The sequence below is a fragment of the Desulfosporosinus paludis genome (genome assembly GCF_045689965.1).
GTDB lineage: Bacteria > Bacillota > Desulfitobacteriia > Desulfitobacteriales > Desulfitobacteriaceae > Desulfosporosinus > Desulfosporosinus paludis.
The window spans coordinates 4065001-4427500 of the sequence record NZ_CP144211.1 but is presented as its reverse complement, the minus strand read 5'-3'; the positions used below and the strand labels follow the sequence as shown (position 1 = coordinate 4427500).

The 362500-nt window shown below is 41.9% G+C and carries 344 protein-coding genes, 2 rRNA genes, 18 pseudogenes, 1 riboswitch and 1 other annotated feature (2 of these 366 running past the window's edge); of the genes and pseudogenes, 62 read left to right on the top strand and 302 right to left on the bottom strand.

Annotated elements, in window-relative coordinates; translation table 11 throughout:
- The 6 genes and pseudogenes from VZF35_RS21980 to VZF35_RS21955 all read right to left on the bottom strand — a co-directional run.
- A protein-coding gene (locus tag VZF35_RS21980) for an L-threonine 3-dehydrogenase (RefSeq protein WP_407308517.1) crosses the window boundary here: on the bottom strand, positions 1-880 show its 5' portion. Its footprint begins 83 nt before the window's first position; the window shows 880 of its 963 coding nt (coding positions 1-880); its start codon is at positions 878-880; the stop codon falls past the left edge of the window.
- A gap of 39 nt (positions 881-919) precedes the next feature.
- Complete coding sequence (locus VZF35_RS21975) at positions 920-2110, bottom strand: glycine C-acetyltransferase (protein ID WP_407308516.1); 1191 nt, start codon at positions 2108-2110, stop codon at positions 920-922.
- A 312-nt stretch (positions 2111-2422) separates the two neighbouring features.
- Positions 2423-3280 carry a nitroreductase family protein gene (locus VZF35_RS21970; protein ID WP_407308515.1) on the bottom strand — a complete coding sequence of 286 codons (858 nt, stop codon included), beginning with the start codon at positions 3278-3280 and terminating at the stop codon, positions 2423-2425.
- A gap of 152 nt (positions 3281-3432) precedes the next feature.
- A complete protein-coding gene (locus VZF35_RS21965; protein ID WP_407314779.1) occupies positions 3433-4602 on the bottom strand; it encodes an amidohydrolase family protein in 1170 nt (389 codons plus the stop codon).
- Positions 4603-4994: 392 nt separating this feature from the next.
- Positions 4995-6474 (bottom strand): annotated as a pseudogene (locus tag VZF35_RS21960) (DHA2 family efflux MFS transporter permease subunit).
- 284 nt (positions 6475-6758) lie between these two features.
- Entirely contained in the window at positions 6759-7433 is a 675-nt protein-coding gene (locus VZF35_RS21955) for an HlyD family secretion protein (RefSeq protein WP_407308514.1), read from the bottom strand.
- Positions 7434-7681: 248 nt separating this feature from the next.
- Between VZF35_RS21955 and VZF35_RS21950 the strand changes: the two genes are divergently transcribed.
- Together VZF35_RS21950 and VZF35_RS21945 are read left to right on the top strand one after the other, a co-directional pair.
- On the top strand, positions 7682-8221 hold the full coding sequence (locus VZF35_RS21950) for an NAD(P)H-dependent oxidoreductase (RefSeq protein WP_407308513.1): 540 nt from the start codon (positions 7682-7684) through the stop codon (positions 8219-8221).
- Between the two features lie 143 nt (positions 8222-8364).
- Positions 8365-8721, top strand: coding sequence for a hypothetical protein (locus VZF35_RS21945; protein ID WP_407308512.1), 357 nt, complete (start codon positions 8365-8367; stop codon positions 8719-8721).
- Here the strand turns inward: VZF35_RS21945 and VZF35_RS21940 are convergent, their stop codons facing one another.
- The 10 genes from VZF35_RS21940 to ilvE form a co-directional block, all read right to left on the bottom strand.
- Complete coding sequence (locus VZF35_RS21940; RefSeq protein ID WP_407308511.1) at positions 8722-9972, bottom strand: glutamate-5-semialdehyde dehydrogenase; 1251 nt, start codon at positions 9970-9972, stop codon at positions 8722-8724.
- Between the two features lie 133 nt (positions 9973-10105).
- Complete coding sequence (gene proB / locus VZF35_RS21935; protein ID WP_407308510.1) at positions 10106-11227, bottom strand: glutamate 5-kinase; 1122 nt, start codon at positions 11225-11227, stop codon at positions 10106-10108.
- Positions 11224-12033 carry a pyrroline-5-carboxylate reductase gene (gene proC, locus VZF35_RS21930; RefSeq protein ID WP_407308509.1) on the bottom strand — a complete coding sequence of 270 codons (810 nt, stop codon included), beginning with the start codon at positions 12031-12033 and terminating at the stop codon, positions 11224-11226. The genes proB and proC overlap by 4 nt, the downstream gene beginning before the upstream one ends.
- 335 nt (positions 12034-12368) lie before the next feature.
- Positions 12369-12589 (bottom strand) — a binding site (T-box leader).
- Positions 12590-12718: 129 nt separating this feature from the next.
- Positions 12719-13786 carry a 3-isopropylmalate dehydrogenase gene (leuB, locus tag VZF35_RS21925; protein ID WP_407308508.1) on the bottom strand — a complete coding sequence of 356 codons (1068 nt, stop codon included), beginning with the start codon at positions 13784-13786 and terminating at the stop codon, positions 12719-12721.
- The gene (leuD, locus tag VZF35_RS21920; RefSeq protein WP_407308507.1) at positions 13779-14267 is read right to left on the bottom strand and encodes a 3-isopropylmalate dehydratase small subunit; all 489 of its coding nucleotides are present in this window, start codon (positions 14265-14267) and stop codon (positions 13779-13781) included. Before leuD ends, leuB begins: the two co-directional genes overlap by 8 nt.
- Before the next feature lies 1 nt (position 14268).
- Complete coding sequence (gene leuC / locus VZF35_RS21915) at positions 14269-15534, bottom strand: 3-isopropylmalate dehydratase large subunit (protein ID WP_407308506.1); 1266 nt, start codon at positions 15532-15534, stop codon at positions 14269-14271.
- 42 nt (positions 15535-15576) lie between these two features.
- The gene (ilvC, locus tag VZF35_RS21910) at positions 15577-16575 is read right to left on the bottom strand and encodes a ketol-acid reductoisomerase (protein ID WP_407308505.1); all 999 of its coding nucleotides are present in this window, start codon (positions 16573-16575) and stop codon (positions 15577-15579) included.
- Between the two features lie 69 nt (positions 16576-16644).
- On the bottom strand, positions 16645-17124 hold the full coding sequence (gene ilvN / locus VZF35_RS21905) for an acetolactate synthase small subunit (protein ID WP_407308504.1): 480 nt from the start codon (positions 17122-17124) through the stop codon (positions 16645-16647).
- 4 nt (positions 17125-17128) lie between these two features.
- A complete protein-coding gene (ilvB, locus tag VZF35_RS21900; protein ID WP_407308503.1) occupies positions 17129-18817 on the bottom strand; it encodes a biosynthetic-type acetolactate synthase large subunit in 1689 nt (562 codons plus the stop codon).
- 20 nt (positions 18818-18837) lie between these two features.
- Positions 18838-19737 (bottom strand): branched-chain-amino-acid transaminase, encoded by a 900-nt coding sequence (gene ilvE / locus VZF35_RS21895; RefSeq protein WP_407308502.1) that lies wholly within the window; start codon positions 19735-19737, stop codon positions 18838-18840.
- Positions 19738-20091: 354 nt separating this feature from the next.
- Here ilvE and VZF35_RS21890 point away from each other — a divergent pair, with 354 nt between their 5' ends.
- The 3 genes from VZF35_RS21890 to VZF35_RS21880 all read left to right on the top strand — a co-directional run bounded on the left by VZF35_RS21890 (position 20092) and on the right by VZF35_RS21880 (position 22735).
- Positions 20092-21387: a homoserine dehydrogenase gene (locus VZF35_RS21890; RefSeq protein WP_407308501.1), complete on the top strand. Its 1296-nt coding sequence runs from the start codon at positions 20092-20094 to the stop codon at positions 21385-21387.
- Positions 21384-22283 carry a homoserine kinase gene (gene thrB, locus VZF35_RS21885; protein ID WP_407308499.1) on the top strand — a complete coding sequence of 300 codons (900 nt, stop codon included), beginning with the start codon at positions 21384-21386 and terminating at the stop codon, positions 22281-22283. Before VZF35_RS21890 ends, thrB begins: the two co-directional genes overlap by 4 nt.
- A 182-nt stretch (positions 22284-22465) precedes the next feature.
- Entirely contained in the window at positions 22466-22735 is a 270-nt protein-coding gene (locus VZF35_RS21880) for a hypothetical protein (RefSeq protein WP_407308498.1), read from the top strand.
- Between the two features lie 147 nt (positions 22736-22882).
- Here the strand turns inward: VZF35_RS21880 and VZF35_RS21875 are convergent, their stop codons facing one another.
- Positions 22883-23821 (bottom strand): NAD(P)/FAD-dependent oxidoreductase, encoded by a 939-nt coding sequence (locus VZF35_RS21875; protein WP_407308496.1) that lies wholly within the window; start codon positions 23819-23821, stop codon positions 22883-22885.
- A 202-nt stretch (positions 23822-24023) separates the two neighbouring features.
- On the opposite strand from VZF35_RS21875, the gene VZF35_RS21870 reads away from it, so the two are divergent.
- The 3 genes from VZF35_RS21870 (at position 24024) to VZF35_RS21860 (ending at position 29365) form a co-directional block, all read left to right on the top strand.
- Positions 24024-25634: an amidohydrolase family protein gene (locus VZF35_RS21870; protein WP_407308495.1), complete on the top strand. Its 1611-nt coding sequence runs from the start codon at positions 24024-24026 to the stop codon at positions 25632-25634.
- A gap of 89 nt (positions 25635-25723) precedes the next feature.
- Positions 25724-27373 (top strand): M20/M25/M40 family metallo-hydrolase, encoded by a 1650-nt coding sequence (locus tag VZF35_RS21865; protein WP_407308494.1) that lies wholly within the window; start codon positions 25724-25726, stop codon positions 27371-27373.
- A gap of 384 nt (positions 27374-27757) precedes the next feature.
- Positions 27758-29365, top strand: coding sequence for an IS1182 family transposase (locus VZF35_RS21860; protein ID WP_407308493.1), 1608 nt, complete (start codon positions 27758-27760; stop codon positions 29363-29365).
- Between the two features lie 192 nt (positions 29366-29557).
- On the opposite strand, the gene VZF35_RS21855 is transcribed toward VZF35_RS21860, so the two are convergent.
- Both VZF35_RS21855 and VZF35_RS21850 read right to left on the bottom strand, forming a co-directional pair.
- Positions 29558-30136 carry a hypothetical protein gene (locus VZF35_RS21855; protein WP_407308492.1) on the bottom strand — a complete coding sequence of 193 codons (579 nt, stop codon included), beginning with the start codon at positions 30134-30136 and terminating at the stop codon, positions 29558-29560.
- A 703-nt stretch (positions 30137-30839) separates the two neighbouring features.
- Positions 30840-31733 carry a LysR substrate-binding domain-containing protein gene (locus tag VZF35_RS21850; RefSeq protein WP_407308491.1) on the bottom strand — a complete coding sequence of 298 codons (894 nt, stop codon included), beginning with the start codon at positions 31731-31733 and terminating at the stop codon, positions 30840-30842.
- Positions 31734-31899: 166 nt separating this feature from the next.
- Here VZF35_RS21850 and VZF35_RS21845 point away from each other — a divergent pair, with 166 nt between their 5' ends.
- Both VZF35_RS21845 and VZF35_RS21840 read left to right on the top strand, forming a co-directional pair.
- On the top strand, positions 31900-33000 hold the full coding sequence (locus VZF35_RS21845) for a C4-dicarboxylate ABC transporter (RefSeq protein ID WP_407308490.1): 1101 nt from the start codon (positions 31900-31902) through the stop codon (positions 32998-33000).
- Positions 33001-33499: 499 nt separating this feature from the next.
- A complete protein-coding gene (locus VZF35_RS21840; protein WP_407308489.1) occupies positions 33500-33844 on the top strand; it encodes a DsrE family protein in 345 nt (114 codons plus the stop codon).
- A 223-nt stretch (positions 33845-34067) separates the two neighbouring features.
- On the opposite strand, the gene VZF35_RS21835 is transcribed toward VZF35_RS21840, so the two are convergent.
- The 3 genes from VZF35_RS21835 to VZF35_RS21825 all read right to left on the bottom strand — a co-directional run bounded on the left by VZF35_RS21835 (position 34068) and on the right by VZF35_RS21825 (position 35050).
- Positions 34068-34253 (bottom strand): hypothetical protein, encoded by a 186-nt coding sequence (locus VZF35_RS21835; protein WP_407314889.1) that lies wholly within the window; start codon positions 34251-34253, stop codon positions 34068-34070.
- 406 nt (positions 34254-34659) lie between these two features.
- Positions 34660-34857: a hypothetical protein gene (locus VZF35_RS21830; RefSeq protein WP_407308488.1), complete on the bottom strand. Its 198-nt coding sequence runs from the start codon at positions 34855-34857 to the stop codon at positions 34660-34662.
- Complete coding sequence (locus VZF35_RS21825) at positions 34850-35050, bottom strand: DUF362 domain-containing protein (protein ID WP_407308487.1); 201 nt, start codon at positions 35048-35050, stop codon at positions 34850-34852. Before VZF35_RS21825 ends, VZF35_RS21830 begins: the two co-directional genes overlap by 8 nt.
- A gap of 218 nt (positions 35051-35268) precedes the next feature.
- Here VZF35_RS21825 and VZF35_RS21820 point away from each other — a divergent pair, with 218 nt between their 5' ends.
- Positions 35269-35490 carry a LysM peptidoglycan-binding domain-containing protein gene (locus VZF35_RS21820; protein WP_407308486.1) on the top strand — a complete coding sequence of 74 codons (222 nt, stop codon included), beginning with the start codon at positions 35269-35271 and terminating at the stop codon, positions 35488-35490.
- Between the two features lie 56 nt (positions 35491-35546).
- Here the strand turns inward: VZF35_RS21820 and VZF35_RS21815 are convergent.
- The 14 genes and pseudogenes from VZF35_RS21815 to VZF35_RS21750 form a co-directional block, all read right to left on the bottom strand.
- A pseudogene (locus VZF35_RS21815) lies at positions 35547-37322 on the bottom strand (CoA-disulfide reductase); the annotation flags it as partial.
- A gap of 70 nt (positions 37323-37392) precedes the next feature.
- Positions 37393-37596 carry an FmdB family zinc ribbon protein gene (locus VZF35_RS21810; RefSeq protein ID WP_407308485.1) on the bottom strand — a complete coding sequence of 68 codons (204 nt, stop codon included), beginning with the start codon at positions 37594-37596 and terminating at the stop codon, positions 37393-37395.
- A 409-nt stretch (positions 37597-38005) separates the two neighbouring features.
- Complete coding sequence (locus VZF35_RS21805; protein ID WP_407308483.1) at positions 38006-39523, bottom strand: hypothetical protein; 1518 nt, start codon at positions 39521-39523, stop codon at positions 38006-38008.
- A 2-nt stretch (positions 39524-39525) separates the two neighbouring features.
- Positions 39526-39891 carry a hypothetical protein gene (locus VZF35_RS21800; protein ID WP_407308481.1) on the bottom strand — a complete coding sequence of 122 codons (366 nt, stop codon included), beginning with the start codon at positions 39889-39891 and terminating at the stop codon, positions 39526-39528.
- 34 nt (positions 39892-39925) lie between these two features.
- Positions 39926-40531, bottom strand: a complete 606-nt coding sequence (locus tag VZF35_RS21795; protein ID WP_407308479.1) for a cytochrome b N-terminal domain-containing protein — start codon at positions 40529-40531, stop codon at positions 39926-39928.
- An 8-nt stretch (positions 40532-40539) separates the two neighbouring features.
- On the bottom strand, positions 40540-40992 hold the full coding sequence (locus tag VZF35_RS21790) for a ubiquinol-cytochrome c reductase iron-sulfur subunit (protein ID WP_407308478.1): 453 nt from the start codon (positions 40990-40992) through the stop codon (positions 40540-40542).
- A gap of 41 nt (positions 40993-41033) precedes the next feature.
- Complete coding sequence (nrfD, locus tag VZF35_RS21785) at positions 41034-41930, bottom strand: NrfD/PsrC family molybdoenzyme membrane anchor subunit (RefSeq protein WP_407308476.1); 897 nt, start codon at positions 41928-41930, stop codon at positions 41034-41036.
- A 25-nt stretch (positions 41931-41955) separates the two neighbouring features.
- Entirely contained in the window at positions 41956-42531 is a 576-nt protein-coding gene (locus tag VZF35_RS21780; protein ID WP_407308475.1) for a 4Fe-4S dicluster domain-containing protein, read from the bottom strand.
- Positions 42532-42544: 13 nt separating this feature from the next.
- The gene (locus VZF35_RS21775; protein ID WP_407308474.1) at positions 42545-44761 is read right to left on the bottom strand and encodes a molybdopterin-dependent oxidoreductase; all 2217 of its coding nucleotides are present in this window, start codon (positions 44759-44761) and stop codon (positions 42545-42547) included.
- An 84-nt stretch (positions 44762-44845) separates the two neighbouring features.
- On the bottom strand, positions 44846-45424 hold the full coding sequence (locus VZF35_RS21770; protein ID WP_407308472.1) for a YeeE/YedE thiosulfate transporter family protein: 579 nt from the start codon (positions 45422-45424) through the stop codon (positions 44846-44848).
- 1 nt (position 45425) lies between these two features.
- Positions 45426-45956, bottom strand: a complete 531-nt coding sequence (locus VZF35_RS21765; protein WP_407308471.1) for a YeeE/YedE thiosulfate transporter family protein — start codon at positions 45954-45956, stop codon at positions 45426-45428.
- A 2-nt stretch (positions 45957-45958) separates the two neighbouring features.
- Positions 45959-46855, bottom strand: coding sequence for a hypothetical protein (locus VZF35_RS21760; protein ID WP_407308470.1), 897 nt, complete (start codon positions 46853-46855; stop codon positions 45959-45961).
- Positions 46856-47214: 359 nt separating this feature from the next.
- Complete coding sequence (locus VZF35_RS21755) at positions 47215-50352, bottom strand: FAD-binding and (Fe-S)-binding domain-containing protein (protein ID WP_407308469.1); 3138 nt, start codon at positions 50350-50352, stop codon at positions 47215-47217.
- 201 nt (positions 50353-50553) lie between these two features.
- Positions 50554-50832, bottom strand: a complete 279-nt coding sequence (locus VZF35_RS21750) for a metal-sensitive transcriptional regulator (protein WP_407308467.1) — start codon at positions 50830-50832, stop codon at positions 50554-50556.
- Between the two features lie 489 nt (positions 50833-51321).
- Between VZF35_RS21750 and VZF35_RS21745 the strand changes: the two genes are divergently transcribed.
- Complete coding sequence (locus VZF35_RS21745; protein ID WP_407308465.1) at positions 51322-51537, top strand: hypothetical protein; 216 nt, start codon at positions 51322-51324, stop codon at positions 51535-51537.
- A 251-nt stretch (positions 51538-51788) separates the two neighbouring features.
- Here VZF35_RS21745 and VZF35_RS21740 read toward each other — a convergent pair whose 3' ends face one another.
- Together VZF35_RS21740 and VZF35_RS21735 are read right to left on the bottom strand one after the other, a co-directional pair.
- Entirely contained in the window at positions 51789-52199 is a 411-nt protein-coding gene (locus VZF35_RS21740) for a MerR family transcriptional regulator (protein ID WP_407308464.1), read from the bottom strand.
- Positions 52200-52273: 74 nt separating this feature from the next.
- Entirely contained in the window at positions 52274-52675 is a 402-nt protein-coding gene (locus VZF35_RS21735) for an iron-sulfur cluster assembly scaffold protein (protein ID WP_407308462.1), read from the bottom strand.
- Between the two features lie 143 nt (positions 52676-52818).
- On the opposite strand from VZF35_RS21735, the gene VZF35_RS21730 reads away from it, so the two are divergent.
- Positions 52819-53289: an HAD family hydrolase gene (locus VZF35_RS21730; protein ID WP_407308459.1), complete on the top strand. Its 471-nt coding sequence runs from the start codon at positions 52819-52821 to the stop codon at positions 53287-53289.
- 72 nt (positions 53290-53361) lie between these two features.
- Here the strand turns inward: VZF35_RS21730 and VZF35_RS21725 are convergent, their stop codons facing one another.
- The 18 genes from VZF35_RS21725 to VZF35_RS21640 all read right to left on the bottom strand — a co-directional run bounded on the left by VZF35_RS21725 (position 53362) and on the right by VZF35_RS21640 (position 68475).
- Positions 53362-54216, bottom strand: a complete 855-nt coding sequence (locus tag VZF35_RS21725; RefSeq protein ID WP_407308456.1) for an Mrp/NBP35 family ATP-binding protein — start codon at positions 54214-54216, stop codon at positions 53362-53364.
- Positions 54217-54328: 112 nt separating this feature from the next.
- Entirely contained in the window at positions 54329-54709 is a 381-nt protein-coding gene (locus VZF35_RS21720; protein ID WP_407308453.1) for a NifB/NifX family molybdenum-iron cluster-binding protein, read from the bottom strand.
- A 29-nt stretch (positions 54710-54738) separates the two neighbouring features.
- Entirely contained in the window at positions 54739-55224 is a 486-nt protein-coding gene (locus tag VZF35_RS21715; RefSeq protein ID WP_407308451.1) for a DUF134 domain-containing protein, read from the bottom strand.
- A gap of 400 nt (positions 55225-55624) precedes the next feature.
- Positions 55625-55903, bottom strand: coding sequence for a metal-sensitive transcriptional regulator (locus tag VZF35_RS21710; protein ID WP_407308449.1), 279 nt, complete (start codon positions 55901-55903; stop codon positions 55625-55627).
- 55 nt (positions 55904-55958) lie between these two features.
- Positions 55959-56540 carry a lytic transglycosylase domain-containing protein gene (locus tag VZF35_RS21705; protein ID WP_407308447.1) on the bottom strand — a complete coding sequence of 194 codons (582 nt, stop codon included), beginning with the start codon at positions 56538-56540 and terminating at the stop codon, positions 55959-55961.
- Between the two features lie 54 nt (positions 56541-56594).
- Positions 56595-57194: a dephospho-CoA kinase gene (gene coaE / locus VZF35_RS21700; RefSeq protein WP_407308445.1), complete on the bottom strand. Its 600-nt coding sequence runs from the start codon at positions 57192-57194 to the stop codon at positions 56595-56597.
- Positions 57195-57204: 10 nt separating this feature from the next.
- Positions 57205-57864 (bottom strand): sporulation membrane protein YtaF, encoded by a 660-nt coding sequence (gene ytaF / locus VZF35_RS21695; protein ID WP_407308443.1) that lies wholly within the window; start codon positions 57862-57864, stop codon positions 57205-57207.
- A gap of 62 nt (positions 57865-57926) precedes the next feature.
- Positions 57927-59768 (bottom strand): ABC-F family ATP-binding cassette domain-containing protein, encoded by a 1842-nt coding sequence (locus tag VZF35_RS21690; protein ID WP_407308440.1) that lies wholly within the window; start codon positions 59766-59768, stop codon positions 57927-57929.
- Between the two features lie 21 nt (positions 59769-59789).
- Complete coding sequence (gene thpR / locus VZF35_RS21685) at positions 59790-60332, bottom strand: RNA 2',3'-cyclic phosphodiesterase (RefSeq protein ID WP_407308437.1); 543 nt, start codon at positions 60330-60332, stop codon at positions 59790-59792.
- 2 nt (positions 60333-60334) lie between these two features.
- A complete protein-coding gene (scpB, locus tag VZF35_RS21680; protein ID WP_407308435.1) occupies positions 60335-60898 on the bottom strand; it encodes an SMC-Scp complex subunit ScpB in 564 nt (187 codons plus the stop codon).
- On the bottom strand, positions 60898-61671 hold the full coding sequence (locus VZF35_RS21675) for a segregation and condensation protein A (protein ID WP_407308433.1): 774 nt from the start codon (positions 61669-61671) through the stop codon (positions 60898-60900). Before VZF35_RS21675 ends, scpB begins: the two co-directional genes overlap by 1 nt.
- Entirely contained in the window at positions 61672-62646 is a 975-nt protein-coding gene (gene trpS, locus VZF35_RS21670; protein ID WP_407308431.1) for a tryptophan--tRNA ligase, read from the bottom strand.
- A gap of 44 nt (positions 62647-62690) precedes the next feature.
- Positions 62691-63356, bottom strand: a complete 666-nt coding sequence (locus VZF35_RS21665) for a site-2 protease family protein (protein ID WP_407308429.1) — start codon at positions 63354-63356, stop codon at positions 62691-62693.
- 14 nt (positions 63357-63370) lie between these two features.
- On the bottom strand, positions 63371-65920 hold the full coding sequence (locus VZF35_RS21660) for a CBS domain-containing protein (RefSeq protein ID WP_407308427.1): 2550 nt from the start codon (positions 65918-65920) through the stop codon (positions 63371-63373).
- Between the two features lie 114 nt (positions 65921-66034).
- Positions 66035-66385 carry a LiaI-LiaF-like domain-containing protein gene (locus VZF35_RS21655; RefSeq protein ID WP_407308425.1) on the bottom strand — a complete coding sequence of 117 codons (351 nt, stop codon included), beginning with the start codon at positions 66383-66385 and terminating at the stop codon, positions 66035-66037.
- Positions 66382-66837 (bottom strand): PspC domain-containing protein, encoded by a 456-nt coding sequence (locus VZF35_RS21650; RefSeq protein WP_407308423.1) that lies wholly within the window; start codon positions 66835-66837, stop codon positions 66382-66384. Before VZF35_RS21650 ends, VZF35_RS21655 begins: the two co-directional genes overlap by 4 nt.
- Before the next feature lie 204 nt (positions 66838-67041).
- Complete coding sequence (locus VZF35_RS21645; RefSeq protein ID WP_407308421.1) at positions 67042-67383, bottom strand: hypothetical protein; 342 nt, start codon at positions 67381-67383, stop codon at positions 67042-67044.
- A gap of 183 nt (positions 67384-67566) precedes the next feature.
- On the bottom strand, positions 67567-68475 hold the full coding sequence (locus tag VZF35_RS21640; RefSeq protein WP_407308419.1) for an LCP family protein: 909 nt from the start codon (positions 68473-68475) through the stop codon (positions 67567-67569).
- 354 nt (positions 68476-68829) lie between these two features.
- Between VZF35_RS21640 and VZF35_RS21635 the strand changes: the two genes are divergently transcribed.
- Positions 68830-69141: a hypothetical protein gene (locus VZF35_RS21635; protein ID WP_407308417.1), complete on the top strand. Its 312-nt coding sequence runs from the start codon at positions 68830-68832 to the stop codon at positions 69139-69141.
- Between the two features lie 602 nt (positions 69142-69743).
- Here VZF35_RS21635 and lysA read toward each other — a convergent pair.
- The 8 genes from lysA to spoVAC all read right to left on the bottom strand — a co-directional run bounded on the left by lysA (position 69744) and on the right by spoVAC (position 78184).
- Entirely contained in the window at positions 69744-71078 is a 1335-nt protein-coding gene (gene lysA / locus VZF35_RS21630; protein WP_407308415.1) for a diaminopimelate decarboxylase, read from the bottom strand.
- A gap of 117 nt (positions 71079-71195) precedes the next feature.
- Positions 71196-71383: riboswitch (Lysine riboswitch) on the bottom strand.
- A gap of 105 nt (positions 71384-71488) precedes the next feature.
- Positions 71489-72517, bottom strand: coding sequence for an acyl-CoA dehydratase activase (locus VZF35_RS21625; protein ID WP_407308412.1), 1029 nt, complete (start codon positions 72515-72517; stop codon positions 71489-71491).
- Positions 72501-73652, bottom strand: a complete 1152-nt coding sequence (locus tag VZF35_RS21620; RefSeq protein WP_407308410.1) for an acyl-CoA dehydratase activase-related protein — start codon at positions 73650-73652, stop codon at positions 72501-72503. Before VZF35_RS21620 ends, VZF35_RS21625 begins: the two co-directional genes overlap by 17 nt.
- Complete coding sequence (locus VZF35_RS21615; RefSeq protein ID WP_407308408.1) at positions 73594-74682, bottom strand: acyl-CoA dehydratase activase-related protein; 1089 nt, start codon at positions 74680-74682, stop codon at positions 73594-73596. The genes VZF35_RS21620 and VZF35_RS21615 overlap by 59 nt, the downstream gene beginning before the upstream one ends.
- A gap of 22 nt (positions 74683-74704) precedes the next feature.
- A complete protein-coding gene (locus VZF35_RS21610; RefSeq protein WP_407308406.1) occupies positions 74705-76198 on the bottom strand; it encodes a spore germination protein in 1494 nt (497 codons plus the stop codon).
- A gap of 68 nt (positions 76199-76266) precedes the next feature.
- The gene (gene spoVAE, locus VZF35_RS21605; RefSeq protein WP_407308404.1) at positions 76267-76629 is read right to left on the bottom strand and encodes a stage V sporulation protein AE; all 363 of its coding nucleotides are present in this window, start codon (positions 76627-76629) and stop codon (positions 76267-76269) included.
- A 13-nt stretch (positions 76630-76642) separates the two neighbouring features.
- Positions 76643-77650 (bottom strand): stage V sporulation protein AD, encoded by a 1008-nt coding sequence (spoVAD, locus tag VZF35_RS21600; protein ID WP_407308402.1) that lies wholly within the window; start codon positions 77648-77650, stop codon positions 76643-76645.
- A gap of 66 nt (positions 77651-77716) precedes the next feature.
- On the bottom strand, positions 77717-78184 hold the full coding sequence (gene spoVAC, locus VZF35_RS21595) for a stage V sporulation protein AC (protein WP_407308400.1): 468 nt from the start codon (positions 78182-78184) through the stop codon (positions 77717-77719).
- A gap of 316 nt (positions 78185-78500) precedes the next feature.
- Here spoVAC and spoIIAA point away from each other — a divergent pair, with 316 nt between their 5' ends.
- Genes spoIIAA through VZF35_RS21580 form a run of 3 tightly spaced genes read left to right on the top strand, consistent with a single transcriptional unit; the run spans position 78501 to position 80152 of the window.
- Positions 78501-78845: an anti-sigma F factor antagonist gene (spoIIAA, locus tag VZF35_RS21590; protein ID WP_407308398.1), complete on the top strand. Its 345-nt coding sequence runs from the start codon at positions 78501-78503 to the stop codon at positions 78843-78845.
- The gene (gene spoIIAB, locus VZF35_RS21585) at positions 78846-79283 is read left to right on the top strand and encodes an anti-sigma F factor (RefSeq protein WP_407308396.1); all 438 of its coding nucleotides are present in this window, start codon (positions 78846-78848) and stop codon (positions 79281-79283) included.
- Between the two features lie 11 nt (positions 79284-79294).
- Positions 79295-80152 (top strand): SigF/SigG family RNA polymerase sporulation sigma factor, encoded by an 858-nt coding sequence (locus VZF35_RS21580; protein ID WP_407308394.1) that lies wholly within the window; start codon positions 79295-79297, stop codon positions 80150-80152.
- Here VZF35_RS21580 and VZF35_RS21575 read toward each other — a convergent pair.
- The 33 genes and pseudogenes from VZF35_RS21575 to xseA form a co-directional block, all read right to left on the bottom strand.
- Positions 80149-81297, bottom strand: a complete 1149-nt coding sequence (locus tag VZF35_RS21575) for a D-alanyl-D-alanine carboxypeptidase family protein (protein WP_407308392.1) — start codon at positions 81295-81297, stop codon at positions 80149-80151. The two genes, VZF35_RS21580 and VZF35_RS21575, sit on opposite strands and share 4 nt — an antisense overlap.
- Before the next feature lie 237 nt (positions 81298-81534).
- Positions 81535-83328, bottom strand: coding sequence for a carbon starvation protein A (locus VZF35_RS21570; RefSeq protein WP_407308390.1), 1794 nt, complete (start codon positions 83326-83328; stop codon positions 81535-81537).
- Positions 83329-83531: 203 nt separating this feature from the next.
- A complete protein-coding gene (locus VZF35_RS21565) occupies positions 83532-84305 on the bottom strand; it encodes a LytR/AlgR family response regulator transcription factor (RefSeq protein ID WP_407314777.1) in 774 nt (257 codons plus the stop codon).
- A 14-nt stretch (positions 84306-84319) separates the two neighbouring features.
- On the bottom strand, positions 84320-86038 hold the full coding sequence (locus tag VZF35_RS21560) for a LytS/YhcK type 5TM receptor domain-containing protein (protein WP_407308388.1): 1719 nt from the start codon (positions 86036-86038) through the stop codon (positions 84320-84322).
- Between the two features lie 121 nt (positions 86039-86159).
- The gene (locus tag VZF35_RS21555; protein WP_407308386.1) at positions 86160-86654 is read right to left on the bottom strand and encodes a CoA-binding protein; all 495 of its coding nucleotides are present in this window, start codon (positions 86652-86654) and stop codon (positions 86160-86162) included.
- A gap of 70 nt (positions 86655-86724) precedes the next feature.
- Complete coding sequence (locus VZF35_RS21550) at positions 86725-88026, bottom strand: pyrimidine-nucleoside phosphorylase (RefSeq protein ID WP_407308384.1); 1302 nt, start codon at positions 88024-88026, stop codon at positions 86725-86727.
- Between the two features lie 40 nt (positions 88027-88066).
- Complete coding sequence (locus VZF35_RS21545) at positions 88067-89239, bottom strand: phosphopentomutase (protein WP_407308381.1); 1173 nt, start codon at positions 89237-89239, stop codon at positions 88067-88069.
- 43 nt (positions 89240-89282) lie between these two features.
- Positions 89283-90182, bottom strand: a complete 900-nt coding sequence (xerD, locus tag VZF35_RS21540) for a site-specific tyrosine recombinase XerD (RefSeq protein ID WP_407308379.1) — start codon at positions 90180-90182, stop codon at positions 89283-89285.
- Between the two features lie 84 nt (positions 90183-90266).
- On the bottom strand, positions 90267-90491 hold the full coding sequence (locus VZF35_RS21535) for a hypothetical protein (protein ID WP_407308376.1): 225 nt from the start codon (positions 90489-90491) through the stop codon (positions 90267-90269).
- Positions 90492-90640: 149 nt separating this feature from the next.
- Positions 90641-90946 (bottom strand): hypothetical protein, encoded by a 306-nt coding sequence (locus VZF35_RS21530; protein ID WP_407308374.1) that lies wholly within the window; start codon positions 90944-90946, stop codon positions 90641-90643.
- Between the two features lie 188 nt (positions 90947-91134).
- Complete coding sequence (gene ald, locus VZF35_RS21525) at positions 91135-92250, bottom strand: alanine dehydrogenase (RefSeq protein WP_407308372.1); 1116 nt, start codon at positions 92248-92250, stop codon at positions 91135-91137.
- Between the two features lie 312 nt (positions 92251-92562).
- Positions 92563-93161 (bottom strand): annotated as a pseudogene (locus VZF35_RS21520) (stage II sporulation protein M).
- Positions 93162-93195: 34 nt separating this feature from the next.
- A complete protein-coding gene (locus tag VZF35_RS21515) occupies positions 93196-94365 on the bottom strand; it encodes a hypothetical protein (RefSeq protein WP_407308369.1) in 1170 nt (389 codons plus the stop codon).
- Positions 94365-94901 carry an NUDIX domain-containing protein gene (locus VZF35_RS21510; protein ID WP_407308367.1) on the bottom strand — a complete coding sequence of 179 codons (537 nt, stop codon included), beginning with the start codon at positions 94899-94901 and terminating at the stop codon, positions 94365-94367. Before VZF35_RS21510 ends, VZF35_RS21515 begins: the two co-directional genes overlap by 1 nt.
- A 120-nt stretch (positions 94902-95021) precedes the next feature.
- Complete coding sequence (locus VZF35_RS21505; protein WP_407308365.1) at positions 95022-95570, bottom strand: 2-oxoacid:acceptor oxidoreductase family protein; 549 nt, start codon at positions 95568-95570, stop codon at positions 95022-95024.
- A complete protein-coding gene (locus VZF35_RS21500) occupies positions 95570-96319 on the bottom strand; it encodes a thiamine pyrophosphate-dependent enzyme (RefSeq protein WP_407308363.1) in 750 nt (249 codons plus the stop codon). The genes VZF35_RS21505 and VZF35_RS21500 overlap by 1 nt, the downstream gene beginning before the upstream one ends.
- Positions 96316-97389 carry a 3-methyl-2-oxobutanoate dehydrogenase subunit VorB gene (locus VZF35_RS21495; protein WP_407308361.1) on the bottom strand — a complete coding sequence of 358 codons (1074 nt, stop codon included), beginning with the start codon at positions 97387-97389 and terminating at the stop codon, positions 96316-96318. Before VZF35_RS21495 ends, VZF35_RS21500 begins: the two co-directional genes overlap by 4 nt.
- Positions 97382-97603 (bottom strand): 4Fe-4S dicluster domain-containing protein, encoded by a 222-nt coding sequence (locus tag VZF35_RS21490; protein WP_407308359.1) that lies wholly within the window; start codon positions 97601-97603, stop codon positions 97382-97384. Before VZF35_RS21490 ends, VZF35_RS21495 begins: the two co-directional genes overlap by 8 nt.
- 15 nt (positions 97604-97618) lie before the next feature.
- Positions 97619-98329, bottom strand: coding sequence for a hypothetical protein (locus tag VZF35_RS21485; protein WP_407308356.1), 711 nt, complete (start codon positions 98327-98329; stop codon positions 97619-97621).
- A 124-nt stretch (positions 98330-98453) separates the two neighbouring features.
- Positions 98454-99521: a Leu/Phe/Val dehydrogenase gene (locus VZF35_RS21480; RefSeq protein ID WP_407308354.1), complete on the bottom strand. Its 1068-nt coding sequence runs from the start codon at positions 99519-99521 to the stop codon at positions 98454-98456.
- A gap of 325 nt (positions 99522-99846) precedes the next feature.
- A complete protein-coding gene (locus VZF35_RS21475) occupies positions 99847-101577 on the bottom strand; it encodes a sigma 54-interacting transcriptional regulator (RefSeq protein ID WP_407308352.1) in 1731 nt (576 codons plus the stop codon).
- Between the two features lie 174 nt (positions 101578-101751).
- A complete protein-coding gene (gene spo0A, locus VZF35_RS21470) occupies positions 101752-102576 on the bottom strand; it encodes a sporulation transcription factor Spo0A (RefSeq protein ID WP_407308350.1) in 825 nt (274 codons plus the stop codon).
- Between the two features lie 200 nt (positions 102577-102776).
- On the bottom strand, positions 102777-104036 hold the full coding sequence (gene spoIVB, locus VZF35_RS21465) for a SpoIVB peptidase (RefSeq protein WP_407308348.1): 1260 nt from the start codon (positions 104034-104036) through the stop codon (positions 102777-102779).
- 329 nt (positions 104037-104365) lie between these two features.
- On the bottom strand, positions 104366-106039 hold the full coding sequence (gene recN / locus VZF35_RS21460; RefSeq protein WP_407308346.1) for a DNA repair protein RecN: 1674 nt from the start codon (positions 106037-106039) through the stop codon (positions 104366-104368).
- A 10-nt stretch (positions 106040-106049) separates the two neighbouring features.
- A complete protein-coding gene (gene argR / locus VZF35_RS21455; protein ID WP_407308344.1) occupies positions 106050-106502 on the bottom strand; it encodes an arginine repressor in 453 nt (150 codons plus the stop codon).
- 46 nt (positions 106503-106548) lie between these two features.
- Entirely contained in the window at positions 106549-107367 is an 819-nt protein-coding gene (locus VZF35_RS21450; protein ID WP_407308341.1) for an NAD(+)/NADH kinase, read from the bottom strand.
- A 3-nt stretch (positions 107368-107370) separates the two neighbouring features.
- A complete protein-coding gene (locus VZF35_RS21445; protein ID WP_407308338.1) occupies positions 107371-108180 on the bottom strand; it encodes a TlyA family RNA methyltransferase in 810 nt (269 codons plus the stop codon).
- A 44-nt stretch (positions 108181-108224) separates the two neighbouring features.
- Positions 108225-110111 (bottom strand): 1-deoxy-D-xylulose-5-phosphate synthase, encoded by a 1887-nt coding sequence (gene dxs / locus VZF35_RS21440; protein WP_407308336.1) that lies wholly within the window; start codon positions 110109-110111, stop codon positions 108225-108227.
- The gene (locus VZF35_RS21435) at positions 110086-110697 is read right to left on the bottom strand and encodes a hypothetical protein (RefSeq protein ID WP_407308334.1); all 612 of its coding nucleotides are present in this window, start codon (positions 110695-110697) and stop codon (positions 110086-110088) included. Before VZF35_RS21435 ends, dxs begins: the two co-directional genes overlap by 26 nt.
- A 25-nt stretch (positions 110698-110722) precedes the next feature.
- Positions 110723-111163, bottom strand: coding sequence for a divergent PAP2 family protein (locus VZF35_RS21430; protein WP_407314775.1), 441 nt, complete (start codon positions 111161-111163; stop codon positions 110723-110725).
- A gap of 14 nt (positions 111164-111177) precedes the next feature.
- Positions 111178-112044 carry a polyprenyl synthetase family protein gene (locus VZF35_RS21425; RefSeq protein WP_407308332.1) on the bottom strand — a complete coding sequence of 289 codons (867 nt, stop codon included), beginning with the start codon at positions 112042-112044 and terminating at the stop codon, positions 111178-111180.
- Between the two features lie 6 nt (positions 112045-112050).
- Complete coding sequence (gene xseB / locus VZF35_RS21420; RefSeq protein WP_407308329.1) at positions 112051-112353, bottom strand: exodeoxyribonuclease VII small subunit; 303 nt, start codon at positions 112351-112353, stop codon at positions 112051-112053.
- 4 nt (positions 112354-112357) lie between these two features.
- A pseudogene (gene xseA / locus VZF35_RS21415) lies at positions 112358-113559 on the bottom strand (exodeoxyribonuclease VII large subunit).
- 51 nt (positions 113560-113610) lie between these two features.
- Here xseA and VZF35_RS21410 point away from each other — a divergent pair.
- Positions 113611-113796: a hypothetical protein gene (locus VZF35_RS21410; protein WP_407308327.1), complete on the top strand. Its 186-nt coding sequence runs from the start codon at positions 113611-113613 to the stop codon at positions 113794-113796.
- A 67-nt stretch (positions 113797-113863) separates the two neighbouring features.
- On the opposite strand, the gene VZF35_RS21405 is transcribed toward VZF35_RS21410, so the two are convergent.
- From VZF35_RS21405 to VZF35_RS21160, 50 genes and pseudogenes are all read right to left on the bottom strand, one after another.
- A complete protein-coding gene (locus VZF35_RS21405; RefSeq protein WP_407308325.1) occupies positions 113864-114499 on the bottom strand; it encodes a cyclodeaminase/cyclohydrolase family protein in 636 nt (211 codons plus the stop codon).
- Positions 114499-115350: a bifunctional 5,10-methylenetetrahydrofolate dehydrogenase/5,10-methenyltetrahydrofolate cyclohydrolase gene (locus tag VZF35_RS21400; RefSeq protein WP_407308323.1), complete on the bottom strand. Its 852-nt coding sequence runs from the start codon at positions 115348-115350 to the stop codon at positions 114499-114501. Before VZF35_RS21400 ends, VZF35_RS21405 begins: the two co-directional genes overlap by 1 nt.
- Positions 115351-115512: 162 nt before the next feature.
- Positions 115513-116907 carry an NADPH-dependent glutamate synthase gene (gene gltA, locus VZF35_RS21395; protein ID WP_407308321.1) on the bottom strand — a complete coding sequence of 465 codons (1395 nt, stop codon included), beginning with the start codon at positions 116905-116907 and terminating at the stop codon, positions 115513-115515.
- Positions 116907-117749, bottom strand: a complete 843-nt coding sequence (locus tag VZF35_RS21390; RefSeq protein ID WP_407308319.1) for a sulfide/dihydroorotate dehydrogenase-like FAD/NAD-binding protein — start codon at positions 117747-117749, stop codon at positions 116907-116909. Before VZF35_RS21390 ends, gltA begins: the two co-directional genes overlap by 1 nt.
- Positions 117750-117953: 204 nt before the next feature.
- A complete protein-coding gene (gene nusB / locus VZF35_RS21385) occupies positions 117954-118424 on the bottom strand; it encodes a transcription antitermination factor NusB (protein ID WP_407308317.1) in 471 nt (156 codons plus the stop codon).
- Positions 118425-118435: 11 nt separating this feature from the next.
- A complete protein-coding gene (locus tag VZF35_RS21380; protein ID WP_407308315.1) occupies positions 118436-118684 on the bottom strand; it encodes a DUF2273 domain-containing protein in 249 nt (82 codons plus the stop codon).
- Positions 118681-119196 carry an alkaline shock response membrane anchor protein AmaP gene (gene amaP / locus VZF35_RS21375; protein WP_407308312.1) on the bottom strand — a complete coding sequence of 172 codons (516 nt, stop codon included), beginning with the start codon at positions 119194-119196 and terminating at the stop codon, positions 118681-118683. Before amaP ends, VZF35_RS21380 begins: the two co-directional genes overlap by 4 nt.
- 51 nt (positions 119197-119247) lie before the next feature.
- Entirely contained in the window at positions 119248-119643 is a 396-nt protein-coding gene (locus tag VZF35_RS21370; protein ID WP_407308310.1) for an Asp23/Gls24 family envelope stress response protein, read from the bottom strand.
- Between the two features lie 259 nt (positions 119644-119902).
- Positions 119903-121248, bottom strand: a pseudogene (accC, locus tag VZF35_RS21365) (acetyl-CoA carboxylase biotin carboxylase subunit).
- A gap of 11 nt (positions 121249-121259) precedes the next feature.
- Positions 121260-123167, bottom strand: a complete 1908-nt coding sequence (accB, locus tag VZF35_RS21360) for an acetyl-CoA carboxylase biotin carboxyl carrier protein (protein WP_407308307.1) — start codon at positions 123165-123167, stop codon at positions 121260-121262.
- A 224-nt stretch (positions 123168-123391) separates the two neighbouring features.
- Positions 123392-123751, bottom strand: coding sequence for a response regulator (locus tag VZF35_RS21355; protein ID WP_407308304.1), 360 nt, complete (start codon positions 123749-123751; stop codon positions 123392-123394).
- A 125-nt stretch (positions 123752-123876) separates the two neighbouring features.
- Positions 123877-124455, bottom strand: a complete 579-nt coding sequence (locus tag VZF35_RS21350) for a SpoIIIAH-like family protein (protein WP_407308302.1) — start codon at positions 124453-124455, stop codon at positions 123877-123879.
- A gap of 3 nt (positions 124456-124458) precedes the next feature.
- Positions 124459-125015, bottom strand: a pseudogene (locus tag VZF35_RS21345) (stage III sporulation protein AH).
- A 34-nt stretch (positions 125016-125049) separates the two neighbouring features.
- Positions 125050-125577, bottom strand: a complete 528-nt coding sequence (locus VZF35_RS21340) for a stage III sporulation protein AF (RefSeq protein WP_407308300.1) — start codon at positions 125575-125577, stop codon at positions 125050-125052.
- A 61-nt stretch (positions 125578-125638) separates the two neighbouring features.
- On the bottom strand, positions 125639-126802 hold the full coding sequence (gene spoIIIAE, locus VZF35_RS21335; protein ID WP_407308298.1) for a stage III sporulation protein AE: 1164 nt from the start codon (positions 126800-126802) through the stop codon (positions 125639-125641).
- 22 nt (positions 126803-126824) lie between these two features.
- Complete coding sequence (gene spoIIIAD, locus VZF35_RS21330) at positions 126825-127211, bottom strand: stage III sporulation protein AD (RefSeq protein WP_308897289.1); 387 nt, start codon at positions 127209-127211, stop codon at positions 126825-126827.
- An 11-nt stretch (positions 127212-127222) separates the two neighbouring features.
- Positions 127223-127420: a stage III sporulation protein AC gene (gene spoIIIAC, locus VZF35_RS21325; RefSeq protein ID WP_407308296.1), complete on the bottom strand. Its 198-nt coding sequence runs from the start codon at positions 127418-127420 to the stop codon at positions 127223-127225.
- A gap of 20 nt (positions 127421-127440) precedes the next feature.
- Positions 127441-127950, bottom strand: a complete 510-nt coding sequence (locus tag VZF35_RS21320; protein WP_407308295.1) for a stage III sporulation protein AB — start codon at positions 127948-127950, stop codon at positions 127441-127443.
- Positions 127950-128987 (bottom strand): stage III sporulation protein AA, encoded by a 1038-nt coding sequence (spoIIIAA, locus tag VZF35_RS21315; protein WP_407308293.1) that lies wholly within the window; start codon positions 128985-128987, stop codon positions 127950-127952. Before spoIIIAA ends, VZF35_RS21320 begins: the two co-directional genes overlap by 1 nt.
- 207 nt (positions 128988-129194) lie before the next feature.
- A complete protein-coding gene (locus VZF35_RS21310; RefSeq protein WP_407308291.1) occupies positions 129195-130712 on the bottom strand; it encodes a putative bifunctional diguanylate cyclase/phosphodiesterase in 1518 nt (505 codons plus the stop codon).
- A gap of 194 nt (positions 130713-130906) precedes the next feature.
- On the bottom strand, positions 130907-132583 hold the full coding sequence (locus tag VZF35_RS21305) for a ribonuclease J (protein ID WP_407308288.1): 1677 nt from the start codon (positions 132581-132583) through the stop codon (positions 130907-130909).
- A 65-nt stretch (positions 132584-132648) separates the two neighbouring features.
- Entirely contained in the window at positions 132649-133206 is a 558-nt protein-coding gene (gene efp, locus VZF35_RS21300) for an elongation factor P (RefSeq protein WP_407308286.1), read from the bottom strand.
- A gap of 114 nt (positions 133207-133320) precedes the next feature.
- Complete coding sequence (locus tag VZF35_RS21295) at positions 133321-134382, bottom strand: M24 family metallopeptidase (RefSeq protein WP_407308284.1); 1062 nt, start codon at positions 134380-134382, stop codon at positions 133321-133323.
- A gap of 14 nt (positions 134383-134396) precedes the next feature.
- Positions 134397-134843, bottom strand: coding sequence for a type II 3-dehydroquinate dehydratase (gene aroQ, locus VZF35_RS21290; RefSeq protein ID WP_407308281.1), 447 nt, complete (start codon positions 134841-134843; stop codon positions 134397-134399).
- Between the two features lie 121 nt (positions 134844-134964).
- Complete coding sequence (locus tag VZF35_RS21285) at positions 134965-135534, bottom strand: LysM peptidoglycan-binding domain-containing protein (protein WP_407308278.1); 570 nt, start codon at positions 135532-135534, stop codon at positions 134965-134967.
- A gap of 86 nt (positions 135535-135620) precedes the next feature.
- A complete protein-coding gene (locus VZF35_RS21280) occupies positions 135621-136172 on the bottom strand; it encodes a hypothetical protein (protein ID WP_407308276.1) in 552 nt (183 codons plus the stop codon).
- Between the two features lie 23 nt (positions 136173-136195).
- Positions 136196-137650, bottom strand: a complete 1455-nt coding sequence (locus VZF35_RS21275) for a competence protein ComA (RefSeq protein ID WP_407308274.1) — start codon at positions 137648-137650, stop codon at positions 136196-136198.
- Positions 137651-137665: 15 nt separating this feature from the next.
- Positions 137666-138415: a prepilin peptidase gene (locus tag VZF35_RS21270; RefSeq protein WP_407308271.1), complete on the bottom strand. Its 750-nt coding sequence runs from the start codon at positions 138413-138415 to the stop codon at positions 137666-137668.
- Positions 138416-138501: 86 nt separating this feature from the next.
- Entirely contained in the window at positions 138502-139014 is a 513-nt protein-coding gene (locus VZF35_RS21265) for a type II secretion system protein (protein ID WP_407308269.1), read from the bottom strand.
- 29 nt (positions 139015-139043) lie between these two features.
- Positions 139044-140246, bottom strand: a complete 1203-nt coding sequence (locus VZF35_RS21260; RefSeq protein ID WP_407308267.1) for a type II secretion system F family protein — start codon at positions 140244-140246, stop codon at positions 139044-139046.
- Positions 140243-141289: a type IV pilus twitching motility protein PilT gene (locus VZF35_RS21255; protein WP_407314773.1), complete on the bottom strand. Its 1047-nt coding sequence runs from the start codon at positions 141287-141289 to the stop codon at positions 140243-140245. Before VZF35_RS21255 ends, VZF35_RS21260 begins: the two co-directional genes overlap by 4 nt.
- A gap of 19 nt (positions 141290-141308) precedes the next feature.
- Positions 141309-142994, bottom strand: a complete 1686-nt coding sequence (locus tag VZF35_RS21250) for a GspE/PulE family protein (RefSeq protein ID WP_407308265.1) — start codon at positions 142992-142994, stop codon at positions 141309-141311.
- A 1-nt stretch (position 142995) separates the two neighbouring features.
- Positions 142996-143271 carry a hypothetical protein gene (locus tag VZF35_RS21245; protein WP_407308263.1) on the bottom strand — a complete coding sequence of 92 codons (276 nt, stop codon included), beginning with the start codon at positions 143269-143271 and terminating at the stop codon, positions 142996-142998.
- Between the two features lie 56 nt (positions 143272-143327).
- A complete protein-coding gene (locus VZF35_RS21240; RefSeq protein WP_407308260.1) occupies positions 143328-143888 on the bottom strand; it encodes a prepilin-type cleavage/methylation domain-containing protein in 561 nt (186 codons plus the stop codon).
- Positions 143875-144267 (bottom strand): hypothetical protein, encoded by a 393-nt coding sequence (locus tag VZF35_RS21235; RefSeq protein ID WP_407308258.1) that lies wholly within the window; start codon positions 144265-144267, stop codon positions 143875-143877. Before VZF35_RS21235 ends, VZF35_RS21240 begins: the two co-directional genes overlap by 14 nt.
- Before the next feature lie 74 nt (positions 144268-144341).
- Positions 144342-144701, bottom strand: coding sequence for a type II secretion system protein GspG (locus VZF35_RS21230; protein ID WP_407308256.1), 360 nt, complete (start codon positions 144699-144701; stop codon positions 144342-144344).
- Between the two features lie 254 nt (positions 144702-144955).
- Positions 144956-146050 (bottom strand): 3-dehydroquinate synthase, encoded by a 1095-nt coding sequence (gene aroB, locus VZF35_RS21225; RefSeq protein ID WP_407308254.1) that lies wholly within the window; start codon positions 146048-146050, stop codon positions 144956-144958.
- Positions 146022-146555 carry a shikimate kinase gene (locus VZF35_RS21220; protein WP_407308252.1) on the bottom strand — a complete coding sequence of 178 codons (534 nt, stop codon included), beginning with the start codon at positions 146553-146555 and terminating at the stop codon, positions 146022-146024. Before VZF35_RS21220 ends, aroB begins: the two co-directional genes overlap by 29 nt.
- Before the next feature lie 21 nt (positions 146556-146576).
- Positions 146577-147722, bottom strand: coding sequence for a chorismate synthase (gene aroC, locus VZF35_RS21215; RefSeq protein ID WP_407308250.1), 1146 nt, complete (start codon positions 147720-147722; stop codon positions 146577-146579).
- 76 nt (positions 147723-147798) lie between these two features.
- Complete coding sequence (locus VZF35_RS21210; RefSeq protein WP_407308248.1) at positions 147799-148236, bottom strand: prepilin-type N-terminal cleavage/methylation domain-containing protein; 438 nt, start codon at positions 148234-148236, stop codon at positions 147799-147801.
- Between the two features lie 11 nt (positions 148237-148247).
- Entirely contained in the window at positions 148248-149087 is an 840-nt protein-coding gene (gene aroE / locus VZF35_RS21205) for a shikimate dehydrogenase (protein ID WP_407308246.1), read from the bottom strand.
- A 117-nt stretch (positions 149088-149204) separates the two neighbouring features.
- Positions 149205-149735: a YqeG family HAD IIIA-type phosphatase gene (locus tag VZF35_RS21200; protein WP_407308245.1), complete on the bottom strand. Its 531-nt coding sequence runs from the start codon at positions 149733-149735 to the stop codon at positions 149205-149207.
- 67 nt (positions 149736-149802) lie between these two features.
- A pseudogene (locus VZF35_RS21195) lies at positions 149803-149923 on the bottom strand (sigma factor-like helix-turn-helix DNA-binding protein); the annotation flags it as partial.
- 44 nt (positions 149924-149967) lie between these two features.
- A complete protein-coding gene (locus VZF35_RS21190) occupies positions 149968-150873 on the bottom strand; it encodes a GNAT family N-acetyltransferase (protein ID WP_407308243.1) in 906 nt (301 codons plus the stop codon).
- 8 nt (positions 150874-150881) lie between these two features.
- Entirely contained in the window at positions 150882-151784 is a 903-nt protein-coding gene (locus VZF35_RS21185; RefSeq protein ID WP_407308241.1) for a DUF2156 domain-containing protein, read from the bottom strand.
- 811 nt (positions 151785-152595) lie between these two features.
- Positions 152596-153687: a diguanylate cyclase gene (locus tag VZF35_RS21180; protein WP_407308239.1), complete on the bottom strand. Its 1092-nt coding sequence runs from the start codon at positions 153685-153687 to the stop codon at positions 152596-152598.
- Between the two features lie 343 nt (positions 153688-154030).
- A complete protein-coding gene (locus tag VZF35_RS21175; protein ID WP_407308237.1) occupies positions 154031-154381 on the bottom strand; it encodes a sensor histidine kinase in 351 nt (116 codons plus the stop codon).
- 120 nt (positions 154382-154501) lie between these two features.
- Complete coding sequence (locus VZF35_RS21170; RefSeq protein ID WP_407308235.1) at positions 154502-155662, bottom strand: acyltransferase; 1161 nt, start codon at positions 155660-155662, stop codon at positions 154502-154504.
- A 730-nt stretch (positions 155663-156392) separates the two neighbouring features.
- Entirely contained in the window at positions 156393-158132 is a 1740-nt protein-coding gene (locus VZF35_RS21165; RefSeq protein WP_407308232.1) for a methyl-accepting chemotaxis protein, read from the bottom strand.
- Positions 158133-158459: 327 nt separating this feature from the next.
- Positions 158460-158630 (bottom strand): annotated as a pseudogene (locus VZF35_RS21160) (methyl-accepting chemotaxis protein); the annotation flags it as partial.
- 423 nt (positions 158631-159053) lie between these two features.
- Here VZF35_RS21160 and VZF35_RS21155 point away from each other — a divergent pair.
- From VZF35_RS21155 to VZF35_RS21135, 5 genes are all read left to right on the top strand, one after another.
- The gene (locus VZF35_RS21155) at positions 159054-160844 is read left to right on the top strand and encodes a SulP family inorganic anion transporter (protein WP_407308230.1); all 1791 of its coding nucleotides are present in this window, start codon (positions 159054-159056) and stop codon (positions 160842-160844) included.
- 286 nt (positions 160845-161130) lie between these two features.
- Positions 161131-161739: a hypothetical protein gene (locus tag VZF35_RS21150; RefSeq protein WP_407308228.1), complete on the top strand. Its 609-nt coding sequence runs from the start codon at positions 161131-161133 to the stop codon at positions 161737-161739.
- Positions 161740-162078: 339 nt separating this feature from the next.
- On the top strand, positions 162079-163038 hold the full coding sequence (locus VZF35_RS21145) for a polysaccharide deacetylase family protein (RefSeq protein ID WP_407308226.1): 960 nt from the start codon (positions 162079-162081) through the stop codon (positions 163036-163038).
- Between the two features lie 339 nt (positions 163039-163377).
- Positions 163378-163839 carry a C40 family peptidase gene (locus VZF35_RS21140; RefSeq protein WP_407308224.1) on the top strand — a complete coding sequence of 154 codons (462 nt, stop codon included), beginning with the start codon at positions 163378-163380 and terminating at the stop codon, positions 163837-163839.
- Positions 163840-164505: 666 nt separating this feature from the next.
- Complete coding sequence (locus VZF35_RS21135; protein ID WP_407308222.1) at positions 164506-165342, top strand: methyl-accepting chemotaxis protein; 837 nt, start codon at positions 164506-164508, stop codon at positions 165340-165342.
- Here VZF35_RS21135 and VZF35_RS21130 read toward each other — a convergent pair.
- Both VZF35_RS21130 and VZF35_RS21125 read right to left on the bottom strand, forming a co-directional pair.
- Positions 165339-165476: a hypothetical protein gene (locus VZF35_RS21130; protein ID WP_407314887.1), complete on the bottom strand. Its 138-nt coding sequence runs from the start codon at positions 165474-165476 to the stop codon at positions 165339-165341. The genes VZF35_RS21135 and VZF35_RS21130 overlap by 4 nt on opposite strands.
- A gap of 80 nt (positions 165477-165556) precedes the next feature.
- A complete protein-coding gene (locus VZF35_RS21125) occupies positions 165557-165622 on the bottom strand; it encodes a putative holin-like toxin (protein ID WP_407314771.1) in 66 nt (21 codons plus the stop codon).
- Positions 165623-165825: 203 nt separating this feature from the next.
- On the opposite strand from VZF35_RS21125, the gene VZF35_RS21120 reads away from it, so the two are divergent.
- Complete coding sequence (locus tag VZF35_RS21120) at positions 165826-167436, top strand: cell wall-binding repeat-containing protein (protein WP_407308219.1); 1611 nt, start codon at positions 165826-165828, stop codon at positions 167434-167436.
- A 20-nt stretch (positions 167437-167456) separates the two neighbouring features.
- Here the strand turns inward: VZF35_RS21120 and VZF35_RS21115 are convergent, their stop codons facing one another.
- From VZF35_RS21115 to VZF35_RS21105, 3 genes are all read right to left on the bottom strand, one after another.
- Positions 167457-167645, bottom strand: coding sequence for a hypothetical protein (locus VZF35_RS21115; RefSeq protein ID WP_407308217.1), 189 nt, complete (start codon positions 167643-167645; stop codon positions 167457-167459).
- 337 nt (positions 167646-167982) lie between these two features.
- Complete coding sequence (locus VZF35_RS21110) at positions 167983-168192, bottom strand: hypothetical protein (RefSeq protein WP_407308215.1); 210 nt, start codon at positions 168190-168192, stop codon at positions 167983-167985.
- 59 nt (positions 168193-168251) lie between these two features.
- Complete coding sequence (locus VZF35_RS21105; RefSeq protein WP_407308213.1) at positions 168252-170390, bottom strand: cell wall-binding repeat-containing protein; 2139 nt, start codon at positions 170388-170390, stop codon at positions 168252-168254.
- Positions 170391-172145: 1755 nt separating this feature from the next.
- On the opposite strand from VZF35_RS21105, the gene VZF35_RS21100 reads away from it, so the two are divergent.
- Together VZF35_RS21100 and VZF35_RS21095 are read left to right on the top strand one after the other, a co-directional pair.
- Positions 172146-173096: a DMT family transporter gene (locus VZF35_RS21100; protein WP_407308211.1), complete on the top strand. Its 951-nt coding sequence runs from the start codon at positions 172146-172148 to the stop codon at positions 173094-173096.
- Between the two features lie 156 nt (positions 173097-173252).
- Positions 173253-173678, top strand: coding sequence for a transposase (locus tag VZF35_RS21095; protein WP_407308209.1), 426 nt, complete (start codon positions 173253-173255; stop codon positions 173676-173678).
- 248 nt (positions 173679-173926) lie between these two features.
- On the opposite strand, the gene VZF35_RS21090 is transcribed toward VZF35_RS21095, so the two are convergent.
- The 4 genes from VZF35_RS21090 to VZF35_RS21075 form a co-directional block, all read right to left on the bottom strand.
- Positions 173927-174853, bottom strand: a complete 927-nt coding sequence (locus VZF35_RS21090; RefSeq protein WP_407308206.1) for a (2S)-3-sulfopropanediol dehydratase activating enzyme — start codon at positions 174851-174853, stop codon at positions 173927-173929.
- A 64-nt stretch (positions 174854-174917) separates the two neighbouring features.
- Entirely contained in the window at positions 174918-177398 is a 2481-nt protein-coding gene (locus VZF35_RS21085) for a (2S)-3-sulfopropanediol dehydratase (RefSeq protein ID WP_407308204.1), read from the bottom strand.
- A gap of 115 nt (positions 177399-177513) precedes the next feature.
- The gene (locus tag VZF35_RS21080; protein WP_407308202.1) at positions 177514-178833 is read right to left on the bottom strand and encodes an MFS transporter; all 1320 of its coding nucleotides are present in this window, start codon (positions 178831-178833) and stop codon (positions 177514-177516) included.
- A 346-nt stretch (positions 178834-179179) separates the two neighbouring features.
- Positions 179180-180571 (bottom strand): sigma-54 interaction domain-containing protein, encoded by a 1392-nt coding sequence (locus VZF35_RS21075; RefSeq protein WP_407308200.1) that lies wholly within the window; start codon positions 180569-180571, stop codon positions 179180-179182.
- A gap of 258 nt (positions 180572-180829) precedes the next feature.
- On the opposite strand from VZF35_RS21075, the gene VZF35_RS21070 reads away from it, so the two are divergent.
- Complete coding sequence (locus tag VZF35_RS21070) at positions 180830-181684, top strand: amidohydrolase family protein (RefSeq protein WP_407308198.1); 855 nt, start codon at positions 180830-180832, stop codon at positions 181682-181684.
- 357 nt (positions 181685-182041) lie between these two features.
- Here VZF35_RS21070 and VZF35_RS21065 read toward each other — a convergent pair whose 3' ends face one another.
- The 10 genes from VZF35_RS21065 to xsc all read right to left on the bottom strand — a co-directional run bounded on the left by VZF35_RS21065 (position 182042) and on the right by xsc (position 193735).
- The gene (locus VZF35_RS21065; RefSeq protein WP_407314770.1) at positions 182042-182128 is read right to left on the bottom strand and encodes a chromate transporter; all 87 of its coding nucleotides are present in this window, start codon (positions 182126-182128) and stop codon (positions 182042-182044) included.
- A complete protein-coding gene (locus VZF35_RS21060) occupies positions 182115-182675 on the bottom strand; it encodes a chromate transporter (RefSeq protein ID WP_407308196.1) in 561 nt (186 codons plus the stop codon). Before VZF35_RS21060 ends, VZF35_RS21065 begins: the two co-directional genes overlap by 14 nt.
- A 196-nt stretch (positions 182676-182871) precedes the next feature.
- A complete protein-coding gene (locus VZF35_RS21055; protein WP_407308193.1) occupies positions 182872-183549 on the bottom strand; it encodes a GntR family transcriptional regulator in 678 nt (225 codons plus the stop codon).
- Between the two features lie 358 nt (positions 183550-183907).
- Entirely contained in the window at positions 183908-184075 is a 168-nt protein-coding gene (locus VZF35_RS21050; RefSeq protein ID WP_407308191.1) for an aspartyl-phosphate phosphatase Spo0E family protein, read from the bottom strand.
- Positions 184076-184468: 393 nt separating this feature from the next.
- Positions 184469-186430 carry a methyl-accepting chemotaxis protein gene (locus VZF35_RS21045; RefSeq protein ID WP_407308189.1) on the bottom strand — a complete coding sequence of 654 codons (1962 nt, stop codon included), beginning with the start codon at positions 186428-186430 and terminating at the stop codon, positions 184469-184471.
- Positions 186431-186767: 337 nt separating this feature from the next.
- On the bottom strand, positions 186768-188009 hold the full coding sequence (locus tag VZF35_RS21040) for an MFS transporter (protein ID WP_407308187.1): 1242 nt from the start codon (positions 188007-188009) through the stop codon (positions 186768-186770).
- A 342-nt stretch (positions 188010-188351) separates the two neighbouring features.
- A complete protein-coding gene (sucD, locus tag VZF35_RS21035) occupies positions 188352-189230 on the bottom strand; it encodes a succinate--CoA ligase subunit alpha (protein WP_407308184.1) in 879 nt (292 codons plus the stop codon).
- A complete protein-coding gene (locus VZF35_RS21030; RefSeq protein WP_407308182.1) occupies positions 189227-190345 on the bottom strand; it encodes a succinate--CoA ligase subunit beta in 1119 nt (372 codons plus the stop codon). Before VZF35_RS21030 ends, sucD begins: the two co-directional genes overlap by 4 nt.
- 18 nt (positions 190346-190363) lie before the next feature.
- On the bottom strand, positions 190364-191788 hold the full coding sequence (gene sauS / locus VZF35_RS21025) for an acylating sulfoacetaldehyde dehydrogenase (RefSeq protein ID WP_407308180.1): 1425 nt from the start codon (positions 191786-191788) through the stop codon (positions 190364-190366).
- A gap of 210 nt (positions 191789-191998) precedes the next feature.
- The gene (gene xsc / locus VZF35_RS21020; protein WP_407308178.1) at positions 191999-193735 is read right to left on the bottom strand and encodes a sulfoacetaldehyde acetyltransferase; all 1737 of its coding nucleotides are present in this window, start codon (positions 193733-193735) and stop codon (positions 191999-192001) included.
- A 458-nt stretch (positions 193736-194193) separates the two neighbouring features.
- On the opposite strand from xsc, the gene VZF35_RS21015 reads away from it, so the two are divergent.
- The 4 genes from VZF35_RS21015 to VZF35_RS21000 all read left to right on the top strand — a co-directional run bounded on the left by VZF35_RS21015 (position 194194) and on the right by VZF35_RS21000 (position 195479).
- Positions 194194-194406 carry a hypothetical protein gene (locus VZF35_RS21015; protein ID WP_407308175.1) on the top strand — a complete coding sequence of 71 codons (213 nt, stop codon included), beginning with the start codon at positions 194194-194196 and terminating at the stop codon, positions 194404-194406.
- A 3-nt stretch (positions 194407-194409) separates the two neighbouring features.
- Positions 194410-194475 (top strand): hypothetical protein, encoded by a 66-nt coding sequence (locus VZF35_RS21010; protein WP_407314768.1) that lies wholly within the window; start codon positions 194410-194412, stop codon positions 194473-194475.
- The gene (locus VZF35_RS21005; RefSeq protein ID WP_407308173.1) at positions 194476-195075 is read left to right on the top strand and encodes a hypothetical protein; all 600 of its coding nucleotides are present in this window, start codon (positions 194476-194478) and stop codon (positions 195073-195075) included.
- A gap of 323 nt (positions 195076-195398) precedes the next feature.
- The gene (locus VZF35_RS21000) at positions 195399-195479 is read left to right on the top strand and encodes a hypothetical protein (RefSeq protein WP_407314766.1); all 81 of its coding nucleotides are present in this window, start codon (positions 195399-195401) and stop codon (positions 195477-195479) included.
- 215 nt (positions 195480-195694) lie between these two features.
- On the opposite strand, the gene VZF35_RS20995 is transcribed toward VZF35_RS21000, so the two are convergent.
- The 7 genes from VZF35_RS20995 to VZF35_RS20965 form a co-directional block, all read right to left on the bottom strand.
- Complete coding sequence (locus VZF35_RS20995) at positions 195695-196411, bottom strand: GntR family transcriptional regulator (RefSeq protein ID WP_407308171.1); 717 nt, start codon at positions 196409-196411, stop codon at positions 195695-195697.
- 952 nt (positions 196412-197363) lie between these two features.
- A complete protein-coding gene (locus tag VZF35_RS20990; protein WP_407308169.1) occupies positions 197364-197873 on the bottom strand; it encodes a type 1 glutamine amidotransferase domain-containing protein in 510 nt (169 codons plus the stop codon).
- A gap of 1190 nt (positions 197874-199063) precedes the next feature.
- The gene (locus tag VZF35_RS20985; protein ID WP_407308167.1) at positions 199064-199285 is read right to left on the bottom strand and encodes an HAD hydrolase-like protein; all 222 of its coding nucleotides are present in this window, start codon (positions 199283-199285) and stop codon (positions 199064-199066) included.
- Between the two features lie 1246 nt (positions 199286-200531).
- Positions 200532-200765 (bottom strand): transposase, encoded by a 234-nt coding sequence (locus VZF35_RS20980; RefSeq protein WP_407308165.1) that lies wholly within the window; start codon positions 200763-200765, stop codon positions 200532-200534.
- Positions 200766-200794: 29 nt separating this feature from the next.
- Positions 200795-201433 carry a helix-turn-helix domain-containing protein gene (locus VZF35_RS20975; RefSeq protein WP_407308163.1) on the bottom strand — a complete coding sequence of 213 codons (639 nt, stop codon included), beginning with the start codon at positions 201431-201433 and terminating at the stop codon, positions 200795-200797.
- Positions 201434-201549: 116 nt separating this feature from the next.
- Positions 201550-201708 carry a transposase gene (locus tag VZF35_RS20970; protein WP_407308161.1) on the bottom strand — a complete coding sequence of 53 codons (159 nt, stop codon included), beginning with the start codon at positions 201706-201708 and terminating at the stop codon, positions 201550-201552.
- A 16-nt stretch (positions 201709-201724) separates the two neighbouring features.
- Entirely contained in the window at positions 201725-202165 is a 441-nt protein-coding gene (locus VZF35_RS20965) for a transposase family protein (protein WP_407308159.1), read from the bottom strand.
- Between the two features lie 87 nt (positions 202166-202252).
- Here VZF35_RS20965 and VZF35_RS20960 point away from each other — a divergent pair, with 87 nt between their 5' ends.
- Both VZF35_RS20960 and VZF35_RS20955 read left to right on the top strand, forming a co-directional pair.
- Positions 202253-203140, top strand: coding sequence for a group II intron maturase-specific domain-containing protein (locus VZF35_RS20960; RefSeq protein WP_407308157.1), 888 nt, complete (start codon positions 202253-202255; stop codon positions 203138-203140).
- Entirely contained in the window at positions 203109-203441 is a 333-nt protein-coding gene (locus tag VZF35_RS20955) for a transposase (protein WP_407308155.1), read from the top strand. The genes VZF35_RS20960 and VZF35_RS20955 overlap by 32 nt, the downstream gene beginning before the upstream one ends.
- Positions 203442-203789: 348 nt before the next feature.
- On the opposite strand, the gene VZF35_RS20950 is transcribed toward VZF35_RS20955, so the two are convergent.
- Positions 203790-204725 (bottom strand): DUF2971 domain-containing protein, encoded by a 936-nt coding sequence (locus tag VZF35_RS20950; RefSeq protein ID WP_407308153.1) that lies wholly within the window; start codon positions 204723-204725, stop codon positions 203790-203792.
- A 196-nt stretch (positions 204726-204921) separates the two neighbouring features.
- On the opposite strand from VZF35_RS20950, the gene VZF35_RS20945 reads away from it, so the two are divergent.
- The 4 genes from VZF35_RS20945 to dsrP all read left to right on the top strand — a co-directional run bounded on the left by VZF35_RS20945 (position 204922) and on the right by dsrP (position 207692).
- Positions 204922-205209 carry a tyrosine-type recombinase/integrase gene (locus VZF35_RS20945; protein WP_407314764.1) on the top strand — a complete coding sequence of 96 codons (288 nt, stop codon included), beginning with the start codon at positions 204922-204924 and terminating at the stop codon, positions 205207-205209.
- 116 nt (positions 205210-205325) lie between these two features.
- A complete protein-coding gene (gene dsrJ / locus VZF35_RS20940; RefSeq protein ID WP_407308150.1) occupies positions 205326-205733 on the top strand; it encodes a sulfate reduction electron transfer complex DsrMKJOP subunit DsrJ in 408 nt (135 codons plus the stop codon).
- Positions 205733-206533, top strand: a complete 801-nt coding sequence (gene dsrO, locus VZF35_RS20935) for a sulfate reduction electron transfer complex DsrMKJOP subunit DsrO (RefSeq protein WP_407308148.1) — start codon at positions 205733-205735, stop codon at positions 206531-206533. The genes dsrJ and dsrO overlap by 1 nt, the downstream gene beginning before the upstream one ends.
- On the top strand, positions 206526-207692 hold the full coding sequence (gene dsrP, locus VZF35_RS20930; protein ID WP_407308146.1) for a sulfate reduction electron transfer complex DsrMKJOP subunit DsrP: 1167 nt from the start codon (positions 206526-206528) through the stop codon (positions 207690-207692). Before dsrO ends, dsrP begins: the two co-directional genes overlap by 8 nt.
- Before the next feature lie 284 nt (positions 207693-207976).
- Here the strand turns inward: dsrP and VZF35_RS20925 are convergent, their stop codons facing one another.
- On the bottom strand, positions 207977-208201 hold the full coding sequence (locus VZF35_RS20925; RefSeq protein WP_407308144.1) for a hypothetical protein: 225 nt from the start codon (positions 208199-208201) through the stop codon (positions 207977-207979).
- A gap of 141 nt (positions 208202-208342) precedes the next feature.
- Here VZF35_RS20925 and VZF35_RS20920 point away from each other — a divergent pair, with 141 nt between their 5' ends.
- Complete coding sequence (locus tag VZF35_RS20920; RefSeq protein ID WP_407308142.1) at positions 208343-208552, top strand: hypothetical protein; 210 nt, start codon at positions 208343-208345, stop codon at positions 208550-208552.
- A 480-nt stretch (positions 208553-209032) separates the two neighbouring features.
- On the opposite strand, the gene VZF35_RS20915 is transcribed toward VZF35_RS20920, so the two are convergent.
- Complete coding sequence (locus VZF35_RS20915) at positions 209033-209854, bottom strand: undecaprenyl-diphosphate phosphatase (RefSeq protein WP_407308140.1); 822 nt, start codon at positions 209852-209854, stop codon at positions 209033-209035.
- Positions 209855-210019: 165 nt separating this feature from the next.
- Positions 210020-211324, bottom strand: coding sequence for an FtsW/RodA/SpoVE family cell cycle protein (locus VZF35_RS20910; protein WP_407308138.1), 1305 nt, complete (start codon positions 211322-211324; stop codon positions 210020-210022).
- 533 nt (positions 211325-211857) lie between these two features.
- Between VZF35_RS20910 and VZF35_RS20905 the strand changes: the two genes are divergently transcribed.
- Positions 211858-212838: a polysaccharide deacetylase family protein gene (locus VZF35_RS20905; RefSeq protein WP_407308136.1), complete on the top strand. Its 981-nt coding sequence runs from the start codon at positions 211858-211860 to the stop codon at positions 212836-212838.
- Positions 212839-212956: 118 nt separating this feature from the next.
- On the opposite strand, the pseudogene VZF35_RS20900 reads toward VZF35_RS20905, so the two are convergent.
- A pseudogene (locus VZF35_RS20900) lies at positions 212957-213172 on the bottom strand (transposase domain-containing protein); the annotation flags it as partial.
- 73 nt (positions 213173-213245) lie between these two features.
- Here VZF35_RS20900 and VZF35_RS20895 point away from each other — a divergent pair.
- A complete protein-coding gene (locus VZF35_RS20895) occupies positions 213246-213443 on the top strand; it encodes a transposase domain-containing protein (RefSeq protein WP_407308134.1) in 198 nt (65 codons plus the stop codon).
- Between the two features lie 120 nt (positions 213444-213563).
- Here VZF35_RS20895 and VZF35_RS20890 read toward each other — a convergent pair whose 3' ends face one another.
- The 12 genes and pseudogenes from VZF35_RS20890 to VZF35_RS20835 form a co-directional block, all read right to left on the bottom strand.
- On the bottom strand, positions 213564-214229 hold the full coding sequence (locus VZF35_RS20890) for a DUF6483 family protein (protein ID WP_407308133.1): 666 nt from the start codon (positions 214227-214229) through the stop codon (positions 213564-213566).
- Between the two features lie 278 nt (positions 214230-214507).
- Positions 214508-214779: pseudogene (locus VZF35_RS20885) on the bottom strand (DUF5658 family protein).
- 98 nt (positions 214780-214877) lie between these two features.
- A complete protein-coding gene (locus VZF35_RS20880; protein WP_407308131.1) occupies positions 214878-215111 on the bottom strand; it encodes a hypothetical protein in 234 nt (77 codons plus the stop codon).
- Positions 215112-215817: 706 nt separating this feature from the next.
- Positions 215818-216156, bottom strand: a complete 339-nt coding sequence (locus tag VZF35_RS20875; protein WP_407308129.1) for a hypothetical protein — start codon at positions 216154-216156, stop codon at positions 215818-215820.
- 240 nt (positions 216157-216396) lie between these two features.
- Positions 216397-216627: a GNAT family N-acetyltransferase gene (locus VZF35_RS20870; RefSeq protein ID WP_407308127.1), complete on the bottom strand. Its 231-nt coding sequence runs from the start codon at positions 216625-216627 to the stop codon at positions 216397-216399.
- Positions 216628-216948: 321 nt separating this feature from the next.
- The gene (locus VZF35_RS20865) at positions 216949-217728 is read right to left on the bottom strand and encodes an N-acetylmuramoyl-L-alanine amidase (RefSeq protein WP_407308125.1); all 780 of its coding nucleotides are present in this window, start codon (positions 217726-217728) and stop codon (positions 216949-216951) included.
- A gap of 62 nt (positions 217729-217790) precedes the next feature.
- Positions 217791-218939 (bottom strand): hypothetical protein, encoded by a 1149-nt coding sequence (locus VZF35_RS20860; protein ID WP_407308123.1) that lies wholly within the window; start codon positions 218937-218939, stop codon positions 217791-217793.
- A 76-nt stretch (positions 218940-219015) separates the two neighbouring features.
- A complete protein-coding gene (locus tag VZF35_RS20855; protein WP_407308121.1) occupies positions 219016-219213 on the bottom strand; it encodes a hypothetical protein in 198 nt (65 codons plus the stop codon).
- A gap of 23 nt (positions 219214-219236) precedes the next feature.
- On the bottom strand, positions 219237-219518 hold the full coding sequence (locus tag VZF35_RS20850; protein WP_407308119.1) for a hypothetical protein: 282 nt from the start codon (positions 219516-219518) through the stop codon (positions 219237-219239).
- Between the two features lie 79 nt (positions 219519-219597).
- Positions 219598-219840: a hypothetical protein gene (locus VZF35_RS20845; RefSeq protein ID WP_407308116.1), complete on the bottom strand. Its 243-nt coding sequence runs from the start codon at positions 219838-219840 to the stop codon at positions 219598-219600.
- 516 nt (positions 219841-220356) lie between these two features.
- On the bottom strand, positions 220357-220719 hold the full coding sequence (locus tag VZF35_RS20840; RefSeq protein ID WP_407308114.1) for a hypothetical protein: 363 nt from the start codon (positions 220717-220719) through the stop codon (positions 220357-220359).
- 206 nt (positions 220720-220925) lie between these two features.
- Positions 220926-221477, bottom strand: a complete 552-nt coding sequence (locus VZF35_RS20835; RefSeq protein ID WP_407308112.1) for a DUF1003 domain-containing protein — start codon at positions 221475-221477, stop codon at positions 220926-220928.
- 935 nt (positions 221478-222412) lie between these two features.
- Between VZF35_RS20835 and VZF35_RS20830 the strand changes: the two genes are divergently transcribed.
- The 9 genes from VZF35_RS20830 to VZF35_RS20790 all read left to right on the top strand — a co-directional run bounded on the left by VZF35_RS20830 (position 222413) and on the right by VZF35_RS20790 (position 232146).
- Positions 222413-223504, top strand: coding sequence for a cell wall-binding repeat-containing protein (locus VZF35_RS20830; RefSeq protein ID WP_407308110.1), 1092 nt, complete (start codon positions 222413-222415; stop codon positions 223502-223504).
- A gap of 641 nt (positions 223505-224145) precedes the next feature.
- Positions 224146-224394, top strand: a complete 249-nt coding sequence (gene dltC, locus VZF35_RS20825; protein ID WP_407308108.1) for a D-alanine--poly(phosphoribitol) ligase subunit DltC — start codon at positions 224146-224148, stop codon at positions 224392-224394.
- Positions 224395-225600, top strand: coding sequence for a D-alanyl-lipoteichoic acid biosynthesis protein DltD (gene dltD / locus VZF35_RS20820; protein WP_407308106.1), 1206 nt, complete (start codon positions 224395-224397; stop codon positions 225598-225600).
- Positions 225503-225715 (top strand): teichoic acid D-Ala incorporation-associated protein DltX, encoded by a 213-nt coding sequence (gene dltX / locus VZF35_RS20815; RefSeq protein ID WP_407308104.1) that lies wholly within the window; start codon positions 225503-225505, stop codon positions 225713-225715. Before dltD ends, dltX begins: the two co-directional genes overlap by 98 nt.
- 65 nt (positions 225716-225780) lie before the next feature.
- On the top strand, positions 225781-227379 hold the full coding sequence (gene dltA / locus VZF35_RS20810; RefSeq protein ID WP_407308102.1) for a D-alanine--poly(phosphoribitol) ligase subunit DltA: 1599 nt from the start codon (positions 225781-225783) through the stop codon (positions 227377-227379).
- A gap of 1 nt (position 227380) precedes the next feature.
- Positions 227381-228742 (top strand): D-alanyl-lipoteichoic acid biosynthesis protein DltB, encoded by a 1362-nt coding sequence (gene dltB / locus VZF35_RS20805; RefSeq protein ID WP_407308100.1) that lies wholly within the window; start codon positions 227381-227383, stop codon positions 228740-228742.
- Positions 228743-228850: 108 nt separating this feature from the next.
- Positions 228851-229540, top strand: coding sequence for a response regulator transcription factor (locus tag VZF35_RS20800; RefSeq protein ID WP_407308098.1), 690 nt, complete (start codon positions 228851-228853; stop codon positions 229538-229540).
- Between the two features lie 44 nt (positions 229541-229584).
- Entirely contained in the window at positions 229585-231090 is a 1506-nt protein-coding gene (locus tag VZF35_RS20795; RefSeq protein ID WP_407308096.1) for a sensor histidine kinase, read from the top strand.
- Between the two features lie 45 nt (positions 231091-231135).
- The gene (locus VZF35_RS20790) at positions 231136-232146 is read left to right on the top strand and encodes a hypothetical protein (protein ID WP_407308094.1); all 1011 of its coding nucleotides are present in this window, start codon (positions 231136-231138) and stop codon (positions 232144-232146) included.
- Positions 232147-232517: 371 nt separating this feature from the next.
- Here VZF35_RS20790 and VZF35_RS20785 read toward each other — a convergent pair whose 3' ends face one another.
- The 10 genes from VZF35_RS20785 to VZF35_RS20740 all read right to left on the bottom strand — a co-directional run bounded on the left by VZF35_RS20785 (position 232518) and on the right by VZF35_RS20740 (position 243647).
- Entirely contained in the window at positions 232518-233489 is a 972-nt protein-coding gene (locus VZF35_RS20785) for a VOC family protein (RefSeq protein WP_407308092.1), read from the bottom strand.
- 207 nt (positions 233490-233696) lie between these two features.
- Entirely contained in the window at positions 233697-233951 is a 255-nt protein-coding gene (locus tag VZF35_RS20780) for a hypothetical protein (protein WP_407308090.1), read from the bottom strand.
- Between the two features lie 196 nt (positions 233952-234147).
- Complete coding sequence (gene sigK, locus VZF35_RS20775; protein ID WP_407308088.1) at positions 234148-234891, bottom strand: RNA polymerase sporulation sigma factor SigK; 744 nt, start codon at positions 234889-234891, stop codon at positions 234148-234150.
- 158 nt (positions 234892-235049) lie between these two features.
- A complete protein-coding gene (locus VZF35_RS20770) occupies positions 235050-236090 on the bottom strand; it encodes a 4Fe-4S dicluster domain-containing protein (RefSeq protein ID WP_407308086.1) in 1041 nt (346 codons plus the stop codon).
- A gap of 457 nt (positions 236091-236547) precedes the next feature.
- Positions 236548-237771 carry an NrfD/PsrC family molybdoenzyme membrane anchor subunit gene (gene nrfD / locus VZF35_RS20765; protein ID WP_407308084.1) on the bottom strand — a complete coding sequence of 408 codons (1224 nt, stop codon included), beginning with the start codon at positions 237769-237771 and terminating at the stop codon, positions 236548-236550.
- A 31-nt stretch (positions 237772-237802) separates the two neighbouring features.
- A complete protein-coding gene (locus tag VZF35_RS20760) occupies positions 237803-238579 on the bottom strand; it encodes a 4Fe-4S dicluster domain-containing protein (RefSeq protein ID WP_407308082.1) in 777 nt (258 codons plus the stop codon).
- A 19-nt stretch (positions 238580-238598) separates the two neighbouring features.
- Positions 238599-240176, bottom strand: a complete 1578-nt coding sequence (locus VZF35_RS20755; RefSeq protein WP_407308080.1) for a [FeFe] hydrogenase, group A — start codon at positions 240174-240176, stop codon at positions 238599-238601.
- 930 nt (positions 240177-241106) lie between these two features.
- The gene (locus VZF35_RS20750; RefSeq protein WP_407308078.1) at positions 241107-241841 is read right to left on the bottom strand and encodes an ABC transporter ATP-binding protein; all 735 of its coding nucleotides are present in this window, start codon (positions 241839-241841) and stop codon (positions 241107-241109) included.
- Positions 241842-241843: 2 nt separating this feature from the next.
- Positions 241844-242617, bottom strand: a complete 774-nt coding sequence (locus VZF35_RS20745; RefSeq protein ID WP_407308076.1) for an ABC transporter permease — start codon at positions 242615-242617, stop codon at positions 241844-241846.
- Between the two features lie 40 nt (positions 242618-242657).
- Positions 242658-243647: an ABC transporter substrate-binding protein gene (locus VZF35_RS20740; RefSeq protein WP_407308074.1), complete on the bottom strand. Its 990-nt coding sequence runs from the start codon at positions 243645-243647 to the stop codon at positions 242658-242660.
- A 1033-nt stretch (positions 243648-244680) separates the two neighbouring features.
- Here VZF35_RS20740 and VZF35_RS20735 point away from each other — a divergent pair.
- Positions 244681-246744, top strand: a complete 2064-nt coding sequence (locus tag VZF35_RS20735) for a methyl-accepting chemotaxis protein (RefSeq protein WP_407308072.1) — start codon at positions 244681-244683, stop codon at positions 246742-246744.
- Positions 246745-247014: 270 nt separating this feature from the next.
- On the opposite strand, the gene VZF35_RS20730 is transcribed toward VZF35_RS20735, so the two are convergent.
- The 21 genes and pseudogenes from VZF35_RS20730 to VZF35_RS20630 all read right to left on the bottom strand — a co-directional run bounded on the left by VZF35_RS20730 (position 247015) and on the right by VZF35_RS20630 (position 268998).
- A complete protein-coding gene (locus VZF35_RS20730; RefSeq protein ID WP_407308070.1) occupies positions 247015-247323 on the bottom strand; it encodes a hypothetical protein in 309 nt (102 codons plus the stop codon).
- A 39-nt stretch (positions 247324-247362) separates the two neighbouring features.
- A complete protein-coding gene (locus tag VZF35_RS20725; RefSeq protein WP_407308068.1) occupies positions 247363-248049 on the bottom strand; it encodes a CDGSH iron-sulfur domain-containing protein in 687 nt (228 codons plus the stop codon).
- Positions 248050-248136: 87 nt separating this feature from the next.
- Positions 248137-248388: an adenylate cyclase gene (locus VZF35_RS20720; RefSeq protein WP_407308066.1), complete on the bottom strand. Its 252-nt coding sequence runs from the start codon at positions 248386-248388 to the stop codon at positions 248137-248139.
- Between the two features lie 64 nt (positions 248389-248452).
- Positions 248453-248788 carry a TfoX/Sxy family protein gene (locus VZF35_RS20715; RefSeq protein WP_407308064.1) on the bottom strand — a complete coding sequence of 112 codons (336 nt, stop codon included), beginning with the start codon at positions 248786-248788 and terminating at the stop codon, positions 248453-248455.
- A gap of 459 nt (positions 248789-249247) precedes the next feature.
- Positions 249248-249462, bottom strand: a pseudogene (locus VZF35_RS20710) (nitroreductase family protein); the annotation flags it as partial.
- 526 nt (positions 249463-249988) lie between these two features.
- Positions 249989-250750: a transglycosylase domain-containing protein gene (locus tag VZF35_RS20705; protein WP_407308062.1), complete on the bottom strand. Its 762-nt coding sequence runs from the start codon at positions 250748-250750 to the stop codon at positions 249989-249991.
- 168 nt (positions 250751-250918) lie between these two features.
- Positions 250919-252196 (bottom strand): phosphopyruvate hydratase, encoded by a 1278-nt coding sequence (eno, locus tag VZF35_RS20700; RefSeq protein WP_407314762.1) that lies wholly within the window; start codon positions 252194-252196, stop codon positions 250919-250921.
- Positions 252197-252586: 390 nt separating this feature from the next.
- On the bottom strand, positions 252587-253759 hold the full coding sequence (locus VZF35_RS20695) for a diphosphate--fructose-6-phosphate 1-phosphotransferase (RefSeq protein WP_407308060.1): 1173 nt from the start codon (positions 253757-253759) through the stop codon (positions 252587-252589).
- Positions 253752-254921 (bottom strand): class II fructose-bisphosphate aldolase, encoded by a 1170-nt coding sequence (locus tag VZF35_RS20690; RefSeq protein WP_407308058.1) that lies wholly within the window; start codon positions 254919-254921, stop codon positions 253752-253754. Before VZF35_RS20690 ends, VZF35_RS20695 begins: the two co-directional genes overlap by 8 nt.
- A gap of 1 nt (position 254922) precedes the next feature.
- On the bottom strand, positions 254923-256362 hold the full coding sequence (locus tag VZF35_RS20685; protein ID WP_407308056.1) for a lactate racemase domain-containing protein: 1440 nt from the start codon (positions 256360-256362) through the stop codon (positions 254923-254925).
- A 28-nt stretch (positions 256363-256390) separates the two neighbouring features.
- Positions 256391-257764 carry a dihydrolipoyl dehydrogenase gene (lpdA, locus tag VZF35_RS20680; protein WP_407308054.1) on the bottom strand — a complete coding sequence of 458 codons (1374 nt, stop codon included), beginning with the start codon at positions 257762-257764 and terminating at the stop codon, positions 256391-256393.
- A gap of 24 nt (positions 257765-257788) precedes the next feature.
- Positions 257789-258724 carry a triose-phosphate isomerase gene (locus tag VZF35_RS20675; protein WP_407308052.1) on the bottom strand — a complete coding sequence of 312 codons (936 nt, stop codon included), beginning with the start codon at positions 258722-258724 and terminating at the stop codon, positions 257789-257791.
- A gap of 15 nt (positions 258725-258739) precedes the next feature.
- Positions 258740-260035 carry a glucose-6-phosphate isomerase gene (locus tag VZF35_RS20670; RefSeq protein ID WP_407308050.1) on the bottom strand — a complete coding sequence of 432 codons (1296 nt, stop codon included), beginning with the start codon at positions 260033-260035 and terminating at the stop codon, positions 258740-258742.
- Between the two features lie 352 nt (positions 260036-260387).
- Positions 260388-260807 carry a glycine cleavage system protein GcvH gene (gcvH, locus tag VZF35_RS20665; protein WP_407308048.1) on the bottom strand — a complete coding sequence of 140 codons (420 nt, stop codon included), beginning with the start codon at positions 260805-260807 and terminating at the stop codon, positions 260388-260390.
- 85 nt (positions 260808-260892) lie between these two features.
- Positions 260893-261891: a thioredoxin domain-containing protein gene (locus VZF35_RS20660; RefSeq protein WP_407308047.1), complete on the bottom strand. Its 999-nt coding sequence runs from the start codon at positions 261889-261891 to the stop codon at positions 260893-260895.
- On the bottom strand, positions 261881-263419 hold the full coding sequence (locus tag VZF35_RS20655; protein WP_407308045.1) for a sulfatase: 1539 nt from the start codon (positions 263417-263419) through the stop codon (positions 261881-261883). Before VZF35_RS20655 ends, VZF35_RS20660 begins: the two co-directional genes overlap by 11 nt.
- 171 nt (positions 263420-263590) lie before the next feature.
- Positions 263591-265087 (bottom strand): tripartite tricarboxylate transporter permease, encoded by a 1497-nt coding sequence (locus VZF35_RS20650; protein WP_407308043.1) that lies wholly within the window; start codon positions 265085-265087, stop codon positions 263591-263593.
- A 24-nt stretch (positions 265088-265111) separates the two neighbouring features.
- Positions 265112-265585 carry a tripartite tricarboxylate transporter TctB family protein gene (locus VZF35_RS20645; protein ID WP_407308041.1) on the bottom strand — a complete coding sequence of 158 codons (474 nt, stop codon included), beginning with the start codon at positions 265583-265585 and terminating at the stop codon, positions 265112-265114.
- A 106-nt stretch (positions 265586-265691) separates the two neighbouring features.
- A complete protein-coding gene (locus tag VZF35_RS20640; RefSeq protein WP_407308039.1) occupies positions 265692-266687 on the bottom strand; it encodes a tripartite tricarboxylate transporter substrate binding protein in 996 nt (331 codons plus the stop codon).
- A 341-nt stretch (positions 266688-267028) separates the two neighbouring features.
- A complete protein-coding gene (locus VZF35_RS20635) occupies positions 267029-268273 on the bottom strand; it encodes an ROK family protein (protein ID WP_407308037.1) in 1245 nt (414 codons plus the stop codon).
- 545 nt (positions 268274-268818) lie between these two features.
- Positions 268819-268998: a hypothetical protein gene (locus VZF35_RS20630; protein ID WP_407308035.1), complete on the bottom strand. Its 180-nt coding sequence runs from the start codon at positions 268996-268998 to the stop codon at positions 268819-268821.
- Between the two features lie 9 nt (positions 268999-269007).
- On the opposite strand from VZF35_RS20630, the gene VZF35_RS20625 reads away from it, so the two are divergent.
- Positions 269008-269544 (top strand): hypothetical protein, encoded by a 537-nt coding sequence (locus VZF35_RS20625; RefSeq protein WP_407308033.1) that lies wholly within the window; start codon positions 269008-269010, stop codon positions 269542-269544.
- 165 nt (positions 269545-269709) lie between these two features.
- Here the strand turns inward: VZF35_RS20625 and VZF35_RS20620 are convergent, their stop codons facing one another.
- The 4 genes from VZF35_RS20620 to VZF35_RS20605 form a co-directional block, all read right to left on the bottom strand.
- Complete coding sequence (locus VZF35_RS20620; protein ID WP_407308031.1) at positions 269710-270291, bottom strand: hypothetical protein; 582 nt, start codon at positions 270289-270291, stop codon at positions 269710-269712.
- A gap of 499 nt (positions 270292-270790) precedes the next feature.
- On the bottom strand, positions 270791-271624 hold the full coding sequence (locus VZF35_RS20615) for an ATP-binding protein (protein ID WP_407308028.1): 834 nt from the start codon (positions 271622-271624) through the stop codon (positions 270791-270793).
- Between the two features lie 406 nt (positions 271625-272030).
- Positions 272031-272210 carry an aspartyl-phosphate phosphatase Spo0E family protein gene (locus VZF35_RS20610; RefSeq protein WP_407308026.1) on the bottom strand — a complete coding sequence of 60 codons (180 nt, stop codon included), beginning with the start codon at positions 272208-272210 and terminating at the stop codon, positions 272031-272033.
- Positions 272211-272593: 383 nt separating this feature from the next.
- Positions 272594-274300 (bottom strand): methyl-accepting chemotaxis protein, encoded by a 1707-nt coding sequence (locus VZF35_RS20605; protein ID WP_407308024.1) that lies wholly within the window; start codon positions 274298-274300, stop codon positions 272594-272596.
- 193 nt (positions 274301-274493) lie between these two features.
- On the opposite strand from VZF35_RS20605, the gene VZF35_RS20600 reads away from it, so the two are divergent.
- Positions 274494-275378 carry an MFS transporter gene (locus tag VZF35_RS20600; RefSeq protein WP_407308022.1) on the top strand — a complete coding sequence of 295 codons (885 nt, stop codon included), beginning with the start codon at positions 274494-274496 and terminating at the stop codon, positions 275376-275378.
- Here VZF35_RS20600 and VZF35_RS20595 read toward each other — a convergent pair.
- Positions 275375-275521, bottom strand: a pseudogene (locus VZF35_RS20595) (winged helix-turn-helix transcriptional regulator); the annotation flags it as partial. The gene VZF35_RS20600 and the pseudogene VZF35_RS20595 sit on opposite strands and share 4 nt — an antisense overlap.
- 529 nt (positions 275522-276050) lie before the next feature.
- Here VZF35_RS20595 and VZF35_RS20590 point away from each other — a divergent pair.
- Positions 276051-276236 carry a hypothetical protein gene (locus VZF35_RS20590; protein WP_407308019.1) on the top strand — a complete coding sequence of 62 codons (186 nt, stop codon included), beginning with the start codon at positions 276051-276053 and terminating at the stop codon, positions 276234-276236.
- Between the two features lie 209 nt (positions 276237-276445).
- Here the strand turns inward: VZF35_RS20590 and VZF35_RS20585 are convergent, their stop codons facing one another.
- The 4 genes and pseudogenes from VZF35_RS20585 to allE form a co-directional block, all read right to left on the bottom strand.
- The gene (locus tag VZF35_RS20585) at positions 276446-277654 is read right to left on the bottom strand and encodes an HD-GYP domain-containing protein (RefSeq protein WP_407308017.1); all 1209 of its coding nucleotides are present in this window, start codon (positions 277652-277654) and stop codon (positions 276446-276448) included.
- A 185-nt stretch (positions 277655-277839) separates the two neighbouring features.
- The gene (locus VZF35_RS20580) at positions 277840-278658 is read right to left on the bottom strand and encodes a TIM barrel protein (RefSeq protein ID WP_407308015.1); all 819 of its coding nucleotides are present in this window, start codon (positions 278656-278658) and stop codon (positions 277840-277842) included.
- Positions 278659-278816: 158 nt separating this feature from the next.
- Positions 278817-280478: a PucR family transcriptional regulator gene (locus tag VZF35_RS20575; protein WP_407314760.1), complete on the bottom strand. Its 1662-nt coding sequence runs from the start codon at positions 280476-280478 to the stop codon at positions 278817-278819.
- Between the two features lie 73 nt (positions 280479-280551).
- A pseudogene (gene allE, locus VZF35_RS20570) lies at positions 280552-281312 on the bottom strand ((S)-ureidoglycine aminohydrolase).
- Between the two features lie 231 nt (positions 281313-281543).
- Here allE and VZF35_RS20565 point away from each other — a divergent pair.
- Complete coding sequence (locus VZF35_RS20565; RefSeq protein WP_407308013.1) at positions 281544-282134, top strand: ureidoglycolate lyase; 591 nt, start codon at positions 281544-281546, stop codon at positions 282132-282134.
- 117 nt (positions 282135-282251) lie between these two features.
- On the opposite strand, the gene VZF35_RS20560 is transcribed toward VZF35_RS20565, so the two are convergent.
- The 4 genes from VZF35_RS20560 to VZF35_RS20545 all read right to left on the bottom strand — a co-directional run bounded on the left by VZF35_RS20560 (position 282252) and on the right by VZF35_RS20545 (position 287813).
- On the bottom strand, positions 282252-283649 hold the full coding sequence (locus tag VZF35_RS20560) for an NCS1 family transporter (RefSeq protein ID WP_407308011.1): 1398 nt from the start codon (positions 283647-283649) through the stop codon (positions 282252-282254).
- 50 nt (positions 283650-283699) lie between these two features.
- A complete protein-coding gene (gene allB, locus VZF35_RS20555) occupies positions 283700-285052 on the bottom strand; it encodes an allantoinase AllB (protein WP_407308008.1) in 1353 nt (450 codons plus the stop codon).
- A gap of 65 nt (positions 285053-285117) precedes the next feature.
- Positions 285118-286494: an allantoinase AllB gene (gene allB, locus VZF35_RS20550; RefSeq protein WP_407308006.1), complete on the bottom strand. Its 1377-nt coding sequence runs from the start codon at positions 286492-286494 to the stop codon at positions 285118-285120.
- Positions 286495-286586: 92 nt separating this feature from the next.
- Positions 286587-287813, bottom strand: coding sequence for a Zn-dependent hydrolase (locus tag VZF35_RS20545; protein ID WP_407308004.1), 1227 nt, complete (start codon positions 287811-287813; stop codon positions 286587-286589).
- 549 nt (positions 287814-288362) lie between these two features.
- On the opposite strand from VZF35_RS20545, the gene VZF35_RS20540 reads away from it, so the two are divergent.
- Entirely contained in the window at positions 288363-290414 is a 2052-nt protein-coding gene (locus tag VZF35_RS20540; protein ID WP_407308001.1) for a heterodisulfide reductase-related iron-sulfur binding cluster, read from the top strand.
- Positions 290415-290447: 33 nt separating this feature from the next.
- Here VZF35_RS20540 and VZF35_RS20535 read toward each other — a convergent pair.
- The 12 genes and pseudogenes from VZF35_RS20535 to VZF35_RS20480 form a co-directional block, all read right to left on the bottom strand.
- A pseudogene (locus VZF35_RS20535) lies at positions 290448-291653 on the bottom strand (UbiD family decarboxylase domain-containing protein).
- Positions 291654-291926: 273 nt separating this feature from the next.
- Positions 291927-292226 carry a hypothetical protein gene (locus VZF35_RS20530; protein ID WP_407307999.1) on the bottom strand — a complete coding sequence of 100 codons (300 nt, stop codon included), beginning with the start codon at positions 292224-292226 and terminating at the stop codon, positions 291927-291929.
- Positions 292227-292483: 257 nt separating this feature from the next.
- Positions 292484-293479, bottom strand: coding sequence for a sugar phosphate nucleotidyltransferase (locus tag VZF35_RS20525; RefSeq protein WP_407307997.1), 996 nt, complete (start codon positions 293477-293479; stop codon positions 292484-292486).
- Positions 293479-293862: a sugar phosphate nucleotidyltransferase gene (locus tag VZF35_RS20520; RefSeq protein WP_407307995.1), complete on the bottom strand. Its 384-nt coding sequence runs from the start codon at positions 293860-293862 to the stop codon at positions 293479-293481. The genes VZF35_RS20525 and VZF35_RS20520 overlap by 1 nt, the downstream gene beginning before the upstream one ends.
- 53 nt (positions 293863-293915) lie before the next feature.
- Positions 293916-294323, bottom strand: a complete 408-nt coding sequence (locus VZF35_RS20515) for a GtrA family protein (RefSeq protein WP_407307992.1) — start codon at positions 294321-294323, stop codon at positions 293916-293918.
- Positions 294324-294350: 27 nt separating this feature from the next.
- Positions 294351-296435: a glycosyltransferase family 2 protein gene (locus tag VZF35_RS20510; protein ID WP_407307990.1), complete on the bottom strand. Its 2085-nt coding sequence runs from the start codon at positions 296433-296435 to the stop codon at positions 294351-294353.
- Positions 296374-297423, bottom strand: coding sequence for a glycosyltransferase family 2 protein (locus VZF35_RS20505; RefSeq protein ID WP_407307988.1), 1050 nt, complete (start codon positions 297421-297423; stop codon positions 296374-296376). The genes VZF35_RS20510 and VZF35_RS20505 overlap by 62 nt, the downstream gene beginning before the upstream one ends.
- The gene (locus tag VZF35_RS20500; RefSeq protein WP_407307986.1) at positions 297420-299042 is read right to left on the bottom strand and encodes an ArnT family glycosyltransferase; all 1623 of its coding nucleotides are present in this window, start codon (positions 299040-299042) and stop codon (positions 297420-297422) included. The genes VZF35_RS20505 and VZF35_RS20500 overlap by 4 nt, the downstream gene beginning before the upstream one ends.
- 377 nt (positions 299043-299419) lie before the next feature.
- Positions 299420-299813, bottom strand: a pseudogene (locus tag VZF35_RS20495) (GspE/PulE family protein); the annotation flags it as partial.
- Positions 299814-300171: 358 nt separating this feature from the next.
- Positions 300172-300426 carry a DUF4911 domain-containing protein gene (locus VZF35_RS20490; RefSeq protein ID WP_407307984.1) on the bottom strand — a complete coding sequence of 85 codons (255 nt, stop codon included), beginning with the start codon at positions 300424-300426 and terminating at the stop codon, positions 300172-300174.
- A 139-nt stretch (positions 300427-300565) separates the two neighbouring features.
- The gene (locus VZF35_RS20485; RefSeq protein ID WP_407307982.1) at positions 300566-300844 is read right to left on the bottom strand and encodes a DUF4911 domain-containing protein; all 279 of its coding nucleotides are present in this window, start codon (positions 300842-300844) and stop codon (positions 300566-300568) included.
- Positions 300845-300882: 38 nt separating this feature from the next.
- Positions 300883-302169: a peptidase U32 family protein gene (locus VZF35_RS20480; protein WP_407307979.1), complete on the bottom strand. Its 1287-nt coding sequence runs from the start codon at positions 302167-302169 to the stop codon at positions 300883-300885.
- 145 nt (positions 302170-302314) lie between these two features.
- Between VZF35_RS20480 and VZF35_RS20475 the strand changes: the two genes are divergently transcribed.
- Complete coding sequence (locus VZF35_RS20475; protein WP_407307977.1) at positions 302315-302467, top strand: hypothetical protein; 153 nt, start codon at positions 302315-302317, stop codon at positions 302465-302467.
- 17 nt (positions 302468-302484) lie between these two features.
- On the opposite strand, the gene mltG is transcribed toward VZF35_RS20475, so the two are convergent.
- The 15 genes and pseudogenes from mltG to VZF35_RS20400 all read right to left on the bottom strand — a co-directional run bounded on the left by mltG (position 302485) and on the right by VZF35_RS20400 (position 316043).
- On the bottom strand, positions 302485-303504 hold the full coding sequence (gene mltG, locus VZF35_RS20470; RefSeq protein WP_407314758.1) for an endolytic transglycosylase MltG: 1020 nt from the start codon (positions 303502-303504) through the stop codon (positions 302485-302487).
- A gap of 34 nt (positions 303505-303538) precedes the next feature.
- Positions 303539-304909, bottom strand: coding sequence for a VanW family protein (locus VZF35_RS20465; RefSeq protein WP_407314756.1), 1371 nt, complete (start codon positions 304907-304909; stop codon positions 303539-303541).
- A 238-nt stretch (positions 304910-305147) separates the two neighbouring features.
- Complete coding sequence (locus VZF35_RS20460; protein WP_407307975.1) at positions 305148-305462, bottom strand: DUF1292 domain-containing protein; 315 nt, start codon at positions 305460-305462, stop codon at positions 305148-305150.
- Between the two features lie 71 nt (positions 305463-305533).
- Entirely contained in the window at positions 305534-305959 is a 426-nt protein-coding gene (ruvX, locus tag VZF35_RS20455; RefSeq protein WP_407314754.1) for a Holliday junction resolvase RuvX, read from the bottom strand.
- Between the two features lie 252 nt (positions 305960-306211).
- A complete protein-coding gene (locus VZF35_RS20450) occupies positions 306212-307153 on the bottom strand; it encodes an aldo/keto reductase (protein WP_407307973.1) in 942 nt (313 codons plus the stop codon).
- Positions 307154-307251: 98 nt separating this feature from the next.
- Positions 307252-307503 carry an IreB family regulatory phosphoprotein gene (locus tag VZF35_RS20445; RefSeq protein ID WP_407307971.1) on the bottom strand — a complete coding sequence of 84 codons (252 nt, stop codon included), beginning with the start codon at positions 307501-307503 and terminating at the stop codon, positions 307252-307254.
- A 71-nt stretch (positions 307504-307574) separates the two neighbouring features.
- Complete coding sequence (alaS, locus tag VZF35_RS20440) at positions 307575-310205, bottom strand: alanine--tRNA ligase (RefSeq protein ID WP_407307969.1); 2631 nt, start codon at positions 310203-310205, stop codon at positions 307575-307577.
- 191 nt (positions 310206-310396) lie between these two features.
- Positions 310397-311455: an AI-2E family transporter gene (locus tag VZF35_RS20435; protein ID WP_407307967.1), complete on the bottom strand. Its 1059-nt coding sequence runs from the start codon at positions 311453-311455 to the stop codon at positions 310397-310399.
- A gap of 369 nt (positions 311456-311824) precedes the next feature.
- Positions 311825-311971, bottom strand: a complete 147-nt coding sequence (locus tag VZF35_RS20430; RefSeq protein ID WP_407307965.1) for a hypothetical protein — start codon at positions 311969-311971, stop codon at positions 311825-311827.
- Between the two features lie 25 nt (positions 311972-311996).
- Positions 311997-312191: a hypothetical protein gene (locus VZF35_RS20425; RefSeq protein WP_407307962.1), complete on the bottom strand. Its 195-nt coding sequence runs from the start codon at positions 312189-312191 to the stop codon at positions 311997-311999.
- 2 nt (positions 312192-312193) lie between these two features.
- Positions 312194-312682 (bottom strand): PRC-barrel domain-containing protein, encoded by a 489-nt coding sequence (locus VZF35_RS20420; protein WP_407307960.1) that lies wholly within the window; start codon positions 312680-312682, stop codon positions 312194-312196.
- 73 nt (positions 312683-312755) lie between these two features.
- Positions 312756-313859, bottom strand: a complete 1104-nt coding sequence (gene mnmA, locus VZF35_RS20415) for a tRNA 2-thiouridine(34) synthase MnmA (RefSeq protein ID WP_407307958.1) — start codon at positions 313857-313859, stop codon at positions 312756-312758.
- 6 nt (positions 313860-313865) lie between these two features.
- Entirely contained in the window at positions 313866-314243 is a 378-nt protein-coding gene (nifU, locus tag VZF35_RS20410; RefSeq protein ID WP_407307956.1) for a Fe-S cluster assembly scaffold protein NifU, read from the bottom strand.
- Between the two features lie 122 nt (positions 314244-314365).
- A pseudogene (nifS, locus tag VZF35_RS20405) lies at positions 314366-315552 on the bottom strand (cysteine desulfurase NifS).
- 38 nt (positions 315553-315590) lie between these two features.
- On the bottom strand, positions 315591-316043 hold the full coding sequence (locus VZF35_RS20400) for an RrF2 family transcriptional regulator (RefSeq protein ID WP_407307954.1): 453 nt from the start codon (positions 316041-316043) through the stop codon (positions 315591-315593).
- Between the two features lie 255 nt (positions 316044-316298).
- Here VZF35_RS20400 and VZF35_RS20395 point away from each other — a divergent pair, with 255 nt between their 5' ends.
- Positions 316299-317594 (top strand): replication-associated recombination protein A, encoded by a 1296-nt coding sequence (locus tag VZF35_RS20395; protein WP_407307952.1) that lies wholly within the window; start codon positions 316299-316301, stop codon positions 317592-317594.
- Positions 317595-317829: 235 nt separating this feature from the next.
- Here VZF35_RS20395 and trxA read toward each other — a convergent pair whose 3' ends face one another.
- The 31 genes and pseudogenes from trxA to hypF all read right to left on the bottom strand — a co-directional run bounded on the left by trxA (position 317830) and on the right by hypF (position 349870).
- Entirely contained in the window at positions 317830-318159 is a 330-nt protein-coding gene (gene trxA / locus VZF35_RS20390) for a thioredoxin (RefSeq protein WP_407307950.1), read from the bottom strand.
- A 24-nt stretch (positions 318160-318183) separates the two neighbouring features.
- A complete protein-coding gene (locus tag VZF35_RS20385; protein WP_407307948.1) occupies positions 318184-318465 on the bottom strand; it encodes a metal-sensitive transcriptional regulator in 282 nt (93 codons plus the stop codon).
- Positions 318466-318617: 152 nt separating this feature from the next.
- A complete protein-coding gene (gene aspS / locus VZF35_RS20380) occupies positions 318618-320387 on the bottom strand; it encodes an aspartate--tRNA ligase (RefSeq protein WP_407307946.1) in 1770 nt (589 codons plus the stop codon).
- Between the two features lie 3 nt (positions 320388-320390).
- The gene (gene hisS / locus VZF35_RS20375) at positions 320391-321662 is read right to left on the bottom strand and encodes a histidine--tRNA ligase (protein WP_407307944.1); all 1272 of its coding nucleotides are present in this window, start codon (positions 321660-321662) and stop codon (positions 320391-320393) included.
- Positions 321663-322105: 443 nt separating this feature from the next.
- Positions 322106-322726 (bottom strand): MBL fold metallo-hydrolase, encoded by a 621-nt coding sequence (locus VZF35_RS20370; RefSeq protein WP_407307942.1) that lies wholly within the window; start codon positions 322724-322726, stop codon positions 322106-322108.
- A 15-nt stretch (positions 322727-322741) separates the two neighbouring features.
- A complete protein-coding gene (dtd, locus tag VZF35_RS20365; RefSeq protein WP_407307940.1) occupies positions 322742-323191 on the bottom strand; it encodes a D-aminoacyl-tRNA deacylase in 450 nt (149 codons plus the stop codon).
- Between the two features lies 1 nt (position 323192).
- Positions 323193-325409 (bottom strand): RelA/SpoT family protein, encoded by a 2217-nt coding sequence (locus tag VZF35_RS20360; RefSeq protein WP_407307938.1) that lies wholly within the window; start codon positions 325407-325409, stop codon positions 323193-323195.
- A 36-nt stretch (positions 325410-325445) separates the two neighbouring features.
- Positions 325446-325964 (bottom strand): adenine phosphoribosyltransferase, encoded by a 519-nt coding sequence (locus VZF35_RS20355; RefSeq protein ID WP_407307936.1) that lies wholly within the window; start codon positions 325962-325964, stop codon positions 325446-325448.
- A pseudogene (recJ, locus tag VZF35_RS20350) lies at positions 325961-328421 on the bottom strand (single-stranded-DNA-specific exonuclease RecJ). Before recJ ends, VZF35_RS20355 begins: the two are co-directional and overlap by 4 nt.
- Before the next feature lie 148 nt (positions 328422-328569).
- Positions 328570-329538: a cation diffusion facilitator family transporter gene (locus VZF35_RS20345; RefSeq protein ID WP_407307934.1), complete on the bottom strand. Its 969-nt coding sequence runs from the start codon at positions 329536-329538 to the stop codon at positions 328570-328572.
- A gap of 382 nt (positions 329539-329920) precedes the next feature.
- Complete coding sequence (locus VZF35_RS20340; protein WP_407307931.1) at positions 329921-330367, bottom strand: hypothetical protein; 447 nt, start codon at positions 330365-330367, stop codon at positions 329921-329923.
- A gap of 828 nt (positions 330368-331195) precedes the next feature.
- The gene (locus tag VZF35_RS20335; protein ID WP_407307929.1) at positions 331196-331348 is read right to left on the bottom strand and encodes a hypothetical protein; all 153 of its coding nucleotides are present in this window, start codon (positions 331346-331348) and stop codon (positions 331196-331198) included.
- Between the two features lie 465 nt (positions 331349-331813).
- Complete coding sequence (locus VZF35_RS20330) at positions 331814-332680, bottom strand: polysaccharide deacetylase family protein (protein ID WP_407307926.1); 867 nt, start codon at positions 332678-332680, stop codon at positions 331814-331816.
- A 346-nt stretch (positions 332681-333026) separates the two neighbouring features.
- Complete coding sequence (gene secF, locus VZF35_RS20325) at positions 333027-333986, bottom strand: protein translocase subunit SecF (protein WP_407307924.1); 960 nt, start codon at positions 333984-333986, stop codon at positions 333027-333029.
- A complete protein-coding gene (gene secD / locus VZF35_RS20320; RefSeq protein WP_407307922.1) occupies positions 333983-335221 on the bottom strand; it encodes a protein translocase subunit SecD in 1239 nt (412 codons plus the stop codon). Before secD ends, secF begins: the two co-directional genes overlap by 4 nt.
- Before the next feature lie 116 nt (positions 335222-335337).
- Positions 335338-336000 (bottom strand): HD domain-containing protein, encoded by a 663-nt coding sequence (locus VZF35_RS20315; protein ID WP_407314752.1) that lies wholly within the window; start codon positions 335998-336000, stop codon positions 335338-335340.
- Positions 336001-336135: 135 nt separating this feature from the next.
- Positions 336136-336537, bottom strand: a complete 402-nt coding sequence (gene yajC, locus VZF35_RS20310; RefSeq protein WP_407307920.1) for a preprotein translocase subunit YajC — start codon at positions 336535-336537, stop codon at positions 336136-336138.
- Positions 336538-336656: 119 nt separating this feature from the next.
- Positions 336657-337775, bottom strand: a complete 1119-nt coding sequence (gene tgt, locus VZF35_RS20305) for a tRNA guanosine(34) transglycosylase Tgt (RefSeq protein WP_407307918.1) — start codon at positions 337773-337775, stop codon at positions 336657-336659.
- Positions 337776-337811: 36 nt separating this feature from the next.
- Positions 337812-338834 carry a tRNA preQ1(34) S-adenosylmethionine ribosyltransferase-isomerase QueA gene (queA, locus tag VZF35_RS20300; protein ID WP_407307916.1) on the bottom strand — a complete coding sequence of 341 codons (1023 nt, stop codon included), beginning with the start codon at positions 338832-338834 and terminating at the stop codon, positions 337812-337814.
- Between the two features lie 33 nt (positions 338835-338867).
- On the bottom strand, positions 338868-340223 hold the full coding sequence (locus VZF35_RS20295) for a SpoIID/LytB domain-containing protein (protein ID WP_407307914.1): 1356 nt from the start codon (positions 340221-340223) through the stop codon (positions 338868-338870).
- 52 nt (positions 340224-340275) lie between these two features.
- Positions 340276-341295, bottom strand: a complete 1020-nt coding sequence (gene ruvB, locus VZF35_RS20290; protein WP_407314750.1) for a Holliday junction branch migration DNA helicase RuvB — start codon at positions 341293-341295, stop codon at positions 340276-340278.
- A gap of 30 nt (positions 341296-341325) precedes the next feature.
- Entirely contained in the window at positions 341326-341928 is a 603-nt protein-coding gene (gene ruvA / locus VZF35_RS20285; RefSeq protein WP_407307912.1) for a Holliday junction branch migration protein RuvA, read from the bottom strand.
- The gene (gene ruvC / locus VZF35_RS20280) at positions 341925-342422 is read right to left on the bottom strand and encodes a crossover junction endodeoxyribonuclease RuvC (protein WP_407307910.1); all 498 of its coding nucleotides are present in this window, start codon (positions 342420-342422) and stop codon (positions 341925-341927) included. Before ruvC ends, ruvA begins: the two co-directional genes overlap by 4 nt.
- A 71-nt stretch (positions 342423-342493) precedes the next feature.
- Positions 342494-342865: a hypothetical protein gene (locus VZF35_RS20275; RefSeq protein ID WP_407307907.1), complete on the bottom strand. Its 372-nt coding sequence runs from the start codon at positions 342863-342865 to the stop codon at positions 342494-342496.
- 91 nt (positions 342866-342956) lie between these two features.
- Positions 342957-343706 (bottom strand): YebC/PmpR family DNA-binding transcriptional regulator, encoded by a 750-nt coding sequence (locus tag VZF35_RS20270; RefSeq protein ID WP_407307905.1) that lies wholly within the window; start codon positions 343704-343706, stop codon positions 342957-342959.
- 113 nt (positions 343707-343819) lie between these two features.
- Complete coding sequence (cysK, locus tag VZF35_RS20265; protein WP_407307902.1) at positions 343820-344743, bottom strand: cysteine synthase A; 924 nt, start codon at positions 344741-344743, stop codon at positions 343820-343822.
- Positions 344744-344846: 103 nt separating this feature from the next.
- On the bottom strand, positions 344847-345260 hold the full coding sequence (locus tag VZF35_RS20260; RefSeq protein ID WP_407307899.1) for a DUF3842 family protein: 414 nt from the start codon (positions 345258-345260) through the stop codon (positions 344847-344849).
- A 19-nt stretch (positions 345261-345279) separates the two neighbouring features.
- Positions 345280-346271: pseudogene (hypE, locus tag VZF35_RS20255) on the bottom strand (hydrogenase expression/formation protein HypE).
- Positions 346271-347368 (bottom strand): hydrogenase formation protein HypD, encoded by a 1098-nt coding sequence (hypD, locus tag VZF35_RS20250; RefSeq protein ID WP_407307896.1) that lies wholly within the window; start codon positions 347366-347368, stop codon positions 346271-346273. The pseudogene hypE and the gene hypD overlap by 1 nt, the downstream one beginning before the upstream one ends.
- On the bottom strand, positions 347346-347576 hold the full coding sequence (locus VZF35_RS20245) for a HypC/HybG/HupF family hydrogenase formation chaperone (protein WP_407307893.1): 231 nt from the start codon (positions 347574-347576) through the stop codon (positions 347346-347348). Before VZF35_RS20245 ends, hypD begins: the two co-directional genes overlap by 23 nt.
- 2 nt (positions 347577-347578) lie before the next feature.
- A complete protein-coding gene (gene hypF, locus VZF35_RS20240; RefSeq protein WP_407307891.1) occupies positions 347579-349870 on the bottom strand; it encodes a carbamoyltransferase HypF in 2292 nt (763 codons plus the stop codon).
- 343 nt (positions 349871-350213) lie between these two features.
- On the opposite strand from hypF, the gene VZF35_RS20235 reads away from it, so the two are divergent.
- From VZF35_RS20235 to VZF35_RS20220, 4 genes are read left to right on the top strand one after another with little or no spacing between them, the layout of a single operon-like run.
- Positions 350214-351290 (top strand): hydrogenase small subunit, encoded by a 1077-nt coding sequence (locus tag VZF35_RS20235; protein WP_407307888.1) that lies wholly within the window; start codon positions 350214-350216, stop codon positions 351288-351290.
- Between the two features lies 1 nt (position 351291).
- Positions 351292-352851: a nickel-dependent hydrogenase large subunit gene (locus tag VZF35_RS20230; protein WP_407307886.1), complete on the top strand. Its 1560-nt coding sequence runs from the start codon at positions 351292-351294 to the stop codon at positions 352849-352851.
- A 16-nt stretch (positions 352852-352867) separates the two neighbouring features.
- Positions 352868-353452: a Ni/Fe-hydrogenase, b-type cytochrome subunit gene (cybH, locus tag VZF35_RS20225; RefSeq protein WP_407307883.1), complete on the top strand. Its 585-nt coding sequence runs from the start codon at positions 352868-352870 to the stop codon at positions 353450-353452.
- A gap of 2 nt (positions 353453-353454) precedes the next feature.
- The gene (locus tag VZF35_RS20220; RefSeq protein WP_407307881.1) at positions 353455-353955 is read left to right on the top strand and encodes a HyaD/HybD family hydrogenase maturation endopeptidase; all 501 of its coding nucleotides are present in this window, start codon (positions 353455-353457) and stop codon (positions 353953-353955) included.
- 129 nt (positions 353956-354084) lie between these two features.
- On the opposite strand, the gene hypB is transcribed toward VZF35_RS20220, so the two are convergent.
- On the bottom strand, positions 354085-354771 hold the full coding sequence (hypB, locus tag VZF35_RS20215) for a hydrogenase nickel incorporation protein HypB (protein ID WP_407307879.1): 687 nt from the start codon (positions 354769-354771) through the stop codon (positions 354085-354087).
- Positions 354772-355113 carry a hydrogenase maturation nickel metallochaperone HypA gene (hypA, locus tag VZF35_RS20210; protein ID WP_407307877.1) on the bottom strand — a complete coding sequence of 114 codons (342 nt, stop codon included), beginning with the start codon at positions 355111-355113 and terminating at the stop codon, positions 354772-354774.
- Positions 355114-355363: 250 nt separating this feature from the next.
- On the opposite strand from hypA, the gene VZF35_RS20205 reads away from it, so the two are divergent.
- Positions 355364-355588, top strand: coding sequence for a small, acid-soluble spore protein, alpha/beta type (locus VZF35_RS20205; protein WP_407307875.1), 225 nt, complete (start codon positions 355364-355366; stop codon positions 355586-355588).
- A gap of 162 nt (positions 355589-355750) precedes the next feature.
- Here the strand turns inward: VZF35_RS20205 and VZF35_RS20200 are convergent, their stop codons facing one another.
- The 8 genes from VZF35_RS20200 to VZF35_RS20165 all read right to left on the bottom strand — a co-directional run.
- The gene (locus VZF35_RS20200; protein ID WP_407307872.1) at positions 355751-356560 is read right to left on the bottom strand and encodes a nitroreductase family protein; all 810 of its coding nucleotides are present in this window, start codon (positions 356558-356560) and stop codon (positions 355751-355753) included.
- 21 nt (positions 356561-356581) lie between these two features.
- On the bottom strand, positions 356582-357229 hold the full coding sequence (locus VZF35_RS20195) for a hypothetical protein (protein WP_407307870.1): 648 nt from the start codon (positions 357227-357229) through the stop codon (positions 356582-356584).
- Entirely contained in the window at positions 357217-357843 is a 627-nt protein-coding gene (gene larA, locus VZF35_RS20190) for a nickel-dependent lactate racemase (protein ID WP_407307868.1), read from the bottom strand. Before larA ends, VZF35_RS20195 begins: the two co-directional genes overlap by 13 nt.
- 85 nt (positions 357844-357928) lie before the next feature.
- Positions 357929-358795: a methyl-accepting chemotaxis protein gene (locus tag VZF35_RS20185; protein WP_407307865.1), complete on the bottom strand. Its 867-nt coding sequence runs from the start codon at positions 358793-358795 to the stop codon at positions 357929-357931.
- Positions 358796-359508: 713 nt separating this feature from the next.
- Positions 359509-360045: a MerR family transcriptional regulator gene (locus tag VZF35_RS20180; RefSeq protein ID WP_407307863.1), complete on the bottom strand. Its 537-nt coding sequence runs from the start codon at positions 360043-360045 to the stop codon at positions 359509-359511.
- 64 nt (positions 360046-360109) lie between these two features.
- Positions 360110-361336 (bottom strand): MFS transporter, encoded by a 1227-nt coding sequence (locus tag VZF35_RS20175; RefSeq protein ID WP_407307861.1) that lies wholly within the window; start codon positions 361334-361336, stop codon positions 360110-360112.
- 738 nt (positions 361337-362074) lie between these two features.
- Positions 362075-362191, bottom strand: a 5S ribosomal RNA gene (gene rrf, locus VZF35_RS20170).
- A 141-nt stretch (positions 362192-362332) separates the two neighbouring features.
- Positions 362333-362500 (bottom strand): 23S ribosomal RNA (locus tag VZF35_RS20165); it runs 2744 nt beyond the window's last position.

The following is a 362500-nucleotide window of genomic DNA, read 5'->3' as shown; positions in this document are numbered from 1 at the left end:
AACCCCACTCCTGTTTGGCTACCGTTGGATCGATAGAGTTAGGCCAACTCTCCGCAATTGCTTGGCGAATCGGATCGATTTTATAGTCCAATCTAAAATCGGGAAGAAACTTTTTAATGGCTTTCTCAAAATCTCCCGGTTGAACACTTATTGCGGTAACATTATAAGCGTTTCGATGGAACAGTTTATCAGGATCACCTTCCATAAGCTGGATAATTGCATTTAAAGCGTCCGGCATATACATCATGTCCATATACGTGTCCTTAGCAATATAGCAAGTATATTTCATTCCGAGAAGTGCTTCATAAAATATCTCAACAGCATAATCTGTGGTGCCCCCTCCTGGAGGAGCTACATAAGAAATTAGCCCCGGAAAACGTACTCCTCTGGTATCGACTCCAAATTTCAAATGATAATAGTCACATAATAGTTCTCCTGATACCTTGCTAACCCCATACATAGTTGTCGGCCTTTGTATTGTTACTTGGGGAGTTTTTTCTTTAGGCGTGCTCGGCCCAAAGGCACCGATCGAACTTGGTGTGAAAAACTGACACTTCAGCTCTTTTGCAGTTTCCAAAGCATTAACTAAGCCACCCATATTTAGGTTCCAAGCCAATAATGGCTTTTTTTCCGCTGTCGCAGACAACAGGGCTGCTAAGTGAATGATCGTATCAACTTGATATTTTTTGCTTAAATTGAATAGAGCTTGACCATTTGACACATCCAGACTCTCATAAGGGCCCGACTGAGTTTGCCAGTACTGTTTTTCATTCTTAATATCAGTAGCTATTACGTTATTATCACCATAAATATCCCGCAATTTTGGGACAAGTTCCGACCCAATTTGACCAAGCGCACCCGTAACTAAGATTCTTTTCACGGTAATCCCCCCGTTCTTTCTCTTAATAAATCTAGCCCTCTATATAATCCCCAAGTCTTTTCCCACTTGCCTATAAATGTTCAATGCTTTATCGAGCATCTCTCTCGTATGAGCTGCAGTAGGCATGTTTCTGACTCGCCCCGTTCCTTTAGGAACTGTAGGAAAAGTAATAGCTTTGGCATATACCCCGTTCTCATAGAGCTTTCTGCTGAATCTTTGAGTCAAGTTTTCATCTCCGATAATACAAGGCGTAATCGGAGTTTGGCTTGCCCCGATATTAAAGCCCAAGGTTTGGAGTCCGTTTTTCAAATAGTTTCCGTTCTCCCAAAGTTTTTTTTGTAACTCAGTACTATTTGAGAGAATTTCAACAGCTTTAATTGAGGCAGCAACATCTCCCGGAGTTAGAGCCGTAGAAAACAGGAAAGGTCTGCTTCTGACTCTCAACCATTCGATGAGTTCTTTCTTTCCGGCTACGTATCCCCCGATAACCCCAAGCGCTTTAGAGAGTGTACCCATTTGAAAATCAATCTTCTGAGATAACCCAAAATGTTTAACAGTACCTGCTCCTTCTCCTAAGACACCTGATCCATGGGCATCATCTACATAAGTAATAAGATCAAATTCTTCGGCTATATTGGCAATTTCCGGCAGTTTGGCAACATCCCCATCCATCGAAAAAACTCCGTCAGTAATCACCATGATCTTCTTATATAGGCCGGATTCTTTAGCTTGTTTAGCTTTGCTTCTTAAATCGGCCATGTCTGAATGCTTATAAGCAATGATGGTTGCTCTGGATAAGCGACACCCATCGATAATGGAGGCATGATTTAATTCATCCGACAGGATCGCATCATACTTATCCATAACTGCTGAAATAGCACCCATGTTACAGTTGAAACCTGACTGAAAAACAATAGCGGCCTCAGTATGTTTAAACGCTGAAATTCGTTCTTCTAGTTGCACGTGCAACTTCAAAGTGCCATTGATTGTCCTCACAGCACCAGCGCCAACTCCATACTTATTGATTGCCTCAATCGCTGCAGCTTTCAATCTCGAATCAGTGGCCAAACCCAAATAGTTATTCGAGGATAAATTTATAAGGTCCAGACCTGAAATTCTAATCATTGGTCCATTGGCACTTTCTAAAGGATCAATGACATTGAATAACCCTTTGCTTTTTAAATCCTCAATATTCTCTTGTAAGAAATTTTCAAGAATACTCTTTCCCATACTGAAACTCCTTTCAAATAATAGAGTTCAAAAAAATGTTCTTTGTTCAATAAGTCCAGGAAAATCAATTGTCCTCTCTGTGTGTACATTAAGTCGCTATAAGCGGGCTATATCCCATCTTTTTACCTATAAATTATCATATTTACCACGCAATGTACACCCCTCGCGTACATTATATTCAGTATATTTATCCTTTTCCTATGGAAACCGATTAAATAAAAAAATACTCCACCCATACTAAGGCAGAGTATTTATGAAAGATTACTGCTTTTCATTTGCCGACCTATTGATGAAGCGTTTCTCCTTTATGAACTACTCATCTTTCCAACTAACTACATACTCGGTATTCTGTGGTAAAAAGATGTCTTTTGGAGTGATGAGCAACCACTTCCCATGAATACCCAGCTCTCTGGCGGTATGTTCAAAATGAGACATTGCAATTCCAAGGTCCACTCTCTGTATATCATAGCCAAGATGTTTGGCATATCCTTTGGTATGTTGCAGATAAAAATGATAGGTATTTTGGTCTTTGACAATTCTCCATGGTTGCTTATTAGAAGCTGAGGGCGCTAAGCGAACCATTTCTAAAGGTACAGCATACTTTTCAGCCTCAGCTTTCGTTAAACCTTTTCGGAAATCTCTTTGAAAAAACAACTCTTCCCAACTTTTCCTCTTATCAGAGCCAGCTGCTAATCTCATAGCTGATTCCAGCAAACTTCTTCGTGCATTGGGAAAGCCAATTGGGGTAATGCAGGGCAAGATTTCATCTTCCTTTTGCTGAATAGCTTTAGAAAATTCGCTTTTTTTAAAAGTACCTCCAAGCCAACATGTACCCAGGCCTAACGAAGTTGCGTATAAAGTTAAAGATTCCAAGACATAACCAAATTCCTCCAAATCATTTTCCCCTTTTTTTACTACCGCAACAGCATACGTTGTAGCGCCCTTAATAACTCCGTAGGTTCCCAGTCGAACATTGTCATTTTTTCGTGCAATATCACTTTCAATCATTTCAAATCTTAGCGATTCTCCAAAAGGACCCTTAAGCAAAGGAAAAAATTTGCTTAGCTTTTCTTTTGTTTCACAGGACAGTGGTGATTTTTCATCATATGTTCTTACAGAAACTCTCTTTTTAATAGTTTCAACAACAGGAATTCCCAACTGTAATACCATAAGCCTAGTTACCTCCGAAATTTCAAACTAACATCATAATACTTAACGCCACTTTTGACGGTTAATACTACTAGAATCTCTTATACTCACGATAGAGATTATCTCTATATACTATAATCTCTTACTTGCAATAGAGTAGGCTAACCCTAATTTTAGTAAAAGTCCTGCTTAACCAGCTGCAAAGAATTTATTACCGTTCCAATGTCTAACATTCCCAAATCTTGTCTCCCCAAAATCCGGGCATTTTCCTGAGTAGCCCTAGCATAAACCTCTAACCTTGGAATTCCGGCTTGAACCAGCCAATCCATTTCATCAAATAGGCTTTTACCATGTGGTACAAGGTATGCACCCGCATCTGTTCCGACTCCAATCCGAATATTCAGTTGATATGCTTCATAAATCTTAGTCATTTGACTCTCCAGAATCCGTTTTAACGTATCCACTTCTTGTCTCGAATAACGGTCCGTTGGGTATTTTAAAATATTGCCTATAGGAGCAACGGTCGGTACCCAAGCTATACTTTGCCTTTTCATTTGCTCCAAATGTTTAGAAGTCATATAATATCCGTGCTCAATAGAATCCACACCCGCAGCGATGGCCACCGAAATGCCTTCTTCTCCGCTCGCGTGGGCCATCACAAGAATCCCGCGCTGATGTGCAGTTTCCACAATTTCTCTCAGTTCATTGGCTGTCCATTGAGTTGGGCCTACAACTTGATACTTATCAAATCGAATCAATCCAGTAACAATCACCTTAAGCTGATCTAGACCCTGATTATAAAAGTCCCTCGTCCCTTCTTGCCAATCTGCTATACCGTCAAAACCACGACCTAGGAAACGGCCATACATACCTTTACGATTTATCGCTTCGCGAACAGAAATGACCTTCGGCCCGAGCCAACTATCTTTTTGAACTCTATTTCTTGCCAGCCATGAAAATCCAGGTAAATCTCCGCCATCTCTGACAGCAACAATCCCTAACTTAAGGTAGTCTTTTAAAAATCCTTGAACTTTCTCCTCAATCAACTCAGGATTCTCCCAATTTTTTAAACATTGATAGAAGTCAATACTATCTAGGGCCAAATGCACATGCGCATCGAGCCACCCTGGTTGAAGATAGTATGAACCCCAATGCAGAATGTTATCATCAAGGGGTTCCGATTCATTAACAGGGTTTAGGCTGCTTACTTTACCTTCCTTCCACTTTACTAACCCAGGCTGAGAGTTCAAACCGAGTTTAGGGCTCCAATATCCAGCAATAATTGCTGTGCCTTCACAAGGTATCTCCAAAACTTTTTGTTCGGCACTGCATGAAATAATCATACTATCACCATTTCTTTGCAAAATTCATTTTAAGGCAGTTAAATGAATGCCGTGTTCCCAGCAGACGGAATTACTCCGTTAAAAAAGCAGATTTTGCTTAATTCCCTGGCATTTAGAAGTTCAGGTGCTCATGAATAGTGGTAGTTTTCTTATATATTCTACATTTGAGATAAATAACCTCTCAGCAAATCATTTTACCTTGGATTGTTCAACGCCTGTTTATGAGACCAAGGATACTGAATTAACGTTCTTATTAGTTTAGGGGATCAGATAAAGGGCACTAATAGAAAAGGAGCCCTGGCCTTTCCATGCTCCTTCTAAAATAAATTTGGGGTACGTTCAAGATTTGATTATCTACCGACATTACAGACAAAGCAGAAACCGCTTCTGTATCAAGAAGCGGGATCAGACTTAGATACTATAGCCTTCCTGATGAAAAGGGCTGGTATTAAACCGACAATTGCCAGAACTGTTGCCACAAGAAACGAATCATTAATCCCTTGAATGGTGGCTTGTTGAGATACCAGTCCGTAAATCTCCTGGATAGCAAGAGCACGTCCTCTCTGGGGAGAAAGAGCCAAACGCTGGACAAGATTGCCTAGCTGGCTAAGAATAGACGGATTGGTGGAAGTAATTGTGCTGGCATACGTAGCTAAATGAATCGTTGATCTTGTCGTCATGATCGTAACTAAAACTGCAGTACCCAGAGAACCTGAGACTTGGCGCATTGTATTGAACATTGCCGTGCCGTGACTATTCAATCGTCTCGGCAATTGATTGAGGCCAGCAGTCATAAGTGGCATCATGATTAAGGAGACTCCTAAAGAACGAACAGTATAGAGCAGCAATATATTGCCGTACATTGTGTCGGATGTCAATCTGGTAAATTCCCAGGTCGCCATTGCAGTGATCATTAATCCTACAACAGCCAGAACTCTCAAACCAATACGATCGAATACTGCTCCCGCAATCGGCCCCATAATTCCCATTAATAAAGCGCCCGGTAATAAAAGAAAGCCAGATTGTAAAGGGGTAAAACCTCGGATGTTTTGCAAGTAGATTGGGAGCAGCATCATAGCAGCGTACATAACCGTCGTAACTACAGCATTAATAATAATCGTTAAAGAGAAAATTCGATATTTATAAACTCTTAATTCCAGCATCGGTTTATCTACAGTCAATTCTCGGCGTATAAACAGCAGAATTGCCAAGATTCCTATGGCTAAAAAGATAACAACTTCTATGTCGCTCCACCCTTTGTTGCCTGCTTCGCTTACTCCATAAAGCAAGCTTCCTAACCCGATGGTAGAAAATACTGCACCCCAGAAATCAAACTCTGGAAAGCTCAATGGTAAGACATCTTTCATCCATATTACTGCCAGAAATAAATCCAGTACACCGATAGGAACAAGAGCAGAAAAGAGAAGCCGCCAAGAGTAGGTTTGAACTACCCATCCTCCGAGTGTCGGACCAATAGCGGGAGCAAAAACCATGACAATTCCCATTGTGCCTAAAGCTTTACCTCTTTGATGGGGGGAAAATACTCAGAAACACATTGGTTAATAAGGGCATCAGAATTCCCGCGCCAATCCCTTGAATAATCCTACCAATCATAAATACCGGAAATGTTGGCGCCAAGGCACAAATAAACGAACCTAAACTGAAAGAACTCATAGCCGCAAAAACAAGCTTCCGACTTCCTACGGACTCCATAAGGTAGGCAGTGATAGGAATCAGAACTCCGTTAACAAGCATATAGCCTGTAACAATCCATTGAATGGTACTCGCCGAAACATTAAAATCTAACATCATATGCGGTATGGCTACGTTATCTAATGTTTGGTTAAGAATGGATACAAAGGCTCCTAACATCAGCACCGTAAGAATTTGAAGGGTATTAAATTCCGGGACACCAGAATTCTGCACAGGCTTGGTGCGTGGCGGTATAATCGGTGCTTGAACAGGGCCGGAAATATTTGAAGTGGAAGTTAACGACGGCTCTACGAAAGCAGGTTTGACTAATATCTGTTGATTTTCGTTTTTTTGATTTATGCCGGCGCTTTTTTGACGGATTAAGGCCATATTAACAAATACCAACAGCACAATGCCCAGCAAACTATAACCGAACGCTAGAATAATCATAATATTGACTCCCTTTATCTAATATGTATTCGTGCTGTTACACTCATGCCAGGACTGAGATTCAGCCCCTTATACCCATCTAGCGTGATTGTTATTGGGATCACTTGCGTTACTTTTGTGAAATTTGCAGTTGTATTTTGTTGAGGAATAAGAGAGAACAGTGCAGCCGTAGTGAGTCCAATTTGGCTGATCTTTCCTGACAGAGTTGTGCCGGGATAAGCGTCCACATAAACATCAACCGCTTGATTTTGTTGGATGTTATTGATAGCTGTTTCATTCAAGTTTGCACTTATCCATAAATTATCCATGTTATAGGCATAAGCTAATGGCGTTCCCGCTGCCACAAAGCCATTGGGAATGACATTTTGTTGAACGATTGTCCCATTGACCGGCATAGTTATATCTGCTGAAGCAGAAGGTGATGTTCCTCCCACTAATTGAATTCCTCCCAGACGTTGTCCTGCGTTGATTCGATTGTTTACTGCGGCATTCCAATCAAGGATTTTGCCATTTCCTAAGGCACTGATGGTTATCAGTTGCCCATCAATTCGTGCATTATCTGTAGATACATAATAGTAGGATTGATTATAGTAATAATAAACTGCAAACCCTCCACCTATCAGGAGGACCAAAACGATAATATTAATCAAAATTACTCTGCTGGCATTCACTGCGCGTCCATTACTCATACTGTCAGACCTCCATAAAGTATTTTGTGTTAAGGTAATTTATTCGACTAATCATGCTATGCTGGAACAATGACCTTTCGAAAAGTTATAGAAAAGGCATCAAAATTTAACTGTCGCTAGTTTTCGATAGATGGTGAGTTACTATGTCAGGGAATATTAGGTAACTAATCAACTTGGATGCTTGCATAGCAATTAAGTGAAATTGGAAATCTAACTAGAGATGTTTGTCAAAAGGAGGCTTAATAGGAATGAAAGTCTACATCGTATATGACAGTGAGAGCGGGCATACTGAAATGCTTGCTAAAGCAATCGCCGAGGGTGCCGAGAGTGTAAAAGATACTCAAATCTATTTTAAACATATATCTGAAAGCCAGCCGGAGGATTTAGCCGAGATGGATGCTATTATCTGGGGATGTCCTGGGCATTTTGGAACGATAAGCGCAAATTTAAAGAAATGGATTGATAATTTAGGCAATCTCTGGGCGGAAGGTAAGCTAATCAACAAGGTCGGTGCAGTTTTTTGTACGACCGCAACGGTTCACGGTGGGATAGAATCAACACTGCTTAATCTTCTGACTCCCATGCTTCATCAAGGGATGCTCATCGTTGGTTTACCCGGAACTATTCCGGAAAACGCTCTTTACGGGTCCTATTATGGAGCAGGAATTACTTGTCCCGTTGAAAGTGACCCTGATAGTCCTCCCAATATGCCAACTGAATCGGATCTGGCTTTAGGAAAAGCTCTCGGCAAACGTGTCGCAGAAACTCTTCAGAAGTTTCGCTCCTGATTCGCATCATGAAGATTATTTAAACGACATGTAAGGGACATTTTTTTTGTTTAATCAAAGTAAAAAGACTTGGAAACTCCAAGTCTTTTTAGAACAATCTGCTTTCAAGGTTCCTTATTAAATTTGAAAAAGGGGTGGATTAAATGCTTTCTCTTATTGCTTTTGGGATTATCGCTTTAATTGTCGTAGCCCTTCTCTTGACATTTAATATACGTTCCTTTAATCGAACGGAAACGGTACAAACCATCCATCCTGAGGACAAGGCTGCGGCAAATGAACCTAGGTTAGATATTGAGCATAAGGCTTTTGACAAAAATCAGGAAGAACCGATACTTGATAAAAAAGATCCTGTCCTAAATCTATCTGATCAGGAATATAGAAACACTTTGCGTCAATACCATGTCCAGAAAAAGTCAGGATCTCCTGTTTCATCGACAGCAAAGCATACTGACAAAGAGTATCGCGCTGCCTTACGCTCGATGCGTTCACCCAAAGGCTAATTACAGAACGATCTGTCCGTCTCCATAGACCATATACTTAATCGTCGTCAATTCTTTAAGCCCCATTGGTCCACGGGCATGCAGCTTTTGGGTACTGATTCCAATTTCTGCTCCAAACCCAAATCGACCGCCGTCAGTAAAACGAGTGGAGGCGTTAACATAAGCTACTGCCGCGTCAACCTCTCTTAGGAAACGTTGAGCCTTCGAGTAATTCTCAGTGATAATCGTCTCTGAATGCTTAGTACTGTATTGATAAATATGATCGAGAGCAGCATCTAAATGAGTTACCACTTTTACGCTGAGGATAAGGTCTAAGTGTTCAGAAATCCAATCGTCTTCTTCAGCGGGCCGAGCGTAAGGCAAAATTTGACATGTCCTAGGGCATCCCTTTAATTCAACATGATGCTTTATCAACTCCTCACCTATCAGAGGGAGAAAATCTTCAGCAATCGTCTCATCGACCAAAAGTGTTTCTAAAGCATTACATACTCCAGGATTTTGTGTTTTCGCATTGATAACAATAGGAATCGCCTTTGAGTAATCTGCGTCTCGGTCAACAAAAGCATGACACATCCCTGTGCCTGTTTCTATGACGGGCACTGTGGCATTTTGCACAACAGTTTGAATCAGCCCAGCTCCTCCTCTTGGAATAATGACATCAACATAATCGTTCATGCGCATTAATTGTTGAACCCATTCTCGATTGGTCTCAGTAATCAATTGAATAGACCCTAGCGGCATCCCGCTCGCTTCAGCGGCTTCTGCGATTACTTTTGCCAAAACTTTATTACTTTCTAAGGCTTCAGAACCTCCTCTAAGGATCACCGAGTTACCGGATTTCAGACATAATGCTGCAGCGTCAACCGTTACATTAGGCCGCGCTTCATAAATCATCGCAACAACCCCTAAAGGAACCCGGGTCTGTTGGATGCGTAAACCATTGGGTCTAGTCCAAACTTCTCCTTCTCCTACGGGATCTCGCAAAACGACCACATCATTTAAAGCTTTACTAATGTGCGAAATTCCCACCGATGTTAGTCTTAAACGGTTAATAAGGCTTTTATTCATGCCCTTTTCCTCGGCTGCTTGAATATCTAGAGTATTGGCTTGAAGGATTTCATATTCATTTTCCAGCAAAGCCTCAGCCATTGCGAGAAGGGCCTTGTTTTTAGACTCTGTACTGGCATACGCCAATTGACGGGCGGCCTGTTTAGCTCGTCGTCCAATTTCCAACAATTCCTGCTGAATCATAAGAATCCCTCCTAATCTTTAATTTAAGATTACTAATTCACTAACCACAATATAGATCACTTGGATATAACCAACGAATACAATTCGAACAACTCGTTCTAAATTGAACATATTCTCCATTTTTCTTAATCAATCATAGATCCAACATCAATGTCATATTGTCGCGATGAACTACTTCTTCTCCGGTTACATCGGGAATGATTTGGTGCATTCTTTCAGAATGCAAACCTTTGACGCGTTCCACTTCCTCACTGCTTAATTCCACAACTCCTCTGGCAACTTCCTCTCCTTGCTGGTTAATAATACGAACAATCTCTTTGCGTTCCCAAGTTCCTTCTGTAGATTTGATTCCTTTGGCCAGAAGACTTTTTCCTTCTTCCACCAAAGCTTTCTCCGCGCCTTCGTCTATGCGGATACTTCCTTCAGATAGCCCTGCATAAGCAATCCAACGTTTCCGTCCCGCCAGACGGTGCTTAACTGGTTGAAAATAAGTCCCTTTTACCTCCAGGCTTTCGTTAAGATTAAGAAGTTCTCTTATCCTTGTGAAGTTCAGGAGGAGCATCCCTATACCAAAACGGGTAGCGATTTTAGCAGCCCTAAGTTTTGTCACCATTCCCCCGGTCCCCAATATACTCCCTGCCCCTCCGGCCAACATTTCTACCGCAGACACTTCCGGAACCTCTCTGATAAGTTGAGCTGAAGGGTCCTTTTTGGGATTCGCTGTGTATAGGCCATCCACATCCGTGAGGATGACTAATAGCTCAGCATGAACAAGCCCCGAAACCAGCGCTGACAGACTATCATTATCCCCAAAACAAAGTTCTTCAACAGCAACCGTGTCATTTTCATTGATAATTGGAACCACTTGCAGCCTCAATAATTTTTCCAGGGTATTTTGGGCGTTATGATAACGTGACACTTCTGCTAAATCGATCCGCGACAAAAGAATTTGCGCCCCTACAAGGCCATGTCGATCCAGATTTTGAGCATATTTTTCAATGAGTACACCCTGTCCGACGGCCGCTACTGCTTGTTTAGCCGCAATATCACGCGGTCGGGCTTGCAACCCCAGTTTCCCCATACCAGCCGCCACTGCGCCCGAAGTTACTAAAACACACTCTATGCCCCTCTGTTTCAAATCAGCAATCACGTCGACGACTTCAGCAATAGCTTGCTCATCTAAACCTCCCTGCGGATGATTTAGACTGCTGCTTCCAATTTTTAAAACAATTCGCCGAACCGAAAATGTTGTCACACCGAATACTCTCCTTCCATATCTTCTGAGCGCCGGGCGCAGGCTTTTGCGGCCTTGAGCGCGATTTCAGCTAACTTTTCTTCTGTGAATACACTTATTGCCGCATAGGTAGTGCCATTGGGAGATGTCACTTCCTTACGCAATCTCCCTGGCGACTTGCCACTCTCTGCAATCATTTTCCCTGCTCCAATAGATGTCTCCAACACTAAAGTTTCTGCCTCTTCTTCGCTTAACCCCAGCTGAACCCCAGCGAGAATTAGGCTTTCAATAAATAAATAGAAATACGCAGGACCGCTGCCACTAATCGCGGTAAGGGCATTCATTTTTTCCTCTGGAATCCATAAAATCTTCCCAACCGCTGAAAAGATCTGTTCACCTATCTCCGTCTGTTCCGGTGTGACATTTTCACCCCGCACCAACCCGGTCATGGAATGCAGTACGGCTGTTGACGTATTGGGCATCGCCCGAATAACTGCAACCCCAGGCAAATATTGATTGAGTAGCCTCAGAGGTATACCTGCCGCTACACTGATGATAAGTTTATCCCCTAAAGGATAGTTTTTTAAATGCTTAAGCACATCGACAACGTTTTTAGGTTTTACCGCGATAATTAGAACTCCGGAGTTTTCTACGAGCTCCTTTAGTTGGGTAGCTATAATCCCATATTTTGCAACTAAGTGTTGCAATCTCTCATGATTTGATTGATTCGTCACTCGAATTTGAATATCTTTTTCCACTTTTGTTAAACCACTAATCATAGCCTCTGCTATATTTCCTGCCCCGATGAAGCCAACACTTAGTTTCATATCCTACACCCTTTCATTAACTCATTACCTGCCCCACTTTTCTGAACTACGAATAATTCGCTTTAGCCTCATCAAATATAGAAATTGGGATCTGAACTCGTTCTCTTTATTCTGTCTGTCTCTAAAACCTTTTATTAGCACTAACCGTTGCTATTTCGCCTCAACATCAAGCAATATTTACTTCCTTCTACCATAAAAACAACTTGGCCTGTGTCTGCGGACTGTTTCGCACCTATTAGCCTTTGGTGCAAGCGGCCGCCTAGTTGCCCTTATGCTGGAGAAAGTATTCAACGAAGTTATACTTTTGCCACTAAAAAAAGGCTCCTTTCATCCTTATTAAGGACGAAAGAAGCCTTCCGCGGTACCACCTTTATTGCCATGCCAACTCAACGTTACCAGACTAATCCGATAAACCATCCTCATAACGGTGGAAACCGTCTGATTCATCATCAGAGTCTCACGACTGGGTTTCTGATAACTTGGCGAAAAAACTCTCAGCTCATGTTCTTCTCTCTGAACGCCACTGTCATCATACTGGGTCGATCTTCGACGTTTCATTATCCAGTTGACTATACTCTAACCTAGGAGAAGCAAAATATCAACCAATTATTTGAGATTCCGAAAATCCGGGACTCATGAATATCCATCTATCTCTGGATCATTCCAATAATTTTGCATTAATAAGTTAGTTCTTGCCAAGTGCTGCCACGACTGCGTCACCCATCTCCCGAGTTCCCAAAACCTTATCCCCCGGTTTAGCGAGATCCGATGTGCGATAACCCTCTTGTAATACTTTTTCGACGGCTCGCTCGATGGTTTTCGCTTCATCCTCTAAGCCGAAAGAATACCTCAACATTAAGGCACCCGATAAGATTGTGGCTAAAGGATTGGCAATATTCTTACCTGCAATGTCTGGAGCTGACCCGTGGGCCGGTTCATATAGTCCTTTTTTTCCGTTTAAGCTTGCAGAAGAAATCATACCGATGGATCCCATCAGCATAGATGCTAAATCTGTGAGAATGTCTCCAAACATGTTCTCGGTGACAATCACATCAAATTGAGTCGGGTAACGAACTAACTGCATTGCCGCATTATCAACATACATATGGGTTAATTCAACATCCGGATACTCTCGGGCTACTTCCAGGGTAATTTCTCGCCAAAAACGAGAGGATTCCAGAACATTTGCCTTATCCACAGAACAGAGCTTACCGCGGCGCTGACGAGCCATCTGGAAGCCTAAATCGACAATACGACGAATTTCCTCATCAGAATATATCAACGTATCATATGCACTTGGCGGATTCGTTGTTCGTCCTTTCTCCCCGAAATAGAGCCCGCCCGTTAATTCCCGCAAAACCACAAGGTCGACGTTCTGCACAACATCAGCGCGAAGGGTTGAAGCCTCAACTAACATGGGAAGCATTTTGACAGGACGAATATTCGCAAAGAGACTCAAGGCCTTGCGAATAGCCAGAAGACCTCCTAATTCCGGGCGTTGCGGGGCTGGTAAGGTATCCCACTTAGGTCCGCCCACTGAGCCCAAGAGAACAGCATCCGCAGCTAACGCTGCTTGAAGTGTGTCATCAGGGAGAGCTTTTCCGACTTCGTCAATCGCTGCCCCACCAATTAAATGGTTTTCAAACTCTAAGTTCATGGAACTATCTTTCAAAACTGCTTGTAACACCTTAATCACTTCAGGCGTTATTTCTTGACCAATACCATCTCCCGGCAGGACAACCACTTTAGGCATTCTGTTCCCTCCCCCGCACGTAGGGAATCAGTCCGCCGGCGCGAATCAATTCCTGCATAAACGGTGGAAAGGTGCGGGCCTGAAATTGCAGACCCGTTGTTTTGTTTTCAATCTTGCCGGATTCCAGGTCAACTTCAACGTCATCCCCCTGAGAGATTCCTGACACTGCTTCAGGGCATTCCAAGATTGGCAAGCCGATATTCAAAGCATTGCGGTAAAAAATCCTAGCGAAGGACTCAGCGATAACGACTTTAACCCCACAAGCTTTAATGGCAATCGGAGCATGCTCACGGGAAGAACCGCAACCGAAGTTTTTACCCCCGATCATAATGTCCCCTGACTGTACTTCTTCAGCAAACTTGGTACCCGCATCTTCCATGCAGTGTGCGGCAAGATGTTCCGGAGTGGACTGATTTAAATAACGTGCTGGAATAATAACATCCGTATCGATGTCATGTCCATACTTCCAAGCTTTTCCCATCTTAAGATACCTCCTCTGGATGGGCGATTTGTCCTTTAATTGCCGATGCTGCAGCCACTGCCGGATTAGCCAGGTAAACTTCGCTTTCGACATGACCCATGCGCCCTACGAAATTTCGGTTCGTAGTGGAGATAGCCCTCTCCCCTTTCGCCAAAATACCCATATGACCACCCAAACACGGTCCGCAGGTTGGTGTACTTACAGCCGCCCCGGCGTCGATTAAGGTTTCGATAATACCTTCTTTCATGGCATCGCGATAAATGGTTTGCGTCCCAGGAAAAATCAAAAGACGAATCTCAGGATGGACTTTCTTTCCTCGCAGAATGTCTGCGGCAATTCGCAAATCTTCCAAGCGTCCATTCGTACAGGACCCGATCACAACTTGATCCACTTTAATACCGCTGGCTTCTTGTACGGATTTTGTGTTTTCCGGCAAGTGCGGGAAAGCAACTTGCAGGGGAATATCAGCTACATTGAAGTTCTGGACCTCAACGTACTGGGCATCATCATCACTATAATAACGGGGATAGGAACGTCGAGCCCGCCCTTCTAAATAGGCAAAGGTCTTTTCATCAGGGGCTATAATTCCATTCTTCGCTCCTGCTTCAATGGCCATATTACACATGGTAAAACGATTATCCATGGAGAGGGCCGAAATTCCATCTCCGGTAAATTCCATGGCTCGATAGCGTGCGCCATCTACCCCGATCTTGCCAATGAGATAAAGAATAAGATCTTTCCCGCCCACATACTTTTGGAAATTGGTTCCATGGAACACAAACTTCATGGATTCAGGAACACGGAACCAAGCCTCTCCTGTGGCCATACCTGCAGCTAAATCTGTACTGCCAACTCCGGTAGCAAACGCTCCGACAGCCCCATAGGTACAGGTATGAGAATCAGCGCCAATAATCAAATCACCGGGCAAGGTAAGTCCCTGTTCCGGCAAAAGGCAATGCTCAATCCCCATCTTTCCAACCTCAAAATAATGTTCAATTTGTTGGGTTCGAGCAAAATCTCGCATCATCTTACATTGTTCAGCAGAAGAAATATCTTTATTGGGGGCGAAATGGTCTGGAACAAGAGCCACCTTATGGGGGTCAAACACATTTTCAGTCCCGAACTTGGCAAACTCGCGGATCGCGACCGGGCCTGTGACATCATTGGCTAAAACAAGGTCCAACTTGGCTGTAATTAATTGACCAGGAACCACTTCATCCAATCCGGCATGTTTTGCCAAAATTTTTTCTGTTATCGTCATGGACATAGCTCTTACTCCCTCCTTTTATAATATCTCTATGCAATTCGCCTACTCGTGCTTCTTCAGCCAGCTCATCATACCTCTTAGTTCTTGACCGACCTTTTCAATAAGATGGTTTTCCTCACGACGAGCCGTAGCATTAAAGGCGGGACGATTGGCTTGATTTTCCAATAACCAGTTCTTGGCAAAAGTCCCATTTTGGATTTCCGCCAGGACCTTTTTCATTTCTTTGCGAGTCTCCTCATTGACAATCCGTTTTCCAACCGTCATATCTCCATATTGGGCAGTATCGGAAACTGAATAACGCATCCAGCTCAGCCCGCCTTCATACATTAAGTCCACGATCAATTTGAGTTCGTGTAAACATTCAAAGTAAGCAATTTCTGGTTGATATCCTGCTTCCACAAGAGTATCAAAACCTGCTTTAACCAGTTCAGAAGTCCCTCCGCAAAGAACTGCTTGCTCTCCGAATAAGTCTGTTTCTGTTTCCTCACCAAACGTTGTTTCCAAAACTCCGGCTTTGGTGGAACCGATACCCTTAGCATAAGCTAAGGCTAACTCCTTTGCTTTCCCGGAAGCGTCTTGGTGAACAGCAATTAAAGACGGTACACCTGCCCCTTCGGTATACGTGCGACGGACCAAATGCCCCGGGCTCTTCGGAGCAACCATAAAGACGTCAACATCTTTAGGAGGCACGATTTGTCCAAAATGAATGTTGAACCCGTGTGAAAAAACGAGAGCTTTTCCTGACGTCAGATGTTGTTTTATTTCTGTTTCGTAGACTTTACTTTGGGTTTCATCTGGAAGGAGAATTTGAATGACATCTGCACGAGCGGCTGCCTCAGTGACTGTCATCACTTCGAATCCTGCCGCCTCAGCGCGCTCCCAACGAGCACTGCCGGGACGCAGACCAATTAATACCTTAAGACCGGAATCCTTAAGGTTTTGAGCTTGAGCGTGTCCTTGACTTCCGTAACCCATGACCGCAATGACTTTTCCTTTGAGTAATTCCAGATTTGCATCAACTTCATAATACATTTTTGCCATTATAAATCTTCCTCTCCATCTCTAAACTATTGTAGTAAACCAAACTGCAAACAGTATCTATTATACACCTCAGGCTTCGGATCGCATAATAGCTATTTTGCCCGTACGCACGAGTTCTAATAACCCATACGGACGTATGGCATGCACAAAGGCATCAATTTTCTCAATGTCCCCTGTCAACTCCACGGTCATATTGCTTCTTCCCATATCAACAACCCGCCCCCGGAAAACATCAACCGTCTGAAATACATCAGAGCGAGTTTCCGAGTTGAACTCAATCCTAATCAAGGCCAACTCCCGATCGACGACACTCTTTTCAGTTAAATCCACAACCAAGTGAACAACTACAAGTTTACTAAGTTGATTCCTCACTTGTTCAATGACTTGATCATCTCCGGCCACAACAATCGTCATCCTTGATACCTCTGGGTCCTCGGTCTGACAAACTGTCAGGCTATCAATATTGTATGCCCTGCGGGCAAAAAGCCCTGCCACTCTGATCAAAACACCCGGATGATTTTCCACCAGAACTGCCAGTGTATGCAACATATTCTTACCTCACAATCATTTCAGTAATGACCTTACCCGGAGGAACTAACGGCAAAACATTTTCATCCGGAGAAATCACAAAATCCAGTAATACCGGACCAGGATGATCGATAGCCTCTGTAATCGCAGCACGCACCTGATCAATAGAGTTTACATGAATACCATGGATGCCATAAGCCTCCGCGACTTTGACGAAGTCCGGATTCCCTTCCAGTTGAATTTGGTTATACCGTCCTTCATAAAACATTTTTTGCATTTGACGAACCATACCAAGAACGCCGTTATTCAGTAAGATGATCTTTATCGGGAGTTTGTTCTGAGCAATCGTCCCCAGTTCCTGAATAGACATTTGCAAGGAACCGTCCCCAGTTACTAAAAAGACCTTATCCATGGGACGAGCTAATTGGGCCCCGACAGAAGCCGGAAGGCCATACCCCATAACTCCCAAGCCACAACTCGTTGCATAATTGCGCATGTGGGCTGTCGGATAGAATTGAGCGACCCACATTTGATGTTGACCAACATCCGTTACAACAACCGACTCTCCACCGGCCAGCTCGCCAAGACATTTTATGACCATCTGAGGAGTAAGGTTGTCTAAATCGCAGCTTAAAGGATGATCATACTGCCACTTGCGCACTTGCCCCCACCAATCGGAGAGTTCAGGAAGTGGATACTCCGGCAGAACCTCCAGTACCTCTTCAAGAATTTTACGTGCGTCTCCAACAATCCGCATGTGAGTTTTAACGACTTTGCTAATTTCCACCGGATCAATGTCAATATGAATGACTGTTGCTTTCGTCGCAAATTTATGGCCCAAACCACTTGTTACTCGATCATCAAAACGAACTCCAACAGCAATCAATAGATCACAATCATCGACCGTATAGTTTGCCGTTACCGTTCCATGCATTCCGACCATTCCTAACAGATTGGGATGGCCAAAAGGCAGGCTTCCAATACCCATCAAGGTGGTGACAACCGGTAAATTTGCTTTTTCGGCAAATTGGCGGAGAGCTCCCTCAGCATTAGCGGTCACAACCCCCCCACCTGCATACAAGACAGGTTTTTGGGATTTCGAAAGGGCCTGCACAATTTCTTCAATTTTACTGTTATTACCCCTTCCGAAGATTTTATACCCCTTCAACTTCATATCATTGGGAAAAGGCTCGACATTTTCCTGGGCCAAGACGTCTTTAGGCAGGTCGATGAGTACGGGGCCGGGACGTCCGGTTCGAGCAAGATAGAAAGCTTCTTTAACAATCCTAGGAAGTTCCCGAGGATCTTTCACTAAATAAGAATGCTTCGTTATCGGCATGGTGATCCCGATAATGTCTACTTCCTGAAACGAGTCTGATCCGAGCGAACTGGTGGGCACCTGACCCGTCAAAACCACAAGGGGGATAGAATCGGAAAAAGCATTCGTAATACCAGTTACCAAATTTGTAGCCCCTGGGCCAGACGTTGCCAGACAAACCCCAACTTTACCACTCACACGAGCGTAACCGTCCGCTGCAAAAACTACCCCTTGCTCATGACGACCTAAGACGTGCCGTATCGGGCTGTCCAGCATAGCGTCATATAATGGCAGCAACACCCCGCCAGGATAGCCGAAGATAATTTCAACACCTTCCTCTTGCAAGGCGTTTAATAAAATTGTTGCTCCTGTTAATCCCTTCTTTTCTTCAGTCATAGTCCTCTGTCCCTCCTAAATTATCGAGCCGTTGCACTCGTTACGTTATAAATTTTAGGACCATTTACCATGGTTAAAGCCCTAAAAGCTGTAAGAAGTTTTTTAAACACTTCTCCAGGGACTCCATCTTCAATTTCCCGTCCATCAACATTGACGACAGGAATTAATTCGGCGGCTGTACCGGTGAGAAAACACTCACTGGCTGTATAAAGATCATGTCGAGTGAATAATTCTTCGGCAGTCTTTATTCCCAGTTCACGAGCAAGGTCTAGTACCGAATTTCTAGTAATACCTTCCAGAACTCCAGCCGATAATGGAGGAGTTAATAATACTCCATTCCGATAGATGAAAATATTGTCCGAAGTCCCTTCGGCAACATAGCCTTCTTGTGTCAACATGATCCCTTCAACGACTCCTGCTTGGTTCGCTTCGATTTTGGCAAGAATATTATTTAGATAGTTCAGAGATTTTATTCTCGGGTTTAAGGAGTCCGGATTGTTCCTGCGGGTAGCTGCAGTTTTAACTTGCAAACCTTTTTCATACATAAGCGGCTCAAAAATTTTTATTTGATCTGCGATACAGTAAATCGCTGCTTGTGGACATTTATTAGGATCCAGGCCTAAATCTCCTTTACCACGAGAAACAATTAAACGAATATAAGCATTGCTTAAGCTATTTTTGCGTAATGTTTCTAAGACGATCTCCTGCATTTGGTCCTTAGTTATCCCAATTGACAATCCAATTGATTTTGCAGAATCGTAGAGGCGCTTTAAATGTTCAGCTAATTTAAACACGCGGCCATGATAAGCACGTATTCCTTCGAAGATACCATCCCCATATAAAAAGCCATGGTCAAAAATCGATACTTTCGCCTCTTCCTCCGAAACGAAAGCGCCATTACAATAAATAACGAGTCCCATTCGATCTACCCCTTTCCCTAAATAATTCAGACAATTAAAAACCCAAGCCGAGTCCCTAGCAACGTGGAACTTTCCGCTTGGGTTTTTTCTACCCACGGTGTAAATCCTTGATTGGATTCTGTATCGCTTGGACCAGACAGGCTGCCCCGGAACCCTAGATACACTTCCTCTTCTGTTATAAGACATCCTTATTGCTAACTTTGTGTATATGATACAGAATACAATCCTCAGTGTCAACCCTTTTTCTCTTAAATTAACAATTACTTCAGGAATCCCTTGTCAAAAGTTGATATAAAGCGGTATAATGTCCACTATGGCAACACATTTGTTTTTATTGAGGGGAGCTGTCACAAAATGTCCATTGACATCGGCATATTAGGCCTTGGAACTGTCGGAAGCGGCGTAGTTAGCATATTGCAGCAAAATGCTGAAGATATTCAAACTCGTACCCAAAGCGAGATTCATATTAAACGAATTCTTGTCCGAAACCTTCTTACTCCTCGCGAGGTGCAGGGAGATTTTCTGCTCACAGATCAAGCGGATGATATCCTCCACGACCCAGACATTGATATTGTCGTCGAAGTAATCGGTGGAATTGAACCGGCTCGTTCTTATATATTAGAAGCGTTACGCCAAGGAAAACATGTTGTTACGGCGAATAAGGATTTATTGGCTTTACATGGTCAGGAACTTCTTGATGCGGCCAATGCTGCCGGCAAAGATCTCCATTTTGAAGCGAGCGTTGCAGGAGGTATTCCGATCATTGCCGCGCTCAAGCATGCTCTTGCCGCCAATCGAATTACGGCGTTGCTGGGAATTATTAATGGGACAACAAACTATATTCTGACTGCCATGGCAGAACAGGACCGTGAGTATTCTGAAGTACTGGCCGAAGCCCAAAGCTTAGGATATGCCGAAGCCAACCCCGCTGCCGATGTCGATGGCTTAGATGCGGCGCGTAAGTTAGCCATCCTATCTTCCATCGCCTTTAATTCACGGGTTACGATTCAGGATGTTTTTGTAGAGGGCATATCGAAAATTACGCGGGAAGATTTAGCGTATGCAGCGGAACTTGGCTGCACCATTAAATTATTGGCCATTGCCAAACATCAAGAGGAAGGAATCGAAGTCCGAGTCCATCCTGCAATTTTGCCTAACAACCACCCTCTTGCCTCTGTCAAGGGCGTCTTTAATGCCATTTACGTCGTTGGGGATGCCGTCGGCGAAACCATGTTTTATGGTCGGGGAGCAGGCTCTCTCCCGACAGGCAGTGCCATCGTCTCCGACATCATCCGGGTCATTCGCAACATCCAGTCCAACTCAACGTCTGTTATCAACTGCACCTGTTACCGTAATCTTGGGCTCAAAGCTGCCTCAGAGTTCCATACGGCATTCTATATCCGCCTCCTGGTCAAAGATGAACCGCGCGTCCTTGCCACCTTAGCACTGCTTTTTGCCGAAGCCAATATCAGCTTCGCCTCAATTATCCAAAAACCTCGCGGCGAACAACAGGCCGAAATTGTGCTTGTGACACACCCTTGCCGTGAAGGTGCACTTCAAGAAGCTCTGGACTCTGTCCGGGCGTATAGCAAAGTACTCAATATTCATAATGTCATTCGCTTTGAAAAAGGGGAGGATTCAAAGTCATGATTGTTAAAATCCCTGCCACCTCCGCAAATCTAGGACCTGGTTTTGACTGTCTGGGACTAGCACTTCAATTGTACAATTCTATCAAGGTTGAAGTGGGACAGCCCTTCCAAATCTCCTTGACAGGGACTTACAGCGAGGGAATCTCCACAGATGAAAGCAACTTGGTGTGGCGAACGATGTGCCATCTTTGGGCGAGTATTGATTACCCAACTCCTTCTGTCGCCCTGACCCTGGAAAATCACATTCCTCCTGCTCGCGGCCTTGGCAGCAGTTCGGCAGCAATCGTCGGCGGCCTTGTTGCAGCCAATGCCCTAGCTGGATCACCTTTAACAAAATTAGAGCTGCTGCAAATTGCCAATACCCTTGAAGGACATCCTGATAACGTCACCCCTGCTTTGTATGGCGGAATCACCTTATCAATCCCCACAGAAGAGGGCATTCTCCCAAGAGTCTTAGGTCAGGCACGAAGTTTAAAAGCAGTAGTTCTCATTCCCGACCTGCGACTGAAAACAGAAAAAGCGCGGGGAATTTTACCTCCCCAAGTATCTAGGCAGGAAGCAGTTTTTAATATCTCTCACGTTGGACTTTTAATTGATGCTTTTATTCGCGAAGAGTATTCCCTCTTAAAAGAAGGGATGCGTGACATGCTTCACCAAAACCAACGGGCAGTTCTCATTCCGGGCCTGTTAGCAACGTTAGAAGCGGCCCTGAATGCCGGTGCATATGGAGCTGCACTAAGTGGTTCCGGCCCTACCCTGATTGCCCTTATCCCCGAGACTTTAAAAATTTCCGTAGGTCATGCCATGTTAAACATTATGGAGCAACACGGCACGAAAGCTCAGACCATTGTTCTCGATATTGATACCTGTGGAGCTGAATATTCTATAAGTCAGTAAACCTCAAAATACCCGACATTGAAGTCTTAAGCTCATAAGAAATTACGATAGCCTCGTAGTTTTGTAGCACTAAAGGACTTGTTCGAATATGTTGTACTAGTAATATTCCAAATGGCAAATCCCCGTAAGTTTTCTACTTCTTATAGCCCTTGTGGCTAATAAACAGAAAGGGGATCACCGATATGCTATTTGGGTCACCGTTTTCATCGTTAGGAGGACCTTGCGGACCTTGCGGACCTTCCAGAATCGGCCTATTCGACTCTTACCCCATCGGAGCACGGTTAGCGATTGGCATGGACTCTGGCTTCTGGGTTGGAAACTTTGGCGGTTTACAAGATGGCGTAGCCTTATTAACCAATGCCCAGTTGTTTTCCAATATTGGCACTCCTATTGATGGACTTCGTCCGGTAGTTCGTATCCCGTTTAGGAATATTACGTTCGTATCTCAATAACTTGGCTTAGGGTAGGGAAATCCTACCCTATATTAATTTATCTTCTGGATAAAAAGCCTTTAAACGGTACCCACTAAAGCCTAAGGATTTGACTTTTGGATAGATAAAACCCTGTTTCCACCAGAAGCAAAATTTTTACCCTTGCTGCTATCTGCTGGCTAAAGTATTCTCAGAAAATACAGTTCCCCCTTGAGCCTTGCGTTCCGGAGAATTTAAGCTATCAAGATATTTTACGGCCTGCAGCGCCGCAGTACCGCCTTCTCCAGCAGCTTTAATTAATTGATAGGGTTGACCGGTACAATCTCCTGCTGCAAATAAACCAGGTAAATTTGTTTCCAAGTTATGATTCACCTTAATGCTTCCATTTTCCATTTCCAAACCGGAGACAAGCTGCTCAGCAGGCAGATTTTCTCTGATGATAAATACTCCATCCACTGCCAATTGTTCTTCACCGAAATCAAGTTTTTCCACGCTTTGACTGCCGATGATTCCTTGAACCTTGCTCTTTTTAACCTCAACTCGTGAGTCGAGCTGTAAAGGATTGCTGTAATAAGGTATATAATAAACTTTCGAACAAATATTGGCCATAAAATTGGCTTCATCTTCGCCTTCTTGATTATAGGAAATAATCGCTGTCCTTTTATTTTTATAGAGCGGTCCGTCGCATGTTGCACAATACCCTAAACCCAGGCCAAGTAATTCAGCCTCTCCGGGAAAAAGTTTACTAATTGATACACCCGTTGCTAAAATAAGAGCATCCGCTTCCAGAGATTTCTCCTTTCCAACTAAGGTGAAAGGTGGACCGGGATAAATATTGGTTATTTTGAAGGGAACGATAGGAATGTCCTTCTCCCTAAGATGATTTAAAAATCGCTGTCTTAAATCCTCTCCGCTAATTTCGGGAAAACCGAGCCAATTATCAATTTGAGGCGCTTTGGAGAGTTTTGGACTACAGAATTCCGAGCCCAGCAAAATGAAATCCCGATTTCTGATCTTGGCATTGAGTGCTGCAGCCATCCCTGCTGGTCCACATCCCACAATGGCAAGTTCATAGTGATCTTTAAGAGTCTGAATATCCTCTGACAATTCCTTACACCTCCAGTATTGCTGTTCCATAGATGAAAGTGTTCCCCAAATGTCATCAATATACTAACATTGTTCAACACACGAGTATTAATCGCGGTAGATGGCTTATAACTCCCAGAAATAAAATCTGGACTTGTCAGTTACGTGGAATGTGTTAATGTAATTAGAGGGAAACATTTTACAGTTTTAGGGTGGACAAAGAATGGATTGTGATCTTTTGATCATCAATGGTTTCATCATTGATGGCACAGGAAAACCAGGTTTTTATGCAGACCTAGCCATAAGTAAGGGAAAAATCATGGGAGTTGCCTCTAAACTTGAGTGCACCGCTGGGCGAATCATTGACGCTTTTGGGCTTGTGGTAAGTCCGGGGTTTATCGACCCACACGTTCATGCCGAGCTTGCCGTTTTGACAAGCGGGGCGTTTGAGGACTATCTGCGCCAAGGTGTGACCACTACAATCAATGGGAACTGCGGACATTCTATAACTCCTTATTCGTCAGATAATATCTATCGGTATATGACTACAAGTGGGCTGATTTCCCCTGAGGAAGAAGAACGATATAAACGTTCCGTGCCTGCCTGGAACAGTTTTTCTAGTTATATCGATACTATTAAAAGCAGAAGCACTAATTTGAATATGGGGTTTCTTTTAGGCCATGGCTCTTTACGCTGGAGCGTTATGGGTAAAACAAATGCCAGGACTCCGAATGTCGAGGAGTACAAAGAACTTAGCCGCTTAATTGAAGAAGGCATGGAACAGGGGGCTCTAGGTCTATCTACAGGCTTAGCTTATAGACCCAGCAAACATGCCGCTACGGATGAGCTTATTCAACTCGCTAAGATAACCCAAAAATACGACGGGATCTATACGTCCCATCTCCGAACCTATCTCGGGATTCTCGAAGCCGTTAAAGAAGCAATACAAATTGGCGAAGCCGCCGATATAAGAGTACAGATCTCCCATCTAACCCCGAGTTGTCCTGAGGCTTTCGTTGAAATCCTGACTGCGAGGAATCGGGGCCTGGAGATTGCCGTTGACACAATCCCCAAAAGCAGTGGGCACTTTAAGAGATGGGACAGATTTCTTCAGTTTATGTTGCCTTCAATATCTCAGACCTATGAGCTGAATCGAAATGTGCTGCAAGATACCGATAGTGCGCATAAAATCAACCGGAAACTGCTTAAAAAAATTAGATTTAAAGATAATCTTATGGTGTTTCACACTGCCGATCCTGAGATGGAACGTCGAACTCTCAAAGGCATAGCTGATGAAAAAAGGACGGCTGTCGACGATTTAATTCTCCAACTCTTGGCCAATAACAATCCTAAACTAACCTTCTGTCAGGGAGGACTAAACCGTTGGGACTTTCCAGGAACCCCTTACCCTGATGATGTTGCCCATAACCCTCTCGTCATGGTAGGCTCAGACAGGATCTTTGGAAACCTTCACGACCCATACGACTGGTATGAATTATTCCGAAAAGGTGCGTTTCCTATTTATTTTGACTTATGCAAACAAAAAGGGCTTTCCCTAGAAGAGGTTATCCGAAGGGTAACGTCTTTTCCGGCTCAACAGTTCCGATTAAAGGGTCGAGGGGTTTTAGCTAAAGGTAACGCTGCCGATATAGTAATCCTTGATCCGGATCATTTCCGATATCCCACTAACGAGGAAATTGACCCTCTGAACCCACGAACTATGGCGAGCGGAGTACGATATACCATCGTTAATGGCAACGTCGTCTTAGATAATGGAATCGTCAAAGAAATCAATGCTGGTCAACTGTTATCCAGAAATGGAACGATACTATAAAGCGTCTCCCCCTTAGTTTCAGGTAAGAACGAGGATGTGTAGTCGCTTTGTTTAATTAAAAAGCATTAAGGAACAAGGAGATTTTGGTTATGTTAAATTGCCTTGATGATGTCTTGCGAATCACAAAAAAATTAGTGAATATCCCAAGCATCGTGAACACTTCTGGAGAAAAAGCCTTGGCTGCAGCCATCTACCACCAGTTAAGGACTCTTCCATATTTTATCGCTAATCCCGAGCATTTAATGATGTCCCGTACCACCGACGATGAGGTCGAACGCTATAATATCACAGCTTTTGTCAAAGGAACTAAATGCTCCTCGGATAAAACAGTAATCCTTCTGGGGCATATTGACACAGTCGGGATCGATGACTTTGCTCAATTTAAGGATTTAGCTTGTCATCCTGATAAATTAAGTAAGGCCTATTTATCAGAAAAACTCCCCGCCAACATAGAACAGCACTTAAACTCAGGAGAATGGCTGTTTGGCCGGGGAGTTTTAGATATGAAAAGTGGCTTAGCAAGTCACCTTTATTTGCTCCAACATTATGCCGAACACCCCGAGGATCTCGCTGGAAACCTTTTGTTGGTAGCAGAGTGCGATGAAGAAGACAGTTCCCACGGCATTCTCTCAGCCTTAAAAATCCTTAAGAAGTGGAAAGAAACCTATCATTTCAACTATGCAGCAGCAATCAATGCCGATTTTGTCTCTCCTCGCTATGAAGGGGACAAAAATCGCTATATTTATAAAGGGTCTGTTGGCAAACTCTTGCCTTCATTCTTTATCACGGGAAAAGAAACACACGTCGGCTCTTGTTTCGAAGGCTTCGACCCAAACTTTTTAGCTGCCGAACTAACCAGGGAAATTAACTACAATCCTCTCCTCATCGACAAAGCTTACGGTGAGACGCCCGCTCCGCCGGTTTCCCTGAAACAAACAGATCTAAAACCGTCTTATACGGTTCAAACTGCTCTATCCGCATTCGTCTACTATAATTTTTTAATACATTCTTGGAGTCCCAAAGAGGTCCTGGAAAGGCTCAAGCATCATGCTGAAATCGCCTTCAAAAGAGCTTTGGATACCTTCACCGAGCGCTATCAGGCTTATTGCCGACTTAGCGGGGAAACCTCCCATCCTGTTCCCTGGAAGGTGCGGGTATTCACCTATGAAGAATTTCACAGGCAGTTGGTGGAGCAAAACGGAGAGGCTTATCTCGCTCATATGAAAGAGTTTACCGCGGATCTTCTCACTGACTCTACCTTGGATCTACGCATGTATTCAGCGAGGGTAGTTGAGGAAGCCTGGAAATTTATGCAGGATAAAAGTCCGGCTATGGTCCTGTTTTACTCATCTCTCTATTCTCCGCGAGTTGAAGTTACCGGTAAAAATGAGCAGGAACAGCAATTGATTGATGCTCTCGAAAAGGCCATTGCCAAAATTCAGCCAGCCTATCCGAACCCCATAGTCACCCGTAATTTCTTCCCTTATATTTCGGACATGAGTTTTGTGGCACTAAGCGACAACGAAGCGGGAATTCGAGCGGCAACTTTAAATAATCCGGCCTGGGGAACCAAACACTATGTAAACTATCAGAATATCCGGGACCTTAATGTTCCCGTGATCTGTATCGGCCCTTATGGCCTTGATGCTCACAAGAAGCACGAACGGACTGAGATTGTTTACTCTTGCCAGATTGTTCCGAACCTGATTAATGAAATTATTCGGGATATCTTAAAGTAGACGCCTGCCCTTCTCCGCTCAACTTCCTATAGCCCACTAGACGAACGTAGTCGTTCCTTTAAGCATGACGAACTTGGCTTTGTTCATCACCCTCGGCTTGTTTTTCTGAAATGAACGATGCTAGAACCAGGCTTGCAGGATTTAGTACTGCAGTCCAAGCATTAGGGCAAGGTTACTATGCTAATTACACCGGAGGACCAGTAAATTACTGCGCCAACATTTATTACACCTTGATGTCTACTAATCCCCAACCAAGATTTTGAAACGAGAATACAAGAGGCTGTCTCAAAATAGAAATATAATTTCTATGGAGAGGCAGCCCCTTTCTGTGTAAAAATACAAAAAGACAAGTCCAAAGACCCGTCTTTTCGGTATAATTAGTTTATGCTACAAAACAAAACTATACGCAAAAATTATAACGAAAATAGTGGGGTTTATCAACTCGTGCTCCCACTAAACATGGAAGTATTAATACCAGAAGATGACTCGGTGAGACTGCTATGCCATATGACGGAGGGATTAGATTATACAAATTTAAACAAGGCGTACTCTTCCAAGGGAAGAAATCCAGCAGTCACACCCAAGACATTATTCCGAGTATTGGTGTATGCTTACATGAACGACATTTACACAAGCAGAAAAATAGAGGAAGCCTGTAGGAGAGATATTAATTTCATGTGGTTGCTCCAAGGACAGAAGGTGCCCGACCATAATACGATTGCTCGTTTCCGCAACGGTCGGATTAAAGGAATTATCGAAGGGCTCTTCAACCAATTGGTCGTTAAACTAGGTGAACTGGGTGAGATCCAGTATGAAAATATTTTTATAGATGGTACAAAAATTGAGGCCTATGCCAATAAATATACATTCGTATGGAAGAAAACCACCATCAAAAATGAACAGAAACTGCAAGAAAAAGCCAGGGCATTTCTTGTGAAACTCAATAAAGAAATCGAAACTGGTATTCCATTAAGCGAGTCGGCAATCACAGTGGAAACCCTTCAGAATTACATTGCTTTTCTGAAGGAGAAGCAACAAGCCGAAAAAATAGAGTTTGTTTCTGGAAAGGGAAAACGCAAGACTAATCTGCAAAGGGCAACAGAGACACTAGAAGAATTCTTGGAAAAACAAACGAGATATGATCGTTATAACGAGCTTTTTGATGGTAGAAATAGCTTCTCAAAGACGGATACGGATGCCACTTTTATGCATATGAAGGAAGATCATATGAGAAATTCTCAGCTAAAGCCAGGATACAATGTGCAGATTGGCGTAGAGGCTGAATATATCGTTGGATTGGCCATTTCGAGTGAGCGCTCCGATCAATTGACTCTTATTTCTTTTTTAGAAAAGCTAATTGAGAACTTACCTAAAAGATATCATAATGTCATTGCTGATGCAGGCTACGAAAGTGAAGAAAACTATGTTTATTTTGAGAAACAAGGACTAAAGCCTTTCATTAAGCCACAGACCTATGAAGTAATGAAGAAAAAAAGCTTTAGTAAGATCATTGGTAAACGGGAAAATATGGTCTATGATGCAGTCAAAGACGAATATCTTTGTGCAAATAATAAAAAACTAGTGGCTGTCGGAAAGACGACAAGAACTTCGAAAAGTGGTTATAAATCGGATGTAACTCTCTATGAGTGTGAGAGTTGTGGAGGCTGTTCATTCAAAAAACAATGCACAAAAGCAGCGGGTAATAAGAAACTATCTGTATCAAAAGTATTTTTGGAGAAACGAGAAGAATCCTTACATAATATCACAACGGCTGAAGGTATCCTACTAAGAATGAATCGTTCCATCCAGGTTGAAGGGGCTTTTGGAATTCTGAAGGAAGATCATAGCTTCCGAAGATTTGTAATGCGTGGTAAAAAGAATGTTGAAACTGAATTTTTGCTTTTGAGCTTTGGTTTTAACATCAATAAGTTGCACAACAAAATACAACAAGACAGATGTGGCTGTTCGTTACATAAAATAGAGGTTGCGTAATCTGCTTATGCCTTTTAATTAGGGAGTTTTAGAGAGTGCTCTTTTAGCGTTCCCAAATATAACAATAAGATTGTGAAATCAGGAATACTCCCTTGTGATTTCACAATCTCAACTTATTTTTCCCCAAATATTGAAAAGAGGCTGCCTCTTCGTGATGTCGTAGACATCATTTTGAGACAGCCTCTTACATCTTCAAGGGTTTTCGTCTGACATTATGATTTGAGTAACTATTCCTTGGGAAAGCATAAAATCTATGCTATATTTCTTATCCGACGTTTCTCCGAAAAGTTGGGTTCCTTTTTGTACTAGCTTAAGAAATGGATATGCATTCTTTACATCTTGCTCCGTACTGCCAATATGAATTCCTCGCGGAGTGCTTCCTGCAAAACCACTAAAAACTCTGATTTTCCATATCCTTGACCCAATGACAACAAAACCTTGCTTGTTGTATTCCCATTGTGGATCGCCATTTCCATGAGCGATTGTTTTAAGCTCAGGATCTCCAAACTTTGACTGAACACTTTCGAGGGTTTGCCCTAATGTAAGGTCTCCGACCTTCATGTCACTAAACATTAGTTCATTAGTCTTCGAATTCACAGGTGTCTGGGAGAAAGCTGTGTTGCTGTTTTGATTAGTATCCTTTTGCGTATTCTCAGGATTATTTTTTCCTTGTTCACTTACTTGTGTTTTGCTTGTATTGGACACATTTCCGCTACAACCACCGAGAAGAAGAATAGCCGCAAGACCAATTGATAACATCCAGAGTTTCAAATTAAACACTCCCTTCCTTATTAGCATTATCACCCTGAGATTGCCTTTACGAGAGCTTTTAACCTCTTTACCACAATTTGAAATGTAAATACAGGGTGCCAATTGCATGATTCATGATTCTCAGGCATTAATATCTGACTGCTTTGGTATAAGATTCTCTTTAATAACGTCCAAATTATCAATAATCTAAATCTCGACCGATTGGTAACGGCAACTTCCATACGACGAATATGCGCTTGCGCGAGTAATGCCGTTTCCTTGTCGATGCGTTTTTCTTCAATTAATTTAACAATATATTGGGACGCCGCTTCGCGATTGTCCTCATTTAGTGCTCCCCGTGTAGCACGAATGGCGGCTTCATTGGTTTTGCGTCACTTTTGATAATAATCTATTATTGAAATACCAGAAACACTTTTTTCGACTTCTGCCGAAAAATCAGATAAAAAACTCCCTCAACCTCTTTTATATGGTTTTGGGCTTTTTGTTTTTTGCTGAAAATTGTGGCGTAAATCAACTGCACCCAACAGGTGCATATCAACTTGTTCATTAATTTCACGATGCTCAATTTGCTCACAAAGCCGAAAAGCCCAGTATTAAGGACTTTTTATGTTCATTAATTGTATTAAAATTTGAATACTAATTTGCTAGGCATGTTAATTCTACGAGTTAATTATTTTGATATGTCGAAAAATTATTTAACCCATTATCTTGGCTGGAAGCTCGAAATTTCCGTTAAGCAACCGGCAAATAATTGGATCGTTTTAGTTTGCCACTCTATTGGCAAATAAATATATGAAAACGATCTGGTCAAGGCCACGCCTTCCGGATTGATTATCTTTAAAGTGTTCAAAGAAAGCTCTTTACGAACCGTCCAATTGGAAAGAACCGAAATGCCTAATCCAGCTTCAACAGTTCCTTTAATAATTTGAATACTCCCCAATTCCAAAACATGGGCAGGGGCAATATTAAGCTCTTCAAGGGCCTTTTCTGCTATATGTCTGGTTCCCGACCCTTTTTCACGCAGAATCCATGTTTGCCTTGCCAGTTCTTCTACCGTAGGTACCTCGCCAAGATAAAAATCGTGATTTGAAGCAGCTATAAAGCTAACCGTATCTTGGGCAAAAGGAACCACCTTTAAACTCTCGCTGGAAAATTCGGTTTCAATAATACCAATATCGGCCTCACGACTCTGTACTTGATGAATTACTTCATCACTATTTACGATGTTAACCATAAAGGCTATTTGTGGATATAATTTCTGAAATCGTCGCAGAACGTACGGCAAAATATATTCACCAAAAGTAAAACTGGCACTGATAACTATACTGCCACATTCACCGTAGAGCAATTCATCAACCAAGCGCTTCGTCTCTTTATCGTGAGCCAGAATTTGCTTGGCCTGGTGAAACACTAGTTCACCTGCTTTTGTGAGGCTAACCGAACGTTTGCCCCGTTCCAATAAAGTGACATTATAGTCGGACTCCAAATTCTGAATATGCTGTGTAACTGCCGGTTGAGTAATATGCAAGACAGTGGCAGCCCGAGTAAAGCTTTTTTCTTCCGCCACCGTTACAAACGTAAGAAGACGCTGGTCCAAATCTATTCCCTTCTTTCAAAAACGCAGCCCTTTGATTTCTTTAAATATTTACGTCACCAACACTAATAAGCTATTCTTATTAATTGGATAACAACTAACAATTTTACTTATTAAAGTTTAAGGCATAACCTATAGATAGTCAAATAACTATAGAGGTGATTTAATCGTGTCATTTACAAGGAGCTTCGGTACTAACTGGTTTACGACGGTTATGGGAATTGGGATTGTCTCGGTTTTAACTTATACGTTCCCTTTAGTCTTGCCAGGACAACATCAAATTGGCATCCTTCTATTTATCCTGCTTAATGTTGTTTTCCTCATTTCTCTGTTACTTTGGTCCATGCGCTGGATTTTGCATACGGATTGTGCACTTGCTGATTTTAGCCACCCATCACGAGCCATCTTTTATGGTGCTCTGGCAATGGCAATTAATGTTGTCGGGAACGCTTATTTTCTTGTTGGGACCCATCTCTTGCCTTTAAATCAAGCTTTAGCCATCAGCAAATTCCTATGGTTAATTGGAGTTGCCGTTTCTTGTTTTTCGGTCATTACCATCCCATTTTTGTTATTTGTTAAGCACGAAGTAAAACCAGAGGATGCTTTAGCAAGTTGGTTGATTCCTGTTGTTCCACCCATTGTCGCTGCTGCAAGTGGTGTGAATTTATTGCCCTATGCCGGTTCACTGCAAATACCCATGACTTTTTTCATTATCGCCTTGTTTGGAGTTACTTTCTTTTTATTTATTATGGTGAGCGGTCTGGTCTATTTCCGCCTTGTCTATCATAGCCGCTTATCTGGGCAAACAGTACCGAGTTTATGGGTAGAAATCGGCCCGATCGGTATGGCCATGTCTACCGTTTGTGGTTTAACCTTTCAGACCGGGAGTTTGGGACAGTTAGCCCCTCTCCTGCGCCCTGTTGCACTGCTTTTTGCCGGATCGTTATGGGGAGTGGGCTGGTGGTGGATCATAATGTCAGCCTTGCATACCATGCTTCACTTACGCAAGTCCGGCGAAGGAATTCCTTTCGATTTAGGTTGGTGGAGTTATGTGTTTCCTATTGGAAGCTTTACTAATGGAACTTACGCTTTAGAAAAACTTACTGGAAGCAATTTTTTTGCAATTGCCAATACCGTACAATTAAGTATTTTATGGATATGCTTTATCATTGTCATTTGGAATACCGCTTCAGGAATTGTAAATGGAAAACTTTTAAAAAACAGAATCCCACTTTCCGAGACACGCCATTTATCTTTAATACACAAATGACTAGACTCCATACGTTCAGCAAGCATAAAATACAAATTCGCCAGCCACTTTAGCTCTTGCCAAGGATAAATCGTATTTGGACAGTTTTCATCGTAGCATAGGCAAACGGTCAGTTTCATAGATAAACCATATCCCAGATAAGAAATTATCCTATAATGTGGATGGAATCGAAAATGTAATCGAATTTGACGATTTATAGCTATAGGGAATAACTCGAATAAGGCCTTCAAAGAATTAAAAGACAATGATAAGTATAGCTTTAAAGACGATTACAAGGTAATGGCAATGGCCGTCGAGGCCATAAGTGATGGAGCCGATCTTTCATTGAAAATAAGAAGATACGATCTACGGGCCTTAACGATTTTCCATCATCAGAAAACAAAGGTTTAAATGATAACCATTTAAGAGGATAACTAAAGATAACTAAAGATTTCTCAAAACATAAATAAACTGTGATATATTTTGGGTAAAATGGTCTCAGAAGGCTAGGAGGTAAATGATGGATAATTTCAAGGTGATCTTTCATATCGATGAGCAGAATAAAGCTGGTTTAGTGCTCCATAATATTAGCAATTTAATTGCTGATCTTGGTGAGGAAAATTTAAACATTGAAATGGTGGCTAATAGCGAAGCAGTGAAGATGCTTGTAAGGAATACCAATGTATTTGAGACAGCGCTTAAGGAATTAGCAGAAAAGAAGGTTGTATTATGCGCATGTGCCAATGCTATGCGTGATTTAGGTATTCAAAAAGAGGAATTGCTTGATTTTGTGACTGTCGTTTCCGCTGGCGTTGGTGAAATAGTGAAAAAACAAGTAGAAGGTTGGGTATATATTCGCCCCTAAGCATGTAATTAGTAATCGGAGAGATTAAGGAGGGCGATAAAATACTTACTCCGCAAATTCAGAAAGGCTAAAATGAAATAGATAGGATGTGATAAATATTGTCTCTTAAGGAAGCCTTTACACAACTAAATATCGATAGTGTCAGAAATATCTTTATTTTTACAACAATGCTCTTGATTGTTGTAATCGTTCAAGCTATTAAGCCGACTCTTTCATTAACTTATCAGTTCTTCTCAATCTTTTCCCAAGGAATAAGCTTAGCTAACTTAACCCAACGATTCTCAGGATTAAGCTTCCCTTCAAAGGGCAAAATAAAGTCTTCTATGTTCATTTGACCACTCGGTTGACGGTACATGGTCATCCTCATAAGTGCAAGGTTTTTAATCTGTTTTTCAATAGTTCCTTGCATTAGAATTCGACATAAAGACTCTGAAAACCTTGTTGTTCGCGATTTTGGAGCTATTCAGCAAGCCCTATTTATAATTTGCTAAGAAAACAGGGATGTCTCAAAGTAGTCTGCCGAAAAAGAAATAGCGAGAAGGATGACCTGGAGAGGTTTTTCCTTCCCGCTATTTTACTGTATTGCCAGTTCTCCATCCAAGACTATACCAACCTGCTCTTTACGTCGTCCCAAGTTTTTGCTTGGAGGAAACAGTCTTTAGAATTTTCCTCCATTTTAACAAAATCGTCATATGAAACCAGTTAATAAAGTCAATAGATTTTAGAATGAATATTTTGATAATTTAAGGAATTTCTCACATTGATGTTCTTTCTGTCAATTTGATATTAATCTATGAAAAATAGATACCTTGAACTCACAGTGAATTAATTAGGCCTAACAAACGCTCCCGTTCCTCTTCCAAGTCTTCGCGTTCCGCTACCATCCTAGGTTGTACAGAATGGTAAGGCCAGCGGGCTTTAAGATCGGCCAGCTTGTTTTCGATCTCGTTCAATTGAAGCTGAAGCTCCTGTCGTTTAAGTTGTTGTTCTTGTGCCTGACTTTTATCATCCATTCGGTTTCTTCTCTCCCATCTCCACAAAGGTGATTGCACCATGCATACAAGCTTCCATGCAAGCTTCACACTCCACACATTTCGCAGGGTCAACAACTGCCAGATGTGACAACATGGCAATCGCTTCTTCCGGACAGCTATTAACACAGCGTTTGCACCCCCGACAAAGTTTTTCCAAGATGAACGCTGACATTTCTTCTCCTCCTCAACTTTAAGAACATTGAAATCACCCATATACCCCATTAGGGTATATGGGTGATTTCAATATATTCTTTTCCCTTTCATTTGTCAACTTTCCTGCTTTGTAGAAAGGTTAAACTGTAGCACAGAATTGTCACGTGAGACAAACTATCTTTTTTCCATACTTCAGATTTTTCGCATACGCTGTACAAAAACATTGTGGGGGGTACTATGAAAATCCATGTTGTACAGCAAGGGGAAACACTTGGACAGATTACAAGTACTTATGGTATAAACACAGCAAATATAATACAAATTAATGGTCTTCCCGATCAATACCTCGTTGCTGGTCTAGCTCTGGTTATACCTTCCCTTTCACAATACTATACTGTAAAACCAGGTGATACCCTATGGAAGATCGCCCAACAATTTGGTACAAATATTACCACGTGATTGGGACTGACTCAATTGAGCTATCATTTTAGTGTGTCAAAACCGCTGGACGTTGTGCACATTCCGCAATCGCGATGGTTTTTTCTATAATCACTGACTTCTTTCCTTTCTTCACCTTTTACCACTTGAGTCTCTGGATCGATTAGTGGCTGAGGTTCCGATGTCTCTGCAGGATTTGCTATTACCGGTTTCAGCGGAGATAGCAGACAGGATTTAAACCCTCCATTAAGATTCTTAACGTGAAATCCATTTTGGGTCAAGATTCTAGAAGCAACATACCCTCTCAGTCCAATCTGACAATATTCTAAAATTTCTTTATCCTTGTCAAGTTCCCCCAAGCGTTCCCTCAAACTGTCCACTGGGATGTGGAGAGCCCCCTCGATGTGCCCCGCATTGAATTCGACATCGGTACGCACGTCTAATAAGATCGTGTTTTCGCGATCATAAGACATAAAATGCTCAGTCGATAGGACCTCTACTCGGCCTGCTAAGAGATTTTCCGCGGCATACCCAACCATATTTACGGGATCTTTAGCAGAAGAAAACGGCGGCGCGTAACACAGCTCCAATTCTGTCAAATCCGTGACCGTTCCCCCTAGGCGAAGAACCGTTGCTATAACATCGATTCTCTTATCCACCCCAACACTGCCGATGCCCTGGGCACCTAATATCTTGCCCTCTTCGCTGAAAATCAGCTTCAAAGTCATCATTAAGGCTCCTGGATAGTAAGATGCATGGGCAGCAGGATGAACGGTAATCGTTTTATAGAGGATGTTCAGACGTTTTAGAGTTCGTTCATTATTACCGGTACTGGCCGCTGTTAAGCCGAAGACTTTAATAATTGAAGTTCCTTGTGTCCCTTTGTACGTTGTTTTTAAACCTGCAATATTGTCCGCTGCGATGCGGCCTTGCTTATTAGCGGGGCCAGCCAGAGGAACTGCCGTATTTTCTTTGTTAACAAAATCTACGACTTCGATTGCGTCTCCCACTGCATAGACATTTTCGACATTCGTGGACATGTTTTCGTTGATTAAAATATGCCCCTTTGCTCCCAGCTTAATTCCACTCTCTTTGAGGAATTCAGTATCTGGAATCACTCCAATGGCTAAGATCACTAGATCAGCCTTCAACTTTTTCTCACTAGTGAGAGTGATTTCAACTTCATTTACCTGATCCTCAAAGGACTTAACTCCATCATTTAGAATAAGCCGGACCCCATTATCCCTAATTTCCTTTTCCACGGCTGTCACAATATCTGCATCGAAGGGAGCCAGGACATGGGGCGCAGCTTCGACTAATGTAACGTTAAGCCCGCGTTGCTTTAAATTCTCAGCCATCTCGACGCCAACAAAGCCACCTCCGATGACGACTGCCCTATTTATTCCTTGGTCATCGACATAAGCCTTGATACTATCTGTGTCCGGTATATTTCTTAAGGTCAAGATTCTCTTACTATTAATCCCCTCAATATAGGGTTTGATCGCTCTTGCTCCAGGTGATAAAACGATGTAATCATACGTCTCCAGGTACATGCCATTGTCTTTGCTTCTCACTGTCACGGTCTTTTTATGAGTATCCAGATTGATCACTTCGCTGTTCACTCTGACGTCGATATTAAACCGACTCTTCATACTTTCAGGGGTTTGAACTAGAAGCTTTTCCCTTTCCTGAATCGTTCCCCCAATGTAGTAGGGCAACCCACAATTGGCGAAGGAAATGTACTCATCCCTTTCAAAAAGAATAATCTCAGCTTTTTCATCCAATCTTCTCAATCTGGCTGCTGCAGAGGCTCCGCCAGCCACTCCCCCTATAATTAAGACTTTTTTACCCATGATTTGTCCTCCTTTAGCTTAAACACCCAAACACTGAGAGAAACACCCGGTTCCTCGCTTAGCAGCCTGCTCAGCCAAAGCGCTGGGGAGCAGGGTTTGAACCTTCAGAAGCTCCTCCTCCCGAACGTTTGCCCACGACATTAACCGCCGTAAAACGCTGTTTAATTTGATCGCTTCCACATTGCGGACAAACTTGATGGTCTTTTTGGCTCATGCTGCAGAAGACTGAGAACTTATAGGCACAGGATTGGCAAACTAAATCATAACTAGGCATTTTACTTCCCCCTTAATAACCCATCTTTAGTAGATCTTCGCTATAATAATCTAATTCAACGTCAGCCACTCTTTAACGGATAAACCCCTATACCCAGCAAGGGTATGTTTCAATTTCAATATATTCGCATCTCTTTCATTTGTCAACCCTAGTTTGCCAATATTCTTTCTCTTTGCCGATTATTTACTCTACCCAGTGCTAGAGCTTTTATCGTCATCAAAGGTAAACTCATTCAGCTAAAGCTGATAACTAGTCTTCAGTGACGATAGTCTCCGGTTGAGACTAACTCCAAAGCGGCCTTCCCAATGGGAACACCCACTTACAAGAAGTGGGTGTCTTAAACGTGTATTAAGCCCCAAAAACATATTGTTTCTAGCTAATTCTTTTAAAATTAATGTGGGAACCCCGCTTAAGGGTGTGTAGCACTTCGGTCATGACATTTATGACACGAATCCGCACCCTGCTCCAGAAGGGATTGCTGGCACTTGCTTCCATAGACTAAAGGAATTTGGAACGTCTGGCCTGTCACACGGCTGTTCTGTATCCAATCATTTCCTTGATGGCGGATAAACGGCAATTCCTCTCCTTTTCCTGTTACAAGGATCTCGTCTCCGATTTTTAACTTTGGAAACTTAGGGTTGGTTATTTGCTCCTCAAAGGCTAAATCATTGGGATCGACAATTTGCTTGGTTTTCGGGAGGGTTTCCTTGGTGCCATGACAATCTTGGCACTGCAGGTGGACAGCATCATACTGCGAAGTGTGGAGTTTGTTGTCTCCCATTACATCTTGCCTCGTGTGACAATCGATGCAATCCAGACTCACTTCACATTTAGCAAAAATTTCCCCGGGTAAATAATAATCCTGGACACGATCCAGCCAATTCGTAACCCCAGATTTCCAGTCATTTATAACCTTAGTCATATCTGAGCGAAATGCAAAACTCATTTTTAAAGGGTCATGGTTCCCTTGGTTATGACACTGATTGCACTGCGTATAAAGAATTTGGGTTGTTAGACTATGGGTCATTCCGTACCCAATATTATTGGTTTTCATAGTCGTATCAGTACCAATGTAGGTATGCGTTGGATTAGTTAAAACATGACATGTCTCGCAGCCGTTTCCTTGAATTTTACTCTGCGTCTCGGCCTGTCCTTTGACTTGTGTACCATCTTGTTCTTGTGTGCCTTTCAAGGAAACATTATTTGTAGTGGTTGAAACTGGAAGATCCCCTCCGCTTTGATGACATTGGCTAAGACAGTTCTGTTGGAAGTCCTTCTGATTTGCTCGTCCCTGCAGCGGATTGGGATAAAGAGCTGCCACTTGTCCCTTGGTCAATCCCGGAATATCGTTAGTCTTATCGTATCCGAACATCCTGCGCACGGCGCTTAGCTCTCCGGCTTTTGTGGACATAATTGAGGTTTTCACGAGATCAACTTCATTTTTAGCCTGTTCAGGGTTCCCTGCGTGACAGGCGACATTATTTTCTCCAGTTCCTCCGCAGCTTAAAGAAGCCACATCAAGTGAACCTGGATGCCCTCCTCCATACATTTGAGCATGGGCCATCGCTTTGTCCAGGGAGAGAGGGTTTCCGCCATGGCAAACAGTGCAGCCAAAGGTGTTGCTGGGATGGGAGCTTGATATTTCTTCAATGCCGATATGGCAGGTTTTACAGCGCTCGACTTTCCCGTCGGGAAGAACAAGGTCGATGATTTCAGGTTTTCGCTTCTGATAGCTGGCGATTTCTTCTTGAAGCTGACCTTTCTTCGCGTTGTCCTTGGCCGATCCCAGTTGAACCTGCAAGCTTGCAATCTGCTCTTTAAAATACTCTTTTTGGTATTGAGACCAGCTTGGAGTACTGACCTCTATTAGGGCGATCAGAGCAACAAGGATTAGTAATAGACTGGTCAGCACGAATGTCTTTTTCATAATTACACCCACCACAATTCCTTAACTGTATACCAGAGCAAAAGAATTGCAACCAATCCAAAAAGAACGCTGAAAATTCCCCTTCCCCATTTATCTCCGAAATATTTGGCTAACCAGGGCAACCCTGCAAACCCCATGATGATAAACGCCGGAACTACTAAAACTCCCAGCCAGGGAGGAAGATACAGCAGAAGAACTTGGAGCGGCCCAAAAATCCAAGGCGCCGCCGCATGTGAAACAGCAGGAGCCAAATTGCTTGTTCCGACGTTGGGCGTGAACTTTAAAGCCAGGACAGTACAAACGATCAGAAAGATCAGCGCAGCGATTCCTTCATTTTCTTTTAGGTCGTTCATAGGTGAATGAGCCATTCTATCCCCCTCCTATTAGAAGAAACATACAGAACTAAAGCGGGCGTACTCCGCCGTCGCGACGAATCCGCCAGAAGTGGTAAAACTGCAGGAATAAAGCTATGAATGGCAAACCTACACAGTGCCAAACATAGACCATCAGAGTACTGCCGCTTAAGGCTGAAGGTTCGCCCAGAAAAATTTGTGCCAGTCCCGTACCCAAACCCGGAATTAGTCTAAGTATATTTGAAGCGACGGTCGCCGCCGCACCGCTTTCTTGGGAACCGATAAGAAGGAAACCGGTAAAATCTAACACTAAAACGAGAATAAGCAATCCGACCCCTACAAGCCAATTAAGCTGTCTCGGCGGCTTGTAGGAATGCGTCCAGACCACCCGCAGCATATGCAAATTAACAGTTACGACCATGATTTGAGCGGACCAATAATGTAAATTACGAATGATTCCCCCGTAAGGAATCACAGTTCCTATCGTAAGAACACTGCTGAAACCCGTGTTCTCTCCAGGCTGATAATGAAACATTAAAAGGAGTCCCGTGATCCCAAGCATGATAAATGCCAGAAAAGACAAGCCTCCAAGACAAAAGGTGTAAAAAACGGAAAGCACTCGACTTGGAACAAATCGCGGTCTTATATGATTCACAAAATTATTCATAGTCTTACATCCAATCCAACTTGTTTCGCTGTATTAATAATTAGAGATCCATCCGCTTTTCGTTCCACAGCCACCCTCGGCAACGCTTTAGGAGCAGGTCCTGATAAGGGCCTGCCCTCTGCGTCATAAATGCTGCCATGACAAGGGCAAAGCCATTCTTGCTTTTCCTGGTGATAATTCACTTCACAACCGAGATGAGTACAGGTCGCCACTAAAGCCATAATTCCCTGATGGTCCCTTTTAACCCATACCCGTGAACTAGGAACATGCTGCCAATCAGTGTTTTCCTCAGGCACCTTATCATAAAACACAAGAGGAGAGCGCGGTCGATCCTCCTTACTCGTTAAATACTGAACGAGAGGCCTGACGGTCAAGGCGCTGCCCGCGACAACCCCTGCCCAAGCCAAGCGCAATACCGCTCGTCTCGACCAAATTAATTGCCTTGTCATCGTCTTCCCTCAGCCTCCCTTTCCTCAAATCGATAGTAACTCTAAAACCAACGGCTCCATTGCCCGGCATAGGTTATAATATAGCGAACAAAAAAACCGCCAAAAAGAACCAGAAAACTGCTGCCAATCGTTGCCGTCAATGTCCAACGCACTGGAATTTTGTCTTTCAATTCCAGGTACTCCAAGGAAAAGGGGACAAGCAGTCCGAGTCCAACAATCAGAAGCCAGAAAATCAGCGCAAACTCTCCATAGAGTAGACTGCCAAAAGCGTCCGAGACGCTCAGCGAACTTAGTCTGCCCATTATAATCATCGCTAACAGTATAAAACATTCCAGAGCTATGAGTAAAGCATCTGCTTTAGTCAAAACATGCAGTTCCCTGTGCCTGGCACGCTGCCAAGGGCTTAGGGCCGAGATTAGAATTACGGAGGCTACTCCTGTGGACAAAGCCGACACTAAAAAGAGCACTGGAAGCAAAGGTGCCGTCCATAAAGGACGTACGGCGGCATTAAGAAGCAGCCCGGTATATGATGCCACCCCTACGGATAAGAAAGGCATTACTTTGGCTTGGCGCCGTTTCCATGTTTCCAGGGACTTCGTTTTTCCAAAAATTCGCAGTTTCTCTGGAAGCCAAAGATAGAGATAAATAACGCTCAAAATGGTGAAGAGCAGGATCGCCCAACTTCCATAAGACATAGGTGATCTGACCTTTAACGTCATAAATAAGCGATAGAAATTAAATGGGCTCCCTAAATCAAGCAAAAGTACGCCTAAACCCAAAGAAATTGGGAACGGTGAGATAAAGGCGCCCCAGCGTCCAACACGTTCGAAGTCTTGACCGCCATAGAGCAAGGCCAAATTGGACGTGACCATGGCTCCCGCGCTCACACCCGCTGTGAAGAGATAAATAACAATCAGTAAGCCCCAAGTTATCTCCACGTAAGAATCCCTCCTCCTAAGCCTGTTATTTGCCTTCGGGTATTTCCGGAACCAAGTCGTCAATATAATAGATATTGGGGCCCGTTCCTACTTGTTTAAGCAGTTGACGAGTTGGATATTGAGCAATTAATTGGGAAACAACACTCTTCGGATCATTGAGATCGCCTGCCTGGCGAGCTTTTCCAAGGCAAGTTTGTACACAAGCAGGCTCAAGCCCTTGCTCTAAACGTTGTAAACAGAAGGTACACTTATCCGCTTTTCCTGTTTCCGGGTTAGCAAAGCGGGCCTCATAGGGACAAGCGGTAAGACAATATTTGCACCCAATACATTTGTTGTTTTCGACAATGACGATACCATCGGCACGTTTTTGGGAGGCCCCTGTGGGACATACAGAGACACAAGGGGGATGCTCACAATGCATGCAATTTCCCGGTTGAAAGACTTCCTTAACTATGGGGAACTTACCCTGAACTCCACTGCTTTTCACCCAATTGCGCGTCTTGCCAATCGGTACATCATTTTCCGCTCGGCACGCCACCATACAGGCATCGCAGTCGATACAGCGCGAAGTGATGATGACAAATCCCATCCGTACTGCCATTCGTTACTCCCTCCTACGCCTTATTCACTGTGACAAAGGTTTCACTTAACGCTGAACTTCCCGAGAGCGGGTCCGTAATCGTCTTGTGCAGAGCAGAATCACTTGCCCCGCGCTTATAAGCTGACTTTAATCCTTTACTCACATGCCCAAACCCTCCCACCATAAAGATACAGTCCGATCGAATACCCTCAGTGACATAGGCTTTAACAGTAACCTTGCCGACTTCACTTTCCAGCACGACGTCATCATCCGTTTTGACTCCGAGTTTAGCCGCCACTGAGGTATTCAGCCAGGCCCGATTTTCCGGAAAGACTTCCAATAACCAGCGGTTGTTCTGGGTAAACATCTGAGTGTGCTGTGCCGTTTTTCCCGTCAAAAGATAATAGTGATCCTCTGAAGGGCGGGGTGGCTCATTCCAGGTGGGCACTGATTTTTTGCCCATCTGAGCCATAATGCTTGAGGAAATTTCAATTTTTCCGCTGCTCGTCTGAAATTCAAAGTCTTTGGAATGATCTTCCTTCATAGTTTGCACAACATAATGTCCAGCTCTTTGTAACTCTTCTAAACTGATCGGGAACGGCTTGAGCTGCTGAGTCAAAAGATCCTTCTCATCCTTATAGGGCAGAAAATCTCCCAGCCCTAACTTATCCGCAAGCTCTTTATAGATCATCAAGCTGCTTTTGGTATCATATAAAGGCTCAATAACCGGCTGGCGAATAAAGATTTTGTTTCCTATGGGGACCAAGCCATCATAGCGTTCCAGATAGCTGGATTCCGGCAGGATTACATCCGCATAATATGCCGTATCACTGGCTTGAATATCGATAACGGCTACAAAATCCAATTTCATAAAAGCATTAATGGTCTTTTGCCGTTCGGGGATCGAAAGGATAGGATTTTGCCGCGAGATCAGCCACCCTTTAGCCTCATAAGGTTTCCCCGACAAGATGTTATCCCGCATTGTTTGAATGACGCCATAGGACAGGGGCACCATAGGGTATTGCCAAGGAACTCCATCGAGCCGCATTCCCTGAGCCGCCGGGAAGGGGGGATGAGACAAAACTCCAAGCTTTGCTGTATTGATTTCCTGATCTGGAATAAGGCCGCCCGGCTGGGCCCAATTACCGATCAGAGCATTAAGCACAGCAATGGCCCGCTCAGTTTGAAATGAATTTTGGAAATTCGAAGTTCGCCAGTTGGGGTGGGCAATAGCCGCCGGAGCAGCAGCCGCGAACTCCCGGGCAATCCGTCGAATCGTCGCCGCCGGAATCTCGCACTTCTGTTCTGCCCATTCCGGAATATAGTCTTTCACTTCCGAGGCAAGCTCTTCAAAGCCTTGAGTATAAGCGGCAAGGAAGTTTGTATTGTACAGTTTTTCCTTAATAATCACATGGATCATTGCTAAGAAAAACGCAGAATCCGTACCAGGGCGTGTTGGCAGCCATTCCGCAGCTTTAGCTGCCGTCTTGCTAAAACGCGGATCAAGAACGACAACCTTTGTCCCTCTGGCAATCATCTCGATCATTTCCTGAGTTTCATTATTGGAAATCCCCTCAGCCAGATTTCGTCCCATGAAGATCATATACTTGCAATTTTTGTAATCCGTCCCCGGCTGCGGCACTCCATAGGTGTAAAGAAAACCCGTGGTCATGGCATTGAAACATAAGCTTCTCTGCGTACCATAGTTAGGGGAACCATAAGCTTTGAGCAATATCTCAAAAAAGGGTTGGGACAAGTTGTCCGTGGAATTAAACATCATAGCTTTCGCGCCATACTTCTCTTTAATCTTCTTCATTTGCTCGGCGGTATAGCTTAACGCTTCATCCCAGGAAGCCCTGCGCCACAACCCGCTTCCCCGCGCCCCCGCCCGAATGAGTGGAAATTTTAAACGATCAGGGCTGTACATCATCTCGATCCCGGCATTCCCTCGGGGACAGAGCTTTCCGACATTATTCGGGTGATCCGGATTTCCTTCTAATTTTTTCACAACACCGTTTTCGACCTTAGCTATCACTCCGCACCGCCAGACACATTGCTCACAAATTGTAGTAACTTTCTTGGTCCCTGTACCCGCAGCTCCTGCCTGGGCCGAACGCTGATCCACGGCAAAAGTCTTACCCGGTGTCAGAAGCCCAAGCCCTGCAGTCGCACCGAGTGCCGCGCCCGCGGCAGTACCTTTAATAAACTGACGGCGGCTGAACAATTGGTCCCAAGTGAAGACTTTGGACACATTGAGGCCTCCTTTCATTTCGACTATTTCACACTGTCAGAAAGTATAACCTTTGGTTGTATACTTTCTTTATTCAATAGACTTTTAATTCACGTTTAAGTTCCTGCTTTGCTTTCCGGAAACCTCTTGAGACTTCTCAGCGATTTTCGAACCCACATAAAATACGAGCGTGCACAGGACAAAAAGGGAAATAAAGATCCAATGATTAACGTGGAGTAGTTCTTCCAAAGTTTGTTGACCGTAAGAACCGATGGTCGATATTTTTAGAAAAACAGACTGGTAGGTGGCCCCGAAAATGACTCCGCCGACTAGAAAACCTAAAACACCAGGAATTAAATAATCCAAATTTCCCTGACCACAACCTGTGATCAACGTACCCGGTCATGTGCCGGCTAAGGCCATCCCGACTCCAAATAAAAGTCCGCCCAGCAGGTTTCCAACTATATAAGTGGAGGACACTTGATCCAACTGGATAAAGCCAAGGTCCTTCAGAGTATAGAGACCAACAAGTCCCACAGAGATCCCTGTCATCATGAATTTCATGACCGTATTATCTTTGAATCGAAATTGGTTAACAATCCGATGGTAATGACCTAATCCAGCTTTCTGCAAGGTAAAGGCGAAGAAAAACCCGATAATTAAGGGGATAACATACGTCGTCATTTTAATAATCACCTCCATATAAAATTTTGGTCGTAATGATTCCAGACACGAATAACCCAACAATAAAGAGAAGCCCGGCTGGTGAAAGCTGCATTGTGCCTGAAATCGCCAGCCCACTCGTGCACCCGCCCGCAATACCGGCAGAGTATTCGATAATGATCCCACCGATAAAGATCAATCCCCATCGTTTAAGCTTACTGGGGCCAAAGTTCTGTGTCCACTGCTGATCGGGCATCGTGCGAAGCTTGAAATCCTTGGACCATTTACTCGACACAAAGGCTCCCAGAAGCATGCCAAAAAATAAGATAATTTGAAAACTAACAACGGGGGGCATCTGAAATTTAAAATACATCGAGTTAGCCAAGCTGAAATGGAATTTTTTGAGCAAAATGCTGTCTATACTTTCGATACCCCCTGAAGAGCCGATGGTTTTGTCAACTAAAACATAGGAGGCAACAGCCGTTAATCCCAAAAGAACTCCCGCAGCCCAAGGGGACCACACTTTTTCCTTCATTTTCTCATTAAAGGACACAATTAATCTTCCCCCTTCCCATTCTTCTTGGCCAGTAAAACTAACGACTTCAGTTCCTCTTTACCCATTGTTTGAAGCTGGAGGACAATATCTTCAGGCAATTGAGTCAAGGCTTGCAACAATTGCCGTCCATGTTGACCTTCGAGGACTGTTTTAAGCGCCAGGACAGTTTGCATATCTCCTTTTAACAGTTGAGTGAACACGTCTTGAACTTCCGGTGGCAGAGTATTAAAGGGAACATTCTTATGCCTACCTTTCACAAAGGCCCATGGCCATAACCCTTTTTTCCACTTCCAAAACAGAATCGCTAAAACGAAGAGTGCCAAAATGTCTGCTATAATGATAGCCCAGGCAAGCCAGGATAACTTACCATTGCTGTTAAAATCAATAAGATCGAAGTTTGGATTAGAGCTTGGCGGGACCTGAGTAGCTGCCTGAGACGGAGCAACCGCTCCATTCCCTGTCGAGGGAGCTGTTCCTGAAGCAGAGGGGCTGGGCGCTGCAGAATTATTTCCTGTGGAATTTGAGCTCGTTACAGCTCCTCCATATTTTGAAACCCGAGCAGCTGTGTCTGCAGGGTGACAAGAGGCACAGGATTGATCTGGTTGCGCTAAGGGTTTGGCGACAACCCCTGCATGAGCTTTTGTCTTATCTGTTTCCGTTGCTACGCCAAGGTGACAAGCTTGACAAAAATCTCCGAAGGAGTGCTGGGTATGCCAATCTCCCTTTTTAGAGACAGGGTCTGCTCCTTGAACCTCATGACAGGTTTTACAGGAGGAAGTGGATGCTCCACAGGCCGCCTGGACATCTTTTGGAGTCGACAACCAAAAAGACCCCATGAGTACGATGCTTGAGATGCCAAAAATTAAGGCTAATAAGGACAGATCTTTCTTTTTCACTTTTGCTCCTCACCCCTTTGATAAAATGTTCACAATTTTAGTTAATATAATTTAATAGCCTTTGGTTTCGATGTACACTCACCCCCTTATACCCGCGTGAGGTATATGTATTACATTATTAATATATTCAACTAGATTCCGTTTGTCAACCGTTCACCTTAACATTTCTTCCCGCATCTTGAGTTTCTCCTACTGCTATTTTGCAGACTTTTGTGTCTACAACCCTGAAATTCAGAAAAAATGGGATTTTATACGGTTAATTACAAGTAAAATAGAAAAGAAGCCCAAAAAACATATAAGTTTTCGGGCTTCTTTATCATCTTCAGAAGGCTTTAGCCAACGACATGCGTATGGGTTAGCTATTTAGCAGCATTTTTTTTGTTTTTGACTGCGGCTATTTCAGCAACCGGAAAAGCAGTAGTAAGGATCCGCCCAGTTTTAATATATTCGATCATCATAGGAGTAATATAAGGTACAAGAAGGGGCAGCATGTTAGACATTAAAGAATCCATAGTTTTGGGCAGCAAGTCAGGCATCAATTCCTCCATATCTTTTGGAAGAGGACCTACGCGGCGCGAAACCTCAGCAAGCATATCTGGCATAACCTTGGGCATGATCCCGGGGACTAACATCGGCATCATTATAGGCATCATTTTTACCATCAAGGCCAGGCCGCCAGGGATGTGTTTCATAGCGTTCATCATGGGCACCATGCCGGCAGGCATGTTAGCAAACATCTGCGGCAATAGTGCGCCCATAATCTTAGCCATGTTTTCAGGGTACATAAGAATAATAAATTTCTCGAAGTAACCCCACATTTCCATCGAGTATTCAGTTTTATCTTCGGTTTCAAAGCCTAAACCTTTAGCGATAAACCGCGCCAAATCAGTTATCGGGATATCCATATTATTGGTCTTGGCGGCTTTTCTCAACTGAACCTGACAGCACGGGCACAGAGCCAATAAAGCATCAGCGTCAACATCAATGGCTTCTTGAATCCGCATCCCTCCAAGCTTAGGAGCAACAGGCATTTCACCTATCAGTGTTAAAACAGACCCGCAGCAGAGGCCAGTTTCACGGTTATGCTCCATTTCCACCAGCTCAACACCCGGAATAGCGGCAATCAGTTCACGGGGCGGTTCGTAGATACCCTGAGCACGACCGGCATGACAGGAATCATGGAAGGCAATTTTGGCCTTAATCTCATGCTCAAACCTCAAATCGCCTTTGGCTAAAGCTTCAGCAGCCACCTCAGAATAATGCTTGATTTCAAAAGGATAGTCAATCCCTTTCTTACGTGCCAAACTAGGATAAAGCTCTTTCCAAGCCAGACCACAGGCCGGACAGGAAGTAACGATAGTTTTCGCACCGCGCTTTTTTGCTTCAGTTACATTGTGCTCAAAAATTTCTTCAAAGAGATCCCACTTACCTGCTATCTTCATCGGAATACCGCAGCAGGCTTCGTCGGTACCCATATAGGTAAACTCAATACCTGCCTTATCCAAAATGCGTACACTTGATATTGCCACATCACTGTTTACCATCGACGCTGTACACCCGGCAAAATAAAGAACATCGGCTTTTTCTTTAATCTTAGGCTTAATCTCTTGTGGAATCCAGTCAGCTCTTTTTTCACGTTTACCGGCCCAAATATTGTTTTCTCCTCTGAGAGAGGCAGCCATCATTTCAAAGGGCGGGAAGGTCATACGCTTTTCATCAGTTATTAACTTACCGCGCATAGCCATCCAGTTATGCTCGACAGGTATGTTTAACTGGCAACGGGTATTGCATACCTCACAAGTGGTGCACATGAGAAACTTATTGACCATCTCTTGGTCAAATTTTTCCCGTCCCGCCAGCACCTCTCTCAGGTAAGCGTATTTACCGCGGGGAGAATGAGACTCCCAGCCACGGCCCGAGAACTGCTCACAGGTAGAGACACAATAACCGCAACGGGCACAGGCTGTTGCGAAGAAAGCTACACTTCCTGGAATACCGTTTTTCTCTTTGGTTCTTTCCGAAAGATCCCCTGTAGGAGCAGTGGCGGCATTGGCAATGGGACGAATTATAGGCTCAAATGCGGAAGCTAAGCCCATAATTCGATTGATAAAACCAGAACCAATAACCTTGTTGGGATTAAATAAGTTTTGAGGATCCACTTTGGCCTTGTATCTGGTTAGTTTCTGAAAGCGGTCTAGACCCAAAACGTTCTTAGCTTCACCTTTGAAATATAAACCTGTGGAGTAGGCAGTACCGTCGTATTTCTTGGCAATGTTGATTACAGACAGAGCCAAAGCATAGGCCGGGTTAAAGGCCAATGAACGTTCATCATGTGGAATAAAACCCAGGATAGTTACTTTATCACCTTTTCCAACCATACCTTCAGCAACAAAGGGTTGTTTGATTTTCCTGGCGATATCATCCAAAACATCTGTTAAGTTTTCCGTAGGCACAATAACTTCAGTTGTAATAATTGAAGGGCCAATCCGTTTTAAACGCATAGGAGCAAAACGCAGGTCCCATTCGTGCTCAGCTACTTCGGAAGATAATTCTTCACCTCTATTGGCCTTGACGATTCCTACCAAAGAGGTATCAATGGCTGAACGGCGATTTTCGGGATAAGCTATGATCGTTACATAGGCTTCCGGGAGCTTAGGAGCAACATGCGGATTCGCTTCCTCGTAGGGGTGGCCGTGTTTGTGGGGGAGTTTTTTCTTCAACCGCAGAGATTCCGGATTGAGAAAAGTAATGGACCAGATGGGCAATTTTTTTTGTGATATAGCCTTTAGAGCATCACCAATTGATTTAGAGTCTTTAAACATAAAGGCCCTGTGCACCTCCGGCATCAAATCACGAACTTTGAGAGTCACTTCGGTAATGATTCCGGTAATGCCCTCGGCATCCGCAATATAATTGGCTAATTCCTGACCGCTAAAATTCTGTAGCTCTCCGGAAGGCATAACCACTCTGACCGCCAGAACATTTTCCTTAAACTGGCCGTACTCATAAGAACCAAAACCAGAACCGCCTTGTGCTAACCAACCTCCAACGGTTGAGGCAGGAAGAGAAGTTGGATATAGACACAAATCCAGTTTTTTCTTGTTGATTTGTTTTTGCAGTTGTTCCCAAATCATACCTGGCTGAACGCGAACTGTTTGTTGGGCAGGATCTATAACAATAAGCTTATTCATACCGCTCATATCCACTACAACAGCCCCCTCAGCCGGCAAGGCTCCACCGTAGCCAGATGTAGCTGATCCTCTGGGAACTAATTGAAGTTTCTCCTGCACAGCAAGCTTTACTAATTGAACTATTTCTGCTTCTGTCATGGGCCTGACCACCGCTCCTGCAATCCCAACAGGTACAAAGGGCTTAATCAGGGAAGGCAGGGCACCGACGTCATACGAATAAAGTTTCCGTTCAACTCGGTCTACCTTCATTCTGCCGCTAAAAATCTCTTGTAGCCTGGTTGCGACCTTTTCATTTATGACTGACATACTCTTCACTCCTCATTTATTGCTAATCGAACGTTGGTCCCCACCCCCCCTGGATACGGGGTCATTTGAAACTAGAATACCATTAAGCTATGACTAGGTCAATATGTTTAAAAGAAAATTACCTTCTCATTAACATGGTTATCAGAAAAATAAAAAACCGCCATCCCTTTAATATTAAAAGAATGACGGTCCATATTCGTCTTATTGATTCAGTTTCAGGAGTGCTTCAATTGCTCTGTTCATTACGGCTTGAAGGTCCTCTCCTTCTTCAATAGCATCTGTCATACAGGTGTGGGCATACCTTTGAGCAACGATAACCGATATTTTATGAATGGCAGAACGGATAGCCACTAGTTGTAAAAATATTTCCTCACATTTCTTTTCTTCAGTCAACATTCGTTCTACTCCTGAAATATGTCCTTGCACCGTTTTGAGTCGAGTAAGGATCATTTTCGTTTCTTCAGGATCTACATTTTTCACAAAGCTTCTCTCCCTTCCTTTTCCTTGATGAAACAATATCCCCACAGTGGAAGTATAATCTAAGCTTGCTCCTCAGTGCACAAATCAGTCGACTTTATCAATCATCTTACTACCATCCTCAGTACCAATTGGGTGTATTGATTTAATAACTTAGGGAACTTAAGGAAAAGGCGATTGTTTAAGAGAATATAAAAAGTAACTTAAAGCGTAACTTAAGGCTCTTTAACTGAATAAACGATCAAAAATATTGAGAAAGCTTGATATATACCCCAGGCAGGTATATGGGCTGTCTTTCTTTCAGAATACAACTAAACAAGAAATAGGTCAACACGTTGCTTCACTTAGATAATTAGCCTCCTATAACTTGTTCAGTTCTCCTCATAAAACCTTTTTTACCTTTTTTGAATTTAACTGGAGAACAGCGATACCACATTATTCTCGTGTTATAATTTAGGTTAGCAAAATAGCTTTAAGTGAGGGGCGATACTTATGGACGATCTAAAAACGTTACGCGTGGAAGACTTAACAAGAAGAATACAGACATTAGGCGAGGAACTCGAAGAGTTGGAAGAGGAGAGAAGCTATGTCTTAAAGCAGACTGGGTTACATCTCCCTGGTCACGTAGTCAAAAAATACGAATCTAAGACTGCTGCATTAACCCAATCCATCGCAGAACTAAAAGCTGAATTGATGAAACGAAAATAGAATAAAAGTTCCCTGAATTTGTATGATCTCTAATAACAAAATTTCAGAGCTATTCAAAGAATCCTCTTTTTGGTATTCCTAAAAACAAGTAAGATTAAAATCAGCGATGATTCTGCAGATTTTAATCTTTACTCTTGAAAGTTAAAGGAACTTTCTTTTCATGATTATCAGATATTATAGACACTTGCCATCATTTCGAAGTTTTTGGACTTGATGGCGCGATATTTTTCTATACAGCATAACTCCTATCTTTACAACTCCTTGCCTTCCGTACAACTCCTTAAAAGAGCACAAGAATTGCACATTTCGGCCTTATCGCTGGCCACGAGACAATAGGTACCTTTAGTCTTCCAACAAGCTTTCGCTTCATTTACCGATATAGGACTGTTTTGATAGGCCCCGCCTTTACAGTTGCGATTGTACCAGCAAGAGTACATGGAGATTAGGTGCTTGACTCCGGCAATGTTTAGGCCTTTTTTATCGATTAAATATTTTATAAACTGGAGTCTCTTAACATCATTATTAGAATATCTTCGCTGGTATCCTTTTCTGTCAGGGTGTATCAGGTCATTTCGTTCCCAAACTCTTAAGGTCTCCGGATGTTCTTCAATCAGTTCGGCTACTGTACCGATCGTATACAATCCTTGATCCTCATCAATCATTATTTATCACTTCCAAATAATGTTTAAATATGGTTTGTGGAAAGATAATTTGGAATTAAAATTGTTTAGGAATTTCAAGTTTCCGATTTCTGAAACTGAATGTGATAAATTCCCCGCCTCATCAGATAATTATCGATTGCTCTTCCCAATGAACTTAAAATCATATTTACGCTCTGTTGATTTGACGCAGACACCCATTCCAAAGCATCTATAACATCTTGCTCAGTTATTTTTAAGGCATCGGCCAGATGCTTGCCCTTTGCTAAAATAGTTGCCATACTGCAACCGGCCATCTCCACTGAGGCACTACTAATCCAAAAATTAATCTTAGTTATGATTCCAAATTCCACTTTTAGATATATAGTATAAGTATCTCCGCTTTGTGGATCTTCGACAGTTCCTTCACCATCCGGATCGCGCATTTGGCCAAGGTTTTCCGGATTTTTATTTAGCTCAATAACCTTTTGCGAATACATCTTTTCACCACCACTTAAACTAATGAACACATTATATGGTATTATATAACTAATTTCAATAAAATTATTGATGTATTAGGTATAATTGTTTATTAGTTTTTTCAAGGTTATTCTTGAGAATTGGGCAGAAGGAGGGAAACTCTATGCTGGTGATTGAGATTTCCGGCAGGGACACCATGGTCCTGGAAGCATTAATTTTAGATTTTAACGGGACGATAGCCTTGGACGGCAAACTATTAGAATCGGTCAAAGAAAGTCTCGTCCGATTATCTCCATTTCTGGAGATTCATATTATTACTTCTGATACCTTCGGCACTGTTGAGAGTCAGTGTCAAGGCTTGTCCGTACAGGTAAAAGTCTTGGAAAGCATGGACCATACCCAAGAAAAGGCTGACTATCTCTCAAAATTCAACTTACATCATGTGGCCGCGATAGGAAACGGTTCTAACGATCAATTAATGCTTGAGCGGGCATTTTTAGGCATAGGTGTGATCGGGCACGAGGGAGCCAGTATGCAAACGTTGCTGTCAGCGGATTTGATTGTCAATACTATCGACGATGCTTTTGGTTTGCTCATAAAACCTCAGCGCCTTAAAGCAACCCTAAGACGCTGACATTTATAGGATAGTATTAAGAAAGACCAAGAGCTGCCCTTAAGAGACGCTCTTGGTCTTGGTTATGTTTAATTAAGCTAACTTCTCACCGCTATGTTTCCTGACTTCTTCAGCTAGACGTTTAGCTATTTCATCGAAAATCGGTGACTGATAATCTTCAATATGTCCCGCATCCGATAATGTAGCTAATGCCGGATCGAGGGGAAGTTCTCCCAAAAACGGAATAGACGTCCGCTCCGCCTCTTCCCGTCCTTGAGGTTTGCCAAAGACTTCGATTCTGTGATTACAATCTGAACATTGGACATAAGCCATGTTTTCAACTAAGCCATAAATTGGAGGTTTATAGTTGCGCACCATTTTAATGGCTTTACGAACAACCATATTGGCTAATGATTGCGGGCTTGTTACCATAACAACCCCATCGATCGGCAACGATTGGAATACCGTAATAGGAACATCTCCTGTACCAGGCGGTAAGTCGATTAAGAGATAATCAAGATCACCCCAAATTACTTCAGTATAAAACTGATTAACAATTTGCGTAATAAGTGGTCCTCTTAAAATAACCGGATCATCTTCAGTTTCAATCATAAGATTTAAAGACATAACTTTAATTCCGCCACGGCTTTGGGGAGCAAGAATTCCAGTCTTACTGACACCTGCTTTTCCTGAAACTCCAAAAATCTTAGGAATACTAGGCCCGGTTATATCAGCATCTAAAATGCCGACTTTGAATCCCTGACGCATCAAACTCACGGCTATCATGCCAGTAACAGAGGATTTACCGACTCCTCCTTTGCCGCTCATAATAGCAATAACCTTGTCAATATGGCTGGCTTTTTGAGCATCTGTTAATTTCGGCTCACTAGAACAACTATCCTGAGTACAGGAACCTGCTGCGGAACAGCTATTACACGCCTCACTCACGGTACTGCCTCCCTTTCTAAATAACAGTCTACCCACCAAAGGGTAATAATCAATTCATCTTACTCCGCTAATTCTTGCTTTGTCAAGTTTGCCCACTTTTAGAGATCTTAACTCAATGGCACTCATGCCCATGACTATGGTCATGTCCATGGTCATGTTGGCACACCGATCCAGAGCTTATAATCTTGCCTTCAGCATACGCTTGAGCTACATCAGCCACTCTGCCTGAAGCTCCAGAAACTACTTTTAACCCTACTGCATTAAGGCCATTGATCATTCCGCCACCAATTCCACCACAAACAAGAACCTCTACACCTTTATTTTTAAACATATTAGCAAGTCCTTCGTGCTGGTGCTGAAGACCTATCGTGCTAAGCTCTTCGACAAAACGGGCTGACGTACCCTCAATTTCAAATACGGTAAATCCTGCTGCCCTTCCAAAATGAGCATCTAAGACTTCACCGTTTGTTGGAATAGCAATTTTTTTAGACATAAAAAACCCTCCTTTATAAAACATTTCGTTTAAGATCCTTCTTCACAACAGTCACTCTGATTTTCTTTACGCGGGTGACTACCACAAGGGCGTCTGATCCCATTATCCAAGCGCCTTTTCTTGAGGTCACCACATCGGGGACAAGCTATTTCATAACCGTGTCTCCCGCCAGCGGAACAGGGTTCCTCTTCCCAAACATGTTGGCAATTAAGGCACTCAAAGACCCTATTTTTTATTGTATAATTACCTCCTTGAATAATAATCGGCCTGCCTTCTACTAAGGCAATGGCAATTTTCTCCCTAGCTGCTCCAAGGATTCGCTGAAATGTAGCCCTGGAAGTTCCCATGGACGCTGCACACTCAGCTTGATCGAGCCCTAGTTTGTCTTTTAGGCGGATAGCCTCTAGTTCTTCAAGCTGAACCACTACTTCAGGCCAACGTGAGTATCCCTGAGGAATAAACGTTTGGCAGACTATTGTCTCATCAATTCGGCCACAACAACGTCGCCTTGGCATTGCATCAGCTCCTTTTGGGCATATGCTCAATTCAAGTATAACCAAAATCGTTAGAATAATCAAGTTTTTAGCTATTAAAGCGAACGAGTGAGACCTGGGCTCGCTCCAATCAGTGGCAACGCTATTCGCCGAGAACATTATACCTCCAGCCGAAGCTAACTCACGCCAAAGTCATGCAGATTCTCTCAAATGTCTATGTCCGAACAAAGACATAATCCTAGCCCTCTTTGTCAGAGAACTAGGATATTCTGTCAGGCGAATCATTAGCGATTTGAAATAATTTAGGGAACATCAACACCATCAGAGTATGCTGTTCCTATCTCATAACATTCACTAAACAGGCAATGCGTATCGAGTTAATATGGCGTGAAATCCCCTTGAAATGTGTTGGATATAGTTTCTACTGATTCAGTTTCATGAGAGTTTCTATAGCTTTGTTCAAGACCTCTTGGCGGTTTTCCCCTTTGTCGAGAGCCTCGACTACGCAGGAGTTGGCATAATGTTGAGCAACGATCACGGATACTTTCTGTACTGCCGAACGTACAGCCACAAGCTGTAACAGTATATCCTCACAAGGTTTTTCTTCCGCGATCATACGTTCGACCCCTGCAATATGGCCGCGAACCGTTTTAAGTCGAGTTATGATATTATTAGTTTCAGCTTGATCCACATCTTTCACAATGGTTCTCTCCATTCTGTTTTGCTCAAACGCATGGAACTTAAGGCAACACAACTTATGTACGGTAAAGTCTAATATATTTTTGATAACTTTTCAAGACACGGCTCACGTAATCCCTTGTCTCTTTAAACGGGATGTCCTCTTGACGGATATTGTTAGGATCAATTTGCCCGGTTGCAATCCATTCTTGAACATGTCCTCTTCCTCCATTATAAGCAGCTATCACTAGAATCAGATTATTTGAGAAGACTTTTTCTAAGCTGGAGAGATACCAGGTCCCATACTGAATATTTTTTTCAGGGTTTAGTAAATCTTCATTAGTGTATTTCTTATCTCCTAGGCTCTCTGCAATAGATTGTGCCGTGGTTGGCATGAGCTGCATTAAACCTATTGCTCCTTTATGTGACTGAGATTGAGGGAAAAACTTACTTTCTTCCCTAATAATAGCCACTACAAATAATGGATCTACCCCATATTGAGCAGCATACTTTTCCACGATCTTCTGGTTGGGATAAGGATATAGGACTTTCTCTAAAGCTGGTATGGTTAGCAGGCAATAACCTATCAAGACTGCGATTGCTAAAACTATTAGAAGCTTTTTGCCTACTGTCACAAGTGTTCTCTTCTTTTTAATCATCACATCTCCTCGTCTCAGTTAGAACTGATACCAAAAATATATCCTAGTTATCTCTTAAATATGTTTTATTAATTTTTCCCAGGCTTCATTAAGTTGGCGTATCGTCTCCGAGATATTCCCGGAATTGTCAATGACCACATCCGCTCGCTGACACTTTTCCTCCAACAGCCCTTGGGCCGCGATTCGGGCTTCTACCTCATGTAAATCCAAGTTGTCCCGCAGAAGAACACGTTGAATCTGAATATCTCGAGGTACCCATACAACCCAAGCCTGATCAACATACTTCTCAAATCCTGTTTCAAAAAGTAGTGGTACATCCCATACGCAAACTTTAGCCCCAGAGCTTCGCAGTTCATCCCGAGCATGCTTCATGCCTTCGATCACCTGCGGATGGACAATACTTTCGAGTCTTTTCCTGGCTTCTTCTTTGGCGAAAACTCGTTTGCCAAGCTGGGAACGATCAATCTCTCCATTTTCTTGCACAATGTCTGGGCCGAAAGCATTGATCAGCTCGGAAATTAGCAAAGAGTCCGACTGAAACAAATGGTGTACTATTTTGTCCGCGTCAATCACTGGAACCCCAAGATTTTCGAACCACCGGGAGACTGTCGACTTCCCGCTCCCAATTCCTCCTGTCAGGCCAATTGTTAACAAGAACCTCACCTCAAATCAATTTGCCCAGCCCCACTAATATTAACACAGTTCCTGGCAAATATTCTGCCTTACTAGTCCAATTCTCAGGGATTTTACCAGCCATCTGTTGTCCTAAACATAACATAATGATCTGTGTCAAAGCGACTATGCCAATAACAGATAAGGTCATACCGGCCATAGCTGCCCCAATCCCACTGGCAAAAGCATCCATTGCCAAGGCGCTTCCTAATAGAAGGCTCTCCTTAAGACTAATCCCGCCTGATCCATCAACATCCGCAATTTGAGGCGTCTTTAAAACCTGTATTACAAACCCGAGGAATTCCAATTGAAAGCGAAACTCGGGCTCCAGAGCAGGCTTTTGCTGAACAAGAGCTATCGCTGGAACCGCATCCGGTAAGCTATCTTGCTTTCCATTCAAAAGTGCCCTGACTAATTGAAAGATTCCCAGAGCTAACAATATTAAAGCTCCCAATAACTTTGCCGGAATAAACGTAAGCCAAAGTCTCACTAGGCTTCCGAAAAGCATAGATACCCCCATGGCGAAAACCGTACACATAGCAATGACAATCAGAGAACTCACCGGTATACGGATGCGGCGCAGTCTGTAAGCCAATCCTACGCCAAAACCATCCAAACTTAAAGCCACAGCCATAAGCAAAGCAACTCCCATATATGTATCCCTCCACCTTCGACTTCAGGATAATATATGGGTGAAAGCGTTAATTGGTGAAATCAATCATTCCCGGCGATCCATTCCTCCAACACGATATCCCTATGTTTCTTAACCGCTTCATACTCCTCATGGAGTTTCATGGCTAGTTCATAATTTGTTCCTGCGGCGGCCAGTTCATGGTCCAGCCCTTTAAGGGTTTCTTCAAGATCTTCAATTTCTTGTTCCAATTGCTTCATTCGCTTTTTCTCACGTGCTTGATTGCGTGTCTCTTGCTGGCCTTGATAACTGGGCTTGGCACTTCGCTCGAGCGGTGCATTGGAGGATTCTTCCTGTTGTTTTAAATCCCGGTAACTTGTATAATCGCCCTCAAAAATTGTCAGACCTTGAATGGTCAGTTCGGCGATTTTATGAACGACTTTATCCAAAAAGTAACGGTCATGGGAAACAACAAGGACACTTCCTTCATATTCCTGGAGTGCTTCTTCCAACATGCTGCGTGTTTCAGTGTCCAAATGGTTTGTAGGCTCATCAAGCAGCAATAAGTTTCCTTGCTCAAGGAATAACTTGCATAAGGCCAATCGGCTCTTTTCCCCTCCGCTTAGTACAGTAATGAGCTTGAAGACATCATCTTTCCTAAAACCATAGCGGGCAAGTAGATTTCTGATTTCCGGGTCTTTCAAATTCGAGGCATCTCGAATCTCGTCCATAACTGTCCCCGAGTTTCCCAGATTCTCATGTTCTTGAGAATAATAAGCAACTTTAACATTAGCACCCAGGCGTATAGTCCCGTTATAGGGAACCTGATGGAGAATTCCCTTCAAAATTGAGGTCTTGCCAACCCCATTTTTCCCTAACAAAGCAACGCGATCTCCGCGTCGTAAATCTAATTGCACATTCTGAAATAAAGTTCGGGTTCCGAAGGTAATCGAAAGATCCTCCATAAGCAAAACGCGATCCCCGCTGCGGCCTCCATGTCCCAAGGATATTGACAGCTTGTGGTCTGACTTGGTTACTTGTATAGGTTTTAGCTTATTAAGCTGACTTTCACGTCCACGGGCTTGCTTCGAATTGACACCTGCCTTGTTTCGTCGGACATATTCCTCAAGTTTCGCTATTTTTTTCTCTAACCGTTCAGCTTCTCGACTAATGGTTTTGCTTTCTAAAACTCGTTGGAGTTCATATTCGGAATAGTTTCCGCTATACCCTTTAAGAGACCCATTTTCCAGGCAAAAAACTCGGGACACAGTACGATCTAAGAAATAACGGTCATGCGAAACGAGAAGAAGTGCTCCAGGATATTCCCGCAGGTACCCCTCCAACCATTCCAGCGCCGAGACATCTAAGTGGTTCGTCGGTTCATCTAAGATTAAAAGTTCCGGTGAGCGCAACAAGAGCTTGCACAAAGCCAAGCGAGTTTTCTGACCACCACTTAAGTTCGTAACAAGAGAATTAATTTCCGCCTCAAGTCCCAATCCTGCCAAAATCCTGCGGACCAGGGCCTCTAAGGCATAGCCGCCTTGACCTTCAAAGACCTCTGTCAAAGCAGCATATTGTTCCATAACCTTATCACTTGACGTAAGTGCCATCTTCTTCTCTAACTCACGGAGTTGTCTCTGCATTTCCAACAAATCGGCACGTTCCTGAAGCATACATTGAAATACGGTCCCCTCATCCTCGACAATCGGAGTTTGAGGCAAGTAACCGTAGGAACCGAGAAGTTGAACCTCGCCGCTTTCGAGGCGAATGTCCCCTAAACATGCTCTGATCAACGTTGTTTTTCCCGCGCCATTCGGACCAACCAGGGCAGCTTTTTCCCCATTTTCCAATGCAAAACTCACTCGCCTAAACAGCGGATCACCTGAAATATCAACGCCACAATCCCGGCAAAATAAAACACTCATTTTTTGAAATGGCCCCTTTATTTACTGTAGCCTTTTATGACTCAAACTTGTGTAAGTTCTCTTTCCTTGAATCACTGAACTTTGGAAAAGATTAACCCCTTCAACCCTGAATTCACCTAATTTCCTCATCTGAAAGTCTGCTAATTCGATTTCGTTAAGATCAGGACGAGAAGCTAGGGTAATATGCGGTCTGAATTGCCTGTTCTCCAGGCTAAATCCCTTTTGGGTAAGTAGCGTGTGTATCTCATCTCGTAACTGATTTAGTTCACTTAAACATCCACCAATTGCAGTCCACAAGGTGTGAGGCCGTTTAAAGGATGGAAAGGCCCCTAACCCTCCAAGAGTTAGCATAAAAGATTTATGATTCTTACTGGCTGAAGACAAGCTTTCAGTAATCATCGGTATCGTCTTGGAATCTAGTTCACCTAAAAATTCTAAGGTAATATGAAAATTATCTTTGGATTTCCAAGAACCTTCGACTCCAAGTTGCCTTAATTCAGATTGCAGCTTAAGCACAGATTGCTTGATCTCATCAGGCAAATCGATCCCAATAAATAATCTCATCGTCATTCTCCTAATTCCTTTTCGCCGGTAGTTGCGGCCTCACTTTCACTTAGGCTGAAAACCTCAAGATTAGGCAAATCCTCAATTGAACTCAGCCCAAAATGCAGGAGGAACTGTTCTGTCGTTCCATAAAGAATAGGACGTCCAGGACCTTCCTTACGCCCAACATCCTTGACAAGTCCTTTCTCTACTAAGGTTGTCAAAGCTCGGTCAGACTGAACGCCGCGAATGAAATCCACTTCTCCCCGCGTCACAGGTTGTTTATAGGCAATAATCGAAAGCACTTCGAGCGCTGCATTGGAGAGGGTCTGAGCCGGCTGCTTATATAACGTTTCTATATAGCGTGCTACTTCGGGTTTCGTTGCTAATTTAAATCCTCCTTCGATTTCTAACAACATTAAACCGCAGGACTCCACTGAGTAACGGCTTCGAAGATCGTTCAGCAGTTCCTCAATCGTTTGACGGTCTAATTCAAGAACCTCTTCGAGCAATTCTAAGGTCAGAGGATTCTTAGCAACAAATAATAGAGCCTCTAAGGCCGCCATTTCCGGCTCTCGAAACAGCATTATATCGACTCCTCTTCGATGAATTCCCAGGCCTTTTTTGTTGGGAATATCATAATTTCACTGAGCAAAGCAGATTGTTCAGCACGAACCTTACCAGATTTCAAGAGTTCCAATAACGCTAAAAAAGAAACGACCGTCTCCATCCGCGATCCACTTCGTATAAGCTGAGCAAAACGCAGCCCCTTCGGGTGGAGAAGTACTCGACGCATGACATCGGCAAGCATGACATTAATGGCAATTTCGTCAGGCTCAACCTGCTGAATTTCCTCCCCTTTTTCCACTCGTTCAATAACTTTACAGAAGGCTAACCAAAGATCTTCGAAGGCTATTCCTTGAAGCGGATCTCCTGGCTGTACGTCACCTAACAAGCCCTCAACATCAATCTCCCTATCGAAGGAACGTCCGGAGGCTATTTCTAACTTTTCCAACATTTGAGCTGCCTGCTTGTAAGTCTTATACTCCAAAAGACGTTCGGCCAGTTCTTGACGCAGGTCATCCTCTTCTGCTTGACCTTGTCCATTCTTTGCAGGCTTAGGCAGGAGATCTCTTGACTTCATAAGGAGCAACTGAGCAGCCAACACCAGGAACTCTGTCGTAACCTCCATGTCCAAAGACTCCATTTGTCGGACGACTCCAACAAACTGATCGGCAATTCGGGCAATGGGAATGTCATAAATATCTACTTTTTCTTGCTGAATTAAGGCTAAAAGCAAGTCCAAAGGACCATGATAGGCGGGCAATTCGATCTGCGGACTGTTATTCCCGCTTTCCATTTACAGTCCCATGGCACAACGGACTTCTTTCATAGTCACCGAGGCCGCCTCGCGGGCACGTTGTGCACCTTCTTCCAGAACCTTCTCGACCCGGCCCGGTTCCTCCCAATAGACACGCCGCTCCCTGAACGGGCTTAATAATTTCTCCAAATTCTCTGCAAGGTAACGTTTACAAGCGACACAACCGACTTTTCCTGAGCGGCAGCTTTCTTCCACTTCGGCAACATTGGACGTGTAGATTTGATGGAATTTATCGACAATGCAGACTTCCGGATGACCTGGGTCATCTTTACGGAGCCGTGCCGGATCAGTGATCATTTGTTGGACACGGGTCTTAATCTCTTCAGTGGATGCTGTTAGCGAAATAGCATTATGGTAGCTTTTACTCATCTTACGCCCATCCACCCCTGGCAAAAGTGGTACTTTGCCCACGAGGTCTTTAGGCTCGGGGAATACCGAGCCGTAAAGATGATTAAACCGACGGGCAACTTCCCGGCAAAGTTCAACATGAGGAAGCTGGTCTTCCCCCACTGGAACGACACTTGCTTTATATACCAAAATATCGGCTGCCATTAAAAGAGGATAGCCTAAGAATCCATACGTTCCCAAGTCTTTTCCTTGTAAGCTTAATTGTTGAATTTGATCTTTATACGTAGGAACACGTTCCAGCCAAGATAAGGGCGTAAACATAGAAAAAAGGAGATGTAGTTCTGCATGTTCCTTAACCTGAGATTGAACAAAAACAGCACTTTTCTCGGGATTGATTCCCACACTCAGCCAATCTAAGGCGATATCTCGCCGGAGACGCGAAAAATCCAGATGATCTTCATAGCCTGAGGTCAAGGCATGCAGGTCTACGACAGAAAAATAACATTCATAGTCTTCCTGCAGGGCCACCCAGTTTTGGATAACACTCAGATGCCCAATATGCAACGCCCCTGTGGGACGCATTCCACTTAATATTCTTCCTTTCACTACAATACACTCCTTTAATTTGTGTCTTTCCAAGCGACCAATGCTTAACTCAACCACAATTGGCCAAATAACGGAGTTAAGAGCATGGTGAGGATCGTCTGATAAGCAAACGCAATTCCATTCATTGCAGGAAACAAAACGTTATTAAGAATATCCGTAAAGAGAAGTATCACGAGAATAATCATACCATATTGTTCCAGTATCAAAAGCCGATGTGCTAAACGGCCTGGTAAAATCCCCATGAGAACGGCAAAACCATCTAAAGGAGGTATCGGTAGAAGATTAAAAATCCCTAAGCCTAAATTCATCAAGACGATGGATCTAAATACCATCTGAATGACGTAGCTCCATTCTGTACCGTGAATCCAATGCATCGTGAAATACCATAAAAACAAGGCTATAAACGCCATCACCAAGTTCATAGCCGGTCCTGCCAAAGCAACGAGCATTCTCCCCCGCTGTTTGTTTCCTTTAAAATAGTGGGGGTTGATCATAACCGGCTTAGCCCACCCAAATTGGTACAAGAGGGCCATGAGAGTGCCAAAAAGATCGAGATGGACAAGAGGATTTAAGGTTAACCGCCCTTGACTTTGAGGTGTTGGGTCCCCTAACCGATCTGCGACCCAGGCATGGGCATACTCATGGAAAGCAAAACCTATCATTAACGCAGGAATATTCGCAATGACGGTTGTTAAATCAAATCCAAACAAATAAGTGCCTCCTCCTAGCGCATGGAATCTATCCACTGGCGAGCAATTTTTTCCTCTTCTTCTGATGTGTTAATCCGTCCTTCAAGCCAAGCCGCCCGCACTTGTTCAAGGATTTTCCCAATTTCCGGTCCTTGTTTAAGTCCCATCTGCAAGAGAGCGTTTCCGTCGAGAGTCATGTGAATTCTTTGCTCTGCTTCCAGGCAATCCTTGATACGTTGATTAAAACGCTCATCTCGAGCTAAAACCCAAATAACAGCTTGGGAAGTTTTGATTAACAATTGGTCCAATTCGTTTAAGGTAACCGTTTTCAACAAAGCTTCCCTCAGATCGAGAAAAAGTCGAGTTTCGTCCCGCAAGGTTCTATTTAAACTTAAGCGATTCATTAGTTTCTCAATGTCTGAGGATTTCATTTTCGAGATAGAATTCAGCCACTTGATCGTTAACTGCCAATTTGCACTTTCTTTAAAATCGGTTAAATTAAAGTTCCAAGTATAATCTTCTCCAAACCAGGCCCTAAACAAACCACTTCGAATGAGCTTTTGTCCCATTATCAGATAGTTTTCTTCTTTGTAGATGAGTAACAATTCTTCTGTAAAGCGTTCAATACTTAATTTTAAGAGGACTCCTGTGTCAATTGCAGTATACAAAGCTTCCAAAGTCTCTTTGGCTAGTTTAAACCGATATCGGCCGGCAAAACGAATGGCCCTCAACATTCGAGTGGGGTCTTCAATAAAACTCAGGTTATGTAAAAAACGGATTTTCCCCTGCTGTAAATCTCGCTTACCCCCATAATAATCGACAAGTTCTCCAAAACGGTCGGAATTCAAGCATATTGCCATAGAGTTAATCGTAAAGTCACGCCGGAATAAATCTTCGCGCAAGCATGACTCTTCCACTTGCGGAAGGGCACCAGGAAAAGAGTAGTATTCCACACGGGTACTGGCAACATCCAAATGGCTGCCATTGGGAAAAGAAATTTGGGCTGTGCCGAACTTCACGTGCTGAGTCAGCTTGCCCTCTGGCAATTGCTTTATTAAAGCTTCGGCAAATTGACCGCCATTACCTTCCACAACAAAATCCAAATCTTGTGTAGGGACTGACAGGAGCAAATCTCTGACAAACCCTCCCACTAAATAAACGGAACACCCTTCGTCCTGAGCTGTATCTCGTACAGCTTCAAGGATCTTTCGTTCTCCATCAGACAGTCGGTCTATTAAATCTAAAATATCCTGACGCATAGCGATACTACGTTCTCGAACTAATTGAGTCTCGATAGGTACTGCCCCACCGTGTATTAATCGTAAAACATCGGACCTGGAAACAATGCCAACCAAGTTACCTTCTTGGACCACAGGAAGACGTCCTATATCGTTCTGTACCATTACCCGTTGTACTTCATCCAGTGTAGCCTCTGCCTCCACAGTAACGACATTTCTGGTCATAAACCCTTTAACTGGTGCGTGCTGAAGTCCATGTCTGATTGCTTTATCAACATCGCGACGAGAAATTATTCCCACTAACTCCTGATCCTCTGTCACAGGCACTCCTGTATGACCATACCGCAGCAAGATCTTTTCGACCTCAGCCAAACGAGTCTCCGGAGTCACCGTCTTGACCGGATAACTCATCATGTCTCGAACCAGGTGAGGGCGCGTAGCACGGCTCCTAATGGCGGAGCGCAGCTGTTTGAGGATCAGTGAAAGGTCACCGTCTTTGATCGTCGCTGAGGCTGCTCTCGCATGTCCAGCCCCGCCAAAAATTTGTACTAAGGGATTGACAGGCAGGCCTCTTCCTCTGGAACGGCCAACAATATACACCCTTTGATCCATTTTCACCAGCAAAAACCAAGTATCGGCACTTTCGAGTTCACCAACTCGGTGAGCCAACAAGGCCAGTCCGCCGACATACTCTTCAGATTCCGCATACGAAAGATAAACCGGTAAGCCATCAAAGAATTCTGTTTGCCCTTGATCAAGCAATTGTTGTAATAATTCTTTTTGTTCTTCTACAAGAGGCTTGCGCAAGTATTCAGCAATAACTCCCAAATTTGCCCCTTGATCAAGCAAATAGGCAACGGCACGAACATCACGTACCGTCGTACTATCAAACAATAAACTCCCTGTATCATCATAAATACCGATGGCAATCAACGTTGCTTCAAAGCTACTTAAAGGTAAACCAAAGCCAGCTAACTTTTCAACAAGAAGTGTCGCACAAGCACCAACAAGATCAACGACCATTCCTGGTTTTAAGGCGCCGGAATAAGGATGATGATCATAGATTTCGATGTCTAAACCGGGAATTTGAGCAACCTTTTCTCCAAGTAAACCTGCCCGTTTTAAGTCGTGGGTATCGACCAGGATAACTTTGCTAACCTCTTCTATTTTAACTTCCTGGGACTTGAGAAATCTCAGCTGATCTTTTGATAAGGCTAAAAAGTCCTGAACATAAACGTTCGGCTTACCATCAATAACCAAAACACTGTTCGGATAAAGTTTTTGTGCTGCGACCATGGAAGCCAAGGCATCAAAATCAATTTGACGATGCGCTAAAATAATATCCATCTTACACCCTAAATTCTTTATTTTTAAGTGTTATTTTTAAATTATATCATCTTAGGCCTACGAACAGCAACTTGTTGCCAAATATCCTGTTTCCCCATGCAGAACGTTTGAGCATTATTGAATATTGTTGGCTTTTTCTACATCAGAGGGTAAGGGGACATTAAAGGGTTTTTCCTTTGTCGCGGAGCTCTGAAAAGGGGTATTTATCGACCAAGGCATTGGTCGGTCTCCCAGGACTAAAGAGTAAACAACCATACATAAAAGAAAGACGAGTAAAACAGCGCTGAATGGTATCCGACGATTAAATAATAAGCCGATACCGGCCAAAATAAGAATTAACGGCCACAAGTCAACAACATGCACCCAAAAACTCCAAGACAACAGCCCATAATTTATTAGCAAAAAAACGATCCCTAAGGTAATTAAAAGCAACCCTCTGCTTATCGGATCAAACCCTCGTCTCATTTTCTCCCTCCCCGAAAGATAATAGCCAGACCAATGACAATCAGGAACAACGGCCACATTTTACTCATATCAAACCATCGGGGAAGAATACGTTCCAGCAGAAAGAATACGCCTAACGTTACTAAGATTCCCCCGGCAAATTTTGATCGATTCTCATGCCGATCCTGTCTGTCAAATTCTTTTGTTTCAACCTCGATATCTGCAACCGAATCTTTTAAGACATTCCCTATCCCATGATTATGAGCTTCAGAACTTCTGCCTATCTCTCCAGGATTTATCGGAATTATTATCCAAGCGGCCAGATAGGCCACAATTCCGACCCCTCCTGCAAACATGGCCACTAAAACGAAGAGTCGGACCAAAGTGACGTCAACGCTAAAATAATCAGCCAGACCTCCACAAACCCCTCCTAACATTTTTACATGTTCAGAACGATATAATCTCTCAGTCACATTATTTTCCTCCCAATACGTTGTTGTATAATTTTGTTCAACACTTTTAATACGCTGAGGAGGGTTTAAATGTTTCAAACCCAAAAAAATTTCAGCCTTATAGTTTGGACATTATATAGAAGGCTAAAAAAGAAACTCCGCAAATAAAAATGCGGAGTTTTACCCATGCCAAAATTATATCTTGAAATTATGTTTTTAAATCAACTAGATACTATTGTTAATTTCTTCAGTAGCTTTTTCAATTTCCTCATTGGATACACCATCTTTTCCTAGGTTAAATTTGATGGCATCCGCCCAAAAGGCACACTTAGCACTAATTTTTTTATACATTTTAGCATTGGCTTTATTCGTTTTAGCTCTTGCGTCTGCATTGGACTGAACTATTGAACAGATATATAGAGCTTTAATTCGCATGTCCTTATCTAGTTCGTTAAAGGTTTGATTAAGTTCCGCGATTAAACTTCGATAATACTCCGTAAACTCCTCAAAGGGTATTTCAGAATCCATGTGTAAGTATTCTTTCAATTTATCAAATAGTTTTTCCAATGTTCACCCTCCAAAAAAATCGCCTTCTGATTTGACTTAAATAGTATATCTCTATTTCGCTAAAATCACAAGAATTATCTGCTTTTGCCGATTTCTCTTGAAGGAAAACCTAAGCTCACAGGAAGATATTATGCAGTTCTTGACTCCTTAGTAAGTTGACGTTAAAACTTCAAAAAGTGGTTATTACTTAAAAAACGCAGATGTTGTCTTTCCTTCTTCAAACACTCTTTTGGATACTGCCTGCGTCCTCTGGGAATCGACCTTCCAATAACTAATCCCATCCTCAGTCAAAAAATCCCCCGGCAATGTTTGTGAAGAAATCTCCGGTGTTCCGATCCGAAATAAGACATTCGATAAGGCCCATATCTGGCTTAAGGAGAGATTTGTTTCAACAGATTTCATGAATTGAGGAATTAGCCACGGCAATTTTGGAATCGTTTTTACTTGAAGCAATTCTTTCTCTATTGCTTTTAAAACGGCCTGTTGCCGGGCTGTCCTAGCTATATCCGCTAAAGCATCTTGACGAAATCTGGCATATTGCAAGGCCTGTGCACCATTTAAACGCTGAGTCCCTTTCTTTAAATCAATAATCCCATCGACTTTGTCTCCAGTCACATAATGCATATCTTTTTCAACCGTAATCGTGATTCCTCCCAAGGTATCGATAATATCTTTAAAGCCCGTAAAGTTCGTAAGAACATAACCGTCGATTGGTTGACCTATTAATCCTTCAATCAATGCAGAGGTCGTATTAAGCCCTTTGCCAATTCTTGCAGCTGCATTGATTTTACTCTTACCGTAGCCTGGAATCATGATTTGAGTATCACGCGGTATAGAGATAAGAGCTATTTTCCCATTTTCTGTGTTAATGCTGGCGACTACTAACGTATCCGTGTTGCTTAACGATTTTTCATTAGGACGACGGTCAACACCTACTAGGAGTATCGTGACACGTTTATTTTTAGGGATAGGGGCTGAATCGCTTGAAGGAGCTGCAGGGGGACTGCTGGAGATGTGGGGGATCTGGGAGATCCGCTGGAGAACTTGAACCGGAATCTTGCTGCATTTGATTACCTTCAGGGGCAGACTCATGTTTTTCTTCCACCAGAGCGGACGGGTTTTCTTTCGCGTGTTCTGAAGCCTTTAGGGTTCTTGCTTCCCCTGAAAATTGGCCAAAAATGACAGGGCTTAACACAAACCCAACTCCAAGAAAAACCCCGAACAGAAAAAGTAAGCCATATACTTTGCAGACCCGGAAAAATGATCCATATTTTTTTTTCTGCAACCGAGTCCACCTCGCTAAAAAGCAAAATTCTACTTTCTAGCATCAAACAATTCCTTTAAAAATATTCCAGAATTCAGATGTAATTTTTTAGCAATTTTTGTGCTCTCTCAAAGGTACATCGTTAAAAATATTACATATAATACCATGCGAGGTGTATAGTTATGGATATTCTTAAACGACTACTTTCTAAGCTCTTTATTGCCAAAGCTTCGGACAATAACGTGGTACAAGAAACAACGGAGAACAACGTTGCCAGCGAAGAAGAAGAAATAGAATTAGGCGATAATAATTTGCCAAGGACATCTGTTAATCTTATGAATAAATTCTTCCGCTTTCAACGATCTCAGTCAGAACCTCCGGAATTCTTGTACGAAAATGAGGCTTGGTCTCCAAATCAAGAATATGTTGGACTTTTTCACAAAGGCAGCCATCAAACTCAAGATCAAGATTCAACTCCTTTAAGTCCCCAATAATAATCATATATCGTCAACCATCGGTCATTTGATAAACGGGTGAATTATTGGAAAGGGGGAGCTGCTTTGAATCCTGGCAACGCCCGTATTTATGCACCCGTAATGAGGGCACCTTTGCTCTTTCATCAAAACAACTCATTATCAAATCACAGTCACTATCCAATTCCACAAAATTATTCACCATATCCTGTAACCACCTCCGTACCACGTTTCTCACCGTACGAACAACGCCGCTTCCCTGTTCCAGCTACTTCACCCTCTAATTACCAATCTTATTCTTATCAGCCCACTGTACTAGGAAGCATGCCGCCTTTATCTATAGCTTACCCATCAGTTTACGTTCCTGATAGAACGTATTCAGTCCCGGGTTCTCCTAATGGTTTAACCTTGATTTTAATCGCTATTCTACTTTTAGTTGCTCTTGACCTAACATTCGTACGACCTCAGAAAGGGTATTAAGTCAAGAAAACTTTGGCCGACACCCGAGACACTGTCTTTGCACTTATCCTGATCAGAAAGTATGTAACGTAAGTTATACTTTCTGATCAGGATAAAAAAGGACCCGTGAACGTCATAACGTACACGAGTCCTTTATCATTGTTTTATCGACTAGCCATTGGCAAATAGGTTAATCGCTCAGGGAGAACATCATTCCTCAATAAATCCGAATGATTTTCACGTTTCACAATGACATCTGCATGACCGCCCTCCACCAATACCACACCTGGCCTAGCAAGGCGGTTGTAATTTGAAGACATGGAGTAATTATAAGCACCTGTACAAGATATTGCTAATAAGTCACCAGAGTGAGCTTTTGGTAAGTTGATATCCCAAATCAACATATCTCCAGATTCACAGCATTTTCCGGTAACCGAAACTTCTTCAGCGGTTTCTTCATTGGCACGATTGGCCAAAACTGCTTCGTAACGAGCTTGATAGAGCGCAGGGCGTGGATTATCCGCCATCCCCCCGTCAACGGCAATATATTTTCGTATCCCAGGAATCTCCTTGATGGACCCAATCGTATAAAGCGTAGTACCGGCAGTCCCGACAATCGAACGGCCGGGTTCAATAATAATTTTCGGAAGCGGAAATTTGTGTGTCTCACAGGCGGTCTCAAGGGCATTATGGACCGTTCTGGCATAATCCTCAATTTGAGCTGGAGCATCACCTGAGGCATAATAAATTCCGAATCCTCCACCTAAGTTTAATTCCTGCAAAAGGTATCCTGTACGTTCAAGAATATCAGCCATATATTGAATCATAACCTGGACTTCATGACTAAAAGAGTCCAATTCGAAAATTTGCGACCCAATATGAGCGTGGATTCCTTTGACTGCTAGGTTTGAATAGGACAATGCTAAATCTAAGGCCCGATCTGCGGTGCCATTCGAAAGCGTAAAACCAAACTTAGAATCAATTTGACCGGTTTGAATGTATTCATGGGTATGGGCTTCAATACCTGGGGTTACTCGAAGAAGTATGTTCACGGATTGCTGCATGTCTTGAGCAAGTTCGTTTAAAAGATCCATTTCGTAAAAATTATCTACAACAATACGTCCAACGCCAACCTTTAGGGCCATGGTCAATTCTTCTCGTGACTTATTGTTGCCATGAAAATAGATACGCTCAGCCGGAAATTCAGCCTGCAGTGCTGTATATAGTTCTCCCCCTGAAACGACATCTAAACCTAACCCCTCTTGATCAACGATTCGACACATAGCTAGGGTCGAAAAAGCCTTAGAGGCATAGATAACTTCCGCATTTTTCAGGCCTTCGACAAACGATTTGTAATAGCGTCTGCATATCTCCCGAATATGAGTCTCATCCATGATATATAAAGGAGTCCCAAATTGTTGAGCTAATTTTGTAGTATCACGCCCACCGATTTCCAAATGTCCTTGTTCATTGATTTGTTGAGTACCGTGCAGTCTCATGTTTCTTCCTCCCCAATCACTAATAGCTATACTCTTCAACCGTTTAAATACGAACGGCAACAGAAGGAGGTCCTCTGTTGCCGCACAACTGCACGCAAACATTGACCCTCTTCTCCTGTTGGGAGTAGTTCTCCACACGATGTAATCAAAAGCATCGTGTGACAGTCCCACAATTCTTTACTGTAGGACCAGCACCAAAAATCACGCTTTTTTTTGGGCTTCGGCGAAATCCCCTTTTCCATGGGCTCATCAGTTGTCGCAGCCTTCTCCACGGTACTATTGTCATTCGCGCCTCTACCGCACCTCCAAAGAGATGAGGCATATGAAATTTAAATAATTATATCAGACTTCCGATTGAAGGTCAAAACATTTTTAGGGGAGGATGTAGGATCATCGAATCTTAGAGTTCATTATGCCCCGCGTTGTTCTCCCTCATCTTGGGATTTTTCCTTACTTGTACTTACTCCAAGTGCGTTTGACCACTTGCCGCAGCGATCTCCCCATCGAGCCAAGCTTGACCCGTCTTGTAAAATTTCGATCACTTCACAGCGGTTAGCACACCCGGAACATTCAAAGCTTTTGGCATTAAATTGGGTTTCTCCTAAATGCAGCCCTCGAAACTGTGTCCTATGCCCAGGGTTCAATCCTATTTTTTCCTGTGCTAAGTAAGCAGCTCCTAAGGCACCCATAACCCCATAATGTTCAGGGACAAGGACAGGTTGTCCTAACTCTGCTTCAAAAGCTTTACATATCCCTGGATTAGCAGCTACACCACCTTGGAAAAAAATTGGCCCTCGTATATCCTTATTCTTACCTACATTGTTCAGGTAATTTCGAACCATCGCTTGACAAAGGCCAGCTAAAATATCAGGAAGAGCATGCCCTAACTGCTGTTTGTGAATCATATCTGATTCGGCAAAAACTGAACAGCGCCCAGCAATCTTTACGGGATTTTTTGCTTCGAGGGCTAATCGGCCAAATTCTTCAATGGGTATACCTAGTCTCGCTGCTTGCTGATCAAGAAAAGATCCCGTTCCGGCGGCACAGACGGTATTCATAGCAAAGTCAGAAACAACCCCATCGCGAAGAATAATGATCTTGGAGTCTTGTCCTCCAATTTCGAGAATCGTTTGTACCGAAGGGTCCACTCGAGAGGCAGCTACAGCGTGGGCTGTAATTTCATTTTTGATAACATCTGCTCCTAGCAACGTAGCCGCCAGTTGCCGTGCACTTCCCGTTGTTCCTACCCCTAGTATTTTTGCCGAATTTCCGATTTTTGACCTTAAAAGTTTCATTCCTTCTTGAATCGTTTGCATAGGACGCCCTTGAGTACGCAAGTAAAGGGTTAAGGCCACGTTATCATCCTCGGTCAGCAACACTAAATTTGTGCTGACCGAACCAACATCTGCACCTAAATAAAAGCTATCTTCCCCCAACAACCGACACACCCTCTCTAGTGTTTTCTGGAATACGTTTGTGTCGTGGTCTTTCTAATAAGTCAACAAACGCTTCCAAACGAGTCTGTACCCCCGCGTGCCCAGTATGTTCATCAACAATGAGTGTCATAATGGGTACTTGATAGGTTTCTTGAACTCGAGGCAATACGCTGGCTGCCACAATCTCAGGCATACAAGAAAGAGGAAACAGTTGAATAATCCCATCGAATCCTTCTCTGGCAAATTTGACTGCGGCGCCAACAGTTTCTTGTCCATGTCCTCCCACAAAATGCGGCAAAAACGGTTTGGCGTGGTTATGGTAAGAACGGATTGATCGATAACCTGGAGCCAGACCTTGAAAGATATGATTCCCCACCCAGCCGGAAAGATAAATAGAGCGGTCCACCTCTACTCCAAGATGCCCCAGTTGCTCTTCTATTCCTACGGATGTGTAGGGATCTAAAATGGTATAAATTTCTCCAATGATTCCTATGCGCAGGGGCTTTTGCTGTTTCTCAGAAACCATGTTTCCCGCAGATTGACGATCACGAATACACTCCTGCAGCCAACGCACTATATCCTGTATCCCTTTTACTGTCATCGTCTCTGCTAAGCGTTTCTTACCTTCCTCGTAAAGAAGTTCGGTTTCTTGGGGATTAGGCAATCTCGGTCGTGCAGCATGGATTAAATCTTCAATTTGATCTAACGCTACACATTTCAGATAGGCAAAGCGCAAGGCTTTAAGAATCGATGCCCAAGAATTTCTCGTTCCGGCTAAATACCTAATACGTTGAGCCAGACCTCTCAAACTTCCATCGGGAGGTTCAAGAGTCACAACATCCAAACTGTAACCAGCATCTCTGAGAATCTGCCCTTCTATTTCCCCATAATAACCAAATCGGCAAGGACCAATTCCCCCAGTGATAACGATCGTATCTGCGCCTTCCTGCGCTGCTTCGATGTAATTACCAAGATTCAGTTTCAAAGGCAAACACGCTGCTTCAGGTGCCAGCTTAGTACCCAGCGTTAACGTTTGTTTATTATTGATGGGAGGAACAACCACCTCAACATTGAGAGATTCAAAGAGAGTTTGAATAACGATCCATGCGTTCCCCATGTGTGGAAATGTAACCTTCACGAGCCTTCCTCCTTTCGACCATGTCCAGAAAGGCCTCAAGGCGAGTCACCAACCCAGCTTCGCCAGTATGTTCGTCGAGGGTTATCACCATGTAAGGCTTATGTTGGTCTCGTACTTTTCGCGCTACTAATTCTTGAACCATAGAATCTGTACCACATCCAAAACATGTGAGGTAAATAATCCCATCGATGGTTTGATCTTGAGCAAATTTGTTCCCGGCACCATAGATTTGCTTGGCATGACTCCAAAATAGTTTCTTGCGCAGCCCCGATAAATTCACTTCAATTTCGTCCTGTTCAACATGTTGGATTAAGTTCACTTCCGCTTTATCACGAAGGCGTCCCAGCAGATTCAGGTTCGCATAGCATTCTTGGATTAGATAGGAATGTCCGATTAAGGTAATTCTTAAACGATGATTAGTTTCGCTGATTTGTCTCAAGGAAGACGAAAAAGCCTCTCTTTTGGTCCCTTGTCCGGGTTTAGGAGAATTTGAGGAGGGCATCTGTCCCCTTGTGAGCTGCTCGATTTCACGCATTTCCTCCTCAAAATCCCACCCTTTTCCTCTGGAATCTTGATAGCACTGCTGCCATTTTTGCCCTTCCATGAAGGCGGCACGAATCTCTCCCTTACTTTTGCCAACTTCTAAACCAAAAATTTGGAGGTCTTTGAGGACCTGACGCTGGCCCTTGCGCCAATTGATGACGGCACTTAGTACCGGAATTCCAGGAGGGACTGCAGGTAGCAAGCTTTCTGGTATACCTAAGAACTTCGGACAATTGTAGGTATTTGCTTCTATACTGACCATACGAGGCAAAAAAATCGCATCGACATCCTTTAAGGTCTGCATATGTCCAGCCAGCAGCTTAAGCGGTAAACACGTTTCGTCACTGGTTTTCTTGAGGCCGTCCTCCATAATTTGACGATTTGTTGGAGGGGAAGTAACAACCTCTATACCGAGCCGATAAAAAAAGCCGGCCCAAAAAGGAAAATAATCATAATAAAAAAGAGCACGCGGAAACCCTATTTTCACACTTATGGCATCCTTTCTTAATCTATTTATCCTTACCCTCCGGCTGCCGGATAGGATCCTGAGGCTTTAAAACACTTGGGCGCGTATTCTTAATTGGAACTGGTGACCGAACCAGTACTGTTCCCAAGGCTTTAATATTTAAAGGCAAGAGAGGCCAAAGATAAGGCACTCCAAAGGATTTTGTTCTCCATAAAAGAAAGAGTACGAGAAACGCTCCGATTAAGAATCCCCAGAAGTTAAAAAGTCCGGTCATAATAATGATAAACAAACGAGCCAGTCTATTGGCCAAACCCAACTCATAACTCGGTGTCGCAAACGTTGCTACTGTAGCCACGGCAACATAGAGAATGACTTCGGGAGAAAACATTCCAACTTTAACGGCTATGTCCCCTAACATAAAAGCGGCGATCAAACCTAACGCTGTCGCCAAGGGGGCCGGAGTGTGAACTGCTGCCATCCTCAGGAGATCCACTCCAAATTCCGCCATTAATACTTGGGGAAGCAAGCCGATTTTTGCAGCTTTTGAAACACCGATAAACTGAAGCCAATCCGGAAGTAATTGAGGGTTTAGAGCTGCACCCAACCAGAGGGGAAGCAAAAACAGAGCGGCAAAAACACCCGCGAAACGTATCCAGCGGAGATATGCTCCGACAATTGGTTCCTGGCGATATTCTTCCGCATGCTGCAGATGACTCCAAAACGTCGTCGGTGCCATTATAACGGAGGGTGAGGTATCGACAATAATCGCGACGTGGCCTTCCAGTAAATGAATTGCTGCAACATCCGGACGTTCGGTATAACGCACACGGGGATAAGGATTCCAGAATTTACTCCCGAGAATGAATTCTTCCACGCTTTTTTCGGCCATGGGAATCCCGTCAATTTTTATTGCTTGAAGATCTTCCTGGATTTTCTTGACCATCTCTGGGTTGGTAATATCTTCGATGTAAGAAATACAAACATCTGTTTTGGAGCGTCCTCCTACTTGAACCAATTTCATACGCAGTTTTGGGTCACGCAAGCGTCTGCGAATTAAGGCTGTATTCATGACAAGAGTCTCTGTAAATCCATCACGGGACCCTCGGGTAACACGTTCAATATCTGGTTCGGAAGGCTGACGAGAAGGATAGGTCCTGGCATCAACAATAATTGCCTTATCTTGTCCTTCAACAAAGATTGCCATTGGACCCGACAAAACAAAATAGAATACCTTATCCATCGTTTGGACCTCTGAGACCTGCAAATCCACAATGCGTCCTTTAACCAATTTATCTAAGGCATTAACAATTAGGTCTGAACGTTCCAGGTCAATCAAGGCATCTAAGATATAACTGGCTACATGCGTGTCAACCATCCCGTTAACAGAATAAATGGCTATCCTTTTACCGCCAATGGACATCTCTCGAAGGACTATATCGAAATTATCCGGAACTCCTAATTCCTTATTGAGGTAATCAACATTCTCCTGGTAATTTTTACTAACCGGGGTGTTTTTCTCACTTGAATTATTATCCATACCTTACCTCCTTCTGCACGGTTCTAAGATCACGGTTTAATCATCAAGTAATCTCAATTTCTAATGCTCTAGCCTTTAGGATTGAACGTGACAGACATCACATACCCAAAAAATACGGCTGCGGCAATTCCAACGGCTGTTGCTTCAATACCACCCGAAAATGCCCCAATAATCCCACGTTTTCCGACAGCATCCATAGCCCCCTTGGCTAGACTGTACCCAAATCCGGATAAAGGAATCGTCGCTCCTGCTCCTGCCAGTCTCACTAACGGTTCATACAATCCTAATGCTCCAAGAATTGCTCCGCCGGTTACATATGAGACTAATACATGGGCAGGAGTAAATGACGGTTTGGTCAAGTCCATCAATAATTGGCCTATAACACAGATCAATCCACCAACGATAAAGGCTGGTACAATCATATTAAACATAGAATTGCTCCTTTCAGGCTTCGATAACTACCGCATGTCCTATTCCTGGTATTGATTCTCCTTGCATTGCAGATGTAGGACTATGTAGAGCACCACTCCCAATCAGCATAACTCGCTTCAACTCACTTGCCTTAAGTTTCTGCATAATATCACCGGCAAAAACAACGGCAGAACAGGCACAACCGCTAGCTCCGGCGTGAACATCCTGCGTTGAATCAAAAATCTTAACTCCGCAATCCGTGAATCCTGTGCCCATATCTACACCACTCTTTTTAAGTACTTCACCGGCAAGAGCTAGGCCCACTGCACCTAAATCCCCAGAAGCTATTAAATCGTAATCTTGAACTGTACGCTGTAAATCTTGCAGGTGATTGAGGATTGTATCGGCAACCGCAGGAGCCATCGCTGCGCCCATATTGTTGGCATCAGTCTCCCCATAATCTATAACTCTGCCTATGGTTGCTGAAGTAATTTTTGGCCCCACCCCCTGTTTGCCAAGGAGTACACTGCCAGCTCCCGTCACAGTCCACTGAGCACTCATCGCTCTTTGGTTGCCCTGTTCGGTTGGCAAACGAAATTGTCGTTCTGCCGTGTCATGATGACTGGATACTCCAATCAGGACATGCTGAGCGAATCCACCGTCAATCAACATACTTCCAATCGCCAGGCTTAAGGCCATTGTTGAGCAAGCGCCATAGACACCGATAAATGGCAGCGCAATTTGTCGCGCAGCAAAATTTGAGGAGACAATTTGATTAAGCAAATCCCCTGCCAGCATAAACTCAATTTGCTCTTTGGAGATGCCTGACTGATCAATACTTCCTTGCAGCGCTTCCTGAAGCATTTTGCTTTCTGCCAGTTCCCAGGATTTTTCACCATTCAACTGGTCCTTCCAAACATTGCCGAATGTTTTTCCAAGCGGACCTTGTCCTTCTTTAGGACCAACTACCGAATAAGACGATAGTATCACCGGAGGATTGGCAAACACCACGGTCTGATTACCTATTCGTTTTAAATCCATGACATATATTCATCCCCATTCGCAACCCAGAATCAAAGTTTTCTTACATAACATTAGTCTTAATCTTTAACGCACAAAATAGGTTATGACACCGATCACGATCGATGCAGCAATGCCATAGACAAGTACAGGTCCGGCAACGGTAAACAGCCTTGCCCCCACTCCTTGAACATACCCTTCACGTTTAAATTCCATAGCAGGAGAAACGATCGAATTTGCAAAACCAGTCACTGGAACAATCGACCCGGCCCCCCCGAATTTTCCGATTTCATCATAAACACCTAATCCCGTCAGTAAAGCACCTAAAAAAATCATTGTGGCCGTCGCCGCATTTGATGATTCTACACGTGTCAACCCAAAGGACGAAAATAAATTGATGATGACCTGACCTATTGCACAAATAATTCCTCCAACGAAGAATGCCCGCAACATATTTTTCGCTACGGTAGGCTTTGGGGTATACTTTTGAGATAACGTTTTATATTGTTCCGGAGAAATTGAAATGGTTGGCGGGCGAAGAGTTTGATTAGCCATTCAGCTGCCTCCCTTATACAGACTAATTTGTATTATTAATGAAAAGTGGCTAAATTATACTTAGAAAACTCTAGACTCATTAAAAATTGCAGATATTTCGACAGAGCTTGCCAAGAACACTTTAAATCCTAAGCAGGAAAATTATGGGTAATAACGAATTTATTAAAGGTCATCGATTAGAGCAAGCCCTGCAAGCTAAAAACTAAGAGAATGCTCCACTTCATTAATAACGTTCCTCTTCCGAAATCAGACCTAACTATAAATCAAACTTCGCGATACAGGTCACCGTTATGAATTCAATTTAGGGGGGATGGTCTTGAACCTTGATAAAAAGATAGAGCGCCTTACCCTGTTCTTGCGCTTAGACGGAGAACTGGATATGCACACTTCAGCCACCGTAAGACAAGCTATAGACATTGAGATTGAGAAAAGAGGGATTCGTACAGTCATTCTCAACCTCCAGAACGTTCAATTTATCGATAGTTCCGGACTTGGAGTTATTCTTGGGAGGTACAAGAAGCTGCTGTCCTTAGGGGGGAAACTTAAAATTACCAACGTACCTCCAAACGTTTACAAAATCATGGAATTGTCGGGGTTGCCTAAGATCATTAGCTTCTATGAAGATGAAGCCCATGCTTATGAGGAAGGAAGGCGAGCTTAAATGAAATCGAATCAATTAGCCCTAACATTTTCGAGTATTTCAGAAAATGTCGGCATTGCGCGGTTGCTCATAGCTTCAGTGGGAGGGCAGTTGGACCTGCCTCTCAATGATATTGAAGAACTAAAAGTTGCGGTCTCCGAAGCGGTTTCTAATGCCATCATCCACGGTTACCACAATCAGTCAAATCGGATTGTTTATCTCAATCTAGAAGTCGCGGGCGATCTCCTCAAGATTGTTGTAAAAGATGAAGGATGTGGAATCCCAGATGTAGAACAGGCTATGCAGCCTGCATTTAGCACGGATCCTGAACGAATGGGCCTAGGCTTTGTTTTTATGCAATCGTTTATGGATGATCTCCAAGTCGATTCTGTTGTTGACATAGGAACAACCGTGACAATGATGAAGCAACTTAAACAATCATCCAGCGCTTCTCATTAGGGGGGCGTGATATGATTCAACGATTAACGGATATGAATCTTCCTCACTTCCCGCTTCTCTCTGATCAAGAGATGATGGAGAACCTCCGTGCTGCCAAAGATGGAGATGTCCAAGCGCGAGAGCGTCTAATTAATTGCAACTTGAAACTGATTTTCAATCTTGTTCAACGTTTTGCTCATCGTGGGTACGAAATGGAAGACCTCTTTCAAATTGGAACCATAGGCCTCATTAAAGCAATTGATAAATTCGACTTCTCCTACGGTGTTAAGTTTTCGACCTATGCCGTACCGATGATTATCGGAGAAATACGTCGTTTCCTCCGTGACGATCACCCCTTGAAAGTTCCTCGTTCTTACAAGGAATTAGTGTACAAAGTAAATCGTGCACGTGATGAACTTTCTTCAACCTTAGGCCGCGAGGCAACTATCGGGGAAATCGCCGCCAACATAGGGGTTGACCGAGATGAGATCGTTGCTGCCCTGGAAGCCATTCAAAGCCCAACCTCCATTTATGATACCCTTTACCAGGATGACTCCGATCCCATCTATGTACTCGATCAACTCTCCACCGAAAAGGGGCCCGACCCTAGCTGGTTTGATAAAATTGCCCTCAATGAAGTTTTGGATAAATTGCCCGAGCGAGAAAAGCGTGTGCTCTTGATGCGCTTCTTTGAAGACAAAACCCAAAGTCAAATCGCCAGTCTCTTAAATCTCTCGCAAGTTCAAATTTCTAGGATTGAGCGAGCAGCTCTCCTGAGAATTCGCGAATTATCCAGGATTGATGAACATTCTGACTCTAGTTCTAAATCTGATTCTAACTCAGCGTCAAACTCTGATTCCGAAGATTCATCCAAGAAGCGCTTAGACTAATATCCAATGACGCCTCTCAGAGTACGCTTCATCTGTTCTGCTAATCCGGCCTTTTCTACGGAATTCTCAGCGATTAAATTGACACTTGATTGCAAAACATCATTTCGATACAACAGAATCTCGCCTAATTTTTGCCCTTTCTGAATCGGAGCACTTATTTCTGGGTTGAGCTTAGTTTCGACCCAGAAATTTTTATCATTTCCTTTTTCAGTAGTAGCTCCCAAGGCTTTCTCTGTAACTGCATTTACTTCATCTGCCATCCCTTTCTGAACTTTAACAGTGCCCTGTTTTTGTCCGGCTGGAGCAAACGCTTTGAACTGATATTTAGCAAAACCATAATTATAGATTTTCATAGATTCCGCAAAATGTCCTCGCACTTGCGGAACCCCCATTACGACACAAATTAGCCTTAAACCATTTCTTTCAACGGTAGAGGCGAGACAGTACTTGGCCTCATTTGTCCAACCGGTTTTAAATCCATCTGCGCCTGGATACCACCAGAGCAGTTTATTCGTATTCCAGAGCTTAAATTTACCATCGCGCAAATCATACTCTTTAATACTTGTTAATTTTCGAATCAAGGGGTATTTTAGAGTTTCTCTCGCAATTACGGCCAAATCGTAGGCACTCGTATAATGCCCCTCGGCCGGCAATCCATAGGCATTGACAAAATGCGTATTTTTCAGGCCTAGGGCTTGGGCCTTACGATTCATCTCTTCCACGAATGCTTCATGAGTTCCATCGATATGTTCTGCTACAGCGACACAACCGTCATTTGCGGACCCCACGGCGATGGCAATTAACAGTTGCTCCAAGGTTAATGTTTCTCCAGGTTCAAGATAAATTTGTGAGCCGCCTAATTTACTGGCGTTTTCACTGGCAGTCACTTTATCTGTTAATTTGACTTTCCCGGACTCAACAGCCTCTGCTGCCACGAGTAATGTCATTAGCTTGGTAACACTTGCCGGTGGCAATTCTTTATGCGAATCTTTCTCATAAAGAATTTGACCTGAGGCTGCGTCCATCAAAATAGCACTCGTAGCTTCGGTCTCAATCTCCGCTCCCAATACAGACCGGACATTAGCAAAGCCGATGTTGCCGAGCACAAGCATTAAAGCAAGAACAATGGCTAATCCTTTTCGCATTTTGACTCCTCCTCGTTAAATTTATTGTTATTATTCCCGAAAAGGAAAATTATATCGGGATTACATGTTAAAGTTAAAAGTAATTATGAAAAGCCAAGGATGGCGAGAAGGGACCTGTAGAAAGTATTGGACGAAGTGATGCTTTCTGACAGCATTAAAAAAGTCTTTAGGACGCCGACTGGCGACCTAAAGACTTGAATTATTAAGACTTGAATTATTAAGAAAATGTTTTCTTGGTTATTTTGCAGCAACTTTTGGGATAAGACCCTTCACAATGGAAGAATGCGTCCGGAACAGTTTACGAATCGAGTCAAAAACTATGATCACTGCCAAGATAATCATTAACCCCGCCAAAACCGCTGGTAAGGTTTGATGTTTCGGAATATAAGTGTTTACAATCGTCAAATACCCAGCGACGGTAGAGGTTATTCCCATAAAAAGCATGGGCAAAAATGTTGTTAGAGTGTAACTGATTTTTTGGGATCGCCTTAAAATCATATTTGAACCAATTGCTAGAGCTAATGTTGCCAATAACTGATTGGAAACCCCAAAGATCGGCCAAATGGTGGCTATATCCCCTCCATAAAGCAGATAACCCCAAGCAAAGGAAACAAAAGCACTTAAAACAATGGACAACACCACAGATTTAGATGTTCTTATTGGTTTAAATACTAAACCCAAAAAGTCTTGGGCAATATAACGGGCGACACGAGTCCCTGCATCAATGGTTGTCAAAATAAAGAGCGCTTCAAACATGATGGCAAACTGATACCAATAAGCCATTAATCCTTTTAAGCCAGGTATACTGGAGAATATATGAGCCATACCCACTGCTAAACTTACGGCACCGCCTGGTCGGCCAGCCACATTCTCTCCTACCATTTGCGAAAGGATCGGCAAGTCTTTAATCTGCATACCCAGATGGGCAAAGATTGCTGGAGACGTGTTAATTGCAAAGTAATCTCCAGGGGCTAAAACCGTGGCGGCAATAAGGGCCATCATGGCTACAAAAGCCTCCATGATCATACCGCCATACCCGATCAGTTTAATATCTCCTTCGTTCTTGAGCATTTTTGGCGTCGTACCCGAGGCGATTAAAGCGTGGAATCCCGAAACTGCCCCGCAGGCAATTGTAATAAATAGGAAGGGCCAAACTTTACCATTAATGATTGGACCGCCGCCATTAACAAATTGTGTAAATGCCGGCATCTGTAGTTGTGGATGGACGAATACAATTCCTAACGCTAAAGCAGTAATCGTACCAATTTTCATATAAGAACTGAGATAATCCCGCGGTGCCAAGAGAATCCAAACTGGGAGTGCCGCAGCAATGAAACCATAGATAGGAAGAATTAGTTCTAAGGTTTTGGAATCATAAAAGAACAAAAAGGCCAGTGGAGAATTTTTGATAACCGGACCCAGGGCAACAGCCAATAGGATTAAAGCCACACCAATGACAGAAGCCTCGCCTAATTTACCAGGCCGAAGTTTGTGCATATAGATACCCACGAATACGGCAATCGGAATCGTCATTGAGATTGTAAAAACACCCCAGGAGTTTTGATACAAGGCATTGACAATAACCATAGCTAGGCCTGCCATCGTTATGGTGATAATAAACAGAATTGCTATCCCTGTAATAAATCCAGTGATTGGGCCAACTTCCTCTTTGGCAATATCCGAAAGACTTTTCCCGTTATAACGCACTGAGGCAAATAGTACCACTGCATCGTGGACTGCGCCGCCTAGTACCGCTCCGATCAAAATCCAAAGGGCACCCGGCAAATAACCGAATTGAGCAGCTAAGACTGGACCAACCAGAGGCCCCGCCCCTGCTATGGCTGCAAAATGATGGCCAAAAACAACCCACTTGTTCGTAGGGACATAATCTTTTCCATCCTCCATGCGCATAGCCGGAGTTGGAACATTGGAATCAAGGGCCAATACTTTTGCCGAAATAAAAGCACCGTAAAAGCGATACGCCAACATAAGAATTAGTGCTGAAGCAATGATAAGGGTTAAAGCGTTCATTTTGTTACTCCTTTCACAGAAATTTAATTTTTTAACTTATCTCTGTGCCCAGTATACAGTTGAAGAGTTTTCTAGGGTTGATTTCAACAAAAAACACAAGATTTACAGTGTGTTCTACCGTAAACCTTGTGTAACATGCAGACATTATTTAATTCTTATAGTCTCTCACTGGTTTGTCCCTTGACTAGAGCAGCATAAAGAGTCTATATTCCCATTCGTTCTCGAAACGCTTTTACATAGGTTCGGCTTACAGGAATCTTGCTATTATCCGTCATAATCAAATTATAGGTATTGTTAAACCAAGGAATGATCGATCGAATCTGGTCTATTTGAGCTAAATAGCTTTTGTGAACTCTTAAAAATGGCGACTTAAGTAACCCTTCTAATTGAGTCAAAGTATAGTTCGTCAGATAACTCCGATCTCTCGTAACCACCCGCACGGATCGTTCTTCTATCGTGGCATAGATAATATCCCCAATAGGGATGAGAAATATCATGCCATTCTCTTCAACCTTCAGCTTACCTTCACGTTCTTTCACTGCATTCAAGGATGAATAAATGTGATCTAATTTTGTTAGGAATTCGTGGTTTGTTTCTGGGAATGACGTACTATTCAGATTCTTACCTTCGATACGTTTCTTCAGTCGCTGCATTGTTTCAGCTAAACGTTCTTCATGAAACGGTTTTAAAAGATAATCTACTGCATTAATATCAAAGGCGTCAATCGCAAATTGATCATAGGCCGTCGCAAAGACAATGGCTGGAGAATAACCCATTTGAAGTAATTCTCGTGCCACATCCACTCCTGAGGCATCAGGCATTTGAATATCAAGAAAAATGGCATCAGGGCGTAACTCGAGAAACTTCCTAATTGTTTCCTCACGAGATCCAGCTTCTCCGACAACCTCCATATCGGGGATTTCACGTAACAAAAAACAAAGCTCGTCCCTTGCGGGACGCTCATCATCAACTACCATGACACGCAAAAACCTCACCCCTCTTCGTTAATATCCAAACGATCAGCAGCCGCTACGGGAGGAATTTTCAAAACAACTTCCGTTCCCTCATTTCTTTTGCTTTTTATTTTAAACTCAGCCTTTTGTCCATATAAAATATTCAGACGTTGAGCGACATTCTGAAGGCCAATTCCTAACCCTGACGTCGCTACTTCACCTCCGGCCTGAATACAGGATAATTTTTCGGGTGAGATTCCTACACCATCATCCCCAATCCTTATCAGCAACATGTCTTCTTCGACACGAGCAGAAATAACGACTTCGCCAGGAATATTCAGCGGGTAAATCCCGTGTTTAATCGCATTTTCAACCAAAGGCTGCAACGTAAGCCCCGGTAGCCTCCAATTTAAGGCCTCGTCAGTGATCTCTTCGCGCACAGTAAGCCGTTCAGAAAAACGGGCTAATTCGATTGCCAGATAAGCACGGATATGTTCGCACTCTTCGCGCAGGGTTACAAATTTTTCCCCACTTTTGAGATTCTTGCGGAAAAAATCTCCCAGTTGCAATAAAAGGTGACGAGCCTTTTCAGGATCTGTTCGGCTAAACGAGATCACAGTATTTAAAGCGTTAAATAAGAAATGTGGGTTCACTTGAGCCTGAAGAGCCTTTAGTTCAGCTCTATTCACCAATCGTGCTCTGGCTTCCAACGAAGCTAATTCTAATTGAGTCGAAAAAAGCATGCCTAAGCCGGCACCAAATTCCCAATCCACAGGACTTATCGCCCGAGCACGTTCCCGATAAATTTTCAAGGTGCCCACAATGGACTGTTGGAAATGGAGTGGTACTACTAAGGCTGAAAACAAAGGACAATTTGGTTCAGGACAACCAATTTCCACCCTAGTCGCAGCAAGTTTTAGATCACCAGATTCCAAAGCCTGATGCGTAGCCATCGTCTGGATTTTATGCCCTGCCTCATGGTGGTCTGAAGCTTTACCTACATGCGCCAAAATTTGTTCCCGGTCCGTCAACGCCACGGCTGCGACATCCGTTTGTTCATAAATAATTTGGGCAACTCGACTCGCCGTTTCCTTCGTCAACCCTAACCGTAAGATTGGCAGGGTTAAATTGGCTATATGCAAAGCCTTTTGGGCTTGTACTGCACCGATTCTTTCTTCTTCTTCCAAGGATCCATGAATCACGGTGGTAAAAATTGATATACCGACCCCATTCATGATAATCATCGGTAAGCCAATATCCTTCACTAAGTCCCAGGCAGCCAAAAATGGTTTGGCAATTATCAAAATAAGGAGCATTTGGACTATTTCAATCCCCATGCCAACGAGCAAAGATCGTTTCCAAGACAAATTTCCTGAGAATTTCCGTCCGAAAAAACCTGCAATCCCACCTTCGACAATCGTTGCTATCCCACAGGCGACAGCGGTAAAACCTCCTAGAATGGCTCTATGTCCACCAGCCAAAATCCCAGCAGCAATTCCGACCAAAGGGCCTCCGAGCATTCCTCCGACAGCAACTCCGACAACCCGAGAATTTGCCAGAGCACCTTTTATTTCAACGCCTGAATAGGTACCGGCAATTCCAATACTTCCAAAAAGAATCACCAAGAACATCTTCTCTTGGATATTAGCCTTGCCACGCAACATTCTTTTAAAGAGCTTCGTCCGGCTCATGACGTAAGCAATCGTCACGATCACGCTGATATTAAGCGCCAGGTCTTGGAATAATCTCCAGAACATCATCGTACCCCTTATCTTCCGTTCGATTACAGATACCAGCAAATTTAAAATTACATAGTTTACTTCAACTTTTAGGAATGGGAGCTTTATATTCGATAAGAGGCTTTAAAAAACTTCCTCATTAATACCTTAGATAGCGTTTCGACGGAACTTTTAGATCCTTTAATCCATGCCAGTAACAAGGATTGAGGTAACGCAAGCTCATGGGAGGATATAGTTTATGCCGAAGTACGCATCCCCGAAAAACTTGAATTCCAAGCTCCTCGCATTCCTTTTGGAAAGTTTCGCTCCAAGTCTGCTCTTGGAACCAAATCTTGCTCGCTCCGGCCATCGAGGCTTCTGTCACGAGAGACGTCAGCATCTCCGGTAACAAGCAAGGTACAATTACCGTGACCTTATCCTGGAGTTCAGCCACACTTGGATACACTTTACTCCCATCAATCCGCTTTAAATCCTCAGCTACAGGATAGACTAAACAGCCACATTCTTTTAAAGCCCGCCAAACTTTCCATGCATGTTTATGAGTTTTGAATTTTTGGGCATTTCCTAGAACTGCATAAGTATCTCCCGTAGTCAACCCTTCAACGAAAGGATAAATTGTTTTCTCCCGCGCCATACAGATTCCCCCTTCCCTGTGCCTTCTCTATCATATACGTAAGGAAGGGGAATTTATGTTTAAGCAAGTATCATTGTATTACTTCATAAATGTATCTGAGAGATTTTGGTTCCATATCCGTAAAAGAATAAGCTTTTTTAGATAGTTCCCCAGCCTCTTGCTGTTCTTCAATATTCGTATGCAAAATACAGAGTACATCTCCTGCTTTAACGTTATCTCCAACCTTTTTCACCATAGTAACTCCTGCTGAAAAATCTATCGTATCCTCTTTCTTTTTTCTCCCGGCACCCAGCAGCATTGCAGTAATTCCTATCTTTTCAGCATCAATGGCTGAAACATACCCGCTCTCTGATGCTTTAATTTCAAGATGATACTTGCTTTGGGGTAGCATATTAGGATTGTCAACCAATTCTGGATTTCCACCTTGGATTTGAACTAACTCCTTAAACTTTTTAATTGCCGCACCCGATTTAATGATCTTACTAAGTTCATCGTAAGCCGTTGAAAAGTCTTTATAGGCCCCACCTAAAACGACCATATAAGATGCCAGGGTTAATGCTATCGTCGTCTCATCCTCTGCTCCATTTCCCTTCAAGATTTCTATGGCCTCTTTAACTTCATTGGCATTCCCAACTTCATGTCCAAGGGGTTGACTCATATCAGTGACGACGGCAATTGTTTTTCTATTTAACGATTTTCCTATCTCAACCATGGTCTTAGCCAATTCAATCGCTTCATCCACTGTTTTCATAAATGCCCCAGAACCAACTTTAACATCTAGAACGATACAGTCAGCACCAGAGGCTATTTTCTTGCTCATAATACTGCTGGCAATCAAAGGAATGCTGTCTACGGTTGCTGTCACATCTCTAAGGGCATAAATTTTCTTATCGGCCGGCGTTAAATTGGCGCTCTGACCTACTATAGCCATCTTATGTGTATTAACATTGTTAACAAATGTTTCCCGATCTAACACCGTCTTAAAGCCTTCTATGGACTCTAATTTGTCGATGGTGCCGCCTGTATGACCCAACCCCCTGCCAGACATTTTTGCTACAGGTATTCCTACCGAGGCAACAAGAGGAATAATAACAAGGCTTAGTTTATCTCCTACTCCACCTGAAGAATGCTTGTCGACTTTAATTCCCTGAATGTTTGATAAATCATTCTTATCCCCTGAGTCAACAAATGCTAAAGTGAGGTCGGCAATCTCTCTCTTATTCATGCCCTTAAAATAAACTGCCATGAGAAACGCTGACATCTGATAATCTGGTATTTCCTCATTGACATACCCATTTACGACAAAATTAATCTCATTTTCGGCGAGAATCTCGCCATGTTTTTTCTTTTGAATAATATCTACCATTCTCATAGAAATCACTCCCCTATATCGTCCCTTTTCTGCATTCACCTTAATCTTTTCGTATTTCAGGCCAAAAACTCGTTCCAACGGACAGAGGTTCGACCTCTAAATACTCCGCGACAGTCGCACCTAAATCGGCAAAGGTCGATCTTACACCTAAATTTACGCCATTTTTTATCTTGTGACCATAAGCAAGCAGAGGAACATATTCCCGGGTGTGATCTGTTCCCTGCGTCGTTGGATCGCAACCATGATCGGCGGTAATGATCAGCAAATCGTCGGGACGCAGACGTGATAATAGTTCTGGCAGACGTTGATCAAAAGCCTGCAGAGCCTCAGCGTACCCTTGCACATTATTGCGGTGGCCATATACCATATCAAAATCCACAAGATTGGCCATAATCAGACCTCCGCTGGTTGTTGTCATGTACTCTAAGGTCTTATCGACACCCTCCATGTTGTTCTTTGTCGGTATAAAATCCGTAATTCCCCTGCCTGCATAGATATCACGAATTTTTCCGACCGCATTAACTGCGAGGCCATGATCCGTAATATAATCTAATAAGGTTTTGCCAGGAGGTTCCAGGGCGAAATCATGACGATTAGGGGTGCGATAAAACTGGCCGGCTTGTCCTAAAAATGGCCGGGCAATGACCCTACCCACCTGTAACTCATCCGTTAACAGCTCACGGGCAAGCCGGCAAAAACGCATAAGTTCCTGCAGCGGTATGACGTCTTCATGGGCAGCAACTTGAAAGACCGAATCAGCGGAAGTGTACACAATCGGTTTACCCGTTCTCACATGTTCTTCTCCCAAACGCTGGATAATTTCAGTTCCTGAGGCCACTTCATTCCCAATCACGCCTCGGCCGATAGCCTGCTCGTAGCGCCTGATAAACTCTTGAGGAAAGCCTTGCGGAAACGTCGGGAGCGCCTTATCTAAAATGACTCCAGCTATTTCCCAATGCCCGCTGGTTGTGTCCTTTCCCAACGAAGCCTCTGCCATTTTGCCATAACTTCCTATAGGCTCCGCCTGAGCCTGAACCCCTTGGATCTTGTCGATGTTGCCCAAACCCAGCTTGGCAAGATTGGGAAGCTCCAATCCTCCAATGTACTTAGCTATATTGCCCAGAGTGTGGCTTCCCACATCTCCATACTTACCTGCATCCGGCATTTCTCCGATGCCGACACTATCTAAGACAATAATAATACTACGTGTCATAGTCTAACCTCCTCAAGCATTCATCCCATTAATCAATAACTTGCTATGATCCATCAGCACGGGGGTGTGATTTATTAAAGACATCTAACAGGCGTTTCCTTGTCAAATGAGTGTAAATTTGAGTCGTGGCAATGTCTGCATGTCCTAATAATTCTTGGACTGAACGTAAATCAGCACCATGATCCAGAAGATGGGTTGCAAAACTATGCCGGAACATATGGGGAGAAATTGCTCTTTTAACATCATGAGATGCTCCCCATTTTTTGAGAATAAAGGTCACTCCTTGACGAGTCAGAGGAGATCCATGGGCATTTAAAAATAAGATATCCGTCGTTTTCTTTCCGCATAAACGCTTTCTTGGTCCGCTGATATAACTCTTAACCGCCCGTATCGCGGGCTCTCCTAAGGGCACTATCCGCTCCTTACTTCCTTTGCCGAGGCATCGGATATACCCTACGTCCAGCGATACATCGCTAACTTGGAGATTTATTAATTCAGAAACCCGCAATCCACTTCCATAGAGAATTTCCAGCATTGCTAAATCTCGCAAACTGGAATCGGAGTCTTCACTTGTTGTTAATAGTGTATCCATTGTCTTTTCGGACAACACTTTCGGAAGAGATTGATTTAACTTCGGCGTCACGAGATACGTACTTGGATTGTCGTTTCGCTGTCCTTCATCCAATAAAAACGCAAAAAATCCTCGCAAGGTTGCGTTGCACCTAGCAATGCTTCGAGGGGATTTACCCTGTTCTTTCCACTGAAAAAGGAATAAGAAGAGGTCATTGGACTCGCAGCTGATAACATCAGTTCCCCTCTGCTCAAGGAAAACCAAAAGCTGCCGTAAATCACGTTCATACGACTGTCGGGTGTTCAGGGAAAGCCCTCGTTCGACATGCAGAAATGTTAAGTACTGCTTCAATAGCCGCTCCATGGAGGTCATAGAATCCCCCCTTTTAAACTACGTTTTTCAATTCTACATAGATAGGTGCTTTTCCTTGTTCGCCCTATGTTCTGTGGAAAATTATCACTCTTTCTGGGAAATCGGAAACAATTGCAGTACAGACTTAGTCCAACCTGGTGCCTCAACCCGCATGGGGTTACCCATCGGTTTGTGATCATCATGCAGAAATGACGAAATCCAAATATTACATACAACTGCTAATCTCGGCAGCAGCATAGCAAGGATAATCAGGAGGAGAAATACCCTTCCCAAATACAAGAAAAAATCTCTCCAACGTTTCTTCGACATAACTCTACCCCCTATCCTTAAAGCCTATGCATCTCCCGATTGTCCTTATCCCCAAAAAAGTAAGGACCGTTAGTTTTACTCGGTCCCAATTCATGATAATTTTAAAGACATAAATCCTTGAAACTAGCGAACAATTATTTCCTAGTTGCTTAATAATGCCTTCTTGGCAGATCATAACGTGGATTAAAGGGTTGGGGAATTCCCATTTTACGTTCCAGCCGCTGTAACCAAGCAGGTTCAAAATTTTCTTCAAAGAGTTCCCACCAAAGCGGTTCCCTACCCGGCAAAAAGCCAAGGCGTTTTTCCATGGTTTTGATCCAACGGGGTTCAAACTGTTCTTCAAATCGTTCCCACCAGGCGGGTTCGTACCCTCCCATATAATTTATAGGATACCAATGCACCTGATTCGGATAATGTCCATATATAGGAACCATCTGCGTATGAGTATGATACAATGCCTTTCACTCCTTGTTGACTCATAAAATTTCAGTAAAGCTTTACATTTCCATTATATTCCTATAACTATTGAGTGAAAGTTGGCCTCTCCAGAAGCCTCAATAAAAAGAGTGGAACTCGCTGAACGAATTCCACTCATACAAATTACGTTTCAAAGACTATATCTGTAAACCATCACTCTAATGGACTAGAGCAAAGCTTCTTCTAATGGCGTATACATAATATTCAAAGACTCGGCTACAGCTTTATACGTTAATTTGCCGTTAATGACATTAATTCCTTTGCGTAAGGAGCGATTTTCTTGAATTGCTTTAAAATACCCTTTGTTGGCAATGTCCAGCGCATAACCCATAGTAACGTTGGTTAAAGCAAATGTTGATGTCCTGGCCACGGCTCCAGGCATATTCGCTACAGAATAATGCACTACTCCATGTTTGATATAGACAGGATCGCTATGCGTCGTGACACGATCGATCGTAGCGATACTTCCGCCCTGATCAATAGCCACGTCAACGATTACGCTTCCCGGTGTCATAGCTTTTACCATCTCTTCTGTGACGAGATGCGGGGCGCGGGCACCAGGAATGAGCACCGCTCCAACTAATAGATCTGCCCTGGCGACACTGGCAGCAATATTATATGGATTAGACATGAGAGTTTTAACCCGACCGTTAAAAAGATCATCAATTTCCCGGAGCCGCTGCGCGCTCTTTTCAATCAGAATGACATTAGCGCCAAGTCCGACCGCCATTTTAGCTGCGTTCGTCCCAACAATTCCTCCACCAATAATTGTAACTTTGGCTGGCGACACTCCAGGAACTCCTCCGAGCAACGTTCCTTTTCCGCCATAATGCTTCTCCAAGAATTGTGCACCGATTTGGATTGACATACGTCCAGCCACTTCACTCATGGGAACAAGCAGAGGCAAGGAGCCATTGTCTAACTGAATCGTCTCATAAGCAATTCCAACGACCTGTTTCTCCATGAGTGCTTTGGTTAATTCCAGTTCATTGGCCAAATGCAAGTAAGTAAACAAAATCTGTCCCGGCTTGAAATAATCATATTCAGGAGCCAATGGCTCCTTGACTTTAATAATCATATCCGCATTCCAGACATCGGCCGCAGAATCTAAAATTTGGGCACCAGCCGCAACATACTCTTCGTCGGTAATTCCACTGCCTTCACCGGCGGACTTTTCCACAACTACCTGATGCCCAGTCAGAGTAAAAGCATGGACACCTGCGGGTGTAATAGCTACACGGTTTTCATTGTTTTTAATCTCTTTCGGTACTCCAATCAGCATAATGCAAACCTCCATCTTAATCTTAATCTTAATCATTATCATTGATCCTTGCTTTTGCTATTATAATGCAAATATTGTGCCAGAAGCAAGCAGATTAATATTTAGCGCCCGAGAGCTCTTCAGAAGGGATTTGTTTGAATAATCAAGCTTTCTGGAAAGCCAAGCAACCCTAGTTATACCCCAAAACCCTCATTTAAATCTGCATGAATATGCATGCAGATTTATGCAGTGCATAATATTGCACTTTTTCCTCTCATTATAAGGGTTTAGGACGCAAATCATTCTCTACTAAACACTGATAATATTCTTTTCTTACAAACCAAAAACACGAACACCTAATACTGAAAGATATCCCTGTGTCACGCCCACAAAAACTGCGCCAAGAGAAACAAAAGCGGCTGCCACTGTGTAATACAAGAATTCTCTGCGCAAAGATTCCCCTCTAGCTTTCCCCTGAGCAACAGGAATGAAAAGATTGTTGCTAGACCAGCACCTAGAAGCAGCAACGGAGCTCCTAAAAGCGCCGGAATGAATACGGAGGTTAAAATTAAGCCAAGGCCCAACATTCCTTTGAGACCAATAATAAAACTAACCGTAAATCCAAGAATAAAACCTCGCGTGAAAACGATAAGGTAAATTAAAGGAGCTCCTATAATGGTAAGTCCTAAGATCCAGATTCCTGCCATTACTATAAACATATCTCTGGCCAATTGTCCAAGAAATGTTGGATTTAAACTCACTGGTTGGTTTTTTAAAAGTGTATCCAGAAATTTCCCTAATTGAGACGTTGCTGAATCTCCCAAGGCCTTAACTCCCAACGCGCCAAACACCACACCCGCTAAATAGACGCTCGAAAGTGTCAGGTAGATTACCCAGTATTTACGAATATGTTCAGCCAATTGTTTCCACATACCTATTCCCCTTCCCATTCCATCCTATGGAATTTTATTCCTCTTTAGGGGAAAGTATGTCCACAACTCTGCCAAATACACCCCCGCCGCCAGAAAGAAAGGTCAATGCATTACCTCGAGCCTGCAAGATCCAGTAAGTTACTTTTTCTCCGGCTATAGGGAGCAGGTCTTCTTCGGGCACATTATGCAGAATAGCCATTTCAGTTCCGAAACACTTCAACAATCTCTGATACATTTTAGGCCCAATTCCCGGAAGCCGCTGAAGTGGAACCTGATATACATAGCCGGAGGGATCACAATCCTCTATTTCGTTATCAGCAATGCTTATCAAGCGATCCAAGACCCCCATTACAACGTGTTGACTTCCACATGCCGGACAGGATAATTGCGGCGGAGAGGCCGTGACTATACGTTCACAGCTCAAACAATACGTCCGATGATATTTACCCACTTTAGGGGGCAACCCATAATTTCGTACAGCCTTTTTAGTGTTCTCCCGCAATATATCCCTCAGTCCCCCAAAAGAAGAATTAACACCTGTCAAAGAATTGTATTCTCGGGCAATATTCGGCAGAGAATGGGCATCAGAATTGCTAAACAAAACTACCGACTTTAGTTCATTAATACTCTGTGCCATTGCTCGATCAGCACTTAGTCCGATTTCCAAAGCTTGAGGCAAGATTGATAAAACATCACTCAGGCGGCGGCAGCAATTTCCATAGATACCCTTGTGAGGAGTAAAAGCATGGGCCGGGAACCATATTCCTTCCGCCTTATAGACAGCCTCTATCCACCTATCAATAGAAACATGTCCCTTTTGGGTACTAAGCTGCCAATTTTTTGTAGTTGTTCTTAACTCTTGGACATATTTTTCAACGTGTTCAAGAGAAGGAAAATAGGCCAAGAAATGAGCATTCCCATCGCCTATTGACAATTCGATTTCGTGGCCAGGAATGATTGTTAAACTACCTGAAGCATATCCACCCTCCGCTAATGAACGAAGCCGGCCAGAGGCCAACAGAGTTTTGAAATCCTGCCGAACACCTAAAGAATGAGCGTCTACGATCCCGATAAGGTTCAGCCCTTTAATATCACGAGCGACTTCCAGAATATTGGGCAGCGTCAAGGATTTGGAGGCGGTGATTTTGACTGCTTTTCCATCCAAACTTTGCCCGATATGTATATGTAGATCTGCATAAATCATTAAATCTTCCCCTGGACGAGTAGAATTCCAAGAATGGTCTTAGCATCAATAAACTCATTTTGTTGGGCACGTCTAAGAGCCTCATTCCAAGGAATTTTCTCCACGGCTAGAAACTCATCATCGTCCGTCTCTAAAGGATCCCAGACCAAATCCCGTGCCAGAAAGATGTGCATCACTTCGTCTGTGAAACCCGGAGTTGTGTAAAAGGTTCCTATAAGTTCCATAACCCCACTGTACCCTGTTTCTTCGCGGAGTTCGCGAACCGCACACGACAAAGGTGATTCTTGAGGGTCGATTTTTCCTGCAGGGATTTCTAAAGTTTCTCTGCCTATGGCGTAGCGATATTGTCGAACCAAGAGAACCTCCTGATCCTGCAAAGCTATAATTGCAACTGCCCCCGGGTGTCTGATCACTTCGCGTGATGCCTCCGCCCCATTCGGCAGACGTACTATATCCCGTTCCAGCCGCAGCATACGACCTTCAAAGAGCACCTCTCCCCGGATCCGTGTTTCAGACAATTTTAGCTTATCGTTCATGAGCAACCCTTCTTTCAGATCATCTAGTGATAGTTTACTCCAATTGCACCCCCAAATACAGCACATTAAAAAGCAGCTAATCAAAATGACTAACTGCTTTTCCAAGGCTATGCTTCAATGCTAAAAAGCATTTAAGGCTAACTCTATTCCCAACTCCAAAGCTTGGCGATTAAGCGGAATCAGATGGTGGCGATACTCTGGCAGAACCTTTTTCAGCGCGCCTATGACTGATTCCAGAGACACAGCGGACGTTAACTGAACAAATGCCCCGAGAATAATCATATTGGCGACACGGGTATTATTTAATGTTTCACTGGCGATGTCCATAGCCGGAATTTTCAAGACATTTAGATCTTGGCGGCGCGGCTCCAGATCGATGAGCGACGAATTGAGAAGTATCCATCCATTAGGTTGGACATCCCTTTCAAACTTCTCCAGGGATGGACGATTTAGAACTATTAAGGTATTCGGTTCCGTAATAATTGGAGAACTGACCTCTTGATCAGATATGGTAACCGAACAATTAGCAGTCCCTCCTCTCATTTCCGGACCGTAAGAAGGAATCCAACTAACAAACTTATCCTCCTCGAGGCCTGCATACGCCAGTAGTTGTCCCATGGACATAACCCCTTGCCCACCGAAACCAGCCAGGATGATTTCTTGCAGCATCAGATTTTCCCCTCCTCGAGCGTTTTTTTAACGCCAAGCGGATAAACGGGAATCATTTTATCAACTAACCATTTTAACGCTTCCTTAGGAGTGTAACCCCAGTTGGTTGGACAGGTCGATAAAACTTCAACCAAAGTAAACCCCCGTCCAGCGATTTGAAGTTCAAACGCTGTCTTTATGGCCTTTTTGGCCTTGAGAACTTCCTGCGGGTTGTGGACAGAGACACGGGCAATATAGGCAGCGCCCTCGATCGTAGCCAGCATTTCCGACATTCGAATAGGATAGCCTTGGGTTAAAGGATCTCTCCCTAGAGGAGAGGTCTGACTCACTTGTTCGAGGATCGTAGTTGGAGCCATTTGTCCCCCTGTCATTCCGTAAATCGCATTATTAACAAAGACTGTGGTAAACTTTTCTCCTCTCGTCGCAGCATGGATGATTTCAGCGGTTCCGATGGAAGCAAGATCACCATCACCCTGATAGGTAAAGACTATTTTATCTTGATTGACCCGTTTAATTCCCGTCGCCACTGCAGGAGCCCTGCCGTGGGCGGCTTGCTGCATGTCTAGATTAAAATAGTTATAGGCCAGAACAGAGCATCCTACCGGAGAAACTCCAATCGTTTTTTCACGGACCCCCAGTTCATCAATCACTTCGGCAATAAGACGATGAATAATTCCATGGGTGCATCCAGGACAATAGTGAGTCTTAGCAGGGGTTAGTGACTTCGGGCGTTCAAAAACAGTCATCATACTTCTCCCCTCCTCTGTTCAATGTTCAACCAACGCTTAACCTCTTCCAGGACAGCACGGGTTGTCGGAACCATGCCACCGACACGTCCATAAAAATGGACAGGCACTTTAAACTCTAAATTATAACGCACGTCCTCAACGAGCTGTCCCAGGCTCATCTCAACGGTTAAAACGTGACTTGCCTGCTGACAGGCCTCTTGTAACGCATGTTTAGGAAAAGGAAATAACGTGATGGGACGGAATAGCCCGACTTTTAAACCCAGGGCTCTTGCTTGATCCACGACCGCTTTGGCTACCCGAGCTGAAGAGCCATAACCAACAATCACTAATTCAGCATCATCCGTTTTATAATTTTCCCAAAGAGCTTCTTTACTCATCCGTCGATATTTTTCTTGCAGATGGAGATTATGTTTTTCCAAGTCACTCGGATCCAGAAACAAGGAATTGATAAGGTTGGGACTTCTCCCCTCAGCTCCAGTGGTGGCCCAAGGCTTTGGAGGAATTTCCGGAATCTCACCTTCGGCCGGTAATTCAACAGCTTCCATCATTTGACCGAGAATCCCATCTCCTAAAATCATCACAGGGTTGCGGTATTCATCCGCTAAAGCAAAGGCCCTCCCCATCAAATCCACCATTTCTTGTATAGTTGCCGGGGCTAAAACGAGCAGTTTATAATCTCCATGCCCGCCGCCCTTGACCGCTTGAAAATAATCGGACTGAGCTGGTTGAATACCGCCAAGGCCTGGCCCTCCCCGCTGCATGTTGACGATAACACAAGGTAGTTCCGCGCCTGCGATATAAGTTATTCCTTCTTGTTTAAGGCTTATTCCCGGACCTGACGAAGAGGTCATAACTCGTGCTCCGCTTCCAGCAGCACCATAAACCATATTAATGGCCGCAATTTCCGACTCAGCTTGAACAAATACCCCGCCTACCTCAGGAAGACGTTTTGCCAAATAATGAGGGATCTCATTTTGCGGGGTAATTGGGTATCCAAAAAAGAAACGACAGCCAGCACGAACCGCCGCTTCTCCCAATGCTTCATTTCCTTTCATGAGCACTTTACCCATTCCCTTTTTCCTCCTTTCGCACGGTAATTACAACATCCGGACACATCCTTGCACAAAAACCGCAGGAAATACATTTTTCCTGATCGCGAACGGCTGCAGGATGAAAACCCATACTATTTAAATGCTCTGCCATACTTACAAGATGCTTTGGACAAGCATCCATACAGAGTTCACAACCTTTGCACCGGTCTTCATCAAACTCAACTTTCAGCATTTAAAATCCCTCCTTTTACGACATCTTCAAAGACGATCCAATCTGAAAAACTTGCCCTTCTTCCTGTTCCCAAGGAGGAAGAAGGTAAGTTCTTAGTTTTAACACAGGCCCCTCAATAGAAGAAGCAAAATCCGCGGCATGGTTCTCTGTTATGGAGGTCAGCACAATGGGCAGCCCCAGCGCTTCAGCCATCTTCCGAACAGCCAAAAGACCACAGTTCAAGTCTTCAGGGGACGTCAGCTTTCCAAGGTTCGGATTACTAATGATACCAGTCATCTTCAGGTGAGAAACAGCTTCTATCTCTTCTTGCATCTTCTCAACAGAAGTTCTGTCCCTTGTAAAGGGCCGAAAAGGATTTAGTACCAGAAACATTTCATAGGTCTTGTTTTTAAGTAATTGGGCAAAGGCACCCAGAGCTGTAGCCCCCATGGGGTCTCCTCCGACATCGAACAATATTTTTCCCTGAGCACTCGTCAGTGTACCTAAAACTTTAGGACTCATGACAGGCAGATCGGCATTTTCCAAATCCCCACCGGGCGTAATTAAGTGTATTCCCGCTTCCTGAAGAAGGTGATGAACTTCTCGCGAGCGAAAATAAGGTTTTACAATATCCAAATCCACCAAATGAACGGTTTCTCCTTGCCTTGAATATGCCAAGGCGCGGTTAAGAACAACCTCTGTCTTACCGCTGCCAAAATGGCCCGTGTATATTTCTATCTGTACCAAAGTTCTCCCCCTCCTTCCCACAAGAGTTCCACGAGTGTAAAGAGGTGCCATCCCATGACCAGGTACGGCACCCTTTCTTTTACCGATTTCATTTTATCTATTTCAGTTTCATTGAATAAGTTAACTATTTTCTTAAATAATTGGAACGAATTTGTCCCAAGCGCTCGATCCTTTGCTCAGCCATTCGATCGGCAGCCTTATAGGTGGGAATGTTCATTTGTTTAGCGATTTGCAGAACCTTAGCAACGTTATCATAGACCATTTCAACCTTTTGCAAAGCTCTTTGATAATCATATCCTTCCAACTCATCAGCAACGTTTATGACGCCGCCTGAGTTAATAACATAGTCCGGTGCATAAAGAATCCCTAGGTCATGAAGCTTATCCCCATGGCGTTCTTCCTGTAGTACATTATTTGCTGCTCCAGCGATTACTTTAAACTTAAACTGAGGTATGGTTTCATCATTAATTACTGCACCCATCGCGCAAGGGGCATAAATATCAGCCTCAACTCCAAAAATTTCTTCAGGGCGCACAACGACGGCTTCCATTTCATTGATCAAGTGTTTTATAGCATCTTCGTGAATGTCTGTGACGATAAGTTTGGCACCTTCTTCGTGTAAATGCTTGGCTAAGCAGTAGCCGACATGTCCCAATCCCTGGATAGCAATTGTTTTTCCTCGAAGAGAATCATCCCCAAAGGCCTCTTTAGCAGCAGCTTTCATCCCCCTCCAAACTCCCCGTGCAGTCATCGGAGAAGGATCACCGGAAGCTCCAGAAGAAGAGGCTCCTGTTACAAACTCAGTCTCAAGATGTACCCAATCCATATCACGTACTGTCGTACCCACATCTTCTGCCGTGATATATCTTCCGTTTAAAGATTGCACATATCGTCCAAAGGCACGGAATAATTCTTCGCTTTTTTGAGTACGGGAATCTCCGATGATCACCGTTTTCCCACCGCCAAGATTTAAACCAGCCGCAGCGTTTTTATACGTCATCCCTCGAGCAAGTCGCAAGGCATCAAGAATCGCCTCTTCTTCACTAGCGTAATTCCACATCCGGGTTCCCCCAAGTGCCGGCCCTAAGGTTGTGTCATGAATGCAAATGATTGCTTTTAAACCCGATGTCCGATCCTGACAAATCACCAATTGCTCATAATCATAGTTTTCTAAGTATTCTAAAATTTTCACTGTCGTTCCTCCTTAGGTCATTTTGAAGAGCATCTCTGCTAAAATTAACTTGCAATAAGAGTGCCAGAATTCCCTGAATGTTATTAATTTTAAGGCGAGGAGCTGTGTGTCCTGATTTCTTGATTTTACAGCCTTTTAAGGTATCCTTTTAACAGCTGCAAGAGAACCTTGAGATCGCTTGGATAAATTATTAGGCTGCAAAATAATTCATGCTTGCAAAAATAAGCAAGCATGAATTTTCATATGATATATGCAGTTATTTGCAGATACATTATTCGCCTTTTGAGTTTATATCTTCAAATTGGTTTGTATTGAAATCAGAATGCTAGATTAGAGCATGTCGTTCGAGCTTATAATAAAAATTCCGGATTGACATCTTTAATTGTTTGGCGGCCCTCGTTTTGTTTCCTTCAGTTCTTTGCAGGGTAGCAAGAAGCAAGTCACGTTCCCATTGTCTTTGTAACGCTTCGAATCCGCCTTCTTCCTCTGATGAGGAAAGATGGGGAACATCGAGAAAACGAGATTCTGAAGAATTCACGTCGGGAAGAGCCAAAACCGGCAAATGATGGGATTCTATGATCGTTTCATTGATTCGCATATTAATGATTGCCCGACCTAAAATATTTTCCAGTTCACGTACATTTCCCGGCCAATGATAGCCAATCAAAATTTGCAAAGCTTCTTGATTGATTCGCTCCACACATCGGCCGTATTCCTGATTAAAACTTGCAATAAGATGGTGAACCAGCAAGGGAATGTCTTCTCTTCTTTGTCTAAGAGGCGGAATAATTACCGGAACAACGTTTAAGCGATAATACAAATCCTCCCGAAACCTTCCTGCCCGCAGTTCGGCCTCAAGATTGGCGTTGGTGGCTGCAATGACGCGGACATCTACATTAAACGGCCGATTATCTCCGACTTTGACAATTTCCCGTTCTTGAAGAACCCGTAAAAGTTTAGCTTGTAAATTTAAACTAATTTCTCCAATCTCATCAAGAAAAATAGTCCCTCCATTGGCCTCTTCGAAAAGGCCAATTTTCCCTCCGCGTTTTGCTCCGGTAAAAGCTCCTTCAACATAACCAAACAACTCACTCTCCAGCAAATTATCGGCTAGCGCTGCGCAGTTCACCCGTATAAATTGGCCTCTTTGACGGTCGCTCGAGCGGTGAATCGCATGGGCAAATAGTTCCTTGCCCGTACCGCTCTCCCCTCGCAGCAAGACTGTAGCCGGGGTCACGGCCGCACGTCCCGCTTGACCAATCGTTGCCTTGATCGCCTCGCTTTCGCCTATGATGTCACTAAACGTATATTTCGCCTCTAAATGACGAATGATTCGTTTCGCTCTTTCTAATTCTTCTGAGAGTTTATGAATTTCGGAAATATCATGAAGCACACCCACAGTTCCTCGAAACTGTCCCGATATCATAATCGGAGCAACATTGACGATGACTTCTCTCCGTTTTGGCCCAACCTTCATCAAAACTCCTTTAACGGATTGGCGCGTTTTAGCAACCTGGATGTGCATGCTTTCTCCTTCGGCGATATCAACGGTTGGAGGTTTGCCAATGACCTCCTCCGCCGTAAAACCCGTTAAACGAGTATAGGCTTGATTAATTAGAAACCCAAGCCCATTTTCATCAACAACGGATATGGCGTCCTGCGTGGAATCGATGATTGCAGTCAGCAGAATTCTAAGTTCTTGCAGCGAGACAACCTTAGCTTTAAGTTCTTCATATTCGGTCATGTCTTGCAACAAAGCAACAGCACCGATAACCCTTCCTCGTTCATCTTGAAAAGGTATCCGACTGGCTATGATCATTTTATTCCCTATTCGACTAAACCTATTAAACTCCATCGTCTGCGACTCTCGAATATAAGGCAAAGGGTCATCCGGTACAAGTTGCCATAAATCTTTACCGAGTATCTCTTCAGGCGATAACTCGAAGAATTTGGCGGCCAAAGCGTTGCAGATCACAATTTCATTTAAGAGATTGATTCCAATAACCCCTTGATTCATTTCTGCTGCCATTCTCTCAAACTCACGACGTCTAAACATGCCCATCCCCCTTCTCTGGAGCAGTCATACACATTATGTACTCCTCTTATTCGTTAAACGAATTGCAAAATCCTGCTTTGCAATATCTTGCAGCAATCCCTTGGGGACGAAGCACTAAATCATAAAAGGACGGTTTAAAACCGTCCTCTTCACAGCAAAATTAATTATATATGTTTAATACATGATGGACATCCGCAGTTTGTCAGCAACCATCGCCACAAATTCCGAATTTGTAGGCTTGCCTCGGTCGATGTTAATCGTATAGCCAAAAAATCGATTCATGAAATCCACATTTCCCCGATCCCAGGCCAATTCAATAGCATGACGAATTGCCCTTTCTACACGGCTGGGAGTGGTCTGGTATTTCTCTGCGATCATCGGATAGAGCTCTTTAGTAACCGCGCCAAGCAGGGAGACATCAATAACAACACTGACTATGGCGTCTCTTAAATACTGATATCCTTTAACATGGGCCGGCACTCCCATTTGATGAATCATGCGTGTAACTTCAACCTCAAGATTTTTAGAAGTGGGTGGAAGAATACTGGTTGGAACCGGGTTATTTGTTATCGTTTTATTATTGGAGGCCGTATTCGAAATCTGGGCAGAATTCAATGGGTCAGGGAAATCATCTTGTAATTGACGAATACGCTTTCCAAGAGTATCCAAATCGAACGGTTTAAGTATGTAATAGTTAGCTCCGAGGTTTACTGCACGTTGAGTCATTGATTCTTGACCAAAAGCTGTTAAAATAATAATTTTTGGTCTAAGGCTTACGTTTTGAAGCTTCTCCAGAACCCCTAGACCATCTAAATGTGGCATAATTATGTCCAAAAGTACTACATGTGGTTCTTCACGTGCAATTAATTCAAGAGCCTCATTTCCATGATACGCAACCCCCACCAGGCTCATATCTTCTTGCCGCTCAATAAATTCTTTAACAATCTCTACAAATTCCCGGTTGTCATCTGCTAGTAAGACTCGTATAGGCCTTTGCATTCCCAGGATCCTCCTCATTCTAGATATCGATTTATAATTTCGACAATTGTTTCCCATACTCCTTCTTTTATATAGCAGAAATCCTACTTTTTAATTCAGCTTATGTCGAGTCCCCAAATCAACTCCCCCACATCTCATTCCCATTTATACAAAAAGATAGCAAAGGAAGTGACTTTAACCGTCACTTCCTTTTAAAAAACTTAGGCAGCTTGCTTTCTATCGATACCTTCACTAATCATATTTTGGATAAATACTCCATAACCCCGTTGACTGTCATTGACAAAAACGTGAGTAATTGCCCCGATTATTTTTCCGTTTTGAATAATTGGGCTTCCACTCATTCCTTGTATGATACCACCTGTAGCTTCAAGAAGCCGGGGATCAGTTACTCGCACAATCATATTCTTACTGTCCGTACGATTATGCATGATTCTATCAATATTCACATCAAATTCTTCAACTTTTTCCCCTTGTATTACCGTATAAATTTTGGCGGGACCGGTTTTTACTTCAGTTTCCCATCCTACTGGGATCGGCTCTTTATAAAATGGGTTGGCTATTTGACCATTGATTTTACCAAAAATACCTGTCAGGGTATTCTTCTCGATGGTCCCTGAAAATGGAGAATTCGTAACGAAAGATCCGATTTTCTCGCCTGGATGTCCACGTTTCCCTTTTTCAATAGCATAAATTGTTGAGGCCATAATTTTTCCGTTATACACCTCAATTTTCTGGTTCGTATCAGCATCTGTGATTACATGTCCTAGGGCACCGTATTGTTTTGTTATGGGATCAATAAAAGAAAGTGTGCCAACACCTGCAGCTTCATCCCTCACAAATAGCCCCATTCTATAGCGTCCGGTTTCAGTACAAAATACTGGTTTGATAACCTTCTCCAAAATCTGATCTTGGTGTTTGAAAAGAACATCTGCTTGACCTTTTTGTTCCCCTGCTAAATGAACTGCATTAGAAACATCTTGATCGGTACGAACTTCTTGATTGTCAATTTTCAAGAGAATGTCTCCTACTTCGATGCCGGCCTCTTTTGCTGGATATACTTTTCGTCCGTTTTGGTCAACGACAGGTGCTTGACCAACTACCAAAACCCCTTTTGTCTGCAACGAAACACCAATGGATTGTCCGCCCGGAATTAATTTCATTGGAGACATAACTTCGATCTCACCAGATCTTATCGGAAAAATACCAAATAGTTTATAAACAACATCTAATTTTTCCGATAGGTCGGAATTCAAACCTGAAGAGACTGAAATTGTTGGATTGGATATAACTTTTTCTTCCTTCACGATTTTTGACCAAAAACCAGTAAATTGAGGCTCTGTTTGATTAAGTTGAACTAGATTTTGCTCAGGAAACTCCACCAACTGTTGAAAACTAGGATTCAGGCAAAGGAAGGTGCAGAACATGAGACTGAATAAAACAAAGATTCTCCTTATTCTCACTCTCTTATCACCCTCCACTCTAGTCTCCCCATTTTTCTTCCTTTTTCCTCGTTTTAGAGTGTTTTAATGATTTGAAGTGAATTCTAATCTTAAATTATCCAAATCTCTCGTGTTTCATCCTGTAAATTTCATTCCATATTTTTAAAAACATTGGCAACCAAGACAAAAATAATAAAGACTGCTTAAAGCAGTCTTTAAAAACCTAAAAAATTTTATTTTATTAAAGACCCTTTCTTTATCCCAAGCATCCCTCAGGATCACAAAGGGCGTCGAGTTTTATAAATCGTCCAATCTTCAGGTTCATGCACCTGCAGCAAGTAGTCTCGATTTCACGAGCCATGACGTCTAGAACGCTCCCATAATTCACGAGCGTGTTGTCGGGTAATGTCGGCTTCTCCGCCTCCGAGCATTCTGGCCAACTCCTCCAGCCGATCCTCTTCCGATAAAGGTTCCACCATAGTTCGCGTCCTGTCATTATTAACGTCTTTAACAATACCATAATGGACATCGGCAAACGCTGCCACCTGTGCCGCATGAGTAATACAAAAAACTTGTTTGTTATGAGCAATTTTAGCGAGTTTTTCACCCACTTTGTGGATAGTCCTTCCTCCAACTCCACTGTCTACCTCATCGAAAATAAAAGTCCCTACTGATTCCACCTTTGCCAGCAAGCTTTTTAAAGCCAACATAAGGCGAGACATTTCCCCCCCTGAAGCAACTTTAGCCAATGGTTTAGGAGGCTCTCCCGGATTTGCTGAGAAATAAAATTCGATGGTTTCTGCTCCATATAATGTAGGTTCATCGTTTGGCATAAACCTCACTTCAAAACGGCTTCTCTCTAAGCCTAGATCGGCAAGTTCAAGGGATAATCCCTTCTCAATACGTTCCGCGATGTCTCGTCTTTTCAAGCTAAGTTCTTTCGCCGCCGCTGCATAGGTTTGATGGACTTTTTCTTTTTCTTTTTGGATTTCCTCAAACTGCTCTTGGAAATGAGTTATTTGATCCATTTCTTGAAGCAGCTCAACTCGTTTCGTTAAAACTTCCTCCAGAGTTGATCCGTACTTTCGAAGCTTCGTTAGTTGGACTAGACGCTCTTCAATTTGATCCAACCTTCCTGGTTCGAATTCTAAGTTATCTTTATATATTCGAACTTGATTGGATAAATCTTCTGCCGCATAGTAGATTGACTCCATAGATTCAGAAAGATTAAACTCCTCATCCCAACGAGCCAGCTCCTGAAGCGCTTTTAACGCTTGGGCCAACAGATCAATAGCTGCAAGCTTCCCCGCAGATCCTTCATAGAGAGAACTATAAGCTTCACTCACGAGATTTGTAATACGTTCCGCGTTGCTTAGGCGCTTCTTTTCCTGCAGAAGTTCCTCTTCTTCACCCGGAAGAGGATTAATGTTATTAATTTCTTCAATTTGATAACGTAAGATTTCTTCCCTCTTAAGGCGATCCTCTTCGGAAATAGATAGTTTTCGTTCATTGCGAAGGATCGCCTGAAAAGACTTTGCCACATCATTTACTGAGTTAAGCTCATCTTGAAGACCACCTAAGGCATCTAGAAGTGCACGGTGAGTATCTGAATTAAAGAGCGACAAATGTTCAATTTGGCCATGAATATCCACCAGCCCTTCACAGAGCGAACGATAAAGAGTCAAAGGGATCGTCCGTCCTTGAACACGGCAAAGGTTCTTACCTGAGGAATTCATTTCTCGGTAAAGAAACAGCTGACCTTCTTCCACTGGGTAGCCAGCGGCTTCCAGTCTCAATAGGCATTCAGGCGCTAGATCTTGGAAAATCCCTTCAATTTTGGCCTGTTTCTCGCCATGCCGAATAAGCTCTGAGCTCGCGCGTCCACCTAATAGTACTCCCAAGGCATCGATCAGCATTGATTTTCCGGCCCCAGTTTCCCCAGTAAATACTGTCAAGCCTTGTTCAAAGGTTAAGCGAACATCTTCCATCAGACCGAAATTTTCGACATGCAACTCCTCAATCATAGTCTCCCTCCTATCCAAGCAAGGTAGTCATCCGTTCCAGGACAGTTGTAACAGCTTCTTTAGGCTTAATAACCAGAAGTATTGTATCGTCCCCTGCCACAGTTCCTATAACCTCGTCCCAATTGGTATTGTCCATGACTGCAGCCAGGGCATGAGCATTTCCTGGAATCGTTCGAATCACAATAAGACTTTCCGTATCGTTTATAGAGATCACAGTTTCACGCAATAGGCGCTTAAGACGATCTTGGAGATTCATCGGATGTACTTCTGTGGGAATCGCGTAGCGATAATCATCATCTGCTGTGGGGATTTTTATTAAACCCATTTCCTTAATATCTCGAGAGACCGTTGCCTGAGTGACATCAAAGCCGGCTAGATGTAATTTATCGGCAAGGTCTTCCTGAGTACGAATAATCTCCTTGGTGATAATTTCTTGAACTTTCATCTGGCGACGAGCTTTCATGCACAGGCCTCCTGTCTTAATTCCCTTTTCGATAGTCTATGGTTCTTCACTCATGCCAACGATCTCTTAGCTTTTCTCGAACCACTTGGGTAAAGCTTCGATTTCCCAAGCGAATAAGCTTTGCTCGAATGGATGCCTTTTTAATGGTTACCGACTCTCCAGAATGAAGTGTAATGCTGTTTCGCCCATCGAAACTTACAACACACTGATCTCCGCTTGATAAAAAGATTTGGATCTCTTCCTGATCTGAAACAAGCAGAGGTCGAGCGGATAATGTGTGAGCAGCTAAAGGGGTTAGTAAGACCGCTTGGACGTTAGGACTCAGAATCGGGCCGCCAGCAGAAAGGGAATAAGCTGTAGAACCCGTGGGAGTTGCTACTATCAAGCCATCTGCTGGATAACTCACCGAAGGTTCCCCAGAAAGATTTGCTTGGAGAGTGATGACCCCTTCCCTTCCCTCCCGAAAGAAAACAACATCATTTAAAGCCATTTGCAAGCAATCCTCAGCTTGGTTTCTATTAACTACGGCTTGTAACATTAAACGTTCTTGAATTTGATATTCCCCGTTGAGGACCTTTTCCAGTGCCTCAAACACATCAACTTTTTCAATTTCACAGAGAAATCCCAGGCGGCCAAAATTCACACCCAGGACCGGAATCCCGTACGGCGCCCCTTCGCGAGCTGCTTGCAGAAGAGTCCCATCTCCTCCTAAAGAAATCAAAAAAGGCGTTCGATGCTCAACGATATCTTGCCACTGTGATAAAACCATCCAGTTACGTTTTTGAAACCAGTGTTTTATCTCATCGGCTAATGCTGTGGCTTCTGATTTACTCTTATTGAGCCATAAACCCACGACTCTTTCCATTTATCATTCCGTCTCTTTCTGAGCATGATCAACGAGAAGCTCAAGCTCATTCTGCCAATCTATCCCTAACGGGGACATTAACTTAAGCCAGGCCAAATATTCGATATTTCCTTCTGGACCACGAATTGGCGAATAATCTAAGCCCAATACTTGGAACCCAAAACCTTCGGCTTGACTAAGGACATTCTGAAGAACTTGTCTATGTACCATGATATCTTTAACGACACCCTTTTTGCCTACATGCTCTCTTCCAGCTTCAAATTGAGGCTTTATTAGGGTGAGCACCTGACCATGATCCTTTAAAATTTCTCGCATCGCCGGAAATATTTTGGTAATTGAAATGAATGCTACATCGGAAACAACCCAATCCACGGCTTCTGGTAAAGAATCTTTAGCTAAATAGCGAGCATTTACCCGTTCCATGGAGATAACTCGAGGGTCGGTTCTAAGCTTCCAGTCCAACTGTCCATACCCAACGTCCACTGCGTAAACGCGTTTCGCTCCATTTTGCAAAACACAATCTGTAAAACCACCCGTTGAGGCCCCGATATCGACAACAACTTGATCCTCAAATTGAAGAGAAAACACTTCAACGGCTTTAGCAAGTTTCAGTCCACCTCTCGAAACGTAAGGCAGGGTTTCTCCTTTTAGTTCGATCAAGACCTCATCAGGTAATTCTACCCCAGGTTTATCCACACGTTGTCCGCTGACAAACACAATCCCAGCCATGATCATGGCTTTCGCTTTCTCTCGGCTTGTTGTTAATCCATTTCTCACCATCAGAACATCAACGCGTTCTTTTCCTTTAGACAATGGTATTCCTTCCGTCCCTTCATCTGCCCATCGGACACTTTCTCCTAGGATTGCGCAATGCGGCGGACTAACTTTAAACGCTCTGTGGCCTGTATAATTCCTTTTACCGACAGCCCCTGGGCCATATGTAGTTGGGGAATCGAACCTTGTTCTACAAAACCAGAATAACCCAAACGTTCGATACTTACTCCTTCTACCCCTTCCTCTTCCAAAAGTTCTAGGATGGCGCTGCCCATACCACCTTTTAGAACATGGTCCTCTACAGTAACAAAACGCTTCGTTAAACGCGCATAATGCAACAGCAATTCCCGATCAAGAGGAGTAATAAAGCGCAAGTTAATCACCGCAGCATCAATTCCGCGGTGCCTCAATTCCTGAGCCGCTGAAAGGCAAAGTTGAACCATCGGGCCAATCCCAATAAGAGCCACGTCTTTCCCATCTCGCAACACTTCAGCTTTCCCAAGGGGAAGCTTCTGTAAGGGTTCCTCCATTGAAACACCCTGCCCAGCTGATCTTGGATAACGTATGGCGACTGGACCATCCTGCTGGATTGCCGTATAAAGCATATGGCGCAGCTCATTCTCATCCTTAGGGGCCATGAAAACTAGGTTCGGAATAATCCTGAAAAAGGAGATATCGAAAACTCCATGATGGGTGGGCCCGTCATCCCCGACAACTCCAGCCCGATCGATTGCTAGGACGACATTAGCATTTTGCAGGCAAACGTCATGAAGAACTTGGTCATAAGCCCTTTGATAAAACGTAGAATAAATGGCTACAACCGGCTTTAGTCCACCGAAAGCTAAGCCGGCAGCAAAGGTTACAGCATGTTGTTCAGCTATACCGACATCAAAAAACCGTTCGGGAAACTGTTTAGCAAAGGCATTAAGACCTGTTCCGCTCGGCATAGCAGCACTGATGGCCACAATGTTAGGATTATCCTTCGCCAGGGTACTGAGAGTATCTCCGAATACTGCCGTGTATGTCGGAGGTGCTGATTTTTTAATGATCTTTCCGGTGTCGGGGTCAAATGGACCCACTCCATGGAAGATGTCCGGGTTCTCCTCTGCGGGTTTGAATCCTTTTCCTTTGCAGGTCAACACATGAACAAGCACCGGCCCATTTTTGTGTTTAGCCTGATCTAAAACTTCTTCCAATAAGGCTTGATCATGACCATCAATTGGGCCTAAATAGGTGAATCCCAATTCTTCAAAAATTAATCCTGGGACCAAAAGATATTTCAGGCTGTCTTTAGCCTTGGCAACCATTTTAGCAACCTTAGAGCCGATTCCTGGAATACGTTTCAACAACTCTTCAATTTCTTCTTTACGTTTGTCATAAAGAGGATCAGTTCTTAGTCTATTGAGATAAGAAGACATAGCGCCTACATTTGGAGAAATGGACATTTCATTATCGTTTAGAACAACAATCATATTGGTTTCATTATGTCCGGCGTGATTTAAGGCTTCATAGGCCATGCCGCCGGTCATGGCGCCATCTCCGATCACGGCGACGACATGGTGATGTTCGCCAAGTACATCCCGAGCTTTAGCAAAGCCCACTGCTGCGGAAATAGAGGTACTTGAATGACCTGTTTCAAAGCAATCATGAGCACTTTCCGACCGTTTGGGGAAACCGGACAAACCTTGATATTGGCGTAGAGAATAAAATCGATCCATACGACCTGTTAATAATTTATGGACATAGGTCTGATGACCAACATCCCAAACAATCTTGTCTTGAGGACTGTCAAAAATCCTGTGCAAGGCTATGGTTAGTTCCACAACTCCAAGATTCGGCGCCAAATGCCCACCATTTTTAGAGACCACCTCAATCATCTGCTGCCGAATCTCTTGAGCAAGATTTTTAAGTTCGGTCATGCCTAGGGCTCGTAAGTCCTTAGGATCATGAATTTTTTCGAGTAGTCCCATCCCTTTTGCCCCCTCGTTTCTTCGGTCCAATCAGGTTCCACCCTGTAATTTGTTCGAAAGCAGCAATAATGCTCCCGACCCAGGCAATAACTTCGTTGGCTTCTTGGATAGCCAGAGATTTTCCTATGGCTTTACCTGTAACAGTTATCGACGCAACCAAAGCCAATATCATCGAAGTTACCCAAATTTCATTGGTTCCCAAGGACGGATATAACCGAACAATATCTATGACAATCGCTGCGGCCAAAACTCCACTTAGTGTCCCTGTGACATCACCCACAACATCATTCGCCATATTTGCAACCAGATCAGCATGCCGCACTAGATAAACCGTTTGGCGTGCGCCCCTGACTCGATTCGCTGCTCTGGCATGATGAGGTGCTTCCTGAGCGGCTGTCGCTGCGATTCCTATAACATCAAAAAAAATATGCACCCCGATGACAGTCAAGAGTAAAACCATGGCAACCCACAACGACGCTGTCTTGCGCATCAACAACTCTGAACCAATTCCAACGATAGCTGCGATCAAAAAGCTTCCAACAAAAACAAAGCTAAGATGTTTCCAGCTTTTACGTTTGCGAACCAATGATTCGTAAACCTCCTCACCAAACTTAGATCAGAAGCCCCACGATAATCCCCACGATGACCCCTCCAAAGACCTCGAACGGAGTATGGCCAATCAGCTCTTTTAGGCGTTCTTGAGCGAGATCAGACCCTTGAGAAAAACGTTCGACCAGCTGATTGAGAACCTCAGCCTGCTTGCCCGCTGCTCGCCGTACTCCCGCTGCATCATATAATACAACCATACCATAGACAGCCGAAACTGCAAATATGGGAGAATTCCATCCGTAATATTTCCCAATCCCCAAGGCTAACGCACTTACGGATGCCGAGTGAGAACTTGGAAAACCACCGGAGCTAAATATTAATTGGGGATTAAGCTTCCGGGCCACAATAAGGCTTACAGCAACTTTCAGAAGTTGGGCGATAAGCCAAGCTGTTACAGCTGAAACAAGAATTGCATTATAGAAAATCCCCGGGAAAATTGGCATAGTAACAACCTCTTTCAATGCTGGCGTTGTTCTATATAAACAGCAAGTTCACTTAAAAAAGCTGAATTTTTATCCAACAATTTTAAAGCAGATTGAGCTTTCTGAATTTGAAAATGCAACTGCCGGGTTGCCTCTTCAAGTCCAAGTAAAGAAACATAAGTTGATTTTCCTTGCCGAAGGTCACTGCCGGCTGGCTTACCGAGAGTCTCACTGTCTCCTACGACGTCTAAAATGTCGTCTTTAATTTGGAACGCTAATCCCAAAGCCTGAGCGTAATCGGTCAAGGCTTCAATCTCTGACTCTGTACCGCCCGCTAAAATTCCGCCGAGTCGCGCAGAAACCGTTAATAAAGCCCCCGTTTTGCCTTTATGTATTTCTTCAATCTCTTCAAGGGAAAGTTGCTTTCCTTCACCGGCAAGGTCCAAAACTTGTCCTCCCACCATTCCGCTCTTTCCTGCAGCCACAGCAACTTCTCGAACGACTCGTAGCTGTTGTTCCGGCTGTCCGAGAGTTGGATCCGCCAAGAATTCAAAAGCGTACGTCAACAAACCATCTCCGGCTAAAATTGCGTTAGCCTCTCCAAATACTTTATGATTTGATAATCTTCCCCTTCGATAGTCGTCATTATCCAAAGCCGGTAAGTCATCATGAATTAAAGAATAGGTATGAATCAATTCTAAAGCTGCAGCAGCGGGTAAAATCTTTTCAGGGTTACCGCCCATAGTTTCCGCCGATGCCAAGGCTAACACCGGCCGAATGCGTTTGCCTCCGCCGACCAGTGAATAAGACATGCTCTCACTTAAACTATCCTTCCCCCACGATATTTGGGCAATATATTGCTCAATCATGGAGATATAACGTTGAAGGGTTTCTTTGAACACAGATCTTCACCCTTTCACTTCAAAACTTATAGGATTAAATTGCAATTGTCCATCGGGAGCTTCAAGCAAGACTTGCATCTGCTTTTCCGCCTGATTTAATACCGCTGAACAATGCTGGACGAGAGTAACACCCACCTTAAAATAATCCAAAGCCTTTTCTAAAGGAAGATCTTTTTGTTCAAGCGCTTTGACAATAGTCTCCAATTGCTCAAAGCCTTCTTCCAGGGAAATCGATGGCTTTTCTTGTCTGTTAACATGACCCAACGAACCTTCAGAGAAAAGGTTCTCTAACCATTCTTCATTAATCATTTGATTAAATCTCCTTCTCTGTTACTTGACAACGCAGGCGTCCCTCATTTAACTGAACGCAGATCTGTTGCAGCAGCTCGACATTCTCAACGGAACGAAGAAGATGTCCTTCCTCATTGTAAACTAATGAATAGCCGCGACCTAAAATTGTCAGCGGACTTAATAAATTCAATTTCGCGGCCAATAGATTTAGTATACCATTTTTATCATCGACAAATCTAGTCATACCCTCTTGGAGGCGCATATGAAGTGCATCCAAACGTTGACGGTTCTGATCTATTCTCCAAAACGGATCTTTAAGAGGCCCTTTATTGGCAATTCCTTCAAGACGTTGGCGCTTCCGCTCGATCTGGGACTCTAAAGCACCTGCTAATCGGGCGCGAAATTGGTCCACTTGGAACTGTAAATCGCTGAGTATGGGGACCGCTAGTTCAGCGGCCGCTGAAGGAGTTGGTGCTCGCAAATCCGCTGCATAATCTGCAATAGTTACGTCCGTTTCGTGCCCTACAGCCGAAATGATAGGTATTCTTGAAGCGGCAATCGCCCTGGCAACTATTTCCGTATTAAAGGCCCATAGTTCTTCTAAAGACCCTCCTCCACGACCAACTATAATAACATCGACAGCGTCCGAGCGATTCAGGCGATCAATTGCTTCGGAGATTTCTCTTGATGCCGTTTCCCCCTGTACTGCTGCTGGGGCCAAAACCCAGGACATGTTCGGATGGCGACGCCCCACGACATTAATAATATCTCGAATGACAGCTCCAGTCGGACTTGTAACGATCCCAATACTTCGGGGATAACGTGGAATCTCTTTTTTCGTTCGGAATCAAACAGTCCTTCCGCAGCGAGCTTTTTTTTAAGCTGTTCAAAGGCTAAGTAGAGTTGGCCAAGCCCACTTGGTTCCATCTCTTCGGCGTAAAATTGAATCGTTCCCTCACGCTCGTAAATACGAATATTGCCACGTGTTATGACCTTCAAGCCATCTGTCGGAACAAAACGAACGCGTTCGGATCGACTCTTAAACATAACTCCTTTAAGACTTGATTGCTCGTCCTTCAGAGTAAAATACCAGTGTCCTGAGGCTCGATGATTTTTAAAATTAGAAAGTTCACCGCTAATCCAACAATTTTGAAAATCCATATGCTCCTGTAGGACTTGGCTAATTTGACCAACAAGCTCTGACACCGACCATATTTTGGGCACAGCCTTCACCTCTTGCCTATTATACCATTAGAAATCTGGCTGGAGTCAAGCTTGGAAGGAGGAGATTCTTCGTCTAAGCCGGAGTCAAAGCTCCTCTTTCGCAGAAAATTTTCTAAAGAAAACTTGGCTGGCGCTTCGAAGACACTGTCTTCGCACTTGTTAGCCTTAGCGAAGGCGGCTGCCTTAGTTGCCCATATGCTTCAGAAAGTATACAACAAAGTTATACTTTCTGATTAGTACAAAAAAAGGGCAAGGAACTTATTCCTTGCCCTTACTTCAACGAGTCTTCGATCTAAAATTGATCTTAAAGTCTGCTTTGTACAACTCCAACAGTTTCAGCGCAAATCGCTGCGGCCTGTTCGAACAATCTTGTCCGTTCGGTCTTAACTTTTTCCTGATAGCCTTGATCTTTAATCTGGGGAAGATTAATGTCGACACTGAGCATCGCTGATTTCAGAGCGTTTTCCGCTAAATAAGCAGCAACGCCTACATCGCTGATAGCCCCTTTATTTCCTATAGGAGCTAATTCCTGAGCCAATTGCAGAACTTTGAAACAATTTTGGGCAATCCCCAGGGGTGTGTTTGTGGCAGAAACCAAGACTTCTTGGAGCTTACCAGCCCGAACCGTTTTTTCCTCTTCGGTTTCTTTGGGTAATTTTAAGACGGCCATGAAATTGGAGAATTCCGCAATATCTTGGCTGAGTCCCTTTTTCAGTAGGTCCAATACCATGTCTGCCTGTGCCAGGATCTCTTTAACCTTTGGTTCTACCTCTTTGTACTTTTCTTTTCCAATCGTCAAATTAGCAACCATACAAGTCATCGAGGCTGCGAGCGCCCCAACATACGCGGAAACGCTTCCGCCACCCGGCGTTGGCGAGGAGCTGGCTGATACCGTCAGGAATTCTTCAGTGGTCCATTGCCATATTTGATTTGAATCCATTACCGTTTCCCTCCCTGCAACACGATACCTTTGAGAACGTTGCGCATAATTAAAGCAGTCGTTAGTGAACCAACTCCGCCTGGAACAGGTGAGATCAATTCAGCGACGTCTTGAGCAGCTTCAAAATCTACGTCCCCACAAATTCCTTCCGGAGTTTCATTGATTCCTGCATCAACAACAATGGCACCTGGTTTAATCATTTCTTTCTTGATCAGCTTGGCGCGCCCAACTGCGGCAATCAAAATATCTGCCTGACGAGTAAAGGCTCCTAAATCTGGGGTTTTGGAGTGGCAAATCGTAACGGTAGCATTATGTTTTAGGATAAGAAACACTAAGGGCTTGCCAACGGTTTCTCCTCGGCCGACAATAACAACATGTTTTCCGGAAATTTGCACGCCTGAGCGCAGAAGCAGCTCAATACAACTTTGCGGTGTCGCTGGGAATAACCCTTCTTCACCGCTTAGTATATACCCACGATTAATGGGATGTACCCCATCAACATCTTTATCCGGGCGAACTGCCGCCATAACTTTTTCCTTAGAAATACCTTTGGGCAACGGAAGTTCAATCATAATTCCGTGAACATTCTGGTCTTGATTCAGCGTTTCAATCCGAGCCAGAACTTCAGTTTCGGGTGTACTGCCTGGCATTACAAAGAGTTCAAAGGCCATACCTAAACTCTCACTGACTTTTTGCTTTGAACGCGCGTATACCACAGAAGCCGGATCATCCCCAACTAAGATTACGGCAAGCTTCGGCTGTACACCTTTTTCTTTCCATTGAACAATCTCCTCACGAATTTCCTCTTTGAGAACTTTTGCTACTGCTTTTCCATCTAATAGCTGAGCCAATTTGACACACTCCTTTCAGAATTATAATTCACCTTGTTCCGCCAATCACAAGACAAGATAAGTTAAGCCACTAGTCTCAAGATTATTAAAAAACTGAAATTTCTAGTTTTAATTTAGGCTGAATCAGCTCTTCTCAAACCAGATTCAGCCTAGAGAGATCAATTATTTTGTTTTCAGATAGGCATCGATACCAGCAGCGGCCTTTTTGCCAGCACCCATCGCCAGAATTACAGTCGCTGCACCCGTGACGATATCTCCACCTGCAAAAACACCTGGTTTCGAAGTCATCAAGCTTTCCGAATCTGCGACGATGTTACCCCGTCTGTTTAACTCCAAACCGGGTGTTGAGGTGGTCACCAAAGGATTCGGGCCTTGACCAATCGCCACGACGACTGTGTCCATTTCAATCTCGAATTCCGAGCCGGGAATGGCCACTGGAGCACGCCGTCCAGAAGCATCAGGTTCTCCCAGTTCATAGCGTAAGCAGGTTAAGCTCTTAACCCAACCACGCTCATCTCCCTGAATAGAAACCGGATTGGTTAGAAGTCGGAATTGGATACCTTCCTCTTCAGCATGTTCAAGTTCTTCTTTCCGAGCTGGCATTTCATCACGTGAACGGCGATAAATAATATAGACATTCTCAGCGCCGAGCCGTAAGGCTGTACGTGCAGAGTCCATGGCCACATTGCCTGCACCCAGTACTGCAACGTTCTTGCCTACTTTAACAGGGGTCGCATAATCCGGGAACTTATACCCTTTCATTAAATTGGTTCTGGTCAGGAATTCGTTCGCAGAATACACACCATTCAGATTTTCACCCGGAATATCCATGAAATACGGAAGACCAGCTCCAGTGCCGATAAACACAGCATCATAGCCCTTTGCCATCAGTTCATCCACAGAGGTTACTTTACCAACAACTTGGTTAGTGAGGATTTCAACCCCCATCTGCTTCAAGGTATCGATTTCTGCTTGCACAATATCTTTAGGAAGTCGGAACTGAGGAATTCCATACATCAGAACTCCGCCCGCAACGTGCAGCGCTTCAAAAACTGTGACAGCGTGCCCGGCTTTGGCTAAATCCCCTGCACAGGCCAAACCTGCTGGTCCAGCACCTATAATAGCCACTCGCTTACCGCTCGGTTCCACTTTTTCTATTTCTGCTTTTTTCGATGTCATACCAAAGTCTGCAGCAAAGCGTTCAAGACGACCGATAGCCACTGACTCTCCCTTGATTCCCAAAATACATTTGCTCTCGCACTGGGATTCTTGAGGACAAACCCGTCCGCAAACAGCAGGTAAGGAATTCTTTATTTTCAGAACCCTGGCAGCTTCCTCGAAGTTTTCCTCTGCGATTTGTTTAATAAAATCAGGGATAAGTACTTCTACTGGGCAACCGGTACGGCATAAAGGCTTTTTGCACTGTAAGCAGCGCTGGGCTTCTTCAACAGCCATTTCTCGAGTATAACCTAAAGCGACCTCTTCAAAATTATGCGCTCTGACCTTAGAATCTTGGCAGGGCATTTCGTGACGGGGGATTTTAACTTTCGCTGCCATTAATGATGCCCTCCTTCATGATTACATTCTAAACGAGCCTTAGCACGATTTTCTTCATCCTTATAAAAGGCGAGACGTTTCATTGCTAAGTCGAAATCCACTAAATGACCATCAAACTCAGGACCATCAACGCAGGCAAACTTTGTTTCGTTGCCAACACTTATCCTGCAGGCACCGCACATACCCGTTCCATCCACCATGATTGGGTTCATACTGACAATTGTTTTCAATCCTAAAGGCCGAGTATATTCTACAACCGCCTTCATCATGACCATCGGACCAATTGCCCAAATGGCTGCAACCTTATGCCCCTCGTTTAAGACTTTCGCCAGACCATCTGTTACAAATCCTTTGACCCCGGCAGTACCATCATTAGTGGCAATAACTACCTCACTACTGACAGCACGCATTTCGTCTTCCAATATCAGAAGATCTGCGCTCCTTGAGCCTAAAACGGAAATTACGTGATTGCCCGCATCTTTTAATGCTCTAGCAATCGGATGGATCGGGGCAATACCAAGTCCCCCTCCAATACATACAACCGTTCCATAGTTTTCGATTTCAGAAGCAACTCCAAGAGGGCCCACGAAATCTTGGAATTCATCCCCTTCGTTCATCCTAGTGATGATCGCCGAAGAGTATCCGACATCTTGGACGACAATTGTAATTGTGCCTTTTTCGCGATTAAAGTCCATAACAGTGAGCGGAATTCGCTCACCAACCTCGTCAACACGAACAATTACAAATTGGCCTGGCTCCACTTTCGCAGCCACGGCCGACGCTTCGACTTCCAGCAAGGCAATGCCCTGTGCCAAGAGTCTTTTTTTAACGATCCGGTACATTTGACTCCTCCTCAATGTCCAGTAATTTTGCTCGCATTTTATGACTATTCGAGATCTTTGAGCGATTTCCTTCAACAATATTACATTAAATTTAAAAGAATTAAATACATCAGAGAATTAGAAAAAACTATCGTTGACATTCTCTTAATAATTGTTTTATCCAAGAAAAATGTTCTTATTTTACTAAAATGTCCTATCCATTAATTAGACATTGTTCTGTGGCTTCGATGACTCGGAGTTAGATCCGAGGGCCACATTAACAGAGTTTTTAGCCACACTGTCCACAATTCTATCAAGAATTCCGTTAACAAACTTTGCCGATTCTTCTCCACCGAAGCGTTTGGCCAATTCAATAGCCTCATTAAGGCTTACACGTCCAGGAATGTCGGGGCGGAAAAGGATCTCGTAGGTAGCCAAACGCATTACGTTGCGATCAACATTGGCCATCCGTTTAATTGCCCAGTCTTGAGCGAAGGTTGCTATAGTCTTATCAATCTCCTCCAGATGGGCTACTGTCTCGTCTACAAGTGCTTGGGCAAATGCTTTACTGGCCTCGGGAACTTTAAATTCTTCCGCCCAACGCTGAACTTCTCCCTTCGTAGACAGAGTTTCTTTTGTTAAATCCCTCTGGAAAAGCACTTGTAATGCCGTTTCACGAGCTAATCTTCGGCTCAAGGAAATTCCTCCTAGTACTTGTTAATATTTTTTTCTAACCAAGCAATAATATCCTGATGATCATCTTGGCGCTTACCTAAAATAAATCCTAGAATAGCAAATAAGACTAGAACCATGGTCCGCCAAAATCCGAGGGTCACCATTAATAATCCCAGTACAAAACCGATAGAGGTTCCAATAAATTTCCCAGGATGATGCTCCAAGGCCCAAAGAATAAACCTGGAAAGCTTCTCTCCAATACCCTGCCAAATACTGCTCATCGAACACGTGCCGTGTGCACCTTTTCCAGACGCCGCACTAACACTTTCACCTCTGTTACAATAATTCCGGTATAGAGCTCAACATCCTGTTTTACCTTCTCCTTCAGTTCTTTAGAGATCTGAGGTATTTGAACCCCCTGTTCATATTGACATGATACGGTAATTTGCAGACCTGCTTCACGCTCCCGAAGACTTGATTGTACCTGCATCACACCAGTTAATGTTGTCGCGCTCCGGGCAATAATCTCTTCTAAAGCTTCCTGGGATATTCGCACATCCCCTCCACTAGAAGGGGTTCGGAACGTTCGATTGGAAGTTCCCCGCGGTCGTACAAGAAGAAGCAGTCCCCCCAAAAGCAATAAAACGGCTACAATTAGACTATCCCAAGGATTCCATCTAAGCCAATCGATCCCTTTAATTAATAATGCATAAGGGAGTCCCCACCCTGTGGCCATGGCAAATATCCAAAGTGCCCCCAGAACCATGAGAACTCCCAAAGTAAAGGCTAACATTGTCGTCCTCCTTTCAGAAGCCCCCCCTGGTATTTCCAGGGGGGGCCTAATCTACTTCAGACGGAAGTCTTCCTCTTTGATTTCCGGTAGAGGTTTAAAATTAACCCCTTGAACATGTACATTAGCTTCAACAACTTTAAGTCCCGTCATGCTTTCAATGGCTTCCTTAACTGCTTCTTGCACCTTAAAGGCAACATCAGGAATTGATACGCCATAATCTACCACAATAAAGAGATCTACAGCAACCTCATGTTCGCCAACTTCAACCTTGACCCCTTTGGAGAGGTTTTTATTTCTTCCTAACATGTGCGCAAGATCTCCCACAAGACCTCCGCTCATACCAACTACACCCTCGACCTCAGAAGCCGCTAATCCAGCAATAACTTCGACAACTTCATCGGCGATCCGAATAGAACCAAGGGAGTTCTCAGTTCCCAAGCTTTCCATTTCCTCACCTCCTACTAAAATCGATCTTCGATAATTCGATATTTGAGGTTCGAAGTCCGAGGTCGGAGTATCGCACAACGCTCATCTAACCCCTGGATAAGATTAGCTCAAAGCTTACAATGTCATCAATCCATCCACTATATCGTTGCTATTATAACAAATCAAGGGCATTCTGGCAAAGATTATTCCACTTATCTTTGCGAACACCCCATCAAGTGACTGGCTGTCTTATAAAATTCTTCAACCTATTAAATCTAAATTACTCTCCGAGGATACGACGTTGAATGAAATTTGTGTAAACTTCCCCTCGACGATAAAAAGCATTTTCTAAAACTCTCAGATGAAAAGGTATTGTTGTATGGATTCCTTCAATAACAAACTCTTCGAGAGCGCGTTTCATTCTCTGGATGGCTTCGTCTCGAGTAGCACCCCAAACTATCAGCTTTCCGACCATAGAGTCATAATAAGGTGAGACAGTATATCCCTGATATGCTGCACTGTCAACCCGCACACCCGGGCCGCCGGGAGCATGATAAATTTTCAAAGTGCCCGGTGAAGGCATAAAGTTTTTGTCCGGATCTTCTGCATTGATTCTGCACTCAATCGACCAACCACGAATTTGGATATCCTCTTGAGTATATCCTAACGCCTCGCCGGCGGCTAAGCGTATTTGTTCCTTCACCAAATCAAGTCCAGTTACCAGTTCAGTGACCGGGTGCTCTACCTGAATCCTGGTGTTCATTTCGATAAAGTAAAAGTTTCCATGGCGATCCAGTAAAAATTCAATGGTACCCGCGCTCGAATAATTTGCTGATTTCGCAGCCTTGACTGCTACCGCACCCATCTTAGCCCTTAGCTCCGGACTCAAGGCAACAGATGGTGATTCTTCCAATAGCTTTTGATGACGGCGTTGTAAAGAACAATCTCTTTCCCCAAGATGCACTACTTGGCCATATTTATCACCCAGGATTTGGATTTCAATATGCCTAGGTTCCTCAACGTATTTTTCTAAGTAAACATCAGAATTGCCAAAAGCTGCCTGAGCTTCGTTCTGAGCTGCTTGGACCGCTTTGCTCAGTTCCTTAACATTTTGAGCAACTCGCATCCCTTTGCCTCCACCACCAGCCGACGCTTTAATCAGCACCGGATATCCGATACTTTCCGCAACTTTCTCAGCCGTTTGTTCATCTTTAATAATATCTTTTGACCCGGGACGACAGGGACTCCGGACTCAATCATTGTTTTTCGAGCCTTAGCCTTATCTCCCATCGTTTCAATAGCTTGAGCTGATGGTCCAATAAAGGTCATCCCACATGACTCGCAAATTTCAGCGAAGCGAGCATTTTCAGACAAGAAACCATATCCCGGATGGATAGCATCGACCCCCGTCAATTCTGCAGCACTGATGATATTGGGAATATTCAGGTAACTCTTGGCACTTGCTACTGGTCCAACGCATACTGCCTCATCAGCAGCCTTCACATGCAAAGCCTCCCGATCTCCTTCAGAAAATACTGCGACAGTCTCAATATCAAGCTCACGACATGCCCGAATGATGCGAAGAGCAATTTCTCCACGGTTGGCAATCAGGATTTTTTTAAACATGTATTTTCTCCTTATTTTTCAATGATAAACAATGGCTGACCATATTCAACAGGCTGCCCATTCTCAACAAGAACTTGAATAAGCTTTCCTTCAACATCTGACTCTATCTCATTCATTAGCTTCATGGCTTCAATAATACAAACAGGCTGACCAACACTGATTCGCTGACCCACTTCGACATAAGGGTCTGCTTCAGGAGATTGAGCATTATAGAACGTTCCTACCATAGGTGCAGTGATGGTTTCGGTATTTTGCCGTACAACTGAATCTGAAGACTTAATCGGAGCCTCACTACTTACATCAGATTGTACGCTAGGACTCTCATATGCGCTCATTTTCACGTCTTGACGTGCAGCTGCTATAACAGGTACGCCAGGTGCCGCATTTGAACCTTTGCGGATACAGATTTTTACTCCATCACTTTCAAGATTCAGCTCACTAATTTCAGTTTTATCAATAATCTTGATTAGTTCTTTAATCTCATTTAAGTTCATTTTCGAATCCTCCTTAGACAATCCCATCGACCACATTTCTTTCGTTGATTTCGTTTCGTTCAAGGTGTTTTGAGTTTCTTTTTTAGGAAGAACCCCTTGCTTTCTCTCCTCATAAAATTTCTTAGCTATTTGAGGAAAAATGGCAAAGTTTATAACATCTTCTGGAGAATGGGCAAATCCGGAACTATCTCGTTTTGCTTTCTCCATTCCGGGTTCTAGTTTATCTGCTGGGCGAACGGTCATAGGCTCTTCATCACCGATAATCTTCTTCTGAATTTCAGGATCGATTGAAGCAGGAGGACGGCCATATAAGCCACGGACATAAGCCTTAACTTCGCCAGGCACTAATTTATATCTTGCCCCGCTGAGGACATTTAATACAGCCTGTGTCCCCACGATTTGGCTGGTCGGTGTGACTAAGGGAGGATACCCCAGCTCGGCTCGAATTTTAGGAATTTCGTCCAAGACATCATGGATGCGATCAAGGGCCCTTTGTTCTTCTAATTGAGACACTAGATTAGAGATCATACCACCAGGAACCTGGTGTTCAAAGACTCTCATATCAGAGATTCGGGTTATCCCACGCTCAAAACCTCGACTTTTACGCAATGCTTCAAAATACTTTGCGATATGAAACAGGTTTCTTAGGTTCAAACCCGTATCATAGGCCGAGTCTTGAAATGCACGGACGACAGTTTCTACAGGAGGTTGACTTGCACCGAAGGCCAAGGGGACACTCGCAGTATCAATGACATCGACACCAGCTTCTGCCGCCTTTAGATAGGCGCCTACTGCCATTCCTCCGATGTAATGGCTATGCAAATGAATCATAATCCCAAGTTCTTTCTTTAATAAAGAGACTAATTCATAAGCCTTGAAAGGTGTAAGAAGCCCAGCCATATCTTTAATGCAAATTGAGTCTGCGCCCAGCTCGGCGAGTGCTGTTGCAGTTTCCAGATAATGCTTTATTGTATGAACCGGACTCATTGTGTAAACGACCGATGCCTGAACATGTGCCCCTGCTTTTTTAGCAGCTTCCATAGGAACAACCATATTTCTTACATCATTGAGTGCATCAAAGATCCGAATAATATCAATGCCATTTTTCACGCTCAGAGAAACGAACTCTCGTACCACATCGTCTGGATAATGTTGATAGCCAACTAAGGACTGTGCTCGAAGAAGCATTTGCAACGGAGTCTTATGAACCCGACGTTTAATCTCGCGCAAACGTTCCCAAGGATCCTCTCCTAAGAAACGAAGACAGACATCAAAGGTGGCTCCTCCCCATACTTCAAGTGAGAAAAATCCTGCCTCGTCTAGTTCTTCTAAAATCGGCAGCATATCTTCTGTACGCATTCGAGTAGCCCAAAGGCTTTGATGAGCATCTCTAAGTGTCGTATCCGTAATCTTAACTGGTTTCACTGCCGTACCCCTCTCTCTATAACCCCATCAAAAAACCCTTTAATAGGATATATTCTTGGATAAGCCTCTTGTTCAAGGAGACAATACTTTCCCAAGTAAAACATATGTCTTATTATATGGGGCAACGAAACCATTTTCAACGCACTAGAAGTAAGTATATTGTATTTTGGGCAAATTAAAAAGCTGTCACCCAGTGCCAGCTCAATAAAATTCTTTCAGGCTGTTTAGTTAAGGTGCTTATTTACGATTCTCAAAAGTTCATCTGGGCGAAAAGGTTTGGAAACAAAGTCAACTGCCCCCCGCTGTAAAGCTTCTACTACCATCGTTTCATGCGCCACAGCACTGCAGATGATCACCTTGGCTGAGGGATCAATCTCTAAGATTTCATCAAGGGCTGACAACCCATCTAGTTCAGGCATTGTAATATCCATGAATGTCAAAATTGGCCTATAAGACTTGTAAAGTTCAACAGCCTGACGGCCATTTTCAGCTTCTACGATGTCCTTAAGACCTTTACGCGCTAGAATTTGACAAATCATTAAGCGCATAAAGCTTGCATCATCTGCAATTAAGATTCTGTTCATTCTCGGAGTCCTCTCCCTCTTAACCAGGACTTTAGTCCTATCCCTTATAGTTCGCTCTTAAGTAACATTTTCCTGCTCAAGGTAAAGAACTTTTTATAAAAGAACTTTATTATTGTCAATAATCCTTAATTTTCAACAGAAATCATGATTTTATCCAATTGTATATTAGTTTCGCAAAGAACAATCGTTTGAATTAAGCTGACTTCATTGGGAGTTAAGCTTAGGGCATAAACGATCAACGTGACATTGTCGGGGTTGACATCAGTGACTACATCTTTAAAGCCTTTGATTTTTAAGAGATTTTCGATTTCATCTTCTTTTTGGATTTTGGTACTGAGTTCCAACCATTTTTCTTGGGCTTGGATTTTAGTTTTTTCTACCGTAGAATTGAGTAATTCAGAGAGCATGGCTTTGGTTTCTTGACGAAACTGTTCCCGCTTCAACCGATAATTTACAAAATAGTTTTCCCCAGTCCCATCTGGTTTAATAGTTTCAAACTGAATTTTAATATTAGGATCAACTGTAGAAGCTCTTGTAGATTGGGTAGATAAGGTTGAAACAGCTGAATGACGTTGTGGAGCGTTGAGCCATACCCAAAATGCCCCCAGGATCAGCACCAGACTGGCAAGAAATCCTAACAGCTTCCCTAGACGGAGCAGTTGGTCATTAAACAAGAATTCAGGTTTTAGTTTTTCCTTCACCATTCATTATACTCCTCCCATTGGCACAACAGTAATTTTAGCACTTGGAATATTCAGGAGTGTTTGAACTGCCGTGTGGATCGCTTCCCTGACTTTAGGATCACGGGCTCCCTCGGCGATGACTAAAACTCCAGCAACCTCCGGACGATCTTCCATCACCATGACAGGCTGAGAGGAACCGTTAGGCATAACCATTTGGTTATTCTCAGTTACCTGCGTTGTCTCTCGTGTTCCCCAGCTTTATCCGTTTCTTTGGAAGTATTCTTCGTGACACTTTGATTACGGGCATACTCACTTTTTAACCCTGTGGATAAACTTACAGATACTTGAACTTTCCCTACGCCATCCATTAACAAGATGTTGGCTTGCAGTTTGCTTTCCAACTCCTTTTCTAAAGCGCTGATTTTAGTATTCGTCATAGCTATTGGCGAACTAGCTGACTTGGTTTGCAGCCCTTGTACAGTAGTTTCTGGTCCTTTTCCCAGATATATAAAGGACATTCCCACCGCGATGAGTGCTACTAAACCTACTAACATTTTCTCTGAAGAAATAAGTTTTAGCATTTTCACAGACAGTTACCTCCTACAAAAAATAAAATTAACGTTCTTGAACATGAATTGCATCTTTTGACAAGCTCATAAAGACTGAGATTTTATCTCGAACTTCGTCACTTTTAGGAGATTGTTTTTGATCCAGAGGCTTAGGCCCTATGGTAATCGGTTGGACAGGTTCTATCTCTTCTTTAGATGCCGTTAAAGTTACGTTTACCTCTGATATTTTGGGTTGATCGATGACACCACCTGCTCCCTCTTCAAATTTTATATCCACCAGGGCAGATTCAACGCCTTTAGTACTTAGAGCAAGTGCTTGAATCTGGTTTACAAGAATCTTTCGATATTGTTCTTGAACAGCATCCCGTCCAACTTTAACTCCTTGCCCCTCTGCGATGACTGGAAGATCCTGAGGAGCAGCATCGCTCCAAGCGGGTATCTCCATTGACAATGGAGTGTGCAGCAATGATGTTATCGGAGCAAGCACGGCGGAAATCACAAACAATCCCATGACCATCTGGACAAATCCACGCATTGATTTGTTTGGTAAAAGCATTTCCAGAAAGGTTGCCACTAATAAAATCAGAGCTAAGTTTCGTACCAGGTTTTGTAAGGTTTGCGTAATGCTCTCCTCCTTAGTGCAACATCACGGAAAATGTCCCTGTACCAATCACGACGGCAACCATCATGAAAAACATGATCGCAACTGAAGCAACGGTTACTATGATGAATATTAGACTTTTAGACATGTCCTGAAGGCTGTCTGCCAAACCTTTTTCACCAAGAGGTTCTACAAGAGCAGCAGAAACTCGAAACACGAGGATCATCGTTAAAAGTTTAATGATAGGGCCTATACAGATAATAACGATCGCTAACAAGGCAATAATTCCAACGGCATTTTTCAACAGTAACCCGGAGGTTATCACTAGTTCGACCGCATCCTTGAAAAACTTCCCTGCAACTGGAACAAGATCGGCTGAATATTTAGCGGTCCGAAAAACAACACTATCAGCCACGCCGCCTGTTACCCCTTGAACGGTCATAACTCCGATAAATATTGTCATGACCACACCAAGGGCGATTTTTCCCACAAATTCAAAAAGTCCGGCTAGCTTACTAAGCTTGAATTCCGTAGAGATATGATTGAATAGTTTTAACACCGCTGCCAGAAAGAACAGTGGTAAAATAATCGTTTTAATCAATGTCGCTAAGACGGTTAAACTACCCATGATAAGTGGTTTGAATAACGCTGCGCTTGTGATGTTTCCCATCGTAATCAATAACGTCAACATTACCGGAAATAAGGTTTGCATTAAACCTACCATCTGATCAATGACACTCGTCGCAATGGTCAAGGCCTCACGGAAGGACGTAAGCGCAATACTAAGCAAAACGAGATAAGTCATAATTTGGGCAGTTTTTCCGACGCTTCCGCCAAAAGCTATTTGAAGTTGTCCCAAAATACCGCTGAGCGCTGCCAGAATAAGCAGCTTTCCAATTAAGGGAACGCTATTTGATATCTCCCGCATTAAGATCCCCAGGAGCATCTGACCGAATTTTTCCGGTGATAAATCCAATTTGCCGCTCTTCAGGTCCGTAAAGACCTGTGCTAAGGAGAAATTCGAAGTCCCTGTTTGCGCATCACGATCCAATTGATCTAAAAACCCTTGCAGCTGACTTAAATCGATCTCTTGGGAAATTTCAGCGGTCTGCTGCGACTGTGAAGGGATTTCATCAGCTAATACAGGAGGAGTTATCCCACACAACAGGACAACTATCAAAAGAATCAATTTAACCATCGACACCCTCAAATGCATCACCTCACGGAACGAGTCGAACTAGTGACTCGGTAATGGCTACAATGATTGGAATTGCTAAGACAATAACCCCAACTTTAGCCGCAATTTCAATCTTTGTAGCTAAAGCGCCTTCCCCTGCATCGCGACAAATTTGTGCTCCAAACTCTGCTAAATAGGCCACACCAACAATCTTTAAGACAATCAGCAAGTAATAAGAGCTGATATTGGCTTGGTCCGCTAAGGTTTGGAGCAGATCAATAACAACTTTGATTTTACTTAGAATCAGAATAAATATCGTCGCACCAGCCAAAATTGAAAGCTGTAAGGCTATTTCAGGCCGAAACTGTTTTAAAACAACACTTATTATTGTTACAATAAGGGCTAGTCCCACTATTTGCCATATCTCCACGTTTTAGCCCCCTAATACAGGTTAAAAACACTCTTGACCAAGGTGAATAGTTCTGAGATTGACTGGACGACGATATAAAGAACCACGATAACCCCTACAATGGTTACACCTTGAGCCATTTCCCCTCGTCCGGATTGATTTAAAACGGAAGCAAGTACCCCGACCAAAATTCCAATTCCTGCAACGGTGATGATTAGATTAAAGCTCATTCGATCGACTCCTCTCTTGGTTATATTAAAATGAGCACTCCTGCGATCCCACAGAGGAACCCTAGATAGGACCACATTTTGGCCTGCTTTTCCGACCAAATTCCAACTTGGTCTTTCAACATGGAAAGCTGACGCAAGACAAGTTCCAGTTGTTTGTGCTGTTCTTGACTGTCTGAGCGCCCTAATCCTTTGCCAATATCACGAATCACCCGCCAATCTTCCTGTTTCAGACAGAATCGAGAACTTTGTTGGGAAATCTCATTATTCCAAGCTTCACCTGCAGGCTCCCCTCGTTCTAAGCGTTTTTCCAATTCGGAGAAAAATCCTTGCCAAGGTATGTCTGTCCGTTCTTTCAAAACGCAAAATGCCTCTGGTAAAGGGGTCGCTCCCCAAACAATTTCCGTATCCAAAAGAGTTAGAGCGACTAGACATTCTCGCAATTCTTCTGGTCTGCGTCGAATTCGATGAGCTAGCCATAATCCCATAGATCCACAGCCGGCGATAAGCGCTATACACCCAAATAGTATCATTACAGGCTCCTCCCAGTTTTAAGGTCGTAAATTCCTTCGATCGTTCCCGGACCGGCTTGTCTGCTCAACACTACCAAACGCTCAAACACTCCTTCCTCAAGCAACTGGGCCAAACTTGGCCTGTTTTTGGCCTCTTCCAAAGAACTTGCATGGGCCGTACTTAAAATTCTCACCCCTGTACGCAAGGCGTCTTTCAAAGCCACAACTTCGTCACGATGCCCCAACTCATCCATAACAATAACTTGAGGGGCCATAGAACGAATGAGCATGCTTAAACCAGATACTTTTGGGCATCCATCTAGGACATCTGTGCGGCAACCTAAATTGTAGGTGGGCATCCCCTGCCACATACCAGCGAGTTCACCACGTTCATCGATAACTCCCACACTTTGCCCTTCGAACCCCAAACGAGGAACCCCATTACTAATTAAACGAATCAGATCTCTTAGGAGAGTTGTCTTTCCCGCCCGAGGGGGAGAGATTAACAAAGTATGACAAAGTAATCCGTCATTTCTAAAAAGCTTAGGTAAAATACAAATACCTCGACCTTTAATGTCATGAGCAATGCGAATGTTCAAAGAGGAAATATGCTTTAGCTTTTGTATTTTGCCTTGTTGGAGGACAGCTTCTCCTGTTACTCCTACTCGATTTCCTCCAGGAAGGGTTAAAAAGCCTTGTCTCAGATCTTCTTCAACTGCATAAACCGAACTTTGAGTCATCCTTTCTAAAGTTGCTGCCAGATCTCCTATCGTTACTATATAAGCTTTATCCGGTGCCGTAATTTGACCCTCACGGTTTAAAAAAAGATCCTTATCCGATGTTCTGAGCAGGAATGGCTGCCCAGCTCTTAAGCGAATTTCTTCAACTTCCTGAACTCCGAGAGCTTGAATTTTATTTAAGATTAAACAGATGGTCTCTCCAAACCACTTGGCCATATCTCCCCATATTGGTACATTTTGATTAGACACTGAAGGTTTAGATGCTGCAGATAGCACTTTTTTCGTTCGGATGACAGATAACTGATAATGCAGCGACACGTCTTTGCCCCCCCTTAATTGAAGGTATGTCCACCTTAGCAATTTTAGACATGTTTAGGATGGAAAAAGTAATTTTCCCCACACAAAAAGCCGGGCACACAACTACATGTACCCGGCTAATAACTTCGCTTCAATTGGTCAAAAGAAACTCTTGAGAAAATCTAAGGTTTATGAAGAGAGCATTCTATACATAGGTTCAACTTGATATTAGCCTAGCCGGCTAAGCAACAATTCCATTTCCTGAGGAGTGATCGCTTTGCTAAAGAGAAACCCTTGCATTTCATCGCACCGTTTATCTTTAAGAAAGGACCATTGTGAATTCGTTTCCACACCTTCCGCAACGACCTTTAGCCGGAGGTTTTTGGCGAGTTGAATAATGGCCGTAACAATCTCCTTTCCGTTGTCACCCGTGCTGATATCCCGAACAAATGACTGATCTATTTTCAAGGTATCAATTGGCATACGACGCAAATAATTCAGGGAAGAGAACCCCGTTCCAAAATCATCGATGGAAATTCGTACTCCCAACTCCTTGAAACGTCTTAACATTTCAAGCGATGTTTCACCGTTCTCCATAGCGATGCTTTCTGTAATCTCCAGTTCTAACCATTGTGGTTCCATTCCGGTTTCTTCCAAGATCTCCGCCACCCGTTTAATGAAATTTGGTTCGCGAAATTGACGGGCAGATATGTTCACAGCCATACGCATAAGCGGGTACCCTTGGGCCCTCCAAGCCATATTTTGCCTGCAAGCTGTCTCTAAAACCCATTCTCCAATCGGAACAATTAACCCTGTTTCTTCTGCGATAGGAATAAATGACAAGGGTGAAACAAGGCCATGTTCTTTAGAATTCCAACGCACTAAAGCCTCAAGTCCCACGATACAACCCTTGTTAAAATCCACCTGGGGCTGATAATGAAGAACAAACTCTTTACGCGCTAGCGCCTTGCGCAAACTATTCTCCGTCGAAAGCCGTTCATTCGCTTTAATGTTAAGACCATTGGTAAAGAGCTGACAATTGTTCCGGCCCAATTCTTTGGCATAATACATGGCTGTATCAGCTTGCTTTACTAAAGATTCAATATCGCTGCCCCCGCTCGGATATAGGCCGATCCCGATACTCGTACTCATATACACTTCATTATCCTCTAAAACAAATGGTTGAGTGAAAGCTCCTAAGATCCGCTCTGAAACTCTCAGAGCCTCTTGATCATGACTGATCTCAGAAAGGAGTACTAAAAATTCATCTCCGCCTTGCCTAGCAATCGTATCCCCTTCACGCAGCGTTTCACGTATTCGTTCCGCGACAGCTTTCAGCAGCAGGTCTCCAAGGTTATGCCCCATCGTATCATTGATTAATTTAAAACGATCTAAGTCCAAAAATAAAACAGCTAGCTGGCCACGCTTACGTCTGGCCTGAGCTAAAGCCTGTTTCAAAAGTTCATTAAAGAGCAAGCGATTGGGCAGACCTGTTAAGGAATCGTGATGAGTTTCATGGGTTAGCTCTTGGAATCCCCACCGGAGCAAAAAATAAAGCAGAACTGCCGTTAATAAAACTGAAAGCGAGCCTTTAATGGTTGCTAATTCAAAAAATAACCATTGATTTGTAACGGTCATCTCTAAAAAACGATTTGAAAAAAGAATCCAACCTCCACTGACCACAATATAGAGAATTGCCACCTTTAAAGGTGAGATGCTGCGGAACGTATGCTTTTTTGACTTCAATCTCCTTATTCTTAGGCCCATTTGCAAGGACTCCCTTCTGGTGATGATATTCTCCAAAAGGCGGAAATTCCCTGCAAATAAACGAAACTTTGTACAAATTAGTCCGAAATCAAACTAAAGAAAAAAATAAAGAGTGCCTCAGTCTAGGTTAAAACAACCGTTGCACTCTTCGTTCGAAAAAGAGCTCTAATCTTTTAAATTGAGAGTAAAACTGGCAAGATCATCGGGCGTCTATGAGTCTTTTCCCAAAAATAATTTCCCAGACTGTCTCGAAGGGCGGATTTTAAAGTGCTCCATTCCAACTGATCCTTCTGAAGCTGAGTTGTTAGCGTGTTGCTCCCCACCTTTTTGGCCTCATCCACTAACTCACCTGCTTCCTTCATAAAGGTAAATCCCCGTGAGATAATATCCGGCCCAGATAGAAGGGTATAGGGCTTTCCTTTGGAAAGAGCCGCTATCACTACAACTACGCCGTCCTGAGCAAGCTGCTGACGATCCCGCAGGACAATCTGCCCCACATCACCTATCCCTAATCCGTCGATATTGACACTCCCAGCTTCCACACTTTCTCCAAATTCCATGCGATCCGCGCTTAGTTCCACGCGAGAACCGAGTTGCGTTAAAGCAATATCCTTATCAGCATAGCCAAGCGTTTGTCCTATCCTGCGTAAGGCAACCTGATGCCTAATTTCACCGTGGTGAGGGATAAGGTAACGCGGACGGGCAAGCCGAATAATAAGTTTAAGCTCTTCTTGATTGGCATGGCCGGAGACATGTACTTGGCCCATTTCTTTAGTGACAACTTCCGCCCCGATTTGATAAAGATGATTGATGGTTTTACCTACAAGTTTCTCATTCCCAGGAATTGGAGTTGCAGCAATGATAACCATATCTCCAACCTCAACCTTAATTTGCCGGTGACTGCCTGTGGCCATCCGAGTCAAAGCCGCTAAAGGCTCTCCCTGACTCCCCGTCGTCAGAACTAACAACTTCGATGCAGGGACATTCTCTACCTCCGAACTATCCACTAAAACCTCTTCATAGGGAAGCTTTAAATAGCCCATCCCAATAGCCGTTCGCACGACACTCTCCATACTCCTGCCAACAACACAAACTTTGCGGCCGATGTCTGCCGCCGCATCGACGGCTTGCTGAATCCGATGCACATTGGAAGCGAAGGAAGCCATGATAATTTTGCCTTCGGCACGTTCAAACCACTCCCGCAATGTTTTTCCTACGACCATTTCAGACATCGTGACACCAGGTCGTTCCGCGTTGGTCGAGTCGCAAAGCAAGGCCAAAATTCCTTCTTCTCCCCAGGCAGCAAGTTTTCCAAGATCCATATTTTGCCCATCAATCGGTGTATAATCAACCTTAAAATCCCCTGTATAGACCACTCTGCCGACAGGAGTGAGCAACGAATAGCCAACTGCATCTGGAATACTGTGTGTTACCCGAAACGCTTCCACTTGAAAAGCCCCAGCCTGAATAAGTTCACCTGGTTCAATACAGTGGACCAAAGATTCTGGGTAGGAAGCGCGTTCCTGAAACTTTGCCATAACTAATCCTAAGGTTAGCTTCGTCCCATAGATAGGGATATCTAATTTAGGCAAAATAAAAGGAAGTCCACCAATATGATCCTCGTGACCATGTGTGATAAAGAGACCTTTAATACGATCACGGTTTTTTTCCAAATAAGATATGTCCGGAATCACTAAATCGATCCCTAACAATTCTTCACCTGGAAATTTCACACCTCCATCAATGATAATAATCGAGTCTTCATATTCAAAAACAAGTAAGTTTTTCCCTATCTCTCCAGTCCCCCCGAGGGGAATTACACTAAGTTTTGAAGTCTTTGGGGATAACACAAAATCACCTCCTATGGTACAACTAAATCTAGTTTGTCCCATAGGAGGTGATAACATGTTTTTAATTAAGCCCGCTGAACATAGTTTCCTGTTCTGGTATCAATAATCAGTACATCCCCTTCATTAACAAAGAAAGGTACTTGCACAACCGCACCGGTCTCCAGAGTTGCTGGTTTTGTTCCCCCAGTAGCCGTATCTCCTTTGACTCCAGGCTCAGTGGCAGTCACAACGAGTTGAACAGAATTTGGCACATCGACACCGATAACTTCTACTTCATAGAAGAGAACCCCTAAGCTCATATTTTCTTTTAACCATTTCACACCGTCGCCTATTTGATCCTCCGTCAAGGAAACTTGTTCATAAGTTTCGTTGTCCATTACAATGTAATGATCAGAATCTTTATAGAGGTACTGCATTTCGCGGCGCTCCACGTGCGCTTTATTCACCTTTTCGCCAGCATTAAACCTCCGCTCAACGACCCCACCAGTCCGTACATTTTTCAATTTTGTGCGGACAAAGGCTGCTCCTTTTCCAGGCTTAACATGTTGAAACTCAACAACTGAAAAAACATCTCCATCAATTTCAATGGTAAGCCCTGTCTTAAAATCGTTCGATGAAATCATAAATCGATCGTTCCCCCTAAAATTCTTTTGTACCAACGAAAGTATAACTTCCGGATAACCCAAGTGCAACTAGTTCTGAATAATTTTTAATTTTAAAGAAAAAAAGCAAGATAACTACTCTAAAATAATAAATTCTTTCGGGGCCTTGGTCAAGACTTCACAGCCGTTTTCAGTGACTAGAATTATATCTTCAATTCGTACGCCACCCCAATCCGGGATATAAATACCTGGCTCCACGGTAACCACCATACCCGGCTCTATCACGCGTTCTTCCCGCATATTAAAATTCGGACCTTCATGAATTGCTAAACCCACAGAATGTCCCAGTCCATGTCCAAAGTATTCCCCATATCCTGCATCCTCAATAATTTTACGGGCAACCGCATCGACTTCTTTTCCAGTTCGTCCAGGAGTAACAGCTGCAATACCAGCTCGTTGAGCTTCCAAAACAAGCGCATAAATTTCCCGTTGTTTTTCTGTAGGCTCACCTAAGAAGATAGTACGAGTAATATCTGAACAGTATCCTTGATAAATTGCTCCAAAGTCCATCGTCAGAAACTCTCCGGCTTGTACCTGCTTCGGGCTTGCTGTGCCATGCGGCAGAGCAGAACGATTTCCTGAGGCGATAATAAATTCAAAGGAACCGCCGTTAGCTCCCAGCCGACGCATGAAAAACTCTAAATTGAGTCCAATCTCCTGTTCAGTCTGTCCGATTTCAATCGTTTTCAAAACTTCGGCAAAAGCATCATCGGCAATTCGAACAGCTTGCCGGATTAAATTAATCTCCTGCTCGTCTTTAATAGAACGGAGGTCATTTACGAAGCTAGGCAACGACAAGAGTTCGCTCTGGAGAAATGACTGTCTTAGCTTTCCATAGTCAGAATAAGTAATAAAGTCCCCCTCAAAACCCACTCGTTTTGACTGAAGCCCAATTTCCACAAGTGTTAAAAAGTGGTCATGTCCAGTCTTTACAATTTCGAAGTCAGGGGCTTGTTCTTTCGCTTGTTCTATGTATCTAAAATCTGTTAACAAAAAAGCCTTATCGAGGGTAACGATCAATGTCGCTTCTCCGCCAGTAAAACCGCTTAAATACCGTCCGTTTTCCGGGCGAAGAACTACATAGGCATCAATCTTATCTTCCTGCATTCGTTGGCGCATCCGTTCTAACCGATTCATTGATGCAACCTCCTTTATTTTTGTTGACGACGAATTTGGTAATCAACAGCATAACGTGTTGCCAAGGCGTAACCATCCGCTCCCAGCCCCGATATTTGTCCAAGACAAACAGGCGCAATCAGGGAACTCGATCTAAAAGCTTCACGAGCATGAATGTTCGAAAGGTGAACTTCCACAGCAGGTACCTTGACTGCACTTATGGCATCCCGAATTGCATAACTGGTATGAGTCCAGGCTCCTGGATTGAGTATTAAAAAATCCGCTGGGGTTAGAGCTTGAATCCAGTCAATCAGATCTCCTTCATGATTCGTTTGCCGACATTCTGCGTTTAGTCCAGCGAGCTTGGCGATCTCAAGCACCTCTTGATTTATCTCTGCTAAAGTGCGTGAACCATAATGTTGTGGTTCTCGTACTCCCAATAAGTTCAAGTTAGGACCATGAAATACCCAAATACTTGCCAATTCATCACTTCCTCGTCTTTACCCAAAATATTATCACAATTTAGGAGAGTAGCAAAGTTAATAGTTACTATTCCAAACAAAAACCTCCGTTATACGGAGGCAGAGCTTTGATCAACTGAACTCAGGCAAGCCTTTCTTCAAGACGGGCTTCGTGTTGTGCTTGAATCTGAGGAAACTGTTGGGGTGATTGTGAACTTTGCTGAACTTTGGTTTGAATCGTAGATTGGGGCGTGGCTTTGATCTTTTCAGCCTTATCCCCTTCTCCGCTTACTAGACGCGGAGAGAGCACAACATCTAAATTGCTGAGCATAATTTGCAGTTCGGTGGGTCCCCCTTCACCGGAAGGTTGAGTTTTATGAATCTCCGTACGGGGAAGAATAAAATGAATCTCATGGGGAATCTTGGGCTCTCCGATCCGCCGAAGACGAAAATGGACTCCTTCAACTTCAATTTCGACATTATCGAGATAATCGCCTACGAATTCTTGGCCTTGGGCCACACCAATATCAGCATAGTGCTCGGTCCCCTTGAGACCACCTTTGAAGTCAGGAAGAACGATTTTTTGTCCTATCTGAAGCTTCCAGGGGTCAAGATTTGGATTGGCTTGTATAAAATCATCACAGGAGCACCCCCATCGCTGTGCCAGACCATGAAAATTATCTCCCGGCTGAAGAATGTATTCTTTAATCACCTAAAATCCCTCCTCTTCTTTAACGTATGTAAGAGAAGGAATGTCACGTTACTATATATCCCTCATATGGATATAATTTCAGAAATTTACTTCCCTGTATAACAATAAATCTGAAGCAATACTTCTCCCCCTTCCGCATCTAAAACAACCTCTTGGACATGAATGATACCTTCTCGCAGGTCTTCCAGAGTGTTAAGAGACGGGACAATATTTTCCCATTTCCCCTGCAAATGCAGTCGTACCATAGTATAATCGAAACTTACTCCAAGGCTGCTCTCATTGCGCTCTCCAAACCGTTCAACATTTAGCGCTGCCACTTTAACGCCTTCTTTGCCGAAAGCATCTTGACATTGCTCAATAATGTCAGGCAATTGATCCATGCTCGGAATCATGCCCCTAGACAAACCGCCAGTGTCATCAACACCTGTTTTTAATACCTTCTGCCAATAGTTTTTTTCCTTTTTCAGACCCTGTAAGTGATCATATGCTGGTTGCCAAAGCAAAGCAAACCCCAAAGTTGTGCAAAGCAGCAATGCTACAACAATACCTTTGACTTTTTTTATAGGAATCTTCCTTGGATGAGAGATCATCGAAATTTTAAGTCCTGAATCGTAAGTTTTCTTTGAGAAATAAGACAATACTTAACCTCCTCTACTCGAGGTTAATCCCGTTCCTTCTTCGCTCGTTTGGTGTTTAAAGAAAATTCAATGCTGTTAAGTGATGTCAATTGATAACTTGACAGAGCAGGTTCATCCCAGCCCATCACCTTCAGGGTTGTGATTAAAGTCTCTATGCTGCGCGCATTCTTTGCCCTGCCATGCAAGAACATGGTTCCTTGTTTGAAGACGATTTGTCCAATCTCTAACTCCGGCCCAGATAACGCTTGCACTTGGCTCAAATCTTCCCCAATTTTCTCCGAGTGAATTTTAACGTTGTTCCAAGCCGTTCCTAGATCATTCTGATATTTTATCTCCGCTTCGATCCGTTCACCTTGTTTGGCAAGCTCTACGACTTCTTTTTCTAAGAATGAGGACTTTAGATAAAGTGAGTACCAAACTATATTTCCCAGCAAAAAGAGCCCGCAAAGAACAAAAGCCAGCACTTGATACCTTCGTTCTACTGTCTGTTCTCTTTTCCGCTGTCGCCATAGATTAAGAACAGGTCGGTGTGAGAAGGCTAGGATTCCGTATCCAACCGCCACCTCACTCCCTCCCTCATAGTCCTCCAGGACCTTTTTCCAGGCCTCAGGCACTGACTTTAGCTCAGCTTTCTCAACAGCTGAAACAAGATTGGATCTCAACAGAGCCTGGGCTACAGACTGAACGCTTGAGTCGCCATTCCAAACAAGTCGTTGGAAATTAAGATCCGGATGCTGTGTCCTATGATATACGAGAAATCGCCGGATTTCATTTTCCCACTCCTCCAAGGGTTTATCTAAGCTCACTTGACCTTGCTCGTCATGGGGGGGAAAATGTGATTCTCGCGCTGAGCGCAGTCTACGCATATTTTCTGGTATGATTCCTCGGAATATTGCCAATTGAAGCCCTTCAGATTCACCTTGTAAATAGAGTACATCTTCATTGGATTCAAACCCCAGGCTTTGTCCCAAAATTGCCAACGAAAAATTTATGCCCACAATCTCAATGTTCGCTCGTTTAAAAATTATTATATATCGTTCTAATAAGCTCCTTCGCACAGCCCCTAACAATACCTTTAGGTTTTGGTGCTTTTCTTCAGCTAGGACAAAATAATCATAAATTATATCTGATTGACTCGGCATCTCTTCTGCGGTTAAGAGAGATATTGCCGATCTTCGGTTCCGCTTTGAAAGCCAAGGTATTACGAAAGAGCGCACAATCCCTGTTTGCAAAGGGATTGCCAAATAAGCCTGATGGTTTTTACATGAATGCTCTGAACAATAATTTGTTAGAATTTCGAACAGGGCCTCTTCGTCACGAACAACCCCTTGTTCGACCACACCAAAAATTGGAATGCGATCAAATTGAACTTCTGCGGCCTCGGATTTTAGCTTAAAATTTCTAAACAAGGGAAGTGGGGATTTAAAAACTCGTATTTCATGATCTGTCACCTCATAGATTACAGACTCTCTACTCATCGAGTCACCCTCCCGTTATCGAACCCATATCCAATACCAATCGAAAATTCGTACTCCCCACAGCAGCGCTAAGACCCCTCCAAGTGAGAGATAAGGTCCAAAAGGGATCTGTTGCCGAAAACTTTTATGACCTGTCAGGATATAAAAAATCCCTATAAGGGCTCCCAGAAAACTCCCTGAGAAGATCGCCAGAAAAATAGAGGGAAAACCTAAAAATGCACCTAAGGCAGCTACCAGCTTAACATCTCCAAACCCCATTCCTTGTGGGTAAACCTTGGCAATCACCCAGAAAAGCCCACCAGCACCTAGAGAACTTAAGACACTTTCCCAGCCGTTCGGACTCCCCGGCAGAAGAAAGGCACCTAAAATGCCAAGTCCCCAAAGCGGCAAAGTGAGAACATCCGGCAAACAGAATGTATCTAAATCAATCAACGATAAAGCAATCAGCACCGATATAAACACTAGATCCAATAATAATCGTGCCGGATGGAGAGCCATATTGAAAGCTAGCTCACCTGTTAGGTAAAAGAGAAAACCCGTAAGTAGTTCGACGATGGGATAGCGCCAGGAGATAGGCGACTGGCAGCTTCTACACTGTCCACCTTGAATCAGAAAACTAACCACAGGAATGAGCTCCCAAGCCCGAAGAGCATGGCCGCACTTCGGGCAGTGTGAACCAGGGGATACAACCGATTCTCCACGAGGAACCCGATAAATTACAACATTTAAAAAGCTGCCGATTAGGAGGCCAAGAACTCCAAGCATTATATTCACTAGCAATAAAAACAACAATGTGCCCACCTCTTCAGTTTAGGAGACTGACAATGAATACAGAAACACGTTCACAATGTTTAATTTGCTGATGTCCAAAGGACATTTTTTAAATCATCATCATAAGTTCGAACTTCGGCCGCTAAGCCATCATTTGTCAAATAAATCATCACTGAATGGATTGTGTCACCCGCTTTAGGTTCCGGGATGAGATAGAGCGAGCTATCTGCGGCATCGGCCTTTAGCTCTGCAATCCCGAACCCTTTATTCTCATCTGCAACAACCTGTTGTGTCGTCGATCTGTCCAACTTTCCGATATACTTCGGAATCAATTTCACGCTATCGACCTCACCGGTTTCCTTTATTGTAACCTCCGTTTTTTTAGGATAAATTCCATTTTCAACTTGATAGCGGTCAAAGGCCGCTTTAATCTGGTGTGCCGTTGCTACATCGGCTTTTCTCCGTGCATTAGCCGTACTTAAGGTTAATTTAGGAATAATTATGGCTACGATAATGCCCATTATAATGACCACAGCCATAACTTCCAGCAACGTAAAACCGTCTGCATTTTTGAGCTTATTCATCCCTTTCATTCTTTCTCCCTCCAAATCCAACGAGTTCCTTATTCAATATGTGAACTAAGTTCGAAAATTGGAAGCATAACTCCCCCAGCCACTAAACCTATTAATCCTGCCAGTAAGAGTATAAGTGCAGGCTCTATCATACGGGTCAACCGTTCGAGCTGGCACTCAAGATCTCTGCGAAATAGACGCGTAATATGATACAGCATCATATCCAGCTGTCCGGTTTCCTCAGCAACGGCCAACATTTCAGCCCCTTCTCTCGGAAAAACTTCGCTGGTATTTAAGATATAAGCCATGCGCTGTCCCTGTCGGACACTTTGTATAAGCTGCTCTGTCAACTTCAACATGTCTGAACCGCGACATGTATCTGCCGTTAAACGCAAGGCTTCCAACAAGGGGATTCCTGTGGTCAGCAGACGGCCCAGGATACGGGTGAATTGAACCAATCCGTTTAAACGATAGATCTTGTTTAGAAGAGGAAGATACCTCATTAAACCTTTAAGGTTTATTTTCCAATCATTAGGGTTACGAAACCTTAGGACAAGAATCCCTCCTATAGCTATTAAAAATAAACTTGCTAAAATAAAGGGCAGTTTTCGCCCAACCATAAGAATGACTTGGGTCATAAATGGCAATTCCACATCCATACTCACAAACAGTTTCTCATACATTGGCAGCACTTCAGTTGAAAGAACGAAAAGCGCTACCAGGACAGCTATTAACAAAAGCATAGGATAAGCCAGAGCCGTATGTATCTTTAGGCGAAAGGCATCATCCTGCTCCAGCTCATCCGCTACTTCATTAAGAGCCTTGCCGAGGTTTCCAGCATGTTCTCCTGCTTTAATCATAGAAAGCACGTAGGGGGTCGGAGGTGAATCCAGATCCTGTAAGGCTTCCGATAAATCACTCCCTGCCATCACACGATCTTTAACTCTCAGCCATTGTTTCTGTTCGAAAGTCAGTTCACCTTTTTGTGAGGTCATAATTTCCAAGGCTTGAAGAAAAGGTATTCCAGCTTCTAAAAGATTCGCTAATCGGCGGGTTTGAAAGCTCCATCGTATTTGAGCTCGATGCATCAAGAACTCTCTTAGGGGCTTCTGTCGTCTTCGTATTGCCACTGGGAAAAATCCTTCATTTCTTAGACGTGCTTGAATCTCCGCAGCATCGTCCCCTACCCACAAACCGCCTATCATAGTTTGCTCATTATCCAACGCTTTCCATGTAAACCAGTGTTTGCTCATCTCCGAATACTATCAGGGCTCTGTAGTTTTTCTTTGGCAATTTCATAAGCTACAACACCTTTTTGAACGAGCTCCATAATGGCTTTGTCCATCGTTTGCATACCTAGTTTGCCATTGGTTTGAATAACCGTGGGAAGTTGATGGGTTTTGCCCTCACGAATCAGGCTGCGAACTGCGGGATTCGCCAACATGACCTCAATAGCGGCCACACGTCCTTTATGATCTGCTCTAAGAAACAATTGTTGTGACATAATCCCTTGTAAAACAGCCGCCAGTTGAACACGAATTTGCTGCTGTTGATGTGGTGGAAAGACGTCAATCATGCGGTCCACGGATTGGGTTGCATCGTTTGTATGTAAGGTACTAAACACTAAATGTCCAGTTTCCGCAGCCGTTATTGCCGTAGCAATCGTTTCGAGGTCTCTCATCTCACCGACTAAGATCACATCTGGGTCTTGTCGCAGGACGGCACGCAAAGCATTGGAAAATGAATAAGTATCGTTGCCGACTTCCCGTTGATTAACTAGGCTTAATTTATGCCTATGTAAATACTCTATTGGGTCCTCTATGGTAACAATATGACATGCTCTTGTTCGATTAATATAATCTACAAGTGAGGCAAGGGTTGTCGATTTACCACTTCCGGTGGGGCCGGTCACTAGAACCAAGCCTTTAGGTAGCTTGGCAAGCTCAACACTTACAGCGGGCAAACCTAAACTTTCCGGAGTCGGAATGACAAAGGGAATTAAGCGGATGACTATCCCAATTGATCCTCTCTGGCGGAAAACGTTAACACGAAAACGTCCAACACCAGGCAAACTATAGGATAAGTCCAGTTCTCCCAATTCCTTAAATCGTTTACTCTGCTCATCATTCATGAGTGCACGAGCAAAGGATTCTAAATCCGACTGTGACAGCTTATCCATTGGCAAATGTACCATTGATCCATCCACGCGCAAAACTGGTGCACTTTCTACTGTCAAATGAACATCAGAGGCCTTTTTTTCTCCAGCTGCATGCAAAAGTTCTTGAATTGAAACCATTTTGTCTTGTTCTCTCCTCTTACTCATCAATCTTGGAAGTTGTAAACAGTACCTCCTCCACAGTCGTTAAACCTTGTATAACTTTCAAAAGGCCATCTTCGTAGACTGTCATCATTCCCGAAACCAGCGCCTGCTGCTCGATGTCACGCGTATTATGTTGTGTAAGGACTAATTCCTTAATCTCCTGGCTATAAGGTAAAAACTCATGAATTCCAATCCTTCCTCGAAAACCTGTTCCTAAGCATTTGAGACATCCCTGAGGTTGATAAAGGTGAGTTGTGGAAATTGGCAAGCGCAGCACTTGTTTCTCAACCTCAGATACCTGATAACTTATCTTGCAGGCATCACATAAGCGGCGAACTAAACGTTGTGATAAAACTCCACTCACTGCAGATGCCAGTAAATATGGTTCTATTCCCATATCTATAAGGCGTGCCAAGGCCTCTGCTGCAGTATTCGTATGTAAGGTTGATAAGACCAAATGACCTGTAAGGGATGCGGTAATCGCTATTCGTGCCGTCTCTTCATCACGGATTTCCCCGATCATGATCACATCTGGATCCTGACGCAATATATGTCTCAATCCAACTGCGAAACTAAGACCTGCAGGAAGATTCACTTGAACTTGGTTAATTCCCGCAAGTTGATATTCGACAGGCTCTTCGATTGAAATGACGTTTTGCTCCTCAGCGTTTAATTCCCGCAAAAGTGCATATAACGTCGTTGTTTTACCACTGCCTGTCGGCCCGACGATCAGAATCAAACCGTTCGAATGCTTCAGTAACCCCTGGACTCCCGCCTCCACCTCTGAACGCATACCTAAATCTTTTAAGGAACGCTGAGCCATCTCAGGATCTAAGATGCGAATCACAATTTTCTCCCCGTGAACGGTAGGAAGAGAGGACATCCGCATATCTACGCGCCTTACTCCGACACTAAAGGTCATTCGTCCATCTTGGGGCAGCCGCCGTTCCGCGACATCCATCTGAGACATAACCTTGAGAGACGATACGATGCTCCGAGCGACATGAGAGGAAAAAGTATGTTTCCGAATAAGCTTTCCATCAATTCGATAGCGAACCACAAAATCCTTTTGACGAGGCTCCCAATGAATGTCGCTAACTCCTTGCACAACTGCCTCTTGAAGCACAGAGTAGACCAATTTTAGGGTAGGTGCATCCTCTTCCTGAAAGTCATAGTCTCTGTTCTCTTTCCACACTCCTGGTTCTTCCAAGGTATGATTAACCAGATGATTGAGTTTAGCGACAGACTGTTCAACCGTAAGATGCTGCCGAATAGCTGTTTGAATTTCCTCAGCGCTGGAGAAAACCGGGTCAATCTCTAACCCTGTGATCACATGAAGGTCTCGGAGAGCACGTTCATTTGTAGGATCAACCATGGCAACCCTTAAAATTCCAGCCTGACGCTGAAAAGGGATAAGCGTATAGCGACGAGCCATCTCTTCAGGAACTAATCCAACAATCCCAGGGTCAAAGATGACTTGAGTCAACGAAATCTCAGGGATACCGAGGTATCTGCGCATCGCTTCAGCCAACTGCTTTTTAGACAGGAGTCCCCTCTGTACGAGATCCTCTCCTGATACATCTTCAACACTTAGCTCACGCCCCAATTCTTGGGTTATTTCTTTAAGGTCGAGATTAATGTAGGTAAGCAGATATTGGACAAATTCATCTCCTTTTTTCATATTACTTATGTAACTCCTTATAACTAATACTACTCCATTTTCCTTCCTCAAGTTGAAGAGTTTCCTCAATTTTACGAACAGCGAAACCAGAATGCCCTTCTGAAATCACTTGATACCTACCACTACTTGAGACAATCACGATTGTTGCCTGCCCAGTGTCGAGGGATAGATCTCCTCGCCGTAACCCAGGATTTTCTTGCAAATGGGCTTTTGCCCACTCAATTCCTCCTTCTGCCACGTAAAGCGCCTGTCTGCTCTGAAGTTCTCGTTTAAGCATCCTCTTCTCCACATTTGCCTTTAGATACACTTCCATTCCGAGTCCAGAGAAGGCTGTTAGCAAAATAAGGATGAGCAGACTGATAAAACCCTCCTTGAATCTCTGCACACAGAAGATATCTTTGCAGATACACGTTGTCGTATGGCCATTTTCCAGCTCGCGTTTTGTCCTTGGACATTGATATGCAAAGAAACCTCCCATAGTCCTGGTTCCACCTCCAAGCTTTCCCAACTTGTCAAATAGCTGGCGATAGGCTGAGATACCCCCAAGTGTTTCCAGTATAAATCCTTCGTTCCGTCATTATCCAAATCAGCAATGAAATAAGAATCCTGAGTCGGGGTAGGATTATCATCATCGGGCAGAGGCAGAATCGTTAATTCCTTCCGATCCGAAAGCCATTGGACGGTTTTTGCTCGTCGAATTTCAGCGGCGATTGTTTTTCCTGCGGTCATTGAAGCGTAATGCGCTTCCAGTTGGTTTTTCAGAGCATTGGCACCCTTCCATTGCTCTATCAGTAAACTCAAGGTACTTGTTAAGAGAATACTGACAATAAGTAAGGCAAAAATCACTTCCAACAGGGTCATGCCGATATCAGCTCGAACACTATTCAACTTCATAAAGACTCTCCAACTGATACCGGCCTTCATTCCCCCGTTCTGCCCAATGCACCTCCACACTAATTTTCAGGAGTTGAGGCATGTCAGCCCAGTCGGAACGTATGAACCAATGAAAAACTCCTTCGCTCCCCTGTACAACTCCTCCGGGTATGCAGGCCTGAGATGCGATATTGTCCCTCCAGCTATGAGCTGCCAATTGATCCATGATGCTCTGGGCAAGGTTAGCTCCTTCTATTAGAGACGAAACCTGATGAGTTTCGAAAATTGCTTCCTCTGTCAGCCCATACAAAACAGTAAAGCCCAAGGAATAAAGAAAGATCGCCAGCAGCACATCAAACAATATATAACCCTCAGATCGTTTATATCTCTTCGTTGCCATCTCCTCCCATGTGTCATTAACTCAACCTATCAGTCAGGAACACTCAAGTAACTTGGTTGTATCCACTCTCCTTTCTATTTTACCTGCCCAAGGGCGTCGATTTGATAACTTTGGGCTGAGTTAAAGGGGTTTATAGGTATTTCCTTTAAATAAGGTCCCCGCCATCCGCTTATCCCCGTCGGTAAGTAAACTAAATCAGAAACATGCACTGGAAAATTTCCAACATCCAGGCGATAAATCTGTGCAGCGCCTTCAATCCTCTGCTTATTGGCTAGATCGACTTGCTGCCGAACATAGTACGACGACGAACTAAAGTGCGGCACAACTAGGGAAAGCAGAACGCCCATTAAAAATAGAACCAACGCAAGTTCCCATAGGCTATAACCCGCTTGCCTACCCTTCTTTAATCTATCCATCCCAGCCACGCAAGCCATTATTCAGCATTCTCCTCGAAATTGACTCATTTTTTTGTAAACTTTCTCTGTCCGTCATAAAACTCCTTCTTCAATCGACATATGTTTATAAGATTAGTAATCATTAGTATTTTTATCTGATTAATCACTGAATTCAATCAATTTTTATCTCTTCAAGAAAATAAAACAAAAGATCCGACAAGAATCTCTTAATTCCTGTCAGACCTTTATCCAACCTATGTAAAAAGTTAATAAGCTTTCAGCAACTGCTCAATTTAATCTGAAATGACATGGTGCCAAGCAGCTAAGATCTCACTATCCAAACAATCTTTGGAAATCACAGCGTTTCCGATCCCTTGTGGCAAAATTAGAATTTTACGTCCTCCTTGATTTTTTTTGTCTGCTTGCATTCGTTGCAGCAAGGCCTGAGGATCTTGGCCCGAGATTGTCGTCGGTAATCCATAATGTTGCAACAATTGTTCTATTTTCTCCACCTCGTCTAAGGTGATGAGTCCTTTGGCATTGGCAAGATGGGCAGCTGCAACGATACCAATACTAACTCCTTGACCATGCGTTACACCTCGATAGTTCATCTGGGTTTCTAAGGCATGCCCAAAGCTGTGCCCCAAATTCAACAATCCACGAATCCCTTGTTCTCGCTCATCTTGCGACACAATCCTAACTTTAACAGAGGAAGACCTTGTCACCATCATTCGCCAAATCGAAGGGTCACGCCGCTTTATGCCGTCAACTTGAGTTTCAAAAAAGTCAAAAAGATCTGAGTCTGCAATCAAGGCATGTTTAATACTTTCCGCTAAGCCGTTTTCCACTTCAATCCAGGGTAAACTTTCTAAGGTCGTAAAATCTGTCCAAACAGCTTGGGGAGGGTGAAATGCACCTAAAATGTTTTTGCCTGCTGGATGATTGACTGCAACTTTACCACCAATACTGCTGTCCACCTGCGCCAACAACGTGGTAGGAACTTGTATCAAGCGAATTCCTCGCATAAATACACTTGCAAAAAAACCAGCCAGATCTCCGATCACCCCACCGCCAAGAGCGACGACCAACGTTTTACGATCAGCACCATAACGTAACGCCGCCGTAGTCAACTGGCTCAAACGCTCTAAGGACTTTTCTGTCTCCCCGGCAGGTACGACCAACAAATTAACGCGATAATCTTCCAAACCTTTCATAAGCCGCTTAGCATATAAGTCTAAAACCGTTTGGTGCGAGATTATCAGAATATGCTCGACCTTTTCGGGCAGAGAATGCAGATAGTCACCCAATTCTTCGAGGGGAGCTCCTAAATAAACCGGATAGCTTCTATCCGCTAATACTTCAATTTTTTGCCACTCTGCTGAACTCATGAATAGCCATCCTTCCAAGTTGGGCGAGAATCTCACTCACAACTTCATCAATCGTTTTAAGCGTGGTATCCACCGTAAAGTCAGCCTTTTCGTAATAGGGCTGCCGTACTAACCATAGTTTTTCAATCTCTTCTCTAGAGCTTTTGAGGAGTGGGCGGTCATTTTTATGACCGATCCGATTGAGAATAACCTCTAGGGTGGCATACAAACTAATGATGATCCCGTTCTTAGCCAAGGCTTCCCAATTTACCGGATTCAGCACAGTACCGCCACCCGTTGCAATGACAAGTTTATCTTCCTGAGACAGCCGATCGACAACGATTCTTTCTTCCGATCGAAAGCGAGTCTCTCCATGCCGGCGAAAAATTTCACTCACACTTAATTTCGTCACTTCTCCAATTTCACAATCTGTATCGGCAAAGTTCCAAGCAAGCGACTGTGCCAGGCGCCTACCAACTGTGCTTTTGCCGGTTCCCATAAACCCGATGAGAACAATGTTTCGCATGGAGATCCCTCCTCTCACTCTTTATAATTTCAGATACTCTTTATACTCTTCCCAAGCTGTTTCTAATTCCATAAAACTGTCTGCAGGAAATTTCTCCAGGACTGCCTCTGCGATAACCCAAGCCACTACATGTTCTAAAACTACCAAGGCTGCAGGAACTGCGCAGACATCTGAACGCTCTACACTGGCCTTAACGATCTCTTTCGTTTCCAAATGGACCGTATTTAGAGGCTGATAGAGAGTGGGGATTGGTTTCATAACGGCTTGAAGGATAATCGGTTCTCCGTTACTCATCCCTCCTTCAATTCCGCCCGCATGATTGGAAGCTCTATGATAACCCTGCCCCTGAGTATACTCTATCGGATCATGAACCAGCGAACCCATTTTGGCTCCAACATCGAACCCTATTCCAAAAGACACTCCTTTGATCGCTTGAACGGAAAGAACCGCTTGAGCCAATTTCCCGTCAAGTTTGCGGTCCCATTGCACGTGCGAGCCTAATCCAGCAGGAAGATGCAGAACTTGAACTTCTAACATTCCTCCCAGGGATTCACCCAATTCTCGTGCTTCAAGCAGTCGTTCTCCCATTTTACGTTCAGCGTCAGGGTCACCCGCGGACCACTCCGATTTTTGAACCCGCTCCCAGTAGTCATCGTCATCGGACAATCTGGCCTGAATTCCGCCTACGGCAAGAACCCGCCCTCGAATCTCCACACCCAGTTTGGACAATCCTTGTCTTACAACGCTGCCGATCGCCACGCGCATAGCAGTCTCACGAGCGCTCGCCCTCTCAAGGATGTTCCGAACCTCCGTCCGATATTTAAGGGCGCCAGTCAGATCAGCATGACCTGGCCGAGGAGTCATTACTTTACGACTTTCTAAATCAGCCTCTTCTCCCCAAGCCATGATTTTCTCCCAGTTTTCCCAATCTCGATTTAAAACCTCCATAGCCAGGGGAGCTCCTGTGCTGAGTCCTCCACGCACACCGGAGAGAAAATGAACCTTATCTTGCTCAATAGCCATACGACCTCCGCGTCCCGGCCCTTGCTGGCGTTTCTTGAGGGCTTGATCGACAAGATCTTTGGAAATCTTCATTCCCGAGGGAAGTCCTTCTATAATTCCGATTAGCTTTTGACCGTGAGATTCCCCTGCCGTTAAAAAGCGCATACTTATCCCCTCCCTCAAATTCTATGATGAAAATGTTCTACAAAGAGTTCGTTAATCAGATTCACTACTTAAAAGATTACTTTTCTTTAATCCGCATGCCGACAGGTGCAATAACGACACTTCTGTGCTCACCTAAAGAGTTGGTTAAAGTAATCGTTGTGCCCACACTTCTTCCCGATGCGTTGAATAATAAATTTTCGGGTTGACCCAGAAATTGAACCCCATCCTTTAAATGAATATCCTTAATTCTTGTTCCTTCGCGGAAAATCTGATAATGATGGTCTCCGGCCTGCGGATAAAACTTAACCTGATACCAATCATTCTCCGCCAAGGCTGCCTGACGGGTATCTCGTATTTCTTCTAATAATTGAGTCGTCATAAAAGCCAGGCGATCCCTCTCTATATGGATAGGGGGCTTAAGCAAGAGTACAAAACCCGCACTCGCCACAAGAGTTAAAACAAGCAGCATTTCCAGAAGGGTAAATCCGTGCTCTTCATCGCTTATCTTAGACATGGCTTTTTTCCTTACCCTTTATAAAACATCTTTTGCAGCAGTTGATCCTTCAAACCCTTGCGCATAGCCTCCAGGGGAGCTTGTCCTCCCAGCCAAAACTCCCAGGCCAAGGCCCCTTGATAAAGCAGCATGCCTACTCCGTCTAATGTACGACATCCCTGTTTCCTGGCCTCCTGTACAAAGGCTGTTTCCCTGGCATTAACTATAATATCCACCACGAGTGCCTGCTCGGAAATCCCTGCTAAGGTAAACGGAAAAGGCTCACCGTGCAGCCCTAATGAAGTGGTTTGAACCAATAGATCCACATCCTTGAGCCAATCACCGGGTTCAAATGATCCTGTACTTCCTTTTCCCCCCTGTCGCTGAACAAAACGGGCTAAATCCATAGCCTTTTCAGGAGTACGATTAAGAATATGTATATGCATTCCCCGTTCAGCAAGAGCTAAGGCAATTCCTTTGGAAGCTCCGCCAGCACCGAGAAGGACTGCCTTTTTGCCCGCCAAACTTTGAAGATCTCCCTCTATTGAGCAGACAAATCCATCTCCATCCGTATTATGGCCTATCTTTTTGCCTTCGTGGATCTTTACAGTGTTCACGGCTCCTGCGCGCCGAGCTTGAGGAGTAAGGATATCAAGGTAAGCTATAATACTCTCTTTATGAGGCAAGGTCACGTTCCACCCAGCAAACCCCAAAGCACACAGTCCATTGACCGCCTCAGCTAGATGAGCCGGGTGAACATGAAAGCGATGGTAAACCGCATCAATACCTAAATAGTTATATCCAGCATTGTGCATCCCTGGCGAATAGGAATGCTCGATAGGGTCCCCTATAACTGCATAATGCTTCTCCATAGCAAACTTCCTTTACAAAATGCTTAAGCAACGTAAAAGGTGAATTCCCAGGCAATACGGTAGAGAAAAAGGAATGGCTGGCCATTCCCTCGTTGCTTCTCATCTAAATGGATTTTATTAATGGATCTTAGGACTTGCCGGTTTCGCGGAAGCAAAATGCTTCATCATCCAGACAAGCACTCTTTCCAAACGACGCATAATCCGTGTCCCTAAAAATTCACGATCATTAATGGGAATTACCAAAATTGTATAGAGACCAAGTCTGTTTCCACCTAAAATATCTGTAAACAACTGATCTCCAATAACAGCAGTATCCTTATGCCCTGTTCCAAGAAGCTTCATTCCCGCACGAAAAGCCCTTCCACGTGGTTTTGTCGCTCCAAAAACAAAAGGAATTTGTAACTGCTCAGCAACAGCTGCAACGCGTTGTCGCTTTTTATTATTCGACACGACGCATGCTGAAATACCAGCTGCTTTAACCTTAATAAACCATTCTGCAACCTTTGGACCCACTTCGAGATCATTCCAGGGCGTCATAGTGTTGTCTAAGTCTATAATTAGCCCCTTGATTCCATCTTGAACAAGTTGCTCAACCACAATACAATCTAAAGAAAGAGCTTGAAGTGTCGGTCGAAAATAGTCAAACATTGAACCCTCCAAGTGTAGACTTTTCATAATTATACCTTAGAGAATGGTTCCAGGGCAAGTCGAGGGATCATTTATTTGAATCTACTTTCCTCATCTCTTCCATCAATTTTAGAATAGCTTTTTTTAGTCCTTGAGACGTAGGATCTGGAAATCTCCAAAGCTTTAGCAATCTTACGTTGAGTCCGTTTCAGGTTTGAATTTGGATATTTACTTGTATTAATTTCCCACATTACTAATCAAAGGCAAATCCCAAATATCCTAAGTCACCAGGGCTAATAATCCAATCCGATTTTTTATGTGTCTTAAACATCCCGAAAGGTCGTAAAGTGCCTCTTAAATGCTCGCCTAAGTATGGTGGTATGCGAAAAATGTATTCATTAGCTGATACAAGTTGAACTATCTGTTTTATAGCTACGTTTATAAAATCCTCAGGGAGTAAGATTTCTTTGATTAGCACCTTGTCTGGGCTAATTCTTTCAACCGCAAAACAACCCCCAATATCTTCAATATCGACGGCATAAATATCTGCGCCAGATAGTTGAGACAGTTTCTTCTGATACGCAATGTCTTCATCAGGATACGAAATATAGAGTCTGCCGTTTAGTTGGCTATTTCTTCGACGGTTATACTCTTGAGGGGTTATTGATGTGATAGTACAAGTGCACTGTTTATTAATAGGGAGGCTATCTAAACTATGGGAAAAAAGTCGAGTCTCCTTGATATAGAATCCGTTGCGGTATCCTTGTTTACAATAATAGTCAAAAAGCCGGGGATTGGCTGGTACTAATACCGAAAGTTCAGTCTGGCAAGCTCTAAGATATTGGTCGCTAAAATTTATTAGTTGGGTAGCAAAACCTTTGTTTTGATGTTGAGGATCGGTTGCGATTGCGTATATCATGGAGGTGCTAAAGCTATATTTATCATGCCTCACTGTCCTGACTGGCATCATTGTAAGCATAGCTGCAATCTCTCCTTCATGAAGCAATACAGCTGTTTCATCGTTCTTATACCGATTGGAATAGTAGAAATCAATATAACTGACAGGGTCACCAAAACAAAGTTGCCATATCTCTTTTTGGCGATCTACGTCGCCTTTTTGAGCCAGTCTTATTTCTTGCATCTTAATTTTATTCTCCACCTTGTTCTTTACCCCTCAAAATAGGTTGCCATGTATTTTTCTTCCATTCTGTCCGGATGGTAGGATAATTTAGCCTTTCGTAGTCCTTCAACACCCATATCCTCCTCACGGTTTACATAAATCAGATTAGGATAATTCTTTTTAATTAACGAAGCAAATTCATGATTGATCATTTGATAGGCACCCACGATATTGCCAAAGGCCTTTTCAATATGTATGACATAGGTGTCTGAATTTAGTTTTTCTCCCATAGTGTAGGCGATCACCTTCCCCTCCACTCGAATAAGTCCACCCTCTAAACCCAGTTCTGGAAAATGATTAAAACAACGACGTACTGCACAGTTTTCCTTGTAAATACTACCTTCATCGCAAGGATTAATCTTACACCACTCTTGATTCATTTCCCAACACTCAGATAGATTATCTCGGTTGATTGGTTCAAAAAACCAATCATGATTCTCCTTCATAAATCGATTGAGATAATTCCGTTTGGAGTGAAGTGAATTTCCTGAAAGCGTAACAAGCTTGTCCAGGAAATAAACATAATCAAAGCTGTCCCGCATCTCTTTATATTCGAAATGCTCAGGATACTCGCGATTTATCATCAAAATATCTTCGGGCGAAATTCCAGCTAGTACAAATTCGTGCTTGCAGGAAACTGCGTCTTGTTTCATAACCTCAAATACAGACTTGAGATTCCCCGAACCTGCAGGATAAAAATAATAGGGGATATCATCAACAACCCCTTTGACTACAAGATAACCCGCTACCTGTGCAACACGATAGTTATAAATTTTCGACCAAGCAAATATGTTTGTAAAATTTTGATGACTGCCACGCATGTCAGCAATTGTGAGAAGGGGTTCTATCCATTTCTTATCGTGAAGTTCTATTTCTTTAAAGTCAATCATTTTTCTCCACCTAACCATTTTAGTTCTTTCTTATAGGATTTACTTTCGAAGCTTGCAAAATTCCTTGTCTAATTCTGAAAAAAATATCTATGTTTACGATAGAACTCTTAAGAACTTTCTCCATTCAAGACTTATCTTTAAGGTGGATTTTATCCATATACCTCAATTATAACTCCAATAAGCAAAAACATAACCTACCTTAATTTAGATTCCAACAGTTATGATTTGGTAGCAAGGTCACGATGAATACCACGAAATTCACATTTTTTCAATTGTTAGGCCCCATTTTATCTCAAGATCTTTGGCAAAAAATTAGCCGAAACGTTAAGTCCCGTAGATTGGCCTACCAAGGTCCTTCGCTCGATATTTAATGACTCTTAACAACGTGTTTATACGAACCCTTTACCTCCTTTGTGCAAAAACTTTACAGAAAAGGCCCCCCAACAAAAGGACGCCAGCGACAAGATTCGGAACGAGTCTATAAAGAAACTTTGGAACAAATGCCTTCTGGAGAGATGGATGACCTTTTTTATAGTAACGAGATCTTCTAAACATCCAGCCCATAACTCTAAAAAAATGTGGATAAGGACTAATACAATGCTCGGCAGCGATTCTGAAACATACTGCAAAAACAAGAGGCTAACGGTCTGTCAGCCTAATGTTACTAAATGATTTAATCTAGGTTCTTTTACTTCTGGACATGAATTGTACAGTTCTTCTGGAGGCTTTAGCAACTTTATGCTACTGAGCTAATTTAAACATTATTAAGCAGGCCTAAACTCAAACGGTCATTTATAATCAAAAGAGTGCTCTATTTTTCTTCCGACGCTCTAGCTATTGTAACTCTATTTCTACCAGTTCGCTTAGCCTCATAGAGTGCTGAGTCTGCCCTTTCTACTATTAAGTTTATATCATTAACAGAGTCTGGATAGATAGCAATACCAATAGAGACTGTGATGGAAATGGATCGACCGTCAATTAGATAGAACTTATGGTCTTGTACTGCCAACCTAATCCTCTCAGCAACTTCTATAACTTTATCTCTGGGACAATCCGTCATCAATACTGAAAATTCTTCTCCTCCATTTCGAGATACGACATCTGTATGACTACTTGAGCTTAATAAGATTTTACTTAAATCCTCAAGGACTTTGTCGCCATTTTGATGTCCATAAGTATCATTTACTTTCTTGAAAAAATCGATATCGATAAAAAGCATAGTTACTAGACTTTCACTTGTCAGTCCATTTATTATCTTATTTAACTCGATATCAAACTGTCTGACATTATTTAAACCTGTACGGTGATCCTTTGATGAATCGAGTTGATATTTTCTGTATATAAATTTCGATAAGTCAAGATATGAAATATAGAGATATATAAAGGTTGAAACTAGGCCGGTACAAAGCCAGTAAATAATGATTGTTTTGAATAACAAAACTCGGTCATTGATCAAAATAATAAATGCAATACTTGGAACTATTAATGTAAAAAGATACATAGTTAACCATTTCTTAAATTTACTCATGCCCAGATAAGAAGTATATCCGCAACCAAAACTAATGACAACTACTGGTATTGTAGCTATTATTGATTGATAAGTAAGACCTGCGTAAAGTAATCGAAAAACTCCAATTATAAGACCTGTTATAAGAGCAGATGTTAAGCCGCAGTATATTGCTGCTAACATTATTGCAATATTTCGAAAATCCATAATTACGCCTGGTAAAATTTGAATGCTGCTTGCCATAAGGATTATTCCCAAGATACCGGCTGTTAGGCTAAAAAATAGTCTTAATTCCAAAGGAGAGGTCGGTGATATGTCTTTATTTATTAGTATCTGGTTGCCTATACTTATCGCAGCAATAAGTATGGATGCATTAAAAAAAAGGTCTTTTAACATTTTATGAACTCCTATAGTTACGATATTAAAAAAGGAATATTAGTTCAAAACAAGCAGCAGTTTCTAATTATTTGTCGATGGAAAAATTATATCAATCGCGCAACAAAACCTAGTATAACATTTTCCAATTACAAAAATAAGGCCAAAATAATAAATTCTTACAATAAAGCTTCTATATAAAATGATGCATAAAAAAATCCTCGCTAGGAGGAGTAAAGGAGATGGAAGGATATATTTCCCATGTTTACTAGTTTCTCTAGAATATTGTTGAATTGTAACAATTTTAGTATGATTGTGCAGTGAAATCATCGTGAAATAGTATAAATAAATAGAACCAAAAACCTTATTTTATTTGATTAGCCTCACTTAATTCATCATGTTTTACTGGAAGCGTCACGATAAATGTGGCTCCTTTTCCCTCCTCTGAATTGACCTCAATAGTGCCATGGTGCTTATTTACAATAATGTCATAAGCTATAGCTAGACCTTGACCAGTGCCTTTACCCACTTCTTTAGTTGTAAAGAAAGGATCAAATATCTTTGAGATTATCGAATGAGGAATCCCTTTTCCAGTATCACTAAAAGTTATACAAATATTAGGTTCCTTATATTCTGTTTGAATTTGAATCATACCCTTAATAGTTGTACCGTTGTCAACTAGTTCTTTAATAGCTTGAGAAGAATTAATAATCATGTTAAGAGCGACCTGGTTAATTTGGTCAATAGCACAATAAACAAGGGGCAAGTTTATTTGCCTTACTCATATTTTCTTCAGATTGCTAACATACATCCTCGCACTCAATCTCAATTTGGGTTAACCTCGTTCTGTTAATGTGAAAGTTGAATCCCTCTTGTTAAAAAATTTGGGGAGGTATTTATACTTCGTACCCAAATAATATTTTGAAAGTGGCAACATGCTCAATAACTGCATCATTTTTATGGTTAACACAATAGTTAGCAAAAAGATTATTATGCTTGACACCAAGATACTTTTTACGGTATATACCTTGCATAATTCCATCGCCACAGCTTGGAGCACAATAACATGCCCCAAATAACAAGAATAAGAATATGTAGCTGCCTCTTTAATCTGACGATAAAGCTTTGGTTTTTGGCTTGAAATGTAGCATGATAAACTATAAAACACAAAGATTGACAAAATCATGAATGATACTTTTAGGAAACAGTATAGGTACCCACTCGAAATATTGTTATGTCCGGGAAGATGCGGGCTTATTTCAACGTAATAATTGTAGAGCATCAACGGTACGTAAGCTAGTAATATTTGTTTTTGACAACGCTGGAGCCACACCAACAAATGGGGATATCCGAAGATGACATACGCTCCAATAACAAAATATATCGACCACAATAAAGGCGTTCGATCAAGGAATTTCTGTTCATTAAACGTTGAGGTTCCAAATAAGACCTTGCCGATCAACTTCGTAATTCCATTATTTTCGAGCAATATTAAATAAAACACAAAATAAGTTACTAAAAAACCTACTTTGTAAAGCCTGGCCATCCGCAGTATTCGTTTAGTCAACCATAATATTAATGGAAAGAAGAGATAAATTCTTAAAACCATTGACATATACCATAGATGATACCTTCCGGTTCCGGCTGCTAGTTGTCCAATAAAATTGCCATAAGAAGGCTCGTCATATTGTTTGGCATCCAATATATTAATTATTGTCCAAACTACATACGGCAGAAAAATATAACAGATACGCTTTTTATAAAAAGTTAGGATATTCACTTTTTCCCCATGGTTATAGAATAGGCTGATCGCAGCAATCATAACAAACATAGGCACAGCAGATTGAGCAATGACGTAAAACAAGCTCAAGATTAGTGATTCAGCAAAGCCAGATCCTTCCCGCCAGGCAAACGCGCCAAAAACGTGCTGGGCTACAACGAATACAAAGCCAATCACTCTTAGGACGTCTAATTCTTTAATATGTTCTCTGTGCATATTTAACCCGCTTTCCTATAAAACCGGAGCCTACAGAGAGGCTCTTTCTGATTTTCATTTTTTAATATTGTCGTAGATGTTATTATTTTTTATAACCCACAAACGCTTTGGGATTGAGGGATATGCTACATCCCATTCCTAAAAGATACTTAATACACTTACAAAGTATTTTTACACATCAACCACGGATAGTGATTGGCTGACTGTCCTCGAGCCCAAAGACTCTTACAATATTGACATCTTAGTTTGAGAAAGACAAATCGTATATTACTTAAATATTTAGCCCTAACTTAAAACGAAGTCCTTCCTTTCTAGAATTTTCCGCAAGAAAAGTCCCCCATCCTTGATGAGGGAGTACGTTAGAATATGCCTATGATCCTAAACACTAATATGTATTACTTACCAAGGTTATCCATAAGATAACGTAAAACATTCTAGCCTATCGTATTAGAAAAAATATTAGTGTCACCACCAAGCCATTAGAAATTGCTGCGTCTACTACTCAGTGGTAATTGATGTAAGGTGATTGATTTGGAGAATACGTTCAATTTGAGTAAATAGACGGTGAATGAGGCCAAAATTACCGTTCGTAACTTTCATAATGCTTGCAAGCCCTCGTAATCGGAAAAGTCCTCTTGTTTAATGGAGATACCTAATTCATCCCATTTATATTCCAAAATATGGTTCTCTCTTACTGAGCATACTTCATATACTTCATATGTTTCATATTTTAAACTTTAAACTTAGTAATCGCCTTTTGCAAACTTTCTGACAGCTCTGCAAGATGACTTATAGAGGCAGTTACTTCTTGACTAGAAGCAGTCTGCACTTCTGTAGCTGAGGCAACTTCTTCAGTACCAATAGCATTCTTTTCAAATATGCTGGTAACATTATTTATGATTTCTTTTACCGATACTGCATTTTCATTAATGTTTTTTGTTTCATCCGCGACTTCTTTTATTTTATTTGCGACTTCAGAAATGGATTGTTGAATAAGATTGAACGATTCATCTGTTTGCTTAAGTGCAGTCGCTTGTTCATCAGCTAAGTGCTTTGTATTACTTACTTCAACCACTGCTTTATTAATATCCATTTGAACTTCTTTAATAAGAATATTTATCTTTTGGGTTGATTCTTCCGAAAGTTGCGCCAACTTTTTCACTTCATCTGCCACTACTGAGAAACCCCTACCAGCTTCACCTGCTCTGGCTGCTTCTATCGAAGCATTCAGGGCTAAAAGATTTATCTGCCCAGTAATCCCATTTATAAACTCTAGAACTTTACCAATCTTATCTGATTTCGTGGATAGGTCAGAAATAACTTTTGTAACATTTTGGGATGCATTTTTTGTTTTTGCCATTTTTTCATATTGGTCCTTAAGGCTTGCAGTTCCCATAGATACAGTTTCTATTGATTTATTGGCAAGTTCATCTATATAGAATGTATTTTCTGTTATTCGATTTAATCCTTCAACAACACCGTTAACAGAGTTATTGCTTTGTTCTGCAAGCACCGCCTGCTGAGACGCGCTTTCCGCCATATTAGCAATAGTACCTGAAATTTCTTCGGCTGCTCTACTGACTTCATCAGAAGTTTTCATTATTTCGTTAGATGAAGATGCTACAGTCACACTCGTCTCCTTTGCGTCAGTTATCAAGATTCTAATCTTATCAATAAAGTGATTGAATCGATCAATAAGTTGTCCAAGCTCATCCTTTTTATATATTTCACCTTGGATGGTAAGGTCTCCACCTTCTGCCCGTTCTAATAATGTTGTAAATTGTTCTATAAACTTTATGATTTCTCTATATGTAAATCTAATTAAGATTGTAAAGAAAACCGTTAAGAGTATACCGATAATAGCAATAGCCATCAGTCTTTGGTTAAAACCCCTAGCATCACTTTCGGACTGTTTTTCCATCTTTGTTGTCTCCAATTTTGCTCTATCTTGAATTTGTTTTACTAACGCATCCATATCATCAGTAGGTTTTCTGTCAACACCTTTAACCAGTCCATCTACAAGATGGTAACTTAACGGATTACTTTGGTCATAGCTTTTAAGAGCTGTATTGTATTTATCATATAGCTCTTTATGAGTAATTAATAATGCTTCAACAGAAGTTGTGTCTAATCCTTGTTTCACCATATCTCCCTTGAGTTTTTTTAGCTGAGTATCAACATTATCATTTTCTTGTTGAAATTGGGAGTAATATGTATTAAACGACGCGGGATCATTACCTCTTAATAACGTATCTTTCCATTCTTGAACTTGTTTCTTAAAATCTACTTGGGCTTGTCTAGCCTCATCAACCATATTAATAAAGCCAGCAGTTGTTTGTAGTCTAATTATCTCCTTCTCGTTTAAACTCTTAAACGTAAACCAAGAAAAGCCACAGACATAAATTATAAATACCAGAACAAATCCTATGAGTGCGTACAGTTTTGTACCTATCCCCTTGCTGCTTTTCATTTATACACCCCATTTTATAACTTTTTCCTAACTCCATCTTAAGACCCCTAAGATGTTTCCTTTTATATTTTCATTATCAAATCAAAATTCTACATTTTTCGCCAATATCCTTCTGGATCTTAGAAATTGAAATGAGCTACGAGATCATTTAATAATCTCCTAGCTCATTCTATTCTCACATTGCTTATGGATTCTAACACTTGTTTTACAGGAGGATATTGGTGAAATCGCTATACCTTTAGTAAAATGACCTTGATAATCACACTTTATGTCAGATTTACTGAACTATTGTCCGTTGTTTTTTATCTGGTTATTGTATAAATAAAGTAACTTTTCTGCAACTACCTTAGATTGTTCGGCCAGCTTGTGCACGTCCTCGGCCACAACGGCAATCCCTCTTCCTTGCTCCCCAGTCAGTGCTGCCTCGATCGCCACATTAAGAGCAAGCAAATTGGTCTGTGCAGCAATTGACATAATAATTCCCCCAATTCTCTTTGACCCCTAATCCAATTCATTACTCAAGCCCCTTAGACAAAGTTTCCAAATCAACCATATGAAATATCGATGAATAACATATTGATTTCACATAGACAGAATTCCAATCAAAATGCTATTCTTTACTCGTGATATAAATAATATTTAAGGCATGCTAAAAATAAAGAAAGTCAGGTGATGAAATCAAATTAATACTTTTAGACCCCTAATAACATTATAATTAAAAAAAGCTGTCTTTAAGACCGCTAAAAAATGTGACTATTTAAATAATAAGCCAGTAATCATGTGAAAAAAATAACTAATTATTATATTTTAAAATAACCACATCTTTGTCGAATGGTACTAGATTCATTCTATCCAGTATCTTAATCGGCCTTTAGTAGATTCATGCAGAAATAACTTTAATTATTGAAAGGTCGGGGATTTATGTCTACCTTAACAATCAATAGATTGCTTCCTTTCGTCGAAACAATGAGAAGCTATAAGAAGGAATATATCAAGAGGGATATTATTGCTGCCTTAACAGTCACAGTCGTGGGCATTCCACAGTACATGGCTTATGCACTGATTGCGGGTGTTAACCCGGTTTATGGCCTGTATTCGGGTATAATAGCCTGCATTATTGGTTCAGCATTTGGGTGCTCAAATCAACTGGTCACTGGTCCGACCAACGCTATATGTTTAATCACAGCAAGCGCTATGATTAGGTATATGGGACTTCCTAATGCTTATCAAATGCTTTTTCTAATGACGTTTCTCGTGGGCGTTCTACAAATAATTTATGGGGCCGTTAAGCTGGGTAAGATTATAGATTTCGTCTCTCATTCCGTATTAGTAGGTTTCACTGCCGGCGCAGGTGTGTTAATTGCGCTTGGCCAAGTGAATACACTTTTGAGCATAAATATCAAGAATTCGGCAGCTATGTCAACGATGGAAAAAATGTATTACATTGCAACCCATATAAACCAGACAAACATGTATGCTCTTGGCCTTGGAGTGTTGACGATGGCGATCATCGTAATTTGCAAAAAGATAAGTAAGAATCTTCCTGGAGCACTAATCGGGATTACGGTTCCAATCTTTTTTATCATTACGTTCGCTTTGGAAAAGAAAGGAGTAAAACTTACAGGTGCGATTCCTTCCTCCCTGCCCCCCTTCAAAATGGTACAATTTAGTCTTACTTCGATAAAGGATATGCTCAGCGGAGCTTTTGCCATTTCAATCATAGGATTGGTAGAAGCCATATCAATCTCAAAAGCAATAGCAACAAACACACGACAAAAAATCGATTCTAATCAGGAATTTATTGGACAAGGAATAGCAAATATCGTATCATCGTTCTTCCAGTGTTTCCCCTCATCCGGTTCCTTTTCGCGATCTGCGATCAATTATGTCAACGGAGCAGTCACTAGATTCTCCGGTATCCTGTCAGGGGTGTTTGTGGCTATAATTCTTCTATTCTTCGCCCCCTATGCAAAGTATATACCCAGCCCATGTCTTGCTGGAGTCCTCATAGTGACAGGATATGGCTTAATTGACAAAAAAGAAATAAAGAAAGTCATCAAAGCTGGTATATTAACTTCGGATTCAATAGCTATGTGGGTAACCTGTGTCTTAGTCATTGTATTACTAAATATTGACTATGCAATTTATGCCGGAATAGCCCTATCCATTGTTTTGTATTTAAAAGATACCAATAAAGCACCAATCAAATTTCTTATCCCATCACCGGGTGAGGGGGATCAAGTTGTTCTTCAAGAAGTTAAAGCGATCAAGGATAAGGTTGATGTTTTAGTTATTCAATTGGAAGGGAATCTTTACTTTGGCGGAGCAACTGACCTTGGAGAGAAGCTTGATAAAATACTTGATAAATCCAGGGCGTTTATTTTAAAAATGAAGTATGTTACTACGATTGATTTAACATCGCTGAGCACTTTGAAAGTGTTTATAAGGAATGTAAAGGAAGCTGGAGGAATTCTTATTATCAGTGGTGTAAGGCAAGAACTTAGTTCAATGCTTGAGAATACGAATGTTACTTCCGATATTGGAGCAGACAATATTTTCATCGAAGAGAATGAAATCTTTGCCTCATCTACTAGTTGCTTGGAAAGAGCAAGAGAAGCATTAAATGGAAATGGAAAAATTAATGCTAAAAAATCGGCAGGGCGGACAATAACGAACTATATTTCAGGGTTGAATGATGCTAGTTCTCTCTAAAAGTGCATATCTAACAGATTATTCATAATGTACCTGAAAATCTTGCTATTCCCATAAAGGGATCAGGGATCACTTTTGCTATCTAACGTAATTCAGATAGCTTCCCTTTGCTGCAGCTAAACAAAAAATTTCCAAGACATTAAAAGGACGGTTTTATTTTTCAATTTTAGTGCTTATAGACTTTTGCGAGTTTGAGCCGTTGCAGCAGTTCATCAATCGAGTGATAAATGAAAATGCCCGATATTTATCTTAAATACAGAAAAGGTGAATTTAATTGTCTAGCCTTATGAGTCGAAATTATATTTCGCAAACTGAAAAAGCCAAGCGTGAAGCAGGAGATAAAAACTATCCAATCTGGCTAGTGGTAAATCCAAAATATCCTGCAGTTCGCCACCAAATTTGGACCCCAGTACTTTCCGAAATACAGGACAAAGTATATAGAAGAATTCAAAATAGAATTGATACAACGAATTTATATATCAGGAACGCAGTCATTGATAGCGGAATTGTGCCCAATACTATGAATTGGTGGGGTATTGAAGTCGGTGAAGAAATTAAGCTATTCCGAGAAATTGTCTTAGAATACAAACCAAAAATAATTATCTCGTTTGGGGCTTTTCCCTATGAATTCTTACGGCGCGTCTTCAAAGTTAAGCCGGAGAAGGGTCCTGTTTATTGGGGGAATGCTATCTTAGGTGATATGTTTGGCAAAGCAATTCAGAACTTTGATATCAATAAAACCAATCGTCTTCCTTTACTTCACAGAATTAATTCTGGTGAAAAATTTTTCGAAAATCAAAATTTTGAGAGCGAAAATTACTTTCAATATGTTGGAACAAAAATCGCTGAGAAAATACTTGAGCATAAGAATGATTTGAAGATTTGGATTGATTAGTTATGTAATATTTCGAATATCATGGCAGAGTTTGTCAAGAGAATCCAAAATAAACCCTTACGGAGTTAGCTAAGCGAACTCCCCCAAAAGTGTATTAACCCTGAAAAATGGACATTGAGCAAAAAAGCCTCCTGTCGTAGGGAAGAAACTACGATAGGAGGTTCTTCAATGTAGGGAAAAATCGGAATGAAACGGTTCTAGTTTAGATTAAACACGCTTATCACTTGCGTCCACCATAATGTCTTTTCGTGCAAAATTTCTAGATTCCTGGAGGATATATTCTGCAATTTGTCGAATTAAACAAGTGCAGAATAATATTAGGGAGAAGATGAAGCCAACATGATAGGCGTTAAAACAAGTTCGCGGGGGCTTGTTTCCAGCAAACTCTTATTAAACTATTTTCGACTTGGTTTATTACTATTTGTTATTGTTATTGGCCTTGCCTTTAAAGTATTTAATCATAAAACTAGCACTATACCTAATAATCCTCAACCAGTAAACATATCAGCTAATATGGCTTTGAATAACAAAGGTTCCGAATCCATGGATCAACTTAGCCCCTCCATGACTTCGACGGAGCCAATTAAAGTGATATACGAACTCCCTGTAAACCAACCAGTCGTATATATCACGATTGATGACGGCTGGTATCCTAACCAAGATGTCTTAAAGCTTATGAAACAATATCATCTGCCAGTAACTACTTATCTTATAGAACAGGCTGCCGAAAAGCATCCTGATTTTTGGCACGAATTCGTAACTGCTGGCGGGCATATTGAAGACCATACATTTAGCCACCCTTTTCTGACTCATTTATCCCGGGTTGATCAAATAAGCCAAATTTCTCAACCTATTGGTTATTTCCGCCAGTACGGTTCACCACCAGATGAGTTGCGACCACCATACGGGGATTTCAATTCCGAAGTCGGACAAGCTGCAAAAGATTCCGGGATAAAACATATCGTAATGTGGGATGCAGAAATGAAAAACTCCACGTTTAGTACAAGAAGCGGCCAGAGACTAAAATCCGGAGATATTATTCTTTTGCATTGGGAACCGGGACTCGATCAGGAACTTTTAAAGTTGCTGACCATCATTCAAAAACAAAATTTAGGTATAGCTGACTTAACTAAAGCTCTGAATGGGGAGCCCCTAAGTATATCCTGGTTGAAAACTCCTATTCCGGCCTACAAACCTGCATCACCAAGTACTACCAGAACAACAGGTACATCTGGAAAAACTGTCGCGTCTGGAACTAAAAGCACCTTAGGTAAGATTGTTCCTAAAAATAAAAGCTAACCATAAGAATTAAGGATGGTTACTAAGATTCACTCTGACTCTCAATCCCCAAATTTCTAAGGAACTCTTTATAAAGTTCCTTAGAAATTGTTTCAGGGTATATCCGCTTTTGTAGTCAATCTCAACATCAAATTAGGCCTTATGGCCTCAGATCAGATCTAACCTAATAAATTTTCCCAAATTAACTGACTTTTTTAACTCAAAATTTTCGTGAGTGATTTTAGAGACTTTCCAAGGAATGCATGTATAACCAACAACCTACTAATGTAAATGAAGTTGTTAGTATGTTATTCTTGATCATGTTCCCTCAAGGACAAATTAAATTCTTGGAGGTTTAACATGATGAAGAAAATCACAACATTAATTATATCAATCTTAATGAGTGTTTTATGTTTTGTTCCGGTTGCAAATGCATCTACAAGTATTCGTTCCGAAGAAATACATCGAGTTATAGTAAAATCCGAAAGTTATATCGGAACCAGATATGTTTTAGGTGGGACAAGCTATCGAGGTATTGATTGTTCTGGACTAACGATGAACGCTTATAAGGCAGCAGGGATTTATCTCCCACGTACTAGTACCAGCCAGTATAAAATAGGAACTTATGTCCCAGCAAGTCGACTTGCACCAGGCGATCTAGTTTTCTTCAGCTTTAATTCACAGCATACTGTAACTCATGTTGGTATCTATCTCGGCAACGGTAAATTCATTAATGCCACCAGTCACAGGGGTGTAACAATTAGTAGCTTCAGTTCATATTGGTGGAAAGCATATGTCGGTGCTAAAAAAGTGATAAGATAAAACTAATTGTAAGTAGGGTCCAATTTCCGGACCCTACTTATTTTTCAGGCGGGCTCATTGATACAAACCGTATTTAATGTTATGCGATTTAATCCTTGAACAACCATCCTTAACAGAGTTATTACTTTGCTCCGTCAGTTCTGCCGGCTGTGATGCGCTTTCCGCGACATTAGCAATTGTACCTATAATTTCTTCAGTTGCTCTACTTACTTTCAAAATATGTCCAATAAAATCTACATATGTAAAAAACAAACTAATCAGTCCAGCTTAGCCTAGCCGATTAAAAATGTCCAACCTTTTTAAAAGCCTCGTTCACCAAAAAACTCATCATCTCTAGGCTCTATTGGATCTTTCTTCATTGCCCAGTCAATTCAAGCTGCATTTTCGTCGTCCATCCCGTCTTAACTGTAAGTAGACACCAAGATTCGGAAGCAGCTTGACCAGGTAAGTTTAAATTGGAACATCTTCACCGCTTAAGAAACGCTGGATGTAGTCATCGAAACCTTGTCCGAAAAGAATTTGATGCCTTGAGTAAACTTCAGATGAAATGACCTCCTTTAATGTAGCAGAATTCTAGTCTTATAAATTTCTTGACATTTCCGAAGCAGGAAACATCCAATAATTTATCGAATATCCACCACTATCTACTTTGAAAGGACAAGATATATGAATGATGAAGCTCTAAATCAAATATTGATCGCCTTTGATACGTTTAAACCATATTTTCTAAATCTTTTTGATGAGGATGTTATTATTTCGATAATCGACCATCAAAAATTTCTAAAAACGATTCCTAATCCTAACTTCCCTATATCTATAAAAGATGGAGATCCATTTACCCAAAGACATCGTGGAATTATCGACTCTATGAACTCTGGAAAGATAACGAACCAGATTATCCCCAAAGAAGCCTTCGGCTTTCCTTGTAGGTCTATAGTTATTCCGCTTAAAGACGAGGATGGAGCTATTATTGGCGCTATTACAGTTTTAAGCAGTTTAAAAAAACAGGGTGAGATATTAGATGTATCTAAGGAATTAGCCAACACTTCGAATCAAATTACAAATGCCCTGCTTCAACTGACCAAGGCTTCTCAAACCTTGGCTGCAACCAATTCGAACATTTTAGACAATGCAAATGCCACCGCGGAAGAAACTAAGAAAACAGACCATGTGATCCAATTCATTAAAAATATTGCCACTCAAACAAACCTCTTGGGATTGAATGCTTCTATTGAATCGGCTAGGGCCGGTGAGAATGGTAGAGGTTTTGGAGTGGTCGCGGATGAAATACGGAAACTATCGATCTCCAGTAGCGAGTCGATTAAAAAGGTTGAAGATGTTCTCATCAACATCCAAAAATCTGTGCTACAGATTGACAAAAACATTGAAGAGTCAAATGCGATTTCTCAAGAACAAACGACTATGTTAGAAGAGATTGATGCCGCAATGGAAAATTTAAACGCGACAGCTAAGAAATTAGCCGAAATGTCAGGCAGTTTCTAATCTAAGTTACGGATTAAAAGCCCTTGTTTATCGTAGATGCTACCACCATCGTCTTGATGCCTTAGCGCTCTATCCAAGGCCATAATCAGCACAACAGCACCGTCAATATGTATTGAGCCCCTATAAATGGACATTGAGTAAAAAAGCCTTATTAATTTCCCCTGTCTACATGACAGGAGGCAGTTCAGTGAGGAGGGACTACTTTCCTTATTTCTTAGAGCATCAAAACGACTAACGTCGCAAATGCAATCATTAGCGAGAGCGTTTGATATACGCTCATAGGCCTCACCCCCCAAAACTTATCTGGAAGAGAAAGATACAAACCGTTTTAATATACGGTCTGTATCTTTTTTTATATAAAAAACGTAGAGCTTTTAATCATGAGATGGAAAAAATTTTTAGGTTAAAAAGTATCAAGTATGTGATACACTTAAACTCCATTTGTGTAAAAGTGAGCAAAAATAACCATAACAGGAGGCCGAGATGAAGCATTGTAACTTTATTCGTTTAGCTATTGTACCCCTATTAGTAACAATTATAATTGCAACAACAGTAACTCCATCTCTGGCTGATGTTAGCATCAATCCTCGCCTTTATGGTTCAGATCAATACGAAACCTCAACGGCCATAGCGAACCAGTTTTCCAATCAAACGGTTAGTAATGTCGTTTTAGCATCAGGAAACGGCTTCCCTGATGCACTGTCGGCCAGTGTCTTGGCTCATAAATTAAATGCACCAATCTTATTGGTCAATAGTCATACCCAAACTTCTGCGAATGCTTTGAGTTATATTGGAACCCATTTACAAGCAAATGGTACGGTTTACATCATCGGTGGACAAGCTATTATCGGTCCTGACTTTGACACCAATTTAACTAACAAAGGTTACAGTGTAAAACGGCTTGGCGGTATAGATAGGTATGACACCAACCTACTAACCGTTAATGAATTAAACACAACAAGTGACACAGTTTTTATTGCCAATGGTGAAAATTTCCCCGATGCATTGGGCATTGCTAGTTTTGCAAGTCATACTAATTCACCCATTCTATTGACTCAAACCGCTGCTTTATCAATAGAAGTACAAGAATACCTCAAGAGCAAACAACCAAACCAGATTTATATTTCTGGAGGTACTGCTGTTGTATCAAGTGAAGTTGAAAATGAAATCAAATCTCTTTTACCTAAAACGAGTAAAATTACACGATTTGCAGGCCAAACAAGATTTGATACAGCTTCACTAGAGTATAGCCAATTGGCTACAAACCCAAAGAATATCTATATTGCATCAGGCTTAAGTTATCCAGATGCTTTGTCGGGTACAATTTTAGCAGGCACTAATGGTGACCCTATTCTACTGGTTGACCCCACTTCACCATTAGTGCCTGATAGTATTGCAGCGTATTTATCACAGCTGCATAACGATGGTGCAAATCCAATCATTACCGCCCTCGGAGGTTCGGTTGTAGTACCAGATGAGGTCGTCAACAATGTTGCCAATCTTTTAAACGGCCAAATCCAGTCGCCTTTATTTAATATCACAACGGTTGACCCCAGGTTGAATTTTGGCGGTTTACCCATCTATGCGTTACCCAATAAAAACTATTGGTTCAATATTAACACTTACAAATATATCTATTCGTATAGTAGTTTTCATTCATCAGTAGAATACAAATTGTATTACTACATGCTCAATCAAGATAACGAGGTGTCTGTTCACAACAGAGCCTTAGCGCTCCATGGCGGGATAACCAGCAATAACTGTGTCTATTTTCAATCCGAAGCCCTGAGAAGAATAGGCTTTAATATTAGCGATTCGATGGCAAACACCATCCAATTTAGCAATTTGCTAACGCAATTAAAATTCAAAAAAGATACTAACGTCGGGAATCTAAGGCCGGGGGACATTGTTTTCACTCAAGGGTTGACCCATACCTATTTGTTCATGGGCTGGGTTAATCCAGGAAAAAACGATTACGCGTACGTCGTCGATAATCAGGCTCGTTCCTTTGGCGGTCAAGTCTTACACGTGAGAAGTATAACAGACGATCCTGTGCAACACACTGATGGCATGGCATTCTTCATGTATTTTTAAAGATAATAAACGAAAACCTTTCAGAGGGTGTTCGTCGCTTTTACGCGAGCTTGATGATTGATTTTATCAAGCTCCTTTTCTTTAGTGAGTATAGGGTATGAAATCCTGCCGGTTTTTTGCAAATGAAATTTCCCCGCTTTTGCAAGCTGAGTACTGGAAAATATGCCAGAAATATACAGCGGCATAATCATCCATATTTTAAAAACCATCTCAAGGATCCTCTATCGCTCACCCTGCGGGCCAGTCCTTGACATAGTTTTAAAATATGATTGCTTTAAACACAGATAGAAACTGGCTCCCAAGCCGAAAAGTAGGTTCAAAAATTCCAGAGATGACCTTTAATAATCCGAAATAATGGATCAATCTGCTCCGGTGTATAAAGCTGGGGAGGCCTACCAATTTACTACTTATTGTTTAGTCTATAACTGCATTATCCTACACCGGGTCACAATAAGAACGTTGTAAATTAAGCCGTTTCAATAACATTCTACATTTCTATGTTTAATAAGCAACTCCATTTTTTACATAATTTCTATATGCACTAAATTATTTTTGAGTTCTATATAAAAATACTATATCAATAAAATCATTAGGGTGTTCATCATATAATTGTTGTAATAAGTTTAAATCTCCATTTTCATTATTTACAATACTCCACATGGAATCATATGCTTCTGATTGTTTTTCCATTAAAACAGTCCCTAAATATTTACTCAAAACAGAAGTGCTTATTATGCTTTTTTGTACTTTGGTCATGTAAAAAGACTTATCATAATTTTGATTAGATTGACCCTTAGCAAAAACAATTCTTTCGTCTAGCCATCGTTTATGGGCAGCTTCAATAGCAGCTTTTTTTCTTCTTCCTGTTTTTTCATTTCTGCACTAATATTTTCAGCTTCATCAGCTATTTGCTTGGCTGTCGTTGATTTTTCCTGTTCCTCTAATGCCTTTTGATATTCTTCCATAGAACTAAATCCTTTATCTTCTAAGAACTCTAGCTCTGCTTCTTTTGCATCTTGTACACTGTGATCAACTACTGATTGAATGGCTGTATTATTTGCTTCCATTTTTGTAAGATCAGATTTCAATTCGTCCACTTTTGTTTTAAATGCACTCAGTTTTTCAGCGGCATTTCCATCACTGCCATTATCTCCGGTAATAACGTCATAGCTATATTGTTCTAATGTTTTATAGGCTTCAGTACCACAATTATATGTATCCATAATTTTGGATACTTCTTCTTTTCCAGAAGTAAAGCTATCAAAATATCCGGGTTTGCATATGTTTTCTTTTGCAACCTTCATTAAATCAATCTGTGCTTTTCCATTTTTCATTGAGTCATATGCAGTCTTCAAATTGTCATAAGCTTTTTCAAATTTTGTTGTATACTCTGTTAAGAATTTGTATAATTCCGTATTCGCTTGGTTTATTTCAGTGGCATTAAATCCATTATTTTCTGTAATAATAGAGTAATTATAGCTCTTTGAAAAATCCTCGTTAAACGTTGTCACTGCATCATTCAGCTCTTTTGTAGCTTCATTTATTTGGGTTACATCATTTATACTTTTGTAAAAGCTATACCAGTTCACTTTTTCGACAACGGACTTCAAAGCTTCACAGCTCTTCTGTAAATATAATTTACTATCACCAGAGTTTTCTATAGGTGTAATATCTGATATTTCACTACTAGTGTTAGAAATTTTATCTTTTAATACATCGGCTTGATCACTAATTATTTTGTCAGGTTTATCATCAGCCATTCCTTTTAAGATGTTAAATTCCTTATTATAGTCTGCTAATTTATCAACATATTGTTTATAGGTTCTATTGTATTTTTGATCAGTAGTATAAGAATCCCATTCTTTACGTTTTTCTTCTGCTTGTTTCGCCAGAATTCTTAAAGTTGCTTGGTTAATAATCCACTGATCATAGTTTATATTCCCTGTGCTGTTATCTACAACATTACTAGCTTTGTCTGGATCACTACCTAAATCACTCAAAGTTTTATCAGTAACTACTGCAGTTCCACCCAATACTCTTATACTCTTGATTAACGATGATTTATCAAATATCAATTTATTTGTCCCATAACTAGGCGTTGTTATAATCAAAATAATAGGTGAGGATGTATTAGGGGCAAGGGCTGCACCCGCTAGAGCATCTGGGAAGTTTTCTCCTGTTGCTAAATAAACATTCGAAAAATCAATATCCGAAGAAAATTTATTGATAATATTTACATTTCGGTCATATCTATCTGACCCATTTATTATTTCTGGGTTTGGGAGCTGAGCAACAACGTTACTGTCAATAATGTCAGAACCACCAACTACATAGGTTTTTGCAATATTTTTTTCCGATAGGTAATTTTTAACTGAGTCAGGGAGATAATCCTTTGCAACTAGTAGTATGGGTATGCCCTTCTTTGCCGCAATAGGTGCGACACTTAATGCATCAGGAAAATCTTCGCCTGTTACTATAAAAGCTTCACTACAGGATCCTAACTTTTGGGCTACACATACTGATGTTTCAAATCTGTCATATCCGGCAATCCGTTCGACAGTAATACCCATACTAATTAGTTTGTCGGCCACGTTGCCTGAAACGACTCCAGTTCCTCCCACGATATAGACCTGCTTTGTACCAAGGCGTATTATTTCGTTTGCAGTATTTGAATCCAATTCGTTTCTTGGGGTAAGAAGGATCGGTGCACTCATTTTTTTCGCCAGTGACGCTGCACTAAGTGCATCTGGAAAATTCTCGCCATATGCAAGAATCAGAGAATTGGATCCTGTCGGCCAACCATTCTTTGAAACTTCTACAGCAGTCTGATAACGATCATTTCCCGCCATTCTAAATGTTGAATTTGCAGATACATCTGCCTTTGAGATTAATGGGGGGCTAAAAGCAAAAGACAAGCTAATTATTAGCAATAATATGCCTAGACGTTTAACCATTTTTCGCATTAGATCACCAGCTTCCTCTTAAAATTACGAAATGAATTAAATCTTAGTGAGTGTTCACTGTTAAGTTTTTGTCCTCAATCTTTTCCAGCATTTTACGCAAACCCGTCCTCTTCTCAAATTATTCAAATTTATAGCCGCAATTCTTACAATAAACAATCTCGACCAAACTTTTCATGCCCACACTCTGAGCGAAACTTATTGTTACCGTTCGGTTAACCGAGGTGGAGGAATAGACGTTATTGCACCGGTCTGGGATACAGCAATCCATAGTCATTATCTTGTTGCTTTAATAGTAAATCGGAGATATGCATATGCATACCAGAAAGAAATATTTAAGTCATTCATTAGATTCAACAATGTTTTGGTCAGATCTTTATTGGTTCTTCCAATCATTAAAGGTCTTCAATACCTATTACATTATTTCATCCTTTTCGATGAACCAGATAGGGTGAGTGTATTTCCATTTATGGTACCTTTAGTAGAATACACCTCGAAATCCATTTTTATATTGTTTCCATTAATAGTATAGGTTCCGCTGTAACTGCCAGACGGACTTCCGAAATAACTTTTCCTCCAGATATTAATTTAATATACTTTGTCCTATCCTTCTCATTTATAAATTTTCCCGCTCCTGTAGCTCACGTCCTACCAGAGTACTTGCCATAAGCAAAATAGAATAAAAGAAAACGATCGTTTTAGTTTAACTCCTCCAACCATAATTCTTACTATTGTTATATTTTACAACATAAACGTTGCCGATCTTGTCATATTATGTATTAGGATTAGTTTTTTGTATCCACTACAATAAACCATTCCACACCTTATGCTATATCTCCATAAACTTACTATACAAATGCCCGTCAAAGGAATTTTAACCTCATCTGGCGTCTCACTTTGGCATTCATCTCCATATCACCCATACTTCAACCCCTTCACTGATTCAAGCTCCACCTTCACTTAATGCATCGGCAGAGTTCGTTAAGGTGCCAATGTCCGGATTATAGTCTGTTTATTCTGCTTGCCAAGCGCATCTTCGGAAACAGTCGCATAATTTCCTTTACTGTCATAGGTGTACATTGATGTGTTACGGGTTACTAGCTTAACGTTGTCAAAGTAGGCTGTCCCAATGCCACTCCTAATCACCCAAACTCTAGCATAACAAGCCCCCGTTGGGGCTGTGGCTACACAAGTAAGCCTTGTGAAATCTTGTGTCTCGTGTCATACCCGGTTTGAACTGGTGATGAATTCAACTTCGCATAAGTGAGTCATAAATCAATACTAAAATATTAGCGTTCACCCTGGAATAGACCATACCCTTTGCGAGGGAATCTTCATGGTGCGAAAAGTTGGATAAATGATCAATGAAAAGAATTGAAGGGAGAAACTCCTAGTCCCAAAGATATGAAGATTTAAGGTTCCCTTGAATCCGATAAGGAAGATCATGACAATAGTACCAGCAGTCTATAATCCACAAGATTTTATCCAATTAAACAGACGCGACTTCTAATAACTCCGTTGGTATTTGAACAAGGACTCAGCCCGAATAAGTGTAACTATAAAAATAAAGGAGTTTAGTAGATAACCTCGAATTTCTACCACTTATAAAAAAGAAATTTCAAAGGAGAGATTTCCAACAAAAAATGAGAGTGATAATCACAAATTGTATCAGACTTGCTGAACTATTATCCTTAAAATTGAAATGCCAATTATCACTCTGATAGTCGGTAGAGAAACAGAGGTATTATTATGAAAAGTGTCTTGAATGAAAAAATGCATGAAAGTAGGGCATTTTCTCCCATTCTTTCTAGAAAACAATTAAGCGCAAATATAGCCATGATTGCTGTAATAATATTTTGGGGAATTTCTTATGTTAGCATTAAGGTAACGGTCGTGGAAATTCCCCCTATCACGATGGCACTTATCCGTTTCGCGATAGCCTCCATCATGTTAAGAATTATTCTTCGCAAGGTTGAACCCCAGACAAAACTGGATAAATCGGATCTTCCGAAAATGATTTTAGGAGGGATTTTGGGCATTACCCTATATTTTATCTTTGAAAATATTGGAGTTAAAATGTCCTCAGCAACTAATGCTTCACTGATTGTTTCAGTCGTACCAATTATTACGATTGTACTGGATGTATTACTCTTTCATAGCAGAATATCGTTAATGAAGATATTAGGAATTGTGATAGCCGTTTTAGGCTCATATTTGGCCGTTACTGCTAATGGAAAGGTCGAACTAAATTCTGTCCATTTTTTAGGGAATATATTAATGCTTTGTGCGATGCTATCATGGGCATTTTTTACTTTGGTAAATAAATCTCTTCAGGTGAAATATTCCGGATTATTTTTAACTACTTACCAAACTATTTTTGCAACCTTATCTTTCATTCCTCTCTCACTATTTGAGTACAAAGAATGGAAGCTGTTTTCTCTAACAGCCTTAGGAAATATTCTATTTTTGGCTGTTTTTTGTTCATTTGGAGGCTATTTATTATATACATTCGCTTTAAAGCATTTAGATGTGACCTTAACAACAATTTATTTAAATCTGATCCCTGTTGTGGGAGTGCTCAGTGGTTACCTCATTTTGAATGAACGTGTTTTACCGATTCAGCTTGTTGGTGGTATAATCACTCTTCTTGCAATAGTAATCATCAATTTCGAATTTATCATCCAACGGCGTAATTTATAAAATTTTACATTTGAAAAACCGGAGCGCCAAAACGCTCCAGTGGGTAATATTTCATTAAAGACGCTCTGGCATCGATAGAGAATCATCCAATTTCTAACCAACTTTTCGTCAGACATCTGACAGACTTGCTCTACCTTAAAGACTGCACTTTCTTTTTTGAGCCGGATCGGCGTTAACCAGCCGTTCTCTTTAAACCATGCGATCATCTCGATTGGCAGCATCATAATCTTCATACCCTACTCCTCTAAGCAACCTTTTGACTATCGGCCAAATCGAGAAGAAGCTATCAAATTGTCCTATGAAATAGGACCAACAAAAGCCTCGGACCAATTGGGCGTACCTATTACTACGCTTTACACCTGGCGCAACAAATTAAAGAAACATGGTAATATGGCCTTTGTAGGTAGCGGACATCAGCGTTTAGATTCTAAAACAGCAGAAGTCAAAGCATTGGAAAAGAAACTCAAAGAGTTTGAATCGGCTAATGATATTCTGAAAAAAGCACTAGGTTTTTTCGCAGAGAACCGAAAGACCATACATTTAACTGCTTTCATGCTCATAGCTTCGGTTTTATACTTGTAGATTTTTTCTTTCTTTAACGTAGAAAAAATGATTTCATCAGCGCGTTATCGAAACATTTTCCTGCATTACTCATACTTTGCATTGCTTTATACCTACTACTCCTCTCTAAAAAGCAAAGAAAAACAGCCTAAAATTTTCATTTTTAGACTGCTTTTCTTTGCTTTTTAGATCGTGGCCGTCGCACTTCACAGACAAGATGGACATTTCGCTACATTTTTCTCATAGTTAGGTAGTTGGGTTCTAATTAACTATCTAAAGTTTGAAATCCCCTTAAGTTGATTGAACCTTTCATCATCTAACTTCATACCTTCTAAAGAATATTCTTTACCTAAGTAGGTGTATTTTTGCTGACCTAGCCGATGATATGGCAAAAGTTCATAGCGAACATTAGGACGATCTTTTATAAAATCAACGATGGCTTGTATATCCTCTTGCGTATCGTTGAATCCAGGGATAACTGGTGTTCGAATAAGTTTCGGCAAGTTAGGAAATTTCTCGCATAGATTTGTAAAGTTTTCCAGGATGAGTTCACTCGAAACGTTCGTAAACGCCTTGTGTTTTTCTGAATCAATACACTTAATATCCATAATCAAGGAATTAAGATGTTGGCATACCCTTTCAAGTTGTGACCAATCCGCGTAGCCACAAGTTTCTATCGTCGTATTTATTCTTCTGCGATGAGCAACTTTTAGAACCTCAGTAACAAATTCAGCTTGCATCAGAGGTTCCCCACCACTAAAGGTTAACCCGCCGCCTGACCGTGAATAAAAAGCACTATCTTTCTCCACTGCTTGAATAATATCTTCAATACTCGTTTGTTTTCCAAAGACTTCGAGCGCTTTAGAGGGACAGGCATCCGTACATAGCAAACATTCCTTACAAAGTTGACGGTCAATTGCTATCTTGTCATTTTCATCTTGATCTTGCTTGACTGCTCCATAGATACACACTTCAGCACATCTTAAACAACTATTGATTCCTATACACTTGTTGGGGTTATAGCCTAATTCAGGGTTCGGCTGCTGAGATTCTGGGTTACTACACCACTTACATCTTAAAGGACATCCCTTTAAGAAAACGATAGTTCTTATACCAGGACCATCATGGACTGAATAATGTTGGATATTAAACACATACCCATAGTTTTTTGGGTCAAATAAAATCATTTCCCCCATAGTTGCCTCCTAACTACGATGAATGTAAGCCCTGCTTAGGAAAGCAGGACTTTCAAGGATTCATTTAGATCGTACTATGCTCCGTTCTTGCGATGATGTCATCTTGTAAATCAGGGGACAACTCGACAAAGTAGGCACTATATCCAGCAACCCGTACGATCAGTCCACGGTATTTTGAAGGATCCTTTTTAGCAGCAATCAACGTCTCTCTGTTAACAATGTTGAATTGTATATGCCACAATTTTAAATCGCACCAAGTCCGGATAAAGGAGACTAACTTCTCAGTCCCTTCTTCTCCAGTTACACACGATGGGCTTAACTTGATGTTCAATAATCTAGCCGCCCGATCTCTGAAGTTATAGTTCTTTGAGTTGAAGTTTGACATGAGAACGGCTGTAGGACCATTGATATCTGCACCATGGGATGCAGAAGATCCATCAGAAAGAGGGGTCCATGCTTTTCTGCCATTCGGTGTAGCACTAACGACTTTGCCGAAGGGAACGTGAGAAGTGAAAGGTACAAGCCTTAGATCCAGATGAACTCCAAGCTCTTTTGAGTATTTCTTTGTGAATTTCAGGGCCTCTCTGTCGACATCTTTAGCAATAGTATCGGTGTAAGAATCGTTGTTGCCATATTTAGGGGCATTCATGACCATCTCGCGAAGCGCTTCGTAGCCTTCAAAGTTACTCTTCATGGCTGCAATGAGTTCGGACATGCTTAATTTTTTATCTTCAAAGACCAGTTTCTTAACAGCCGCTAGAGAGTCGACAACCGTACCATATCCCATTAATTCGAAGTAACCTAGATCAATGCCGCCTTCGATTACTGGAGTATGCAGATCCTTACAGGTCTCCATGCAAAGGTCATGCATCAAAGAACCGAGCGGGGTAGCAAAATGATAGGGCCGCATATTGATAATAATGTGCTGTTGGATGAAAGCATGTTTCAGGAAGTTCGTTTGTTGAGCAAGATAAGCATTCCAGAACTCATCCCAAGTTTTGAAGCTACTTGGATCTCCAGTTTGAAGACCAATAATATCATCCCCAAATTTGAGCATTTTGCCATTGTAAAGCGTTAACTCTACGGTTGCGGCAAAATTCACATATGGGTTACCGCTAGTATAGGTATCGCGATTTGGCATCCTACATTCCGCACAACCTGACACCGCATAGTCATAAGCTTCTTCGAAGCAGGCACCCTTAGCAAGTAAGAGCGGTACAACTTCTTCGTCGTTGATGAGTTTAGGGAAACCGGTTCCTTCTTTAATGGTTTCCGCCACTTCAAAGAGATACCGTTCTGGAGCACGAGAATGGATCCGAGCAGCAAGGTCGGGATAATTGAGAGGGAATTCCTGCTTGGAGTTTAAGAAGATATACGTCAGGTCATTGGTAGCATCCCTACCGTCCGAGGTTTGACCACCGACGGTTACGGCTTCCCAGTGGGCATACCCTTCATTGAAAGCGCCACCTGTTGGAGAAAGATAGAGATCGATGAACTGAGCCATAGCGACCCACATGCATTCGAGTAATTCAGTCGCTTGCTCTTCATTGATACGGCCTTCTTCAAGATCTTTCTTATAATAAGGATACAAATATTGATCCATCCGACCGTTAGAAATAATCGTACCAGTTTTTTGTTCAATTCTCGAGAACATTTGCGTGAACCACTGGGATTGAACTGCTTCACGGAAATCACGAGCAGGGTTTTCCGGGACCCATTCGCATCTTTGGGCAATATCCTGTAATTCTTTTTCCCTTTTAGGGTCTGTTTCTTTTTGAGCCATCTCAGCGGCTAACTTCGCATGTCTCTTAGCCCAAAGAACGATAGCATCACAGGTGATAAGGACAGCTTCTAGAAAGGGCTTTTTCTCCATATTATCGACTGGGCTCATCGAATCAAGGCCTTCAAGCTTTTTCTGAGCTTCTTCTTTGATTCCTTTAAAACCTCTTTTTAGTATCTTTTCATAATCATGAACCCACTGGATAGAGGAACGGAAGGTAGCTGTTTCATTCACGAGAAATCTCGAATTCAAAGTGTTCTCAGGATCATATGTTAATTTAAGAGTATCTTCCGGGAGAGCTTTTGCCAAATTTTCATGAAATGTTTTGCCCTTCCAATACGGGGCAATTTCTTTAATAATAACCTGTGCATCCTCTGGAGTGATGTCAAAAGGAGACTCGACCCGGTTCGGGAGTTGTTCAATAGCGGCATCCAAGAAATCCCCGTCCAATTCAGGAAAGAGAATCCCATAGCGCCCTTGATAGCCAGCTCTTCCGACTAGAAGTTGATAATCATCAATGTAGACAGTGATATTTTCTGCAATGTGTTTTAAAGCTTTGGCCCATCTTAACACGAGGGGCTGACCTTCCGTCTCCATAAAAGATTGCGTGAAATATTTAGCTCTTTCTACGTCAATTTTAGGGCGCAGGTTTTGAAAACTCGTTAATATTTCAAAGACTCTTTCGCGGCCTGCGAAATCTTTCTTACCCAATTGTTCCTCTTGGATTCTTTGTTCATGCGGGGATAAACAACATGTCGTAGTCATATTTGTCAGTTTCTCCTTTCAAGTAGTTAAAATTTACGGTTAATATACTATTGCTTGCCTTCTCAAATCTTAGAGAACTACAGGGCGAGCAAAAACTATCGTAGAATAAATTTACCTAACGACCGTTTTCGAACTGCAGGTTAACGCTTGTTTCCGCTCTCCTATTATTTGCGCCAATCCACCATGCAGAAAGTGCACTGATCACACCCGCAAAAAGAACGTAAGCGCATAAATATTTTGGACCTCCATTTCCATATTTCAGCAATGCAGTGGCAACGATCGGGGTGATACCACTTGCGAAGATTCCCGAAAACTGATATACAAATGAGACCCCTGTGTAACGTACTTTTGCATCAAACAGTTCAGAGAATAGAGCAGCCTCTGGCCCATACACGGCAGCGTAAAAAATCCCGAATGGAATAATAATAGATAACCAGACGAGGGTATTACTCCCTCCGCCATGTCCCATAAGCCAAAACGCAGGGAAAGCTACAATGCCACAAAGAAAACTAGCAATCGTATAAATCTTAGTTCTGCCCATTCGATCAGAAAGATGACCGAAAAACGGAATAAAGAAGCACATCACTATAGCGGCTATCGTAACGCCCAGCAAGGCCTCAGTGCGGTTAATCTTAATTGTTTGTGTGAGATACGTGATTGAGAAAACACCAAAGATATTAAAGAAAACTCCATCAATATACCTAGCACCCATACCTGCAAGAATGTTGCCAGTATGAGTGTGCCACATTTCGAAAAATGGAATCTTTGCTTCGCTTTTCTTCTCCTTTACCATTTGGAACTCTGGAGTCTCGACAACGTGTGTGCGGACCCAAGACCCTACAGCAACCAGCAGAATACTAATACCGAAAGCGACACGCCATCCCCACGCCATGAATTGAGCATCTGTCGAGAAAAGGGACAATAATCCGACAACCCCTGAAGATAAACAAAGTCCTATCGAGAGCCCGATTTGTGGCAAACTTGCATAGAAACCCCGTTTAGATTCTGGCGCATATTCATAAACCATGAGCACTGAACCGCCCCATTCTCCACCCAAGCCAATCCCTTGTATTACCCTAAGAACCAACAACGAAATCGGAGCCCAGACTCCAATCTGAGCATATGTTGGAATTATGGCAACCATTACAGTAGAAAGACCCATAATCATCATTGTCAAGACAAGCATGCTTTTACGTCCAATCTTGTCTCCGAAGTGGCCAAAAAGAATTCCACCAATAGGGCGGGCTACAAATCCAACAGCAAAGGTTACATAAGCAAGCATCGTGGAAATCATTGGGTCACCTGTGGGAAAATATAGCTTGTTGAACACGAGTCCAGCGACAACACCATATAAAAAGAAATCATACCATTCAATCGTTGCACCAATAATACTGGAAATCGCTACTCGCCTGATCGCAGCCTTATTGTCACTCATATACCTACCTCCATTAAAATTAATAACTTAATTCTTGTGAGTACATGCACATTCCCTTGCAAATTCACCCCCTGCTTTCTTGGCTTAACAGCATCCGACTAGCTTTTACCTCCTCTTGCTATAGGAAAAGTTAATGATGTGTTTGCATCTTCCTATGATTGCAAAAGCTATGCCAACCCTGAAGATGCTCGAAATGCAGATAAATTTGCAAGATAGTGCAATATTTTAATAGTTTTGTGCGACTCTGCAACAAGATTCTCCGAATTGAGCAGCTTAAATACCTACTTATAGAACTTTACAGGCGTTGCGATCACGCAACGCCTGTTGTTTAGCTGCAACATATCACTTATAGAAGTGAATACTTTTTTGCCTTTCGAAATATGGTGGTTCGATCTACTTTTAAAAGTTTCGCCACTTTCGCCACTGAGCCATGAGCATCCAGTGCTTTCTTAATAAGGTTTTTTTCGTAATCAGACATTAACTCATCTAATGTTTTATTATTATCAATCATAGTAGCTGATTGATCCATATTGAAAGCATCTCGGAGCATGTAATGGGGCAAATCTGAAACATCAAGAGTCTCTTGTTCACAAGTAACAATAAGACTTTGAATAAAATTGTCCATCTCCCTCACATTGCCCGGCCATTTATAATTTTCAAAGGTTTTGCAAACTTCGTTAGTATACGTTACTTCTTTTCTGTATTTCGCATTATATTTCTCAGAAAAGAAGCGGATCAAAGGCAGAATATCCCCTCGTCTTTCCCTTAAAGGAGGTATTTGTAAAACAGCAACCCGAAGTCTATAGTATAAATCGCTTCTGAAACGGCCATGTTTAACCTCTTCTTCTAAATCCTTATTAGTTGCTGCAATAAACCGAACATCAAATTTTCTAACCTTTGTCGATCCCACACGGATCAATTCTTGATCCTGTAAGGCACGAAGTAACTTGGACTGCATTAGAAGCGGCAGCTCCCCAATCTCATCTAAGAACAAAGTCCCTTTATCAGCCATTTCAAAGAGCCCTGGTTTGCCTTTCGTATTTGCTCCTGAAAAAGCCCCCGATTCATACCCAAAAAGCTCTGATTCGATAAGGCTTTCCGGAATCGTCGAACAATCAACTTTAAAAAAAGGTTCATTTTTTCTCTGGCTATGTTCGTGTATGAGTCTGCAGAGAACATCCTTACCCGCTCCTGTTTCCCCAAGCAGTAATACCGTAGCATCGGTTTTAGCTACTTTATCCAACAAATTGATCAATTTAACCATTTCTTGACTTTCATAGACAACTGTGCTTTTTTGCATCTTCTTATCCCGATGTTGAACTTCACGAAATTTATCAATCACTTCTTGTTGATTAGCGATTTGATCTTTCAGTTGACACAGTAACGTGACATCCCGGACAAACGTTACGACTAGAGCGACCTTACCTGATTCGTCAAATACAGGATAACCATTTAAAATTACCCTTCTGCCTTCTTTTGTCACTTGAACGGAGCTTTTCTTTTGACCTGTACTTACAATCTCTGGGTTTAAGACTACATCAAAACTCCCCTGATTTCTCAAATCAGTAACGAATTTACCTATTATTTCTTCTCTTTTTAATCCTGTCAATTGTTCGTACATCTTATTAACTTTCAGTGTCTTTCCACTCGCATCTGAAACGTAGATCCCATCACTCAAAACATCCAGAATCCCTTCATGAAGTTTCTCCATATCGATCGTATCTAACAATTTACTCATAACCATTGTCCTCCAATCGTATCGTTGCAAAAACAAAACAGATTGCAACAATATTAAATAAATACTCTATTTCACAAGGTTTAAGGTTGTTAGCCCGGTAGCACTTCTTTTAGAGAATACAGATTTGTTGCAATTCTACAACGAGCTTAGCATACTTCGATAAGAAATATCAATGCTACCCAAGTATTTTTCTATTGGCATAAATCTTGCAATGTCTATCGTTCAAGTTTGTTGGGCTTGACAAAAAGGAGGATATTCATGAACATCATTGATTTTAGATTCAGACCAAATACTGAAGACACGTTGTCAGGAATCTCTAACAACCCCGCCTTCAAAGGACTTTGCGCTTCCATCGATTTTTCCAAGATGTTGCCTCAGACCGTGGAGGAAGTGGTTCAAGAACTGGATAAGCACAATGTGGTAAAAGCCGTTGTGACCGGTAGAGATTGCGAAACTACGTATGGCTCAAAATCAAATAACAAAAGTGTGATTAATTTCGTAAGTAATTTTCCAAATAAATTTATCGGTTTCGCTGGACTCGATCCTCATAAGGGCATGAGCGCTATTGAAGAAATTAAGACCGCAGTTTACGAACACAATTTAAAAGGAGCAGCGATCGATCCTTACCTTGCCCAAATTTATGTTAACGATGCCAAATACTATCCCATCTATTCCAAATGCTGCGAATTAAATATCCCGATCATAGTTACTACAGGCCCAGGCACTTTAGTGCCGAATGCCGTAATCGATCACGTTGCCCCCAGATATATTGATTTTGTCGCTAGAGATTTCCCCGAGTTAAAAATTATTATCAGTCATGGCGGATATCCTTGGGTCAATGAAATGATTATGATAGTCCAACGTAATGCCAACGTGTACCTCGAATTATCCGAATACGAATTCTTCCCTCAATCAGAAGCTTACATTCAAGCGGCCAATACAATTATTAGTGATAAAGTTCTCTATGCAAGCGCCCACCCTTTTGTGGACTTCAAAGAAGCCCTTAAGAACTATGAAAAACTTCCTTTCAAACCTAATGTTCTCGAAAAAGTGATGTGCAAGAATGCAGCCAAGGTATTGAATTTGCCTGAAGTGACAGCTTTACCGCTGTAAATACAGCATTGAATAGCCAACCCAAAGCATTATTGAAAATGTGACTAAATTCCAAATAACGGACGGTATAAAATCCCGAAATTGGAATAATATGATGAATTGGTCGCTAAATTAAGAGAACAGGTGACAGTTTATGAGCAGAAGAAGTTATGATCGTCAATTTAAGATGGCTTCAGTAAATTAGTTTTGGAATATACTCCTGTTGCAGAAATTGCAAAAGCGATATGAAGAATATCGCCTGATACTTTGAAGCCGATGTAAGAAGATAAATGGCAAAAGGACCGGAAACACCTGTGCAATAGCTATTACTTTGACGTAGTCAGCAAATGACACCCCGTTATGGGATGCCATCTCTGTCTAAAGGAACGGAACCATTGCATAGCCGCCACCAAAACTGACAGCTCCAATTTTTAGAAATACGAGAAATAGTTCAATGAGGTTCATTTTTCTTGCACTCCACTCGCATATAATACAGGTTCTTGCCAAAGCCAAGCCCGGCCAGAAACAGAAGAATCAAAACGACGTTAACGTTGGTAAAAAGCAGAAGAGTAGCCAAGAGGGCCAAGATTATATCTGAGTAATGTTTAACCGCCGTTTTCCAGGTTTTCTTAACAGAATTAAGAATCAAGGCAGTGACTCCCAGGAGAATTCCCATAAAAGCTTTATGGACAATGATATTATCCGTGAATCCCCATATAAAAAAGGTTAGAATCAGTATCAAAAAAAAAGTTGGTAGGATGGAAGAGATGGTGGCAATCATAGCGCCTAGAATACCTTTTTTTCGATAGCCAATCATCGTCGCCGAATTGACAGTAATGATCCCTGGGAGGGTCTGGGAAATAGCCATGATATCTGTCAATTCGTTATTGTCAATCCATTGTTTTAATTCGACCACTTCCTTTTGCAATATGCCTATAACAGCATAGCCTCCGCCAAAGGCTAAACAGCCGATTTTGAAGAAGACAATAAATATTTCTATAAATATTTTCATAGTTTCCCCTTTACTTCTAATTGTTTCATGAAATGGCTTTAGTAAAATAACCATTTTTTTCCTTAAATTCATTATAGTAACCGCAATTCCGAAATAAGTTTATAAATGACGCGTAGACAAGTTAATTTAGACGAGTTTCAGAAACAGCATCTTAACCTCATGATTCAACGTATTTGCATACCATATTCTATAATTATTATTTATTCCAAAAAGCCATTTCCAAAAACGCTTTGCTTGAATTTTCCGCGTGTTTTTTCGCAACTGCATCAGCCATAGAGCTATCATGGCTACGCAGCGCTTCAATGATCTCATTGTGTTCCGTCCATATTTCTTCAGGTCGGCCTAGTTTAGAATTTGCCTCTTGCATGAATTTTGTAATATATTCGTGTAAAGTTTTGATTAAATTGTACAACCTTGGGCTATCAGCAGCTCTATAGATTATTTCATGAAACTTATCGTTTAATTGGTTAGATTTTTTAAAATTTCCTTTTTCTTGTTCATTCGAAATCTCCTTAGCTATCGATCCTAAACGTTCAACTTCTTCGGGTATAATTTTAGTAGCTGCAATACTGCTCATAAGCGCTTCCAAAGACGTTCTTATGAGCAGTATCTCTACAATATCCACTTTAGTGAATCCAGAAACCACGACCCCTTTCCGTGGGATATGAGTGACTAACCTTTCTATTTCAAGCTTGCGAATTGCTTCGCGCACCGGAGTTCTACTAACCTCCAGTTGTTCTGCAATAATACGTTCAACCAGCCTCTGTCCCGGTTCTAGTTTTTTATCAAGAATGGCATTTCTCAGAATTACAAACACTGAATTACAGATATGACCCATGTCATCAAATTTAACGGGTAAAAACCGATGTTCCACTTCCTTCTCCCCTTTAGAATTTATGTCCTTGATAGATTAAATTACGTTAGTTTGATAGTAAAAGGCCAAAAACAGTATACCGTTTGTCAAGACACAATTTTTACAATTTAAGATTCATAAGGACAAAGCGAGGCCACTAACTACATGAGTGAATTGCAAAAAATACAAGCTTTTTTGATATAATTTGCTGTGTTAAAATTCGGCTTATGCAGTAACTTAAGGTGTTACCTAACTAAACATAATTCTATGGTAAACGACAAGGTGGAACTATGAGTTTGAGCAAATGTGGGATGATACAAAGCACTATACAGAGATGAAATGACAAAAAGGAGCATCGCGAATCAAAGCCTGAGCCTCTTTAGTTTCTAATCCTACTTAATGTTTCTCTGTAATTACTTAGAATAACATCTAATATTTGACTTTCGATTATGACTCCTGAATCTATCAAAGATTTACGTTCTTTTATTTTGATCATGCTTAAGTGCAATTCTTCGACTTGCTTTAATAGTTTCTCGATTTCAGACATATATTTGCCCTCCTCCATTAGATTGGGAATAATGTGCTAATCTGAATAATACTTCTACAATTATTTCTCAATTGAGCGTTAAGCTAGATGTTGATTCAATTTTTACCTTAAACAGAGAAGAGGTTTCAAAATCATGTACGTCCTAATTTCAAAATGTTGCTTATCTTCCTTAATTTGGGATTTAGACTTTATTGATAAGGAAATTGTTCTCTATCTAATAATTTATGACTAAATTTATACCCTACAATTCTTAATGAGTACCCTTGGTATACCTAAGAAAATATCCACTTCATTCTCCGTATCCGTCTAAAGCACACGACACCATCCATCAACATTTTTCTATGCTAACCCACAAAAATTATGGTGAGATTGTTGTAATAAACTCACAAAGACTTATATCTTAAATGTGGCTACTTTACTCATCAAATCTTGGGCAATATCTAATAACTCTTTTGACATTAACGTAATTGTTTCTATTGACGCCAATTGCTCTTCGGATGATGTTGAGACTTCTTGCATGCTAGTGGATGCTTGTTCCATTACTACTGAAATATTACTTGATTCATTCTCCACGTGTTTTGCCTGGCTATTGACTCCGATTAATGCTGATGCTATCTGCTTCGAGTTTTCTACTTCTTCTATCACCGAAACAAATATCTGATCAAAGCTTATCTTAGTCTTTACTCCAATATTACATAATTCTTCAATAATGGATTTAACATCTGCAAGTTTATTAACCGTAATACCAACTTTGCTATCAATCTTACGAACGATAGTTTCTATTTCCTTAGTCGAAGTTCTAGATTGTTCGGCAAGTTTACGGATTTCTTCTGCCACAACAGCAAAGCCACGTCCATGATCTCCTGCCCTAGCTGCCTCAATCGAAGCGTTCAGGGCAAGCAAATTGGTTTTTCCAGCAATCGCATTAATTACCCCAACAATATTTTGGATTTCACTTGTCATTATTACTAACTCTTGAACAGATTCGGCTACATCCTCAGCGATTTTGTTGTTTTGGATTATTTTTTGGTTCTGTAACTCAACCACCTGTTGTCCATTTTCGGCAAGCTTCAAGGATTCTTTAGCCTGTTCTGCCCCTTTGCCCGTCATCAGAGCGGCTTCTTTAACTAGTGATGTTACATTAGAAATTGCATTATTTAAGTTTTGAATCATTTCTGACTGCGAAATATTTCCTTGTGCCATTTCACTAATAGTTGTAACTACTTGAGTAAGAGTTAAGTCAGTTTCTTTGGTCGTGGCTGCTAACTGTTGTGAATTTAAAGTCAAAGTAGTTGCGAGTTCTTGTACCCTCTTAATTAACTGTCCAAGGCTATAACTCATTGTCCTAAAGTCTTTGGCAAGCAATCCAATTTCATCTTTAGTCTCAATACTTAGCTTAAATTCAGTTAAGTCACCATTGGCAATCTTATGTGCTACATTCGATAATTCAACTAATGGTTTTGTAAAACTCCCTGAAATATAAAGACCTAAAGCAATTAGGATCAGCAATACAATACCGAGCATAACTATAAGATTATAAAAAAGAGATAGGCTTGCACCCATAGCAACATTGTATGGCGTTTCAACACAAATAAGCCAGCTCGTGTTTTTGTCATGTATATAACTAGCTATTACCTTCTGCCCTTGTTCATTAGTAGCTTCTAAAGTATTATCGTCGCCTGCTAATGCTGCCTTTATGTAAGGAAGTTTACTCAAATCCGTTTGTTTTGTTGCATATTGAATATTCGGATGGGCAAGTACTTTACCATCTTTTGAAACCACATACACAAGTGAACCGTTTTGTGAAAGTTCTTTAACAAAATTACTAATTTGAGCAACTTCAATGCTAGCAGTTAGTGCCCCCACAATTTTATCTGTTCCGTTTTCCCTGACAGGAGTAGAGATAAAGACTATTAGATGCCCAGTAGCTTTAGAAACGAGGATTTCAGAAACATACTCCTCACTGCCTTTTATAGCTTCCTTAAAATAATCCCTGTCATTTACTTTTTGTAAGGCATCGTTGTTGCTTTTGACTATTTGTTGTCCGTTTACATCAACAAGTGTTATAAGTAGGTCAGGATTTACCTTTGTCGTGTCAACAAGCAGTGTCTTCGTTTTCTCGATATTCAATGAACGAATATCAGTCTGCTGAGACATTAGCTTTAATGTAGTAAAGTCATTCTTAATCAAATCGTCAATCTGAACTTGTGCGGTACTAGCTTTATCATGCGCAATTTGATAACTTGCTTTCCGGGTATTGCTATTGAATGAAATTATTGATATAGCAGAAAACAATAACAAGGGTATAAGACTTGTCGATAAAATAATCAGAAAAAGCTTTGTCCTAAGTTTCAAATATCATTCGCCCCCTTATATTGCCATTACTCAAAGAAATTTATCTATTTATACGAAGACTCATTGCTATGTGTACTAGCCTTTACGAAGTTTGCCCTTTGTCTTAGACAATTGAAGAGCCAATTTTTTGATTTTAAAAGTTTATCTCCCCCTAGAAATTCGATATTTATCATTTACGATTAATCAATTTTATTACCCTTTTAGTGTTACCATTTATGAGGCATGTTTCCCTTTTCACATTAATCATTAATAACGAAGAGTAGGCCGCAAAACCAACTCTTCGTTATTATCAAATAAAACAATCTTATTTTTCCCGCTCGTTGTTTTCTGGTTTATTCTAGATATTAACACCATTCTGATAAGTAACATTTTCCCCAGAGTCCAAACTCTTCGTCGGATCTACCAAGAATATTGAGATAGTGCCCAGCAATAACAATCCAACTCCAACATAGAAAGGATAGCTCCATGAACCGGTATATTTAAGAAGGTAACCAAAGACCATTGGGCTGATAATACCGGCTAAGCCGAATCCCGTATTCATCATACCTGAAGCAGAACCTGAGAATTTTTTGCCACCAACATCCATGGAAGTAGCCCAGAGATTAGCATTGGCAAGTTCAAGAAAGAAGAACGCTCCGGCTAAAAACCATACTGCAGCGATACCACTGTTTGTGTTTAAACCCAACCATACCAAAGCGCTTGCCATGGGGAAGGCAACAGCAATCGGAAGTCGACGGGCAAGACGCAAATTACCATTAACTTTATATATGAAGTCGGAAACCCAACCACCGAGAAGATCACCAAAAATACCAAGTGTAAGTGGAAGCGAGGCATAGAAACCCATGTTCAGAATACTAAAATGTCTTTGTCCAGTCAGGTAGGTAGGCATCCAGGTCAAGTATATCCAAAGACTATATCCGTAACAGAAATCTGTAAAGACCAGCATCCACATATTCTTGTTACACAGTAACGCTTTCCATGGTAACTTTTCAGCTTTTTTCTCTTCAACACCTGAGGGTTTCTCCTCACGAAATGAAATCCAGAAGAGAAGTGCCCATATAAGTCCTAGGGCTCCTAAGAAGTAAAAAGGTGCTCTCCAGTTCCATTTGATCATAATAAACACTACAATTGGTGGAGCGATTGCACCTCCGAAACGAGAAGCCGCATGAGTCAGTCCTTGCATAAATCCATTTTTTTCCTGTCCGTATAATCCCCTAATAGCTCTTGTCGCAACAGGAAAACCACCCGCCTCACCAAACCCGAAAGCTAATCGGTAGATAAAGAGCGAGATAAAACTCCAAGCTTGTCCCGTAGCGATGCAAAATAGAGACCACCAAGCCATTAAACCTGTCAGCACTTTGCGCGGTCCGAACTTATCGCCTAAGGACCCACCAACCATTTGTAGTAGTGCATACGGATAAGCAAAGGCGGAGAAGATAAGCCCCATTGTTCCCGCATCGAATTTAAACTCTTTCATCATTGACGGAGCCGTAATTGAGATTATTACTCTGTCTAAGTAGGAAATAAGGAAAAGCAGACAAATCAGGGTAAGTAAATAATATTTCTTGCCTTTTGTCATATAATATACCTCCATTAATTCTTATTCCCGTTTGAAATACCAACGACGTTTAAACTCATGCAGGACTTAGTGAAAGTTTGCACACTCATTAAGAATTATACCCCTGAATAAGTGAGTACATTTATCTTACGGCAACTACTAGGCCTCCCAGACAGAGTTACTCTTAATGCAGCTAAACTTTAAACAACTAGACTCACTTCTTAGCTCTTAAATAGATCATTACGGAAAGTAAGCTCACTACAAGTGCAAGTGCCCCGGAGGAACTAATAGATTATGTTCCTCCGCTTCAAGCCTCAGAATTTCTAGACTAGACTCAATGAAGAGCCGTTCACCACATACTATTTAAAGGATGGATTTGAGCAATGTTCCGATCACACTTGGTCGATCAGCCACAAGTGCACCAACTGCGGCTAATGCTTCAACTTTATCTGCTACTGTTCCCTTGCCAGCTGTAATGATTGCTCCGGCATGACCCATTTTTTGTCCTTTTGGGGCTGTTCTGCCGCCCATAAAACCAATTAACGGCTTAGTAAAGATACCATTTTCAATAGCTTCTGCAACTTCCTCTTCCATTGTCCCTCCGATTTCACCAATCATAACAACTGCATCTGTATCCGGGTCCTTTTCAAAAAGTGGTAATACTTCCGCAAAACGTGTGAAAGGTATGGGATCTCCACCAACACCGATAACAGAGCTTGAACCGTAACCAGCTTTGACAATTTCCGCTGTAACCTCGTTAGTTAAGGAACCGCTTCTTGTCATTACTCCGATTCGACCAGGTTTGTATACCCTCTCTAACCAATAAGGAAAGAAACCCATCATGGCTTTACCTGTGGAAATGATACCGGTCGTATTTCCCCCGATGACCATGGCACCCTCAGAAAGGGCTGCTTTTCGGATTTGAACCATTTCATGGAGTGGGATTCCTTCAGCAGTCACTACAATTGTTTTAATACCAGCGTCCAAAGCCTCAAATATGGCACCTTTAGCAAAGCGCGGTGGAACGAAAAGTAAGGATGCATCGACTTGATACTTTTCAACGGCCCTGCGAACTGTGTGGTAAACGGGTACCTCGTCAACATCCTGCCCCTCTTTTCCCGGAGTAACACCTACGACAACATTCGTCCCATAGTCTTTCATGTGTTTTGCCCAAAAACTACCTTCTTTGCCTGTAATCCCCTGTATAAGAACTCTTGTGCCGGAATCAATGATTACACTCATCTGGAACCACCTCCCGCTAACTCCACTGCTTTCTTAACAGCCTCTTCCGTATCATTAAGTGGCTTCAATCCAACACTTCTTAACAACTCCTGCGCCTCTTCTTCACCCGTACCACGAATAACAGCAACGATCGGAATATCTGGTTTTAACTCTTTTACTGCATCGACAATTCCTTGAGCCATAATATCGGCACGGGCAATTGTTCCAAAGGTAGCAATTAGGATGCACTTTGGTCTATTATCAAGCATCATCTTCATACACTTTTGAGCTTTATGATAGTTAGGTCCACCAAACTCAAGATAGTTTGCCACAGTGCCCCCATAATAGCTAATCAAATCATAAACTACGTTAGCCAGACCCGCTCCCGCCACCATTAAGCCGATATCTCCATCAAATTGGATATAGGGGATCCCATCCTGAGCCGCTTGAAATTCAAAATCATTTTTATAATAGTCTCGAGTTATTGAATAGCGGTTATGTTTAAATAGGGCATTATCATCAATGTTGATCTTTCCGTCGGCAGCTATCATGGATCCATCTTTAAGAATCATCAGAGGATTAATCTCTACGAGTTCTGCGTCAAATTTTACGAACAGCTCATAAAGTTTCAGAAGCACTTTACTTCCTGCTGCGGTCTGATCTTTGTTAAGTCCCAAAGAGTACATAACATTACTAGCCTGGAACGGCATCAGACCCTTTCCAAGATCGACTTTTTCCTTAATAATTTTTTCCGGCGTCGTTCGTGCGGTTACTTCAATCTCTACCCCACCATCGAGACATGCCATGACAAGTGCTGATCCACTGACCGGATCGATCGTGATTGCCAAATACATTTCCTTTTCGAACTCAACTGCACCTTCAACCAACAGTTTCTTACTAGTAGCATTAAGGATACGTTCAGCTTCGATACTTGCCTCTTCTATAGTTCTAACAAATTTCACCAATCCAGCTTTACCTCGACCACCTTGCAAAACTTGGGCTTTAAGTACACAAGGAAGACCGATCACAGCTAGAGCTTTGTCCAATTCGCCTATATCACTAATGAGAGTGCTAGTCGGAACAGGAATTCCCAGCTCATTAAATAGTTCCTTTGCTTGATATTCAAACAGTTTCATTTTTCTGCCCTCCTTATTTTAGCGACCATATTTAGTCCAATACGACTCAAATAACTCCACTTCAGAAGGGACAACTTCCGGAATCACCCTAGAAACTTTCGTAATATTGATAAAATGCTTATAAGAAAGGTTTTCCTTAATATTGTTGCCAGCCCATGTACCTCCACCCATGGAAAGCGTAAAGTTAAGACCGTTGTTGAAGTTCCCACCATTACCGAAACATTGAACCTGGTTGATTAAGAGACGACAAACATCCATCTCATATCCAATTCGCTCAATATGGGATTCATCATTTGTATGCAAACCACAGGAGTGCCCACGCCCCACGAAATTCAAAATACGCTTAGTCATACCTAAGGCCTCTTCAAAATTTTCAACCTTATAAACCGTCAATACTAAGGAAAGTTTCTCACCGGAAAAGGGAAATGCTTTTCCTACTTCTGTTTCCTCTACCATAAAGAATTTAGCTTTTTTTGCCTCTACAGAAGTCAAACGAGCTTCAGCTGCCATTACTTCAGCAGATTTTGCAGTAGTGGCTCCTTTTCGTTTACCGTTTTCATCCCACATTGCTTTATGCATTTGCACTTTTTCCTCGGCATTACAGAAGTAGCCACCTTCCTTTTTCAAGGCTTCAATCATCTGATCGTAAACTACAGCTTCTATAACAACCGCATTATCACTTGAACAACTCGTAGCGTTATCAAACGTCTTACTCAACATGATTCTGTGCGCAGCCTCTTGCAAATCAGCCGTTGCATCGACTACAGAAACAACGTTACCTGCACTTACGCATACATTAGGTGTGCCACAGGTTTGACCAAGCCTAACATTATTTCCTGACCCAGTAACAGTTACTATATTAGCTTGTTTCATCAGTTCTCCTGTAGATTCTTTGGAAACAGGCGTTGGTAAAGCTTGTACAAGATTAACAGGTGCACCGATTTTAGTTAGTTCTGCATGAATGTATTCAAGAAGTTTATCTGTAGTAGAAGCCCCTTTAGGCGATGGAGCTATGATTATAGCATTACGCCCTTTCAAAGCCATCATTGCTATGTTTGCCGGGGTTGCACCAGGGTTAGTGGAAGGTACTATTGCCGCAACAATGCCTACAGGTTTAGCAATTTCCGTGATCCCTTTAGCCTGATCGACATTAATGACTCCTACTGACTTTGCTTCCTGGTCCAACAAATCACGTAATGTACCAAATGTTTTTCGCTTATTTTTAATTACCTTATCTTCATAATTACCTAATCCAGTATCGCGAATAGAAATACGGGCTAGTTCTTCAGCATGTTCCTGCTGGTAAATAGCCCAAGCAACTGCTTGAACCAACGTATTTGCTTGGGCCTGTGTATAATTCTTGATTTCTTCCATGGCCACTCGCCCTTTAGTTATTAGCTCTTGCACAATTATCTTCGTATCGACGACTGGTTCATCACTCATTATTAAGACTCCCTTCTGTAAGTTGTTCTCTTTAGCTTTAAAATTCCTACGAACCCTATTCTTCAACCTTTTGTCTGTATTTTTTTATATTAAAATTTTAGTTATTTTTAAGAATATTTGTTCATTTCTATTCATTAAATTCTATTTTCTAGTTTGTAGGCGTGAATGAATGCAGCCTCATGGTCATGTCACGCACGCCTTAATAATTAATTACCAGTTTTTTGCATCAAGATGCAGGTATTTGGGGAGAAACCGGGTAGGCATTTGCAATGCATCTTTTCTAAAAGGGGGAGCAAGTTGGGTCCCATCACAAACTATTTCTAACACGAATGGCTTACGTAAGCTTATCGCTCTCTCTAAAGCAGGTCCAACATCTTCTGGTTTGTTCACACGGACTCCTTCGGCACCCATAGCAATAGCAACTGGTACAAAACTTTCTGGATTAGGGATTTCCGAACCAACAAAGCGATTATTATAGAAGTCAACTTGATTTTTCTTTTCGGCACACCATGCTCCATTTCTAAAGACAATCGCTACAACGGGTAAATTGTGTTCAACCGCGGTACTCACTTCATGCAAACTCATGCCCCATGCTCCATCACCTACGATCGAAATACACGGTGCATCCGGATTAGCCATTTGTGCCCCTAGTGCTGCTGGATAAGAAAATCCTGTGTTCCCAAAGGTAAGTGCTGCAATATGCTTTCCTTCCCCCTTAAACTCAAGATAACTGTTCGACGTTGAAGCAACGTTTCCAATATCAGTAGCAACAATCGCATTCTCAGGCAAGACTTTTTGAATTTCTAACAATGCACGGCGTGGATTAATTGGTACCCCATCAACCATGGCCAATCTAACAAGTTCATCTCTCCAATCCTTTACACGAGCTTGGATTGTGCTTAATCGAGTTTGACATGCCTTCGGAGAAGGAACTTTTACTTTTAATCGCTTAAGGATCTCGACAGCAGCTTCCTTAGCGTCACCAATAATGCCCACTTCCACTGGATGTGTACGAGCGATATTCCTAGGGTTAATATCGACTTGAATAATCTTTGCACTTTCTGGGAAATAGTTGATATCGTATTGCGGTAAAGTACCAAAAACGGATAATCTAGTCCCAAGTGCAAGGATTACATCTGCTTCAGCTAATGAGTGCATGGCTGCTTTAGACCCCATATAACCGATAGGGCCAACCCAGAGAGGATGATCACACGGGAAGGCATCATTATGCATATAAGTACAAGCAACCGGAGCAGTTAAGAGTTCGGCAATTTTCGCAACAATATCAGCGGACTTAGTATCTACGACTCCACGTCCGGAAACAATTACAGGAGTCTTAGCGGAAAGGAGAATTTCGGCAGCCTGATCAAGAGATTCAATAGAACCACAGCCTCGGTTATCTACCCGATATTCGTGGGGTTCTAAGATTTGTTCTTCAACTTCTCCGTAAAAGTAATCTCGTGGGATATCATAAAGAACAGGTCCACGTTCTGCATAGGCAATGCGAAATGCCGTTCTTAAGCAATCTGCAGCACGCTTAGGATGCGGAACTCTTATTGTAGCTTTTGTGATAGCCTTAAAAATTTGCACAGTGTCAGCTTCTTGGAAGCCATCCCAACCAATAGTAGGTGTACCAGCAGATGGACAAATAATAACCATCGGAGTATGTGCCGAATTAGCGGCAGCAACAGATGTAACCATGTTGGTGATTCCTGGGCCATTTTGACCAATGATTACACCACACTTACCTGTAACGCGGCAGTAAGCATCCTCCATATGACCCGCAGATTGCTCATGACGAACCGGAATAAATTTAATTCCAGCTGTCGGAAATAAGTCAAGTAGATCCATAAACGCTGAACCAAGAATACCAGTAACATGGTCAACGCCTTCCGCTAGCAGAGTCTCACAAATAGCTTCACTCGGTGTCATTTTGACCTTTGCCATTTTTCTCTTGTCCTCCTAATTTGTTATTTTTTAATCGTAATACAGCCGGAGACATACCTATGTCATGACGTACGTACCAGTTGCATGAGAAGATTATAAGGTTATCCGGAATACAAGTCAATATAAGATGTCTATCTTATCGATAAATAATCCTGATGCCTAAGGAGATTTATGTCTCTCTGATTTGTTATTTTTTAATCGTAAAACAGCCGTCGACATACCTATGTCGTGACGTACGTACCAGTTGCGTGCGAAAATTATATAGTTATCCGGTATACAACTATCTTATCGATAAACGATCCTGATACTGAAGGAGATGATTTTTAAACAATATCACAAAAAGAAACTGGGCATTAATTCTTAAGAATTAATACCCAGTTCAGGTTGTTGACAAAGATAGTCAACAGCCTATCTTCGTCAGAATAGGGATTTTATGGAAAGTATACAGATTGAATGATATGCTGAAAAACGATCGCGATAAGCAAGAAAGCATGGAGCTGGTAACCTATGACATGTTGGTACCAAAGGATTATTTCCTGCGAAAAATTGATGCCGCCATCGATTTCAGCTTCATTCACAAGCTCTGCGTCCCGCTTTATTGCGAAGACAATGGAAGATCAGATATCGATCCAGAGATCCTTTTTAGAATGCTGCTGGTCGGTTACCTATAAGGTATCCGATCAGAGCGTCGACTCGAGGAAGAAGTCAATTTTAATGTAGCTTACAAGTGGTTCTGCTAGTTGACCTTAACAGAGAAAGCTCCAGACAGCAGTACGATCAGCGTAAACTGCAGGCGGAAGTTCCAAGATAATGACATCGCGGAGAAGATCTTTAACGAAATCTCGCGTCAGGCCATAGAGAAGGGATTGATCGGAGGACAGATCCTTTATACCGATTCTACCCACGTTAAAGCCAAGGCCAATAAACACAAAAAACAGGCGGTGACAGTGAGCATCACCCCCAAAGCTTTCATAAAAGCTTTAGACGAACAAGTGGACATTGACCGAAAGGGACTGGAAAAATCCCCGTTTGACCGAGATGAAGGGAAAGATGACCCTCATACAAGAACGATCCAGCAGAGCAAGACTGATCTGGACAGTGGCCAATTGCACAAGGAAGGCAAACCAGATGGCTTCTATTACAACAAGCATCGCACGGTGGACAGCAAGAATAATCTCATTGTCAATGTGCATGTCACCCCAGTTAATATCAATGATGTCGATCCACTTAGTGAAATTCTCACTCAGATCAAAACTCGTATAGGTTACTTACCGAACTACATGGGCCTTGATACAGGCCATCATAATGCACCAGTGTGTGTATCCTCGGCATACGCATAAAGGGGAACACTTGGGTAAATATCGATTTGCATACAATCTGTAAAGAAACATCTATCTCTACCCTCAGAAACAGGAACTGAAATGAAGACCACCAACCGAGAAGGCTATCGAGAGTACTGGAGCGACGGAAAACTCTGCAAGAATTGTCCACAGCGAAAGGAATGCTTCAGTGAAAAAGCAACGAGAAGGTTGGTAACTCATCATGTGTGGCAGGATGAATTGGATTCTGTTAAGGCCTTTACCAAACCCCGGCTGGGAAACGGTAGCGATGGAGAAAAGAGACGATTGAACGCTACTTTGCAGATGGGAAAGAGCTGCACGGGTTGCGCTTTGTCCGCATGCGTGGATTACCCAACATGCGTGAGCAAAGCTTTCTAAGCGCCGCGGCTCAGAACATCAAATAGATCGCCCTGATCTTTTTGATGTTTCTCAAATGTGTTCTTTTATATCGTTTTACAGATAAAATGAAAACCCTGTGTCTTGTCTAAAACACGGGGTTTGTCGATGTCCTGACTAGGTATTAATTCTTAAGAATTAATACCTAGTTTCTTTCTATGATGATATTGTTATCTCGATCAACTAAACAATCGACCTACTCCAGTTAAAATTACCTACAACGTTAATGTCTCGACATATTAATATTTACGGAATATTTATCAGCTCGGAAAATCGTACTAACAAACTCAATCAGTACACCTTCGGGATCCCAAGTCGATCTCTCAATTACAAGCACGCTTGATGCCTTTGGAATACCCAACAAGGCAGCATCTTCCTTTGAAGGGTTATTACTAGTGACCACTTCCTTAGCCGTCCATGGTTTAATTCCAATGTTGAATTCCAACAGCTTATAAATATTGGAATTTAAATCATAGTTTTCCAATTTCAGCCCAATTCCCACTTCGAAACACTTTCGCTCAACAGCCATTATTCTGTCATTGGCAGTCCTCAACCTTTCAATTACATAATATTCCTGTCCACCAAACATATCCGAAATAAATTGAGGCGAAGACTTAATTCCCTTGGAAATCAACTTGGCTCCCGGTTTCATTCCCGCACGTTCAATTGTTTCTGAGAAAGTACTAATATTCCCCATCCATTGTTCTTGAATAGGCCTCAAGGTTACAAACGTCCCTTTGCCGTGTATTTTTTTAACTACTCCTTCTCGATCTAATGCCCCAATTGCCTCTCGAATAGTAGTTCTACTTACAGAGAAAATATCCATAAGTTCCTTTTCACTTGGTATTTTTCTCTCAAGATTCCCCTGCAAAATCTCGTTCTTGAGACAGTCCTTTATTTGAACATGTAATGGCAATTGACTATTGGCCTTTAATTCCATGTTGAATCACCCCGCCTAGTCATTTATCTTATAATTAATATAGTAGCTAAGTGGTTATCATTCTTTATCATAACAACTCCAAGATTTTTGTCAAGTTGATAAAAAACAGTGGTTTAAATATACCCAAAAGGGTAGGAAACAAAACCACCATCAAGTAAATTACAAAAAATTCTAAATGAGGAATTCCTTCCAAAAAGGATTGTCTCCGCTTCAGGCAGAACGCTGGTCCGGGTAAGGTTGAAACCAGACTATTTTCCTCACTCATTCCCAATTGATTATTAACTCCCGCACCTCGACCTTGTATAGCATCTGCGAGGCCCAATTAATTCAAAATGGATATTTTCCGACATAGACCGACATTGTGATGACTCTTGATCGTTTCCGCACTTCTCTCCATAATCCAGAATGATATACTCTTCAGAAGATCATAAGGTAGCCTTGCCTAAACTGCGGTCATGACATCTTCATTAGAGACATCTCAAAGATAGGTTACTATTAGTACGAACATCCTCCATTACGCCCACTCTTTTGAGGGAAGATAATCCTATATTCGCCATAAATCATGGATGAGCTTCCCTAAAACAAGAAATCAACCTAGCTAAGTTTCAACGTCTTAGTTTTAAAGACTGGGATGCTTCTTTAATTTAAGCCACTTATAAATCAAGGACGATAAAAGACCCCATTTTCCAATCCCCAACACATTCGCAAATATCAAAAAGTTATTTCCGAATATTCCGTAGTCATGCTAACTGACGGATGGATTTTACCAGTTTATTACTGGATGATCCGTCCGCTATTAACCTTTTTCGTTAGTGTATATGTCAACACCTAGACAATAAACACCGTCAATCTAAAGATCTTAAAAATCTGTGCCATGTTCAAAACAATGTTTTAGCCGAGATAGAGGTCTTGATTTTAAAGGTATCTTGTCAACTTCATACAGTATCTAAGCTCAAAGTAATTGTCTTAGAATCTCCCGTGAAAAAGCGGGAACATCATCAGGTACCCTAGATGTGATTAAGTTCCCATCAACTACCACTTCTTGGTTCAGAAATTCAGAACCGGCATTCACCAAATCATCTTTAATCATTTCACACGCTGTAACTTTTTTACCTTTTAATATACCTGCTGAGGAGAGTACCCAACTTGCATGGCAGATTGCCGCTACCACCTTACCAGCTTGAAACATCTCACGAACAATCCTCAACATGTGGGGGCTTACCCGCATTCTATCTGGCGCATAACCTCCAGGAATAATCACTGCCTCTAAATCATCAATTTTAACTGTTGCGGGATCTACGCCATTGGTCAGAGTACCTAGCTTACTTTTAAAAGTATCCTTTCTCCCTGATCCAACTACTATAACTTCAAATCCCGCTTCCTTCATGCGATAGTAAGGATACCAAAATTCAATCTCATTGTAATTATCCTCTACGAAAATAGCCACTTTTTTGTTCGACATTATAATCCATCCTCTCCCAATCCAAATTAAAACACCAAGGTGAAACTGGTAAATAACAAACCACAATACTTTTTCTAAAAACTATCTTCCATATGTCAAGTAAAGGGTAAGTTACTTGTTGCACAATTAGATCTATAATACATCATCTCACTTATAGATTAATGAAACCCCTTGGTCTGCTAATCATTGATCATCTCTTTTGATATAATCTTACCATCTCCAACTAGAACCTTAATTCCTTAGTGAAAGAAGGACTTGACGGTTGGATATTGCGCTAGGTATTAGACTCTCTCATTCTTTTGCCATATTAATGATCCACAATTGTAATAACGCAATAGTCGTAACGTCATGATGTACGTACCATTAATATAAATATACTCTAAACCTCGTGAATAGTCAATTAGCCCTTGTAAGGTTTGTATGGATATAGTAAGGTGTTTTTTTCTTTTTCAACTCGCAGCTCTTGCTGGGTAATAACTTTATAACTTTTTCTGAGTTTGATTAATCCTGGATTCGCATGTTTCATTTCTGCAACTTCACAGCGATATTAATAGAATGAGTAAAATTAACGACAGATTTTATCGACATAAAAGCCCGATACCGGCTTTACAACGATGCAGATCTCTAATGGCTTCGAATTGTCTGCTGCATGTGTGCCACGGACATGTCCATCGATTACATCAAATGGAATATCGACTTATGCCTTCTCGGGGAAAACACCATTCCGGAGCGCCGCCAGATCATACTCTGCCAGTAAATCATCGAGAACCACATTAACGAGTATAAAATACTTTTGAAAGTAGTAAACAAAGGCTTAAAACATTATGACGATCTTTCCTATGAAAACACTTCGAGTTGTTCATAGAATCGCAGAAATGACAGGTAGCCAATCGCTCGAGGTAGAATCTGCTGTTTTCTCTTTAAACTACATTCACTCTGTTTTCAGAGAATGGCGAATAATTCAGTAATGTTTAAACGTTATGGTACTCTTTCAAAGCCCAGATTTTTTAGAATATATTAAAGAGGACACCAGAATAATGAAGTGAGACCTCTTCCTCATCCTCATCGTATAATTGTTTATCTATTATGTTCCTTCCCATAAAATATCCTCTATTTACATTTTCCATAAATACCACTTGCAGCTATTTACCTCATACTTCAATTCGAACACTTTCAACTCCCCATCGATCTCACTCTGGCAATTTCATTTGAAAATTTTCTTCTAAATCCAGAAATAACTTTTTGCCTATTTCATTTATTGGGAGCCCCATGCATCCCTCCATATCTTCAGGTGTTACTACTCTTGTAATATTTGGATAGTTCGCTAATATCGTATTCCATGCCTCACAAATCCCTTCTATTGAATTCCAAAGAGTGCCATCTAAATCAAAAATAATACTATCAATATTCATTTTTTATTACCATCCCCATTAAATAAAATCTCTAAATCATAACTTCCTACTTATGTGCAAGTCCCACACGTATTAAAGTTCCCACGCCCCCAACGCTCCTCGGCTGGACAATTTCGGGGCTAGTTATCCAATCCAATTTGTTCCGGCCTACTTCGCTTCACTGTACACGTTATACCATGCACCACGCAAGACCCGGCACTTGCCAGGTAGGCCGGAGGAATTTCACCTCCAGCCTCCTACAGAACCGTGCATAAACCTCTCGATTTACACGGCTCGTACCAGCCTTTCTCTTGAAGCCTTACGGCTGCAAGACGACGCAGAAAGTTGAACGCTCCTCCCGATTTCTCGGTTGGCCAGAACTTCCTTTGAGCTGATACATCCCCTTTGCTCTACTCTCATTACAAGAGCTTCATCACTACTACGGGATGTTCCGCCCCCTTCATGTGCATCGGTACTTTCCCCCTTCGTGGTCTACACTTATAGAGTTTTCCCTTAACATCACATGAAGAGTTCCCAAGTTCCGTATCCGCGCCTAGATTAGATTCACGCCCCTTATACACCGGACACCACATGGCCAGTAAATAGGTTACTTCCATGCTAATCCCGAAGAAGCAGTCAGTCTTCGGTTTTGATGTCATCCTACCTAGCTTTCGATGCTTAATCAGGGGTTCACTTTCATTCGTCTCTCTAATCCATACATGCCGAGATCATTCTCGGCTTTTGACCGTAACGTTCACCACCGCAGCCTTTCGGTCTGAAGCAGCATACGGCTGTTTGAAACCAATTCCTATAAACCGGTTTCGAAGGATCTACCTTCATCACGGATACAGCATCGTGTTCTTCGAACACGTTCTTGGCACAAGACTGCTAGCTAGGCTTTATCAAATTGGCGGTTTTAAACCCCATGTTCTTCTTGAACTTGGCAAGGCGCAACTGGCGTGGGGATTTGGTATTGAAGAAGTGTTCAGGATAAATGTTAACTAAGAACCTCAATAATCTTATATTGTTCTATAGTGTTCAATGGAATTGGTTCGCCGGGGTTAGGATTATGATGTTTAAGAAACAACTCCCACCACCCCACATCATGCCATTGACCAAATTTATAGCCTACGTTATTGAACTGTGCTATCTTTTCGACTAATTCTTGTCTTCATTTCCTCAATGGACGGAACAATCGTTTCAAAAGAAATTGAGGTACTTTCAATGTATGGTAGTAGTGCTAACATAATAGTGGTTCTTTCCATAGTTAGTTGAATTTACGTCTTTTTTCAAGCCGTAACAGCTTTTTCCTTAACATTTCAAAACTATTGCGGCCATACATTATCCTCTTAACAACCTTAAGCTTATTTACACTGCCTTCAGCAAGTCCGTTATTGTAGTCATATTTAATGGCATTTTTTACAGCAATAATATCCCTGGCTATGCCTTTTATAAATGAATTCTGACGCCCTGCGCATCCACTGCTCAATCCTGCCAACATTTTTATCCAACAACATTTTCTTGAATTCCTTAACTATGTCTACTAACTCCTTGTACCGAGGATATTGACCATTGACTCTGTCTAAACATTCGTTGTCCAGTCCTTTGATTTTCTCCAACCGTTTGAATAACAGCGTTATCAACAAATTTACGTTCAACAATTTGAGTGTTTTCGGGCTTCATATTATTGGCATTGTAACTACTCTGAATCAGTTTTTTACGGCCCGCCGCGTAATTCCTTAGTGTAGAGGAAGAACCAGTATATCCTTTTTGGCGAATTTTTGCTTCAATGACAGTCGAGGCAATGCCTTTATCGATCAACGTATTTATTTCACCTAGGTATTGATCTAAAATACTAGTTCTCTTAACGCTATAGTTTCCATGGATGGCTGTGATTCCTTCATCAAGATATCGTGTGACCGTTTGCCTAGATAATTGTAGCTCTTTGGAGATTGCTCTGATAGAAAACTTCTTCTCATGCATATCTCTAACAGTATTTATAAGTTTCTGCTTTTTTAACACTTTTTGCTCATGGGACTGTTCGATATTATTTTTTACATATCGATTACGTTCTTCCTCATCCATTATTGATACATCCACCGTTTGCCTCTCATCAATCTGGGGCTTTTCAGATACCTTAATGGTTACTTTCGCCTTAAAATAGCTCATAAGATAATCTTTACAATAGGCAGTTAGATTCTTAAGTAGATGAAATCTGTCACTTACTTGTACCGCCTCAGGATGTGCTGCAGTTATAGCATTGTGGTATGTAATAGAACCATCTCTTAAACGACTTTAAGGTTTGGATAGGTCTTCAACCATTCTACTACATCCTTGCATTCTCTTGATGGGATTAAATCGATCACCCGGTGCGTATTGATATCAACCATGATTGTTCCATAGGATTCCCTTTTCCTGATCGCAAAGTCATCGATACAAACCATTGAAACTGATGTCTTATCAATGATTGGTGTGCCTTTTTTTTAAGAGATTACAAATAGTACTTTTACCTACTTTTGCAACCCTCGTGCTTAATATCGAAGATGCTGTTAGAGAGCTTACATTCATGGATATATTAAGTATTTCATCTTCCAGGCGTTTTGTCTTTTTGGCTTTGGCCGTTAAGAAATCGAAAGCTTCAGCAAACGTTGTATGTTCACAATCTGGATTGTGGCAAAACATCTTTCGGTTGCTAAGAATTACAATGACTTTTTTGTTCTGTATTGGTAGGTCTTGAAAACTTCTGTCATAACGGGAATGAGTATTTGATGAAGGTTGTCCACAAAAAGGACAGACTATCTCTTTTCTTGTTGACACGACACTGATATAAATCGTATCGTCAATGACCTTATGACTGACGTACTCTAAATTTCTATCTAATAACTTAATAAATTCATCCATAGAATAGCCTCGTTTCGATATCTCAGAGTATTCAATTATATTATGGCTCGGCATTAATTTCAACTAACTATGGGAAGAACCAGAATAATGAACCAATTTCTAAAATCGAGGTTCATTTATGAAGGCAATCTATTTCCGACGGACAGAGGTTCACCACAAGGTGGGGCTATCTCAAGTCTATATGCGAACATGACATTAGATGGTCTTGAAAGATTGATTCAAGACAAATACCATCGTAATTCCAAGGGTAATATAGAGAATCACTATCGGGCAAAGACCAAAGTAAATCTGGTTCGATACGCCGATGACTTTATTATTACCGCAAACACGAAAGAAATCGCCGAAGAACTCAAAGATATTGTTAGTCAATTCCTTGGAAACCGGGGGCTAACGCTATCCGAAGAAAAAACAATAATAACGCATATAGATAACGGCTTCGACTTTCTTGGATGGACATTTCGAAAGTTCAAGGGAAAACTCATTGTCAAACCATCGAAGAATTCAATTAAAACTCTGATAAGTAAATGTGCTTCCATTATCCTGAAAGAAGGAAAGGCACACACTCAATCTGAATTAATCCGAAGACTAAATCAAGTGATTAGAGGGTGGACAAATTATCACAGGCATGTTGTGTCAAGTCGAGCATTCTCTTACGTCAACAACACACTATATCTTTTATTGCAACAATGGGCAAAACACCGACATCCCAATAAAAATAAATGGTGGAGATTAAATAAATATTGGCACGAAAAGAATGGAAAGAGGTGGTTGTTCATGACGGATGAGTATAGCCTTATAAATCTGAGAAGGATCGATATCATCCGACACCCTAAATTACAGATTTCTAAAAATCCTTTTATATACAATGACTACTTTGAGATAAGAAAACTGAAATTAAAAAGACTTGTCGCCGCCAGAAATGGTGAAGAAATGCTTGAGCCGTATGAGCGGGAAACTCTCACGTACGGTTCTTAGACGACGGAAAGGGAGTAATCCCTTTTCTTTAGTCGATTATACATCATATGGTTTTAAACACAGACTGGATGCTGCTGGAATAAAACAGAGTATGTCACGAGTTGGCAAATGTATTGACAATGGTCCAATGGAAGCTTTCTGGGGTATCCTTAAGTGTGAAAAATACTATATTCATAAATATCATACTTTTAAAGATTTAAGCCAGGCGATAGATGATTATATTTACTTCTATAATACCAAGAGATTACAAAAAAGAATAAACGGCCTTAGCCCAATGGAATTCAGGGCTTTAGCCGCTTAAGCTAATATCAAAAAACATTCGGTTGACCCCAGATCAGACTTGACATGGGGACAGCGGATGCTACCCTAAATCAGGGGATGGGGCTAACCCAAAAGGAATACATCCTTTTAGCCACATCCCTCGACCCATTGAAGCATCCGATGTGGGGTCCCATGTCAAGTCAACCCCAGAGTCGTTCTCTAGTTTTCTTTATTTCCACTGTCTACTTGACAGGGGGCAGCTCAGTTAGCCAAGGGAGGTTTATTTATAGTGAGTAGGTTTGGATAGTCCCAGTATATGGATGATGGGAAGCTCTCAACTTGAAGCGTTTTAGTTGGTTATAAACATAAAGGGAAATGCAACGTTTGTTTAAAAGCGCACACTAATCTGAGAAAAATCGATGTTGATTTGAGATTTGATTTCAGGTATTTTATTCACCAATAGTCTTTGTACGCCTTGCTTTGCTACTTCTGGTTCCATCATGGGTGCTAACGTTATGCTTCGAATAGATTGAATTGGATCAAAAGTTACTACTAAGTGGGGCACAATCAAACCGCCTCCACCAACATGATGATCAACAGTGCCTCCACTATCTGTCGTAATTTCTGGCGCCTCAATAAGAAACCGATACTCTTCTTCATGTTTAAAAGCACGGTTCTTATAAAACATACACCGTTGCAAAAGATATTCTGCAAGTTTCTCTTGATAACACTCAATGCACAACTCTTCATCATTTCCTGCTTTAATATTGTAATCAAATTCCTTGCTCAACTCCATAATCTTATTATGAGTATGCAGTATCTGTTCTTCAACATTATAATTCACTTTGCCATGGGTTAACTTCTGCCCTAATTGGGGTATAGAATACATCAATGCATCCACTGACAGGCCGAAGTTGTAGCCCTGATAGTAGCCATTCTTGACGTAGTAATTCCACATACTATGACTGTCCGGGTCTAGTGAAGTGCAAAAAAGATAATAACACGTCCGTATAATTCCACGACTAAATGAGCCTTTACCTGAAATTGCATGCTGAGTTGTAATATCTCCATAAGGAACCCCCATCAGATAATCAACAAATTCATCGTTATCCTCATGAGATGTCCCTTTTGCAGCTTGTTTGAATATATTCTTTATATGCACATACTCAGATCGGTCATTCATGAATTGGCTATCACTGAACCATAGATTTTTATTTTTAACTATGGAAAGAAAGCTGTCCGGAGAGGTATAGTGATAAACGATTTTCCCGGTTTCGCAATAAGGCTTTACCTCGTGCCCATCAAAGTACACTACATTTGTCATCAAGGTATTCACCTATACTTTCGATTCTGACTTCACTTTCATAAAACATAAATTTATCCTCCTAGATGAGATTTAGCCAAATAAATAACCATTTCTCCGCCCAACAAATACTTAGATCCGCTTCCCATTTTTGCTAATAACACGCATAATTCGGAACTGCCCATTATTAGCCTAAGTATAATCAGTCAGACTTCTAATTCAATACGAGAAGTCTCCACGTGATCATGGCATAATAACTATTTTTCTTAACTGTGCTTTACGTTTATCCGAATTGGCAAGTTTAAATATCGACCAAGTAGATAATGAAGTTATTAGTGTCGTTGGCAAAGGGAATAAGGAACGTAGAATCTATTTAACTCCAGCAGCCAAGAAATTGGGCCTAACCCGATTCAATAGACACATAAAACGCACAATATCTAACTCTTTCGCATTCTTATTTCATCCGTGTAATATGCTTGGACTCATAAACCTTATGGATTTATAGTTACGTGGTAGACATTATCTGTTTACATAATAGCCTTCATATTTGAGATAATATAAGGAACAAAGCGCTTGGAGTGATTAAAATGAACATGAAATTACCAGGGAGTATAACGGGAAATGTATAAAGGTGGTAGAATAATCGCCTTACTCATTATCATTGTTGCTCTCTTTGCTATCCCATTTCTGCATAATATTGAAGGGCCCAAATCAGGACCCGTGATAGAGCTAAATACCCCAGTAATCCAGCAATTAGCCGATAAGCAGTGCGTGGAGTCAACGCAATATATGAGTGCAAGTCACATGCAACTTCTCTATAAATGGAGAGATGAATATGTACGCGATGGAAAAACTGTATATATCAATAGTCAAGGAAGGTCATTTAAAATTGGGCTTGATACATGCTTAAATTGTCACTCTGATCCTACTTTAAGCACATCAAATCAATTCTGTGTTTCATGCCATAATTATTCAGGTGTCAAACTTACATGCTGGAAGTGCCATCTTGGGCCAAAGGGGGCCACTTAATGAGCATAAATAGAAGAAAGTTTTTGAGAAAAGCTGGTATTTTTACCGCATTAGGATTTGGCGGCATTTCTGCTATTGCGGGGATCAATAAGGAAGCGCGCGCAAAGACACCCGAATATGAGTTACCACAACAAGCTCTGCTTGCAAAACGTTGGGCAATGATTGTTGATATGAGCAAATTTAAAACAAAGGATGATTTTACTAGAGTCATTCAAGCATGCAACACTATCCATAATATTCCCGACCTTGGTAATTTAAAAGATGAAATTAAATGGATTTGGGAGGATGATTACGAGCATACCTTCACTGAACCAAGTAATGAATATCTGACGGAGAATTTTAAGAAACTACCTTTTATCGTATTATGTAATCACTGTGAGAACCCCCCTTGTGTTAAAGCATGTCCTACGGCAGCAACCTTTAAAAGACCCGATGGAATTGTCGCGATGGATTTTCATCGCTGTATTGGTTGCAGGTTTTGCATGGCTGCGTGTCCTTATGGAGCGCGAAGTTTCAACTATAGGGATCCTAGACCTTTTATCAAAAAGATTAATTCTGATTTTCCCACGAGAACTCAAGGGGTTGTTGAAAAATGCATTTTTTGTGTGGAACGATTGGCTAAAGGGCTAATGCCAGCTTGTGTAGAAGCTTCAAATGGTGGATTAATCTTTGGTGATTTGAATGATCCTAATTCTGAGGTTAGAAAAATCATCAGTAGCCGATACACGATACGCCGCAAAACTGAATTGGGAACTCAGCCCAGCGTTTACTACCTTATAGGAGGAAGAGAAAATGCTTGAAAAAGCGTTGACTGGCAGTAAGAGATACTGGGCTTGGATTATCCTCCTTCTGATAGTAATTTTCGTTGGCTTTCACGCATACCTTAGGCAGTATAATTATGGTCTAGGGCTCACTGGTATGAGCAGAGATGTTTCATGGGGCTTGTACATTGCTCAATTCACCTTTCTGGTGGGCGTTGCTGCATCAGCTGTTATGGTCGTTACACCTTATTACCTTCATGACTTCAAACGATTTGGGAAATTGATCATCTTGGGAGAATTCTTAGCCATAGCAGCTGTGATCATGTGCATTTTGTTTATCTTTGTTGATCTTGGACAACCTATGCGAGTTCTGAATGTGCTCCTTTACCCTCAATTACATTCAGTGATGTTTTATGACATGTGTGCTTTATGTGGTTATCTAGCCATAAATCTAGTAGTTGGGTGGACCACCCTTGGGTCTGAACGCAAAGGGTTTCCGGCACCAAAATGGGTTAAGCCAATAATTTATCTTTCAATTCCTTGGGCGTTTAGTATTCATACAGTGACTGCTTTCTTATATGCTGGTCTCCCGGGCAGACATTTTTGGCTATCCGCTATCATGGCTGCACGGTTTTTAGCTTCTGCTTTCGCTGCAGGGCCATCACTCCTAATTCTGTTAGCTTTATTAGTAAGAAATGTAAGTAAATTTGACCCCGACCCAGGTCTCGGAGCGATTCAATCACTGGTTAAGATCATTCGCTATGCCATGATCGCCAACGTCTTCTTCTACTTATGTGAAGTATTCACAGCCCTTTATAGTAATGTACCGGATGAAGTGGCATCCTTTAAGTATGTATTTTGGGGAATCGATGGGCATACAAGTCTTGTTCCTTTTATGTGGACGGCAACAATACTTGCTTTTTTAGGGATTTTTTTGTTAATTTTTCCTTCTCGTAAGAATAAAGTACTCTTACCAATAGCCCTTTTATCTATTTACGTTGCAAATTGGATCGACAAAGGGATAGTCCTCATTCTTGCCGGATTTGTTCCGAATCCCTTTGATCGGGTAACGGAATATTTTCCGACAGGGAATGAGATCGCTATTATTGCCGGAGTATATTCTATAGGTATGTTGATAGTAACAATTCTTTACAAGATAACTATTTCTATTAGAGAAATGAATAATATCCATCGTTGATGGCATTGTTAGCCAGACCTAGTTAATATACAGGCTCTGATCTCTCGACTTTAAATGTAAGTAGCTACTCAGTTCTACGATTAGAATCAAGTGTTGTAATAGACGTAACTCACAATATGAATTGAAATTGGAGGCTGTCCATCACCCGACTGACATTAAAAATTTGTGTTCAATACAAATATTATGAATAAGAATAGGTCCCCTCGTTCAATTAGACAAGGGGACCTATTCTTACCCAGCGCTAATATATATTCTGAGATCGGAACAATTACATTTCGAACTGCTTATGCTTGATTTACTGGTTTTGAATAAGTAATTGGCTGGCTATTATTTTGACTCCCAAGGTCCAAAATATCTTTTGGGGAAGAAGAACTAGAAGAACTCTGGGTATCCGATGCTTGTTGGCTTTTAAGATGATGGTGATGTTTTTTTACAGTACTAGTTTGATCTGTCTGCTGGCTTTGTGTAACATTCGAATATTGGGAAGAAACAGGATTGATACTACTCATTTGCTTTGCTCCTTTCATTTAGCTTCCTTTTTTACTATCGTATATATTTTTAATGGATAACAGCTTTTCTGAGAAACTTCATAAAATATTCACTATTCCTTAACAACAGGACTTTCCAAACAATCAACACCTACGGAAGCAGTGCCAACCACTCTCGATGCGAACTCTTCAAACGACAAAGCAATTCCATCAGTTCCAGTTACTCCTGAAGATACAAATACCAAAAATCCAACTCTAAGCCAAAAATTTGCTGAATCTGATAATAAAACAAAATCAACATCAATTGAGAAAAGCAATACACTTTCGATTAGTAAAGCTAAGTACAACCAGCTAAAATACAGAGAAACCTAAGAACAGATTGAAAGCTTGTTAGGAGGAACTTGAGAAGTAGTGACTGAAAGCGGCATAAAAGGAAACAAAGGCTATACCGTCACCTATTTAGTTCATGTGAGGCGTTTACTTTTTTGGGTGGATTTTGCATGCTTAAATTTTCATTTTTACAAGCTCGCTGTTTCAACAGGAATCTTTTTTACAAAAGAGAAATATATCTTATGTTGAAGGAGTGAAATTAGATGGGAGACAAAAATCCTAAGAAGAAACCGAAGCAACCCAAAAAACCGTAATGAAATATGAGGGCCATATGAATCAACCATCATAAGTAACCCGACAGATACCCACATTAATGGGTTTCCGCCGGGTTACTTTTAATACAGTATATTTTCGGGCAGCGCAATTTATTGTTTACTCAACTTTCGCACCGTAATATTAACACCGATAAATGAATTCATGAGCATTTACAAACAGTCAAAGAGCTAAGCATCTTAAAGCAACTTATATTACACGTGTTATTAAAATTACTCCACCAACAATCCAGCAATAATAAGCGAAGGGGCGCATTGCAGTAATTTCATTTTTCTTAAACCATCGCATTAAGATCCATACACTTATATAAGCAAATATCCCTGCAAGTAAACCGCCGACCAGTGACATTTGTAATAAACCATGGACTCCAGATCTAAACAATTTCGGAATCTCTAGAAGACTTGCTCCGAGTATAATTGGCGTTGCCAATAGCATCGAAAAGCGAGCTGCTTCTTCATGCTTTAAACCCGACATAAATCCAGCCGACATACTAGCACCAGAACGTGAAAACCCTGGTATAAGAGCCAGTGATTGAAACAAACCTATAACAAACGCCTGTCGATACGATAATTTTTTTATTCCTCGGGTCCCGCGTTTACGTATTTTTTCTCCAAAAAATAACAGAAATCCATTGATTATTAGGAAAAATGAGGCGCTTGTTACATTTGAGAAGATATTGGTTAATGGTTTCTCAAGAATGACTCCAATCAGCCCAGCTGGAATGGACCCTATAATTATCAATCGAAGAAGTCGTCGCGCACTTTTCCTATTTGAACTAAAGATTGATTTAACAATATCAATCCATTCACGTCCGAAATATGTAAATAATGCTAAAGCTGTCCCTAAATGAAGCATAACCATAAATGGCAAAAAATTCACTTTTAAGAATTGTGGATCTAGATTCCAGTGGAATATATATGGGGTGAGAACGCTATGAGCAACACTACTGATGGGGAACAATTCTGTAATCCCTTGAATTATAGCAATTATAAAGGTTTGAAAAAAAGACATCTGTTGATGATCCTCTCTAAAATTTCTTTCCCTTACAATACCATTAAATCCGGCTCAATGTCAAAATGGAATTCAGTAGAGGGCATTTAGCCAAATAACTGAATTCCATGTTTTTATTATATCTTGCTTAATTATGTCGTGATATATTAAAACTTAGATTTACCCCTATTCGATATACCTCGTGTGTAGTATCGCTGACTCTCTTCCTTTGCGTTTGGTTCTGTAGGAACCTACTGCAGTGGTATTTGAAATATTTAGCAACACTCCAAGTATGATAAAGTGAACAATAAGTGAACTTCCACCATAACTGACCCACGGAAGAGGTATTCCCGTCAACGGAAGTAATTTAGTAACCCCAGCGAGAATAATTAAGGTTTCTGATCCTAAGAGAATTCCAATCCCTGCGGCTAAAATCTGCCCAAATCGGTCTTTTGCTTTAAGACTTACTGTAAAGGCTCTCATGACCACAACAAGAAAGAGCGATAGCACAGCCATGGCCCCGACAAATCCCAGTTCTTCAGCTATGATAGAAAAAATAAAATCCGTGCTAGCCACTGGCACGCTCCATGCTCCAATGCCATTACCTAACCCCGTTCCCAGGATTCTACCACCACTTATTGCAAACAGCGATTGCGCAATTTGGTACCCCATTCCCGTTGGATCCTGCCAAGGATTCATCCACACCATAACTCTTACGCGAACATGAGCAAAAAGCTTATAGCCTATTGTTCCAGTAAGAAGAAAAATAGGTAGCGATATTCCCAAATAGATTGACCTTTCTGTCACAACGTAAAGCATAAGCACAAAGAGCATATAAAATAATAAGGCTACCCCTAAACTCTTTTGGGCTGCCAGAATTCCTAGAACAAAGGCAACTATCACCATAAATGGCCCCATGGTCCGCCAATCAGGCAAAGAAAGTTTACCCCATTGAACAGTCCCCACCCTCAACAGTTCCTCATTGTCTTCCAAATACGTTGTCAGGAATAACAGCAAGGCTAGTTTAACAAATTCCTCCGGTTCAACCCCGATTCCTGCGATTCTAAGCCAGCTTTTCGCTCCACCTGATGAAACGCCAAACAGGAGGGTCACGAGCAACAGTCCAACCGCCAATAGTCCCGAAAGGTATTTATACTTTCCAAGCTGTCGATAATCTCTGATCAACCATAAAACAACGTAAAATATTATTTGGCCGATGCTCGCCCACCAAAGTTGATGAACTGCAGACTCTGGATTAATTCGTACTATAAATACAATCCCAATAGCTAAAATGGCCTGAACAGATGGCAGGATATAGGGATCTCCCTGGTAATGGAGGATCTGCTCTATCAAACTCCCTAGGAGAATGATACTCGTTAAAATTAGAGTCGGCAAAAGGAGTTGGCTCATGTGCCCCTCCCATTGAAGCAGATAAAGTCCGAGCCACATTATTCCTGAAATTAAAAAGCGCATACTTAAACGTTGAATCATCAGCTTTCTCCAAACTACAGCTAAGCTTATTAAATTAACTCGATGATCTAGTCACAATCACTTAACGATTCTTATTATGAACCAAGCACGAGGCTCATAATAAGAATCATTAACTAATCCTAAAAAATAGCCTTAATAAATAAGTGGCATATTCGCAAAGTTAGTGTAACAAAGTTTACCAATTATTGCAAATCCTAAAAACTATTGTCCTATGCCCAATTATGAAGACACTCCACAACTATTATAATTTTAACCAACGACACCTGTTCTTATCTCTAACTGGTTTATATTTGAGATTTTAACAGCTTTAGAACTATTTTTTTATATGATAAACTCCAATGACCGTCATGTCATTCATAATGTCCACTTAATACAATCAAGTAGAAGAAGTAGTTGTAGTAAGCAATTTTTATAATGGATGGTAAATTGTTCATGTCTTATAGTGAAAAAAAGTATATAATGATTAACGTTATTATCTTTCCATTAAATTTTGTTTCGGTATAAAAAATAAAGAAGAGGCAATATGAAATAGCATGCAAATCGTTCTAAATAAATCATTTTTTAAAAGAACACCTATATTAAAGGGTAAATTTATAATCATTACTGTGGCTGGACTATTACTACTCTCTTTGCTCGTTGCTCTAATTCAACTTGCTTTACCCCTTAATTACAGTCAACAAATAGTTATCTTAAATTATCACCGTGTAAGCGATAAACTCACTAACCCCTGGGATGCTGCTGAAACTGTCACTCCTCAGCAATTTCGTAACCATCTTTTATTTTTAAAACAACACGGATTCCACGTTCTGGCCCTTGATGATGCCTTGAAAATTTTACAAAATCGGCAAAAGGCTATTCTTCCGAACTCCATCGTCATAACCTTTGACGACGGGGATCGAACTTATGCTGAAAATGCTTTACCGATATTAAAAGAATTCCAATATCCAAGCACGGAATTTATCATTGGTGAATTTTCCCTATCATCTAAGGGTGACTATCTTTCATGGCCTGAAATCAGTGAACTTGCTAAAGACCCTCTGATTACGTTCCATTCTCATACGTTTAATTCCCATTCAACTTTAGAAGCACAAGGCAAAACTTACTTTGAGACTGATCCAATTTATATACTTGGTAAAAGCCGAATGGAATCCGACTCAGAATATACCCAACGAATTCTTAATGACTCTAAACAAGAGCAAGCTCTATTTATGAAGTATCTAGGTCGAAGCGACACTGTCATCGCACTTCCTTATGGTCATGCTGCGCGATCATTTATTTCACTTGCCCAATCTTCCGGCTATACCTATTTTTTGACACAAGATCGAAGTCAAGCCAATCGTTACAATGTCGACTTGACTCATATCTATCGTATCGATGTTGGAAACGGTATCACGGATGCAAAGAGGCTCTCACTCTTAATGAAAGGTCTAACTTCTTCAGGGCCTTTGCACACCTTCAGTTGGCTTAGGGTCAAATACAACCAAGTACGTTTTAACCTCTCGCCCCAATTTTAGAAGTTCTACGAGAAATATTAAACGACAATGATTTTCTTAAATACACATTGAATTGTAAGCGTCAAATAACCTGGTGGATAGAAAAAGAGCAAAAACTCGTGTAAACTGAGTTTTTGCTCTACTGGCAGGCTTCTTGAACTTCCGGACTCCACGGAAGATAATCTTCAAGAAATTCTGGATGTTGGCCAAACTGTACTCCAGGTAACTCGCTGAAGATGAACTGAAGATATTTATACGGATTAAGATTATTGGCCTTAGCACTTTCGATGATGCTGTATACGGTAGCACTTGCCGAAGCTCCTTTTGGACTTCCACTGAATAACCAGTTTTTTCGTTTATGTGTTTAAGAGCATAACCGTAAAAATTGGGTAACCATGAAAACGGATCGCGGTGCCCAGGACAGTTCGATGGTTTACAGCATCATTCTGACTACGCTGGCCAATGACCTGAAGGTTTATGACTATCTGGTTTATTTATTGAAACAGATGCCGAATACCGATTTCGACCAGCACCCAGAACTGATTGAAAAATTTATTCCATGGTCCAAAGAGCTTCAAGATGATTTGCTATGTATGTTGACGGTTACAGTCATTGTCGCCTGTTGAGTGGCGGTGGGAGGGACTATTAGGTCATCTTGTGACAAAAGTATTGCAGGTTAATGTAATTAATATGGACTGCCGACAAAACCACAGGCGGTTTGGCCTTCAGATTCTTAAGTTAAAGAATTATAATCCATTCTTATATTCTTTTAGATTTGCTAATCCTTCTATCACTTCATCAATTGGCAAATTTCCTTTTTCAAGTTCATCTTGGTCTTTATCTGTTAATCTTTCATAAAAGGCCATACCTTTTGCCAAAATGTCATTATTTGCCTTATTTGTTTCAATTAAATTAAAAAGTACATCCTCAGCCTTTGCATAGTTTTTGGTGAGTTCGTAATATTGGAATAACAATAATTTGCTTTCATTAGGTAAATTGAACCATCCAATTTTATCTATTAGCTCATTAACCTTTTCTTTATTTAATTCCGAGACCGGAGCATCATCATTCAGTAAAACATTGATCATGATACTAAAACTCTTTGAATATAAATTCTTTGCTCTAGACTTCTCTCCTTTAATTTTATAAATATCTGCTTGTTGTATTAATAATTCACCAAGCATAAGATACTTTTCAGTATTAATCATATTTCCACTTACTTTGTGGATAAGGATATCATAGGGGAGTGCCTCTATTACTTCTATATTTAGTTCAGTGAAATGTCTTAATGTATCACTTAGAACCTCTTGACTCTCTTCGATTTTATTTTCAGCCTTTAATCCCATAATTTTACTTATGGCAGTTGTAAATTCTTTAACCATTCTCATTAAATAATCTTTCTCTTCAAACATTTTGTACTCCACCGTTACGAAATTTTCTATTTCTACGATATAGTATATCCCTTAATCCTTTAATTCTTCAGTTCTTTTCCATATGAGTCAAATAAAAACTTGTCGAGTTCATTATATTCTTATTGGCTGACATTTATTAGGCGTCAGAACAACGAACAGGTTGGGCTAAAGTTTTTACCCCACTTCAGACTAGCGCCTCAAATTTTTCCTAATATACACTACCATATCGCACTAACTCAATCACTTTACCATCGACTTGATACCGAATGCTACCTTATTCAATACATAAAAGTTACCACCCAATAAACATGAAACCCCATCACCGTTGCATAAACAACCAAAACTAGCCCTAAGGAATATGTAACAAACCTACGCGATCCATTCCTTATTTTCCAAAACACAAAGCCCAGAATGATCGGCAACAATAGCTTAATTTCCATAAGTCCCACTGGGCTTTTATTTATTATAACTGCATAATTGGACTCGCTTCTTCGATAACACCAAGGCTTAACCCCCATAGTGTCATTGCACCATCGAGAAGACTTAGGATTAAGAATACAGCAGAACCGGTTAGTTATAAGGAGCTTTTCACTTGACCGAAAGTTCAACTTATTACTCTCCATCATCAGTAGTGGTTTCCTTATGTAATTACTGTACGTCGAGTTTGAAGGTTTTGCTTTCTTCATCTATTTCAGTAACTTCTTTTTGCAATCTATGAAGTTTATCATTAACTGCCTTGATTTGCCTCAAGCTTAGCTCGTTGTCTCTGGCATATTCGGCCAGTTGCCTCATTTCAGTTAGTTTGGTCTCAATCTGGTCTAACCTGTTTAATCGATACTTAACCCATTCTAATTTCTGTTTCAAGTATTTTTCATCTATCACTGTTCTCCTCCAGAAAAGGTGGTCTACAACCATATTCCATTAGTTAATCTCATTAAATATTGTACAACAAATGCAATAAAATAGTCGTAAAACCATTAATAATTTGAAAACGTCATGGAACATGAAAATCGCAGGTATATTCATCACACTATTATTAGCTATTAGCGGATGCTCTAGTAATTCTATCCCGGCAACAAGTACGATTAAAGTGAAGGATTCAAAACAGGTCCAAACGCCTCCTGTCGCTACATCGTCTCCTCCCTCAAATCAAAATCCTCAAGCTGTAACTGTCTACATAACTAAAACTGGCAAAAAATATCATCGGGATAGATGTGGGTACCTATCAAAAAGTAAAATCGCGATTAGCCTATCTGATGCAGAAAGTGAAGGATATGGTCCGTGCAGTATCTGCAATCCTCCACAGTGAAGAAAGAACATTGTTGGGTAACTAAAAACGATAGCTCTTAGCGAAAAGACTAGGGGCTATATTCGTTAACCTATTTGCAAAACTGACCTGTTTCCACCTGACAACCACACCGACGGTGTTCGCCTAAATAGAAAACCGTTTTATTAACCCAAAGTCGAGTCAACCAAATACTCCCCCCAACCAGCACACCCAACTTCGAAAGGGGCCTTCTTTTGGGAAGCGGGGGAATTGATTCCTTTATGCAACACTTTGCGTGATGTAAGGGGTTAGGGAATGGGTTTATTTTGGAAGGTTATCACCCGGAAAACTTCTACACGGATGAACTTCATAGACAAAAATGCCCTCTTTAACTCCGGGGTCTTCATCCATTATCTTTTTTGCTTCCTCGATATCAACATTGAATATGCCAATTCCATTTACGTCGCTTCCATCAGTAACTGGGCAAACAATAGATAATACCCCAACTTCACGGAGAGCAAAATTCCTCCGACCGTGTTCCCATACGATTTGTTCAACCCCAGGCTCATGCCTTTTTGGTCCAGCCTTTAATATAACGATACTATATGTCTTAGTTGTAGACATCATTTGTTTCATGAACTCATCGGTTATTACTGTCATTTGTTCATCCTCCAAATAATTGAAATTCCAGTCCCAAACCCCACACCACCAGCGCTCCCGCCGGTAATTTATTTACCCTTAACGAGTGTCCGAATGCTTCCTTTCCGTTGTCTGGGAGACTTACCAGAATACCTTTCCCCCGGATGAGGGCAGGTTCATCATATGACAAGTTCATATAGTAAAACATTACGTCCTTCAATACTTGACGGCGATTCCTCAATATATCTGGCTCCTATTTTATCATAAAACCCTTTTGGCATTTGGATCGGAGAAAATAAACAACCGTCCAATAGACTTCTCTCTGCACATGTCAATTGTGTATGATATCAGTTCAGAGCCAATTCTTTTCCCAATAAATTTTGGCAGTATAAAAAGATGTTCTAACCAATTACCTTTCCGGACCCAGACCTTACCCGCCCAAAAGTCTTCTTTAACCTCAACTATTGAAAAGTATCCGGTTATTCTCAGCAATTTAGCCTTTGTATGATTTACTCAGATCTTTTATTGTTAATTTCAATTATTTTGCGAATTATCCTCCCTTTTGCCTGATTTTCCTTAAAAATGGCTAGACCTCCCCCTACCCCCAAATTGTATATGCTTAATTAATTGTCTAATCTCTATGGACTGCTAAAAACAAATTCGGCTTTACAGCGTGACAAACACTTTGGGAGCAATAAATAATTGGATTAGCTGTAACATGATAATTCCTCCTTTAGCTAAATCAAAAAGCAGGCCTTCTCTGACCTGCTTTGCGTTATATTCATCCCAATATGCTGGAATGGGAAAAGTTATTTATTTTATCCCCAAGTACTTGGCAACTGCTGCAGCTGAGTCGTACTTTGTATTTCCGGATAACAGTACTTCGTTTGGATGCCCTGTTGTTAGCCCACCAATAACAATCAACTGTTTAGCACTCTTGGCATCCGCCGGAACTGAATGATCATCAGGACGTACAAATATAGCACAGTTTCCGTTTTTGGCCGCAACATCAGCGCCGGCCCAGTAATCTTCTTTCGTATATAATAGAACGGCTATATTTAACACGTCGCTTCCTCCTTGCAAATCCTTAAACAACCTGGCCCAAGGGAATCCAGGGCCGGGACATTCAGCCTTGTCGACACTGTCAAGCCGGTAATGCCCGATTATCGTATTATCGTTTACCTCAAATCCGAACGTATCAATGAGCCAACGGTGTAAGCCCAGCGTTGCCTGATACTGGACCTCCGTAAACTGATCTCCACTTTGACCTTCATGCTCGATACTTACCGTATAGTAGTTCGGGTTTACATTTGAAATTAGTAGTGGCCACGAGGGTTTATCTACCACCCCATTAGCCCATGCAACATTGTTGATATCTACATATTGATGAATTTCGCCGTTCTTTCCAACACCAAAATGCGCGCTTACCACAGAGGTAGGATTCTGAAACCAACTGTCTGTCCCGACCAAAGTACCACTCATAATATGGTCGACAATGGCGATCACGTTGTTCCCAGCCCGACCAAGCGTACCCCGTGGTAGACCGTAATTTGGTGAAGGTATCTGTATTGTTAGAGGTTTTGAGGATGACATTGCTTACTCCTTTAAATCTAAAATTTAAGACCCTTGAATTTAGGGCCTTTTCAAAGAACTCATTAAGTCTGTTGTTCTTCGATCACTGTAAATCCAAAAATCCGTAAAGCAGTCATCAGGGCATCAGCCTTTGCCTTATCCAAATTGCTTACTTTCAGATCGTACGTTTGTTTTGGATTTGGGTTCGTACTTACATTGACGACTAGCGTAGTATTTATGCTTTGATAATTTACGGTGACATTATATTGACCGGAAGCATTCTGCAATGAGGTAATTGTGTTTCCCTTGCAAGACAAGGCGTTTGTAGCAGCAGTGCTATAGGTTACTAACTGCGAAACATCTTTTATACTTCCATCTGAATAGTGTGCTGTGACTGTAATTGTTCCGGATTGTCCAGCAATGATGTTTAATGTCGTTGGTAAAACGGAAATTGAAGTCAATGTGACTGGTGCCGGTATTGGTGTACCAGTAATAGCTGCCAAATCAGCCTGCAGCTGTGCAAGGTTAAATCCTTCAGGTGACACTCCCTTACCGTTGATAAACTCCTGGCTCAGTATTGCCCAAGCTTCCTCACAATAAGTTGTTAAAAAATCGACGGTCATTTTCTGTACTTGCCCCCAAGTTACACAGTAGATATATGAGCCGTCATATCCAACCACAGGGATATAGTGGCCACCTTCAATTTGAGAGCCTCGTACTACGCTCCACGGTTGTCCGTTGTTAAACTGATCCATAGCACTGTCCGGGAAATTAATGCCAATACCAACAGCACTGAATAGATATGCAGACTCCAGCAATTCATTCAATAGGTTCGATTGGTCTAACAACAAATAGGCTGCTATCTTATGCCTTTTACCACTTACATCAATCGTTCCGGTCTTTTGGCGGTACTGTAAAGCAGTCCTAACATCTGTGCCCTGGTCGGTGTTTGGATCATTAGGGTTGTATCCTGTAATTGCACTGTAATCACTGATAGCATTTGATACGGTAAAGGATGCCTCTGTGCTTCCTTCCGCTGTCCAAAGCATTGCTTCGTGGTCGGACCCCGCGATAACACAATCTCCAACCGTGTCGTTTCCTAGCATCCCCCAGTCACTTACAAGACTCTGGTGCCCGAAGGATGCAGGAATAGGGGGTAAAGTTGTTCCTCGATAATTACGGTAGAGTAGATCTTTTTCACTTGGGATATACGGTCTTTTTCCAAGTTTCATTTTTTACGTCCTTCTTCCGTTAATTCAATTTAAGGTGCCTCCATGATTTCTCTCATGTCAGCCAATTCTTCCATGATCATTTTATTGTCAGCTTGGTCCATTCGTGAGTCTCAAATAATATTCGTTCCCGCTTCTCCCCCTCCTGCGGTACCGGATCCTCGCCTTGTTTAGCTAGTTTCTGAATCACCCATACAGGAAACGTAATCTCGTGGATGCCATTGGCCGTACCATCCTTCGAACCGCCTGTATGATGATGTTGACAGAGAACCAACATATTCCGAACATCATCGACGGTTGTTACTGGCTGACTCCGCAGAAGTCGCCCATATCCATATGGTCCCATTCTTCGCAAAACGCCTTTAATTTTGCAAAGTCGGTGATATTTTCAAGGCTCCATTCTGCCCCAAAATGGTGCACCTGGAGATTTTCTATTGCTCCGCACACCCAACATTTAAAATGTCCGTCTGTCTTCAATCGTTCCTTGGCGTGGCGAAACTCTGCCGACTCTGTGCGTTCCGCGTGTTCTGGGGTGATAACGACTTCGGTTAAGTGCCGGATGGTTTCATGTGCCTCTGTCATGCCTGTCCTCTCCTTTCTTTCAAGATATGCTAAGCAGTTCTTTTTGGTCCCATAAACGAAGACAGGATCGAATGGTTTTTTAATGCTGTGTTACGACATAGACAATTAATCCGGTCACAATCGTGAGCAACACAGAGACAGTCAGGGAAACCGTCCATGTCGGTCTACCTTGAGCAGCCCTTAATAGTTGATCGAGTTTGGCTTCAAGGCGGTCAAACTTTTTTCCTACGTCAATCTCTAACGAGTTAAGCCTTACTTCAGCGGCTTCATTTTTAGTTTCTAAGACAGCCACACGAGTTTTGAGATCTTCTTGTTCACCCAAGGACTCCAACTCCTTTCAACACATAAAAAACGCCCGTTTAAAGGCGTTTATCCTGGTAAAATCATTCAATTGTATGATTATAGACTCCCAATTTTTCGAAGCAACTTTGAATTGGCCAAATCCCCTGGGCTCGGATATTTTATACCTGGGCATAGGTCTATTCCAGCTTGTCTGTATGCATCTGCCCAGAGTGTTGAACATATGCGTACCATTTTACCTTCTTGGTAGTGTAAAGTTTCATCCATCCAACTGCAGCGGCGTTCGAAATATTTAGTAACACCCCCAGCAAGAATAATCTTAATTTACATAAGTAAAACCCTCCATTTCTTGAGTACCATTTATCACTCTGATGATAAACATAGTCAAGTAGAATGAAGGGTTAATTTTACGAGCGTATAATCCGGCAAGACCGCTTGACTTCAAACAGGCGGTCTATTTTTGTAAGTCACGACATGAACGGAGGGGGCTGATCAGTTTCGTGAGCCAGTCGCTAGAACAATTATTGCAATCAACGTCTCAATCATCGTCGTCTTCATCAAAAAAATCTTCTTCTTCTAATACTATAAAATCAGAGACCCCTTTAAAGATATTGAAAGATTCAATATCTAATTCTAAAGGTGCCAATAATTCCATTTTGATAAGACCTACTAATAATTCCAGGGTGTCCTGATCAACGTTTGGGACAATCACTAAAGTGGATTGAATTATATCACTAATGTGCAAATCTAATGTACCTATTAATTCAAAATCCTCTCCCATAATTATTGAATATCGTTCGCTATTCGGTGTTCTTACATCTCTAATAAAGCGCGGCATTAATACAGACGGAGTTTTTCCATTACCTTTATAGACTTTAAAATCCCGAACATTATCCTTCATTGCGTATACGGCCTTTCTATTGCGTGCTTGTGTTATTTTAATGTTTGACAGATTACAAATCCATATATAGTGTATCATATGTTCTAATTGTTGGCAGCTGTCTAGTTGTGCTAAATCTACACAGATGACCTAATCCGGCAACCTGGATTCAAAGCCGCCTGGTGTGCCCGGAGTTTGATCCTAGACCTTTGGCCTTTTTTAAATTGTCATGATTTCTCTTTTTCAGGCTCATTTTGTTTACTGTGAAGCTTATGGAGCATCTGATGAATATCTGCAACTTGAAGTTCTAGATGATGAAGATGCTTTTGTACGTCGTCTATTTCTAACTCTGCTTTGTAGTTAATGGAGAAGTCGACGACTGCTTCGTGTTTGTCACGAATGGCTTGTCGGTTTTGACTCATTATAATGAAGGGAGCTTGAAATGCCGCAGTGAACGAAAGAATGAGATTGAGAAGAATGAATGGTGCGGCATCAAAATGGAGTGCAGTTGTTATAGTAAGGCTGTTCCACACCATCCAAAAGGTGAGGAATAATGTAAAAATGATAATAAACTTCCAACTGCCAGCAAAAAATGCTACTTTGTCTGCTAAAAGGTCGGAACGGGTCGTCTCACGATGATCTCGGGCATTAAGTTGAGTGAGAATGTGACTTTTATAATCGTCAACGATTCGATCAATGCGTTCGGCATGAGCATCGCTAATAGATGGAGTTAAGCTTTGATTTACTTCATGTTCTTGTTCATTTTTAGAATATTGCACATATATCCCTCCAATATTAAATCTTACCTACCAAAGATTTTCCTGGCCTTATGAAAATGCCGTGGACGTATAAGTCCATCATCGTTGACGCCTCTTCAGGATACAATGGAACTTAATTATTTAGTCTAGTCTACACTACCATACTGCGCCAATTCAATACCACGACCAAAAGAATCCACTTCATAACGGAAGTTTAACCAGCTTCAAAGTGGTTTATAAACCATCTCTTTCAATTTGTTTCGTGGGCGTTGCCTCTTGCTTATAGAGTAAGGCGATATCTTTTAAGATTACGTGAAATATATATAAACATTCCATTAAACCTTTGTAAAAAAATCAGACCCACTGCTACTCACGTTATACCCAGCGCACATCAAAACCCTAACTGAAATTAGGTTCACTTTATTAGGTGACGGACTAAAATCCTTCAATTCGATAGGTTCAACTAATAATCTGTCAACCTGTGATTCACTGATGACTCTACTATCGACCATGCACTGTCCGACAATATGTTGTTGGTAAGGATAGCCCTTCCGAGAGAATTTACGAGTATAAACTTTATAATAATTACCGGGTTCAAGGAGCTATGATCAAATTATTAGGGACACAGAAAAATTTACATTCCGTTCACATTCAATGCATTTTTAGTTTACAGAACTCCCTTATAATCTATAAATGTTAGGTGAGAAACTGGCAGCTGATACTATCTAATTTGTTTTTGTAACTTTCCGAACCATAACAATCCTCAAACGTTCACTGTTCTTTCTCAGGAAACTCTCAGCTTTACTTGTTAATCTATGTATGTTTTATACTTACTCCTCCTTAAATAAATGCGAAGCCTAATCTTTCATAAAACAAAAACGGGAGGGATGGCCTATGGAATAATTAATTTACCTGCTATATTTACTCATATACCAAAAATCAGGAGGGAAAAAGAAATGAAAAAGAACATAAAGCTAGCCACGGTGATCACAACAAGTGCCCTGCTTCTCTTCTCATTAGTTGGAAGCGTACAAGCTGCTCCGAATTACAATCGTTTTGCTGGACAAGACCGATTCCAAACATCCATAGCCATCGCTCGTCAAGAATTTCAGGGACAGCAAGTGCAAAATATTATTCTTGCTTCTGCTTATAGTTTTCCCGATGCTTTAGCAGCAAGCACTCTGGCGACAAAGCTTCAAGCCCCAATTATCCTGGTAGGTACTAACATGCACGATTCCCAAGTCAGTTTGGATTTTATTAAAAACCATATGACATCTGGTGGAACTGTCACGATTGTTGGTGGGGCTGCCGTTGTCCCCAGACAAGTTGAAAACTGGTTGCTGAATGCAGGTTATACGGTGACCCGTTTGGGAGGAAATGATCGTTTTGCAACAGATGCTCTTATTGTCAAGAGTCTCAATGTCACAACTGGAACTCCGATAGTCATTGCCAGCGGTTATGATTTCCCAGATGCTTTAGGGGTAGCCTCAATAGCTGCAAGCAAGGGGTGGCCGATTCTTTTAAGCGGACCTAACCAACTGCCTCAATCTGTGAAGGATTTCGTTACCACGGATCAACCGTCTAACATTTATATTGTCGGAGGAAAGTTCGTTTTGCACGATGCCATTCAATCAGAACTCCAAAGTGCTGCGCCTAACGCCCAAATTCAGCGGTTTGGCGGACAGGATCGATTCGAGACCTTATCTCAGATTTTGTATAAATTTTACCCCAATCCAACACAGATTTATCTAGCTAATGGATTTGATTTTGCCGACGCTCTTTCCGGCAGTACGTTGGCTGCGCAAAACAATGCACCTATCTTATTAGTTGATCCTAAGGCTGGTCAACTGCCACCTGCAATACGTGATTATCTCATTACACTTCATAATACCGGTGTCACCCCACAAGTTAATGTTCTTGGAGGATCTGTTGGGTTACCAGATTGGGTGGTCGATCGTGTTAATGAACAATTGGGGATTGGAAATACAAATACTACTCCTCCTACAACAACGACCAGTAGTGCAATACAACTCCCACTGAACAACTAACCCAAAGTAAGGATGAGTGGATAAATTTCTCCTAATTATGGTCGAAATCAAAAGCTTTCCAACCAAAAATTGCGAACTATACCTTATCAATTAAATAGAAAAACAGCCTTGGTTCAAAAGGACTAAGGCTGTTTAATTACTCTGTTAATTACTTTTCTTCAGTTTAGCAAACTCGTTAGGAGAGTGGCAAATGCATCATCTTACCTTGTTCATGGGGATTATGGGACTTAAAGGAATTTTAGTTTTGGTTTTAACTATCTCGGTCGTAGTCTTTATCTTTAAACAATTATTTAAGATACATTAGTTCACGTCGACCTCTTCTAGGGTTACGAAGTGCAAGCTTTCGTAAGGGGCTACAAGTATTCTTTCACTCCTACCATCTCACCAACTTCAAAAGGGGCCTTCTTTTGGAAAGAGGGGGAATTTCATTTTAGTAGCCAGGCAGTTACATCGTATCCATTTCTTGCAAAGAATACAGAGTCTTTTACCTTCACCGCAAAGCAGATTTATTTCCTATATCTGTTCTCAGCTAATTTTAAGGAGAAGTTTATATAATCATTTTAGTGTTAGGCGGATTTTTATATTACTTGGCTTCTGAAGGATTTAACCTAACTACATTATAAGATAAGGGGCGATAAGCAATGAGTAATCATTCGATCATCAGAAATACAATTTTTAGCGCTCTTACAGAAATCTGCGGGACTGATAAAGTTGTGAACAATCCCAATCTAGACCTTTTTGCCAATGGCCTCTTAGATTCCTTTGGCTTAGTTGAATTGATGGTGACGATTCACGAACAACTAGACATTGATATTGCGCCAACGGAAGTGGAAAGAGAGACGTGGTCGACCCCAGAAAGGATTATTCAATATCTAGAGGAGAAAATGTAAATGATCCGTAAGCGTTTAGCACCATTAGGGGTAGCGCTCTTCCTTTTTTTCCTAAGCATACTCGCTGTTGGACCGCTCACTCAATGGTTAGTAAGCAGCTATATTAAACCCGGAGTGATAGAAACGGCAAGTGAGAGCCAAATACCTTCCCTTTTCGAGGGGACACTATTACAAAGTAAGGCTTTGAAAGATCCTAACGTAGTCCCAATGTACGGATCATCTGAATTTGGGCATGGAGGTCCCTATAACCCAACAAAACTTTTTGCTGACCAGCCAACAGGCTGGACCCCTTATTTAGTTGGGCATGCTGGTTCTTTAGATCTCATTCAAGCGCTCTATGCAGGGGCTCAAAATTTAAAAGACAAGAAAATTGTTCTATCACTTTCTGCTCAGTGGTTTGGCGGTAACGGGATCCCTCAAAATACCTTTGCAGCTAATTTTTCTGCTTTACAAGCATACTCAATGATATTTAATCCCTCTTTGACTCTTCAAACAAAACGCGATCTAGCAAAACGTCTAATTCAATTTGATGAAGTAAAGAAAACGTATCCGATTTTAGATGGGCTGCTTAAATATTATGGACAAACAGATCCGGGATCGATCATTATGGAATTAGTATACTGGCCAGCCGCTAGAATAGAAATGTCCGCTTTAGAAATTCAGGACGCATTAAAAACAATTCAAGTTATTCAACATCTCCCCGCAAAGGAAATTGCCAAAAATTCGAGCGGCACTTCCCAGAGAGCTTTACCAACTTGGTCTGAAATGCAGCAGAAAGCCACTGCCGATGTCCAGAAAAATGAAACCAATAATCCCTTTGGAGTCGTTAACAACTTTTATAAACAGAAGATTAAAAACCCACAAAGCCTAAAGAATTCAGCAACCAAGGGGCATTTTTATCCTTCTCCGGAATATTCGGATCTTAATCTATTGATGAATGTGTTAAAGGATGAAGGAGCCGATCCTATATTTCTGATTCAGCCTGTTAATGGCCTCTGGTATGATTTTACCGGTTTTCCAAAAGAACAACGTCAAAAGTATTATAGCCAGGTTCGTGACATGGCGAATCACTTTGCATTTTCCTTAGCAGATTTTTCCACTCACGAGTATGACAAATATTTTATGGATGATCCATCACATCCCAGTGAGAAAGGATGGCTTGAATTTGATGAAACTCTGGATAAGTTCGTTCATCAAAAATCCTAAGACTGCCTGGTTCGCCCGTGTAGTCTATTATTACCTGATATTGATGGGGCTTTTTGTTCTCTATTTTGTCCAGAAACAGCATACCCCTCCACCTTTTATATACGACGGCTTTTAATATGAGATATTTTTGTACTGTGTTTAGAACGCTATAAGACAATAATAATCCGAGAGGGTGAGTTTATGCTTTTGCAACGAATCGATCAATGGGCTGAAATAGCTCCGCAACGGTTGGCTCATAAATATAGGGAACAAGTTTTAACGTATGCTGATCTAAAAACTTATTCTGATGCTTTAGCCTATTGGCTTTTTCAGAAAGTAAGTCATGATTCGCAAAAACAAACCCCCATTATAGTCTACGGTCATAAAGAAAGTGAAATGCTGGTGTTCTTTTTAGCTTGCCTTAAAGCAGGGCATCCCTATATTCCTATCGATAAATCCACTCCCACTGAGCGTTTGCTTAAAATTGTTGAATCTTCTGGAGCAGCAGCCATACTTTCTCCCACGAGTATTCCTGAAAAAGCAAAGATGAAGGGCATATTTTGGCAAGAGCACCTTCAGCTTCCATCAATCTCTAATTTACTCCATAATGCCAAACCCCACCCAGAATGGTATATCGGCACTGACGATGTATGGTATATTATTTTCACTTCCGGCAGTACCGGGGAACCAAAAGGTGTTCAAATTACCCATAGTTCTTTAGAAAGTTTTATTTCTTGGGTCAACCGGGAATATCGACCCAAGCAGCAAGAAGAGGTTTTTCTTAATCAGGCCCCGTTTTCCTTTGATCTATCAGTTATGGATTTATACATGGCCCTAAGCAATGGGGGAACTTTGTGGAGTGTGGATCAGGAACAAACTAATAATCCTAAGGACTTATTTTATTCTTTGCTTGAATCGCAAATAAGCTATTGGATTTCTACACCTTCATTTGCGGAGATATGCCTCATGGATCCGAGCTTTACTGAAAAGCTTCTGCCCAAGCTACGTTATTTTCTTTTTTGTGGTGAAGTTCTTCCCAATGTTGTAGCCTCCAGCCTCTTAGGACGCTTTCCAAGAGCTCAGGTCATAAACCTTTATGGTCCGACGGAGTGTACAGTTGCGGTATCCGGTGTAAATATTACTGCAATAATGTTCGAGTGTTCTGACCCACTACCTGTTGGGCAGAATTCTACAGATTGTCAAATCTATATTTGTGATCCTGACGATCTGGACAGGGAGGTCTCCAATGTAGATTTGAAGGAGCCGTTCCTTAAATCACTTCCACCTGGGAAAAGGGGCGAGATTGTTATCGCCGGACCTAACGTAAGTATAGGCTATCTTAACCGTCCCGAGCTTACACAACGAGCCTTCTTTAAGTGGAAGGAAAAAGGAATCAGTCAGCAAGCCTATCGTACCGGCGACATCGGTTACTGGCTAAATGAGAAGTTATATTATTTGGGACGGAAAGATTTTCAAATTAAATTGCACGGTTATCGAATTGAATTAGGCGAGATAGAAGAACAATTACGTAAGTTACCTGAGGTTGAAAATGCCATTGTTCTTCCGATTGTGCGGCGGGGGAAAAATGCTGCACTTCAAGCGTTTATCAAACTTAGCAATGATTTTCAGTATTGTACTCAAGATCCGGAATCAGCTCGGCAAGAGATGGGTCAGCAAATACGTCAAAAATTAGGGCAACGATTACCAGCTTATATGTTACCACATCGGTATAACTTCATTGAAAGCATACCACTGACAACGAACGGCAAGGTTGATCGCAAAGCACTTCAAGGAGGGTAAAATGATTCCATATGATAATTCTTCTTTCTTTTTATGGCTACTCATACCTGTAATACCAGCAATAATTCTAGGATTAACCCAAGCATCTCCCAAGACCCGTTCACTTTGGATTATGCATTCGTCCATTGGCATGTTATATTTTATTTTGCGTCCTCATGCCTATCTAGCCCAAGCTGTCGTTTATTTTATCTGGGAGTACCTAATTATTTGGTTTTATCTACGTTATCGTCAATCTAAAAAAACACAAAATAGCTCTTTGATCTTTTATCTTGCTATAGCTGGAAGCTTGTTACCCTTAGTATTGGTAAAATTAGCACCATTGATAGGTTTGCACTTCGCTCAAACAACATTATTAGGAGGTTTGGAAGCAACCCCAATAACCCAAAATTACAATCATGTTACCCAAAGCGTTCAAAACTTGTCTAAAACCCTTTTCAACTCTCAATTCCCTTCAGTTTCTCAGACGTTTCCACAAATCCTCAAAAACTTGGGACAAGACGCCTCTAATCAAGGTCAAATGACATCATCTGAGAATTCCGTCCTGGGTTTCTTAGGAATATCCTATGTGAGTTTTAGAATCTTAGGAACATTGATTGAGATCCGAGATGGCTTAATCAGAGAAGTTAACTTAGGAGATATTATAAGTTATGTTCTGTTTTTCCCTACTCTTGCCTCAGGACCTATTGACCGATACCGAAGGTTTCTCTCGGATCTTCAAAGAACAATAACTAGGAAAGAATATATCACTAATTTCATTGAAGGTTTGGAATACATTTTTCGCGGTTTCCTATATAAGTTCATTATCGCATATTTGATTAACCAATATATGCTTATCCCGCTAAATCATGCTCATAGTTTATGGTCGACGATTCAATATATGTATGCTTACAGTGCTTATCTCTTCTTTGATTTTGCCGGTTACAGCGCCTTTGCTATCGGAGTGAGCCACTTTTACGGAGTTCAGACCCCCGAAAATTTTAAAGCACCTTTCTGGTCAAAAAATATTAAAGACTTCTGGAACCGCTGGCATATTTCTCTATCAATGTGGTTCAGAGACTATATCTATATGCGCTTTGTTCTGGACAGTGCTAAAAAGAAACGTTTTACCAGTCGCTACACTACATCCGCAATTGGTTACCTCTTGCTTTTTCTTATAATGGGAATTTGGCACGGAACAGAGTGGCATTACATTATCTATGGGCTCTATATAGCTCTTCTAATGATCATCTTTGAGTTTCTGGAACGATTCAATAAAAAGAAGCATTTTTGGAGTAATGGAAAGGCCTGGGATATGCTGGCTAGATTGCTTACCCTCCAGTTTACTTGTTTTGGCTTGCTGATTTTCTCCGGACGGTTGGTATGATATATAATAATAGACAGAAGCATATTCTTGTTCATTTTGAGTTCAGCTAACTCACTACCGAATCTTAAAATCTTTCTACCTACAAATCTTCAAAGGATGTGGGCATTCATGGCTTCATTTTCATTTCGTATTTTAGTCGTCGATGATGAGCCTTCGATACGACAAATGTTGGACTTAGGCTTGCGAAAAGAAGGCTTTGTTGTAAAAACCGCAGCTAATGGTAAAATCGCTTTAGAACTCATTCCCGAATTTGAACCACACTTGATCATTTTAGATTTAATGATGCCTGTCATGGATGGAAATGATTTATGTCAGGCTGTTCCAGAAATCAGCCAAGCCCCCATGATTATGCTGACGGCAAAAAATTCAGCTGCGGATATTGTTGTGGGCTTGAGGCGAGGAGCCAACGATTATCTGACCAAACCTTTCCATTTTGACGAACTACTCGCCAGAATTGAAGTTCAATTACGTAACCGCTATCCAGAGCTGACTGGAAAGTACTATATAGACGTTTTCTGCCTGGACGAAGCGCACCATGCGATTACTTTTAACGGTTGCCAACTCTCCCTTTCTCCTACCGAATACAAACTTCTTTCCTACATGCTTTGGAACCCCGGTCAAGTACTCAGCAAGAATTCCATCTTAAACCACGTTTGGGGTTATGACTTTGAAGGCGAAGACAATATCGTTGAAGTATATATCCGTTATCTTCGTGATAAGCTCGGCGACAAAGAACACAAATTAATCCAAACTGTGCGTGGTGCCGGTTATCGTCTGGTTCCTTCACCAAATAATTAAATACAATTAACTAAAACGTTTTTTAGAGGACGGAAGGTGTTTGGATGGAAGAAGCTGGTGTTAAAGCACATTGGAAGGATTCCCTGACTGGCAAACTATTAGTAAGGCTTTGGTTGAGCCTCTTATTGGTTTCTCTGATTATGGGGATAATTCAGTACCAGGCTTTGAATCAATTTTTGATGAAAGGAGAAACCCAGGACCTTCAGGCTCAAATAGGTTCATTTGATGTAAATCAACTAAACCTATGGTTGGGCCATGAACAGTTGTTTCCCAAGGCTTGGCCTAGCCTTAGTACTGGTGTTGTAGTCGGTTTTTTTTCGCCCGACAAAAAACTTAAGGGTATCCTTACCCGCCAGGAAGTTAATACAAAAAATCCTTATGCTCTTGAAAAATCCTTTTTTCAAAAACAAATTGAAAAAAACAGTCTTCGAACTAATGCCATTTTAACTTCCCCCAAAGGAATCCGCTATATGGTCATTTCTGTACCGATCTACCTCAACTATGAAACTACAGCCAATGTAACAGGACAGAATTCAAAACTAGCATCAAACAACACCTTAATCGGTTATGCCGTACTATCTGCCCCTTTAACGCAGATTAATAATATTCTCTACCACCAACTTCAGGTTTTTCTTGTCAGCACCTTGTTCATTCTAGTGCTTGGCGGACTTCTAACGTTTTATATTTTGAAAAAACCTCTTCAACCCTTATCACGCATGTCCGACATATCCGGCAAGATTGCTGCTGGCAATTACACCCTAAGAATACCCCATGAGCCAGCAGCCTCGGAAATCACGCATTTACGGTCTGTTTTAAATCAAATGCTGGAAACTCTTAATCGATCTTTGGCAACAGAAACAGAAGCCAAAGAACAAATGGCAAGATTTATTGGTGACGCTTCCCACGAATTAAGAACCCCTTTGACTTCTATTCGAGGATTCCTGGAAATCTTGTTGCGCAACCCGGAAACAGACACAGAAACCTTAACTTCTGCCCATAAATCAATGCTTGTTGAAACCGAGAGATTAATCAACCTTACTGAGGATTTATTGACCCTCAACCGTTTAACAAAACACATCGGGCAAGACCCTCAAGCAAAGCCGGAAACATTCGTTCAAAATATTTTTCCAGAACTCTTACCCCTGCTTAAATCATTACTAGAATACCGAACATTGGATATCCAAGTTGACGAAATATCCCTGCCGGTTGAACCGGGAGAGCTTAAGCAAATTATCTATAACCTAATTCATAATGCCATTCAGCATACTCCTGTAAATGGGAAAATTACTATTAAAACTGAAACAAATGATAAAGCAAAATTTCTTTGTGTGACAGATAACGGTGAGGGAATTGCCCTTCAGGATCTTCCTTATATTTTCGAGCGTTTTTATCGTGGCAGCCGATCAAGGGAAAGGAAGGCCGGTAGTGGCGCCGGCTTAGGATTGGCTATTGTGTGGGAAATCGTGAATTTACGAGGCGGCATGATCGATGTTGAAAGTAAACAGGGTGAAGGTACAACTTTTGCAATCCATTTTCCAAGTGATTTATAATGTTGCAGATGAATAAACTTGTTCTTCTTGAAAAGGAGTAAATATATGAGTGGCTTACTTGATTATCTTTTCAAAACAGTACAGATTTTAGCAGCTACAATTGTACTAATTGCTTCCTCCATACTTCATGGAAATCTACCTTCTTTAAGCTCACTTGAAATGCTGTGGCAAGGAACTCAGTCATCACAAATTACTACGCAAATTAATCAACAAGGTAATAACTCAGCTTATAATTCCATCCCTCAAAAAACAAGTCATCCTACGATTAGATATAGGCAGACTGAACGTATTGCTAAAAAATTACGTAGTCTTCCTACAACACAAAAAGGCCAAGAAGTTTCAACAAATATCTATATAGGTGCGGGCGACAGCGCGGTACCTTCTGCAAGCCTTACCAAAGCCAATCAAATAATTAAAGATATTTCTTTACCAACAATTAATACTGTTGTTGGATTATCACCAACCAAAACCATAAATATTGTCTTATTCTCTTCACCTAGAACCTACGCTAATTCACTAAACAAAGCTGGTATTGATCCGAATTCCATACAATCGATCGTCGCTGATACTGGCGGATTAACCGTCGACACATCCATCTGGATTCCTTTATATAATCTTGAAGATAATAGTGATCTGGCTAATGTTCTCAGTCACGAACTTTTCCATGCTTGTCTTTCAAGTCAAGGATATGGTGACCAACTACCAACTTGGCTTAACGAGGGGACAGCTTGGCGTATCGGGCTCATGGCTATGCAAAAAGTAAATTCACAAAAGGCTTCTTACGAAATGGCTTATTATGAAACCGACGTAAGAAACGCCGCTAAAACTGGAATTCTACTCCCTTTAACTGCGTCAGAAAATGATATTCTTAACGCTCAATATAATGTCGAATACGAAGATTTTATGGCGGTCGAACACCTAGTAAAACAGTATGGTACATCCACTTATAAAACTTTTATTCAAAATCTTAAGACGAAGAATGTGAACACAGATTTCAAGAACACCTTTAATACTGCGATCGATAATTTCCAGAATAGCTTTATAAAATCTCTTTAAAATAATATCTATATTAATTAGTAAACATGAAATAGCTCGGTATTTTTATCATATATACAGTAATTTCTGCATGATCTATCCAACTCTGCTTCAAAAGTTCCATGCCTCTGATGGTTCCAGGTCATACGTTTCAACTTTCCACATTTTTTCCATTCCCTCCTAAGATATGTATAAATAATCCAAAAAAGTAAAAAAGAGCGCCTATTCGGGCACACGCTCTTGCTTCTCTAACCACCATTCCGGGTACATTTCTGCCCCACACGTTTCACACGAAAAGACGTGAGGACCAGTTAATGGATTCCTCGGATTCATCTGTGGCCTTTTTTCCGTAAGATGTACAGAAACGACTCTTGCAAGTGAATGCTACAGATCTAAAACTTGTGTCTCCCTGCCTGTCTAAAGACTATGACAGTACCAAGCCCCGCGGAAGCCGGCACAAAAATATCCCCTACAGTTGTTTCCATCACTGGCAATCCATTTCCTTCAATATATTTCCGGGTAGCCGATATGTTGCGCACTTTAACAACATATCCGACAAATCCTGGCAAAGTTGGTGCCGCTTCACCTGGCAATATATTGGCCAGCCGAGACTCAGGAACAATTGTTATTCGCGCACTTTCCAGATCAATAATACGTGTCAGTCCATCCGCTCGGACATCACGGCCTAGATATCGCTGATATCGATTGATGAAAATATCAATCTCATGATCAGCAACACAAAGGATCACTTCAACAAGCTCAACCGCTCCGTTCGGATGATCCATATGGGCTTGTGCCTGTAAAATTTCTAATGGTGGAATGTCCGCAATAGCGAGTCGGCCTTCAGGTACATCTTCTCCATCAATTTCCAAGACTTTGATAGGTATAATCTGCACGCCAGCAGTAGTTTCAACAGGGCGCTGGACAGCGTTGACACCGCTATGCCCAATATTACATTTATCAAACCTGGCTGCTGAAGCCTCCACGTCAGGTGTGTAAAAGCAAAGAATATGCGTTCCTTCGTAGCGTGCTAGACACCTGGAAACAGTATCTATGGTACGTTTGATATTCTCAAGAACTCGAGGAAGTACGGCCGGTGGAACCTGAATGGGAACGAGGTTGGCATTATCAGGAATCCGTTCTTCATCTTTCACAACAGTAGCAATCTCAATGAAGTTGCGCAAAAATGTAATATGTGTGTTCGCCATGCCAAGTGGTTTAGGTTCCTCACCTTCTTTTTCGGCCATCATCGGATATGCTGGTATTAGGCAAACAAAGCCAAGCTTTCGATAGAATTCCAACGCAACACCCATATCTTTGACTACGTGACCGACATGATGGATATGTTTGATTTCAGCACTCACAGGTAATCTCCCCTCTATCTGGACTTTCCAATAACATTACTCTAATTTACCCCAAGTATGCTTTGTCAATTCCACATAGTAGTTCACCTAGATAATCATGCCCTTATGTACAAATAAATAATTCCTGACTTTAGGAGAAACAAGCCCAAAAATCGCCGGAACGTTTGGAATACAAACGTTTTGGCGATTTTAAAATGTCCTATTATTTCAGGTTTTTATTGTCAGGTCCAGCTTGGTACATGAGCGGAACTTTGTCAAAGTCATATTGGTTTTAAGTACTGGGAGTTTCAGAATCTTAGCTAGATCAAGGTAAGTCTGGGAGACTTGTGTAGGAGTTACGACATTGTTAGGGTACTCTCCCTGGACCAGCACTAATGGCTCATGAAGAGCTTCTATTATTCTAGCAGCTGAAGCATTCTCTTGATGAGCCTCCCCCAGCAGATACTGGGCATACCGAAGCATGCATAGAGAGATGAAGCACATTGCAAAATGCCCCTTGATGTGTTCATCGGTCCAGACGAACACAGGACGACCCGAAGATCTGTTTTCAATATGCGAAAACTCTAAAAATACCCTGAAACTCACTTTAATAAGCGACCTTCAGGGTTAGATACTCTTCATTTTTGTTATACAACGTCTAAAGTCAGAAGTCAAGAGATCATTTATTTGAATCTGCCTTACTCATCTCTTCCATCAATTTAAGAATAGCCTTTTTTTCAATCCTTGAGACGTAGGATCTAGATATCTCTAACGCCTTAGCAATCTCACGTTGAGTCCGTTTGGGGCTGTTCATCAAACCATACCGCAACTGGAGCACCATCTTTTCCCTCTTGTTTAATTTTTTCACCAGCTCCAATAACGCTTTTTGTTCAGAGTCATTTTCTACCTTTACGGAAATATCCTCTTCATTAGAACCAAGGACATCGATAAGGGAGATCTCATTCCCTTCTTTATCCATCCCGATGGGATCATAGATCGAAACTTCACCCCGCGATTTTTTTAGAGATCTTAAATGCATTAAAATTTCATTTTCAATGCACCGTGCAGCATAGGTCGCCAGTTTCGTTCCTTTCCCAGGATCGAACGTATTGATTCCTTTGATCAAACCAATTGTTCCTATAGAGATTAGGTCGTCACCATCTTCACCTGTTCCATCAAATTTCTTGACTAGGTGAGCTACTAATCGTAAATTGTGCTCGACTAACGTATTTCGCGCATTTTCCACCTCACGCGTTAAGGTAAATGGCTGAGTTTTGCTTTTACTTAAAATCGCTAGATAACGGGCTTCCTCCAATTCACTTAAAGGTTGTGGAAAAGCATTGTTATTAATATACGAAACAAGTAACGTTACTCCTTTTAGAACAGACAAGGCAATTGTAACCAACATGAATTCAGTGAACACCCTCTCACCCCTTTCGAACCATGTTCATAACTATGCTCGAAAGAGAGGAATTGTGCTTTTCCACTGAATATTAAAAACACAGGAGCAGATTTATCTATAGGTCCTAATCACGGTTCTGACAAACTCGAAGTCTACGGGTTTTGGTAAAGCCTATGAAGTCAATCTTGTCGGGGAAATAACCCTTCATTTGGATCACTTGAGGCACATACTCTACACAATGGCGGCTCCAAGTTATCAAATACTTGCATTCCACACCGAGAGCAAAACCGTCGTTTTCCTTGGTGCAAAAGAACTTTACCTGCTAGTAAACGATAAGATAACAATTTAATTTCCATGCTTAAAGCTTTAGAGCGGCATATACTGACACATCTTTGACAACGGACGCATTTTATTGGTTCATAAATCAAGGTTAACTGTTCCTTGTTTTCCCTTTTCGTCAAAGCTCCTTGAGGACAAATCTCTGGACATTCACCGCAATTTGTACAACTTTTGCTCACATTTAATGCCGGTATAGGGAGTACCTTAATCGTGGCTTCACGGGATTTCCATGTTTCCCCCAAGAACTGCCGCGTCTTCGGAATAAGATACGTTTCACCGGAACTGATCCCCGGTAACATTGCTTCAAATTTCTCACGACCGATGTCCCGCCAGCTCTTTTTCTCGTTTTTGGTTTGAACTGACAATGTTTTCCCGATCACTGATTCACTGTTACCATCATCAGATGCAACTTTAATCCATACCGGCGGATGATCTTTCCATGTGTTATGCACTTCTTTAAAAATCTGCACACTCGTTCCACAAGCTTTTTTATCCGGACAATCTGCACACACTCCGGTGAATATTGTCAATTCCTTCTCCCGGGCATACAGCATGAGAGTCATCCATAAATCCCGATCGAGAATCCCCAGGCAAGGAATTTCATGGCCTGCCGGAATTGCTTGTGGGCAGCTCAAAACAATTTTTTCTGAATTTCGAATATACTCATAGAGCTTATCGGAGTTGCAATAGACAAATCCATCGCTCGGACAAACAGCCATGCAAATCCCGCATTCTGTGCAGCGTTTAGCATCAAGTTCACCGTATACGGAAATGGCTTGATGGGGACAGGAATCGATACATAGCCGGCAAAGATTAACAAATGCCTTTTTATTATTGAGACAGTTATGGTGATTATATACAATTTGGCAATTATAGATCATTAACACCTCTTTTAGGCAAACCGTTATGTTCTAATTTAGGAGCTATTCAGAAATCCTATATAAAAACTTCACCTGAAAATGAATGTCCTAGCAGTAGAACTCACTGAGGTTTAGATTATTAAAATGATTCTATAGACAACGCTGTTGAGTCCAAGAGGCAGATTCAGTTCATTAAAACTTTAATCCTAGGCAAAAAAACAAATAGCGCAGGCAGAATTACTTGACCTGCGCTTACAAGTTGGGTTACTCTTCCACTCGAAGGCTTATTCAAACGTTCAATTGGCAAACATTCTTATCTACCAATTTGGCAAAGTAGTTATTTCTCATTTCATCCTCTCTTTCCTTCTGATTTCATCAGAAAGAAAAGGCTGACAAAGGCTATGTCCTAATTTGATATAATTTGAAATGAGTTAAACACTAGAAAAACAATAGTTTAACTTTGGTAAAGGCTAAGAGCTTATTTCGCAGTGGAAGCATAATTAATATCTTCAGTCATTAAACCTTCGCCAGATTCTGATCCTTGATGATCGATAATACTGAAGTTTTCTACTATGAACAGGTATGCTAAACATGCTATCGAAACTAATCCTAAGCTGACTATAATCTCTGTCCAAGCAGGAAAATAATGTCCTCCGTATTGGTTCAAATATTTTCCCATTCCAGTGAACACTACATCAAACCTATTCAGAACTACTCCTGCTACATCAAGTATTCCAAACCAGATCAAGCCTTTGCGGGTACCGGACAAGGAACTGAATGCTATAATTATTGGTATTATTACACCAAAAACCAGTTCAATCAGGAACATGACACTGGGCAGATCAAAAGCAAAAACATTGGCAAAAGTTCCTTTTACCGCTATATCCACAATCTTTAAGATTAAATACAAGAGCATTGCTGCACCGGATATTCTGGTCAACCCTCTTAAGACAGAGATATCTACTTTATGATCAAATGCTTTCCCGGCTAGAGTGCTTTCGATAATGATCATGCCTGCCCCGACAAAAAATGATGATAACAGGAAGAACGGCGGCAGAAATACCGACCACCAAAGAAGGTTCTCTTTGCCTACCATTAGGTAAAACAGTTCGCCCAGCGATGATTGATGGAGTGTCGGCAGGGTAATACCGATGATCAGTAGTACAGGCATTGCTTTCTTAAGGTATTTGTGTAAGCCTTTAAATACTTTCTCTGTGGCTACTTCGCAAAATTCCAAGATCTGAATCACTGTATAACATGAAACGCACCAGAAAACTTCAAACAATACGCTGGCATGCCCCCATGATACATATGGTCTCCAGAAGTTGAACCATTGTCCTACTTCAATCAATAGTCCGAGTACGACAACAATATAACCTAATAATGATGTCAGCATTGTACTTCTTGCTATCGCATAAAACTTATCCCGGCGTAGTACGTATACTATAAGGCATGTTCCATATCCGCCTCCTGCCAAGGCTACCCCTAACAGTACGTCAAATGCAATCCATAGTCCCCATGGCCACTGATCGTTTAGATTGGTTGCCGCTCCCAGACCTAATATAAAACGCACCAGGATTACTGCTATAGCTGCGGCTGATATGGCCATAAACACTAATCTCATGGGGGTTATCCTAAACCTCCATCTCACGTTGGTCAATTTCACTCCTGCTTGTCTTACGAATGTAGTTACAATTTCCATGAATTTCCCTCCATTCTATTCTTCACTGTATTTAATCTAGAGGATCCTTGTCTTTATTATTAAATAAATATAATCCAGCAAGTATGGCCGCCCAGCTGCCTCCTATGAATGGTGTAAGTTTCATATATCCTTCTGTGTAAGAAGGCAATGGTTTGGTTGTTACATCCGTTCTAAATTTCATCTGTTCAAATGGCGTATCCGATATATAAAGCCAGGATGTTCCCCCTGCTTCATTCTCTCCAAAGACTCTGTTTACATAACCGTTTTCTCGGATCCTCTTTTTTGCTTCTACCAACAATTGGTCTCTGTCCCCAAAGGTAATTGCTCCTGTCGGGCACACTGAGGTACACGCCGTTTCCTGGTTATTAGCGACTCTTGTCGGGCACATCTGGCATTTCCTTACTCCGGGAATGGCTTTCTTCCATTCGTATCTCAGTATGTCAAATGGACATGCCATCATGCAGTAGCGGCAACCTACGCACAACTTCTGATCATAGATGACCGGTCCCTGGGGAAGCTTCTGTAATGCCTTTGAAAAACATGCTGATACACAGGCAGGCTCTTCACAATGAAAACATTGAGTTTTGACATACCTCCAGACTGAGGAGCCGTCTTTCTGAAAATCATAACGATTTATTGATGTCCATTCTTCAGGCCATAAGCCTTTGTTTGGTTCCTTTGCTCTGTCTGCAGCAGTCTTGGTCTTTTCCTGGGGATCCCATTCTAGTTCATTCCACAATTTGCAGGCTACCGAACAGCTTTCACACCCTACACATTTCGGTATATCTACGAGTATTCCCTTAGCCATTTTTTTCCACCTCCTAAGCTTAATATAAATTGTTTTCGGACTTTTTAGCAACAAGGTCTGAAGCCCGGGAAATATAACTTGTATGCAGAAGTTCTTCTGCTTTCTCGCTCATCGGAGTGGTTAAGAAATCTGCATAGACTTGTTTAATTTGCGGATTATCATGACTGTTGCGCAGTTTTGCATTAGCGTCGATGTTATATAAAGCTGCAGCACGCCTATTACGAACTTCGTCTGAAGGAGGAGCAGAGGCACGGGGTTGTCCTCCACCATATTCGCAGCCTCCGGGACAAGCCATAACTTCAATGAAAGCCCACGGGGCATTACCTGCTCTAATCTGATCCATAACCTTTCTGGCATTGGCCAGACCGGAAATTACAGCAACCTTTAAATCACCAACACCAGGAATATTAACTGCCGCTTCTTTAACACCCTGCATTCCTCTTACAGGTGTTAAAGCCCAAAGTGCCGAAGGTGGTTCTTGTTCGGTTATAAGATAATAGGCAGAACGAACTGCAGCTTCCATAACACCACCTGTGGTACCGAAAATTGCTCCTGCCCCTGTTCCAGAACCCATCAGCTGATCATACTGGTCGTTAGGAAGAGACGTAAAATCGATACCAGCTCTCTTGATCATTCTGGCAAGTTCCCTTGTTGTAAGAACTACATCTACATCAGGTGAAACACGATTGTCTTTTAAATCTTTTTTGGCTGAAACCATTTCAGGACGTTGACATTCAAATTTCTTTGCTGTACAAGGCATGATAGCTACTGAAAAGATCTTTTTGGCGTCAACATTTTTCTTTTCAGCATAATAGGTTTTCATTAAAGTTCCTTCCATCTGCTGAGGAGACTTTGCTGACGATAAATTAGGAATAAGGTCAGGATAAAAATATTCCACAAACTTAACCCAACCTGGGCAACATGATGTGAGCTGTGGAATAGGCTTCTTTAAATCCCCTTTAACACGTTTAACAAGTTCTGTACCTTCTTCCATAATTGTCAGGTCAGCTGTGAAGTTAGTATCAAAAATTACGTCAAACCCTAATTTCCTTAAAGCTGCAACTTGTTTGCCCTGAACATTAGTTCCGACAGGCATGCCAAATTCTTCGCCAAGACCAATACGAGTTGCTGGTGCAGTCTGCACTACAACTGTGATAGTTGGATCTGCGATAGCTTTATATACATTATCAATATCATCGCGTTCTGAAATTGCTCCAGAAGGACACCATTGAACACACTGTCCGCAATTTACACAAACAATTTCGTTTTTAATCGGCAGTTCGTAGTTTCCATACACCGATTGAACTTTCTCACATGCTTCAATACATTGACCACAAAGAATACACTTTTGGTCATCTCTGATAATTGAAGGGTTTGCCGGATCAATTGGAACGCGACCGCGAACGTTGGTTGGCCAGCTGCCTGGTGCATTGTATTGGGTTGGTATCCAACCCTTCCCACCAACAGCTTTATCTGCTGTAGCTACTTCGCCACAACCAGCCAAGTTTAGCGAGACACCGACTAAACTTGCTCCTCCAACAAACTTAAGGAAAGAACGTCTGGACAAATTTTTCATTTGTCTTGCTTTGCTTGCCACGTGTTCTACCACCTTTTTAGTAAATCTCTTTGAATAATTGCTATTGAATCTCAACCGAAACTGTTACAATTGCATTCTCTACAATAGACTAACAAAACATATCTAAAATTTTAGAATTTTTAAACAAGTGAAAAGCTTCACTTGTTTTTGTGAACTTTTACACTTAAGTATCACTTCGCGATCAACTAAGATTTAGTAAATTTAATCGTGAAGTTTACGAGTTTTCATCTCAAGGAAAACCATAATTACTCACACGTATTGAACAAAATACAACGATTTGCAAGCCAGTTTCTGAATGGGTAATAACTTTTTTAAAACATAATGATCAAGAATCATAATACAATTTTTGAGAACTTAAGATTGATGCTCCTTTCTTAGAAATAATTTGTTGTGCGAACTAGCAACTCTTTTAGTTTAATATCTGGATATCATCTGTCAAGTTTATGTACACGAAAAAGGTTTTTTGTAGATAAATAAAACATTTTAGTGGATTTTTAAAGTATTTAACGAATTATTAACTTTAAAAAAGGCTCTAAGAGCCTTTCATAAAAGGATAAACATCTTAACAGGTCGGCCGACAATGCCGCTTAAATTTCAATATCGCGTGTTGTTTCAAAAATTCAAAGGTGTCGATGCACCGTGAACCTTGTCAGCTTAACTCCTTCAGCGACGGAGTGGGTTGTGATTTGCTCATGCCAGAAGGAACTTTTGTGATCTGCGGATAAAAAGTACTTTCGGTCCTTCAGCTTATTTGTTCACTAGTGTCAATGGGGTACCAGCGCATATCTTCTCGGCTCTTAAGGCCCTCCAAGTATCCCGCGTGGCAATCTCACTTCATTAGTCCCTGCGACAATTATCGTTACACAGAGGGGTTCTCTTCGTTTTAATGAATCATAAAAATCATGACTTATTAATGTCAATCTTATAAAATTAGTAACTGTTAATTATTTTCCTTTTCAATTCTTTAAAGTAATGACTCTCAGGATTTCTTGGATAGGCTAAATCTGTTGCATCAAAGAATTCAGTATTACTATGTCTATATTTTAGGACTATTATTTTTTGAGCTAGCATTATTGCTTCATCTACATTATGGGTTACATGGATGATTGTAATATTTAATGATTTCCATAAGTTAAGTAAGTCTTCTATAATACTTTTTTTAGTAATTAAATCAAGGGATGAAAATGGCTCATCCAAAAGTAAGAGTTCGGGTTCTGTTACTAATGCTCTAGCTACCGATACTCGTTGTGCTATTCCTCCAGAAAGTTTATATGGCATTTCGTTTTTATATGAACTTAATCCTAGTTTATTAAGTATCTCTTCAACTTTATAATTTATTGATTCAGTATCATAGTTTCCTTTTAAGCCAAAACTTATATTATCTTTAACGGAAAGCCATGGGAATAACCTCGGTTCTTGGAATACCATGTTTACTGTTTTGCCTTTTATTTTAAATTTACTGCCATTTATCAGAATCCGTCCAGAAGTTTGGTTTTCCAATCCTGATATTAATCTTAATAGTGTAGTTTTTCCGCATCCGCTAACGCCTAACAGACATATCATTTCTCCCTTATTCACTGTAAACGTTATGTTGTTTAGAACGCTTACTAATTCTTTTCCTATTTTGAAATACTTACATACATTATTGACTTCTAATAGACTCATTGCTATTCCTCTTTATTGTTAGTATATTTAAATCTAAATGTTTTCCGCTCTATTCCCTTTGATAAATTATCGAAGATCATACCTATTAATCCTATTATTAATACTCCTAAAAACATTGTTTCTGGTTGAGCTAATTCTCTTCCTTGTTGTATTAGATATCCTAACCCTTTAGATGCTCCTAGTAATTCAACAGCTACTAATGAGCGCCAACAGTAACTTAATCCCAATCTCATTCCAACAAATAAGCTTGGGAGCATACTTGGCAGATACACTCTATATGCTAGTCCAACGTTTGATATTCCGTTAATTATAGCGACTTCTATAAGGTTTTTATCCGTTGTTTCTATTCCATTGATCGTATTTAATATAATTGGAAATATTGCAGAATAAACTATAATGGCTATTTTTGAACTTTCTTCTATTCCAAGCCAAAGTATAAATATTGGTATTAAAGCTATACCAGGAATTTGTTGAAAAAAATTTAATATTGGGTTTATTAATACTTTTACTCTATTATTTAATCCTATTATTATTCCTAGCGGTACCGAAAATAGTATGGCTATTAAAAATCCTATGACAACTCGTATCATACTTGCTAATATATTTTGTTGCAAATTTCCATTTTTAACTAACTGAATACATCGAAAGCAAATATGTAAAGGTGAAGGTAATACATAACTATTTACAACTCCGTAATTACTTACTAGTTGCCAAATAAGAATGATTGCAAGTGGCAAAATAACCCCTTGCAATCTAAATTTTACTTGCTTAAACATAAAGTAAACTCCTATTTTCAAGCTAACATCTTATTGATTATTAAGGCATGAAGCTTGTATCAACTAAGTCATTAATAAGTTTCGTGGTATCTGTACTACTTTGTATCATGCCTTCCTTTTTAAGGAACTCTGCTGATTGAATTAAATCTTGTTTAGCATTATCAAGGTTCATATCAAATGAAAATTCGGGATACATTTTTTTAACAGCTTTTATATCCATTTGATTTTTAGTTGCAGCGAGTTGAAGTGCTTGATCTAGATTATTTCTACTCCAATCTATGGATTGCTTATGAACTGCTAAAAATCGCTTAACGAGATTTGGATATTTCTCAGCAAAATCACTTCTAACTGCAATTACAGATAATCCGGATATCAACCCTTCTGCGCTTCGAATTTTGATGGCTTTTCCTGATGCAATTGCTTTTGAAAGTAATGGATCTGGTAGTATTGTTGCATCTATTTGTCCACTTATCAGAGCTGTTAATGCTGCAGATGAATCCATATTAACTAATTTAACGTCATTTACTTTAAGATTTGATTTAGATAAATCCTCAACTAACATTTGATAGAGCATAGTTCCGCTTTGAAGTCCAATTTTTTTCCCTATAAGATCGGCGTCCTTATTTATTCCATCATTAGTTCTAGCAACTAATGCTATCCCTTTGGGAAATGTTGAATAGGCAGATATAACCTTAATGTCATTACCATTTGCTTTGGCAAGTATAGCTGATAAATTATTAAGGCTATTTGCAAAATCTAAAGAGCCTGAAGCAAGGGCTTCTAACTGACTATCAGGAGTAGTCAAGTCATGCCATTTGAATTGCACATTATCTTTCGCAAATTCTGTTTCAAACATTTTTTTGTCTTGCGCTACTATTGATGGAACATTTATAGGTCTAGACACATACGACGCATTGATAGATTTGGGAAGCGTTTGACTTGTTTGTTGTTGACTGATTGATGATGATGAACAACCACTTAGCAACAGTGTAAATGAAATTGCTGCTAAAATTAGCTTTGAACGAAACATTTTATAAACACTCCTTTTAATTCAATATAGAATTCTGCATTAAATGAAAACGGAAACCAACACAAACACGTAAAAAAAACAAAAGTAGGGCTATCTATATATGATATAGCCCTACTCATTTTTGCCAATTGCATATGTTAACCTCAAAACAGGACCTGTTAACGCTCTATCAATTGACTCTCTTTTTAGACTATTTTCAATTTAGCTTGCACTTAGAACATTTCTTTCATTGAACTGTAGTGATCCCATTTCGAACGAAACCAGTATACTCTAGTTTAAAGGGTCCCAAAAGAGGACTTTTTCCCTTTAGTTAAGACTGATCCGAATCAAGTCTCCAACATCTTGCTTTCTAATAGTTTAATATCAGACTTGGTAACAGTAGAGAATATTAACTATGTAATTTCTTACCCTAATATCATTAGTACTAATTATAAGAAGAAATTGATAACTCCGTCAAATGACAAAGTCACTAGCAGCTCGTACTATTTTAAACAAATTTTGTGCATAGTACTATTTTTCACTAGATAATTGCCTGTCTTTCTCTATAGATGGCTTTTTCCCTTTAAAAAATGCTTGTGGAGTTTTTATAGCATTGTCCTTGAACGTACTTCCTTATACTTTGACCGATCTGAGCTAAAAACCAAAGACAATTCGAAAAGGTAAGATAATTTGATTAGCAACTAATTCACCAGATGAAAATCTTTCAAAAATACCATGCACAAAGCAATGATCTAAACCACACATCCACTTTTCAGCGCATCGCGGAATTGGATAAAGAGATAGATAACCTGGTCTGAGGGAGCGAGCGCTCTTTTATGTTGTGAATGAGAAGTAAAAGTCTTAGGATGAGCGACATTTCGTTATGCTATATCCCATATAGCTATTTAGTATATTACAGTTTTAGACAAAGGTACTATAATTGATAAGCATATATTAAATAAATTGTTGAATATTAAGACATTGTCGTGTTTATTGCGATATTGACATTGTCGTAATTTCTTTTACTTATCAATCTAGGAGGAGGGCCTTATGAATGAAGTTTAGAAGTATTCAATCACGGTTTCTAGTGATCTCTTCATCAATTATCGTAGTTGCACTAGCAACTGTAGGGGCCATATCAAGCTTCGAGGTGACAACCCAAGCAAGAAATGAATATTTTAGTAATTCCAACGAACAGATGAAGATTGCCGAGAAATCAATCAAAATCTTTTATGACCAAATCGATAAAGACATTAATATGATGGCTTCAAATCCATTGGTAATGCAAGCACTTACTGGGAATATTACGTCATATGTAGCCAATAGTGAACAAGTTAAAATAACACCTTCCAAAAATGGGGGACTTGAACAAGAAATTTATGATGTTTTTAACCAGTATGGAAAAACTCATCCAGGTACGATGTATGTCTATTTTGGAACGGAAAAGAGTTCTTATCTTCAGTGGCCTGAGACCAACATTCCTGCAAAATTCAATCCTCCTGAAAAAGGTTGGTATAAGGCTGGCTTAAGTGGAAATGGATCCATCGTAAGAACGGCACCCTATATTGATGGTATCTCAAATCAAATGATTACAAGCAATGTACGATCTTTTACTGATACTAATGGACATCTGATAGGAACAATAGGAATCGACGTTCAACAGTCTGTCATTAGCGATATGTTAAGCTCAATGAAACCTGGTAAAACAGGCTTTTATATGATAGTCCATAATACTGGGGTTATTCTTGCCGATGGAAATGATCCTAAGAATAATTTTAAGAAATTAGATGAAACACATATCTCAGGATTAGGCAATCTCCTGTCAAAAGATTTAAAGCCCTTTGATGTTACTATTAATGGAATGAAGTACATAGTTAATCCGTATAAAGTCTCCGGAACCGACTGGATTTTAGCGTCATTCATGTCAGAAAACGAGCTAACTCAAAGCGCTAGAAATATATCGACGATAGTTTTAAGTGTTTCAGTAATTATGCTGCTTATTACCGTATTGTTAATCACCATTGCTACAAGAAGAATTACAATACCTATATTAAAGTCTTCGGAGTATTTAAAAATTGTTGCCAGCGGAGACTTATCGCAGGAGATAGATCCCAAATACTTAGCCAGAGCAGATGAGATTGGTTCTATCACAAATGCTATAACTGAAACAAAAAATTCTATTAAGCATCTGATAACTAGTATCAAGAACGAATCTTCAACTATCGAAGAAGAAGTCCATGAGGCAATGATCATTGTCATGACGTTAACCAAGAGCCTCGAGGAAATATCTGCTACAACCGAAGAATTGGCTGCAAGTATGGAAGAAACTTCTGCATCGACAGAAGAGATGTCAGCGACTTCACAGGAGATAGGAAAATCAGTTCAGTTAATTGCTGAAAAGTCTCAGAAAGGGGAAATCTCAGCAAGCAAAATTGCGAAAAGAGCAGATGATACTAAGAAAAATGTTGATGCTGCCCAAAAGAAAGCCTATGATATTTTTGTGGATACTAGAAATAAGTTAGAACAGGCAATAGTAGAATCTAAGGTAGTCAATCAAATTAATTTATTAACTCAATCCATCATGCAGATAACGGAACAAACTAACTTGCTTGCCTTAAATGCAGCGATTGAGGCTGCAAGAGCTGGGGAAGCAGGTAGAGGTTTCTCAGTTGTTTCAGAAGAAATCAGAAAACTTGCAGAGCAATCAAAAGGCGCTGTCATGCAAATACAGGATGTCACTCATAAAGTAACAAGCTCAGTGGATAATCTCTCGAGTAACTCTGATAGTTTGTTGTCTTTCGTTTCTGTAGATGTTGATAACGATTATAGGGTTATGCTGAATGTAGCCGAGAAGTATAATGAAGATGCTAATTTTGTCGATGAGCTGGTTACAGAACTTAATTCGACATCTATGCAACTTATTGAATCGATTCAAACTATTTTAGGTGCCATTAATGGAGTAGCTCAAGCTGCTAATGAAGGTGCCATCGGAATTACGGATATCGCAAATCGAACCACAGATGTAAAAAACAAATCTAATGATGTTATGGAGCAGGTATTGAGGGCAAAAGAAAGTGCTAGCCAATTAATGGAGGAAACCAAGAAATTCCTAATTTAAAATAAAGATTTGTATGCCTTACAATAATCCCAGCGAATGGTGCTGTAATTCCTATTATTCAGTTTGCAGTGGTTTTGGTATAAAAACTCTATACACTCTTTGAAACATTAGAATATATCAGCCCTCACCGATTGAGATGAGGGCTGATTATCTATGATATGGATCTACTTATTGCGATTAACCCATCATCGCCCTATTCTTGTTGAGCGACCTCCATTTTTTTCGACCATTACCAATTTGTTATCGATAGATTTTTCCACAAATGAATCTTTAACTGTCTCTTTTTACCTTTGCATTCTTGAGCGAGTTTGATAATTTTGCATATATAGCTTCATCTATCACTTGCAGTTGTGTCAGCGTTTTTCCGTAAGCCACTGCTCCATTGTTAAATTTCTGATCATCTGTATCTTCTTCTAGTGAAACGGACTCTTGATCTAAGAGCTTAGGCATGTAATTATCGAGGAAATTCTTGTCCCACATCATAATATGACTGATAATATCGTGTGCTGCCCACTTACCATCACTAATTGGGGATTTCCATTTTGTTACATCAATCTCACGTAAGGAATATAAAAACACAACATAACTTTCTAGCTGTTCTAAAAGATCGGAGTCTGACTACATATGATCGATATATCTTACTGAGACATGTGTAGCATCGCAAAAAGGCTTGTTTCTTGATTTACCACAGCGACAAAGGGCGACTCTATTCCTTACTTCATAGGTGAAGTTTTCTGATGATTCAATGGGAATATTTCCCTTAACAAAAATCGGACCACTGACTCTTCTCTCGGGATCTTGAAGAATTTCGATCGAAGGCTCTAAATTTGGTTCGATCAAGTTTCCTTCCTTATCTACGGCAACGAGCCTGCCTGCAGGGCAATCACTAGCAGCTTTGATGGCCTCTTCCCTGTATTTAGGATTATCGGAATGATCTACTAGCTCCCACACACTCCCTTCTTCTCTATGGCAGAACCTAGCAAAGGCACAACGATCGTCATCTAATAGATCTAAATTGGGTCCTTCTTGCTTTGACGCTCTATCTGTATACTTTTCTCTCGATGCAGACTCTGTTCCATCAAATTTAGAGACTTCGTGAGATCCATCACAGAAAGGGGAATTTTCGGATTTTCCGCATCGACAAAGGGCATATTCCTTAGCTTCATGAAAGGAATGCCCCATCTCATATTCATAACTCTTACCTTTGGGTTCAATAATTTTCTCAGACAAAGGTACATTCCCTGTCACAAGGTAGGGCCCGTTCCTTACGATTTTAATTTTACATTTTTGATTATCAAACGTCATTCTTATATTCACCTTCTAAATACATCTTTACGATAAAATGCAATTACAATAAACAAGAATCTTCACGGTCAAAATAAAGAGTCTCAATTAATCTAACAAAATCCGCAAAGCATCATCAAGAGCATTAAGGTAGTCTAATGGCAAATCGCGGACCGTTTCTCGGATATGTTTATAGGCCCTTCGATGCGCTTCTAAAGTTAAGGCTTCCTGAGGATAACAAGAATCCACTAGTTTAACAAGATCCTCCGCCTCTTCAGCATGACCATGTTGACTGAGATAATCAAATAGGGGAACAGCAAACTTAAATACATCACTTTTAGTTTTAATTGTAAAAGACATTTTACATACTCCATTTCTTATATCCAAAATGCTCCAATTGTATCCTCTCGCACTTCAGATTTTGTTACCGCTCAGCGTTTTTATTTCGAGATACAAATAAGGATTTTCTAGCCCATTCCTTTAACAATTCTCTGTTTTCCAGTATATCAACAGGAACTTCATAATAGGGCATTACCATATTTCTGTCATCAAATGGCTGGAATGGTTTCATTCCTAATCTTTCGTAGTCTGACTTATTTGAGTCTCCCACCTTAAAATATAGGATGTCATTGGCCAGTATTCCAAAAATCAAACCTTCAAAGTAAATTCCTGCACCGCCAAACATCTTCTTGACCGTAACATAACCTAACTTTCCAAGTTGATCTACAACGTATTCCTTAAAGCTTTCACCAACAGCCATGATGCTCCTCCAGTTCAACGTTCATCTGGTTGTTCTTCCTATGATTTGGTGGAGGATCTTCACATAACACGTACGAGCACGGGACCTTCAAATTCACATAACGGCTTCCTCTCTCACAGACTTATTCCTTGTTAAAAATCCTTCCTCTTCTCAAGTTCTTCTTTTATTGCTAAATTCCTCTAACTTAGAACAAAAGAAGCCAGTAAAACTTCAATGTAAGCGTACATAATCTCACCTTGGAATTCAGCAGGAATTAAAATTTTAACCTTTTTTCCCAACCATACCCAGAATCTTGTCTATCATACCATACCATCTCTATGGTACTGATGGTTTCTACAAGAAATTTCGGATCGTGGCTGTGGTTACTTCGACGCTTGGGCCAACTTTACGGCCACTACTATTTTTCCACTACCCGGCTCAGTCAATTAAAGTGTTTAAAATTTTGGTTAGTATTTGCCTTTACCAGCTTTCATAGTGGGTTATCTCTTCAAATTTTTTCTTGGACGAGCTTTTGGTAATTCATCTGCATAACCAATGGTTAGTATGCAAACAACATATTTATCAGAAGGAATATTTAAGATTGGTCTAATTTCTTCTTGGGTAAACCATGCAACCCAGCAAGTCCCTAAGCCTAAATTGTTAGCTTCAAGTACAATGTGCTCTATTGCAATTGAATAATTTTGTCATCGTCCACTGGTCTATCAAGGTATTCAAAATCAAATATTTGGGTTGGTCCATTCTTAAAGTCATTGATAGGTACTGTTCTAAATTTCTTCTGTCGAAGAGCCTAAAGGCTCCAAGCTTGTTCTCACTTTTCTCAAAAACTTTCTGAACAATAACTATTCCATCCACCTTGAGGCGATTAAAAAGAAAGAGAACCCACTTACAGATAGAATTGGGTTCTCTTTTAGTATGGAGACAGATCACTGAGGGCATGATCCAAATTTCAAGAAAACAGTATCAAAATCATCGTTATCCTTATTCCATTCAAATCTAATTATATTATATTGAAGAAAGAATCAAGTTGGAAAAGAGACTTGCACGGTCCCTGAAGCTGCTTAGGTAATCAGAATTCAAGAAGCTTTACATTAAGTTAGCCAAGGAAGGCACCGGAAAAGGTTTGAGCCACAGGCGTTTGAGGCACTTCTCGTATCTATGGACTGTCGAACACGAGCCATACTCAGCGAGCCGTATAAAAAACTATACAAGGGCTAGTTTTAGCTTATTAGTTGATGGACGGGAATCCTTTAAATTTATAGGTTCACTAAGAATCTGTTGAGCTTGCGATTCATTAATTACTCCACTATCGACCAAACATTGGATGACAATATGTTGCCGTTCGCGGGCTAGCGCTATGTTAGAATATGGATCGTAGTCACTTGGCGCATTTGGAATACCCGCAAGCATGGTTAGCTCGCCTGCATTCAACTTCGAAGGTGGTCTTCCAAAGTATATTTCTGCCGCTTGATATAATCCGTTAGCACCTTGTCCAAAGTAAATGACATTGGCGTAGAAGGAAAATGTTTCTTGCTTACTCATCGTGTCATACAGCCCAATTGCGTATACACTCTCAATCAACTTCCACATTAATGATTTTGATGTATTTACTAATAGGGTGTTATGAATCAATTGCTGTGTGATCGTTGAACCACCTTGAAGGGGCTGCTCTCGACTAATGTCAACTTTGACAGCTCTTAAAGTTCCCTTTAGATCGATTCCTTTATTTCTAGAAAAACTGCGATCCTCTGTAGCAATGACTGCTTCTCGATAAATTTTGGGTATTTCATTGTAAGACAGAAATTGACTATGCTGAGCTTGTATTTTCATGAGTACATTATTACGAACTTGACTAGAGATCCTGTTTACATGCATGAAATAATACTTTAACCCATGCCATCCAATAAATAAAGTAGCAAATGCTAAAATAAGGACTCCAAACATCCTTTTGGCAACGCTCTTCACGAGTTCCTCCAATAGAAATAAGAATAGACTTTCATCTACATTCTTAACGATAAAGCGCCGCCTTAAACATAGGAAGATTAATTTGACACATGATTAATACATAACAGATGAGTTTCTGCGCGACGTTCTAAGTCAGGAATCATACTCATGTCAATATTAGGCCTATGCTTACCTGGCTAACGCTTTTCGCCTGCGATAAATAGCACATTCCCCAAGTTTCTCTTCTATGCGAAGCAATTCGTTGTACTTAGCAACCCTCTCGGTTCGAGCTGGAGCCCCCGTTTTGATCATACCAGCATTGACTGCAACTGCAACATGTGCTAGAGTTACATCTTCTGTTTCCCCAGAACGATGAGAGACGACAGCGGTATATCCTGCCCGTTTGGCCATTTCGATCGCATCGAGGGTTTCAGTTAATGTACCAATCTGATTGAATTTGATAAGGATTGAGTTGGCACATTTCTCCTTAATTCCGCGGGCCAAACGCTCCAGATTTGTCACAAATAAGTCGTCCCCAACGAGTTGGACACGATCCCCCAAATGCTCTGTCAGCTTACTCCAACCTTCCCAGTCTTCTTCATCGAGCCCGTCTTCTATGGAGACAATCGGATAACGCTTGATCAATCTCTCATAATAATCAATCATCTCATCTGAGGTCTTCTTAAGTCCTTCTCCTTCCAAATTATAGATTCCATTTTCGAAAAGTTCTGTGGCTGCTACATCAAGAGCCAGCGCGATTTGTTCTCCAGGAATATACCCTGCCCTTTGAATCGCGTCCACAATACACTGCAGCGCATCTTCGTTGGATTCAAGGCTGGGGGCAAAACCGCCCTCATCTCCGATTGCCGTAGCGAGAGTTTTTTCGATTAGAACGGCTTTCAAATTGTGGTACACTTCTGTCCCCATACGCAAGGCTTCAGCAAAGCTAGACGCTCCGACAGGCATAATCATGAATTCCTGAATGTCCACATTGTTATCCGCATGTTTACCACCATTTAATATGTTCATCATTGGTACTGGAAGCTCTTTAGCATTAACTCCACCCAAATACTGATAGAGGGTTAATCCGAGCGACTCTGCAGCTGCTTTGGCTACAGCTAAGGACACACCCAGGATCGCGTTAGCTCCCAAATTCCCCTTATTTGTTGTTCTATCAAGTTCAATCAAGAGACGATCTAATCCTGGTTGGTCGAATGGATTCAATCCTTTAACTTTTGATCCGATTAATAAGTTAACGTTTTCAACTGCTTTTAATACCCCTTTACCTAAATAACGAGTGGCATCTCCGTCCCTAAGTTCTACAGCTTCAAAAGCCCCTGTAGAAGCACCTGAAGGTACAGCCGCACGTCCTATAACCCCATCTGAAAGAACAACCTCTACTTCTAGTGTCGGATTCCCTCGAGAATCCAAGATTTCACGGGCATAAACATCTGAAATGTATGGCATCATTAAAATTTCCTCCTTGTCCTTTTAGAAAATTTACTTATCTTCATTGATCAATAATTTCCTTAGAGTATGGCTAACCACTTTATGTTATCCCTCCGAAAATTGTTCATTGAGAACATTATTATGACTTATTAATCCACTGCGCTGGGAATTAATCAAGGGGCCGAAAGGACAAAAATGTAACCATCTTATCGTTTTATAGGATTATCTACCGAAGTAACCTCCAAAAATTCTAAGGAAAAAGGAATGGTATTACTAATGTCACATTTACCCTATTAAATTGTTAAAAATTAAACTATCTATTTATTTCTTTAATTGAAAGGTACGTAAGAAAATTCAGTATTGAACATTGATTGTGAACTTTTAAGAACTGAAAAACCTATAGCCTATTCAAATAATATAATTTGTGAAAGTCGGCAGCGGTTCACCAATTAGAGGCTTGCAGTATTCAATAAATTCAGAAGTAATACCATTCCCTCTGCTATTAATAAAGCTATCTGGTAACTTCTTTTCATGCATCATTACTTCATTTAAGGGTATCAAAAACGGCTCACAATGATAAGGATGATTAGAAATGCGTTTGAACCCAACCATCTTTCCCGTCTCACCTTGAAGTGCTGACTGTACAGAATAGGCCCCTGCAAGGATAGCCTCTTCCCGGTCTTTCGCAGATTGATAGGCTATAGAGGCTCTCCCCATAATACCCGGTTTTTCGCTGCGAGCTTTGATGCCTAACTCTTTGATCACTAACATGGCTAAATGAGTACCTACATCTCCAAAATACACATCTCTGCCCTTTGTCATTAACGGAGGAACGATGGAATTGCCCTGACCGTCCTTTAGCCCTTCACTAACCACAACCACCACTCCGCCATACTCCTTATGCAATTGTTGAACATCCTCAAGAAACTTTACAGAATCAAAGGCTCTTTCAGATACATAAATAAGATGCGGAGCATCTCCTGCCTTTTCCTGGGCAAGTATTGATGAGGCGGTAATCCAGCCGGCATTCCTTCCCATGGCCTCGATAATGCAGACATGGATGGGCATGGACTTAATATCCTGCGCTATCTCGGCTGTTGCTGCTGCAATAAATCTCGCAGCACTGCCGAAACCGGGGGAATGGTCGGTCACGGCGATATCATTATCTACAGTCTTAGGAATTCCTAGGACACGAATATCATGCTCCTGGGCAAGGCGGAAGATTTTCCCGCAGGTATCCATTGAACCGTTCCCGCCATTAAAGAGAAGATATTTAATCCTCTTTTTCAACAAATTAGTGAGGATGATTTCATAATCCGTTTCACGAAGGTGTATCCTTGAAGTACCAATGGCTGAAGCAGGGGTAAAGGGAAGTCGTTCAATACTGCTGTACGTTTGTTTTTTCAAGTCGATATACGTTTCTTGCAGTATCCCTTCCACTCCCCCAATAGCCCCATAGATCCCTGTAATTTTCCTGTACCTCTTGGCTTCTTCAATAGCTCCGTACAAAGAGGCGTTGATAACAGCCGTGGGGCCTCCGCCATGAACAATCAGCAAATTGTCCTCACTTATGCTACTCAATCCTGCCCTCTCCTTTATGATACCTTTCGGCCATCTCTTCTAAGCCAATAACCTCTACTTTAGGAGCATATCCAACGGACCCGAATTCCACGATTTGTGAGCCGACGACCTCCTTGACTCCATTCTTGATACAGATCATAAGCTCTTGCAGCACAGGATCATTAGTATCGTCGCCCGTAATAAAGCTTGCCATGATCGGACTTAAATAAGCTCTTGGGTCGAATTGTTCCGGAGCCTGCTCCAAACGTTCTCGAATAGCTTGGATGGATGGGCTCATTACTTGGTGAGTCAGATTATAAATAAACTCGCGTATATTTCTGGTTACTGCTAAGCGAATATCTGTATCAACATTAATTTTGCCAATGCCCGCTTTAATGACAGGTTTCAGTTCAGACATTGGTATGCCGTTGGCCTGAGCCAGTTTCCCGCCGAGTTGGTTGATCTCTTCAACAATATATTTAGGTACCGACGAAGACCCATGAGAAACCAAGACCCCAAAAATTCCTTCATGTTTGAGGTTCTCCATCGTAGCGATGACAATCTCTTTGCGCAATTGGATATTGTCGCCTTTGACCGCACCATGCTTTGTCCCATAAGAAATAGCTAAACAGTCCACTCCGGTCTTCCGAAAAAACTCAACGGCTTTAAGGGGGTTGGTATAGGTTGAATGTTCGGAGAAAACATCATCTTCTACGCCGGAGAGCACACCGAGTTCCCCTTCCACCGTAACTCCTCGGGCATGAGCATATTGAACAACCTCACGTGTAAGATCAACATTCTTAGCAAAAGGAAGATGAGAGCCATCAATCATGACTGACGTGTAGCCTCCGTCGATCGCTGCTTTAACCGACTCAAAGTCTTTGCCATGATCCAGGTGAAGTATGATGGGTATTGGGGAATCCTTTGCGAGCTTGGCGACGGCATCCCCGATAAGTTTTGCGCCTTTTCGCTTGTCTTCAATAGTTCCCTTCATAAAATCTGCTTTTCCACCCATAAAAGCATTGGCAAGGTCTGCCCCTTGTAAGATGGCAGCTGAACGAAACATTTCATGAACCTCAATCACAGCCTCAGCTTGAACAACACTGTTGACATTAAAGGCTCCTTGAGCAAAGCCATATTTTCGAATGGTTTCCAGTAATGGCCTCAACGGTATAAGCGGCATGTTAATAATCCCCTTTCCGCATTCCTAAATGAACGCTTGCTGTTTTGAAGGCTTTGGGCAAAGCAAGGATATTCGGAGTCTTGCCAACATACTTTTCCGCATCTTTAAGCGCCTCTTCAAAAGAGGCCCGGGTTTTCATCCCCATACTTCGGGCGTAGCCAGGTTCATAAGCGCCGACGATATAAATCGCAGCACAATGCTTTTCCGCGATATGAGCACATGAAATCATGGAAAATGCATGATAAGGATGATAGCCATAGTTAAAACGGTATTTATCCGTATATTCCTTATTGAGAGCCAGATATTCGCCGTATTTCTCCAGATCGGGCAAGGTATTGTGATAATCCTTTTGGAAGAGATCATAGACAGTGCGATAGGCTGGGAATTCTTCATCATGAAAATAACCATTACAGATGGATGAACAGATTATTACGCAATTATCCTTTAAGATTCGCTTGTGACGAATAATCTGCGCGGAAATCGCCTGCATCATCAAGATCGGGTTCGTTCCCATTCCATTGCCGTAGTGAAAACTTTGGGGCATGCCAAAAACTACGACGTCATATTTTTTATCGGCCCAGGGCACATAGGTTCTTTTGTCCGCTACTTCCCAAGACAAGGGCTGAACTTCTTTGGCATAACCACTGAAGATTGCTATTTGTCTTTGGCTGGTATCCAGAACAGCATCACACGTAAAGAATTTTTTCTGCATACAGGTTTCCATATGTTGACCAATAGAGTCAAACTTACTGCGCATTAAGCTATGATTATTGACCGGAGTAAAATCATCCCGGTGCATCACATGAGGTACGTGATGAGAAGCAATAGATCTCCAATGTGTAATACCGGTAGCACAATGTTTATATCCCCCTGAGTATCCCCCATAGGGATTACCTAAAACATGGCCAATAAGTATTGCGAGATCAGCATCATAAACTTCTCTGTTCATGATCACCGGATTTCCCATGTCATCCCGACCAAGATCCACTAAGTTATCCCAGTTTTCGCTGTCATGATTTTTAATTTGATTCGACCACCAAAATTCATTGAAGGTTTGCTCTCCTAAAATACGCTTGATCTCTTCCCTCGTGTTCTTACGGTGGAGTCCGTTGCTGCAGATGAGTTGGATGTCTTTCTTTTCTACCCCGGCTTTTAGACACTCCTCAATGATAATGGGTATGGCAACTTTACGATGGGAAGTTTCCTGAAAGCCTCCCTTGACTCTGTCCGGAAAAACAATCACCACTTTGGAGCCCTTCTTTACCAATTCTGCGATGGGAACCATACCAATGGGATTCAGAATCGATTGCTTTGTTTTTTCGACAATATCACTAAGCAAAGGGGGATCTTGAACCGTCTCTCCCGGAATAAAAACATCCGTATTATCAGGCAATTCAACCTCCATTAACCCCTCGCCATATTCAAATGCAAACTTTTTCATAATGCCAACCTCCTTAGACACTCATTAATTATGCCTTGATCACGTGAATCGGTTCACCAAGAGCAACGTGCGCTGCTTCTAAAACGGTCTCACTAATAGTGGGGTGAGCGTGAATGGTTCGAGTTATATCCATAAGTGTCCCCTCTTGTTCCATGACCGCTGCAACTTGACCAATAATTTCTGTAGCGTTGGGGCCAATGATATGACACCCTATGACTCTTCCACTCTTCTTTTCTGCAATTATCTTGACAAAGCCTGTTGTTGCGCCCATTGCCAAAGCTTTCCCACAGGCCCTCATGGGGAATTTTCCCACAGCAATTTCTTTATACATTTCTTTGGCCTGTGTCTCTGTTAATCCGACCGAGCCTATTTCCGGAATTGTGTAAATACAGCTGGGAACAACCCGATAGGACATCATCGCTTGTTTTCCCGCAATAGTTTCCGCTGCAACAATTCCCTGCCTACTGGCAACGTGAGCCAATTGAATTTTTCCAGTAATATCGCCCACAGCATAAACACCCTTTAGGCTCGTCTCCATTCGATCGTTTACTTTAATATAGTTCCTCTCCAAGTCAAGCTTTAGGGCTTCCAATCCCTTTAAATTTGCTTTTCTGCCGACACTTACTAAAACTTGATCAGCTTCTAAGACGACTTCTTTAGCTCCTGTGACTGACACTTCAAAGTTACTAGTTTCTCTTTGAACCCCAACGACCTTGCAATTAGTTAATATTTTAACCCCGCTTGACTTGAGACTGGTCATAAGGGTTGCTGAAACCTCTGTGTCCATTAAAGGAACAAGATAAGACTGCATTTCAATTATCGTAACCTTGCTGCCAAAGCTGCTAAAAATTGTAGCCAGTTCACAGCCAATGACTCCGCCGCCAATGATGATAAGTTTTTCCGGTACATGATCCAATTCTAAAAGCTCTGTAGACGTTAAAATACCTTCCTCATTGAGTCCCGGTATAGGCGGTATAAAATTTGATGATCCCGTAGCAATGATTAATTGACTAAAATGAATTTCTTGATTGGAAACCTTCAGCGTATTTTCCGAGGAGACGTTGGCTTCCCCTCTGATAAGATCAATACCATTTCCTTTAAGTAGCAATTCTACCCCACTCACCAGCTGGTTGATGACTCGGTTTTTCATTTTCTGCGTTCCCTGCATATCAACTTCTGGTTTAGGTACTTTCAATCCCCTTTTCTCAGCATGTTTAATTTCTTGAAGGATCTCAGCATTCATAATTAAAGTTTTTGTCGGAATGCATCCTAGGTTGAGGCAAGTTCCGCCAACTTGCTCCTTTTCAACAACAACTGTTTTTAAGCCTAGTTGTGCCGCTCTGATAGCAGCTACATAACCACCTGGACCTGCACCAATAATTGCTACGTCGTAATGACTCATGATTACCTCCGAATTCGTTTAATGTTAATTAACGGATTCATAGTTCTTAATAATTTTCTCTAAGTCATCAGGATAAAATCCAATCTCTCCCGTGAATCGAGTCAAGGCAACAAGTCCTCCGCCAATGGCTTTAATTTGGGCAATAGACTCTGCATTTTCCTCCTTTAGACCTCCACCATAGACAACACTCACTTCTGAACCATAAAGTTCTCGAAAAGATTCTTTTATATAGGAAGCAACAAACGAAATATAGTCTGGTTCTGGCGGAGTTTTACCGGGTCCAATGGCCCAGAGGGGTTCATAAGCTAATACCAATCTGTTTTGAGGATAATCGTCTTTAAAATCTCTTAGGGTTTCTTCAAGTTGTCTTTTCAAAACCTTCTTGACGTTTGCATGCTGCTCATCCAGAGAACCATCCCCTCGTTCCTCGGCCGTCTCTCCCAAACACAAAAGAACATTCAGATTGGTACGCAAAGCGCAAAGTACTTCTTGTCGGACGATAGAATAGATTGCACCCTTCGCTTTATTTCGTTTCTCTTGATCCTGAAGTATTTCCGGATCATAAATAGACATTGTTTCCAATTTATCTTTAATTTCTTCCGAGTGACCTATAATCGCCCAAGTACATCCCAGGTTTTTGGCAGCGGCAGCAGGTCTATTAGTTGTAAAAGCCCCAAAGTTCCCGCCTTTCGTCACATCCTCCCGATAGACTCCCTGGCATCCGATATGAACACTCTTTGTTTTCTCGGCCGGAAAAGAGGAGAGCTTTTCATGGGCACTGATAATTAATCCTTCAGGGATCAAAAAGGTCACTTCGGTATTTTTCAATGTTCCAAGATTTTTTTGGACACTTGTTTCAATAATCCAGTCCATCCACTCCTTAGAGTTTTGGTAGTGACAGACCCCGCCCATTTCTCGGGGAACATCAAAACGCTTAAGGTTGACAAATATCTCAATCACAATCTTCACCTCGTATTAACTATCGTTTTCACTTTTGTACTTGACGCTTTTTAAGGCAGAAAACATGACATTTTTATAGGCTTCTACGCCCGGCTGATTGAACGGATTTACTCCGAGCAAAGACGCCGAAATATAGCAGGCATATTGGAAAAAGTAAAAAAGCTGTCCCATATAATAAGACGATAATTCCGGAATGTTGAGAACAAGACAAGGAACGCCACCTTCTGTATGTGCTTTCAGCGTTGCATTATAAGCGGTCTTATTCAAAAATGTGAAATCCTGGCTATCGATATACTGAAAGCCATCGCTGTCAGTTTCCTCATGGGGTATCTTGTAGAAGGCTCCTGGATTCTCCAAGTTAATAAACGTCTCAAAGAGCATCCTTTGACCCTCTTGAATATATTGTCCTAAGGAATGCAAATCTTCTGTAAAGGAACAAGCTGTCGGATATATTCCCTTCCCGTCTTTTCCTTCGCTCTCACCAAAAAGTTGTACCCACCACTTGGAAAAATAGGAAAGCAAGGGTTCGAAAAAAGCTAGAATTTCAAGATTATAACCTTTCTGGAGCAGAATATTTCTTATAACACCATAAAGTACTGCAGAATTGTTTTCCGGTTTTCGCGATTGTATTTCCTCTTTAATATCTTTTGCTCCCTTTAACAAATCATCAATATCTATTCCGGCCACGGCAATCGGCAAGAGACCTACGGAAGAAAGCACGGAAAACCTGCCTCCAACATCCATAGGAAAGGGCAACAGTGTATAACCCTTTTCTTTTCCGAGAATCTCCAAGCTGCTGTTATTTAGTGAGGCAGTTGCAATAATCCTCTTGGCGGCTCCTGTGGCTCCATACCTTTGCTCTAAGTAGTTTCTTAACACTCTAAAAGTGATTCCAGGTTCTAGGGTCGAGAAATTTTTTGCTATTACATTAACGTAAACGGATTTATCGGAAAGTTTACTAATGATTCGATTTATAGATTGAGGCGATAAATTATTGCCGGCATAAATTATTTCGACGTTATTGTCTCCCATAGATTCAATGACAGCTCTAGCCCCTTGATTTGAGCCACCAACGCCGATAAGGACAAAAACATCAGCCTTTTCTCGAATCTCATCAGCCTTTTCTTTAATTTCTATAATAAGCTGTTCGTTTGCGACAGAGGATAGATTAACCCAACCTAAATTATCTTGATCCTCTGTTGAGGCTTTAAGAACTTTTTTGATCAATTCACGATGCTTTTCTATTGAGTCATATATTTCGTCTTGGCTTATGAATGTGCTAACCCTCGTAAGATCAAGTTCGACCTTCATTCGTTGCCTCCTTGAATTATCTTTTAAGCGTCCTTTGACACTTTTAAGAATTCTTATATTAAGGATCTTCCTACCAATAACATATAAGATTCACGATGGGATATGTTATAATAAAAATGCCCCTCCTTAGCTGAACTTACACTTGCAAAGCCACAACTAGGAAAGGGTTTTAACACGGTAATTCCAATAAGAATCTGCTAGTTTTTCTGGACGTTGATGCAGAACGTGCGAGGATATAATCGATACATGCTTCACCGCCATACTGTCAAAGATGAAAATCCGTCATTTAGAGATAGCAGCCTTTGATATCCACTTCAGGTTGCCATTTAGTTTAAATATTATAGGATAAAAACTAGATACTTTCTGAATCTCTGAGGAAATTCAAGTATTCTTCCTTAGATAGTAGCTCTGTAATTTCGCTTAAATCATTAGGTTTAACAGTTACCATCCAACCGTTTTCGTAAGGATGTTTGTTGACGATGTCTGGAGAGTCTGTCAAATTCTCATTAACAGCCACTATTTCACCACCAATAGGTAAATATAGTGCTGACACAGATTTTACCGATTCAGCTTGTCCAAAAACCTCTCCTTTTTCAAAGACATCTCCAATGATCGGCAACTCTAAAAAAACGATCTCCCCTAATTGATCCTGTGCAAAGTCGCTTATTCCTACGATGACTTCCTCTCCTTGGGCTCGAGCCCAGGAGTGTTCCTGATCGTATCGAATATCTTCAAGAAAAGTAAGTTGTTCTAATCCTTTTATATCACTCACGCTATTAGATTCCTTTCACTACTTTTTGAAGGGCGGTGCTACCCGCCCTTATTCTCAAACATGTCAGGTTGTATCAATTGGTCTCTTAGTTTAAACAAGCGAGAAGGCCATCGATTTTATTGCGCAAGGTTTCAATTGTTTGTGATCCGTCAAAGAGGATGTGGTTTATGAACAATGTTGGAGGAGACTTGATTTTGTGTCTTGTCGCCTCACGATACTCATCCATAACAGCATTTTCTATATCCTCGCTGTTTACATCTAAGTTAAATCTATCTATATTGATCCCAATCTCTCGGGCATAGCCCATAAGATCATTCTGTTCCAACGCATTACCCGCTTCGAAGAGGCGAGTGTGCATCTCCCAGAACTTACCTTGAACGCCGGCTGCTTCCGCAGCCTTTGCTGCTATTACCGCAAAAGGATGTGCATGGCGCATAGGGAAATGGCGGAAAATAAACTGAATTTTGTCCTGGTAGGCAGGCATCAATTCTGTTATAACCTTGTAAAGATCCCTGCAGTGGCTACATTGGTAATCGCCGTACTCAATGAATATGATAGGGGCATCTGCTGACCCTAGGCGCCAGTCATCGCTCCTGATAAACGGTGGTTTCGGTGAATTCGAGAGATTATTCACTGCTCGAAGCACCATCGCGGGATTTGGCAATCCTTCGTCGAGATCGGGCTCAAATACTCGACGGATCAAACCTTCCTGATCGACTACGAACACAGTTGGCAGAATCTGCTCCTTTTCAAGAACTCCGTAACTACGCGCTAAATCAACGGATTGTTTGGAAGCAACGATAGGGAATTCAATTCTAGTTTGTTCCACAAGTTTTCGTATTACCTCTGGAGAAGCATCCGTTAAGCCAATGAGTCTTGCATTACGAGCCATGTAATCCTTTAGTCGGTCTTGATATTCAACCAACTGAGAGACGGTTATATTCGTCCTTTCAGAGCCCCAAAAGAGAAGGACCGTTACTCCCGTTGAGCAGCATCTTATTGATTCTTCGGGCTCCTGATTAATTGCTTCCAAAGTGAACTCCGGCGCAATAATCCCCGGTTGCAAGATCGGCTTATTTGTCAAGTTCCGCCTCTCCTTCCGCCCTAAACAAACGCCTTCCTTTAAGATGCTCTTCCGGTGTCCCCACTTCTTCGAGCCACTCCACATAACGCTGGTGTATTTTCCTTGCCAGTTCTTCATGACCCTTAATTAAATCGTTTTCCTCCTTAGGATCATCGGGTAGATAGAATAGCGCAGGCTCAACCCGTTCGTATTTAGGATCTAGGGAAATCATTTTGTTATTAACTTTGATACTCTCTTTTATTTCGTTTTCATAGGCACCGGAGTAGTGTAAGCACCAGCCATCCTCGGTTACCACCGCAGTCTTTGCGACAATGGGCGTGTGGTGGATGAGGGTATTAGAACTGACTGCAATATCACGTAACCGTTTTGTCTCTCCGCGCAAAAGCGGCATCATGGATTTCCCGTGAATCGATTCAGGGTTGAACCGCCAATCCTGAGTATAGAAGACTCCACATTGCAGTGCCTGGATATTTTCTTTACCACCAAACGATTCAGTGGCCACTAAACCGCTCATTTCGAGTATTGTCGGCATCAGATCCGGGGACTGTACTAGTGCGTTGATATGTTCACCTTTCTTTTGTCCCGGCAAGTGGATTATTAAAGGTATCCGGCGAATATCATTGTACATTCGGCAAGTTTCATAAGAGCCATTTTTAGGATTAAAGGACTTTCCAACGATTCCGTGTTCGCCAAAAAGATAACCGTGGTCGCTTGTGAAAATAAATGCTGTATCTTCTTCGAGACCCAGTTTTTCGATTTTATTTCGCAGTACACCGATCGAGTGATCGACCATGCTGACTTCCGCCATATAAAGCGCTCGCATATGCTTAAATTCGTCTTCGGACATGAAATTTTTCCAATAATCGTAAACCGGATAGATTACTTCTTCACCCTGATAATCCTTCTCATACATTTCGAGAAATTCCATCGGGGGATCCCACGGTTCATGAGGGTCAAAGAGGTCGACGTACATAAAGAATTTCTCGGCATTCTGCCCGTCCTCTAACCACTTACAAGCCTCATTAACTGACCGTGCAGCAAAACGGTCCTCCTTAGATTTCCACCAGGAAGTATTACGTAAATAATTTGGCAGAACAAAATCAGCATGGTTTAATTTATTGGGATCAGCAGGCAGCTTAACGTCGCGTGGCATAGATTTCCAACGATCTGTTTCCTGCCCCCGTATCCATTCCCAGCCATCAAATCCTCGTTCATAGTTAAAGCCGTTTTCAACAAGGTGCGGATTATCGAAGACCATCTGGGTAACAATACCTGAAGCACTCAGAATTTGTTGCAGAGTCACAGTATCTGATGGAAGAGGGCACCACTCATGGTCAATAAAGTTAAAGCGACCACTCATAATATCTAGACGATTCGGTATAGTGGGAAAAGATCCTAAATAAGCATTATTGAAGACGAAAGATTTTTCAGCCAGTCGATCAAGATTTGGAGTTTTGACCAGGGTCGGTCCATAACAGGAAAGGTTGTCCCTACGGAAAGTATCAGAAATTACAAAGATTACATTCATTTTTTCCACCTCTTATTATTTTGAGTACTATAAGGAATCAGCACAAATAATTCCGATTTTGGTTCTGGTCACCATCCTATTGCCGCAATTTTATAAATACCTTTTTTAATAAATTGTTTAATTAGCAATAAACCATTTTCCTTCTAATTGCAGACATCTCTCTTATACAACTTATCCTAATTGATTTATTGTTGCTTTTCGCATCTGCCGTTGAACCTTCACCGACAAATACATCATAATGACTGCCAAAGCAAGTATGATGAGAGTTATAGGCCTAATCAAAAACTGGATTGGGTTTCCACCAGTAGAAGACATGGCTAAGCTAAAGTTCTTTTCAATTATTGGGCCTAAAACCAGTCCCATTAATAGTGCGGGAAGAGGATAATCCCTGTGACGCATAATTAGACCCAACAAGCCAAAAACCAAAGTAATCCAAACATCATAAAAGCTATTGTTTAATGAAAAAGATCCTGTCACAACAAGTACCGTAATCACTGCAAATAAAAAATGACGCGGTATATGAACTATTTTAGCGATAAAAGTTGAACCGTACCAACCTAGGACGAACACCAGGATCTCCAGGATTATAATACCGATAAACATGGCGTAAATAACATTCCCAAAGTTAGTAAATACATCAGGTCCAACCCTGATACCGTGAAGGATAAAAGCTCCCAGAAGGATGGCTGAGGACATATCGCCAGGAACCCCGAACGTTAGAAGCGGGATCAAAGAGGCCGAATCCGTACCTGCAGCTCCACACTCAGCCGCAGCAATGCCATCTAACTCCCCTTTTCCGTACTTCTCCGGATTTTTTGACGAACGGACGGCTTCATTGTAGCTAAGGAATGAGGATAGAACCCCTCCTGTCCCAGGGTGTGAACCGACTAGAACTCCTATTATTCCGCTTTTAATCATGGTTTTCAGTGATTTTCTAAACTCTCCTAAAGTCAAGCCTTCACCTTCCAAATGAAGATCTAGCTTTTTAGTCCCGTGTGATTTTCTGGATATCTGGATAAAAATCTCACTAACCGCGAACAACCCTGTTAAGGCTGGAACTATATCAATGCCCGACAATAAATTGAGATTACCAAAAGTAAACCGCGGAATTCCAAAAAGAGGATCGGCACCAATAGTTGATATTAAGATACCTAAAGCAGCGGCGGCGAAAGCCTTCGGTAAAGACTTACCTGCAACAACCGCCACCACGGAAATTCCGAATATCCCCACTGCAAAGTATTCCGAGGGGCCGAATTCAAGTGCAACTCTACCAAGCAAAGGTGCAAAAATAATTAAAGCTAAAACTGAAATAGTAGACCCAACCAAGCAAGATACCGCTGACATCTGCAGAGCTTTACGTGACTGACCTTTCTTAGTTAAAGGATAACCATCAATTGCTGTCGCGGCTGCAGCTGGCTTCCCAGGCGTATTGAGCATGATAGCCGTAATTGATCCTCCATAAAGGCAGGCCATATGAATCCCCATTAAGAAGAGAATTGCCGGTAGCGGCTGCATGTAAAAGGTTAATGGAATACAAAGCGCAAGCGCCATTGGATCGGTTAAACCTGGCAGCACACCGATGACAAAACCAGCCAGAACCCCTATGACCATATATAGCATGACTTGCGGATCGCTTAATAGCGGTAGACTACTTAGAAAGTGCTCCATATTTTTTCATTCCTCCCCTCCGATTTAGATTTTCAAAAGGCCTATGGGTAACGGCACATTTAGTACTTGAGAAAAAACAGCCCAAATTATTATAGTGGCTATAACGGCAACTGGAAGTGCGAAATACAGCTTTGGTCGACCGATTAGATAAATAAAAATTACAATATCCAAGATTGTAGCAATTATAAACCCCAAAATCGGCATCAATAATGCATATATAAAAATAGCAAGTATCCCCACTAATAAAGCGGTTAATTCTACTTCCTTTTCATCGTCTTCGTCATTTCTCTCCTTTACTTTAAAATAGGAAATCAGTTGAAAAAGGCCGGCTAAGATTAATACTATGGCAAACATTCTGGGAAAAAGTTGTGGGCTAACTACTACATTGGACCCATCTGAAGGATTCTGAATCTGGTATGGCAAGAGGAGTAATATACTGACACCCAGAAGGATTGTGACGATAATCTCTATTAAATTGCCAGTTAGTCGTTGATTCACTTCTGTTACTCCTTTTCATCTAACTACTATTGGAGGAGAGAAGACAGTATCTTTAAGACACCGTCTTCAATGACCACGCCCCTCCAACGCATTCCTTCGTTTAAAATTACTTCTTAATCATACTTTCATATTGCTGTTTACCGAACGAGATTTCCTTCGCCAAATCATCTGCGGATAATTTAGTCAAGCTCAAGTCAGAATTGGTAGCATATGATTTAAATTGATCTGTCTGCATGCTTTTTAGGAAAACATCACGAAGTTTATCCGCAATATCTTTAGGTAGATTTGCCGGGCCATATATGTCGAAGGAACCTACAGAGGTAACATCGATGCCTTCTTCAGTCAGAGTTGGAACATCTGGAAGATTGTCATAACGTTTTGCCGCCGGTACTCCCAGCAACTTTATATTTCCTGATTTCATCTGGTCATATACGGTAGAAAGAGTTACAACGGCCAAATCCAAATGTCCACCGAGCAGATTCGTTACAACTTGATTATTACTGTCAAACGGCATGGGACGAATCTTTATTCCCGTTTTGTCGGCAACCATGGAAGCTTCGTAATAACTGTCAGTTTCCATACCGGAGGTACCCACGCGAACCTCTTGACTCTTGTCCTTAAAATACTTAACCATTTCACTAACAGTATTATACGGAGCGTCTTTCTTTACAGCATAAACATCTTGAGTCGCAGCTACACCAATAATAGGTGTAAAGTATTCTGGAAACGAATAATTAACTTTGTGTAATAGAGGTAATAAATCTAACTTCGCACTCCCAGTCAAGAGCAGACTATAGCCATCCGGCTTCTCCTTGATAAGCGTCGTAATTGCCGGAATACCAGCGCCAGTGGGATAGTTTTCAACTATCAAGGGCTGGCCGGTCTGATCTTGAAACCCCTTGGCTAAAGCTCGGGCTATTAGATCAGCTGTTCCGCCTGCACCTAGAGGAACCACTATCTTAACAGGTTTTGTTGGATACTTTACTTCCTGAGCCTTATTACCAGAATTAGCCGACGACTGGGTATTGCCGCATGCTGTTAAAAGCAGGGAAGCTACAATAATCAGGCTTGTGAATAAGATACTTTTCTTTTTAAGTTTCAAAATAATCTTCCTCCTTCGATTCCTTCATTCTTTCTATTAAAACAAATAAATCGTGGTTAAGGTGTTTGTTAGAAACGTCCCAATACTTATAACGAGACTCATACAGGTTATTCAGCACTCTTACATAGACTCACCCCCTCGTAATCTTGAAGCATTTCCATAAATTATTCACCAACCACGATCTAACATCTGTAAGTAAAAAAAAACACTTTCAGGTTCAGATTTAATTCCATACTGAAATTAAATACAAAGAATCCCATTATTATTTCATCATGAAATTAATCCGGCATGTAATTAACTACTCCCAATATGATGAAATTACAGCTCTTTACTTTTCAAGACTACGCTTTGAAAAACTCTCTCAAAACCATAGTGGCTGCACTTATTTCATAGAGGTTATCATTGGTTCTCCGTTTCTTAAAAATAACGTCTTTAGCCAAAGGACTCACTATTTTTTGTTTCGTCATATCTATGACAATTTGGTGGAAATATTCACTTGCATCGATAAGATTCCCCGAAAGTATAACCACCTCTGGATTCAGGATTCCTATTAAATTAGCTATTCCCGTACTTAAATATTGAGCCGCCTCGTCCAATAGTTGACGGCAAAAGTAATCTTGTTCTTCTGCACATTCACATATCTTTTTGTAGTTCAACGATTCGTAATCAAAATTAACTTTTTCGGTTAATATAGTTTTCCGCCCACTTTTTAAACTTTCTTTTGCAATTTTCTCAAGCGCATCTGTAGAACATTGAGATTCAATACAACCATAACCGCCACAACTGCATTGTCTTCCGTTCATATTCACTTTCATGTGACCAAAGCTTTGGGTTGCATTGCTTTTTCCTCTAATGATCCTACCTTCTGATATAATCCCGCATCCTAAACCTTCACTGCATATAATGAAGATAATATCTTTGTATCCAACACCATAACCGTACCAATATTCACCCAGTACTCGCGTGTGAGCATTATTATCTATAAATACTTTAAGTTTAAACTCGTTCTCGAGATGTTCCTTAATAGGGACATTGCATAAATCTCCTGAGGTTGAAAAATCGATTAGGATTCCTTTCTCATAATCTAAGACACCTCGTATACCGATACCTATTCCCAATATTTTCTCGTAATTAATCTTGCTTTCATTCATTAATTCTTTAATTATGTTAGTTAGTTTATCTAAAAATTGTGCTGAAGTATTAATATTTTTGATTGATACAACCTTTTTTTGTTTAATATTCATATGAAGATCAACCAAGTATGTGCTTATTGCACTCTTTGAAATATTGACTCCTACACAATAAAAAGCTGAAGAGTTCAATTCAATTTTTACAGGTTTTCTACCTATTCCTGAGTCCCCTACCCCACTCTCAAGTATCATTTTGTCTGCCAACAAATCCTCAATCACTCTCGTGACAGTAGGCTTGGATATATTAGTCTTTTGGTATATATCCGTTCTGGAAACGACTTTGTTTTTGCGGATAAAGTTCAATATTATTCTCTTGTGGTCTTCTCTGGTTTTTGAATTTCCAATTACTACTTTTGAACTCATATTAATTTCCTTTTGCCTAATTTTTTTATCCATGGGGATTACTTTTATGTTGAGTATACCAAACCGCAAAATTTATTTCAATATGAAATTAATTAATATGTTGAAATGAATTTTTTGCTAGTTACTACTAACAAGAAACTAATGCTGGAAACAGCTCGGAAACTAGGTTATTCTTCTTAAACGAGCGACCAACAATAGCAATAAGGGAATTCCTAACTCAATAGGTATCGTGAAAATGGGCCGAACATTAGTCAAATAATCAACCATGGAACCGTGCCAAACGAATACAAACACAAAGATATTATTTTATAGAAAAGATGAACTATTTTAAAAGTATTATTTTCGCAAGTAGAACAAGTCCACGACTCATAAAATTTTGGTTTTTACTTTTCCAACGGGTTGTCCGCACAACAGCTGAAAGTTGTACATAACTTATAGTAGTATAAATTACTAATTTATTTGAAAGGGAGAAGTAATCTGACAAATGTATGTAAATGCCCTCATCAATGGTGTCAAACTTCAACATTTACCCCAAATTGGGTCCTGGAAATGCCTGCTTCAACCTGTGTTCCACCAAATCAGCCGGTGACTCCTAATCCTATCTTCCCCAGCACTGCAACCCTGCCGACATGCACCCCTCTGCAAGTTATCCAAACTAGTCCAACGACAGCACTGGTAACGGTATCCATACCGGCAGAGGCAGTGTTTACCTTGCCTACAAAAGCGTTAGAAATTAAAATGATTCGAAAGAACCTCAAGTTAACACAGTGCCGTTCTTTAACTCTTCTCCCCCAATAATTTGTAAAGCCCAAGATACTCCCAAGTTATTTCTAGGGGGTTTTGTCCGCAAAGACATTCAATATTCCGAAGCAACTCGACAAACTGCAACTACGATTGAAGGTGTTATCAAAGATTTTGTTATTGATGTACCCTGGAATTGTGTTGTCGACCTCGGCAGCACCCTTGTTATACCACCTACCCTTTTTAATCAGCAGCATGAATACGAATTTTTCAGCAGCACATCGCTTCCTTCCGGGTTCTCGTCCAAAGATAAGATGATGTCTGGCGATCTATCCGAGTTTAACGCGGTAAGCACTGAGTTCTTTAACCCTTTACCAAGCTGTACACTTGTATACAGTCAGATTAATGCTATGGATGACGCACTGGATCGCGTATCGTTGCCTAATACACTTATTGGAGAAGGTCAATTCAGGATGGTTCAAGAAAAAATGACCATTTTAATTCAGCTTCAGATAAACATCCCCGCTGCAGTCAATCCACCAAACATTTGTTGCCAACGATAAATGAATGGATGTTAAGAACAAGAAAACCGAGGCTTGCTCCTCGGTCCTTTAATAGATAATTGACATTCTAATGAGTCATGGTCTCTTCCTCTCAGGTACGTCACTTTTCTCGGTCTTCGGTGCCCTGGCATACTTTAACGGATTTTAGCCTTTTGCACCAATGGACTAATTCTTGCCTATTCTTATATTTTCCTCAGATGCTTCAAACTTGTCTATCTTCCAAGTTCCCTTCTCCTTTTTGACTGTTAGCGTATAAGTAGTGCTAAAAGGAGTTCCTCCGCTAATTCTATTTTTCTTACTATTCTTTTTGTTTAGCTCTTTAAAATACTTCTCTTCAGCACTTACCAAACAGGTCCTTACGTTATAAACTACCGCAGCTTGCTCCTGGTCCGAAGTAAAAGTAATCGAGAGAAACTCACAGTCCTCATATTTAGATTTAATCTTGTTTTCGTTAAACAGTTTTATAGTGTTTTGCTCATCATTATTTTTGATGAGCTCTATGAGGTGGTCCACAGTATAAAGATGATACTCTGCCCTACCGTCCAAATGCTCAAAATCGCGTTCAGTCAAAGCTTTGGCAAAATCTCTCGACAACCTCTTTACTGCTTGTTCATCCACTGTATCTTCCATTAAAGTCATTGCCTCGCTGTCGACTTGACCGCAGCTATTATCAATAGTCCTATCCGTAACAGGCAGAGATCCTTGGATTACTCCCAAGACCTTTTCTATAATGGTTAGCTCGTTCATCGGTTCCCTTCTTTCATAACCCTTATATAATTTATGCTTATATATCTTATGAACAATAGCTGGATTATGTTATTTCCAGGACGATCAGGCACGGGCATCAAAAGTTTTGATTCGCGATAGTTACTCACGATGCCAAAACTAAATTAAGATTGCCGCGAACAGGCTTCATTTATGTTGTAGTTATTGCAGCAATACTCTATGATTATATTAATTAATCTTCTAGGAAAAGAGATGTTATACCTATGAAGAGAAATTTAGGCCCTATTAGTACACTATACCCAACACCTGTAACTTTGGTAGGAACAGAAGTAAATGGGAAGATTAATTACATAAATATCGCTCATGTTGGTATCATCGATTTCAACACATTGTCACTCCGTATGGTCAAAACACGCTACTCGGTCAGGGGGATAAAGTAAAGTATGACATTATGTATCAATATACCCTCAGAGGACATGGTTGTAATGTCTTATATACCAATCTTTCCAATCATTGTTGATCATTCTATTGGCTTAGGGAATCGGACTAAGAACGTGGTTCCATCGGGGCCAGTCTTAACGTCTATCAATGCATTATGCCTGTCGGCGATCCTATAACACATCGGGAGGCCTAAACCTGTGCCGTTTTCTTTCGTCGTAAAAAATGGGGTTCCAAGTTTTGAAATATGCTCTTTGTCAATGCCCTTTCCTTCATCTTTAACGCTCAGGATTATGCTTTGAGCATCCATATAAGTGTTAATTGTTAGGCACCCTTCTGGCGGCATTGCTTCAAAACCATTCCGTGCTAAATTTATAACAAGCTGGGTAATCTCATTGGAAACCATCTCCAGTTCCACTATTTTTCCCGGCTCAAAGACACACTTCTTACCCTGAGTATAGGCATCGGCCAATATCAGGGGAAATATATCATCCAACAATTTATTTAGACATAATCGTTTAAACTCTACGGGTTTATCTTTAACTAGGGATAAGTAATCGGTAATGATTAAGTTCGCCCGGTCAAGCTCCTCAATCATCAATTCGAAATAACTCTTATATGTATGCAAATCAGATTTGCTCTGTAGCATTTGAAGAAACCCTCTTATAGTGGTCATCGGATTTCTAATTTCATGTCCAAGACCCGCTGCTAATTGTCCGATAGTATTAAGGCGTCCTAATTTAGTTATTTCGTATTCAAGATATTCTCTTTTTTCAGCCTCTAACTTTAATTTCTCCGCCAAATCATCAACTCTTCGTTGAAAATCAAGTCGTTGTTCCTTTAATTCTATCAATTCTTGTTTTATATTTACAAATTTTTCCCAATTTTTAATGCTAAAGAATCTTGCTGCAATCAATTTTGAAACTCCTCCGTCACAATATATTTCTCTTAGTACTCGGAGGTGGCCGATCTTTGCCATCTACCAGGTTTTTACTGGTTTTAGGTTAAAACGTTGAATTTGTCTAAAAGGATACAATCAAAGGTTACTATCGACCTATATAAATATAGAGTTAAAAGCTCTCTGACTCAATGCACAATCCCACCTCCAAAAGTATATTAAAACTATATGTTTTATAATATATATCACTTCGATGACCTAATGGAAAATCCTTCTGACAATAACCTTTATTTATTAAAGAAATAGAATTTTTTTATAATTTAATGGCACGTTAAAGAGGCCCCCATCATACCGATAGGAGCCTAAAGAATAGGACAAAAATGTTTATCTTAAAAAAGCTCTGAACTTTAAACATTTACTATCCTTAACGATATAGTTTATAATACTTCTTCTGCTTCTCCAGACTATGGTAAAAATCCAAGATCAATAAATCTAGCTTTTCACTAGCTTTTACCACTCTCGGATCCGTCAGATCTTTACCGGTAGCCGTTTCTTGCATTTGCAATCTTAATTTTTCGATTCGGTCAATGGTCGTTGATCTCACAGAGAAAAACCTCGTTTCAAAATTATTAACACGCCTTAATATCTTAAAACAAAATTGCTCTGACATCAATCAGTTTAAACGTAAAGTTTTGTCGGTTTATGCTATTTTTACAGTTTCCAAATAAATTTTCCACGAGTTAATTTGTAGTAACTTACGCTTGTAGCTTTATCCATTTTGTCCCTAAATGATCTTAATCCTCTATTCGTTTAACTAATAGGAAAAAGGTCCGATCCTCTTGATAAAAAAGCTTTTATCGGACTCAATCGTTTGGAGTATATAAGAATCTGATTTGGCATATATGAAAAGGAAGCAGTGCTTTATCTAAATAACCCCTGTAGTGATCAGAAAATCAGTACAGGGGTTATTTTAGTTTAAATAGTTATTCATGTTATTTTAACACTAAACATACTCACTGCTGACTGCAGATCCTGAGCCATTTTTGCCAAGCTTTCACTGGAAGCTGCAATTTCTTCGACTGATGCAGAGTACTCTTCTGTAGTCGCTGATACTGTTTGGGTCTGACCGGCGGCATCTTTAGAAATCTTATCAATTTCACGTATTGAAACTACGATATCTTGACTTCGGTCAGCTATTAGTTGGATTGAGGCAGAGATTTCTTTTACTTGGTCCGACACCTGGATGATAAGCGTCGCTATATCATTAAACGCTTGACCTGCAGCTGTTACAACCTCAGTGCCAACTTTAACTTCTGTAGTCCCTGTGTCAATGGCAGATACTGCTTTATCTGTATCGCCTTGAACCTCACCGATCAATTCGGCAATTTTATTGGCCGCATCTGAAGACTGCTCAGCAAGCTTTCTTACTTCTTCAGCAACGACCGCAAATCCACGTCCTTGTTCACCTGCTCTGGCCGCCTCAATCGCAGCATTCAATGCCAGTAAGTTAGTCTGTCCAGCAATACCAGATATTGTGGCAACAATCTCGCCTATCTGATTGGAACGCTGCCCCAACTTTGTAATTACTTCCGCAGAATATGTAACGGTTTCTTCGATGCTTTTCATTTGTTCAATAGCTGTTGTAATTGCTTTGGAGCCATCATGAGATGCACCAGCAGTTTTATTCGCCGATACCATTACTTCAGCTGCCCTAGCAGCAATTTGTTGAATTCCAGACGACATTTGCTCAACGATAGATGAAGTCTCATCTATCGCAGCGACTTGCTGCTCAGCCCCAGAAGCTATTTCATTAATCGAGGCAGCAATTTGAGACGTACCCTGCGCTGACTGTTCTGCAGTAGAGGTAAGTTCTTCTGAGGATATTACTACTTGTTCTGCTGATTCCGATACTTTTTCGATAAGAGCACGTAGACTATGAGTCATGGTATTCAACGCTGAGCCTAATAATCCGACCTCATCATTAGATTTAATCTTTACTTCTTTAATCGCCAGATTACCATTAGCAACTTCCTGAACATTCGCTACCATCTCACTTAGCGGATTCGCAATCATCAAGGCTATGAACCATCCTAAAGCCAGCGCCAAAATTACAATGCATATACTAAATATTGAAACCCATAAATATGCCGAATCCGCAGTAGAAACTGATTTTCTGGAATCCACGAGCCCAGCATTGTTATTGAACGCAATAATAGCAGTAACTGAAGTATTTGCTTGTGTCCATAAAGGATCTGCATCATCGATCATTTTCTTAGCGAGCACAGTATTATTGGATTTGATAGCCTCTTTGATTGCTAAAATCTTAGCTGTGTAAAGCTCCCAATCTTTTTTGAATGTGCCAAATAATTTTTGCTCCTCGGGATTGCCGATCATTCCCTTTTCATAAACCTGTAGTTTTTGGTTTACCTCTTGAAGCAATTTCGTTTGCTGATCATCAAGCTTGGCTTCTACTGTGGTATCGCTCTCTGAAACCATTGCCAGGTTTAAGCGAGCAACATTAGAAACAGCTCCATTAAACCAGCCCATCATTTCTATGCTAGGTATCCAATTACTATCGATTGCCTTAGCCTTACTTTCCATGTCCGCAATTTTGAAAAGAGCAAATCCACAAACTGCTGAAAACAAGAGCACGACAAGCAAAAAACCTATTATTAACTTTTTCTTTATCTTCAATGCTCATCCCCCCAAATTTATGATGACTTTTAGAACGCTTTCTGCACTGCCACTGATTCTTCTCGCAAATATGTATATCACAATCTCATTTCGACAAATTAAGAGAGATTCCTTTATTCTCACGACAATGAAGTCTAAATGGCTCCTTGTCGTGATGACAATGCCAAATTATTTATCACTTAGACATTAAGTTTTGCTCGGCCTAGTTAATACTCTCGATCAGCCTACCCGTCAATCATTTATGCCGGAATTAGTGGAGAAAAAGGATTTGAGAAGTGCTATTGGTCTCAATTCGTCCATCTTTAATGTTGCCCGAATGGTTGGCCCGGCCCTTGCCGGGGTATTAATGGCCAAGTATGGGGCAGGTCCATTGTTTTTGTTGAACGGAATCAGCTTTATTCCTGTGATTATTGCAATCAACTTAATCAAAACAGAACCTCGGGAATATAAAAAAGTACCCAAGAAAGTACTGGTGGAAATTTACGAAGGACTAAGATATGTCAGACACTCCGTTTCTCTACGCAGTGCTGTCTTATGTACATTAGCTGTGGGCACTTTTGTAATGAATTATAACGTAGTTATTCCTTTATATGCCGGAGAGGTGCTAAAACAAGGCGTCGGAGGATACAGTTTTCTCTTGTCCTGCAGTGGTGCCGGCTCCCTGATCGGTGCGCTTATGGTGGCATCTTGGGCCAAGGGTAAACCTAGACTACGCCTGCTTTTTGGCAGCGCTTTCACTGTATCGGCTTTACTTACCCTACTTTACTTAGTACACTTTTTACCTCTAGCTGCCGTAATGTTGGCGATTATTGGCTTCTCTAATATTCTATTCATTACAACCGCTAACTCAACAATGCAGTTTAATTCCAACACTGAATTCCGTGGCCGAGTGATGAGTATCTATCCCTTTGCTTTTCTTGGGACAACTCCCATTGGGAATCTTTTTGTCGGCAGCATTTCGCAAAAATGGGGAGCCGATATAGGGGTTCTAATTTGCGGGTCAATTTCGGCTGTATTAATTATATTGATCGTTGTCAATACCATAGTTAAAAAGCAAGCACTTCAGCCAAGTATTTAAATTTTAAATCGAATGCCCCATTGACCTAACATAGACAGGGCAGGATGAATTGCCTGGCCTAATTCACTTAATTCATATTCAACACCTGGAGGTATCTCATTATATTGAATACGTTTGACTAATTTGTGATCCTGTAATTTATGTAATGTTTTAGAGCATCAAACTACCTCCTGTGCGGCTGCCAATATCACCATTGCAGCAACTGCACTCGGGCTTGGTTCGTGTTAGGTGATTGTACCATTGTGAATAGAATTGGACTTTCGTTATTATCTAAACATCATTTTCTATGTCAATTCATGGGGTTATGGGTGGATTATTGGGATAAGAGCTAAATTTGTAAATAGTATTAGCTTCTTGCAACTCATACTGAATCTTTCGAGCACAGAATTCACAGATATATGGAAAGTTACGGTTTTTATTGGCCAGCAGAAAATCTTTATGCGTCGGAGCGATATCTTTAAGCGAACCGCAAATTTTGCATCGAATATTCATAACATACCGAATCCCCTTTCACGCTGCTTGCAACTGGTATATCATATGTTTCGGAGGCACATGTTGATGCCTTTTCAAATAGACTTAAGTCTTTGGCACCGCTGCAATACATGATTAAGGAAGATATCTTCAATACTGTTAATACTCTTGAATGTCTGGTAAAATAAGGATTGAAAGGGGTTGATTATCATAACAAGTGATGATGAGATTCTAACTATTCTTAAGCAATTGCAAGAAGGGCAGAAAAAGGCAACTGAGAGGCTTAACAGAATGGAATCCGACATAAAAAGCTTGATAAAGGATACAAAGGAACTTAAACGCAATCTAAACTATGTATGGGATAGTGTCAACCGAATCGATGACTGAGACCCCATGTCCAAGATGATAAATTGAGGGCTATCCTGATAGGATTTTTTCGTTTTGACAATCCAGATAATTTCAACTGGCAATTTCCTTAAATAAACTTGAGGACGTTGCCAGTTGAAATTCTTGGTAAAGCCGCACGTAAAAATTCGCAACTCAGCATAATTCATAAAGTTATGTCTGAGTGAGCTAAATACTAAAGCAGTGCGATTTTAATTAGAGATTAAAGTTAATAGTTCAACATAATGTTCCTCAACAAGCTTAACTCCTTGTTCGCTAATTGCATTAGTCACTACAAGTTTATTCAATATAGCCAGACATTCTTGCTTGCTGATTCCTTTTCGATAGGGTCTATCTTCAGTTAAGGCTGTAAAAATATCGGCTACCGCCATTAGCCTTGACCCAAGTGGAAGTTCATTCTCCGTAAGGTGGAAAGGGTAGCCGCTGCCATCAAGTTTTTCATGATGATGGGCCCCCCAAGCCGCCACATTTTCAAAACCAGTAATACTTTGGAGCAGATGATAGGAATAGTAAGTATGTCTTCTAACAATTGCTACTTCTTCTTTTGTTAGTTTCGACGGTTTATCCAGAATCGAATTGGGTATCGAGATCTTACCTAAATCATGGAGATATCCAGCAATTTTAATCATATTCAGCTCTGAATCTGAAAAACCGACTTTTTTAGCTAAAAACTCAACCACTAAAGCTACTCGTTTAGAATGATTCCGAGTAAAAGGACTTTTATTATCAATAATTCTGGAAAAACACTTCACCAGATCAACAAGTTCTTCCACTGATACCCGCATGTATTGCCGAGGTCTTCTTAAATACATGAATTCTATTATAAATTCAGACTGGATATCAAGCCAAAAAGATTCTTTTTCTGAAGCTTTCAGAAAGGCCTCTACGACAATAGGATTAAAGATTGTTCCAGACTTTCGTAAGATGGTATCCACAATACCCTCGCGGGAATTCAATATATAGCCCTTTATATTCTCTGTTAGCACTGAAACACGATCAGCAAGATAAATAATGTTACTGCTTAAAGGAATCGAACTTTCGATCAAACCAGAAGCATTGGGGGCTTTCCAATGGTCATGATGGTGCAGTATTATTGCAGCAACTTTTTCCGTTAATTTACTATGGCGAAATATATCATAACCTCTTTGGCAATGCTCAAACGAATTTATATCTTCAAACGGCAAAAGATTTTGGAGCTCTTCTTCAGGCTCCATCCCGGCGTCATGAACCAAGGCGCTATAAAAGATCAGCCGTTGCTCTTCTTCTGGTAGATTGAGTTCATCAGCGACAGCGTTTGATATTAAGGCCACTGTTTTATGATGATTAGAAATTCCATGTAATGAAAGGTCGAGGGCTTTAGAAAAAGAACAAAATATCTCACCCAAATCAATGTCGATCATTGAATTCTCCTCCTCAATTATTCTCGTTTAGATTTCGGCAAGTTGTTTGTTATTCCTTTAATCGTTACAACTTCTTGTTCTCTGAGATTCTAACGTTGAATTATAGGAGGGGATTTCCAAAGTTTATGAAATTTAATTCTCAACAAAAACCTTCTATTAAGTTGGATTTTAACGAGATCCTTATCTCAAAGCCTTTCATAGGTTTCCTTTAGCAACAGGGCATCTTTCTCCACCATAGGGCCTTCAGATATTATACAACCTTTTACATTGTAGTACTTTATTGCCTTCAGACAATCCAGGTAATTGAAGTCACTCTGCAGCAAGGGAAGATGGTTTTGCTCACCTTTCTCATTGTAATTCACTCCTCCCATATGAATGTGTAAGTCTTCCAAAACCGATTTCCCCAGTTCATCCGAGACATATTGCAGTATTTTGGCAAAATCTTTAAAGTCTTTTAGCTTACCGTTGTATCTCGCGTGTATATGTGAAAAATCAATGCACAATTTACACGAGCTAATTTCTTTACATAAAGACACTAGTTCCTCAAGGGTGCCGAATTGCGTCCCCTTACCCGTTGTCTCCAATCTATAATCTACGCCGCTTATAGGAAGACGTAACAAATTGTCTCTTATGGTATGATAGGCGTCCTCTTTGGTGTCTCCTAAATAAAAGCCTGGATGAAAGATTAGACTCCGTCCTCCAACTTTGGACAAACCTTCTTGAGCCTTTAAGATTCTTTCAATCGATTTTTCCTGTTTATCTGACTCATTGGCATTTAAATTTATGTAGTGCGAGCCATGTGCCGATAAGTAAAAATCAGTTCTTAACTTAGCTTCTAAGATAAAGCTTTTATTGTTATCCGTAACATTAACGCTTCTGACAAAAAGAAGTTCCATTGCATCAAGCCCTATTGACTTAGCATACTCTATCCCAGTTGCATAATTAAACTTAGTTGAACCGTTTCCCAGTGGAAGACCCGATATACCAAATAAAAGCGTATTCATTGTTATCACCCTTTTTGACTTTAAGGTTAACCAATTCCATCAAGATCTAATTGTCCCAATATAAAAAAAATAGGCCCTGTCCGAAGACAGAACTTATCGAATACAGTACTTGTCTACCCTACGCTTTAATTTTGAGGCTAGATTCAAGGAGTTTTCAGTTACAAAGCCTGATTACCCAGCAGGTGTATTATTTTCAAGCCCATCTCAATTTCGAGGCGGTGTTCATTAGCCTCTAAATCAATCCCAGTTATTTCTTTAATACGTTCCAACCGATAAAGCATCGTTTTATAATGTATAAATAGCTCTTTGGCCGCCTTGCTGGCATTCCCATTACATTCCAAAAAAATCTCCAGGGTTTTTAACAGAACTGTTTCATTATTTTTATCGTGCTCAATTAACTTAAGCAGTGGTTTGGGGACAAAATTTTTCAATTCATTTCCCTCAGCAAATTTACAAAGAATGCGAAATACTCCTAATTCGGAAAAAGCCTCAATAACGTGCTGACCCTGAATCATCCGACCAAAGGTAATCGCATCTCGAGCTTCTTTGAAGCTCCGTGGAATTTCATCAACGTTTAAGGCGACATCACCAATTCCTATGGCAACAGAGACTTTCTTAACTTTCTTTTTAATTTGCTCCTGAATCTCTTTACCCGTCTTCTTGATCAATTCTAAAAACCCGTTTTGATCATCGGGCGAAGGCCACATTAAAATGATCGAGTCGTTTTTAGTCCCTAGAATATAATGTTTCGTATGGTTTCTCACTGCATTAGTAATTATGGAAACGACGTCAGATTTTAGCCCTTGCAACATCGTATCCGGACTATGCTTGCTTTTAGCTAAAATTCCGTCGATGTTATCTATATTAAAAAGCACAATCGTGTATGCCCTCGACAAGTCCCAACCAATTAAGGCCGCTCGTTCGAGCGTATTATTTAGCGCGGAATTCCCGGTTATTAAGTTCTCTAAAAGGTCATTCTGGAATTTTTGCTCAATTTCCTGTACTGCTACTTTTTTAACCAAATCAAGCGTTACTACGGTAGCCGCATGTTCTAAACAAATCAAATCCATTTCTTGAAGCCTTTTATTCACTTCCACCACTGTAAGGTACGCCTTCACCTGACTAAATGCTTGGATCGGTACGACAACTTGAGGAACTGCTTCCTCACCTAAGGCTGGAAATTGTACTATTTGACGATAAAACGAAAGTTTGTCATTCAAACTCTCTCGCTGAAATAGGTCTGCTACTTCGCTAAACTTTTTTAACAGAGGATTTGTGGTAGATATACATTTGAAATTGCGATCATAAACAACCACCGGGTTCCCAATTAATTCTTCCAACGTTTTAGTGATCGTATCAAGACCTAGACAATGCAACGCTAACGTTGTAAAACGCTCTTGAATAATTTTATAGTAATTTAATTTAACGACCTGATTATTAAATAGTTCGGCCATAATAGGATACATTACATCAACAAAGCGCACATTGGCGTCAAGTACTAAAATGGGCAGTCCATATTGATTAGCCGCCTCGAGCATATCTTCTGGAACACGTTCAACAAAACGACCGACTTTAATAGCGATAGCTGCTACACCTTTATCGGCAAGCTTTTTAATGAATTCTTTATAGTTCAAAGTACCAGCAGGAGCGGAATACAAACTGGTAAGGAGCAACTCGCCCCCAGCAAGCCAATTTACAATATCTGGGGCTTCCATGATGGTAACACCTTTAACCACATTGTCCAACTTCTGATGACCTGCCACGGTTTCTGACGTACTTAAGGGGCCAATCTTCAAAGCATCTTTTACTGTAATCTCCAGTGTTACCACCTCCAAAGCGGTCCATAGAGGTTCGATTTCCTGATCGAACCTCATATCTTGTTCTAATTCTATTTTACAGCTCAATGTCACGGTTGCAATCTTTAGTGTAGATATAGGTCGAAGGGGTTCTTCCTGCCCCATAATAAGCTTGAGGTACATAAGGCCCAAACCAAATGAAATCCTCTGTTTTTACTGGAATCCATTTGTCATCAATTAAATAGACGCCTTCCCCCTCCAGAAAATAAAGTCCATGTTCCTGAACATGAGTTTCCACAAAAGGATGACAACCACCGGGATGAAAACTTAGGGTATGAAAATTGACGTCGAAACCTAACTCTGTTGGTAGAACATTTTTGATTCGGACATTTTCCATACCATCATATGCCTCATCGGGAATGTCATTTAGATTGCCTACAACAATTCTTGCTTCATAACCAGCTAGCGGACGATAACGCTGCTTATAAAGAAGAAGCTTCCAAGGTTCATTGCTTGTGTTTTTTAAGCCTACCCGAAAAAAGCCGGCGCAAAAACAAAGCCACCGTTTGTCAGTTCATAAGCTTTACCCTCTACGGTTACTGTTCCCACTCCGCCCATGCAATAAACGAACGTTTCAATGCCATCTTCTTTAAAATCATTGGTTGTACCGCCACCTGGCAATACTTCAACGGTATACATGGCAAATTTCGGCCCTAACTCGGGAGATGCTATGATACTTGTATTACAATTCTCTAAATTAGGGATAACGTTTTTTACCCGTCCTTCAGGCGGAATTAAGGCATATCTGCCATGCTTAATAATAGCTCTCGTTGCTAAAAGTTCATTTGGATAACCCATGGATAACCTCTCCTTCCAAATCTAATAAAAGTTTAACATGTTTCATATATTCGTGATTTAGTCTCGAGCGACCTTTAGCATATATGGGTAAAAGAGTTCCTCTGTAAATATCATTCTTGGATAAACCACACATCCCCCAAAATCTCCTATTTAATCTTCGCTGTTCTAACTTAGAAGATTAGGATAAAGAAATGGAACCACCATCATCAATAATAGCAAAAGGATAAAACTATGGAAACGACTAATTATACATCAGAAGATACTACTGCCCAAACTGAATTGAAAGGGGACATTTTCGGAATGAATCACATAATTAAAGTAGAACCTTTTACAAAAGAAGCCTTTGCACCCTACGGTCATGTACTTTTGCGTGAACCTGGAGTTCCGCCGATAAAGACTGTGCCTCCAATTTTTGTAGACAGAATACCGTTTGAAGTAGATGACGGTACAGCTGAATTCGTTTATGCTCTGCTTAAGCGTAAGGAATTTAGATTTTCATCATTAGAACGGCACTTAAAAGTTACTCAAGGATTCTTTCCCCTCTATGGTGGACCAGCTATTATCAGCGTCGCCCCGGCAACTGACCCTAATGATCTCGAAGCCCTTCCTTCAGCCAATTCTGTGCGCTGCTTCTTACTCGAAAGTTACACCGCCTTTGTCCTTCATCGCGGAATATGGCACGGAACTATTCTTCCAGTCGAAGAATCTTTTGGTTATATTCTTGCAACACGTAAAGCCACTACAGATGATTCTATCAACCCACTCTACGATGGTGATTGTCAAATCCGCGATCTAGGAGTAACCTTTGAGATACAGCTGTAAAACAATGTTTGCTATCAATAATTCCTCCTTCACAAATAAGGATATAGTTAATAACAAGAGCCGATTCCTAATATTAAGGGAATCGGCATCTTGCATTTAAACGTGGAATATTTGCAGTTATCTCTCGAAAATTGTGCCTTTTTTGAACTTCGAGTCTTTAAAGGCAAACTTCATCAGGAAAAGATAGACTATTCCTGCCACAACAACGCCGATAATCCATGCCAGCTCTACTTTTAGGAAAGCAGCGCCCGCTCCGATAAGCATTGCCAGCACAGCGGCAGGATTATATCCAGCGAATTGGCCATCTTCTTTGTACAAATCTGCGACATCAACTTTTTGCCTTCTTAATATATAATATTCAATTAATAGAATTGAGACAATCGGGCCCAAAAATGCAGAGTATATGAGAATGAACGTTCCAAGACCCTTCGCTGACGAATCTTGAACAAGCACCCAAGGGAATGACCCTAAAGCGAGGACTCCAGTTATAGTAACTGCAACTTTGTATTTCAATTTTGTAAGCAACGTAATTACATAGGTTGGCGGAATAATATTGGCAACCATGTTTGTCGCAACTGCCCCCATAATAATAAATGCTGATACAAAGACGGTTATATAAGAGTTATCTACCACTATGGCAAATGCCTTTACAGGGTTTGAGATACCAGTTGCGCAAGCAAGCATTGCGCCAATACAAAGGACGAAACCGTAGGCAACTAAAATAGGCAGAAAGTACAGCAAACCACGTTTAACATTGCTAATCCCTGATTTCAGTTCTCTTGAATAGTCCGCTGCGCTTAAAAAAATAGCTGCATAATTCCCCATAAACATCATGATAAATCCGAAGAAGGGCAAGCCCCACGAGCCTTTGGCATGAACCCATTTTTGGGCAACAACCGCACTATGAGATTTCAGAAGAACTCCAAACACATAGACAAGTGCCAGCATAATAACAATGGATGTTAGGGATTCTACCCATTTAATGGCATGAAAGCCGTATAGCGAAAGCCCGATTTGAACCACTTGCAACACGACAAAACAGATGGCGACATTGTCAAAGGCCCCGCCTGTAAGGATCTTCGCAATTTCATTTAGGGCAGTCCCTCCAATCCAGCTTTGAAAACCGTACCAGACGATGGCAGGAATACCCCGCAAAAGCGATGATATGACAGAACCTTTCATTCCGAAGGACATTCTGAGCTGGACAACATAGGGTATCCCCGTTCTGTATCCGAGCCTGTCGTTTAGAGCAAAAACAGACGAAATAATACCAATGGCTATGATCGCTGCAGCAAATGTCTGAAAGATATTTAGGGTTGCAATTCCCGCCACTACCAAACTAGCTCCAAGCGTCATATTGCCTAAATTAACACCGTCTCCTATCCACATAAACATATAGGGAAACGGACCTACCGTCCTGCTTATTTCGGTTCTAGGTTTTAATGAATCATCCACACCCGGGTCGTGTTGGATCTGCGTTTCTTTCGTAACGCTGCTTTCTGAATTTAGCGACATACACCCAACTCCTTTTTTATGTTTACTGTATTTGGGATAATGCTTTGAGTTTATAAATTAGGTCTTAGATGTCTGCCGATAGGCTTTGACACAATCTTCCCATCTTTAAAAACAGTTGTTCCCCTGAGAATTGTTTGTGTCACTGCACCACGGAAGCTGTCCCCAACATAAGGGCTTACCTTGTGTTTATAGAAGAGAGTCTCAGCCTGTAATGTAAATTCCTTATTTAACTCTACCAGAGCAAAGTCTCCGTCGTAGCCAACGGCGATTTTTCCCTTCCCTGGAATTTTAAATATCTCGTTAACATTTTGTGATGTCAATTTTGCGATATCCCCAAGCGGAACCTTTCTAGCGTGGTGGGCATGAGTGAGCATGGCCGGAAGAGTTGTTTGACACGCAGAGATTCCACCCCAAACTTTCAAAAATTCCCCGTCTTTAAGCCTCGGGTCGCAGGGAGAATGATCAGAAGAAATGAAAGTAATCTCGCCGTTTAACAATTTTGCCCACATCTTCGTCTGGTTTTCATGATCGCGTATAGGAGGGGAGCACTTGGCCACTGTTCCCATCCGTTCAACATCCGTATCTGTAAGAATTAAATAATGCCCAATTGATTCACAGCTGACATCGACTCCTCTGCTTCTCGCCTGGGTAACGAGCTCAACTGCCTTCGCCGTGCTAATGTGCGCAATGATTAATTTACAGCCTGTTTCCTCAGCAAAGGAAATCATGCGGGAGACATTTTCTATTTCCGTAATAGGCGGACGTGCGGCGAAATAGTCCCGGACTGTTGTTTTATTATTTGCCAGCGCAATCGAGGTTAAATCCCTTGTGATTTCAGCATTCTCACAATGTACCATAAGGGGCAAACCGAGCTTTGCTAACATTTTCATTCCCACATAGGCCGTATAATCGTCCATTCTTTCAAATTCGTCAATACCACTGAAGCAGGAAAAGGCTTTAAACCCTATTACGCCGCACTCTGCAAGCTCTTCAAGTTTATCTAAATTTTTGGGAGTAAGCCCACCCCAAAATCCATAATCGACCAAAGAATCCTTTTGAGCCACAGCAAGTTTTGCCATAAAATTTTTGGCGTCAAGGGTACATGGACTGCAATTAAGCGGCATATCAAAGAACGCAACTCCGCCGCCTGCCGCCAGGGCGTTGCTTCCTGTTGCGATGGTTTCCCACTCTGTCCTTCCCGGGTCATTAAAATGCACATGACCGTCTGTTGTCCCGGGAAATACATAGTTCCCTGCGGCATCAATTGTTTCTTTTGCATCACTTGATATTTCGTCAGCTATTTCAACGATTTTTTCATCATATACTGCAACATCCGCTTTTTTCGGACCTTCCGGACAAACGAGGATTCCGTTTCGAACGATTAGGTCATAACGTTTACTCATTAGTTATTTCCCCCAATTTTTTCGATAATTAGCATTCTGCCAATATTCTTTCGAAGGCTTTAATACTATTTTCCAGTGTTGCGGCTGTTTAGTTTTTTTACAAGTTTGCCAAAACCTTTTTGCCCCACCAAATTCCCATCGTTTGCTACAACTTGGCCCCTTACTAAAGTGCATATAGGCAGACCTACGCCTTTTAGCCCTACAAAGGCTGAAATCTTATTTTTATAATATAAGGAATCCGGCGTGATTTCCCATTTCTTTTCCGGATCTAAAATTACAAGATCTGCATCAAATCCGATCTCAATCGCACCCTTTTTGCCGAATATTCCGAAAGTTCTAGCTGGGCCTTCGCTTAAAGATCTTGCCAGCAGCGTAGGACTATAGCCTCTCTTGACTACCCCTTCGCTAAACAGAACCTGCATAACATTTTGAATCCCACTAATGCCACCCCAAGCTCCAAAGACGCCATGCTTTTCTTCGCTCTTTTCGCTTAACTCACACGGAGAGTGGTCAGAACCGACGCAGCATAAGGTTCCATTATTAACATACTCCCACATTTCGTCGACAGCAGCTGCTTCCCTTAACGGCGGTGCACATTTAAACAAGCTGCCATTCTTTATGACATCTTGATCGTTAAACGTTAAGTAGTGTCCGCAAGTTTCAGCAGTTACATCGACACCTTCCAACTGGGCATCTTGAATGATTTTGGCCACTCGTGGGTGACTTACGTGACAGATATGAACTTTAGCATTAACTTCTCGAGCAAGATCGATAATATTCCGTGTGGCAATCAACTCTGCGATGACAGGTCTTGAATTAAGAAAATCCTGCCAATCATTGTGTTCTTTTCGTTGAGCCCTGGCCTCTTCCCATTTGATTATAGAATAATCTTCGCAATGGAAGCCTGCACGGGCATCGCAATCTCTTAAAATTTCCAAAGCTTCTTTAGCCTGCCCGATCGTTAAGGACACATAATCTGGAGAAACAGGACCGATAAACGATTTAAACGCCACGCATCCTTTTTCATCCAACTCTTTTAATTTGTCCAAATTGTAGTCTACCAGACCGCCCCAGAAACAATAGTCGACATAAGCGTTTGGAGAAACAACGTCTTTCTTCTTTTCGAAGATCTGAGCATCTGTCAACGCCGGTTCATTTTGCAGAGGCATATCAACGATTGTTGTAAAACCTCCTACCCCTGCAGCTGCAGTACCGTGAGCATAGTCCTCTCTCCAACAGTAGCCGGGATCATTTAAATGTGCGTGACTGTCGATTGCTCCAGGAAATACATACTTTCCCTGGGCATCTATGACTTCTTCTGCTTCAATCGCACTTCCAGCTTCAACGATCGCTGCTATTCTCCCATCATTCACACAAATAGATGCCTCGAAAATCCTGTCCGTTGTTACAACCTTACCATTTTTAATAACTAGGTTAAACACAGTCATGTCCCCTCCATTCTAAATTGATCTATTAAAGTAGAACATTATGCGGCTTCACAATCTGCAGTGAGTTACTCCCTCTTGCTTGCTTCTCAAGAGCTCGCTAACCTTAAAAGCGTGTGGTAGAGGACATTAGCTCCATCGGCACAGTCCTCAGGTGAACTCCATTCAGCTGGATTATGACTAATTCCATCCTTTGAGCGTACGAAAATCATGCCTATCGGACAGATATTAACAAGCTGCATCGCATCATGCCCAGCCCCGCTGGGAAGATAAAAAGGCTCAAGGCCTAAATGGCTGAATGCCTCCTCTGCTGCTCGTTGAAACGTTTCAGAGCAGGGTGCCGGCGGTATGCGTTGCAATACTTCAGTATGCAGTTCCAAACTTCGTTCACGGCAAATTTGTTTTGCTTCTTTAAAAATACAATCTTCTACTCGATCACTGACTTCTTGGTTAATATCCCTTAAATCAAGTGTGAGTTCAACAGCTCCCGGGATGATGTTAATCCCGCCGGGTAAAACATTCATTTTCCCCACAGTGGCGACGGTTGTACCTGTTTTTTTAGCTTCCTTTTCAACGATTTGCACAAATTCAGCGGCTGCTACTAAGGCATCATGTCGCATGGTCATCGGTGTTGCACCTGCGTGCCCCGCCTCACCTTTGAACGTACACTTAAGCCATAATTCATTAACAATTCCAGTGACAATACCTACTGAATGATTATTTTTTTCAAGCACTTTACCTTGTTCAATATGCAGTTCAATAAAGGCTTTTATACTTCCCTTAGTTCGAGCAGCACATCGTATGAGCGCGGGATCTAAACCTTGAGCCTTCATAGTATTCGCAATTGAGATGCCTTCTTTATCCTTAAGTTCTAAATCCTCCGGTTTTAGACCTCCAATTACCCCCCTGCTCCCCATCATGCTATAACTAAAACGAGTTCCTTCTTCATCGTTGAAAGCAATAACTTCAATAGGGTGTTCGCTCTTTATACCCTGTTCCTGCATCGTTTGGAGAACTTCAATTCCTCCGATAATGCCTAAAGCGCCATCGAAGATTCCTCCGTTATACACTGAATCAATATGAGAACCAGTAAGGATTACAGGGGCTTCCGGATTGCGGCCTTCCAGGCGTCCAATAATATTTCCAACCGCGTCTTCCCGTACATTTAATCCTGCTTCTTTCATAAAAGAAATGGCAAGATTTTTTGCTGCGCGATCTTCTGAAGTGAACGCTAAGCGGGTGATACCTCCAGATTCCTGTTTTCCAATCTCCCCCAACTCGATCAGGCGGTTAAATAGTCGTTTTTTGTTAATCACGTTGCCACCCCTTAAACTATATATTTCCAATTCTCCTTTCTTTAGATTTTTAACTTACACTGATATTTTCTCCAATTTTCCTCGTCTCGTCTTCTCATAATCAAGATAAATATGTTCATCGCTAACTATCCTTGTAAGATAAATCATAATAGTCAGAAGCTTACCCTAGATTTAGTTAATTAACTTTGAACCAAGCTGAACGGCAGTTTTTCTAAGTGTTTCTAAATTAAGTATCTTTTTTGAAGAGATCCATATATTGATATTGACCATAAAGAAAATATAGGAGTATTATAAGTGTAGGCAATCGAACTTACCCTCAAACTGCTTCCAAAAGTATTAGTCTTTCTGCTTCATCAAGTGCAAAACATCACATAAATATGTGAATTATTTCACTGATCTGACAATTTGGACACTTTAGAAAGGAGTTTAACGCCTAGTGATATGAAGTAACACACATGATTCGATGTCAACTGTTGAAAAAATCTTGAAGTGGCTTGTGGCTTATTGCCTCGGCGGATGCCGAGAGTCTATTTAAATGGAGGGATTTATATGCGTCTAGCTTGGCTTATCGCTTTCCTGGTAATTGCTATTGCTTCTGTTCTGGCCTTTAGTTATGCCTTGAAGAAAAAGATCCGTATCTTAACCTTAGGGGCCAAAGAGGAACGCTTTGACAACCCCGGTCAACGTTTTATGAATTTTGTTAAGTTGGTCTTGGGCCAGAGTAAACTGATCAACGAACCCTATGGCATCATCCACTTCATCATTTTTTGGGGTTTTATCTTTATCTGTTTAGGCGAGCTGCCTTTGATCTTTGAAGGGCTCTTCCCTGCTTATTCTTTTCCCTTCCTCGGAACCAATCCCTATTTCTATATGATTAAAGATATTCTTACAGCCTTAGTTGTCATTGGTTTATTCATCGGAATTATTCGTCGTTGGGTCATTAAACCCGCTCGCTTATATCGTACTCCGGAAGCCGCTATTATTGTTCTTTTAATCCTGGGTGTTATCGTCACAGAGTGGATTTCCAGTGGTGCTAAGGTTGCCCTAGGGAACGACAGTGTCTACGCTCTTGCTATTATGTATCATAGTGTGGCCTATCTCTTCCAAGGACTTAGCTCGGATACTTTGGTCACAATCCAAGATACGTTTTGGTGGATTCATATGCTCATTGTCTTTGGGTTCCTGGTCTACATTCCTAACTCCAAGCATATGCACCTGGTGGCTGTCCATCCGAATGTTTACTTCTCTTCGCTGAAACCTATTGGTGCTCAAATCGAAAAGATTGACTTAGAAAACGAAGAGCTCACCGAGTTAGGGGTTGCCCGCATCGAAAGCTTTACTTGGAAACAGCTTTTAGATAGTTTTGCTTGTGGTGAATGTGGTCGGTGTATGGACAACTGTCCCGCCAACATTTCCGGTAAACCTCTGAATCCGAAGCGTTTGCTCAGCCGTCAATTGAAAGAGCATCTTCTGGAGAAAGGGGCCGTTTTAAATGCCAAAGGTCTCTCTTCCACCGGCGAAGAACATGCAGAGGCCTTAGCGGAAATCGCTGAGAATGATCCGCAAGCGGCTGAGATTTTACAAAAGTCCCTGATCGGGGATATTGTTTCCGAAGAGGAAATTTGGGCTTGCACTACGTGCATGTCCTGTCAAGTACAATGTCCTGTGGCCAATGAACACGTCAATAAGATTATTAATATGCGCCAATCCCTGGTCATGATGGATAGTAACTTCCCACAAGAGTTACAGACTTCCTTCCGTAATGTGGAAAACAACGCCAATCCTTGGGGGGTTGGTTATACAGAACGGGCTAATTGGGCTGCTGACTTAGATATCCCCTTAATCAGCGAGCGGGAGAATGTTGAGTATCTCTTCTGGGTTGGCTGTGCCGGTTCTTTCGATAGCCGGGCTCAGAAAGTCTCGGTGGCTGTTGCTAAGATTCTGAAGGCAGCGGGCGTTAATTTCGCCATCTTAGGCACGGAAGAGAAATGCTGCGGCGACTTTGTGCGTCGATCCGGCAATGAGTATCTCTTCCAAACCGCGGCTGCCGAAAATGTAGAAATCTTGAACAACTATCACGTGAAGAAAATTATCACGGCTTGCCCTCACTGCTTAAATACCCTGAAGAATGAGTACCCTGATTTCGGCGGCAGCTATGAGGTTGTTCATCATACCCAATTCATTGAGCAATTGATTAAGGACGGCAAATTAGTGCTCAATTCTAAGGGTGATATCGAGCCTCAAAAAATAGTCTACCATGATTCGTGTTATTTAGGCCGCTACCAACAAGAATTCGAAGCGCCTCGCTCCCTTTTCAAGATGGTTCCGGGTGTGGAGATCGTGGAAATGGACCGCAACCATAATAAGAGCTTCTGCTGTGGAGCAGGCGGCGGCCGCATGTGGTTAGAGGAAGAAAGCCATCAAAGGGTTAATAACCTGAGAGTTGAGCAAGCGCTGGAGAAGAATGCTGAAGTGATTGGTGCGAATTGCCCCTTCTGTATTACCATGTTGGAAGATGGCGTCAAAGATAAGGTCGACAGTGATAAGCAATCGGTTCGAGTCGTCGATCCTGCTGAGCTCATCGCTAAGATGATTGGCTAATTAATATTAAGTCGACAGTACCCTTAATGACTATCAAAACTTATTTTTAAATAAATCCGATGCAAAGCGAGCAGGATCTACCTTCTTAAATTCTGCTCGCTTAAACTTATCTTTTAAGTGAAATGGAACTGTGCAATCAAAAATAACCTTACAGGAAATACTCCTATCCCTAATTGCTGGGCTATAATCAGGATTCTGCGAAAGGTCTAATGGAGACAACGTACACCAGGAATCAATATTGTATCGATGTCTCCTTGAAAGCGCGTGTTTAATGCCCACATCACATCATTACTATCAAATAGATCAGACATCATCGTCGACTAAAATGACGTGCTTAAGTTCAGAAAACGCCGAGAAAGCTAACAAGGCAGCTTGTCTTTGCCGACCTTCGTCGCTAGGCTGACTCTTCTTGAATTGAAAACAGCCATTTATTTGCCGCCACCTGAAGTATGGGCGTAAACATTTAATAATCTACTCGGTATAGTCTTTTCTACCATTTGTAGGATACTAGCTTCGGTTGGAATACCTGCTAAATTCACATGCTCTTCACTTGGCCCGATACAAGTTTGCATGATGGGATTGCGGCGATGAGTCACGGCTTTGACTTTTATTACCGGCAACTCAGGATAAGCTGGGCCTGTATAGCCAGGAAACTCTGGCATCGCTTTTCCGGTGTTCGTGTTTTGGTCTTCTCTCACCCGTATCCCGGGAAGCAATTCCCCTTCGATCACATATTCGGCGTTGGCAATGGCCTTTTCGCGGATTGTCAGACACCGAGTCAATTCAACTGCTTGCTTTCTGATGGCACCTGCTATACTCAATTCATTAAAACCTAATGGAGTAGTTGGTGGTTCATCGGCGTAATGAACAATTTCCTGACAGAGTGCCTTTTCTTGAGCTACGATTACCGGCGCAATTGGGCTCTTAACTGCTTCATTCAGAAGGAAGCCTAAACGTTCAGGCTCAGTGTTAAGTAATAGACCTACCCTAGTACGACTGGCTAAAAGTCCAATAACGACTCTAGCATCGTCATGACCCTTAACATTGTTGAAAATCATGACCGGACCAATCTGCATGGGACGCATCACCGTTTCACCAGCACCTACGTATCGATAGACCCCCGATAACTCTGGCATGTGGGTCCACTAATTCGTTAGTTTCAATTAATTGGCCTGGTACAGTCTTTAAGAGTTCCAGAGCAGAACGTAAATCAGTTACTTTTACTTTTTCTACAGACATTATCCATTCCTACATTAGGTATAACTTTTAGTCATGATTCACTTAACTATAATGAATTTGTTTTTTCATCCATTTGTATTAATATTATCCATGAAGAGAGACACTTAAGCATAACATAAATATTCGATGATTATTTAAACTACTGTTACTCGCTACTTAAGCGGTTAACATAAAGCGTATTCCCCCATATTTCCAACTTTTTTCTATAACCCTCCTTGAGAGGGCTTTTTTTAAAATCGATAAGAGGCGGAGTCTCTCCGTCGTTTTCTCATATTACCCACGTACCGTTCGATATACAGCGGTTCGCCAACTGTTACGAACTTCTAAATATCGGTCCGTGAGGCTGACTAATCCGAGCTTCTGCCAGTATTTTTTCGTTAAGATGGAATTAGGAAGTAAGGACGCAGTCCACGGGCCTTTTCTTGTATTCGAATAGCCAAAGCCCATCCATTCTGGAGCGCCATACGCCCGAAACTGTCTTATTCGTGTCTTTACCTTCTTCCATTGCTTCCACGCGCACATTCTTAACCAGTGGTGTATCCATTGGTCAATTTCCTTTTGAAAAACCTCCATAATTGCAAAGGACAGCATTCTGTCATTACTCTAGCGATTCGGGTGGTTTCATTGAAAAACCTTTATAAACTGGGACGTTCATTCCTGTGGATTTCTCTCTGCTCAGTTCTCAAAAACGCCAGGTTAATGGCATCTCTGAAAAAATAGATCGACGGACATTTGGTCATAAGCGGCGTATGGAAGCGTCAAAACCTGCAACAATTGATCAGGAAAGAAGAACGCCTAACTACGCCTAGACAATAAGAGAGTGCTCAAATTTATTCCTTTTTGAAATAGGGTAGAACTCTAGAAACTTCCTCCCAAGTCATAAATACTCTGATAATATCTTCCTCATTCAAATCAGTTCCTGTCTGAACCTCGATAAACTCTAAGTCTGTATCCGCCTTGATTCCATGTTTTATACCGACTGGAATATGTAACACATCTCCCGGTTTGATTTTGTAGATCACATCATCGAGTGCGAATTCTCCCTCGCCAATCACAATATTCCAAACTTCGTTTCGAAGAGAATGCACTTGGTAACTCAGGTTCTTACCTGATGTGATCTTAACACGTTTGGTTAGAACCTCCTTACCGTCGTCATATTTCATATAATCCAGTACTTTGTACCAGCCCCAACGCCGTTCCTCAAACATTGGCCGTTGAATAAATCGATTAAGCAGATTTTTGACCTTTGGGCTTTCATTTTTATCAGCAACTAAAACTCCGTCCTGACTTGCCGCGACGACAACATTTGATAGTCCAAGCACTATTATCGGAATATCTAATTCGTTAATAAGATGAGTATTTATTGAGTCTTCACTTAAATATCCCTTGCCGGTAAGCGGGGAAATTATTTCTTCAGTTAAGGTATTCCAGGTTCCAAGGTCTTTCCATTTTCCTTGATAACTAATCGCCACAACCTTCCTGGCTTTTTCAACGACTTCATAGTCAAAGCTTATTTTGGGCAATATCCCATACACCCTTTTCAGTTCTGAATAATCTGTAGGCAGACCACGTTCCTCCATTTTAGCGATGATATAACCCAATCTAAAGGCAAATACGCCACAATTCCAAAGCGCTTGCTGCGAAATCAGCACACGAGCCTGCACTTCCGTAGGTTTTTCCTGAAAATGACTAACTTTCATTAATGAAAGTTTGCCTTGGTTGGGCTCAGGGACAATATACCCGTACATTTCAGAAGGGTAAGAAGGTGTAACACCCACTAAAGCAAGCTCTGTATCAGTTTCAATCAGCGCATTCTCTAATTCCATTACTCGCCGAAAAAAGGTTCTTCCACAAACGAATCCGCAGGAATGACAGCAACCACTTCTTGAATTCCAACACGTTCAACTGAATACAGATAAGTGGCCGCTAGGGTAATCGCCGGATAGGTATCTCTTCGTCCAGGTTCCACAACCATCTTTATAGATTCCCCTAATTGGCTTTGAAGAATATCTACTTGAGAGCGATCTGTTACAATCATGGCAGAATCATCTAAGCCTAAAGCTTTTAACTGACCCCATACTCTTTGAACCATCGATTCAAGACCGCCACTTCCGTTGTTCAACACTCTAAGAAACTGTTTTGACCGAGAATCATTGGATGTCGGCCACAAGCGTTTACCCGACCCACCTGAAAGCAAAACCAATCTCATTGCCATACTCCTTTCCAAAGCTCGCTTTATGCACAAGAATCTTAGGTACATGGCTAGTTATTTGAATCGCGGAAGGTCCATGAACGGTTCAATAAATAATTTGATACTGGAACCACAATAACCACCAGACATTGCCCATACAGATAATTCCATTTCAGCACATGAACACTAATGAACATGACGGCGCTATTTAACCCTAGTCCGATCAAAGAAACTAATAAATAAGTCAGAAATTGCCGTGTTCCTCTGCTTCTTGAACGAAACGTCCAAGTTCGATTTAAGATATAAGAAACCACTAATACCAGCAGAAATCCAAAAGCTGATCCCAAAATAGGATCAAAATGGGCAAATTCAACAAATAAAATAAGGCTTCCAAAATGGAGAATTGTGCCCATTAGACCAACCAACCCATAGCGGATAATCACAGGAACTTCTAAACTTGGTTCTTGATCATTGTTCATTTTTGTAACATCCCTACGTTTATAGGTTTAAGCACTTAGTTTGCCAGCGGAAGAAGACCCGCTATTCACCAGGCCATGATCTGTCTTCTCCCAATAAAACGGTTTAGTAATTAGTTGCCAAGCTGCTTTATAGGCGGCCACACTCATCAGCGCCCAATATATGGGCGTTAAGAGTGCATACTTAACCAACCGAAAAGAAATCGCATAATCACCTTTGGCATGTAGTTCATCTATGACCCAAACTGCACCTACTACATTGCTGAAAACGAAAAGGAAATTTCCAACAATAAGTTCCACTGCTGCTAGGTAATAGATTGGCCCGGGAAATAGCCTCGGAATCAATTGATAATGAGTCATGAACCATAATAAAACCATCAGCCATAACAACGGATTAATTAACGGGAGTAGCGGTGTTGCTAAGGTAATAACCTGTACTCCCAACATACCTCTCGTCCCAACTTGACGCCACAGACGTAAGGGGAACCTCATGTGCACCAACCAAGTCTGCATATATCCTTTAATCCAGCGTGACCTTTGTCTGATCCAGTTGCCAGTCCGACTGTTTGCTTCCTCCCATGTCCTCGAGTCCACAATTCCTGTCGTATAACCTGCTGCATATAACCTAATACCTAAATCAGCATCTTCCGTGACATTGTATGGGTCCCAGGCGTTCAGCTTTTTTAAGGTCTCCGTTTTAAAATGATTTGATGTGCCGCCAAGTGGAATCGGAATGTTTAACTTCATAAGACCAGGCAATAGCAGTTCGAACCACATGCTGTATTCTTGAGTAAACCAGCGAGTTAGCATATTCTGCTCGCTATTATAATAGTTAAGCTTGGCTTGAATGCAACAGCAAGAATCTGGGCTTCTCTGAAAGGCAAGGTGGACTTTTTTCAACTGATCGGGATCAGGCCGATCCTCTGCATCATAAATGACCACATACTCACCTCGTGCATTGATAAGTCCATAATTACAAGCCTTGGGCTTCGTCTTAGGAAATGCATGAGGTAAGACAATAGTCGTATAGTGAGGTACGATAATAGTTGAATAAGAGTAAATTAAATTCTGGGAACGCAGAAATTCCTGAGCCTCAACGTCGTCTTCTTCAATCAATAAGCGTATATCGAGTTTATGCTTGGGGTAATCAAGCCGCTCCAGATGTGCCAGCAGGTTTGGGATCACACCACTCTCCTTATACATAGGTACCAGGATAGTGTATACTGGGAGACTGCGTTCATCCACTGATTCAACTTCTTCGTCCGTTATTATTATCTGAGCACCATCACGAGTTCCCCGCATAATCATTAAAAACTTAAGGACGACTACAATAAAATATAGCACCTGGACAAAAATATTGATAATTAATGCTGTCGCAAATGGAGCAAAACATAGGCCAAGAATAACTGTGACTAAAATCGCTACAATTCCCATGATTTGTTGTTTGGTGAAAACAGTTTGCGCTGATTGATCAGGCCTTTCCTGAGCCAGCCTTTCGGTACTAATCGTCATTAATTCGCTCGCATAGGCCAGGCTCCAAAGCATCTCCATCTCTGCGTGAGTTGCCAGCACCTGTTCAATTCTTTTTTCAAACATAGATTCCAAGAGATTAACCTGATCTTGGGAGAGTATTTTAGCCACTGCCACAACAACCCGATTTAAATTCGTGCGCAAAACGATTGCTTGCAATTGATTTGCTATCTCTTCAGGAATTCTTAGTAAAAAATCCATGGAAAATTGAGACCCGATTCGTCCCATTCCCTGTTGTGACGCGACTGTTCTAAATAACGTCTGTGCATCTACTAAACCAAGCGATAACAGTATCTCACCCAGTGCGCCCCCACTTTTTTGCTGGAATTCTAAAGCTGAGTTCAACTGTTCCTCTGTCAAAACACCGAGCGCAATAAGCAATTCCCCAAGTTTGCCTTTCGGGGGAACCAGCTGTGTTGCCTCAAAAACCTTAGACTCATCAACCCAGCCAAAATCAACCAGAATATTTCCCAGTAAGCCGCTATGCATTTTCTGATAATCCAATGCTTTTTTCAAATCCTGTTCAGAAATCCACCCTTTTTGTACCAAAATATCGCCTAATCGAAGAGGATTCTGTACGCTCATCCTTTTCTCCTTTTGTCAATGATGTTAATGACCGACTATTGTCATTGGAACGGACATCCGAAGCCTTCTGGCTGACTATATATCTTGGTCGCCCTTTAACCTCATCATAAATTGCCGCAATATATTCCCCAAGTATCCCAATGCTGAGCATGATCATGCTGTTCATGCCAAGCAGTAATAGGATAACCGTCGTAAACCCCGTAACAGCTATCCCCGCTAATTTCATATAGAGGGTTTGAATCCCAAGGATAATAGCTCCAACGAAAAATATTAATCCCATAATTGTAACAAAGCGAAGCGGCCAAGATGTAAAGGTCACGACCGCATGAAGTGCTAATCTAACAAGAGTTGTAAGTTCCCAATTTGTCTTACCATCAATGCGTGGAGGGACATCAAACTCGATTTGGACTCGAGAAAATCCCAACCAAGCCGTCATACCGCGAAAAAACGTGATGCGTTCTGGCATATTGGCCCAAGCTTCCACAACCTTCCGATCAAGAAGCTTATAATCGCATGCTCCGTGTAAATCATATCTTGTGAGATTGTGAAGTAGTCCGTAAAACAACTTCGTACTCATCCGATAGCTAAAAGACTCTTGCCCGCGCGTCTTCTTTACACATTCGATAATTTCTACTTCATTAGAGCGCCAATACTCAATCATCCGGGAAATTAGCTCGGGCGGATGCTGAAGATCCCCGTCCATAATGATCACTGCTTGTCCTCTTGCATTCTCCAATCCTGCGCAAAGTGCTCGTTCCTTGCCAAAATTTCGGCTGAGGCGAATACCTTCCAACTGAGGAATTTCGGCACAAATGGCCAGCAGTTCATCCCATGTTTCATCAGTCGAACCGTCGTCAACAACAATTAGTTCAAAAAAGCTGGTAGACTGCCGGATAAATCCAACAATTGTTTTAAGCGTTTGTTGTAAGTGCCGAGCTTCATTCCAGACAGGTATGACTACAGATACCTCGATTGCTGTCGAATTCATTTGACAGTTCCTCCTGTGCTTCTTATTACCTTATAGAGTCTCCAATTTGAGCCAAAGTCCTTGACAAGCTCCGCCCAGTCAGCACCATGATAAAACAAGTTGGGATAAGCATTATTAATCGCGCTGATCACAGATGAGGATCCAGGTTTAGGAATCAGAATATAGCTAACTCCATATTTTTCCGGGTCTGAGATGGCATCAGTAAAATAATAATCGCTGGATATATAGAAACGTCTCGAAAACTGACTTTCCAAAATAATCAAATAAGCAGAGAATGAATCAACCAAAATAGTACTATGAGGATAGTTTTCATCTAGATACCTGGAAATCTCGCCCCATTGTTTTTCATCATAGTAAGTCTGATTGTGGTATCCGAATGTATTCTGGAGAAAAGTATTTTCATCAGGCGCAATGGAAGGTTGGGTAATGACGTAAGAGAGAATAACGAAATTTGCTATCATTGCCACAAGGGGAATAACAATCTGCCACTTACGCTTTAGCTTACTCAGCTCATAAGGCAGCCAGGCAATGGACACTGGTAACGCATACATAAAATACCTTAACCATCCTAGCGAACTTCCTTTCATCAACATAATTATTTGCAACATTGGCATAGACATGAACATTCCCAGCAAGATTAGAGTGTCCCAGCGCATGAAACGACGATTGAGCAGTTTGAGAATTAAAATTGCTATTAAGGGGGCGGAAAACACCAATACTTTTCTTAGAGCAAAGAAACAGGCCTTTACAGGGTTGTTAAGTAACGCTGCATACTCAAAGGAACTCAAATGGCCCTGTATCTGGGCAGTATTCGAATAATCTCCATTCAAAAAATATAGAGGGTTATGCATGATGATCGCGTTCAGCAAAACCCACAAAAGTACAGAGTAACAAAGTGGTGTCACAATAACCGCAAGTATGCCTTCTGTTCGAGACCACTTGTAACTAAAGTGCCTTTCATTGGGTGGAATAGCATTTCTCTGAACTAGCATTGAGGTGATGACACAGCCGATTATTATGCTTAAACCAAAGGGAACCGCTTCATATCGGCACCAAAAAGCTAAAGCAAGAGCGAAACTCGCAACCACTAAGTCGCCAATTCGATATGCGTCAAGCCAATCTAAAAAACATAGGATGCTTAGAATCGCGAAGAATATAAACGGGGCATCACTTAAACCATTAAACCCAAATAAGAAAACCATTGGGTTTAATGAATATAATAGTGAAAAAACAACAGCACACCAACGTGGAAGGCCACGTTGAATAAAAAACCGCACCAGCATACTAGCAGTCAACGAAGCAAAGATGGCGCTCATTAGCAAACCAGCAATTCCCTTGGTTGCCATTGCCGGTATCCATGGATATAACAACAAAAAAGCCAAATCTACCATACTCGGTAAAGGATTCCACACAAATCCTATCGCACCTAGGTGGGGATTACGGCTGTATAGAACGTAAAACGCATTGGCAACTCGACTGATCCCATCACTGTGGTAATAACCTACATAAACATTGTAGTAATAACCGGCTGCACATTCCAATAAGAACACCGTAATCCCAATTAAGCAAACTATTTTTCTGTCGCGACAGATTCTCAGTTCTTCTTCTACAGTGGCCAAACGCTTAAACTCCTAAATCTTTGAATTGGAAATATGGGCTCTTTCATTCTGTGTTAAGTTTATTATTCTTTCATTTTAAAACAATACTCAGTAATTGACGCCTAGATCTTTATATTCTTCGCCATTCGTTAACATATGCCAAATAGCTATAATCATTGAGTGTACACCGGCTACTTTTGCTTTATCATGTCCTCACCGTACCGCTAAACGGTCATATTGTACTTTCGAAAAAGAATCCATATTTTTCACTACTAACTCAAGGCTTGAAGTCTTGAGTGCCTGAGAGTTCTTCCCCGATTAAGTTTTTAGCTCTAAAGGTATAGACAGGCATTGTTTTATTCTAAGCACCTTCTCGGTATGCTGAGTTATTTTTGAGCTAAGTAAGGGGCAACCCCCATGTCCACTAACCTAGTCAAGGAGCTAGGGCGTCATTGGTATGGAGAGTAGAAAAGACTAAGTGCCCCGTGATAGCCGCTCGTACAGCAATATATGGGCAGGTTCTTCATCCCGCATCTCCCCAATCATAATGATGTCAGGGTCTTGTCTAAGAATACTTCTTAAACTGGAAGCAAACGTGAATCCTGCTTTCGTATTCACTTGAACCTAATTGATCCCTAACAAGGTATATTCGACCGGTTCTTCGACTGTCACAATATTTTTCTCAATAGTGTTTAGTTCTTTCAAAATCGTGTAAAGTGTTGTGGAGTTGCCGCTTCCCGTGGGTCCTGTCAGCAAGACAATTCCATAAGGCATACTTAAAATTCGATTCAGAAGGGTATTTTCATGGTTCGTAAAACCAAGCATATATTAACTTATTAGGCAAAAATTCAAGAACAGCATCATAGCTCAGAGAAGGATCGTGTACGACATAAACATCATTCAGAATTCTTTTTAAACATTTTTTGTAAACTTTTACAACTTATATTCTCATTAACAAGGACTTTAGTCCTATCCCAATATACTTATAGTATCGTTTAATTTTAAGATTATCAATAGGATAAATTGAAATACTTTAAATGACAATTTAATAAAAGTGATTCAAAACAAATGGGCAACTCATAAAATATTGTTCAAAGCGCCCTATACAATGCTAGTGAAGGTTACCGAGATAACTGTCAACTGCAGACACTTAGATAAACTCAATTTTAAGCGGCATCTTCGCAAGGACCGTTTTTAATTCCAGCCAACAATCCTTCGTGGTTTGAATCTTCACTTCGCCAAGTTCTTTGTTTGTCGTTGTAACTATGCCGAGATGACCTAAGGCCTCGACGAGCTTACAGAGCATTTGTATCTCTGAGCGTTCAACTCGAGCGTTAATGATAAGGTCAGCATCCTTGTACTTATCTTTTAATTGAAGGCTGTTTCGATGTTCTAAACCATTCATCGGTTATTCTCCTATATTTCATTTTTTAATTCGTCCAGTCTTCAAGACCCCCATTTTCACAGGTGAAGCAGGTTCTTCGAAAATTTCAGGTGAGAGGAATCCCAATCTGACCTCGATGTTCAGCTTTAGCTGAAGGAATTCACTGCCATTCTATCTTAAATGGCATCTTCTCAATAGCCTTCTTTAAATCAGGCCAGCAGTCCTTAGTTGATAGGATCATTACTTCCCCCGTGGCCTTGTTCGTCGTGGTGACAATACCGAGATGCCCTAATCCCTCGACAAGCTTATCTAACATTTGCATATCTATGCGATTTAAGCATGCTTTTATGATGACATCTGACTCTGTAAGCTGTGAGTATGCTACGGGGTCCTTCCTCTCAGCAACATTATAACTTAGCGTTTCGATACTAGAATTCATCAGCTTTTCCTCTTTACCTACTTAATTTACTAGAAAAATTACTGTTTCTTTTCACTCTTGGCTCGTCGCAATATGCTATAGGGCAGTATCTTCTGGGGAACCGCCATCCCAATTGTTTGCTGGGCGTGGCAGGCCACTTCAATTGGCTGCCCTTCAATATCCCACATCGTTGTAATCTCAAAGGACCAAGGTTCTCCCAGCGGAGTCAGAACTTCTAAAACTTCTCCCCGCTGAAAATGGTTGCGCTGCTCGATCCAAGCCATTTCCTTACATTGGTTTAGAGAAGATAAAGTGATATCTGAAACTGAAATCTGTTCAGCCTCTTCTTCTCCTAAGCTCACTCCCACAAAATCATAATCCCGCACGTAATGGGAGGTCTCTAAGTTATGTGATTTCGCCCCCGGCTTTCCGAAGAGAAACCCCGCGGAATAATCCCTGTGGCTGACTTTACCCATCTCCTCCAACCACTCAGGAAGCTTCGCTTGAAAAGCTTTTTCTCCTTCATCCCAGAGGGTATCAATGGCTTCTCGATAGACTTTAACCGTACTGGCAACGTAGTGAACGCTTTTCATTCGGCCTTCAATTTTATAGCTGTCGAGGTTGAGAGATTTAAGTAAAGGCAAATGAGGCAACAAGCACAAATCATGGGAGTTAAAGACATAGGTTCCTCGTTCGTCTTCTTCTATAGGGAAAATTTTCCCCGGGCGCTTCTCCTCGACCAGGGCGTACCCCCAACGACAAGGCTGAGTACATTCCCCTCGATTGGCATCCCGGCCTGTCAAGTAGTTGCTCAATAAACACCGGCCTGAATAGGACATACACATGGCGCCGTGGATAAAAACCTCCAGCCCGCCCTCCACTTTCGAACGCATTTCCCGTAGCTCATCAACTGAAAGCTCCCGAGCGAGAACAATCCTTTCGATCCCCTGTTTCAGCCAGAAGCGCACCGAATATGAATTCGTATTGTTAGCCTGAGTACTTAAATGCAGAGGCAAACGAGGAGCTACTTCCTTTGCCAAAGCAATAACACCGGGATCTGAAACAATTGCCCCATCCACACCTAAGGCTTCTAACTGTTGCAAATAACTCGGAAGCTCTCTAAAGTCTGCTTCATGGGCGAAAATATTAACCGTAATATAAATCTTCTTCCCTAGTTCGTGGGTCCAGTGAACCGCTCTCTCCATTTCCTCAAAGTTGAAATTTCCTGCATAAGCCCGCAGACCAAAAGCCTGACCTCCCATATAAACCGCATCCGCTCCATAAGCCAGCGCATACATCAATTTTTCCCAATCTCCTGCTGGAGCCAGCAATTCCGGTTTTTTCATTTGGATTCCCCTAACTTTTCTAATATCACAGGTAATTATACCCATCAATTTAATTAGTTTATATAGAATTACTATACCCTAAATTCGATTGTTTGTCCCCCAAAATGAGGGCTTGAAATTCTTTTAACCGAACTTTAACAAATCCTTGCTTGAAGGCGAAACCCGTGGAAATGCCGGACAATTAAACCTAATCTGGGCAAGACCGCGAAAATATATTGTTAATGTAACCGTCCTAATGGCTATCAAAAACATTGATGGTAAGAAAGTAGCAAAAGGAACCCAAGCGGGTTCCTTCTGATTTTTGAATGCTGTTGTTTACTGATACAATTTTACATTTTTCAAATGCTCCTGATACGTTTTAGCAAACGCATGATATCCATCTTTTTTGGCCACATAATAGAGAAAATCCGTTTTAGCTGGATTCAATGCCGCTTGCAGGGAGGCATCTCCAGGATTAGCAATCGGCCCTGGCGGCAATCCTCGATTGAGATAGGTATTATATGGTGAAGGAATTTGAAGGTCCTTGTTATAAAGTTTGGGCTTTGGAGTGCCTAGCAAAAATTGAATGGTCGCATCAACTTGAAGAGGCATATTTATCTTTAAACGATTCATTAATACAGAAGCAATCAACGGGCGATCTGATTCTTTCACTGCTTCTTTTTCGACTAAAGAAGCAAGCGTGACCCACTGAGGAACCGTAAGTTTGCTGCTAACCAGCTGAGTTTGAGCCTCAGGCGTAAGTTCCTTGGCAAACTGTTGAAGAAACAAGTCGATTACGGCATGTGGACTTGTCTTTGGATCGATAAAATAGGTATTAGGAAAAAGAAAACCTTCCAAACGGTGAATTCCTTTCGGTGCTCCTACCAGAAACGAATAGGGGAACGCATCTTCCGTAACTACTTTTGTATACTCATCTTTACTTCCAAGCCCTTTCTGTACGAGAAGCGCAATAATTTGTTCTGTGGAATAACCCTCGGGAATGGTAACTCTGATGGAACCCGGTAATTCTGCACCTCTTATTAAAAGTTCGATGATTTCATCAGGTGCCATTGTCGGCGCTAATTCATAGTCACCAGCATACATCTTAAAATTTGTTTGCTGTGACCGTACTAACCATCGAAACAACCAAGCACTTCGGATAATATGATTCTGTTCTAATTCATCTGCCAGTTGATCTGTTGTTGTCCCAGAGGTAATTGTAATCTTAACGTTATTCCCCGTCGCAGAATAGGGCTTGGAAGCCCAAGACCACCACATGAAAAAGCCTAAACTCCCCACTAATAGGAGAAAAATAATACTCGAAAGTAAGTCACCACTCTTTTTCTTTCCGGACACATTTCCACTCTCTCTTTCAATAGCCCAGGCAAGTCTAAATCCCAATCCGCCAAATACGATTAGCCGGTGCATAAGAATTACGACCCAGGAACTGCTTCGTCACATTCCCTTTCTCATCCTGCCTTACTTTCCACACATTCACAACAATTCCTTTGCTGCCACTTTGGTCTAAAACCCTTTTCCCTCTCGGTAAGCTCGCATCTTTACGTCTTTCCGTTCTGTATTTGGTTACTTTCTCGACTTTCCGTTCAAGTTGTACAATTTGCCCTGTTTTTTTACCATACAGCCGAATGGTTAACACCCCTGAATTTACATCCGTTCGTAAGTAAACCAAATTCGCAGTGTTATTCTTGAATTTAAAATCAACGTTGGGGTAATTAACCGTTGCGTCCAGACCTGGAGGGACATAACTGACAGCGACATCATGAGGTCTTCGCTCCACAACATCTAAATTACTGAGTAAGACGGCATTGTAAAGGGTTGAAGATACTTGACATACACCCCCGCCTGTTCCTTTTACATATTCACCATTGATGATAATGTAGGCCTCTTTGTATCCATTCTCAGTCTCTCGGGGACCTACTGTTTTATTGAACGAAAACGTTGCTCCCGGCTGAATAATTTGACGGTCTAAAGCTTTGGCAGCTGCCGTTAAATTTGCGGAGCGGTTAGTTTCTTGAACAGCAAACTTTGTAGAAAATTCACCGATCACCGAATCAAAGGCTAATGATTTAACAGCCTCCGTGGAAACAGAAGCGGGAACCTCAACAGTCGGGACTTTGATCTGTTTAGGCACCTCAGATAAAGGACTTTTCTGAAGATCACCTATTAACTGATCAATGGCCGCTGCTTGACCGTTTTGGGCCGGCTTAATAACAACCTTATCATTTTCAATCTTATACGCTGCATCTTTAGCCGGCAGGCTAAATTTCTTAAGTTTCTCTTTTAGGGTTTGGCTTGCCAATAATGAATTCACTTTCAACACGCTAGGCGTAACTGCATTTGGATTGTTCTGGGTTCCTTCTACGATTTTTTCCGTATCCAAATCAAAACCCAGTTCCTTTAAAGTGATTGGAATCTCGGTTTCATTGTACAACAGGACACGAGATTCTTCCAGCTTGTCCTTCGCCCAACCCTCGATTTTCATGGGGGCTTCTGAGACAGGGGTATTGCTCAAATCCAGATCATCTACTTTAGTTCCCTGAGAAATAATCTTACTGTCAATACCGCCAACATCCTGAGAGTTTGCAGTATTTTTAGTGGAAGGGCCGGGGGAACTTAACTTTGAGTTACCAAAGAACGGACTGCACCCCACGATTAACCAACATGAAATAAAACTTAGCAAGATTTTTAAAAAGCATAAAGCATACAGCTTTGTTTTTTCAAAATTCTTCAATTCCCTCACCTCCACTTTTGTAGATTTAGTATTTCCTTTGAGTTCAGGGTTTATCGACAAGATTTGATTCTTTAATAAATAAACATGATTATTTTTAAAAACGAATCGCCGTCAATAGGCTTGAATCAGTTATCTGTAAATTAAATATCTCCAAATTTCTCCAGTAAAACAAAAATGACAGAAGACTTCGTGAGAATAATCTCCGCGAAATCTTCTGTCATTCTAGATACAAAATTACAATTTCTTATTAGTCCTCTTCGGATTCTACTAAATTCTCCCAGGCATCCGCTACTTTTTCCCACTCTTCATCATCTTCAATGTCCAGCAGCATTTCGCCTCCCTCGGCATCTTTGCCGAGTTTCAGAATAATAGCTTCATCAGCATCTTCATCTTCGGAATCTTCCTCCGAAATAGGCATCAAGACAAAATAGGTCGAGCCTTCAAGTTCTAATGTGTCAAGATGAAGAAACTCATGGTCTTTTCCTTCATCATCTGTGAGAACGACTGTATCAAACTCCTCAGCATCGTGCTCATGGTCATGGTCATGGGTATGGTCGGTCATGTGATTCACCTCTTATCTAAGAATATGGTCATTGTACTATTATAGGTAATGATTGTCAAATATTCAAGGTTTCAATCAGGAATATTTCTCTTTGCATGTCGACGATCCAGATATCCTTGGAGAATAAAAACAGCTGCCATCTTGTCAATCACTTGTTTCCTCTTACTGCGGGACATGTCGGCTTCCAATAACGTTCTTTGGGCAGCTACAGTGCTTAGACGCTCATCCCAGAGCTCAACAGGAAGCCCAAACTCTGCGCGTAATCGTTCCACAAATTCATCCGTTAATGCACAACGGGGCCCTAAGGTTCCATTCATATTCTTCGGATAGCCTATGACGATTTCAGCCACCTCATACTCTTGAATCAGCTTGCGCAGCTCTTCAATTTCCTCATTAGAGCGCCGAATTGTCTTAACCCCTTGAGCTGTCCAAAATAAAGCATCGCTCACAGCCACCCCAATCGTCTTCGAACCAAAATCCAGACCCATAATCCGCAAAGAAATTCCTCCCATAACCAGTTTGCAAAGCGGAGCCATACAGCTCAGTTCCCTCAACACGCAACTCACCTCGCCGCCTCCAACGTGCTAGAGCCGCACGATTTGCTCCAGACAATTTCTCGTCCAGACCCATGAGCAGGGGGAGCTGCATGGCCGGAGCTGAGCGATTTACGACAGTTTGCGAAGCGGAGCCCATGCAGTTCCCCCGACCCGCAAAAGCTCTGAAATTTTTCGTTAGGCTCTCCCACACTCTTACACAATTTTTAAGCAAAAATGCGGACAAACCCTCCCGCAATATCCACAAAGGACGCAGGCCTCTTGTTCAACAACAGCAATCTTTTCAATATGCAAAGCATTCTGAGGGCAAGCCTCTTGGCAGCGTCCGCATCCAACACACCAGTCCGCAATATAAAGTTTCCGCGGCTTATGTTTAACCTTCTCCCGCAGATTGCTGGGGACGTTTTGACCTGAGACTAACAGAAGATTGTAATCCACTTCATCTTGACTCGACATCCCTAAAGCCATGGCCTGCACGCCTGGAATCCCTTTTACAAAATCCACGGCTTTTTGAGGGTCTTGGCTTAAGTGTCCGCCTCCAAACACCTTCATAGCATAGATTCCAATTCCTAGTTCTGCGGCAAACGATAAAGCACTTAACATATCGCCCAGAGATCCATCAATAATTCCTAAACCTTGATAATTTAAAATAGGATGAATCACATCAAGACCCGGCTGAAGCGCACCAGCACGAACTCCCTCAACCGCATGGGTCGAAATCCCGATCCAGCGTACCAAGCCTTTTTCCTTAGCTCGTATAAGCTCTTCCCAGGCACTTGAATGACCTTTCAGTGTTAAAGCACTTTCTTGTTCATGAAGCAGAAAGAAATCAAGAATATCTCTGTTTAGTCCCGAACGTGCCTTCTCTATACTCTTCCGCATTTCCTCAGCTGTAACCGAGTAAGATTTGCTTATAATACGAACTTGAGGATGATTCTTCGTGGCCAGGGCGATTTGATCATAGTTATCGTAAATTTCCGCTGTATCGATCCAGTTTATGCCTTGTTCAAGAGCATACTTTAAAACCTCAGCGCCTTGAGTGGCCGTGACTCGCCCTTGTAAAGGGGAAATTGCCAGGCTTCCGAAACAGATCTCGGACACCATTGGCCCCCACGACCCTAGTTTAACCTGGTTCATCTCTATCTCCTTCCATAGATGAGGCCAAAGCAACAAACTCCGCACCACGATCATGTAATGCGGAGTTTTGAAGGTCATTACAAACCGGCTTTGCCGGTTTATTTCTCCTGCAAGTAGGACCTAACAAGTTCTTCGATCAGCTCAAAGCGTTCAAGTTTACGAATCATTGCCCGAGCCTGATTGTGGCTGGTTATATAAACAGGGTCACCCGACATAAGATAGCCCACCATTTGGTTAATAGGGTCATATCCTTTTTCTTGTAACGCAGCATATACTTTCTGCAAAACATCGCGAGCAGATACATCTTCTCCTACAGCCTTAAACATCATGGTTTCTTCCATACGATCCATTTTCCTGTCCCCCTTTCGCCGTCCTTGTTAACCTACTAGTTATATATTCTCGCTGTCCTACTCTTTCTCCTTTATTTCTTTAAAAATCCCCGGAGAATTGTCGGCACCCGATCTATGGCTTCGCCAACTTTACTGGGATCTTTCCCACCTGCCTGAGCCATGTCCGGACGACCACCTCCGCTCCCTCCTGTAATTTTAGCCACTTCCTTAATAATCTGTCCGGCATGAAGCCCGCTTAAACCTGTCGGACTGACGGCAGTAACAAAGTTTACTTTTCCTTCACTAACAGCTCCCAGCACAATCACTCCAGAATTAAGTTTGCTGCGTAAAAGGTCCGCCATTTGACGAAGGCCCTCCATATCCGGCACGTGAACTTGAGCGGCGAGCACTGGGATTCCTTCAACATCAGCGATGCGGCTTAGTAACCCCTCCGCTTCATTCTTACTAAGTTTTGCCTGAAGATGAGAGATTTCTCGTTCCAAATCTTTCACTTGGGAGACAAGCCCATTGACTCGTTTTCCTACATCAGTCGGTTGAGCTTTTAGCAGTTGAGCAACTTCGGTCACTTGCTCATCAAGGGACCGTAAATATGCTAAGGCTTCTAAACCTGCTACTGCCTCAATCCTGCGTAATCCAGCCCCAATTCCGCCTTCACTAAGAATTTTTACCAGGCCGATTTCTCCAGTGCTTTGCACATGGGTTCCGCCACATAATTCCTTGCTGAACGTGCCCATCCGTACAACACGAACAGTCTCGCCGTATTTTTCTCCGAAAAGTGCGGTAGCACCACTCCGCTTGGCCTCATCCAGTGACATTTCAGTTGCTTCTACCGTCATATTCTTCAGGACTGCTTCGTTAATCAGACCCTCAACTGCTTTCAAACCATCCGGCGTGAGCGGAGAAAAATGGGTGAAGTCAAAGCGCAAGCGTTCCGGGGTCACTAAAGATCCTGCTTGTTGAACGTGTTCTCCAAGAACAGAACGCAGAGCCGCTTGGAGGAGGTGGGTGGCGCTGTGATGCCGAGTAGTTGCCAGACGGTTCGCTTGATCAACCACAGCTTCCACTGTTTCACCGACATGTAAAACTCCGGTTATGATCTGCGCACGATGGTATAAGGTTCCGGTGACTCCTTTTTTTACGTCCAGAACTCGTGCTTCAGCACGTGATGTTTTTAGAATACCTACATCCGTGACTTGGCCTCCGCTTTCGGCATAAAACGGAGTTTCCGACAAGAAAATGGTGACCTCTTCTCCTTCACCAACATCTTGCCTCTCTTCCCCATCGACAAACAATCCCTCGATGTTTGCCTTACTTGACACCTTATGGTAACCCACAAAAGGTGTTACCCCAAGCTGTTTAACCTTATGGACCAAATCTGAGCTCTCTGCCACAGCGCGCATTTGTTGAGACTGTTCCTTGGCTCGCTGGCGATGCTCTTCAGCCGAAGCCTGGAACGAGGGCATATCCACTGAAAGCCCCTGTTCTTCCAGCATTTCTTCGGTGAGTTCTACAGGGAAACCGTACGTCTCATAGAGGTAGAAAGCATCAGTTCCCGCGAGCACAGTCCCCCCGTGCTCTATAAGTTCCTTAACCTTTTCTTGCAGCATTTGCGTCCCTTGTTCTAGGGTTGCTTGAAAATTTTTCTCTTCTAAATTTAAATGATTAACAATAAAATTCTCATTTTCTTTAAGTTCTGGATAGGCGTGGGCATAGTCCCTTTGGATAATTCGAAAAACAGATTCTAAAAAAGGTTTATCTATCCCTAAAAGTTTCGCATAGCGAACTGCTCGCCGTAAAATACGGCGCAATACATAGCCACGCCCTTCATTATTTGGCCGGATTCCATCTGCCAGCATAAAGGAAACCGCCCGTGTGTGATCCGCCACCACTTTCAAGGCCAGATCGCTTTTGGAGTTCTCCTTGTAGGCTATACCCGCGAGGCCGGCAACAAAATCAATGATTGGACGGAACAAGTCTGTATCGAAATTTGTCTCCACGCCTTGCATTACTGAGGCAATCCGTTCCAAACCCATTCCAGTGTCTATATTCTGTTTGGGCAACGGAGTCAATACTCCGGCTTCATCTCGGTTGTACTGCATGAACACTAAATTCCAAATTTCCAAAAAGCGGTCACAATCACATCCAACGTTGCAGCCAGGCTGACCACATCCTCTGGCTTCGCCGAGGTCAATATAAATTTCCGAACAGGGACCACACGGACCTGTGGGACCCGCCGCCCAAAAATTCTCCGGATCTCCGATGATTCTTTCCGGCTTAACGCCTGCTTTCTCAACCCAAATGCTCTTGGCCTCTTCATCTTCGGGATAAATTGTAACCCAAAGTTTTTCAGTAGAAATTTTCAAAACTTGAGTAATATACTCCCAAGCCCAAGGAATTGCTTCATTTTTAAAGTAATCTCCGAAGGAAAAATTTCCCAACATTTCAAAATATGTATGATGGCGCGCAGTTTTCCCTACCACTTCCAAATCAGGGGTACGAACGCATTTTTGGGCTGTCGTGGCTCGTGGAAAAGGAGGCTCAACGCGACGTTGAAAATATGGCTTAAAAGGAACCATGCCCGCAACGGTTAGCAATAACGTTGGATCATCTTTGGGAATGAGGGAAGCGCTAGGCAAGATTTTATGCCCTCTATCCTCAAAATATTTGCGAAACATGTCCCTTAGTTCATTACCTGTATACATCATTAACACTCCTTTGAGATCTCCAGCGAGATAAAAATAATCTCCTCCCTACATAAATTGTCAGGGACGAGATATCTTCGAATTACTACCCTGCTTAATTTCGGGCTAAAAAAACACATATTCTCATTGGTTTTACAGAATTCTCATTGTTTCTAAAGTATATACAGGGAATGACTTCTTTGTCAACCATCTTACACTCGCGATGAAACCAGCTTATTGTAGATATGCTTAAACAGAACTCGGATCACAGCCGCTATAGGAACTGCTAACAACATGCCCCAGAACCCAGCAATCTCACCACCCGCCAAAAGTGAGAACATAACCCAAAGAGGGTGAAGACCAACGCTGTCCCCCATCAGTTTCGGTGATATTATATTCCCTTCGATTTGTTGAATAACCAAAATAACCAAGGCGACTTTTAAAGCCATACCAGGAGACTTGGTTAAAGCCAGCAGAACCGATGGTACAGCCCCAATCACGGGCCCAAAGTAAGGAATAAGATCAAAGACCCCACATATTAACCCAATAAGCAAGGCATAATCCATCCCTACTAATTTTACACCAATACCTATGAGGACCCCAACGATCACTGCAACAACCAAGTCCCCTCGCACGAATTGACGAACTGTATGGTTAATGTCCTGCCACACACGTCTCCACACCAGGCGCCGACGCTGAGGAACCAAACGAAAGAATCGAATCCCAATCTTCTTCCAGTCTGCCAGGAGATAAATCGTAATGACAGGAGATAATATGTAAAGCGTCACTGTAGATAATACATTGGGCAAATTGCTTATAATTTTGTTAAGACGTTCCGCCAAGATAACTTCACCTTGATCTAAATGTTGATCTAGAACGAGAGCTACACGGCTTGGCAGCCCGCTAGCCTTGAAATGTTCTCGAAACTCTTCAATCCTTTCTATCACCGACTGAATAGTAACCGGTAAAATTAATGCTAACTTGCTGAGTTCCGTATAGACGATGGGAAGTATCAAAAAGATTGCCAAGGCTAGCATTGCAAGAATCCCTGCAAAAACTATAGCAATCGACTTGTAGCGGCTGATACGGTATCTCTCTAACCCTTCCACCAAGGGATTCAACAAATAGGCCAGTAAAAAGCCCAAACAGAAAGGGCCTAGAATCGTCTTTACCCTATAAAGCAAGGTCATTCCTAGAATAAGGCAGATAACGACAAATATCCATTTTAATGGCACTCTTCTCCAGTAGGAACGATGTAGGTTTGCATCCATCAATAACTTACCTCACAGGCTAATACAGACAAAAGGGGAAGCTTGGTGCATGCAACAAGCTGCAGTTAAGAACTCATTGAAATGTAGCCAAATTTCTAAAAGCCCCTTATTCATGTTCGTTTTATGGATTACTATGTAAAGAAAACTTGGCTGGTGCCGAAGACACTGTCTTCGCACTTGTTAGCCTTGGCGAAGGCGGCTGCCTTAGTTGCCCTTATGCGCAGGCCAAGGATGGCCAAGTGTCCCTGAAGCCAAGGATGGCGTGAAGGGACCTTAGAAAGTATATAACTCAAGCTTATACTTTCTGCTAGTAGAAAAAAGCGCGCTAAGCGCGCTTTAGCCATGTACATTTAGGAAATTCAGATCTACTTAGCGCCAATTCTTGATACCAAAAAATCTCACGCCGCGCTGCATCCACCCAGTCCTTTTTCGCGAAGGAAACACATTGAAGCCTAGAGCAGCCATTAGAGAAGTACCTCTTGAAACAACACGATTAAAATTTTGCCCTATTCCCATAGTTTACCTCCTTGACTTCAAACAATTAATCTGCAACCGCACATGAAGCCCCTTGAGCCAACGTTGGGTCCTCCCAAGCAACCAGAGAACCATCTTCTGCTAAATCATAAATGACGACTTTGTCAGTTTGGGTTGTAAACTCAACACAACAATCCCAACAGTAGAACTGTTCAACCCCTACTTTGCCTATAGCGCGCCCTGAGCAAACCGGACAATTCATGATCAGAAACCCCCTTCATTTGCTTGATCCAAGGGAGATACTTGATTATCAACGATTAAGATATCTTTCCCATCGATCATGACGTGCGGCCGCAGGATCGTTCCCCGACCATGAAGAAGGTCAGCGAAGAGTCCGTCAGAGATCTCAAAGCCTACCAACTTTTCTACGGAATCATCAACAAAAATATCTTCAATCGTTCCTCTTGAGTCTCCAGCTTGGGTATAGACTTCGTTCCCAATTTTGTCAGACCATCGCGTTCCTTTAAGTTCTTCCAACGTCTTTTCTTGGACCGTGACAGCATCCTTGCCGACATTGACAATGGCCTTCCGGGGAATTCCCTTAGTCGAGTGAAAGATATGTCCGCCTTCGAGGAGAATTCCAGTAACTTCATCTTTGTCATTGTCTAAAACCAAATCCTGTACCCAACCGATGGAAGCCCCGTTGTTTAAATCCAGAACAGGCAGACCGACAATTTCCCGTGAGCGACGCATACATTTCACCTCCTAAACAAATTCTATCTATACTCTTCCCGGCTACTCAAGAATCCATTCATAATTGGTAAAATTAGTTGGTAGTTTCTGAACTGATTTTACCTCCGCCAACGACTATATTTCCCTCATAAAAAACAACAGCTTGCCCTGGCGTCACTGCGCGCTGTGGTTCATCGAAGCGGACCATGACTTTAGTACTTCTGCCAACGCTTGAAGGAAACACTGTCGCAGGTGCCCCTGAAGAGTTATAGCGAATTTTGGCAACAACCTTTACAGGTTCCTTTAGTTCGGGAATAGAAATCCAGTTCAAGTCCGTTGCCCACAGCGAATCAGAGTATACATCTCGATCTTCTCCCAAGACAACTTCATTACGAGAGGGAATCAGACCGATAACATATTTTGGTTTGCCAAAAGCAACTCCTAATCCTTTCCTCTGCCCAATCGTATAATGAATAATCCCGCCATGCTTTCCCAAGATATTTCCTTGAAGATCAACAAAATTACCCGGTTTAATCCGATTTAGGGATCGTTCTCGGACAAAAGAAGCATAATCATCATCGGGAACAAAACAGATCTCCTGGCTGTCAGGTTTAGAAGCAACGCCTAAGCCCAGCTCAGCCGCCATTTTGCGGACCTTATCTTTAGTGTACTCAGCCAGAGGGAAGAGAGTATGCGCAAGCTGTTCTTGATTTAACATATACAAGGCATAGGTTTGATCCTTACGTTCATCTGAGCTTTTACTTAAAAGAAACCGATCGCTGTCCGGGTCACGGAGCACTTGAGCGTAATGACCTGTTGCTATGTAATCAGCTCCCAAACCACGTGCTTTGCGCAGCATTTCTCCAAATTTCACATACTTATTACAAGCTAGACAAGGGTTCGGAGTCTCTCCCCTCAAATAAGACTCAGTGAAATAATCTACGACAGATTCCTGAAAATATGAGCGAAAATTCATAACATAATGAGGTATCCCCAGCTGGGAAGCAACTCGCCGAGCATCATCAATCGCAGAAATAGAGCAACAGCCCCCCTCCACTTCCGGAGCGGCTGATTCCCAGATTTGCAGGGTTACCCCTATCACCTCATACCCTTGTTCTTTAAGTAAAGCGGCGGCCATGGAACTATCCACACCGCCGCTCATACCCACCACTACTTTAGGCTTTGCAGTCAGAGCCATTCTCATCTATTCCTTTTTTTCCTGTTTTTCACGATAGTCTTTTATCGCTGCATGAAGGGCATCCGCTGCGAGATTGGAACAATGCATTTTTGCCGGCGGAAGCCCTCCTAATGCTTCGGCCACGGCAGCATTGGAAATGACCAAGGCCTCTTCAATGGTTTTTCCTTTAACCATTTCTGTAACCATACTGCTCGTAGCGACGGCAGCTCCACAGCCAAATGTCTTAAACTTTACGTCCTTAATAACGTCCCCTTCAACATCTAAATAAATACGCATGATATCCCCACATTTAGCATTCCCAACTTCCCCAACACCATCGGGATTTTCAATTTCTCCAACATTGCGTGGATTCGTAAAATGATCCATCACTTTTTCCGTATACATTTTTTATCCTCTCCTTAGCATCAGATTTTCGGACACGATTTTTTAAGGGTGTCTCTGTCATTTAAAGGGTATAATGCCTATTTGAAGTCCACTTAATCTGACGAATTCAGTATGCCGAAACGTTATTGAGCTTGCTTGGCATGAAGCACTTGATCATAAAGAGGGGACATCATACGCAGACGCTCTACAATCTTAGGCAATTGTTCCAGAACGTAATCAATATCTTCTTCCGTATTCTGACGTCCTAAGGTAAAGCGGAGGGATCCATGAGCAATCTCGTGAACCAACCCCATGGCCAGCAACACGTGAGAAGGATCCAGAGAGCCTGAAGTACAGGCTGAACCGCTCGAAGCAGCAATCCCAAGCATATCAAGAGAAAGCAATAAGGACTCTCCTTCAACATATTGAATGCTGACATTGACATTGTTCGGTAAGCGCTTCTCGCCAAGAGGCCCGTTGATTTTAACATAATCAATTTTCTCTAAAATACCGTTCATTAATTTATCCCGCAGTTTCAGTTGGTACTGAGCATCTTGGGCCATCCGCTGACCGGCTAACTCACAGGCTTTACCAAAGCCAATAATTCCTGGGTATTTTCTGTACCGGAACGACGCTTCTTCTCTTGTCCGCCGCCATGGACTAACGGAACCACTCGGATTCCTTTGCGAATGTAGAGCGCCCCAACTCCTTTAGGTCCATAGATCTTATGACTGGAAACGGTTAGAAGATCTACGTTCATTTCTTGAACGTCAATGGGGATCTTACCAAACGATTGCACGGCATCAACATGAAATGTAATACCATGTTCCTTGGCAAGTTTACCGATCTCAGCAATGGGCTGAATCGCACCAACTTCGTTATTGGCATGCATCATCGTGATCAAAATTGTGTCTGGGCGAATTGCATTTTTGATGCCTTCTACCGAAACGATACCTTCATCATCTACCGGAATGATCGTTAGGTCAAAGCCGTTTTTTTCCAAGTATTCGCAGGTTTCAAGGACAGCGTGATGTTCCACCGCTGAGGTAATGATATGCTTGCCTTTTTTCCGCAGCGCTTCCGCGGTTCCCAGAATCGCCAGATTATCCGCTTCCGTTCCGCCGCTGGTAAATGTTACTTCCGAGGGAGCAGCACCGATCAATTCCGCTACTTGCCTCCGGGCTTCCTCCAAGGCCTGCTTAGCTTCTCTTCCGAAACTATGAACACTGGAAGGATTGCCGTATTTTTCAGTGTAGTACGTCATCATTAACGCCGCTACTTCCGGATCAACCGGAGTGGTCGCGCTATGGTCTAAATAAACTCGCCGCATGGGCTCACTCCCTTAAATTTATTGTCAGGTAACAAAGGTTAGATATAGTACATATACAAGCTGCGCTCAGATTCGAGCTTTTGGGCATCTTCAAGCATTGTTTCAAGAGTGATAGAATCTAAAACTTCAGCAATAGAGTCTCGAACCTTTTCCCAAATTGTCCGAGTAATGCAATATTCCGCTTTAGTGCAGCATTCCGGATCCTCTTCGGAGACGCAATCTGTCGGCGCTATAGGCCCTTCTAAAACCCGAATTATGTCCCCGACGGTTATTTTGTCCGGTTCTCTGCCTAATAAGTAACCTCCTTGAGCCCCTCGAACACTCTTTACTAATCCTGCTTTACGCAATCCTGCAACAAGTTGCTCCAAATAATGTTCAGAAATCCCTTGTCTTTCAGAAATACTTTTTAAAGAAATAGGCCCCTCACCCATATGCTGAGCTAGATCAAACATAGCTCTCACGCCATACCGACCTTTGGTTGAGAGTTTCACACCCTCACCTCTTTCCAAGAGTTATCATGTAATGATCTTTTCAAACATATCTTATTAAAATAGTCGGGATTTGTCAAGGCTATATCCAACTCTTTTACTATTGTTTTTAGGATAGTGAATTATACCCCGATACTTTATTATTCTCCAAGAAAACCTTGAAATCATCTTTAACGCTGGAAAAATCCATGTGTTATAATTGAAGATATACGACCTCTATGCTTCTTCATATTTCCTCCAGAAAGGAACAGTAATCTCATGAATCTATTTTCAGCTGCCTTCGATCAACATCAAGTCGCACCCCTTGCAGAGCGAATGCGCCCAAGAACACTTGATGAATATATTGGGCAACACCAAATTCTTGGTCCTGGTAAACTCCTTCGCCGGGCAATTGAAGCAGACCGCGTTTCCTCTCTGATCCTCTACGGCCCGCCCGGAACGGGCAAGACTAGCCTCGCCCAAGTGATTGCCTCACAAACTACTTCTCGTTTTGTGCGCATTAATGCTGTTACCTCTGGTGTAAAAGAACTTCGCGAGATCACCTTACAAGCAACGGAGGACCTACACCTTTATGGAAAACGAACCTTAGTGTTCTGTGATGAAGTTCACCGCTTCAATAAAGGACAACAAGATGCCCTCTTACCTTCCGTAGAAAATGGGACCATTACTTTCATCGGAGCGACGACCGAAAATCCCTTCTTCGAACTGAATTCTGCGCTTCTGAGCCGTTCCACACTGTTTCATTTGGAACTCTTGACGTCTTCAGAAATTCGTCTCGGCCTCGAAAAAGCGCTGCAAGATTCGGAGAGAGGGTTAGGCCGCTATCAAGTTGAGATATCCTCTTCAGCCTGGCAACACTGGCTGAATTATGCCAACGGAGATTTGCGCAGAGCCCTAAATGCCTTAGAATTGGCTGTTATGACTACCCCGGCAGAACAGGGGATCCGGCATATCACTCTGGAAATAGCTGAAGAATCCATACAGCAAAGAGCTCTGCGCTTTGACAAATCCGGAGATAATCATTATGACATCATTTCCGCTTTTATCAAAAGTATGCGCGGCTCAGATCCGGATGCCGCCCTCTACTGGCTGGCGGTTTTACTCGAAGCCGGAGAAGATCCTCGTTTTATTATGCGCAGAATCATCGTCCATGCCTCAGAGGATGTTGGTCTTGCCGACCCCATGGTCATGCTTCAAGCCCACGCTGCTGCCAACGCCCTAGAATGGCTCGGCTTGCCGGAAGCACGAATTCCCCTTGCTCAAGCAGTACTAGCCATTGCGACTGCCCCAAAAAGCAACAGCGCTGTCCAAAGTATCGATAAGGCGCTGGCTTTTGTGAAAAAGCATCCCACCGGAGAGGTTCCTATCCACTTGCGAAGCAGCAGCTATCCCGGCGCGGAGAAATTAGGGAATGGTCAAGGATATTTGTATCCCCATAACTACCCCGATCACCGGGTGAAACAAACCTATCTTCCGCCCCAAGTTCAAGGGCAAGTCTTTTACACACCCTCGGAAATGGGGAGAGAACATTTTAACCCCGATGATAAATCATAGTAAGCAGACAAGGGGACGGTTCTGTCTCATCAGTTAGACAGAACCGTCCCCTTGTCTGCTCTCGTTTCTAGAGCCTTCCAAGTTGAACTCGTTTTCAGCTAAAGCCGAGCATCGAGGCTCCAGATGGGGACTCTATCCCACCTGAAGCCAACGAGGACCCACCCGCACTTGTAGAAGCGGGAGACCGATAACTGAATAAATCTTAAGTTCTGCAGTCCTGTTCTCGGTTTTAGAATTAAAGCTGAGCTTCAATCATTTTAACAAGATCTGGTTTTCCTCGGAATCCTGTGATTTTGTCGACCAACATTCCGCCTTTGAACACTGCAAGCGTAGGAATACTCATGACTCCATATTTACTGGCAATAGGCCCATTCTCATCAACGTCGAGCTTACCAATGACCATCTTCCCAACGTAAGAATCAGCCAATTCTTCGACGACTGGCGCTACCATCCGGCATGGACTGCACCAAGGAGCCCAGAAATCAACTAAAACCGGTTTCTCAGATTTTAGAACATCTGATTCAAAATTTGCTGTTGTAAATGTTTTTACATTTGCACCTGCCATGATAATCCCCCCAATTAATTAAGATTACTTAATAAATTTCGTTAGCACCCCGATAAGCTCTTCGATGGCGGCCTCCTGGTTATTGCTTTCAACTGCATTACGCATACATCCGCGAGAATGATGTTCAAAAACAATAGTTCCAACTTTGTTAAGGGCAGCGCGCACGGCGGCGACCTGAATCAGTACATCGACACAGTATTTGTCACTTTCAACCATACGCTGGATTCCTTTAACTTGGCCTTCAATTTTCTTAAGTCGGCGCATGAGATCCTCTTTGGATTCTGAATAAGTTGTTGAATTTATCATACGGTTTCCTCCGATACCCTAAGGGGGTAGCTACAATGTAATTATATCTAAGCGCTGCAATTATGTCAAATGGTTCCTAGCAAAAATTCAAGTGCACCTTTCCCACAGCAGCTACAACCTCACAGGAAATATCATACATTGTGCTACAGGCTCTACTTTAAAACCGTCTTAATACTCAACTCCTTCAATTGATTCTCTGAAACTGGTGACGGCGCCTGAACCATAAGGTCTGAGGCACTTTGCGTTTTCGGGAAGGCGATAACATCTCTAATATTATCTTTTCCTGTCAGAAGCATGATCATGCGGTCAATTCCAAAGGCAACCCCGCCGTGGGGAGGTGTCCCAAATTCGAAGGCCTCCAGCAGATACCCAAATTTAGCGATCGCTTCTTCCTCGGATAAGCCTATTAACTTGAAAATCTGTTCCTGGACGCTGCGGCGATGAATCCGAATACTTCCGCCACCGAGTTCAGTACCGTTAAGGACCATATCATAGGCTTTGGCCCGTACTTTCAAAGGCTCCTTCTCCAAAATCGGCAGATCTTCATCCATTGGGGCAGTAAATGGATGGTGAATGGCTACATGACGTTGCTCCTCCTCGTCATACTCCAAAAGCGGGAATTCAGTAACCCATAAAAAGTTGAACGTCTCCTCAGGTATAAGTCCTAAACGTTTTCCCAACTCCAAACGCAGATGCCCTAAGGCGTCACAGACAATCGGATATTTATCAGCAACAAAAAATACTATATCTCCAGTCTCAGCCTTTGTAGCCTCAATGAGCGCTTGCATTTCTTGCTCAGAGAAAAATTTCGTAATGGGTGATTTTATTCCTTCCTCGGAAAAGACGATCCAAGCTAAACCTTTAGCTCTGTAGGCGCTAACGAATTTCCCTAAATCATCAATTTCGCGTCGCGGCATTCCTGCACACCCTTTGGCACAGAGACATTTCACACTTCCGCCGCTAGCAACAACATTGGCAAAAACTTTAAACCCTGACGTTCCAACAATCTCTCCCACATCAATAAGTTCCATCCCGAAACGCGTATCCGGTTTATCCGAACCAAATCGATCCAACGCTTCTTTATAAGTAAGGCGTGGGAAAGGCAGTGTAATCGATTCACCAATCGTTTCTGAGAAGATTCTCACCATTAATTGTTCCATCATGGGAAGGATATCTTCTACTTCCACGAAGGACATCTCCACGTCAAGCTGGGTAAATTCCGGTTGCCGATCCGCTCTAAGGTCTTCATCCCGGAAGCAACGCGCTATTTGAAAGTATTTTTCCATCCCGCCGACCATTAAAAGTTGCTTAAAAATCTGGGGAGACTGAGGTAAGGCGTAAAACTCCCCCGGATGGACACGGCTGGGAACAAGATAGTCCCTTGCTCCTTCTGGTGAGGATTTGATAAGTACCGGTGTTTCCACTTCATAAAAACCCTGACTGTCAAAAAAAGTACGCATGATTTGCATCACCTGATGCCTTGTTTTGAAGACAGCCTGCATTTCGGGCCGTCGTAAATCGAGGTAACGATATTTCAAGCGCACTGTTTCATCAACATCTACCTGATCTACAAGATAGAAAGGAGGAGTTTTGGCTCCATTTAGAACTTCTAGCTTCTCAGCAACAACCTCGATGTCTCCAGTTGCTAAATTTGGATTAATCATCCCTTCGGGACGTGCGATCACTCGACCTAAGATAGAAACAACAAATTCAGAGCGGAGACTTTCCGCCAAACTAAAGTTATCTTTCAACGTTTCAGGATCAAAGACAACTTGTACGATACCAGAACGATCCCGAAGATCAACAAAAATCAAACCTCCATGGTCTCGACGGCGCTGAACCCATCCTAACAACCGAACTACTTCACCTACTTGGTCTAAACCTAACTCTCCATTAGCAATGCGTTCTGAGAATATTGTCATTGTCTAAACTCCTCTCTGATGCTTCATAGAAACTACTTCAATTGCTTTGTCTAAAGGAATCTCAACTTGATCCCCTGAGGTTAAATCTCTGAGGAGAAAAACCCCTCGTTCCAGCTCCTCTTCCCCTAAAATAAGGGCGAACTCTGCACCCTCTCGATTCGCTGCTTTAAGTTGTGCCTTTAAACTGCGGCCCAGAAGATCCATGCTGATAGGGATTCCTCGGGCGCGCAGAGCGCTCATGAGCGAAAACCCCCTATTTTGAGCCTTATCTCCCAAAGCGATAAGCATAGCAAATTGTTTCGGCTGTTTCTTGTTAAATTTGCCCTGAACTTGGAGGGCGGCTAAAACCCGTTCCAGACCCATCGCAAAGCCAATGCCCGGAGTGGCCGGTCCCTCAATTTCCTCGACCAGACCGTCATATCGTCCGCCTCCACAGATGGCGCTCTGGGCCCCGATTTCTTCCACCATAACTTCGAACGCGGTTTTTGTATAATAATCAAGGCCCCTGACAAGGCGTGGATTGACCCGATAAGCAACCCCTGCCCCTGCTAAAAGGCTGAGAACTTTCTCAAAGTGCGTGCTGCAGTCAGGGCAAAGAGTGTCTAACGTAGTTGGCGCGCCTCCCGTCACAGCCTGACAATGAGGATTTTTGCAGTCCAAAATCCGCAACGGATTCCGTTCAAAACGTTCCTGACAGTCATTGCACAACTCAGCTTTCCGCGTGGCTAGAAATTTCTGCAGCTGCTCCCGGTGTGTGGCCCGACATTTGGGACAGCCTACGGAATTGAGATGAACTTCTAAGCCCACCAATCCAAGTCTTTGATATAAATTCCAAACTAGGTTTATCACCTCCGCATCAACCAGTGGTTGATCGGCCCCTAAAACTTCAACTCCAAATTGATGAAATTGACGGAATCGGCCGCTTTGGGGGCGTTCATAACGAAACATCGGCCCTACGTAATATAATTTCACCGGTAAGGGTTGGCCGTAGAGTTTGTTCTCAACGTAGGCCCGACAGACAGAGGCCGTGCCCTCGGGGCGTAAGGTCATTGACCGGTCTCCTTTATCGAGAAACGTATACATTTCCTTTTTAACGATATCCGTTGTTTGCCCTACCCCTCGTTGAAAAAGCTCTGTTGCCTCAAACATCGGAGTTCGAATTTCTTCATACCCAAAGTCTCGGCAGACATTCCGAATCGTCTCTTCGAGATATTGCCATTGTTCGATCGTACCCGGCAACAAATCTTGAGTCCCTTTTGGTCGTTGAATCGCCACTGTTTTTCCTCCTTAGCGCTATTTGGTTATTTGAGAAAACTCGTCTGCTGCCACGCATCACGAGATCGGAAACCGTTTGTTAAGTTGCTTTCTGATTAGTAAAAAAAGTTCTCGTTCCTTGCTTTGCGCAAGGGACGAGAACTTCTCGTGGTGCCACCCTTTTTGACGGAATCCATCCGCCCACTTTTTAGTCGTTAACGAGACCATCCGCAGTGTCAACTAATCCCATTCGGCTGTCCTATCACGTATCTTTCAGGCCAGTTCCAGTCATGCTAGCCCTCCCTGCAGAAAGTTATACGCAGTATCTTCCGAATAGTATCCTGAATAGCTGAGACTTAGATATTCATGTATACATAATAGTTTGTCCAATTATTTTAACAAATAAAATTGATACTTGTCAATGGACTTATCTTTTTGTGTGTTATGTAACACTTTTCAGACAGTTATCCTAAAAAAGGATTGTCCCGTTTTTCCTCTCCGATACTTGTCTCTTCACCGTGACCAGGGAAGACTCTTGTACTATCCGGAAGGATAAACAGTTTTTCCTTGATTCCTCGGAGAAGCAAATCCAGAGATCCTCCGGGAAAATCCGTACGGCCGATTGATCCTGCGAATAGCGTGTCCCCGCTAAACAATCCTTCGGAGCACAAAAAGCAAACTCCGCCTGGGGAATGTCCTGGGGTAGAGATGACCTTTAAGCGCTCCTTGCCCACCAAGAGTTCCTGTCCATCCTCTAGAAGTAAATCCGCACCCTTCAGCACCACAGCAGGGCCAAAATAACTGGAAAGGTTTTTTCTGCCGTCCGTGAGCATTTCTGAATCCCCCGTATGAATTCCTACCTGGACATCTCCAAGAAGGTCTCTTAACTCATCCACGGCTCCGATATGATCTACATGCCCGTGGGTCAAAAGAATATACTCAACTTTGAGTCCCTTCTCCAGAACCCAACGATAAATTCTTTTACCATCAGCACCTGGATCAATCAATACGGCTTTCTTACTCTCCATACAGGCATAGAGATAACAGTTTGCACCCATTGGTCCCATCGCTCGTCCTTCTATCATGACAATCCCTCCCGTTTAGAACGTTTTCTCACTATCTAAGAGGATGGTCACCGGCCCGTCATTGACCAGTTCAACCTCCATTTCCGCTTGAAAAACTCCCGTGGCCACGTTAAGGCCTCGACTCCGAAGGCCTTCCTCTACCTGCTCAAAAAGGACTTTGGCTCGTTCAGGCGGCGCAGCAGTGGTAAAACTCGGTCGTTTCCCGCTTCGGCAATCTCCGTAAAGAGTGAATTGAGAAACCAATAAGATTTCCCCGCCAAGATCCAGAACGGAACGATTCATTTTTCCTGCCGAGTCTTCAAAAATCCTCAAGCCGCTGAGTTTATCGATCATCCAAGTTAAATCAGGATCTCCATCTTTCTGACCAACTCCTAAAAAGACTAAAAGACCAGCAGAAATCCTCCCAACGGTTTCCCCCTGTACTTTGACAGAAGCACGTTTAACACGCTGAACAACACTGCGCATGTTATTTTCCTCCAGAATGAATCCGCTCAACCTCCGTAATATCTTTGATTTTGCGAATTTTATGCATGACCATTTTTAGCTGTTCGAGGTTACGAATTTCAACCCGCAATTGAATGTGCGCCACATCGTCCTTCCCAACTCGAGCATTGATCCCTAAAATATGTGTCCTAGTATCTAAAACCGTATTCATAATTTCTGTCACTAAACGCGGCTTATCCATTCCATAAATCTTAATGTCCACCGGGTAGGTAGAATCCACTTGCTCGGCCCAAACAACTTCCACAACTCGTTCGCGCTCCTCTTGAGAGTGAGTCAGCAAATTACTGCAGTCTTTGCGATGAATGGAAACTCCCCGTCCGCGCGTTATATAGCCAATAATCGCATCACCGGGTAAAGGATTACAGCACCTCGAAAAACGCACTAAAACGTTATCCACGCCTTTGACACGCACCCCGTGAGACGCCTTCCCGTAATGATTTTGGGAGGCTGGTTTTCCCTCGCCTTGTTGGAGAGCAGCCAATTGCAGCTTTTCTCGCTCTTCTTTGGAAAGTTCTTCACGCAAACGCATTAAAACTTTATTGGGAGTCAGTACGCCATCTCCAATAGATGCATACAAATCATCAAGGCCCATGAGGTTTTGACTCTTCCCTATGGCTACAAGACTCTCGGTCTTTAAAACAACGGCTGGATCAAGCCCAAGTTTACGGACCTCTCTTTCCAGACTTTCTCGGCCGCGGATAATATTATCCTCGCGCTGCTCTTTCTTGAACCATTGGCGAATTCTATTTTTGGCCTGTGACGTTTTAACGAAAGCAAGCCAGTCTCGACTTGGGCCACCACCTTGCTTGGAAGTAAGAATCTCTAAAATGTCACCGTTGGCCAGCTTAGTGTCCAAGGGAACAATCCGTCCGTTGATTTTTGCTCCAATGCAGCGATGCCCTACATCCGTATGCACGCGATAAGCAAAATCGACGGGACATGAATCTGCAGGTAATTCAACCACATCCCCCTTGGGAGTAAAGACAAAAACCGTATCGGAGAACAGATCAATCTTTAAGGACTCCATAAACTCCCCGGCATCTCTGGAATCGTGCTGCCACTCCAGCAATTGGCGCAGCCATGAAAGCTTCTGTTCAAAATTGACCCCAGCCGTGGACTTGTTCCCACTACTGGCGGTTTCCTTGTTGCCTGCTTCTTTGTACTTCCAGTGCGCAGCAATACCATACTCTGATGTTCGGTGCATTTCACAAGTCCGAATCTGAATCTCAAAAGGCTCTCCATGTTCACCAATTAAGGTCGTATGCAAGGACTGATACATATTAGGCTTAGGCATGGCTATATAGTCTTTAAACCGTCCCGGAATCGGCTTCCATAAGGTATGGATAATCCCTAAAGCTCCGTAACAATCATTAACAGATTCAACAATCACTCGAATGGCCATCAGATCGTAGATTTCACTTAATTCTTTATGCTGTGTGGTCATCTTGCGGTAAATACTGTAAAAATGTTTAGGGCGACCAGCAATGTCGGCGTAAATTTCCACTTCGTTCAAACGTTGGCGCATTTGAATGATAACCTCATTAATATAAGCTTCTCGCTCACGCCGCTTTAAAGCGATTCCTTCAACCAAATCATAGTATTCTTGAGGTTTGAGATAACGGAACGAAAGATCTTCTAATTCCCATTTAATCCGGAAAATCCCTAAACGATTGGCCAGCGGAGCAAAAATTTCCAGAGTTTCCTGGGCAATTTCTTTTTGTTTTTCCACAGAATGATACTTCAGCGTGCGCATGTTATGCAATCGATCCGCGAGTTTTATAAGAATAACGCGGATGTCTTTGGCCATAGCCAAAAACATTTTGCGCAGATTCTCAACTTGTTGCTCAACCTTGCTCTTATATTCGATCCTGCCAAGCTTAGTCACTCCATCGACCAGCAAAGCAACTTCTGAACCGAACTCTTTCTCAATATCGGCAAGCGTAAACGATGTATCTTCCACGACATCATGGAGTAAGGCAGCAGCGATCGTTGCTTCGTCCATTTCCAGATCCGCCAAAATCTGGGCAACTTCCAAAGGATGCAGAATATAATCTTCTCCGGAATTGCGAAGTTGGTTACGATGAGCCACTTCAGCAAATCGATAGGCTTTGTCCACAATTGCTAAACGTGATTGTGGAGTCGTCTTTTGCAGTTTAATCCGTAACTCCGCGAAGGACATTAGCGAACTCCTCTCATCCGATATAACAAGCAAGGATTACTTTTGGTAGTCTACAAGTGAAAAAACAGGATAATCCGCGAGCTTTTGACGACCATTTAAAAAAGAAAGTTCGATCAAAAAACCCATTCCCAGTACTTCAGCGCCAATTTTTTTCATCAGATTTGCTGTCGCCAGCATAGTGCCGCCTGTGGCTAATAAATCATCAACGATCACAATTCGTTCTCCGGTGTGTATAGCGTCCGCATGCACCTCTAAGGTATCTGAGCCGTATTCCAGTGCATAGGTTTCGCGAACAGTCTGAGCCGGCAATTTCCCAGGCTTTCGAACCGGTACGAAGCCTATTCCCAAAGCATAGGCAACTGGGGCACCTAACAAAAATCCTCGAGCCTCAGGGCCGACGATGACTTCAGGCTTCCAGGGCCTAATCTTTTCAACCATCTCATTAACTGCCGCACGATAAACTTCGCCGTTTTTAAGTAGGGTTGTGATATCTTTATACGAAATACCTTCTTTGGGAAAATCAGCAATGACGCGAATGTGTTCGCTAAAATTCATGATCGTTCCGCCCTTCTTTGTTTCTCTCCGTAAATTAGGGAATTTGCTAAAAGTTTTTTTTGAAAGTTTAAGGCACGCTCAAACCGCTCTTTGCTGTAGCGATAGCGTAGTGAGATATCAAGATCCAGCTTACTCTGGGCCGGAATCCACTCCAAGGCAATTTTTTCGCTCCCACCGAGACAGCGGATAAGCCCCAATTCCTCAAAGATCTTCAGGGCTGATCTAAAACCTTGGTCGTCCTTGCTGTCAAGACGGACATAGAAAGGGTTACTTTCAGAGGCTTTGTTCTTAAGCTCGCGATAAAACCGAATGAGCTCGTCACGTATCAAATATCCACATTTCTTGCGAACCCTCTCCTCTTGAAGATCTTGGTGTCCTGCCATGGCCAAACGATGAATCCCCAAATGTTGGAACTGCTCTAACCCTTTCGTAAACTCCTCTTCTGAAAGCGGAAGGCCCAGGATAAGGCCCAAACCCTCGTCCTCTCCTAAAGAGAAGCCAACCTGATTCATGGGTTGTCTGTTTTTTATAGTTCCTGGTGGAAAATAGTTCGGAATCAACGTGTCATCCCAAAGCTGCAGGCATGATTCACACCCGCTCATGTCCCAGACCCATATTCGCCTCTTGTTCGCGGGGGTCCATTCTGAAGGACATAACTCACCCCAGTCCAGCCATTCAAAGTCGAGGCTGTCCTGAGCCGCAGCAATTTCCTGCCGAGCTCTTTGTTCATCATTCTCAGAAGCTTCAGCGCGGATCCAGCTTGCCTGAACCTGAACATCCTTGATCATTAATTGAACTTTTTCCGGTCCTTGAAAAGTATTCCAATCCAAACTAAAGGCTGCGTCAAGCTTAGCTGCGCTATTAAGTTCAGAGAACTGATCTCCAAGGCGAAAAGCAATTCCTTCCTGTTCACCATGATTTCCAAACCGAAATTTAAGATGATTTCGTTCCTTACCCACTGTATTTACAGAATATACATTAATCCCTTGAATCGCCAAAACCGGACCAGAATTGCCAAAACCAAAAGGTGCCAACATTTCCAGCTCATGAAGCAATTCCGCTGAAACCTCATCAAGGGAAATCTGACGGTCGATATGCAGAACCTCTTGAAACATCGTTTCCTCAAAGGCTGCAGCTTGACGATTCAGGCCTTGCCTCAGCTGTCCGATATTTTCCGTTAAAAGCGAAAAACCTGCAGCTGCGCTATGACCCCCATATTTCATCAGAAGTTCCGCCTGTGCTCTTAATTGTTCCAAGACCGGGTAGCCCGGAATCCCACGGGCCGAACCTTTAGCTTCTTTTCCCTCTTCAGCAATCATAAACACAGGACGATAATAGCGTTCAACTAAACGAGAGGCTACAATCCCGATCACTCCATGGTGCCAATGATTTGAAGAAAGTACGATGACTCTTGGTAAAGGTTCACCCTCGATTAAGGAAATCGCTTCTGCTAAAATTTCCTTCTCGGTCTCTTGCCGAGATTGATTTTCCTTTGTCAATAAAGATGCTAGCTCATCGGCTCTCGCTAAATCTTCAGTTAAGAGGAGTTCGAGACCTTCTCGAGCACTGTCCATACGCCCTGCGGCGTTAATCCTTGGAGCCACCATAAAGCCAATTTGACCCGCTTTAAGGGTTTTGCCCTTAAGCCCGCACTCTTGGAGAAGAGCAGCTAGCCCTGGGTGAACGGTATTTTCCATTTGCTGAAGTCCTTGATGGACAAAAACCCGGTTTTCTCCGACTAGAGGCACAAGATCAGCAATGGTTCCTAACGCGACCAAATCAAGCAAGCTGATTTCCGAGTCAACATCATTTCCGTGTTCTAAAACTTGCAGGAGAGCTTGAGCCAATTTGAAGGCCACCCCCACGCCCGCTAAATCTCTAAAAGGATAACCCGAATCCTCAATTTTGGGATTTAACAACCCGAAGCGCATCCGGCAGACATTCTGGCGGCTCATGATGATCTGTTATAATGACATCAATGCCCAAACTCCGGGCAATGTTCACTTCAGAAACCGCTGTCACTCCACAATCAACGGTAATGAGTACTTTGACCCCCGCTTTCGCTGCTCGTTGAATCGCCTCTTCATGTAATCCGTACCCTTCGTCCTGTCGGTGAGGAATATAAGCGACTGCTTGAAAACCTAGGTCGGTCAGTACTTTATATAATAAAGCAGTACTAGTTACTCCATCGACGTCATAATCTCCATAGACTAGTACCTTTTCTTGCTTCTCTAAGGCCAGAGTCAAGCGTTCAACAACTCGCGCCATATGCCGAAAGCAGAACGGTGAAAATAAACTTAACAGTGTCGGATGCAAAAATTCAATGACCTTTTCAGGTTCCTGGAGATTTCTTTGAACTAAAATATCTGAAACAATCTTAGAAATTCGCAGAGAATCACGGAGAAGTTTCGACATCCGTCCTATTGATGATTGCAATGCCCATATCCGTTTCACGATATACCCCCTAGACTATCATTATATGACAGAACGAAAACTGCAGCAACCATTCTCGGGGTTCGATCTTTCAATCTCCAAATGCCAGAGAGACTGTTGTTAACTAGATTCTCATGCCGTTATAATGACCCACGCAGAATGAATAAGATCATTAGTTGTCTAGGCGCTGACGCTTGTTCTCGTTCTTTGCCTGACAACGCTGGCAAGTAGGACTTGTGGCCTCCTCAACAGGACACGCCTCTCCCCGTTTGCTGCATGGTTCAGCATGAATAAGGATATGAGTTCCATGGAGTTTTTTGTTGATTTCTAATTCAATCCGATCACATAACTCATGCACATCAACGACAGGAGTATATTTGGCAACGACCAAATGCAGATCAACATGCCTTTCCGCCCCAGCTTTCCGAGTTCGAAGTTTATGGAACTCAACAAATTCATTGGCATGGAGTCTCAGAACCTCGGAAATAATCTCGCACTCTTCCTCAGGCAAACTGACATCGACAAGCGGCGAGAAAGCTTCCTTAGTTAACTCGAAGGAAGTTTTAAAGATCAGTAAAGCAACACCAATCGCCACGAGTGGATCTAGGATCGCCCAACCTGTAATCTTGATCAGTAAAAGCCCGCAGAAAACACCGGCAGACGTATACACATCGGTTCGCAAATGCAGAGCATCGGCTTCAAGCGCTATCGATCCTGTTCTTTTCCCGACCCTCATCAACTGTCTTGACACAAAAAAATTTATCAAGGAGGAAAAGCCCATAATGATCATGCCAATTCCTAAATTGTCGGAAGTACTGCCTCCGCCCTCTAGAATAGAATAGGCCTTCTGAATTGCCTTGAAGATTATCATAATGGCCGCTATAAAAATAAGAACTGCCTCTATAGTTCCTGAGACATTCTCAATTTTCCCATGTCCATAAGCATGGCGTGAATCTGCAGGTTTACCAGATTCCCGTACGGCAAAGAGGGCAATAAATGCAGCTATAAGATCAATCCCAGAATGTATCCCTTCTGACAAAATACTAACTGAACCACTTATGGATCCAATAACAATTTTAGCTAAGGTCAGAAAGGAATTTGAAGCCACCGATAACGTTGCAACTTGAGTCCTCTCATTCACTAGTTTATCCCCTCTTTCCGACGAACCCTACGATCCAGTCATTTCATAGGCCTCAGCGATCGCTAGTATAAAGAAAACTTGGCTGGCGCCCGAAGACACTGTCTTCGCACTTGTTAGCCTTGGCGAAGGCGGCTGCCTTAGTTGCCCTTATGCTTCAGAAAGTATACAACAAAGTTATACTTTCTGACTAGTACAAAAAATAGGACTCCTTATTAAAAAGAAGTCCCACGGATTTCTCCGTTGCCCCACCTAGGCGGCCCAGCTATAATGCCTGACGATTTTCAGTATATGATTACGATACCAAATAGTGCAACTTATAGCAAGGTTTTTTTTACTGTCATAAAGCATAACTTCCTGCCTCGACAGCCAAGTTTTATCATCCTTAGAATGTCATAAAGTTCCCAAAGATAATACTCCCAAGACCAATCATTATACGTAAGATTGTCGGGGCCAGGCTCCATAGGATATGTTTGTTCTGACTTTTTGGTATTATACCCATCCCAACGACTAGGATCCATAGGACAATAGCTGCCATCGGGGTTAAAAAGGCACCGAAGAGAACAAGACCTATTAATCCCCCAACCAAACCGCTAACTACGTTACTTTGTTTGGCCATTTTTCCAATGAAAAGCAGCAATAAAACCCCAAGAATTCCTCCTAATAGTAAAGGCATTTCCCAACGCCAAAATTGTTCAAGGGGATGAATCAGTATATTCAAGCCCGAAATGACTACCATGGCTGCGATGGTTCCCCACGCCCCGCCAAAGAAGATCATGCCTGCAGAAAAAAGAAGTAAACCCTCAAGTAGAACTAATTGAATGAATCCCAACAACCTCTCTCCCCCAACCAAAACTATGGAGCTAGTATGGCCCAATTTTATCCAATCTAGTCTCATTAAACATCCCATTTCAACCCCTTATTGACAGTAAGAAAAGGGAAGTACGAAACAAAATATGTTATATATTTACATATAAGGAACATATATACTTCTTCTTCATAATCTATATTAGATAACACATGGTTAAAGCTTAGATTCGAAGGAGGTAATTCCTATGTGGGGTCGTTGGGGCTGGGGTTTCCCCGGGTGGGGCTTCGGTTTTGGATTTGGTCCATGGTGGGGCTTCCGTCGCTGGTGGTGGTAAACCGCTAATATTCAACCTTTTCTTTTCTTAATTTTAATCTCATAATCAGAACTTATAATAAGTTCTATCGTAATAGCTATTCCTCCTTGTCAGCAACAGTTGCTGGAATTAACTATGGTGCGCCGCTTTCATTTATGAACAGCGCACCATAGTCATTTTTATTGCCCGTATTTCAGATTATCAAGAAGAAAGGGTGTAACTTACTGGCAACAGTAGTTACACCCTTCCTGAATTTATTTTATTAAATCGAAATTAAAAGATAACTCCTAAAGCAATCAGAATTAAAATTGCAATAGCGATGATTCCAACCCCTACACAGCTTCCAGAACCATAACCGTACATTAAATCACCCCCGATTTGTCATACAGTTTTACTTAGAATACAATTCCTAATGCAATAAGCAAAAGAATAATTACGACAACGATTGCAATCCCGGCACCTAAACCAGTTCCACATCCAACTCCAGCTGCTCCAAAAGCCATTGTTTTTTCCTCCTTTAATAGTCTCTTTAATGCTTAGAATATAACCCCTAAAGCGATCAAAATAAGAATAGCAATTGCTATAATTCCAACACCAACACCAACACCAGGCCCAACAGGAGCTACAGGGGCCACAGGGGCACAACATCCAGCTCCATATCCTGAAAAACCAGCACCATATCCGTACATTACATTCCCTCCTATTCCATTTCCTAAGAAATTAAAACACAATACCCAATGCGATCAGGAGAAGGATAATCACAACGACAACAGCAATCCCTGGTAAAAAGTTTGGTGTGCATCCAACACCGTCAACAGCACCTGCGCCGAAAGCCATACCTAACAACCTCCTATTTGAATTGAAATGTTTTTTCTGGGCTCACTTTAAGATATGTCAAAACGTATAAATTGTTAATGTTTACCATAAATTCTTTTATTATCTAATTACTTTAGCAACTTTGCCAGAATCCAAACTCGTGAGAACGGAAACTATAGGTTACACTGGATGTGCTGGTCTTGGATAATCATTTATCTCTAAGATCAATAATTGCATAAAGTTCGACTAGAGCACCGTGAGCAAAAATTTAGATGATACAAAAAAATACTCCCCGATTTTAATTTTCTGGAGAGTATTTCTTAACACCTGTTTAGTTACTAATACTTAGGATTTCTGATACGGTGGATAAACTCATTCAGGCCCATATTCGCATAGCAATAAACCCTATGAACATGCCATGTATCTGTTTTGGAATCAGCCCATCCGCGAAGGGTGGTAAAGGCCATGACGTACCCTGTATTTTTCACCACTCCAACTATTTCATCGTTATAGTCGCCATAGGGATAGGCGAAAAAATCTACAGAATGGCCCAGACCTTTTTCTAGTGCTTCCTTGGAGGTTTTCAACTCTTTTAAGACGCTTACCCTATTCAAGGTCGTCAAATAGGGATGAGACAATGTATGGTCCTCTATATCCCAACCATTCTCAGAGAGCTCTTTGAGCTCAGGCCAAGTCAAAAAACCCTTGCCATTGACAAAGCTGGAAACCATGAAAATCGTCGCCACAAATCCATACTTTTTTAGAATAGGAAATGCCGTTAAATAATTATCAGCATACCCATCATCAAAGGTTATGACAAAAGGTTTTGCGGGGAGTGTCCCTTCATGGTACAGCGATTCGTATAACTGATATAAGGAGATGCTATGATATCCTTGGCTCTGCAAATAGGCCATTTGTCCCTCAAATTGCTCCGGAGGCATCCTGATTTCATTATTATCTTCTCGCATAACAGAATGGTAATAGAGAACAGGAACCGGTGGGGAAGGTGCCTTGATTTCTTGGCAGCTTGAACCTTTGGATAAAGCGCTTGACGATTCTACCGGGAAATTCACGGAGTAAGAATTGGCTGGCTCTATCTCATGCTGTTTAACCTCATGCTGGGTAAGAGAGGGCTTTTCAAAGGAGCAGCCATAGTTTCCAAAGAGTAAAACAATTAAGACCAACAATCCTATCGTTTTCCTCATGATTGCTTGCTCCTTTACAGTGATTTTAAATAGCCATTTACAGTTTACCATATTTTTGACTGATCTCAAATTTTTACCAAAATTTAAAAACATAGAACCATAACTATATAAAACTCGCCCGCGCTAAACTTTGCCGGGGATAGGAGTAAAGAAGACTCGGCTTGTGCCGAGCTTGCGAAGGCAGAAGCCGTTAGTTGCACTTATGCTTCCAGACGAAGACACTGTCTTCGCACGAATTAACCTTCTTGCAGTATTCAACCGAAGGTTATACTTTCTGACTAGTACAAAAAACGACCTCGAGAATAATTCTCAAGGTCGCTCTGATAGACGATGATTTAGTTTAAAGTTAAGCGCGAGCTGGTTTACCGCCCTTGCGGGGGGGTTTCTTCATATGAGTTTTGATTTCCACTAATATTTGACTAGCGTTGAAAATAGATGAATACGCTCCGCTAAATACACCGATAAGCATAGCGAGTGAGAATATTTTCGTGGATTCTCCACCCAGAATAAACACTGAGAAAAGGGCGATTAAAACAGTGACAACGGTATTCACGGAACGGCGCATTGTTTGCCAAACGGACTTATCCACCATGTCTTCATAACTGTCCCCGCGTCGCATCCTTGTCTCATTCTCGCGAATTCGGTCAAAGATAACTACAGTATCATTGATGGAATACCCGAAAATGGTCAGAACTGCAGCCACGAAAGGAGCATCAATTTGCCACTGAAATATTGAAAACAAACCCAAAACCACTAAAACATCGTGCAGTAAAGCAATAATCCCCGATATAGCAAATACAAATTGGAATCGGAACGATATATAAGCAATCATCAGACCCATAGCAATGAGTAACGACCAAAAGGCGTTGCGGGTAAGCTCTTGACCCATTGCCGGACCGACTTCATCCTCTTGCAGAGTTGTTTTATCATAATCCCCAACCTTTTTTTGCAAGGCCGTCATTAAATTATTGCGCTGATCTGGTTGGAGAGCATCTGTTCTAATCAAAACGGATGCATTTCCATTGGACAATTGCACCTCTCCCTTAAGTCCAACGGATTGCAGGGTATCGGTGACAGCACTTTGGGTCACAGGTTTTTTGAAGGTCATTTCAATCATTGTTCCGCCTTTGAAATCAATCCCCAAATTCAATCCGTGCATAAAGAGGGAAATTATTCCCGGGATAATAACTAAGAGTGAAAGAGCGAACCACCAATAACGCTTTTTGACAATATTGAAATAGAGCGGATGTATTTTTTGAACTTCTTCATAGGTTGCCGGATGCCCCTTTTCCTCCTTTTCCATCATACACCCCTCCTAACGCCAAACCAGGCCGTATTCATTTTTGCGCTCATGCCTACAACTAAGCGCAATACAAGGCGAGTAAAGGAAATTGCCGTAAACAAGCTGGCAACAATCCCAACTCCTAAGGTCAAGGCAAAACCTTTAATGGTACCGCTTCCAAAGTAGTACAAGGTCAAAGCAGCAATCAATGTTGTCACGTGAGCGTCAATAACCGTAATAAAAGCACGGCTGAAACCGGATTCGACACCCGCTCGCAGAGATTTTCCCGCCCGCACTTCTTCTTTGACTCTTTCGTAAATAATAATATTAAAGTCCACAGCCATCCCGATGGAAAGGATAAATCCTGCGATTCCCGGCAATGTAAGTACCACACGAAACATCCAAAAGACCCAAAGTACTATGAGTCCGTAAACAACCAAGGAAAAGTCCGCCACAACCCCAGGCAAACGATAGAATACAAGCATGAACAAGAATATGAAGATTAATCCATACAGTCCTGCCTGGATACTCTTGTGTAAAGAATCAATTCCTAAGGATGCTCCGACCTGATGTTTTTCGGAAATCGACATACTCACCGGCAAGGAACCTGAACGCATCAGAACAGCGTCATTGGCAGCGGCTTCAAGCGTTGAATACCCTGTAATCTCCGCTTGACCATTCGTAATCGGTACGTTGACCGTCGGATTTGTTAACAATTTGTCATCTAAATATATCCCTATCCGTTGCCCAATATATTTTGTCGTTAAATCCGCGAATTTTTTTGCTCCATCGGAGGAGAAGGTTAGGTTAACAACATAACCACCCGCACCGCTTTGATCCTGTCCACCCTTAGCATCTGTAAGTTCGGCTCCCTGTAGGACCGTATTTCCTTGGGGATCCTTAAACGTTAACTGGGCTGTAGTTTTCAGAACATTCACCGCTTGATCGGGATCGGAAACCCCAGCCAAGTCTAAAACTAACCGTTTCTTGTTATAATCTGTTTGGATAATCGGTTCGGATACCCCAAGATCGTTGACCCGCTTGGAGATAATTGCCTTTGCCTTATCCATGTCATCGTTCGTAATTGCAGTTCCGTTTTTATTGGGCTCAGCTTGTAACACCAAGTGAACTCCACCGCGCAGGTCAAGTCCCAAGGGGATTCCTTTTGTGGGATCCACAAGGGGTTTAATCGATAGCGCTACTGCCGCAGCTACAAGAAGCACCAACGTTATGAGTTTGATGATGTTTCCCCGTCTCATCTGCTTTCCTCCCTTTTAGTATGAATGGGACTTGCCCATGCCAATCCTCATTATAAAACGTTCAGGATTCCGATGTCAATCTGATCAGACCAACAGACTCCTTCTACATCCCAATATCATAGTAATTTAACGTCATTAATCTTCAATTCAAATTTAGTGTTTAGAAATCCCGCTGCTTTGCGGCATAATAACATTCGTGCAAGGAAGATTTCGAAATACTCCATAACCGGGCATATTTCCGTATCAATCGTTAGTTCCAACGCAACGCGCTCTTTCGGATAAACACGCAGAAAAGAGCGTTCGACGGCATAGTTGACTCTGTCATGGATGTCAAAGGTGGCAAGATCCAAATTTCGGACGCGGGAACGATGCACATCCGATTTATCGGCTAGAATTAAAGCTGCCGATATAGTATTGACTGGGTTCCCGTCAGTTTCGTCATGATTGCCGATGGCTCCAATAATGCCGGCGATTTCCTCAGGAGGCATTCCGTGACGTTGGAGAATACCTGCAGCCAGAATTGCCCCAGTCTGAGCATGAGAAACGCGATTCACTGCATTTCCAATATCATGAAGGTAGGCCGCTATAGCCGCCAATTCACATTCCCTCTCGGGACGTTCCAGCTTTTCTAAGATATTCGAGGCGATATGGGAAACCAGCCCCACATGTCTAAGCCCATGTTCAGTATATCCAATTGCCGCCAAATGACGGTTTCCCGCTTCGATCAAACCATGGACATAAGGGTCTCCTTTAATATCTTGCAATGTGACTCTTTGCAGAACAATCTCCTCCCGCAACACCAAGAAAATAAAGTATAAAAAACAAGTGGAGCTAACCACTTGCTTTTAAACAACTTGTTCTTGGCACGTGTCTATGTCTCATGGTCATTAGTATACCCCAAAACTTAGGAATTTCTAAGCTTTTTCACTCTCAGAGTCAACTTCCGAAGTTTCCTTTTCCAGATCTATCCCTTTTTCACTTTGATTGTTCTTATTCTTGCCATTCTTCTCGTTCTTCTTATCGCTCTTTTTAGAATCCTCGGCAGTGATATCACGGTTTTCCACACTTGTAATCCCTGATTTAGCCACTTCGATTTCTACTTTGTCCGCAATTTGCAGCATAACAGAATTGTCTTTTACCTTGGTGATTTTACCATAGATTCCTCCAGAAGTGACGACGCGATCCTTTACCCGGATCCCACTGAGCAAAGCCTGACGTTGTTTGGCTTGTTTTTGTTGCGGACGAATCATAAGGAAATACATAATACCGAAAAAGACAACAAAATATAGGACTAAGGACATGGTCGATTGAGACATTTTTAAATCCCCCTTAATTTATTCTTTGAACATATTCCCTACGTCATAGCAAAAATCCTTCTTGAATATTGCCTATTGAAAACTTACCTCTGGTCCTGGCCTCTGACCTCAGACTTCTGTTACTCGTATCCATAATCTGTGAAACATTTCTGACGAAATTCCGGCAAACGGTCTTCTTTTATTGCTTCCCTAATCTCACGCATTAAGTTTTGCAGATATCTCAAATTGTGTATTGTCATTAAGCGCAGGCCTAATAGTTCTTCTGCTTTCAGCAAATGCCTGATATAAGCCCTTGAATAGTTACGGCAGGCATAACAATCGCAGGTCGGATCGATCGGTCCAAAATCATGGGCAGAGCTGGCGTTGCGGATGATTACTTTTCCATAGCGAGTCATTGCTGTACCGTTCCTGGCGATACGAGTTGGCAGGACGCAATCAAACATATCTATCCCACGCATGACCCCTTCAACAAGTGCATCCGGTGAACCTACACCCATAAGATAACGAGGCTTTTCTCTGGGCAATAGAGGCACTGTATAATCTAAGACCTCGTACATCATTTCTTTTGGTTCTCCTACACTCAATCCCCCTACGGCATAACCTGGAAGGTCAAGGTCTGTAACTTCAGCCGCACTTTGACGCCGTAGATCCTCATACATACCGCCTTGGACGATTCCGAACAGAGATTGGGTTTCTGTAGTAGTCAAGGTCTCCTTGCATCGTTTTAACCAACGCGTTGTCCGCTCTAGAGAATTCTGAACATACTCTCGAGAACTGGGGTACGGTGCACATTCATCAAAGGCCATAACAATATCAGATCCTAACGCCATTTGGACTTGGGTCGCAATTTCGGGACTTAAGAATTGACGTGAGCCGTCGATATGAGAACGAAATTCAACACCACTCTCCTGAATTGTGCGCAAATCCCCTAAACTAAATACTTGGAAGCCCCCGCTATCTGTGAGGATTCCCCCATCCCAATTCATAAAACGATGCAATCCGCCTGCTTCCCGTATTAACTCTTGTCCCGGCCGCAAGAAGAGATGATAGGTGTTGCTTAAAATAATTCCCGCTCCGATCTCCTTAATCTCTTCCGGGGTTATGGATTTAACGGTTCCTTGTGTGCCAACCGGCATAAAAACAGGGGTATCAACTACACCGTGGGGGGTATGTAATTTTCCTAAACGTGCTCTCGTTCTTGAATCTTCTTTAAGTATTTCCAAATGAACCGCTGGCAAACCCTTCACTTCCTTCTCTAACTCTAGAACTGATTTTTAACGAATGAACATAGCGTCACCAAAACTGTAGAATCGATATTGCTCGGCCACAGCTAAATTATAGGCCTTTAGAATAAGTTCCCGCCCTGCTAAAGCACTAACCAACATAACAAGAGTGGACTTGGGAAAGTGGAAATTCGTCAAAAGGGCGTCCACAACCTTAAATACATATCCTGGGTAAATAAAAATATCTGTCCAACCTTCACCAGGAATTACCTTTCCTTGACTGCCCACGGATTCGAGAGTTCGGGCAGCGGTCGTCCCTACGGCAATCACTCGCCGACCTTCCAGCCTGGCACGGTTGATTCGATCAGCGGCATCTGTTTCCACTCGGTAATACTCTGAATGCATAACATGTTCCTGTATGTCCTCTACTTTAACTGGGCGAAACGTCCCTAAACCAACATGGAGAAGAATCTCTACAATTTCTACACCTTTGGCTCTTAGTTCGCTGAGAAGCTCAGGTGTAAAATGAAGCCCCGCCGTAGGCGCGGCAACTGACCCACGCTCTTTGGCATACACCGTCTGGTAACGTTCTTGGTCTTCCAATTGGGCTGTAATGTAGGGAGGTAAGGGCATCTCTCCCAGTTGATCTAAAATCGTTTCAAAAACTCCCGAGTAGGTAAACGTAATCTTTCGATTACCATTCTCCAGAATATCTTGGAGTTCACAAATCAGCATTCCATGACCAAAGCTTACTTTCTGTCCGACTTTCAAACGTTTTCCAGGCTTTATCAAAGCTTCCCACACATTAAGTTCCAGCCTTTTTAAAAGAAGAACTTCAATTTTCGCTTGGGAACCTTCTTTTTCTCCAATCAAGCGAGCAGGTATGACGCGTGTATTATTCAGAACCAGCACATCACCAGCCTCCAGAAGAAAAACAAGGTCTCGGAAGGAATGATGTTCTATACTTCCATTATTCCGATCTACTACCATTAAACGCGAGGCATCCCGCGGCTCTACCGGATGTTGAGCAATTAAAGCCTCCGGCAGCTCAAAATCAAACTCCGAAACATTCACACTATCTTCTCCTTAATTATGACCCCAATAAATTCAGCCCTCGGCCTTTTGTATAAGCACATGGCTATAATAAAAATTCAGGATCTCTTGGTAAGTATATCCAAGTTGGGCCATGTGATAAGCTCCCCATTGAGACATGCCAACACCATGCCCCCAGCCTCTTCCTTCAAATATAAGGACACCATAGGGCTGCGGATCGGCACGAACCCCTAAATAAGTGCTGGCTACTTTAGACAGCAGCGGTCCCGAATCCTTGTGAATTGATCCAATTCTTTCTTCATATCCCCGGTCACCTAAGGTTCTGAGGAATGAAGTCAGCCCCATGTATTCATAAGCTCTTTGGCTTGTTGCAACAGTATAAACCTCAAAAAGGCTTCCTAAAAAAGCATTTGCTCGTATTTCTTGACCGAAGGGATAAAACTTTTGAACAAATTTCCGGCCCGGAATCGTCAAGGAATTACCAAATCCATCTTCCAGCAGCACGTTTTTCACCCTGCCTGATGGGAATTTATCGAGCCGTATTTTTTCAATGGGTCCAAGGTCAAAGGTGGAACCAAGAAGCGGAGCTGAAATTATAAAGTGCCAACGATCTGCGGCTCCTCCCACCCCGTCGGAAAATTTGTCTGGACGAGCGACATTGTGTCTATCGGAATTACCCCAAACATTTTTGGCATCTTCAGTATATCCTCCACTATGTGATGAATAAAGTGCTTCGATAGGCTGCTTGCTTTGGGCATCAACTAAGATCATCCCTCGAGTTGATTCAACGGCTGCAGAAGCTTCCCCTTCCACATTAACTCCCGCATAAGCTTGATCGATATCCGGAGAGTCTGTAATTGTTTCTCCATTCTGAGTATGTTTAATAAGGTATGTCCGAGCTGCCACTGCCTGAGCTTTAAGTCCTTCCAGTCCACCTTTAGACCATTCATTGCTCATCTCAATAGGTACGACACCCTTAAGATAGTCCTCACTATCCAGACGATTAATCAGCTGCCAGTGACCCTTTTGCCAATCCATTAGTAGGTCACCACGATAAGCAGCAGCTTTTCCCATCGGCATTCTCACCTGAAGACTGCCCGGCTTTATTCCCTTTATTTCTATCCCAGTACCGCTTAAAATCTGATAATCATTATGGTTAATTCGTAAAATTGGGCCCCACCCTCCCCAACCTACTTGAAGAGTGGACCCTTTGGGGAAATCGAGAGTCTTCTTTTCCAAGATAAGTTGATAGGACCCCTGTTCGACATGAATTTCAACCCATCCTGCTTGTCCATAGCTCCAAACAAGCTCAATAGAAATCTCTTTTGCTTGACACGGTTCCGCTTGGCAAATTAGCAAGATGAGCGCTGTTACAAACAAAAAAGGCCAACGCCAAACACTCCGGAGCATGATGTTCACACCCTTTCGTGTTCAGATTACCCCTTTTTCTTAGCTTATATGCTTAGAGTTCCTCTTCATTCGTGAACTTTTGGGGTATCGGGTATCCAAAATGTTGATAGGCTCTCGCTGTCGCCATCCGGCCCCGAGGAGTACGCTGTAAGAAACCCATTTGCAATAAAAACGGCTCAACGACATCCTCCAAAGTCTCAGCCTCTTCCCCGATGGTGGATGCTAAGGTATCCACTCCAACAGGGCCTCCTGCAAAAACTTCAATGATAGTTTTTAGTGTCTTTTGGTCAATGTTGTCCAGACCCATAGGATCGACTTCTAGGCGATTGAGGGCTTCTTGGGCAATCGTTTGCGTGACAACCCCATCTTCCCAAACCAAAGCAAAATCCCTGACTCGTTTTAACAGGCGATTGCCTACTCGCGGAGTACCTCGCGAACGACGAGCAATCTCGTCGGCACCGTTTTCCGTGATACTCAATTTTAAGATGCTCGCCGCTCGAAGAATTATTTTCTTCAACTCATCTACCTCGTAAAACTCAAGTCGGCTTATAACTCCGAAACGATCCCTGAGGGGTGAGGTCAACTGCCCTGCACGAGTTGTAGCTCCGACTAAAGTAAAAGGAGGCAGAGATAAGCGAATAGAGCGAGCACTAGGTCCTTTTCCAATCATAATATCTAAACAGCCATCTTCCATTGCTGAGTAAAGGATTTCCTCGGTCGAACTGTTTAAGCGGTGAATTTCATCGATAAACAGCACATCCCGCGGCTCTAAGGCTGTCAAAATAGCGGCCAAGTCTCCAGGCCTTTCAATGGCCGGGCCGGAAGTGGTTCGGATGCTGACGCCCATTTCCGAAGCGATGATATTCGCTAAGGTTGTTTTGCCTAAACCAGGAGGTCCATATAACAAAACATGGTCTAAGGCCTCTCCTCGAGTTGCTGCTGCTTGGATAAAAATACTGAGATTGTCTTTAACCTTTCTTTGCCCAATATAATCATTCAGGCGGTTGGGACGCAGAGCTTCCCCTTCTTGATCTGAAATTTGTTCTTGCGGAGCAACCAAACGTTCTTCTATTTTGTATTCCTCCTCTCAACAGATTCTAAATTATCCTCCGGCAAGCATGCGCAAAGCCTTTTTAACCTGTTCTTCAATGGTTAAATTCTCTCCGTCTTTTCGGACGTGACCCAAGGCCTGTCTGGCTTCATCTAAGCCAAAACCTAGTGCTAATAATGTCTGGAGGGCTTCCGACTGGTTGTTGGAGCTCGTTGGAGCAGAAAATTGTTCATCTCCCAGAGTCAAAGAGCTATGTCCTTTGAACTTTTCTTTTAGTTCTAAAATAAGTCGCTGCGCAGTCTTCTTGCCTATTCCCGGTACTTTGGTTAATATATTAATATTTTCACTAACAATGGCACTTTCAATCTGAACAGCACCAAAGGTCGAAAGTAAGGATATCGCTGCTCTGGGTCCAATCCCGGAAACGCTTAACATTTCTAAAAAAAGCTGCTTTTCTTCCAGGGACGAGAATCCATAGATGGATAGATCATCGTCTCGGATCATCACATGCGTGTAAACGACAAGTTCCTGTCCGGAAAATGCCTTGGACAAAAGTCCATTCGGTACATTTAAAAGATACCCGGTTCCGTGAACATCCAACACAAGTCGCTCGGATTGGATTTCCCACACTGTTCCACGCAGCATTCCTATCATCGGAAATCCTCCATTCTCCGCTCCAGAGCAAAGCTATGGGCATGACATATTGCTAAGGCCAGGGCATCAGCCGTATCATCCGGTTTGGGTATTTTCTCCAACCCTAACAAACCTTTAACCATCTGTTGAACTTGAATCTTATCTGCCCTGCCATAACCGACAACCGCTTGTTTTACTTGCAGCGGGGTATATTCGTACACAGGGATACCCTGTTGAGCCCCTGCCAATAAGACAATTCCTCGAGCCTGTCCGACAGCTATTGCGGTTGTAGTATTGCGGTTAAAAAAAAGCTCCTCAACTACGACGTGATCCGGACGAGTTTCTATCAGAAAGGGGGAGATTTGATTATATAATAATAACAAACGCTCCGCTAAAGGGGTATGTGCCGGAGTGCGCCAACAAGAATATGCAAGAGCTTTTAAACGATTCCCTTGTTGTTCTATGAGGCCATAACCCATAATTGCGGTTCCAGGATCAATTCCTAAAATAATCATCGGCGTCTTCCTTTCAACATAGTAGGGTTCGACAGAAGACCGACGATTCCTTTTCTTTATTTATAAACGTTTTACTCCTGCCACAAAGGTTCGTTGACGGTATCAATAAAGGACTGAACTTCATCTAAAGAATGGAACTCGACTTTTGGCGCTAACTCTAACATATCTTTAGGCCAACTATGGACATTCAAACCTGTTAAAATAACCTTACCGCTTGTCCCCAGTTTCCCTTCGATAACGGAAAGGACATCATTCTTCAGAGCAAAATGGTAAATCTCTTCTTTAGAAGAAGGAATATTAGCTGATAGTGTTGCGACATCTCTATAAAAAGGGGCATTCCCTCTCTCTATCCTATCTGACCACCAAGACGTCGCCATTGGTACACTACCACCGATACCCAAACCCAGAATAAGTCCGAGACTCATGATTTTCCAACGAGACATAACTAAAACCCTCCCGACATTGTCTTCTTAACTCTAGTCTTGCCAGGAGGGCATCGTTTAATCGTTCTCTTTTATTATAGATTGATCTGTTCTAAAAATCTGCTGCCAAAGCATCCGACAACTCGAAATTGGAATAAACCCCTTGTACGTCATCGTGGTCTTCAAGGGTCTCCATCAAGTGAACTATCTTTCGAGCTTGGTCTGCATCTGATATTTCAATAGTATTTTGAGGCATTGGACTAAGCACGGATTCAGTGACAGGAATCGTTTGATCCTGAAGAACTTTACGTACACTCTCCATAGCTTCCGGAGAGGTATAGATCACAAACTCTTCCGAGTCAGCTTCTAAGTCATCAGCCCCTGCTTCCAAGGCAATCAACATCAGATCATCTTCTGAGAGCTTGAGTCCTTCTCGTGAGATTCTTAGTTGACCTTTGTCCTGAAACATCCAACCAACGCAACCGGTTTCGCCCATATTACCGCCGTTCTTCGAGAATATATGGCGTACTTCCCCCGCTGTTCGATTTCGGTTGTCCGTAAGAATATCAATCATAATGGCAACCCCGCCTGGGCCATAACCCTCATAACGCAATTCTTCATAAACGGCTCCTTCAGTGCCGCCCATTCCTTTTTGAATAGCCCTTTGAATATTATCATTAGGCACATTTTGCGCCTTGGCATTTTCAATGGCTATTTTCAAACGAAAGTTGTTAACATCCCCGCCACAAGCCCGGGACGCTACGACAAGTTCCCGACCAAGCTTGGTAAACATTTTCCCCTTTTGAGCATCAGCTTTTCCTTTTTTATGCTTAATGTTTGCCCATTTTGAATGTCCTGACATGTGTGTTCCTCCTTATGCTAGTCCACTGTTCAATAGTTTAGCATAGGGCAAATTCCCTTGTAAAGGACTTTAATTTCCTGGTAGAAAGCCGTCGGATTAAGAAGTACCGTTGATTAGCTGCGGTTTGCAAAGAGCTCCGTGCTTAAATAGCGCTCGCCGGTATCTGGGGCGATGACCACCACGTTTTTACCTTCTCCCAAAGAATCTGCGACCTGAAGTGCGGCGCTTACCGCGGCACCTGAGGAAATGCCGACGAGCAATCCCTCTTCACGCGCAAGTTTCCGGGCGGTCTCCAAAGCATCTTCGTTAACAACTTGAATAAGCTCATCAAGAATCCCTTTATTCAGAACCTTAGGTACAAAACCAGCGCCAATACCTTGGATTTTATGAGATCCCGGTTTTCCGCCTGAGATTACTGGAGAAGATGCAGGCTCCACGCCAATGATTCTCACCTCGGGAAGACGGGCTTTTAAAATCTCCCCGACTCCGGTAATCGTCCCTCCAGTGCCGATTCCAGCGACAAAAGCATCGATATTCTCCAACTGATCGAGAAGCTCTAACACCGTACTCTTCCGATGTGCTTCAGGATTAGCCGGGTTTTCAAATTGCTGCGGCATGAAATAATCTGGATTTTCTTTAACTAACCGCTTGGCCTCTTCAATCGCACCATTCATACCTTGTGCACCTGGTGTCAATACGAATTCAGCGCCATAAGCAGACATCAGCAATCGACGCTCTACACTCATAGTTTCCGGCATAACAACGATGAGACGATAACCACGCGCAGCGGCAATCATAGCTAAACCGATCCCGGTGTTTCCGCTGGTTGGCTCGACAATAGTTCCACCTGGACGAAGTGCTCCTCGTTCCTCAGCGTCCTTGATCATTCCTAAAGCAATTCGGTCTTTAATACTGCCACCGGGATTAAATGCTTCGAGCTTAACAAAGACATTAGCCATTCCCGGTTTTGTCATCCGCTGCAACCGAACCAATGGAGTTTGACCTATTAAATCTGTAATAGAATTGACGACGTTCATAATAATCCCCCTAATCCATATCAATTTACTATGTTTTAATGGTAGCAACAAACCAGGCTTTTGTCAAATAGAAGTATTTCCCAATATTATCCAAAAAATAAATTTAATTCGCTTTAAACCTCTGCTCAACTTCTAGGACCAGTGCTTCAATTAAATGAGGTAATGGAGTTCGTGGAACTCCAACAAACTGAATATTCCCACGCTGAATAGGGAGAAGCAGCTTATCGGCATTACTGTCCGAAATTGCACTAGCCATAGTTGGAGTGATTTCTCCCAATAGACCATAAACCATAATAATGGCAGCGGAACCGACGATAAGATCCACTCGCTCTACATTGTAAAAGATCGCAGACTCCCCAGAGGCCCCTTCAGTAGCCCCAGCTCTCAACATGGCCCCTGTCGCCAAAGCGTTCGTTCCCAGGGCCAAAATCTCTAACTCGGGAATTCGTTTTCTCAGCTGTTCGACAATATGTTTGCCTATTCCGCCGCCTTGTCCATCGATAACAGCGATTCGCATAGTACCCTCCTCCTCATGGTTAGCATATCCGGGGAAGGTGTTCGCCTTCAAGCATACCCACGATTCGTTTTCCTCCTAAGGGAGTTTCCAAAAGAACAAGGCCCGGTTCTCCTTCATTAACTTTCCCAATTTGAGCTGCCCGGCGACCCAACGGGTGAGTACGCATCGCTTGGAGGATGTTTTCAGCAGCCTCGGGTCTAACGATCACTAAAGCCTTTCCCTCATTCGCTAGATAAAGAGGATCAAGCCCTAGCATATTGCAGGCACCTTCTACCCCCGGACTGATTGGCAGCGCTTCCTCTTGTAACAACATACTTACTCCGGCTTGTTGGGCTAATTCATTTAAAGTCGTTGCAACCCCTCCTCGAGTCGGATCTCTCATACATTGGACCCCCGGCTGGAAGAAGAATCGATGAGGCTGTTAAGAGGAGCACAGTCACTTCTCACTGGAGTTTGAAACTCAAGTCCTTCTCGTTCAGACAGGATTGCGATCTCATGATCTCCAATTGTTCCTGTTATAAGAATCACATCCTCCGGCTGAATCTGTTTAGGACCTACGAAACGATTGGTAATATACCCGATACCCGTTGTATTTATGAAAAGCTTATCCACATTTCCTCGTTCCACAACTTTTGTATCTCCACAGACGACACAGACTCCGGCTTCCAGCGCCGTGTCTGCAACGCTCTGAATGATTTGTTCTAATTCCATTAAAGGCAAGCCTTCCTCTAAGATAAGCGCTAAGGTCAAAAACATGGGGGATGCGCCGCTCACGGCCAGGTCGTTGACCGTTCCGCATACAGCAAGTTTGCCAATATTGCCGCCGCGAAAAAACAAAGGAGAAACTACGAAAGAATCCGTCGTTACCGCCAGTTGCGCTTGTCCCGGCAATAAGGCAGCGTCATTCATTTGATCCAAATAAGAATTCCCTAAGTGCTTTTGAAAAAGAGTGCGGATTAATTCATGACTAAGTCGTCCACCGCTTCCATGGGCCATCATAATGCGTTCCATTAATCTCCGCTCCTTTGCGAATATCTGTAATAGGCAGCGCAAGACCCTTCTGAAGAGACCATACAGGGTCCTATTGGCTTCAAAGGAGTACAACGTTTGCCATACAAGGGGCATTTCCTGGGATTAATTCGACCTTTCAAGACCTCTCCACACTGACAGCCTGGTATATCCGGCGAATGAAAAGCCGGCAAGGAAAATTTCCGCTCTGCATCCCAAGCACTGAACTCTTCTCGAATCCCTAAACCACTAGCGGGAATTAGTCCCATTCCCCGCCAGGATGCATCCACAGGTCTAAACACTCTTTCAACCGCCATCTTGGCATGAGGATTTCCATTGGCCTTAGCAACTCGATGGTATTGAATTTCAATATCTGAACGTCCTTCTGCCCTTTGACGAAGAAGCATTACAATACCCTCTAAAATATCCAGAGCCTCAAATCCTGTCACAACTCCGGGTTTGCCAAATTCTTTGGCCATAAACTCAATGGGTTTAATTCCAATGATCGCACATACATGCCCTGGGTCCAGAAAAGCGTCCACATCCAGTTCTGGATCTTCGGCCAAAAGCCTTAAAACCGGAGGGACTATTTTATGCATTGACAAAACACTGTAATTATTAAGGCCCTCTCGTTTGGCTATTTCAAGACTTACAGCGACCGTGGGAGCTGTCGTTTCAAAACCGACTCCCAAAAAGACAACGTCTTTTTCAGGATTTTTGCGGGCGATTTCCAAAGCATCCTGTGTTGAGTAAACAACACGGATATCCGCACCTTCAGCCCTCAAAGCCTGCAAATTTTTTTCGCTTCCAGGGACCCTGATCATATCTCCAAAGGTCGTTGTAATCACATTGGGCTGAGCGGCCAAAAACAAATACCGATCTATGTCACTACTGTCTGTGACGCAGACCGGACACCCTGGACCGGATATTAAACGAACTGACGGCGGCAGCAATTCACGCAGAGCATTTTTGGCAATTGCCACTGTATGGGTTCCGCAGACTTCCATGATGGTAAAAGGTTTTACTGCTAAAGACTGAATCTCCGAAAGATAGTCTTCCGCTTTAGCCAAGGTTTCTTTACTCCCCTTTTTCATAAGCATCAGCTACCTCCAGCAAGAGCTCTTCTGTTTCTTTAGCGCTCTGATCATCAATAATTCCAATGGCAAAACCTGCGTGGACTAAAACATATTCGCCAATCCTAACCTCGGGCACTAGGTCAACACTAACAATCCGTTCATTCCCCATCATATCCACCTTGGCTATAGTACCTTCCAAAGAGACAATTTTAGCTGGAATGGCTAAACACATTTTTATAACACCTCATTCGCAATTAATACTTGCCCGAAGGCCAGTCCACCATCCCCAGGCGGCAACGCACGTGAACGCAAGACTTTTAAATTCGTTTGTTCCAAGTTTAGCAGGACTGTCTCAGTCAAAAGTTTATTTTGAAACACTCCGCCACTTAAAACAAGCGGACCTTCCACTTGGAATTTTAGAGCTAAATCGACAATCGCCCGAGCGATCGTTCGGTGAAAGCGATAGGCGATTTCCCCGTAAGGGACCTTTTCAAGGATATCTCGCACGATTGCCTCGAAGAGAGGGCCAACCCCAAGAATATATTCAGAACCTTCTAATCTCACTTCATAGGGATATTCATAGAGATCCTCTTTCTTGTTGGTGCCTGCCTCTTTTAAAAATTGCTTGAAGAACACCGCAGCGGCACTTTCAAGTTCGATCGCAGCTTGCCCTTCGTACGTAACCTTCGTACAAATACCCAGCAAACCACTCACAGCATCAAAGAGACGTCCTGCACTCGAGGTTTGATAGACTTGAATGCCCTTTTCTAGCTGACGATCAAGAATCTGACACTCACTCTGAGAAAAGGATTTCCATAAAGACTTCGTTTGTTGCCAAGCTTCAGCGGAAAGAAGTGTTTTTAGGTAAGCGTAAGCAATACGCAACGGATGTTTTATCCCCATGTCCCCCCCAGGGAGCGGCAGATACTCAAGATGCCCTTTGCGCTGATACCCTGCTGCATTCCCATAGAGCACTTCAAATCCCCAAAAACAATCATCCTCTCCAAATCCTGTCCCATCACAAATGATTCCCAGAGTCGGTTCTTGTCGTTCCCATTCTCCTAAAACACTTACTAAATGAGCGTGATGATGTTGAACTGAGGTCTTCGGAAACACTTGCTCAAGGGCAAATCTCGTTGATTGATAGTTTGGATGTCGATCATAGGCAACACTTAATGGGGCAATGTTAGTAACTCTCTGAAAAGACTCCCGTTCTTGGTGGAAACGCTGCATCGTTTCGTATCCTTCCAGGTCCCCAAGATACTGGCTTACAAAAGCCCGCTGTCCCTCAGCCAAACAAAAAGCATTCTTCAAATCTCCCCCTACCCCCAGCAATGGCCTTTTAATCGTTGAAGAAGGTATTAAAATCGGCAAAGGAACATACCCGCGAGCTCGCCGAAAAAAGACTGTAACTTCTCCAATCACCTGTACTACAGAATCATCGCAAGGGTGATAAATATCTCGGTCGTGGACTAAAAAATAATCTGCGATTCCCTGCAAAGAGACTAGAGCCTCTTCATTGGTATAAATCAAGGGGCGCCCACTAAGGTTGGCGCTGGTCACAACTAAGAAATCGTAAGACCCGTTAAACAGCAGGTGGTGAATTGGGGTATAAGGAAGCATTACCCCCAGGGTATGAATGTCTGGCGCGATGTTCTCAGGCAATGAATTGGCATTCCTGTGTTTTCGTTCCAGAATCACAATTGGAGCCGCTGGACTTCGCAACAATTCCTCCTCGGTTTTTCCAATCACGACCTCTTCACACGCTTTTTCTATCGACCGAGCCATGACGGCGAAAGGTTTACCGCCCCGTTCTTTAAGTCTGCGCAAACGGCTTACTGCTTGTACATTTCTAGCGTCACAAACAAGATGAAATCCGCCTAGACCTTTTACTGCCAAAATCCCTCCTTGTGTCAATTGTTCAATCCCAATCCCTGGAAGCAGTTGACCTGAATTGTCAACCAGTCTAGCCTTTGGTCCACACTCCCCACAAGCTACTGGCTGGGCATGAAAACGTCGGTCTCGAGGATTCTGGTATTCTAAAGAACAGGATTGACACATGGGGAACTTGGACATCGTTGTTTTGGCCCGGTCATAAGGAACATTACGGATAATCGTATACCGCGGCCCGCAATTCGTGCAATTCGTAAAAGGATATTGGAAACGCCGGCTGTTCTTGTCCGCCATGTCTTGTAAACATTCTGGGCATGTGGCGACATCTGGAGAAATCAAAACGTCTGCTTCTTGCAGAGTTTCACTCTGGATAATTTCAAAGGATCCATAATTACTATAAGGAACTTCTTCGGATCTTGCCATTAAAATTTTAGCTAAAGGAGGAGCCTCGTCTAATAAACGTTCATAGAACAAATCTAGATTCTCTCCTTCAGCGTGTATCGTCACGCCATGGCTTGAATTATTGACCCATCCGCTAATATTTAGTTCTTCAGCTAGGTTAAACACAAAAGGACGAAAACCTACTCCTTGCACAATTCCGTTTAAATATATCTTCTTGGCATTTAGGTTCATTTCCTTCTTCCAGCTTTCTAATTCCTTTTCGTAATGGGTTGTTTTTTAGTCAATATCGAAAGAAAATCTTTAATATAGTTTGATCTCTTACTTAGCAGTTATTTCTGATAACTTCCTTCATTGTACACGCCACACTCTAGTTTCCACAAGTGAGAAACATTGAAAACTTAATTGCAATAATATCACAACAATAAGAATTTCTTCAAATTTTCTGAATAATTATTAATTAACAAGCAGGAAATATGTAGGTTATCTCGAATATATCTTTATAATAAGGAATTTTTATATCCTTAATCCTGTACACAAAAAGAACAAGATGCATATAGGAGGTGTTCATCAAATTATGGGGAATTTCGATTTACTCAAAGTCAAAGGAGTTTCTCGGCGTGATTTTATGAAGCTAATTGGAGCAACAACAGCCGCGCTCGGGTTACCAGAACTCTTCGTCCCCCAAGCTGCTTCCGCTATGGAACAAGCAATCAAGAAGCCCCCGGTCATTTGGTTGGAAGGAATGGATTGTACCGGGTGTACAGAGTCAGCGATTGCCACATTAAATCCATCGGCAGCTGAACTTATTTTAGATATGATCTCGATCCGGTATCATGAAACGATTATGGCTGGATCTGGAAATGTATCGGAGGAAGCTTATCAAGAAGCACTCAAGGATAAATTTATTTTAGTCGTAGAAGGATCCACTCCGTCGCAGGAAGATCGTTACTGCATGGTTGGTGGGAAACCTTTTAAGAAAACACTAATCGATACAGCTAAAAAAGCTCAGGCGATTATCGCAGTTGGCAGCTGCGCTTCCGAGGGAGCGGGAATCCCTGGCGCCTGTGCTACAGGTGCTGTAGGAGTTTCTGAGATCCTTAAAGCTGAGGGAATAAACACCCCCCTTATCAACCTTCCCTGTTGCCCTGTCAAACCTGCAACTCTGATCGGTACGATTCTTTATTATCTAACTTATCAGAAAGTTCCGCCTCTTGACTCACAAAATCGCCCTGTTGCTTTCTACGGAACGTTATTGCATGATAACTGTCCACGACGCGGTCACTTCGAAAACGGCGAATTCCTAACGGATTGGAATGACCCGGCCCAGAAAGAGTATTGTCTTCTTCTGAAAGGATGCAAGGGCCCGAAGACATTCACAGATTGTGCTCAAGTATGGTGGAATGATAATGCTAACTTTTGCATTAATGCAGGATCTCCCTGTTCCGGATGTTCCGAGAAGAGTTTTTATAAAGAATTTAGTCCTTTGTATTCCAAGCAAGAGAATTTCAGACTACCAGGCATCGGTCAGGTTAACGCCGATACTGTTGGAACCGTCATTGGAGGGGCTGCTGCCATCGGCCTAGGGGTTCACTTAATCGCCACCGCCGCAAGCGGCAGACTGACTAACCAAGGCCACAAGGAGGATTTATAAGATGACAAAGATTGTTGTCGATCCCATAACCCGTATTGAAGGACACCTGAGAATTGAAGTTGAAGTAGACAATGGCAAAATTTCCGAAGCTCATGTCATTGGAACTATGTATAGAGGAATTGAAGCGATGCTGCGGGGACGGGATCCCCGAGATGCAACCTATGTTACCGAGCGTGTTTGCGGTGTTTGCGCCGGTTCCCATGGTTGGGCTTCCTCTCTGGCCTTGGATAAAGCCTTCGGGGCTAACGTTCCGGCTGGGGGCCGAATTATCCGCAATCTAATTCTTGGCGCTATGTGGCTGCACGATCATCCGCTGCACTTTTATCATCTAAGTGCCCTTGATTACCTTGACGTTATGGCAGTCGCCCAATACCAAGGAAAAGATCCTGGACTATTAGCCGTCAAAGATAAAGTCTTGAAGCTCGTAGCAGCCGGAGATACTGCTCCTTTAACTCCACGTTATAAACCCGACGAATTTAGCGTTAATAACCCTGAATTAGTCACTATGGCTGTTGCCCATTACCTTAAAGCCTTGGAAATGCAAGCCAAAGCCAAGAAAATGTCCGCATTGTTTGCCGGAAAACAGCCTCACCAATCTTCCATTGTCGTCGGCGGGGTAACGATGCTTCCGAACATTGAAGTTGTAGAGCAATTCCGCTCGATGCTTCTCGAACAGCTTGATTTTGTCGAAAAGGTCTATCTGCAAGATGTTTTAACCTTTGGTACCGGGCCACTTCTTCCCTTGGCTCAGGCTGGAGTCGGTGGCGGGGCTCTTAATTATATGTCCTACGGAGCCTTTGCCCGAGACAATGAAGGTAAAGACTTACTCCTCAAGTCTGGAGTCATCATGGATGGTGATTTAAGCAAGATTCTGCCGATTGATGAATCTAAAATCACGGAAGATGTCCAATATTCCTGGTATAAAGCCAGCGCCAATGGTAAAACACCCTATAGCGAAGATACCATCCCTGACCTGGATAAAAAGGATGCCTACTCCTTTGTGAAAGCCCCCCGCTATGACGGCAAACCCATGGAAGTGGGACCTCTCGCCCGCATGCTTATTATGCAGCCTAAAGGCCTAATGGACATTATTGCTAAATATAACATGAAACCAGGAGCTGTCGCCCGCCACGCCGCTCGTGCCTATGAAACCCTCCTGCTCGCCAAGGATATGTTAACCTGGCTTGATGCTTTGGAAAAAGAAATGGGATCTAATTTCCGCATTCATGATACCGAGCACTGGGAAGCTCCTGCCACTGGGCAAGGTTCAGGTTTAACCGAAGCACCTCGAGGTTCACTCGGTCACTTTATTAAAGTTGCTGATCACAAAATAGAAAACTATCAAATGGTTGTTCCAACTACCTGGAACTTCTCACCAAGAGATGACAAAGGAGTGCCTGGGCCACTTGAGCAAGCTTTAATCGGGGTACCTGTTCCCGACACCGAAAATCCCGTTAACATTGTTAGAGTCGTTCGTTCCTATGACCCATGCCTGGCATGTGCGATTCACCTCATCGATCCAAGAACCAATGACGTTCAAAAATTCCGGATCGGTTGGTAGAAAAGGAGGAAAGGACATGGTTAACCCACTTGACCACCCATTATTCCAGCGTATCAGCCATTGGATAAATCTCATTAATTTCTTCGTTTTAGCCCTAACAGGCTGGTTTATTCACTCTCCCCATCCTGGCATGCCAATGAACCTGATTCGCAGCTTACACTTCTTCTTTATGTATTTTCTTCTTATCAATGGAATTGTACGTTTTTATTATTCCTTTTTTGGAAAATATAAAGATTATGATTCCATTCTGCTCAACAAGCAAGATGTTAAAACTATTTGGCCTCAAACAAAGTACTATTTGTTTCTCGGCAAACACCCCGAAACGGGAAAATACAATCCTCTTCAAAAAATCGCTTATATTGCTCTCCCGATCATGGCGGTTTTTCAGGCGGTTACCGGATTTATATTATATAAGCCTGAACAGTTGGCAGGCTTGGCAGACATGTTGGGTGGATTAGCTGCCGTGCGCGGGCTTCACTACCTTATAATGTGGATATTATTAGCTGTTATTGCCGTTCATATTTATTTAGTCTTTACCTCAGCCTATGAACAATTTCTTTTCATGTTCTTCGGCAAAATGAGGAATCAGAAGGGAATTTGATCATGAACTCGCCAAAAATTATGGTCATGGGAGTTGGCAACATCCTTCTATCCGACGAAGGTTTAGGAGTCCGATTTTTGGATGAACTGGCTCAGAAGTCGCTCCCGGAAAATGTGGAACTCCTTGAAGGAGGTACTGCCGGGCTTGAACTAGTTCATCTGATTCAAGAAGTCGACTTTCTTATTGTTGTCGATGCTATTAATGCTAATTCTGAACCTGGTGCTTTATTCCGATTTCAACCGGGCGATATTCAGGTATTTCCTGAACAATACGAGGTTTCCTTTCATCAAATCGGGATCGTAGAAGTACTAACGATGGCGAATGTCTTAGGGCACGCTCCTCAAACCTTAATTTTCGGTGTGCAGCCCAAAAAGCTTGAATGGGGGATGGACATCAGCCCAGAGATTCAGGCCTTATTTCCTCGCCTGGCCGATTTGGTTCTACTTGAAATTGACTCAATTCGAAGTGAGGGAAAATTTACCTCAACCTTACCTACAGCCTAAATATTAGTTGATCTCTTTTAGAACAACGAAACAACAGGGTTCCCTTAGTTACGTAACATTACAAAGGGCCTTCCAAAAACCGGAAGGCCCTTTGATTTTATTAGATACAGCATCTTAGCCTACATGTTTCTATGCTTTAATAGCATCATTCTGAAAGGCAGCAACTTCACTATTCAGCCAATTCGTCCAAGCCTTCAGCCCTTCACCCTTCCGGCAAGAAATCTCGAAAATAAGGATGTCAGGGTTTATAACCCGGATATCCTGTTTCATACGCTCCATATCCACATCCGTTAATTCTTCCAAATCCATCTTGTTGAGAACAACGGCTTTAGCCTTTCTAAAGATAACTGGATATTTTGCTGGCTTATCATCCCCTTCAACAATACTTAAAACGATAACTTTGAATGACTCTCCTAGGTCAAAATCAGCAGGACAAACAAGGTTGCCGACATTTTCAATAATCATTAAATCCAAATTCTTCCAGTTAAATTCCGGCAAAACCTTACCGATCATTTTGCTGTCTAAATGACAAGCACCACCGGTATTAATTTGGATGACTGGGGTATCGTAAACCGAGATTCGATCAGCGTCCTTGCTGGTGAAAATATCTCCTTCGATAACTGCCACGTGCAACGTCTCATTCAGGAGCGGCAAGGTTTTTTCCAAGAGGGATGTTTTTCCTGCTCCGGGTGAACCCATAATATTAACAGCCAGACAATTATTTTTGCAAAAATGAGCGCGATTTACTTCAGCCTGCATGTCATTAGAATCAAGTAAATTTGCCATCACTTCTATTTCACGACGTTTGACATCCATTTATTCAACCTCCAGACTTTCCAGTAAAAGTTCTTCTCCTTGAATCACTTCGATGCTCGTTGAATTACAGCGAGGGCAGAGAAAATACATGGTCTTAACAGTAAACTCATAATGACAGTTCTTACAGCATCCGCGCAAGGGAACTCGCTCCACAATCAATTCCGCTCCCTCACACAAGGTATCTTTACTATAGGCCTCAAAGGCCATTGATAAAGCATCGGGTTCGGCATTCGTCAGCTCTCCAACCTTTATCTTAACCTGTAAGACTTTTTTTACATCATGTAAGGAGAGAGTTCGATCGATCACTTCAAAAATCCCCCCCATTAAAGACATTTCATGCACTTTATCACTCCTTAACTAAGTTTCTTATGAAGAATGGTCCTCGGAATCTCAAGGAATATAGTCTAATGCTTTAATTTCATTATTCTCAGAATGATTCGACAAAGAAAACGAATATCCCTTTTCGTCTCTCAATGGACCTTCGTAATATTATTTTCACCTTAAATATCTTTCAATAATTTTATGTATAGAGTTTCATAAGTTGGGTACGCTAAGCATGTAACTAAAACAACTGTAAAAGGAGGATGGTAAAATGAGCCGCAATACGCCTGAAGTTCCAGAATCCGAAAGTCAGTTGGATAAACTTAAATGGGAAGTAGCAGAAGAGTTACAATTAGACGATGATATTCAAGATAAAGGGTTCGCTAATATGACCACGCGTGAAGTCGGACAGATTGGCGGTAATATGGTTAAAAAAATGATTACCTTCGCTGAAAAAGAAATGGCTGAACAAGGTTCAGATATTATTGATGACTGAAGTTAAAGAATTGTTGACGGCGTGACTCGGCCAACACGATTGTCAACAATAGGAATCTCCTAGATAAGCGGAGCGATAACGTTTGTTACAAATTAATAGTAATAAGCGGTAAGACTCCGAAGGAAGAAAGGGATAATCGTTAAAAACGTTCATCCCTTTCTTCTATTCTGTTGGTTTATACTGTTTTCCACGCCAATTTTCCAAAGCCCTCCGAACGGATCGAGCCATCTCAACTGAGAAAGGTGCACCTGTTTTTTTCGCGTACATCCATTGACCATAATTTTCAGCACCAAAAGAATTATGCGGATCAAATCCTGCCGACCTGGAAGCAAGCATAGCTTCCAGGTCTTGATTTGCTGATCTCCGGTATTTATTTTCATGAACAATATAGCGGGAATCAAAACGCTCCCGCGGTCTTGGACGCTCATTCTTCGGGTAATAGCCAAAGCATACCATGCTAATCGGGAATACCAGAGGCGGAAGATCCAGCAGGGACTGATGAATTTCGTAATTTTCCATGATGTCACCAATATAGCATGATCCAATTCCAATTGCTTCGGCAGCAATGACAGCATTTTCAGCGGCAATTAGCGCATCACAGCTTGATAACATTAAATCCGCCTCATCTGGACCTGAAAATTCCAGACCTTGTTTAAGGCAAAAATCTTCGACACCGGATTTATAATAGTAGTCGAACCAACGCTGAAGGTCAGCCAGAAAAATGATAACCAAAGGTGCCTTGGCAATAAACGGCTGATGATCACAGGTAACGCTAAGTCGCTCTTTTAAGTTTTGATCAGAGACAATAATCATTGAATACATCATCATATTACCCGCAGTAGGTGCTCTCATGGCGGCTTCAATGATTAGATTTATATCTTGTTCATCAAGCTGACGTTCTGCATAGTTTCGCAAAGAAACACGGTTTCTAAGTATTTCTTGAACAACTAAATTCTCTCGAAGATCGTTCACTCCCTAATCCCCACCCTTTTCTCACTCTTCAACATATGGAATCGTTAATGGCCCTAAGGGCAAAACGGCAATACTCATATCCTTGCCATATTTGTCTTGAAGTTCCTTTAACGTTGTCTCGATATTCTTCGTTGGGGTAAGCATTGCTATAGCCACCGACTCATCAGGTAGCGTGGAATAAACATACACATCCGCCCACTCCTGAATCATAGCCAATCTCTGCGCTTCCCATTGGTCAAACATTTGGAATGACGGATCGTTGATCATTTCCAACAAATCTTTGGGTGTATTGCGCATCTGTAATATTTTTGAGAAATTTCCATGTTCGGGCATCCCCTCGCTACATTCCGCGGCGCAAATAATCGTGCCGCCTTGCTTGACAATCTTTTGAGCTGCATTCATGCCCTTTACAGCTTGATAGAGATTCTGATCAAGCGGATAGCCAGCATTTGTCGTAACTACCACATCAAAACGACGTTCACATTTAATCATGGCATGGTCTTTTACAAAAGCACACCCTTGCTCATGCGCGGAAACCAGCTCACCCGCAAAGACATTGGTTATTTCGTTATCTCCATTCAAAGCAACGTTAAGAAGAAAATTAGGCTTGCAGAACGAGTTTACTTCCCTCGTCATTTCTTGGAGAGGGTTTCCCTCTAAGACGCCCAAGTTGCCAAAGGATGCCCAATCATCTTGGCATTATGAAATGTCAGTATCGTCTCAATCCCTGCGATTCCAGGCATTATTCCTTTTGGGCCTCCTGAGAAACCAGCAAAAAAGTGTGGTTCAATAAATCCTGTTACAATTCTAAAGTCAGCGTCAACGTATTCCTTATTTAAATAGACTTCACAACCAAAGCTGCTTCTGCCTAAGTGCGCCAGTTCGGATTTTTCGTGACAGTGATGATTAATGATACGGACGGTATCTACAATTTCTTGGCCCAACATTTCAATTAATTCATCTCTAGTTTCATCACGATGCGTTCCTGTTCCATTTATGATCGTAAAGTTTTCTACGGGGATATGAGAAAGTTCCTCCAATAACCAAGGAACTAATTTGTGATTTGGAGTAGGCCGTGTAATGTCACTAATTACGATAACAATCTTATCCTTCGAGCTGACCATTTCTTTTAGAGGTTTCGTACCAATAGGATTTCGGAGAGCATCTAAGACCATTTGATGATCGTCTTCAGGCTGTTCAATTGGATTAGGTGCAACAACCTTCGCGGAGTCAGGAACATTAATTTTTAAACCATTTTTCCCATAAGTAAGACGAACTTCCATAAATAATACTCTCCTTTTAATTGAGTTTTGCTTATTGTATATTTAAATGTGCATTGATTGAATTCAGGGTAATTGGAAAAATTCCTTATAAGTTAACAGCAATGGATTTCAAATTCTCACTAACTTGAAACACACCATCTATCATCTGAGCAATTTCTTGATTTGCTTTTGCCTGTTCTTGCGTAATTTCGTTATTTCTCAGCGAACTATCAACAATCTTTTGAATGATTGCTTGAAATTCTTGCAGAATGTCTCTAATCCCATTTGCAGAACGGTTACTTTCTTCTGCTAACTTACGCACCTCTCCTGCAACCACCGAAAAACCACGGCCCTGTTCTCCCGCACGGGCAGCTTCGATCGCAGCATTTAGGCCTAATAGATTCGTCTGTTTGGCAACCTTATGTATCAAGTCTAAGATCATGGTTGTAGACTTTAGCTGGTCTTCTCCATCCTTCGCTTCCTGAGCGATCTTTTGACTAATAGAAGCAACTTCTTCGGCTGAAGCGGCAGTTTGTTGGACAGCACTGGCAGCCTGGTCAACAGCAGTACTTAAAATCTGAACTTGGTTGCGAATGACTTCTTTAAGTTCTTCATCCCTAATCATCATCACAACCATACCTGCGGCTACCTTAGCTACCGGGCGAACAATTTCCAGCTGTCCGGCAATACCGAATGTTCCAATTTTTTTCCCCTCGGCTTCAATAGCAATATTAAACCCTTCCTTGATTCGACCTGAAGTATCAGCAGTTTCCTCTTCTGCAGTGATTTCAACCGAAGTGCAGTCAGTCGTTAATATTTTCTGACTTCCTTTATGCTTAACCCCTATTCTTATTTGAGCAGAGTCAGCAATGATAGTGCCGGTTGTATCACAGACAATAACAGGATAACCACTCGTACGATGAATTAAGTCTACGATTTTTTCGGCAATGTAATCACTGAGCTTGCATTCCAAAGTTAATCGCCCCTTTTCGAAATACATGAATAGGTCAAGAGAATCCAGGCAATGAGTAATTATTCAGTTTAGTTAGCTCTTTAACATTGCCATTTTCTATTACAATAATTCTTCCTTAGAAACAGCAGTATTGTAATATCTACTTAGACTAGTTCATCATGCATTTCAGTATTATTCTCATATTTAAAAATGAAAATTCAGCAAAACATTATGTTCGTTACTATTATTACACAATTTTTTCGCAGGCGCTACGTCTAGTAATGCAATTCAGCCCCTAATTTTTCCGTAATTAAAAATATTAATTACAGATTCCATTTAGGATAGGGTGTAAAATTTTTAACAAAGTCCTCAAACTGATTTACACGAATGCTGAAATCTTTAAATGTGATAATATGAACATTTTAAATTCATAATTTCAATGAGCAGATACTGTTTAATGTTAGATTATTTAAGTTTCCAGTTTTTTGTGATTTAATTCTCGAGTAGGTCAGGTAAGTTAATTACATTTTATCTATGTTTTAGAGGAATTATCAAACGTTATCACTAAACTCGACTAGCGCCTAAGCTGAGGTAATATTATTTTCCACAAAACACATTGAAAAAGCGACATACTCCTTTGCAAGAGTTGTATGTCGCTTTGTTATAAGCAATCTCTTTCAGTCTTATGGGTAAACTTATTATTCATACACATTTTTACAAATTGCTCAAGAAACTTATTTTTTGTTCATTCGTCCATAATGCTCTCTTTGCTGGTGTATTTCATCCTCATCAAATCCGAGTAGTTCAAGAAAACCATGATGTTGCAAGGGCGAATGTTTTTCAAATTCGGAATGCCATCTTTCCGCTGTTTCCTTTTTAATTCCTGCGGAATTTAAAATTGTAAGCCATATGCTTTCATCAATACTCTTTAAATTTTTATATAAAATACTATTCTCCAATAATTTTATAATTACATCCTGTTGTTTTTTAGCCGCTTCTATTTCTTTGTTCAGTTCTCCCAGTCTCTTCAAAAGCAGTGCGGTAACCTCTAAATTTGCTGCGTCTAAAAGATCGGCAATTTCAGCCAGCGGTACTCCAGCTTCCCTGAAAAGCATAATTTTTCTTAACCGTTCCATATCTGCATCATTATATAACCGATACCCTGCTTCATTTCTTGCAGAGGGTTTGAGAAGATCTATTGAATCGTAATATAATAACGTACTCCTGGAAATCCCAAATCTGGCTGCAATTTTGCTAACAGTTACTAGCATAAATACCTCTTCATTTTTTTGTAAAAGTCACTTTTAAACTATGTCGGATTAACAGTTGGTTCACCTAATCATACAACCGGACAGACGAACTAAGTCTATTAAGGTTATATAAAACAAGACTCAAGATTATGACTATAATTCCACAGAACGTCAACAATTGTTCATATTTGAACCAATCTAACAATACTCCGAATACGAGGATTGCAACAGGATAGGTGAAATTACCCACTGAGCCTATTATACCGAAGACTCTCCCTGCCATTTCATTCTCAACATTTTTCTGCAAAATGGCACGATAGCCAGTGCTAATCCCAACAACCGCGGCGCTCATTGAAAAGAATATGAAAAAGTATGGAAAAATATCATGAATAGCCAAATTACTGAGAATACCGAATACCGTATATACTATGCCGATAATGAAGATGCCTCCGTACATAAGTTTCTTTTCCTGATTGTTTATATTCACCAAGCTTAACAGAAAACCTGTTAGAATAACACCCGCCCCATAAAAGGCTTCGATGTATCCCAAGTTTTGTGCCCCGTTTCCCTTCAACGTTAGGGCAAATACAGGCATTATTACCTGAACTGAACCTACAAAAAAATGCAAAGCAGCAACTATCAATACAATTGAAACGATACTCCTTTTCTGGAAAACATATTTAAAGCCATCAAAAATATTTTCCTTGATCTGTTTTTCAAAATGTGTTTCTCTCAAGGTAGGTTCAAGAACAAGTAAAGATGCAAGAATTGAAGCTATAAAAAAAGATAACGCATTAAATGAAAAGACAAAACCATACCCCAACCATGCTGCGCAAAGACCACCCAGCAAAGGCCCAACAACGAGTGCGATTCCACCTAAAAACTGACTTTTGGCATTAGCCCTGGCCAACTCTTCTTTTTTCACAATTTGAGGAATTACAGCCTGGACCGTAGGATCGAAAAACGCTGAATATATTGAGAGCATTACTTCTGCAACTATGATAATGAACATATTTAACACTCCTATAGAATATGAAAAAACTACCGCGGTCACAACAAGCCCTCTGATAATGTCGGTATTAACCAGGAGTGTTTTTCTATTAAAAAAATCAATAAAGCCCCCCGAAAAAAACCCTGCCACAATTGCGGGAGCCATAGAAGAAAATAGCACAAGGCCCATCATTGAAGGGGAGTGTGTAGTCTGAAGAACCCAGTACGCAAGCGCAAGAGCATAAAATTTATCACCGATTTGCGATATGAGCTGGCCGCATAACAAAAGATAAAGATTTTTATTGATATTAATGATCTCCATATTGACCTCCTAACGTTGGATTTCGCAAGAAATCTTGCCAAAACAACTATAGACTATGAAGTGATAGACAGGTCAATATAAAAACTGTTTTTATAAAAAAACCTCCTTGAGTTATTCTTATACCCATTAGGTTATAAAGACTCAAAGAAGGTTTCAATTATAATTTTAGCTATTCTTTTCTTTTCTTTTCTTTTCAGATATTTTATTTCTCGCTTGTTTACTTGGCGATGACCTACTTTGCCAGGGGCTTGCGCCCCAAGTATCCTTGGCCCTGGAACGAAAGGCGGACGAGCCTTTCGCCACACTGCAACCCCAAACGAAAACTCCTGCCGTGTGGATCGAACGGGTGGAACCCCTCTGCTTTCATTCTTCCAAAGCTCACTTCATTCAAACTGCTCATCAAAAAAACACAAAAAAGCTATCTCCTTAAAGATAGCCTCTTGCTTGTTTACCTGGCGATGACCTACTTTGCCAGGGGCTTGCGCCCTAAGTATCCTTGGCCCTGGAACGAAAGTCGGATGAGACTTTCGCCACACTGCAACTTGTAACGCGCACTCCTGCAGTGTGGATCCTTAACTTCCGTGTTCGAGATACGAAAAGCGGACGAGCTTTCGCCACGTTGCGTCCCGTAACGCATACTCCTGCAACGTGGATCGAACGGGTGGAACCCCGGTGCTTTGCTTTCAATTTCTTTCATGAAACACAGAAAGACTGCCTTATGGCAGCCTTTCGCTTGTTACCTGGCGATGACCTACTTTGCCAGGGGCTTGCGCCCCAAGTATCCTTGGCCCTGGAGGTCTTAACTTCCGTGTTCGAGATGGGAACGGGTGGAACCCCTCCGGCATGATCACCAGATCTTTGAGAATCCTTTGCTCTCGCTTAGATCACTCTTCGCGTTTGCGCTGTTCTCTCAAAACTGCACAGAGTTTCTTTCTAGCTTCGTCATTAGTCCCTTGAGCCACTTATACCCTAGTCATGTTCATGATGCTGATTCGTTAGGTCAAGCCCTCGACCGATTAGTACCAGTCAGCTCCACACCTCACGGCGCTTCCACATCTGGCCTATCAACCTGATCGTCTTTCAGGGGTCTTACCGAGTTTTCACTCGTGGGAAATCTCATCTTGAGGTCGGTTTCGCGCTTAGATGCTTTCAGCGCTTATCCGC

Bases quoted from the DNA above. Each gene is read 5' to 3' on its own strand.
- VZF35_RS21975 (WP_407308516.1), bottom strand. From the start codon at position 2,110: ATGGGAAAGAGTATTCTTGAAAATTTCTTACAAGAGAATATTGAGGAT.
- VZF35_RS21970 (WP_407308515.1), bottom strand. From the start codon at position 3,280: ATGGTATTACAGTTGGGAATTCCTGTTGTTGAAACTATTAAAAAGAGA.
- VZF35_RS21965 (WP_407314779.1), bottom strand. From the start codon at position 4,602: ATGATTATTTCATGCAGTGCCGAACAAAAAGTTTTGGAGATACCTTGT.
- VZF35_RS21955 (WP_407308514.1), bottom strand. From the start codon at position 7,433: ATGAGTAATGGACGCGCAGTGAATGCCAGCAGAGTAATTTTGATTAAT.
- VZF35_RS21950 (WP_407308513.1), top strand. From the start codon at position 7,682: ATGAAAGTCTACATCGTATATGACAGTGAGAGCGGGCATACTGAAATG.
- VZF35_RS21945 (WP_407308512.1), top strand. From the start codon at position 8,365: ATGCTTTCTCTTATTGCTTTTGGGATTATCGCTTTAATTGTCGTAGCC.
- VZF35_RS21940 (WP_407308511.1), bottom strand. From the start codon at position 9,972: ATGATTCAGCAGGAATTGTTGGAAATTGGACGACGAGCTAAACAGGCC.
- proC (WP_407308509.1), bottom strand. From the start codon at position 12,033: ATGAAACTAAGTGTTGGCTTCATCGGGGCAGGAAATATAGCAGAGGCT.
- leuB (WP_407308508.1), bottom strand. From the start codon at position 13,786: ATGCCTAAAGTGGTTGTCCTGCCGGGAGATGGTATTGGTCAAGAAATA.
- leuD (WP_407308507.1), bottom strand. From the start codon at position 14,267: ATGGGAAAAGCTTGGAAGTATGGACATGACATCGATACGGATGTTATT.
- leuC (WP_407308506.1), bottom strand. From the start codon at position 15,534: ATGTCCATGACGATAACAGAAAAAATTTTGGCAAAACATGCCGGATTG.
- ilvC (WP_407308505.1), bottom strand. From the start codon at position 16,575: ATGGCAAAAATGTATTATGAAGTTGATGCAAATCTGGAATTACTCAAA.
- ilvN (WP_407308504.1), bottom strand. From the start codon at position 17,124: ATGTTGCATACACTGGCAGTTCTGGTGGAAAATCATCCGGGTGTTTTG.
- ilvB (WP_407308503.1), bottom strand. From the start codon at position 18,817: ATGACTGAAGAAAAGAAGGGATTAACAGGAGCAACAATTTTATTAAAC.
- ilvE (WP_407308502.1), bottom strand. From the start codon at position 19,737: ATGGGACTCGTTATTTATTGTAATGGCGCTTTCGTTTCGGAGGAAGAG.
- VZF35_RS21890 (WP_407308501.1), top strand. From the start codon at position 20,092: ATGTCCATTGACATCGGCATATTAGGCCTTGGAACTGTCGGAAGCGGC.
- thrB (WP_407308499.1), top strand. From the start codon at position 21,384: ATGATTGTTAAAATCCCTGCCACCTCCGCAAATCTAGGACCTGGTTTT.
- VZF35_RS21880 (WP_407308498.1), top strand. From the start codon at position 22,466: ATGCTATTTGGGTCACCGTTTTCATCGTTAGGAGGACCTTGCGGACCT.
- VZF35_RS21870 (WP_407308495.1), top strand. From the start codon at position 24,024: ATGGATTGTGATCTTTTGATCATCAATGGTTTCATCATTGATGGCACA.
- VZF35_RS21865 (WP_407308494.1), top strand. From the start codon at position 25,724: ATGTTAAATTGCCTTGATGATGTCTTGCGAATCACAAAAAAATTAGTG.
- VZF35_RS21860 (WP_407308493.1), top strand. From the start codon at position 27,758: ATGCTACAAAACAAAACTATACGCAAAAATTATAACGAAAATAGTGGG.
- VZF35_RS21840 (WP_407308489.1), top strand. From the start codon at position 33,500: ATGGATAATTTCAAGGTGATCTTTCATATCGATGAGCAGAATAAAGCT.
- VZF35_RS21835 (WP_407314889.1), bottom strand. From the start codon at position 34,253: ATGCAAGGAACTATTGAAAAACAGATTAAAAACCTTGCACTTATGAGG.
- VZF35_RS21830 (WP_407308488.1), bottom strand. From the start codon at position 34,857: ATGGATGATAAAAGTCAGGCACAAGAACAACAACTTAAACGACAGGAG.
- VZF35_RS21825 (WP_407308487.1), bottom strand. From the start codon at position 35,050: ATGTCAGCGTTCATCTTGGAAAAACTTTGTCGGGGGTGCAAACGCTGT.
- VZF35_RS21820 (WP_407308486.1), top strand. From the start codon at position 35,269: ATGAAAATCCATGTTGTACAGCAAGGGGAAACACTTGGACAGATTACA.
- VZF35_RS21810 (WP_407308485.1), bottom strand. From the start codon at position 37,596: ATGCCTAGTTATGATTTAGTTTGCCAATCCTGTGCCTATAAGTTCTCA.
- VZF35_RS21805 (WP_407308483.1), bottom strand. From the start codon at position 39,523: ATGAAAAAGACATTCGTGCTGACCAGTCTATTACTAATCCTTGTTGCT.
- VZF35_RS21800 (WP_407308481.1), bottom strand. From the start codon at position 39,891: ATGGCTCATTCACCTATGAACGACCTAAAAGAAAATGAAGGAATCGCT.
- VZF35_RS21790 (WP_407308478.1), bottom strand. From the start codon at position 40,992: ATGACAAGGCAATTAATTTGGTCGAGACGAGCGGTATTGCGCTTGGCT.
- VZF35_RS21780 (WP_407308475.1), bottom strand. From the start codon at position 42,531: ATGGCAGTACGGATGGGATTTGTCATCATCACTTCGCGCTGTATCGAC.
- VZF35_RS21755 (WP_407308469.1), bottom strand. From the start codon at position 50,352: ATGTCAGTCATAAATGAAAAGGTCGCAACCAGGCTACAAGAGATTTTT.
- VZF35_RS21745 (WP_407308465.1), top strand. From the start codon at position 51,322: ATGGACGATCTAAAAACGTTACGCGTGGAAGACTTAACAAGAAGAATA.
- VZF35_RS21740 (WP_407308464.1), bottom strand. From the start codon at position 52,199: ATGATTGATGAGGATCAAGGATTGTATACGATCGGTACAGTAGCCGAA.
- VZF35_RS21735 (WP_407308462.1), bottom strand. From the start codon at position 52,675: ATGTATTCGCAAAAGGTTATTGAGCTAAATAAAAATCCGGAAAACCTT.
- VZF35_RS21730 (WP_407308459.1), top strand. From the start codon at position 52,819: ATGCTGGTGATTGAGATTTCCGGCAGGGACACCATGGTCCTGGAAGCA.
- VZF35_RS21720 (WP_407308453.1), bottom strand. From the start codon at position 54,709: ATGTCTAAAAAAATTGCTATTCCAACAAACGGTGAAGTCTTAGATGCT.
- VZF35_RS21715 (WP_407308451.1), bottom strand. From the start codon at position 55,224: ATGCCAAGGCGACGTTGTTGTGGCCGAATTGATGAGACAATAGTCTGC.
- VZF35_RS21705 (WP_407308447.1), bottom strand. From the start codon at position 56,540: ATGATTAAAAAGAAGAGAACACTTGTGACAGTAGGCAAAAAGCTTCTA.
- ytaF (WP_407308443.1), bottom strand. From the start codon at position 57,864: ATGGGAGTTGCTTTGCTTATGGCTGTGGCTTTAAGTTTGGATGGTTTT.
- VZF35_RS21690 (WP_407308440.1), bottom strand. From the start codon at position 59,768: ATGAGTGTTTTATTTTGCCGGGATTGTGGCGTTGATATTTCAGGTGAT.
- thpR (WP_407308437.1), bottom strand. From the start codon at position 60,332: ATGAGATTATTTATTGGGATCGATTTGCCTGATGAGATCAAGCAATCT.
- scpB (WP_407308435.1), bottom strand. From the start codon at position 60,898: ATGCTGTTTCGAGAGCCGGAAATGGCGGCCTTAGAGGCTCTATTATTT.
- VZF35_RS21675 (WP_407308433.1), bottom strand. From the start codon at position 61,671: ATGGAAAGCGGGAATAACAGTCCGCAGATCGAATTGCCCGCCTATCAT.
- VZF35_RS21660 (WP_407308427.1), bottom strand. From the start codon at position 65,920: ATGGATATTATTTTAGCGCATCGTCAAATTGATTTTGATGCCTTGGCT.
- VZF35_RS21655 (WP_407308425.1), bottom strand. From the start codon at position 66,385: ATGAGACGAGGGTTTGATCCGATAAGCAGAGGGTTGCTTTTAATTACC.
- VZF35_RS21640 (WP_407308419.1), bottom strand. From the start codon at position 68,475: ATGAGTCTGCCCCTGAAGGTAATCAAATGCAGCAAGATTCCGGTTCAA.
- VZF35_RS21635 (WP_407308417.1), top strand. From the start codon at position 68,830: ATGGATATTCTTAAACGACTACTTTCTAAGCTCTTTATTGCCAAAGCT.
- lysA (WP_407308415.1), bottom strand. From the start codon at position 71,078: ATGAGACTGCACGGTACTCAACAAATCAATGAACAAGGACATTTGGAA.
- VZF35_RS21610 (WP_407308406.1), bottom strand. From the start codon at position 76,198: ATGGATAATAATTCAAGTGAGAAAAACACCCCGGTTAGTAAAAATTAC.
- spoVAE (WP_407308404.1), bottom strand. From the start codon at position 76,629: ATGTTTAATATGATTGTACCAGCCTTTATCGTTGGTGGATTGATCTGT.
- spoVAD (WP_407308402.1), bottom strand. From the start codon at position 77,650: ATGGATTTAAAACGAATAGGTAATCAGACCGTGGTGTTTGCCAATCCT.
- spoVAC (WP_407308400.1), bottom strand. From the start codon at position 78,184: ATGGCTAATCAAACTCTTCGCCCGCCAACCATTTCAATTTCTCCGGAA.
- spoIIAB (WP_407308396.1), top strand. From the start codon at position 78,846: ATGAAATCGAATCAATTAGCCCTAACATTTTCGAGTATTTCAGAAAAT.
- VZF35_RS21580 (WP_407308394.1), top strand. From the start codon at position 79,295: ATGATTCAACGATTAACGGATATGAATCTTCCTCACTTCCCGCTTCTC.
- VZF35_RS21575 (WP_407308392.1), bottom strand. From the start codon at position 81,297: ATGCGAAAAGGATTAGCCATTGTTCTTGCTTTAATGCTTGTGCTCGGC.
- VZF35_RS21570 (WP_407308390.1), bottom strand. From the start codon at position 83,328: ATGAACGCTTTAACCCTTATCATTGCTTCAGCACTAATTCTTATGTTG.
- VZF35_RS21565 (WP_407314777.1), bottom strand. From the start codon at position 84,305: ATGGTAGTTGATGATGAGCGTCCCGCAAGGGACGAGCTTTGTTTTTTG.
- VZF35_RS21560 (WP_407308388.1), bottom strand. From the start codon at position 86,038: ATGTTCTGGAGATTATTCCAAGACCTGGCGCTTAATATCAGCGTGATC.
- VZF35_RS21555 (WP_407308386.1), bottom strand. From the start codon at position 86,654: ATGGCGCGGGAGAAAACAATTTATCCTTTCGTTGAAGGGTTGACTACG.
- VZF35_RS21550 (WP_407308384.1), bottom strand. From the start codon at position 88,026: ATGAGAATGGTAGATATTATTCAAAAGAAAAAACATGGCGAGATTCTC.
- VZF35_RS21545 (WP_407308381.1), bottom strand. From the start codon at position 89,239: ATGACACGTAGTATTATTATTGTCTTAGATAGTGTCGGCATCGGAGAA.
- xerD (WP_407308379.1), bottom strand. From the start codon at position 90,182: ATGACCTCCATGGAGCGGCTATTGAAGCAGTACTTAACATTTCTGCAT.
- VZF35_RS21535 (WP_407308376.1), bottom strand. From the start codon at position 90,491: ATGTCGAAGAAACGTTGGAGAGATTTTTTCTTGTATTTGGGAAGGGTA.
- ald (WP_407308372.1), bottom strand. From the start codon at position 92,250: ATGCTGATTGGAGTACCGAAAGAGATTAAAAACAATGAAAACCGTGTA.
- VZF35_RS21515 (WP_407308369.1), bottom strand. From the start codon at position 94,365: ATGATTTATGCAGATCTACATATACATATCGGGCAAAGTTTGGATGGA.
- VZF35_RS21510 (WP_407308367.1), bottom strand. From the start codon at position 94,901: ATGAACGATAAGCTAAAATTGTCTGAAACACGGATCCGGGGAGAGGTG.
- VZF35_RS21505 (WP_407308365.1), bottom strand. From the start codon at position 95,570: ATGCTGCAAGAAATCATCCTGGCTGGTTTCGGTGGGCAAGGGGTTATG.
- VZF35_RS21500 (WP_407308363.1), bottom strand. From the start codon at position 96,319: ATGATGACTGTTTTTGAACGCCCGAAGTCACTAACCCCTGCTAAGACT.
- VZF35_RS21495 (WP_407308361.1), bottom strand. From the start codon at position 97,389: ATGGGTAAAGTGCTCATGAAAGGAAATGAAGCATTGGGAGAAGCGGCG.
- VZF35_RS21490 (WP_407308359.1), bottom strand. From the start codon at position 97,603: ATGCTGAAAGTTGAGTTTGATGAAGACCGGTGCAAAGGTTGTGAACTC.
- VZF35_RS21475 (WP_407308352.1), bottom strand. From the start codon at position 101,577: ATGTTTAGACGTCGTGAGTTTGAGAGAATGGCAGCAGAAATGAATCAA.
- spo0A (WP_407308350.1), bottom strand. From the start codon at position 102,576: ATGCAAAGGCCTATACGAGTCTTACTAGCAGATGACAACCGGGAATTT.
- recN (WP_407308346.1), bottom strand. From the start codon at position 106,039: ATGATTGAGGAGTTGCATGTCGAAAATTTCGGTCTGATGGAAGATGTT.
- argR (WP_407308344.1), bottom strand. From the start codon at position 106,502: ATGAAAGCTCGTCGCCAGATGAAAGTTCAAGAAATTATCACCAAGGAG.
- VZF35_RS21450 (WP_407308341.1), bottom strand. From the start codon at position 107,367: ATGGAAAGAGTCGTGGGTTTATGGCTCAATAAGAGTAAATCAGAAGCC.
- dxs (WP_407308336.1), bottom strand. From the start codon at position 110,111: ATGGGACTACTCGAAAAAATTCATGATCCTAAGGACTTACGAGCCCTA.
- VZF35_RS21430 (WP_407314775.1), bottom strand. From the start codon at position 111,163: ATGCCAATTTTCCCGGGGATTTTCTATAATGCAATTCTTGTTTCAGCT.
- xseB (WP_407308329.1), bottom strand. From the start codon at position 112,353: ATGATTAATGAAGAATGGTTAGAGAACCTTTTCTCTGAAGGTTCGTTG.
- VZF35_RS21405 (WP_407308325.1), bottom strand. From the start codon at position 114,499: ATGGATTCAAATCAAATATGGCAATGGACCACTGAAGAATTCCTGACG.
- gltA (WP_407308321.1), bottom strand. From the start codon at position 116,907: ATGGCAGCGAAAGTTAAAATCCCCCGTCACGAAATGCCCTGCCAAGAT.
- VZF35_RS21390 (WP_407308319.1), bottom strand. From the start codon at position 117,749: ATGTACCGGATCGTTAAAAAAAGACTCTTGGCACAGGGCATTGCCTTG.
- VZF35_RS21380 (WP_407308315.1), bottom strand. From the start codon at position 118,684: ATGAGCAGTATTTGGCAGGGTATTGGAGAGAAGCTTTCCAGGTTTATT.
- amaP (WP_407308312.1), bottom strand. From the start codon at position 119,196: ATGTTAGCCTTTACTTTGGGAGTTCTCATGGTTCTGGGGGCACTTTGG.
- VZF35_RS21370 (WP_407308310.1), bottom strand. From the start codon at position 119,643: ATGGAAAGCTTGGGAACTGAGAACTCCCTTGGTTCTATTCGGATCGCC.
- VZF35_RS21355 (WP_407308304.1), bottom strand. From the start codon at position 123,751: ATGAACAGAATCTTAATTGCAGATGATGCAAGCTTTATGCGCTTAATG.
- VZF35_RS21350 (WP_407308302.1), bottom strand. From the start codon at position 124,455: ATGGTGAAGGAAAAACTAAAACCTGAATTCTTGTTTAATGACCAACTG.
- spoIIIAE (WP_407308298.1), bottom strand. From the start codon at position 126,802: ATGGTTAAATTGATTCTTTTGATAGTTGTCCTGTTGTGTGGGATAACT.
- spoIIIAC (WP_407308296.1), bottom strand. From the start codon at position 127,420: ATGAGCTTTAATCTAATCATCACCGTTGCAGGAATTGGAATTTTGGTC.
- VZF35_RS21320 (WP_407308295.1), bottom strand. From the start codon at position 127,950: ATGATACTATTTGGGTGTATAGCGCTTATCGCCGGCTGTGGATCTATG.
- efp (WP_407308286.1), bottom strand. From the start codon at position 133,206: ATGATTTCATCGAACGATTTTAAGACAGGGCTTACCATTGAAATTGAT.
- VZF35_RS21295 (WP_407308284.1), bottom strand. From the start codon at position 134,382: ATGAATCGGTTAGAACGGATGCGCCAACGAATGCAGGAAGATAAGATT.
- VZF35_RS21275 (WP_407308274.1), bottom strand. From the start codon at position 137,650: ATGAGTAGAGAGTCTGTAATCTATGAGGTGACAGATCATGAAATACGA.
- VZF35_RS21270 (WP_407308271.1), bottom strand. From the start codon at position 138,415: ATGCTTGGAGTTCTTGGCCTCCTAATCGGCAGCTTTTTAAATGTTGTA.
- VZF35_RS21265 (WP_407308269.1), bottom strand. From the start codon at position 139,014: ATGAAAGGGATGAATAAGCTCAAAAATGCAGACGGTTTTACGTTGCTG.
- VZF35_RS21260 (WP_407308267.1), bottom strand. From the start codon at position 140,246: ATGAGCAAACACTGGTTTACATGGAAAGCGTTGGATAATGAGCAAACT.
- VZF35_RS21255 (WP_407314773.1), bottom strand. From the start codon at position 141,289: ATGGTTTCAATTCAAGAACTTTTGCATGCAGCTGGAGAAAAAAAGGCC.
- VZF35_RS21250 (WP_407308265.1), bottom strand. From the start codon at position 142,994: ATGAAAAAAGGAGATGAATTTGTCCAATATCTGCTTACCTACATTAAT.
- VZF35_RS21245 (WP_407308263.1), bottom strand. From the start codon at position 143,271: ATGCTTAAACGAGAACTTCAGAGCAGACAGGCGCTTTACGTGGCAGAA.
- VZF35_RS21240 (WP_407308260.1), bottom strand. From the start codon at position 143,888: ATGAAGTTGAATAGTGTTCGAGCTGATATCGGCATGACCCTGTTGGAA.
- VZF35_RS21235 (WP_407308258.1), bottom strand. From the start codon at position 144,267: ATGGCAACGAAGAGATATAAACGATCTGAGGGTTATATATTGTTTGAT.
- VZF35_RS21230 (WP_407308256.1), bottom strand. From the start codon at position 144,701: ATGGCTTGCGTGGCTGGGATGGATAGATTAAAGAAGGGTAGGCAAGCG.
- aroB (WP_407308254.1), bottom strand. From the start codon at position 146,050: ATGAGTTCAGCAGAGTGGCAAAAAATTGAAGTATTAGCGGATAGAAGC.
- VZF35_RS21220 (WP_407308252.1), bottom strand. From the start codon at position 146,555: ATGCGAAACATTGTTCTCATCGGGTTTATGGGAACCGGCAAAAGCACA.
- aroC (WP_407308250.1), bottom strand. From the start codon at position 147,722: ATGCGCTTTTTAACGGCAGGGGAATCTCACGGTCAAAAGCTAATCGGA.
- VZF35_RS21210 (WP_407308248.1), bottom strand. From the start codon at position 148,236: ATGTCTAAGATAAGCGATGAAGAGCACGGATTTACCCTTCTGGAAATG.
- aroE (WP_407308246.1), bottom strand. From the start codon at position 149,087: ATGGAGAAGCATTATGCAGTTATAGGGGACCCTATCGAGCATTCCTAT.
- VZF35_RS21200 (WP_407308245.1), bottom strand. From the start codon at position 149,735: ATGTTTGACTATTTTCGACCGACACTTCAAGCTCTTTCTTTAGATTGT.
- VZF35_RS21185 (WP_407308241.1), bottom strand. From the start codon at position 151,784: ATGATTGACTTTAAAGAAATAGAACTTCACGATAAGAAATGGATAGAA.
- VZF35_RS21180 (WP_407308239.1), bottom strand. From the start codon at position 153,687: ATGTTAAAAGACCTTTTTTTTAATGCATCCATACTTATTGCTGCGATA.
- VZF35_RS21175 (WP_407308237.1), bottom strand. From the start codon at position 154,381: ATGATTATTAATTCTTCTCAAGCTATTAAAGAACTAGTTGACAACGGT.
- VZF35_RS21170 (WP_407308235.1), bottom strand. From the start codon at position 155,662: ATGCACAGAGAACATATTAAAGAATTAGACGTCCTAAGAGTGATTGGC.
- VZF35_RS21165 (WP_407308232.1), bottom strand. From the start codon at position 158,132: ATGAAAAGCAGCAAGGGGATAGGTACAAAACTGTACGCACTCATAGGA.
- VZF35_RS21155 (WP_407308230.1), top strand. From the start codon at position 159,054: ATGTCTACCTTAACAATCAATAGATTGCTTCCTTTCGTCGAAACAATG.
- VZF35_RS21150 (WP_407308228.1), top strand. From the start codon at position 161,131: ATGAGTCGAAATTATATTTCGCAAACTGAAAAAGCCAAGCGTGAAGCA.
- VZF35_RS21145 (WP_407308226.1), top strand. From the start codon at position 162,079: ATGATAGGCGTTAAAACAAGTTCGCGGGGGCTTGTTTCCAGCAAACTC.
- VZF35_RS21140 (WP_407308224.1), top strand. From the start codon at position 163,378: ATGATGAAGAAAATCACAACATTAATTATATCAATCTTAATGAGTGTT.
- VZF35_RS21135 (WP_407308222.1), top strand. From the start codon at position 164,506: ATGAATGATGAAGCTCTAAATCAAATATTGATCGCCTTTGATACGTTT.
- VZF35_RS21130 (WP_407314887.1), bottom strand. From the start codon at position 165,476: ATGTCCATTTATAGGGGCTCAATACATATTGACGGTGCTGTTGTGCTG.
- VZF35_RS21120 (WP_407308219.1), top strand. From the start codon at position 165,826: ATGAAGCATTGTAACTTTATTCGTTTAGCTATTGTACCCCTATTAGTA.
- VZF35_RS21115 (WP_407308217.1), bottom strand. From the start codon at position 167,645: ATGGTTTTTAAAATATGGATGATTATGCCGCTGTATATTTCTGGCATA.
- VZF35_RS21110 (WP_407308215.1), bottom strand. From the start codon at position 168,192: ATGACCAAAGTACAAAAAAGCATAATAAGCACTTCTGTTTTGAGTAAA.
- VZF35_RS21105 (WP_407308213.1), bottom strand. From the start codon at position 170,390: ATGGTTAAACGTCTAGGCATATTATTGCTAATAATTAGCTTGTCTTTT.
- VZF35_RS21100 (WP_407308211.1), top strand. From the start codon at position 172,146: ATGAAAAGTGTCTTGAATGAAAAAATGCATGAAAGTAGGGCATTTTCT.
- VZF35_RS21090 (WP_407308206.1), bottom strand. From the start codon at position 174,853: ATGGGGGAAATGATTTTATTTGACCCAAAAAACTATGGGTATGTGTTT.
- VZF35_RS21085 (WP_407308204.1), bottom strand. From the start codon at position 177,398: ATGACTACGACATGTTGTTTATCCCCGCATGAACAAAGAATCCAAGAG.
- VZF35_RS21080 (WP_407308202.1), bottom strand. From the start codon at position 178,833: ATGAGTGACAATAAGGCTGCGATCAGGCGAGTAGCGATTTCCAGTATT.
- VZF35_RS21075 (WP_407308200.1), bottom strand. From the start codon at position 180,571: ATGAGTAAATTGTTAGATACGATCGATATGGAGAAACTTCATGAAGGG.
- VZF35_RS21070 (WP_407308198.1), top strand. From the start codon at position 180,830: ATGAACATCATTGATTTTAGATTCAGACCAAATACTGAAGACACGTTG.
- VZF35_RS21065 (WP_407314770.1), bottom strand. From the start codon at position 182,128: ATGAACCTCATTGAACTATTTCTCGTATTTCTAAAAATTGGAGCTGTC.
- VZF35_RS21060 (WP_407308196.1), bottom strand. From the start codon at position 182,675: ATGAAAATATTTATAGAAATATTTATTGTCTTCTTCAAAATCGGCTGT.
- VZF35_RS21050 (WP_407308191.1), bottom strand. From the start codon at position 184,075: ATGTCTGAAATCGAGAAACTATTAAAGCAAGTCGAAGAATTGCACTTA.
- VZF35_RS21040 (WP_407308187.1), bottom strand. From the start codon at position 188,009: ATGACAAAAGGCAAGAAATATTATTTACTTACCCTGATTTGTCTGCTT.
- sucD (WP_407308184.1), bottom strand. From the start codon at position 189,230: ATGAGTGTAATCATTGATTCCGGCACAAGAGTTCTTATACAGGGGATT.
- VZF35_RS21030 (WP_407308182.1), bottom strand. From the start codon at position 190,345: ATGAAACTGTTTGAATATCAAGCAAAGGAACTATTTAATGAGCTGGGA.
- sauS (WP_407308180.1), bottom strand. From the start codon at position 191,788: ATGAGTGATGAACCAGTCGTCGATACGAAGATAATTGTGCAAGAGCTA.
- xsc (WP_407308178.1), bottom strand. From the start codon at position 193,735: ATGGCAAAGGTCAAAATGACACCGAGTGAAGCTATTTGTGAGACTCTG.
- VZF35_RS21015 (WP_407308175.1), top strand. From the start codon at position 194,194: ATGCTGAAAAACGATCGCGATAAGCAAGAAAGCATGGAGCTGGTAACC.
- VZF35_RS20995 (WP_407308171.1), bottom strand. From the start codon at position 196,411: ATGGAATTAAAGGCCAATAGTCAATTGCCATTACATGTTCAAATAAAG.
- VZF35_RS20990 (WP_407308169.1), bottom strand. From the start codon at position 197,873: ATGTCGAACAAAAAAGTGGCTATTTTCGTAGAGGATAATTACAATGAG.
- VZF35_RS20985 (WP_407308167.1), bottom strand. From the start codon at position 199,285: ATGAATATTGATAGTATTATTTTTGATTTAGATGGCACTCTTTGGAAT.
- VZF35_RS20980 (WP_407308165.1), bottom strand. From the start codon at position 200,765: ATGTTGGCAGGATTGAGCAGTGGATGCGCAGGGCGTCAGAATTCATTT.
- VZF35_RS20975 (WP_407308163.1), bottom strand. From the start codon at position 201,433: ATGAGCTATTTTAAGGCGAAAGTAACCATTAAGGTATCTGAAAAGCCC.
- VZF35_RS20970 (WP_407308161.1), bottom strand. From the start codon at position 201,708: ATGGTTTGTATCGATGACTTTGCGATCAGGAAAAGGGAATCCTATGGA.
- VZF35_RS20965 (WP_407308159.1), bottom strand. From the start codon at position 202,165: ATGGATGAATTTATTAAGTTATTAGATAGAAATTTAGAGTACGTCAGT.
- VZF35_RS20960 (WP_407308157.1), top strand. From the start codon at position 202,253: ATGAACCAATTTCTAAAATCGAGGTTCATTTATGAAGGCAATCTATTT.
- VZF35_RS20955 (WP_407308155.1), top strand. From the start codon at position 203,109: ATGAGCGGGAAACTCTCACGTACGGTTCTTAGACGACGGAAAGGGAGT.
- VZF35_RS20950 (WP_407308153.1), bottom strand. From the start codon at position 204,725: ATGACAAATGTAGTGTACTTTGATGGGCACGAGGTAAAGCCTTATTGC.
- dsrJ (WP_407308150.1), top strand. From the start codon at position 205,326: ATGTATAAAGGTGGTAGAATAATCGCCTTACTCATTATCATTGTTGCT.
- dsrO (WP_407308148.1), top strand. From the start codon at position 205,733: ATGAGCATAAATAGAAGAAAGTTTTTGAGAAAAGCTGGTATTTTTACC.
- dsrP (WP_407308146.1), top strand. From the start codon at position 206,526: ATGCTTGAAAAAGCGTTGACTGGCAGTAAGAGATACTGGGCTTGGATT.
- VZF35_RS20925 (WP_407308144.1), bottom strand. From the start codon at position 208,201: ATGAGTAGTATCAATCCTGTTTCTTCCCAATATTCGAATGTTACACAA.
- VZF35_RS20915 (WP_407308140.1), bottom strand. From the start codon at position 209,854: ATGTCTTTTTTTCAAACCTTTATAATTGCTATAATTCAAGGGATTACA.
- VZF35_RS20910 (WP_407308138.1), bottom strand. From the start codon at position 211,324: ATGATTCAACGTTTAAGTATGCGCTTTTTAATTTCAGGAATAATGTGG.
- VZF35_RS20905 (WP_407308136.1), top strand. From the start codon at position 211,858: ATGCAAATCGTTCTAAATAAATCATTTTTTAAAAGAACACCTATATTA.
- VZF35_RS20895 (WP_407308134.1), top strand. From the start codon at position 213,246: ATGGTTTACAGCATCATTCTGACTACGCTGGCCAATGACCTGAAGGTT.
- VZF35_RS20890 (WP_407308133.1), bottom strand. From the start codon at position 214,229: ATGTTTGAAGAGAAAGATTATTTAATGAGAATGGTTAAAGAATTTACA.
- VZF35_RS20875 (WP_407308129.1), bottom strand. From the start codon at position 216,156: ATGACAGTAATAACCGATGAGTTCATGAAACAAATGATGTCTACAACT.
- VZF35_RS20865 (WP_407308125.1), bottom strand. From the start codon at position 217,728: ATGTCATCCTCAAAACCTCTAACAATACAGATACCTTCACCAAATTAC.
- VZF35_RS20860 (WP_407308123.1), bottom strand. From the start codon at position 218,939: ATGAAACTTGGAAAAAGACCGTATATCCCAAGTGAAAAAGATCTACTC.
- VZF35_RS20855 (WP_407308121.1), bottom strand. From the start codon at position 219,213: ATGTTGGTTCTCTGTCAACATCATCATACAGGCGGTTCGAAGGATGGT.
- VZF35_RS20850 (WP_407308119.1), bottom strand. From the start codon at position 219,518: ATGACAGAGGCACATGAAACCATCCGGCACTTAACCGAAGTCGTTATC.
- VZF35_RS20840 (WP_407308114.1), bottom strand. From the start codon at position 220,719: ATGAAGGATAATGTTCGGGATTTTAAAGTCTATAAAGGTAATGGAAAA.
- VZF35_RS20830 (WP_407308110.1), top strand. From the start codon at position 222,413: ATGAAAAAGAACATAAAGCTAGCCACGGTGATCACAACAAGTGCCCTG.
- dltC (WP_407308108.1), top strand. From the start codon at position 224,146: ATGAGTAATCATTCGATCATCAGAAATACAATTTTTAGCGCTCTTACA.
- dltD (WP_407308106.1), top strand. From the start codon at position 224,395: ATGATCCGTAAGCGTTTAGCACCATTAGGGGTAGCGCTCTTCCTTTTT.
- dltX (WP_407308104.1), top strand. From the start codon at position 225,503: ATGACAAATATTTTATGGATGATCCATCACATCCCAGTGAGAAAGGAT.
- dltA (WP_407308102.1), top strand. From the start codon at position 225,781: ATGCTTTTGCAACGAATCGATCAATGGGCTGAAATAGCTCCGCAACGG.
- dltB (WP_407308100.1), top strand. From the start codon at position 227,381: ATGATTCCATATGATAATTCTTCTTTCTTTTTATGGCTACTCATACCT.
- VZF35_RS20800 (WP_407308098.1), top strand. From the start codon at position 228,851: ATGGCTTCATTTTCATTTCGTATTTTAGTCGTCGATGATGAGCCTTCG.
- VZF35_RS20795 (WP_407308096.1), top strand. From the start codon at position 229,585: ATGGAAGAAGCTGGTGTTAAAGCACATTGGAAGGATTCCCTGACTGGC.
- VZF35_RS20790 (WP_407308094.1), top strand. From the start codon at position 231,136: ATGAGTGGCTTACTTGATTATCTTTTCAAAACAGTACAGATTTTAGCA.
- VZF35_RS20780 (WP_407308090.1), bottom strand. From the start codon at position 233,951: ATGCTTCGGTATGCCCAGTATCTGCTGGGGGAGGCTCATCAAGAGAAT.
- VZF35_RS20770 (WP_407308086.1), bottom strand. From the start codon at position 236,090: ATGATCTATAATTGCCAAATTGTATATAATCACCATAACTGTCTCAAT.
- nrfD (WP_407308084.1), bottom strand. From the start codon at position 237,771: ATGGAAATTGTAACTACATTCGTAAGACAAGCAGGAGTGAAATTGACC.
- VZF35_RS20760 (WP_407308082.1), bottom strand. From the start codon at position 238,579: ATGGCTAAGGGAATACTCGTAGATATACCGAAATGTGTAGGGTGTGAA.
- VZF35_RS20750 (WP_407308078.1), bottom strand. From the start codon at position 241,841: ATGAGTCTATTAGAAGTCAATAATGTATGTAAGTATTTCAAAATAGGA.
- VZF35_RS20745 (WP_407308076.1), bottom strand. From the start codon at position 242,617: ATGTTTAAGCAAGTAAAATTTAGATTGCAAGGGGTTATTTTGCCACTT.
- VZF35_RS20740 (WP_407308074.1), bottom strand. From the start codon at position 243,647: ATGTTTCGTTCAAAGCTAATTTTAGCAGCAATTTCATTTACACTGTTG.
- VZF35_RS20735 (WP_407308072.1), top strand. From the start codon at position 244,681: ATGAAGTTTAGAAGTATTCAATCACGGTTTCTAGTGATCTCTTCATCA.
- VZF35_RS20725 (WP_407308068.1), bottom strand. From the start codon at position 248,049: ATGACGTTTGATAATCAAAAATGTAAAATTAAAATCGTAAGGAACGGG.
- VZF35_RS20720 (WP_407308066.1), bottom strand. From the start codon at position 248,388: ATGTCTTTTACAATTAAAACTAAAAGTGATGTATTTAAGTTTGCTGTT.
- VZF35_RS20715 (WP_407308064.1), bottom strand. From the start codon at position 248,788: ATGGCTGTTGGTGAAAGCTTTAAGGAATACGTTGTAGATCAACTTGGA.
- eno (WP_407314762.1), bottom strand. From the start codon at position 252,196: ATGCCATACATTTCAGATGTTTATGCCCGTGAAATCTTGGATTCTCGA.
- VZF35_RS20690 (WP_407308058.1), bottom strand. From the start codon at position 254,921: ATGCCGCTTATACCGTTGAGGCCATTACTGGAAACCATTCGAAAATAT.
- VZF35_RS20685 (WP_407308056.1), bottom strand. From the start codon at position 256,362: ATGAAAAAGTTTGCATTTGAATATGGCGAGGGGTTAATGGAGGTTGAA.
- lpdA (WP_407308054.1), bottom strand. From the start codon at position 257,764: ATGAGTCATTACGACGTAGCAATTATTGGTGCAGGTCCAGGTGGTTAT.
- VZF35_RS20670 (WP_407308050.1), bottom strand. From the start codon at position 260,035: ATGAAGGTCGAACTTGATCTTACGAGGGTTAGCACATTCATAAGCCAA.
- VZF35_RS20655 (WP_407308045.1), bottom strand. From the start codon at position 263,419: ATGAATGTAATCTTTGTAATTTCTGATACTTTCCGTAGGGACAACCTT.
- VZF35_RS20650 (WP_407308043.1), bottom strand. From the start codon at position 265,087: ATGGAGCACTTTCTAAGTAGTCTACCGCTATTAAGCGATCCGCAAGTC.
- VZF35_RS20635 (WP_407308037.1), bottom strand. From the start codon at position 268,273: ATGGATAAAAAAATTAGGCAAAAGGAAATTAATATGAGTTCAAAAGTA.
- VZF35_RS20620 (WP_407308031.1), bottom strand. From the start codon at position 270,291: ATGAACGAGCTAACCATTATAGAAAAGGTCTTGGGAGTAATCCAAGGA.
- VZF35_RS20585 (WP_407308017.1), bottom strand. From the start codon at position 277,654: ATGATCGACATTGATTTGGGTGAGATATTTTGTTCTTTTTCTAAAGCC.
- VZF35_RS20580 (WP_407308015.1), bottom strand. From the start codon at position 278,658: ATGAATACGCTTTTATTTGGTATATCGGGTCTTCCACTGGGAAACGGT.
- VZF35_RS20565 (WP_407308013.1), top strand. From the start codon at position 281,544: ATGGAAACGACTAATTATACATCAGAAGATACTACTGCCCAAACTGAA.
- VZF35_RS20560 (WP_407308011.1), bottom strand. From the start codon at position 283,649: ATGTCGCTAAATTCAGAAAGCAGCGTTACGAAAGAAACGCAGATCCAA.
- allB (WP_407308008.1), bottom strand. From the start codon at position 285,052: ATGAGTAAACGTTATGACCTAATCGTTCGAAACGGAATCCTCGTTTGT.
- VZF35_RS20540 (WP_407308001.1), top strand. From the start codon at position 288,363: ATGCGTCTAGCTTGGCTTATCGCTTTCCTGGTAATTGCTATTGCTTCT.
- VZF35_RS20530 (WP_407307999.1), bottom strand. From the start codon at position 292,226: ATGGAGGTTTTTCAAAAGGAAATTGACCAATGGATACACCACTGGTTA.
- VZF35_RS20525 (WP_407307997.1), bottom strand. From the start codon at position 293,479: ATGGAATTAGAGAATGCGCTGATTGAAACTGATACAGAGCTTGCTTTA.
- VZF35_RS20520 (WP_407307995.1), bottom strand. From the start codon at position 293,862: ATGAGATTGGTTTTGCTTTCAGGTGGGTCGGGTAAACGCTTGTGGCCG.
- VZF35_RS20515 (WP_407307992.1), bottom strand. From the start codon at position 294,323: ATGAACAATGATCAAGAACCAAGTTTAGAAGTTCCTGTGATTATCCGC.
- VZF35_RS20510 (WP_407307990.1), bottom strand. From the start codon at position 296,435: ATGAGCGTACAGAATCCTCTTCGATTAGGCGATATTTTGGTACAAAAA.
- VZF35_RS20505 (WP_407307988.1), bottom strand. From the start codon at position 297,423: ATGAATTCGACAGCAATCGAGGTATCTGTAGTCATACCTGTCTGGAAT.
- VZF35_RS20490 (WP_407307984.1), bottom strand. From the start codon at position 300,426: ATGAATGGTTTAGAACATCGAAACAGCCTTCAATTAAAAGATAAGTAC.
- VZF35_RS20485 (WP_407307982.1), bottom strand. From the start codon at position 300,844: ATGAATTCTAGTATCGAAACGCTAAGTTATAATGTTGCTGAGAGGAAG.
- VZF35_RS20480 (WP_407307979.1), bottom strand. From the start codon at position 302,169: ATGAAAAAACCGGAATTGCTGGCTCCAGCAGGAGATTGGGAAAAATTG.
- VZF35_RS20460 (WP_407307975.1), bottom strand. From the start codon at position 305,462: ATGACCGACCATACCCATGACCATGACCATGAGCACGATGCTGAGGAG.
- VZF35_RS20450 (WP_407307973.1), bottom strand. From the start codon at position 307,153: ATGAACCAGGTTAAACTAGGGTCGTGGGGGCCAATGGTGTCCGAGATC.
- VZF35_RS20445 (WP_407307971.1), bottom strand. From the start codon at position 307,503: ATGGATCGTATGGAAGAAACCATGATGTTTAAGGCTGTAGGAGAAGAT.
- alaS (WP_407307969.1), bottom strand. From the start codon at position 310,205: ATGTATACAGGTAATGAACTAAGGGACATGTTTCGCAAATATTTTGAG.
- VZF35_RS20435 (WP_407307967.1), bottom strand. From the start codon at position 311,455: ATGGATGCAAACCTACATCGTTCCTACTGGAGAAGAGTGCCATTAAAA.
- VZF35_RS20430 (WP_407307965.1), bottom strand. From the start codon at position 311,971: ATGGGAATAGGGCAAAATTTTAATCGTGTTGTTTCAAGAGGTACTTCT.
- VZF35_RS20425 (WP_407307962.1), bottom strand. From the start codon at position 312,191: ATGAATTGTCCGGTTTGCTCAGGGCGCGCTATAGGCAAAGTAGGGGTT.
- VZF35_RS20420 (WP_407307960.1), bottom strand. From the start codon at position 312,682: ATGCGTCGCTCACGGGAAATTGTCGGTCTGCCTGTTCTGGATTTAAAC.
- mnmA (WP_407307958.1), bottom strand. From the start codon at position 313,859: ATGGCTCTGACTGCAAAGCCTAAAGTAGTGGTGGGTATGAGCGGCGGT.
- nifU (WP_407307956.1), bottom strand. From the start codon at position 314,243: ATGTATACGGAAAAAGTGATGGATCATTTTACGAATCCACGCAATGTT.
- VZF35_RS20395 (WP_407307952.1), top strand. From the start codon at position 316,299: ATGAATCTATTTTCAGCTGCCTTCGATCAACATCAAGTCGCACCCCTT.
- trxA (WP_407307950.1), bottom strand. From the start codon at position 318,159: ATGGCAGGTGCAAATGTAAAAACATTTACAACAGCAAATTTTGAATCA.
- VZF35_RS20385 (WP_407307948.1), bottom strand. From the start codon at position 318,465: ATGATAAATTCAACAACTTATTCAGAATCCAAAGAGGATCTCATGCGC.
- aspS (WP_407307946.1), bottom strand. From the start codon at position 320,387: ATGACAATATTCTCAGAACGCATTGCTAATGGAGAGTTAGGTTTAGAC.
- VZF35_RS20370 (WP_407307942.1), bottom strand. From the start codon at position 322,726: ATGATAGAAGGACGAGCGATGGGACCAATGGGTGCAAACTGTTATCTC.
- dtd (WP_407307940.1), bottom strand. From the start codon at position 323,191: ATGCGCAGTGTTGTTCAGCGTGTTAAACGTGCTTCTGTCAAAGTACAG.
- VZF35_RS20360 (WP_407307938.1), bottom strand. From the start codon at position 325,409: ATGTCCTTCGCGGAGTTACGGATTAAACTGCAAAAGACGACTCCACAA.
- VZF35_RS20355 (WP_407307936.1), bottom strand. From the start codon at position 325,964: ATGAATTTTAGCGAACACATTCGCGTCATTGCTGATTTTCCCAAAGAA.
- VZF35_RS20335 (WP_407307929.1), bottom strand. From the start codon at position 331,348: ATGTACGGATATGGTGCTGGTTTTTCAGGATATGGAGCTGGATGTTGT.
- VZF35_RS20330 (WP_407307926.1), bottom strand. From the start codon at position 332,680: ATGAGGAAAACGATAGGATTGTTGGTCTTAATTGTTTTACTCTTTGGA.
- secF (WP_407307924.1), bottom strand. From the start codon at position 333,986: ATGATGGAAAAGGAGGAAAAGGGGCATCCGGCAACCTATGAAGAAGTT.
- secD (WP_407307922.1), bottom strand. From the start codon at position 335,221: ATGAGACGGGGAAACATCATCAAACTCATAACGTTGGTGCTTCTTGTA.
- yajC (WP_407307920.1), bottom strand. From the start codon at position 336,537: ATGTCTCAATCGACCATGTCCTTAGTCCTATATTTTGTTGTCTTTTTC.
- VZF35_RS20295 (WP_407307914.1), bottom strand. From the start codon at position 340,223: ATGCTCCGGAGTGTTTGGCGTTGGCCTTTTTTGTTTGTAACAGCGCTC.
- ruvA (WP_407307912.1), bottom strand. From the start codon at position 341,928: ATGATAGGAATGCTGCGTGGAACAGTGTGGGAAATCCAATCCGAGCGA.
- ruvC (WP_407307910.1), bottom strand. From the start codon at position 342,422: ATGATTATTTTAGGAATTGATCCTGGAACCGCAATTATGGGTTATGGC.
- VZF35_RS20275 (WP_407307907.1), bottom strand. From the start codon at position 342,865: ATGTCTCGTTGGAAAATCATGAGTCTCGGACTTATTCTGGGTTTGGGT.
- VZF35_RS20270 (WP_407307905.1), bottom strand. From the start codon at position 343,706: ATGTCAGGACATTCAAAATGGGCAAACATTAAGCATAAAAAAGGAAAA.
- cysK (WP_407307902.1), bottom strand. From the start codon at position 344,743: ATGAACGTCGTCAATTCTATTACAGATTTAATAGGTCAAACTCCATTG.
- VZF35_RS20260 (WP_407307899.1), bottom strand. From the start codon at position 345,260: ATGCGAATCGCTGTTATCGATGGACAAGGCGGCGGAATAGGCAAACAT.
- hypD (WP_407307896.1), bottom strand. From the start codon at position 347,368: ATGCTTATGAAAAAGGGGAGTAAAGAAACCTTGGCTAAAGCGGAAGAC.
- VZF35_RS20245 (WP_407307893.1), bottom strand. From the start codon at position 347,576: ATGTGTTTAGCCATTCCAGCTAAAATTGTCTCTTTGGAAGGTACTATA.
- hypF (WP_407307891.1), bottom strand. From the start codon at position 349,870: ATGAACCTAAATGCCAAGAAGATATATTTAAACGGAATTGTGCAAGGA.
- VZF35_RS20235 (WP_407307888.1), top strand. From the start codon at position 350,214: ATGGGGAATTTCGATTTACTCAAAGTCAAAGGAGTTTCTCGGCGTGAT.
- VZF35_RS20230 (WP_407307886.1), top strand. From the start codon at position 351,292: ATGACAAAGATTGTTGTCGATCCCATAACCCGTATTGAAGGACACCTG.
- cybH (WP_407307883.1), top strand. From the start codon at position 352,868: ATGGTTAACCCACTTGACCACCCATTATTCCAGCGTATCAGCCATTGG.
- VZF35_RS20220 (WP_407307881.1), top strand. From the start codon at position 353,455: ATGAACTCGCCAAAAATTATGGTCATGGGAGTTGGCAACATCCTTCTA.
- hypB (WP_407307879.1), bottom strand. From the start codon at position 354,771: ATGGATGTCAAACGTCGTGAAATAGAAGTGATGGCAAATTTACTTGAT.
- VZF35_RS20205 (WP_407307875.1), top strand. From the start codon at position 355,364: ATGAGCCGCAATACGCCTGAAGTTCCAGAATCCGAAAGTCAGTTGGAT.
- larA (WP_407307868.1), bottom strand. From the start codon at position 357,843: ATGGAAGTTCGTCTTACTTATGGGAAAAATGGTTTAAAAATTAATGTT.
- VZF35_RS20180 (WP_407307863.1), bottom strand. From the start codon at position 360,045: ATGCTAGTAACTGTTAGCAAAATTGCAGCCAGATTTGGGATTTCCAGG.
- VZF35_RS20175 (WP_407307861.1), bottom strand. From the start codon at position 361,336: ATGGAGATCATTAATATCAATAAAAATCTTTATCTTTTGTTATGCGGC.